We start from the raw sequence: 461,373 nt of genomic DNA, 5'->3' as shown, positions 1-461,373 counted from the left end.
AAGCATGTCCAATGGTGATCGTTCCGCTATCTGCTGCATAATATCAGCGGTGTCATCGGGTAGGTACTTACGAAAGAATCCATGTGTTACAGCGTTGCTATTTCCTTTTGGAGCACCGCCATCGTTCCCGAGAGCATTTTGATTGCCTTCGGGTGCACCCTTTCTGTTTGTGTGCACACCTTTTCCATCGGGTGCACCCTTATTTCTTTGCCAGCTATGTCTTTGCTTCCACGACTTTACTGTGTTGAGCGTAACGTCATATTTGTCTGCGATCTCTTTGTATTTCAGGCCCAGCATGTAATCCTGCTCTGCTAATATGTGCTTGTCCATCATTTACACATCTCACCACCTCCATATTTTGGTTAGTGTTGTTTTGTAATGAGAAAATAAAAAAGCACCGGTTAAGGTGCTTATCTGCTCTGCAGTTTTTGAGTTATCCATTGCAATTGATATTTCATTTCTTCGTTTTGTGCCCTTAACGTAGATAATTCTCTTGCAAGATCATTAGTATGCGTTTCAATCTTATTGCCGATGTTATAATACTCGACAGAATTAATTACTGCCCCACACGATGAACATTGAATAAAATAATACTTATATGTTGCTCTTTGTACGTTTGCTTCTCTAAGCTCGAACAAATGATGCCCGCAGCTTATACATTTTGACATAGCCATTCTATCACCTCCCTCTCGTCATAATTCGACATTAGGAAGGTATTTCCTCCAAGATATCAACAGCACCTACTAGGATCCAAAAATCGACGCTTTGTCACTAACTTTAATTTTTTGCGGTGCTTTCACTTCTTCCAAAGAGGCTATATGACTTGGGTTTAATGCAAATCCTGAGAAGTACACCATCCCATTAATCAGAGACCCATCTTTATGAGTCAAAAACATTTCATTTAATGTTTCAATGTCATAACTGACTTTATATTCTTTACCATTACTCATAAATATTTTTGTTTTCATATTCACATTCACCTCATTAGTTTTGCGACATATCTAGTATGCCGTGTGTCCCAAAGTAGTACAGACAACATAGTCCTGCAACACCCATTACAATACTAAACGCATGTCCACGTACTCTTAATACTTTTAGAGCTATTGCCAACACAAATAAAGGTAAGAACATGTACATTAATAATAATTTGAACATTTTTAAAATTATTTCTGAAAATTGACCACCTATATTTAACCCCAAATCTATCATTTAACCCCTCCTTTATACCTATATCATAAGACAGGATTAATTTCCCTGCAATGTAAAATACCGCCCCCAAAGGGACGGCTATATAGGAAGGAGGAGAAACCTTAGTTTAGACGCTGCACAGTTGCTCCTTATTAGGTTGTTATCTGTGCATGTTGTTTTATGCGTCTCTATATATAGGTGGCATTCGTACGGGGTGATTTTATAAATAATCAAATAAGTCAGCCTGATTAATATGATGTCGTAACTTTGTGTCAGCAGCCTCAACAAACCATTGTATAGTGCTCTTTTCCAGTCCCAATAAATTTGCAGTCTCGCCATAAGAAAATCCGTTACCCCTCACTAACTCATAACATTCCCGTTCCCGTGGCGACAACTGTCCTAGTGCAAACTCTACTTTGTCTATCTCTCTGTCAGACAGTGTATGAGCTTGTACAGCTCCGCCTCCTGATGTTTTAGCAATGTATGCCTGCATCCTAATAGGATCAACTGCTCGCTCTCTCTGATAGGCTGCTAGACGTTCTACACCTCTTTTGTTACCTGGTCTCCGTCCTGTCTCCATCCACTCTAGATCGTATTCTCGATCCGAAATCATTTCACTTAATAGCTTAATATCTTTGTCCAACAGAGCAATTTCTTTCTCAATATTTGTCCGCTCATTTTGCAACGTAGTTATCACTGTGAGCTGCGCCATATACGCCCTACGCTGATCTCTCAGGTCCTTTAATGACTCTCTTGCTTTTATGAGGTCCTTACGTACTTGTTTGTACTGTACCATTAGTTGTTCCATGTCTGTCACCTCATACTGATCTACTTGCCCCATATCTCTTTATAGCAACTTATACATACTTTTATCTTGTTTCCGTTCACTTTGTTCTCCATACCATATCTAGCTGGCTTGTCTTTACATAAATCGCATATTTGTTTAGGCATCTGTATCTTCTCCTATCAGCAACTCCGGATTCTCGTATATATTGCCAACTTTCCTTGTGCCTTCAGCCCAGCAGTAGTCCCGATCAAATTCTATAAACTCAGAAATCCAAAGGTATCCGTCTGGTAAACTATCAGCAACAAACATAAAACCACTGCCGCAATACTGCACTTTGCAAACATGCTTCTGTCCTTCGTACTCTACCTCAGCAATGTCTCCTTCATACAATTCTTCCTGCTCTTCTGTATCATCGTGCACTCCGGTGTATTGCGTTGGTTCTCCTGCCCCAACTTCGTTTTTGAAGGCTTTACCATCAACCATCACAACGTCTTGGTTCATTTTTTTACCGTCCCACGCTCTAAACTTGATTGGTCTACTCATCCTCTCCATCCCTCCAGTAGAATAGTGTATTCTCACATTCTAGGCAGATATGAATGTATCTCCCGTTACCATCTGTTAAAGCTGTCTTTGATTCTTTCTCTTTGCATACTTCGCATGTTGGTCTACTCATCCCCTAATCCCCTTTCCTAAGTGTTAATGTTAATGCGGAATTGTTAATGTGATATCTAATGCGGATACTAGATCATTTGCAGCGTCTTTATTTACTTCTACTTCTGTAATGTCTACTTCTTCTGGCTGCAGCCTCATTCCCGTTTTAGAAAAGATATTGACCAATAATGCGTATTTTACTTCGTCAATGTTTAATTTAATTTTCATCCCCTAAGCCCTCCCTTGATATATAATCACTCAACCCTAAGATCACATACCCTTCTTTTAAGAATGCAAGATCATCAAATAGATAAGTAACATTGAGAACGATAGCACTGCCTGTGTATCCTTCGCTAGCTGTCCATTCCTTCAATACCAAAGTGTCGCCGACAGAAAAACTTCGGTCATTCTTGCGGATTTCAAACGTCTTCGTTCTGTCCCATACTGCTTGGAAGTATTCTGGCAGGATCTTGAGTTCATGCTTTTGATTACTCATTCCCTGTACCTCCTGCTCTCTTGTCCAACTTATTCACTTTATCTACAAGTTCGTTTACCTTGTCAGTAAGTTCATTGCAATAAATTGCTAATGCTGATACATCCTCACGAGAATTATGGAACAAACCACCACCAATGGACGTTCTAAACTTTTTTGTGATTTTCTTAATCATTCCTCTGTACCTCCTGACTCCCTGTTAATTTATTTTTACAAAGTTAGTAATCACAACCGGACTGTTTAATCCCCATTTATCTCCTAAATCTATCTCTAGTTTTTTTATGTCCGCTGATGATAAATTACCGTAACGCTCCATCACCCAAGTTTCGCGCCCTACATACCCTGCGTGTGACCATGATATTAGATATCTGCCTCTGTATCTCATGAGTCAGTACCTCCTGATCATGGCTAATATAGCGGCTTTGGTGATGGCTTCAGGTGCTGTGTCAGCCTCTGCATGAACTGATCCTATAACACTCAGTTTTCCTATTTGACAATCATATGTTTGACAATCATATGTTCCACGCCCACAATGCATATCTACCCAATGTGTTTTGAGCATGATATCAACTAAATCCCATGCTGCTGAAATATCTTCTGAATATCGTGGCAGTGTCCCATACGTTCCATCTTGATTTAAATTGGTGGTTAGTGATTTATAACCCGTTAATTGAGCAGCAATTGCATCAAGTTCTCTTCCAACTGGCATACTCAATATCTGCTCTCTTGTATACTGTGTCATGACTCTTCCTCCCAGTTCCACAGGCCTTGCTGCCCCTTTGCTGCAACAGGTTTCATTTTCTTTACATCCGACATTTCCCACGCATAACGCCCTTCGGAGTAGTATCCAAAATCGCTCTCAGGTTTACGGATGAACTCGACCTTATCAAAGTCGTATTGATTATCAGGGCATCTGACAATATGCACTCCATTATCGATTGTGTCGTAGATCATATAACTACCTGTAAGCTGTGCTACCGCCACAACTGCACCTGTCGGCAGGTTGTCTGCTGTATATCCATGCTTTGCTAGGGTAGACTTGATCGGTTCCATCATGCATACTTCCTGGTCTATCTTCTTGCCTGCATGGATCGCCAGTGGCCCCCTATGCTTAGTAGCCCAGCTGCGTGTTTCGAATTTCTTTTCACCGATAGCAATTAAAGTCGCCCAAGGCTGTATGATCGTTATTGCTTTCATGACTCCGTTACCTCCCTAACCCCAAATTAGATATCCTGCGAGTAAACCTACCAAAAACACAATCAATATTATGAAAGTGATGATCAGATAGACTTTTCCTGCAATCGCTTCTGCAATCCCCATTACCCTTTATCCCCTTGTATGCGTTGTATGGCATCTCTCGCTCGTTTACCAACATCACTTGATACCATTGTCTTAAACTTACCCTCGCCATCAAATTCGCCTGCAAACCAATGACATGCCGTTGCATACCAATCAAGAGTGTTTAGTGCGTCTTGGAGCTGTGTATTTAGATGTTCTATTTCAGATTTTGCTATATCTAGCAAATCAGTTACACCATAAAATACATGTAGAGTTTCTTGATCCGTAAGCCCATGACGATCTCTAATTTCGATAGCAAATGCCTTTAATTCAGGTCCAGCCTTCAACTTGCTTTTTCTAAGTCTATATTCCTCTGCCTGAGCCAGTGTTAGCTTATTCATTAAGTTCACTCTCCTTTAATCTGTTTCATGACTTCTTCAAAAGTAAATTTTTCCGTTATCGCTGGGTGTGTGTATTTCTTCCAAGCCGTCTCGAATGAACAGTTGAAGGCGTGGGTTATCTCTACAAGTGCTGAAGCTACGTATTTTATGTTCATCCTGTTATCCCCCTTATGTGTAATCACGGATATAACTTAAAGCGGTACCTATCGCACCCTTCAATTCTTCTGCATCTTCCTGTGTCATGACATATTCTTGATCATTGATTGTTAGCACAACTAGTGTCTTGACTAACATTTTCTTTGTATCGACGCTGAATGTTTTCATATTGTTATCCCCCTTAGAGGGCCATAAGGCCCTTAGTATTCGCATAAGCATTTACTGCTGCGGTACGTAGTCGATGAATCCGCCCAAATCTGATTGGTACCACTCAGCTCCGCACTGCTCAAATGCGAATACTGAGATGTCTATAAAATCCTCACCTTCACATTCGCTCAACTCCGAATCTGGGAACCCTAAGTGCTTTAATTCCGCTCTGTTCTCCTCGCTATTTAATACTAGGACGTAATACAGACATTCTCCATCGCCGTCAGTTTCAACAACCTCCATGTTGTTCAGGACAAGTAACTTAGTTTTGACATCCATGTTCTATCTCTCCCTTTAGGCCATCTGGCCCTTAATTAATCCCCTGCATAATACCGTGTGTACTCGTTGTACAGTTGTGCCTTTGTCATCTTGTATACTTGCCTGGTCCCGTCATCAAAATGCTCATAATGCACGTATCCGTCTAAGTCCTCTATGTGGACTATTATCATGTCGTCTTCGTTGGCAAAGAGGCGATTTATTACGTGTACTTTTGCCTCCATGTGTTATCATCTCCCTTGGATTAGTTAAAATCTATAAAGCATCCACATCCACCAATTTCGAACATATCAATCTGCATATCTTTCTCGACTTCGTAGTGCAAGTCCCTGATTGTATAAGGTTCACCACTACGCTTCATGAAGCTATATCGCTTGACCATCATATGTTCGGGCGTTGCTCCTGCTGACGGGTGGATATATAACCTTGGCCGTTCTGCTCGATCATAAAAATAATCCCGATATGCATCATCCAGGCTCTGCAGTTCCACCTCTTCTACATCTGGCGGCAACTCCGCTGCTTTAATGTAACGATAGGCAGAAACGCAATTCCAAAGATGGTGTTCTTGCTCCATGATCTTCTGGAAGACCTCCGGCATACGATCTTTCAACAGCCTATAATGTCCTTGCCCAGCCTTCACACAGCGTCCACTGCAATTGTTGTGACTGAATCCGTAGTCGTACATTTTCGGCTGCCGAATGCCATGCTTTAGCAGGATTTTTTCTATCCATATGTTGTTCTCGATGAGCGGCATCTCCACCCGAAACGGGGCCCAGTTTCGAACTATCGCGTCCTGTCGATGCATCTCATCAAATCCGATCCCGAAGTATAGCGTGGAACCAGTGACAAAGTCCTCTGTCTTCAAGTACTGCTTGTTCCTCCACTTCTCGATTGCTGGAGACTCGCCTTTCTTCAAAAAATCACGAGCAACTTTCATTTTCAGCAGCTTTGAGCAGTCCCCGATCATGCTGTTGTATACAAGCTTCTTTTCAAACATGAGTTGCAGCGGATTAAGTCCGGTGCTGTGTGTCAACATTGGCAGTTGTAGTTTGTCGGATGCTTCGTTAATGAACCGATATAAATCCTCATGCTCCCAACAGGTGTCGGTAAAATACAGCAAAATGTTATCATTTGGATACTTCATTTTGACCCAGTCAGCAGTCGCGAAGCTGGCTTTACCTCCGCTGAAGAAGATGATGTGATTTTTCATAGGGTCATCTCTCCCTTGGCTGTAGCCATGTATTGTCTTACCTCTCTCTTACCTCTCCCTTAGGGGTTGATTTATGCCCTCTCACAAGTAACCAGATTCCCGTTTGCTTCTTGCTTGAACGTTTGCATTATTCGTATACCTGCCTGACGGAATAACAGTATTTCTCCCTCATTTCCGTCATATAGAAACTTCACTGCCGACTCACGCGTTTCAACGCCGCATCTCCGCAAATAGTCATTTGCACTAGCACACCATCTAGAATCGAACTTATATGGAACGTGTGAATTGTCATGTCCTTTTTTCGATATCCCAATAGTTCTTGACTTTTCATCCCAATATAAGTAAAGTTCCTTATTCTCTTCATTGAATTCTTTTTGCAGTTCTTTGCTAAGACATAAACGTTCATACTTATCAGCAGTAATAAACATTCCATTCGATCTGTTGTTTGTTTTTGATATAGGAACTAACATATAACCCCTCCATTTTAGAACATATGTTCGGTTTTTGCGACGTAAAGGGCCGCGATCATACAGTTTGTCTGCACGAAATAACATTTGTACTTTTATACAGTTTCTATTGACTGAGCTTTATCTAATATTGGTTGCAAATCCGTTCTAACTCTAATCTTATATTGCCGTTTCGCTTGCAACCTTCTGGCTTTTTCAATGTCTATCCGAATCTGTTTTAATCCATTGAAAAATGCTTGATTCTGCGGCTTCTGTACATATTCATAAAGTATTGATAGTAGTTCGTTTTCTAGTATTGCTTCGCGCCTTGCGATCTTAGACGCTTTCAGTTGTTTGCTCAGTTGCACCAGTTCTACAGCGTTCAATTTTCCGAACTCCAGTAGATGTCCGATGTCATTATATTCGCCTTCACGATACTCAATTTCATATCTTGCGCTAAGGGTTTTTGTTTGCATTATTTCACATGTTGTTAATAGGGAATCTATCACTTTTACTGGGTCTATTTTGTCCAATCTTGTCTACCTCCGATCAAGTCTTGGAATGTCTCAAGCGTCATTGCTACCAACCAGGGCCGACGATCTGTTCTAATAGCTACGATATCCGGCTTTTCACGTTCATCTAGTACCCATTGGTACAACTGGTTAAATCCACCTTTGCGACGTTTTACTTCTGCTTCCATGCCATTTGGCAATTTAACATCATTCCAATATCCATCCATCGCTCCTGATAAGGGTACTCGTTGACCGCCTACTAACTCAGCAAATTCACGTTCACCTCGTGCGCCTTTATCTCTTTGACTCTTCCCCACGCTGTAGCCTCCTATAATCGATTATGAGCCTCTTTAACGCTCGGATGATTAATGACACCATTTTCCTTTTCAAACCCCTAATATGATCATTTCTGTTCGTCTCACAACGTGTTAATTGCATCGGTCTTCCCCGATTGTTCCACCTGCAGTCCTAGCTAATCTTCCGCATTTGATGCACTGCACACCATAATTCCGTCTCTTAGGGCCTTTCTTCTTTGTATCTCGCTCTATAGCAATCTCTTGGATCATATCGTCAAGTTTTGATCTGAAATACTCTATAACTTGCTTGCGTGGTACACCTGAGTTAGTAGCATCGCTCATAGCAGTACATAGCTTTTCGTCAGCAAGGACAAGGTGAGGTTTAATGATCCAAGACCAGCTATCCCAAATATCATCAAGTCTTTGACTCATCGTTTTGACCACGGAATTAGATGGTTAATCGCGTTAAGCGTAGTACGCTCTTCTGCTCCAATGTATTTGGTATAATATCTGCGTTGCTCTATGATGATTTTGTGCTTATGTTCTTCGCAAATAGGTACCAGTGCCCATGTCTCATTTGCTTTGTTTGTACACTCTTTAACTTTGCATATCATCTGTTCTTTCCCCCAATCTCTTCTCAATTTCTTTTGATGCTGCTAATCTATCAAATTCCGTGGCGTAATCATCTAGGACTACAATGCATAGTTCGAATATTGTTGCTGCCGGCCAGTTCATTTCCATTTTCTCACACCTACAGGTGGTCTCCCTTGAGGCGGCGGCAGCTTGTCCACACGCTCTCGCTCTTCTGGAGTCATTTGTCTCGATGTGCAGATACCCGGCTTTCTAGATTCATTGTCATCATCACCCCTACGAGGTATAGGCATCTTTGACCGGCGGTGTGGGAATATATCAAGCATGCTTTAAGCCCCCTTTACGGCAACTGCATGGCCCTGTCATAACTAACGATCCGACCTGTTTTATAGCTACTCCTGATCCCCCACATTGACAACTCATAGGTTAATCCTCCCTTAAAATCGCTTATTGTTAATCCGGTAATCGTCGCCTTCAAGTTTGAATACCTTGGTGTTCATCATCATGCGTGAGAAATTCCGTGGCCCCACTTTTCGTTGTAACGTGTCCGATGTCAGGTTCGTTGTGTACAGGGTATGTCGTCCGCTGCGCCCGTCAATGATCTCAAAGAGCTTTTCGGTTGCCCAACTGTCTCCCTCTTCTTCCTTCCGCACCTTTTCGGCTCCAATGTCGTCTAGGGCTAGGAAATCGACCTTCGAGAGTACGTCTAGCAGCTCTGCTTCCGTGAAGTTCGAATCATCTCTGTATGTGCTCTTAACGATCGTTAGCAGTTTTGGCACTGAGATAAACAAGGATACGAATCCCTTATCACTCAACACCTTGCAAATTGAGTACGCTAGGTGTGACTTTCCTAATCCATACATACCTGAGAGCAACAAGTTAACAGGCTCATCTAGCAAAAAGCTGTCTGCATACTCCCAAGCCATGCTGTGAGCTTTTTCTAAGTTTGGGTTTAATAGCTGATAATTTTCAAAGCACGCATTTGCTAAGTCTGGGTTAACAGTGCTGTAACGTTCTATCATGTGTCTTACCTTCAGCTTCTGTTGCACTTTCTTAGCTTCGCGAGCCTGTTCGTTCTCCCAACATAAGCAGCCTCGCTTGTGTCTTGAGAGGTCACCCTTATTCGGCCCTCCGATTATCGGAGCTTCCACAACGATCACTTCATTGCCGCAGCCTTCGCATGTATATCTTTCAATCTCAGAAACCGAAGTCAATTCCGGCATTATGGTTTTCAACACGCTCCCTAGCGTTTGCAATCTTTCCACCGTCCTTGTTTTTAACTGGGAATACACTTTGCCAACCGTTCAAAATGGATTGTTCCAAGATTGCTATCTTTTCTTCATCGTTCGTCGCTAGTTTGTCTAATTTGCTCAGAAGCAAATCTATCGCTCTATCGGTCATAGGCTTTTTTATCTTCTTGCGGAATTCAACAAAAGATTCCAATGCATAATTTAAATCTGTGTTCGACGTGTATACGGCGAAGGTCTTTATATCTTTTAATTCTTTTATTCTTTCATTCTTTAAGTTCTTTACATTCTTGTTTGTGTTCACTTGTTGTTCAGTTGTTGTGCAGTTGTTGTTCACTTGATGTTCATCTTGTTGTTCACAATCTTGATAGTCAGGCCATGAAACTATTGATATTAAGCGGTTTTTATTGCTAGTTTGTTGTTCAATTTGTTGTTCGTTTTCGAACGATTTTAATATCCGTTGCACCTTACTTTCGTCGATGTTAAATTTTTCCGATATCGTCTTTCGACCGGTTATTAACTGCCCTGGTTGCAACGTTATTTTCTCTCCTGCGAACAACGTTTGATGCTCTTTATGAGTCGCATTTAAGAGCAGATACATCCATACGGCTATATAGTCGCTGTCCTTACATACGACCGGATTTTCAAGCGTCTTACGATGCAGCTTAATCCAGCCATCCATACCACCACCTACTTGCTTAAATACTTATCGTATAATTGCTTTCTGTAATTCTGGGCCCATAATCGCCCTTCACGTGTATAGTCAATCCAGTTGTGGCAGGTCCCAGTATTTACACTAGGACCACACAACATAGCAACATCATTTACAGTAGTCTCATCTAGCTTCCAGCGCCTCACAAGGTGAGCGCATTGTAGCGTTCCATACTCTGGGCTTCCTGCTTTGCCGCAGCGTTCACAGCAGCCCCCAGATCGCTCATATGCTGCCTGATATACTTCGGGGGATATTCTCCCCCGCATCTTAGTTGTTGGCTTAAAACGACGTGTCTTTGTCTTGGGTTGAGGGTTAAATGGTAATGTCATGCTGCATCACTCCTAAAATGGAAGATCACCATCTGATATATCAATTGGCTTGCTGCAGTCAGTAAATGGGTCTGTCGAGCCTGAGTTATCTTGCTGCTGACTGCGATTAGATTCCAAGAATTGAACATTATCAGCTACAACCTCTGTGACATAGCGCTTTCCATTGTCTGACTCCCACGATCTAACCTGAATACGTCCAACAACTGCTACAAGCTTGCCTTTATTGCTGTATTGTGCCGTGTTTTCTGCTGTCTTGCCCCACATAACTACTGGTAGAAAAGTGGTGGATTCGTCGTCTCCATATCTATCGTTGATAGCAATATTCGCATTTGCTACCGCCTTGCCATTCGGCGTGTAATTCAGCTTTATTTCGCTGCTCCATCTTCCAATTCCAATGAATTTGTTCAACACCCTTATCCCCCCAATCAGTAAAGGCTCAGCTCTGAGAAATGTTTGATTCGTTTAATCTTCTTGGTGAGACGACAGTATTCACATCTCTCACAGCGCAAAGGCTCAATCAGTCCTGCTTTGACCGCCTTCACTCGTTCGATATTGTTTTGCACTATCTGCAAGCTTGCTTCTATAATCTCGTAGTCAAAATAGATAATTTCATGGTCTGGAGGGTCCTGTTTAGTGACTACAACCATTTGCGGCAGCAGCCACTCATTGCCTCCTGTAAATAAGCGTTCTATCTCCGCATAAACGGCCATTTGAATTGTGTAGCCATAATGATCTAAGAAGTTCTCATACGCTTGAGCGTCCTTGTTCCACCACTTACCGTCTATTTCTTTGAGCGCCTTCAGGTCCGTGAATATCCCCACTTCAGGTTGATAACTATCAAGCATAGCCTTCCATGGGATACCAAACAGTTCCGCGCTCATAATGACTTCCTTTTGTCCTGCCAACGCCTTCATAACTAATGGATCATTCTGTAGGACTGTAATCATCTTGTTGCAATGTTGATAATTTGCCTTGAGCTGCCCTGCTGTCTTACCTGCACTAGCGTATATTTGAGGGTTATTAACTTTAAACTCTTCCAAAGTACCCTCGTTCCACGCGTGTACATAGTGTCCTTCATCAAACGCGTTTTTTTGGGGCTCTACATACTCCCCGCTGATCTTTGCCATTGCCTGTGCCTCACAGCCCCCGTATGAGGGCAGGAAGCTCTTAAACTGGCTCACAGACATGTAATGAAGGTTAGCTTCAAGACTGTAGTAATTCTCCTTAGTTAATTCCATCTGGATCACCTAATTTATCTTCTAACAGTGTCAAAAATGCTTCTGCATCGTCTTCACTTAACTGAGCTACACCTGATCCATACATGATCTGGCATTGACGCTCTAATAAATTAATTTTTTGCCCACTTTTTATCCATGTCTCTCTAATTTTTGTTTGAATTTCTTTAGATGCCTTTTGTTCGAACTTCTTTTGGAAAGCGTCTGGATCGTCATTATCAGTCGGTATATTGAAGAATTTCAGAATGAAATACTTTTCACCATAAGTTAATGCCTTCCCAACCCCCTTTTCTCCTGCAATATCCACACCTTGTGAGTACCAAGAACATTCAACTGTCTCAGAAGGGTTGTCCGCATTTACCCACGTCATTGAAAGTGTTAACTCAGTGAAATAGGTAGTTGTCTTCTTCGGCTTCTCCTTTTCAACAAACTCTATAGTTTCAGTTAACAGGTTCTTATCCAAAATTTTTGGGACTAATATCAAGCCCATCTCATTGATTTTGTCCCTAACTGACGCCAATACCTGAGCACTACCTGTATATTTGTATTGATTGGATGTAGCTTCTTTTTTGAGATAAGTAACCGACTTCCTTACCTCCAATAATTTTTGATATATGTTCATTTTTTCAGATGTCACCTTTACAACCTCCTAGAAAATGTGTTATTGTTTCCGTAAATAATTTTGTGAACGTAATTTCTTAGCTGCGGCTCCTACCCCGCGGCTAATTTACTTTTGACCCCTAGCGATCCGAAGCAGTTTGCAGTACTCGTCATAAAGCTCCCCACTTGGAAAATGAAACTGAGGCTGCTTGCCTGCAGGTAGAACAATCTTTCCGCCAACCTGATACAAGCAACGTTGAGCTGCCATATCTTCCTCGGCTTTTATTCGTACGGCCATCCTCACGACACATCGCCTCCCTTACTCATTACTAGCATTGCAGTTGCCAGAAACCCACCACAAGCCCCGATAATAAGCCCTAATAAAAACATTTAAAATCACTCCAGTCTATTGGTTTGCGGACTAACACAGGCTCTGCACACTCTGTAGCCTCTTTCATATGCTCTTCGCAATGTGGCTGCCTATCTTCATAGACTTCGTATTCTGCCAGCCGACCACATCCGCAACGAGGTATCATGCTACCACCGCAGGAATACCATATTTGCGCTCAAGCTGCCGAAGTTGTGCGCGGTATTGATTAGCTTCAACTGCATTTTCTGCATCCAACAACCGGTTATAAACTGGCATGTACTCCTTGATTGCACGTTGGACCATTCGTTCGTGCCACTTAGCCGTCTTGTCTACCATTAACGCGATTGCAGACTCTCTTTCGCCGTCTGTAAGCGCTTGCCAAGTTCCTGCCTTGATGATCATTTCAACTCATCCTCCCCAAGTAAACGTATTTGTACTTCTTCCAACTTCTCGACTACCATGCCAAGTGTAATGTAAGCTTGGCTTCCAAAAGGCAACGTACGTTTAATACCATTGATGGTCCGCATAACATACTTCAACTGCCTTGCAGCTTGGCGGTTCATATAAGTACATCGCCGCGTACACGTCGACCAGATGTCATAAGCCTATTCATCCGTCTTGTAATCTTGTACCATTGATGTTGTGCTGGAATCACCATTGGTACGATGAATTCTTCTTCCCACTTGTATGCACTAATACCACATGACAACCAGGTACCACCACACGTAATGCGCTTGACGATTGTTTCCATATACATTCCCCTTTCTTTATTAGCTCCGTTTTGGTACCCAAGCATCTACATAACGTAGTACCTCTGATAATTTAGTCCGTAATACATCCTTATAGCTTGTAACCACCCAACGGTCCTTTATCTCGTTGTGCAGTTGCCGGAATAATTGGCCGCGCTCCGACTTTGTTGGCTCAATGCTGCATACCTTGCTGGCAATCGCTTTTTGTAACCGTCGCTGCTCACCACTGTCTAGCGTTATCTGTGTGTCAACTTTTTGCTCCACCTGATCAAGACGTGTCTCCAACACTGGAACCTTTATCATCATCTCTGCTGTTTGTTGTAGAGCAATTGCCATAGCCTGGTTAGGAGATATTGTTGGTACACTTATCTGAGCCTGCTGGCTCATACGTTTGAACTCAGAGATAAACTTGACTTTCATTTTCATTGCCTTTGCAGTCGTATAACTCATTGCAACCAATACAAATGCTTCTTCTGTTAATTCAAATTTTGGATAAGTTCTCCCTCGTTCATTTCGATAAGTTGACTCCTCAAAATTGCGGAGTGAGAATTCCATCTCTTCAGCTTCGTTAAGTTTGTCGATTTGACTCCTGATGTCTCGAAGAACATCATCATGTTCTTTTTCGAACTCCGAAGCGATCATCAAACTATCCGTTACTGCTCGTCCATTCTGTATAAATACCAGTTGTTGGTTCATATAGATTGTTCTCCTTTCATATTGGATACTACTTGTTAGACTTCTTGCTATCCCTCCATCTTCTTACGTCTTCTTTTTCAGCCCTCCTTGTACCATCTATCTGATAATTAGGTATTCCACCAGCACTAGGATGACGATCGAAAAATTCATACACTTTACGTCTACTAATTTGGAATATATCTGCTATATTCTGTGCGGACATCTCGTCCGGCAACTTGTCCCAGTGAATTATTTTCTCTCTCACCATTACTCAATCTCCTTTCTAAACAGCAATTCTCTTTTTCGTTTTTCGTGGATCATCTACTTCTTCAATGTAAAAATAGTCATCAAACTTTCCGCCAAATACCTCCATTACACCCGCGATAAATTGATTCCCAGGAACATTATGACGATCATCAGTTACAGGAAGCTTGTTTCTCCATACTTGAGTCACATTGACATTTAACATATCTGCAAGCTCTTTATCAGTTGTAATATCTTTATCAATTTGAGCCTTCATTAACTCTTTAACTTTTAGCCTTACTACATACTTTTTCATATAATCCTCCCCTCTAGTTGCATTCTCGCAATTTATTATTTTATATATTTCGTGCTCGCAATTTAATTATATTACAGTGATTTCGTTAGCGCAATACAAACAAAGATAATAATTGCGTGTACGCAATACTTGTGGTATTATGATTTCAACCATTAGATGAAGGGAGATTTTTGAATCTCAATGAACGAAATTAAAATCGGAGACCTAATTAAAGATGCACGGATAACAAATGGGTATAAAACAAAGAAAGAGTTTGCTGACGTTACTGGTGTTTCGCCAGCAACTTTAAGTCGCATAGAGAATAATACTCAGGCTCCTACACCAGAGACATTGATAAAGATTTCAAAACATTTAAATAACATTACATACGGCGATCTGATGAAAGCAGCTAATTACTTTGAAGGTATAGACCCAGAACATGAAAAGTTTCTTGTTGGGCTTTTGAATGAAAATGAAGAACTAGACAATAAAATTTTGGATATGCTTGACACTTGTTTAATGTTTATGTCTGTTGATAGTTCATTACATAAAAAATTAGTTAATTTAGTTAATGTATCTGATGATTATTATGATTTATATGAAGACGCTGATAACGCAGAAATTAAATATTTATACATACAAAATGACTTTGATATTGACACAAAAAAACGAATTTCTGATGATCTCAACAACTTAATATTGAAATTTTCTCCAAAACTAAAGGAATACTTTAATAAAAACAGAGAAATAAAACCAGTACCCTTGATCGGTTCTATCTGTGCAGGCAATGGATTGATACCCAACGAAGATATTGAGGAGTACATTAACTTTCCATTTTTAAACAACCAACAACCGGATTACGCATTGCGAGTAAGAGGCGACTCAATGAAAAACGCAGGGATTGAGCATGGAGATGTGGTATTTCTCCGTAAAGCATCTTGGGTCGAATTTAATGGGCAAATAGTTGCAGTTATTGTAAATGGAGAAGAAGGAAGCCTAAAGAGACTTACATGGTCAGAAGGTTCAGCTCAGTTCACATTAAAACCTGAGAACGATTCTTATCAGTCTGTGGAGGTGAGTCCAAATGAAATGACTATATGTGGCCTTTATGCTGGCCATTACAGACCAGCATTTAGTAAATAATCAACCAGAGGAGTGTCTTTTGTGAAAGGTAGTTTTTATAAAAGAGGAAGTACATGGTCCTATCTAATTGATATAGGTAAGGACCCTAAGACAGGAAAAAGGGTACAAAAAGGGAAAGGGGGGTTTAAAACTAAAAAAGCCGCTCAAGATGCAGCGGCAGATATCATCTCTAATATAAATCGAGGTACATTTGTAAAAGAAATCAAGATGGATTTTGAAGAATTATCAAGACAATGGCTTGAACATTATAGTAAGCATGGTAAACCAAAAAAAGATGGAACCATCCGTATTCGGAGCAATGAAAGAGACTCACTGTTAACGTGTTTAGCAAAATTGATTACTAATGAGATCTCTCATGATGACTATCAGAACGCACTCATAAAGCTCAAAGATGGGGACTATGACGAAAACGGTGACGCAATAAAAAAACCACTAGCCTATAACACGTTATCTGGGGTTCACAGTACCGGAGGAATGATTTTTAAATATGGTTTAAAAATAGGTGCAGTTAAAAGTGACCCCACCGCCAATGCATACGTGCCAAAAAGTGAACTGACAGTTGAGGAGCTTGAAAAAAATGAAGAAATCCCAAATTATTTGGAGAAGGAGGAACTTATTCAGTTTCTTAATACCGCACGAACTCATGGTTTAGACAAGGACTTTGAGACCTTCAGTACTCTTGCATATACTGGAATGAGAGTGGGCGAATTGTGTGCCTTTAAAGAAACTGATATTGATTTCGTAGATCATAAGATTAGAATAACTAAAACATTATATAATCCGAACAATAACTACAAGAAATATAAACTTAACACACCAAAAACGCCGTCATCCATCCGAGATATTGATGTTGAACCTGAAATAATAGATGGCTTTAATAATCTTCTAACAATTCAAAAGCTAGAAAAGGCAAAAAGACCCGATATTTTTCATGACAAAGGATTTGTATTTGCAAAAACCGGACAGTATGCAGGCTATCCAGAAGTAATAAAAATGGTTGAATTAAGAATGAAAAGACTTTTGAAACTAGCAGGTTTAAACCAAGAACTAACTCCTCATTCTTTACGACATACTCACACATCCTTGCTTGCTGAAGCAGGCGTAAGTCTTGAACAGATTATGCATAGACTCGGACATGCAGACGATGTTATAACGAGAAAAATTTATTTACACATAACCAAACCAAAAAGAAAAGAGGCATCTCAAAAGTTCGGCGAACTAATGAGAGCCTCTAAAAAAATCGATCCTGAGTTAACAAATTGTTAACAACGTACTATTTTTATAAGAAGAACCCTTGTTGTAGCAGGGGTTTTTCTTATTATTACATCATGCCGCCCATACCACCCATGCCGCCCATGTCAGGCATAGCTGGTGCATTCTTTTCTGGTTTATCAGCGATAACCGCTTCAGTTGTCAAGAACATAGCTGCTACGGAAGCTGCATTTTGCAATGCGGAACGAGTAACTTTAGCAGGGTCAACGATACCTGCTTCGATCATGTTAACCCACTCGCCAGTAGCTGCGTTGTAACCAATGCCAACTGCTTCTTTTTTCAAGCGCTCAACGATAACAGAGCCTTCTTGACCTGCGTTGTCAGCAATCGTGCGGATCGGCGATTCAAGAGCCTTCAACACGATGTTAATGCCTGTTTGCTCGTCAGTCGTTGCTGCAGCAACAGCAGACACTGCACCATATACGTTAATAAGAGCTGTACCGCCACCTGCAACGATACCTTCTTCAACTGCTGCACGAGTTGCATTCAAAGCATCTTCAATGCGCAGCTTGCGCTCTTTCAATTCTGTCTCAGTAGCCGCACCAACTTTGATTACTGCTACGCCGCCTGCCAATTTAGCAAGACGTTCTTGCAGCTTCTCTTTGTCGAACTCGGAAGTTGTTTCTTCGAGCTGCGTACGGATTTGTTTGATGCGAGCATTGATATCATCTTTAGCGCCAGCGCCATCAACGATAATCGTGTTTTCTTTGGTAACACGGATTTGACGAGCTGTACCCAATTGATCGATCGTAGTCGATTTCAACTCAAGACCGAGTTCTTCTGTGATTACTTGACCACCAGTCAATGCAGCAATATCTTGCAGCATTGCTTTGCGGCGATCGCCGAAGCCTGGAGCTTTAACAGCTACGCAAGTGAAAGTACCACGCAGTTTGTTCACGATCAACGTTGCTTGTGCTTCACCTTCAACATCTTCTGCGATGATCAAGAGCTGTTTGCCTTGTTGAACGACTTTCTCCAGCACAGGAAGAATTTCTTGGATGTTTGATACTTTTTTATCTGTAATCAAGATATAAGCGTTGTCGAGAACAGCTTCCATCTTGTCTGTGTCTGTGATCATGTATGGAGATACATATCCACGGTCAAATTGCATACCTTCAACCACTTCAAGCTCTGTGTTGAAGCCTTTGGACTCTTCAACTGTGATTACGCCGTCTTTGCCGACTTTCTCCATTGCTTCTGCGATCAATGCGCCAACTTCTTCATCAGCAGCAGAGATGGAAGCAACTTGAGCAATCGCTTGGGAATCTTCGATTGGCTTAGCAATCGATTGCAGCTCTGTTACAGCTGCACGAACCGCTTTGTCGATCCCTTTGCGCACAACCATAGGGTTTGCGCCTGCAGTAACGTTTTTCAAGCCTTCGCGGATCATCGCTTGTGCAAGAACTGTTGCTGTAGTTGTACCGTCACCGGCAACATCGTTAGTCTTAGTAGCTACTTCTTTCACGAGCTGTGCGCCCATGTTCTCGAATGCATCTTCGAGTTCGATTTCTTTAGCGATTGTTACACCGTCGTTTGTGATCAATGGGGAACCAAATTTCTTCTCCAATACCACGTTGCGGCCTTTAGGACCGAGTGTTACCTTAACTGCATTTGCAAGAGCGTCCACACCGCGGAGCATGGAGCGACGAGCTTCTTCAGAGAACAAAATTTCTTTTGCCATTATGAAATACCCTCCTCTAATCCATTCACATTATTAATTCATCTATTCAACGTTCAAATCCGCACACAGGCGGCATCTACATTTAGTAGCTATAGCGCAAGCTGTATCAGGCGATTAACCAACGATCGCGTGAATGTCGCTTTCTTTCATAATCAAATATTCTTTGCCTTCAAACTTGATTTCTGTACCAGCGTATTTCGAGAAGATTACGCGGTCACCTTCTTTAATGTCGAGCGGAATACGTTGGCCGTCTTTCCATACGCCATTACCTACAGCGATTACTTTACCTTCTTGTGGCTTTTCCTTTGCTGTGTCAGGCAATACGATACCGAAAGCAGTCGTTTCCTCCTTAGCAATGGTCTCGATTAATACGCGTTCTCCTAAAGGTTTGATCATGAAAAAATAGCCTCCTTTAAACAAGAGTGATTATGGTATGGAACTCACAGCTAAAGCTATGTAGCTCCTAAAAAACGGATTACCCGATTATTAGCACTCGAATGTGGTTAGTGCTAATAACAATTTATATGATACTGATTTTGGTATCGATTTGCAAGTGGTTTTAACGTAAAAACTTCAGATTCGGGCTAATTACTTTACGACAGCATTCTTTCGACAAGCCCTCACCGCACTCCTATCCATTTCAACAAAAAATGCAGTTTCCGCTCATACATATATACATTTATGCATGAGCCGGAACTGCATCTCCAGGCGAATAAGCTATGAAACTGTGATTTGCTTGATGTTAGGATACAGAGGAAGCATCCGCTGTCTGCTCTTCCTCGAACTGCTGCTCCCACTCTTGCTGCCGCGCCAACTGCTTGCGATATATAAAGGCAGACAGGAACACACTGAATTCATATAGTATAAGCAGTGGAACCGAGACCAGAAAGTCTGAGATAAAATCAGGCGGTGACAATGTAATACCTAGAAACACCAGAATAAAATACGCAAACCGACGCATCTTCCGCAGGCGAATCGGATTCAGCAGCCGAATGGCTGTCAAGAACATAATGACAAGCGGAAGTTCAAACAACAGCGCCATTGGCAGCAATATATTAAACATGAAGCTTAAATACTGTGTAATCCCATATGTCTCTTTTAAATTTAAGTACTGATTAATACTTGAAGTAAACTCAAATGCCATCGGAAACACAACAAAATAAGCAAATGATAGCCCGCACAGAAATAAGATAAACACATACGGAATATACTTCACTGTCGCTCTGCGCTCCACAGGCTTTAACCCAGGACTGACGAACGCCCATACTTGATAAAGGGTGCATGGCAGGGTCACCGCAATTGCGATAATAACAGCTATCTTCATATAGATGCCAACCCCGTCCCATAGGGAAAAGCTATGAAAAGCAAATCCATTCGCTGGGGGTCTTGAAATCAAATACTTGTAGATCGGATCAGCCGCAAAGAAACCGCCAACCAAACCTACAACAAGCACAATTAGTACATATATAATTCGCTTACGCAACTCGGTAATATGCTCTATGATCGACATTTGTTCATCCGACTGCGACATGCTTACACCAACCTGTTCCTTGCAAAATATGTTCGCTAGTGCCCCCGCATCTTCGGTCGGCGCGCGACACTATAGATGGCATGAGAAGCAGGCTATTCCGGTAAACGGCGAGACGGTTCAACTGGAGGTACAACCTCAGTAGTTGGCGCAGGCTGTGGTGCTGCGGCTTGGGATACTTGTGGCGTTGGTGCTTGGACAGGCGTAGAAGCGGCAGGAGTAATATCCTTGCGGTTGTTGGACGAATTCGTCTCATCTCCATCGCCCATAATATCACGCGCGCCTGCCTTAAATTCACGCAATGTGCGCCCGAACGCACGGCCAAGCTCCGGCAGCTTGTTCGGCCCGAATAACAAGAGAGCCAAGATCAGAAGTAATATAATTCCCGGTACTCCAATACCACTCATGTTGAATCTGCTCCTTTCGATTCACGCCATACACCTATGGACTGTGATATAGATCATATCATAACACTCCCTCATAAAATACCAGGAAGTGTCACAACTTTATGAATATAATTTGAAAAAAATTGAAAAACCAACCTATCTATTCGTGATCATGATACCTTCCACTTGCTACTTCAAGTGCATGCGGCAACTGATCAATGACTGCCATCAAATTGTCGTGTACGCCTTTTGGACTTCCCGGCAAGTTAATAATTAGTGTCCGGTTCCGAATCCCGCATACACCTCGTGAAAGCATCGCACGTCTTGTCTTTAGCATCGACGCCGCTCTCATCGCTTCTGCTATCCCAGGGACGATACGATCTACAACCTTAAGCGTAGCTTCCGGCGTCACGTCTCGTGGTGCAAGGCCTGTCCCACCTGTCGTCAAGATGAGATCTGCTTGAAAATAATCAGCCATCTCGATTAGCGAAGCTGTAATGTCGTTCAACTCATCGGGAACGATCCGGTATTCAACGATCAGACCACCAATCTCTTCTTCTACTAGCTCACGAATCACTTGGGCACTCGTGTCCTCTCGTTCTCCACGCGAGCCCTTGTCGCTCGCTGTTAGTATCGCCACTTTCCAACTCATGTCTCTTCCTCCCTTCAATCATTGACCATTTATAATATCTCATGAATAGATTCCACTCATCATCTAGCCGATTGTATAGTCTCCATGCTGTCCGCCACTTTTCATCACTAGATACGTAGGACCTATGATCATATCTTTCTGCATCGCCTTGCACATGTCATATATGGTTAGCGCCGCTGCTGAGGCTGCCGTAAGGGCTTCCATTTCCACGCCAGTCTTGCCTGTCGTCTTCACTGTAGCCTCAATAAATAGTGTATCATCATCGTTGTCGCGAAATGAAATATTAATACCTGTCAGCATCAAGGGATGACACATCGGAATCCATTGTGCTGTATTCTTCGCTGCCATAATACCCGCAACTTGAGCAACGGCCAGGACGTCTCCTTTTTGGACTTGTCCCTGCTTAATACGCTGCAGCGTATCTGAATGCATCGCCACTGATGAACATGCAACCGCAGTCCGCTTTGACACTTCTTTGTCAGACACGTCCACCATGCGTGCACGGCCTTCTTCATTAAAATGTGATAGTGGATCAGCCATCATCAAGCTCCTCCTGTTCCCTTCCCTTGTTAATCCCTATGCGCTGTCGTATATATAATCTCGTCCTCGTGTACGAGCACGTCTACGCTCATGTCATGCGATTCCATCGGTACCGCCTCAAGGAGCTGCCAGCTATAAAGTAAGCTGATCCGCACAGGCCTGTTGCACACCTTCTTCATGCCGCCATCACCCAACTCAACAGCGGATCTAGCTTCAAACGACAAGACTTCGAATAGCCGTGACCAGAAGCGGTCATAATACCCTGCACCCATGCCTAGTCTACCGCCTTGACGATCAAATGCAACCCCAGGAACCAAAATCATATCAATCTTACCCCATGATTCTTCTTGCAGTGGCGCATCATTAGAAGGTTCCAAGATACCAAACGCCCCTGGCTTCATCGTAGTGCTGTCATTCCATTGATGCCAAGACATGCTAGTATTTTCTCGATGTGTGAGTGGAATATATACCTGATCCCCTTTGTTTCTTAGGTCTGTTAAAAGCAATCGAGTATCCAACTCGCTTGCAAATGGCATATAGGCCAGTACAGTAAGTTCATGATCAAGCTGCCTGCGTATATGATCTATGACTGGAATTGCCAGGCTGCATGCTTGTGAACTAGCCAATTCCCGATTAATTGTTGATACTTCCTGACGCCGCTGCTTCAGCAGCGTTCTAAGGTGCTGTTTGTCAGCGTAATCCCAATGCTGTTGATTATATTCCATGAACGTCCCCCATTTCCTTGCAATAGGCTCAAGTCGTTCAGTACTTTTCATACATTTTCATCATTTTCAACTTTTAGTGTACCATCGTTACCGCCTTCCTGCTACCATTCCGGTCATAATCACGCTGATAACGTCGCACTTCCTCCTATTTTCATGTAAACTAGGGATAGTTTGTTCAACATGGAGGAGATCTGAATGCTGCTGCAGGTAAACGGCATAAATAAAAATTACGGGATAACCCCCGTCTTAACCAATATAACGTTTCATATGAACGACAAAGAGCGGATCGGTCTTGTAGGCGTGAACGGTGCCGGCAAATCGACCCTACTACAAATTATCGCCGGCGAACTCACAGCTGACGCTGGCACCATCTACCGCGCCAAAGAAACAAAAATGGGGTACTTAGCTCAAAACAGCGGTCTGCAATCTGATCGGTCAATTTGGGATGAAATGATGCTTGTTTTCTCCCATTTGACCGACGCTGAACAGGAATTGCGCGATCTTGAGCAGCAAATAGCAGACCCAGCGTTGGCGGAAGATACGGTTCGTTACGAAGATGCGCTGCACCGATACTCCGTGCGTTCCGACTGGTTCCGCGAACAGGGCGGGTACGCAATGGAAGCAAAGGTGCGCGGTATTTTGCATGGTATGGGATTCGGCGGAACAGATCCCGACACGGCAATTCACACGTTAAGCGGAGGGCAGAAGACACGTCTGGCACTAGCCAAAATGCTGCTGCAACAGCCCGATCTACTGCTCCTTGATGAGCCCACTAACCACTTGGATATTGATACGTTGACGTGGCTTGAGCAGTATTTGCGTTCCTATCCCGGCGCTGTGCTTGTCGTATCCCATGACCGGTACTTTTTGGATGCGATGGTTACCTCTATTGTAGAGATCGAGCGGCATCAAGCTAAACGGTATTCCGGAAATTATACCAAATACATGGAGCTGAAGGCCGCTGAATACGAACAAGTTATGAAGCTGTACGAGAAGCAGCAGGACGAGATTGCAAAGCTTGAAGACTTTGTGCGCCGCAACCTTGTACGGGCTTCAACGACCAAACGAGCCCAAAGCCGACGCAAGACACTAGAGAAGATGGAACGAATTGAGAGACCAATCGGTGAGCTAAAACGAGCGCGTTTCTCCTTCGAGGTCGCAAGATCAAGCGGCAAGGATGTCCTGCGGGTGCGCGACGCCTCATTTTCCTATGAGAATAGCCCTCCATTGTTCCAACAAGCAAACTTAGATCTAAATCGTGGCGAAATGGTGGCGCTTATTGGACCAAACGGGGTTGGGAAGTCAACCTTGCTCAAAGCATTAATAGAGAAACATTCCTTAACATCCGGTACGATTAACTGGGGTACCCATGTCATGATTGGATACTACGATCAAGAACAGACAACACTTAACCCTAATCATACTGTGCTGGAAGAGCTATGGAATGAGTATCCTCATATGGAAGAGGTTCGTATTCGCACTGTACTGGGCAGCTTCCTCTTTAGCGGCGACGATGTACAAAAGAAGGTCAGTACCCTAAGCGGCGGGGAGAAAGCACGTGTTGCATTAGCCAAGCTTATGCTGCAAGATGCCAATATGCTCATACTGGATGAGCCAACCAACCACTTGGATCTGTTCAGTAAAGAAGTATTAGAATCTGCCTTAATGGAATATGAAGGGACATTGCTCTTTATATCCCATGACCGTTATTTCTTGAATAAAATGGCCGAGCGGATTGTAGAACTTGCCCCTGATGGAATGACATCCTACTTGGGCAATTATGATGATTATACGGCGAAGAAGCAGGAACTGGAAGAGGACCTTGAGATGAGCACTGTGCAGTCCGTCTCTGCTGCCGCTGCAACGTCTAAAACGACATCCGTAAATACGGGTTCTAATCAAGCAGCAGATGCTCGGGGAGCCTCGCAATTTGAGCAGGAGAAACAAGCCAAACGTGAAGAACGTGCGCGTCAGCGCCGCCTGGAACAGATTGAAGTTCAGATTGCAGAATGGGAAGCCTTTATTGAAGAGCAAGAGGCGCTGCTTACGGACCCTGAGGTCTATAACGATTATGTTCGAGTTCAAGCCATTCAGCAGCAGATTGATGAGCAGAAAGCAAAGCTGGAAGCTGCGTATGCAGAATGGGAAGCCAATATGGAGTAGGAACGGTACTGACAAGAGCCTTCTGGCAATCAGCTTGGTCTGCAAATGCAGCTAAGTCTAATGCTGGTTGGCTCTTTTCTCCTTCCCCACCTCCATATATATCTTGTTATCCTTACACAACTATATTTATCCACAGATTAAAATCAGAAATTTCCCATTATCGACTTTAAAAATACCTTATTATCATAGGACTTTCGTCCCTTAATCCAAGTTTATCCACTGACTTATGCACACTATCCACATTTTCCACACTAAAAGTTGAAAACAATATCCCCCTTTTCCGAAAAAACCAAAAACCTATTAAATAAGTGTTGTAAGCGTTTTCCACATGATATTACTGAATATGTGGATAACTTTTATCCACAACCATTGGAGATGTCATTTTTTCATGAACAATATAAAAAGGGAAGCCCATTCGCGCCCACACACGAGAACGAAAATAAGCCTCCCTACTAAACTGCTGTATAATCAGCTATTCATTTAACATTGCATTCATTCCACGCAGATTAACAAGCCGATCCGTTTCTTACTTCAAACTTATCAAGCCATGCAATCTCCAAGCATTCTTACGAAGACATTACCGACCATTGCTCCAACGAAAAAGTCGGCTCCGCTGTGAAATCAAATCCGACGAATTGCTCATGTTTCCATTTGAGATATCCAGCAGCACCTATCATTGCCGCATTATCTGTACAATATTCAAATGGTGGAATGACAAGCGGCACTTGCTCCAACGCACATCGTTCGGTGAGCGCCGCACGCAACCCTCTGTTAGCAGCTACACCGCCGCATAAGAGCAGCTGCTTTGCTCCATATTCCTTAATGGCACGCATCGCCTTGGTAATTAACACATCAATGACGGATTCCTGGAACCCGCGTGCGATCGCAGCTGGCATTGGAGGCTCGCCTTTCATCTTCGCTTGATTCACTACATTAAGTACAGCGGACTTCACACCGCTAAAGCTAAAGTCGTAAGAATCAGGCTCCAGCCAAGCACGCGGCAGGCTAACAACTTCCTCTGCTTCAAGCGCAAGCCGATCAATGTGAGGACCGCCTGGGTAAGGAAAGCCCACAGCACGGGCTACTTTGTCGTAAGCCTCGCCCACTGCATCGTCACGAGTCCGTCCTATGACACGAAATTGACCTTCACGCTCCAGCAATACCAGCTCAGTGTGTCCTCCAGACACCACAAGTGCCATGCATGGATATTCGAGCTTTGCTACAAGCTGATTCGCATAAATATGCCCAGCAATATGATGTGTCCCGATTAAAGGAATGTTTAATGCCAATGCAAGTGACTTGGCCGCCATAATACCTACGAGCAGTGCGCCTACGAGTCCTGGCCCTTGCGTCACCGCGATTGCATTTAGATCACGCAGTGTCAATCCAGCTTGTTCCAGCGCCTGTTCAATCATGACGGTAATCGTCTCCACATGCTTGCGAGAAGCGATCTCTGGCACTACGCCACCAAACCGACGATGCACATCAATCTGACTTGACACCACATTTGCCAGTACTTCTTGGCCGTCACGTACGATTGCTACAGCCGTTTCATCACAGCTTGTCTCAATTGCAAGAAGAATACCACTACGGCACAACTTTATTTCAATTTGTTCCTTCGTTGACTGTATTTGCGTCATGTTACCTCTCACCTACTTCGTTCTGGGTGCTGCACAGCTGCTGCAGATCCGTCCACATAATTAAGGCATCTTCTTGATTATCGGAGTAATAGCCTTTACGAACACCGGCGGGTTCAAATTTGAATTTGCGGTACAGATGCTGTGCAGTAAGATTAGTCACTCGTACTTCAAGCGTCATTTTCACCATGCCGAGTGCGATTGCACGAGCAATCAACTCCCGCAGCAGCCACTCGCCCCACCCTCGTCTTCGAAAGTCAGGATGAACCGCAATGTTAGTGACATGTGCTTCATCCAGAATGGTCCACATACCAGCGTATCCTGCTATTCTTCCTTCATGTTCGATAACAATATATCGGGCAAAAAGGTTGGTGGTCAATTCATTATGAAAAGCATCATTCGTCCATGGCACTGTAAAAGAGGCGTGCTCGACCTGTATGACCTGCTCAACATCCGTAATTTCCATCCCACGCACATATGTGACAGCCTGTAATTCAGCTTGGTCCCGTTTCATTTCCTTCATCCCGCCCTGCTCCTTCCACTGCTTTTTTTCCTATAACCTCATTTATATCCAGCCAAATGTTCAGTTCAAACATCTTATGGTTTGAGCTAATTGTTCGCCTGCTGAGCGTTATGTGCATTTAATTTGGCTTCTGCTTCAGTCACTTGCGTATAGTTCGGCTCTAACCGATGTACATCAGACTGCTCACCACGTGTTAGAGCCGCCTGCCCTAATACACCAATCCAGCCTGCATCCATTTCACAAGGAATGACTTGAATACGAGCTCCAAACTTAATCGATAACTCGTCCAGTATGTCTTGCTGCTGAATGGTCTCCCCGACAAAAAGAACGTTCTGATTCGATTCTGCCAGCAATAATTGCTCCACTTCTCTGGCTACATCGACAAACATACGTATGCTGTCCTCCTGCTCCACTTTACAAGCCTGTTCACGACTGCAAGCTTGAGAAGCGTGATCCAGCAGTGTATTAAGCTCAGCATGAAATCCTGTAAAAGAAGCCGTATATACTTGTCCTCTACGTGCATTCATAAGCGGATATACTGTAAAATTACCCTGCTTATCGGAATAATCAGCATCCACGCATCTATCTTTTGCTGAAGCTGCATATAGTGCAGTCCCTGTTAAAGCCAGCGCCCTTAAGCTAGAGACACCGATAACCGGCTTATTCCAGGCCCACGCTATCGTTTTGGCTGCTGTTACTGCAATACGAACCCCTGTGTAAGATCCTGGTCCCATACCAACTGCTATCCCATCAAGCTGCGCTTCACCCCATTGTTCCGTTTGCAGCATATCATGCATAGCTGGTACCAGCTTGATCGAATGATTACGCTCCGCATTATCGTGCGTGCACTGCTTAACTTCCCCGCCTTGCACGAGGGCTACGGCAAGCGTTGCTGTTGACGTGTCGAAAGCAAGTAATCTGCGATGTTGTTCCGTTTCGTACGACATATTACACTCCGCTCCATTTCAACTGATTCAACCAGGTTACATAAGGTTCTCCATAAGCTGTCATACGAATAATACGCTCGTGCTCTCCTTCATACTGCAAGTACAGATGCAAGTACTTTGGTGGCAGAATGGGAGTAATAATGCTGGACCATTCTACTAGCGACACTCCATCTCCGTAAAAATACTCGTCAAGACCAAGCTCATCCGCCTCAGCCATGCTGATCCGGTATACATCCATATGATAAAGCGGCAATTCCTTGCCGTTATACTCTTTAATGATCGTAAATGTGGGGCTGTTGACAACATCTGTGACTCCCATCGCCTTGGCAATAGCCTGTGAAAAGCGTGTTTTGCCTGCGCCTAAGTCTCCGTCCAGCGCAATAACTGTCCCTGGCCCACAATGCTCAGCCACACGTGTCGCCAAACGCTCCGTATCAGCTTCGCTCATAGAACGAAACGAAAAGTTTGCCGTCTGCACACTTGATCCCCTCCTGCATGAATTGTTCCGTGCAGCTTGCCGCATGACGATTCAATATAGCAAGCCTAACTAACACCTCATTATAACATAAATAAAAAGTGATTATAGAACTCAGAACATTTGCAAGCGTCCATATCAAAACAACAAAAAAGCTGCGCAATTGGCTTCATAGAGCCTTGATCGCGCAGCTTCGTGCAGTAAAACGTTATGCCCTATCTATTTCGATTCCCACTTAGGTCGATTCAATCAGACGCTCTACCGATACGGTTTCCGTATTCGTCGGATTGGCACCTACCTGAACGGTCGCCATTCCGTTGGCCGTATCGACATGTTCGATCCACACTGATTGTTCTCCATCTAATTTTACAGGTACTGTATCTTTCATTTCATATATTTGCTTGGCACGTTCTGCGTTCATCGTGAACCTCCTCATATGTCGGTATGTTTAATTTGGCTTAAACTCGTCCGAAACATACATGACTTCCCATCTCTTTCCCGTGTAGATTGATCATCAAATTCACATACTGAACCTACACAAATGCTAATGAAGAACAGGAGAATGATGATGCATACCGTATGGAAAGGGGCCATCAGCTTTGGACTTGTCCACGTTCCTGTAAAAATGCACTCTGCCACCGAAGACAAAGATATCTCACTGCGTATGATTCATTCGGTATGCGGCAGTCCGCTAAACTATGTACGCCAGTGCCCTGTTTGCGACACAGAAGTAGCATGGAACGATATCGTTAAAGGTTATGAATATGAAAAAGGACATTTTGTTCTTTTTAACAAAGACGAGCTCGAAGGTCTTCAAGATGATGCCAATCGAGCAATTGCCATTTTGGATTTTGTAGACTTGGCGGAGATTGATCCCATTTATTATCAAAAAACCTATTATCTCTCCCCAGATCAGGCAGGTGGCAACGCTTATCAACTGCTGCGTGAAGCCCTAAACAGTACCAACAAGATTGGCATTGCAAAAGTAACGCTGCGCGCCAAAAGCAGCTTAGCCGCTATTCGTGTGCTTGATAACTGCCTTGTGATGGAGACGATGCATTATCCAGATGAAATTCGCAGTTCTGGGCAAGTTCCAAACATTCCTGAGAACATTCAAATTAATCCGAAGGAACTAGAGATGGCCCAAGTACTGATTAACCAGTTGTCCAGTGATTTTGAGCCGCAAAAATATACGGACGAATACCGCGAGCGCCTGCTTACACGGATTCAAGAAAAAATTGCCGGCAAAGAGATTACAACAGCACCAGCGGCAAATAACGAGCCGCCAATCGTGGATCTGATGGCGGCGCTGCAGGCCAGCATTCAGGCCATGCAGCCTGTCGTGCCAGACCTCGGCTCAGCAGCAGCAAGCGGCAAGGCTGCACCTCAGGTCGGCGCAGAAGCAAGCCGGACAACTGCGGCGCAAACTGGCACTGCTGGCAATAAGGCTGCGACAAGCGCGACTCCAGCTGCAAGCAGCCGTGCAAAGGGCAGGAGCGCAGCCAAAGGGCCGGCTGGCCAAGCCGCCGCAAGCGCTAAGCCAGCCGCAGGCTCCCGCAAGCGGCGCACCGCGGCGGGGGATGCATCAGCCGCGAGCAGCAGCAACGCTGGCGCTGAATCGGCAGCCGCCCCGCCGCTGGCCGTAGACAGCAAGCCTACCCGCACGAAGCGGACACGCAGCCGCAAAGCGGAAGAGCTGCCTGCTGCCGCAGGCAGCGACAGCGCGGCAGGTGCTCCCGCGCCGCGCAGGCGTACTCGGCGCGGCACGGAGGCGCCGTGAGCAAGGTACGGCAGCCAGACCAACTGCTGCCTCTGGGCATCCATTTGGATCAGCGCTTCATGCCGATGGCCCCGCTGCCTATTCAATCGCTGCCAGCAGGTGAAGATTGGCTGCATCAATTAAAATGGGACGGTATTCGGCTGCTGGCCTTCATCCATGAGGGTCAGATCGAGCTCTATACACGCAAGATGGAAAAGCGGACAGCAGATTATCAGCCTATCGCTGCTGCTTTAGCCACCTACCTTCCCCTTGAAGGGCATTCTGTCTTGTTAGACGGTGAAGCTGTCGTTTTTGATCCGGAACTGCAGCGTCCATCCTTTTCCCTTATTTTAAAAAGACAACGCTCGGCCAACTCCACAAGACAACAATACAGCCTTACGTATGTGGTTTTTGACTTATTGGCCTTAAATGGTAAGGATATGCGTCAACTCCCCTATGAGCAGCGACATCAAACCTTGCTGGAGCTTATGCCAGAACGTACTGCCTCTTTGTTTGTAACCGATGTGTTTTCTAATGGCCCTGCCCTATGGCAGTGGGTAGAGGCAAACGAGTGGGAGGGAATCGTTAGCAAACACCGCAATTCCCCTTATCTGCAAGGCAAGCTGCACCGGGAATGGGTAAAACTGAAGAAACGTTTGAATCTCACCGCACTTGCTGTTGGCTACGTTATTAATAGCGGCAGGATTGCAAGCTTGATCCTGCTGCATACCGACGGTGTCTATATTGGCAGAGCGGCAAGTGGATTAAACGAAACGCATCGCACCCTGCTGCAGGAATGGTCCCAACAATATGGCGTTAACAAGCCCGTTGTCGGACGCATTAATTCCTTTCCAGCTGAATTAAACCGAGAACAGCTGCAATGGTTCACGCAGCCGCTTCTTTGTGATGTGACGGCCCTTGAACTTACCAGCGCAGGTGTACTCAGGCATCCGAAGCTATTAGCTCTGCCAAGCAAGCAGCACCTGCAAAATTAAGTGCCAATACGTAACCCCAACCATTTTCATTCTCGAATCAATGGCATGGCAATAATAAAGGAGGCCCCCAACCTATGGCAGCTAAATATTCACTCCAAATCGAAGGGTTTGAGGTCCCTTTATCCAATCCTGACAAGCTATTGTGGCCTGAACTTGGATTAACAAAAGCCGATTATGTGAAACTTTTGCTGCCTGTTGCTCCTTACTTGATTCGTTATTGCCAGAATCGTTATTTAACAACGATTAGATATCCAGATGGTGTGCACGGGGAGTCCTTTTATCAGAAAAATTGCCCGCAGCCCACGCCTGAATTCGTAAACACAGCATTTCATGGTGAACATGAGTATGTGCTGCTTAACAACTTGCCTACGTTGATTTGGCTTGCCAATCTAGCAAGCCTGGAATTTCACCCCTCCCTGCACACCATAGGAGATGAGCTTCCTGAGCAATGGATTATTGACCTTGATCCTTCTATTCCCGTAGAGCCGCGGATCATGGAAGCTGCAGCACTTGTAGGGCAGCTGCTGCACTCCTTAGGTATTGACAGTGTACCCAAAACCTCTGGTGCAACAGGCGTCCAAGTCGTAATCAAGCTGCAGCGGGGACCGACATTCGCCCAATTGAAGTCATTCGGCTTATTCGTAGCGCAGTACTTATGCCAGCAATCTCCGAACCTTTTTACCATCGAGCGACTGAAAAAGGATCGTGGCACTCGCATTTACATCGATTATGCACAGCATGATATCGGTCGTACGATTGCGGCTGCGTATACGCCCAGAGCCACCCCTTATGCCACCATCTCTATGCCTTTGACTTGGGAAGAAGTCAGCCACAATCCGAGTCCACGCGACTTTACGCTGCTGAATGCGGCAGCGCGCTTATCGCAGATCGGAGACTTGCTGGAGCAAGCCCCCGTACAGCATTTGACAGAGACGCTGCAAGCCTTCCAAACGCAACTTCGAAACTGAGACAAAATCAGTGCATAACAGACCAAATAACCCGAATCGGATAGGACTCCGATGTCGGGTTATAGCAGGTATGACAGCTAATTGCAACAGCAGCAAGCCAGTCAAAATATTTTATAACTATTTGAGCATTACGGCTTACACCATAATTTTGCACATATCATTTGTAAATTGAACAGGGTCTTGAATTGGCAGGCCTTCAATCAACAGTGCTTGGTTGTACAATAGATTCGTATACAGATTCAACTTCTCTTGGTCTGATGCTTGCGCATCCTTCAAGGATTGGAATACTTCATGGTTGACGTTGATTTCCAGCACTTTATCCGCTTGTACATCTTGGCTGTTTGGCATTGCCTTTAATATTTTTTCCATCTCGATGGATAGTTCACCCTCCGTGGACAAACACACCGGATGAGATTTTAATCGTTTGGATGCTTTTACTTGCTTCACTTTTCCGGTCAGAATGCTCTGCATCGCTTCGAACAACGCGTTATTATCGTTGTCATTCGCTTCCTCAGCCTGATCATTTTCATCCGCCTCAATACCCAGGTCTCCGCTGGATACGGAACGGAACTCCTTCTCTTTGTACTGCATAATCGTCTTAATCGCAAATTCATCGATATCATCGGTGAAGTATAGAATCTCATAACCTTTGTCAGCTACCATCTCAGCTTGCGGCAGCTTCTCGATACGCTCGATGGATTCACCAGACGCATAATAAATGTACTTTTGCTCTTCTGGCATTCTGGATACGTACTCGTCTAACGTCACCAGCTTCTTCTCGGTGGATGAATAGAACATCACCAAGTCTTGCAGTGTTTCTTTATTAGTGCCGTAATCGCTGTACACGCCGTATTTTAACTGTCTGCCAAAAGACTTGTAGAACGTTTCATATTTCTCGCGCTCATCCTTCAGCAAGCTTTGCAGTTGGCTCTTGATCTTGTTTTTGATGTTCTTGGCGATCAAATGCAATTGGCGGTCATGCTGCAGCATCTCACGTGAGATATTCAAGGATAGATCTTCGGAATCGACCATTCCTTTAACAAAGCCAAAATAGTCTGGCAGCAGGTCTGCGCATTTGTTCATAATGAGCACGCCGTTGGAATAGAGCTCTAGACCTTTCTCGTATTCCTTCGTGTAATAATCAAATGGCGTATTCTCTGGAATAAACAGGATTGCCTTGTACACCACTGCGCCGTCCGCGCTGATATGAATATGCTTTAACGGTTTATCGAAGCCATAACGCTTTTCGTTGTAGAAGCGCTCATAATCTTCGGTCGTCAGTTCATTTTTATTTTTACGCCAGATCGGTACCATGCTGTTGATCGTCTGTTCTTCTTGGTAGTCTTCCAGCTCATTCTCTTCGCTGCCTTCTTTAGGACGTTGACCCTTTACATCCATCTTAATCGGGTAACGTATAAAGTCGGAATATTTCTTAATAATCGATCTGAGGCGATACTCTTCCAAGTACTCGTCATATTGATCATCTTCTGTGTTCTCTTTAATTTGCAACGTGATCTCGGTTCCTGCTGCGTCCTTCTCACACGGTACAATCGTATATCCGTCAGCACCTTTAGACTCCCACTTAAACGCCTCGTCGCTGCCGAACGCTTTGCTGACTACTGTAACAACGTCCGCAACCATAAAGGCGGAGTAGAATCCAACCCCGAATTGACCGATAATGTTATGTCCGTCTTTTGATTCGTTTTCAGACTTAAAAGCCAACGACCCACTCTTGGCGATTACCCCAAGGTTATTTTCCAACTCCTCCTTGGACATCCCGATGCCAGTGTCTGTAATCGTCAATGTTCTACTGTCTTTATCAACTGCTACTTTAATGTAATAATCTTCTTTGTTAAATACTAACTGATCGTCAGCAAGCGCCTTGTAGTACATCTTGTCGATTGCATCGCTTGCATTGGAGATAAGCTCTCTCAAGAAGATTTCTCGTTGGGTGTAAATGGAGTTGATCATCATTTCCAGCAATCGCTTGGATTCTGCTTTGAACTGCTTCTTGGCCATGAATAGATCCCCTTTCAATGTAAAGAAAATAATAGAATCAACGCTGGCTTACCCTGCTAACAATTAGGGTGTGCAGCGGTCATATATATAGTTCGCCACGATTAGCACTCTTTCCTGTCGAGTGCTAATACTTCTTTTTATATACCACAACCTAATTTTCGATGTCAATACGGTAACGAAAAAAAATAGAAAAATATAGCATATGAAATCTTCTTTAGTCAATCAATCGTCTCGTCCCTGTTAGAACCAATGAAAATGACCCCCTACACTCTCATTTACACAAATTCAACATCACCATTACGTAAGCTTAACAAGTGACTGCTATAATTCGACTAAATACGAGCAAGTTAACGATTGAAGGGGGATTTATCGATCATGAACAACAAATGGCTGATGGCTGCTACAGCAGCACTTACACTCACAGTAGGCACCAACGTAATACCTGTAAATGCACTAAATGGTTCCCCGGCAGAGCAGATTACGTATACCAACAACGGGCAAGCGGTGACACCATCTTCTTCTGCGGTGGATATCGATGGCCGTTTATATTTGCCGCTTCGTGCGCTTAGTGAAGCCTCTGGCAAATATGTAGATTGGGATGAGTTCCGTGGCAGCGTAGCACTGACAGACAAACCTGAGTTAACTGGAAAGTATAAATTAAATGCACCTAATCTAAACGAAGGGGTCAAAATGGGGATCGGTTCCTCTTTAACTCACATACCTGGTGACCCTGATAACGTGTTTTATTCAACAGCAGACCGCGGTCCTAACGGAGAAGTCGAGGTCAACGGCAAGAATCGCCGGACTTTCCCGCTTGCCACTTACACGCCAAGCCTTTATAAGATCCAAATTGAAAAAGGCGAAATTAAAATATTAGAGCAAATACCATTAAAACTAAACGGCACCAATCCTGCAACAGGTAATGATCGTATTACGGGTCTACCGAACATTAAAGGCCGTGACGAAGTGCCTTTTGATGTCAAAGCAGAGAAAGAGCTTGCCTATGACCCCTATGGGCTTGATATCGAAGGACTTGCCTATAATCCAAAAGATGACACGTTCTGGATCTCTGATGAGTACGGTCCTTCTATCGTCCATGTAAAACGCGATGGTACGCTTATCGAAAGGATCGTGCCGAAGGGCTGGGGCGCACAAGTGTCCGCCCCGCTCGTGCCAGCACGTGAAACATTGCCAGCCGTATACAACAAGCTTCGCCAAAACCGTGGTGCAGAGGCGGTTGGCATCACGCCTGACAGCAAATATATGTTCATGGCCATGCAAAGCCCGCTTCGCAGCCCGGACAAGTCCACGGACAATTCGCGCCAGCTGCGGATCATCAAGCTCGATCTAGCAACACTGCAGCCAGTAGCTGAATATGCTTATGTGGCGGAAGACGCGAAGCAATTCAACAACCTGTCCCAATCAGACATCGTAATCTCTGATCTGGTCGTTGTAAACGAGAACACGCTGCTGATCGATGAGCGTGACAAAAACGCGGGCGACAAGGCACAGTTGAAGCGAATTTATGCAATCGACCTGACTAATGCATCTAACATTCTCGGCAAATATGATGATGAGAAAGCAGGTAAAACGCTGGAGCAGATGACGATTGCCGAGTTGCGCGCGAACGGGATTCTCCCGCCTTCTAAGCGCACTATTCTCGACGGGGTTCAGTTTGGCTACCCGTACGAGAAGATTGAAGGCTTGTCGCTTGTGAATGGCAATACACTCGTGATTGTCAACGACAATGACTTTGGCGTGGGCAGCACATCTTCGGATAACGGCACTGAGTTGTGGACGTTTAAGCTGCCTTACTCGATTAAGTAACCCTAGTCCCGTGTGCCCCTTCCCTTACTGAATCGTTTCACAACGATTCCATATGTATTAACAGCCCCCGTCTTGAGCCTTTGGCTGGACGGGGTTTTGTTGTTCATTTGCATACTCGTCCGCTCACCATATTCCCTCGCTAATTTCCTTCCCCATTCGGTCTATCGGATGATGGTTAAGCATCGATAATCAAAAGGTTGATATAATGGACTCCCCACTTTAAAATGAACTCCAACACCGACTGGTGCTTTATACCCTATTAGATTTGCGAATATTGAAATATTCCATAACCTCCCTTATGATAGAATTACGACCAAGAAAGGAAACTGGAATATGAAGAAAATAATAGTACTTTTGCTTCTGCTTGTTGTACTCGTACCCTCTCAAGCGTTTGCAGCCGCATCATCGTCTAAGGTAAATATTGAAAAGACTTATTTTGAGTCTTACAAGGGCAAGGTTAACGAAGTGAAAGCCGCCCAGAAGAACCTGAGTGTCTTGCTGTGTCCAGATGTTAAGCCTCTCACAGAGCAGTATAAAGCCTCAGCAGCTAGATACACTAGCTTAGTTAAGAGTAAAGCGAGCAAGGACACGCTGGCGCAAGCCAAAGCAGAGAAGGTTCGAGACATCAAAGCGCTTAACGCCGCGAAGAAGACATGTTCTGCTAAAGTAAAGCAGCACAAGATAGAAAGTGATAAGGCACTGAAAGAAATCAACGTATTAAAAGCAGCCATCGTCAAAAATATTAAGACTCACTTGGCTGGCAAGGATGGCATGAGCGAGAATGACTTCAATTCCTCTGTGCAGAAAAGTTTGTCGTTTATGTATAGCAAGTTTGATGTTCTGTTGAACTCGTTAAGATCTGTGTAGATATTTATGCATAACTAGTAACAAGAGAGGAGTACGTATAAATACGTCTCCTCTCTTTCTTTTTACACTTTACAACCGTGGATCAATCTCCTTCTCTTTAGCTACTTCAAATAACAAATTGGATACAACCTCCTGATACTCTCTGTTATCTGGTTTAATATCTTCAAACTTAAAGGATAACATTTTCTTTCCAAGGCGGTGCTCATTTATAGATGTTCGAAGTTTCTGCTTTATATTTTTCTGTTTGAATAACTTATGATACTTATGCGGGAACCGATAATCATAACCATATATAATTGATAAATAATCCGGGTTCCTAACCTTCATAAAAGGTGCTGCATCCCCATTATTTACTTCAGGTTTAATTACGACTCCTTCCATATGATTAAGCATTGTAAGCGATGCAAAATAATGCTCTGCTCTCTCATAGCTATCCGATTCGGTCAAGTCTACAGTAAGATATTCATCTTCAGATAAGAACTGATACATATCAGAAGTAGTCCAATCTGGTATTTGTTCTTCACCGGACTCATAGATTATTTTTAGTAGCGCAAATGGTTTAAATTCAAGTGTATCGTCCTCAGCATATAATTCAAGCTGCCTTTTATAGGTGATATATGCCTTTTCGTGTTCGTGTAGTGGTACGTAAGTCTCTAAAATACTGTGCACGTGCTTATAATTTTGATATATGTTGTCTCCATACTTCTCACTTAACTTTGCCTTTGGTATATGAAATTGGTCCTGCTCAAACCCGCTAGCCTGATATTGATCCGCTAAATGGTCAAATTCTTGTTGGAAACTATACTGCTTAAGAAATTCAAACTCACTCTCTAGGGCTGATTCAATAGGCTTAAACTGACGTTTAATCAAGGCATCACCCAAGGCCTTCCAAGGGAGCAACTCGCCATCAATAATGAGCATTTCTATTCTATTATCCTGCATATATCCACCGAATTTCAGCTGCAGTTGATCGTATATTGCTGTCAGCTCAACCTGATTAATCTTATAGCCATTTCGACTAACTGCAAAGCATCGTTGACGCTCATTATGCAAATATATATTACATCTTGAACCCATATATTTGGGTTGTAATACAACTTTATTTACTGAGCGAGCTGCATAATAATTTAGACCTGAAGTTAATGACTCGAGCTGATACGTCGCTTCATCCTTATCTGCAGGAGGCATCGTACCGGAAATAAAATTGACCTTATTCCGCGAACAGTATTGGAGTCGGCGAACCTCATCAACATCGAGATCTTGAATCGTAATTTTTCCTTGTTCCACAAACAAATCTTGTAAGGATTCCGCTATAATGACCTGTTTCGATTTGTACGCTTTAAAGAACGGTTTAAACGAGATTTTAACAGATGTCAGCGCATTTCCATGAACGCTTCCCGTATCCAAATGAATTTTATTTTTAATACGGAATGCAGTTTTGGCCGCGATATGGCCGTACACATGATAAGGATGATTTTTTACCGCTTCTTGCTTCAGGAATTGAAGTTGTTCTTCGAACGGCACATTTCGATCAACTCTAAAATTACGTTGATGTCGGAGAGAGCTTGTGTCCAACTTCCCAATATACTTGTTTTTGCATGGTGCGTGTGTTACATAAAAAGATGGACCATTTACTCCACAGAACTTATAAAAAGGTTGTGATAAGTTTACGAGCTGACAAAACTTATCCATTAGATCTGCATCATGTAGCAGGACCTGAGTCGAGTCAAAGTACGTATGAAGCAACTCCTGCTCCACACCACTAACTTCACCTTTTATATACTTGTGTACAAAATTTTCATGGTTTCCAAGAACAAAAAGAAAATGTTCTTGATTTACGTAAAGGAACTCTATCGTCTCTCTTGTTTGTTGACCTTTATCGATCCAGTCCCCCACTAAGATCACTTTAGTATCCCGCACTTGATCTGTTGCAATCAATCTTCCGGATTCAATCTGATAGCCATAACTCAAAAGCAACCCTTGAAGATCGTTAAGACACTCGTGTACGTCACCAACCATAATATACTTTAGGTTTTGTGGCAAAATAGTATGAAGATAGTCATCACGATTTTCAATAATCACTTTATATGGAGAACTATCGTTTGGACACACTGTTGAATAAAAATCTTTAGCTCGTATCTTGTGTATATTCGAGTATCCTTCCCGCGATAATGAACCCAAAACATCCTTTTTAAAACGATTAATATGATTAGTAATGATCTTCTTCGAACGTTCGGAAGCATAATAGTCTTCGCGCTTGCGATAGTCAAATAATATGACCTCAACATTATACTTATTTTCAGATGCAATCTCCCTTACCTTTGCCCGAAAATCATCGGCTAATCCTGTTGTATCCAATACAATAAATTCCGCATTTATAGGAAATGAAGTGACCATTTTAAGTTTCTCAAACAGCAAGTGAAAAGCTTGAGAGCTAGCTTCCAGCATGACTTGATCATACTTGTCATAGTCACTCCCCAAAACCTCCTGCCGAATAGCGTCTGACGAAATATATTGGATATTGAATTTAGCATTTTTATGTATATCTTCAAACCTGAGCTGCGGAATGAGTACATCCTGTGCAAATGTTGTCTTGCCGCATTCTGTCGGTCCAATCATCATAAAAATAGTGTGTATTTTCGTCCGAAGTTCCATCTCAATCCCCTCTTTTCTTCAGCACAATTCCTTGTGTAGTACTGACCTGATTTACACTATCACCGATAGCTACGAATTCGTAGTGAAGATTCATTTCCTTCAAGAATTCCAAGAACCAGGCTCTAAAACGTTCCTGCCCCATTTCCCACTTATGATCATCATGCCTAAAGCCATCCAACTCATAAAAAGTATTAAAGTCAGCGTTCGGTGTTGTAATAATAAAATGTTCATAGTTAACATGTCTGCATACATGTTGAATCAAATCTTTCGCTTCATTCTCACTCATGTGCTCAATTACTTCAGTCATGATGACATCCACTAGTTCGCCGTTATACGTTCCCAAAAATTGATCAAGAGAAGGATAGGTTGATAGATTATCGATTTCTTTGATTATTGCTTTACGTTGCAAGGCATCCAATATTTCTTCATTCGTGTCAATTGCATAATAACTGTGATCCATTTTCTTGGCAAAAGGGATGGCATAAAACCCCTCACCGCAACCAATGTCCACTAATGATTTATTAAGAGGTAATACTCCACCAATATAATTTCTTCGTTGGAATGCCGTCCCCCCATAATCCAGACGAATGTCATATCGTCTTGTTTTTTCAATTTCAGACTTATATTTATTGAATCGTTGTCTAGAGGATAAAAAGTTCCGCGCAAATAAACTCCGAATGTAAAAAGGCGCGTCTATTATATTTAGACTCTTAATATATTTGTCGAGAATACTATCAGATATATCAATATATTCGTTCCCTAACATAGATAAAAACAAGCAAAGAACACTAGTCACATGAAGCAGTTGATAGAGTCTCCTCCGTGTCGTTACAGTTAAAGCGTAACTTTTATGTGATCGATGCTGAATATGAAAGGTGAAGTCTGGTAAGTGCTTTTGGAAAAAATCAATATATCGAACCATCTCAATATGGATCATATTGATGTAGAGCGAATGATCATAACCTTCCAAGTCAAGTTCATCATCTGATCTCTTTAATGGTGCATTAAAAAATTCATTGATCGCATTAAGCGGAAATAACGGCGTGTTGTAGCGTGACACATTCAAATATTCAAAATGTTCGTTTTCATGCTGTTTGTACGATATCTCGTTATCAGCATCTTTAAAGTAAACATTATACGTAGACTCATCCGAATACCAGCCGTATGCCATTCCTTTGCGAATTGAACGAAGCTGCATTCCAGAGTTCGGATTTTTCTTGATTAGAAAAGTAAACTGGGGATTAGCAGATTTTAATTGTACAATAGCCATCTTTTATTCTCTCCTCTCCGAACCTTTCGGTCGGTCTACAATACGAATCAATATTCTCGTAATCTATTAATCCTTATAAGGATCAATCTCATCCGCCCCTGCCATACACACCCCAATCGGCCTTAATACGTTCAACACCTCGATCGTCTCCGCATGGGCATCCAGCACCTCTTGAAGCTTACGGTATACAAATGGACTTTCATCCGTCCCTGCACCGCGAAGTTCGACCCCAAAGTCACGAACCGCGTCCAGCATCTGCTGCGTACTGATCTGTCCGCCGCTGCGAGAGCGGGTCTTCCAGTTCATCTTGCCGGCTGCCTGCGTTCGACTCATGACACGTCCCGCGCCATGAACAGTGCTGTAATACGCATCGCGGTTTTCTACTGTATCTTTGCCCTTGACGATAACAGAAATATCGCCCATGCTTCCGCCGATAAAGCCTACTTGTCCCGGTGCCGACGGTGTAGCTCCTTTACGCACAACTACAGCTTCTTCTCCGTTATGTGTCTCTTTCCAAGCGTAGTTGTGGTGATTATGAACCTCAAAGTCTGCCGCAGTTCCGAGAATCGACAGCACTTCTTGGATCACATAATCACGTCCTGCGTATGCGTAACGACCCGCCAGCTTCATTGCACGGTAATACATATCTCCCAGTTCACTGTTAAGATCAAGCAGTACTGGCGGTTGATCCATCTTTTCGCCAGGCGCTTTATCCATAAAGGCTCTTCCCGCAGCCAAGTTTAGGAAGCCGCTTGCCGTCTTATGTCCAAAGCCGCGGCTACCGAAGTGATTTCCGATCCACAGCCGCCCCGTCTCCACTTCCTCAAACAAATCCACGAAATGGTTACCGCTGCCTACTGTGCCAAGCTGATTGCGGGCCAACACTTTCAGCTTGTCGTGCTCCTGCTTGCCGATCGCTTCATACACAGACCAATCAGGGTCATCAAACAACTCATGATCCACCTTCTCCTGATTGACACGACCCATCCCAAATGAAATACTGCGCGCGATCTCATCCATGATCTGAGCCAGCCGAGGCTTAATATCTGCAGCATACAGATGGGTACGCACCGCTTTGTTACCGCATCCGATATCATAGCCAACGCCAGACGGTGATATTTGACCCTCGTATACGACTACGCCGCCAATGGGCTGACTGTACCCTTTGTGGTGATCTGCCATCAACAGCGCCTGTACGACATTTCCGGTATCAGCACATAGTTTGGCTTGGACCAAAGCCCCTTCCTCTGGGTTTCCCCACACACGAACACCATCTATATTTTGATAAGCCATAAGCTTTAACCCCTCTGCCAAATAATTTTTCCTCTACATGGATACTCTAAGCCCTTTATCCCAGCTACTTGATCGATACAATGGCCAATTCATTACTCAAGAGTATCCAAACAATAATATCCTGCCTTATGCCCACACCTCATCCAATGCTGACCGAAACAACTTGTTAAGCTGCTGATCCTGATTGTCAGTAGACGCAGACATTTTAGCAGCAACTTGATCATAAAAGCTTATTTTTTCTTCCAAAAACGCGTTGATCGCATGTATTTTAGGCTCATAATCAAGCTCATCTCCCGCCATTTTCCGCACGAGCAGCTGCTGAATTGCAGCCCTAAGCTCGCTATTGCCTGACACGATCCCCTCAACCAGCACTTGAAACTCGATGGGAGGCATCGTGTTGTACTTCTCAATCCATTCGCAAGCCAGTATCGGACGAAGTACATAGAAGTATTTTTTGATCTTCACTTGCTCACCCTGTAAATACTCGCGATAGTTTCCTTTTGCCATATGAAGATAGTGATACATACACGATCTGGGTGAAAAAGTGGACGGTGCAAGGCAGCGTATCTGCTCTGCAATAGAATAGTTCTCCTGATACCGAATTGGCGATTGCAGCCACTCCAGCAGCGGCGGATTAGACTTGCGGAACAGCTTCAGCGCTTTCTTCAGATCCCAGCCATTCACATCCAGCATATTGCTAATCGGCCGCTCAATCACGTCTCGCTGCTCAAATATAGATAAATACCATTCCAACGGTCTGATGTATATAAATCTAACGTCGTAATCGCTGTCTTTGGACGGAAACCCCCAGGCACGGCTGCCCGATTCGCAAGCATACAAGATTCGAACTTGTTCTTCCTTTTCGATTCGTGCCAATTCCTCCAAGATAAGTTGTTGATAAGCTGACATGAGGTCTCACTTCCCTTACTTTAGTTTGAATGTGCTGTCCCCGAATCCAGTTAATCCAAGTTCAACGCTGCTATTTGCTCCGTCATCTTTGAGTATTCCTGTATGGTCTGAGCGATATAAGATAATACAGTATCACTCCAACCATAAATGTAGAACGTCTGCGGATCTTGATCCGGCACCATGACGTGCCGATAAGGCGCTATATCGATAATAAAAGCCTTTACATCACGGTTCACCTGCGAACGATACCGCTTCAGTTGTTCATAGAACGGACTGCCGCTATTCTGCTGCTCATCTGTAATCATAATGATCTGATCGACTTTTCTCCGCTCCTGAATTAGCTTTTTTACCGCCGCTCCTGTATCTGTTCCACCACGCGTATGGATGTGCGCCGCTTGTGTCAAGATACTATCCTTACGTGAAGGTTTAGCGTCATATACATCCGTGTCAAACAACCAGAACAGCGAATTTCCCTGTGTCTTTTTGTACATGGCCAAGGCGAAGATCGCGCCTGTTTCAAGATAATGGCCTTCCATCGAGCCTGAGATATCTAGGAAAATAGCCGTTTGCTCTCCCAACTGCGGGAGATTGTCAAACGTCAGCTCAACCGCTTCACGTAAAGCATCACGAAGCTCTACATGCTCTATCTGACGAAACGCAGTCGCTAACCGGAATGGCAAAATTTTAGCTTTGCGCAGCGCCTGTTGATCGGTCAGTCGACTCACGACATAATCCAAATGGCTCTTCTCATCCAAGACGCCTGCTCGCTGCAGCGCGTTCAGATGACGAAGCAGCGCAAACGTCGGCATTTGGTACAATAATGCTTCCCATACAGCTTTCGAAGGCTTAATCGCCCCCGTTACTGTCTCATAGGGCAACTTGCCTCGTGTAATCCACGCGATCTGTTCGGATTCTGTCGCAGCAAGCTTCAATTGCTCTAGCGCCTGTACCTGCGGCAGCAGATCCAGATTAGCCTCTTGGCCGCGCAAATATCGGAACAACGCTTGCTGCCTCAAATCTTGCGGCTTCGGATGGGCCGTTGCAATGGCGTCCCCTAGGCTGTAACCGCGGCCACGTCCATTATATTTGATCGCCCAATACTCAGTTATACCAGACAAAAATTGATTCACCTGCCGCTTAATCGCGCGTCCACCCTCACCGCGTCCTAATCCACTCACAATGGTTAAGAAGTCGGACAAATCAGAAGGAATCCGCACCACCTGCATAAAGATCTTCGCGAACAAGTCCGGACGATAGAGAGATAATACAGCCAAGCCAAACAGCGGCTGGAGGCGCATAAAGCCCTCATTACGAGCAAATACGATTGCTTTTGCCATAAAAGTTGAATTCGTGTTTGCCATCTCATGATGAAGCTGTTCCGCCTCACTTAACAGTTCATGTTGATCCGCATAAAACGTATTACTCATCGTATTGGTCAGCAGCGTCTGTACGTATTGCTCCTCTATAGAACGCGTATAGGCTGGATATTGAGCTTTATTTAGAGTGTTTGGTCGCAAGGCGCCAAACAGCTTCTTTGTCATATTCAACAGTATCAGCTCCTTAAAAATTAGAAAGGTGAGGAAAAAGCGGGATAGGTATGCTGCAGGAGTCGAACCTGCCGTATTGCCCGGGTAATTCAATGTGTCGATAAGCTCGAAGTAACCCATCCCAGCGCCTCACCAAGGTATTTCATCTGATGTAATGAAGCGAGGAAAAAATGGAAAAGGCAGATGGTGTCCATTCACACAGACACGACGAATACTTAACCCATTTAAGTCGAAGAAGCCCTTTCCAGCGCCTCGCTTCCAATTCATTTATTAAAGATCATCGAGGAAAAAGGTCGGAAAGGCACAAGACTGCTCTACCACTGAGCTATTCCGCCATAGGGGCGGAAGTTGGAGTCGAACCAACGGCATGTCGCTTAGAAGGCGAAGTAACCCTTCCATACGCCTCGATGATCTACTGGGGCTGCACCATGTGGTGTCGGCCTCTGTATGTATCATCCCTTATTTTCAAGCAAGGGAACATGGTGAAAGTATTACGACAGGTGAACAACTTTTCCATATCGCCCAGCTTTATCCCCTGTTACAATAAAAGAAGGATGCAGGAGAACGGAGGATTTCGAGGTGGCCAAGGAAAGCTTTGACAAAGAAATTCAATTTTTGCGGATGCTGACGCTAACGAGTGGTGCCTACAGCAGACAGCAGTTTGCAGAGCGGCTCGGTATTTCCGTACACACGTTTGACAAGACCATTAAGAAGCTTAAAACGATCGTAAACACAACTTATCAGCAGCTTGCACCAGGACAGGAGAAACAATTTGCGGAATCAATTCGCTACAGCTATTACGAGTCAATCGATCCCCTGCTGTTGTTTGTATTTCGTGCCAAATCAGTAAAGGAATCCGAATCCCACAGAATTTCCTTGCTGCTGGCCGCCATGGACGAACAGGCACTCACTACGATGGAGCTTATGGACGTATGCTGCGGCGACCTGAATCCCGACATGCCGCTTCCTGACGAGAAAACCATTCGGTCGGATTTGAAGTATTTGGAGGAAGTTGGCGTCATTAAACGTGAAGCGGGCACACGACCTTTCCGCTACCGTCTACATAACGATTTGATCCAGGAGTTATCGGACGAGGAGCTTTATGACTTGTATGACTACGTGGATGTGATGGCCAATACACAGGTGCCTTCTGTGCAAGGTTATTTGCTGCGTGATGGGCTGAAGAAGCACCTTGCTCGCAATCAAGTGGAAAAGCATGCGATGGAGCCCTTTTTGTACAAATATCATTATTACTCGCGGATATTAGATGAAGCACATCTCTTTACGCTGCTGCGTGCGATTCGGAGTCGACGCAAGGTTCGTTTCTTGTACTTCTCACCCAAAACTGAGAAGAGTTATGCCTCCCAGAATACGAATCCGTTATTCGAACGGGATCATGAGGGGAAAGTGGAACAGACGCTGCCGCTTAAAATCATCTACGATCATCAATACGGACGTTGGTATTTGCTGTCGAACGGCAGAGAGGGCTTGCGGAAATACCGCATGGAAGGCATTACACAGCTGGAGGAAGCGGAAGCAGTATCCGAGGAACTATGGGAGAAAAGGTCTAGCGAGCTGGCAGAGAAGATCCAGTACAGTTGGCTGATTGATACGGGGCGACCGATAACCATACGTGCCCGCTTCTTTAACCCGGGAGATTTGGAACCTAACTTTATTCGAAATCGCGTCCTGCTTCAGGGGCAATGGGGACAAATCATAGAGGAAAATGAAGACTTTTTTGTCTATGAAATTACCGTTAACGGTACCTTTGAAATTAAGCCATGGCTGCGCAGCTTTGGCTCCAGTTGTGAAATATTAGAGCCAATACAGCTCCGTCGAGAGATGATTGCCGAATGGAAGGAGATTCAAGCGTACTATGAACCTGTTCGAGAAAATATTTAACTATCAAGTCCTCTCGCGTCTTGAGGATTCCGGTACATTTATGATCACCTCACACGAAAGAGCTTGGCTCAAGATGATGCTGGATCATCCTGCGGCAGTCGAAGCATTTACTGCGGAGACACTGGATAAATTGTGTTCCCTTTTGGAGCAGGATCAGCGAATGGATACGAGGGATCATTTACTGGAGAAAGCCAAAAGCACAGAGGGGCAAGTCTACCATTCCCTTCTACGCTCTTTACGAAGACATATTACGAATAAAAGTGGCATCTGCCTCACGTACCAACTTAAGCGCGGTCAAGTGCAGTCCGAGCAATCCGGGCTGCCGTACAAGCTGGAATATTCGATGGTCAAAAGAGAATGGTACCTGCTCTGGTATCACCTCCGCCACCGTGCTTTTATGAGTACACGGCTGAAAAACATCATCACTGTCTCAGCTGAGCCAATTCCACCAGAGAAGGCCGAGCGTATTCTTGCCCACGTGGCTCGTACGCTTGACTCCCGCAAGACCGATGTGGTAATTGAGATCGTCCGCGAGTACAACCAAGAATTATCTCGAATTCTGTACGCCTTCTCCTGCTTTGAAAAAGACGTTGCCTATGATGAGGAGCAGGATACATACCGTGTGCGAGTCTGCTTGCCCGGAGATGAGATGGAGTTCCTGCTCTCGAAGATTCGTTTTCTCGGAAAGCGGGTGCGAGTGATCGAGGGGAGCTATTTAAAGAGACGGATGCTGGAAGCTTCTACGAAGGCGTTGGAGCGGTATGGGGTGGAGCATACATAAGTTCCGTTTTCCTTTGGTATATGATGAATAATAAATATATCCCATGGCGTCTCTACTCGTGGTAGATATATCACAGGTTCCAACGAATCCCCGGAAATTAATTTTAGTGGAACCAAAATAAAAACAGACGCCGTTACTTGGCGTCTGTTCGAATAAATATATTTACCACGGATGGATCGTTGATCCTCCACCACTTGTCATTGCAACAATGGCGATAGGCAGTAAAGTAGTTACAACAAAAGCAGATAAAGCAGCTAACTTGCTGGATTTGTTCTTCATGTCGTATCTCCTTATTATTTATTTGTTAAATAGGAAAGCACTTGTGTAAGCTTTGCATCATGTAAAACACCTCTGAAGGCTTCGCTTAGAATTATTCCTATGCACCTGTCAATGTCATGATGCCTATCAACAGATATGAACATTATAATGCTATCAAGCAAACATTCAAAAGCTTTATTATGCTCATTTGTCAACAAAAAGTATTCACTCTTCTTTTCATAATAGAATGCATACTCTGAAACGATGGATGGGTGGGTAGAATACATAAAATCTTTTTCATGCAGCAGTAACCTTTCAATTGCTTGTACATCTTTCTGTTTTAAGTAAAGCTCCATGAGATCGAACATAACAGCGACCTTATGAGGGGCTGTATCTAGTCGGTTTTCTAACTGAATTATAGCTAAATCAATATCCCCTTTCTTACCGTCCAGTTTGGCAGTCAGAAACGAAACCTGTTCCTCAATAGAAGGAATACTAGAGAAGTGTTTTAAGATATTAACATACTTCTCTGCCAAGTCGTATCGATCCAAAAAGAAGTACGAGAAGGCAGTTAATTGAACGGCATATGCTTTTAATGTACCTTCTGAATAATCAAGAGTGATCACTTCTTTACATAACTCTATGCAATCCTCGTATTTACCCAAGTGATAAGCATGAGCGCCTAGCTTATAATAATATGTAATCTGATCGTCTACTGAAAGGAATTTAGCGTGATATTGAATATTTTTTCCTGGTTCATAAGTCTTGCTTAACTTTGTAAAATCATCTCGCTCGATCAGATAAGATTGGAATAGTGCTTTCGCCAGAGTAGGCCGAATGCCGTGATCGTCGGAGAACTCGCTAATCACTTTAAACAAGGCGAGCTTTTGAGGGATTTCTTTGGTTTCGATTGCAAGGTTGTATAATCGTTCAACGGACTCTTCAGAGGTTTCGCGCTGATTAAAGGCGAGGAATGTAGTAGCGATTTTCATAATCAGTGGAACGGGCAACGAATTAGGAAGAGCTTCCCCCAATACCGTAAATAGTGCTTCCGAGCTACATTCTGCTTCGATGTAGAATTCTGTGATCTCATCAATCGGAATATCTAAGGTCGAAGCAATAACTAGAATAGTGCGGAACTCTGGAGAACGTGTCTCCCCTGTTTCAATTCTGGATAACGTAGCTTCTGGAGTACCTGATAGATCGGAGAGCTGCGGGAGTGTCATCTGTTTTTCTTTTCGTTTACATCGTATCAGTTCCCCCAGCCCCAGTGTTAATGTGGACGCGGAGATTTCAACCAACTGGTACACCTCGCTTAATTGATTATTAATTAATTGTATATTAATCGACCACCTACATATTACCATATTTTTTTAGATGCACCAAATACAACATTCCACAAATGACCATTACAATCGTAATTAATTCCTAAAATAGCTCAAGTGAAGCTGAAGAATAACAAGATATCTGCTCTTGGTCAACTACAGTATGGATCTCTAGTTTCCCCAGTTATATCAAGCGTTTGTTTAAGGACTTAAGCTGCATAAGTTGAGTTAACTAGTCATAGATCGTAATAAAAGATTTTTCATTATGTTGATATACATTAGCCAGTAATAAAAAGACGTCAAAAATAACCACGAGGGGGTATTCCCTGTGGCTATTTCTATTTATTGAGACATGACTTCACACCGAAGTTAAAAAGCACTTGGCCGATGCTGATGATGACAACCGAAATGTGACTGACGGGAGTTCCAGCAGCCCTCTCCCATTAAGCAATGAACTCAGCCATGATGGTACTAATATCAAACGGAGTAATGCCTTCATTCACCGAAAACACGGTTTGTGCGTCATCAGCGTGCTGCACAATTCGGCCTCTGGCCTCCGCATGGAGCATAAATAAATCATACAGGTTTGGCTTCGTTAAGGTGGTCATTGCTTTCCCCATCAGTACCATACCCTTTTGATTTCCCTCGACATTGTTGAAATAGTTAGGATGATGCTGCAGCGCTAGATCACACCAAATCATTTTCCGTTCTACCACATCCAAAATGATCGGAATTGCGATTCTTGTATCCGCAGTAACATCTATTCGATCTACTACAGTGGAAGGTTCAAAGATTTCTCCAGAATTGGGATGCTGCCTCATCATCCAGCCTGCAAAACACTCTGGTAAATTACAATAGGCCTGCCCCGTAAATGAGTTCAGCGTGGCTACGATGTAACGGCCCCCATATTTAACAACAGAAGGAATATCAATATCGATAAACTCACAGGCCCCATGTGGAGCTGATGTAATATCGCCACTGTGAGCCGCTTTATACTGGGCTGAACGCAGATTCGTATAGGAAATATGTTCGACGTACTGCCACTGCTCATCATACATAACCGCAGACAGGTCAATATCAACTCTTCCTGTAGGCGTTCCGTCAACCTGCCCTTCCTTCCACCACAAGTAGAAGCGGATTGTGTCTCCTTCAGGCAGCTCAAGCCGACTACCGCGAACGATGGTACGAAGTGCCTTGCTCGCCGACCTTTGAGAAAAAGGCACTACATATTGCCTTAAGCTTGCATCGACATAAACGTCCCCCATAGCAGGAAGCTCAGCGAATCTCCTGATAAGCGTGTTTTTGCACGTTTGTACTATCGCCTCACAAGCTTCCGAATTAATATCAGGAAGTGTGTTCTGGATAGCTACTGCCTTGGCGACATTCCCTTTTGGGAAAAACGTTCGCAGTTCATGCCCTTTATTCCTATTGCTAAAATGAGCCCTAACTTGCAACAGCACAGGTGTTGAGACCTGTTCGGCAATTGCAGCAAATTTTTCAACGACCGAAATGTTGTCCTCACCCATTCTTAACATATGGTCCAGCCGCCTAGCGAACTCTCCCGGACGGCTTTGTAAGATATCCGCAGCCAGACTTGTATCCTTGAGATGCAGCGCATGTTCAACCTTACTGCTGAACGTTTCATAGGGTTTATTATTGCGTAAAATATCAAACGCTTCCTTGCAGCCATGAAACTTATGTTTATATTCGGCAGGGTGCAAAATTTCGCCAAGACGAATCCAGCGATGTTTATACCGCAGCATATCCTCCACACGATTCCCACATTGCTCAAGCAGCTCCAACAATAAACGTCTCTCTGGTCGCTTGAACTTACGAAACTTCGATATACTCGCAAGACTTACATCTCCATCTGAAAGTGCTATCGCTAACCGCAGTACATCTGTTGCCGTTCTTATGTATTTGCTGATAAGCTTCGAATTTGACTTCTCATATTTGAGCAGGGTTCCTATTACAAACCCTACGTTTTCTTTTAAAGGGATCTCGTCCGGCAATATCGAGCTTACATCCTCGTAATTGGCGATCACCCACTCCACATCTGCCTGATCGGTTTCGGAGATTGAGCCTTTTGCCCCAATAAGATTACGAATAGTGTGATCAAAATCGGCTGCGCTTCCTAGATCTATTATTTTCAAATCAACCTGATCCAGAAGTGGAATTCGCTCCAATGCATCATATTCGTTCAGTTGGAGTGTGATGTAGTGAATGATAGCGTTAATATAAAGCTCTGCCTCACTGGCAAGCATCACTTGCTTGGGGAAGTTCGGGTACATGGGCCTAAAGTTTACATTCCCACCAATTAACTGCTTCAAGTCTGACACAAGCTGATGATACAACTCCAGAAACTGTTCCACTGACATCGTTTGAACGACTTCCATAAGCGGCTGGGATAAAGTAAACCCGAGATACTCTATGTTTTTCAGTGCCGTAGCTAAATATGGTTGGGGGAGACGGTGTTGACCAGGTTCTACAATGAGCTTGCTTGCTCTTCTTAAATAAATAGCATTTCTCATTGGGCCTAATCCCTCCTCATTTTCATAAAATAACAATCAGGAAACTTGCATCTCTAGTATCAACTAGGTTTGGTTTAAGAAGGAAGAGATGCAATAGCCTGATTGTGATCTCTTCAGGAAAGGTGCCACCCTAATTTGAATCTCCAATGGTTGTAGAAGCAATAGCCTGAAGTGGTTGGAGGTTATCAACTTACTCAAGGTGTTCTTAACTGAGCATTGTTGTCGGCCTCTTGAGTAGTATCATCCCATATGTTCAGGTAGACGAACATGGCGAAAGTATTACGACAGTGATTATTTGCGAAATTAGATAGGCACTCATTACCACGATTGACGAGTACATAAGGTATATGAATTGACTAATAAGTTAGCCGAAGCAGCCACGCTGTGTTCTTTGTATAGCAGTGATCGCCCATTTAAGCCTTACTTAAGTTCCAGACTATTTTCGTTTATACTCGGCCCTGCCTGCTAATAAGAGCGTAAGCTTAACAAATAATAAAAGGCGAAAATTGGCATACTAAAGCAACAAGTCTCCTGCATGCTCTTATGCTGGAAGACCGAGAAAGAACTACACGATGCGGAGGATTGCATAATGAAAAGAAAATGCCAACCTGCCCTGATGATCCTACTTGCCTTTCTGCTGCTGATCTCAGGTTGTGGAGGAGCAAGCTCCAAACAGCCTGGACCTGAAGCCGGTGCAAATCAACAGGCAGAAGAAAACAAGGAAAAAGAAAAGGAAGATGCCGTATCAAGCCCATCCCTTGCTACATATACACCGCTCGACCAGCTCAGGGAGAGCTATGACGTTGTCATTGTTGGTGCAGGAGGTGCTGGCATGACCGCGGCGCTTGAAGTGAAGGCATCAGGCTTGAGCCCTGTCATTCTGGAGAAAATGCAGGTAGCCGGCGGCAACACAAGCAAAGCATCTTCAGGAATGAATGCATCGGAAACCAAGTTCCAGAAAGAACAGAACATTACGGATACTAATGATCTTTTCTATGATGAAACGCTAAAAGGCGGGCATTTGACCAACAATAAGGATATGCTTCGGTACTTTGTGGACCATTCTGCTGCTGCCATTGATTGGCTGGACAGCAATGGTATTCGCCTGAACAACATTACGATTACAGGGGGCATGAGCAAGAAACGCACCCATCGTCCTGAAGATGGCTCAGCTGTCGGCAAGTATCTTGTATCTGGACTGATCAAAAAGGTACAAGAACAAGGAATTCCACTCTTTGTCAACGCCAATGTGCAGGAGGTCACAAGCAAAGACGGGAAGGCAACTGGTGTAAAGGTTGATTTCAGCCAAGCAAATGAGAACAAAACAATTGCGGCCAAATCTGTTGTGATTACGGCAGGTGGATTCGGCGCAAACATGGAGTTAATCAAGAAGGTGAGACCTGACCTTGAAGGTTATGTAACGACGAATCAGGAGGGCAGCACAGGTGACGGCATTAAGATGGTAGAACACATGGGCGGCACCACGGTTGACATGGATCAAATTCAGGTTCACCCTACCGTTCAGCAGGAAAATTCCTATTTAATTGGTGAAGTAGTACGCGGTGAAGGTGCGATACTGGTATCCAATGAAGGGAAGCGCTTCGTAAATGAGATGGGCGCTCGCGATAGCGTTACAGCAGCAATTAACAAGCTCTCGGAAAAAAGTGCTTATCTGATCTTCGATTCCGGTGTCAAGTCGCGTGCAAAAGCAATCGATTATTATGAGAAAATGGGGTTTGTTAAACAAGCAGATACGATCAAGGGGCTGGCAGAGATTATCCGTGTGCCTGCCGCTCCCCTGCAGAAGACACTTGAGGGCTGGAACACGGCTGTGAAGAGTAAGAAAGATGATGCGTTCAACAGAAAAACAGGGATGGAGCATGAATTATCGGGTACTCCGTACTATGCGATCAAGATTGGACCAGGCATTCACTACACCATGGGTGGTGTAAAGATCAACACCAATACGGAAGTATTAGACAAGGATGGCAAGCCTATTCCGGCTCTATTTGCTGCAGGCGAAGTTACAGGCGGTCTGCATGGTGAGAATCGAATCGGCGGCAATTCCATTGCAGAGATCATTATTTTTGGCCGTCAGGCTGGGATGAAGTCAGCGCAATATGTGAAGAGCGCAAAATAATGCAAAGATCCGTGCAGTGATTTTCTTGTAACGATTAAGAGGCCCTAGAAAATAGCGGGCCTCTTCTTTTGATGCACAAGTTGACTACCACAAGATATCAACTTCGCTTACACCATCCGGTTATTCGTATGTAAGATGTTTGTAGCTATGATCAAGGATGTAGCTCATAAGATGGAATCGTAATTAGAGTTGGTACTAGTTCATTGCGCCCTCTTTCTGCTTATAACAAAATTCCTTATTATTCTGACTAATATATAAACTATAATAGCCAGCACAGATACGCAGTCTATTAAAAAGTAAAAGATAAGAATTTCGAGCGGAATGCCTGCTTTATCATTCATGTGAGAGGAAAACGCCTCCGTCGGTTCCACAGGTATAAAACGCTGCGATTCACGATCCAGCTTCAATTCATGGGTATAACATCCAAACTCCCGAATAACAATCTGTTTTCTACCAAAAAGGCCGCTAAATGCTGGTACTTTCTTAGATGAGGTTTCTACATAAAATGGGTGAACCGTTCCACCAATCCACCCAATTTCTTGGATCCAGTTTGATGATACCTGAGCCACGACGTCTTCGTGACAATAATCCTGGTACAGCTTCTCTACAGCGATTTTGATCGTATTCTTATCCTTATCATCGATATAGTAATTATGCAATAATGGATAATGAATCAAAATAATAAACACGACAAACCAGAACATTTTATTTTTGAAGAGTTTCATATCAAGCCCTCCTTCAAATTCCAAAATATAACATAATTTTGTTTTTGTATATAAGATTTCGCATCCTGTCCACAATACTTGCCTAATTTTTCTATCTCCCCTAAATACGTAACCCCATCCAACCATCAGTTGCCAAGCAGTTAGGATGAGGTGTGACCTTTTTGATTGTTGTGCCGCCAAAGTTGTTGCTACGATAGTTCAACGTAGCAAGTGAAATATATTTAAAAACATGGCAGAGGAGTTATTCATCATGAAAAGAATCGTAACACTGAATACACGAAAGCTAATGGACACAGCAAGACACGGCGGATGCGGTGCATGTCAGACATCTTGCCAGTCTGCTTGCAAGACTTCCTGTGGCGTTGCCAACCAACGTTGTGAAAATGAAATGAACAAATAGTAATTAAAGCTCACCGCCGTCCCTATAAGGACGGCGAATTTGTTTATGCTGGTTAGTCAGTTCGAAGTTGCAATTTGTAGGCAAAAAGGAGTTTGGTTCGCAATATGATTCATCAATATCAACTGAACAGATATAACATCGTGCTCGACACCTATAGTGGCTCAGTGCATGTTGTGGATGATCTGGCGTATGAGATCATTGCACTTTATGAGCATGCAGCTCCCGCACAAATCCTGACCTTAATGAAGGAAAAACATTTTGCTGAGGATAGTATTAGAGAGACATTTTCAGAGGTTGAAGAACTCAAAAGGAATGGGCTGCTCTTTACAGAGGATGTGTATGAAGAACTGTCTATTGATTTACAAAAACGAAAAACATATGTCAAAGCACTCTGTCTTAATGTCGCGCATACCTGTAATCTGTCATGCGAATATTGCTTTGCCAGCCAAGGGAAATACAATGGTGAACGAGCCATCATGAGTGTTGAGGTTGGACAACGAGCAATTGATTACTTGCTGGAACATTCGGGTCATCACCGAAATCTGGACATCGACTTCTTCGGCGGGGAACCGCTTATGGCTTGGAAAGTCGTCAAACAGATCGTAGCGTATGCACGAAGTAAGGAAAAGGAATGGAAGAAGAAATTTCGCTTCACCTTCACAACGAATGGGATGCTGCTGGACGATGAGGTCACCGAGTTTTTGAATCAGGAAATGTACAATGTCGTCTTAAGCCTCGATGGCAGAAAAGAGGTACATGACCAGTTGCGTACAACCGTGACCGGCAAAGGCAGTTATGATCATATCGTACCGAAGTTCCAGGATTTCATCCAAAAGCGCGGCGACCAGGAGTATTATGTACGAGGAACTTATACGCAAAACAATGTGGACTTCACCAATGACATCTTCCATATCGCAGATCTAGGCTTTGACAAAATCTCAATGGAACCTGTCATCTGTGATCCACGGGAACCCTATGCTCTAACCGAGAAGGATCTCCCGGAGATTTATCACCAATACGAAATTCTTGCCAAAGAAATGATTACGCGCAGCGAGCAAGGCAAAGGATTTACGTTCTATCATTACATGCTTGATCTCTCGGAAGGTCCTTGCATCCAGAAGCGAATCTCCGGCTGTGGCTCGGGCACAGAATATCTCGCTGTCACCCCAGCGGGCGAGCTATTCCCCTGCCATCAGTTTGTAGGGGATGAAGCGTACAGCATGGGCAATATCTGGGAGGGCATCACACGACCTGAGCTGCAGGGCCAATTTAAAGAAAGCAACTGCTACGCAAAGCCAGCATGTAAAGATTGCTGGGCTAAACTATACTGCAGCGGCGGCTGTCCTGCCAATGCCCTGCATGCGACGGGTTCCATCAACGGAATTTACGAGTTTAGTTGTGACGTTTTCCGTAAACGAATTGAATGCTCCATGATGGCAAAGGTTGCCGAGTCCATTCGAGAACTTGAAGCTTGTGAGGCGCAGTAATAGGAAAAACAGACCACTATCTCTTGTAATTGAAATAGTGGTCTGTTTGATAATCTATCTATAGATGCATACCATGTAATACTAAGTGGCAGATGATCAACTGCTTGTTGGTAGAAAGTTGAATATGAGAAGTTACAAAAAATAGCTAAGAACGTAATAAAGAGTGCGACAAAGGGCTTTTGACAGCCTGCGTCTCGCTCTTGTTATATTATATATTTTTGTGCGATTGGGAACAGTCCTATTTGCCTGCTGGTATTTTTCAACGTTCAGGATACACAGTATCAATCTCTCGTGCCAAAGCATCGAGCTCAAGGTTCACACTGATTCTCAGCCAACCCTCGGTCAGACTTCGAATCGTACTTTTACTTTATGAATCTTTTTACTCGTACCCCAATTCCCTACTACTATGGTTTGATAATTTCCAAAGGTCTCTTGCTGCGTGACACAATTATCAATCCCAAAAGTTGAATACCGAACACAACAGTGAACATATCAACCCGATTGACAACAAACGCTAAAGCAGGTGAAACAATAATTGCGGCAATAAGGTACCAACGTTTAGCTCCTTGTTTGCCTAGTTCTCCCCGGAAAATGAAATAGAGCATGGCAATGAATAACGTTGCAGATAGAAAAATAGTCACTCCTAAAAGCAAAATGCAAATCTGAATCCACAAAGAGGCTCCTTGCTTCACTAATTGATAGATAAACACAATATATAATGTAATAATCAAAAATAATATAATTGGTCCGAATGGAGCGTACAACCTCTGAATGTAGATCAACCACTCGGTGTTTTCTTCATCTTCTCTTAGTTGGCCCAGTTGCCTTCCAAGTTTGTCCACCTCGCTCACAATCAAAGCCTGCAACGTATGAAGCAGAAGGGGATTAACTTGCTTATAATAATCCCGAATGACCGTTCGTTGTGTACTTGTTAGATAAGGACCACATTCCCCCAACAAAGCATACAACTGCTGCTTACTCACTTCATTATCCTGATTGAGCACATTCGCAATACTTAATTCAAGTTTAGTAAAAAGACCTTGCTTTAATTGCACAATTGCCAGCTCACGCTGTTGTTTGCTATCAATCATACCTTTGAATTGCTTGTACATCCAGACTAGTATCGTGCCTATAATCGAAATAAGCAACGTCTCTGAAGCATTTGCTTTTAAAAATGTAGCAATATCCGCCCACATCGCTATGTTCCGCCTCCAACTTCGTCACCTAACTCCAAGCTCTCGAGTCGCGTCGCTCGATCCACGTGATAATCATTCCACCTCACGCTGATCTTTCCCTGTCGGCGCTTCTCACGCCAGTCACGTAACTGATCTTCGGTTTCCAGTCGCAGCTCCGCAACCTCCACCGCGCGATCAAATATGTATTTTGATGTTAGTAGAACGCTTTTCACGCCATGCCCACCTGGTACAATTCGCTCATCTCGCTCCAGCCATTCCTCTACAGTTAGCTTCACATAAAGCTCACTTGTCGCTCCACGACGCGATGGAATTTCATGAATTTCGTACCGTGGCAGCACTTTCCACGTTTTCACCCGTCCATAAAGCGTGATGCCTGCCTGTTCTCGGCCAAATCGCTTAATTGATTGATAGATCGCAACATACTCAAGCTGCGACAACGTCCCATGTTTTGAAAAATGCTGTAAAGGCACATGATAGAATCCGAAACGTCTAAGATCTCGGAGTTGATTCTCATGGCTTAGTGCCCCTACCAATACCGTTCGTCCGGCTAACTTGTCCGCGTAATACTCTTTCGTTCCCCGCGGTCGTGTCGAACGCTCATATGCTTTCTCTGGACTATCCAGAATAATTTCGTCAAGAAACGCCTCCAGCAGCGATGTCGAATTCGGCAGTAACGGAAAGGCCCCTACGTTCACAAGATCAATACTCTTGTAAAAATGATGCTCCTGATACTTCTCCTCATCCGCATAGGGAAAAAGAACATACGCTCCGAACATACTACGTTCAAGTTCCTTATCATCTGCTCTCAGACCGACTACAATGGCATCCCGATACCGATGCATTGTATTAATATCATCCTCTTGAGGGCCTGGTTCCTTGTATTTTCTGTGATAAGGCGTCCCCTCATAAGCAGGGTTGATCCGATACTTTGCATCAAAAATATATTTGTATTCTACAGCAGAGTCCCGCTTCTTCAATGTCAGAACGTTGTCCGGTTGCTGACCAGTCGTACGACTGCCATCACTAGATGGTAATGCGTTATAGTACAGAATAAACTCCTCACCGTTCTGTGGATGACGATACACTATCTTCGATGCATTTCCTCGCTGCAGCTTCACGAACAATCCGCTTCGATTAAACTTAATTATATCTTGCTTGACCAATTCATATTTGCGGCTTAGAAGCTCGTGAATTTTTAGGAAACACCAGTATTCGTACAACTGCGCAAGATCCTTCATGGATAGACGGAAGAGATCATTTTGGATGGCCAGCCCCTTCATCAGTATCAAATAAAACTTGTAAACATCCCTGTAACCCGGTGCCATCTGTAAAACAAGTGAAGTCGTCATCTGTCGAATATCTCCAACCTGCAAAAAATCCAGCTGCAAGAAACGCTCAACTTCCTTTTGCATCCGAACTATTTTTTTCAACAGCTGGGGATCAGGCGATCGCTCCTTTTTCCCAAGCTGTGTTTTTAAACTTCGCAATTTTGTCTGCACCCGTACAAGCACCCAACGGACAAAACGATTCTCCGGCGTATCATAATCTATAGACCTTCTCGTCTCCAGAACATGTGTTGGGATATAACTCTGGTCATTAATCCTAAGCAATCCATTCCTTCTATCGGCAGCAACTAGCAAATACGGTCGTTTTGTTAGAAATGCGATATTTTCACGCCCCGCCTTTTTTACTCGTGACGATTCAATGATCCGATTATCCATGGTCAGCCTATGATGTGGTGTGCTATGCATCCGTTCTAAGTTCTGTATGAGTTGGTGAAATACATGCTGTAAAATTGCGAATAACTCCGTTAAGCTCTGGTTCCGAGTCTCCTTTAACCCGGTAAGCTGATACGTCTTGCGCAAAAAATCAAAAGACAGATTATAGACTTGGGCATTTACATCATTAAGAATGGTTTGGTAATCCTGCTTATAGTCCATTTTCGATGGGAAAATTTCCAATTGCAGCCGAAACAGAGACTCACCATGAAGACGGAGTTCAAGCTCTGTAAAGCCCACCTCATTCTGAAAATTGAGTATACCAGACAGCAGACGGCCCCCCTTTGGCAAAACAGAGTGACGTAAATTGACATTATCATGGTAAAACGTAATTGGTGTATCCGGCTCCATTTCTACGATCAATTCATAAGTTTGCGTTTCATAAAATAAGGGAGGACACGCATCACCAAACTGCCATGGTACAAGACCCTGCTCCTCAGGTGAGAACAGTTTTATAGATGTAATCTCTAAACTAGGCAAAATCGCCTGTATATGAAGGTGGGCGTCAACCCATGTCGAGTCATCCTTGCGATGAAGTCGTAACATTTCTACCGTCGGGTGATATGGCTTCCCTTGTAAATATAAATTGAAATGATTTGTCTCAATTCTGAGCAGTTCGACTGGGCAATTAAGAGAGCCAATAAGAGGTGAATCCATCCTCATCTAACCTCCGTAACATGAAGATGATTTTTCTAGCGCTTTGTTTATACCTAGCTGACTCAATAACCTTTTCAATATTCTCCCATAGCTCGGATGGGTCTTCTATCAATTCATTAATCGGCAGTTTCCTTCCGACCATAATCTCCAATAGCCGTAGTAGTACAAGTCTTACTGAATCATTACTCCCTTGAATTCTTGGAAGTATTTTCTGCAGGAGTTGAAAATCAAATGCCGCATCCTCAGACAACAACGTCGCTTGTACATTATAGATTAAATAGAAACAGATAGCGTCCCTAATCCGAAATCCGACATGGGAATGAATTGACTCCAGAATCTTATTAACCTCTACTAATTTTGCCGTAGTCTCTTCGATTAGCTCCTTAAATGGTGACTCTCTAACGTATACTTCAGCTAGTTGAAGGTAATCTGAGCGTAAGAAAGCGTTCGGTGCAGGTATTGGTTGAGTATCTGTACTATTAAAAGTATCATTCAGTTCCGGAAGTTGTTCAAGACGGATATAATTAAATTCAATTGTATTCGCTCGATCCAGTACCTTCTTGCTGAATGGATGCGTTGTTTCATCCATATTCACCGTACCGACGAGATACACATTTTCCGGCAAATAAATGTTCCCATACCGCTTTTTATCTTCTTCATTGACAAGCGAGGCTTCACGTATAAGTGGCTCCGTCGTAATCCTTTCTCCCTGCCACTGCTGCGTTTCCAACACACTTAACATATCGCTAAAATAATGCTCCACTCTCGCTAAATTCATCTCATCTAAACAGATAAAATAAGGCTTATGACGATTGTCTGATCGGCACGCTTCTGTCAGTACTTCTATAAGCGGACCAGGTCTGAACTGGTGAGACAGGTCCTTGTACCCCAGGAGATCAGATGGATCGTTCCAATCTGGCCGGATCGGAATAAGAGTAAATTGTTTATTATCACTTGTTGCTCCCAGAGCCTCCGCAAAAAGCTTGGTCAACTTTGTTTTACCCGTTCCAGACACACCAGCTAAAATAACGAATGGTTTAGATTTGAGCGATAAATAAAAGTTCTCGATCAGATGATCAGGGTAGGCGAAGCCTTTACGGCGAATGTAGGCTTTGATTGCCGCCAGCCGTTCGCTCACGGTTAGGTTAATCACAGGCATTTGCTCCTGTTCATCGTTATTCAAGACGACATCAACGTACTGCTTGTAATTATTCACGAGATTATGGAGATCACTTATTAACTGCTCTTCATCGGGTAAATGATCACGATCGTACTTATAATAAGCAACCGTAGATATTTGATAGTCACGCCCCAAGCCGCTAGCAGTAAGGTGAATTTCTTCGTCCTTTTTTAGACCTTCCAATGGAAGCATGTCTCTTATCTCTTGAACCTTTCCGCGTAGGTACTTATAACCTTCAACTTTCCCTTTCTTATTCGGTTCGGTTACACCCTGAGCAAGGGTAAGGTAAACAGACTTCATGTCCTCTGCGAAGAGATAAACGATATACTCACCCTTCTGGGTCGACTTCCCAATTCGACGATCCATAATAGCTATCCATGGTATTGTTGACCAAACTCCCTGACCGACTGAAGCTTGAATCTTCAAATTTTCGTGGATAAAGGGCAGACTCTTGATACTGGAAGGAACTTGTCGCCGAACGAAATCTCCTAAAGGATTTTTTCCGAATGGTTCAATTTTAGCTTTGATGTAATGGGACATGATATGATGCAACGTATCCCTTAGCGAAAATGATACCCCTTGCCGCATTCTGTAATATTGCTCCAACTCTTGCGTAGCGTAATCGTGCAGCTCGATCAGGACATCGTTATCCCATGCTTCATAAAGCTGGCTCTTAAAGCCAATCATTTGATCATGCAGATCTTGTTCAAGGATTTCCTGCAGGGCTGCGATGGGTGTTTGTATCGTCTGCGAAATCTCGCTCAGTGTCACATCTGCCCAACTCTCCATACCACTAATAGGTGGATCAACCAACTTGCCATGAGATTCCCGCTCCTGTAGAAGGTCAAGAAACCTTTTTTTCAAGCTCTGAAAAGAGACCATCCGCTCTCCGCTCACATTCATTTCACTGAGTAACGCTAGGACGAGCACCATTTTGTATGATTTTTGTTTATAGGTGAAGACTCCGGATAGAGTACCTGGTAACGTCATATACATAAACCACCTTAGGAAGATTAAAAATACGATAACATATTACAAATCATTCGCTATAATTGTATCAGGTTCCTGCTATTCACATTCATAATGAAGAAAGCATAAACACTGATCACTTCAAGAAATGACCTTGTAAATATTAAAAATGGACGCAGTTTGGTAGTTAATTTGATTATATCTAAAGCCAACTGATTGATTAAATAAAGTTGGAGTATTATATTAGAAATCATTCTCCCCAGCAAAATGAGTCAGAGTGAGGAGTGGCTCTTGTTGAACATTACCGACCTGTTTTATGTACATAATGAGTTTAAATATGGGGACATGATCTTACTAGATAGATTGCTCACAGCAATCTAATAAAAAAAGAGCACCTAGAAAGGCACCCTTGAAAATGTGAAGCTGCAGGAAATACTCACACCATAAATTAATCGACATCTCCATCCACTTCAAATCCAAAACAATAATGCTGGATAATTAAGAACTTCTACGACATAACCTTACACGCACTCTACATGACTTGAGTGTCGGTCACTGAATTAATGGCTTAAAGAAAAGCAGAGGGAGGGGCAAATCTGTAACGGATTTGCGGTATCCCATCTGCTGTAACTTCGATTCTTTCAACCAACCTATGAAGCATATCGGAAGTAAGGTCCTTTAATTTCATGAACCTTTGCAGTTCTTCCTTCATCCGAGTGACCATAACGTCCAATCCTTTGGTCTGCGCCACGTTAGATAATGTAGACTTCTTCAATTGAAGTTGTTCGATGCTACTGTTAATTTCAGCAGTAACATCCTTGTATTCAGCCTCAGTAATTTTATCCGATGCTAAGAGTCTGATTAATGCCTTTCGCTCATCATTTAGCTTCTGAAGCTGTTTATCTACTGCTTCTAATTGCTTAGTAAGCTGTTTCCTTGATGTTGTCGCCTTTGCCTCAACCCGCTCCAACACGTCCTTCTGATTCAAGGCCTCCGTCCATGTACGGATATCTTCAAGGATGATAGACTTTAGAGCCTCTTCCTTTATGGTGTGCTGTCCGCATACATGTTTGCCATGTTTCAGATGAGTTCCACTAAACACAAGGTATGGGCTGATTTTTCTAGTAATATAGATAAAGAACTCTTTAGTGAGCAAATGTGATGCTCGCTTGTCTATAGAGTAGTCCTTCATTTCGTGGTCGGAGGGGGAGACCTCCATTCTCATTTGCTTGATGAATTGCACTCGATGGTGCGTCTTTTCTTCGCCGCTCTTTCTCCTTGTCGTAAAACATGATTCTACTGCTATTGTTTCTCCAAATTACCGTTTCGGTTTGGTTGTAAGTGACGGTGTCTTTTCTCGGATACTTCATAAGCGATAGTTGAGAGAGATAATCCGTAACTTTACTACCAACATTGAAGTTCCAACAAACGTCTATCCTCTTTACTTTCCATTCGCTACGGTCAATATCGACTCTTAGTTCATTACGGAGTTGATGCGAGAGCATTGTGAAGAAGGCATCAATATCCTTCAATGTTAGAAGGCTGATGTTCTCACCGAATAGGAATTTAGGAATAGATAATTCTACTTCAAGAACGAAAGTAGTAGAGTTGTATTTAACATGTGGTATCTGATTACATGGGAATGTATAGACATCCGTAATGACTCCGGTACTTTTATCAAGAAAAGTAGTTACTTTTGCATCTAGCGTATCAAGAATAATAGACTCAACTACGATATTCTCAGCCTTTATGCGAACTGTATCAAACACAACAAATCTCCCCCTGTAAAGTCAAAATCTTGTTGTTAATTTAAGGTGTTACAGGAACTTGATTGGTGTGCACAGCCAATTGCTCCTTACAGTGAGAATGATCGTGACAAGTACCTGATTAGTTGCGATGCTTATCTAACAACCTTCCCGCCCTCCCTATCGTTTTACCTTTTGCTTCTGTTGCGATTAGTGCATTTACATCGTTATTTTCAATAAAACGTAAGAAAGCGAAGGTAAGGTAATTGCCCTGTTTTATGGTGGTATCTAGATATTTTCAGGTTATTACCGAAGTACTTTTTTGATAAGAAAGGTTATACTTTTCGGTCGTCCTAATGTACGCACAATATGTTTCAGAAAAATTCGTTCAGGCATAATAAAGGTTATCAATGTTGGAGAGATAAATATCGCTTTAATCGGCACCCACCCCCATAACAAAAAAACCTCAGAGAATAGTCTCTGAGGCCTTGTTACTTACCTACAAAACATATTTATATCATCTAAATCTGAGTTAGCATGCCCTCTGACAAACGAACTTTCATCATTTAATGCATCATTGATAAGTGGAATAATCAATTCCTTATTAACTGCTCCATGTATTCTTGCTATATGACCAAAGCAAAGAATAGCTATACCCCTTATATTTTCATTATTATGCTGAGTGTATCGAACCATCAGTTCTTGTACAAACTCTCCATCATCCGCATTTAATGCTAGGGAAAGAAAGCCTCTTACTATTGTGTCAGGGTTATCGGAATTAATTAGGTTTATGATCTCTTGATTCTTCTCTATGTTATTGCTGTAGCGTTCTGTACTTTCATGAACAATATCATCTAATACCTTTTCGAAGGAATCGATGTCCTGCCATATTTGTTGAACAGATTCATTATCTGCGGTCCTAAGTTTTTCAAATGCATTAATTAAACTTTTCTTTGTTTGAATTTCTTTATCCGTTTGCTTTAGGATTATTTGTCTATCTCTATACATGATGTAGTATTTTTTGAAGTTCTCACGAGCCTCAGTAAGTGAATAGTCTTGATTTGGTCCGCCCCAAACATTATCTGCGTGCGGATCATCCTGTCCATCATCTTCCCAATTACATAAACAACAAATCTCCCAACCTCTTCTTTCCTCTAGTGTGGGATAGCCACAACAGGGACAATTAAATCGGGTCATTTGACACTTACCTTTCTTTTTCAGTCATCAACTGCTACTTAAGCTGACCACAGCTAGCACACAACTTTGCGTTTGGCGTTCTCAATGGCTTGCCACAATATTGGCAAGTCGCCAAATAAAGATATTTGATGATGCATAATTGCATTATGATGAACGCCTGAAACACCAGTTATTTTTTCGTATTCCTTTACGACAGGCCTGAATCTCTCATCCATAGATAGCTGTTCTAATGATAGTCCATGCTCTAACTCCTTTGTTGCTTTCATGCAGTCACCATATAACTTATGAATCCGAGCATATTCTCCTTCATCTAACATGGGCATTTCACATTTACAACGCCAACACCACATCATTTTCATAGTTTTTTACTCCATATTCTTAGGATTCTTATCACTAAGAGTTAAAGTTAGGAATATTGAATTACACAACCACTATTCCTATTAAAACCCACTCTAAATAATCACCTTATATTCTTCTGTATTCTTTCAAACCAAACAGAGTCCCATAGAATCATGGCATTATCCAAAAACCATGTTGACCAAAGAACAGGACTCTTTTCCACCACTCTATGGCAATTTTCATGCATTATTAGTCTATTAATTAATTTTCTTACCGTAACAAATAATTGATCAATATCTTCATCAAAGATCTCTGAGAAGTCCCACCATTTACTCATACTTGGGTGCCCGCCGAAAAAATTTCTTATGTCGTATAATCTAGCTAACTGGTGTTTTTCCTCTCCCGACATTTCGAAAGCAGTCAAAGTTAAATCTCTTTGGTTATCAGTACCATTAATATTCATACGTTCTCTCGCATATTGGTGTATCACGTCTACTGTTTTATCTAGAGAAGTTATAGCTTCTTCATAAAATTCACTGTTTAGTAAATTACACGACTTTAGAAAATTGAAATGTATCCTATGAACAAATGGGTCTAATGAGTTTGATTGGTCAATCAAGCAAAATAACTGTCTCTCGTTTGAACTAAGCCTTTTCTTATAGATTGGATTTGCCTCAGATTTTAATGCTAATTCAAGGCTATTCTTACAAGTACTTTTTTCTTCTAGGATCTTGATCATTTTGTGCCCTCTAAAATCACATGTTCGTCCATAAACAAGATTAATTGACGCAATTACATCTATCATCCGACTCCTAGCTACATATTGAGAAGCAAAATGAAAAAACCATGAGATGACATCATATACATGTTCATCTCTACAAATATGTCGTAGTCCCCTATCCCATGAAGGCATTGTGACACCTATATATAAATTCTCCCTCCTACTATCAGGAGCTATTAATAGTTCTTCACCTTCATAACTAAAACCTAATTTTTTTGAATTCACTAAATTTCTAATTATAATCTGCACATTTTTATCACTTTCAAACAAATGACTCATCAATACATTATTTAGTGAGTTTGTAAATTTCCTTGTACTGTGTTCAGGTAGATTCGATTGAGCCCATTGGCAAAACTTACTTTTGAATATTTGAGCACTAGGTGTCAATGGCATTTGTACGTCCATCCTTATTAATTAAAATATAAATACCCTCCCGTATTCAGCAGAAGGGCATTATAGAAATCATTTATATAGTGCAATACGTGATTGGTAAATAAAATCCCGAATCTCTTGAATAGTCTCCCTGGAAATACGAGAGAGTTCTGAGTAGTATTTGTCGTACCTTTTTCTACCTTCTTCATCTACATAAGTGAGATCAATGTTTAACTCAGGATACAAATACAAACGATCGTTCTTCGGAAAGAAATGTATTCCTGTAAAATCAGTAAAAGCATCTAATTTAGTCACTAATTTCACAAATAATGATTGAATTGTAGAATTAAAAAATCTTGCGGACGGTTCTTTTGAAAAATATATAAGTTCATCGATTTTTTTCGTGTTTTCAGAGTTATAAGAACAATAAGTGGAGATATCTTCAATAATGTCTATAAAGGATTCCTCTTCTATCTTATTAATAACTTTATTCAGGAGTTCCTCATCCATCATAAATAACTTACTATTGCCTTGTTGCCCACCATTAACTGAACTCGCTTCAACATCTGTGCCCCTAATCCAACCTCTAAAGTGATATTCATCAGAATCCTTACTATTAAAATCATTTAATGATAATACAACTTCAGTAGAGATTTCACTGATATTACCGATGAATCTTACCAAATTCGACTCAACAAGTGCTTTAAACATTTTATATTTCTCAATTTCAGGTTTATCGACCTCATGCTCATATACTTTAAGACTTATATCTGCACTTTTCTTATTGGCAAGAAACTGATCATTTAAAACTAAAGCAAAGACAGGAATATTGTTTTTCAATGCAAATTCGTACTCTAACTGCGTATAACTTTTCCCACTTTCCGGTTCCACAGTTCCGTACTTACCACCAAATATCAACATTAAAATATCAGACTCTTTTATCCAATCCTCAATTACTTTCCATTGACTTTTACTTGCCGCAGTAAAAAGTTCCATCCCTGCAGGGATGTGTCCGGCACGTAGAATACCTTCAACAGCTTTCTGTCTTTCATCCTTTAAATCTAGGAATGTTGAGGAAACAAACACCTGTAACTTCTTTTTCAACGACAAGTCCTCCTGTATCGACTCTATATTATATAAATTTTGGGGCAGGTATTTTCATATAAGGCAATATATAAATATTACCATTTTATTAAACATCTATCTACGCTAATACTTACAACTTCTATAGTTAAGTTGGTCGAAGAACAAGAACCCCTTCAAGTTAGATTAGAAGGGGTTCTGACACCGTCACATCTTGTTTAATCTTTTCTCACTAATAGTGAACAGCACTCCACATGTGTCGTATGCGGGAACAATCTCCTATGGAAAAGAAATTGTTCCCAACCCCTTAAACAGTCTTCAAGAACTCCACAATCGTCAGCAGACCCTTGTCAAAGTTCTCCAAGTTAAAGTGCTCATTAGGCGCATGCAGATTCTCGTCCGGCAAGCCGAAGCCCATCATCACAACAGGCGCCTCCAGCACACGAGAGAACGTCTCCACGATCGGAATCGAACCGCCATCCTTCGTGAACAAGGCACGAGTGCCATAGACGCTCGCATAAGCGTCAGCCGCCACTTGCAGCATACGATCCGTTGGATCGATGTTGAAGGCGCGGGCTTTCTCGCCGTCTGTAATTTTCAAAGTCGCGCCTGGCTGAATGTGCTTGTTCAGGTGCGCCTTGATCTTGTCGAGCATGTCCTGCGGATCTTGGTCACCAACTAGACGGCACGTAATCTTCGCATGCGCTTCCTTTGGAATAACCGTCTTCGTGCCTTCACCTTGGAAGCCGCCATATACGCCGTTCAGCTCCAGCGTCGGACGTGCGCCAACGCGCTCTACGAAGGAATACCCCTCTTCTCCGTACAGCGTGTCAAGGCCCAGCTTATCCGTGAGCGCCTGCTCGTTCATATTTTGCTTCGCAAACTCCTCACGCATCAGCGGCGACAGCTCTGGCACGCCTTTGTAGAAACCTTCCACGGCTACGCGGCCCTGCTCGTCATGCAGCGTCGCCAGCAGCGCCACGAGTGCATGCAGCGCATTTGGAACACCACCGCCAAACGTACCGGAATGCAGGTCCGTGTTAGCAGTGTTCACTTCTACCTCCAGCGAGCACAGACCACGCAGACCCGTGCTGATCGCTGGCTTGCCTGGCTCAAGCAGCGACGTGTCCGAGATGATGACCGCGTCTGTCGCCAGCTTGTCCTTGTTCGCATCAAGGAATGGCGGCAAGCTTGCGCTTGAGATCTCCTCTTCCCCTTCGATGCACAGCTTGATGTTCACTGGAAGCCCATTCTCTTCCTTTAAGATCGCTTCAATCGCCTTAATGTGCAGGAACAACTGCCCTTTATCGTCTGTCGCGCCGCGTGCGTACAGCTTGCCGTCACGGATGTCGGGCTCAAACGGCGGGGTCGTCCACAAATTCAGCGGATCTACAGGCTGCACATCATAGTGGCCATAGACCAGAATGGTTGGACGGCCTGGCGCATGCAAGTAATCAGCGGTCACAATTGGATGACCATTCGTCTGGTGTACCACCACATTCTCCAAGCCAATACTGTTCAGATGCTTCTCAAGCCAGGAAGCTGCTTTGTTTACGTCCTCTTTATGAGCAGACAATGCCGATATGCTCGGAATCGACAACCATTCTTTTAGTTCAGTCAGATGCTTTTCTCTATTTTGTTGAAAATACGTTTCGTAACTCATATTCAGTAACGCCTCCTTCATATGTATAACGTTATTGTACGCCTTTTGGACCATTTGTGAAATTACGAAATTGGAAATATCCGAAATGCCGAAATAGCGACATCTCGACTTGGTGATATGCTGGTACGGTGACATGCACATTCCATCATTCCTCTTACAATAATGGCGACAGCATCCGCGACACACCTTCTAGCACCCGCTGCCAGCGTGATCGCTTGACGAATTGCTCATAATCGATCTCCTTGCTCTCTGCAAAGTCCATCTCAAAATCCTGCGCCAAGCAGTCGATGACCGCTTCATCGAACATAACTGCATTCAGCTCAAAGTTGCTGAAAAAGCTGCGCATGTCCATGTTGGCCGTGCCAACGCACGCCAGTGAGTGATCCATGACCATCGTCTTGGCATGGGCAAAGCCTTTGTAATACTCAAAGAAGCGTACACCCGATTGCATCAATTCCTCTAAGTACGAGCGCGCTGCCCAGTCGACGATCTTGGAGTCCGACTGGTGCGGAATAATAATTCGTACATCTACACCGCTTACGCCTGCTGTCTTTAAGGCAAGCTGCGTCCCCATGTCCGGGATAAAGTACGGTGTCATAATCCATACACGCTCGCTCGCGCAGCTCAGTGCCCCAAAATACAGCTCCTGAATCGCATCCCAGCTCGTATCCGGCCCGCTTGGCACGATCTTCACCTGTTCATTCCCGGGACAGATATGACGCGGAAAGAACTCCCGCTCCAAGAGCCGCTGCTGCGAAGCAAACGCCCAGTCATGCACAAACACCGCCTGCAGCGTGTATACGGCATCCCCCTCAACCTGTAGATGTGTATCTCGCCAGAAGCCACTCTTTGGACTGCCACTCACATATTCATCACCGATGTTAATGCCGCCAACAAACCCAATCCTGCCGTCCACGACAACTATTTTTCGATGATTCCGATAGTTGAGGCGCCGCTTGAAGAAGGACACCCATACCGGCAGAAACCAGTGGAATTCAATACCTGCATCTTCGAATTGCTTCACATAACGTCGTTTCAGCTCGATGCTGCCGACACCGTCGGCAATGACACGAACCTTTACGCCCTGCTGCGCCTTGTCAATCAGCAGCTTTTGGAACATGGCTCCTATGGAATCGTCCTTAATAATGTAAAACTCCACATGAATATGGTGCTCTGCCCCTTTGATCGCCTCGGCTATCGCTTCATATGTGGCATGTCCGTTCGTCAGCACCTGTGTGCGATTGCAGCTTGTGATCGGACTTTCTGATAAGGTTGAAATGAGACGGAATAGACGATCCTGCCGTTTCATTTCAGCATTTTGAAGCTCCTCTACATCGCGAACAACATGGAGAAAGTCCAACTCTTCGATCACATGATCAACAAACCAGCTTTTACGAATTCGTCTTCTGGCCGTATATTCTTGCGCAAGAAAATAATACATGACAAATCCGATTATCGGGATACAAAATGAAATCCACAGCCAGGCGACTGCCTTAGCGGGATGCTTGTACTCCAACACAAGGATGGTAAACAACTGAAATATATAGAACAGTAGTCCGATGATCCACCATATCATTGCACACAATTCTCCTCATCTTATCATGGCCTATGTTCAGCCTTGCCCACATGTACCTGTATTCATTCATTTATCATAGGGCTATATAGACACAATAAGAGCCAGACAAAACAGAGGCTGGTCACGTTTTGTGGTCATGTTTTGTCTAAGCAGGGAATAAAGTGCATTAAGAGGAACATGCATGACCAATTCGGGAGGTGATGTTATGAAGCGGCGATGGTTCAACGATTCGATGACATTGCTCGTTATAAGAGATGCAGAGCAAGCAGTCAAGCAAGTCAATGTCCCGAAGATGCTGATCGTATCCGTACCGATTGCGGCCTTGATGTCGATCTCTGGTCTTATCCTCACTATGCAGTTCACTTCTGCCAAAGAGATTAATACGCTTAAAGGACAGCTTAGCAGTCAGTCTCTAGCGCTCGATGTCACAGTCAAAGATAAAGATGAAGCCATCCGCAGGCTGCAAAATGAAATCGTCCGTCTGTCCGCTGAAGCAAAGGACGTCAAACATCGCGTACAGCAAATGAGTGATCTGGAGAACAGACTCGAGAACTTCGTGGAATCTCATCTGGGCTCCGAATCCGCTGCCAAGCCCCCTAAGCTGTCCTTGTCACGAACATCGTGGACGGAGACTGAGCAAGTTGGCGGCGAAGCATGGTACGCCGACACGGATGAACTGATTCAGCTTGCCCGTCAATCCAGCTTTGAGCTGAAGCAGGTCCAGCAGATGCTGAACACGGTGGCACAATCTGCTCCCGCAACCCTGAATCAGGCGATTCAGAAGCAAACGACGATAGCCGGCACACCGTCCATCTGGCCGACGACGTCACGCCGCCTCACTTCCAGCTTCGGATACCGTCAAGATCCGATGACTGGACGTGCTGCCTTTCATGCGGGCATAGACATCGGCGGCGAGGTGGGCGATCCGGTATACGCAGCAGCAGATGGACAGGTTATCGCAGCAGAGTTTAATCACGCTCGCGGCAACTACATCATCATTCGACATGTCAACAACCTGGAGACGTGGTATATGCATTTGAGCAGGCTTTCCATCCAACCCGGTGATAACGTGTCAAAGGGCGACCTGATCGGCAAAGTAGGCAACACTGGGCGCAGCACAGGGCCCCATTTACATTTTCAAGTGGTCCAGCAAGGTGCGCCTATTGATCCCTCTCCGTATATGCAGCACAGCCATACCCAAGTGGCAGCAGGCGGCAAGGACACCTATTAAAGCAAGTTGAGCTGTATGTATCCTTCAAAATATGTAATCGAGGTGAGCTTATCATGTTAGGTAAATCCAAATCTGCAAGCACACGCTCCATTCCATCTACAGACACTTTGATCAGCTACGGTACGGAAATGGAAGGAATTATTCACTCCCCTTCTAATCTACGTATTGACGGCGCGTTTAAAGGGGAAATCAGAAGTAATGGCATCGTTGTCATTGGGGAAAAGGGAGAGGCGCATTCCAATATCGAGGCGCAGCAAATCATTATTGCGGGTAAAGTATTCGGGGAGCTAAAGAGCAGCGGCAAGATCACAATCACCCCGTCGGGAATCGTGTCTGGTAATTGCGAATCACAGTGGCTTGTCATTCAGGAGGGCGGTATTCTTAACGGAAGCAGTCAAATGGAGCGGCTGGAGCAGGCTGGGGACAACAAGCAGAAGCCAACAAGCAAAGTTAATGCGGAGGGGAAGCCCAATCCAGATCACAAAGTGAACGAGAAGCAAGCGGGTTAATCCCCCTTGCTTCTTGTTCCATATAGAGGAGGTAGGAATACCGATTAGGGGGTGCTGCTTTGTGCTGTGCTTGCTCAGTGCTTGCTCAGCACGTTCTGCCACAGCGTGGATGGATAGTTGAGCAGTGGCAGAAACTGCTCAATTCAATAGAAAGACCAGATTAATAAGACAAGCGTTCGTGCTGAATCAAGCAATCATAAGGAGTGCCTGTTGCCATGGCCGTCCATAGGATGCCGAGCATCTTGTGCTCACGGACACAGGTGCTGCATGCACCTAATGGAATATGCCCGCGGAAGAATCCCGTGCGGAATTGCATGGTGCTTCGTTCTGCCGATACAGGCTCGCGACAGCCGAGGCAGTACACCGGCTTCTGCGACAGATGGTGTGACGTATCCAAGGTCTCCATGTACAAGGCAACCCTCCTGTTGGGAAAAGTGTAAACTTTTCCATTTGCTACATTTCGTATCAATAATGTACGTTATAACGAGCTCCTTGTCAAGCAGATTGCTCCAATTTGTTACGAAGCAGTTCGTGAATTCGCACTCTCTCTTGATCATCCACCAGCCAGTAATAGATACCGTTGATTCTAGCGCTCCGACCTTGAACCGCTATTTTTTCGACCTCTTTCAAAGTTGACATATAGTGCACCATAACATTTTGCCAATCTTCAAATCGAAAATTCGTTTTGATGTAATTTTTCATCGTGTCGAGTAAAGCTGTCCAGTGTGTCATCCCTTGGAGAGATGCCGCACGCTTTAAGACCGATTGCAGCACTTCTCGCTGACGGTCCATACGACCGAAGTCCCCGTTCGGGTCCTGCTTGCGCATCCGTACATAAGCCAAAGCCTCATATCCAGCCAAATGCAGGTCGCCCTGCGCAAAGTGAACCCCATCCAGTTCAAACGGAAATTGATTCTTTACTTCTACCCCACCTATCGTATCAATCATCGTCTGAAAGCCTTCCATATTTGTCTTTACATAATAATGGATCGGGATCTGGAACATCTCCTCAACAGACGCCACTGACATCGCCACACCGCCAAACGCGTAGGCATGATTAATCTTGTCCTCTTTATTTCGACCGACAATCTTCGTCAGCGTGTCGCGCGGAATGTTCACCATCGTCACCCTACCTGACTTCGGATTTATGACAGCAATCGCCATGCTGTCCGACCTTCCGACGTCCCCCTTCCTTTCATCCACCCCCAAAATAAGGACCGTAAACGGCTGACCTTCATTTAAGCTTGGGTCTGTCAATAAGGGGGACGTGTCCACAGGCTTGTCAGCAGACTTATTACCGCTATGGACTTTGGTCATGTTTAACGGGACAAGCTTTCTCGGCGGCAATGGCTCATACATCGCATTAGCCGTGCTCCTCAGCTTGTACCATAACGTTCCACCTACCGCTGCGGTCACTAGCAGAAGTGCCGTCATCACAATAAAGACGACCTTATGCCAAGGTCGCCAACGGTTCCATATTTTTATCATCGGATCACTCCAGAGCGCATGTCAGCTTGGTACCATCCCCGAGACAGCGCTAATCTAATTGATAACGCATCTTTACTGTAATCCACATCCGCTTAGCTGGTTCCGTTAAGAACGCTCTACTCATAGCTTAACCTGCATAGACTTTTATTCGTATAGCCCATCTTATTCGCATAGGCCATCCTGCCTTAGCTCTTGCACGCAATTCTGCAGCGCTTGCTGCCAGTGCCGCAGCGGCTGGAATCCGTTCAACCGCAGCGCCCTCCCGTCCATTACGGAGTAGGACGGTCTACGGGCAGGCCTTGGAAATTGTGAGGTTGGCACAGGCCGCACTGGCACCTGCATCCCCGTCTCCTTCATAATGGCGCTCGCAAAGTCGTACCAAGAGCAGGGACCCGCGTTTGTTACATGATAAGTACCATACAAATCCGATTGAAGCAGATTCACAATCGTCTCCGCGAGATCAACCGTATATGTTGGGCAACCAAACTGATCGTGAACGACCTGCAGCTCAGACTGCTCGCGAGCCAGCCTCATCATCGATTTCACGAAATTATGCCCGTGTCTACCAAATACCCAAGAGGTACGTACGACAAAAGCGCGCTGATGAAGCTGCTTAATAAACTGCTCTCCCTGCCATTTGGATGCCCCGTATACATTGATTGGACGCGGGCGGGCAAATTCATCGTACGGTTTCAAGGACCGCCCGTCGAAGACATAATCTGTGCTGACATACATCAGCTTGGAGCCGACTGCTTGTGCGGCAGCAGCTATATTCCGTGTTCCATAGGCGTTAATCCGGAAAGCCGTATCTGACTCGCTTTCTGCCTCATCCACCTTCGTGTAGGCTGCTGCATGGATGACCGCTCCTGGCTGTTCATGGCGCATCCATTGCATAACAGCTACCACATCGGTGACATCCAGTTGCTTCCTGCCACATGCCACGTAAGGAATGCCGCGTTGATCCAATGCGGCTTGTATATCCCTGCCAAGCTGCCCATCTGCGCCAGTAATGAGAATCGGTTGTATTTTCCGTATCATCAGTCGCCCTCCCTTTTAGTCACCCGGTAGTTCTGCATCTACGAGTAAGGGCAGCCGCTCATCTTTGTCCGAAAGGATAGGTGAGGACGAAGGCCATGGAATATTCAACGTCGAGTCGTTCCAGCGTATTCCTCGATCAAGTTCGGGTGAATAATAATTGTCTACTTTATACAATACCTCGGCATGCGGGGTTAGCGTACAGAAGCCATGAGCAAAACCTGCCGGTATAAGCAATTGGAGTTTGTTCTCAGCACTCAGCTTTACGCCGGTCCACTGCCCGAATTGAGATGAATGGGGCCGGATATCCACCGCCACATCCCATATTTCGCCCGCCAGTACACGTACCAGCTTAGTCTGCGCTTTAGGGGCCAACTGGTAGTGCAGTCCCCTGAGCGTGCCTTGAACAACAGATAACGAATGGTTATCCTGAACAAATGTAATGTCGATGCCTAAGTCATGCAATCTGCTGCTATGATAGCTTTCCATAAAGAAGCCTCTATCATCTACATGAACGGTCGGTTCCAGAATCCAGACGTCATTCAGCGTCGTATGCGTCACCTTCATCACTTTGCCCCCTGCTCATCCCGATGTAGGTCTTGCTTAAGTATGAGACAACAATAAAAGGGGCATTCATCCTGCCCCTTTTATGCGCTTGCTGAATTAAGGGTAGAAAGGTGTTTGAATAATTACAGGTGTATTTCCCTCACTAATAATCAAGCTGCCGCTTAACATCGGAGAAGCCGATACAATGGAGTTGTTGATCCAATACAGTTGTGTGCTCGCATTATCCAAAGGTCCAATACTTCTCAGGAGCATACCTGTATACATTTTGGATGGAGTGCGGTTATCCTCGATCGAGTTATCCTGAATGATTACATTTCGGAACAAACGATTTTCAAGCAGCGCAATACCTGCGCTGTTGCCATCCTTGCCGCTATACAAGGAACCCGCATTAACGACCGTGTTTTTCTCCACGGTTACGTCTGTTAATACGCCATGCACATCCCAGGTGATACCGTTGCTGTACGAATTACGAATCATATTGCCCCGAATCAGCATATCCGTGATGTTGGCTGTTGTGCTGAACAACGTGAGATCAATACCCGCTGCGTTCGGGGATAAGGTCATATAACCTCCACCCGGATTTTCGAAGTCAATAAAGTTATTCAGAATGGAAAGGCCGGTCCAGGAGTAATTGCCTTTGTTGTAAAATTGAATCCCTGCTGCTGCCGCATTTGTCGGTAAAAACCCACCGCCCCGTGCATTTACCAAAATGTTGTTGTTCTTAATGGTTAACGTACCTACATGGTCAATTGAAGCCCATAGACTCATACCAAAGACGGCTTTCTGAATCCGGTTGCCTGCAATTAAATTGTCCTTATTTTCATACGCAGGATTGTCAGTAGGACCGTAAATGATACCCGTCCGGTATTTGCTGATCGTATTGTTCAGCACGCTCTTGGTCGAACCGTGAATCTCAATGGCAGTGTTCGCTCCAGGACCGCCCGCTTCGATGAAATTACCTGACACAAGGACGTTATTTCCTACTAAATACATACACGAAGTGTCATAGAAGAACGTCGCTCCAGATCCCATGTTCAAAAATTTATTGCCCGTAATCGTCATATTCGCCACTACATTCGCCATAATCGAATGAATCGCTAGACTGTTCTTCACCGTAATATTAGCGATCTTAACGCCGCTTCCGGTATACATCATAATCTCGCGGCGTGCGTTATAAGAATCGGTTGGTTTAGAGGAAATCGGATTGTTTATTGAATTGGAATCAATCGTAAAATCAGTAATCGACAGGTTTTTGACTGGCAGTTTAAATTCGAATACGTTGTTGTATACCCCTATTTTATTTGCGATTTTAAGCGTACCAGTGCCGGCAAGCGATACCTTTTGCGGCATTTGGATAAAGGTCTGGCCCGGTATAGTCATCGTCCCTAATATATATGTGCGTCCCGCGGAAAAATGAACGGCAGCATTGGTCGTTAATTGAGAAGCATAATTAACAGCAGCCTGAATATATGGGCGGTCATCCTGAACCGAATTACCAAGCGCTCCGAACCATTCGGGATATACGGTTTTAATTGCAGCAGTCCCTGCTACGTTCCCTTGACCACCGAATATTTTATACAGCCCCGCAACAATTTTTCCGTTAATATATAAATTTTTCCCTGAAGCGACTTGTATTTTAGCATTCTCGCCAAATGCAAGCGTAAGGTTGGAGTTAAAAATCAAGTTGTCGTTTAACACATAGGTTCCGGTTGGAAAATAGATCGTGCCTGTCAATAGATTGCTTGCCTTGATAAGTGCTTTTGTATCATCCTTGATGCCATTTCCGACGGCGCCAAACGCTTTGATACTAATTCCTTGCGGCTTAGGCGCATCTAATGCAGATGCTTTCATCGGAGGGAAGTCGTTCACTTGCAGCATGAAGACGCTTAACATCACACAGACAATTAGCAGCCACCTTCCCAGATACGGAATCTTCGTCCTCTCTTTTCGCAATGCTCTCACCTTCTTTCAAAGTATGATCCCCCCTATCGATAAATTGAGCAAGTAGGAGCAATCGTAACATATACTATGATTTCCCACGTAAAGTTGCTTAGTCTGACAACTAATATTTCGTATTTTTATACAACGACAACAAGCCGTTACATAAACGCAGCGGCTTGTTCGACTAGTTTACCTATTGAATTCATCACTTCGGGATTGCGGTAAATGGGAAAATACTTTTCTTGCAGCAGTCCTATCCCTAGGCACTGAATCGATAAATTATATAACTCCTCATTTCGAATCCGCTTACCTACGTAGAAATCAGCTGCCTGATGCTCATTAAAGCTTCGTTTGAACCGATATAAATTATCATTCCCTGAGTACCCGCCCCCAAGGTGCAATACTTTGCAGCCAATTGACTTGGCCCACATCGCGGCTTTATGAATAAGCAGATTTACAGGCGCGCATTTCAAATGCTCGTTGTCCGATCCCATCAAATGATAATGCGCATAATCACCATAATGCATAAACAAACATGACGTAATGACCTGATCATTGCGAATAACTTGCAGTAGTTTAATATTTTCCCGCAAATAACCGACGGTATTCTCAAAGAAATCTTTTTTAAAATAATAATAGGAATTGGCTTGTTTCTTGCACATCGTCGAATAGTATAGCCTTAACAAATCATCGAGTTCGGATAAAGGAGTGAGTTTCACCACCAGCCCTTCACGTTCTGCCCGCCGAATGCGATTGCGGTTATCGCGTGAGTATTGGCGCATAATACTTTGTTCGTCCATCGTCAAATCTATGAATATCGTATTGCGCACGTACTCTGGATTGCAATCCTGATAGTACTGAGCGTTGTTCAACAGCGGATGAAAACGTACAAACTCCGTTACTATACGCTCTGTCTTGCAATACTCATCAAACTCCTGCTCAAAGCGACGAAACATCGCTTCACGTTTTGCAGGGTCATCCACATTGCTTATGGGCCCACCGTATCCGTATGGGGTCGTAATATCATACACAGGCTCTCCATTATGTAATTCCGTGAAACCAGGCTGCCGAGATGCATCTCTTAAAAGGAAGGGGTAGCAAATATAGCCATCCCCTTCACGATATACGAACAACTGCGCTTTTCCTTCGCGGTTCTCTTCGTAAATGCGGCAATAATCAGCAGTAAAGTAAATATCTGCTTCTGGTATCGCACGGATCAATTCATTCCATTCCTTATCCTGTTCCAAGTTATATACAACGACTGCTTCCATGAAGCTCCACCCTCCACATAATGCTGCCTGACTCGGCATGCCATCAAGCAATGCTCTTATCCCTGTATTGATACATAGATCTTGCCCGAGCCGGAACGGATGTACGCCGGCTCATGCCCTGGAAATTGGAACGCTCGCGCCACATTCCAGATCTGGTCCGACCGCGTACCCAGCTTAATTTCTTTGCAAGCTTTGACATCCTCAACCTTATAAGTCTGAGGTGTGATACCCATCTCGGCCGCCATAATGTCCTGAGGTGTGGACACCGCCTTACCTGCAGCAATCTGAGGGAGGTACTGCTTCATTAATTCCAAGCCGATCCGGTTGCAACTCTCAAATAAATCGTAAACTGTATGCTGTGGCTCAATAGGAAATCTCTTTACATCAATGATATCTCCCGCATCAACTCGTTCATTCATCCAATGCAAGCTTGTGCCATATTCTTTACGCCCTTCCATAATAGCTGCGGCATCACACATAGACCCCCTCATCTCAGGTAGTGGTGCACCGTGCAAATTGATGACACCAAGCTTGAATCGATTCAGATGTGATCGCCTTAGCACCTTATGGAAGCGCACACTTACGCCAATGTCAGCCTGCACATGCTGCAGATCGTCCATATCAAGTATAGGGATTCCTCTTTCCTCTGCCACTTCCAACATGTTGCGATCCTGTATCGTCTTCCTCCAAGCCGACATCGGTTCGCGGGAACATACGACACCTGCAATCCGGAAGTCAGGACGTGTCAGCAGCCATTCGAGGCACTCAATAGCGATGCCCATACTACCCAATAAGATTAGATTCATCATCCTTCCCCTCCTTCTAGGCTTCTTGCAGGTTCCCTCCGCCTCCTTCTATCCACCGTCAACTACATCAACATCTGCCGTTCTTTATCTAGATCCATCACAGCCTGACTCGGATAAATAGCCACATCCTTACGTGCAAAAACATGAATGACAGTCAGCCATAAGATACGGATATCAACAAGGAAGCTCCAATGTTCGACGTAATGAGCATCCAATTCAAATCGCTCTTCCCACGAGAGCATATTCCTACCTGAAATTTGGGCAAGGCCTGTTATTCCGGGCCTCACTTTAAAGCGAGTTAATTCTTTAGATGTATAATAGGGATTATATCTGACAAGCAGAGGACGAGGCCCGACCAGACTCATATCACCTTTCAGCACATTAATAAGCTGCGGCAGCTCATCCAGACTAAGGCGGCGCAGGCAGATTCCTGCCTTTGTGAGCCGACTCTCATCAGGAAGAAGATCCCCGTTTGAGTCTCTGGCATCCGTCATCGTACGAAATTTGTATAAATGGAATGACTTCATCTCTTTGCCAGGACGTTCTTGGAGAAACCAGATTGGGTTTCCAATTCGAATCCGTACAAATAAGGCCGTTAACAGCATAATTGGACTTAACAACAACAGTAAGATCGATGCTACCGTGATATCAAAGCACCTTTTCATCTCTATTACCCCACATTACCCATATATTTGCACAGAATATGTTTCATTTGTTCAATTGCCGAGTGTACTGTAACATCCTCTGCTTTCACTTGCTCCATTCGTTGGACAAATAACGCCAACTCGTTGGTTATGGCTGTATATCGCCCGTCATGACAAGCTTGCGCATGCTCTCCAAGTTCTACCGATTGGCCAGCTTCCAACCGCTTGGCATCGCAAACGCTAGACGTTGTCTCTGTCCTCATCTACCTCGCCAGTGCATATAACATCGACTGTATGCCCTCGATTACTCGTTCTTGCTGGCTCTCCGTCAAGTTAGAACCTGAAGGTAAACATATGCCATGTCTAAAGAGTCGATCGCTGACACTTGTACCTTCCTCATGCTCATAATAGTCCGTGCCTTTGAACAACGGCTGCAAATGCATCGGCTTCCATACCGGCCGGCATTCGATATTTAGCTGTGCCATATGATCCACCACTTCATGGGCGGTTATTCCATACACGTCTGGTTCCAAGGTCAAGGCTGTCAACCATCTCGTAGACATGCCGAATGCTGCTTCTGGCATCATAACGATACCTTCCATAGGCGATAAATGCGCTTCATACCGAGCAAATATTTGCCTTCTTGCCTCCACTTTCTGCGATAGTACAGCCAGTTGTCCTACTCCAATTGCCGCCAGCACATTGCTAAGTCGATAATTGTATCCCATGACAGAATGCTCATAATGTCTTGCAGCATCTCGTGCTTGGGTCGCCCAATAACGCGCTTTCTCCAATGCCGGCAGATCATTTGATAGTAACGCTCCGCCACCCGAAGTCGTAATAATTTTGTTTCCATTAAAAGAGTAGATACCGAACTTGCCTATCGCGCCGCTCATCGTATGTTTGTATGTTGCGCCGAGCGATTCAGCGGCATCCTCAACAATGGGTACGCCATATCGCTCGCAGACGGCAACGATCGGGTCCATATCCGCATTTTGCCCGTACAAGTGAACGACCACCACAGCTCGTGGCAGTTTTCCTCTCCGTGCGGCATCTTCGAATGCACGTTCCAATGCTTGAGGCGACATGTTCCAAGTATCAGGCTCCGAGTCAATAAATACCGGTTCAGCCCCGACATACAAGATCGGATTTGCACTTGCTACAAACGTCAGAGTCGAGCAAAATACTCGATCTCCTGGACCGATGTCGAGCAGCCGCAAAGCAAGATGAATAGCAGCGGTGCCGGAGCTTAAAGCTACTGCACCCGCACAGCCTGCCTTGCTGGCTAATTCACGTTCAAATTGGTCCACCATAGGCCCAAGCGGTGCAATCCAGTTGCTGTCGAATACAGAGGCCACATACAGCTGTTCCTCCCCGCCCATATGCGGCGGGGATAAATAAATTCGTTCTTGATTCATCACTTGCACCTACCTACTGTTATGAATGATGTTATGATACTTGATTGGCTTGGCAGGAACACCAACAGCCGTACAGAAAGGTGGCAGAGAACGTGTGACGACTGCGCCTGCGCCAACGATTGTGTTCTCGCCTATCGTGTTCATCGGAATCACTACAGCATTGGAGCCGATATCACATCCGCTTTCTAACAATACATGACCTGAGATCCGTGCACCTGGCAGTATCGTTACACAAGTCCTTAACGTAGAGTCATGCCCGATCGAGGCACCATAGTTGATAATGACGTGTTTATCCAGCTTCACGTTTGTCGATACAATCGTATGCGCGCATACGATTGCTCCTTCGCTAATATCCGCATCCTCTGCTATAACGGAGGTTGGATGAATAATCGTGGCATAGCGGGGAGCCAATCCTGTTCGTTCAATGCGATCAAGCGTGCTTCTCCGTACGAAAGAACTGCCGATGGCGCATACGACATAGACATCGCGAATGGCCTCTTTGGTTAACCATTTCAGCGAGCCCAACACCGGAATATCGTTTAGCTTCATCCCGTGTATGTCCTCGTTATCGTCGACATAACCGATCAGCTTCCAGGTATCCTGGATACGATTAATATCCTGGACGCACTGCGCGACTTCCCTGCCTTGGCCGCCGGCACCTATAATGATTAATGGGTTCATATTGATTGTTCCTTCTTATTTCAGTATCGTTTACATCGTCACCTGGACTTTCTCTTGAGCAAAGGATGGAATAAGCTGGCGCCCAATAGAGTCATAATAGAAACCTGACTTATGCATGTCTTCCAAAGGCCAGCAATTGCGACCGTCGATAAGGATGGGAGCTGCCATTGCGCTCCTGATCATCTGCCAATCTGCCTTGACAATCGTCTCCCACTCCGTCAACACGATACACGCGTCGCACTGCTCCACTGCTTCGTATACCGATTCACAATAGGTAACGGAATCACCAAGGTGCTTGCGTGCTTCTTCAGCTGCAATCGGATCATACACCCTGACGTTTGCCCCAAGTCGAGTCATGATCGGAACGACCGTTAAAGAAGGCGCATCACGCATGTCGTCTGTATTGGGCTTAAACGATAGTCCTAACACGGCGATTCGCTTCCCCTCAACATCACCTAAAGCCTTGGTCAGCTTCTCGATGACCAGAAGTCGCTGCCGTTCATTCGTCTCAATTACGGCATCCAACAACGAGAAGTCGTACCCTTGCTCACGGGCCATGTACTGAAGCGCATAAGTATCTTTTGGGAAGCAGGAGCCGCCATACCCGATGCCTGCTTGCAGAAACCGATGTCCAATCCGGCCATCAAGCCCCATGCCGTGTGCAACCTCTTCCACATCCGCCCCCAAGCACTCGCACAGGTTGGCTATCGCGTTAATAAACGATATTTTAGTCGCTAGAAACGTGTTGGAAGCATACTTAATCATTTCCGCGCTCTCCAGCGTTGTCTTCACCATCACAGAGCCAAAGGGTTCATATATTTCAGCCACCGCATCAGCCGCTGACGGCTGTGTTGCGCCAATGACTACACGCTCCATGTTTAAAGAGTCATAGACCGCCGAACCCTCACGAAGAAACTCCGGATTGGATACGACATCAAAGCGCGCATGAGGAGCTTCTTCCCGAATCCACTGCTCCAGCTTCCGCCCCGTACCTACGGGTACCGTACTTTTGGTGACTACAATTTTATATGCATTGATCGCTTTGCCAATCATGCGGGCGGCACTCTGAATATAAGTCATATCCGCTTCGCCGGATTCCGACATAGGTGTTCCAACTGCAATAAAGATAAATTCAGATTGCTGCACGGCTTCTTCAATATTTGTCGTAAAGTGAAGTCTGCCCTGTCGCATATTTTCGCTTACAAGCACATCTAATCCCGGCTCATATATAGTAATATCAGCCTGACGAAGGCGCTCAATCTTGCCATGGTCCACATCGCAGCATGTGACGTCATGCCCGGCATGTGCAAAGCTGGTTCCCGAGACAAGTCCAACATACCCGGTGCCAATAACTGCAATTTTGCGTTCACTCATCTGCTTGTTCCTCCTGCTGCGGCTGAAGGAACCTGAACCTCTTGAACCTCTGTCGGAATAAAGGAAGAAACGGTAATACGCTCAAGCGTATCGCCCAGATAAGCAATCATCGCGTCTCTAAGCTCATCCCGCTGCAGCGAGAAATCGATCGTCGCCTTCAAGAAGCCCAATTTGTCCCCGACGTCATAACGAATTCCTGCAAATTGGTAAGCAAGCACAGCTTGGTGTTCATTGAGACGGCGTATTGCATCCGTTAGTTGAATTTCACCACCAGCTCCTGGAGCCTGTGTTTCCAAAGCTTCAAATATTTCCGGTCTCAGCACATATCTGCCCATAATAGCAAAGTTCGAATCTACCTGCCCTGGCTGCGGCTTCTCGATGAGAGATCGCGTATTAAGCACGTTTCCTTCGCCAGGGTTGTCATAAGGCTCAATAATGCCGTACTTGTTAACGTCCGCATCAGGCACCCACTGTACACCGACAACCGAACTGTGATAACGATCGTATACGTCGATTAATTGTTTCGTACATGGAACTTGCGACTGCACAATATCATCACCAAGCAGCACTGCAAATGGCTCATTGCCGATAAACGAGCGTGCGCATAAGATAGCATGGCCGAGCCCCTTTGGTTCCTGCTGACGAATATAGTGAATGTTCGCCAAATTCGAGATGCCGCGTATTTCCGCTAATGCTTCATACTTCCCAGCAGCAGCCAAGCTTTCTTCCAATTCGAACGATTTATCGAAATGATCCTCAATTGCACGTTTGCCGCGTCCACTTATAATTAAAATATCTTCAATGCCGGAGGCTATCGCTTCCTCCACAATATATTGAATGGCCGGTTTATCCACGATGGGGAGCATTTCCTTAGGCTGAGCCTTGGTGGCTGGCAAGAAGCGTGTGCCTAGACCTGCAGCCGGTATTATCGCTTTGCGTATCGTCATTTTAACGCCTCCGTCTGTAATTCTACGTGTAGTGCTCTCTAACTATCGTCCTGTGAGGACATCACATCTCATTGCCAAGCCCTGTTGTCACTCTGTCACCTGTGCTGTCATCGTTTCCTTCGCATATGCATACGCCGCAGTCAATCCGCTGTTCAGATCAATACTCGGCTCCCAGCCAAGGCGTTCTCTCGCCTGGGTATTGCTTAAATAGCTGTGCTCGATGTCACCTGGACGCTGCTGGCCGAACACGGGAGCAGCTGCCCCTGTTATGTTCTGAAGGTATCCATACAAGTCGGACACACTCGTTGGCTGACAAGTGCTGATGTTCACCGTATGGTTTCCACCTGCTTCAAGCGCAAGCAGATTGGCACGCGCTACATCTTTGACATGAACAAAGTCGCGTGTTTGTGTGCCGTCTCCATAAATAACGGACGACCGATTGCTCAACATATTGTCAACAAAGATGGAGACCACTCCACCTTCGCCCTTCGGAATTTGACGCTCCCCATAGACGTTGGCATACCGCAGTATCGTATAGCTTAAGCTAGGGCACTGCTCGTGCTTTAAGCGGATATAGTGTTCAGGTGTATATTTGGACACACCGTATGCAGACATCGGCAGGATGGGGTGCTGCTCGTCTACGGCCAAATAATGCGGATTGCCGTATACAGCGGCTGAGGATGAATAGACTATTTTGCTGACTCCGTACTTTGCACAGCAATCAAGGACTTGGAGTGAGCCCAAGATGTTGACATCCGCGTCAAATCTCATATCTTGCTGTGAGCGCTGGACATCGATTTGGGCAGCAAGATGAATGACTGCCTCCGGCTGTTCTCGCTCGAATACCGTCATTAACTGCGGCGAGGTGATTGACATTGAATATCTGACCGCTGAATCTGGCGTATGGCGCCAGTCCCCTGAACTGCCGTCATCCACAATAGCAACCTGATGGCGTGCTGCGATCAGTTGATCAACAACATGCGAGCCAATAAATCCAGCTCCCCCTGTAACGACAACTTTCATAGGGTTTCCTCCCGTTGTTTTGGCTTGTTGTAAGCTTCACCGCTTACAGTAGTCGAAGTATTAGAAGCACCAGACCTTAAATACAAGCGCTCGTACACTTGCCCAAAAGCTTGAATCACATCGTAGGGGTGAAAGTCGCGGACAACACGACGTTTGCCGTTGTCTCCAAGCTTCTTCCCTTCTTCCCTATGCAGAGCAATATATTTCATCTGTGCGCATAAGCCAGACGCATCTCCAGCTTCAATCATGAGTCCGGTTTGACCATCAATAACGGTATCCATCAATCCGGTAGACCGCGCGACGATCACAGGCTTGCCTGCGGCAGACGCTTCCAGCACTACATTGCCAAGTCCTTCCCGATATGAAGGCAGTACCAGACAATCCAATGCTGCATAATAGAGGGGCAATTCATGTTGATAGCCAGCCTCGATAATATGTGAATCTGCCTCAATCGTTTGCTTTGTCAGTTCCGTGATCGGGTCTGCTTGTTCTCTCGCACCGACAAGCAGAAGTCGAACATTCGGCAGTTGAGCCTTAGCCAGTTGGAACGCTTCGACGAGTGTGTCCACACCCTTATCCCTTGTCATGCGGCCGACAAAACCAAACAATGTCGCCTCACGCGGTACGCCCAGTCGAAGTCGAAGCTCCTCGGCTTTAGCAGCTAAATCAGGTGTTACCTCATAACGTTCAGCCATGATGCCTTTGCAGCTGCCGTTGTGAGGGACAGTTACCTTTCTTGCAGCACATATACGAAGCGATGCCAATTTACGCCTAAGGCTATCGCTTACCGCTATAACTTCATGCGCATTAGCAGCGGCAATACGCTCGGTCCAAGTTAGCAAGCGTCTCTTCCAACCGGACAATGTCTCAAGCCGCAGCCCGTGACACGTATACACCCTCGTCGGCACACCGCATATACGCGCCGCGAGGCCAACGATAAGCCCAGCCTTTGGCGTACCTGCGTTGACGATGTCCGGCTTGATGTCACGAATGAGCTTAATCGCCTTCCATAAGCTTTTTATATCCTCCAGCGGAGACATCTCCCTATTCATCCGGAGCTCCCTAAATGCAGCGCCTTCCAACGCTTCATCAGCAGGTCGACTGCTGCATACAACGGTCACCTCATACTGGCGGTCACGAAGATATTGAATCTGCTGCTCAAAAAAAGAGACGCTCTCCTGCACGGTAACAGCCAGCAGGATACGTCTCTTTTGTGTATATTCAGCTTCTTGTGCTCGTTTACTTGCCGGCATAGCCCATCACCTCTGCGACCGACACGGATGACTGCTCCGTTCCCCTCTCCCTTGCTTCCCGGTAAGGTATATACCATTCACAGAACTTTCTTAGCCCTTCTTCAATTGAAGTCACAGGTCTATAGTCGATATCCCGTTGAAGCGCGTCAATATCGGCGTAGGTAACTTCTACATCTCCAGGCTGCATTTCTTTCATTCGAATATTAGCTTGGACACCTAGATTCTGTTCAAGCAAACGAATAAACGTCATCAGCTTCACCGGCTGGTTATTGCCAATGTTGTATACGCGATACGGGGGTTCTTCGCCATCACGAACCGGCGCTTTGGGAACTAGTCGCATAATTCCCTCTACAATGTCATCGATATAAGTGAAGTCTCTCATCATCTCACCGTTGTTAAATACATCAATCGGCTGCCCAGACATCATCCGCTCAGCAAATGAAAAATAAGCCATATCCGGTCTTCCACATGGTCCGTATACTGTAAAGAATCGAAGTCCTGTTGTCGGCAGATCGTATAAATGACTATAGGTATAGGCCATCAGCTCATTTGACTTTTTAGTTGCCGCATATAAGCTTACGGGCCGATCCACTCTGTCCTCAACCGAAAATGGCACCTTCTTGTTCGCCCCGTACACCGAGCTTGAGGAAGCGTACAGCAAATGCTTCACCTCATGTGTTCTGCATGCTTCCAACATATTAACAGTCGCTACAACGTTGGACTGGATGTATGCATGAGGGTTAATGAGACTGTAACGAACACCCGCTTGCGCTGCTAAATGAATAACAACATCCGGCTTCGTATTTTCCATTAGCGCCATAATCTCGGATGCATTTTCCAACTGCATGCGATGAAATGAAAATGAAGGGTATTTACTTACAAGTTCGGCAAGTCGCATTTCCTTCAATTGAACATCATAATAATCATTTATACAGTCAATTCCCGTAACCTGATGGCCTTCACGCAAACATCTGTCCGCGGTGTAAGAACCAATGAACCCTGCAGCTCCTGTTATCCAAATCTTCATCCTTCCACCAACTTTGCAACGGATATACGCGATTGTTGACGAACATCTTGAGCAAACGATTCCCAAAATGCAGTACGTCGCGCGTTTAATACCTCATTCGAATATTGTCCGGCTTCCTCATAATTCTTCACGGCAGCCTCCTGCATGAGCTCTGGACTTGCGGCCAACAAACGGATCTTATCGGCGAGCTCTGCCCAGTTTCCTTTAGGCGTAATCCACTGTTCCGGCAGCAATTCGGGTATCCCCCCTGCTGTCGAGCCTATGCTTGGCAGCGCTCTGCTCATCGCTTCAATCAATGCTCGTGGCAGGCCTTCCTGAAAGCTTGGCTGCATGTACATATCGAGCTTATCCAGCCACTTCTGTACTTCTGTCCCGCTCGGAACCGGGTCATGGAACACTATACGATCTGACACGCCTAGCTGATCTGCATAGCGACGCCACCTCGATTGATCTCCTTCGCCCAATACGTGAAAAGATACATTTAAGTCTTTTAATTGCGCAATAGCTTGAATAGCTATATCTACACCCTTGTACTTGGAAGCAAGCGATCCAACCAGACCAATACGCAGTTCAGCTGCTTCCCCCGATGCCGTATACCGTTGCTTTATTCGCTCCAGTCGATCACGAAGCACCTCTCTCGGTGCGGAACCGACTTCTACGTTGGAGCAATGAATCGTACGACCTTTTGTAGGATAATGTCCTTGTAAAAACGACCGTGTCACATATAGTGCATAAGAAGCTTGTTTGACCAGCCGTTTCGTACGCAGTGTCATGATAGGGGCATATACTTTGCCCTGCCAAGTGCCATAGTTCCACAGCGCATCCCAGGCATGACCAACTACCTCTACTGCCCATGGTTTGCCCATCCGATTCGCAACACGAATCGCTTCTGCTCCAATCTCACTTGGCAAGCGTGCGATCAGTGCATCCGCCCCCTCAAGCTGCTGTTGAATAATAGCTCGGGCTTGCTTGCGGTTCGTTAATTGAGCGATTGGATTACTCAAATTGGGTACAGCTTGGAATGTTACGTTGGGACCGCTCGACAACTTGCGGTTGACAGGCTGTTGTCCTGGTCCGAGCTCAATGATACGAGTAACTACCGTTAATTCTGAACAAGCCTGCAAATAGCGCTTCCATACGTTGTAATCAAAGTAGTTATGGTAAACCTCATTTGAGCCATGTGTCTGTTCCACTTGTACATCATAAGCAAATACAAATTTCATCCTGTCGCGCCTCTCCTCTCTTGTTCACAGTGCTGGATTCCATGGCCGTCACTCGCCAACAACTCATCGATTAATGCTTCATATTGGCCTGACGCATGTTCCGCCGTGAACCTCAGATCCGGCTCTAGACTTGTGGCAGCTGCGTCTATGCGCAAAGCCTGCAATTGCTGCCAGATTGCCTGTGTCATGGCCTCCACATCACCGCATGGTACGGTTACAGCACCCTTGACACCAGCGAGTACTTCCGTAGTTCCTGTTGCTGTTAAAGTAGCGACTACTGGCGTACCACAAGCGATCGCTTCAATTAATGCGGTTGGCAGACCTTCCACGTCAGAACTTTGTACATAGAGGTCCGCACGCTTCAAATAAGGCAGCGGGTTAGCCGTGTAACCAGGAAGATCTACATATTGATCCGCTCCAAGCTCAGAACGAATGTGTTCTAGCCGCGTTCTGTCAGCTCCTTCACCGATCAGAATGACACGGATAGGCAGTCCAGATCGTCGCAGGCGGGCCGCCGCTTCGATGACTAAGTCATAGCGCTTCTCAGGAGACAGCCTGCCGAGACTTACAATAATCGGTGCTGCTGATCCAGATTCTACAGCAGAAGCGCTGCTTTTCTCGTCACAAAACCAAGGATGACGACACTCTTCATCTTTGCGATCATTAAATCCTTGATCGATAACCGCGTTGTAAATGACCCTAATACGGTCTTGAGGGATACGAAGCAAACGATGAATCTCATCGCCCATCGCCGCAGAGCAGCCGACAACAGCGTCTGCCCGCTTATAGCACAGGCGGCGCAGCGAATTGGTACCGGGTGGTCGCTTACGGCTGATCGCGCTATGCTCGCACACGATAACCGCGTAAGGCCTCTTGCACCAACGCTTCGCAGCAACAGCCATCACGTTGTTCTCCCACAGGTTCGCAATGACAACGTCTGGTTCAACCTTGTGCAGCGACCGGATCAGGCGCGGCAAGGCAAGTCTTAGCCTAGGTGCCCGCATCTCCGTCACCTGTACATAAGGCGGTACTTGCGCACAATATGGACCTTCGAAACGATTGACGATCAGATGAAGCTCGTACTTCTCTTTGTCCAAGCTGTTGAGGAGCATCGTCACAGCTCTTTCCGCTCCACCGCCAGCCATAGATGTGATCAAGACGGCTATACGAGGCTTGCGCATCTCCTGTTGCTTCAATTTTGTCACCTCAACTGAATGAATTTATGCTCTTTGCCGCTGTCTCTTCAGGTCGAGCTTGCTTCAACCACTTCCATGCTTTTGGCCGCATGAGCGCTGCCAGCAGCAGTATGATCAGAATAAATATAAGTTCATAAACCAGATCCGCCACAATCGCATGAAATGACATTCGTTGGAATGTCATCGTAAGTGGCAGCGCCAAATATTTAATAAAATGGCCTCTCGAAGCCCAGACAAGCAATCCACCGATCATCGTAAATACAGCAATGACTGCCCATACACCGCCATTCATCCAGGCTTGTGCCAACGGGGAGAAACCTTTTCCTCCGCCTTCCGCATAAATATAAGGATAAAAATACCACACATACCAATCCCCAATATTTAACGGCTTAGCATGACCTGTAATTCCCTTGTATACAGCCGAAGGCAGGACATATCCAACCGCAGTCGTGTAACTTGGGTCCGCTTCCGGGTAATCCGTCACCGACAAAATATCAGCCGTAACGATAAAGGAAGAACCCGTCTCCCCATTCGAGAACGCCCAACTCTGCTCCGGCATGCTATCCATCGGAACCCCTTCAATTAAGCTCATCCTAAAATTGGTAAATAAAGGCGACAACAACAGCAGCATAAGTCCAACTAGCATGACTTGCTTCCACTTCGTCATTCTAACGTAGCCACGATCGATCATCACACCGAGACACGGCAAGATCGTAATTAAAATAAACCCTCTGCTGCCGAGACCAAAGAAGAAAAACATGCCGAGCATAAGCGTTATGAAATAAAATAAGTGCCGCTGCTTCTTTGTTCGAATAGATAATGCCAAGGTAAGCAAGGAGCTGGTAATAATCGCCTTCCACGGAAGAGATAACCCCTCAAGCTGACGCTGTGCCTGAAAGTTGCTTAATCGATTCGATACCCCAATGACACTAAAGCCACCAAGCCTCATCTGGTCGTAAATCATCATGGCAATCCCCATTAACAGCACAATCAGCGAGGGCCAATATAAGATATCGAAAATGGAGCTTTTTTCTTGCTGCTGCAACGGTAATTCAGGAACTTTCCGCTCAACTACTGCACCAATACGTCCATTCCATTGAACATTTATCGAACTTAAACAAGTCATCAGCACAATTCCGCCGATCAGACTTATATTCGCCAGTACATACAATTGAAGAATATGAACTAACCGTTCCTCTGACAAATTGTGCAAACTGCCTATGGCATGATCCAGTGGATAAGTAATGGAATACATCGTCGTAAATAACAGAAACATTGCAATCAGACTGCTAAAAAAAGAAGCTGACTTGGTCATACGCATTGACCAATAGCCAGCAATCAAGTTCATTAACACAATAGACCAAATATAAAAGGTAATCGGGTCCTGATCCATTAACTGGAGCGCGCTGTAGATGACAACTGGCACTAACACAACGCCTGTACCTGCCAGCGTTATTCTCCCTAGGCTCATGTTCTTATCCCCGCTCTCTTCCCAGCATAAAGAGCGGAAGAGTTACCGTTTTTTCCTCCGCCTGTACAAGCCGCCACTGCCGAATTCGATGATTCCAGATCAGATAAGCAAACAGCATATTAGTCACACTGACGATAATCATCGCATATCCAGCACTAATTAAAGACATGCCCAACTGAATAAACAAATATTGAGCAGCTAAGGTCACACCTACGCCTGCCGCATTAATAATTAACTGAGCTTTAAATACTCTTGCAGCCGTAAGCGCAAAACCGAACAAGGAAGCTACACATCCGATTACAGCTCCTAGCACCAGCAGAATTAACAAATCGTAATATGCGTCATAACCGCTGCCATACAGCAGACTCAGCATCCATTTGCCTGCGACTGCAATTATAATCATTGCAGCGACCCCCATACCACTGATGACATACATGGACTTGTTAAGCACTGACTTTACCGTGCCTTCATCGTGCTGTGCCCACGCTCGTGACAAACGCGGACTTACGCTTTGACCGAGCGAGGACACCACAGTTGTAATGGCAACCGTGACATACAAGAGCGCTGAATAATAGCCTAATGCCTCATGTCCATAAGCATCTGCAATCAAGTATCTTGGCACATTGGCTTGAAGAGACACCAGCATCATGACAATTCCGAGCGGCCAGCACTGCTTGATTAATCCCCACCATTGAACAGGCGAGCTGCGCCATTTGAAGCCTTTAAGACGTGCGGCTCGCGGCCAATCATACAGCATCAGCAGTAACATCCAGCTACCCGCATATGCCGCCAACGCTGTTGCAAGCTCCCCTGCATAATAATAAGTACCCCCAAACACCACAAGAGAGACGATTCCCCGCATCATAAGCGAGCTCCCGCTCCAGTCCATCTTTTCATGCTGCTGCCACCAGCCGTACAAGACGTCACTGATCGCTTCGAAGAACTTGGCTGATCCCATCAGTATGATCGCGAGAGCCGCCGTGCGATCAGGCAAGTAAACAGCTGCAAAACCTGCTACAACCAGTAGAGCCATGCACGAACTGACAATACGCAAGCTTATGTACGCCCCCGTAGGATGGTGCTTTGAAGCATCCGTCGCAATGACACCTCTGAGCTGTAAATTCGCAAGCATGAATACAGGCGCGCTGATTGCGAGCGCCAAGGAAAACAAGCCGACATCCTTTACAGAACCCATGCGAGCCAACACAACCAGCATCCCAAGTTGGCAGGCCGCGTATACTACATTTCCAAGCAACGTCCATGAGAACAATCGAAATACAGATTTTTGCTTATGCGCAAGCTTTGACAAGCGAGCTTGATCTCGCTGCATTTGTCGTGTGCGCACACGCGATATACCTTCTGTCTGTGATTCCATCTCTGTTCGGCTCCTTCTTTACACCAGCGACAGCTGTTTTTCTCCCACTTCTGTTACCGTCTGCTTATCCTTCGCTTCGTACTGAGCCATCTGATAAGTAGGCACCAACTGCCTAAGTCCCTCACGAATGATTTGATCGCTGCCGCCAAGCGCCTGCTCCAACTTAATAAGCTGCATATCAAGCACAAGCTTCGGAATAATGGATGGTTTGCCGATAAAGATGCGCTCATGCATGGTTGAGGTTAGACCTTCTTCGTCGGTTAGCAATTCTTCAAACAACTTTTCACCAGGCCGAATACCTGAGTATACAATTGGAATATCTATTTCCGGTTCATAACCGGACAACCGAATAAGCTGTCTGGCAAGATCCACGATTTTGACCGGCTTGCCCATGTCCAGGACGAATACTTCACCGCCGTCAGCAAGTGCTCCAGCTTGAATAACAAGCTGAACGGCTTCGGGAATCGTCATAAAGTAACGAATCATATCGGGGTGAGTAACCGTTACCGGGCCTCCAGCCATGATCTGTTTTCTAAAGTGAGGAATTACGCTGCCTCTGCTGCCTAATACGTTGCCGAATCGAACAGCTGCAAAAATTGTGCTGCTGTCTTTGCTAAAGCTCTGAACGATTAATTCAGCAATTCGCTTTGAAGCTCCCATGACACTCGTCGGATTAACTGCTTTATCAGTAGAGATAAGCACAAATCGCTCTGCGGCATAGCGGTCAGCACATGATGCCACGTTGCGCGTCCCTATTATGTTGTTCTTGACTGCCTCAGCCGGATTACATTCCATAAGAGGTACATGTTTGTGCGCCGCCGCGTGAAATACGATTTCTGGACGGTATTCGTTAAATAATTGGTCCATTCGTGACATATCCTGAACATCCGCAATAAGAGTCTCGATTGCCATATGCGGATATTTTTGACGTATCTCGTTCTCGATCAAGTAGATGCTGTTCTCACCATGGCCCAACATCAATAAGAGATTAGGCTGGTGCAGGGCAATTTGCCTGCACAGCTCAGAGCCAATCGAGCCACCAGCGCCCGTAATCAACACCGTCTTTTTAGTTACATAGGAAGCCGCCTCAACTAGATCCATCCGTATCGGATCCCTGCCAAGCAGTTCTTCTACATCAACTTGTACGATATCTTTAATGGATAGCTTGCCTAAAATAACATCATTCAGATGAGGTACAACCCTCACTCTGGCCTGTGTCTTCTTGCACATCTCCACAATAGGCTCCAATTCTTCCGACGATGCCGAAGGAATGGCAATAATAATGTCATCGATGTGATGACGATCCACCATCTCGGCAATGTCATGCCTTGAACCTTCCACTTGAATGCCATATACACCGCAGTGCAGCTTCGTCCTGTCATCATCCACGAAGCAAATTGGCTTCAATCTTGCAGACGACTGCTGCATCATTTCTTTTACAATTAAAGCACCACAGCTGCCAGCGCCGACGATCATCGCATTGCGGGTAACCACTGCATCGTCGACTTGTTGTTTTATGACATGTCCTCTCAGCATGCGCCAGGTAAATCTTACTCCTCCAACGCCAAGCAAAAGCGTCTCAAAGGTCCAGAGCATCGTGCTAAATGAAATTTCACGGTCAACGAACAACCAGGTCCCCGCATAAGCTAGAAATATACCAAGACCGAGCGCTTTGATTAACGAATACATTTCCCCAATGCTCGCATATTCCCATACTCTGTTATACAATTTGAAGCCGTACAAACAGGCGATTGACAACACAATAGCCAGAGCACCAAACGACAAACTTTGAATACGGTATTCGATCATCCATGTCGAACCGTATTTTAAATAGTAGGCGAGAATTGTGCTCATACCCGCCAATAATGCATCTAAACACATGAGAACGGCTATTCGCTTATAGGTTTGCATCTCATCTTTCCTCTCCTTACTATTAAAACGTACAGCTATGCCGCGTTAAGACACCTGTAGCACATGCCTTGCGGCATAACTCTACTTTTAATAAAAAAACGTTCGGGCATCTAACCCGTCCTCACACCGCACCCTTGACGAAAACGTCTAAGGCTCACCATTACCCACAGCGCGGCCGAGTATCTCCGATGATAAAGGTACGGGAGATATCACCTGTCTTCTACCGGTATCCCACCAGATGAAGACTGCGTTATTTACTTTTTATCCTCTACTCGTCCATACTTCAGCTCACTACGATTCAGTAACAAGCAACAACACTATCTCGATCCTCGTCAAATGATGGACACTCAAATTCGTTCACTATCTCGATTGGCTGTAATATTGATTCCAACTGCGATTCCATCGTTCTTCTGCCCCATTTAGAACCGCCCCGAGAATGTTGGCATTTACACGCTCCAATTGTGTACGTGTCTGATTCAGCATCTTGGCTGTCGTCCTACCGGACTGCACCACGATTAGTACTCCTTCGCAGCGCGAAGCGATCAGCTTGGCATCGTTAAACAACAGTACAGGCGGTGCGTCAAACAATACGATGTCGTACGCTGCTTTTGCTTCCTCTATTAATAGATCAAAGGACTCAGAGGCAAGCATTTTGCCTGGATCGTCCAACGCTTTGCCTGCGCTTAACAGCGTAAGGTTACGAACCGAAGTCTCTTCCCCCGCTTCACTTGGATGTGTCCGTTGCATGAGTACTTGTGACAACCCTTTACTGTTGCCCGTATCAAATACATCATGGAGCTTGGGTTTACGCAGATCACCATCAACAAGCAGTACACGTTTGCCTTCAATGGCAAAGGCTATTGCCAAGTTGCATAACGTGGTCGTCTTTCCCTCACCTGGCCGTGCAGACATCATGCCAATTACGCTTGGCGACCACACTTCATCGTCACGCTGCATGTATTGGAGCTGTGTACATAACGAACGATACATCTCTCCTATAGGGGATAAGGGCTGGTACTCCATCGTGCGGGCGAATTTACTGCTGTGTCGTGACATACGTCTCTTTCCCGCCCTTCACTTGATTGGTGTTGACGCGCACGGACTTGCCCACCATCTTCAAATGCTTGCCGCGCATTTTTGGGATATAGGCTAATGTATTTAGCCCTGATGCTTCTGCAATATCTTCCTCGCTGTAAATGCCCTCATCAAAGAAATAAATGACAAAAGCAAGCGCAAATCCAAGCACAAGCGACAACATGGCAGCCACAATGATGTTCATCATCTTGTTAGGCTTAACAGGTGCTGGCAGAACTGTAGCATCTGCCGCTGTCAGAAGAGTTACGTTGTCCACTTTCATGAGCTGAGGGATTTTCTTCACGAACAATCCCGTTACTGTGTTAGCAATTTTGGCTGCAAGCGCGTAGGAAGAATCCTCTACCGTTATCGTTACAACTTGCGTTTCATTCATGGAAGATACTTTAATCATGGATACCAATTTGTCGAGTGTATAAGGAATATCTGGATTGTTTTGAATGACATCGTCCAGTATCCAGTTCGTGCGGATTAATTCCTTATAGGTTTGGATCAATTTAATGTTGGCGTTAAGATCGTTGATGTTAATACTGCCTACACCCTCAACATCTTGTGTCTTATTGACAATAAATTTGGTAGATGCCTCATATACAGGTTTCAGGACAAAATAGCTGTAATAAACGGAAAATCCTATCCCTAACATCAGCACACAACTGATCAACCATTTACGCTTCCATAGGATCCGGATCATATGTTTAAGGTCTAATTCCACGATGCGTCTTTGCCTCCTTTTGATTAGGTATTACCTTTGTCGAGCCGGATCTAGATTGACCAAGTAACAAGCTCGCTCTTTATCAGCTTTTCTGCGTTCTGCTGCATCATCTTCGCGTATGCAGCAGAAATATGTTGTTCCACAGCAGCGTAGCCTTCTCGTAAATTAAAGGAGCGTCGCTGTAAACAATGCGCATCGGAAGCTAGGAAATGTGCACATCGCTGTCGAATTAATTCATATGCGGTGCGCATCGTTTTTCTTCCATAACCGCCTAACAGAGACATCGATGTAATTTGATACATTACTCCTTGTTCCATAAGAGCTATTGCTACATTGGGATTGTCCATTATGATCCGATGACGTTCAGGATGGGCGACAACGATACGCCACTGCCGCTCCTTCACCCACTCCATAAACAGCGGAAAGTAATCCGGAATATGATCATTCGGCCATTCCACTAACAAGTATTGGCTCTCCCCAAGCGGCTGAATGTGGCCCATTTGATACTCCAAGTCATAATCGGAGGTTAGTCTGAACTCTTGTCCCGGCAATACATTTACGTTAATTCCGTGCTTATCAAAGAGCTCATTTAAACGTATGACCTGAGCCTTTATCTGCTCAGCACCATTTCGATAGTTAACGGAATGGTGCGGGGTGGCAATGAGCGTACGGATACCTTGGCGTGCAGCCTCGTGCCCCAACCGCAAGGCATCAGCTGCATGTTTTGGCCCGTCGTCCATTCCCGGGAGCACATGGCAATGAATATCAATCATTTATGCAGCACGTCCTATCCTGTGTAGCAGATCGTATAAAATGAAGTGCGAGATTGCTCGAAATGATGTAAGATATGAAGCATAACCATGTTATGACGTATGAAAACGAGTTCTGCTTGTTGATAATGCAATTGTGGATAGTGAGCGGTACATGTGGTGTATCTTTTTTTGCTGCGGCATCATGTTGATTAATTTTTCATTTAATAAGCGAAGCAGCAATCGTTTCTCATTGTGATTAAGCTGCCATCGAACCGAGTATTCGTACATTCCCTCGGTTAATTGGCTCCATACTGGACAACCATCTATGGACAGACATACATCTTGAAGTTCAAATTCAAATCGTAGCGAGTAATCCGTCTCTTCTTGAAGCGGCAAATTCAAATTGGACAGCATTCGAAGTCCCCCAGGACTAATTGCCGTGATCAACACTTTGCTTGTCTTGACAGCCTCTATTCGATGTTGGTTAATGTGTGAGATAGACATGGAGGCGATAATCGGATTATGAAGAGCGATGCGAAGACTCATGGTGTAAGGAGGATTGTTGGCACCCATATTATGAACCCCTGTAAATGCCTCTATAGGCAGTATATGAATTTACGAATGACTAATGCTTATTTTGCCACTTGTGCAGCATGAATTTTCTAGGAATCAACCACCACGATACTATTTGTTTCGACAATACTTTTTTTCACTCTTTGTGATACAATATGTAACCTCCGACTCCTTTAATTTACGATACAAAAAGTATCGTGTCAATCGTTTTTTGTGTTACTTATGTGAATACTTACTAATAATACGCTTTCATAGATACATTCTGTTACTTTGATGTTTGTTAAGAGCGCACCATCTGATTTAAGGTGTTTGAAGGAGGCTGTTACTCATGAGTACAGGTAATCGCATTGCAGAGCTTAGGGAAGCTAAAGGATGGACTCAGGAAGATCTTGCAGCCAAATTAGGGATTACTCGAGCCGCATTGTCCCATTATGAGAAAAATCGACGTAAACCTGATTTTGAGACATTAACTTTGTTGGCGGATTGCTTTGAGGTGTCCATTGACTTTTTGGTAGGTAGAACCCTCATTCCAGATATGATCCTGTCTGAACCTGTTCGTGCCTTTGCAGATCAACTAGAATTGTCCGATGAGGATATGCTGCAACAATTTCATTTAACAATTGATGGTCATCAATTAACCGAAGAAGAAGCCAAGCGATTTATTGCCTTTGTGCGTGCTGAGCGATTGATGCGTTAGGCATGACTGGAAATGTTATCGATTCAACTTCAGAAAATAACCGCCTGGCTGGCGCTATGGCTGCAGCACAAATAAACCGTGAAGGGCTTGCAGCCCCTCACGGTTTCTCATTGTCCTTCGTAAATTGTTACTGTCCACCCATCTTTAGTCTTTTCGATGTTTCTCCAAAATCGCCTTAATATGATCAGGAGCTTCTTCTATCGAAATGCCCAACTGATCCATGACTTGAATAATATCCAGTGTAATATGGGAACGAAGCTCATCTGGAGATTGAGCCTCCTTATGCTCGCTGAGGATATTGGCCCGTTTCTTATCTTCCATCTTTATTATTACCCCACTTCACGTTATTTGTACACATTTGTGAGATTTGTCATGGATGCGTGAGACTTACCTTATTATATCGTATCTTTATGAGGTAATCTGTCGGACGATGGAGATACTTACTAGGACTTCAAATTCTATTTTTGTCGAAACTAACATCAATTTTATGAATAGTTGTCATAATATTGGTTTTTTTCCGCTCTAACGTTACTTTTTTGTAAATAGGCATGCAGCAGGAAACTGACTGTTGCCACTACAGCAATCGCAGCGGACACGCTCATCACAGCATGGAGTCCCCCGCTGTCATAAGCCGCACCTAAAGCAACTGGTCCTATCATTCTGCCTATGGAACTGATCCCACCTGCAACCCCCATGTAAAACGGAGCATTTCGACCAGCCCTCGCTGCCAGAAAGGCAGGGACAGCGGGTGATACAAGCATTTCCCCCAACGTGGCAATAATCATGGCTATAATAAAGCCGTTATAAGTCGGGAGAAGCAATATAACAACGTAAGCCAGGCCATAAAGCACTGCACTCCATGTTAGCTGTGAAGTGACCGGTTGAGCGATTGTGCGCTTCATCCACGATGTTATCGGTTGCCCCACAAAAATAAGAATACCATTTAACGTCCACAGCCAGCTGTACATCTTCATTTCCATACCTTGATCGGTTATGTGAGGGGCAACACCGCTCCCCCACAAGCTGTTCGCCATCCATATCATCATCGATCCTACAGATAGGAACAAATACAAGCGAACATTTCGTAATTGATCCCAAATCGTCAAGTCTGGAATCGCACCTTTATCAGGCATATGATCCAATTGGGTTCTTGCTCCCTTAACTGACGGAGTAGAGCTTGCCTTCACCGGGGCTGCCTCTTCCTTCATATGCTGCAAGAAGTAATAAAAAAAGACCGCAAATGCTGCCGACGTGCCTGCATTTAGAATGAAAGTCAAATTAAATGAGATGTCAGCCAAAATTCCGCTTAAAGCCGTTCCTAGTGCCACACCAATATTATTGGCCACGTAAACCACATTAAACAGCTCGTCCCGCCGATCTGCCCAGCGGAACCCAATGAAAGATTGAATAGCTGGCTGCGATAGATTGCCTGTGAATCCGATAACAAACATTGTCGCAATGTATCCCCACCAACTGGAGTAAGCGGTTACGACTAAGGACGCTTGAAATACCGACGTCACAGCCAGAGCTCCAATTAATAACTTTCTGACACCAAACTTGTAATATAGGGACCCTCCGGCAAATTGTCCTAGAACGCTGCCTAGCATTTGCATCATAATAACAAAGCCAGCTTCTGCTAACGAGCGATTAAGGACTTGATGCACAAAAATAGTCGTTAGAGGCCACATGAGGGCGGCACCTGTCGAATTAATCATACTGGCCCAAATAAATACGTTCATCTCACGCGTATAGCTGCGAAACATACCCACTGGAGAATACTTCATATCTGTGATCACCGTCTGTCCGTTTGAAATGAAGCATATGTAACACAAAGAACCTCATCCCCAGGTTCGATATATGCTTGTATCGGCTAACTCTCAAAAAATCAACCATTACAAGTATATATCGTAGCCTAGGCTTAAGGTTCGTTCAAGGAATATTTTCGCAGTCTCTTCAGAACAGTTCATATGACAGAGACAACAATATCTACAATGTGGTCAAACTAACGTTCTTAATTGCCACCAACTCGACTTAGCTCTCGCATATTGGCTTCAAATGCAGCCAATATCGCATCATCACCAACTAAGCCTTTTGCTTCAACCTTTGCAATCTGTTCTAGCATCCGCTTGTAATCCTTCGGTATGACACGTACGAACTGAGACAGCTTCGTCTCCCAATCCGCCAATATCCGGCTTCCGATAGCACTCTCCGTATGCTGAACGTGCTTCTCAATCATTTGCTTCAAATAAGCCTGTTCCTGCTTATCTTCGACGCGCTCCAGGAGCACCATCTCCAGATTGCAGCGATTCACAAATGAATTGTCCGTATCCAAAATATAAGCTACACCACCCGACATTCCCGCTGCGAAGTTGCGGCCGGTCTGCCCCAACACAATAACTCGCCCGCCGGTCATGTATTCACAACCATGGTCGCCCACACCTTCAACAACCGTCTGCACACCTGAGTTTCGGACGGCAAAGCGCTCGCCTGCTATACCTCGAATAAAGGCTTCCCCGCTTGTTGCACCATAGAATGCCGTATTCCCGATTATGACGTTGTCCTCTGCGGCGAAAGTTGCCTTCGCAGACGGCTTCACAATAAGCTTCCCGCCGGACAGTCCTTTGCCGACATAGTCGTTGCTGTCCCCCACCACCGTCAACGTCATGCCACGCGGCACAAAGGCACCAAAGCTCTGGCCTGCCGACCCGACAAAGTTAAAGCGAATCGTATCCTCAGGCAAGCCGGCTGCTCCGTACTTGCGCGTGACTTCGCTTCCGAGAATCGTGCCAGTGGCGCGGTTGACGTTCGTAATTGGGAAGCTGCCTTCGACAACGATGCCGCTCTCAAGCGCAGCCTGCGCTGCAGGAACGAGCTTCTGAATATCCAGTGTCTCTTCCAGCAGATGATTCTGCTCACGAACTTTAATCCGAGCGGAACCTTCCGGCAGCTCCGGCTGGTGCAGAAGCGAGGACAAGTCCACATGCTTTGCTTTCCAATGGTCAACCGCTTCTTTTACATTCAAGCAGCCTGTCTGACCAATCATGTCATCCATCGAGCGGAAGCCCAGCTCCGCCATAATCTCGCGCAGTTCCTCTGCTACAAATGTCATAAAGTTCACAACGTGCTGCGGATCACCTTTAAAGTTCTTGCGCAGCTCTGGATTCTGCGTGGCTACGCCTACCGGACATGTATCCAACTGGCATACACGCATCATAATACATCCAACTACAACGAGCGGCGCAGTGGAGAAGCCGTATTCTTCAGCACCTAGCAGCGCTGCAATCGCCAGATCACGACCCGTCATCATCTTGCCATCTGTCTCCAACTTCACGCGGTCACGCAAGTTGTTCAGAATGAGCGTCTGATGGGTCTCGGCAAGGCCAAGCTCCCAAGGCAAGCCCGCATGGCGAATGGAGCCTTGCGGTGATGCACCCGTCCCGCCATCATATCCGCTGACGAGGATAATGTCAGCGCGGCCTTTCGCAACGCCGGCTGCAATCGTGCCAACTCCGACCTCGGACACAAGCTTAACATTAATCGACGCACGGGGATTGGCGTTCTTTAAATCATAGATCAGCTCTGCCAAGTCCTCGATCGAATAAATATCATGATGCGGTGGAGGCGAAATTAAGCCTACACCTGGCGTAGAGCCGCGTACTTCCGCGACCCAAGGATATACTTTTCGTCCTGGGAGCTGCCCGCCTTCTCCGGGCTTCGCCCCCTGCGCCATTTTTATCTGAATCTCTTCTGCATTCACCAAGTAATTCGAGGTTACACCGAATCGACCCGATGCCACCTGCTTGATTGCGCTGCGGCGCCAGTCGCCATTCGCATCCTTCACGAATCGTGCTGGATCTTCGCCGCCCTCACCCGAATTCGACTTACCGCCGATTCGATTCATCGCAATGGCTAAACTCTCATGCGCTTCTTTTGAGATGGAGCCAAATGACATTGCTCCCGTCTTGAAACGTTTGAAGATCGAGGAAACACTTTCCACCTCATCAAGCGGAACAGCCGGGCCGATAGGCTTCATCTCTAACAACGAGCGCAGATTGTTGTTATGATTATACTCGCCTAATACGAGATTAGAGTACTTCTTATAAAGCTTATAGTCACCTTTACGGCAAGCTTCTTGCAGCGTATGGATCGTCTGTGGGTTAAACAAATGCTCCTCGCCGTTCTTACGCCATTGGTAATCTCCACCTGAATCGAGTTCTTTATCACGGCCCTCTTGGTCCGAGAATGCACGATTATGGTAGCTGAGTGCCTCAGCGGTAACTTCCTCTAGGCCAATGCCGCCGATTCGCGATGGCGTCCACGTAAAGTACTCATCTACGAACTCCGGCTTCAGGCCAATTGCTTCGAAAATCTGAGCGCCACGATACGATTGAACGGTTGAGATTCCCATCTTCGATAGAATCTTCACGACCCCTTTAGTTGCTGCCTTAATATAGTTCTTCACAGCCTTCTCATGGGAGATGCCGCGCAGCAAGCCTTGACGGATCATATCATCCAACGTCTCAAATGCCAGATAAGGGTTCACTGCACTTACCCCATAACCGAGCAGCAATGCATAATGATGGACTTCGCGCGGTTCACCTGATTCCAGCATCAGGCTGACCTTCGTACGTGTCCCTTGCCGGATCAAGTGATGATGCAGGCTCGACACAGCAAGTAATGCTGGAATGGCGGCATTTTCAGCATCAATGCCACGGTCAGACAAAATAATAATGTTATGTCCCTTGCCAATAACACGATCCGCTGCTTCGCACATCATCTTAATTGCGGCACGCAATCCTTCTGCTCCAGCAGATGCCGTGAACAAAATAGGAATCGTGATGGATTTAAAGCCAGGTCTGCGAATATGCCGCAGCTTTGCAAACTCCTCATTTGCAAGCACAGGCGTCGCAAGCTTAATGTGACGGCAGCTCTCCGGCTCTGGATGAAGCAAGTTGCGCTCCGGCCCAATCGTTGTGCCAGTCGCTGTCACGATCTCTTCACGAATCGCATCGATAGGCGGATTCGTAACTTGAGCAAATAATTGCTTGAAGTAGTTGTACAAACGTTGAGGACGGTCCGACAGCACAGCGAGCGGCGCATCGTACCCCATGGAACCGATCGGCTCCATGCCGCTCATCGCCATCGGTTCCAGTGTCTTGCGCAAGTCTTCGAACGTGAAGCCAAATGCCTGCTGACGCTGCTGCACATTCTCATGCTTCGGCTCGATTACCTCAGGTGCTTCGGGAAGATCCTCCAGACCAACGAGATGCTCATCGAGCCACTGCTGATATGGGTTCTCCGCTACGATCTGCGCCTTGACTTCCTCATCTGATATAATACGGCCTTCCGCCGTGTCGACAAGTAAAATACGTCCTGGACGCAGACGATCCTTATATAAAATACGTTCTGGTGCGATATCCAGTACGCCCGCTTCCGAACTAAGTACGATCAGATCGTCCTTTGTTACATAATAACGTGATGGACGTAAGCCATTGCGGTCAAGTATAGCGCCTATTTGTATGCCGTCCGTAAAAGCCATAGCCGCCGGTCCGTCCCAAGGCTCCATCATCGTGCTGTGGTACTCGTAAAATGCTCGCTTGGCCGGATCCATACTCTCATGGTTGGACCATGGCTCAGGTACCATCATCATGGCTACATGTGGCAGCGGTCGCCCTGACAAATACAAAAATTCAAACGTGTTATCAAACATTGCCGTATCCGATCCATCCGGGTTAATAACCGGCTTGATCTTCGCCAGTTCCTCTCCAAATATGTCAGACTGGCATAACGTCTCACGTGCGTGCATCCAGTTTACATTGCCGCGCAGCGTATTGATCTCACCGTTATGAATCATAAAGCGGTAGGGATGGGCACGCTCCCAGCTAGGGAACGTATTGGTGCTGAAGCGAGAGTGAACAAGCGCAATAGCCGATTCAAATGCTGGCTGCTGTAGATCAAGATAGAAGTGCCCTACTTGTTCTGTCGTCAACATCCCTTTGTATACGATCTTGCGGCAAGACATAGAGGGAATGTAGAAGGTGTCCGCTCCAGCTTCGCCAGTATAACGAATGGCCTGCTCTGCCCGCTTGCGGATTAAATAAAGCTTGCGCTCAAATACGAGATCTTCCTGAATGTCCGCACTTCGGCCGATAAACACCTGACGCACATAAGGTTTAACAGACTTTGCAGATTGTCCCAATGTCTCATCATTTGTAGGTACCGTACGATATCCGAGAAAAAGTTGTCCTTCCTCTTCCACGATACGACGCATCGCTGCCTCGTGACGTTCACGCAGCTCTGTATCTTGCGACATAAAGAGCATGCCCACACCGTAACAACCAGCTTCTGGCAGGTCCACATCATGAGCCTTCATCTCCTGTACAAAGAAACGGTGCGGAATCTGCAGCATAATGCCTGCTCCATCCCCCGTATTCGGCTCACTGCCTTGACCTCCGCGATGCTCCATACTGACCAACACGGTCAACGCTTGGCGAACGATATCGTGGGAATTCTGTCCTTTGATATGAGCGACGAATCCCATACCGCAAGCGTCTTTCTCATACTGCGGGTCGTATAATCCTTGCTTCGTAGGTATACCGTATTGTTTCATTGGGAAGCAACCTTTCTATATGTTATTTAATTCAGGTATGTCCGATATTTATAATTATTCATTTTAGTTATTATATCATTTTAGCACCGTACCTATTTGGTGGCAATTTATTATTTTTATGGAGCCGATAACTTTTCTTTTTATTACGAGTTTCCAATAACAGCAATATTCGCTAAAATTCATAAGAACCCCCGTCCACAAAGGGCTATTCAAGTTTGTCCTCCCTATTGTGGGCTTGCATTTTTCGCATACTTCTATAAGTTAATACAGCACACCAACAAAGAAAACGCATTCATGAATAAATGTATAATTATACGTATTTATGAATAAAATCATGTGTAGAAAGCTACAAATATTCATCCGATAAGTCTAAATGATTCCTCTCTACTCCTCCTACCCAGAACAATCTGTACATCACAAAAAACGCAGCCTCCATAAGGAGAGCTGCGTTAATAGTTGGGGCCAAAACCCCTCTTATCGTTGAATCTATTATCTTTCTACTACGACTATTAAAAATTCTTGCCTATACGAAATATAGAATTCCTATTTCACACTTACACGTACGGATGTTGACTTTCCATCAAATGTGATTTTGATGGATGCACTGCCTTTAGCAGCTCCAACTACAGTACCACGCTCCACTTTAACCTTGGTGCTGCTAGGCACCCATGTCGCTTGTGGTGTGACATCAACTACTTCACCTGTGTCATAGATCGCGCTAACTTTCCAGGAAGCACTTTGGCCTACTGTCAGTTTGATCGAGGTAGGTGTTGCTTCAAGCTTCACGAGGCGCGGCTTCACATGAACCGGCACTTCCAGCTTATTGCCTTGGAATTCGCCAACTAGCTTCGTGCTGCCAATAACGATACCTTTAACACTGGAGCCACGAACAGTGGCTACCTTTTCATTTTCTGACTTCCATTCGATACGCGAAGTTAGGGTAATCGATTTGCCGTTGCGCTGCTTACCTATTACTTTGACAGATTGGGACTTGTTTGCAGTTAAGTATACAATCTCTGGTGCGATCTCAAACGCTACGATTTCCTCTTCGATCGTGCCTTTTAAGGAAATCTTTACGTTAGAGAACGTTCCGTTAAGTGTCACTTTGCTTGCAACAAGACCTTTCATCTTCCCTTCACGAACGAGCAGGTTAGGGGAACTGGACTCCCATTTAATCTCTTGGGATACATCCTTCTCTTCACCATCTGTATAAACTACCGTTACCGTTGGCGAAGGTACTTCTCGACCCGTCACCAAAGCAAGTTCTTCCGTATTCGCGCGCAGCAGCAGTGCTTTGCGATTTACTACCGTTTTCATCGTTAACGTGTAGCCATGAACATTAGCCGTTACTTGTGTCTCGCCTGTGCTGACACCTACTAATTTGTCATCGTCTACTTTAGCGATGGCTGGGTTCGCAGAAGTCCAATTTACAACCTCGCTAATATCAATCTTATCGCCACTGAATGTAATACCCTGTACTTTAGGGAACGGCTTGGATTCATCTACAAATATTTCTTCCTTGCGCTCCTTGATGCCGTTTGCATCCGGCTTTACCGCTTCCGTCCATTCAATACTTTGAATAGATGGATATACCGTAATCTCAACAGACTTCGTTAAGCCTTTATAGCTTGCTGTAATCGTTGTCGTGCCCGCACTTTTAAATGAAACGAGCCCTTTTTCCACCGTAGCGGTCATTACATTGCTGGAAGTCCATTCTGCGTCAACTGTAACTTCCTCTTGACCACCTTGATTGTTTAATACAAATGTTTTCACTTGAATCGGGTTATCGCCTAACATGGCATGCTGCTTCTTGTCTGGTGTCATTCGCATCGCCAAATGGGAGGTGCGAACTACCGCTGTCACAGATGCTGTGCGACCCAAGTAAGAGGCTGTAATCGAAGCCGTGCCGACATTAACAGGCTTAACGACCCCTTTTTTCACTTCAATAATGTTAGCATCACTCGTCGTCCACTCGGCATTCTCAGTAACAACATCAACACTGCCATCCGGCTTCTTAGCCGTCAAGACCAGCGCCTGCTCTGTTCCACCGTAAGTGAACTCCAACAATTGATTAGGAGCAATCTTAAGCTCATCGTATGGAATACCTACGGTCAACTTGATCTTCTTCTCAATCCCTTTATGCTTAACCGTAATGTCTGCGTTACCTTTAGCTTTTAACTTAATGCTGCCTTTGGATACCTCTGCAACTTCTGTATTCGAAGAAGACCAGGCAGCATCTGCCGTCACATCGTTTTCCACGGAAGATCCTTTGTCGAAAGCATACACTTTCCAATTGGGCTTCATACCAAGCATAACGTTCAGCTCAGATGCCACTTCTTGTCCTGAATCTGCATTACGTACATAAATTTTGTCATACAGAAACTCCGATGTAACTGTCTTCTTAATGACAAACCCTTGGTATTTAGCTGTAACTTCCACGCTGCCCTTGCCTACGCCTTTCACCCAACCTGCATCCACTGTTGCGATGGTAGAGTTCTGTGAAGACCATTCCGCAAGCCCAGTTACGTCTCGTAGTTCAGTTGAACTGTCTTTTTGAATTGTGGCCAGTACTTTTAATTGAATCGATTGTCCTTCCACAACAACGGATACCGGATTAATAGATGATTCGAATTGCAGGCCGATGACTTTCTCTGCCGCTGCATGAATTGTCGTATTAAACGGCAGCATACCTACCATAAGCGCAAGAACCAGTAGCCCTGCAAACCAAGATGTCGACTTATGTCTAACGTTCACCCTATCTTCCCCTTCCTTGTTCCAGTTACTATTTAATGAAGCAACACAGTATATATTTATATAACGGTCATCGCAACCCGATTATTTATGTTCTATCGACAATTTCCATTAAATATGTTCAAAATGGGACTATCTAACTATCCCCCTTCCTTCTCTTACTAAATTGAAAGCTAGCTGTCACGCATACCGATGGCTGCTGTAACCGTATTTTCGTACACTAAGGACATCAAGTTATTCGGATCAAAACGATATAGGAACCAGAAAGGTGGATACCATAATGAGATCACGTAAACATCCCTTCACAGTCGGAATTGGAGCTGCGCTTTTGATGCTGACAAACACAATTAAACGCTCCGCATATACAAGCGCTCCCGCAGACAGTATCGTATTGACAGGTACGCAGCAGCAGAACAAAAACGCTGTTCACTCCATTCAGAAGCACGTTGTATCACAACGAACTTTTAAAGCAACACGAATTGTAAATGGACAGCAAGCTTGCCTGGTCTTGTCCCATTCCACTTTTCGCGAGCTCACTACACATGGCATCTTGCAGCAAGTAACGGAAAGAGGCTTGCAAAATGTGACTGCAAACCTGTCATTGGATTGTACGATCACTTACAGATTTGGACGCAGTCCCAATCAGGAAGAACTTTCCCTCTTGGACGATAATCATGTGAAGCCTCAATATGGCGGTTTTATCGTTGTTGGGCAAGGAAATCCGTATTATAGCTGCCTGATCGTGACGGATACAATATCTACTGAACACAACCTCTCAGGAGAAGCGATTCAAATAGCGGTGATCACATGCAGCAAGGATCCCAAAACATTGGTTTCCGACATTCTGCAAGCTGGCAGCGATATTCAACTGGTTCGCTCACGCCGTGTTTCCGCTGGTTATCCTATAAGAAAAGCGTCCTATCACAGTTAATGTGAGCGGGCGCTTTTATCATTTTACCTTCTATATAATATATATCTCTTTTGACATCTTATTATTACATCTGAGCAGCAGCACAATCTGGCGTAACTGTGCCACAAACAGCTGCAACTAACTCTCACAAGATTTATTTACCTAGAAACATCTGCACGGCTTTATTAGACGGATGCTGTACGGTCAATCTCGTCCCCAGCTCATACACCCCGGCGCATGCCGCCATCGTTAACAGATACGTCGCAAATAGCATTCCATATGAGCTGTACCAATAAGAGCCTATTGCTTTTAAACCTTCCAAAATAAGTACATGTGCCAGAAATATAAAAAACGCATACTTCCCCAGCCTCACAAACACTTTCATCCATGCTGCTTCAGCAGCAACCAAAGCTAATTTCCAGAACCATAGGATAGAACAACAGGCATACACCAGCGCGCTCACCCGGTAGAAATGCAAAGAATTGCCGAGGTCAGAAGAAGCTGCAAAAGAAAAGTGGACATCGATAATGGTAATGCCAAGCGACACCATATAGATGAAGGTAAAAACAGCAATGGAGCTTCTGCGGATAAACTGTGTTACCTTGTCCAAATGCATGCCGACAGCCATCCCTGCTATAAAATACAACATCATCCCCATAAAAGTAGGCACGATCATAATCTCCCATCCCTTTGCGATAGCAGCAGGAAGATAACGGAATGAAGTCATATAGTTAAATTGGTAAGCCACATAATATAGCAACTGCAGCAGTGCAATTATAATGGTGAACTTCACGGGATTCCATTGTAAACCTTTCCACCATAAAGGGGCGAGTATAATCAATTGTAGAAGCAAGGGGATAAAGTAGAGTTGATGAAACATGCCTTTGCCAAGCAACAGTGTAACTACAAGGTCCTTAACGCCCCATGGCCCTTGAATAAACCAGGCCATCACAAGCCCAAGGACAGTCCAAAACAAATAAGGCAGCACAAGAGCAGGTACTCTTTTTGACAACATCGTTTTATACTGCAAAGTCTTTCCTTGGAGACGGAATGTGAGTAAGAGGCCAGAAATAAATAAAAAGACTGGAACTGAAAAACGCGCCCATGCATTCAACCATACGAGCGGAAATGCACCTGCTTGCACCTTTCCTGCCCACTCGGCATGGTCTGAATACTGAGCCGCAATTCCCATCGACAACACATGGATAAGCACAACACCGACGATAGCAATCCCCCGCATCGCTTCGAGGTCCCATCGTTTATTAGCTTGAGACACCTGTAGTCCTCCCTTAATTAATAGCTTCCCGGTATCGCAGCGCTGTTAAATTTCGATTACACACGAATTCGCCACCCAATTGGAAATTCCTTCTTACCCCATCCTCATCTTGAACTTTTCAACCTGTTGCCTAAGTCTTAAGAAGCCAGTCCCAAGCCATCAATGTGAACACTTTACAATAAAATAACCTCCTGACCGCGGATCAACCGACAGTTCAGGAGGTTATATGAGTTAAGTGCTATTAAGCTGACAGAGAAGCACTGCCTGCTTCCGCTCTGCTCTTGCGAGCACGAGAGATAAAGAATCCAAGTGTCAATGCAGCAAATGCCGCCATGTAGATTGCAAGCACTCCTGCTTGGCCCCACATATGATCGAAGTCGCCACTTGAGATGACTGCTTTGAATCCATTAACTGTATATGTCATTGGCAACCATGGACCAATTGCTTGCATTGCAGATGGTGTAAGCTCCATCGGGAACGTACCTCCGCAAGATACCAATTGAAGAATTAGCAAGACGATCGCGATGAAACGTCCTGGGTTGTCAAACACCGTAACGAGTGATTGGATAATCAGCATAAATGTCATACTTGTGAAAATACTAAACGTGATAAACAAGCCGACGCTCTTCACTTCTAAGCCGAGTCCTGAAAGCATAATCCAGTCTGCAAGCAGCGCTTGGATAACACCTACAGAGATAAACAGCATCGTTTTACTGAAGAAGCGGCTCCAGCCGTTAGCAAGCGGATCTGGAGATTCTACCAATGGAAGCACAATTGTCAAAATAAGTGCTCCTACAAACAAGCCCAGTGACAAGAAGTAAGGTGCAAATCCTGTACCGTAGTTCGGAACTTCGTTTACAGCCGACTCTACGACTTTAACAGGCTCCGCGTACATCTTGATACGTGCATCAGATGACTTCACGGAAGATGCCTCATCTGCAGCGTCTGTCAATTTGGTAGCCAGCTCATCAGAGCCATCGTTTAACTTTTTAACGCCATCTTGCAATTTGCCAGTACCTTCATCTAACAGCTTCGCGCCGTTAGCCAATTGACCAATTGCTTTCGTCGCTTCACCTACGCCACTTTGCAGCTTGGATGTACCTGCTGCAAGCTGATCTGCACCTGCTGCAAGCTTCTTGCCGCCTACAGCTGCTTCACCCAGCTTCGTACCAAATTGATTCATGCCGGCCACCAATTGACCTTGGCCTGCCTTCAATTGACCTGCACCAGCGACAAGCTGCTGCTGGCCTTGGTTAAGCTGCTCTGCTCCTTGCAGTACCGCCTGGCTTGCGCCAAGCAACTGCTTCACGCCAGGATCTTGTGCGAGTGCAGGGTTCGCTTTTACGAGCATTTGCAAACCACCAGCAAGCGCCTTGGCACCTTCCGTCAACTTCGCGCTACCTTGAGCGGAAGCATTCAAGCCTTGCTCCAGACCCGCTGCGCCCTGCTGTGCTTTGGCTGCACCTTGTTCCAATTGCTTGTGCGCCGCTGACAATTGACCCAAGCCGCCACTTAATGTAGTTGCGCCTTGTTTCAAGTCTCCTGCGCCTTTATTTAACTGTCCGATCCCTCCGCTAAGAGGTGCTGTACCTTGCTTCAATTGAAGCGCACCGTCAGCGAGCTTCGCCATGTTTGTTTTTAATTCTTTCGTACCATCAGCAAGCTCTTTCGTTCCATCATGAAGCTTAGTCGCTCCATCGCCGGCTTTTTGCAAGCCATCAGCTACTTTTTCGACTTGCTCAAACATCAATGTTGTGTAAGCCTCAGTTATCGTCTTGGATATTTCAGCATTCACTTGTTTCACTGCCGTACCGCCAATCTGAGCGGCCAAGAAGTTGTGACCTTCATTCGTGCGGAACAACAGTTCTGCAGCTTTAGGCTCATCTTCAAGCAGTGTAGTTGCCTGTTTAGAGAAATTACTTGGAATCGTAATCGTCATATAATAACGATCGGCCTTCAGACCTTCTTCTGCTTCCTTTTCATCAACAAACTGGAAGTCAAAGTCTTTACGCTTCTTCAATTCATCGCTAAGCTCTTTACCAGCTTCAAACGTCTTTCCCTCAAATGTAGTGCCCTGATCTGCGTTAACGATAGCAACTGGTAGATCCTGAAGCTTCGCATAAGGGTCCCAGAACGTTCCCAAAAATAATCCACTGTACATCAGCGGTACCATAATGACCGCGATAACCGGGATTAGCAGCTTCGGATTCCGAAACACGCGGCCCCATTCAGCAGCAAATAATCGTGTACCTTTCATTACATCTCACCTCTATATTTATTTTGCATTTTCCACTCCAATGTGATGAAATGCATAGATAACTCACTTGAGAACTTCCTGACTGTAAAGCCCAATTGGTCATTGAGGGTATAATAAAACGCCGCGTCATGTAAGTAGAAATGGCTCTTCTCTCTTTGCATTCCCACTTGTTAGCCGTGACGTTTAGAGCAGCACTGAATCAGGACACCGATATACCTTTTACAAAGTAATTCAAAAAGTGTTCTTTAATTGTCTCTTTATCTAGAGGCTCATACAGCTTGCTCCATTCCGTCGTCAGCGACTTGTACAACTGAACCAAGACAAAGCTCATAATCTTGGTATCACCTGGCGCGATGTCGCCTTTATCCATTGCCAGGAGCAGCTGCCGTTCGACGTAGCGAAGAAGTTCACCCTCAATGCGATTCAACGCTTCTTTAGCCATCGGCGTACCGAAGTCACGCAGTTCTTGCGACAGCTTCAGTGCCAACTCATGGCGGCTGCGGAATTCAAGCGCCCGATCAAGTACGCGGTACAAGTTATCAAAGAAGGAGCTATCTTCCTTAATCTCACCGTCTGCGATATCTTTCATCTCATGGATGACTTGCATTATGATCTCGTCAAACAACTCTTCTTTATTCGTGAAGAACGTGTAGATCGTACCTTTACCAACCTTAGCAATCTTGGCTACTTGATCCATCGTAGTCGCCTTATATCCAAACAGCGCGAATGACTGAGTGGCTGCTTCTACTATTTGCTTCCGTCGATCCACTGACATTTCATAACTCCTTTCTTTTATCTATTTTTTGGTGAACTCTGGAGACCGTCCGACCAACTGACCGTTTCGTTTATTTGGTCACTCGTTATCATGAAAACTACTTTATCACATTGAAAATCGTTTTTCAACACTTTTTTCAAAATTTTCATCACTTTCATTTATACAAACATCCATTCGATTGGTTGATGCTTCATTTTACAATTCAGGTTATAATGGTTAACGGGTGAGAAACATGCGAAAAAAAAGAATCCTTCTCCTATCTGAAGGTTTCGGTACGGGCCATACTCAAGCAGCCACTGCTTTATCAGTCGGAATCAAACAACTAGCCCCTGACGTCCAGGCTCGCGTCATCGAACTCGGCAGGTTTCTGAATCCAACCGTTGGTCCGCTAATTTTTGCAGCGTATCGCAAGACGGTAAGCTCGCAGCCAAAGTTAGTCGGAATGCTGTATCGCAAGAAATATAAGAAGTCATTGAATCGACTTACACAGCTTGCCTTGCATCGAATTTTTTATACGCAAGCTTCCAATGTCGTCAACCAGCTTCGTCCTGATGCTATCGTATGCACACATCCATTTCCGAATATCGTCGTGTCCCGCTTAAAGCGTGCCGGACTTGATATTCCGCTCTACACGTTAATTACGGATTACGATGCACACGGCACTTGGCTGGACCCAGCGGTCGATACTTACCTTGTATCTGCTGAAGAAGTTCGAACTAAGCTGCTGAACCGCGGAGTCGCTCCCGAACGCATACTCGTGTCCGGCATTCCCGTCCATCCTAAGTTCTGGAATAATCTCTCGTCAAAAGATGCCCGCGCCCAGCTGGGTTTGCAGCACCTGCCCACAGTAATGATTATGGGTGGAGGCTGGGGGTTGTCCATGGATGACGAGTACTTAACGTATATGACCAAGTGGCGTGATCACATTCAACTGCTGTTCTGTATGGGCAGCAACCAGAAGATGATTCAGCGTATGAAGCAAGATCCAAATTTTCAACATCCAAACATACATATTTATGGGTATACCCATGAAATCTCTACGATTATGGATGCATCAGACTTGCTTGTGACAAAGCCGGGCGGCATGACCTGCACGGAAGGGATGATGAAGGGCATTCCGATGCTGTTCTATTCCCCGCTTCCAGGGCAAGAAGAAGAGAATTGTGATTATTTTATAGACAGAGGCTACGGCGAACGATTAACGGACAAAATGACAATGAAAAAGTGGCTGGATCAATTAACAGAAGAGCCTGATGTGATTAGTGAACTGAGGCAAACTCGCCAACTATCCAAGGATGAGCTTATACGTTGCCCACGCGAGGTACTCAGCTTACTACAACTCGAAGAAGCATGACAATAACGGCCTTATATACATCATAAAGGAGAGATATTTCCTATGTTATTTAGACCGATTGGTGCTGTCGGTTACGTGTTTATCGTGCTGGCTATGCTGACCAAGATATATAAGTGGACAGACAGCCTGCTTGTCGCAGGTCTCTTGGCATTTGCCGGTCTGATTTGCTTTGGCTTAGCCGAGAATGGCTTCGGTAAACGTCACTGGCTTGTCAAGTATACAGATTACGCTCCGCTAGTCGTGTTTGGCTTTGCCTTTGCCTTGCAGATGTCACAGCAATCCTCATCTGCTGCACTGGTGCCGGCCTTGTGTATTATTCCATTCAGCGCGCTCAGCGCATATGTGTCGAATCTCTTGGCCCGCAAGAAGAAGTATCGTACGCTGCGCCGTATCGAAGAGATGCTGCCTGACCCGCCTGGCCCGGACGATGCCAATCGGCGATATTAGCCATACAACAAAGGATACCCTGCGTACTACTGATGCGGGGTATCCTTTGTTTTGTATCGTCGAGGACTACAACTGTTACAGCACTTGAAAATAAAATAAAACGTCCTCCCGATAACAGGAGAACGCTTTAAGCAAGTACTATCTATTTTTCACCCTTATAACGGTCATATGCGGCTTGATACAATTCCAGATATCGCTTGATGTTCATCTGGTCAATCTGCTTCACATAGGCTTCCCATTTGTCAAAACCAGCGGCGCCAGAAGCAAACTTGTCGCGCATCTCATCGATGTAGGTTTGGATATCGGTTTGAATCGTTGTCAGCTCTTCTTGTTCCTCCGGCGTAAAGTTAAAGCTTGGCCATACATCTTCCATTTTGATCGCATACGGTTCGGCAGCTTCTGCATTTTCCATAGAGGAAGGCAGGCCTTCTGCTCCCTTAAAGAACTTCTGCTTCACAATACCAGGATAATAACCTCCAGGCCACGTTAAATACTGGCTGACCGCTTGATCCAGATTCAGGCCGTCCGGATTTTTCTGAATGACATCCAAATACTCATACTCTCCGCTGGCATTTACTTTGTACGTGATCCCCTCAAAGCCCATAAAGAACATTTTAGCTCCTTCATCCCCATAAAAATGGTCGATCCAACGCATCGCGGCTTCTGGATGCTTCGCCTTGTCCGTCAGCACAAACATCCCCAGATTACCGAGCGGCGAGCCCATGTTCGTCAGCATTCGATCTCCCTTAGGTCCTGTTAGAACAGGCATGCCTACATAGCCCTCCTGATTATAAATCGCTTTCGGATCTACCCCATCCAGAAATCCGTACAATCCTGCACTTGCTTTAGACGTAATGTCGGTATCTTTCATGGTAAACGTTTCTTTATCCAGCAAGCCATCCTTATACAGCTTCGCGACATACTGCATCATGTCTTTGTACGCATCGGTAGTTGGAACAAACCGCAGCTTGCCTGTAGACGGCTCCAAATCAACGTTTTTGTTGGCAATCCCATTCTGGTTCAATCCGAAGGCACCACGCAGGAAGTCCATCATAATCCAGACACCTTCAGAGCCCCACGGAATCTCATCCTGCTTCCCGTTTTTGTTCGGGTCCTTTTCTTTAAATGCTTTCAGGACAGTATACAATTCTTCTAATGTTGTAGGCGCTTTCAAACCAAGGTTGTCCAACCACTCCTGTTTCATCCATGGCGTACCATAGAACAGGGATTTGAATTCTGGATCAAATACTGTAGGCAAGCCGTATATGCTGCCATCCGGCATCGTCATCCCCTTCTTCACAATCGGATACTGCTCCATGATCTGCTTGAAGTTAGGGGCATATTGATCAATCAAGTCATTTAATTTTAAAAAGGTGCCTTGGCTTCCGTACTTGATCAGATCTGTCTTCGGCAGCGCAGAAGCAAAAAATAACTCCGGATAGTCACCGCCAGCCAGCTTAATGTTACGTTTCTCCTTCAAGCTGTCAAACTGAACGGTCTCCCATTCAACATGAATGTTGGACATCTTCTCGTACTCCTGCCACAGCATAAGCTTGCCCCAATCCGCTGAAGCATACAATTTTCCAGCGAACGTTGTCATGTTTATTTTCTCTTTAGCGATCGGCATCCCCTCTTTATTCATCAGCGCAAGCCGCTCGTTGACTTTGTCCGGATCAGCAGCTCCTTCTCCCCCGCTGCCTCCACACGCTGTAACAAGCATTGCAAAGCTGAGCAGCACACTAAGCGTAACCGTATACCTTTTTGTTGGACGCATCATTCATTCCCCCTTGGTTATCTGTAGCTCCTTACACATCACAGGCAGTGCTGACTAAGGCTCGATCACTTCCCAACGTGAATGACGTTACCCCTTTAACGCTCCAATCATGATTCCTTTGACAAAATAGCGCTGCAAGAACGGATACAAGATCAACATCGGCAAATTCGCCACCACTAGCACCGCATATTTTAATCCCTCTACACTCATCTTCATCCGTACGGCAGATTCGGACGTCAGCTTAATAAACTCACCGGAATCGCTCTGGATCAGTATTTCACGCAGGATGAGCTGCAGCGGGAATTTATCCTTGCTCGTCAAGTAAATTAAGGCGTTAAAGTATGAATTCCAATGACCAACCGCATAAAACAGTATCATCACCGCTATAATCGGCATCGATAACGGCAGTACGATTCGAAATAATGTCTGAAAATGATTGCAGCCATCGATCATCGCTGACTCCTGCAGTTCACCTGGTATCGACTGTTGAAAGAATGTACGCATAATAATGATGTTCCAGACAGATACAGCATTCGGAATGACCATGACCCATAACGAATCCAGCATGTTTAAATTTTTGATAAGCAAATAGGTTGGAATTAGTCCACCGCCAAAAAACATCGTAAACACAATCATGCCTGTAATCATGCCTCGCCCCGCAAAATCCTTACGTGATAGTGGATAAGCGGCGCACACGGTCATCACTAGGTTAATGGCCGTACCAATGAGCGTGTACAAGATCGTATTACCATAACCAAGCAGAATGTCTTTATTCTGAAATATTTTGGTGTAGGCCTCCAGATTAAATCCTTTCGGAATCAGCCATACATCCCCACGAAGCACATGTTCAGGATCACTAATCGAAGCGCTTAATACGAACAGGAGTGGATACAGTACAATGACGGTCAAGATCGTCAACAATACATAGTTGATGATGTTAATTATGCGGTCGCCAAGCGAGCGATCTATCATGTTCTGTTCCCCCTACCATAAGCTTGTCTCATTCACACGTCGTGCAATGTAATTCACGAGTATTAAGAGCGCAAAGTTAACAACAGCGTTAAACAATCCGACTGCTGCCGAGAAGCTGTATTGCGCATCCAAAATCCCGGTACGGTATACATAAGTGGAGATGATGTCCGAACTGCTCATGTTTAATGAATTTTGCATCAGGAATACTTTTTCAAAGCCAACCGACATCACACTTCCCAAGTTCAAAATAAGCAGAATAACGATCGTTGGCGCAATCGTAGGTAAATTAATATGCCAAATGCGCTGCAGCTTGCTGGCGCCGTCTATCGTCGCAGCCTCATGGAGCTGTTGATCCACACCCGACAGCGCCGCCAAGTAGATGATCGAGCTCCATCCCATTGTCTGCCAAACATCTGACAAAACATATAGCGTCTTAAACCATGCGGGCGAGGTCATAAAGGTGATTGGCTCACCGCCGAAAGCCACAATCATATGGTTGATGATGCCTGTGCTCGGGTTTAGAAAAATAAACAACATCCCTACAATAACGACCACAGAGAGAAAATGCGGTGCATAGGTAATCGTCTGTACAAGCTTTTTAAAGTCCTCTGCCTTTACCTCATTGAGCATGAGTGCCAGTATAATCGGAATGGGAAAGCTCAAGGCCAGTGTATAAAGACTGATCAGAATGGTGTTGCTTAGGAGTCGTTCGAAATAAAAACTGTTAAAGAATCGTTCAAAATGCTTAAAGCCGACCCATGGGCTATCCCAGATCCCTTTATTAGCTATAAAGTCTTTAAACGCAATTTGGATGCCATACATCGGCAAGTAATGAAACACGATGTAATACACAACGACAGGAAGAATAAGTAGGTAAAGCTGCCAATTCTTTGTGAATGCACGCCGGATCAGCTCCGATCTACTGTGCTTTCTGAGCAGCAGTTCGGGTGTCTCCAATGTAGAAATCGATGACTTCATTGCTTCTCCCTCCTCTGGTGGGGACGTGCGTGTCGAGTAATCATCCGTTTAGCCATTCCCCACTGCTGAGGCGGCCAGATTCGGGAGGGATGAAACAGTGACTACTCCTCCGCCTTTGCGGATCGATTCAGTGGCTGCACAGCCTACCGCCACGCTCATTCGCCCTGCAAGTGGAGTAGCTACAGGCTCCTTGCCGTCCAGAATCATATCCACAAAGTCTTTACAAATGATCGGATCAGCGCCGCCATGTGTTCCCTTTGCTTCCTTCACTTCATATACACGGTCAGCTAATTCACGTTCTGTATTTGAGCGACGTGTGTAAACGTACACTTTGTTTTCCAGTTCGTTATTTTCCAAGCGTCCCTCTGTCCCGATAAACGTATAGTTGCGCTGATAATCCGGCGTAAAATGACATTGCAGGTACGAAGCTTTGATCCCGCCTTCCAGCTCCATGATCACCATATTGTTGTCCTCTACATTCACCTCTTGACGGAAGGCACATTCGATCAAACGGCCCGGACTCACTTCTGTACAAGTGTCACGCTCCTCACACTTCGGACAAGTCAAATCGTTCGGCTTATCACCGCCATAGAAATCAAGGCCGCCAAATGCACTGACCTTTGTTGCATAACGCCCTGTAATCCAATGAATGATATCGATATCGTGAGAGCCCTTTTGCAGCAGCAGTCCTGTACTGTTCTTGGAATTGGCGTGCCAGTCATGGAAGTAGAAGTAGCCTCCCCAACCTACAAAGTGCCTTACCCATACCGCTTTAATTTCACCAATAGCTCCAGAGTCTACAATCTCTTTCATCGTACGGTACATGTTCATGTAACGCATATTAAAGCCCACCATGAGATGCTTGCCAGATTCCTGCCACGCATTCAAAATGTTATCGCAGCCAGCAACCGTAATCGCCAACGGCTTCTCGCAGAAAACATGCTTGCCAGCCTTCAGTGCTGCGATTGCATGCTCTTCATGGCAGAAGTCGGGTGACGTGACCGCGATGGCATCGATATCGTCGCGTGCGATCAATTCCCGATAATTCGTCGTTACGAATGCATCTGGGTTAATATCTTCCTTGAACTCCTGCAGCCGTTCAGGGTAAATATCAGCTGCCCCTACCACGATAGAGCGCCCCTCCGGCTGATGCCAATATTTCGCGATTGTACCTCTGCCTCTTGCACCAATCACACCAATTCTGACTTGTTTGCCTGCTGTCATTTCCTCATTCTCCTCTCGAACTCTCTGTCTCTTTGCCTAATAAACGAATTAAAGCAACAAAGCATAAGTCTAAATATAAAGCGCTTACAAATAATAGCAGCGAAATGGTGACCCGTAGAAATTGTAATCCCTATACACAACACCAGATTAGACAACGCTATTGCAAATGTCCTCAGATCATATTAATGCTCACAATGGAGCGTCCACTGGCGATATACAATAGTTTATTCTAGGGTGCGTAGTTGCTTAATCCTGACTCATTTGCTAATAAAGATGTTGTAGACGCTTGGTGCAAAATGATCTTGATGTGGGAGTGATGTGCAAATTCTAACTTGAGTTTGGGTATAATATTGGAGTTTGGGTTGTGATGTGCGCTCAATCAGTAATTGGTAAAAGTTTCTTCTGCTGCTTGTCGTCATTATATTATGCGAAAGTTTACGCCGTCAACACGTTTTTTGGATTAAAATAAAAACTTTCAAACTTTATAGTTTGGGGCAAATATAGTTACTTTTTGCACAATATTATGCTATCATCTTCGTCGCCATAAGCAGTACGCACTTCCCGTAGCTCCTCCAATCCCACCTCGTAATTCCACTTGCTCAGACAGGAATAACTTGTCTTACAGCGAATTAACAATTATGGGTGTACATCAAGCGGTAACCAGCATAATGAAATGCTCAGGAGGAGATTGATCATGACTAAAGTATTAGTATTGGGCGGAACTCGCTTCTTTGGCAAGAAGCTCGTCCAATTGCTGCTTGAGGATGGGACGGACGTTACGCTAGTAACCCGTGGACAAACCGTGGATACATTTGGCGATCAAGTGAAACGCCTTCAGTTAGATCGTACAGATCAAGCGGCGTTGGCCGCCGCTGTTGGCGAGAGCGAGTGGGATGTCGTGTACGATAACATTTGTTTCTTTCCCCAGGATGCTCTTAGTGCCTGCGAGATATTTGCCGGCAAAGTGAAGCGATACATCTTCACCTCCACCATGGCCGTATATGAATTCGGAGATCAGATGCACCCGGAAGACGATTTTAATCCTTACACGTATCCGATTCCGGTAAAGCTTCCTACTGAACCTTCCTATGCGGAGGGGAAACAGTTAGCCGAGGCGGTTCTGTTCCAACAAGCACCGTTTCCAGTCTGTGCCGTTCGCTTTCCAATTGTGCTTGGTACAGATGACTATACAGAGCGGCTGTTGTTCCACATTGAGCGTGTACAGCAAGGACTCCCAATCGGGATTCCGAATCTGGACGCAGTAATGGGCTTTATCACTTCCGACGAGGCGGCTCGCTTCTTATTCTGGCTGAAGAATCAGCATTTCGAAGGCCCTGTGAACGCTCGCTCCGATGGGGAGTTGTCCATCGGTCAAATTATGAAGCTGATTGAAGCCGAGGTGGGCACAAAAGCGCTCATTGAGAAGCCATCGGCAGCAGACGACACTCTGAAGCAGGCGGACGGCTCTGCGTCCCCGTTCGGAATAACGGCCAGTTGGCGGATGGACACAAGTAAAGCAGTACAGCACGGGTTTGAGTTTGACAAAGTTGCGGAGTGGTATCCGAGGTTGATCAAGGAATTGGCATTGGGATCGGAATCGAATGCAGCTGATTGAATTCTATAAATCTTAAAAAGAAGACGGTCCCTTTAATATAGGGACCGTCTTCTAGGTTTAATCTCAACGCTATATTAACCTGTAACAAGGTAACTAACTTATTCTAATTTCGTATAATTCGAAATCATTACCACCGAATTTGGTTACCCCGAATCTGAAATTTATATAAATGCTGTTAAATGCATCCCAGTTGTTTGGCGAATAATAATATTGGTTTACTTGGCTGGCAGACTGCTCGAAACATTTCACTAGTGATCATAGCAGTTTCAGACAATCATGTACGAAATAAAGAAAACATCTACTGCTACAAAAAGTTCAGCTTCGCATTCTATAAAAAAGGTTATTAGAATGCTCTACTCGCACTCTAATAACCTATATCATCAGCAATCTAAATCAATCCAAACTCTCGTCCTACCCGCTCCAGCACATCAGCCGCAAACTTCAAATCTTCCTCCGTATGCTGTGCCGTTACAATGAGGCGTACACGCCCTTTGTCCATCGCCACTGTCGGGTAGACGATACCTTGTGCACACAGGCCTTCTTCCAGCAGCCGCTTCGAGAACGCAAGCGCTCGCGCCGACTCGCCCACAATAATGGGAATGATCGGCGTCTCACTGTCGCCCGTATTAAATCCTAGCTGCTGCAGCTTCGTACGGAAGCTAGTTGCATTCGACCACAGAAGTTCCGTCAACTCAGGCTCTCCTTGCAGCACTTCAATAGCTGCAATACACGATGCCGCAACTGAAGGCGGCAGCGATGTACTGAACAGAAATGCACGCGCACTGTTCACCATCAAGTCCTTTGCAACTTGGGCAGTTGCTACATAACCGCCTACAGAACCAACGGCCTTGGACAACGTACCAATTTGGAAGTGTACACGTCCCTTTAAGCCAAAGTGGTCGGTAGAGCCTTTGCCATGCTTGCCAAGCACGCCGCTCGCGTGCGCATCATCCACATATACGAGCGCATCGTAGCGCTCGGCCAGCTCTACGATGGCTGGCAGCGGCGCAATGTCGCCGTCCATGCTGAACACACCGTCCGTCACAACGATCTTCTGACGGAACGATCCACATTCTTTCAGCACCGCTTCGAGCTGATTCATGTCCTTATGGGCAAAAATACGCCGATTCGCTTTGGTTAAACGAATGCCGTCAATGATGCTTGCGTGATTCAGCTCGTCGCTAATCACAACATCGTCTGCTCCCAGAATCGTGCCAAGCACACCTTGATTGGTCGTAAACCCAGATTGAAACACAAGCGCAGCTTCCGTCCCTTTAAATGCAGCAAGCTTCTGTTCAAGCTCATCATGTATGGCCAGTGTCCCGGTAATGGTCCGAACCGAACCCGCACCTACACCATATTTCTCCGTCGCTTCAATAGCAGCTTGTTTCAGCTTAGGATGATGAGTCAGTCCCAAATAGTTGTTAGAAGACATCTGCAGCACCCGTTTGCCGCCTGCTAATGTCATCCATGCATCTGATCCGTCTTCCCAGACGGTCAACGGACGATAACGTCCCGCTTCTTTAAGCTCCTGTAGTTGCTGCGCAATGATATCAAAACCTGCCATACTTATGACCTCCCTACTCATTTATCATACTCAACTCACGACCATCTGTTGGTTATACCTAACTATTGTGTTCTACCTTCATCTCAACACTTCAAGATTAATACCCATATTTTCATAAAATATAGATGTGTATACACCTGCGCACCTATAACTCATTCCACACGTGTACAGTATAACCTCTTGTACGATATGACAAATTAACAGCAAAGCCAGCTATAATAGCCTTAGCTCAAGTACATTGCCGTCATTTAATAGAACCTGGCCTCCAACTGCCACTCGTGCACTTTATGACACAAATAGCCTTCTGACTGCTGTACCGTCCAACTGTCATGTGCATGTTTACGTACAATTAAGATGATGTCCGGTCGTGCCAGAACACAATCTTACCGCAATTCCCAGAAGCCATTAGGGCAAACGCCTCTTCGTACTGATCCAATGTAAAGTGATGTGTCACCAGCGGAGACAAATCAATTCGGCCGCGCTCCAGCAGACCTTTTAGTTGATACCACGTATCATACATCCGGCGCCCCGTAATGCCGTGAATGTGAAGCCCCTTAAAAATAATGTCCTGCGCTAAATCAAACGGCACTTCTTTTGTAGGAATGCCTAATAAGGAAACACGAGCTGCTTGTGAAGCCGCTTTCAGAGAATCCCTGATCGCATCAGGATGTCCGGACATCTCCAGCACTACTTCCGCACCTTCACCGTCAGTCGCTTCCATAATGACATCAACCAGTGACTCTTCGCGGCTGTTGATTACAACATCAGCTCCCATTGTTTTGGCCATCGCAAGTCGATAAGGATTAATATCGACCGCAAATATCGTGCCGCTGCCGCAAGCCTTTGCTACTGCAATTGCCATCAGTCCGATTGGACCAACGCCAACCACCGCGACGCTTTTCCCTACAACATCACCGCTAAGTACCGTTTGTACAGCGTTGCCGAGCGGATCTTGAAGACATGCAATCTCTAATGGTAGGTTAGGATCGTTATGGATCACATTGCTCGCACGCACGATTGCATATTCCGCAAAGCATCCTGGAATCGTTATGCCGAAGCTTTTCGTATTTTTGCATACATGGGCATTGCCTGTACGACAAGGCTTACATTGACCACATACGACATGTCCTTCACCAGATACATAGTCGCCTATCTTCACATTAGTTACTTCATCCCCGATTGCTTCCACAATACCTGCAAATTCGTGTCCAAATACGTTAGGAGTTACCACAGTCTTTGAAGCCCACTCGTCCCATTTATATATATGAACGTCCGTCCCGCAGATAGACGAGGTCTTTACACGCACGAGCACATCGTGAGGTCCGCAAGTCGGAATGGGTACTTCTTTTAACACGGCACCGGGCTTGCGCTCATCTTTCACTAATCCGATCATCGTTCCACTTAACATTTGATTGCCCCTCTCCGCTTTTTTTCATAAAATAGAGTACATAACGATTTACCGATCCATCCTAAATACATCAAATTTCATCTTGTATATTATATTACACATTTGTACGTTATATTGCACATGTATTTTTGTAGGATGTTGGATGGCTTTTCGTGTACGCGCGGAAGAGACAGAGAGGGGACAACCATGCAAGAACAAATTCACCAGAAGATCGGTAAGAACTTGCAAGAAATTCGCAAATCTCGTGGGCTAAGCCTCGATGCCGTAGCGGAGCTAAGCGGTGTAAGCAAAGGCATGCTCGGTCAGATTGAGCGCGGGGAATCGAATCCAACCATTTCAGTTCTATGGAAAATTGTAAACGGTCTTCGTATCTCCTTTGCCACCTTAATGGAAGATTCTGCGCCGCAGGTTACGATCGTGAAGATGGAAGACACCACCCCGCTGATTGAAGAAGACGGCGCTTATCGCGCTTATCCCATCTTTCCTTTCGAGCAGGACCGCGGATTTGAAGTATACAGCGTCGTCATTGAGCCGGGCAATTCGCATACGTCTGAAGCACACTATGAAGGCGTTGAGGAATTTATCATGGTGATGGAAGGCGAACTGCGAGTAGAGGTTGGCGGCGAGACATATACGCTGCAGCCAAGCTTGGCCATTCGTTTCTCCGCGGATCAGCCTCATACGTATTATAACGATACGGATAAGACGATTCGTTACACCGCGCTTATTCATTACCCTTCTTCTAATAAGCGGTAAAGTATCTATGTAGATAAAGGAAGGAGCGACCCAGTTAGACTAGGTCGCTCCTTCTGTTATAGTTGAAGCACGCTTGATCAGTGTAAATGGCAGCAGCATTCGAAATGGAAACGGATAGGGATTATCCAAGCCATCCAGCAGTACTTTAGCCGCTGCATACCCCATCTCGTATTTCGGGATATGAACGGAAGACAGGGGCGGCGAGCTGAATCTGGCAAATTCAATATCGTCAATGCCGATAAAGGCGATATCCTTTGGAATGGACAACCCCTCTTCGGTAACGGCACGCATCGCAGCAATTCCCATCATATCACTCGCGCAGAACATGGCTGTAGGCTGGTCCTTTGTTCGTACAAGCCGTTTCATCTCTGCGTAGCTTCGATCCGCATCCCATTCTGCATCGATCGTCCAGGCTGGATTCACCTCGAGTCCCTCTTCCTCCAGTGCAAGCCGATACCCACGGTATCTCTTCTCTCGCTCCAACTGTCCGAGCAAACCAGCTCCGCCAATAAAGCCAATACTACGATGCCCAAGCTCGATTAAATGCCGAACCGCTATACGTGCGGCGTTCATCCGATCATATGAAATAACGGGTATACCCGGGTCTGCAACATCAATACCAACGATGTTAGGCACCCGTTCCTTTAACCACTTGTATTGTGATGCTTCCATTCCCTCCACACAAATAATTCCGCTGAGATTACGAGACTTCAGCAGCGAATCAAACAAAGACTCGCTTTTTAATTCGGCTTGTGTATGAAGGAAAGACAAAGACATGCCCGCTTCCAGCAGCTTGGCTTCTATTCCTTGAATAATAGGCGAAAAGTACGGATGATTATATTTGTTGTCAGGAAGCGAAAGAATGCATCCCACCGCATGAGCGGATGTTATCGGCTGAGACTGCTGCGGGCGCGAGCTCTTCTTATGCTTAGCTGCATGTGGCGCACGGTATTGAAGCGCTTTGGCCGCTTTCCATATTTTCTGCTTCGTCTCCTCGCTGATGCGTCTGCTGTCATCCTGATTTATGACACGTGAAACCGTTGATATTGAGACTCCTACCTGCTCTGCGATATCTTTAAGTGTGGCCATGCTCTCCTCCCCAAGAAGTGCGACGTATAGGCTGCGAACAGTATATGGTAAATTATATCGGCCCTGCCCCGTAAAGGAAAGAGGGCTTTTACGTTTTAGTGTTGGAGATTATAAAAAGAACCGCTCTGCATCATGACCAAGATTACAGAGCGGTTCCCATTATATAACTTTAAGCTATAAATAATATGATGAATAAGTGCCATTTTACTTCACTACGCTGCCACCATACAAGAAACGATGTTCCCACGAGTTACCGACTACACTATCTGTACGTACCCCGCCAGAAGCTTTTGAGTATGTATGCAATACTTTGCCGTTCCCCATGTAAATACCCACGTGCGTAATACGCTCTGTGTTCTTGTTTACATTTTTATAAGCTGACTGCTTCGAGCCGCGGTATGTGCCAAAGAACATTAGGTCACCGCGTTTCAGGGAGCTTATGCTCTTCTTAACTGTTGAATTTGATTTTACATAGGCGCCCTGTTTGCGTGAATCTGCTGGCAGTGTGATCCCGATAGCTTGTTTGAACGCATGCCTCACAAAATCAGAACAATCGAATGTCCGTGTACTGTTCCGATCAGACCCATATTCGTAAGGTGTGCCTAAATATTTTAACCCCGTACTAATGACTTTTTCTACTTTGGAGCTTGCTGACAATGCAGAGGACCCTGATTCCTTATCATCCGGAACTACTGCCTGTCCGCCGACTTTTATGTATTTGCTGCTAGAACTTAAGTATCCAACCTTGCCTTTCTCGTCGCGGACTTGATACCAACTGCTGTTCGGCCGACTCAAGATCGTAACCTTCTCGCCTTGCTTCACCAAACGGATGATCTTACCGGATGTGGATGCCTTCTCTCGCATATTAACGGACGCTAGGATTACTCCAGTCGAAGAGGTAGCAGTCGCAGCTGTTCGTGATGCGGTAGCATTTTGTGCATTGTATTCATTAATGACGGCTTCAAGTTCTTCCATGTCAGGATCACTTTCATCCATTAGAAAATTATCTGTATCCGATAACGCTGGCGATGCAATCATAAAGTCCGGTTCGGAGGGAGCGGCCTCCACCCCTACAGCCGGCAACAGCATTTGCGACGCCATCGTCATCATCATCATACCTAAGAGTAGTTTTTTCATTTTCTTCATGAGTAGCCTCCTTGTTGTCCTTGATCCCACTTTCAGAATCACTTCGTATTCGTATGTCGCGGGCAGGTTCATGTGTGAGTCGATGTTCACATGTTCAAATTGTAAACTTCTAGGTTAGTACTATACAGTTTTCATAAATTGTATCTTGATTCCATACAATATCTTCACTATAACAGTTCATTTTGTCGAATTATATCGGACTATCCGCTTAAAAATGACTAAAATGTAACCTTTAATTAGTTCTTAAGAACTATAAAATAACATTTTTATTATACTAAACAAGAATTTACTGGGTATAATTATCTATATTTTTGAACATATGATCATTTAGATATTGAGTAATATCCAACATAAATTTCTCTAACCTATAAGATTTCCTGCTGCCGCTTGAATAGAACCTTTACTATTACACCTACTTCTATTTCTAACAAAAATAAAAAAACCAGAATCAACAGCGTAATTTCTGCCGCGATTCTGGTTTAATTTAGTTATGCCAAGTATTCATCATATATGCTGAAGCTTCTCCGGCTGCGGTTCATCCATTGGCTCCACATGGACCTGCACACTCGTAATATTGTGTTTCTTCAGCATCCGTCTTTCCACATCGTCACAGATCTCATGGCTCTCAATGAGTGTTAATCCCGGATCAACCTGTACGACAACATCGACAAGCACATGATTGCCATGCAGCCGGGCCTTAACGTCTCGGATTACACGTACACCTTGTGTCTTCTCAATCGTCGTACGCAGGGTTTGGAGCTGATTCTCATCGAATCCATCCGTCAACGCATGTGTTGCATTTCTGAATATTTCCCAAGCTGTCTTTAAAATAAGAAAACTGACCGTAAGTGCGGCCAACGGATCAAGCCATGGCAAACCAAACTGAGAGCCAAAGATTCCGACTGCGGCACCGATACTGACCATCGCGTCAGAGCGGTTATCTTGCGCAGCAGCCATTAAGGCTTGGTTGTTAATTCTCTTTGCTAGTCTGTAATTGTACATATATACAAAGAACATGACCACCGCGCAGCCCAAGGCCACCCATGCCGTAATCAAGCCTGGCGTCTCAGAACGTCCTTCTATCAGTGACATCAAGGTAGAATACAGCACCTGCAATCCTACCGTGGCCATAATAAAAGAAGCGATCAGCGCAGATACCGTCTCTGCTCTAAAATGACCATATGGATGATCGTGATCAGGCGGCTTCTGCGAAATCCGCAGTCCAATAAGCACCGCAACTGACGCAACGATGTCGGTTAAGTTGTTCCAGCCGTCCGCTTGAAGCGCAGCCGAATGAAAGGAGAACCCGAAGCCAAGCTTCGTTAATGATAGCGCGATGTAAGCTACAATACTGAGCCACGCCCCTCTTTCTCCTTGCTTCATTTCTGCGTACACGTCCACCACGTTGTGCCCCTCCCTGCTATTCCATTCCGGCAACAGAAGTTTCCGATACATTCATGTTAACAAATCAAATATGAGTGGGTCTAGAGAAACAGTGTTGAACCCTTTTAAAGGTGTTGCAGCCCTTTTGTTTTGTTGGATCGGCTAATAAAAGTTGAAACAGCGCAACTTGAACGCACACACATCGTTCCATCTCCATATATAGGATGTACAAGTTAAAGGATAAATATGTATGTATAATTTGACCATACACTGAAATATAACGCATTAAATCCCCGTCTTGCTACCCTTTTGCAGCAAGACGGCTATTATGGCACACTTTTAAAGTGGAATAACAATAGGTTCGCCAAAGGAGGGGATAATCACAGGAGGAATAACATGCAAGACGCTGCTGGATTCTCAATAATTGATCGGTATGGAGATACAACCAACATAGCATTGTAGTTTTATTACTGCATGCGCACACTATCACTTCATGACTTCTTCACTTCACCACACGTGCCAAATCCTATTTACCAAATTCAAATTCAAAACTAAATAAGAGCAGCGTTCGTACAAGAGAACATCGGAATAACGCACTTTGATCGCATTGCTGAAGCTGCCCGCGCATATAGGTATAATTTTAAAGTATCATTTTGCAAAAATAAGAGCAGCTTGCTTGCTGCTATTGTCCCATTCCACCTTGGCTTTGACTTCATGAGCCAATGCCCTTGCCGGAACGTAGACTTGTCCATCGACGAGTAGACCGTTCAGCATGACCGGTGTCTTATTGTCACTGCATACAACTTTGACCTTAACCGCCTCTGCGCCTGCATCTTTCAGCTTCGGCTGGCCGCTGTTATTCGTTTGCTCCGATTGACGCTGGATTAATTGTACAAATGTCTGCCAATGCGGAAGCAGGCGGGATGGACAGGCTTTACCGCTCCAATGCTTATGCGGGACAACATTTTGCAGCGGAATGTCGTGTTTTACCATCAAGCTGGCGATAAGCTCCGCTGCACTGCGCCAGGCCAGCATCTCATTCATCCCGTCGTACATGCAAATTTCGATGCCGATAGACAATGCATTGCCCGGTCCAGCGCCATCTCCGGCATGCCAGCCTTGTTCAAGATCTTGCAAATGCTGATAGATCGCCTGATCGTCAACCGTATAGTGCCAGCTCTTGCTTATACCGCCGCTGCCATTAAGCTGAAAACGAGCGTGTGCTTCCGCTGTCGCACCTCTCGCTGTATTGTCGGTATTATGGACCGTAATGTAACGGGGCTGCATGCCTCGGTTTGGTTTATTTGGGGCTCCTGCGGGAAGGAGCATCGATTTAATGTTCATAGGTATCCTCTTTCTTTTTTGAAAATTGATAGGCACCGGTTGCAGACAATCCAATGACAGAGATCAGCACCAGCTTCTCCTGAATGAATGCAGGAACCAGCACAAATACGGCTGCTAACAGCAGAGCCGTCACATGTGTCCATTTACTAGGAAGGCCGAAGCCGCGTGCAACACCGACGTAGGCGGCAACAAGCGCCGCTAGTGTCAGAATGTCGTTAGAGATCACTTCCATTAGTTATGGCCTCCCATCCATGGCAAGTTTGATTAGTCCCATAATGACTGCTCCGACAACGGTCGTAGCAAGCCAAAAGATCGTCTTGTCAATGCGATCAAGACGGTGATGTGCCGAGCGCGTGGATTCGAGCGCTTTATGGGCCGCTTCCTTGGCATCGTCCGCCACTTCGCGAACGTCCGTCATCGAGTCGAGCTTCGTCTCGACGCGTACGACACGCTCGCGAATCTCGGAGAGCATGCGAGTCTGTGTATCCATCCGTGATTCCCCCCCTTTCAAAAGTAAAGCCCTCGACATGGGCCGAGGGCTTTCTGGCGTAATCCTTATCAAATACGGATAATATGCTATTATTCTTCCAAAGATTGATTACTATGTTCTTTCTCCAATTGATCAAAGACTAGCAATGCTACATTTACCTGCTTTCGCTCCTCTAATAATCGGTACAAAGAAGCATCAATTGCATTTAATTGAAATTGTAAATTTTCCTTTTCCTTTGTATAAGTCATAAAACCACCTCATTAGCTCTATAATTGTGCTACTTTTTCTCATGAATTATCAAATTTACAGCATCCTGTAACTCTTCTGGCACACTTTCGATGTCACGACGTCCTGCTAATATTAGTTCTGCATATATATAAACCATATTTTCTATCATTTGATGCTCACTCCTTTGTCGATAGCTGACTTAATTCCTTTTTCAAAGCAAGCATTTCTTCGTACACACCTGCTAAGGCAGACATGGTATTCAGGTTTTTCTGTTCCAACTTAAAGATATGATCTTCAGGTTTCTTTGCAAATTGTGTAAAAATAAGGTCATCAATAATAGCGGCTTTATGAAGTTCAATGCTTTTAATAACATTCTCAGTTGTAATTTTTTGATACCCTTGAACAAAAGGAAGATAAGGTTGAACGAATGTACGATTATCAACATCCAAGATGTAATATCTTGCATCTTTCTGCCCATCAAAAGGATTATCAATTAAGTGGCCTGCATAACGTTCCTCAAATTTATGAACACTATAATTGCTAGAAAGTTCACTTACAAATTTATCTAGTTCAGTTTCACTGCACGTAAGTTCTATACTTTTATAGATCATATTTTCATCCCCTTACATCGTTAATTCATACAAGGTTTGTGTAATATTTCCAGTTCCTTGCTGGATTCCTCCAACAACATATCCTTTTCCATTAAGACTAGCCCCTTTTGCATAATACACATTGGACGGGCAAGTAGGTCCTAGTATCCAAGCATTTGTAGCAGGGTCATAACAAAAAGTTTTACTGCTAGTTGAATTTTGAATTACATACATTTTTGAATTTAACACCCAATGTGGGGATTGGGAGACTTGCTCTGGCAAATCCGCAGCTTGTGTCCAAGCGTTAGTATCAGGGTTATATACATGACATTGATTAGTCAGCTGACCAAGCGATATTTCGCCACCTATAACATAAAACTTATTATTGATAAACCCTCCAGCTGCCCAAGCTCTTTGCATAGGCATACTTGTAAGACTCGTAGCATAGTCCACACTGTCCTGCCATTTGTAAAAACTGTTATAGTAGCTCCCCCCATTCCATCCACCTGCCATATAAATAGTATTTCCATCACCTGCATAAGCGGCACATGGTCCTTGCGCATCAGTAATATGGTTCTTAGAAAACCATTTATTGCTGTTTGTATCATACATAACGTGCGTATAATAATGATCTGTACCCGAGCCAACATGAATGTATTGGCCTCTTGCCGCAACCCAACCATCTGTTTTTTTGTACAAACAATCAGCTAAATATGTCCAAGTATTTGTATTAGGGTCCCATCTCTCATTCGTATAGGTTCCACTGCCACTGTAATCATTGTTGTATCTACCGCCTATATAATATAAATAACCATTTACACCAACTGCTTGACCTTGTTTTCTGGCATATTGAAAATTAGACTTTTGAGTCCAGTAAGCGGCTGACCATATACCTACCCATATGCCACCTATTTTCGTAAAAATACGCTTAGCCTGCTGCCAAGCTCCACCCACTTTTGCATAAACCAATTTGCCAGCTTTCCATGTGCCAGATTCCTTAACATTGATAGGCATTAGATCCCCCTCCTTAATATTGAATCCAAATTTCGCCCTCATTCCCCTCATGATTAGCAGGAGCACGGTTGGAAATATGGGTTGCACGAAGGGGGGAGCCGAACAAAAGTGCAGTATTTTGCCTTGTAAGAATTAAAGGTCTGTGAATCATATTTTCATTATTATCGTAAGACCAAATGGAAAAATCCGAACCGTTGTTGAGACCACTTTCATTTCCCGCTAGACCAATACCCCATCGTAAGCGGGTATTATTTCTTAGCTGATAATGAAGTAATCCTCCATCATTTGATCCAGCATTTGAATAAACAGACCCCTGATTATCAACAAAAAATTTCCAACTATCTCCTGAATTCATTCTTATAGCTGAACTTATATTAAGGTAACCATCTTTAGAAATACTCAGCCTATTTTGGTTCCCTACCAAAAATGTCACATCATGATTAGAAGCCGTGCCAATGAGTAAACCAGGAGCACCTCCAGTAAATCCTTGATCATGCACCTCAAAGCGGCCATCTACTACGTCTGTTCTTACTTTGATCTGAGCATTACCCGTAGAATAGATATCAAGTACTTTAGACCAGCCCTCAAGATTGTTTGGGTTTAATTGATTCCCTAGCATCGCATGCCCTTGATTATCTATGGCAAACATTCTTGTACCAGCACCATAGTTCCCATTGTAGATTCGCAAGGTTGGGCGACCACCTACATCATCCGACACCATGTGAAAATTAGCTAACGCTGGTGAACCAATTCCTAGCTGAATGCCGCTTCTATTCACGTTCATACGTCCATTTAACTGCAAGTCCACAGCTGTAAGAGCATCAGCACTATCACGTCCATTTATTTTCCAAGTCTTATTATTCGCATCATAGAAAGATTGCAATTTACCAATCCCATACTCTGCTCCATAAGAGTTCACTTCAAAATATCCTTGTGTGACACTAATCCCTTTAGCCTTTAGCTCATTATCCACAATAACCTTCCCAGTTAATGTGTCCCCGTTCTTATTAACTGCCTTTTCCTGCAGCTCCTGCAACGCTTCATACGTCGAATTCATCTGCCAGTTGAGCCAAGCCGCAGGGGGCTTATCCTGAACCTTCCAACCTTCGTCCAACTTACTTTGTGGGGGCTTAACCCCCTTGGCTTTCCATTCGGGAAGTTCCTTTTCATATGCCATAAATGATCACCTCTAATTTCATTTCGTGTGCGAATCTAACATACTCAGTGAAGCTGCTAACTTCACATAGGCAGCTCATAATCATTCCCCGGTACATACAAATCGCCAAGTGTGCCGCCGAGGGTCATCGCTTCATCCGCGAGGCCATATTCGCTGGACTCCAGTGTGTCTGGTGAAGAAGCCAATGCTAGCGTGCCAGTCAGCTCAACCTGACCAACACGAACACCTGCTGCGACAAGACGCTCAACAAGCGACACAAACTGACCAGGGCTCAAGCCGACGCTGTTCAGCTTCTCATAAGGCACTTCATTGACGTGAATCGCGGCAGGCTCTGGCTCCAACGGATCATTGTAGCGCTCTGAAAGACGAAACTCCTCAGGTGACGTGTTCAACGCCAAAGCCAATACCTCGATAACAGAGTCCAGATTGCCGCTGGCATTCATACGTGCGAGCTTGGAACGAAGCAGCATACGGTAAACCTCATCTGTCGCTTGTCCACGAGGTTGACCTAAATTGCCGCCGATCATATCAAGTGCGGCGCCTTCTGCATTCTCGATGCTCTTCCACGAAGAGATGCGCGCAATTGTCTCACTTAGCTCGTTCATCTGCATCAGCCAGACATCAACAAGCTTGGAGAAATGGCTTCCCTCTCTAGATACCAATTCTGGCAGCATCCCCATCACTTGTTCCAGCTTAAACATGGCTCACCGCCACCTTAATCCGATCCGGGGCCACTCTCGATACGTGGTAGAGCGGAACATCCACGTTACCAGACACATAGTCACGATCACCCAACTTCACCTTCAAGTCCATAACTTCCTCGACCCCAGGCACATTCTGAACAGCTGTCAAAAGACGGCTAAATACGATACGCGAGCCTTGAGCCAGGCCCGTATAATCCTGCTGATCAGCACCAACGCCGCCAACATATTGGGCTAGGGCAGTAATAATCTCTTCTTGTCCTCTTGAAGAGAATGCAGTATTGGCAGACACAGACACCTCAACATGAACATCCAACATCTTCATGCGGCTGAACTGTACCTTATGGCCGTGGCCACTAATATCCTTCACTTCAAAACTTTCCTTGCCATCTGTACCGATGCCCGCCGCCTTTTTGTCAAAGATCGCTTTGGCTATCTGATCGGACTGACCACCATATACATAAGCACGGATAGACTTAGGTGGGATTCCTTGTTCGTCTATTTGCATCGTATCGTTGACTTGCACCGCGGCAGACTTCACATCTGGTAACTGCAGCAGCGCAGAGACGATCGCATCAATCGTGGCGGCATGGCTGCCATCACGTGCCGCCCGCAACCGATCACGAAATTCCACGTCATTTTCCTGTTCACGACCGTCCTCAGTTTCCCGAAGATTGGTTATACCCGTAATTTCTTTCAATGGGCTAAATGCCTCAACGATTGATCCGGCAGGAACATTTCCCATAATGCCAGGTATAACGGCACTGATTGCAACAGCTCCTTTACCACTCTCATTCAAGGTGCACACCGCAGTGGTTGTAAACCATATTCCCGATTTCGTTCCTATTCGATAACCAGGTTGTACGAGATAGCCAGGCAACCCTTTCAGTTCCACCATGCCATGTGCAGGCTGCTCCAGCTTGCGGCGTAAACCGTAAAACACCGCTAATGCATCCAATTGGACACCAGTTGCATATTGAATATAGGATTCATGGTAAACTTGCTCCACATCTTCCCACAGCACCGACAAATGCCATGCAAACACTTGAAGCATCATACCAAGCGGAGACGACTCCGATGTATTCATATCTTGTCCGAGCCTTTTTCCAAGCTCGTTGACCATCTCTTCGTAAATCTCGTTATAGGTCTTGCGTTTCAATCCCGCTGCTGTCAGCATATCGAAGTGTGACCTCCTCTCCGTCCGTGCCTGTTAGGGTCAGCTGAACTATAAGCTGACGGGTTACTCCATCCCATTCCAACTCCATGTCATCCACCGATTGAATACGCGGCTCTTCTGCTAGACATAACATGATCGCTTCACGAATTCCCTCTTCACTAACTTGCTTTCCAAGCACCTTCTCATGATCAAGTCCCATCTCAGGGGCAAAAAAATACTCGCCTAAGCGAGTTCCCATTCTGATTCGCACGGATTGTGCAAGCTCATCACGTCCATCAATCCAAGCTACTTGCCCATCTGACAGTTGAATATCTCCATCAAGCAGCTGCCAAGTTCTCATCCAGCCGCCACCTTTCCAACAATAATACCCCCACCACTGTATGGTTCAGTAAATACAACCAATACACGGTTCCCATTCTCAAGCATCACATCAGATGAAAGCTCTAGCATGGGCAGTTGATAGCGAATCGCCCCACTTTCACCCTCCAATTCCACATCTGCACTGCCTGCTTCCAAGTTAAGGATTGTCCCTATTTGTGCGCCCGCTGTGCCAGACAGCTTGTGCTCCATCCAGGCATCCAACGCTCCAACCGCTCGATTGGCACCCATATCGCTCCTCCTTCCTCGACTATGAAACGGTTATCTATACTATTTAAAACAAACTAGGATTCCTTCACTAAATCCACATCCGTAACAAATTGCTCTGCCGAGATTGTGTGTCTACCTTGTCTTACTTGGTACACCCCATGATAATCCACGCTTTCCAGCCAGACGAGTGCGCCAGCATGCAGGCGATGGTTCAATAACGAAGTTGCCCGAACCCCCTTTATATCTCCATCTTCAAATGTTTGTGGACTGTCAAGCAAGCCGCTGTTCGCAGCTAAACGAATAGCGGTTCGGTTGGCAGCAGACCCGTTCGGTGCTTGAAAATGCAGCTTGCCCTGCCTTGTGTAAGTCATAATTCCACAAGCCGCAGCGGCTCGGCGAATGGCCGCTACAGGATCCCCTTTTACAACAAAGCCCTTGGCATACGTATAATCAGATGGCAACGATATTTCTCCATGAGGAATCTGCGCTTGATTTAGGAGATCGCGAATAATTTCACTTGCTTTTATACCTTTGCGATAAGACTGCACCACATGATAGACAGATACGGTTAAATCGTCTTTCACTTGAATGGTCGTAATTTGATCCATCTGCTCGCGCTTCGTTCGAATTTCAACGACATTACCTTGAAGTACCGTTCCCAGACTACGACCGTATCCCGCATTAACGATGACTCGCATGCCATTACGAAGACTAGCCCGTGTATGCTTCGATAAATTGTACAATTCAATGGTAGATTCGTTGGCCTCTTTATCATCATCAAAGTCAACCACAACGCGCATTGTCAGGTCTTGGTACGTAAATTTGTACCCCCCAACAAGCACTTCACATTGGCGATTATATAAATATTCCATCGTCTTCTCCCAAATGAATGTGCACGGATCGCCCAAGCGTATCCCACGTCACATGCTCATTCAGATTATCTCCATAAGGCACAATCTCTTCCAACGGAAACAAGGGTGTCTCTATGGCCTCAAATAAAGGCACGCCCCATACCAGCTTTACTCCTAGTGCAAGCGCATTTTCTCCTACTAGTAAGTCCACTGTGAAATAATCATGTTTATGGTTGTATCGAATTTCAAACGTATACGTACGACCACCTAAGTCCATCTCAAACGAGTAAGGAACCAACTCCTTATCAATGACAACAATTGCCATACACATTCCTCCTTCCCTAGAAGTGGCTTTACCATCATATAAGTACCTGTCATTTATAGAACACGGATCACCATTCCAGACTTGAGTATGGTATGGCCGTTAATGTTAGGGTTCAATCCTCTTAATATATCGGGGCTTGTACCATACCTAGAAGCTATTGAATTCCAACTTTCACCATATACTACCTTGTGAGTTCTTACCGCATGCTTCAAATTCGGATTCATAGCTTTTTGTTTAGCGCTCGCCTTTTGCCCGATGGACAAGATCATGCCTACTGGAGGTGGAACGTGAGCATCTAAATGTGAGTTCCAGCTACGAAGCTGATAGGGGCTTGTGCCGTAGTAAGCCGCAATTTGCTCCCATGTCTGTCCTCTACGGACCGTATGTGAAAGCGGTTTGGGACGATACGTCGCATTTTTTTGCCCCACACGACTTTTGGGCTTAACGGCCACCTTCCGTTTGGCTGGTAGCTTCTTGTAGCTTATCGTAACTACATTGATTTGTTTGAGCGTCATGGAAAAGCTCATCCCGTTAGAGATGGAATTGTCATGTGCCGTTCTTAAGCTTGTAATCGCACAATTTAATAGCAAATTACGACCTGAATATTGAAGCAGCGTGCCTGCGTTCATTGCTTTAACTAAACGATGCCGGTATTGATCTGCTTTAGGTCCAATCAATAGCCCTTCGAGATGGAGACTAACCGTATCTTTCTGGATGTGATCTGTTATCGTTCCACCTTTTTCAACGTTATGGGTACTCACCTGCACAGCATACTCCGGCTCTTCTGACGTTACAAATAAATCGATTCCACCTAAACGGCTTAACTTTTGTGCTGATTTTTGTGGTGGTTTTGGCTTTGAAACTGCCTTTGACTTTGGAACTGACTCTTGCTTAATGAGAAGTCACCCCTCCCGGCCCTGTCTGCGGCTTAGGCATCTTGCTTGCAATACTTCGTTCGAAAGAGCGGAATGAAGCATCAAACTGCTCGCGCGCAATCCGCTTAATTTCATCGATCATTCGCATATCAACATACCCGTTCACATTCAGATTCATCACCACGTTGCTATTCGCATTTACATCCATTGTGCCTGTCCGCCCTGGTATCGCTGGCGGTACATTCAACGTCGGCGAAGTTGATACAGGAATTCCTGTGCCAGTCATATCAGAGTAGGGGCGATAGGAAGTACCTGCAGTCGTTGAGACTTGGGGCCCTATGCCTGCTTGGAGTGTTACAGGCGCACGTGATGCGTCCGCCATTGGTAAAGTAGCTCCAGGCCTGCGAATGTTATTCGGTAACGTGGCAGGAAGCGTTGTAGGTAGAGTCGGCTTTTGAAGTTCGTCCTTTCCTTGATCCTCGTCTTTCGGGAGCAAAAACTTCTCAGCCGCCCATAAACCAGCATCAAGCGCCAACCCTCCCAAAAAACCGGCCGGTGTAAGCCGCAGCAGTTTGGTTGCTTTACTAACCGCTTTAGCGCCTTTAAGCAACTTGCCGAACCACCCTACTTTTTTGGCAGCTGAAGCTGTTCTTGTTGCGGCGGATGCCGATTGAGCAGAAGCTCTAATCGCGTTCGCAGTTGTAGGAGCTGCTGCTTGCTGAGCTGCCCCTGCTGTTACATCAGCCGCCCCGCGCATCGACTGTACCGCCTGGACCATATCAATAGAAGATTGAGCAACAGTTGCGACATTGGTTATCGTTGTAGATGGCTGACTGCTTCCATCGTCAGGCTGCTGCCCTTCTTTACTGCTCCCGCTAAATAAGGCATATCCTGCTCCAATCGCTCCGGCTGCACCTGCAATGCCTAAAGCTGCTCTGCCTTTCCGGCTTTTCGGCAGCATGTGGGATAATCTCCACGCTGGTCCGTGCCTGTCTGTTCTTGTGCGCGATGCGGAGCCATTCTCACCCTGCGCTGCACGTCCTAACTCCTGTCTACCCGTACCAGTGCTAGGCTCAGGAGGCGGTGCGGAAGATCCACCCAAAGATGAACGCCTTCTTGAGTTCCGCTGATTCGCCCCTGTATTGCGTCGATTATGTCTGCTTCTGCCCCCGTTATCCGACCTTCTCCTTGACTCCTGCGTAGGCTCTGAATCTTGACGTCCTTGACGACCACGGGCACGGCGCGAACTTCTACGCCTCGAATCACTTTGGTTATCAGGGGAACCTCCTCCATTCCCGCCTGTTCTATCACTAGCAGGAGCACAACAGCTACAAGTGCAACTTCCATTGCTGTCACTATTGTTATTGCCGGATTCCCCACCTTTACCTTGAAACCATTTACGATACTCATCAATAGAAGTTTTAATTTTCAGAGGGCCTTCAAACAGAGCTACAACTGTATCCCCCAAATCCTTAAAAGGCTTCAAAACTTCATTACTGCTAATTATGGTCTTGCCAAAATCAGATTTCTGGAAATTCTCCGCCCATGGCAGCAGCTTCGTTTTATCGTCTGTAGCCTTGGTGGCAGCCGCACCTTGTGCAATCGCTGCACCAGACTTTAAAGCAAACAATTGCCTCATGGCAGCACCCTGGTGAACCATAGCCACCTGAACTCGGTCCAACGCCAATTCCAACTGAGTTGTATTCAGGATTGGCTGTAGGGCATAAGCACCTGCTGCTGACTTCATTTTCATGCTGGAGTACAATAAACTGGACTGACTACGAATCGTACTTGTCAGTACATTCAACGTCAATTCAAGCTCATCTATTTTTCCGTTCATCGTGCGGAGCTCACGATGCGTATTTTTAACAATCCGATCATCCATTGTTTATTTCCCTCCTTTCCCGTATATCCATTCCATCGCCGCCGCAGCCTCACACAGTTCCTCAATGCTCATGCTGCTCGCCTCTGTATATGAAACGCCGCCCCGGTTGTTCAAGACGACCTGCCAGAACAGCTGCCGGAGCGGATTCAGGGTGATGGAATGCCTATACGTCGGATGATTCGGATTCCAAGGGTGTATCTACCATCCCCAGGAATCGTGCACATTCCAGCCATAACGGAGTCAAAAGATCAGATTTATCTTCAAGCCCCTCCCAATGGAGACGCGGAGATACGATGACGTGCTGAAGGAAGAAATCCATCGATGCTTCGAGTTTCCAGCCGCCATCGGCTTTTAGCGCGACATCATACAGTCGCATTAGAGCACGCGCTCCTGGATGCTGTAGCACCAGTTCCTCTCCATCAATCGTGACGATCTTCTGCTTGCTCATTTACATTCACCCTTTCTTCTTATGTTCAAGGTATTACACCGTATGTGTATATTTCAGCAATTGAATTTCAAATTCACGATCTTCCAGCTCAGAGCCATATGCAGCAGCTGGGAGCTTTTTCATGATAGCTTGCTCACTTCCAATACGTTCGCGTGGTTCATTATGGGATACTACCCAAATGTCAAATATTTTCTTCTCGCGAGCAAGTTGATGAAGCAAAGTCAATTGCGGAGAAGTTGACATCAAGGTTAATTTGATGGTACCCAGCGGATTGTTCTTATGTGCAATCGCAACCTCGCCGTGTGCGCCAACATGGGCAACTGACATTTCTTCATCCTTTTCGCATGACACAAATGTGTTCTCACCGAACCCCGTAATATAATTGCCATTGACGATAACCGACACATTCTTTGCATCATAAATACCAATATTCATTAATAAACACCATCCTCTTATTAGCTAATTTCTACCCTCAATGACTTTTGCCCATTTACTGGACTTAGAAACGAATAACCCCTTTGACCAGCACTTGATGAACTGCGCCGGCAATCTCAAACCAGAACGAACCGCCCTTATAATTGCGATTAACGCGATCTCCCGGCTCCACCTGATCTCGCAGCAGGAACGAAGTGCCAAACAATGGCTCGCCGCTTTCATCCTCCGCAATAATCCCCATCCGAAATGCCTCATGCAGTACGTTCACCACTGCACTTTCGATCTGGGCAATACCTGCATTCGTATACGGAATCTTATCCGATTGATTGAGCAAGTTTTGAACCTGTGCTTCCATGCGAGCACGCACATAATCACGAGACATAATGACGTCGATATACTCGCCGGATACGGTCTTTCCTTCGGATGTTCGTGCTTCACCTTGTTTATTCACATACGTAATGGCACCATTATCATGAATTTCCATTAACTGAGTAGATGTCAGCTTTAATGGAGAAATTCCCGTACACGTTTTGAACTTCCACGTAACAGAACCTACATCCGCAGAACCCACGGAACCCACCAATGCCGCATCTGGATAAGCAGCAGCATCCGTATGGTAAAATACGGCCGTACGCGTGTATCCCTTGGCTTTAAGCGCCTGAAGCTTGGTCTTGTCAGCGATACGAGTGACATACAAGCGGTAGTCTTCTTTCTCCAACTCTTCGGCTAGTGCCTCTACTACAGTCGCACTGTTGTCCGCTGAAAGCAGATAGTACCAGCTGTTATCCAGCACTGCCCGCAGGCGTACAGCAGGCTCCTCCGTATCATCATGAGCAGCAATCGCAATGCGTTTGGGCGAGTGGTCTCCCTGACCAAACAACGCTTGTGCCATCTTATATTCGGTTGTTGTCTCTGCAAATTCGGCTTTTATAGAGTCCAGATCGCCAAATTCTTTATAAGCGAACCCGCCAGCTTTTTTGCCGAGAATAAGCGGTGTCGCCAAAGACAACCGTCCTGTCGGCTTCTGTAAATCGATGGTTACTTGCACGTCTTGTACTGTCATTAATCATCCACTCCCTTTTCTTCTTTTGAAGTCAGTTCAATCTTGTCAATCGACGTAAAAGAACGCACGAAACGATCTTTCATCCGCAGCCTTACTTGAAGTCCAAGCCCGGCATTGGGGTCTGTCTTCCATTGTGCGGGGCTGATTCGAACCATTGAGACCGATAACCTCGCCAGATGCTCTAGTCCCTCGGTCCACAACCAGCCCAGCATATCCCGACATCTTTCTACCATTTCCATGCGGTCGTCACCGCAGATGAGCAGCAGCCATTCCATCTCTACAAGCTTCTCAACATCTCCAGTTCCCGTGTCTAGAGCATGCGGGCTGCAATCGATATAGGGCTCTGTCACATCGTAGACGAGCAATGGCAGTGTGTTATTCGTACGCAGCGAATCCATGCTAACTAAAGGCAGCTTAAGGGCTTCTCCCATAGGCACAATCCATTGCTGCACGATGTTGCGGTACGCAATCAATGCACATCACCTCCTTTGTTAACATCGCAGTCTACCAAATCAGCTTCTCTCACCTATCGAAACAAGCTTGATGAGAGATGATTTCCCTGTGCTCACGATGTCCACGTTAATAGTATAAAACAGCGAACACATGTTTGGTTTATTCCTTTTTACTATTTTCTTTTTGATTTCTTTTTAATATTTATAAGAACATTTGTTCTCTTTTTGTGGTATAATAAAGATACCTGCCCACGGTGTTCCATAGTTCGGATGGAAATGAAGGAGGACTTGCCTGATGATGATATCAACTTATTTTATGGAGATGCCAGAAGAGGAGCGGCTGGATGCCAAACAAGCCAAGGCACGGATTGAACAGGTGTTTTCCAAGTACAGAATGTGCAAGGTGATGAAGTTTACCATGCGTGAAGCTCGCATTACGGCAAATTATGAAGCGAGGGAGAACGGAGCTACGAATCGGATTGGCGATCCTACATCTGCAATCGCCATTCACAATATGGACAAGGCGAACGAATGCCTCGCCTTCTGCGGGCTGATCGAATCCATCATAGATGAGTTGGAAGCGGATGAGCAGTTGCTTATCCGAGAACGATATATGAAGGCGGCACGAATGACTGACACGAAAGTATACAGTTTCTGCTTTGACCCACCAATCAGTGCAGTCACCTATGGCCAGATCCGCAAGCGGGCCTTTGTTAAGCTGCTCCATGCCTTTCAATACGCACTGAACACTTCACGACCTACATAAATTTCCGTGTGTACTGTTGGTCATCCCACCTGTATCTGATTAAGCAAACGCACAACAAGGGGACTTCCCAATAGAAGTCCCCTTGCTGCTATTCATGCACCTGTACCAGCTCATTTTTTCGTGACCTGCATGCCATAAAGAAGCCCAGACTGTCCTTAACAGACAATCTGGGCTTCTCCATTTATATTAACTTTATTTCTCTTCTGCTGGGTACAGCTTCTCACGCAGACCTTTAATCTCATCGCTCTCCAAGTACTCGTCAAACGTAGTAACACGATCAATGACACCATTTGGTGTAATCTCGATGATACGATTAGCTACCGTCTGTACGAACTGATGGTCATGCGACGTAAACAGCATCGTGCCGTCAAAGTCGATCAGACCATTGTTAAGCGCTGTAATGGATTCGAGGTCCAAATGGTTCGTTGGCTCATCAAGCAGCAGCACGTTGGCACCCGTCATCATCATCTTAGACAGCATGCAGCGCACTTTCTCGCCCCCGGACAATACGCTGGCTTTCTTCAGTGCTTCTTCACCAGAGAACAACATACGTCCCAAGAAACCACGCAGGAACGTCTCGTCCTGATCCTTCGAATATTGACGCAGCCAATCTACCAGATTGTCTTCCACGCCATCGAAGTATGCAGAGTTGTCTTTAGGGAAATACGCTTGAGAAGTCGTAACCCCCCATGTGAATTCGCCTGCTTCTGGCTCCACTTCGCCCATTAGAACCTGGAACAGCGTCGTTTTCGCCAGACCGTTTGGTCCAACAAGCGCGATCTTATCCCCTTTGTTTACAACAAGATGCAAGTTCTCAAACACTTTCTCACCGTCAACCGACTTCGTTAATCCTTCGATGGTCAGGAGCTGCTTGCCTGCTTCACGTTCGGACTTGAAGTTGATAAACGGATACTTGCGGCTGGATGGACGAATATCGTCCAACGTAATCTTATCGAGCATTTTCTTACGAGCCGTCGCCTGCTTCGATTTCGAAGCATTAGCGCTGAAGCGTTGAATAAACGCTTGAAGGTCTTTAATCTTCTCTTCCTTCTTCTTGTTCGCGTCGCGTACCAGCTTCGTAGCCAATTGACTCGACTCGTACCAGAAGTCGTAGTTACCCGCATACAATTGAATCTTGCCAAAATCAATATCCGCAATATTTGTACACACTTTGTTCAGGAAGTGACGGTCATGAGATACTACAATAACGGTACCTTCATAGTCCATCAAGAAGTTCTCCAGCCAGTTAATGGACTCCAAGTCCAAGTGGTTGGTAGGCTCATCGAGCAGCAAAATATTCGGGCTGCCGAACAACGCTTGCGCAAGCAAGACACGAACCTTCTCGTTGCCATCAAGCTCAGACATCAACTTCTCATGAAGCTCTCTTGGAATGCCGAGGCCGATTAGCATTGCTGCAGCATCCGACTCAGCTTCCCAACCGTTCAGCTCCGCAAATTCGCCTTCCAGCTCACCTGCGCGCATGCCGTCTTCTTCTGTGAAGTCCGTCTTCGCATAGAGGGCGTCCTTCTCTTTCATAATGTTATACAAGCGTTGGTGACCCATAACAACTGTCTCCAACACTTTGTTTTCGTCATATTCGTAATGGTTCTGTTTCAACACCGACATACGGTCGCCAGGTGTAATATGAACTTCCCCGCTATTGGCTTCAATTTCACCAGACAATATTTTCAAAAATGTTGACTTGCCCGCCCCGTTCGCGCCTATCAGACCGTAGCAGTTGCCCGGAGTGAACTTAATGTTAACGTCCTCGAACAGCGCGCGCTTGCCGTAGCGGAGCGTGACGCCTGTTGTACTAATCATGGCATTCCCGTCCTTTGTAACAATTATAGGTTTCCAAGCGATTATTATAACATACCTGTGGAAAATATGCATGCGCGGACAACGGAATGCATTGTAAATTTCGGTTTCCAAGGTCAGGAAGTTTGGATATAATAATGGCATGAAGTGAAAACCTCAAGTGATTCCATTTCATAACTTACTATGAACCTGAAGAAAGCGAGGGATGTTATATGGTGAAAGTATCCATTGTATGTGACGTTCGGGAGGTAGGGTTCATCCGTTAGCCGTTCATTCGGCGTTCCTGCAATAACTGATCCGTCCAGCACCTGTGTGGAAAGGTGTGAACCCCGTCTGCTCCCGAACTTGTTCACTGTCGCTTAGTCGTCCGTGTCACTGCAAGTTCACAATCGAGGAGAAGACGTTAACTCATATAGAGCTATTTGCTCGCTGACGTCTTCCTACCTAATAGGGAGAAAACAGACTTGAACAATAATCCAATTAATAAGACAAATGACGATAGCACATCATCATTACGTGCACATATCATCGATAATAAGCTTGAATCAGCATCTATTATGGAACATAAACATATAGATGCTGCTGAACTGGTTGCAATGGAGGCTGTCTACACCGTAGACGATGGTCTGTCAGAGCCTACTTCTCCAAGCTGGACCAGCTTGAGCTCGCTAGGCTGGGACGAGTCGTGGTCAGAAGTATGGACCACGTGGCTCGCAGAGCTGAACGAAGCGGCTATCCGCCGCTTCGGGGATTCGCTTGTGCCAGCGCGGGTTGCGCTTGCGCACAAGCATTTGTACCGGGTGTACGGCGAAGCTGGCGAATGGCTCGCGGAGCCGTCGGGCCAAGCACGCGCGGCTATGCTTATGCCGAGCGATTGGCCAGCAGTGGGCGACTGGGTGGCCGTCGCCCCCCGCCCTGCTGAAGGGCGGGCCACGATTGCCGGCGTGCTGCCGCGGCGCGGCGTGTTCGCCCGCAAGGTGGCCGGCGGTCGGAAGGACGCGCAAGTGATCGCGTCCAATGTTGACATCGCGCTGCTGGTCACCGCGATGACGGTAGATTTTGAGCCGCGCCGCTTGGAGCGGTACGCGGCTCTAGCCTACGATAGCGGTGCTCTACCGCTTGTCGTGCTGACAAAGGCCGATGCTGTCGCTGATCCGGCTCAAGCAGCGGACTACGTCGCTCAAGCGATGAATGCCGTACCTGGCGCGCAAGTGTACACCGTCTCCTCCTTAACAAATGAAGGAATCGAAGAACTACGAGCAGCACTTCCCTCTGGGAGCACGGTAGTGCTGGTAGGCTCTTCCGGTGTCGGCAAGTCTACGCTTTCGAATGCCTTGTCCGGGACACAGCATATGCTTACCCAAGACATCCGCGAGGGTGATGGCAAAGGACGCCACACCACTACACACCGCGAGCTGCTGCCGCTTTCACATGGTGCCTGGCTGATTGATACGCCTGGCATGCGTGAGGTTGGTCTCGTCACATTGGAAGGCAATGACGGCCACGGTCTGTCTGATGCCTTCGAAGATGTCGAGGGCTTCGCTGCCGAATGCCGCTTCACCGACTGCGAACACCAACGAGAGCCAGGCTGCGCGGTGCAGCAAGCCCTCGCAAGCGGCGAGCTTGAGGCAGCCAGATTAACCGCCTACCGCAAGCTGCAGCGCGAGTTCGCCTTCATGAAGCGATCAGAAGATGCCCGTGCGCTGCGGGAGTACAAAAGCACAAACAAGCAGTCTGCCCGGAATTATAAGGCAGCGATGCGGCAAAAAAAACGTTAATCTATTAAAATATTACCAATGAAACCGTTATAAAAGCTTCATAATGGAGCTTTTATAACGGTTTTCCTCTGTCATTGTTATGTACTATTTAGTATAATGTGAAAAGATTCCCTTTACATAATTCTGGAGTGCTTGGTAATTTGGTTCAATTTCAAAACACTCCTACTAAATCACAAAGGAGCATAAGGAAAACATGAAAAAGAAAAAAAGTGTGTTAGCGATCGTTACTATGCTATCGCTAACGGTAGCAGTTGGCTCGTTGGCCTACGCGGATTCCGTTGTACGTAAAGTCACAGCTTACCAGAATGGTGAGATCAAGCTGCGGGTCAATGGCGACATTATTAACACGGGCAACACGAGTCCTCTAGTTTATAACGGTAATACATACGTCCCTGCTATTTATTTAGCCAAAGCATTAGGCGCTTCAACCAAATGGGACGGAAATGCTAAAGAAGTAGTAATCACTGGGGGGAATAGTCAGCAAACAGAAGACTCGGCGACACTACCAACAAAGGATAACTCTGATATCGATAGCACAGTAAAACCCGATAAAAACATAGACTCGTCTAGTAAAGCAGTAACCTCTTTTCCAGCCTACTCCGCTAGTACAAGCCCAGACAAAATGTTTAAAGAACATAAAGGTCAGGCGGTACATTTATTCAACTTATACGGAAAAGCATTAAGAACCGGTGATCTTTCTGCATTAAAGAAATTTTATTTCGATAATATCAAAGATCATAATATTGAATATAAAATAAACTACGCAGAGTCTGACTTTAAAAATGCCAAAGAACTTATTGAGAAATTACGCTCTGTGCATGGCCAAAAAGTCATGGATGAGTTCGCAACAGATTTAGATGAGAAAGTTAAAAATTGGGATCTGATGGATGGAGCTAAAGGCTCACAGATGGATAATAATCTGTACTTGGAATATAGCATATTTATTCAAAGCAAAGATTTTTATGATGGGGTTCATTTCGAGCTCAAAATGTATAACCATGGCGGGAAGTGGGTACTTACTGGCATAAGCCTAGGCTAGATACTTCTGCGCAATACAAGATTCTCAACTCTGAACACATGACATGGTAGAGTGAATTAAGTATGGTATACGCATGACGCAGTCGTTATATTTCAAACGGCTGTGTCATGCACTGGTCAATGAAATAATCGTTTACTCTCCTACGACTTTAATCACTTTTCAAAAGCTTTATATTTTAGACTTATGTTCCCTTCTGCAGACAAAAAGCTGTCTTCAGGTCACAAGTCTCTCCCAAGGCCATGAGGCGAATTTGCTCAGCATCAATCCCAAGACGATCCCGCTCAGCCAGCAGCCGATCAATCGCTTCCTTTGGCGTATCGTCTGCCAGCTTAAAGGCCCCGTAATGCATCGGCAGCATTAACTTGGCTTTCACATCGATAAAAGCCTGCAACGCTTCTTCAGGAGTAACATGCTGCGCTCCCATAAACCATTCAGGCTCGTATGCACCGATTGGCAGCATGGCTATATCTATGGCAAAGCGCTCACCAATCTCACTAAAACCGCGGAAATAACCACTGTCGCCCGCAAAGTAAATCGTTTCTTTCACTTCATCACACTTGGCATCCACATGTTCAAACACATAACCGCCCCAATGCGATCGGTTCGTGTCCGTCAACGTCCGTCGTGTCCAATGCTGCGCTGGCACAAATGTAATGCGAACATCACCTATAGTTGCTGACTCCCACCATTTTAACTGAATCGTGTTCGGGAATCCTTTTCGTTTCATCTTTGAACGCAGCCCAGACGGTACAATGACAAGCGTGTTGTCATTGGCAAGCTGCCTTAATGACTTTAGATGCAAGTGGTCATAGTGCGAGTGTGAGATCAGAATCACATCAATCGGTGGCATCTGTTCAATCGGTATTCCCGGCTCAGTCAGACGCTTCTGCATCGCCATCGTTGACGCCCAGATGGGATCAGTTGCCATATTTAAACTTCCCATCTGCAACAGGAAGGTCGAATGGCCAATCCAGGTAGCCGTAGTGTCCGTCCGATTTGTCATCAAACGCTGCATATCTGGCTCAACATGCGGCACCGCAAAGGAGTAATCCTTGTGCTGCAAGCGCAATTTCCGTTCCGTCCGCCAACGCTGGAACTGCTTCCACGTCTTTTCTGTCATAATATCGTCCATATTGCGATATTGTTGTCGCTGCATATAAGCCCACCTCATCATATACCAAATAACTGGACCAAATGACATCCTTACTTCTGCTCTCGATGATACATTTTATTGATTAATAACCCTAAACCACACTGCATAAACCCCTACTCGTCTATTCAAACAGGGGTATGTTCTATTTTTTGGTGCTTTTTTTTGTCGTATGTTATTCTTGCTGTTTTCCTAATCTGAATCTGCTTTTCTCAGTTACTTCCCCTACAGCCTCTTATTCCCCATATAACCTATGACAGCTAACTTTATATTTAAGTTCTTCTCTAACCCGTGCAGCTTGCCTCTTCAGTGCCTTTTCTTACGCCATCATAACATCAATGACTTGCCCACACCAACAACAGTCATTTTCACTTATGTTACCAGCATTGTCATGCCCCTCTACTCTGTTTGCCCCCCCTATGCTTGGATGATTCATTGAGCGGTAACGTCGAATCATGTAAAATGGAAATACCTGCTTCACTAAAGGAGGAAATGAGATGCAGCTATTACGCATAGAACCAACCCCAAGTCCGAACTCGATGAAGCTTCACTTGGATACTAACTTGCCTGACGGAGTAAGACGAACATACACTCTGCAGCATAAACATAATGCTCCGGCGCTCATTCAGAAATTACTGGAAATCGATGGCGTAAAGAGTATTTTTCATACCGCTGACTTTATCGCGCTTGATCGCAAACCTCATGCAGATTGGGCCGGTATACTAGCCCACGTGCAGCAAGTATTCGGCTGGTCCAAGGATGCTGCGCAAGTCGAATTGGATGAGAATGCTGCATACAGCTTTGGAGAAGCACAAGTATATGTGCAATATTTCCGTGCCATTCCGATGCAGATTCGAGTACAAGGCGATGGTAAGGAAGAACGAATTGGTCTGTCCGCTCGATTTTTGAATGCCGTGCACGAAGTAGCCAGCGCCACTCTGATCAAAGAACGCAAGCTCAGCGATTATGGTATTCGTTACGGCGAGTTGGCTGACATTGCAAGAGAAGTGGAACAAGAGTTGGAAGCAACTTATTCAGACGATCGTCTGAAGTCACTAGTGGAGCAAGCAGTCGCTAAGAAATCTGAGGAAACTCCATTTGTGGAGGAGCGTACAACATGGGATGAAGCTACGATCCATCGTATGCTGACAGATGCGGATTGGCGAACACGATACGCCGCACTAGATCAACTACAAGCTACCGAGGAACATCTCCCATTGCTAGGTCAACTGCTTCATGACCCGCAAAGTCAGATTAGACGGCTCGTTGTTATATATCTGGGCGCTATTAATACGCCCGCTGTACTGCCGCATCTGTTCAAAGCTCTGACGGACAGTTCTGTCAGCGTTCGTCGAACAGCAGGGGATACCTTGTCCGATATCGGCGATCCTTCCGCGATGGAGCCGATGAAGATAGCGCTCCAAGATAGCAACAAGTTGGTCCGCTGGCGCGCCGCCCGCTTCCTCTACGAGGTCGGTGACGAACAGTCGATAGCGGCCCTTACAGCTGCGCTGGATGATACCGAATTCGAAGTCGCACTTCAGGCACGCATGGCGCTTGAACGTATTCAATCGGGTGAGGAAGCTGCTGGAACGGTATGGCAGCAGATGGCACGCTCGCGACAAGACGAATAATAAAGGCCCTATCTCATATCTTATCACATGAGATAGGGCCTATTTTTTAAAGCTTGTATGAAGTGGCGATTTGCTGCAGCTGCTCAGCGATACTTGCCAAATGATTCGCGGAGGAGGCAACATCCTCCATTGCAGCGTTTTGCTGCTCACTCACCGCTGCGACCGTTTCCATTTCTGCAGCGACACCATTAGTCATCTCAATTGATTCGTTAAACGATGTCATCATCGTCTGATTAGCATCAGTCAAATGCTCGCTAATGTCAGCTAAATGTTTCATATGCGTATTCATGGACTGGACAGCGGCAAACATCTCCGATAAACGTCCCGTAACAGATCTGGTCAGTTCCTGTCCGACTGCGATGGACTCCGCTCCATCCTCCATAGCGCGAGACACAGACACCGTGCGCTGACCAATCTCTTCAATGATACTTGTAATCTGATCAGTCGCTCCACCTGTCTGCTCCGCCAGTTTTCGAACTTCACTGGCTACAACTGCAAAACCTCTGCCATGTTCGCCAGCACGTGCCGCTTCAATGGCCGCATTAAGGGCGAGCAAATGTGTCTGCTGTGCCAGATGCTGAATAAACACCACAATTTGCTGAATTTGAACCGATTGCTCGTTCAGCAAATCAACTTCTTGAAGCGAATGTTCAGATCGCTCTTGGATAGCCTTCATCTGCGTGTTCACTTCTTCTATTGAACGCTGGCCTTCCACTGACCATTCATTAATATGAATGACATCTGTTGTTGCGGTATTGACCAACTGAACGACACGCTCAAGTTCTGCTTCCGCATGCTGGGCCATCTGATGAACATGAGCAAGCTGTTCTCCTGTGGCGTTTGAACGAGAATTAACTTCTTGTAGAGAAGCCGACACTTGCTGAATCGAGGCTACATTCTCTTCCGAATTGGCAGACAACTGCTCTGCAGAAGCAGCAACAGTATCAGACGCCTCTCTTAATTGCATCATCATTTCAGACAATGATTCAGCCATCGTGTTCACGTTCTGCTCCATAAGCCCTACTTCATCCGTACGATTCTTTCCTATATCAAGACGTGTGGACAAGTCCTTCTCTGCAATGCTGCCGCTTAAGCGCTGCACCCTTACTATAGGCTTAATCACGTAGCGGGTAACCGCAAGCGAGCACAACCCGATGCATAAAAGAAGAATGACTACAAACACAGACGCTCTCACATAAATCACATTCGCATATTTCGTAATATCCTGTTCAGGGACCACGGACACGATATTTAATCTTAATGGATTATCCTTGTTAAAAGACACAAATGCGCCTTCTTCTCCCTGTGTCAGGTCAAAAGTACCACCATTTGAGGCAAGCATAGCTGCATACTGTTCACCTTCCAGCTTGTCTCCAGCCTTCATTCCAGGATAAGCAATGACCTGATTGTTTAAGTCCAGCAGTCCAATATAACCGCTCTCCGCCACTTTAAATTGGCTAACCATCTCAGCAAGACTATGAATACGAATATCCAGCGCAATAACATCGTCAGTCGTTCCTACTTTTTTGGAAAACGTAATGACCATGTCCTTTGTCATGTAATCCTGATAAGGTTCTGATATATATAATTTACCGGGCTTCAAAAGGGCCTCTTTATACCATTCCCTTGTAGTTGGATCAAAGTTGGTGTCTGTCGAGCGATCACTGTCATAAAATACCCCGTTCATGATCGTATACGCAGACAAAATATCATGATTGTCCTTAGCCATTCCTTGCAATCGATTTAACAACACCGATTTGTCTTGAATCAGACTCGCACGATCCTTCTCCAGACTGTTTATCATGTATTCAGCATCTTCATAAATGTCGCCCAGTACCTGTTCAATGGTTACTTTCATCTGATTGGCTTCATTACGAATCAGCTCGCGCGTATGACCTGCCGATGTTTCCGCAAGCCCGTACACCAAGCCCATTGTCGGCAGTACAATCAACACAATAAGCATAAGGATAATTTTCAATCTTAGCGATTTGCGTATGTTACGAACCCAACCGTAATTCATGATGCGCCCCCTCGTTGCTCTAAGTCCTGAAAATTACACATTTTCTTACCTTTATCGGTATTTTGGTCTTACTTGTGAATACTTGCACCACTATTAATAGCTAGGTAAATAATGGAATACTTATCACACTCGCAGCGTTTTCTTCATCCATTACATCCGCAAACGTCTTTATGATGGCTCCCTACTGACAGTTCCAACCTAAAGAGGCCCCCGCTGCGCGAGGACCTAAAGGCTTAGCCGTTGCCTTAAGTTTGAAATAGTGAGGCTTCTCCACGTTCTATGCCACACTTCTATTCGACGGCCGCAGGGCAGCTGAACCGATGCCAAGAAATATAATTGTAAATAAGAGCAGTACACCGGCGTGGATCATAACTGACGCCATGCTGCCGCCAGATGCTAACTTTTCAATCGCATCCAACGCCCATCGCTGCGGGACAAAATAAGAAACCTTTTGCATATAAGGCTCCATAATAGATATTGGCCAGTAGCAGCCTCCAAGCATACTTGTTGGCACCACAAACACAAATCCAATCTGAGCATAGGCCTCCGAGCTCGGAAACAGTGCGCCAAGCATACAGCCAATGCTAAGTCCCGCCCATAGAAACAACTCCAAGAACATAAATTGCTCGATACCCGATATACCCATATCAATACCGAGCAGCACCCTTGTTAATAATAAAACAATACCAATCTGGATTGAACCGTACACAACCGCGCCTCCAAAGTATCCGACAGAAATCTCCCATGATCGAACTGGAGCTGCATACGTGCGAATCATCGTATATTTCTGCTTATCCTCCAGCATGACTGTGATCGAATTCAAGCCTGTCATCAACATAAACATCATAAATAGTCCCATGGAAATTCGTAAATTGACAGGTATTTTCTGACTGTTATCCAGCTTCTCTACTACAGGTTTATTGTTCATGTAGGCATGTATGCCCTGCTCGGCATGTGCCTCACTATCCAACTTACCGGATTGCGCCAACGCCGATGCCAATGCAGCCCATTCTCGTGTTCGCTGCTCCAGTGCCAATTGGATCATCACGCTGCTTTCATTTACACCAAGCCGCATCAGTCGTACGTTCGGCATTTGACCAGCCATCAGACGATCACCATAATCTTGAGGGATAAGTAAAGCGTGGCTCAACTTTCGGTCCGTTAATTTGGTTTCCATTAAGCCAGCATCGGACTCAGCCGACAACACAAACGATTCGCCCAACTGCTTAAGCAGTGCTTTGGACCACACGCTTCCATCCTGATCAACATATGCAACCACAGGCTTCGCTTCCTGGTGTACATTAACTTGAAACATAATAAAAGCAACCAGACAGGAGGGTAATATAAATGTAAAGACCCACGAACGTTTATTCATGAGCAGTCGGTATATAAAGTGACGTGCAATATGAAAAGTGTTCATCGGATGACCGCCTTTCGGTGAAGAAGAAATGAGATCACAGCTATAATTCCCGTAATAAACGACAGCTTAAGCACCGATGCAAATACCTGCACGGAACCTTTTCCCATCATCATATCCAGCAAAGACTGCATTCCCCAGTATGGGATCGTATAAATGCCGATTGATTCTTGTATAGACGGGATCACAACGTAACCACCACTGACAGCAACCATCGAAATGATCAAGGTCTGCATAAAAGAGAACATCGTTTCCTGATTCTTGAACCAACCAACTGCCAGTAAGCCTATACAAAGAGAACAAAAGATGATCAAAGCTGCGACAGCCGTTATGATCCCCAAACCCCCATGCCACTCCACTCCAAACACGAAGCGGGATACGAACACGATGACGGCAGCTTGAACAAGCCCAACTATAAAATGGCCCAACATCTTGCCGAGTGCAATCTCATACGGTCTAGTAGGAGCGGCCACCATACGCATTAACGTTCGATTTTCCCGATCCTTATACATGGATGCCCCAAAACTCAGCCCCGTATAAAATAAGAACATGACTAGTATGGACACGGAATAGTACTGCATTGCGCTAACTGATCGGCCAGCTGTCGTTCCCACCACAACACCATTTGTAGCATTTACCGCACTGACAGTCTCTGTCGGCTTGAACTCTATTTTTTCATGAGGCTGCAAGGAAGCTATGGTTTGAACCGCACCCATTTCACTAACAAAATATTCAAACATCGTCTCCATAGTCATATTAGCAACACTATCGTTCCCGCGTATTGTCACCAGCTTAAGAGGAAGACGACTTGATACCTCTGCAGCGGGCACGATTATCCCATAATCAACTCGCTGATCCTTTAATTCATTATCTAGCTCCTTACGATCCGAATAACTTTTGAATGCTGCATACTTCATCACTCGTTCATCTTTCGTCCAAGCCTCAAACGCTTTTTTTAATGCACCTGTATCCTGTTGAACGACACCTACTTTAACCACCTTGATCTCACGTTCCGTTTGCTGAAAGACTTCCATCCCTGACAAGGAAGAGCCGAGAAGAAAAATAAGCAACACCGGCATTATAAAATTGCGAATATTGGATCCTTTATCACGGTAGCGAAGCGCCAGCTCATGACGTGCAATTGTCCATATTGTCACCCGTAACTCCTCCTTAGTCTCTGAGTTGGCGTCCAGTTAGCGTCAAGAACAGCGTCTCCAGATTGGGCTCTTCTCGCTTCATCGAGCGGATCGACAGTTGATGCTTTGTCATAATAAACAAAATATCTTGTAAACTTCCTTCCCCTGGCTTTAACAAGAGCTCCATCGTATTTCCAACCAAACTTACTTGACGAACATGTGGGTGCTTCTGCAGTTCGTCAATAGCTGCCGCCCCATTGTGCTCGAGCGCTTCAACGGTCTCAATCGTGAGTTTATCGTCTGTTCCGAACTGTTGGCGAAGCTCCGCTTCCGTCCCGGTGGCGATAAGCCGCCCGTCATTCATGATGCCGATTCGAGTGGACACAGCAGACACCTCTTCCATGTAATGGCTCGTATATATAATCGTAGAACCATCCTCGTTCAGCTTCTTCACCGAGTCCAAGATGTGATTGCGCGAGTGCGGATCAATCCCTACCGTTGGTTCATCCATAATGATGAGTGGTGGTCTATGTGTAATCGCACAAGCAATATTAAGTCGACGCTTCATGCCGCCCGAGAATGAAGATGCCAAATCATGCTGTCGTTCAAGCAGCCCGACACGTTCCAAGGCTTCATCAACCCGTTCTTGCAGCAGCTTGCCGCGAAGTCCATACAAGCGTGCAAAGTAAAGCACATTATGTCTTGCAGATATCATTTCATAGATAGCCAGATCCTGCGGCACGATGCCAATCTTGCGCTTCGTCTGAAGCGGGGATTGTTTAACCGATTTCCCCTCCAACACGATATCGCCACTATCAATGGGAAGCAGCCCCGTAATCATCTGGATAGTCGTACTTTTGCCCGCTCCATTAGGACCAAGAAGTCCGTATATTTCACCCTTTTCGATCTGAATATTTAAATGATCTACCGCTACGCGGCTGTCAAACCGCTTTACGACTTGCTCAATGCGCAACAAGCTCATGTACATACAACCTCCCTTATTTTGCAGTCAACTCATATCGGATCTTTCTCGTTATCCCGAGTTCAATCAACACTTATCGTCATATCCGGTTCTTGGTTCAAATATATCCCATTCCTGTCTTTACATCAGGTAGAGCAAGTCACTTCATAGGGATGACTTAAGTCATATTTACATCCGTTCGCCATATGACTCTCCTCCAGCATGATATAATAAATCAAATAAACGAGACGATGAAAGAAAGAGAAACAAAGGAGTCGATACACTCTTGGCCGTGTGGATGCAGTTTTTGTTGCGATACAGCTTTACTCTTGTTCCGTTTGTATACGTATTGTATTCGGACATCTTTCCTTACCAGGGGGATGATGTGCAGCATTATATGTTTGGTGGTCTGCTGATCATGGGCTTAACCGAATTCCGTCGAGCATGGGGTGGGCCTTATGTGCAATTGCTCATCTTTCTCGGCGAGATCGTAACAGCCGGCTGGCTGACGTATACTTGTTCCGGCATACTCGCGTTCCTTATGATGGCTTCGGTCATATCTCTGCCTACACACTGGTCCCGTTCCATGGCCTTTGGCGGCTGTTCTACCGCTTGGATTGGAATGAACCTCGCGCTGCAGCCTCATGAGCCAATGTGGTATGTCGTCATGAACATCTGCATGCTGGCTGTCGCCGCTTTTGTCATGCACACCTTTTATCAGCAGCGGCTACACAAAACGATTTTGGACAACAACGATGACCTTCGCAGGCAAACGTATGAGTTAACGCAGGCAAGACAAGAAGTGATGCAGTACGCGCGCATGGTAGAACATATCGCTCAGGCAGAAGAGCGCAATCGGATCGCGCATGATCTGCATGACGAACTTGGACATCAGCTCGTCCGATTAAAGATGATGATGGATGCCTCTGTTGAAGTGTCACGTATGAATCCCGAGCAGTCCGTAAAACTGTTCTCGGAAGTACGAGACCAATTAAGCGGATGCATGGAACTGATGCGCTCCACCGTCAAGCGTATTAAGCCTTCTGATGCAAGCATTCGTGCCTATTCGCTTGAAAAGCTTGCGCTTGATAGTGGCAATTCCCATCTGCGGGTGACCTATCAGATAGCGGGTATCCCATACACCTTATACCCAAGCATGGAGATCACGTTGTTTCGTAACGCGCAAGAAGCAATTACGAATGCTATCCGTCATGGAGACGCGACTGAAGTTCATCTGATGCTTCAATATGAACCGGATCGGCTCATTCTTGAAGTGTCCAATAATGGAAAGATTCCTGAGACTTTGATTGCCGCAGGAATGGGAATTAGAGGAATGAATGATCGGGCCTCCGCTCTGAAGGGGCGGGTGGAGACCGTATTTGAACCCGCATTTTTGGTTCGGACCATTGTGCCGCTGCATGATACAGGTACTCTCGAGGGGACATCCTAATTTAACGTTAAAGGGGACACAAGACGATGAACAAGTCAATCCGACTCGTCATTTGTGATGATGATATATTTATACGTGAGAGCTTAAAATTAATCATTAATTTGCAGCCCGATATAGAGGTAATAGGAACTTGCAGCAATGGCCGTGAAGCCGCGGACCTTGCAGCAGCTACAGCCGTAGATCTGATCCTAATGGATATGCGGATGCCGGAATACGATGGTGTAGAGGGCACACGCCTCGTAAAATGCGGCAGTCCCTCCACACGCGTGCTTATCTTAACTACGTTTGACGATGAGCAATACATTATTGACGCGCTGAGGTATGGAGCAAACGGCTATCTCCTAAAAAACAGCCCTCCCGAACGACTAATTGATTCGATACGCAGCGTGCATGCAGGGAACGTGCTTATGGACCCTGCCATAGCGCTGAAGCTGACTCAGCTTCTTCAGACACCGAAACAGCAGGAAGCGGCCATGCACACTTCCGGTGCAGCTTCGCTCAGACCTAATTGGAGCAGCTTCGACCTGACCCCGTCAGAGCAAGCCGTCATTAAACATATTGCGGACGGAATGACAAATAAAGAAGTTGCCTCTGCCCTATTTTTAAGCGAAGGAACCATTAAAAATTATGTAACTGACATATTGTCCAAACTTTCACTTCGTGACCGAACACAGTTGGCTATCTGGTATTGGAAGCAGCGTGACCACGCCTAGCACAAGTAACTGCTGTAGGACTGACTTCTAAATGCTAAATCCTAAATGCTTTTAGGTGCTTCTAACTACTTGCGGCTTGTTTTTACGTACTTGCCCTTATTTTCGGCTGTGCTGCTCTTGCCCTCGTACTCTCGCTGTATTCGCTCTTCCCTTGGAACTGTGTCTCGTACAGCAACGCGTACAGTCCGTCCAACTTAAGCAGCTCTGCGTGATGTCCACGCTCTACGATACATCCTTCCTCAACGACCAAAATCTGATCCGCTGTCAGAATGGTCGACAAACGGTGGGCGATCACAATGGTTGTTCGCCCCTTCATCAGTTCGGACAGCGCTTGCTGGACATAGGCCTCTGATTCAGAGTCCAGATGCGAAGTTGCTTCGTCCAAGATGAGAATGCGCGGATCATTCAGAATCGCGCGCGCAATCGCCAGTCGCTGGCGCTCACCGCCTGACAGACGGTGCCCGCGTTCGCCAACTATCGTGTCATATCCTTGCGGCAGGCTTGCGATTAAATCATGAATATGCGCCTGCCGGCAAGCATTTTCCAGTTCCCCTTGCGTCGCCCCTTTCTTGGCAAACCTGAGGTTGTCTCTAACCGTCGCATGAAACATAAAGGACTCCTGTGTGACATATGCAATTTGTGCGCGTAGTTCCTTTATCTGTACATCTCGGACATCTAAGCCATCGATACAAACCGCGCCCCCAGTCACGTCGTACAACCTGCTTATCAATTGAATAAGCGTAGACTTCCCTGCGCCACTGGGACCTACCAATGCAATCATTTCACCTGGCTGTACATCAAACGACACATGCTTCAGTACAGCTTCATCGTTCAAGTCATAGCCAAACGATACATTATCAAATGTGATCCTCCCCATCACTTGCGGCAAAGGAAGTGCATCTTCAGGATTCGTTACGGCTGGCTTCATATCCATATATTCAAATATACGTTGAAATACCGCTTTTGCCGTATTAACCTCAATTTGCAAATTAAGCAAAGTACCAAAGGGCTGGTACAAGCGGGACAAATAAGCAGCAAACGCTACTATAGCCCCAATTGACATCTCACCCTGCATCACCGCGTATCCCCCATACAAATAAATAATGGCTGTGCCAAGCGGGCCTAGCGTCGTCACAAACATAAAAAACCAACGGCCGACGAGATTCAGCCTAATTTCAAGGTTCATAACCTGCTTATTTTGCGCTTTAAACTGTTCTGCCTGCGAAGCCTCTCTACCAAATATACGAGTTAGCGTAGCTCCAGAGATACCAAACACTTCTCCAAGCTGGGAGGACATATTTGCCCTTACGCGTTGTGTCTCACCGCGCAGTCTCTTCCGGATCTTGGATACTTTACGAACTGGAATCATAGATAATGGCAAAATAAAAACGGCAATCAACGCAAGCTGCCAATCGAGTGCAAATAATATCACGACTGTGGTCACCACTATAACCGCCTGCGTCAGGGAGGAAACAATGACACTTGTGACCACATTTTGTATGGCAGCAACGTCATCTGTCACCCGCTGTATAACTTCACCAGAACGTGAAGCGGTGAAGAAACTTATCGATTGACGCTGTAGATTGCTAAATAAGCCTTCTCGCAAATTGGCCATAATGCTTTGTGTTACTTGCGTGTTCAAGTGGCTTTGCCATACGCTAATGACCCCGCTTAACACAGGTAGTGCGACCAGAAGTCCCGCCATCATGATCAGCGCACCTGTATCTCTCGCTGGTATCGACACATCAATAATTCGCTGAATTACAAGCGGAGGCAGCAAGCCAATGATGGCCGCTCCAAGCGCCAAACTTATAATAAATACCAGTCGACCGCCATATGGTCGGAACAACCCCCAAATTCTGCTAAATGGTACCTCATCGACTTCCGTCTGATCCCCTGAATGCTTAGGCTCACGATATCGAATCGTGCTCCCGTCCCATGCATGACGCATGTAATCCCCCTCCAGCCATATAAAAATATGTAAAATTTTTATGGTTGCTTAGGCCAAACCCCATCTTATATACTGTTCAGTATATTGTAAAAATGATGCGCTGCATCATCATAGTGCAAATAAATCCTCATCCAATTCTGATGAGGTAGAGGTTGCGATCGTTAGGAGTACCGCCGGCGGAGACAGGAAGTGTCGCTGATGCCGCGGAAAAGGAACGACCGCCGAAATCCATAGGTCCGCTTCCGGGCGTAAGGGTTGGGGCTGTTGCCGAAAGGTGCAGCACTGTCATGCAAGTATTACCCGTATCTGCATGGTGCGCTATCTTTAAGGAAGGGTATGATGGGGACGGCATAGGATTAACCGTTTAAGCATCTAACGCTTTTATCGGTTTTTTTGTGTTGTAACCTGCTCCTTTCCAGCTCATACTACACGTATTAAGGAGTGAACTGGACTCATGAGTCAAGGCAACCAACAACAATTAAAAAGGCATCTCAAGACGAGACACCTTACGATGATCGCGCTTGGCGGTTCCATCGGAACAGGCCTCTTTCTTGCCAGCGGCGGCGCTATTGCGCAAGCAGGACCGGGCGGAGCACTACTCGCTTATGCCGCGGTCGGCATTATGGTTTATTTTCTGATGACAAGCTTGGGAGAGCTTGCAACGTATATGCCGGAATCCGGCTCCTTCAGCACGTATGCAACTCGATTTGTCGATCCAGCGCTTGGCTTTGCGCTCGGCTGGAATTTCTGGTTTAACTGGGCGATTACGATCGCTTCTGAATTAGTAGCAGCAACCCTGATCATTAAATATTGGTTCCCTTCCAGCAACTCCTTTTTTTGGAGCGTACTGTTTCTTGGAATTATCATGTTCTTGAATCTCCTGTCTGTTAAAGGCTATGGAGAATCGGAATACTGGTTTGCCATTATCAAGATTACAACCGTTATTATTTTTCTCGGCGTCGGTATTCTCATGATCTTTGGTATTCTTGGCGGCGAAAAAGTTGGTTTTATCGGGTTCGACAACTTTACGATAGGCGACGCGCCGTTTCATGGCGGATTTTTTGCACTGCTCGGGGTCTTTATGGCGGCAGGTTACTCATTCCAGGGAACTGAACTCGTAGGGGTAGCAGCTGGTGAAAGTGATAACCCACGAGAAAGTGTTCCACGTGCCATTCGCCAAATTTTCTGGCGTATCCTATTGTTTTATATTTTAGCTATCTTTGTAATTGCCATGCTGATCCCCTACACAAGTCCGAACTTGCTTAAGGGTGATCTTACCGATATTAGTGTAAGTCCATTTACGTTAGTGTTTGAAAAAGCGGGCATTATTTTTGCCGCTTCTGTGATGAATGCTGTTATTCTGACTTCGGTACTGTCTGCCGGCAACTCCGGCATGTACGCTTCTGCACGTATTTTATGGGTACTTGCCAAGGAAGGGAAAGCGCCTCGTTTCTTGGGCAAATTGAGCAAGCGTGGCATTCCAGTAAACGCTATTCTCATGACAAGTGCAGTTGGTATGATTGCATTTCTGGCTTCTTTCTTTGGTGATGGCGTCGTCTATTTCTGGCTCTTGAACGCATCCGGAATGTGTGGATTTATTGCATGGCTAGGCATCGCCATCAGCCACTATCGATTCCGTCGCGCCTACGTAAAAAAAGGCAGAAGTCTTGCCGACTTGGCCTATACGGCGCGTTGGTTCCCATTTGGGCCTCTATTCGCCTTTGCCTTGTGTATTGTCGTCATCATCGGCCAATCACTGCCTATTGTGACAAGTGGTGACTATCACTGGCTTGACCTGCTTATGCCTTACATCGGTTTACCGCTGTTCCTGCTGGTATGGCTGGGCTACAAGTTAAAACATAAGACTAAAATCATTCCATTGGAGCAATGCCAATTGGATTAAACATGTAACAATTCTAATTTATACAAATGTTATCAAGCTCGTCTCGACCCTTACTTTAAGGTTGCGGCGGGCTTTTTTTGTGCAACTATCATGCTATTTGCACATAGACCACAACCCACACCAGTTGCACAGTTAGCAGCACTATAAACTAGATGGAAACTGTTGCATAAAAAGAGTATTACATCCACACACTAAGACCGTAAATTGGAAAATGGCGGAAGGATGGTTGATGTAGACGTGGATGCAGTAACGATGGCCCGTGCCTTGTTTGGCACTTCAATGGCCTTTCATATTATATTTGCCACGCTTGGCGTAGGATTGCCCCTTATGATTGTGTGCGCGGAGATCATGTACTGGAGGCGTAAAGACCGAGATTACGCGATTCTTGCCCGCCGTTGGACAAAGGCGCTTGGCATACTGCTTGGTGTTGCGATTCCATCGGGCACAATTGTTGGTGTCATGCTAGCACTGCTTTGGCCCGGATTCATGGAAATTGTAGGGCAGGTCATTGCGCTGCCCTTCCAAATCGAGATGTGGGCCTTTTTCTTTGAAGCATTGTTTATGGCCATTTACATCTACGCAGCGGACAGACTGTCCAACGGCTTGCGGTTGCTGAGTGTCTTCTTTGTCATGGTCGGGGCCAGCGCGTCAGCCGTCCTGATCACGGACGCGCAGGCCTGGATGAATACACCTACAGGATTTAAGATTATTAACGGTCAGATTACAGATGTTGATCCGTGGGCAGCTTTCTTTAATCCTAGCTTTTTCACCTCCGCGCTGCATGTGCTTACAACCAGCTATATGACAGGTGCCTTTTTTATCGTGACCAGTGCAGCTTATTATTTGCTGAAGCGCAATCAGGAAGCGCGAGTTATTGCCTATCATCGTAAAGGCCTGATGCTTGGTATCGTCGTTGGTTTGATCATGTCACTTTTGACGGCCATTAACGGCCATGAGACAGCCCAAGCCTTGCACCGCAACAACCCTGAGAAGCTGGCCGCAGCCGAGGCGCTGTTCGAGACGACAAGGCATGCGCCGCTGCTGATCGGCGGCATTGTGGATGCAGACACGCAGACCGTGAAGTACGGCATCGAAATTCCTGGTTTTCTCAGCTTTTTGGCAGGAAACTCCTTTGATACCGAAGTAAAGGGATTAAACGAAGTCCCGCGTGAAGACTGGCCGCCACTTTTCGTCCATACGTTATTTAACTTAATGGTAGGAATCGGATTTGGCCTGTTAGCACTCGCCCTGTTTACGGTATTTTGGCGTTTCATCTACCGCAAGTCTGAACGGCAATTTCCGCGCTGGGTCGTATACGTCTTTTCACTGACAGGCCCCCTATCGCTGCTTGGCATTGAGATTGGCTGGATTTTCAGCTGCTCAGCTAGACAACCATGGACCATTTACCATGTACAACGCACATCGGAAGCTGCTCTGAAAAGTGACAGCATGGGCACTCTCTTTCTGCTGTTTGTGTCTGTCTATGTGCTGCTGCTTATCCTGACTTCACTTGTCATGCGATTCTATTTCAAGCGTCATCCAGTGTCGTCTGAATTGCGTGAGCACAAGGAGGCCTCCTTATGACAGATGCTACGATTGCCATTACCATTCTGTGGGTGTTTTTGTTTATTTACTCACTGCTTGGATCAGTCGATTTTGGAGCAGGCTTCTGGTCCATGCTGTTCGGTCGCGACACTAACGATAAGGATGCGCGAGCTGCTGTAGTCGCCAACAACTTCCTGTCACCATCCTGGAAAGTAACAAATACATTTCTTGTCTTGTTTGTGGTAGCTCTGGTTGGCTTTTTCCCCGGAGCTACCTATTCACTGGCTTCCTTGCTGCTCGTCCCCGTCTGCCTTGTGCTTATATTGCTGACCATACGAAGCGCCTTTATGGTATATGCATACTCAGTATCCAAATACGGCCGTACGCTCCGAATTATATCGGGTATAACCGGGCTGCTCATCCCCGGCCTGCTTGTCGGTGTACTAGCCGTTACACTTGGCGGCTTTGTAGAGGAACTGCCGGATGGTGCCTTAGCCTTGGACTACGGCGCTCTGTTGAAAAGCCCTACGTTGTATGCACATCTCGCCTTCGGTTATGCAACTGAACTGTTCTTTTCCGCTTTGTTTCTGGCGGATTATGCACAGGAGGCGCACGATGCATCCACATACCGTGTCTATCGTCGTCTAGCTGTCATTTTCGGGCCGCTTAATCTGTTGACGGCCTTGCTGGTCACCTGGTCCATGCCAGCTGAAGCATCTTGGCTCGTCGAGAACCTGAAGCATGAGATGCTATGGTTCCTGCTGTCCATAGCTGCTTTTGCTGTTGGCTATTTCTTCTTGTTCGTGAAGCGAGCAGACGGCTCTATTGGACGCACCCGTATTACGGTAATCTGTGTTGCTATACAGTATGCAATAGCCAGCTTCGCATATGGTAGAGCACATCTGCCATACATTCTATATCCGTATGTCACATTGGAGTCCGGCATCACTAATCCGGCCATGTTCCGCTCACTCCTGATCGGTTATACCGTTAGTACAATACTGCTTATCCCTGTATTTATACTGTTTTGGAAACTGTTCTTGAAAGATAAGCGTTACCTTAAACAAGAATAGTTAGCACAGGGAATAACATAACAATCTGCATCTCTAAGTCGCACAATAAAGAAGTCCCTCTAGTTCGATAGACATGACATTTCGAACTAGAGGGACTTCTGCGTTATGTTCTATTCTAATACCTGCTTATTCCGTACAATCTCACTCGACACGTTCCTGCCGACCTGTCATAATGCACTTATTTTATAGAAAAAGCTTTGTCGGCACGGGGTGCTTTTAATAAATCCCAACTATGATCAATCCTCATTTCTTCATCTGACAGTAAGAAATAAGTGTACCGAATTCCATCCTTCTGATCTGGCACCGGATCATCCCACGTCGTATCGAGATGATACCATAGCCCCTCCACCTGCACGACATTCCAAGCGTGCAGCGTATCTCCAGCCTGACCTTCCAGCACAATGCTTGGTATGTCCGCTTCTTCCAGCAAGGCTTGCATCAACAAAGCATAACCTTGACATACGGTCTTCTTATCTACTAACGCCTCGTAAGCGGTAAACTTTTTCAAGCTTTCATCATAAGCAACATGAAGTACGACATAATCGTGGAGCCTCTTCACTGCCTCATAGTCGGACACTTTCACGGGCAGCAGTTCCTTAACGATTCGTTTTGCCTCTTGGCGGACATATAAAGACTCTGCATACGTTTCACGGTATTCAACGGTCACTGTAACCAATGCCGACTGCTCTGAACCTTTCCAATGAAAAGAATAACGGCTGACATTATAACGAATAAAGGGATCTGAGTGAAGAGCGACATTTATGGCCTCAGACAAATTTGCGGTCAGCTTCCCTGTATCTCCACTATAGTTAAATGCAAACAAGCCTTCACGCTCAGCCAACTGTTCTGTAATCCACTGTCTCATTGAAGTCGATTCACTAAAGCTCATCTTGGCAGATTCCGCTTGCGCTGTAGACCATGATATGGTCTGAAAGACAAACAGAAGCAGCAAAAGCGTAACCAGCAGGCCTCGTATCACTTTGCTCCATAATCGTTTCGGACGAACTCGTCTAAGCTGCATGCCCACATGATCAGGGGCTTGACCAACGTGATGCCGACACACTTTCCCATTCAATACGATCACCTCCGGTACTGGCAAGCCCTTTACGGATGCGGTGATAAGAATGGTATCATAGCCCTTGTGAGAACACTGTCTAGTTATGGGAATGTTGTTACTATTGCCATTCGCTGTTGTTCGCTCCCACTCGACATTGACTGTCAAGACGCAACCTATGCCGCTTCTCATTCTCTTCACAATGGCATATTTGAGCAGGTTGGAACCCCAACTATTTGGCGAATGCAGACGTGAATTGACTGAAAATACTTTTGAAATGGCAGTATTTTGATCATCTGGCTTTGCACAAGCTCAACATTACAACCCCTGCCCATAAAAAAAGCCATCACCTCACGATGAACATGAGGTGATGGCTTCTCTATAAATCATCCTGCCAACAGTGCTGGACAGCATATAAGCTAACTTTATTCACGGGGAGCAAAATGTCCCAGTAAACTACACATCAGTAGACAACCGCGAGTACATCTGAAGGTCATTAAATGAACCTTTAGAACGTTCACACTGTCTAAGTGTGCCTTCATACGTAAAGTGGAGCTTTTGCAGCACTTTAATGGAATTAAGATTGGCCGGTTCTACTCTTGCTTCAATCCGATGCAAATTCAATTCTCTAAATGCATGCTCGACCAGGCAGCTGACCGCTTCGACAGCATAACCTCTGCCCCAGCATGGCTTGGCAATATCATATCCTATCTCGACCTTGCCGTGTTCGAAGTCCAGCTCGTTATAGCCACAGGAGCCAATCACTTCACGAGATTCCAGATCAACCATCGTATACCGAATAGCTTGGTTAGTCTGGGCAAGTTCATCTAAATATGTAATCATCGCGACTACCTGTTCTTCACTCGTAAAAGGACTAATATTCATAAATCGGGTCACATCCGGATCAGACCAGATGGTCAACAAGCTGGACGAGTCTGCTGCCTGCATTTGTCTCAGACATAATCTGTCTGTATACAACTCTGTAATCAACACTTTTACCTCCATTATTATCAAAATGTTTGGTTAAAAATATTGATATCCATCTGCGCATCGTTCAGTCCCTTCGTAACAAAAGATATGCATATTATACTATATATTTACAAGCAAACAACAGCATCCATTCACTCGTATGTCTATACCGCTGCCGGTCTGTCTTTAACATACGTATCATAAAACGGCAGCACCGCGTCCCAGAACCGCTCATCTTGCTCGGAACAGCTGTGTCCTGGTGTATCTACCAGAACATGCGGCTGCTGGTACGGCAAACGTTGAATTGTCCCTGTCAGTTCCGTTGCCGGAATAAACGTATCACCATTGGAATGCACCATCAGCACCGGAACTTGAGCATCGCCCTTATGTGCATTATTGCAAAGTGTAGATGCCAGATCCAAGCCGTCATAATCTGCCCATGGAATACGTGCTCGCCAAAGCCATATTCGTGGAATCATCCATGCGAGCGGGAATAATGGCAGCTTGCGCCTTCTCAACTCGGCAGCCACCATTGTAAAAGGCTTGGACGGCATCGAATCCGTGACGATTGCTGCCACCTCCAGTCCCTCATCAAGTGCCAGAAGTGTGCCGAAACCGCCCAATGAATGCCCCAGAACACCGATTCGTGCTGGATCAATCTCGGGGCGATTCCGCAAATATTGAACCGCAGCCTTTATATCGTCGCGAAACAGCAGGGCGGAAGGCGCTCTGACTGCTTCGCTTTCCCCATGGCTGGTCACATCGTACAGCAGCAGGACATATCCCGCATCTGACAATCGATCTGCGTATCGAAGCACGCGGGCTCTGTTAGACCCCCATCCATGCGAGATCACAATTGCAGGATATCGCTCTTGCTTGTCACTCGACGAATGCTTGATTTCGTCTGGCCAGACCAGCCAGCCAGTTAACTGTGCATTCCCCTCAAACGTTACAGTATCGTAGCGCTGCTCCGGCTTGCGGTGAATCGGAGCTCTGCGAGGAGACTGACTCTTGGCAGCAAGCCACCATATCACGCTCCAGCATGCTAGAAGCAATATTGCTGCCACAGTAATGACGATAATGATTATGCTCATGTCTACGCCTCCTCTATCTCATCCGATTCAGCAGCCTTGCAGTTGTCTCTGTACTTACTCTCTGTCACTATACCTGGGATAAACTGTATTCCCACATACATATCACATCTATTGTAACATGGAATTTAATGTAACATAATATTTCTGATGCAACTTTACACTGTGACTTTATCTTTTATGCAGCCCTTATTTAGGAAAGCAATACTGCTGCATCCCATCGCCATACCGTCTTAAAACGACTGCACCGTCTGTACCCAATGCCTGGCGTGATCCTCCAACTTATCGAACTGACGATTGTGAATATAATCGGCGCGCGCCAGCTTCGAACCGAGGCCAAACGCAGATGCTCCCGCTGCCCAATAAGAGGCTGCGTTCCCAAGATCAATTCCTCCTGTTGCCAGAATCGGAATATGTGCAAGCGGGCCTCTCACCTCACGGATATACTCAGGCCCGAGAGCACCAAGTGGAAATAGCTTCAGCGCCTTAGCACCCGCCTTCCATGCACGAACCATCTCGGTAGGTGTAAACACACCCGGCCATACATCTATCCCGCGTGCTGAAGCATATTCGATCACCGCTTCATCCAAGTTAGGTGAGATTAAAAACTGTGCACCACTTGAGATTGCTTCACGCGCCATCTCTACATCCAGCACAGTTCCGGCTCCTATAAAAGCTCTATCCTCATAAAGCTGCCTCCATCTGTATATGATGGCTGGAGCGCCTTCCGTATTCATCGTCACCTCCAATAGTCGGATGCCGCCTCTTATTAATGCTGAAGCAGCTTCATCCGCCTGATCGCCGGTATAACCACGAAAAATGGCCACGATCCGCTCTGCTAACAATCGTTCCGTTATATAGCCAGATCCATTTGTATCAGTGCTTTGTTCAGGTATAGGACTGGACATGAATGGCCCTCCTTCATCTTTATGTTTGATTAGACGTGAGATTAGACGTGAGTTGCGTCCCCATAAGGCACATCAGACCATTTTTCTACCCGACTTTTCGCAAATGCCGCACTGCCAATCACGCCGCCATCATCTATAAGCTCCCCTTGACGAATCGTCAATCGCTCAAGATAGCCATGATACACCGAAGATTTTAAAGTCTCACGAACAGAAGCAAGCAAACGTTCTCCAGCTAGCGATGCGCCGCCACCAATGACGACTACGTCGGGACTGTACAATGTGATCGAATAGGCCAACCCTCTGCCTAGCACTTTCCCCGTGTGCTCCATTATTTCTTGTGCGAGCAAATCCCCTTCATCATACGCTGCTGACACGTCAGCAGCTGACAGCGTTCCCTGCTCATATGCAGCACGCAGCAAGCTTTCTTTGCCTGCTTCCAGCGCTTCACGAGCTTGTCGCACGATCCCTGTTGCTGAGACAACTGTCTCTAGACAGCCTACCAAGCCACAGCCACATGGCGTCTTTTCCCCATCAATGACCACATGACCAAGCTCGCCTGCCATAAAGTCGCCGCCGTAATAAAGCTCCTCGTTAACCACTGTCGCACAAGCAAGCCCTGTACCGATTGTGACGCCGTGCACTACGTTTGCACCGCGTCCTGCGCCACTCATCGCCTCACCAAATATATACATACGAACGTCATTATCGATAAATACGGGAACGCCAACTTTATCTCCTAATATCCGTGACACCTCAACGTTGTTCCACTTTAGGTTAGAAGCGAATACGCTTACACCACGCACCGGATCTATAAATCCCGGACAACCCGCGCCAACCGCAATAAGATCTTGGCGATCTACCCCCGCCTTCGCGAGCAGCTCCCCAATCATATTAGCCATCTTGGTCAGAACATGCTCACTGCCAAGCGCAGCCTCTGTAGGTGCTTTTATTTTTTCAACCAACTCATAATGCTCGTTCACCAATCCACATACAATATTCGTCCCGCCCAAATCCATGCCTACCATATAACGCATGATTTCTCCTCCTCAGACAACGACTCTAATTGATTTATGACATAACCTATATTATAGCATTATCATACTAGCTGTTGATTGAAAATGTAATTGATTTTGTTTGAATAAAAAGCGGTGTCTTCCTTCCACACTTCCAGAATTGTCACTATTAATCCAAAAAATTGACGCAAAATTGACGAAAAAAAAGCAGCACTAGGATTGGCTGTAAGTTTATAATAATGTGTATACGCAGGTGTGATCTACATCACACCACAAAGGCGGCGATACGCCTGCATTCTGGATTGCGATACAAGAGGTGGAAAGTATGACCTACGTCAATATTAGCGACATTAGCCCACAGTTGTTTGTCACGGTGCTATTTTTCTTGCTCATCGTTTGTCCTTTAATAAGCTTAGGCGTCGTACGTTTATTTCAACAAAGAGTAAAGAGTGGCATCAGCTATATTATTTCTGCCATTATCTCCTATGTTGTATTTATGATCATAGCCGAGATTGTCGCAAAAACGTGGGGCTGATCGTCTATTGCCCTGACAAGCTGCTCCCAACTGCATAGCTTATTCCTGCAGCTCCCTTCTGAGAAGGGGGCTGTTTTTGGCAGATGACAGATACAACTCCCTATCATGATGCAATAAAAAACATCCTGCTCTAGGATAGACACAGGATGCTCATACTCCTATCGCATCGCATATACGAAGTCCTCTGCTGCTTCTGCCGTACAGCTTGATCTATACAGGCAGCAGATGAATATTAGCTTGCTCACATGACTCGATCACATGCTGCGGCCACACCGATACTTGTACCTCCCCGATATGGGCCTTATTCAACAGAAACATACATAAGCGGGATTTGCCGATACCACCACCGATTGTATAGGGGAGCTGGCCTTCAAGCAGTGCACGGTGAAAAGCAAGTTCAGCACGTTCCGGACATCCCGCTGCAAGCAATTGAGCCTTCAAGGTAGCTGCATCCACTCTAATTCCCATCGAAGACACTTCAAATGCGATCTCCAAGAGGGGATTCCACAGTATAATATCGCCGTTAAGCGACCAATCATCGTAATCGGGTGACCTTCCGTCATGCTTAAGGCCTGACTTCAATATGCCTCCAATCTGCATTACGAAGATAGCGCCCTTTTCTTTCGCATAGGCGTCCTCACGTTGTTTAGGAGTAAAATCAGGATACATATCCTCCAGTTCCTGCGTCGTCACAAAATAAATGTCCTTTGGCAGCTCAAGATGCAGCTGTGGAAATTCGTCTGCTATCGCCTTGCCGATCGTCTGCAGCACATTGTAAATACGCCGAACCGTATCCTGAAGAAAGTCGAGATTACGCTCCTTCACGGTAATGACTTTCTCCCAATCCCATTGGTCGACATAGATGGAATGCAAACTATCCACGACCTCGTCTCGTCTAATCGCGTTCATGTCCGTGTATAAACCTTCACCCGGCGCAAAACCTAATCGCTGCAAAGCCATACGTTTCCATTTCGCCAAAGAATGCAGAAGTTCAAGCGGCTGGTCTCCTACATCCGGTGCTGTAAATGCAACAGGTTGTTCCGTTCCATTCAATTGATCATTAATGCCAGTATAAGAAGGGACAAACAGCGGTGAAGGGACTAGCGTTACTTGCAAGGCCTCTGCAAACAAGGAGTCAAACAATCTTTTTACTGTATTGATGGCGGTAATGGTCTCCCTGTCACTCAATGTTGACTCATAGCTTTCCAGTAAAATGAGAGACTTCTCTAACGCTTTCATAGGTCAACTCCTTCTATCACATTTTGGCGAATCCTTGATTATTATCAACTTAATTGCTGCTCTATTAAAAAAAAATACTCAAATTATTGAGTATGATGCAGTTCATTTAGCACGTGCACCCATCAGGCAGCGGGAATCGCACATTAAATCGCGTATGCTGATTGCCCGACTGCACCTCCAAGTTAGCTCCATGTCGATTCACGATACTTAAGCAAATAGGAAGGCCCAGTCCCGCGCCATTTTCCTTGGTAGTTAAGAAAGGAGTGCCTAGCTGTTCTAGAATGTGGCCTTCGATCCCTCTTCCCTGATCCTCAATTATTAAGTTCACACCGTCAGCTGTCTTCATCGTACGAATGAAAACAGTTCCCCCTTCGTCCATCGCCTCGATGCTGTTGCGTACCAAATGATGAATTAATTTTCTAATTTCCGCCACATCCAACTGAAGATCAGGCACTGACTGCAGCTCTAGAAGTACAATCTGGCCATATTCAGCAGCTAATGCCTGCAGCAAAGGATACATCTGATAGAGAATCGAGTTTAGGCTTTGTCGCTTTAGCTCCGGCACTTTCTCCTGCGTAAGCAGCAAATACTCGGTCAAAATCGAATCCATGCGCTCGGCTTCTTCCATCATCATATGAAAATAACGCGCATCCTCCGCATATTGCGGCTTCAAGCTTAAAAAATGAAGAAAAAGTCGGATAGAGTGCAAGGGGTGCCGGACTTCATTCCCCATCGTGGAGGCCATCTGTCCAATAAGCTGAAAGGAGCTTACTCGCTTCAGTTCCTCCTCCATACGATGATTCGTCCGCAAATTCTCGATCATAACGTTCAGACGCATTGCCAGTTGACCGATTTCATTGGAGGCTTGCACTGTTATACGCCGCGTGAGGTCCCCTTGGGATACGGCTTCTACGCCGTCTAATATTTGAGATAATGGATTTGATACCGATCTACTGACCCATGTTCTAACAATTTTGTAGCACAGCACAATTAGACACAACACAGTGGCAATACATCCAAGTAAAATATAAATAAGTTTACGCTCAATCAACCGTTCTGGAACTGCAACAATTAACGACCAATCAGCAGCAGGAATATGAGCAGAGAAAAAGTACATACCGTTTCTATTTACCGGTGTTAGATTATGTTTAAGTTGATTAGCTATGATGTCTTTGTATAACGTAACAAAGTCAGCATCATAGTTCTGATATACATTTAAATTCATCGTCAGTTTGGCATCTCGATGATAAATCACCCCGCCGTCTTTCCGTGTAATCAACGTGTAGCCTTGCTGCTGCTCTGTTAACTGTGCACCGAGTTGATACACTTCATCCAGCATCAGATTCATTCCCGCAACTCCCATCAATTGCTGCTGATTATCATATACAGGACTGCTGACTGAAATCATAGGAGTGTACATATAAGGATCAATATAGGGTGAAGTGATGTAGGTGTTGCCGGTTCGCTTGGCGCCGAAGTAAAAATCATAATCTGGATGATCCTTATTCTCAGGTTGAGAAGTATCTGCATCGTTGGGATTCATGAGGTCTTTGGAGTTATTTTGTACGATAGTGTTGTTTCTAGTTCTAGTATATCTAATATCCCCTTGGCCTTGATCTCGATAGGAGGAGTCGTAGGTGAACCAATAACCCTGAATGTGGTTACTCTCCTCCTCCATTAAATTATGAGTCACATTTGCAATTCGTTGACGATGATCGGGGGTATCATACAAGTACTCTATGCTTCTTGCATAGTGCTCCACAATAGTAATGTTCTTAGTAATAATCTTGTCTACCTTACTTGCCAAGGAACTTACTTGGCTGTTTTTGCTGGATACCGCATAATCTAGATATGTGGTTCTTGCCACCTGGTAGACAAATAAAAATAATAGAATAAACGCCACAACCAGCGAGATTGTAATCTGCAATACGATCTGCCAGTGAATTCGATATCTCATGAATTACGTTCCGTCCCCATCTTCAATTCATCGTTTGGTTAGAAAAGCCCCATTTTCTTGGCCTTATCTACCAGTTTCTTGGAATTATTTGTTCGCCAGCCTAACTTCTTTGCGATTCGTTGAAACTTGTTGCGAACCGACTGAAGCTCCATTACTTTTTTGTCTGCAATCTCTGAAAAGTTTAGTCCTCTATCAAAGTACTGCAGCAAATCTTTATCATCTAAACTGAGCTTGTTAATCAGGATTTCACGGTAAGTCCTTCTCATCTGCTCCCGCAAAATGTTCGAGGCCGATGCGTGAATGCTTGAATGATTCCCATGAGCTTCACGGATGGCTAGTGGAATGTCGAGATAGTTGTCCTTGAGGATATAATTGTAAGCACCATTGATGAATACTTCGGCTACAAGTTCCGGTTCGATGCAGCCTGATAATACGATAATTTTAGCGTTGCGGTCATAGTAATAAAGATCTAAAATTGTATCCATACTATCCAGCTTGTTAGGATCTAACTGCATGTCCATTAAGATCACATCAACATGCTCTTGCGCGTATAGCGCTAGCGCAGCTTCCCTGGATGAGCACACAGATATAAGCTGAATATCTACTTCCTTGTCCAATTGAGCGAGTAGTACACTTCCCCATGCCGGATCATCCTCTAACAGCAGTACTTTAATGTTGTTCATTGCACATTCCTCATCTTTGCAATGTGATAGTTAAAACGGTGAAACTTTCGTTTTGTAGGAAATGAGTAACTATAAACTAACAACATAAAGCAACATGGTGTGTGTATCTTGAAGATAAGTCTCAGAAGTGTATCGCGAGGTGTATGTGACAGTAATACGTTAAAGTAGGGATTAAAAGTATTATCAAGGGAAAGAAGCATATAATCAAGTGTTTTAGGACCTAAACGGCATAATTATTATTTCTTTTTTGCTTATCGGACGCCTCTCCTTCCAATTACACAAACTTCCAATAAAAAAAGAAGGGTATTCACCCTTCATTCACCTTCTCTTCCGTTGTTCCTGAAGAGATGACTTCTGTAGGTTGAATACCCGCTTCTGTATAAAACTTCTGCTTCTTCTCATTAAATTGCTTAGTAAAATCGTTAAATTGCTGCTTCAGTTGTTCTACCTGCTGAAACACTTGGTTGCGAGCTGCAACCGATTCCTGAATAGACTTGATGTTTGTATCCGATGTCTTTAGCGCCTCATACACAGATTTCTCCGCTGCAATCAAATCCGTATACTGCTTATGAAGCGTTTGGAATGTATCATACCGCTTCGTATATGCCGTGATTACTTCGTCCGCCTGCTTCTTCAACTGGTCATCCTTAAGCTTATCTGCCGACTTCGTAAAACCCGAAGCCACCTTGTAACCTTCATCCAACTGCAGCTTTGCGTCATCAAGTGCTTTCTGACGATCATCTAATGCCTTGGACGTATTATCAATAAGCGTCTTCACGTTAACGTTGTTCTCTGCACCATTCGTCAAAATATTACCATATTGATTCTGATCCTTCGCTTCAAGCAGCTTTAATTGCTCAAATGAAGCAGGAACTGTCGTTTCCAATGCCGATGCCTTCTCAAATGAATCGAACAACTGTTGTGTCGGTGCCGTACCGCAGCCTGCAAGTGCAACGATAAGTGATACCATCATAGCCGTCGTACCGACCAACTTCTTCATAGCTGTCAAACTTGTTCCCTCCTATCCCAATCAAAGACGCTCATCTTTATGGAAATTGCATACAAAATGAGCATTCGGGTTGTACACTTCAAATTCATAGCCTTCAGAACGAATATAATCGATGACTTGCTGCAATTGGTTCAGCGTCTGCTTCCGATCATGCATTAATATCACTTCTGTATCTTCCGTCAATGTCGCCTTCACTTGCGCCAGAATTGCAGATGGATTGTTCGCATATTTCCAGTCCAACGTATCCAGCGTCCAGTCCCACATCTTAAATCCAGCATTAGCAATATCAGTACGGAAATCTTCCTTTATCTGTGGCGCACTGCCATAAGGAGCACGAATCAATATCGGCTTAAAGCCGGTTATTTCCTTCACAATGCCCTGTGCTTCTGTAAATTCATCGATAAAGTTCTTGCTGCTGCCGCTCTTGTACAACTTCGCAAAATTATGCGTCATACTATGCAGTCCCGGATAGTGTCCTTCTTCATACATACGCTTAACCTGATCCGGATTCTCTCGCATGTTATCGCCGAGCATAAAGAAAGTAGCCTTAATATTATTCTGCTTCAGCACATCCAGAATCTCATCTGTGTGGCTGTTCGGCCCATCATCAAATGTCAAATAAGCAACCTTACGCTTCAAGCCATTATATAAAGTAGGTGATTGCTTCTCCTTTGCAGCCGTTGCAATGACCGCAACCTCTGTCACAACCGTCGACTTCTGCTCTGAAGCTGCGTTAGCCGTCGTTCCCCACAGACTTTGACCTAGCGAATAAATGCCGACTCCTATCGCTATGATCAAAAACAATAAAATGGTGCGCCCTATTAACTTCTTGTTTCTTCGCTGACGTCGGCGGCCTACCGACACGACGTTACGTCCTCCCATGTTGCAGCTCACTTCCTTTATAAACTTTGTTTCGACTAAAAAATAGCTTTCGACAATATACTATATAGCAATTCTACCAGATGGTAATGACAGATTCATTACAAGAGCACTAGATTCGACAATAAAAGAGATACAATGTTGTTACTAAATGGAGAGCTAAATATGCTTATGACTGTAAATGCAAGGATATCATTTCCACACCAAATAAATTTGCGTCAAATATGAGCAGGGTTTGGTTGTTACTCAGGAATGAAGTCCTAGTTCTGACTTCTTGCTGTCGAAACAAAATGGTACATACAAAGTTATACAAGATTTGCGAATCATTTGTTGCGATAATAAAAGTAAACGTTTTGTGAAAATGAGGAAAATTCGCTGCCTAATGAAGATGTCGTCCGATGCATGCTGTGGTCGATCTCCCGATTTTAAAAGCTGTTTTAGTTGTATGTAATGCAAGCAAAAGTGTGAATGGAAATGATCTGAATTACACGTTCATGCCCCAAAACATACAAAAGCACCTCCACATCCAATTAAATCCCAGGAAATGAAAGTGCTACGTATTCACAACAATCACATGTTCATAGAAGTCTGTTCCGCTTTGTACTTTGAATCATGCAAGCTTCGGACAAGCCCCTCTTAAAACCGAATGCCCGGCCAAATACTTCTAGCCAACTGTATTAATAGGACTACCAGCCAAGTAGGCCTGAATATTGTCAGCCGCAATCTGCAGTAATCTGCGCCGTGCATCCTGTGCCGCCCATGCCATATGCGGAGTGATGACTGCTTTCTCCTGGTGCAGCAAAAGCTGACCTTCAGCAGGTGGTTCTTCTGTCAATACATCCAACAACGCAGCAGCTAACAACCCTTGCTGAAGCGCATGCGCCAGATCGGCTTCGTTTACAAGTGCACCACGAGCCGTATTAATCAATACCGCGGAAGATTTCATCTGCGCAATGAAATGCCGGTCTACCATTTTCCTTGTGTCCGCAGTTAATGGGCAGTGTAGCGACACGAAATCTGATCGATAGAGCAGTTCCTCCTGGGATACAGCCTCAACATGCGGGAACAGCATCACATCTGGCGAGCGTCTGGTCGCAACCAACACATGCATGCCAAAAGCATACGCTAATCTGGACACTTGCTGCCCTATGCGACCGAAGCCGATGATGCCAAATGTCTTCCCCGCCAGTTCCACCTGCGGGGAGAGCCAGAAACTGAAGTCTGGCTGCCGCGACCAGCGGCCACGCTTAACGGCATCGTCATGCCGTTCAATGCGATGGCACCAGGAGAGCAGGAGTGCCATCACGTACTGTGCAACCGCATCTGTACCATAGGATGGCACGTTGGTCACTACAATCCCTTGCTGCCCAGCAGCATGCACATCCACAACATCATAGCCAGTCGCCAAGACACCGATATATTGCAGCTTCGGCAATTGAGCAAATTCCGTACGACCAAGTCTTGTCTTATTGGTAAGAATGATATCCGCTTCACTAGCTCGTTCTACAATTTGATCCAGAGCTGTCCTCTCGTATACATCCATTCGAACCTCATTAAGAGGCAATCCGCCTGCCGCCGCGGCTGAGCGAATCTTCTCCCAGCTCAGATCACCGGGATTAAGTGTATAACCATCTAGAATAACAATATTCATGATGTCCCTCCCTCCGTTAAGAACAAGCGCCTGATCCTTATTCCGATTGTTGCTTTTCTAGAGCCGCCTTTAATAAGTCGCCCAAGTTAGAGCCAATCGACTCCTGTTTGCTGAATTGCTGTACAAGCTTACGCTCCTCGTGCTTACGCAGTTTTCCGCCGCTCGCATCCAATTTCTCCACGAAATTACACGGCAAGCATTGAAAGAATTTGCCGGCCTTCCCTTGCTTAATTTCCATCTTCTTATGACAGGTTGGACACCGTCGATTAGATAACTGCTTCTCCGCTGAGCGCTTATATTCACACTCTTTGTTAGAGCAAATGAGCACTTTCCCTCGTTTGGTCTTGCGCTCCATGAGCCGTGAATTACAGTCCGGACAATGGCTGTGCGTTAAATTATGAGGTTTATATTCTGCCTCACTCTGCTTCACGCCACTAACTAATTGTTCGGTCATCTGACGAATTTGAGCCATAAAGTCTCCCGATCGACGATCACCACGGGCGATACGTTCAAGCTCCTGTTCCCACTTTGCCGTCAATTCCGGTGTTCGCAGCTCCGAGGATACCAGCTCAATCAACTGCTTGCCTTTGCCTGTCGGCTTCATCTGATTACCAACACGTTCAATCGTATCACTAGATATAAGCTTCTCGATAATGTCCGCACGTGTAGCGGGAGTTCCCAAACTATGCTTCTCCATCTGTGTTAATAGCGTCGCCTCCGTGTAACGGGCAGGTGGCTTAGTGCGATCACGCTGCACATACACACGTTTCACGGGAACCTTGTCGTTCTGCTGCAGCTGAGGCAGACGTTCTTGATCACGTTGTTCCACTTTATGAGCCTGATCCTCATCTTCTTCTTGCCAGTCGTTGTCATATGCCTGGCGCCAGCCGCTCTCCAGCGTCGTACGTCCCTTGGCTGTAAAAGTCTCATTCCCAATAGCTAATGACAACGACACTTGTTCATACACCACAGGTGACATAAACAAAGATAGGAATCGACGGGCAATCAAATCATACAGCTTGCGCTCTTCATTAGTCAGCTGTGAATAGCGGAGCGGCTCATCCGTAGGAATAATCGCATGGTGGTCGGTTACTTTGCTGTCATCCACAATACGTTTAGTAACCACAAGCTGCGTCCGCTTTAACTGCTTGGCTAACGCAGCATATGGACCGACAGCCATCCCCTCAAGCCGATCCTTTAACGTTCCAACCATATCGGAAGAGAGATATCGACTGTCTGTGCGCGGATAGGTGACCACTTTATGCTGTTCATACAGACGCTGCAGCACATTAGAGGTTTGCTTCGCCGAGAAGCCATATTTGCGATTCGCATCACGCTGCAGCTCAGTCAAGTCATAGGCAAGCGGATGCGGCTCCTGCTTCTTCGTCTTCTTAATCTCCCTTACAATCGCTTGCTTACCTGATAATTGCGCAAGCTTCTGCTGCGCTTCTGCCAAGTCAAACATCCGGGCATCTCCGCTGCTTCCACGCCACATTGCTTCAAATCCACCACAATCCGCAACAAGCAGATCGTATTCCTGCGAGCTGAAGTTCGCGATCTCACGCTCGCGTGTCATCAGCATGCCAAGCGTTGGGGTCTGAACACGGCCAGCTGACAATGGTGTCTCGAACTTACAGGTAAGAGCCCGGGTTACATTTAGTCCGATCAGCCAGTCAGCTTCCGCTCTACAGCGGGCAGACTCATACAGCCGATCAAAATCCGTACCCGGCTTTAATTTACGGAATCCCTCGCGAATGGCTTTGTCTGTCTGGGACGAGATCCACAGTCTCTTAAACGGCTTGTTCCACTTCGCCATCTGCATGATCCAGCGCGCAAGCAGTTCTCCTTCACGGGCTGCATCAGTAGCCACGATTAACTCCTTCACGTCTCCACGCTTGCATAACTGTTGAACAGCCTTATATTGATGTGCCGATTCCCGTAATACGGTCAGCTTCATTCGCTCAGGAAGCATCGGAAGATCTTCGAGCTTCCATTGCTGGTATTTACGATCATAATCCTCCGGTTCAGCCAGACCAACCAGATGACCAAGAGCCCAAGTCACAATGTACTCGGGACCTTCGATATAACTTTTATGCTTGGTGCTGCAACCGAGTACCCTTGCAATTTCGCGTGCTACCGAGGGCTTCTCTGCTAATACTAAAGATTTCATACGTTCTCCTTCCACTACCCACACATGATGTATTTGCTGCCTATATTACAATTCCGATCCATTAATTCGTGTGAATGCATTATTCTTATCGCAGCTGTTATCATGAACGTCCACGGCCCCACATCCTATCCCTATCTAATCTGGATGGCATTGTCATCATACAGCAAGGGCCAGAAACAGGCATTCGTCCAATACGCCCGTATCCCTCATTATACCATGTAGAGCGAACCGCCCACCTGATGACTACTTGGGTAGAATAAATACAGATAAGCCTGGAAATGCTGATTCAACACTAATTTAGAGTGCACGTACCGCTCCGCCATCTACCAAGAACGCTTGACCCGTCATATAACTATTTGTTGGTGAAGCCAGAAAAGCAATCAATCTTCCCATTTCCTCTGGTTGACCATAACGTCCCATTGGGATTAACGCTTTCTCCCGATCCTCAATAAATGATTGATCAACACCTTCATGATTTGCCGCCAGCCGATCCAGTTGAATTACACGATCCGTCGCGTATCTGCCCGGCCCCACTGTGTTGATCAGAATTTGATCCCGCGCCAAGTCAGGCGCAAGCGTCTTGGCTAATCCAAGCACACCTACACGGAAGGTAGATGACAGCATCAAGGATTCAATTGGCTGCTTATGTGTGCTCGAAGTCATGTTTACGATCCGTCCAAATTGCTGCTTGCGCATGTATGGCAGAACGGCTCGAATCGAACGCACATAACTTAGCAGCGTTAACTCGAATCCTTGCTGCCAAGCCTCATCGCTGAGTTGATCAAACGTGCCAGGTGACGGCCCGCCGCAGTTATTGATCAAAATATCAATTCGTCCACGCTGCTCCATCGTACTAGCAACGATACGCTCAATATGCTCGGCTTTTGTGATGTCACCCTGAATCAAAATAGGCTTGCTACCCGTTTGCGCCAGCATTCGGGCCTCTGCTTCATGCAATACCGCTTCATTTCTGCCCACTAGCGTAACCAATGCACCTTCTCTGGCTAGCTCCTCAGCAGCCGCATATCCTAATCCCTTGGAGGAAGCCAGAACGATAGCAACCTTGCCTTGCAATTGCAATTCCATGACAGGCACCTCTTTCAAATCGAATGAGAAAATTGCTGTAACCATATCTGCTTCTAGTTTAGGATAGTATAACAAATAGAGCCACCATCTTCAGTCTGCCTTCATCTCTATCCCTTTCCAGACCAGCACATCTCCTTTCACCGCCACCTTATGTACAAAAGAACGAATGAGTTGCTCGTTGGCGTGACAAGCTAAGCTAATGCACCATTCTAGCTCTAGCAAGTCAGGTCACTTATAGTTGGAGGGCAACGGTTTGAAAATGATGAGCGGCAGCGGTCAGAAGAAACGCCCCATGTGGCGAGACACACTCGCCTTTTTCTATAAATTTATACGGCATCCTCATGAGATTGGCAGTCTCATTCCTAGCTCGGAAGCACTCGCAACTGCGATGACATCCTGCCTAACTAGCAGTAACATGACTAAGGTGGCCGAACTTGGCGCAGGGACGGGTGTAATCACTCGCCATATTATGAGACAACCCCAACTGGAAGCGGCTCTCATTTTCGAAAAAGATACAGATATGAGGACTTCCTTATGTCAGCAATACAGCAAAGCCGTATGCGAGGAAGATGCAACTCAGCTTACCCGTATTATGCAAAGAGAAGGCTTGCAGCATCTAGATGCTGTCATCAGCGGTCTTCCATTTGCCATGTTCACAACTGAGCTCCGCGAGCGAATTTTGGACGAGGTGGATGCGGCCCTTGTCGTTGACGGCTTATTTATTACGTTCCAGTACTCCCTCCAAATGAAAGCTATGCTTACAGAACGATTTGACATGGACAGTATCCGGCTTGTCCTGTGGAACTTCCCGCCCGCATTTGTATACTGTTGTCGCAAACGAAGTTAATGGTCTATCCTTATACGTCGCTGCTTGTAGCGCAGTCATCATTCGTTTTATGATGAGTACTAGACGAACGGCTATCGGGCTCGTGCGCAGGTCACACTTGTGTGGAGCGCGGCAGCCGCAGCAAAGGAGCTTCAGCGAATGCGATTAAACAGCTTCCACTTAAAAATAATCGGACTGCTGCTTATGATCGTAGATCATATTCATCAATTCATACCGGGAATGCCCGTATGGATGAATTGGATTGGGCGTATCGTGGCACCGATTTTCTTCTATCTTGTTGTCGAGGGATTCTATAAGACAAGCAGCCGTAAACGTTACATCAGCAGAATGTTAACGGCTGCAGTCGGGATGGCGATTGGAAGTCAGCTTCTCATGAGCCTGTTTCCGAATCCGGAGTATCCAATCTTCAACAATATTTTTTTATCACTTGCCTTTGCTCTCCTTCAGCTCACCGCACTAGAATGGACAAAAACAAGTGGTCGAACGGAACTCGGAGGTATCTTTGTGCTATTGTCTTCAATCGGAGGATTGATGACGGAAGCCTCTTTACTTGGTGTTGCAAGCGTATTTATTTTCTATGCTTTCCGTGACCAGAAGCATTCGCTTATCGCTGCATACACTCTAACTATCCTCACGATCAACATCGGACTCGACCTGACTGTATTGCCTTGGGTTGAGGTATTCACATGGGATAATCTCCTGTATGTTAACTACCAGTGGATGATGTGCGGGGCAGCCATACTCTTTGCTTTATACAATGGAGAACGTGGGTATCAGGCTCGTTGGAGTAAATATATGTTCTACGTCATCTATCCCGTGCACATCTGGCTCCTTTATGGGATTAGTTACGCCCTATTGAGCTGAAATATTATCTTATCCGAGGTGGATTCGAATAGAACCCCTCGCACGGATAATTAAATTGTGCACAATTGAATTATGAACGATTTATATGTATAATAAACGCAATCAGGGATTCATTCCTATTTTTATAACAAAAGGAGAGGGTTATCTTGTCTACTATTTATGATATTCAAGTCAATAAGCCAAATGGCGAAGTGCAATCCATGAATGATTACAACGGAAAAGTGTTGTTAATCGTCAACACGGCCAGCAAGTGTGGATTTACCCCACAATTTACCGAATTACAAGCACTCTACGAGCAGTATCAAGATCAAGGTCTTGTTGTCTTAGGCTTCCCTTGCGATCAATTTAACAATCAAGAATTCGATAATATGGAAGAAACGATGGAGTTCTGTCAACTGAATTTTGGGGTTAACTTCCCGATGTATGGCAAGGTGGATGTAAAAGGGGAACAAGCTTCTCCTTTGTTTACGCATATGACACAAGCAAAGAAAGGTCTGCTCGGTTCCGATATCAAGTGGAACTTTACAAAGTTCTTGATCAACCGCAGTGGTGAAGTTGTAGATCGTTATGCGCCACAGACTAATCCCTCGAAGCTGGCAAAGGATATCGAGAAGCTGCTGTAAGGAGTACTCATCATGCGCGAGTTTACACAGAAGAAGCTTACGGCAGCTACGGATGAACAATTAGCACTTGATAACCAGCTGTGCTTTATGATTTATTCCGCTTCACGGGAAATGACCAAGTTATATCGTCCCCTGCTGGAGAAGCTCGATCTAACTTATCCGCAATATTTGACCCTGCTTGTCTTGTGGGAGCAAAATGGAATAACCGTCAAAGAGTTGGGACAGCGTCTCTATCTCGACTCTGGCACGCTGACACCACTCCTCAAGCGTATGGAAACGCAGAGCTTGTTGAACCGACAGCGTGATCCGGCAGATGAACGCAAAGTGATCATTACGTTAACGATGCGCGGCCAATCGCTCAAGGAGGAAGCCCGCTGTATACCAAGCGAGCTGTACAGCCATGCAGGTCAGTCAGCAGATGTACTCGAGCGGCTGTTCGCTGACATGAAGGAACTGCTCGCTCACCTGCATCAGGCCAACCTGCGCCAAGACTAGCACGGTCTGCCCGAGATACATCGTTGGCTAGCTCTACAGTCATAACTAGAACGTCCGACGACCCATGCAATCGTCGGACGTTCTTCTATTGTAGTGCCAATAGTCCATAAGCCCGCAGGGTGCGGAGCGCTTGAAGCGTCAGAACGCCCTGCCATTCCCGCTTCGCTTGCGGCCATTCCGATTCGTATTGCCCCCATGACCATGCTGGGTGCCAAGCTCCATCCGGCTGCTGCTGCCGAATCAGAAACTCCAGATTCGTTGGAAGTATAGCTGCGAATTGTTCATAGTACGGAGAATCTGGGCTGTCGGCAACTTGCAGCGGTGTGAGGCAGTATCCGTTCCAGGCCTCAGGATCTACAACGACACATTGCTGGACCATCGTTTCGATCTGTGGACGAATGTGTTCCAGTTCCTCCTGCGGCAATCGAGCAGCCATACGCAATGTACACAACAGCTCATGGAATTCGTTCAATGGTGAACGATCCAACAAATATTGTACGGCATGCTCGGTAATCTTCTCCCTGAACTCCATCGCAACGTGAGGGTATTCATAAAGGTAACCGACAATCTCAAGGTTCGGATTGCCCCACCCGTCGTAGATATCGCGATAATCCCACCACGGTGCGCGCGGATGCTCGTCTACCTCGTCTGGTACGATGTTCCAGCCTTGCTTGCCTGTCTGGTAAGCATCCAGCAAATAGGTAATCGCATCAGCTGCTAGTGGATGCTCTACGGGCAAGTTCACATATGACATCGTTTGCAGCGCTACAGTGGTTGCAATAACCGATGAATTGTTCATTCGAATATCCGGTTCGAGTGCTTTGCCGAACCCGCGATCTTTATTTTGAAATAAAGCCAACTGCTCGATAACCGCCTCAACCGAACCCGCTTCAAACTCCCACTCATACAGCACTCTTTCTAACGGTCGTGCTTCCTGCTTTAGAAATAAAACTGCACTTTTCGCCTGCTCTGATGACCACGTTGTCATAAGTTTTGCCTCCTTTTCTCTTATTACCAATTTAATACTATTCCCTAAACCTATACAACCTATAACTTTCTAAATGGGATGAACATAAAAAGAGAGGCAGCTCCTCGTCATCATGGATAACGTAGAGCTGCCTCTCTTGCTTGCTGGTGTTATTTCACGAACTGAACATCGTAACCTTTTGCCTTTAATTGATCAATAATCATATCCTTAATAACAAAATGGCCTGCGCCGACAACTACAAAATGAGTGGAAGAGCCTTCCTTGTCCAGCAGTTCCATCAGCTTTTTCGCCATATTTTTATCGCGTTCCCCGAATAATCGCTGAGCCTGTTCGCTTTGTACCATATCTTCCGAGCTAGTGAAAGACTTCGTAAATTGCTCAAGTTCAGCTTTCGCCCATTGCTTCTGCCATCCCTTAAACGCTTCTAACACTTCGTTCGATTTCTCAGTCGGGGTTAGAATCTGATCCAACGCATCATTTAACTCTTTCTCTTGCACAGCAGCCGGCACGTTGTTAAAGAGATCGCCCTGCAGCTTCAATCCTTCAAGCTCATGAATCGGCTTGCCCGTCAATAATGCTGACGAAGTAAAGTACATATCGATTCCTAGTGCTGCCGCCTGCACCATCTCGTCAGAAGATCCTGTCATCATGGACATAGAGAGATTATTGGAGATCGCCCATGGCTTGAAAGAATCAAATGCATCTTTTGACACGTTTAATTTGTCGAGCGCCTTCTGCAGCTTCTCGTAAGTTTCCTTCGAGATATGCTCACTCAGCTTTGTGCCGTCCGTATAAAACATCAATTGGCTGAATTCAGCCATTGCATCTGGATTGCCTTGCAGATCCACCTCTACCCACAGGGAGTCCGACTGTTTAAATGCATCTCTAACACTCTTTTGCATCGGATACATAACAGGGTCACCCAAGTGAATCGAGCCTAGCAAATACATTGTATTATTTCCTTTTGTTGCTTTCCACAGCAGTCCTTTTGACCCGCCTCCGACAGCATCATAAGCATATTCAACAAGTCGGCTGGCCATAACAGCCGCCTGCTCGACCGTGCTTGGCTTATTCAGATCAAGCCCTTTACCTGTACCGTTAATAATGCCTTTCGTCTGCAAATAAGCGATCGGCTCATATTTATCAATTTCCAATGTTTCAGGCCATTCGTACTGTGCCAACACACTGTACACGGAAGTCATGACCGTTTCTCTAGTAATCATGCCAGTAACATGAGGTGCAGCAAAAGTATTTTTTTTCTTTAGTGCCAGTGCATCCAGCTTGGTAGATGTCGCTGTTATAAGAGATTGAAACTTGTCTTGTGTGATTGGTTTCTGGAAAGTGCCGTCATAGTACCACGTTAGTGGGAATATGCCATACTTTTCCCCTTCATTTAAAACTTTGATCGACCACGGGCTAATTTGTGGTACAGAAGCAGACGCCTCATTTGCTTGTACGGGTACGACGACACCCAACATAGCGACCAAGGCAATTAAGCCACTAGCCACACTACGCTTCAACATATTCCATTTGCTAGTCTTCACCAATATTCCCCTCTCGATAGAATATATGTAATTTAAAACACCTTCCCGATTATAGCCTAAATCTATTTAATAATACAAGATTCGTAAGGAAGGATTCCCCTAATTATGAATATCAATTTCCATTCTATGTGATAACTTAGTGAATTTATCTTAACTACTTACTTTTATATAGTTTATATGATACACTGGAACTAATCTATTAATTGTAACCGAAAATATACATACTAAGGAGCCAACCCCATGCATACATTTGAAACTATTGTTAAAGATCGTCGTTCCGCGAATAAATTTAAGACTGATGTTGAAATTAACAGGCAGGATTTTGAAGACATCTTTTCATTAACCAAGTATGCACCTTCTGCCTTTAATCTGCAGCACACACGTTACATTGCTGTTACAGACCGCGAGAAGCTGGATCAAATATATGAAGCTGCCAACAAACAATATAAAGTCAAAACGGCTTCGGCCGCTATACTTGTGCTCGGGGACACGCAAGCGCACAAGCAGGCTGCCAGCATTTATGAAGGCATGCTGCACCTTGGGATATGGACGAAACAAGAGTACGATATGAACGTAGAGAGCACGACGCAATTCTATGAGCAAAGAGGCGAAGCATTCCAACGCGAAGACGCTATTCGTAATGCAAGTCTGTCAGCCATGCAGCTAATGCTCATTGCCAAGGACAAAGGCTGGGATACTTGCCCGATGATTGGCTTTGATCCTGAGCTCATGCGTTCCATTCTGAGTGTGCCGGATACCCATGTGCCCGTCATGTTGATTACAATTGGTAAAGAAGATACCTCCAGCCGCAGACCACGTGGATACCGCAAACCCGTTGGGGAGTATGTCAGCTATAATGCTTTCTGAGCCCACCAGGATCACAGTTATAAGTAAGCTGATCGATCTGTAATTCATAAAGGCTGCCCGCAGTTCATTCTTCATGAATAAATTGCGGGCAGCCTTTTATGCAGCAGTATGCTATTGGGCTAGGAAGGTCGATTAGTTCATGCCTTAAGAAGTGAATCTAGGCTGCTCTTCTGGGAAACCAAAGCTTACATTCTGCGTGCCACATCGGAAAAGTAGAACTTGTCCAGACGATGTCGTGATTCCGTATATTCAAACTGTGTGCCATCATATAAATACGTAAAATTTTTGACGACTACAACATAGTCTGTGCCATTCAAATCCAGATATCTGCGATCGTCGTCCCCACACGGCTGAACCTCTATGACACGATGCGCATAGCTGATCTGCAACCGAAGCTGCTGTTCAATGTATGCATAAATGGAGTCTTCCGCAATCTCTTTGGTCAGCCCGCTTATCATATCGGTCACAAAATAATTGATGTCTAGTATGACATTCTCATTTTCCGTCCGTCTGACTCGCTTGATCAAATGCAGATCTGTCTTTGACTTCACGCCAAGCCGCTTGGCTGTCTCCCGATCTGCCTTAAGATGTAATATCTCTTTTACATGAGTCGTAAAGCCGCGCTTTAACCGTTCATTCGCTTCCTTGAAGCTGACAATTCCGCCAAAGCTAAGCTCGATATTTTTCTTGCGGGTGACATACACACCTTTGCCGTGTATCTTCTGGACGTAGCCGCGCTCCTGAAGCAAATCCACGGCTTTGCGCACCGTACCGCGACTCGCCGCGTAGCTCTCCATCAATTCTGTCTCCGATGGAATCTTGACACCATCTTTCCACTTTCCATTCTCGATATGTTGAATAATTTCATCCATAATATGTTCGTACTTGCTCACGACGTCATCCCTCGTTCCTGCCAACGTTCTGGTTGGAACTATCGTATCATACTCCTGCCGTCCGAATCATCTGCCCCGTTATTTTTTAAGATAATACACAACGGATTCATAAGGTCTTAAATTTATTTGTCCTAAGCATGAAGCCTCTTCTCCTGGTGCTGTATCCGCATGTTCGTAATTGCTCAGCAGCATTTCGCAGCCCCAACCAACATACAAGTCCTTCACCTTTTCATCCAGTGTAAAAGAAACCGACTTGCCGTAGTAATTGTTAAGCACGATCAGCGCTTCGTGCTCCATCACTCTTGCATATGCCCATACTTGCTTGTCGTTCTGGTCCAAACGTTCGTATCTCCCCATCGTAATGACAGGCATCTCGTGACGCAGCTGAATGAGCTTCTGATAGTAATAAAAGACAGAATCAGGCCGTAAGAGCGCGTTCTTTGCGTTTACATCTTTATAATTCGACGCTGCTTGAATCCACGGCTCGTGATCAGAGAAACCAGCATACTCCGAATCGTCCCATTGCATGGGGGTACGAGAGTTGTCACGCGACTTCTGCTGAATGGCGGCCATCAGTTCATGAAGCGGCATCCCTTCTTTACGTTTCAGATCGAATATATTCAACGTCTCCACGTCACGATAATCTTCAATACATTCAAACTTCGGATTGGTCATCCCAATCTCTTCACCTTGATAAATATAAGGTGTGCCCTGAAGCATGTGCAGTGAAGTAGCCAGCATCTTGGCTGACAGCTCTCGGTATTCACCATCGTCCCCAAAGCGGGATACGATGCGCGGCTGGTCATGATTGCACCAGAACAGCGCGTTCCAACCTCCGCCTGCATACATGCCTTCCTGCCACTCGGACATAATCTGCTTTAATTGCTCAAAGTCAAACTCTGCCTGCGACCACTTCTCTCCATTTGGGTAATCCACCTTTAAATGATGGAAGCTGAACGTCATAGAGAGTTCACCGCGCACAGGGCTTGAGTATTTGATGCAGCTATCTATCGACGTGGAGGACATCTCTCCGACCGTTAATAGGTCCTTGCCGGCAAACACCTCACGGTTCATTTCCTGTAAATATTCGTGCACGCGTGGTCCATCTGTATAATATTTGCGCCCATCTCCAACCGTTCCATCTGAGCCGATGTCATCTGGAAATGCCTGATCTTTGGAGATAAGATTAATAACGTCCAGCCGGAAGCCCGTCACACCCTTCTTCACCCAAAAGCGCATCATCTCATACACATCACGGCGAAGCTCTTTATTTTCCCAGTTTAAGTCGGCTTGTGAGGTATCAAACAAATGCAAATAATGCTGACCCGAGACTTCGTCATGTGCCCATGCCGAGCCGCCGAACTTGGACTGCCATTGGTTGGGCTCATCCTGCCAGATGTAGTACTCGCGATAAGGCCCCGCCTGATCTTTAATCGCCTCACGGAACCAATGGTGATCCGTAGAAGTGTGATTCACTACAATATCAAGCATAATTCGAATACCACGCTGCTCCGCCTCTGCCACCAAACGTTCAAAATCGGCCATCGTGCCATAGCTCTCATCAATCGCGAAGTAGTCGCTGACATCATATCCGTTGTCCCGCTGCGGCGACTTGTATATCGGCGTAAGCCAGATATAATCCACGCCAAGCTGCTTTAAGTAGTCAAGCTTCATTGTCACCCCGTTTAAATCGCCCGTCGCTTGTCCGTTGCTGCTCTTAAAACTCTTAGGGTAGATTTGATACACAACCGACTTGCGCCATTCATCCATCGCCCACGCTTCCTTATGATCAGAACCTGTTACACGGTCCGTTGACAATTGTTGTTTCTCGCTCTGCGTGCAGTCCATATCCGGTCACTCCTATCTCTATACTTATCCATTTATCGAAGACGATGAGGTTTCCCTCACGTTCCGACCTTATCTATATTTGGTGATGTTCAAGTCATAACGGTTCAAGTCTATATTCCTATAACGCAATTAAGCGTTGATCAACTGACATGCACCCACTTGTACCACTATCCCTCTAACAAAAGGGGCTATCCCTCATGTCCTGCGACACTTTCGGGACAGCCTATAATGAAACAGAACGTGTATTATGCCTTATTGTTTAAACGTTTGGAACGTGACAGTACAAAGGTCATTACGACTGGGATAACAACGGCAATCACCATGCCGACAAAGAAGCTGGCCATGGAATTTGGCATAATTGAGATAAATGCCGGCAGTCCGCCAACCCCAATTGCAGGCGCCAGTACGTCATTGAGCGTAATAAATATGGCGGCTGTCGCCGATCCGATAATCGCCGCATAAAACGGATATTTATTCGACAAGTTGACCCCAAACATCGCTGGCTCCGTGATGCCGAAGTAGGCGGACAAAGCAGACGTCGACGCCATGCTCTTGTCATTCTGCTTCTTCGAGATCCAGAACATTGCCAGTGCTGCGCTGCCTTGTGCAATATTAGAAAGGGCAATCATCGGCCAAATAAATGTGCCGCCATTCTGTGTGATCAACTGAAGGTCAATCGCGATAAACATGTGATGCATTCCCGTTATTACTAACGGCGCATAAAGAGCACCGAACAACAATGCGCCTAATACCGGAGCAAAATCAAATACGTATACGATTCCGTCCGCGAGCAAGTTACCGATATGTCTTGTTACAGGACCGATAATGCCGAGGGCGAGTACACCTGTAACAACAATTGAGGTAATCGGTACGACAAGCAGTTGAATCGCACTTGGTACACGTTTCTTTAACCATTGTTCTACTTTGCTTAATACATAAGCCGCCACTAAGATCGGCAAGATTTGTCCTTGGTAACCTACTTTTTCAATAGAAAACCATCCTAAAATATCAAAATAGGGCAATTTAGCTCCATCTAGACCTGCTGCTGCTTGACCATAGTTCCATGCATTAAGCAAATCGGGATGAACTAGCAGCAGTCCAAGTACGATACCAAGAATCTCGCTGCCGCCAAACCGTTTGGTTGCCGACCATCCGACCAAAGCCGGCAAAAATACAAATGACGTGTTCGCCATCATATTAATGAGGTCCCATACCCCTTGTAAATTCGGATACACTTCAAGCAGGTTCTTACCTGCAAAGAAGAGATCCTTGGCACCAATCAAGTTGTTTAGCCCCATCAGGAGACCTGCGGTAATAATGGCCGGTAAAATAGGCATAAACACATCAGAGAATATCTTGACTAGCTTCTGGAGCGGGTTCAGCTTCTTTGATCCCATTTCTTTCACGTCTGCTACTGTCGCTGACTTCATCTGTGTAAGTGCGATTAATTCCGCATACACACGTTCCACTTCGACAGGTCCAATCACGACTTGGAATACGCCGGCATTCATAAACGCACCCTTCACCAGTGAAACCGATTGCAACTGTTCCAATTGAACCTGCGACTCGTCTTTAAGTGCAATACGCAGCCGTGTCACGCAATGCGCGGCTTGTTCAATGTTGTCTTTGCCACCAAGATACTCTATGACTTGCTCAGCCGTCTCACGGTAATTTTTCCCCATTGATGTCATCTCCTCTTCCATTCCCCGCTTGTAGCAACAGCTAGCTGTTACCGCTTACAAGGAAATATTAACTCGTATATACGTGTTTGTCAACACTTATATATACGAGTTGTCTAAGTTTGAATTTCACTTAGAACAAACAATGCTGCGTCACATCGATCAACTATCAATCCCTACCCTCATTTATGCATAGGTTATGTCTTTTATACACAAAAACACCCTGCTTGTAATCATAAATGAGCTTCTCATTTACAATTCAGCAAGGTGTTATCGCTGTATTTCCTTATGATGGATTACATTGTTCGCAGCTCAATTCTGCTACCCGTCGGATCGATTATAGTCGGATGCAAAGCGGAAGTGTCTACCGGGATACCAAGCTGCTGCAGCCGGGATACCGTCTGGTTCAGTACTGCTAAGTCTGGAAACAATAACGAGTACAGATACAACCCTGTGCTATTTGCAGGTGGTCGTTCCGTTCCGGCCCAAGTATTCAAACCAATATGGTGATGATATCCCCCGGCAGCAATAAACAGCGCGTGATCAGCCATGCTCATCTCGATCTTAAATCCCAGCTGTCCAACGAAGAAACGGTCTGCTTCCTTCAGGTTGCCAACGTGCAGGTGAATATGACCTATGATTGTCTGCTCCGGCAGGCCGAGCCATGATTCGTTTCCTTCAGCAGCACGAAGCAGGTCCTCTACTTGAAGTGCCTCAGTCGTGCCCACCTGTTCCACTCTGCCCTCCCAGTCTGAACGAGGACGATCCGCATAGATTTCAATGCCATTTCCTTCTGGATCACTTAAATACAAAGCTTCGCTGAAGCCATGATCCGAAGCTCCCTGCATAGGCGTCTTCTGCTCCGCCAAGTGTAATAGTGCCCGGGCCAGATCAGCACGTTCCGGCAGCAGTATGGCAAAATGGTACAGCCCTGTCGTCCGCTGTGGTTTTAATATAAGGCCCTCGCGTTGCTCCAGAACAAGTAACGGCTTACGACCATCAGCTGTAAAGGTTACCTTTTGTGCATGTTGTTCGGCAATTTTAAAACCAATGACATCTCGGTAAAAGCGCGTCATGTTCTCCAAATCAGCAACGAGCAAGTGCACATGACCTATCATTACTTTGGGATGAATAGATACTGTCATTATTATTGTGCCTCCTTTTTGATAGCTATATAGTCATTATGCTTCCGTCAATTAGGCTAAGGCTTTATCACTTCTAAATCAGGGCGCATGAAGAATAATTTATTATCAAATTATATTAGTTACTTTTTGTTAGTTAGTATACATTAGTTATTTTACTGTGTCAAATCAATTGTCCTTTTCTGTACATTTTTTGGCATTTCTGACGAATAAGATTATAATGAGGTTATATTTATAGAAATTAAAATAATGAGGGACTGTATCTATTCATGGCGAGATTAAGTAACAAAAACAAACGCCCTCGTTTCCAAATGACGCGAGAATTGTTTCGTGTATGGAAACATGCGGGTCGTTCTTTTATTTTGTTTGAGCTTGCATACAAGCTTCTGACGATTGGGCTGTTTGTCCCTTTTTTATCGATCCTTTTTAATAAAATATTGGATCTTGGCGGCTTCCAGGCTGCGGCTAATCATGATCTGCTTCGATTTGTGTTCAGCCGCTACGGGTTGTTAAGTCTGATTGTGTTGGCTCCGCTTGCTTTTATAATCATCTATACCGAGTTTGCGGTACTGACCTATATCGCTTATTACGGTATACAGGGGCAGCGCGCGCGTATTCGTGCCGTCTTGCTTCAAGTAATATCTCGACTGCCTAGGTTACTTGGAATTGGAAGTATCGGAGCTGCGGGATATTTATTATTGTTGTTTCCACTGCTTGATATCGGATTCGGAGCTTCGCTGCTGCCAAGCATTAGAGTGCCCAACTTTGTTACCGGCGAATTGATGAAAAGTTTATGGGGTCTTGCTGTTCTTGGTGTATTTCTGACTGTCGTGGTGCTATTCAATCTGCTGTGCATGTATGCCCTGCCTATTTTAGTATTAGAACGCAACGGACGTTTCTGGACTACCTTCAAGAAGAGCAGCCGTATGTTCTGGCGCAGCAAATGGACACTGCTTCTAACGACTCTGGAATGGCTGGTCTTTGGCATTATTGGAATCATTATTGTATTCTTGCTGCTGATCGGTATTATTGTTTTGCTTAGCTTGATTTCCGAAGATTGGGCTAACGAGTTGGCTTTTGGTTTTGTCATCAGCGTCGGCGTATATGCCTTGTCATTGGTGTGGACCCCGCTGTTTATGACCAATCTGACCTGCTTATATGTCAAATTTGCCAATCCCTACGATATAGACGTCCATATCGACGGACTCGATGCCGCGCAGTGGGAACGGCGAAACGTGCAGAATCGCACCTTCATACATCGCCATCGACGGAAATTTGCAACGTTTAGCATGCTGCTGCTGCTCACAGTAGGATGGGGAATTACGGCTACACTGACCGACTGGGGGGAGACCAAGGATGACTTTGTCATTATGGCCCACCGAGGTGACGTACGCTCCGGTGTCGAGAATACATCCGGTGCCTTCGAGGGAGCTATTCGTGCAGATGCGGACTATATTGAGCTCGACATTTTACAAACCAAAGATGAAAAGCTTGCCGTTATTCATGATACCAATTTGAAGCGGCTGTCCGGTCGCAATGTCAATGTATATGACCTTACGCTAGCGGAACTCCAGAAGGCCACGTTAAAGCAGGATGGTTATGTGGATCGGATATCCTCACTTGATGAGGTCATCGAACAAACGAAGGGACGCATCAAGCTTAATATTGAGCTCAAGACCCACGGTCAGGAAACGTCCACCTATGCAGCGACTGTTGTAGATACGTTGCGCAGGCATAAAATTGAGTCTGAAGTTATTCTCCAGAGCCTTGATTACGACCTCGTCCTGCAGCTTAAAGCTTTAAATCCACAGCTTAAGGTTGGATATCTTATTTTTGCAACCTTTGCAGACTTGAATCGGTTTCAGTGTGATTTCTTCGTTGTTGAGGAATCGTTTGTTAACGCAAGACGAATTGCATCCGCAAAGCTGGCTCATAAACCAATATACGTATGGACAGTCAACGATGTGGAATCTGTTGAACACTTTTATACCCTTGGCGTTGATGGCATTATTACAGATATTGCAGCTGAGGCCCGTGATCAAATTAATCTGCTCAAGCAGCCTGGGGACCGTCTTACTACGCAGACCATTGATATCGGTCAATAACACTATGTCTCAGCTAGACCTAAGCGCGTATGGAGGGCAGGTATCCTGCAACCACGAACAGAGGAGCGAGATATAATAAATGATAACTATTCCTGAGCAATGGAAGCAGACAATTCTCTCAGTACATGATCAACAAGGAGCGCAATGGTTGTCAGGGCTAAGGGGATTAATTGCTACTTGTGAAGCCAAGTGGCATATTCAGGCTGGTTCCCCCTATACACTCTCCTATAATTATGTTGCGCCCGCTCTACATACAGATGGGACTGCCCTTGTGCTCAAGCTCTGTATTCCTGGGCAAGAACTACGAAGTGAGCTTGCCGCGCTCGATTATTATGACGGTCAGGGCGCAACTAGACTTGTAGCGTCAGATGTAGAACAGGGCGTGCTTTTGTTAGAGCGTGCAGCGCCTGGACAAGAGTTGAGAACGGTTCGGGATGACGAAGTCGCAACCCGAACCGCCGCCGCCGTCATTCGACGGCTGCACGAGAACAAACGCTGGGATAGGGGGGCGGTGTCCCCCTTCCTCAGCGTAGCGGATTGGGCGCAGGGGCTCGCTAAGCTGCGCCAGACGTATAACGGCGGCACTGGTCCGCTGCCGGAGCATGTCGTGCAGCAAGCCGAACGCTGCTATGCGGAGCTGCTCTCTTCCACTCGTGAGTGGAAGCTGCTGCACGGGGACCTGCATCACGGGAATATATTAGCTTCCCGTCGTGAACCTTGGCTCGCAATTGACCCGAAAGGAATCATCGGTGAGGCAGAATATGAAGTCATTCCATACTTGTTAAATGAGGTGCCTGCCAGTTTTGAAGAAGCAATTGCCGTTACAGAGCGGAGGGTGTTCATATTCTGTGAGGAGCTTAATCTGAATCGCGAACGCTTGTTGGATTGGGCTTATGCCCATAGTGTATTATCTGCATGTTGGTTTGTAGAAGACGGGATGGACGGGGTAGACAATGCGCTATTCAAAACATCTATTTTTGAGCAGCTTCGGCTGCAACGATAAGCAAGAGTCGTCAACTCTGCTTGTCGTTTCCCATTCCCTCCGATAATCACATCTTCTAACCATAAAGCCCCTTCCATAAGGACCGCAGCTGCAGTCGTTATGGAAGGGGCTCTACATATTTAGAAAATGAAACATTTGCGCATTCCATTTCCGACAACGACTATTGTCTTGTCCACTACCTAATTAGAACGCCGCCAAAAGGAATAACTTCTCTTAGCACACGCCGGACAAAACCATCACCTTCAATATCCCGCTCCAGTTGACCGTCGTTTCGTCCCGTTTGCAGCAGTACATAACCTTGTCCGGTCATTTCCCAGTGGTAGTTCATATGTTGGCTCGCAATTGAATTGCCGTACACACAGGGCTTCAACGTTGCATTTTCTGGATAGGCCACCAAGCTGCCAATATCTACAAAAGTAGGTTGTTCCGCATCCAGCTTCATAGGATGAAGAGGACCATTGGATACAATGCCTAACAGGCCGTCTTCAGCCGAAAATTTCATTTTAACAAGTTCTCTTGTTATCACCGCGTTTTTAAAAGTTTGGACTTTACGCTCGACACGCATACCTTCCGTGTAGAACAAAATATGTTTCCATTCAAACAACAGATCCGAGCCCGCTGTAATCGGAATCGTCTGCATACAGAAACCAGCAGGAAGACCCAACATAAACTGAGCGGGACCACTCAGTCTGGATTGGATCAACTTACGCTTGCGGTACATTCCTGCAATGTCCATAAACCGATCTTCACGCTGCGAAGATTGTCCCTGAAACGATATAATTTGCCTTGGATGCAGCACATTCAGCATCTCTCCATCTTCCAATCGAATCGTCACTGCTTGGGAAAGGACCGACTCGGCTTCACTCTGAATATGCAATTCCATTCCTCCATATCCCTAACGCCGCCGCTGCCATACCATGACACGCAGCACACGTGTTAATACAAAATACAACAAGAGAAGCCCAATGCCTGTAATCACTACAGCTGCTATGCGGCGAACCTGCTGCCTCTGCTCCAGATCCTTCGTCTCAAGCTGCAGTATACGCTGCATCAACTGTTCATTTTGTCCGCGCAGCTTCTCATTATCAGAGGCTAGCTGCTCCGTTGCTTCTCTATAGTGTTGTTCGCTCTTTATAATCGATTGTTCCATCTGGTCATACTTAGATCTAAGTTGCTCTACCTCTGAAGGAATCTCAGTTACACCGGTCACCCAATCCCAAAAGCCAGCTTCCGCTTGAGGGACTGGTCCGAATGCAAAGGCTAGGCCCGTAAACATCAGCATTAATAATAAAATAGCCTTCGTACGCTTATAGATATTTATAAGCTTGTCCCCCTCTCATCACGGATATATAGGATTAGACAAAACATAAAGCAATGATTCATGTGGAAAATGACTGCTGATATGGAATATATACGATATTTGTCGAAACTAGTTTCTTTTCCTGCTGTGTATATTTTATATATAAACCGAATATAACATCCATGCAACTACTTCCTTCAATTGTTATTTTAATTCTGTATGTTGGGCCAAAGGAAACACATAATAAATGAAACCTGTCAGGCTTATTATTAAATGTCTAATGTCTAAGCACATCAAAAGAGGTCGGAGAAAGTCTCCAACCTCTTCATAAACGTGTGATTAAATTAAAGGAGATACTTCTACGGCTGGTAACAATGTTACTTTTTGCTCCGCAGCAGTAAATATACAAAATAAGGGACACCCACAATAGAAATAACAATTCCTACAGGCAGCTCCGCTGGAGCAAACACGATCTTCCCGATAAAGTCGGAACCAACTACAAGCAGCATGCCAATGACTCCAGCCACAGGTATTACCCGAGCATGCTCAACGCCAACTAGACGTTTGGCAATATGAGGGGCAATTAAGCCTACAAAACCAATACTGCCCGATACAGCCACGCAAGCACTAACAAGCCCTACACTGCACAAGAGCAGCAAGAATCGATCCCGTTCAAGACGAACCCCGAGGCTCTTAGATGGCGCGTCACCTAACATGAACATATCAAGTTCTCTCGACTTCACCATAATGACAGGAATCAGCAAAATCAACCACGGAAGAACTGTTAATATGTACATCCAGTTTGCATTCCATATACTGCCCGTCAGCCACACTGTCGCCATTTCGAAATCATTTGGATTCATCTTTAACGACACAAACAAGGTTAAGGCACCAAATGCTGATCCTACCGCAATACCTACAAGCAGCAAGCGCTGTGGGTCCAGTTGGCCATGCCGCCATGACAGTGCATAGATGATAAGTGCAGAAAGCACACCTCCTACCCATCCGAACAGTGGCATCGCCATCACGGAAGCAAAGCCTGCTTCTTTCAGCGTACCCCCGAAAAAGAGCATAAACATGACAATGGCAGCCCCTGCGCCTGCATTGATGCCAAGCAAACCCGGATCTGCCAGGCCATTACGTGAAATCCCTTGGATAACCGTCCCTGCTATGGCAAGCCCGATGCCCACCAACGCAGCAATAACGATACGAGGCAGTCGAAATTCGAAGATGACCAGATCATGTTCCGGAACAGGATTATGACGCAGCAGCGTGTTTACCACATCTGTAACGGTCATGTCGAATTCACCATTCGTCAGACTGACGTATATCATCATCAGCGTAAGGGCAAACCCTGTTCCCATCACAAACCAGAATCTGCGGCGTGTTAATAAGTTAGGCATAATCACGCCCTCCCTTTTTCCGAATCAGATAAAGGAAGAATGGAACACCAATAATTGCCGTCACCACACCGACTGGCATCTCAAACGGATAGTTTAAGAACCTGCTCAACACATCGGACAGTCCCAAGAACACAGCACCAATGACCCCTGCGCAAGGAATGATCCACTTATAATCAACACCAATTAAGAACCGGGTAATATGCGGGATAATAAGTCCGACAAACCCTATCTTACCGGCAAGCGCCACCGCTATCCCCGTCAGAATGATCACACTAAGCATCGTAACCGCCTTAATAAGTGCTGTCTTCTGCCCCAGACTGGTCGCCACCTCACTCCCGAGGGACAACACGGTAATGGAGTTAGCTATAATAACTGCGAGCACAATACCCACAATTGCAAATGGGATTGCAAATTTGATCATATCAGGGTTCATCTCGTTCAAACGTGCGTTATACCAAAAGCTAATATTTTGTGATATTTGAAAATAAGTTGCAATTGCTGCAGATACGCTACTGAGAAACGTCCCGATAATGGTGCCAAGAATGGCCATTCGAACAGGGGACGTACCTCCCGGTATGATGGACGCCAGCCCAAATATAATGCCTACACTAAGCGCGGAGCCAATCAACGAGCCGATAATCATCTCCATCGAGGAAGCTCCAGGCAGCATAATCATCATCAAGGTGATGACAAATGCCGAGCCGTCGCTAATCCCGAGAATCGAAGGTGATGCCAAGTAGTTGCGAGTCATCCCCTGCATCAAAGCCCCAGATATGGCAAGGAACGCCCCAATAAGGAGCGCTCCAATCACACGTGGCAAGCGAGAGTGCATGACGATTTGGTGGTTGACATTATCAGGGTCAAATCTGACAATGGCTTCCCACACCGTGCTGGCGTCGATATTTTTGGCACCATACAGTACGGACAATAAAATGGTCAGTACGATAGCAAACGGAGCCGCTATTAATATGATGGCCGTTATCGATTTTGAACTACGCATGATGTTATCTACTCGCTTTGCTATTAATTAGTTGTGCAGTTTTTCTGCTGCCGCTTCAATAAACTTAATCTTGCTTAACGCAGTTCCACCTTGAGCAAGCGGATCTACCACGTTTACGTATACTTTGTTGTTCTTCACAGCGTTCATGCTCTTCCAGATTGGATTGCTCTCTAGATCTTTCAGAGCGTTTGGATTGTCTTTGCTCTCAGATTCAGCAAATTGAACAAATAATACATCCGGATTTATTTCACTCAATTTCTCCAAGGAAACCTTTTCTTGAGCTTTAGCAGCCAATACTTCTGCTGGTGGCGTCAATCCAAGATCAGAGTACAATATCGGGTTAAAGAATACGCCTTGTGGATAGATCATGATGCTGCCCGCACGAATACGGAGGCTTACTACTTTCTTGTCTTTTAAGCTATCGCCGATTTTAGCCTTCGACTCTTCGATACTCTTTTTGTACTTCTCCAGTTCTTCGCTTGCTTTCGTTTGCTTGCCTGTCAACTCAGCCAGCAAGTTCAGGTTCGCTTCCCAGTCCGTTGCAATATGGGAGACCGGAATATAAGTAGCGATTTTGTTTAACTTCTCGCCTACTTCTGGCTTAGCTTTTGTGGAACCAAGAATAACGTCCGGTTTCATCTTCAAAATGGCTTCAAAGTTAGGCTGCATCTTTTCCCCTGAAGATTCTGTCTTAGCTGTAACAGATTGGAACAATTCTGGGAACTTTCCTCCCACCGTAATACCGCCAACAGGTTCAACGCCTAGTACAACAGCATCTTCCATCGATTCCATGCTGCCTGCGATTACGACACGCTCCACTTTAGAAGGAACTGTATATTCTTTATCTAAATACTTAATTGTAACGGTTTCTTTGGCTGCATCTGCTTTAGGCTGTTCTGTAGTCGTTTGCTCGGCAGCCCCCTTTGTATCTGTTCCCGTAGTTGCTGCAGTATCTGTTTTGGAACCACATGCCGAGATCACGAGCACAAGAGCCAATAACAGCGCCCAGCCCATAGCTTTCTTTGTCTTCATTGCTTGAATATCCCCTCTCTATTTGTTGCATCCAATTGATAACTATTATCATTATCAATGAGAATTATATACGAGCTGACTCATCTGAAACATGGACGAATCACGGAATTGTCATGGACATTTTTCATTAAACAGCTCTAAAGTATGTTGTATGATGCTTTCATGCGACCACGGAGAGCTCTCTCGCCATGGCTCAGAAGTGATCCGATAAGTACGATTCGACTTCACCGCCCTGATCTTGCTCCACTCTGGCGAGCTTTGAATATCCTTCCAACGTGCTAACGACTCATTCTCCTGGCATACGAGTACTAAAATGTAATCTGGATCGAGTTCTTGAAGTTGAGCGATACTTGTCGGTTCATTTAGCTCCGGCGATTGCAACGGACACCTTGACTGAATACCAAGATCACCATAGAACACCTCTGTCATCGCCTCATTGCTGTAAATATGAAATTCATGTTTAAAAATACGCACGATGAGACAAGTAGCATCCGCAATACGCTGCTTCAGAATAGCTGCGGCGTTGCTGGCTTGGTGATCATACTGATGCAGCCAACGCCTGGCTTCTTCCTCCAACTGCAGGTGCCCAGCGATTGTCATGAGTTGATCCCGCCAATTCAACTGATGCGGAACTAGTAGCAACGGCGCAATTTCCCGCAGCTTCTCACTATGTTCTGCCTCCAAGTTGTCATAACAAAGAATCGCTTCCGGTTTCGCCTGTCGCAGTGTCTCAACGTTGTCATCCCAGTATTCGTTGTACCGATAAGCACTAAGATGTACAGGGATATCATTACGATACGTATCATAGTAATAAGCTCCCCATTTCGGGTGAAGGGGTGCCGCGTAGGGAATAAAATGAAGTGGAGCGAGATACCCAAGCAGGTTAATACCTCCGAATACCGCTATCTTGCGCTGCCTGTTCTTCATATAAACTGTTGGAGCTACACCAACCTGCTGCTTAAACTTGCGACTGAAATAAAACTCGTCCTGATAACCCACCTGAGCTGCCAGGTCTTTGAGTTTCATTTCGGCTCTTGTAAGCAGCTGCTTGGCCCGTTTCATTCGTACGGAAGTCAAATAATCCAGCGCGCTCATGCCATACATTTTCTTAAACAGCTCCGCATAGTATTTGGCGCTAATATCCGCCATACGGGCGAGCTGATCCATCGATAGACTCTGATCATAATGGTTGTCCATGTACAGCTTAGTTGCTTCCAGTGCCGTCAGACTATCCTTAGGGGAATTTCGCAGATGTTTCATCATGTGATATAACATCTCCTGAAACATCGCGTGCGCACGGAACCGCTCAAGTCCATCGCCCTTTTGGAACCATCTCAACAGTTCGGTGCCGTACATCGTCCACGAGACTGATGCGTTCAGCATTAGCTCCCCTTCATTCGGGAATAAGTCGTGCGGAGGGGCAACACATTTAGGCTCTCTAGGCATCCCGCCGTCTTCCAGCACTTCATAGGCGATCGCCACAAGCTCAATCGTATCTGAAGCTGCTACATAAGCGCCGAAGGTCTGTCCAGGCGGACAGGCAAATACGGAGCCACTCTTTGCTGTATGCTCCTGCTCACCAATCGTTACTTTTCCAGCCCCCGATAGCACGATGATTAAAATATGAGTAAAGGTAAACTGCTGCGTCCACCGGACCTCACAATTGCGATGAATTATATTTACATCTCTAAGTCGAATAATCCATGCATCCACATCCTCTGCTGGGAACGATAGGTTCTCTGTTATTGCCGCTTTACTATCCATGAAGGTCCACCACACTTATGATTAATTGACGTTTGCCTGTTTACAGTCCAATGAGATGACGTTATCATTTAGCCCCATCATCACATTCGTAATTGATAATTGTTATCATTTATATGAGTATACCAAAAATTTCGCTGGAAATCGCCTCATCGCTTTTGATTAAGTGTGGGAAGATGTCAATGGTTATCGATATTGCGCGGATGACGAGTCCACAATGCAGTTGTTGTTATAATTCACACCCAACTACAGGCAGTTGAGCACAGCGCATCCTGCCAACAGTAGGCAGTTCAGTAAGTCAGCACAGCTTATTAATACCTATTTGAAGCTGCTTAACATGCATTAAGATATCATTTGTGCGCATAGTAAAGCAGGCGGTAGCCTGATTGGCGACGCCTGCCTACATTGCAGCGTTCTAGGAAGAACCTGCGGGCTCCTATTAACATTTTGCCAAGGTGAACGGACACCTATGGCCCCGTAATAGACAATTACAGCATTGCATTGCAATCGTTCGGTGAGGACTTCAACAGCCCTCTAATTGAACCTCGGCAAAACAGTGTTCCCGTTCCCACCAGAATTCACCTCGAATTACTATACTACTGATGCGTCAAGTCATACAAATAATGTATATAGTCAGTAGCAGTACCTGCCTGCCCTAACTGCCGCAGCATCGCTGTAACGTTTCCACGATGATATGTGCCATGATTAACGACATGCTGAATCAAGTCCGAGTAGCTGGTGTCCAAAGTCCCATAATGAGGATGCGAGATTTGCTTGGCTTCATCAAGATCGCCCTGCTGCTCCATAAAGTCAACGTAACGCCCAGCTAATGTGTGAAATTGTGCTTCTAATTGCTCTATGTTCCAAGTTTCCGATTCTGTTCGAATACGGCCAACCTCGGTTATCATCTCGTCAATATTGATAGTGTCATTGCTGACCGTTAACAGCCATACGTTGTCTACACTGTAGATATGCAAGAGCGTCTCCCGAATGCTCGGAAACACACTTTGCACCTGCTGAGTCCATGTAGTCGTATCTGGTAGAGCTTTCAAATGCTTTATTAGCTTTTCATTGGCCCATACATGATAACTATACAGCTTTCTGGCGTTATTCCCCATCAATACCACACTCCCATAATTGGATCTAGCCCTTTTATCATACCTTCGCTTTACTGACAATTACGGTCAGTCATGCGCAGACTTTCGTAATAATGAAGCATACGTGTCGTCACTTGAATTAGTTGGTCAATAACAAATTCAGGTTCAGTAACACGAATTGTGCCTCCATATGATAACAACAAGTAAGGCAAAGTCTCCAGCGTGCGCTCATCAAGGCAGAAACGAGCAGCAGTATCCGAGCGAGCGACCAACGCATGTCCCAATAACCAATGCGCACACAGGTCGTCAAGCGCCTGCTCCCTGCCTTCAATAACCAAAGTTACGAGCTGTTCTTTATTGTCTAAATTCGGAAGGAGCGACTGCATAAAGAATTGTTTCGCAGAGAAATCTTTTGGTTTCTCATACTGAATCTCCGTGCGATGGATCATCTTGATCCGATCCACTCGAAAGCTGCGGATCTCCTCCCGCAGGTGGCAGTGGCCCACTGCATACCACTTGCTCTTCCAATACACGAGGCCATACAGATTAAAGAGACGTGTCTCAATCACAGTCCCATAACCTTTCATATATTCAATGGATACAGCAACAAGATCCACGCCCGCAAGCTCTAACTCCTGAAGAGTCCCTCTAATGGATTCATCAACAGGGGGATGGATGACGTCCAAACCACCCGAATATCGGTTCATCGCGCTGATCTGCTCTTCGTTGCTGTACAGCCTCAGTTTCGAGATTGCCCCTTGTAATACGTCTTCATGCGGATACCCTGCTTCAATCGCAAACTTTGCTGCATGGATGAGCGTTTTTTGCTCTTCATTGTCAAACATAAGCGGAACGTCCTGAAAGTGAGCTAACAGACTGTATCCACCATGATGACCCGAATCCGATACAATCGGTACTCCGCTGGCGCACAAAGCGTCAATATATCGATACACTGTGCGAATATGGATCTCGAGCTGCTCCGCGAGCTGCTTCGCCGTCATCCGCCGCCTTGTCTTTAACAGCCATAGGATAGATAGCATGTTATCTACTTTTGACATATATGCCGCATCCCTTCACTCGATGATTAACTGGTCAAGTTGGCTGTGATACCTTATTTCATCTGAAAAGCAATCAGATACTTTACTTCATCTTAGAGGCAATCATCATCACCCATCGCAGATACCTCTTTGACACTATTTGTGTCATTTAGTGTATGCTTTTTATTATGCGATCTTGAGAGATTGCCGACATGAGGATACTCTGAAAGTTCTAACACTTGCACAAATCAGCCTCATTCTTATGGATATACCTCTCCTCCATCTCCCTCTCCTACCATTAATCAGGGTAAACGGTATACGGCCAATGGCTTGCCATGCTTGAACTTTTCACTTATTTCGTCCAACGCCTGCAGGGTGCCACTATCTAAGTTCAGCTCCACGCTGCGGCGATTCGCTTCCAACTGCTCAGCTTTGGTTGCTCCTACAATAACCGTAGACACGGCCTGCTGATGCATCAGCCACGCCAATGACAGCTCACTCGGTGAGCACCCCAAGTCCGACGCAATAGAACGAACACGTTCCACCAACGGAAGAGTCGAATCGTTAATGAACCGTTTGATATGATCATCCTTCTCCGCACGAGATCCAGCGGGAACTACTTCAGATGATGTATATTTTCCCGTTAGAATTCCACCTGCAAGCGGGAAATAAGGAATAATACCGACTCCTTGATCCAGACAACACGCCACCAACTCCTGCTCCGGTGTCCGATCGGCTAAGGAATAACTTGTCTGTGTCGACACAAAACGATTCAAACCGCATTTTCCACTAATACCAATCGCTTTCATCAGTTCCCATGCCGCATAGTTAGAAGCGCCGATGTACCTTACCTTTCCCGAGCGAACCATATCATCGAGAGTCCGCAGCGTCTCTTCAAGCGGTGTCTCTGGGTCAAAAGTATGGATCTGATACAGATCAACGTAATCCGTTTTCAACCTGCTCAAGCTCTGTTCCAACTCCAACATCAGATGATATCTGGAGGAACCGCGATCATTAGGACCTTGTCCCTTGACCAATCCTGCTTTTGTCGCCAGTACTACCTGTTGCCGTCTGCCAGCAAGGGCATTGCCAATGATCTGCTCCGATTCCGTATGTGCGTAGATGTTCGCCGTATCGATAAATGTAATGCCGCTGTCAATGGCGTGATGCAAAATACGGGCGGATTCCGTTTCATCCGCTCGTTTGCCAAAAGAATTCGTGCCAAGCCCTAATATCGATACCTTCATCCCGCTGCTGCCAAGCCTTTTATAATTCATGGTTAGTTCCTCCTGCTGAAATAGGATCTATGACTTGATGTTAAATTGAGGAAGTTACAGTCTGTATTTTATCAGAATACTGTATAAGAAGTGTAATTCTTGAAACGTCGAAGTTGATTTCTGAAATTCAAGGGGTATAATAGTATAAAATTACATCCGAATGTTCAATGATCGGGAGAGTAGTTCATGGTGGTAGTCCAAGCGAGCCGGGTTGGTGGGAGCCGGTACATTGCCAAGAATGAAACGGACCCGTGAGAAGATGCGCTGAAAGAAAGCTTAGCAAGTACGCGCGTCCGGCCAAGACCGTTATCCTGTCAGAGGGGTCAAGCTGCGGCTTGGCAACAAGAGTGGTACCGCGAATGCAATAGCCTTCGTCTCTTTTATTAGAGACGGGGGCTTTTATTATGTTATTAAGGAGGAAATCGCATGTTAAGTCAAACGCTGTTAACCCATTTAGAGCATGCTGCAGCTGCAATTTTAGAAGAATCCGGTAGTCCCATTGCGACATTCAATCCAATCACAATCGAGCAGCCATCACGTATGGAGCACGGTGATTACAGCACCAATATCGCCCTCCAATTAGCCCGCTCGCTGCGCAAATCTCCACTTCATATTGCTGAACAGATCAAAACAAGACTGGAAGAGGACGGGATGTTCGCAGGGCTAGTAAATAAAATAGAGGTTCTGCCTCCTGGTTTTATTAATTTATTTATCAATTGGACAGTGTGGGCTCAGCAGGATATGCCCGTTTTCCATGCTCATAAAACCAAAATCGTAATCGAACATACATCGATTAATCCTAACAAATCTTCGCACATCGGGCATCTTCGTAATGCCTGTATCGGAGACACGCTTGTCCGGATGCTTCAAAGAACAGGCTGCACGGTAGAAGTCCATAACTACATTGATGATCTCGGCAACCAACTTGCTGATACGGTAGTTGGCATGCTGCATACACCGATTAAGCATCAGCATGATCGTTTTGGCGATTTCTGTTGGGACTTGTATGCTCATGTGAACAAACAATACGAGCAGGACATGGAACTTCAGCAGCAGCGCTCTCATGTACTGCATGCCCTTGAAGAGGGTAACAACAATCTTGCATGGACTGGCATGCTTGTAGCTGAACGGATCGTACGTGAGCATATCGAGGAAATGGGCAGCTTTGGCATCCACTATGACTTGCTTGTCTGGGAGAGCAATATCGTCAGAGAGGGCTTCTGGGACTCAGCCTTTGAATTGCTCCAGCAGACAGACTCATTTTATCAGATCGATAAAGGCAAGCTTGCCGAATGCTGGGTGCTGCGACAGTCTGAACATGAACCACAGGGAGACGGCGCGTCAGCTTATGATGATACGACAGCCGATTCCGAGCATCATCAGGACAAAGTACTCGTTCGTTCGAACGGCATCCTAACGTATACGGCCAAGGATATCGCTTATCATCTATGGAAGTTCGGACTTCTGAACCAAGATTTCACTTATTCACCGTTTACAAATTCCTTATGGACGACTCGTGCCGGAGGAACTACACGTTCATACGGACATGCAGATGTAGTCATTAATGTAATCGATTATCGACAACAATACCCTCAAGCAATGGTCAAGCAAGCGCTGCAAACGCTCGGCTTCACGGCCCAGGCTGAGAAGCTGCATCACGTGAGCTACGGTGTGGTGTCGCTAAGCCCAAATGCCGCAAGCGAGCTGGGCATTGATACTTCTGATGGCAGATCCTCTTATGCCATGTCTGGTCGTCAGGGCATTGGAATTAAGAGTGCCCAACTGCTCGATTTAATGGAGAAGGTGATCACAGACAAGCGCTCAGATCAGACTGGTATGAGCAGCCGTGATATTGCGGCCGCAGCCATTCGATATTACCTGCTGCGCTTTAATCTCCAGACTGAAGTTGTACTGGATCTTCAGCAAGCAACAGAAATTACAGGCAACACGGGCGTATACGTCATGTATGCACATGCACGTGCGACGACTTTACTGCAGCGTGCAGCACAGGAGCATCGTATCGAGCCAACTGCACCGAAAGATATCTCCCATCTCGAAAAAGCAGAATACGCGCTGCTGCGTCATATTGCCAAATGGCCAGATACATTACAGTCCGCTTGCAAAGAGCTAGCACCGAACACGATCTGCACATATGCGTTTGAGCTTGCAACGCTGTTTAACAACTTCTATGCGGTGTGCCCTATTCTGAAAGCAAGCCGCGAGAGTCAAGTCTTCCGTGTATGGCTAACAGCCAAATTCAAGGAAACACTTTGTGACGCGCTCCAAGTGTTAGGCTTGCCGACACCGGAACGCATGTAAGCCGGCCAGGTATGGCGGGCTATTTCGACAACGGATCGAATAGCCCGCTACCATGTAATCAGCACATTGGCCCTTCACAACACTCGCATTACACCTGTTCCAATACCGCTTGGATATGCAAGCAAGCCTTTTCAACCGTCATGATCTGCTTTTCGCCGCTAGAGCGCTCTTTCAGCTCGACTAAGCCGTTTGCTGCATCCTTGCCTATCACTATACGCAGCGGTATGCCCATTAAGTCGGCGTCTTTCAGTTTTACGCCAAGCCGCTCATCCCGGTCATCAAGCAGCACCTCAACGTGATGCCGGCGCAACCATTCATACAAATGCTCTGCTACTTTGGTCTGCTCTGCATCTTTAACGGACACTGGAACAAGGTGGACCTGATAAGGAGCAATCGCTAGCGGCCAAATAATCCCGTGCTCATCATGATGCTGTTCAATGGCAGCTGACAACAAGCGGGAGATCCCAATGCCGTAACAGCCCATGACCATGTTCTGTTCTTTTCCTGCTGTATCCAGAAAAGTCGCTGCTAACGTCTCGCTGTACTTTGTACCCAATTTAAAAATATGTCCTACCTCGATCCCTTTGCTAAACTGAAGTTCACTCTCACATCGAGGACAACAGTCGCCTTCGACTGCATTCCGGTAATCCCCTATTCTCTCTAAAGTGAAATCACGTCCAGGCACTACGTGATCATAATGATAATCCACTTCATTGGCTCCCATGAGCGCGTCCTTGACCCCCGCCACAGCTTCATCCACAAGTATTGGAATAGACAACCCTCTAGGTCCTGCAAATCCTACAGGTGCTCCCGTAACACGGGACGTTGTCTCTGCATCGGCAAGTTGGAGCTCTGCTACACCAAGAGTATTCTTCACTTTAATCTCATTGACTTCGTGATCGCCTCGAACAACAACCGCAACCGCCTGTCCATCTGCCACATAAATCAGCGTCTTTATCATTTGTTGCGAAGCTTTACCCAACGCCTGTTTAAGCTGTCCGATCGTACGAATATTAGGGGTGTGCAGCTTAGTCATTACTGGATATGGTGTGATTGACTCCCCATCTGCTGTCATCTCACATTTGTTCTCATTCCTTGAACTGTGTGCAGCAATCGATTGCGCCTTCTCTAAATTAGCGGCATATGCACACGAAGAACAGGAAACAATCGTATCCTCCCCGATGGCTGCCAACGCCATAAATTCATGTGTCCCTCCCTCTCCGCCAATAGAGCCCGGATCTGCTTCTACTGCACGGAACTGCAACCCCATACGGGTGAATATCTGATGATAAGCCTCGTACATATTCCAGTAAGAGCGATCAAGCCCTTCCCAGTCCGTATCAAAGGAATAAGCATCTTTCATCAAAAATTCACGTCCTCGCAGCAGCCCGAAGCGAGGGCGCCGTTCATCCCGGAACTTGGTCTGAATTTGGTACATCGTCAAAGGAAGCCTGCGATAGGAATTCACCTCGCCCCCAACTAACGTCGTGATCACTTCTTCATGCGTAGGACCTAACGCAAACTCTCGTTCATGCCGATCATGGAAACGTATCAGCTCAGGACCGTAAAGAGCATATCTTCCAGATCGCTGCCATAATTCAGCTGGCTGGATAGCAGGCAGTAGCACCTCTTGAGCCCCCGCTATGTCCATTTCTTCTCGCACAATGTGCTCCAATTTACGAAGCATACGCCGTCCTAACGGCAAATAAGAGTACACCCCTGCCGCCGTCTGCCGGATATACCCGGCTCGCAGCAATAACTGATGGCTTACCGCCTCCGCATCGGCTGGTGCTTCACGCAGAGTTGGCGATAGCAATTGGCTTTGTCTCATTCGAAATCTCTCCTTTATGTCAAATGTGAAGCGTATCGCTGTATTCAGATGAAAACAAAAAAACACATTCGTCAGGGACGAATGTGCTCGTGGTACCACCCTATTTTCACCGGCGTACCCAAATACTCCGGCTCTCGACGTTATAACGGAAACGTTCCGGCGATGAGTACTCGTTTGCTTACTGGATAAAAAGCGCATCACGCCTATGGCATAATGCCCTATCCCTTTCCTCGTCGCAGCTACAAAGTAGGAAGTCGCACATCATCTGCAGGAACCTCCCAACCTATGGGTTCCCTCTCTGGGCCAGCCAAACATGCGCTTATGTCCTTGATCATCGCTGTTAATTATAAAATTAAAAGCCAGTGTATCATTAATGACCTGTACTTATCAAGCAAGAAATAAAGTTAACATGTTATTAGCCTGAGCGCTTAAACAACAGCAAGTTAGACACAAGATAAACAAAAAATGAATGGACCAGACAATCGCCCGGGGAGACGATTGCTGATCCATTCAAAGAGTGGGGTTGGGTAAACATATATGTCATAAGAAGCGGGGGCTTCTTCTATGACTGCTCTCCTGTCGCAGCTGCGACAGATTCTTCGGACTCTGCCGGAAGATGGTGATGCACGATATCATAGATCGTGACTTTGAATTCAATAATGCTGTCATCCGCTTTCTCACGGCGGGCATGACCTTCCTTGAACTGTTGGCTATTGACCCAACCTTCAAAGGATTCCCGATCCTGCCAGACGGTACGCACGACATATTCGTCGTACTCTTCGGATTGAGTGCTCGTCATAAGCTCCAGACTAACAAAGCCTGGCATGTGATGAACACGCTTGGGCTTCGCAAAGCGCTGCTTCAGATGATTCCCTTCACCCTTACGGGTACGGAGTCGGTTAGTAACGGCGATCATGTTGGGTTCCTCCTTCACAAGATGAGATTATACAGACGAGACGGCTATTGGAAATATATAAGGACGTGTTTGTTCTTGATGAATACGAACTCGTATACGAAATACTTGCTCAAACATCTCGGCCGTCATCACTTCATTCGGCGTGCCGCTCTGAACGATGCGGCCGTCCTGCATCACAATCATGCGATCACTATATTGGGCCGCTTGATTCATGTCGTGCAGCACCATGATAATCGTCATGTTGAGCTGCTCATTTAAGCGATTCATCAGCTCGAGTACCTCCAACTGATGCGCAATATCCAAATAAGTCGTCGGCTCGTCAAGGAGCAGCACTTTCGGTTTCTGGGCAAGCGCCATTGCAATCCAAGCGCGCTGCCGCTCTCCGCCTGACAAGGAGTCCAACTGGCGATCTGCCAACTGTGCAAGCCGTGTCTCATGTATCGCCCATTCAACGATGGTCTGATCAGCCTCCGAGGAGCCTGCCAGCAGACTCCTGTAAGGATGTCTGCCATACTGTACAAGATCACGTACCGTCATTTCCGATAAATCGGGCTGGATTTGGGTAAGCATGGACAACATTCTTGCAGCGTCCCGCCCCTTCATCTTTGCAATATCTCTCCCATTCAACATGACGCTTCCCTGATGGGGAGTCATAAGCCGAGCCATAATCTTAAGCAAGGTGGACTTGCCGGAACCGTTTGGTCCGATAATGCTTATCCTTTCACCTTGTTCTGCCTGCAGCGAGACCTCGTGAAGTCCAAATTTCTCAGACAGCCTATAACCAAGCTGATTGACATTAAGTACGCCCAAGGATGCCGCCTCCCCGTCTCAATAAATATAAGAAGAACGGTGCGCCGACAACAGCCAGCAAAATACCAACCGGCAGTTCGAGCGGATCAAACCAGCTTCGCGCCGCCGTATCTGCAAACACGACCAATGCCGCTCCGCCTAGAGCCGACACCGGCAGCAAGTAACTGTAGTTGTTGCCTACGATGAGCCGCACCATATGCGGTACAACTAGGCCAACAAATCCGATAAGACCAGACACGCTTACCGCAATACCTGCTAACAACGTGCTGATAAAAATCAGGAAGAGGCGGCTCCGCTCCGTCTTCTGACCAAGCAGCTTAGCTGCATCATCACCAAGTATCAGTATATTGGCATGACGCACCGCGAATATTGACAGCACGATTGCGACTGCAAAGTATGGAAGAATCATCTGAAGATGATACCAACTTACACCGCCCAATCCACCAGACAGCCATGGCAATACAGCCTGAACTCTGTCGCTGTACAATTGCATTACACCGGAAGTCACCGCACCTGCCAACGCATTGACAGCTACACCGGCCAGAATGATGCGCAGCGGTGAAGCACCACGCTTCCACGCCAAGCTGTATGTCACCATAACGGCGATAAATGCACCTATGAAAGCCGCCGCTGGCACCAAATATATCATTTCAGGTAATATCAACATAATAATGACAGCCATTAATCCTGCTCCAGCCGACACACCGATAATTCCCGGATCAGCTAGCGGATTACGCATTACACCTTGCATAAACGCACCCGATACAGACAGTGCCATTCCAACCACAACTGCAAGCAGTGTACGCGGCAAACGGAAATTCCATATGATCTGTTCCTCTGTAGACGGTTCTCTATTCACCAGCACGGCCCATATGGTACGTACCGGAATGGAAACCGCGCCGGTCGACATGCCGTACAAGAACGCCGCAATCAGAAGCAGCAGCGCGACTATAATTGCTACTAATCGCTTCCACCTGCGTGGATCTTGACCAAGGGCACTTGTTCCGGAAGCTTTACTCGCTTCCAGTTCGGCATTCATCGTAAATCACTCCGCTTCTTTTAAATGAGTCGCCAGCACTTGCAAGGAGTCAAAAATCTTGGTACCTGGGTTCGTGCCAAACAAGTGAGAAGGAAGGATGACAATATGATCTTTCTTCACCGCAGTCAGGCTGCTCCATGAAGCATTTTTGCTAATCTCTGCATCAAATGCTTTCTTCACCGCTTCAGGATCGCCATGTGTGATCAAGAAAACGACATCCGGATTGGAAGCGATGACACGCTCTGCGCTCAACTGTGCATATCCCGACATCTTCTCCATTTTAGGAAAATCAGAAGCTACATTTTTGCCACCCGCTCTTGTAAGCAGATCACCAGGCAAAGAATCCGGCATAGCAGCAAGCAGTGTACCTGGAGCACCATAGACGATCAAAGCTTTCTTGGGATTGTCTTTGTTAATCTTGCCTGCAAGCTGCAGCTTCACATCCATCGCTTGTGCGGTCGCTTTGGCTCTCTCGGACTTGCCTAACAATTGGCCAATCTTCAGCACGCTTTCCTTAATCTCATTAACCGATTCGGAATTAGTTAGGAACACTTTAGCCCCTGTCGCTTCGAGCGCCTTCACGTCCTTCACGTTTAGGCTCTTGCTGCCGATAATAAGCTCGGGTTTCAAGGCTGTAATTAGCTCATAGTTAGGCGTGTGTGCCGATCCGATTACAGCTGCATCAAGTACAGCTTTTGGAAGCTTAGTATTAGAAGTTTTCGGACGTCCGACCAGATTGCCGCCAAGTGCAGCTACGATCTGTGCATCTCCTGCCGCGAGCGTGACAACGCTTTTTACAGGCTTATCAAATGTTATTGATCGCCCTGCAAAGTCTGTTACTGTAATCTTCGATACCGTTGTTGTTGGCGCTGCAACTGCAGCCGTGCTTAAAGAAGAAAATACAAGAATCGCAGCAAGTGCGAGCTTAGAAGCTGAGCGATTAAATACACGTAACATAAATGACCCCTCCTAGAAATATGAAATAAGGAATAGCGGTAAAAAAAAAATGAAGCTGCTTGTTCGATTCGCTCTCGTGCAGAGGCTAAAATTACAAAGTTTGTTTATCGATTCGTATTCGAATCATAACCTGCTGCTTATGTAAAATGCCTATTAACGATAATGACAATCATTCTCATTTACAAGCTTGATCATAAATGATAATGAATATCATTGTCAATAAAAATAGTTAAAAACTTTTTATTTTTATGGGTGCCTCATCGACACTTTCACCGAATCACTAGTCCCCTCTGTCCATGTACGAACACGATGTATAGTAATGCGGCGGATACCATTATGAGAAGTGTAGGCACTTCCCCCTTGAATAATAGGTTAAAAATGAGCTATACTACTACTCAACTAAATGATAATTAAACGGCCTATGAAGAGCATCCAACTCGGAGGCGTTTTCGTCAAGGAATCTCATTCCCTAAGTTTACCGGCACCGCCCGTTACCGCGGAACCAAAGTGGATTGAATGCATTTGCATTCGGTCAAGTTGGGTGGCACCGCGAGCAAGCGCTCCTCGTCCCATACGGATGAGGGCGCTTTTTGTATTTTTTTAGACAAAGGAGTGCGGTGCAGAATGTTAAGCATGGATTGGATCAAGGAATATCAAGACGAGGTACAAGCGGTGGCCCTTCATAAAGGAATCGATGTATCGATATCGGAAGTGCTAGCGGTGTATGAGCAGCGGAAACAGCTGCAGATTGAGGTAGATAATCTGCGTCAAGTGAGAAATCAATCGTCGCGGCAAGTCGGAGCCTATATGCAAGCAGGAAAACAAGAAAAAGCTGAGGATGTAAAACGGCAGGTTGTCCGTATTAATGATCAGTTAGCTGGACTAGAAGTCGCCTTGCAAGAGGCCGAACAGCAATTGTCGGCACTGATGCTGCTTGTACCAAACATCGTATCACCAGATACACCGATTGGGCGCTCAGACGCCGACAATGTGCCTGTGCGTCATGTCGGCATTCGCCCTGAGTTCGACTTCGCGGTACGGGATCACGTGGAACTCGGTAATCTCCACGACATAGTAGATATTCCAAGAGGTGTCAACACATCGGGAAGCCGCAACTATTATTTAAAAGGTACAGGGGTGATGCTTCATCGCGCCGTGCAGCAGCTTGCGCTCGATTATTTGGTGCAGCGCGGCTTTACCTTGATGGACGTGCCGCTGATGGTCCGCGGGGAAGCTCTAGTTAGTACGGGATTCTTCCCATTGGGCAAGGATCAAGTATATCGGATTGCCGATGAAGACAAGTGGCTGGTAGGCACATCGGAAGTACCACTCGTCTCTTGCTATGCTGACGAGGTCATTGAGGTGAACAAGCCGCTTAAGCTTGCGGCAGCTTCCACCTGTTTCCGCAGCGAAGTGGGCTCTGCAGGCAAAGACGTCAGCGGGCTGTACCGCGTGCATCAATTCGCCAAAGTGGAACAGGTTGTGCTCTGCGAAGCCGATCCCGAGCTTTCCGAGCAGCTGCTGCAGGACATCACGCGGCATGCTGAGGAGATTCTTCAGCTGCTGGAGCTGCCATATCGTGTGATGGCCGTCTGTACAGGCGATATGGCGCAGAAGACGTATAAACAGTACGACATCGAAACCTGGATGCCAAGTCGGCAATCGTATGGTGAGACACATTCAGCGTCGAATCTGCATGACTTTCAAGCACGGCGAGCCAGCATCCGCTACCGGGATGCCAAAGGGAAGCTGACATTTTGCCACACCCTGAACAATACAGCGGTAGCGACACCGCGCATTCTGATCCCGCTGCTTGAAAATCATCAGCAGGAAGACGGCTCAATCCGGATTCCGGATGCCTTGCAGCCCTATATGTACGGCTTAAAAACGTTAGTTCCTACTCTCTAAATACAAACTAACAAGCCTTTCACCTTGTTCACTAGTAGGTGCTCCGTTGTAGTGGCCGCAGATCGTTCAAACGAACGTATCTCTGGCCCTGCACGTGCGGCAGCTCCGGGATGGAGGGAAGGGCTTGTTAACCACTCATATCAAATTACTTGACACTTGCCGGTTCCTTAAAAACAAGCAGCTGCTCGCTATACGGCTCGCGCCAACCCGCAGCTATTTTTCAGACGTCCATGATCTTAAAATGTTACTTCTATTCTTAGTTTTTTGGGAGATCTTGTTTAAGCACCTTTTATGCTCTGTTTCATCGGGATGGGGTTACATATAGTAGATTATAGGGAGTTGGGAAACGGGAATAAACAGAAAGAAACTACAAAAAAAGGCCTCGATAATTATCGAGACCTTATTCAACATCCTAACAGAACGGAAATTATAAGTCTATATTTTTCTGATTCGGCGTGGCACAATGTCATTACGTTGCGCAACGGAAATGACAACAAAACATAGGAGACAGTCAACATGTCAATTCCGGAAAAATGTAAACACTATATCCAAAACACGTCAATTGGTGATCAGATTACACAATGGCAGCTCTTGCGTCACTGGTCTTTATCTGAAGTATATCGGATCAAGCTGGCGTCAGGCGGTACGCGGATTATCAAATGGGGAGGCAGTGAGATGGCACGTGAGGCTGATGTCTACATTCAACTGCTGGCACCGCTGCATATCCGAGTTCCTCATCTATATGATCATTGGAGCAATACCTGCGGCGGCCTCATCCTTATAGAAGATGCTGGCACGTATGACCTGGAGAAACAGCCTGATTCCGAGCTGTTCCTAGAAGCTGCAAGAGAGTTAGCCAGACTTCGTGCATCCTCCATCAAGCATCTGGAAATAGGCGCCGTCCCGCTGCACGTTCGCCGGAAGTACGATATATCAGCGCAAGCTTTTATCGATCAATTATTCGAATTGCAAACATATGATGATTTCCAAGGGAATCCCGCCCTTGAGTGGGTAGCCATTACATTTCCCGCTAAAGTGAAAGAGCTATATGCTTGCATGCCTTATGCACTTGTTCACCATGATTATTTTCCAAAAAATCTGATTGTTCAACATAACAGAATTCTCGTAATCGATTGGTCTAATGCCTATCTCAGCCCTCATCTTGGCGATCTGCATGGGCTCATTCAAGAAGCACAATCACGATCAGGTGTGAGCAGAGAGCACATGCTTCATGCCTATACACATGAACTACAGCAAGGTGGCTCAAACGATGCTTGCTCTCACATTAGCTTCGATGAACAGGTTGACCTCGGTGGCTTATGTTGGTATATTCGAACACTGCATTGGCTGATCCATAGGGGGAAGGACATCATCCCTGGTTCTATCGAATGGATTCCTCCACTTCTCGACGATCTGTCACTGTTAGTCCAACGGATGCAGTTAAAGTGATGGTTATACGTAACGTGTAAATCACGACGAGAAATACGACTTCGTAATTGAGTAGATCAGCATAAACCATCTCAATCTACTCAATTACGTTCCTCTCAACTACCACTATTGCAGTAACAGAAGCCAAATTTAATGTGCACGATTACGAATGCTGTATCCTTAGGATTTTCCTATTGCCGTCTGAGTGATAGGACCAGTCAATACATAGGTTGTATTCAAATTGTTTCAATGCTTAACATCGTATTGTATTTTGATAACGAGTGACTAAGTATGCTTATAACAGATTAGCAGATGTCATACTTCAATAATTAATTCTACTCTATTCACCAACTATACTGACTCATTCAGAACCAGTTCAATCACGGTGTCGCGCTTATCTGGAAGCTGGGTCGACGGCAAATTTATAAACAAGCAGTCTTGAAATACTGCCTGATTCGTTCCATTCCACGGAGTGGTAATGTTTACTTCAGAGCCGTCAGCCAGTATGCGGGCCTTACGGACTCTGCCTGCAAGCCCAGGCAGTGCGATCGGGCCTATGCCGCGGTCTAAAATGTGCGCGTAAAGCTTGTTGCCACACTGTGTATACCGCCCCCACTCCGGCTTCTCGATTGAAGATGCTGCGCAGCCATAGATGCTGTCACTATTATGCGCCATCCATTTTCCTACTTCCGACAGAACAACTAGCGACTCCTGCGGAATCTCGCCGTTCGCATTCGGACCTACATTAAGCAGCAGATTGCCGTTCTTGCTGACGCATTCCACCAGACCGCGAATAACTTGGCATGGCTGCTTATAATTATGGTCATGCGCATGGTATCCCCAGTGATCATTTAATGTGATGCAAGCTTCCCATGGTACTACTTCCCCTGCTTCATTCCGAATGCCTTTAGCTGGCAAGATCTGTTCTGGCGAGAAAAAGTCACCCGCATACATTTCTGGGTTCGCTGATAATAGATTGCCGCCTAATCTGTTATCGATAACGATATCAGGCTGAATGGAACGCATCATGGTCACTAATTCTGTAGCGCGCCATTTCTCGCCTGTCATCTGCTCATAGGAAAAATCAAACCACATAATATCGACTGTACCGTAATTGGTCAACAACTCTCTCACCTGGCCATGCATATAAGTCGTATAGCGGTCAAAATCTTTCTGCGCTTCAGTCGCCTTATACACCTCATTGCCGCGCAGCGGATGGTGCAGATCATCATAAGCAGGATAATCAGGGTGATGCCAATCGATGAGTGAATAATAAAAGCCTACCTTTAAGCCCTCGGCGCGGAATGCATCCACATATTCACGGATCAGGTCACGGCCCGCTGGCGTATTGGTTGCTTTATAGTCCGTTAGCTGAGAATCGAACAAACAGAAGCCGTCATGGTGCTTCGTTGTCATGACGGCATACTTCATGCCCGCTTGCTTCGCCGCCCGTGCCCACGCTCGTGGATTGTATCGTACCGGATTAAACTCTTTAAAATACGGCTCATAGTCCTCATTTGTTGTACGTTCATTGTTCCGTACCCATTCGCCGCGCGCCGGAATCGCGTACAATCCCCAATGAATAAATAGGCCAAAGCGGTCATGTGTGAACCATTGCGTACGCTTCAGATGTTCTGTTGTCATTATTAGGCACCTCTTTAAGTGGATGTTGTTTTCTCTATTGTAGGGGGAAACGTTTATAATACAGATAGAGAGAACTAACTCCTTTTTGCACAATACTAACTTGTAACGGGCGGTGGGTCTTATCATGAACAGCGGGCAACAGCAAAATTCATTTTCTCCATCTGCATCTAAGCAGGTCGATAAACGGCTTCCAACAACATCATGCCAAGATAGGAAGCGTGTCGATTCCTCCAACAAATTTGCGCTGCTGAACAGTTATATGACCAACGTAAACGTGTCCGTACTGGAAGCCCTGTACACAACTTGTACGAACGACTGGCAAGAGTTGAACTTTATGCCTGCCTTTAATCGACTTTATCTGATCTGCGAAGGAGAAGGCAGAATCGAGATCGGGGATAAAAGTTACTGGCCTGTTCCCGGGCAGCTCGTTATCATGCCAGCACATGTCAACCAGTCTTACACGACGATTAATGAGCATCCTTATAGCAAGTATTGGTGCCATTTCCAGGCACTCGTCGGTGATCGTCACCTGTTTCAGCTTATGCAGGTTCCCTACTGCATAACGTTAGCACCTGAACGTGGGCAGCAGGCATTGCACACATTTCAGATGCTAACGCATGTACATCGTACTGCTGGCTGGACAGCTGCATTCCGTACACAAGGACTCCTGATGGAGCTGCTCAGCCTATATTTAGAGGAGGCAGGCTTTGAACAAGTTTCCCTGCCCGTTTCCGCTGCCGTAGAAAAGATTAACGAAGTGCTCCATTACATCGAGAATCATCTTAACGAGAAGATTAGCGTACAGCAGTTGGCTTCGCTGCTGCATCTGCATCCGAATTACTTTATTACTTTTTTCCGAGAGCAAATGGGAGAATCCCCAATCCAATACATAAATCGGGTGAAGGTGTCACGAGCCCAGCAGTTATTGCTGACATCGGATCTGAATGTGTCAGAGGTCGCAGATTTGATTGGTATGGATGTGTATTATTTCTCCCGATTGTTTAAACAAAACACCGGCTTCACACCAACGGCTTACAAACAGCAGCATGTAATATTCAGCTCAGATACGGTGCGATAACTACATGCATCGGTATAGTCTTATGCTAGAAGAGTGGACTTTTATATACTTGTAGACACATTCAGGGGAATCGGATATACTTGGCTACAATTAGCATATTATAGTTTCAAATTTTGCTATCTCTTATTTATAGAGTTATCCTCTGCTTGAAACACTATATATAAGTCCCTTCCCTACAGTAATCTCCCAAAATATATCCTGTTGAACTCTAACTATCCCAACTATCCGATCATATACGTCCTGAATTGGAGATCAACTTCATTCAATATTCCCTAAACTTATTATGAATTTCTTTATAACCCTAAGGTTATTTGTTCAACGCCCAAGACTAGACTGACATGTCCTCTCGATTCCTGTACACGCCTTTTCACGTTTGATATGTTGAATATTTATTCTCCTACTACTTGTACAATCATCCCACTTTACATTGTTACGTCACAGCATTAAAGAATCGTAGCCTTACACTCACTTCATGTCGAACTAGCATTTTTTTTGCAAGATCATGTTGACCATTTGTCAATTTGGAATAGGTAAATAGAACCAATTTAATGTAATCCACACCATTTTGATAGTAATATATGGATTACTAAAAAACTCGGTGGTAGAATAAGATTGAATTTTAAACATCTTGTAAATTAAAGGAAGGAGGGTCATAATAGCTTTCGTTTTACATAAGTGTGCGATAACAATTAAATAACTAGAAAAGAGGAATGCAGATTTGAAAAACAAACCGATCTGGAAAAAGACGCTTCTTTCTCTCTCTGCTACACTGTTGGCAGCATCGCTGTTCCTGCAGCAATTTGCATTAGCAGCCCCATCAAGTACTTCCGGCAGCTTATCCATTCCACTTGACTTGGCGAACCGCCTGGATACCCTGGCTCTCTCCGGTCAACCATCCGTGTATGTCTCACCCAAATTGAACACTGGTTCAGACAAGCCTGTTCGTGTCATCGTTCAATTAAGCGGACAACCCGTGTCGGTCGGCAAGTATGCCGCTGCTGAGGGGGTAAAGAATCTTGCTGCTGAATCGACGGAAGCCGCTATTAATCATCAGCAGCAGTCGTTGGTCGCCACAGCCAAGACTAACGGCATCGACCTCAAAGTCAACTACACTTACAACACCGTGCTAAACGGAATGGAAATTACCATTCCCGCATCTCAGATTCCAGCACTGGCCAAGCTGCCAGGCATCAAATCCATCCATGAGAACCGTACATACTACTCGATTCCTGTACAAGAACCTCTCAACTTTGATATTAACAATCCTAAGTTTGAAATCCTCCCACTAAAACATATTGGCGCTGATGTAGCCTGGTCACAAGGTTTGACAGGCAAGAAGTTAAAGGTCGGCGTTATTGACACCGGTGTCGATTATTTACATCCTGATCTAGCCGCTGCCTACAAAGGCGGCTACGATTCGATTGACAATGACAACGATCCGTACGAGGGAATCCCAATAAGCCCACAAGATGATCCAAAACATATTGGTTATAGTGGCAGTTACCACGGTACACATGTAGCTGGTACGATTGTCGGCCGTGCTGCCAACAAAACATCGGATATCGTACAACGTGGTGTTGCATATGATGCAGATTTGTATGCTTACCGCGTCCTAGGTCGCAATGCCGAAACAGGCCGGGATTCGGGATCTTCTGCTCAGGTCATAGACGGCATTGAGCGTGCAGTTAAAGATGGTGTTGATGTAATCAATTTATCTTTAGGTGCTGATGTGGACAAAGACCCTCTCTCACCAGATTCGATTGCTATCAATAATGCAGTATTAGGCGGAGTAGTTGCCATTATTTCCAACGGTAACGCCGGAGATAAAGGACCTTATTATTACTCCGTAGGCTCTCCTGCAACTTCTCAACTCGCTATATCTGTAGGCGCGACTACAGTGGATTCTGTGTTCTATAACACAACTGTAACTGAATCGGTATACGGGCAAACGCTACCGCTTAACATCATGTCATGGACGACTGGCCAAGAAAATTTCAATCAAATCCTTGGAACACAACCAATTGAAGCGGTATATGCAGGTTTAGGACATACTTCGGACTATGCTAATATTAATGCTAATGGCAAAGTTGTATTTGTATCTCGTGGAAATTATTCATTTGTAGAGAAAATTGAAACAGCTAAGAAATTCGGGGCAAAAGCCATTATCATCTTTAATGGAATTAATACAGGGTCTAGCCCAAATTTATCCCCATCCATTCCTGGTCGAGACGATTTTTCTAACGTATACGTAGGAGATGCATTTAACTACATTCCTACTTTTGACATGCAAGGCGCTGCAGGACGGGCACTTGCTGTAAATATACTTTCGAATCCAGGCAAACCATTTACGTTCACCTTTGGCGCATTCAACAAATCTATCATCCCTGGAGATCAAGTTACAAGTTTTAGCTCCCGTGGACCAAATGCAGATGGACAACTAGGCATCAAGCCTGATGTAGCTGCCCCAGGAAATAACATCTTATCAACCATACCTGCTTACGCAAAAGCCATCCCTAACGCGTCATATAATCAAGCTTATGGTCGTCTTAGCGGAACAAGTATGGCCGCTCCACACGTAGCAGGCGCAACTTTACTTCTGAAACAGTTGCATCCTGAATGGACTCCATTTGATATTCGTGCTGCTTTAGCTAACACAGCAGACGGGATCAGTGATGAGAAAGGTACTCGTTATGATGTCTACTCCCAAGGTGCTGGACGCATCAGTGTATCACAGGCGGTATATACACCTGCCGTACTCCAAACTGTCGAAAACATTACCATTCTGGACAAAAATCTGAATCCTGTATCTGTCACTAACTATGGCGACAACGCAAGCTTTGGTGTTATGCAAGCGGGGGAAGCTGCCAAGACCATTGCACTACAGTTAAAGAATACCTCCTTATCTGCAGTTCAATATCAAGCTTCCGTTCAGCTTCATCCTCAAGTAACATCTGATCCTAATGCTTCAATCCCTACTCCAGATGTGAATCAAATCGATGTGAAGCTGGTTGGACTTGGCAATGGTGATACGGTAACCGCTAATGCAAATTCCGTGCAGCCGTTCTCCATTCAATTAGCGCCTAAAGCTACTGCCGTAGCTGGTGTCTATGAGGGCGAGATCGTACTGAAACACGCTACGCTTCCAACGTTGCATTTACCATTTGTAGTACATGTCAACAAAGGAACACCTAACGGATTTGGTTTATACGACTTAAGCTTAAGCAACAAAATTATTCAACCATACGGTGTTGATAGCACTTCCACCACAAAAGTAAATGTAACATTAGGTGCCAAGACCAAACTTATCATCTTAAATGCATACGGAATTAACGATGAGTTGATTGGGGAGTTAGGAGCCTACGGAACACTAGATAGTAAAGGTCAACTAAACATCATTCAGCCGCAACTGTTCACCTTCACTGGTATTGATGGTTCATACACCGACGGCCAAAAAGATGCCAATGGGAACCTTATCGTTAAATATTTAAAAGAAGGTACTTATAAACTTGAGGTCCTTGCTCCAAAATTAGATGCCAATAATGCCTATGTTTACAATGAAACCGGGCAGCAACAATTCCATAGTGCTTATACTGCTTTCGCAGTCAGATCTTATACAAACCAGCAGGTTCAAGGTACTGTTGATAAAGCCCTCCAGCAATTTAAAGCTACAATTATTAACACCACAACTACGAATCGTCCAGTACTTGGGTTCCCGCAAACACCAAGAATTAAATATGCTGTGACGAAAAGCTCTCATACTTCTTACATCAATAGCCAAGGCGTACTCAAAGCATTACCTAGCAGCGGGTCTGTGACTGTTGACTTGACGGTCGCTATCTTCTCAGATGAATTAGCCTCCTACAAAAAAGAAGCCATTGTCCGTGTCATCCTTACTTCACAAGGTACGGGCAGCAGTGGCGGCTATTATGGCGGCGGAGGTACGACGACTACTGATAATAACATCAACAGCAGCACACCATCTGTAGCGGCTGTCATTAATCAAGGACAAGTCAGCCAAGTCGTCAAATCTACCACTAAAACAGAAGGTACGGTTGTAACCGGAACGATTTCAGATTTCGACTTAAAAGCAGCACTGGAAAAAGCTCCGAAATCACCTACAGCTGTCATTATAAGCGTCACTGCTGACACTTATAAGCAGCAAACACGAGTGGTTCTGACACCTGCACAGATCAAGCAGCTTGTAGAAACACAAATTGGCAGTACCGTTGTAGTCAGCAATGGAACCCAATCGATTGCCCTGCCAGTAGAAGTATTAAAAGGACTCGATAAAGACGCAAGTGTAAGCATTGAAATAAGTTCCGCAGCAGATAAACAGGCGAAGCTTAAAGAAATGTTCCCTGAGGCTCAGTTTGTTGGTATGCCAACTGCTTTTGCCGTCAATGTCTTAAAAGGGACCACGTCCACACCAATCGTCATATCTGCTAAGCACTTTATCAAGCGTGCCTTTATTGTTCCAGGAAGCTTGGATACGACTGGCGCATTGTTCCTGAAAAATGATACAGGTGCACCGATTCCGGCGTTAGTTACGAAGAATAGCGATAATACAACAATTGTAACTATTAATCACCCTGGCCTCGGCACTTATGTTGCCGCCTCCCGTACAGTGAATTTTAACGACATCACGCAATCTTGGGCGAAATCTCGGATCGAGTCACTTGCTGCCAAATTCATTGTAAACGGCTCAACAGCAACAACTTTCTCACCAAAGAAAGATGTGACTCGTGCTGAATTTGCTGCTATGTTGGTTCGTGCACTGGGGATTGAGTCCCAAGCAGATGCACCATTCAAAGATGTCAAAGCTACAGCTTGGTACGCTGAAGACGTAGCAGCAGCTTATGAAATTGGGCTTATCAACGGTGTGAACAAATCCACCTTTAACCCGAACGCCAGCATTAGCCGTCAAGATCTGGCGGTTATCTTGGCCAGAGCTGCTGCTCTGCTGCAAGTGCCAAAGAGCAATCCATCCAAGCAAGCCTATGGAGATGCCAAGGTAATCTCCGGTTATGCGACGAACAGCATTAAAGATGTAACGGATAGCGGCTTGATGAAAGGTGAAGACAAAGGCGGCGTATCTTACTTCCGTCCTGAAGCACCAACGACACGCGAAGCTGCGGTGTCCGTCCTGTTCGCCCTGTTGCAGCAAGGTAAGTTTATTAACTAAGCGTAGTACGTAAAAAAAGCCCCTTATGACGTCATCGGCTCGTGAGAGCCTAGAGTGATATCGTAAGGGGCTTTTGTATTTCAAATATATAAACTCATCACTTGTTCTTATTTATTCGCATTAAAACTTACCTTTCCCCTTTTACAATGTTCCAAACCTCACTACAATATAATGGCCTAGCTATGACGCCATCCGGTAGGCTGAACATAGAAAAGAACTGTTCTCTCTTTTCATAGTATTTTTGTTTACTTTTCATTACCTGTATCTCGTTACTAAAATCTAAAGATTCATGTAATTTCATATCTAATACATTCATTCCCAGTAAGATTCCAATATTTCTACACAATTTAATTGCTTTTTCAAATGTCCCTTCCGGATTATAGACAGCAAATCTTACTGAAATCTCATCAACCTTTTCCGACTTCACACCTGAATTAATTTGTATTTCTATAATGCAAGTTTCATCTGCATAAGAATAATAGCATTCTGGATCATCATCAGACCAACTCTCTTTAGATGTGTATGAATTGACATTCAACATGGATTTGAGTGCATTTGTAACATTTGTAAATAATACTGAATGACTACCATATGTTTCCCATCCATCATCGGTAAGTTTAACCATATTTTCTTTTGGGTATATAAAAAAATTATAGGATTCCACCCCCATCTATCTTCCTCCTGCTCCGTATACTTGATGAAATAATTCATCAGGCGTTACTTTCCATATATTTGTCAATTCTGATTCCGTAACATACTCAATAGGGACATTTTTAAATCCCGCTTGTCTTGCAGCAGAAGCTCTATGATGTCCATCAACGATAATTGTTTTTCCGTTTACTACGTAAGCTTTGATCGGGGGTCCATCCCAACCTGAGTTTTGCATAGACTTTATAAGTCTTTTTATCTGACTCCTGATGCCATTTGTTATACGCTTCTATTAACTGACTTCTTGCCCAATCTGCACTTCCCTTACTATTCGCATAACTACTCGTTTGTGTAAGCAATTCAAACAAGTATTAAATCGGTTATTATCCTGATCATTAAACACCGGCTGGAATTGAAGGCCTAATAGCGAATTAAATCTCCAGTAAATTTCATTTTTGTCGAGTTTGCTTTCATAGACACATCTATAATACTCTTCACTTCTTAAGGTATATATCTTTTTCCACTAGGATCGATATACTGCAGTGGATTGTTAGTGACATACGTATACAAATTCAAACTAAGCGGATTAGACAATATTCCCCTTTATACGTATCCTAGTTAATAAACCGTTCATGTTTACAAAAAAGACGATGACTTAACAACAAATTCATCGTCTCAAAACAAATTAATATAAATCTTCATTTCTGTAGAAAAGAATATAACAACCTTTCTTAAATAACCTTTTCATAGCTCATTTTTAAATGACAGCACAAAACTATAGAACTGATTATTGTCTTTCTTTTTTTCCTGAATTAGTGCTTTCAATACAAACTTATTACACTCCATAACATACTGCTTCCAGCTTTTATTTATTGTTATCATACTAGCATCTATCGAGTTGATGGGAGTTATGGGAACTATTTTTCTCTCTTCTGTAATATAAAAAAAATCAACACCTACTACAGCAACTTCATATTTGTTACACTCATCTATAAAAATCCCTGCAGTGGAGATGGGGAGATATAACTCATTTGCTGAGATAACACCAAATTCCTTATATTTATTTATTACTTCTAATTCATTATTCATAATTACCCCCCTCATCAGTGACTATCCCATGGTGCTATCCAATTTGGATCATTTCTATTGCTTATTTGTGTTATATGCCCACTAAGATCATTTCTAACCACGTAGCTTCCATCCATTAGAATATACGCAGTCGCAGGATCATCAAGTGGTCCTGAAGCTCCAGGTAATCATCGAGTATCCTTAGTTTTAATTTTTTTTGGAAGCATTGATCAAAACATAGTTAATTAAATCATCGCTCCACCCTCTCTTCTGCATTTGTTTACCAATCTTCTTAGGGTCATACGTAAATTGATGTGTCCCCTTCCCTTTCCCTGCAAATCCAGGTGGCCCAATTAGGCTTAGCATTGCTGTATATGACTCCATTGGGTTGGAAGAAAAGACCGATTTCATTGTTGTAACACCGGATATTTCTTGGACAACAGAGACAAACTGGTTTGATAACTTGTTAATCCTAGCTCTATTAGCTTTTGAAGATGCAATTGCTTCTGCATTAATTGCCTGACTTAAAATAAAAAAACAAAGAATAGACATATTTTGAGTCTTCTGTGTATACAGAACTCTTATTTATTTTATTCCCCTTGGTATCTTGTGCGCATTGCCCAGCATGTGAATAGTACTTTCCGCTAACGATAGCCTCACACCATTTACCTGTAGGGTCATGATTTATAAGTGGATTATTATGCACATACGGATACAGATTCAAACTTAAAGGATTCCCTTTTTCCCCTTCACGTTTTCTAGTTAATAAACCCTCCCCACACTTGGGTCGTACCATCTGGCTCGCAAGTACTGCAACTGGGTAGCTTCGTCCCAATACTCACCGGAATAACGGAATAGATTGGCAACCTGCTCACTTTTGGACAGCACACTGCCCCAGTTGTCATACTTATATTGATTGGCTACAGTGCCTAGTCTATTACGTAGTTCCACCACATTGCCATGGCCATTGTGTAAATAATAATACGGATTGTCTTGGGCATCTTCCATCATGATCAAACCGTTGCCAAAAAGGTAACTGGAGCGTAGTGTTGCAACCTCACCCACTGCAAAATACGCTGGCCAGTCTCATTGTAGCTGTACTTGGCCTGTATTGTACCGTTTAATGACACATCACGAATTCTACCTACATTATTATAGGAATAGCCTACCTGATCAAAGTTATCATGCTTCCTATAAAGAACGAAAAAAAGGCGCAAACACAAGCGTGTTTGCGCCTTTTGAATGAGAAAGAAATTATTTCAGTGTTGGTAAACCAAGCTTGCTAGTTTAATAAAACCACAATTACCCGATCTTACAAGTCCCTATATTTCATCAACCATTGACGACTACAACTTCCCGCCACGCTCCAGCCAATTCGTTGGAAAGAACGAGCCGACTCGAGTCCCTGCCTGCTGCTCAAGTGCACGCTTATAAACATATTCCCCTAACGCAATATCCAGTATGCCGAGGCCAAATGCGCTATACACTACAGGCTTGCCCTGCTCCCTTGAACGAACATTGCCCAGCAAGATATCGCCGATCGTGCAACGAATAAACGCCCGGTCCCCTGAGTGCTGCTCGGCCAAATGGACAGACGTCTGCGCTCTGCAGCAATGATCCACATCGTCGACGATATTGTCGACGGACAAGATTGCCTCCGCGCTTATATCCCGCAGCGACGTGTGCAAAATGACGCTGTCCGGCGAGCACATAGACAGATCATGGATGTGCGGTTGTACTGCCGTGGTCGCCAGCGAGATCACCTCTGCCTCTGCCAAGATCGATGTCATATCCGGCTTCAGTACGATTTCAATATTGCCCGCATATTCCTGGCATTTTCGTTTAAACTGCTCAGCTCTTGCGGAATCGACATCGTAGACGTACACGGTGTGCACCTCTGGCCTGACGCTCAGCAAGAAGCGGAAAGTCTCATAGTTAATCAGCCCACAGCCGATCATCCCCACGGTGTGGAGGGGCATGTTTTCCCACAAGCGATCTGCTGCAAGAGCCGCACCTGCCGCCGTACGCTGCGCGCTAATCACGGAGCTCTCCATAATCGCCTTTGGCCGACCATTCTCCATTGCATTTAATATAAGTGTCGCGGACGCTCGCTCAAGACCTTGTTGAATGTTATTCGGAAAGGAGGCGATCCATTTCAGTCCAGCGACGTTGAAGTCTCCCCCAAGATAAGCCGTTAGCGCAATTATACGGTCCCGCTCCTGCTTCGGAAAGCGGAGAAAAGTAGAGTGAGGCAGTTCACTATCACCGAGACTGTGCGTTTGATAGGCAGCTTGGACAAGCTTAATCGTTTCCTGTTCATGACCTTGCAAAATATCAACAATCTCGTCACCTGTTAAAAGCACCATTTGCCCTTGCTCGATCGCTACACTACTCATCGATTTGTACCCCTTTTAAATGTGATTGGACCCACTCTTCCGAATAAACCGTATCCATATAACGCTCACCGCTATCCGCTAATATCGCCACACAGGTAGAATTGTCGCTAATTTCCGCTTCAAGACGCTTAATCGCCATAATAATGGCTCCAGAGGACCCGCCTGCCAAAATAGATTCCCGCTGCAGCAGCAAGCGGCACCCCTCCACACATTCCATGTCTGTCACATGCACCTGCTGATATTCCATGCCTGGCTGGAATAGCTCTGGTACTCTGGCAGCACCATGGCCAGGAATTAATCGTTTGGCCCTTCCTTTGTCACCGAAAATCACGCTGCCTTGCGCATCCACCGCCACAATCTTCGTATTCAGTCCGTGCTGCTGAATATACTCAAAGCACCCTCTGAACGTCCCGCACGTACTCACGGATAGGAACAAATAATCGATTTGGCCATGCAGCACGGTCATAATCTCATTCATGAGATGACGGTGTGCTAACGGGTTGTCAAGATTGGCATATTGGTTGCACCAAAAGCTGTTAGGCGTGTTTTCCTTTAGCCAGCTAACACGATTAATTCTCGCTTGCAAATACTCACCCGTTACAGGATCAGGCTCGTTAACCATATCAATGATCGCGCCGTATGCTCGAAGCACTTTGATCGTCTGCTGATTTGTCTTCGGGTCAAGCACGCAAATAAATCGCAGTCCCAAGTAGTTAGCCAACTGGGCCAGCCCTACCGCAAGATTGCCAGAGCTTGATTCAATAATGGTGGTATCTTCATTGATGTCGCCGCGTTTCCACGCTTCCTTGATCATGCTAAGAGCGGTGCGATCTTTAATACTTGAGCCTGGATTGTACATTTCGAGCTTGCCGTACAGATTAAATCGGTTTTGTGACACAATACGCTCTAACTTTAAAAGGGGGGTATTGCCAATTAATGATAGAACTCCATTGTCCGGAAATGCACGCGCTTCTATTGTATTTACCATCCTTATCATCACTCTCCACCTGATATGGCCTCTCTGGATTACACTTGTGCTACCATTTCTTTGCGACTGTCAGACACTTCTACCCAATAACGATCTTTGTGAAATGGGTACGTAGGCAGCGGCACCCTATAAGGCCTTGCTCTCTCGTATAGCTGGTCCCATTCCACTGTTGAGCCAGTCGCCCACTGCTGAACCACTTGTTCAGCAGTTAGCTTCGCAGCAGCTCCTGCTGCCTCGGCTTTCTTTCCATCGATGTGGTCTGTCCACTGCTCAGTCTCAACATCTAGTGCTTGAACGGTACCTCTGTAATACTCGCGTTCATCCATTTTTCCCTGGGCAAACCCTAATAACTTGCGATGAAGTTCATCCAGCCCAGCTGCCGTTAGACCAAGCCGTTCCTCGAATTCTTCCCTGCCGGATTGGAGTGTGTAGGCTATATCCATCAGCCTGTATGGACGTTCCTTCACTGTGTTGTCAATCCGATTGGCTCGTTGTGATGCTTGGTCTGACAGGCTGTCCTGCAGAAGCGGCTGAATAAATGCAGCCAACTCCGCAGCATATTGGCGCAGCGATCGCTCGCTTTTGGCCGACAGTGGAATAGCATATTCTCGCTTTGTGCTATCATCACTCTCAGCTGGTTCCTCCGCGTATAGATGCTGCTTGTTGAAATGTTCCTCTACAATCGCATGGGCGATCACCCCGCCGCCACCGAAAGAACTAATCCCTGCTCTTCTTGGTTTGCGCTGGCCAAGCGTGTCCAAGGTGTCATGCCATGGTGTATTCTCTTGAATGACGTAGAGCGGGCTATCTTCCAGCTCCAAATAAGGATTCAGCTCTTGAATATTAACATTGGCCGGGATGATACCATGCTGCATGGACAATACAATTTTGAGCAAACCTGCCAGCCCACCTGCCGCTTCCATATGCCCAAGGTTGGATTTGACGGAGCCAATGCCACAAGCAAAAGAAGCTTTCGCTTCAGATGATCCACTTTCCAACGACTCCTTCATCGTTTTGCTCAGTGCATTAACTTCTACAGCGTCAACCAGGCTGATCCCAGGCCCATGCATTTCAACATAGCCGAGCGAACACAAATCGACGGAGTGACGCTTATAGGTTTCCTTGATCAGATCAGATTGAGAAGTAGATTTTGGTGCAGTGAATGCGCTGGATCGACCGATGTGTCGTGTCGTGCACCCTCTAATCACAGCATGGATATGATCATGGTCGGCGATTGCTGCCTTTAATGGCTTTAAGACTACAGTAATGACACCTTCTGATCGGACATATCCATCTGCATCCTTGTCAAATGTTTTGCAGCGGCCGTCACTGCTCAACTTGCCCAGCTCATCAAACACTGTGAATAATCGCGGACTTAGTATTAAATTGCTTGCTCCGATGATCGCTGTATCACACACGCCGCTGCGCAAGGCTTCCACCCCCCGGCTTAGCGCCGTAAGCGAACTGGAACAGGCGGTATCTACCGCTTCGCTCGGACCCGTAAGATCAAAGTAATGAGAGATCATGTTCGGGATCAAGGTTCGCTCCATGCCTGCTGCGGCATGCAGATCCAGATTGTGCCCGCTTTCGCGGAGCACGTCCATATAATCCGTATAAGCCACAGCCATAAATACGCCAACTTGGCGAGTAGACAGCTCGGACATCTTGTATCCGGCATCTTCTACTGCTTTCCAAGAGGCCTCCAGCATAAGGCGCTGCTGCGGGTCCATCTGCCGTGCTTTTTCTTCAGGCACACCAAAGAAACCGGCGTCAAATTTATCCACATCGGCGATAAAACCACCCCATCTGGCCTTTGTATGTTCGCCGGATACTTGGCGCCAATCCCATCTATCGGCAGGAATCTCCGTAATAACATCTACGCCGCCAACTAAATTGTTCCACATCTCTGACACGTTACGTGCACCTGGTGTGCGAGCATCCATCCCGATAATGGCGACAGCCGACTCCATCCACTCTACGTCCAATTCGTCCAAATCTAATGCTGCTTGCTTACCAGCATCATGGAAAGGAACGGCTTCATCCCTGTGCAATGTTGCCGATGAATCATTTGAAGTGCGATCGGTGCCCTCTGTACAATCGGTGTCGAGACTTCCCTGCTGCCATCGCTGCAATAACTCGACATAACTGGAGGTTAATTGCTCCTGATAGTTGCTCAGCAAATAATGAATGATACCCGTTGTCGTAGCAAAATCAAAAAACTGCGGTGGAGCAATCCGAATCCCGTACAATTCATCCAGCTTAGCACTCAGTGTAATAAATTTGATCGAGTTAAAGCCGCTCTCAATCAGATTGGCTCGCCTATCCAAATCCGTTACCGCTAGGTTCATCATCTCGGCAATCACAGATCCAACATCCTGTTCGAGCCAGCCTTGTAATAACACTCGAAGTTCTTTTTCGGATGGCATGACGGGAGTTGAGATCGCCTCCTTAGCTGCTGCCTGATGACTGAGCATCTTTTCAGACTGGCTGCTTGCCCCGTTTCCAGTATTCGGCCATTCCCTATGGCTAACAGCATCGTTAGAAACAGTACCGCTTTCACCTTTCGTTGCAGCTGAAGCATGCCCTTTAGACAGTTCTAACGCTACATCGACTCCATATTGATGCCCAATGTCATTCAATGTGTTGGCGGTTAGCCAGTTGCGATCAATCTTGCCGTTAGCAGACAACGGAAACTGCTGCAGCCGCAGCCAGACAGCTGGCACCATATATTCTGGCAATGCTTGGCCCAGTATTCTTTTGAAGGCCTGATGCCCATCCGCAGAGGATGAAAATGCAGTCTCGGCATCCGCAATCCAAAATGCAACCAGCGTCTTGTCCTCCAACGCCTCGCCTTTTGCCACTACAACCGCCTCTTTGATCCCTGCTAGCTTCTGCATAGCGGCTTCAATTTCACCAAGTTCAATCCGGAAGCCTCGCACCTTCACTTGATAATCAATTCGCCCGTGGTACTCAATATCTCCGTTGGCCAAATATTTGGCACGATCTCCCGTACGATACAGCCTCCCTCCAGGCTTGGCGGCCAAATGATCGATCAGGAAAGCTTGCTTTGTTCGTTCGGGATCATTTAGATAACCACGCCCCACCCCTTCTCCGGCAACATACAATTCACCAGTTACACCGATTGGTACCGGCTCCAGATAACGATCCAGTATATACAGTCTCGTATTTTGAATCGAGCGACCAATAGGCATGATGGTACGATGCTCCTCTGGCGGAGCATACAGTACATAGTGAGCCACATCGTCCGAACATTCTGTTGGGCCATAGGCATTCATCATCGGAACGTGAGCATATCGTGCGAACCATCTTACGCACAAATTAGGCGGTAATGCCTCGCCAGTTACAATCATCCACCTTAGACTATGAAGCTTGGCTGTCAGGTCAGGTCTTGCCTGAATGACATCAAGCACAGCATGAAGCAAAGAAGGAACCATCTCCAAAATGGTCGTGCGCGCAGCAGCGATGACATCGAGAAATGGAACGGGGTCCATCACAAGCTCATCCTCAACGATTCGAGTCGTCCCTCCCACTACGATAGCGGAGAGAAACTGCCATACCGAGATATCAAAGCATTGAGAAGCATTTTGCACAACTACATCGCCTGGCCCAAGGGACAAATCATTTATTTTGGCAAACAAATGATTTAACATGCCCCGCTGCTCCACCATAGCCCCCTTCGGTTTACCCGTTGAGCCTGATGTGTAAATAACATAAGCCAGATGATCCGCAGACACGCGTATATGTGGATTACGACATTCTGATTGTTTTCCGTACAACTGTTTTATAGGTAACATAGCAAGCTTCATTTGATTCGCCTCTTGGATAAGAGGTTTTGATTTGTCTGAGGAAGTAAGCAGGACTTGGGCATCACTGTCACGGATAATACCAAGATGTCGACTTGAAGGATGCCGTGGATCAAGCGGAATGTAGGCAGCGCCAGATTTAAAAATCCCGAGCATCGCAATCAGAAAATCACAGCCACGATCCTCCAAAATGCAGACCCGGTCATCGGGAACCACGCCTCTTGTAATTAATGCAGTCGCCACTTCGTTCGAATATCGATTTAATTGCGCATAAGTAAGCGACGTATTGCTGTCAACAACAGCTACAGCATGAGGTGTTCGTTCAGCTTGCTGCTCAAACAGCTCATGTAAGCGGAATTCACGAGGATAAGACGCTGCCGTATCATTCCATTGCACAAGCTGACGCGTCCGTTCAGCGGCACTTACGATTGGGAGCTTACTAATTGGTAGGTGCGGGTTGTCCGCGATGCTGTGAAGCAGTGTTAAAAAGCTGTCTGCCATGCGGGATACGGTATCACGCTCAAACAGGTCGGCATCGTAACGCAATGCTCCTGCAAAGCGCTCACCGAGCTTCGTCATGACAAGCATCAGATCATTCTGTCCTTCTTCGCTTGGCAGATCAAATGGAGTCCACAATGATGTGCTGGTGCTGTTCGCCTGCTGCGCTTTGCGGATATCATCAATAAAAACAAACATGACTTGCAGCAGCTGCTGCCGACTCGGATCAGGCTTCAGCCCGAGCTTGTCCAACAGCAAGGCAAATGGATACTCCTGATGCTCCAGCGCTGCCAGCACAGCCCGCTTCACCTGGCTGGTAAACGAGGCGAACGTCGGCTCTCCCGCACAGTCCGCTCGAATGACGACGGCGTTGATGAAGTACCCGACTACACCAGCCCATTCCGGCTTTGTCCTGCCTGTTGCTGGCGTGCCGACAAGCAGTTCTTCCTGACCGCTATAGCGGTGCAGCAGCACTAGATAAGCGGCGAGCAGCGTAACGTACAGGGTGCTGCCTGTCTCCTGCGCTGCGGCTGATAATCTGCCTAGCAGCGCGGAGTCAAGTTCAAAGGCGACAGAATCGCCATTCCCCCGTTGAACTGGCTGACGAGGATAGTCCACAGGCAAATGTGTCGACGGAAGCTCACCGGAGAGGCGATCACACCAATAAGCAGCAAGCGACTCGCCTTTAGGCCCTGCCAGCATCTGATGCTGTTGTAATACGAAGTCCTCATACTGGCAGTCAAGTGGAGGCAGAATGACTTCTCTGCCTGTCAGTTTTGCACGATAACAAGCTTCCAATTGCTCAACAATCAGATGGTACGACCACGCGTCCATAATGATATGATGTGCTGTCAGTACCAGACAGCAGTGATCATCCATTCGGAACAACTCCGCACGAAACAAAGCGCCTCGTTCCAGACGAAACGGCTCCTTGCTGCGTCGAGTCATCTCTGCTCGGGCTTGTTCAACGCTGAATGCCCGACAATCGTAGGTTTGCCACCATACACGATGTTGGTTATGGATGACCTGCAGCACATCAGGGCCGTCGCTCCGAAAAGTGGAGCGTAAAGCAGGATGCCTCTCCGTCAACTGTTGACAAGCCTGCTCCAGTGCATGTTCGTCCACTTGTGAAGTCAATCTTAAGCCAAGTACTGTGTTGTAAGCTGTACTTTCCGGGTAAAATTGATGCATCATCCACATCGCTTGCTGGGCTGGCGACACAGGTGCCAGTTGAAAACTATTAGCACTACCCGTTAGCTTGGTGAACTCTGGCCGATAAGCAAGCAGCTCTGCCCGCATCGACTCTGTCATGACGCTGCCTTCATCGCTGTAGCGCAGCCTGCCTTCGTCTACTTTAAAGGCAATCCCTTTCAGCATCAGTTCATGAAGCAAGGCAAAAAACCGCATATGGCTCCTCCTTTTTCTTATAACTCCATCCATACTGCTTCATCTTGCTTCTTTTCTTTTTGGCCCGGAACACCGTATTCTCTCTGCTTCATTTGATCCATTCGAGGAACGTTATGTTCTATATCAAGCCATTGCCTCCGTTCCGCGCCACTGGAATGCTCTGATGCAACAGCTTCAGTCTGTTTAATGGCGAGTTCATGATTAACGCCTTCCAGCAGCTGAATCAGCTCACGCGTATTCAAGCCATCCATAAGTTGGACCATCGTGACCTCAAGGCCAAAATCCTTCATTATCATATTTTGGATATGGATCGCCACCAGCGAATCGAGGCCCAGTTGGATAAATGGCAGTCCCTCATCTAACGAATTTACAGACTGATTCGACTGAATGCCTATGCTGTGCCTAGCCAGCAGCTCGTAGACATAAGTCCTTGCATCTGTATAAGCATGGTGAGTTGGCGCTTGGATTTGCTGAGTTGGAGCCACATCTGCTGATGCATAACGCACCCAATAGCGCTCCTTTCTCAACGGATAGCCTGGCAGTCTCAATCGCACAGGGCTGGAAGAGCTGTTAGTATACTGCTCACGCCAAGGAACAATGCCACCATTCACCCAGGTATTGGCTACATCAATTAGATGTTTGAAATCGTTCGGCGGCAAACCATCTCGTAGACTTTGTGGTCCCTGCCAATGAAGAGACGTTTTAGAGTATGCAGCAAAGGTAGGCGCAGCTGTGGGATATGATCCTATTGAATTTGTGCCAGTGTTCAGTGCGTCCGAGGTGTAAACATTTGGAGTGTCTGCAGTTGCAAGGCTTGTATCGGATACATGCCTTTTGGTAATCACATGAGGTGAGGTCTGATTGTTCAAATAACTTTCCAAGCCTAACAACAGATCGGACACGTGAGCAGCGATGATCACGACACGTTCCTTCATCGGTTCCCGTCCAGTCTGAAGCGTATAAGCCAGCGATTTTACCAATTCGGGGTTATCATAGCCTTTGCTGCTAATCCATTTTCGAAGCATATTGGCGTATCGTATAAGTCCATCTGCATCTGGAGCAGACAGAGGAAATACATATTGTCCAACAGATCCATCATTCCTTGCATTTGTGGAACGTCTAGCATCTGCCGCATTCATGGCAGCAACATGTGAAGAGGATAAAACGTTACCTGCGACCACTTGCGTGGCAACCTGCGACAGCACTTGCGTTGAGCAGGCAATCTCCTGAGCTGAGGATACATATTCTTCAATAACAAGATGGGCGTTCGTGCCACTGAATCCAAAAGAGCTCACCGCAGCACGTCTTGGTGCAGACGCAGCAGTATTCCATGGCCGCAGCTGCGTATTTACATAAAACGGACTCTCGCTCAACGTAATGTGGTCATTTAAAGCTTCAAAATGAATTGTCGGTGGCAGCAGCTTATGCTGCATCGAGAGAAGGACTTTAATAACACCTGCTGCTCCGGCAGCCGTCAGCAGATGACCGATATTACTTTTAACCGAGCCAAGGGCGCAGTATCCTTTCTTTTGCGTGTAGGTCTGAAAGGCAGCTGTCAACGCTTCGACTTCGATCGGATCACCTAATCTTGTGCCTGTACCGTGAGTCTCGACCATCGTAATCGATTCAGGATCAATGCCAAATCGCTCGTATACATCACGCTCCAGCTCACTTTGAGATTGACCGCTAGGGGCTGTAATCCCGTTTGTTCGGCCATCCTGATTCACCCCCCACCCGCGAATGACGCCATAGATAAGATCCTCGTCCCGTACAGCATCCGCCAGACGTTTGAGCAGGATGACGCCAACGCCTTCACCTGGCACAAACCCATTTGCCCGATTGTCAAACGTAAAGCAGCGTCCGTCCGGCGACAGCATGCCTGCCTTGCTTGTCATAATATGCATCGCGGGATTTGTCAGCACGCATACGCCGCCTGCCAGCGCCAGATCGCTATCCCCCAATTTTAAGCTGTTGCAGGCTTCCGCAATCGCAACCAATGAGGCAGAACAGGACGTGTCTATTGCCAAACAAGGACCTTTTAAGTTAAGGAAATAAGAAATTCTGGCGGGCAGGATCGCGATAGAGCGTCCTACAAGTCCGTATGCGCTCATCCCTTCATTGCCCATGAGATGATCGTAATCGTTCACGGAGCAGCCTGCGAATACGCCGCAGCGGCTGCCAGCCAAGCTGGAGGGGGCTATGCCAGCGTCCTCCAGACTCCGCCAACAATGCTCCAGGAACAATCGCTGCTGCGGGTCCATCAATTCGGCTTCGGCAGGAGATAATTGGAAGAAATGTGGATCGAATTGGTCCGCCTCCTCCAGTACGCCCATCCACTTGGAGTAGCTTTTGCCAGGTGTCTTTGGGTCTGCGTCGTAGAACGACATATCCCACCTGTCCGCGGGCACTTCACTTATGCAGTCGCGTCCTTCCGCCAGATTGCTCCAAAATTGCTCCATCGTGTTCGCCTGTGGAAACTGCCCTGACATCCCAATGATGGCTATGGCATCGGAGTCTCGCTTAAGGCGGGCTGCTTCATCATTGCTCTCATCATAAGAATCACGTGTAGGTCCAGAAGGCCGTGGGGAAGGTTCGCGTTCTAGCTTCGGTTCTGTTGTAGACACTTGCTTGTGCAACCATTTCGATTCCGGTATAGAGTCTTGTATCTCTTGACTCAAATCTTGCCTCGCATCTTGTGCTGATACAGGCCCTTCCGCTAAACGTTGTTCCTGCCTCGAGGCCTCGCTAAGTCTGTGCTTAGCCTCCGCCAGACTAATATTTCCCTCCTGCAGAGACCGTAAGATCGCTTGTGCGTTCATTTATCTCCCTCTTTATCTGTCAATTTAATACTTTAGTTGCCAAATAACTGTGTGATCCGTTCTTTAACTTCTGCTTGATGAATCGTCTGTTCGTGCATTTCGATCTCCTGTTGGATGACCTCTGAGAGCTGCTCCCGAATCGCCCTTGTCAAATGGTGCTTCAAGGTCAGCAGCGATGCTCGTGGCTTCAATGCCATATTTCGTGCCAGCTCCAACGCCTCCGCCAATACATCCCCTCTTGGAACAACGGGAAACGGAACGCCGCGACGCTCCAGCTCGCCCCCTCTATAAGCGCTGCCCGTCAGCAGCATTTCGCTGCCAAGCGAATACCCCAGCTTGTACGGCATAATAAAGGTAGCGCCCATACCTGGCGTAAAACCGTATTTCATGTAATTGGCTGTGTATACACTTTCTCTACTTAACACCACAAAGTCGGCAAAGAGTCCCATCGACAATCCCCCGCCGATCGCATGTCCCTGCATAGCTGCAATGACTGGAACCGGACATTCCAAGGACAGTTGAAATACGGATGCATCTGTAAATACGGCCTGGCCTGCATGGATGGACAATAATCCTTCCTTCGTGCCCCCAGATGAGAAATAGCTGTCATATCCCGTCCAGATCACTGCACGACAGCGCGCGTCCGCCCCGATAAGCCGAAATGCCGCTTGCAGCGAAGCGGTCATGTCAGGGGTAAGCATGTTTTTATACTCGCGGTCTTCCATCTGCAGCAGCATGATTCCAGGTTCTATCTCTTTCATTTGAACGATTGATTGTTTCATAACTGGCGTTCGCTCCTAGGATTCCCATGGAAATAGTCCTGTCGCGGCATAACGGCTGATCCTTTCACGAGTTGAGGGGTCCGCAAACATCGTTTGATTGGCCCTAATCGCCTCTGGCTTGGCAGCTGATATGTCATCACGAAGCTTGGACATGTATAACTTGTAATTCACAATACCTTCCCTTGATATTCGAGTCAGCCGCGGGATGTGCTTGCGCAGCAGCAGTTCACTGTCGGGTCCAACTGCATCAGCAAGCCCCCACTCATACGCTTGGCTTCCACTGATTGCTTGCGTGGATAACGTTAAGTAGTGGGATCGCTGGTAGCCTATGCGGCGAATGAGAAAAGGCAGCACACATGCCGGAAACAAGCCAAATAGCATTTCCGATAAACTGAACTGCGCCGAATCTTCTGCAATAACCATGTCACAAGCTGCTGCAAAGCCCACACCACCCGCATTCACCTTTCCTTTTACATGTGCAATTGTGACATACGGTCCGTTGGCCAGCTGCTCCCACAACGCATAAAGGGGGAGAGCTACATCGAGAGCCTCTGACCCTGCCGCATCATGCTCGCTTACATGCTGAAAGTCGGCACCGGAACAGAACACATCCGGCAAACCTTCCAGCACAATGACCTGGGAGTGATCACCGCAATTAACCAGCGCATCCGAACATTCGAAGATCATACGGTCATTAATCGAATTGTCTGCATCTGGCCTGTACAACTGGATATATGCCACTGGACCTTGATGACGAATGCGGATGGTCTCGTAAAGGCTGCTCATGTGACATTGGACCATTTGTACACACGGTGATAATCGCGTATCTCATCAAGCACGAGTCGCGGTGCCGTATGCCTGATCACGGCCTGTGGAATAAACAGCGGGTCGAGCTTGGCGTTGCGTGTGCCGAACTTGACAATGTCGCTTGCTTGCAGCACGGCTTCGTACTCATCCATCGCGAGTGAATAACGCATCGATAATTGGCGGCCAATCGCCAGTTGGCGTTGTCGCTCCTGCCCTTCAGGTGTCACGACACCACTGAAAAATTCAGCGCAGCACCCTGATCCGTAAGAAAAACAGCCGATTCGTTTCGGCACGTCAAAGTTGCCTAAATCAATTGTGCTGGTCAGCGCAAGAAACAGCGTGGCCCCCATAATGTTGCCGACTCGCTGACAGTAGTGCAGGCCTGGAAGCACACGCTCTTCAAAGTCCTGCTCAATCTCGGCGGACTTTGCTTTGACCATCTTGCGCATCATCGTGCGATGGGCACCTTTGACCATGCCACCAAAAGGCGTATGATATGCCATGTAATCAAACGTGTCCCGGTAATGAACTCCGCTTACCCGACGTTCATACTCCAGATAAGTTTGCTCACAACAATCCAGATAGGAGAGCAGCGATAAATCCGCATTTCCGGCTTCACTATCCGGTACTGGTCGGCAAGTATCCATGACCTCATAGCCATAATACCCATTGGCGCCAGGATCGACCTGAAAGACAACCGGCTGCTCCGAGACGAGCAGTGCTACGGCGCCAGCGCCCCCACTGGGCTCCACAAAGGACCAGTCCGGCGACAATTCATCTCCTTCTTCAACTTTCAAGTAACGAGAGATGTCCGTAGCAACGACCAATACTTTAGCACCCGGCGATACTTGCGACAGCACAAAATTAACAGCCATCTGAAAGCCAGCGGTCCCCGCATAGCAGGCTTGTTTCATTTCAAATAGCCTGCAGTTTCGCGACAGCCCCAAGTAATGGTGAACATAAGTACTGATGGATTTGCCAAAATCGATACCCGATTCCGTACATGTAATCAACATCTCGATCCGGTTCTTTTCAGCTTCGGACATTGCGTCAATTATTGGCTTTGCCGCATTAACCGCAAACGTTACCGGGTCCTCGTACGGGAGGGCAACTGACTTTTCTACCATTAACAAATTTTCAAATCGGCCTGTATCTAACTTGCGATATTTGGCCAGTTCCATCACATTCAGGCTTACCGTACCTCCAAAAGCATTCATTGCTTCTATTCCCGCTGAGATCATCTGCCCTCTCCCTGCTTTCCGTTCATAATCGCTGCAAAATAACGGCTGTGTTCATGCCGCCAAATCCCATGCTTAAACTTAATGCGTTCCGGACTTCATGGTCCATCGACTGATCCGCGACCCAGCGCAGCGCTGGATCAATCGGATCATACAAGTTGCGGGTGGGATGCAGCTTGGAACTCTTGATCTGCAGCAGTGTTGCCACTAGCTCCACGTTTCCCGCTGCACTGAGTCCATGACCTGTAATTGACTTGGTCGCATTCAGATAAGCCTGTTCAAGACCACAATCTCTAATGACCTGTAGTTCAGTCTCATCCCCAATTGCCGAACCTGTTCCATGCGTATTGATATAATCAATCTCGCTCGAATCCACACCTGCGGAGATCAATGCCTTCTGTACGGCACGTGTCTCCCCCTCCGCAGAAGGGTTCGGGTTCCGATTGCCGTCCGCTGCCATGCCCCAGCCGGCGATGCGAGCATAAGCTTTCTGCCCGCGCTCCGCAGCATGCTCCGCACGCTCAAGAACTATCGCACCGCAGGCTTCTCCGTAAATAAAGCCGTCCCGCGAACGGTCAAAAGGCCGGCAAGCCGCGCCAGGATCACCCGCATAACGATCGGAACCCATCGCGCCAAGCGAACGTAATGCCTGGCACTCCAGGTAGGACAAATCCATCAGTGCCCCCAAAGCAATGACAACGTCCGCTTGACCGGAACGAATCACCTCTGCTCCAGCGATTACCGCCGCTTGGCCGCTTGCTGAGGCCCCGCCTACCGTATAGGCAAATCCTTTGATATTGAATTGCTCCGTACATATGCCGCATAAATCACTATCCATAAAAGTAAGTGCGTAGGTTGGCCTCGTGTAGAGCGGCCGATTCGCATAAGTATCATAGGTGAGCAGCTGCTCACGCTGCTGTACATTTGAACCGCCAATAATGAGACCGATTCGTGTCGGATTCACATTGTCCAACCGCGCCTCTTCCCACGCTTCCAGCAGTGTGACCAGTGCGGCTTGACTGGTCAGCGATGCACCTCGCCACAACCGCTTGGCGATGCGGTCCGCAGGCAGCATCGGGGCCAACTCCGCCCCGATAAAGCTGCTCTCCTTCTGCCGTCCCGGCCGCTCCATTATGCCAAAAGCATGATCACCACGAAAAAGGGCCTCAGCAAAAGCTGATTGCCCTTTTCCTACTGCAGAAGTTATTCCCGCACCGGTGACCCACACGTTAGACGAGCTGCAATTTGTCATAAATCAGATCCACCAATTCACCAATGTTGGATGCGCCAAACAATTCAACACGAGGAATATGCAGTGACAATGATTCCATCGTCATCATTACAATTTCGGCCCGATCGACAGAATTTGCGCCCAGATCCGTCAATCGATCTGTATACTGGAACTTGTGCCCTTCTAATTCTGGCAACAACTCCCGACTATGATTGATGACAATATTAAAAATAAGATCCTTGTTCATCTAAACGCCTCCTAATGTCATAAGCAGCTTTTCTGCTTGCTGGATGTCAAGCTTTCCCGCCTGTACTTGCTGCAGCACGTGATCTACAGACGGCTGTGAACCATCATAATCAGATAATTGTGAATTGTGATATGTGGCGAACTCGCGCAGTGTCGGATAGTCGTACAGCTTGGTCGCTGTAACCGTTGTGCCGTATTGACGGTTTACTGCGCGCAGCCATTCAACGCCAACGATCGAATCCAGCCCCAGATCAATAAATTTCACTTCGGTATCAACCTTATCAATAGTTAAATACAAAGCTTCAGCTAGAGTTTCGGTAAGTTCTTGCAGCATTTGCCTGCTTCCTGTTGAGATATCGGGTATGGAGATGCCTGCAACTGATGATGAAATGCTTCGCGTCTCTGATATCGTCTTATGTTCGGCAGTTGTCTGATTCGATAAAGTTCCTGCCTGGGCTTGATGCAATTGATTAGCTAAATAGGAAGCTAGATCACGTACATTCGGATAGTCGTACACTTTAGTGGCCGCAATAGTGGTGCCATAGCAGCGATTAATGGTACGCATCCACTCTACCCCGATAATCGAATCCAGTCCCATCTCGATAAACGGCTTATCTGTATCGATATCAGCAGCACTCAAATATAACGCCTCCGCTAAGCTTGACGTCAATTCTTGACGCAGCCGCTGTGCGAGCATTGAAGCAGCTTCCGGCGAACTCTTGACAGTGGTCTGATGGAGGTAGCCTTCGTACGTTTGATCCTGGCTCTCCACTGAAGTGAGCGATTCTCCAACAGGTGGTTCTCCTACGTTCGGTAATCTACTTAACCTTTCATTACCTAGCTGTAGTTCACCGTACTGGGGCGAAACAGCTTGCGCGGCAGTCGTTACACCATGGAGATTCTTTTCAGCTGTATAGTTCGACAGCGGTCGCAGCTTTACAGTTGATCTCTCGGCAGCTGATGAATGCTGGACCTCTGGAGGCCTATTGCTGGTAGGCTTAAGTTTGATGCCTGTCGGCTTCGCTGCTGTATGCACTTGAACAGCAGGCGATGGAGCACCAGGCTCAGTCGAAGCAAACGAACGTTGCAAAGCATCTCTCGATGCCGTCTGCTCATACTGACGATTTGACGATTCTGTTCGGAGTGTGTCTTGTTGAATCTGAGTCGTATGACCAACTGCGTCCATTGCTGCTAGAGACTGACCAAGTTGGCTGATCTGAATTGAGGCCTCGGCAGTTGGAAGCCGCTGACCATTACGTTGTGATGCATCCACTGAGTGCTCGTGATGACTATGCTGGCCTACGCTCTCGGACCGCGCAGACACGGACTTCCGTTGCCCAACCCAATAGTGTTCGCGTGCAAACACGTAAGTCGGCAAGCTTAGTCGCTGCGGAAGGACTCTTTGATACATCGGTTTCCAATCCATATCCAGCCCCCGCGCCCAGATTTCTGCCAGTTTATGATGCTTATCTTTGGCAAACCAGGCCTCAACCGCCAACTTCAAATCTTCGTCTGCGAACAACGAAACCAGATCTTTGCTTCGTTTGGTATGACCTCGGTACAAGCCCGAGATCGATTCTTCCCCTGAAACGTAAAGCATAAGTTTATCGCGCAATTGCTGCACAGACGCGACTACAATGCCAATTCGTTCTTCAAATGCCTGCCGGCCTGTCTGCAGTGTATAGGCTGCATTTGCAAGCTCGGAATCTTCCAGCTTGCCTGCATCCAGATAGGTCAGCCATTGAGCAGCCTGATCACGCAAGCGTTCTTCATTCCGCGCTGACAACACAACAACAACCGGTTTCACTTCTGTTGAAGATGTCCGCTCTGTTTTCTGCTTGATTGGCGGAATATACTCTTCAATGACCGCATGTGCATTGACGCCACCAAATCCGAATGAGCTTACTCCCGCGCGGCGCGGCACCACATTGCCATACTCATCACGGAGCGCTGTCCATTCCTGCTTATGCTGTACGATATAAAACGGGCTGTCCTTGAGCTGGATATACGGGTTCACCTCATCACAATGCAAGCTCTGGACAAGCGTCTGATGTTTGATTTGCAGTAGAACTTTGATCACACCAGCAACTCCTGCCGCCAGTTCCAAATGCCCAATATTGGTCTTGATTGAGCCCAGCCCACAATGCGATTGAGTTGTTGCTGGCAGACCACTTTTTTCATATAAGGCCTGGAACGCCGCTTTTAAGCCATTAATCTCGATCGGGTCACCCAGCTCAGTCCCTGTTCCGTGAGCCTCAATGTATGTCACCGTTCGAGGATCAATCCCTGCTTTGCCATACGCCGCTTGCAATAGAGCCGCTTGTGCCTTCGGGTTAGGAGCTGTTAATGATTGCGCACGCCCGCCATGATTAACGGCAGTCGCACGAATGACGCCATGGATCGTATCACCATCCCGTTCCGCCTCATCCAACCCTTTCAGTACCAGCATGCCTACACCTTCACCGCGAACGTACCCGTTGGCAGCAGCTGAGAAGGTCTTGCAACGACCATCCTCACTCAACATTCCCGCTTTGTTAAAGCTGATATGTGGTTCTGGCGACAAGATGGTGTTTACTCCACCGACAATGGCCATACGGCAACTACCATTCTGAATAGCCGCCACGGCACGGTCTAAGGCTACCAATGAACTGGAGCACGCCGTTTCGATCGGTTCACTTGGCCCGTGAAGGTCCATGAAATAACTGATTCGGTTAGGACCTACGGAAGAAACACTGCCGGTAGAAGTGTAGCCTTCAATCGGCAAGCCCGCACGATAGACATGCTCGCTGTATCCACTGCTCGCAGTACCGACAAATAGACCAGTGTCGGAACCTGCCAAGCTGGCAGCTGCATAACCAGCATCCTCCAGCGCCTTCCACGCATACGTCATCAACAGCCGCTGCTGCGGGTCCATCAGCTCCGCTTCTCGCGGTGAGATGCCAAAAAATTGCGGATCAAACTCAGCGATCCCATTCAGGAAGCCGCCCCATTTCACATTGGACTTGTTGGGCTCCATCGCAGGGTCACCGAAATAGGACTGCCAATCCCAACGATCAGCTGGAATTTCGGTAATGCAGTCCTTGCCTTGCAGCAGATTTGCCCACAATTCCTCCAGGTCATCAGCCATTGGAAACTTGCCGCTCATCCCAATAATAGCAACTTGTCCTGGCAGGGCTTGTTGATTAGATGCTGATCTCCCGCCTAGAGGGTCTGCGAGTGCTTGTTTGGCACTTATAAGTGGTCTTGTTTGATATTGTGATACGCCAGACAGGTCAGATGCAGAGGCTCTAGCTGTATGCTCTGTCCCATGTGTATGAGTAGAGCGGTGTAGAGAAGTTGATACGTTTGAGGCGTTCTGTGCAAAGCGTGCACGACGAGGTAACGGAGCTATATCCAGCTCGTCTACAGCTTTCAGGCTCCCAGCTTTGTTTAGCAGCTCTTCGCTCAGTGCTTCAGATGGCAGCAGCAATTGAGCAATCGTCTCGTAGTGTTCTTTAACCATGTAGTCGGCAAAGCTTTGGATCGTCGCGTACTCAAAAAAGATTGCCGGAGTTAGATCCACTTTAAATTGTTCATTTAATCGATTCGTCAGCTCCGTAAATGTAACTGAATCAAACCCATAATCGCTTAATTTTAGCTGTGGCTCAATATCTTGCGGCTTCACCTTAAGCAGTTGAGAGACCAGTCTGGCAAGCGTCTCTTCTATCGCTGTTGTAACAAGCGAAGCATGTCTGCCTGAGCCTCCTGTTTCTCCGCTTGTAGTGGCAGCAACAGCCGTAGCGGCTGCGGCCTCGTTCCAGCCTGACGTCTGCTTGGCGCCACGATCAGTACCCCTCTCATTGCCTGTCATACGCGTTCTCATCTGCGCCAAGTCGCCTTCCAACACGATTAGATGCGGCGCTTGCAGAGATAGCCCATCATATAATGCCTTTATTCCAGAGGCTGTTCGCATCGGAATAATGCCGAGGTGATGACGCAGTCGTTTCTCGTTCTCTACGTCTACCGTCATCCCCCCCTCTTGCCAGAGCGGCCAATCCAATGTTAAGGTGCTGCCTGAGCAAAGCCCAGTCTGCACCGCCTCTGTCCGCAATTTTGCATACGCGCTTGCAAAAGCATTAGCTGCCGCATAATCAGCTTGCCCTGCGTTGCCCAACGCTCCCGCAAGCGAACCGAAAATAATAAACAGATCGAGTGGGAAATGTCGGCTTGCCTGATCAAGGTGAACGATTCCCCTTGTCTTAGCAGCAAAGACCTCTGTCAATTCTGACGGGGTCTTCTTCAGGATGTAGCTATCACGTGTTACACCAGCGCTGTGGATAATACCATTCAACTTCCCGTAACGGGCATGAATAACATTCATAAGCGTATCAACCTGACTGCGATCCGCCACGTCTGTCTGCATATATTCAATCACAGCAAGCGGCGCTTCATTCCTTAATGCACTCAGCTTGTCTTGCACTCGTTCATCAAGTGGAGAACGACCAGTCAGCACCACTATCGGCCGCTCTGCACGATTAAGGATGTCTTTAGCTACAATCTGCCCAAGTCCTCCTGTGCCTCCCGTAACCAAGTAAACCCCTTCGTTTTGCCATGGCACTTTGCCAACTTGATCTTGAGTATTGTGCTCCTTCCATTCCTGCACGTAGCGCTTGTTATGACGATAACGAATATGAAGGTCGCCATGTTGGCTTTGGATGGCATTGACGCTTAACAGATGTGCCAGTTCAGCAAGCGTATTTGCGGATGAGGCTAGATTAGATGCCACCGACTCGGGCTTGTGGTCAAATTCGACTAACTGCCACAACAAACGCGGATGCTCCAAATGGGCCGTTCTCAGCATAGCGCTCAGACCTGCAAGGAGCTTGCCATCATCAGTGGTTGGGATGACTACTTGCAGCAGCACTTTATCTGTGCCGCCAGCTGTTAACACACGCTGAATATGTTCAAGCAAATGGATGGCATAATACTGAAAGTTCAGCCCTAAGTGCCGCTCGTCCGTCCGCAACGACAGGCAGGCAGCCCCTGTCATCTGGTCTGTGAGCAGTCGATCGTCTATATCTTCCAGCCCGCAAAGGAGAATATCATGGCGGGTCCACGGTGCTGCATGAGGCGTATGCACAGGCAGATCACTCGCCCGCCATGTTGGTTCATAGACCAGAACACCGACGCCCGACGCTTCCGCCTTAATTGTTCTGGCTGATAAGCCCAGAAGACGCCATAACACGTTGCCCGCTTCATCACATACGTCAATATCAAAGGTATGTGTCGTGTCTGAGGAAGGTCCGTTTGCGCTGAATCGTGCGATCGCCCACATTGTAGAAGTCGCTGTATCAAACATGTTCAATTCATGCAAAGCGTAAGGTACGGTTAAGGTGACTTGCGGTAGCTCATCCAAACTATCAGTTAACCCCTGTATCAGGACAAGCGTTGCCTGTAAGCTTGCATCCAGCAAGCCTGGATGCAGCATAAAAGGTGCGTCCGCTGCAGACCCAGATTCACGTTCGGGCAAACGCAGCTTGACTATAGCTGCATCTGTTCCTAGAAATATCTGTTCCATACAACGATGTTCTGCTCCATATTCGAGACCAGCTTGCTGAAAAGCTGAGTAATACTGTTCCGTGCTCCAGCGGCTTGGTCTGGTTGTTTCAAGTAAACGCTCCAACTGAATACGCGGTTGTTCGATCTCGGTACCAATCGTCACGCTGCCCTGCGTGAATGACGTCTCCGACTCTTTACCGTATATTTCAAACGCGATTCCGCCATTGTCCTCAGCAAACAAGCCAATATGGATTTCACCCTCATTCCCATTGATGACTATGGGTCTTGTCCATACGACATGCTTAAATGTTAGTCGTCGCTCTTGTTCCATTAGAGGCGCAGCGGCCTCAAATACAGCTGCCCGTACCATTTCCAAGCATGCAGCTGCTGGTAACACGCTGCGCCCGTTTATAACATGATCGGCCAAAAAACCTTCTTCGCCCGTAAAACGGGAACTAAACCGCTGCTCCGTTAAATCAGATGTATTCCGATGTAAAAGTGGATGCAAAACGGTTCCGGCTGCAGTTGGCACTTGCGTTGAATGAGACAGCACTGCATCTGCCTGCTCCACTTTAGGCACCCAGTACTTGTCGCCGGCAAATGGATAGGTTGGCAAATGAATTCTCCTTGGCGAAGAAACATAAAGTGTACGCCAATTCAGCCGAGCCCCTTTCACCCATTGCTCTGCTGCACTGCATAACTCGTTCTGGCTCATCCGACTGCGCAGCTCGACTGGAACAGCGGATTGCATCATCGCACCCTCGCTTCGATAGCTGCTGGAGGGGATTATCCCTGCTACCAGCTCTGTCAGTTTGCGGATTAGTTCATCTATAGAGCTCACAACACAAGCAAGACGCACTGCCATGGCTTCCCTACCAACTTGCAGGGTATAAGCCAACTCGGACAAGTGAATTTGCTGCTGATATTCGCCGTTCTCCACTACGTGGATTGAACCAGCCTTTGCAGGGCCAGTGGATGCAACCGAAGCCTCGTAGATATCGGCAAACTTCTCCCAATCATGTTCGAGCAACAGGTCTACCAACTCGTTAACGGAGCTTGCTTTGTACGTACATCCCTCCCAATCTGACAGTTCCCACAACTCCGCAAGCCGCTCGGATAAACGATGACGCAGCAAATGGTCCACGTTCTGGTCTAAGAAATAATGCGCAGCATCCAGCTCGCTTGCAGCAACATGAAGCAGTTCACCTAACTGCTGCAAGATGTCCGTTTTTACCTGTTCACGCAAGTCGGCCGTTGGCACCTGGTCGACTCCAGCAGCTTGTTTTGTTAAAAAGTAAAGCAGCTGCTGGGCGCTTGCTAGAAGTCTGTCTTCACTACGCGCAGACAGCGGGATGACTACTGCGCCTTGTTCCCCCCTCGCAGCATCCGACCTATTGGGTTGAATTCTGCTAGAATTCGGTACATACTCTTCAACAACCAAATGGGCATTACTTCCGAAAGCACCAAAGGAGCTTAGCCCAGCCCGTCTTGAATATATTTTTAGTTCACCATCGATCGCCAATTCAGGTCTTTGCCATGGTCCTCCATCACGTTCCAGATAAAAGGGGGTATCTGTAAACGGTATAAACGGATTCGCATCCTCGGCATGAAGGGACGGGAACAACTCGCCACGCTTCAGTTGCAGCAGCAGTTTCGTTAATCCAGCAATACCTGCTGCCGCCTCCAAATGCCCAATGTTGGACTTGGAAGAGCCGATTGCACAAAATTGCTTATCCTTCGTCCACGCAGAATAGGCACGGTTTAATCCTTGAATTTCAATCGGATCGCCAAGCGAAGTACCCGTTCCATGTGCTTCCACATAACTGATCGTACGTGGATTAACGGCAGACTTTCCAAGCGCCTCCTTGATAACTTCAGACTGTGCAATAGGGTCGGGAACCGTAGCACCGGATGTCTTGCCGACATGATTAATAGCAGAACCCTTTATAATACCGTAGATCGGATATCCCTCGCGCTCTGCCCGTGCAACAGTCGTTAACAGGACAGCACCTATCCCTTCACCAGGCACATAGCCATCGCCGCCTTCACCGAAACTGCGGCAGCGCCCGTCCGAGGACAGAAATTGCGCCTGCTTCAAGAACATATACTTGTGCGGATGCGTGACTAGATTGACACCCCCTGCAAGCGCAAAGTGGCATTCCCCACTACGAATACTTTCACGCGCTAGGTGAATTGCAGTTAGCGATGACGAACACATCGTGTCCACCGCCATAGATGGCCCGTGCAGGTTAAGGCTGTAGGATACCAAATTAGCAATTGCCGCAGGGCTGTTTCCAAATGACATTGGAACCCCTTGGTGGGCCAAATCTGCGCCAAACAGCTCATAATGACTCCAAAACACGCCTGCAAATACGCCTACCGTATGTTCCCCGCCAGATACGTAATGATGCTCGGCTCGGTCCTGATAATAACCGGCATCCTCACACGCCTCCCAAGCCGCTTGTAAAAATAAACGAGCCTGTGGATCCGTTGTCTCCGCCTGACGTGGTGACATATTAAAGAACAGTGGGTCAAATTTGTCGATGTCATCCACAAATCCGCCGAATTTATAAAAATGATCGACCTCATATCCAAAAGAATGCCCTTCCCATCTATCCTGTGGAAAGCCCGTTACGCAATCACGCTTGGCGAGAAGGTTGCGTTCGAATTGCTCCACATTTCCTGCAAGCGGATACCGTCCGGACAGTCCAATAACAGCAATATCGTCCGGTCCGTAACTGACCTCGATCTCGCTTGTGTCCTCGGAGAAGGAAGATAGAGGTTGGCTCGCATGGTTACCCATAAAGGTATCCTGTATAACCCCCGCCGCTCCATACAGCACAACAGCCTGTACTGTATCTGCCGCAAGCACCGCATCCAACGCCTGTAAGCCTGCCTCGTTAGGTAGCGGTCGCAGCCCGGAAGATGCAAACAGCATCCGTTCCATCTGCGCGTCGATTCGCATGCCCCCATTTGCCCATAACGGCCAATTGAAAGACACAGTTGCCCCATGTCGTGCCCCTGCTCGAACTTGCGCGTCCCGCTGCGCTGCGAACACATCCATAATTGCGTTAGCACTGGCATAGTCCGCCTGGCCGATATTGCCGATAACAGCGGAAATGGAGGAGAACAGCACAAAGAAATCCAATCGTTCTTCGCGACTTGCCTGATCGAGCGCATACAAGCCATGTACTTTAGGGTGAAATACTGCGCTTAGCTCGTCTGTATTTTTACGTACAATGTACTCATCCCTAATGACGCCTGCACTATGAATAATCCCGTTAACCGTACCAAACTGATCTTTTATGCGGCTGAAAGCGGCGGTTACCTCTGCATCATTACCCATATCCGCCTGCAGCACGATCACTTCTGAGCCTTGTTCTCGCAGACGCCTGACACGTTCTTCCTGTTCAGGTCCTAATGTTGAACGGCCGATTAATGCCAGTTTTACGGGGAAATGTGCCGTAATATGTTCCGCAACCAGTAGCCCTAGTCCGCCTAATCCCCCAGTGATCACATAAGTGCCGTTTGGCTTGTACGCAAGTTCGGATTGCTCAGGACTTTCTAAAGTGTACGGTTGTTTCCGGTTATAGTGCGGTATAGGCACCCATTGTCTGATATGACGTTCTCTAGTTGTACCTTTATAAAGTACCGTCTCTTCCCCGCGACTAATTGAGTTGGATTCCTGCTGCAACAACTTTATAACCTGGGGCATGGTCATCTTCAGCAGACCGTCTACCAGGATCACTTTACCGCCGATACGGGGCTGTTCTAGACTGGCTGTCTTTAACATTGCCTCCAATGCCGCTGCATAGGGCCCTAATTCATCATCCATATCCGCCACGACCAGGTAGCGTACTTGCTCAGTTGTACGCTGCTGGAGCTCATGTTGAATATGCTCAAGTGCCTGCTTAAACATGAGCTCGAGACGTGCGGGCACGGTCGTGAGCTCTGAATCCAGCGCCTCCACATCAGCAGCAGCCTCGGCAGATAGCACCGACTGCAGGCTTGTCCGCAGCTGAGAGGCAGCACCGAACAACCATAGCTTCTGCCGCACCCCCGGCTTGACCGACGCTGTACTTCCTAGGTCACCTAAGTGACTATTCGTCTCATTCCAGCCAACTGACTGACTGTTAGGGACACGCTCCCATTGGCGCTTGTACAATAAAAGCTCATGATCCACAGCCTCAGCATGTCCGGATGCGCTATCTTCCCCAGCGCGCTGCTGCTTCATCATATGTGCGTCTGTCAGTGAGGCGGCTGTTGATGAAGTTGATTCTTGCACACGGTCACCTTGCTTATTTGCCAGTGTGGATGCAGCGGCCTTCGGATCTTCATCAACTGAACTGTCAGGATTGGCAGCCTTATCTAAATAACGGCCTTCAGTGCGACCCTCATGTCCATCATTCGATTGCCGAAAAGCTTCGGCATACTGATCCGCCAAATACTCGGATAAGCGTTCAATCGTTGCGTATTCAAACAAAAGCGTCGGGTACAACTGCGCTTCTAGTCGCCGTTCCAGCAATTTGACAAGGCCAAGCAGCTCTGTGGAATCCAGTCCCAAATCGTAAAACCCAGTCTGTGTATTCAGAGCTGTCGGCGCGGTATTAAGGACAACTCCAATCTGCTCCCGCAAATAAGCTTCAGCGAGCAGTACAGGTTCTTGCTCCTCTACATTCCGCGCAGCGTCTGGGTCTGTTTGTACAGATGACAGCTCTTTGTCTACAGAAACAGAAAGTGTTTCTCTGCCTGAAGATGGGGCTCGTTCCTGCTCCAATTCCACCAAACGTTGTATCGATTGCAATTCTCGAATACGCTTTAACGTCAATCGTTCAAATTCAACCAGCAGTTCCCCTGCCGCATCGCGAATTTCTAAATTAGTAGAAAATACATCCAGTGCCCCTGACACATTGGCCTCATCTGCAGCTGACCGGTGTGTATACGTATAAATCGTACTTGGCAGCGTCTTATAAATACAGAAACGACCAATCATAAAAGGAATGTATGCTTTCCCCTCATCAAAATAATGACTGCGTTCTCCACTCAGACGGAACGAGTAGCCTGCAAAGGTTGAACCGTCAAGAAAAGCCGGATGAGCATAAAACTTAGAGCGATATTGTTCCGAAAGCTCCCCTAGCTGCAGCTCCATAATCTCTTCTTGTCCACGACGATAAACCGTTCCTAATGTCTTCATAAATGTGTAGTGGTTAATGTCCGCTTCTCGTGCTACGCCATAGACGTCATCCATGTCCCATTTTTGATCAGCCTGGTTCATCATGGACTTGATATCCTTGATCTTATTTGTCTGGCTCTGCTCCTGCCTCGTGAACAAGGTACATTCCATGTTAGCCTGCCATTCAGGCTCTACGACTTGGTCGCCACGTACCTTTCTGCTAGTCACCCGTACTTGAACATGCGTTGGTTCTGGTGTAAAAGTAACGTTGACTTCCTGATCAAACTGCGGTGATGTCACGATAGGCTGAATAAACAAAATATTGCGCAGCTCAATAGCCTGTGTGCCCAAATAGGGCAAGGATAAGCGATATACCATATCCAGTAGCGTTACTCCAGGCAGCGTACGAATCTGATGGACCAGATGGTCCCGAACGATATAGTTGGCATGCGTAACTCGCTGCAAGTAACTTTCTTGCTTTTGCATTTGACTAATCATTAGCAATGCTCCTTACCTCGTAATCTGGACAGGCTCAAAAAACCCTGCAAATGCGTCCTCTTCCACCGTCTCCTGCCCTCGATGCAATTCCTGTTCAACAAGCAGCGGTTGTGGCCAGAATCTTCGTCGGTTAAATGTCACTCTGTCGCCCTTTGGAACCAGAGTGGCGCGCAGTGACTCAGGAATCCCTTCATTGCTGACAATAATGTGTGCATTGTTCCCGCCTAATCCGAAGGAGCTGATGCCAGCTCTCAGCACGTGCTTCTCTGTTTGCCAAGACCGCGCCTCCCTCACCAGATAGAATGGAGAATCATCAAAATTAAACCTTGGGTTTGGATGACTGCAATTTAGCGTTGGGGGCAATTGCCCCGCCGTCATCGAGAGCAGCACTTTAATAATGCTGGCCGCGCCCGCCGCACTTAAAAGATGGCCCAAGTTCGTCTTGACACTGCCGACACCGCAATATTGCTTATTTGAAGTGTATTTGCCAAATACTTGCGTAAGTGCCTTCAATTCAATCGGATCTCCAATCAGAGTGCCTGTTCCATGCGCCTCTACATAAGTAATAGTGTCTGGATGGATGCCGCCATCCTCAATAGCCGCTTCTATCAGTTCACGCTGCGCTTCCGGGTTCGGCGTGGTCACACCCATCGTATTGCCGTCATTGTTAATCGCCGTACCGTCAATGACACCATATATTTTGTCACCATCTGCAATAGCAGCTTGTAATGGCTTCAACACAAGTACACCGCAGCCTTCGCCCAACCCAACGCCGTTTGCCGCAGAATCGAACGTGCGGCAGCGTCCTTCTGGCGACAATATTTTGGCTGCGCTCAAATCCAAATACATCGACTCGTCGAGCAGTATTTCCACGCCACCTGCAAGCGCCATCTCTGCTTCACCGCTCTGGATGCTGCGCACTGCCAAGTGAATAGCAGTCAACGAACTTGCACAAGCAGCATCAACGACCATATTAGGCCCCTTGAAGTTATAGATGTGAGATAAGTGGGCCGCTATAAAGTTTTGTCCTGTCGCGACGAGTACATCCTTCGAGGTAGCGCAATATTTACTACCGAAGTTGCTGGTTCGGGTACCCGTAAATACGCCCACTCGTTTGCCCCACAGGTCCCGTTTGCCAAAACCGGCATCTGCAAGCGCTTCGGCGCTGACCTCAAGCCATTGTCGCTGCAAAGGATCGATTTGCTCCGCCAATGCCTCCGAGATATGAAAATAGCTTGGATCAAAATATTCGATCTGCTCCAGAAATGCGCCCCATTTGCTAAGACTCTTGCCTGCTTGGTGCCCACTCGGATCGTAATAGTCCCGCCAATTCCAACGTGATAACGGAACTTCCCCAATGCTGTCTTTGCCAATGCGCAGGTTTTCCCAGTATGCTGCTAAATTAGACGCCTCCGGGAAGTGACACGCCATGCCGATAACGGCAATTTTATCCCGATTGGCGGCGGCCCTCTGTGATGCGGATGGTAAGCTGAGCTGTCGTATGGAGTTAACGGTTTTTTTGGTGCTAGTTCCCATTTCGGATCGAATATTCATATCTGTCTTTAAGTCTTTATGTGCGGTTATGTTAGGTTTTATGTCTTTGTGCAGGTTAGAAGGGGCTTGAATATTTGTGGTTGTGTTTGCTATTAGGGCCTCGCGATGATGTTCGATCAAATATTGCGTCATGCTCCCTATCGTTCCTTGTTCGATAAACGCAGCCGGGTCTACAGCTACCCCATGCAAGCTTCGATCCATCTGCCGCACAATTTGCGCCAGCATAATCGAGTCTATGCCAAATTCCTGAAAGGGCACATGACTTGCAAGCTTCGTTGGCTCTGTCTTTAACTCCTTGGCGAGCAAGGCTGTAAGCCATGCTTCTGTCTGCTTCAGCAGATCAGTATCTGATTCTTGTGTCAGGGAAGATTCCGTATGAGGCAACGCCATCTTAATGGCCTTTTCGTCTGATCGAGCAGAAGCATCGACCATGTAACGATCCAGCAGTCTTGCAGGATTCCACTTGTCCGGCTGCATGACTACTGGCATAACGACAGGGCCAATACCGCTTGATACAATCGTGTCCAGCCAATGCAGCCCTTCCTGATTCGTCAGGCTGTACAGGCCTGTATCGTCATAGGCTTTATTTCTCACCTCACCTAGTCCTGTCTCTTTCCAGCTTGGCCATTGTATGCTGACGATTGGGCACGTGGCATGATAAGCCTCTGCGGCATAATCCAAATAAGCATTCGCCATGGCATAATCACTTCTCCCTGCACCTAGCGTAGGGATGATGGCCGATACCGAGGAGAACAATACAAAGAAGCGTAAAGGCTCTGCCCTCAAGCTCGCTAATAACACTTCGAATCCGGTCGTCTTTGGTTCAGCCACCTGCAAGAATACGTCCAGAGGCTTGCGAATAAAGGCTGGATTATCCAAATCCCAGCTTCCCGCGCAATGAATAACACCAGCAATCGAGCCCCACTCGGCGCGAATCGCCTGTACATGCTGCTCCACAAGCTCTCGCTCTGACAGCGGCAAGGCCAGCACTTTAACTTGTGCTCCAAGTTCTTCAAGCTCACAAATAGCGTCAATCTTTGCTTTTGTAGTTGCTGGCAATTCCGTATCCCACAGTTCACGTGGTGGTAGCTCTTCCCTTCCGGTCAACACAAGCCGCTTGACGCCGTGTTGTTCAACATAATGCCGTGCGCAAAGGTAGCCTAGACCGCGTGTCCCTCCCGTAATCCACAACACTTCCTCTTCTGCAAAAGCAAGAGTCCGACTAATTTCATCGACGCCATTACGGGCTGGATCAAGCTGAGCATTAGCACCTAAGCCAGCTGCTCGAACGCTTTCAATTGCTTGCAGCTCTGCTTTGTACCGTACATTCTGTCGATAGCATACCTCTGCCGCTTCCCCACCTGCTTCCAACTCGGCGGCGATGATGTCTGCAATATGCTCTGCTGTCGCCAGCACATCTACATCAACGTGGCGTGAGATTAAATGTCGATATTCGCTTTGCAGCATCCGGCACAATGCTGCACGAGCGGCACCTGCACGATGGATCGACTCGTTTTGCAGCGCCTCAAGCCCCTGCGTAACGCCTAGTAGAATGAGTCCCTTCTCACGGCTTTGTTCTACGGCTTGCTGCAGCAGCGTAATCCCGTCCCATGTATGATCGGTTTCCGCCCACGGCCCGCAGCCTGTAACGTCTATCCAGGCACGAAATGTATCGGATGCCTGATCCTGTTGACCTGCTTGCACTGGTGATGCACTCTCGCGGAGCAGCACTACTTGATGCTTCGGCAGCTTCCGGCTAAGTATTAAGGCAATATGTTCTGTAGCTGGGCTGGTTAGTACCGCAATTGCCCCATCATACTCCCTCTCTTTAACTAAAGGCTGTGGCACCCACCTTTTCTGGAGGCAGTTCCATTCTCGTGTCTCTGCTGTCTCCAACTCTTCCTCCAGTGTCTGCTCTACCTTTAATAGATTAACCTGAAGCCCTTTTACAGCAAGCTGGCATGTCCCTTCTGAGTCATACAACAGCATGTCGATCTCAAGCAAATCATCCTGCTCATCCTTGACTTGCCTTTGAACCATGACCCACATATCAGAGGTGCACGCCCCGTAAATATCTAGTTCATGTAATGCCATGGGTAGCCCGCCCCCACGCCAAGTGAATTGTCCGGATAGCGCAATATCACTTTCTACCGCGCTCTCAATCGCTGCCTCCAGCAATTCGGGATGGAGCATAATCGAGTCTGTTGTTGTGTTGATTGACGGTAATTGTATGCGAGCAAGATGCTTTCCGTCTTGATGATAAGCCGCCTTAATATAAGGCATGTTAGCAGGGATACTTAACACCTTCCAGCTTAGACCCAACTCCGTCACGACTAATGATGCTTCTTTCTCCGCCGCTGTATGAGACAGCCACTGCACCTGACCCTGACAGTAAATAGAATCCTGGCCATTCGCCGGAGCATCCCGATATATTTCGTATCCAATATCCCCGTCTGCGAGTGGCACTAGTGCAGTATGCACCTCATGCTGCTCTGTATCAGCGCTGATCGATTCAGGCCATATCACATCATGCAGCCGAATATAAAATGATTCGGCTTTGCGCGCTGCCGTCGTGTCTGACAGCGACAGTGCAGCACGGGCCATTTCCAGGCACGACAGTGCAGAGAAGCTTGAGCCGGAGCTGGGACATTCTGATATGGCTGTCAGTAAACCGCCTTCCTGACCTGACCATATCGAGCTGTATCGATGCTCCTGCAGGTTGGAAGTGTTGCGATGCAAGTAGGGATGGAGAAAATCGTGTTTTGGAAGCTCAAGAAGCGTAGTGGAATGCTGCGCTTCGTTCGCCTGCACAGGTCGTGGCAGCCAGTATCTCTCTTTTGCGAATGGGTATGTCGGCAATGCCAGCCGTTTGTATGCAGTATGTTCAAACAGAGCAGCTGTGTCCCAATGTTCACCTTCTACATATCGCTCCGCAAGTTTAATCAGCTTATCTCTGTAGGCTGCACTGCTGTTCCCTTTGCTTGAGATCCCTTTGCGAACATGTATCGCGGTGCTGTCTTTCACCGTTGTATGTACATCTTCTTGTCCCACATAACAACCTTCCGCATCTTCTCCAGCGATGATTCGTGCTAACTTTTGCCTAAGCTCTTCGTTACTTGAAACAACAAGGGCTGATCTTACCCCGAAATGCTCTCTGCCGACGAGCAATGTCGCGCTTATATCCAGCAAACTTTCCTGCTCTTCATCCTGTTTCAGCCAAGCCGCTAATGCTATTTGCTTCGCCTTTAGCGCCTCAGCCGTCTTCGCCGACAAGCAAATCAAGTAATATGGATAACTGTTCTTTCGCCCTTTCTTACGCTGCTGTTCGGGGGCTTCTTCTAGTAAAATATGTGCATTGGTGCCACCAAACCCGAACGAGCTGACGCCTGCTCGCCGCGGTAACGCATTTCCTTCATTATCTCTGAGCGCTTTCCATGGCTTGTGTGTATCCAGCATATAAAAAGGGGTATGACGAAGCTTAATTCGATGATTCAGACGCTGAAAATGATGGAGCTTGGGCAACTGCTTATGTTTAAAGGCGAGCAGTGTCTTCATAACCCCAGCCATACCAGCTGCCGCTTCCAGATGCCCGATGTTGGACTTCACTGCACCTAGTCCGCAATAGCCTTTCTTAAGTACAGCTCCTTCCTCTGTCGCAAGCTGCTGAAACGCCGTACACAGCCCCTGAAACTCAAGGGGGTCCCCTTTAGGTGTGCCTGTTCCATGAGCTTCGATGTAACTAACACTCAATGGGGATACGCCTGCTCGGCGATAAGCCTCACAAATGACCTCTGCTTGTGCTTCTGGATTTGGATACGTTAACGTATGCGTCTTGCCGTTATGATTTATGGCACTGCCTTTAACAATTCCATAAATTCGATCTCCGTCAGCGAGAGCCTGAGCTAATGGCTTGAGCACCACCATGCCTGCGCCTTCGCTGCGAACGTAGCCATCTGCGCTGTCGTCAAACGTCTTGCAGGAGCCTGTCGGAGACAGCATGCCTGTCTTGGCGAACGAGATATGGCGAGTCGGTGTCAGCAGCAGGTTGACGCCGCCGGCAAGCGCTACTTTACACTCGCCCGCTTGCAGCGACTGCACAGCTGCATGAATAGCATTCAATGAGCTGGAACAAGCAGTATCGATCGGAAGGCTTGGTCCTTTAAAATTAAAAAAGTAGGAGATTCGATTGGCGATAACTGCAGAAGCAGTTCCTGTGGAATGATACGTCTGAATGACTAACGAAGGATGTTCTTGAAGTTCTTTATAGTCGTAATTAAATACGCCGATGTACACGCCTACATTGGAGCCTGATAAGCGCGAGGGGGTAATTCCCGCATCCTCAAAGCTGTTCCAGGCCAGCTCCAACATGATGCGCTGTTGAGGATCCATCGTCTCCGCTTCCCGGGCCGACAGACCAAAGAATTGAGGATCGAAGGCATCCACATCGTCTATAAATCCCCCCCATTTGCTGTAACTTGTATTTCCTTCTCCATGCGTATCTCCCCAATAGGATGTCCAATCCCAACGATCATGCGGTATCTCATTTACACTGGAACGGTCTTCTGCGAGCAGTTCCCAGAATGCATCGTAATGTGCGGCTCCCGGGAATCGACAAGCCATGCCAACGATGGCAATCTCCTTTCCCTCCACAACTTGCTCTGGCGCATCAACTTCGCCACTTGTATGGTCCATACTGTACATCCGCCTCCTGAACAGAATTAAGACACGCCAAACAGACTGAACAATAAAAACGTTCAGTCTGTGCTTATCCCTTGCTTGCGCATTTCGATGTGAATGTGACCTGCTCATCCGGTCTTATCTAAGACTCACGTCACCCACGGCTTCGTTATGTCGACCTTACTTGAGCGAACTCATGCAGATACTTCAACAGCACATCCATTTCTGCATCTGTACCGATGGTAATTCGCAGCTTGTCCGACAGTCGCGGAGCGTCAAAATGGCGAACGTAAACTTGTCTGCCCTTCAAATACTCGTAAATATCAATCGCGCTGTCATGCACTGGCTTACATAATACAAAGTTGGCCTCTGAAGGCAGCACTTCAAAACCAAGGTCTGTCAGCGCCGCTGTTACCCGTGCGCGAGTAGCCACTATCCGCTTGACAGTGCTTTGCAAGTAAGTTTGATCTTTAAAGGCTGCTTCCGCCAGTAATTGGCTTAAATGACTCACGTTATAGGAATCTCTGCATTTGTCCAATGCATGCACAAGTGCAGGATCGGCCAAACTGTAGCCTACACGGATTCCACATAATGAGTAGGATTTGGAAAAAGTACGCAGCACAACCAGATTAGGATATTTTCCAACAAGCTCGCATGCAGAGGCTGCTGCGGGTGCGAAGTCCATATAGGCCTCATCAATGACTACAAGCCCATCATAACGCTGCAGCAATTCCTCAATCTCGGCCAAGGGCAGCATCAATCCGGTCTGCGCGTTAGGATTGGCAATAAATATGCCCTTCGCTCCTGTCTGTACTAGTGCCTGTATATCGATTGTGAAGTCATCTCTTGTTGGCACGTATTCCGTGTGAACACGGTGGATATCAGCAATCGTTTTGTATAACGTATACGTAGGGTAAGGCGTAGCAATGGAGTCTTGTTCCTCAAAACAAACTTGGAAAATGTAAGAAATAATCTCATCAGAACCGTTGCCACAAAATAGATGATCAGAGGACAACTGGTAATGTGCCGCGATCAACTGCCGCAAGCTTTGGCTAGTCGCGTCAGGATAATAACGGAGCTGAGCATAATCAAATCCACCCAGCACTTCTTGTACTTGAGGCGAGGGAGGATAAGGATTCTCGTTGGCGTTGATCTTGATAACGCGGCCGTCCATCTGAGGTTGAATTCCCGGCACATAGGGTGCAAGCTGCTCTATCGACTGTTTAATATACATAGACTACCTCCAAGCCTGCAAATTGAGATGCTCCCAAAATCATAGCAATTAATGGTAAACATTTCAATTCAAATCCTACGATTTATGTCGCATATTGCAACACTTGTCGACGCAGCAGTTCAGCGGTCTCGTCGCATAGTTTGCGGCCAATCTCATCAACATGACGTTGCTGCCAATGCTCTAGATTAGTACCTTTCACCCATTGATTAAAGGCACCTAGTGCTGGTCCGCAATGAATCTGATAGTTTACACGCTGTGCTGGATCTCCGTTAATCGCTGCCAGATTCGACATCGCAAAATACCATTTAAAAATAAGCGCCATCTTATGCTTCGAATCCCGTTCCGCTTTTTCGGTTTCTGCCTTCGATTTGTAAGCTCGAACTGCAGCGTACACTTCATCAAACGTCTTCTGAAAAAACTTCTCCTCAATCATCTGCCGTGTGCGCTCATCGATCTGTTCAATCGAATCGAAATTACGATAAAGCTCATATAATTTATTTGCCCGAGCAGAAAAAAATCCGCCCTTCTTTAATACTTGAACCTTTGCACCAAGCTCAAACATATCACCTGCCGGAGCATAATCCATATCTTGAATATCCGCCTGCTGCAGCAGTTCTTTAACCGATTCGCTAGTATTTGCCTCGACCGTGCATTGATTGATCGATCCTGTTACCAAGTAATCTGCTCCCATCATGTAAGCGGCGAGTGCTGCCTCAGGAGTTCCTATCCCCCCAGCTGCCCCTATTCGAATTCGCTTGTTGTAACCAAAGCGCTTCATATAGTCATCCCGCAGACGGATCATAGCCGGCAGCAGTGTATAAGGAGAACGATGATCTGTATGTCCACCAGAATCAGCCTCTACCGAAATGTCATCCGCCATTGGAACTTCCCTTAACAGCGCAGCTGACTCAGGTGTGATGCTTCCTGCAAGCAGCAGCTTGGATATGATGCGTTCTGGAGCGGGGCTTAAAAATGAAGTCGCCACCTCCGGTCGTGATACTTTTGCGATGATACAATTTCTAATCTGCACACTCCCATCTGAATGACGACTTAATCCGCAAGCACGGTAGCGAACCAGAGCAGCATTTACACTCATATAAGCAGAAGCCTCGACAAGTTTCACACCATATTGGACATACAGATCAACCAGCTGCTCTTCCTTCTCTGGGTGCTCTGGATCATGCAGAAGATTAATCCCATAAGACTCCCCGCTCGACAATTGCTGTTGAATGGTGCGAATCGCTGCTTCGACTCGATCAAGGCTGAGTCCCCCAGCTCCGAACACACCCAGCATACCTGCTTGGCCTGCTCGCACGACCATTTGTTCAGAGGCGATCCCTTTGTACATGGCTCCAACCATATAAGCATATTGAAGCCCATAATCCCGCTTGAATTGAGGATCACCAAGCGTCATCCCGATCGTATCTTGTACCCATCGTGATTCGTCCGGCTGATCAAGCTGCCGAACTTCCTCAGCAGGAATATCGTTCGGAACAAGAAGCGGGGTCGCTTCCTTCCGAATGGATGCGATCAGCTTCGTTAATACATTGCCAGGTCCAATCTCCCGATATTCCTCTACCCCCAGTCCCATCAAATACCGAATCGTATCGGTCCACCTTACCGAATGTGTAATCTGACTTGCTAAATGCTGTTTCAGTTGATGCTGTTCATATGGTCTTGCCGTCACGTTTGATACAACAGGAATAGTCAGAGTGCCAAAGGAGAATTCACTTAGAAAAACGCCAAAACTATCGTAAGCTGCTGTCATCATACGAGAGTGGAATGCACCACTCACCTTTAGCGGAATAACGAGGCGGGCACCAGCTGCCTCGCACGCCTGCTGTGCTTGCAGCATATCCGCCTGCGGACCTGAGATCACAATTTGCGTTAAATTGTTGTAATTGGCGATATCGATCTGATCAAGACCGTGATCCTCAAGTGCTTGTCGAAGTTTGTCCTCGTCTAGTCCGATTACTGCAGCCATTCCCCCACCGCTAGCCTGGCTCATTAAAACACCGCGGCGCTGCACAAGACGAAGCCCGGTTTCAAAGTCAAAGGCTCCCGCGGCGTATAGCGCATTGTACTCCCCTAAGCTGTGACCGGCGACAATATTCGGGAGACCAAACTCGTTTAACGCCTTCAAATAATGCAGCGCATTAACAACATATAGCGCAGGTTGCGTATACTGAGTCTGACCAAGCAAGTTATTTGGGTCCTCCACACACAGTTCCTTGATTGAATACCCCAAAATGCGGTCGGCCAGAGCCGTCATTTCCGAATATTCGTCAAATAATCCCTCTCCCATACCGCGCTGCTGAGAACCCTGCCCGGGAAATACATATGCCCTCATTGATTTCGCCTCCTTATGATTCGACTTATGATTCGAAGTATAGTCCGGCTTGGATATTTTCTTATTGTCCGACTTATGAGGCGACGCGTACTCCCCTTTATCCGCCGACTTATGATTTGATGTGATTCTTGTTCGAGTATGCTTTTGCATTTGCTTCAGACTGTCCCAATTAGCAGCATCTTGTCGAAAACGAGACATAATTGTCTTCATTTCCGACTCGGATTGTGTCGCAAGGCACCGCTTGGCCATATTCGCCATTCCCCCGGAAGGACCTAGATCGATAAACACAGCTGGTCCTTCATGCTCAAGTGTCTCAAAGCTTTTCTGGAGCGAAATAGGCTGGCGGATAACTTGCCACAAGTAATCCGTTTGCAGCTCCTGCAGCGGTCTGCCGTCTACTCCTGATACGAGGGTAAGGTTCCCAGGCATGAATTTCTTTTGTGACAAATAGTGTTTATAGGGTGCTGCTGCATGGTCGATAAATCTGGAATGAAAAGCATGGGACACGGGGAGAAGTTCACGTACAATATACTGTTGATGCAAGTAAGTCTGAACAGCCTGAATTGCTGCTTGGTTCCCTGTAATGACGAAGTGGGTGTCCGACAGCTGAGCAGCAAGCTCACTATGTTCATGCAGAAGGCCGTTATCCGTATAGATAGATACATTATCCAAAATTGCAAGCATGCCGCCTGCTGCACAATAGGTGTCAAGGGTCTTTGCCTGCTCGATAACCATCTCTAGGCCATCTTGCCACCCCATCATCCCTGCCGCAGTCGCAGCAGCAAATTCACCCATACTTTCGCCCAGCACATAATCTGGATATATACCGTACGAGAACATGAGCTGAGTCATCGCAGTCTCAATCATATAAATAGCAGGATGCGTAAACAAAGTACGATCAAACGGCTCTGACTGCTTCTGCTTCGGATCATACAGCTTGTCGAGCACCGATTCACCAATCATCGCAGCGGCAGCTTGATCAAGTCGAAGCATCCAGTCGCGGAACACTGGCTCCTGCTCGAATAATGCTCGTCCCATCCCATAATATTGAGACCCTTGCCCAGCGTACATAAACACAATCGATTTGCTCATAAGTTATCTCCTAAACTAATTCCTGGCTTTCGAAAATGAGCGGCGGATGTCTCAGATGTCTATACGTAATTGCTGTGCAAATGCGGGAATTAGAAGTGGTGAGTCAACAAAAGGAGCTGCCAGCGTGGCATGACGAGGATACGTTATGGCATACGCATACGGACCTGCGATGAAGGAAAGGAAGCGGTACTGCGGAAAAAAAGCGTAGCGACCGTAAACAGAAGAAGCGCTAGCTTTCACATCAACTGTTTCATAAAAATGAGGCGGAACAGTTAATCCCGTCTTTAGCACTTTGGAAAGTGATTCTTTGGCAGTCCACAGCAGTGTTAAAGAAGCTGCTTGAGCAAATGGGAGCTGCTTGACGGTGTTACACTCACTTGCTGTAAGCTGGCTCTTCAACACATCCGTTTTCTCCTGTTGGACAAGCTCCATATCAATACCTAGCGGATTCGCTTCATGAAACGCGATTGCTGCTGCACCACCGTCACAATGCGTGATGCTGACCTGAATGTTAGAATGACCATCCACTGTGACGATCGGCTGCTCGAACTGACCGTGCCGGATCGCTATTCGCTGCAACGGAATATCAATGCCGATCCATGCTGCTACAGCGTGCTTGGCCGCGTAACGCCCAGCCAAATAACTTTGTCGGCGCTTTACGAATCGCAGCTTGTCGAGATATGCCGCTTCGCTGGGATGGAGCCACTCCGCAGCTCTTTCTCTCTTGCCAGCCAGGCCGCATACTGTCATGATCGCTCGCTCATACCGGTTTGCTGTGTGCAGCCTTAAATGACAAGTGATGCGCTCCGGACTGGAACGAATGTGATTCAATCGCGTCCGTTTAACCCTATCCACGCTAACCATAGCAGGCAGTACCTCCCTGAGTCTACAATGAACGCAAACATAACAAACACGCCTGCGGACACACCCTCCCCCGTTCGTCTGCAGACATGCACACTACCTGTTTACGCTTATATGAACTAGTGTCACCTTAACGCGCCGCAACGTCGATTAAGGGAGACCTAGTCTATCAACTGCCAAAACAAATACATACGCTTATACTTTTTGATACATATAAACCTACTCTTACACACTTTTGCACACCTAATCTTTCACCCATACCAAAATACACGATTATCGTAGCGGATAACAAAAATAATGTCAATTTATTTTATTTATTCTATAATTCGACTTTTTTTTCATTTTATAGAAGGTATACTACTTCCAAGTCAAGCCAATCCAAAAAAGGAATGATTCTATTGCACTGGTACGCCCTTTTTGTTGAAACAGGCCAAGAAGAAACGGTCCAGCGATCGCTTAAACAGCAATTTGATCCAACCATACTGATGTCATTAGTACCTAAACGTAAAGTTCCCGAAAAGAAGATGGGACACACTCAGCATGTACTAAGAAAGATGTTTCCTGGGTACGTCCTTATCCAGACAAGCATGAATGCTGATCGCTACCATTCCTTAAGACGCATACCTCATGTTCTACGTATGTTGACAAATGGTCGAAAGAACGAGCACAACCCCGAATCCTTTCAACTCTCCTCCATCCACGATGTTGAAATCGCACACTTACTAAAACTGCTCGATGCCACGGAAATTCTTGAGTACTCTACCTTACAAATACTTTCAAATTCGAATATTCATGTCGTCGCCGGTCCTTTGCAAGGGATGGAAAATCTCATCAAGAAAGTAGATCGACACAAAAATCGGGCAACGCTTCAGCTTCCTTTTCTTGGCGAACCCAGATCTATCGAAGTGGGCATCCATATTATGTATCCGCCTCAAACTAGCGAATAACATCCCATAACACGCTGCCTCATTCATCTCATTCTACGTAGATTAAAATACCGCTGTTGTTCATCTTAGAAGATTGTACGAATCGGATTAACTTTTGCTTGTCCGTTTTGTCTGAAGGCAGCTTCGGCAATTGCTTCGTTAATACGAGTCGCCTCGGTACCATATAGGACGGAAGCTGTTTCTCCATGCCTACCAATACCTCTTCGCCTGCAGCTTCCGTCAGTGGGGCGTCCACTTCAACAGCTACTGTCAGTAGCTTGCCTTGGATGTGATCCTCTACAACAAATATCGTTGCATCCAATACAATCGACTGAGCAAACAAGGCCTGTCTAATCTCATTTAAATTAATTCGGCGTCCCCATATTTTGATCTCATCGTCAGCTCTGCCTATATAATGAACATCCCCTCCATGATCAAAATAACAAATATCACCTGTTCGATAATACTGCAGGCCAGACATAGACACGATTCTCTTGCGAGTCTCCTCCGCATTATCCCAATACTCGTCTAGAATCTGGATGCCGCTTACAAGCAATTCTCCTGCCTCTCCGTGCGGGAGGGGCTGCAAATGCTCGTCCACGATTCGGATATGAATACCAGCTAATGGCTTTCCGATCGGATAAGGCTCTACTCGATCTGGCTCCAGCTCCGTAATGGGATACGCCAAGCACGCACAAGTTGCTTCAGTCGGACCATACCCATTTACAATTTTAAGACCGGGAATTCGGCTTAACCACTGCTGCGTGGCTTTGACATTTAACACATCTGCCCCTGTCCATATCGTCTTAACGCTGCTCAAATTGTAATCGTCCATCGTACCACTGTCCGCAATCATCGTTAGTATCGGAGCCACCGCCGTAAACTGCGTGATTCCTTCTTCTTCCACGATGCCCATCACCGTTGTTGGCAGAATCAAGCCATCATATAAATAAACAGTTGCCCCCCGATACAAAGGATAGAAAGTGTCCACAACTACAGCATCAAAGAAAAATGGCGCCAGGTTCAAACATTTGGAGCTCTCGTTTAAGCTCATATGCGCGTTAGCCGCTTCAAAGAAAGCGACTAGACTATCATGTCGAATGACTACACCTTTAGGGGAGCCTGTTGATCCAGAGGTGAACATACAGTAAGCAGGCGCATCCAGACTTACAGCCGGCAATGCAATCGCTGGGCTCATATGCATCTGAGCACTCCATTGTTCTATATGCGAATAAGCCAGCAGCTCTTCTGACGGGATATGCTTTAATCCAGGCGCCAGATTGGCTACACGCTCGCCATCCTCTTCAGGCGCGACTACAGCGCACGGCTGCGCACTGTCGAGGATATACTTGATGCGTGCGTCGGGATTCCCCGCATCAAGCGGTACAAAGACGGCGCCCGCCTTAAAGCAGCCATAAATAGCAATTATCAGACGCACATCTTTGTAGGTCATTACACATACTCGCTCGCCCTGCTTCATGCCCATGCTGACCAAGCGCCTTGCAAACTGCTCACTCCAATAGTTAAGCTGCATGTATGTTAAGCTTGTTTCATCATGTACAACAGCAGCTCGATCCGGCAGCCTAGCGGCCAATTCAGATAAACGCTGCCCCACACAGCATGGCTTCAACTGACTAATCGTCATATAACGGCCTCCTCTCCCCTATCCTTTGCTCCATCACCCTCTTATCCAGATATGAAGGCTTGTTGACGCGCGGCATACAGCGCTTCCTGATCCAGCTCTTTCATCCGTTTGCATTCCTCTACTAGCTCCTCACTGTCGACTTCGTCAATTAGTCCATATCGCCTATACATATTCGATAGGCTTTCTGCTTGCTCGCCAGCTTCATAGTAAGCCTCACCCGCTGCTTGAAATCCCATAATCTTCAGGAATCTAGCGTACAAATAACGGGAGCCTGCCAGAAAGGTATACGCCATGTCCAAATGATACAGCCGTTCCTGATGATCTGTGAACCAATCAAAGCTATCAAATCCAGAAATCACTTGATCATGCAGCGCGCAGCTGTCGGTGTGCTGCCTCAGATGACTACTATATGCGTCCAATATTTGTTCCTTTTGAATGCGGCTGTCCTGTCCAATGTCAAAGTATGCTACGGCGCGATTCGTTGACAGGCTGCTCTCATACATTTGCTTCAAATCCGACGCAGCGTATGGGAAGTCCCCATAATCATCTATGACGATATCCACCAAGTTATAGACCGTATCCTGTAGTATGTCATCGTACTGATAAGATGTAATAACGTAAGAGTGAGGGGTATGAGCGGTTTGGTAATGTTCTTTGTGCGGAACATAAAAAGAATCCAGCAGCAGCAAGATCGAACTCGAGTTATCTGTTACCTTCGGAACAAGTGCAGCAAGTTGTTCGAACGTTTCAAATTGTTTCCGTACTAGGCTGACGCCAATGAGGTGCAGCTGTGCTTCGTCGCGCAAGCATGACGTGTCATATATCCAACGGTTTTTCTTCTGCTGCATGATTTGGGCAAGCACTTGATCCGAGCTTTCTAATGCATTGTAAAATAAATAATCGACAGGCAGCCCTCTACCATTCAAATAGCCGCTCAGTTCATATTTCCAGCAATTAAAATATTTGCCTGCATGCTCAACTGCTTTCAGCAAGCTGCTGCTCAATTGGATCACCTCGTTCTATCTTATTCTGGCACTCTAATAGCACCTTGCTGCTTGTTCAACACTAGCTTCATAATCTCACCAATAGAAGTAAAGTTGCGTTCTAGCAGGTCCCTACCTTTAAACTTCACACCAAATCGCTTCTCCACAGCAACCGCCAGCCGAATCATAGCGACAGAATCCATGCCATACTGTTTAAGCGGGATATTCTCATCCGGCATGTGCAGATTTGTATCTATCACTAATATTTCTAGAACAACCTGTCTGACCTCATCCGCAAGGTTCATAAGTAATCCCCCCACACCTGCTTAATGGTAATACCCTAGCATCCGTTAATACGGCAATTGAGAAAAGTCTAACAGTTTGGGTTCCCCGAATGTATGACCAATATAGCGGGCATACATGTCCGGTATAGCAAACTTCTCCTTGCCAATACCCTCTGGCAAATACTGCCTTACATACCGCTTTGCTTCTGTCTTAAATTGCTCATCATCCTCAATACGTTCAATGTCCTCTACTTCGTTTACTAGCCGCTTAATATCCTTCACACATTGTTCCAGACTTAACCGCAATCCCTGCTCAGAAACTTCGAAACAGGTGCCATTTCGAATTAACCATTCAAACAAAAATAGTCCTGTCCCCGCATCAAAGTTGGTCTTTGCATCCGGCTGATTCGGATAACGAAGCATCCGCTCAAATAATATATACTCTGCAATCTCTCGTCCAAAGGGCACATCCAACTCACAAGCAGCTACTACGGACTGACAATCCACCTTAATTTCTTCCAAAATACCAACAAAAAAGTTCAACTTCACCTGTAAATTGGTATCAAACGGGCGTGGTCCATTATGATGGTAATAATCGTGCAGATATCCCCATACGGATCGAGCACGATACACCGATTCAGTGGAAAGAGCATCAGACACCCATCCCGTACCAAACAACTGCATTACTCGCGGGAACGTTTCCGTCAAGTAAATAAGCTGGAATTTGTTAAAGAAAAACATGGCAAATGATTGACTCTCTACCTTTTCCTTAGTTTTAATATTTTCCGGAAAAAACACGATGCAGTTGCCCATCATAATACCTGTCGAACCTGTAATCAGTCGACAAGACTGACATCCATTTTTCGGATGCGGGAGCATCGCCGCAACGCCTTCCAATTCAACTGGTTCTTCGCGCAGGACCAGAAAGCATTCGAGAAAATGTCCTTTCGGTGCAGGCCCATTTGTCGCTACTAACGGCGCAATAATAAAAGAAAAGGTTTGCGCAGCAGGTGGTACAAAACATTTTAATGAATGATCAAAATATGGAATGGATTCAAGCCCATTTTGCCGCCACTCTGCAATGTCGGCTTCAAACGCCTCTGCCATCTCTGGCATTAGCAAGATCTCATATATATGTCGAACAGACGGCAGAAGCTTGTCCAACCATTCATCTGCTATTTCATAATTCGCTTTGACACGGCCATCGGGCTGTTGTAGTTTACGGAACTCATTCACAATAGGCACAATATGCTGCCTCACATATTGTGCGGGCTCTACTGCTGTTAATAACATGTTTAACACCTCCATCAATGTATGTGGCTGCTAACTGCCCGCGCCGTCATAACGTTTGACGCCGTAATTAAATAACAGACAAGCTAACGTAACCAACATCGGGCCGATCACATACGTCACCCACAGCAGCGGCTCACTGTTTACGCCTCGCGTCAAGATGACGACTGGGTAATAAGAAACAAAAATATATGGAACAACAAAGCTGACGATAAACTGCAACCCTTGGTGATAAATTGAAACAGGGTAGCGTGAAATAACTTGTAGATCAACCACAACCATCATCGAAAATACGAGCGGCTTTTTGACAAAAAAGTTCAGTGAGCTAAGTGCGATCAAGATGGCGGATTGTACAAGCACGGAGTTGATTAACAGATAGATGCCATTGAGGATAAACGAAGGTGTCAACCATATGGACAGGTGCTGCAGGGAGTAGTACAGCAGACCCATGCCAACCAGGGTCTGACCGAGAAACGTATGCTGGAAGTGACGGAACATCAGGTGGAGCAGTGGATGCAGCGGCTTTAATAGAAAATGGTCAAACTGCCCTGTAATGATCAACTGTTCCAATTGCATGACCGGAGCCCAAAATAGCATGCCAGCCAATCCCCAGGATAACAATCCAAAGCCAAACATCAGCATGACCTCGTTCAGCTGCCAATCATCAAGCGTACTAAAATGGTTCATTAAAAAATAAACGACGGAGACAAAGCTGAGCGAATTCACGATGTTGGCTACGATATCTAACGTAAGCGGGATTTTGTATTCCAGCTTGGCTTTTGCATATTTCATAATAAATTTACGGTACAATGCTGCATGATCGCGAATCACGGCTTACCCTCCTTGAATGACAATCCGAGATTTGCAAAAATGCCACATCAGCATAATAACGCCTACAAGACCGATACTCCAAGACAGCCCGATAAGAGTAAGCGACAGAAAGCTCGCGTGATCTACATTGCCCAGCAGCACGTTAATGGGATAGAAGTATAAATAAGGATATGGGAGTAAATTGGCTATCCAAAGAAAGGTATCCGAGAAAAACCAAAGTGGAATAAACACGCCGGAAAATACGTTGCCGATGTCTTGAATGAGAAATCGAAGCTGCCAAGTTTCGATAATCCAAAAGGCCATAAGTCCGATGATGTAATCCATACAAAAAGCGATTAACACCGCATTCATACAGCAGAATCCGAAGTAAAGCCAGTTGGATAGATTATAGGGAATCTGTATGAAAGGAGATAAAAACAATAGGCTGATGAATAGTAAAGGGAGGCCTTTGCTAATAAAATCAACCACGATCCGCGCCAACTGCTTCGCGAAGAAAAACAAAAACAAATTATACGGCCTGATCAGCATAAGCTCAATCTTCCCCTCCCTGATCTCCTGAGACAGTTGATCGGAAGCAGAAGCCGTCGTTAGAAAACGGATCATCATGCCGATAAAAATATAGGTCATCATCTGCGAAATCGTAGTGCCCTTCGGTTCGTTTAAGGCAAATACAGCAGACCAGAGTGAGTACTGAAGGAATACAAATACAAAGTACGCCAGCATCGGCATATACAAATTAGATCTATACACAAAAGAAGTGGAAATCGTTTTATGAAAAATGCGAATATACGACTTCATGGACGACATCCTTTTTTCCCGTCTGATACACATGCTTGATGATGCTTTCCAAATCTGCTCCACGGATCTGAATATCCGTAACCTCATAACTGTTAACGATACGCTTGATCACTTCCTGCACGTCTTCACTTCGTTCTACCGCAAAGCATAGCTGGTTGCCTTCCCGACGCTGTACAGTCGTACGCAGCAATGGCGGCAGTCGATCGATTGCTTCTTTAAACGTGACGATAATTTGCTTCTCCTTGCTATACAGCTGCTCCAGCTCTTTCGCCGAACCGTCAAACGCCATCTCGCCGCTGTTAATAATTAGAATCCGATTGCACAGCCGCTCGATGTCAATCACGTCGTGCGTCGTCAAGATAACTGTCGTCTTGCGTTGTTTGTTCCACTGCAGGATAAAGTCCCTGATCTTTTCCTTCACCATAATATCAAGACCAATAGTTGGTTCATCCAGAAACAAAATTTGCGGGTGATGCAGCATAGCGGCAGCAAGCTCCATCCGCATACGCTGGCCTAAACTTAGCTGACGCACAGGTGTATGCGCAAATTCGTGCAGGTCTAACAATTCGTTAAACTCGTCGAGACTTCGCTTATAGCTTGTTGAAGACACTTTATAGATGTCTTTGTAGAGCTCCAACGAGTCAATTGCAGGCAAATCCCACCACAATTGACTTCGTTGGCCAAAAACAACCCCAATTGCCATTGAGTACTTACGACGCTCGATGTAGGGGGTGCAGCCATTGACCCGAATATGACCGGAGCTTGGATGAAGGATGCCGCACAGCATCTTGATCATCGTAGATTTGCCGGCGCCGTTGGGACCCAAATATCCAATAATCTCTCCCTCGTCTACAGAGAAAGAAATATTACGAACGGCCTGGCGAGTAACAATATGTGGACGAACAAGGCTGCGCAGCTTGCCCATGACACCTCGCTGCTTCACTTCCACCTGGAACTCCTTCGACACGGAATCCACTGTCATAAATGCCATGGCTTCATCCCCTTCCATCAATCGTGATCTTACTTAAACGTTCTCTCTCATTGTGCTATCTGGTCGTAATACCAGCCTGTTGATATACACGAGCAATGACTTTAGCCAAAATAGCCACGCCTCGCTCCAATTCTTCTTCGCTTGCCGTCAAGCTGATTCGGATGCACTCCTTGATATGGCTCCACGGTTCGTTAAGCCCGCTGAAGAACGTAGAGCCTGGAACCACGATCATGCCTTCTTGCTTCAGCTCAACATAGAGCTCCGCATCGCTGATCGGCAAATCTTTAAACCACATCCATGCGAAGATGGATCCTTCGCCTACATGCAGATGCCAAGGTACTTCGTCTGGCATCAGGCGGTCTAACGCCGATTCCCAGATCAGGAATCGCTTATGGTAGAACGTCTTAATGACGTTCGTAGACACTTCTGCCAATTCACCTGTCATAATGGCTCTGGCTGCGAGCGCCTGACCAAATCGTGATGAATGAATATTCATGTTCGATTGGAACGCTTCCAGCAGTTGAATGTACTTCTCGCTTGCAATCGCTACCCCGATACGTTCACCTGGGAGCCCTACTTTTGACAAGCTGACACAGTGGATCACGTTCTCTCCCCATACCGGTGTCATATCGGTAAATACCATGTCCGGAAATGGCGGCGCATAAGCCGAGTCGATAATGACCGGCACATCCTGCTCCGCGCACATCGCTACAATCCGATCAACTTCCTGCTCCGTCATTAAATTCCCGCTTGGATTGCAAGGACGGGAGAACAAGACGGCACCTACAGTCTTGTCAATCTTCAACTTATCGATATCCGGCCGATATTTAAAGCGATGCTTCTCTTGGATATCAAGCGTTGGCTTATACGTCTTCAGCACGTCCTTGGACAACACTACGCCGCCATAGCCCGTGTAGTCAGGACATAGTGGCAGCACTAGCGAACGCTGGTTGCCCTCTTCATCAGGGCCGCTGAAAGCATTGGCCGCCATAAAGTACAACGACTGACTGCCTGGCGTGACGAGTACATTATGCTTCGTCAAGTTCCATCCGTACTCCACATTAAACCAGTGAACAATGGCATCAATGAACGGTTCATACCCTTGGCTGGAGCCGTAACGTCCGATAATTTCTCCGAATTCCTGACCCTCAAGCAACTCATGTGCATATTTGCGCCACAACGCCTCTACCTCAGGCAATACTAACGGATTGCCCGCACTTACGTTGACATAGTCTCTTGGCGTATCCGTTTCATTTGTCTCCTTGATATCTTTCATGATCGAACGAACGCCTGTCAGTTCTGACATTTTTAATCCTGTTTTGCTAAGCTGTACGTTGGACATCGTGAACCTCCCCATTTACCCATAATCTGTGGTCGTGTGGGCATGTATCGTAAATCCCATGGGTATTTCGCCGTAATCGTGCATGATGTGCAAACCTTGTCGTTCTGCTGCTGAAATAGTCGTAATGCACGCATCTGCAAACCCTGCTGCGCAATCAATCGCAGCTTGGGCATTGCTCGGGACAAGGCGAATATCGGTAGTGTGCTGTGCGGCAAGTCCTGAAGGGGCAGGATGAGTTGCAATAGAAGGGTCTCGGTGCAGGCTGCTTGTATTGGAGGCAAGAACCATCTTGTAAGTGGGCATTATAAAGCAGTCCATTAACACTAGCTTATCCAGGTTGGAAAATACGATTTTGTGCAAATCGGGGTACACCACGCACCCTAATAGGGCTGTGCCCGGCTGTTCCCTTACATCAACAACCGCCTCTTCCAAAGTTGGATATAATAATATGGCGCCTGACTTTCCCATCCGATCAAACCAGGTTCTTGCGGCAAGCTCACAATTGGTATTCTCAGGTCCTAACGTGCAGATGGTATGAATACTCTTCAGAACAGACGAATGGGTAACGTTGTGCAGCGCATACGTCATGGACGGGTCAACCTCACTTTCTAAGTCAAGAGTAGAGGTATAACCCATTGATTTACAAAAAATATGCATACCCGTATAATAGATTTACGATCTTTTTTTGTTAAATCAATAGGTCGTAACCAGACGTTTGCTAAGATTCCTCGCCAAAGTGTGTCTTAGCAAACGTTTATTTATTAACACTATAAAATAATTATGCAATGAATAAATATTGAATAAATAGTATTTTTTAGTCACAGACTCAAATATTACTAGAAATTTATCACACTTTATCCCAATAGTAAAGATTGACAATACAAATCTTTTCGTGATATATTTTTCCTCAACTTATAACCGATATGAACGTTGATGGGAAAAGTAAGTAAGGCTGTTGATTGCAAAGCGACCGGAGATAGTGAGAGCCCGGGAATCCTCCTTATTGAAAGCCCTCCCTGAGTTGCACTCTGAACTTGAGTAGGAGATTGCCGGCTGCCCGCCGTTATCGGGATCGAGGTGGGCTGAATCTGTCAGCCAACTAGGGTGGTACCGCGTGAGCATGCTCTCGTCCCTTTCAGGGATGAGGGCTTTTTTTGTTGTCTTTGGGTCCTTAGCTCCGTAAATGAACATCGTTAATTCTATTATTGAGAAGGTTGGTGGGTCACTTGTCATTAAAATGGAATGCCTTGATATCGCCTGTTATTTTGGATTTGCCGCCCTCTGGCATCCGGCGTTTTTTCGATCTGGCTACAGAGGTAACAGGCATCATCTCGCTTGGTGTGGGCGAGCCAGACTTTGTTACGCCGCGATTGATCCGAGAATCGGCTTGTTATTCTCTGGAGAAAGGGTATACGATGTATACGGCAAATGCAGGTCTGCTGGAGCTCCGTGAAGAGATTTCCAGCCATCTGCAGGATAACTATAACGTTCAATACGAACCACGAGACGAGGTATTGGTCACGGTTGGTACCAGTGAAGCGTTGGATCTGGCGCTGCGCGCCATCATATGTCCTGGTGATGAGGTGCTTATCCCGGAGCCGTGCTACGTATCATACTCTTCTTGCACCATTATGGCGGGAGGCGTGCCCGTTCCGATTCGCACTACGGCGGAACAGCATTTTCAACTAACAGCAGAGCAGGTAGAAGCGGCGATTACTCCGCGTACCAAAGCAATCATCATCAATTATCCGAACAATCCGACTGGGGCCATTATGGGAAAAGTCGAGCTTGAGCGAATTGCTGCCGTCGTGCAGCAGCACGGTCTGATCGTGCTTTCTGACGAAGTATACGATAAGTTAACTTATGAAGGAACACATACTTGCTTTGCAGCACTTCCCGGTATGAAGGATTACACCATTCTGCTCAATGGTTTCTCCAAAGGATACGCCATGACCGGTTGGAGACTCGGCTATGTGTGCGGCAACCGCGAGGTGATCGCAGCCATGACCAAGATCCATCAATATACGATGCTGTGTGCGCCGATTACAGCCCAGAAAGCTGCCATTGATGCGCTGAGACGAGGTCAGGATGATATTACAACGATGGTCGATTCATACAATCAACGTAGAAGATTGGTAGTCAAAGGCTTGTCTGACATTGGCTTGCCATGCTTTGAACCAAAAGGCGCGTTCTACGCCTTCCCTTCTATTACACATACAGGCCTTTCCTCCGAGCAGTTTGCAGAGCGAGTATTAAGGGAAGCTAAAGTTGCCGTTGTGCCAGGCAATGCGCTAGGTGCAAGCGGCGAGGGGCATATCCGTATCTCCTATGCCTCTTCAACAGAAAATCTCGTAGAAGCACTGGATCGAATCGGGAAGTTTATGAAGTCGGTTCTCTAGAGGAAAATCGTTCTGCTATTCTGCCATATCAACAATCAGACAGCCCTATTCAACAATATTCATATTGTATATACCATAAGAAGTTATTGCTCATTTTACCGAATAGAGCTTGGAATTTCAACTACTTCATAATATCCTAACAAGCCTGTCGCCATCTGCGGCAGGCTGTTCGTTTTGGGCGCAAATTCGCCCCTCTTATGCCAAAGCAATCCCTTTGTTCTTACGATACGCGGTTGGCGCCATGTTCATTCTAGACTGAAATACCCTAATAAAAGTTGGATAAGACTTGAACCCTGCTTCGTATGCAATGTCCGTAATTTTCATATCCGTACCAATAAGCAAGTTGCAGGCATGGGCAATCCGAATACGTTCTAAGAATGAATAATAGTTCTCCCCAACAACCTGCTTAAAAGATGCGCTTATATAGGACACGCTGTAATTGAACTGTCGGGCAAGCGTCTCCAGTGTAATATCCTCTTTAAAGTTCTGATACAAGTACGAAATAATCTCCCACATTCCCTTCAACGGCGCACCTTCGTGTACGCCCCCCTCTGACTGCACAGCAGCCTGCCGATAGCGGTCAAACAGCACAAACACCTGTACCAGCTTGGACAGAAACATCACACGACTCCAAGGCTTCTCCTCCTGCACTTCTTCATGCATTTGCTGCAGCAAAGGCAGCATTTCAGCCGCAGTCTGCTCGTCCAGCTTGTAGGTAGTATTGGCATCTGACTCAGCCTGTTTTAACAATTGGTGCAGATCGAAGACGGTATCACCGCCAAAATACGCCTTGAGCCCGATCGCACCAACATACAGAAACAGCTCTTCCCCAGGCTCGATGTCTATCTCGTGTACTTGATGGGGAAACAGTAAAGTAAACGTGCCAGGTACCAGCTCTTTCTTCATGCCATTAATAATCTCTGTACCTCTGCCCTTAAAAGCATACGTATACTCGATAAAGTGGTGAACATGCGCAGGTACTGGTACGCCAAGCTGATGTATTTTTAAAGTGAACGGGAATTCCCCATGAATCTCTTCGTCACCATGTAAATTGTATGGAAACATGATAAATCCTCTTTCTGTCATGCCTTTAAATGTGCCATCTGATGTTATTTATTTCGGGCTTGGCATTTCCTTTTCATTTTATCATCAAAAGTGATAGATATTCTAAAAAATTGATAGGTACACCTACCTGTTGTTATCTACAATGAAGGTGCAACTTATGACAGCCTGCAATTATAAGCAAACACTAAACAAAGCAAAGTACAATAGTGTGCGAATTTGGGTGTGATTACATGGGTCGCGCTTCATGGCAATGAAAAGAAATGTCATGAATGGTTATGGATGTTATCCGCATAAAAGACTTTATTTTACTGAAGGAGCGATATAGATGAGCTTGATCAAATATGTAAATCCGCTGCAAGGCACAGACTCCATTTATCCTTATTCAAATGGAAACACACTGCCGCTAATCTCGATGCCATTTGCCATGAACGCATGGGCGCCGCAAACAACCGAAGCCGGTGGCGGTTGGTGGTTCAGTCCGCATCATAACCGTTTGGAAGGCATACGCGTCACACATCAGCCTAGCCCTTGGATTGGTGATTACGGCCATATGACCTTTATGCCGCAAACAGGGCCTTTAAAAGTGTGGGCGCCTGAGCGTTCTTCTTCGTTCCGCAAACAGGACATGATCGTCCGTCCTGATTACTTTAAAGTTCGCCTGCTTCGTTATCAGACGACGATGGAACTTGCGCCAACTGAGCGCTGCTCCAGCATTCGCCTGTCTTACGACCGTCGCGATGAAGCCCGCTTTATTTTGTCGCCGTTCCCAGGCGAATCAGCAATGCTGATCGATCCGGCTAACAGCACATTGACAGGCTATACGACTGCCAAAGCTGGCGGAACGCCTGACAACTATCGCATGTATTTTGTTGTGAAGTTTAACTGTCCAATCGATGCTGCTAATAGCGGTTTATCCGATAACGACAATAAGCCGGTCGCTTCTTTGATGGGCATGGGTGAACGCATGGGCGCACATGTTGGTCTCGTCCTGCCTGAGAATGGCATTGTCGAGGTTAATATCAGTACATCCTTCATCAGCCAAGAACAGGCCTTTACGAATCTGGATCGTGAAATTGGCGCACGCAGCTTTGATGAAGTGCACCAATTGGCAACAGCCGCTTGGGAAAAACAGCTCGGTGTCATTGAAGTCGAAGACCAAAGTGAAGACAAACTAAAAACTTTCTATACTTGCTTGTATCGCACATCGCTATTTCCGCATGCGATTCACGAATACGATGCTGAAGGCAAGCAGATTCACTACAGTCCGTACAATGGCAAGATCGAAGCAGGCCCGTTGTTTGCAGACATCGGCTTCTGGGATACTTACCGTACGTCATTCCCGTTATATAACCTGCTCTATCCTTCCTTTGTTAATGAAATGATGCAGGGTTGGGTAAATGCATATAATGAGGCTGGTTGGATGCCAAAATGGGCCTCCCCAGGCGAACGCAGCATGATGCCGGGCACACTGATTGACGTCTCTTTTGCAGATGCAATCGTGAAAGGCAATACGGATTTTGACGTAGAGGCAGCATTTGAAGGCTTGCTTAAGCACGCTACAACGGTATCTGAGGACAACCGATATGGTCGCAAAGGCATGGGTGAATACTTGAAATTCAACTATATGCCAGCCGATATTCATACACATGAAAGTGTATGCAATACGCTGGACTACGTATATGGTGATTTCTGTGTAGCGCAAATTGCAAAACATCTTGGCCGTGAAGCAGATTACGAGCAGCTGATGGAACGGGCAAAAAATTATAAAAACCTGTACGATCCATCTGTTGGCTTTATGCGCGGCAAGCTGCAAGATGGCAGTTGGTTGGAACCGTTTGATCCAACGTTATGGGGCGGACCTTACACAGAAGGCGGCGCTTATCAGAGCAGTTGGGCAGTTCAGCATGACTTCCTCGGACTCGCTGAGCTAATGGGTGGTCGTGCAGGCGGTAAAGAACGTCTGGATGCGCTGTTTGCCGCAGACCCAGCGTTCAAAGTCGGTTCCTACGGCTTCGAGATTCACGAGATGTCCGAGATGGCGATGATTGATTTTGGCCAATTTGCAATCAGCAATCAGCCAAGTTTCCATTTCCCGTACATCTACACGGCGCTGGGCTACCCAGCCTTGACGCAGCAATGGGTGCGCAAGACGATGGACGAGTTGTTCAGCTCCCGTCCTGACGGCTTGCCTGGTGACGAGGACAACGGCAGCTTGTGCGGCTGGTACGTATTCGGTGCCATGGGCTTGTACCCGCTCAGCCCTGGTGTCCCTGAATACGTGATCGGTACACCGTACTTCGATAAGATGACCGTTCATCTGGAAAGCGGCAAGCAGATCGTCATTCAAGCGGACAATAATTCCGCGGACAACAAGTACGTTGCTGGCGTCAAGCTGAACGGTACGGACGTTGAGAAGCTGTACTTCACGCACGAGCAGCTGACGGCTGGCGGCACGATCCAGTTCAGCATGAGCGACAAAGCGCAAGCGGAAGTGGCTGAGATCGAGAAGCTGCCTTACTCGATGTCGAAGTAAATTTCAGTATAAAGCATAAACGAGGAGATAGCGCTCCCTATCCTAATGGTAGGGCGCTATCTCTTTTTTTATATGTTGATAGCAGTTTTGTCTTTTCCACTATTCAGTTCGTTTACGCCATCGCTATTATGGATTACAGCTCATTAACCATAAACAGTTTGATCATGCGACTTCATGTTTATTTGCCCCAATCTTGAGGGAGACTTAGTAGAACAACATCTTCTTGCAGCGATGAATAATAACTTTTCCCCATCTTAATTTTATTTTTCAACATCCATGCTTCAAGTGTAATTGAATCAAATTTCCATGTTTGAGCCTTGCTCCATACTCCTAAAAAATTTACCAGAGCCATTAACTTGAAACCAAATGGTTTCATATCATATAATAAGCACACTAATAAGAAAGTTTGTATTTGATCGCGGTTAGCACGAATTTCAGAGCACCCATCCGTCATTTTTTAAATGATGGAACATGGAACATTCAACTTTAGCCACACTTCATCACCTTATTTTTCCACTACATTTAAAATGGAGGTTCATCATGACACAGCAGCAATCACTTCCCGATATTATTAAGACCATTACATTAAACGCCCCCATCCAAAAAGTGTGGGAGACCGTAGCCACTGGTGCAAATATCGCAGCCTGGTTTATGCCTAATGACTTCGAACCTGTGCTTGGGCATCCATTCTCGATTCACTCCCCTTACGGTGTGTCACCATGCAAGGTGACGGTAATTGACCCGCCGCACAAGCTGGAATTTACGTGGGGACCGGATTGGATCATTACATTTGAATTAAAGGAAGGCGCAGATGGCACGACAGAATTCACGCTTACCCACGGAGGATGGAAAGAAAATACCAGCACTGAAGTGGGTATGTCGCACGCTGAAGTTCGCAACCGGATGAACAACGGTTGGGAATCAGCTGTGCTGCCAAGATTGCGCGAATTGGTGGAGGCTTAATGACTTCCACACCAAAACATGATGTCTTTCAAGCGATCGCCGATCCAACTCGGCGTAAGCTGCTGCATCTGTTAGCGGATCAGGAGATGCCTGTCACTGCGATCAGCAGTCACTTTCCAATGAGTCGCACAGCCGTGTCGAAGCATTTGCGTGTGCTGGCAGAAGCAGGCCTTGTCAAAGACAAGAAGATCGGTCGCGAGACGCGCTACCATCTGCAGCCGGAGCCGCTGCGCGAGCTCAAGGATTGGCTTGCTTATTACGAGCGCTTCTGGGATAACAAGCTGAACCTGCTAAAGCTGCTTGTAGAAGCAGACGATCTGGATAACATTAAGCCTACAGGGCCGAAGTCGCTGTAGCCTATTGAAGGTATTAGAAAAAGGACAGTCTCTACTCGCGAGACTGTCCTTTTTCTTGTGCCGAAGCCTTGTTGTTCATGACCCATTCCGTGCCTAATGCGGCACCTGTGCATCAAAGTCATCCCGACTTGACTTGTCACCATGGTAGAATATGATATCCCCATCTGACAGACTAAAGCGGTTACCATAAGGATCTGTGTAGCTGTTACGGTATCCTTCCAGCTGCCATTGGTTCATCAATGGTCCGTAGATGTACTGTAAATGCGGTGCATTTACGTTGCCGTCCCGGATCGATTCCAAGTTAAAGTTAACAACGATATAACCGTTACGCAGGAAAATGGGCGACTTCTCGTCCAGCTTGTTCTTCCGTCCATACTCTGCTAGGTTCGTCCCTCTCGACACCGCATACACGTCTGCTGGAAGACTGTAGTCCCCGTACCATTTCTGCACCGAGGCATACGCCCGCTGGTAGTCAACTCCTGTTGGAATCTGTTTCGGACCAATCAACGTCCTCACCTGATAAGGAAGGATCATCCAATTGTACTTTCCAACGAGCGTCTTCTCCTTGGCTTTTCGGATATACTCCTGTACGAATTGCGTTCGGCTCATATGTCCGATCTGACCAAACGTGTAGTAGTGATCATAAATATACAAAGCCGTATCCGTCATTTCCTGCTCCGACACATTACGCATCCTGTCATTCAAGATGACATATCGTCGTTCCGTATCATCTGGCGATCCGATTCGCACAAACCGCTTGGTGTTCGAGTGGTAATACAAGTCTACCGCTTGGCGTTTCGTGCCTGTCTTGTCCACAAAGTAGAAATTGGGCGTAATTCTAACGCCATCCTTGCTGTCGAACATATTCCCCTTTGACTTTAGCTCGAACTTAAAATGGTAACCTGTCTTAACAGCCACGTTCTTGTAGCCGCTATTGGGATGACTGCCTGGGGCTATGCTGAGCACATACGGATTGTTGTTGCCTCGCGGTTCACCATCGATATCCCCTTTGCCTACCCAATAGGAGGTTCCTTTTGGTGTTGTTCCATTGTTCTGGCGGAACACAGAGGACCAGTTATAATCGGCGATGTCCGTAATCTTGAAGTCGTACAGCCGTCCGATCACTTCAATCGGAATCGTATCCGAAGCCCTGTGATGCTGCAAATCCGTATTGGCATTGCGCTGATCTGTCACATCTGACGGAGCATTCTCCGCCGTGCTCCGGAATTCGACCGTATAATCGCCTTCGTCTACCCACACCGGAAGAAAAAAGTCGGCCCGTTCCTGCGTAACTGGAATGGTAATCCAGGTCTGCTTCGGATAGAAAGTTCCTCGATCCGCCGTATACACGTCAAATGGGAGCCGTACTTCTTTCATCCGGAAGTACTTGGCATAGTCCCGATTCCCGTACCCAGGGATATTGCGATGCTGCCCGCTTGTTGGCATAAACACGGAAAACGGTCGATCCAGAATAAACGCGGCTCGATTGGGATTCGGCTTAGTCTTCTGATTGTGCGGCTTGTCATCCGTGGCTTTCGCATAAATAACGACAGGCGTGTGGACAGTGACCGTGTTCATGCCGTTAATGTCAAAGCTCTTGTCTGCCCCACCTTTAATGTTGCCTGGGATGAGCTCGTAATAGATCTTGCCTGTTGTAGGTTGATTCAGTTTATTAACAAGTGTGTTACTAATGACCAATCTATCTTTATATAGGACGTTCTCATCAATCATAACAGGCTGAGGTATTCCTATTGGTGTGGGTGCTGTCTTATCCACCAAATTATTATTCATGATCGTAGTTCCATTAAACACCACCTTATCATTATTTACTTTGTTCTCCTTGACTTCTGCCTCTGCTTTTGATTTAAATAACGAGTCTTCTGTTGGTGTTAGGGGTTCAGTTGCCCCACCGGGTACAGTTTGCTTACCTAGATTGACCTTACCGCAAGGCTGCGGATGGACGTGGCTATCGACAGCCTCTTTGTTGTCCGATTCCAAATTCGGAGGTGTGTACCCTTGCGGATTTAGAGTTATTAAAGTACCGTATCCGCCCAGCGCATAATTAGACACGGTAGCACGATTCAATTTATAAACCTCAAGATTATCGATCTGCCAGTAGTTGTACTCGCGTTTTATAACGATATTCTTCGTAACAGGGACATCAAGTTCCATAGGCTGAGCTGGTATTCCAGGCACTCCAGGCACTGTAGATGGAACTGCTGGAATTGTCCATGTTTTATGATAAACTTTCGTTACAGTTACAGTGTATGTAACCTGCCCTGTCATATTGGCCCACTTGCTTTGATATAAATAATTCATCCCCAATACATTTGCAAAGAGGCTTTCAGATGTAGGTATTCCCTGGTTTACATTAAATACTTCTGCTCCACGGTTATCAGCCCTTAACATCCCGGTCACTGATGGTACCATTACCCCCTCAGAAGTTATACTCCTTTTACTCGGCGCACCTATAATGTATGTGCATTCTCCGTCTTCTTTAGGATCACAATCTTCCACTGTAACAGTGCTGGTTTTCAATTCGTCTATGTTTTGAGTAGGATCTTTAAAATGTGCGGTTATGGTGCTGCTTCCTTCAACTCCTTGTGAAGTAACTCTCCCTGACTGATCGATTGAGACAATTGACTTATTAGAGCTACTCCAACTTAAATTCGTATGGGAAGTTAGATCATACGTTCTCCCATCCGCCTTAGTTAGATGGGCTTTTAGTTGAAACGTAGCGGCACCATCTGATACACAAAATTTATGAGAATCCACAGTTAGGCCAGGTTCTTGTGTAACTTTGATAATGGCATCATCAGATATCTGATATGTACCATTATCCCAAATAGCCCTTATTCTTACCGTTCCGGACTTTTGGCCCGTCACTTCACCTTTTGCATCAACCGTTGCAATTGATTCATCTTCTGAGGACCATTTCGTTTCTGAACGTGTTCGGATATCATACCAAATCCCCCATTCATCAGACCCCCATGCTTTAGTTCTCACACTGCCATTTAATTGTTTCTGTTCCCCTACACCAATAGTGGAATCAGGGTTAACATCAATTTCTTTTTCTTCATAAATCTCACCCTTCCAGACAATGTTAACTGGTGTTTCATACATGACACTCATCTTAGGACATCCGTTAGGCCGTTTCATAAACTCATCATATTGGCTTTTCTCTCTGTCCCCCCCAGTTTTAGTCGTAATCTTAGCTGTTTTTTTCCCGATAACTATAGGATCTCCAACGGGATAGTATGTATCTGTATAAATCCACACGACTGTATCTAACTCTACGTTATCTACCGCACTACTAGATATAACATTCCCATTATAGGACCATGATGTAGCTGGCCATCGCGATAAATCTACCTCATCTGGAATTTCACTCAAAACGGGATAGGGTGCTTCACACGTCCCTCCCATATTAACAATGGCACTAGATCCCGTATAATCAGCCTTAAATTTACCATTGTCTAATTGATACCAATAGACCCCAGGAACTGATCTCCTTTTATCAGACTTAATTATTTTTGGTTTTGGACTTACTTGTTTTTTGGGAGGGTTAGGCAATGCAAAAATTTGATTTATCGGCATCACATATATAATAGTGTTTGCTAAAAGGGCTAAAATAACAATCATGCTTATATATTGCCTATTCTTCATGTTTTCCCCCAATTATTTATAAATTCCAACAAAATCTCCATTGTCCGATTTCAAGCTATAAGATGCTGTCCCATTTTTATCAATAACAGACATCGTCCATACTTTCTTCGTTGTTCCTTTTGAAAAGAATTCGGACACATTGCTTAAAGGGATTGTAGGAATATGATTAATAGTAGATATATCATCTTTTATCCTTGAAGCAGAAACCAATGAACTTTCGATGCTATTATTCATACTGTTTACCGTTATTTTGTTAGAATTGGAGGTTATAGAAATTTCATTAAATATTAAATAGTAATCTTTCATATTTTCCGAGATAGATTTCACAAACAATTTGGCATAGACTCCTGATCCCTTATTAGCTGTATCCACCACGATCATTCGGTGTAACTTCATGATGGCGATATTATTTCTCAACGAGATCTGCTTATCTGTTATAACAGAAAAATTATTCTTGATTCCATTATTCTTAAGATATCTATAAGGAGTAAGCGACTCAATATTGGTTCCCGTTGTTCCCACTTCTCTTAATTCGTTTAACGCCTTATAATTACGAGCATTAGTTCCTTCCACATCGGCATATCGTAATAGAATAGAAGTAACTTCGGCTCTAGTCGTTGTTTTGTCCAGCCTAAAAGTTCCATCCTCGAAGCCTTCACTTATCCCCGTACCTTTAACTAAAGCAATATAAGGAATTTGTGATTCAGCGATTTTACCAGTAAAAATTTCAGGAGTAGGCAATAACGTTTTTTTTGTATTATCTAGCGCTTCCTCAAAACTTGGTTCTGATTTTACCAGTCCATTCGAGAGCCATTTCATCATTTCGTACCTTGTTAATGAACGATCTGCTCCAAAATTGTTGGGATAATCAGAAGCCTGAATAAAACCTAATTCAGCTAACTTCATTACACTTTCTTGGCTCCAATGTCCTTTAATATCTGGAAACATAACATGACTATTTTTATTTTCTAGCTTTGTAACACGACTTAAAATAGTTGCATATTCGGCTCTTGTTATTGTTGCATTAGGACGAAACGTGCCATCGGGATACCCACCAATATATCCATGTTGAATAGCTTTCTTAATATCTGATTCCGCCCAATGCCCTGTTATATCCGAGAATGATACCGATTGTGCATTCGCATGTGAGGGCTCCTGTGAATGAATAAGTACGCTCCCCATAAACAGAAACGCAACTAGAAAAGTAGATAAAAGTTTTTTCAAATGAAATGCCTCCTTCTAAATTCATTGTATCCAAATGTTAAAAATAACATCGAGTCAACTGAGAAGGATGATTTCAATCCCCCTTTCAGTTAACTGTGTTTCCCACCAGGGAACCATTACGAAAATTTGCTTGTAAATTTCCAAGTGTACTTCCTTTAGGCCCTATTATTAAAAGTGTCTTTCACCCTTTCCTAAATGTGGTACCTGTGCATCGAAGTCATCCCGACTTGACATGTCACCATGGTAGAATACGACATCCCCATCTGTCAGACTAAAGCGGTTGCCATAAGGATCTGTGTAGCTGTTGTGGTATCCTTCTAGCTGCCATTGGTTCATCAAGGGTCCATGGATGTACTTGTAAATGAGGTGCATTTGTCCCTGCTGTGCATCTGGGACTGGCAATGACATCGATCCTACTGCCATTCGAATAAGCTCGGCCTTTGTCACATTCCCATTCGGCTTAAACGTCTGATTGGGATATCCATTTACATAGCCAGCTTGGATCGCCTTTGCAATCGCTGCTTCGCCCCAATGTCCCTTCGTATCCACTAGCTGTGTTGCTTGTGGCTCCGCATAAGCCGCTTCCTGTCGGGGATATTCACCTATCATACTTGCCAGCAAAATCAATGCTGTTAAGGTTGCAATTAACTTCCTCCTAACGTCGATATTACTCGCCAATCTTACTTGACCTCTTTTAATTGAGCGATTATATTCGGTTGATCTTTTTTATTGTTTCGCAGCGTAATTTGCAAATCTTGTGGATCATTCTTGAGATACGCATATTCGAAGCTTACCAGTGTTTCACCCGGTTTAATTTCCCGCCCCAACAACTCAAAATGGGAGTGATATTTATCGCCCAATCCTTCTTCCAACTGATCAAAGCGTATATGTGTAATCTCACCCTTCTCGTAAGTGTTGTTACCTATTGCAAGCCAAGGTTGCTGAGAACTTAGCGGCATATCAAATTCATTGTTGGGGCTGGCCGTCACCGTTGTCTTTAAGGCAAGCAGGTAAGGATTCGCGCTTTGATCAGGTGTATGTTTAGCGTCAAAAAAATCAGGCTTTAAGATGTAAACTCGATTGAGTTGTACTTTGATGTCACCTTGATCCCCAGTATCCGGACCTACGATTTCGTATTCCTTCACAGTATAATCTTTTAATTTCTGTTCAAAATCCTGGTCTGTTGCGACAGCGTCGGATGGCTCAACTTCCTTAGTTGCTTGTTCAGCAGATTTCCCCGCGGTTGACTGCTCGCCTGCTGTATTCGATGATACAGGGTCAGACGACTCCTTTCCTGAGCATCCCGCTAACACCATTACAGAAATAGCGATGATCACCAGCCATATTTTCTTCATCTAAACATTCTCCTTATCTATAAATTAGTCGTAATTACCTTCTTTTGAACCATCTTTTCATCAAAGATTCCGACTCTTGTGTCATTAATGGAACAAACTCCATCAGCCGTGTCTCTACATCCTCACTTGCATGGAACGGGTCTGGACTATAGGGAATGGGTTTTACTCTTAACTTAGGCACTCGCTTTTGAATATCTTGCAAGACTTGTTTAGAAGCAAAGGGAACGCCCAATATCCATCTGCCATAGTCAGCATTTTGCTGCTCTTGATAGAATTGCATAATATGAGGCTGTCTCCACTCACTGCCTGCCCCAACCACGATAGGGATATGGGCACGAAGAAATTCTCCGTAGTAATCTGAGCGCTGATAATAGCCTATATCATAGATAATATAATCCGGCTTTGCAGCCAATAGCTCTGCCATACTTGGAATATCGCAAGACTTGATATATTCGACGCCGCGCATTTTAAAGCGCTTTGTACTCATTGGTCCATAGTCCACACCTTCATATACACATTCAATCTTCTCATAATCAGACGCTGTGCTTGCCTCCACCAGACAGACCGAATATTTTTTCTCTGCCAGCATATGAGCAATCATGATCGAGGTGTGGGTACTGCCAACTCCGCTAGCAATTCCTGCAACTGCGATCACGATGCTGCCCAGTCCATTTGTTCGAGACGTCCCCCCTATTGGTGTTGAATCTGAACGTTCTAACGATATGTCCAAATTTCTGAGGTCACTCTTTAATTCGGCTGCAGACTGATAACGATCCGTGGGATTCATTTGCAGCAGCTTATGCACGATACGATTAAGCTCATCAGGTGAATCGGGGTTGAATTCAGATACGCTCTTCTGCTGGATATAATAATACTGGCCCCCGCTTAACAAGTAATACATCACCGCACCCAGCGCATACAAATCGGTTCTATGATCGGTTTGCCGATTCTCGAACTGCTCCGGCGCAGCAAAGCCGATTGTGCCTAATTGAACGGTGTCTGTCTGCTGCCCTTCCTTAAAGCTTCTGGCAATTCCAAAATCAATAATTCGAACATTGTCATTTTCATCAATCATAATATTAGAAGGTTTCATATCCCGATAAATAATCGGTTCCGGCAGCTCATGATGGAGGTAATGGTACAAATCGCATACTTGCAACGTGTACTTGAGGATAAGAGATAGTGCCATCCTTCCTCCAGCCCGTTCATATCGTCTGGAGAGTGTCTCGCCGCGTATATAATCCATAACCAAATAGCTGAATCCATCAGCATCAGGCGGATAATAGTCTACAATTTGCGGCAAATAAGGATGACTTAATTGGGTGAGTAAATCTGCTTCTGCAATCAGATGTTCCATATTGGCATGTTTTAAACGAGTCTCTTTGACAGCCCATTTCTTACCTTTCAGCTTCATATCTTCTGCTAGGTAGACGGTGCCCATGCCCCCACGTCCAATAATGGAAATAATTTGATATCTATTACCTAACATATCGGCAATTTGGAGTTTATTTGTTAGTTCGTTCACCTTAGTCACTCCTAATCAAGTAAAGATTATGTATTGCCTATCCATACTCGTTCATAGGCCTTCTTGCGCACATTAATCTCTATTGTAAAAAAAGGAATCAGCAGCTTTTGTTTGTATTGAGCTTCAATGCCTAGATAGGCTTTGCTTTTGTCAAGAAAATTAGGAACATCTAAGTGTATGATTTCGAGCCTGCCGGGATCTAAAATAGACTTGTCCGCATATTGAGTCATAAAAGACTTTAAGGGGCCACGAGCGTATTGAATAACTTTTTGATTCGCCCATTGTTCTCCTTGGTTGTATGCATTGTTAGCCATCCCTCGCAATTGAAACGCTAGATCCAACATCTCTTTTGGAATTAATGCTGCGGGTCCCCCCAGCACCTGCCCATTGCTCTCCATACTCGTCAACGTATCATTCGCCTTTGACACAACATCCGCAATTACTGTAATTTTGCTAGTCTGTAACGTCTTTTCCACCGCATACATGTAAACTGCCAGTTGTTTTGAGGACTGGGATACTGTAGAGCGCAAAGACATGTCTACAATCGATAACTGAATTAGTGCGATTAATGCTAGCACAAAGGCAAGAAACCACGGCAGTATGAGCGCAGCTTCTAAAGTTAGGCTTCCTTCCTCATCTCGTGTGAGCTTCATCTCTTTTCAGCCCCCTGTTCGTATTATGAGTTTAATAAGAAGAGGCCGCCGATTTTGTAATATGGAATCTATTCTTCTGAACTTCCCCACTAGCGATTCCGGTCAAATTCAGCACACGAATTATCCCCGGCAGGAACCACAACTTGACAGATGTTTGTGAGTTCCCCTCTGTATAGGTAGCCAGCTTAGATAAATCCTTATCCGTATTTAATTGAATAAGTGCCTGCATGCGGGCCATCATCTTTGTTTCATTGCCATGTATCAACATAAAAAGACGCAGATAGTCCTTATAAGTTAGCATGATCTTATCAAAGCCTGGCCTATTCATGATCTCTACGCCGTCAGGATGATTTTCAGGGCTCAGCAGTTCCACAATATCTGTGGCTGCATGCAAGGCTGCGTACGAGATGGCCCCTAAAACAAAAGTCCAGGGTGTTGCTTTTAAAGGAGCGTTTGTTGGATCTAATATAAACTCTGTCATTCTTAACAGAAAACGAGCAGAAAAAAGTTCTGCGGAAGCGGCGCTTAAGTTTCCTTCACATGAATTAAAACCATACAAGATGTATTCCGCTTCTTGATTTTTCAGCTTGTGTTTACTAAGATTAGGCTCAACAATCCCCTTCTTTACATAAGCAAAATGGTTGAACTTTGATAAACCGTACTCATCTACATATAACTTATCTCTGAAGTCTAATAATTTATCACCGATACTTCCCATCAATAGATCACTGAAGCCTGCGCTGTGCTCCTGCATTTCTTCAGGGTCCTGGGGGATTTCCTGAGGATATTGTACAAGACTGTCTGTTGTTGGTAGATAGGCACTATAATAGGATTGCACCTTATCGTACTTTGCTCCTGAATTTACACAAGCCACCGTTACACGCTTAGCAATTCTTAAGCTGGCTTCAGCCAGATTTTGCTTTGCTTTCTTCTCTAGCTTTTTTCTTTCCGCTTGGTTGCCTTGGTGCTCTGACGTCATCTCATTTAACTTCTGTAAAAGTGACCCCATCTCGCTTAGTTGTGTGGAATCCAGTTGACCTAACGAACTTAAGTTAAAGCTGGAATGAAAACGATCATATGCAGACGACACTTTTAGGACATGTTGCTTTAGTTGATTGAAAAAGGCATCTCCATACACTTTGACACTGGCAAAGTCAGTCGTATCACGTTGATTCATTTGCCGAAGCTTTGATACTAGTTGCTCTTTTTGCACCTTGATCTCATGATCCAGCTTCATAGCCGGCTGCACATTCTTATCAAAGGACTCTTTATCCTTTTGAATTTTCCCTCGCAATTTATCCATACTTTTTTTTGTTTCGATCAGCAGTCTCAGCAGTTCTTCCCACTTTTCTCTCTCCGCTCTTTTGGCACTTGCCTCATTTTGCAAGGCTACGATTTGACGGGCCAGACTTGCAGATGTAGCCGGATTGTTGGAGGTTTGCATCGCAACAAAGCTGATTTGGCTTTCAATATCCCCAATCTGTTGATTTAAGTTCCGTATTTTATCGTTTAACGACGTTTCAGTCTCATTGCCAATTCTGTTCAGGTTCGCTCGATAAGTAGGCAAGTTACTGTCCAAGCCTTCTTTAATGGATTTGGCTGCCGTTAGCAGCTTATCAATATGATCCTGTCTCTTCTCTATTTTCTTTTCAAGCTTCTTCGCCTCTCTTGCAAATGCTACCGAACCGTGCATCATGGCATCGGCTTTGCTGCTCGTAAAAGCATCAATAATCCCCATCGTCAGCTCAAGCGGGGCACGATATTTCATTTCCTCTAGTATTTGCTGCTTTAATACTGGGTGCTCTTTTAGCGTATGACTAGCTGCGGCACTTATCGATTCCAACATCGTATCGGTATAGGTGTAACTGTTATTGTCCAGCCCTTGTGGTAAATTATTTTTGATAACCGTCTGCATGATCGTATCCATACTGGTTTGACCCGCATCCATCCCGTACAGTCCGTAATCTTGCACCTTTACGTCAAACGAGGACATAACAGAGTCAAGGGCTGTCTTCAGAGCCAATTCCGACTCCCTTTCCGCAAGCTTTATCCTTGCAAAATCGATGAGCACAGCGTTAAAGAAAAAAATAGGAGCTATTAGCACGATCAAGAACACGGAAACCGCTCCCCGGTCCCCTTTAACAAAACGCTTCATATAACCCCTCATTCCCGTACAGTCCCTAGCTTATTTCCCTGTGAACATATTAAACACAGTGATAAGATCTGTATAACTAAATACTTTGCCTGGCTTATGCACTTTGTTCCGCTCTACAAAAAAATAGGTCAACCGCTCAGTAAAATATGTAGCAAAGTCAACCGTTCTCATAAACTCTGCCGGCTCAGCAATTCTAGCAATGGCTTGCTGTTTCACAATTCCATTCCCAAGAAAACTGGCTACAAAAGAGGGGAGCTTTAATTGGGTTTGAAGACAAACCGTAATTTTGCGGTCAACTATTTTATTTTGGTAATTGATATTCCCCTGAAAATAGCTTAAATTTGCGGATGCATACTTGTTTATCTTCTGTTGCACCAGCCCACTCCCCCCTTTACCTGTCGGAAGCGAGACATTGGTGCCCTCATTCGGGATCTGGCATAACCCACTATCACTGTCGCTGTTTACGCTTCCCGTGATTCGATGCATCAAAAATACGAATGAATCCGTTGCGTTATCATCAAACAATCGCCAATATAATTGATTTTCTTTGCCGCCATGCTGCGCATCGATCGCGTACTTGCCCGTAATGGGCTCTCGCTTAGAATTGTCCCAGTTATGTGCAATTCTTTCAGCCGCCGTTGTTGCTGCATAATATAAGCTGACTTTTTGATACACGTACAGACTAAAAAAGATAAACATAATGGTTATAAGAAAAATGATAGGAAACAGCATTGAAGCCTCGATCGTAAAATTTCCTTGCTCGTTTCTGTACAGTGATGCTCGGGGTGAATGACACTTTGCTGACATTAGCATCCCCCTCTCTTCATTCGGATCCGGAGCAGCATTTTTTCAAAAGCAGACCCCGTCTTTCTACTGGGACCGATCATAAGCAAAGTTAAGTTATCCGCAGCTCCCGCCTGATAAGCTTTATGGATGAGTTTCTCGCTTATTGCTTGATACTTATTGCTTGTTCTGCACGCTAACTCCGTATGCCCCTGTAATTCCTCTTCCGCAAAGGCATGGTGAAATCCATCCGTGCTTAATAGAAACAAGTCGTTCGCACCATACTTTCCTGTTCGTAGAAATGGCTGTATCGTACCTTCCATTCCAATACATTGAAGTAGGACATTACGCTTGGGGTGCGTCCTTGCTTCCTCTCGGCTTAAGAGCCCATCTCTTAGCTGAGCAGCAACCCAAGCATGATCCTCAGTCAACTGTGCAAGTAGGACCGTATCCAGCGACATTTGATATACTCTGCTATCTCCAATATGTACAATTGCATAATCTCCATCGCACAGGAAGACAATGCTCATCGTCGTGCCCATGTGATGGCCTCTTTTTTGTTGTTCAAGCTGCAGCATACGCTGCGCCTCAAAGCAGAAATTATAAAGGCCTGTCCCGATGCGCCCGAAAGGATTACGTTCCCTCCACATGGGATCCAGTTCATGATCCAGCCAGCGCTTAAAGTCTTGAACAACTAGTTCACTTGCTATTGCACCTTCTTGAAGCCCCCCCATCCCGTCAGCCACGATTGCAGCGCCATAAGGCTGACCTGATGGGGCAATACCCAGCCGCAGCCAAGCCCTATCCTCATTTTGTTGCTTCTTCCCAATGTGTGTGGCGAGTCCATACACGTACGGGACACGGTGCGCCCGTTTCACGTCAGCCCCTTATATGGAAGGTAAATTCCGTCTTCACTGTACGGAACGTGTCTCCCTCTTTCAACACGTACATTTTAAATGGCACCATTGTCTCCCCATTTAACGTTGTTCCGTTTTTGGAACCTAAGTCTTTAGCCATGTATTCAGATCCCATTCTTAGCAGTTCTACATGTGTCCGTGACACGCCTACCGTATCATCTACATAATTAACTTGGTCCGCATCACGGCCGATCATATACCGATCCACATTCAAGCCCAACTCGGAACGATGTCCGTCCTTTGTAATCTCGAGATAAACAGTGGGCTGTCCCATTGTAGCCCCTATTCCTATGCCGTTTAAGAGCACCGTTTCCTCCACCGGTGTTAACAGCACCGTCTGATCAGTCAACTGCGGCTTTGCGGAGAACTCCTGAGGCAGCTCTTTCCCTTTTTTACTTTTCTTTTGCTTGACAGGCTTGATGGATGCCGCATTACGTGCTTCCACATCTAAGGGAGCATTTGCTGTCTTGCCCCCCCCAATAGGCTTATTCATTTTGGCGAAGTTCGGGCGATACACCTTCGCATAGGTATACACAAGATTAACGCAAAGTACAGTGACACCTAATGCCACAAGCATTGCAGGCTCTGTGTTCACATCAAGATACCACTTCCATATGGCCGCTGCGCCAAGTACCGCAATTGCGTAGAGATAGATTTTCTCGCGCTGTGTGAGTGGCGGCAGCTCAGTTGGCGCAGCGACCGCTGCAGCAGCTCCGTCAGCTGCCGTCGCACTTGCCGCAGGCGTCTCCTTCGCAGCCCGCGGCTTCGCTTTAACTGACGGCACCGATTCGTGCCGTAACGGCGGTATCGGCTGAGGCACCGCTGCAGCTGCAGGCGCCTCCATGCGAGCTGCTGCCGACTGCTGGGCAGACGTCTGCCCATGCTTAGCTGCATGCAGCAGCTGCTTCATTTCGCTCCAGCGGAACTGATTCTTGCTGAGCAGCTCCATCATCGGCTGGAAGCCATAGCCTTGGAACGGCTTTACATGCCCGATGAGGCGCAGACACAACTGCTTGAACGCTTCTCCCGTACCAGGCTTGTCAGGAATCGACTGGAAAGGCAAATATGTCAAGTACACATCCTCCATACTGGAGCCAATGTATATCAGTTGTTCGTCTAGTATGAAGTGCTCCTCCATCAGCATATATTTGCCGCTGTCATCCAAAGCACTGGCAATACCGTATAATAATCCGTAATAATCGGACTCGGATAAACCTCTAATGTTGATCGTATCCAACAATTGGGTGCGAGAACCGATGTCGTATCGAATCTTCATCTGCATATCCATCTGTTCGAATGTAACCGGCAGCAGCTTCGGAATCGTGTTGGACTGCAGCATCCGAACCTGAATTGCGGCCATATGCTGGACAGTTAGCTCCTGCTGCTGACCGAATTCAATATAATTTCCGTTGTCATTTTTGTAATTGTAATGTAATTGATAAATAACGTTCTCCATACGGTTCTCCCTCTCACATTAAGAAATAGTACCAAGTGGTTGTAATCCCCGGTAACACGGCATACATAAACGGAAACTGTAAGTTTTTCTGTTTGGCGATGCTAGTCACGGCTTCTTTATCCCGAAACGCGGCAACACGAAACAAATAGCCGAATAAGCCCCGGATACGTATGAAGAACTGTTGCTTCCAGAGCAGAATAACAAGACCGATTAGACCACCATATACGATGGAATACATAATACTGTATAAGGAGAATTCCATGCCCGTGATCGCGCCGATGGCAACAAACAGTTTAACGTCACCTGCACCAATCGCTTTAAACACATAGAGCAGCACGAGCACAACGAATGCGACACCCGCACCAAGCAATGAGAAGAGGAGGCCGTTCCAGCCATTTCCTATCAAATGGAAGGCCACTCCTACAACGAATCCAGTAAGCGTTAGCCAGTTTGGAATTCTCTGTTTCGTTGCGTCTGTATAAAATGCGATGAGTGCGAATACCACCAAAAGATAGTATTGAAACGGCATAAAGAGACCCCCTGTAACATTTTTATTACTTTCTACTTATCTATCGTTTTAATCTTGGTATCAGAAGACCTGAGTAAATCTTCAACCCATTTCACGATTTTTTCTTTAAACAGTAAAACGATGATAACAATAATCGCAATAATCAAAATAATTTCCAACGTCCCAATCCCATCTTCATCTTTCCACAGCTTTTTAAAGAAGTTTGCCATGTTCAATTCCTCCCCTAAATATGGTTTACAATCTCGTGTTTCCACTACTTCATCATCATCATGGCTGGCGCTCCGACGATAATCATGACAACCAAGAAAATTATCATCATCGGAAACACCATCTTGGACGAGGCCTCTTCGCCCAGCGTCTTCGTCACCGCCTTGCGCTTAGCCCATAAGTCCTGCGACAAACCTTGCAGCGATGCGACGAACTCCTCACCTCCTCTGCGGTAATTCATCAAGACGGTAGTAACAAATATGGATATCTCCTGCATGGCGCATCGCTTGCTGAAATCCTCCATCGCCTGCGGGAACGAGTAGTTGTTGCTCACTTCCGAAGATACTTGCTGAAGCTCCGCATACAAAGGATGATCATGCATATGCTTCTTCTGTTCAACGCAGCGAATGATTGCCTTTTGAACCGTCTCACCAGCATTTACGAGTAATGTGATGCGACTAAGAAATTCTGGCAGCTCCAACGTAATCGCCTGCTTGCGCTTTTGTATTTTTTTGTCCAAGTCCTTCACCATCGAAAATGGAACCAATACAGTAAGGAGCAAACCGATGAATAAATAGGTCGTATCTCCTTCTGCAACCGCAGGAAGCACAAAACTGATTACGAGCAGCAAAAGGACAAAGGACACCATCTGGGCTAAAAACATTCTCGTATGGCTAATACCTTTACGACTGCCGTATAACTGCACAATCTTCTGATGAATGTGCAAATAAAATCTCGAAGAACGTTCCACGATACGAAGTCGATCGATCAGGGCCAATGAGGAAGGAGCAAACGCGTTTAACTGAAAGCCTTGTCCATTCTCCTTCACGAATTCGTCATACTGCTTTCCAGCCATCAGCTTCAGTCCCAAAATTAGCAGAACGAAGATACCTGCACCTGCAAGCATCATTCCTATCACACCTTTATGTTCATAATGCGCTGTATAAGGAACAACGCTCCGATTAAAATAACAAGCGCCACCGTCATAATGACATAACCTACTCCCGTATACAGTGGTGCCATATAGTCAGCCGACATATATCCAAGCAGAGCCACCAACCCGAAAGGAATGATGCCAAGCGCCCTTGCTTCGAATTTTTTCTGTGCAATCATGACCGAGATATCCTGCTTGATCTCCAACTTTTCCCCGATAATATTTGCCGTTCTGCGAATGACTTCGACTATATCGCCACCGGAACGCTTACAGGTAACGAACACATCGGCAAAATTGGCTATATCCTCAATATCTGCTCGTGCGCTGAAGTCCTGAAGCGCCGCTTCAATCGGCTCCCCCGTTGCAACCCGGTTATTGATAATCTCGAACTCTCTCAAAATATAAGTGCTAGGATCGGGATACAGCAGTCTTAGATCCTTTAACACCTCCCGGAAAGCGTTCTCTACCGATTTGCCTGCCGCAAGTGACGAAGATAAGGAATATAGAGCTTGTTTAAACTGCAAGCTTAATTCGTCCTTCCGTTTCTGCATCAATTGCTTCCTTCGCAGCTTGGGATACAATAAGCCCAACAAGGCGAGCAGCACAGCCATAATGACATTTTTATAGAAAATGATGCCGATCGCACCTAACATGACGCCAGCAAGTATTATGGCAGACAATCGTTCTACTAGCGACAATCGGTAAATGGAATAATCGATTACCCCGCCTGCCTTGGCCAGTATACTGTCTTTGTCGGATTTGCTGCCTGACTTAGATGCAGCACGTCCCTCACGATCCGGTTTGTCTTTCCCCTTGTGAGTCACTTGACCTGCTGCATTTACATCTTGATCAACTCTTCGCTTCCGCTTGTCGACCATTACAAATACCACCCAGAGAACAAGCCCAATTGCAACAGCTATTCCGATAACTTGCATGGACTTAAGACCTCCCTTCCATGACTAGATCGATATCTTTGAAGCCAGCCATCTGCAGCTTCATGGCTTCTCGCAATCGATTGCCGGTAGATACGAGCCCGCCGATAATTTTGCCTTCTGGCGTTTCCCCTGTCTCTACGAATTGATAGAGCGGATTCAACTCAATCTCACCGTTAACAACGCCGATAATTTCGGATATTTCTACGACCTTGCGTGACTTGTCCCGCAGCCGCGAGAGATGGACCATGATGTCAATCGCTGAACTGATCTGCTTCCGTACAACTTCAACTGGTAGATGTGCTCCGCTCAGCACCATAGTTTCAAGTCGACTCAACATATCAACCGTTGAGTTCGCATGCCCTGTTGACAGCGATCCATCATGACCAGTATTCATCGCCTGCAGCATATCAAGAGCTTCGGCGCCCCGTACCTCTCCGACGACAATTCGATTAGGCCGCATCCGCAGCGAGCTTTTGATCAGTTCGCGGATCGAAATCTCGCCTTTGCCTTCCGTATTGGCGTTTCGAGTTTCCAGACTAACGAGATTGGGGACGCTGCGAATCTGCAGTTCAGCCGAATCTTCAATGGTAATAATCCGTTCATCGTCAGGTATATAGTTGGACAACGCGTTCAGGAAGGTAGTCTTCCCCGATCCTGTACCTCCGCCAATGAAAATATTGTATCGGGCCTGCACAAGCATCTTCAGGAATTGAGCCGCCTCTCCAGTTAAGGAGCCGATCTTGACCAGATCTTCAACATCAAGTGGCTTCTCTGGAAATTTTCGGATTGTCATCGTTGGCCCTTTTAGTGCAATAGGAGGTAACACCACGTTAACCCGTGATCCATCTTCCAGACGCGCATCCACAATTGGCGAGGATTCATTTACGACACGGTTCACTTTGCCAACGATAATCTGGATAATATCTTCCAGCTTCTCCTTACTTTCAAATGCTGCATCATAACGCAGCACCCGGCCGTCACGCTCAATAAATATTTCATCGTGACCATTAATCATTATTTCTGTAATCGATTTGTTGTTAATGAGAGGCTGCAGTACATCCAGCCCACGGAAAGAATCATAAATACGCTGAATAAAAGTCTGTTTCTGCGATGCGGTCAAATAGTGCTGTTCCGAATAGCGGAACACGGTATCCTCAACGAACTCAAGCAGCTTCTCGTCAGACACCTCACTTGTCACGTCCAGATCGCGTCGAATCTGCTCCTTCAGCTGAGCTACAAGCTGCTCGTCGTTCATATTGATGCCCCCTGCGCCCCGAACGAACGAGCAAGCTGCGCAATTTGATCGTTAAATGGCTTACTCGACAGCAGTTGCTCGCCATCCGTAACCGCTTTCCATTGGGGTACATACGGTAGTCGGAACAGAGACGGATAGGACTGCAGAAGGTCCGCATTCATGTCACTACCCAGGTGCTTATTTAAGAGGAAACGACTCTTATCCATCAGCTGACTAACAACTGCATGCTGTTGAAGCATGATACGCGTCTTCGTCAAACAAGACAGATCGTCTAGCAGCAGCCACAGCACCGTATCGCAGCGCCTTAACAGCTCGACTGTTCGGGCATCTGTTCCGGTATCCAAATCCACAACGATAAACTCGTACAATCCCAGATTCGCAATCGTTTCTACTAGTAGTGTCGCACCCTCAGCTGACAATTCCTCAATCTCACGTATATGACGGTGAGAATTGAAGTAATCAAAGCCCAAGTTGGATTCACTCGCTTTTAACGTTTCAAAACGAGCAGCAAATTTCTGTTGATCCGTATTCATAAAATAGAGAAGCTGCGAAAAGTTCTGGTTGTCCATCGTCTGCATGTACGCTTCGCTTGAATTGAGCAGCTCCAGGTTCAAATAAAATACGCTGTGCGCTTGCGAAGCCAGTCCAGCAGCCAGATTCACGGCCGTGACTGTCTTGCCGCTGTTGCCAATTGCCGAATAAACAGCTATCACAGATGTCGTGGTGCTGGCGCTTTGCTCCGCTGCATAGCGGCCATTGTTATCCACATAAGCTTCAAACACTTTGGATAACAGCTGATTTAACGGCTGATATTTGTAAAATACCGGGACAGATGTCACCTGATCTTCCAACAGCACATTAGTCTCTGTAAGATGCAGCAGCAGATGTCCAGATGATAGGTCTAACGATGCCATCTCAATAGCGACCGGATTAATGAGAAAAATGACACTGCCTTGCATGGTGCTGGTAAATTGCTTCAACGTCCCTTCATTGGAGAAGGTACGGATGACAAAGCGGCCCGCAAATTCCGAAGTGTGTATGTAATGCGACAGCATTTCCAAATACTGCTTATCCTGATCCGCAACGACCAGCTCTAATTTGGCCAAGGATGTCTCCTCCTTTCGGCTATTACATTTGCATAAACCCGCCAATAATTAAGATAAGTGATATAACACCTAAAATGATGGATATCCGCTGCTGTTGCTTCAATGCCTTACACCCCAATCCCAGATACGATCTGACGCAACTTATGGAACATTCAAACAGCGCTTCGGATAATATCCGTGTGCCGCTGCTTCCTTCTCGTTTACAAAGGTCTCCTCAATCGTCGCCGTAAATGCGCAATCGCTCCGATAATAATACTTAATGCCGTTCTCTTGAACGCCATAAATGACAGGCTTGCGGACCAGTCTGCCCCCGCCCAGTGCATAATTGTTATACGCTTGATCGCCAACCGGAATGCCCTGCAAAAATGCAATCATGCCGATGTCGTTAATCGTGTTGTTCCATTCCTCTTGGGAGATGGACGGAAGTGAGAACATATAAGTAATGCCATACCGAGTCACATATTGATTGTGCTTATTGATAACACGTGCGAGGTCTTGCTGAATAGTATCCACAATAACCCGCTGCCGTACCTGCTCGAAAGTGTCTGCTTGTTGCAATAAGTCAACGCTTACACTAGTACTTAGATCAGCTCGATAACCCTCGTACCAAGTACGTAAAGTAGGATCGTAGACGCGTACATAGTCGTCCAGCGTAAACGCATAGCTGCGGCCTACTGAGTCACTATAAGCGTAAGGTTTCTTCGGGCTGAACACATGTTTGGCTTCAAGCACCCCTCTTGCATTACGATATTCCTCAACCGCATACGTATAATACCCGTCATAATCAACAATCACGATCGCCGGAATATAAGCCTTTAGTACGCCTTGTCCAATCGGATCTTCCTTCAGACGAAAGTTCAACACCAACGTCTTAAAAAAGGTGTCCACAGCCATTTCCTTGTTAGCCCGAAAATATTTGAGCGATTGATACTGCACTTCGAAGTCTTGCTTCTCATTCAAGCTGAGCATCTTGGCAGCATCCTGTGCTGCCGTGCGGAGAGCAGCGTCATACTGCAGTTCTAGACGATTCACGGTCTTCTGATCGTCAATCCGAAAGCCCATAATGAGGAACATAGGAACAACGATTAAGACAAAAATAAGGGCAAGATTAGTAATCTTCATTTAATACCATGCCCCCGTAATTTGCCGTAATCACAGCCGCGTTACCAGTGTTGGAGCCGTTGAGCCAATCCCGAATCAAAGTGCCTTGCGTCCGGTTGCGGTTTGCGACCTTAACGGTAAAAAAGTCTCCGGCTGTTAGTTTGTACCGCCGCCTACTATCTCTCTGGTCCCACGTATTATCTGGGAACAAAATCGCCTTTACCTCTGCCGAGTAGAACCCGTCGTAATGTACCTCGAACTCATTCTGGAACGTGCCCGGATCTGTCGGATTCGTATACACCGGATCGTATTTCTTGTGCAGATGCTCAAGTTCCACGTCATACAGGTTGCCAGTTGACGCTAACGTACGCTCAAATTCGTTATACATCGTCGGAGTGATATAGCCTTTGCTGCGCACCGCATCTACGAACTGAACGGCAGCCCCGTGCGCCACTAATGCAGACAAGTCATCCTGACGCTCTGACGCTTCAGATGCTGGGTATACGTACAGCAACAACACTGCGATCAGAATGGCAAATAATTTAGAGATTGCGTTCATTTGTCATTTCTCCTTACAGCCGTACAAAGCGAATGCGCTGCAAGCCGCCGTCCGTACCTCGGACATACTCCGACCGATAGGTGCTCCGCACTTGAATCATTGACAAATCGGTCGTATGAAGGTCAAGATCGGGGTGAAACGTAACGCCCCCTAGCTCAATCTCAACGCCGATGGACCGGATTAAGGCTACTGTTTGCAGCACCTGCGTCCCCGAATACGTCTCATTCGAATTGTCTTCGTTTCCAACCATCGTATTTTTATCAAACTGCTTAGCCTGATTATGAGTAGCTTGTACTGCCTGTTCCATGTCTCTTACTAGCATGATGCAAGCTGTTAGCGCCCCGAGAAACAAGATGAAGGCAGCACTAAATATAAGCATTTTGTAAAATGAATTGTCCATAACTACTAAGGTGCTTGTTGAAATTGAATTCCACGAACGACATTGTTTCCATCCCGAATGACCGTCCCCTTAAATTTTCCAGAGGGATTAATATATGAATTTAATGTTTCGTCTAAAGCTGTATCCAACTTATCGTTACGATCTAGGGGATTATTGATTTCGCCTTTATCCGTAAACTGATTCCCATAAAATGTTGAGGTGTTACCAGCTGATCCGGCCGTTTTTGCGGTCGTAACTTGCACGCCAAACTGATCCTTCTTCATGTATTTTCGAATTGTATTTAACACCTGACTGCCAGAAAGCGTTGTATTGTCATAAATGCTGAATTCTGTCTGTGATAGCTCCGTCTGCAGATCCGAGAACTTACTTTGTGCCTCTTTGGAGGCATCTTGTGCCGATGTAAACAAATTTACCACTAGTGTAATCAAGGCAATCGTCAAAAATAGTCCCGCTGCCACCAACAGCGCTCTTTGTGCATTACTCATGCTTCATCCTTCTCCTTTACACCTTTTGAATTTGGTTAACAAAGTCGTCCATCTGCATGACGCTCATATAAAGGAGCGGCAGCACCAGATACAGGAAAACCAATACATACATCGGCGCAAAGCCGATCATATTCCCCCAGCTGACCTTCTGGCTGATCACCCGCTCATGATGTTCTTTCTTCTTCTCTTTGTAATACTCTTGCTCCAGCTCCAGGTCGTCGAACGCCTCCTTGATCGGAATCTTCTCGACTGCGTTCAGCAGCCGCTCCACGATACGGACAAAAGGTACAAATGGCGAATCCTCTTTCAGCTGTTCGAGAGATGCGGTAGCACCGCTATCATAATGCAGAAGACAGGATTGCAAGGATGGCCTAAAAATGATCGCAAATCGCTCCATCCATTCCAATATCTGTTCCACAGACATCCGCTCAAATTCGGACAGTATTAAAATGATGGCATGGAACTGATCGACCTCATTCTGCATGTCCATCGCCCGTAGGCGCCGCTGGAACTGCAGCACCCATATCGGAACCGAATAACCGACCACGCCTACAGCTATGGCGAGCAGTAGTTCCCACCACTTGAAGTACTCCTGCTCTAAGGTTTCGAATTTATCACCGATTCGGCTTGCAGCAATATTTAACGCCACCGTATCCATTGGTGAATATGCTAATTCTCCTATTTTGTGGACAATCATATCTCTGCTGTGTTCCTTTTCCTGCTTCACAGCCTCAATCACCTTGCGATCGAAATCGGTTATCTGCTGCGCCTTCTCCATATCCTCTCCGTTCATCGCACCAAACAAGAGGCTCGACGAATAAGGAGTATGTAAGAGTTGATACGAGCTGTAAATGTGAAGGTAGAAAGACAAAATAACGGTAGCGGCAAACAACAAAGTACCAAAAACGATTCTGCGCAGCGTCAGCCACTCCAGCGTTAAGCGTGAATTTGCCTGTTTCAATAGCAGAACTAGACTGAAATGCTCTCGTGTGTGTGCGCCTGGTACCAACTTTTTAATCAGAGCACGAATGGGCCTCCAACCATACAGCTTCTTTTCCCATATAACTCCGGGTGCCTTGGCGATATAATGGCCTTCATCGTTTTCCAACATTTTGCGGATGAGCACGTAGGCTACGACAATGACCGCATATACCATAATCTTCATCACTATACCCAACTTGCTGTCATAGAACTGCTGGATAGCAGGAAAGTAAGTTCTTGCCCAGTTCTCCAGTGGGACTGTAAAGAAAATAGGCGCGATAGCAACCCCCGTTAATCCCTTAAGCAAATAATTGAGTTTTTCTCTGCGCAGCAGGTCGAAGTTCATCTCCTGAACCAGCTTGCTGACAGCATTCAGGTACATCGAGCCTTTAGCGATCATGCGATCGCCGTGTTCCATGACAAGATGTGAGATTCCGGCGAAAGCTTTCAAATATTGGTTCGGAGCCACATCATAATAACGCCCCAGCTTAGTGGCTGGATTCTTGGCTGTTAGCATATCGTGAATGCGTTCTGCATGCATCTGTGCTTCATAGGATGCAGCTTGAGCTGCATCGTAGATGGCTTCATCCACCATTCGGTGCTGCTGATACTCATGACGAACATCGCCCAGATAATGAACAAAGTGCCTGAGCAGACGATCTTCCAGCCGATTGATAAACAGGTCAATAAGCAAGCCGTTCATAATTAATGCACCCAGGATGACCCACAACATAAACACGATATCCTGCGTTACAACGGCTAACACAACGACGATACTCCAAGTAATGCCTAACGTAAGAAAGACAATTTTCATCGTTTGCTTACGCATCGTATATTCATCGTAAGCGTGAATCGTTTCTAAACGCCGTCTAATTTTCAGCGTATATCCATGCAGGCCAGGAAACCTTAGACACAAAACATAAGCGCGAAGATAGAAGTTCCGCAGCGCCAACTTTCGTTTGTGCGAGGGGAAGAAATCTTCCATCATCCCTTTGGTCTCATACCGATGCTTCTGCTTCCGGCCCAGTAGTGTATAGACACATAAGAAGAGCAGAGACAATGATATGCTTACGAGCACGACCAGCCATCCGTTAATCGACATGGCCATCCCTCCAATGATCAGCGACAAATCGTTTAAATGCCTCACCGTCAGCTTTATTCATGTGGAATAGCATTTCACGTTTGTTGTGATCCGTTATCGGGAATACAGCTTCATAATGGCCATCCCTATATTCGATCACATTGCGGTAAGTAAATGGCTTTCGATCCGTACTTCGTCGGAAAAACTCTGCAGAAGCGTCCATAAATCGGTCCAACTTGCCTTCCAGGCTTGTCTCTTGCTGCCATTGAGCCGGATAAGGATCATGTTCCTCTATTGGGATACACTCCGTAATTCGCTCGATATATCGATGTCCGTCCTGCCTTTTGACCAGATGAATATCAAAATTAATGACGCTCGCAACTTGCTGTTCAGCAATACGCTCATTCTGGAAAACCCCTGTCTTCAACAAAGAGTTGCGAAGTGACCATATGAGATCTTTGAACGTCTTTGCATGGTGGGAGAAGATCGTAAATAAGCTGGCGACCTGTCCCATCTGAATCATCCATGCAGCTACAGGATCGGTAGCCACTTCCCCCAGGATATTTACTGAGCCGTCCGTCTTCTTCTGTACGTCAAGGCCCTGCTGACCTGATATATGATCCGTTTCCCGGAATGACAAAATGTTCCTCATCGGGAACAACTTTCTCAAATGGAGCTCAAAGGACATCTCCTGTATACGCAGTGTTAAAGGTCCCGGAATATATTGCACCATTGCCATAAGTAATGTTGTTTTTCCTGAACCCTGCGACCCTGTTACTGCAGTGATACGAGCCCCCTTCATCAAAAACTTAATCATGTCTTGGACAAGCTCGCCATTCTCATCCGAGATCAGTGTTTGCAAACTCAAGTTAGGCAGCTCGAACTTTCTCACAAAGAATGCCCACGATTCAGCAAATGGCGGTCTGACCACAACTACCCGCGAGCCGTCCTTCATCTCATTGACTTTATACCCATTGCTTTCTGTTAATTGTCCTGGATTGTTATATTTATAAATGTTCTGACATACACGCTTCAGTTCCAGATCACTGCCAAAGCTGAGAAAGGACAGATGAATCGACTTTCCACGATAAAAAATCCACACGCTCTCATACCCACATGGAGCACCTCTTCGCATGTCTTCCATCATTAATGCATCATCTTCCATATCCTTTATGGAGGACGGAACGCCCGACACCCCACCTGATACACCATCTATCGCCATATCCCGAATTTCATCAATAACGCCAAATCCTTTGTAATACTGGTACACACGCTGAACAATAATTCGTATCTTGTCATCCAGTGTTAATGGTTCGGCTTCCAATTGATAGATACGTGCAATTTCCTCGGCTGTAATCAGATAGGATTCAGTCTGTCCTTTCTCAATGAATTGCCGCGGACGATCAAGTTCGTGGCTTGCAATGAGTCGACTCAAGCCATTTGTACCGAATCGCTGCTTATATTGGTGCAGTAAAATATCGAATTGATCTTGAACGGATAGCCGCGTTGGATCATCAAAAGAAATGGCAACATTAGCAGTTGCTTCTGTGAAGCCATATGCTTTATAAAGCAGATCAATGATATATTCCTTGACGTAAGTCTTGTCATTCACATCACCGGTAGTACATCCCTTTAATGCACGTTTTAACTCTGCACGCTTATTACGCCGTCGCTCAAATTCAACTTCAGATAACCCCATGTCGTACAGGTTGGCCCCCGTCACTTCATTTAAAGTCTTCTTCACAAATGATGTAATCGCATCAATTGTATAAGCGTCGGCGTCAGGTAGTTCAACGCTTCTAACCGGAACCGTTCGTTTGGACAGTTTAAGATACAAATAAGCGATGCCCATTAACAGAATTAGCGTAATTAAAATAAAATTAAGCATCCCATAGCCAAACATCTACGAGACCCCTCTTTCAATGGCTTTTACGCTGACATTAATTCCGATCTCCGTTAAGATAGCCTTCGATAGCTTTCGCACCTCGTTCATAAAGTAAGTCGTATCTGTATCTTTGGCAGAGTGCTGCATCCGCATAAAAAAGCTTCTAACATCCCGATCATTACAGGCATCTCGGAAAGGAGTACAATATGGCACCGTATACATAGGAACCCGTACATTGTATTTCCTCGCAATGTTGGATAATTTGTATTTGGAATGCGGATCATACTGCCCTAGTAGAATCATATAGGGCTTATCGTTCAGTGCTTGTGGCCAATCCTTTTTCGCAAAGAAACGATCCAGCACCTGAACATTCTGATTCAGACACACAACAATCAGCTCCGATTGTGCTAATAGTTGATTCGTAACCGGATTGCCGCAGCCACTGTGGACATCCAAAAGCACCGTGTTGTAGTACCGTTTAGCATAGTCAAAAATAGGCTGTAATGTATCGTTCATCGCATGATACGTCGCTTCATCCGCTTTCTCCGTACCGCTTAACAGATCCAACCGTTCTTGTATTATCGGCTGCGTATAGTCCCTCACCCCCTCAGAGGTGAGCCTGTTGCTGCGGATCATCCGATCGAGCGCATCAAGACCTTTATCATCGAACGTCGGTTTACTTACCGAGCCTCCTCCTGACAATTTGGAGAAAGCCGTTTCTAGTGTCGAGCGCGTATGCTGTGTCTGAGCAACTAAAGTGCGAGTTGAATATTCCAGTCCGATCATACAAGCTGCAGCAATAACGTTAGATGTCGTGCCGACCTGCCCATGCACACTACCCCAGAATGCGACTTGTCCCATACTTCCTCACCTTCCCCGCCTTCTTCCATATTCGGTGAACCTCTTTATCCGGAAGCTCTAATATCATTTTCAAAACTCCTATCAAAGCTTTGCGGTATGTACGTGTTAAGCCTTTTAGCTGGATGACGCTTCGGTACTGGTTATCAATCTTTATCGCATAATCTCGTTCGTCTGGTATCAAATAGTGTGTAGGCTCATCCCATTGGATCGGGTATCCGTCATACAGACTATCGATATACTCCTCGTTAATAGAGCAAACAACCCCGTTCATTATTTTTGAAACAAGAACCAACTCATCCTTCACGTACTTGGAAAAATATTGATCCAAAATACCTAGATTGCGAATATTATGAATATTCTCCATCGTGTTATACAAAATGAGTCTATCGGCCTCCCAACCATCTACGTGCAAAGAATTATTGCTGTCTATGATCATATATTCATAGTTAAAATCGGCTTCTTTCTGCATAAAATAATTCTGGACGTCTGCTGCACTGCCGCAGCCGTGGATCACATCAAAATCATCGTACTCGTGAACCTGCAAGTCCCCTTCGACACGAGGAAAGGCAAATTCATAATCTTGAAGTAGTGTTGCATCTACAAGAAGCACTTTGTGACCATTAGACGCAATGAGCTTGCATATATAGAGCAGAAAGTCCGTTTTGTCGGAAGCCCCTATAAATTGAACGATCTTCATGGTTTCTCTCCCTCCCGTTCTGGAACAGCAGGGTTGGTTCCGTCAGGAGATGAATGAAAAATGTCTATTTGGCTTAAAGCTTGTTTGGGTATCGAGTCTGAGGTGTCTGAAGGTGTGACTGAAGGGTGGTCTGTCTCTTGTTGTTCTTGCTTCAATGGTGAGGTATTTTCCAACGTTGCGTCTGATGGCTGCTGAACAGCAGCTTGTCCCTTTTTGCTCTGGAAATTGTGACGTTTTGTCACATCCATGGCCGCAAGATCCTTGTCCAATCGAACTCGAAGTCTCTTTTCCAACTCCATTGATGCTACTTTTACAATGTTGGGGTCAGATTCGATCAGATCAAGTACTCTTGGATTAGCTGGGTAAGTAGGTATTGCATGATTCTGCATGTAAGGGTCAACGTATGTAAGGGAGTAAATTTCGGCATTCTCTATGTATGCATCTACAATAGCGCTCGACATCGTCAATATTTCTTGTTCGTTCATTTCATGCCATACTGTACCGTTCATTAAATCTTTAACCTTCTTTTTGGAAAGAACAATAAAGTCGTGTCCTGTCGGAAACTTGATACGCACATCGACAAAATCTTCTTTTTTGAGCTTTATAGGAAGGTTGATTAAAGAGAATTCTTGTAATCTGAGATCGTTAGGCGTTATCCCTTCTTCAAACAGCATTCCTTTGGAAAGAGGAGTGTTCATTTGCAATGAAATTTTTGTATACTTGCCAACTGCTTCTGTAATATCTACCGGATGCTGAGGCGCAGCTTTCTTTGAAATACTGACTTTCGTTAAGCTCTTCTCCGTAAGTAAGGTACCAGCAGGAATATCCTTACTTAATACGTAAATGTTCGTAGTCTGGGACTGCTGCTCCTTCATCTGCTTCTCGTAGAGCGTGATTCGCTTCTCGTACTCTTCACTCTTTGCTTCCTCGGAATCCTTCATCCATTGATAGCCGAAATAAATGGCGAAGCAGGCAAATAACAGTACGATCATCGCCCCAATACCACCAGCAAGCAACAAATTCCGGGTTCTTTGGCGGATGATTGACATAACATCCCTCCTAAAAAAATGATAATTGTTTACTCAAACTGGAAATGATATCATTGAACTACATTTTAATAGTTCATAAGAACTATTAAATATAATTATAGATCAAATTCAGGTAACACGATTCACCTCAATTACTACATTTTAGGAATATAGAATTACATACCTATAATATTCCAATTCAGATATGATGTAAATGCTTATATCTAAAAAAAGATATTTTCATCGAAACAAAACTTTTTTTGTCATATAAAGGTATCACTTACATAAGTGATCATTCATAATTTTTTCAGAGGTGTCTGATGTACTACGACTTAAGATTCATTACTATAACGGTTGGATAGTTGGGAAGAATGACGATAAGGAGGAATGAGCTTTGAAAATTGGCGAGAAACTTCGCAACATCCGTCATGCGCAGGGGCTCACATCTACAGAACTTTCTAAAAGATCTGGTGTTACACAATCCACGATTAGCGACATCGAGAACGACAACCGCTCACCTCAGATCGATACCTTAATTAAATTGTGTAAAGCCTTAAGTATAAACATTAGTGTACTGCTAACCGTAGAAGAAATGATAGAAAACACTCCCTCTTTGCGAGAAAATGAAACCGAATTCATACGCTTGTTCCACGAAATAAATGAATCCCAAAAAGAAGCTCTTGTATCGCTGCTGCATTCATTTGTACATCATAAAGCGAAATAAAAATGCATACGAAAAAGTGGCCCCTCTCAAAAGGAATGACCACTCTAAAAACTCATCTCTTTTATTCATATAATTGCTCCATAACCCGAATGTGGAGCTCAGCAGGATCATGTGCTTCTCGCTAGAGAAGGCTGTTTCCACAATGGGAAACAGCCTTCTCTTCCAGCTTATACATTAGTTCTTGAATGTTTCTGTCAGCACAGGAACAACTTGTGACTTGCGAGATACAACACCCTTCAGCAGCGCTTTATTGTCGCTCAAGGTAACGTTGTATGCTTTCTCAACTGCGTTAGCGGAAGCGCCAAGCGCAAGTGCTACAGAATCGTTGTTCAAAATGTCAGTTACCACAAATACGAACAAATCCAAGCCCTTGGTCGCAATAATGTCAGACAAAGCCGCTTCAATGTCTGATTGGCGGGAATAGACATCGTTAATGTCTACGACATTTACTTGTGCAATCTCGACCTTCGCGCTGCCCATTGTGAACTCTTTCGAGTCCAGCGAGATCAGCTCTGCAATCGATTTGCTGCTAACGTCTGCACCAGCTTTGAGCATGTCCAATCCGTACTGCTCAGCATCCACACCAGCAATCTCTGCCAGCTCGCGAGCCGCAGCAACGTCTTCAGGCGTACATGTCGGGGATTTGAACAACAGCGAGTCCGAAATGATAGCGGACAGCATTAAGCCAGCCACGTTCTTCTTAATCTCCACACCGTGTTCTTTATAGAGCTTCTTCAAGATAGTTGCTGTGCAGCCAACAGGCTCTGCGCGATAGTATAAAGGCGCGCTTGTCTCAAAGTTCGCGATACGGTGATGGTCAATCACCTCTAGCACTTGAACTTGATCAATGTCGCTGACGCTTTGCTGACGCTCGTTATGGTCAACAAGAATAACCCCTTTGACCTCATTAGCCACCGTCTCTACAAGACGTGGTGCTTCTGCTTGGAACGTGTCCAGCGCGAATTGAGTTTCGCCGTTCACGGTACCGAGACGTACCGGTTCTGCGTCGTAACCAAGTTGCTGCTTTAAGTCCGCATAAGCAATAGCGGAGCAAATCGTGTCTGTGTCTGGATTTTTATGTCCGAAAATGAGTACTTTTTCCATTCTCTTATCCCCTTAAACATTATTTTGGCGAGAAAAGTATACCTTACAAAAGCAATTACAATCAAGATTATAACGCAAACCAGAACTAATTCCTATGCCTTTAGTAGGAATAAGGTGCTTCTATTTCATTATTTTTCCTCATCCAACTTCGACAGCACCTGTTGTAAGATGACAAATGTCTGCTCTCTCGTTAACAGCTCAAGTGGCGCAAACTTGTTGCCCCCGACACCTTGCAGCAACCCCCGATCGACAGCTCCATATACACTTGCAGCTGCCCACGGTGCTATTCGTTTGTCATCGGCAAACATCGCTTGTCTGCTAGGCCTTTCCTCCGAATGTACGGCCCCCGCCTGTTCAAGCTTGGAATACAATTGAAGCAGCAGTACCGCAGCTTCCTGCCTAGATATATTGCTCCATGGGGAGAACGTTTTAGCTGAGGTTCCTTTAATGATTCCAAAATGATAAGCTTTGGCTATCCATGGGTCTGTCGTATCTTCGAACGGTGATGGTCCGGTAGGCAGCGGCCGCCCCAAGCTGGACTCAGCGACATGAACTGCCATCAAGGCAAAACCGTATCGATCCATAGGCTTGCGATAATCTCTGTCATAATTGGTGTCTACGATACCGCTGTTCTTCGCGAGATTGTAATCATTCAGCGCCCAGGCGCTTACCTTGTCCTTGGGATCGGCTGGATTAACTTGAAAACGAATGCTTGTATCCGGCTGCAAATAGGACTTCACCGTCACTGTAGCAGAACCCACTTGCTGTGCTTTTATACGACCGGATGAATCCACAGCCACGATGTTAGGATTGCTGCTCTCAAACATCATTCCCGTCGCAGCAGCATCTGCTGGAGATAACGTATATTTGATCTGAAAACCTTCTCCTTGAGTAAGGCGGACATAATCTCCTGTGTACACCTTTGCGTTTGGTATCATATCAAAAAAAGCAGTCTCGTACTCTATGTCCACAGGGGCTCCTTTACGGTCAAATAACCCCTTAATATGTACGTTGTAGGTGTCAGTGTCAGATAACTCGGGTAGTCCTTCTGGTCTGAAAATAAGGCAGAACGGTATGCCAAAACCACCCGTGTTGATGTTAAAGTAGCTGCCCTTCTTGTCCTTATGTCCCTTGTCTAAAGTCCATGACTTTCCGTCGGCAGTACGCGTAATCGTAACCTCTACTTGATCCAGCTTGGTATTATCATATTTCTCAGGATTCAAAGATACCGACCAAGCGTCATGCGAGTTAAACATTTCAATCGGGAAATAATGCGCAGAAGGCCATGCTATATAATCATAATTGACTTCTGACGCCGCACGACTGCGATCAAAGGCATACATAGAAGAATAAGGGTAATCAAACCCACTCTTTGATCTATTGACCATACCAAACATCGTTTTAGACATCGCAGGGTTTATAATCCAGCGCCGATGGCCCACCCGATCGATGTTTGACGTATCACTATCAGACATGTAGCCCAATACACTAGCATAAAAATTCGGACTTCCGGCATACAGATTACTTGTGGTTGTCCCCTTATAACCTAGTCGAAAGAGTTCCTCCTCCATACCTTCGGGTCTTGAAGGATAGTGTGTAAGCTCATTATTTAGCGCATTAACCAAAGCTGCCGCCTGTGCCTGATCCTGAAGGCCCCATTCGGGCTGCACATCATACGGCAATCCGGACAAGTATCGGACAAAGTTGACGGCGTTTATACCATCTTTAATATATTCCCGCTTCACTATGCCCGGTTCATAAGGCTGTGTCATCTTAGGCTCTTTCTCGTAAATATGAAGTCCAGCCATGTACTCATTCCCTGCCGCCATCGGCTTGTAGGCAAGCCAACGCTGCCTGATTTCTTCCTTGCTGCGCGCAGCCACACTGACCTGCACATCACCTTCACTTACGGCTGATGCAATCTCTCCATGCCATATGCCGACCATTATAGCTGCTGTCAGCAAGGTGCTTAAACATACGCAACCTATTCGAAGTAAACGTCTATCCCGCATTTGATCCCTTCTACCACGCATCAAGCTTTCAACTCCTGCAGCTAGTATAAGATATGAATCTGCTTTCACTCTATCATAAGCTGAGAGCATTTCCTATCCGACTAGTGGATAAAATCAGGAGCGAGTAATACGATGTTCTCTATTCCACCCTAAGGACAAGCTTTTCGCCATAAAAGAGGCCAAGCCGGCATCTTCCCCCAGCTGGCCTCTGTACACGAAACTATTTAGGGGGTTTAGGGAATTAAGGATTTAAGTCACGCGCTTACTTCTTCCAGGGAATTCATGCAGCAAGCATACTCTCAATTTGGAGTAGATGCCTGCCAAGCCGCATCCTATCCGGCAGTCTACTTTTTCTTCCAAAGTGCCGGGACTGCAGGGGGCTCCCATCCTACAAGCGAGGTATGGGCAATATTGCAGACATACGTTACACCGCTGTAGGTCACTTCATTGCCGACCGCATATGCCTTATTAGGTGCCCATGCCCCACCGACTGGCACTGGATCAGTCGTGACCGTAATAGCCGGGCTGCCCGCCGACTGGTTGCCTGCCCCATCTCTGGCTGCGACCGCAATCGTATAGTTCGTCGACGGCGCCAGACCTGTTAACGTATATGATGTACCCGTGCCCGATGTCACAGCAGCCGCAGCCCCATTTACCGTGACTACATATCCAGTCACGCCAACGTTGTCCGCAGAAGCGCTCCACGAAAGCGTAATCGTGGTATCCGTATGCGCTGCAGCCGTGACATTAGCTGGCGGGGTTGGCGCTTGTGTATCATTCTGCGCAAGCGTCTTAACCGTCAGCTTCTTACTGAGCGGTGACGCATTTCCTACTGCGTCCCGCGCCTTCACTTGAAAGCTGTACGATGTATTGGGCGCCAGGCCAATTAACGTGTAGGTCGTGTCAGTAACCGTTGCAGCAAGCGCGCTGCCATTGTATAGTTCATAGGCTGCGATGCCCACATTGTCCGTCGCTCCGCTCCAAGCGAGTGTGACGCTGGTATCCGTGACGCTTGAGGATGTTAGCGTCTTGGGAGCCGTGGGCGGTGATGTATCCGACGAAGCCGGAAGTGTCTGCACTGCCACAGAGCTGCTAGAAGGCGATACGTTGCCTGCTGCGTCTTTCGCCCTCACACTAAACGTGTAAGTTGTATCTGGTAACAAGCCGCTCACCGTGTATGTTGTGCCATTTGCTGTCCCGATTAACACCGTACCGTTGTATACATCGTAGCCACTCACACCAACGTTGTCCTGGGAAGCACTCCAGGATAATTTGGTCGACACACTTGTGATCGAACTAGCCGACAAGTTGGATGGCGTAGTAGGGGGCAATAGATCGCTGCCGGAAGGTACGATGCCAAGATCACTGGCTACACGGCCAAGCAGCGACTCACCTACACATTGGTATTTGGGACTTGTGCGACAATCCAAACTTAAATCCCACAGCATTGCCCCGCCAAGCCCTTGGCTCTTCATGTAAGCAGTCTTGTAACTAGTTGAATCCAGGTCATCGTAGCTGATATAAGTGCCCGTACTGGCTTGAAACAGATACGGAACCTTCGCAGCATCATTCCAATAACGAGCATATCCATTCTTGTTCATGTAGTTCGCCTTTAAATCCCCATAATCAAACATCCCCGTTGCTCCCGTCTCAAATGTATCCCAAGTTCCCCTTGGAATATAGTTACCGTTAAAGTCGGGCGTACAGCTCTGGTAAAGACCGTCCTGCCCAGGTCCTGGAGCGCAATTTTTCCAGCCACGTCCATATAAGGCTAGCCCGAGTACAATCTTGCCGCTAGGCACACCAGCTTGCTTATACGCATGAATAGCGTAATCTACGTTAAAACCGCTGTTGTTGTCCGGATCACGAGGATCGCTGTAAAGAGGGGCATTGTTGTTTGTCCGCTTTTCCCAATCCCCATGGAAGTCGTAGGTCATGATATTCATCCAATCTACAAGATTGGCTACTTGAGTAATTTCGGTTGTATTCAAATAAGAAGAATTAGCACGGGTTGCAATGGTCAGGAGATACGCACGTCCGTCGGCAGTTCCTGCCGCATTAAGCTTGTTGCGTGTTTCTTGGAGGAGTGAAGTGAAATTCTGCTTGTCGGCAGGCCTGCTGTTATTGCCGCTTAAGCCCCCTTCAACCGGGTATTCCCAGTCAATATCAATGCCGTCAAATCCATAAGTTCGAATAATAGTTACTGCTGAATTAGCAAAATTCTGGCGTGCCGAGGGGTCAGCCGCTGTATCGGAGAAGCGATTGGACCACGACCATCCGCCAACGGACAACAAGATTTTCAAATGTGGATGAGCTGCTTTCAACTGCTTCAGCTTATAAAAGTTGCCGCACTGCCCTTTCTCGCACAGCTCCCATTCAAGGGGGACACCATCGCTATTATTGACGTCTGCCCAAGGGTCACCGAGTACAATCGCTCCATTCGGAACCGTTCCTTTCTGTGTAGGCACTCCGCTGTTTTTACAAGGCCACGTCTGCTTGTTCGGATTATCCGGTGCATTTGACGGGTTACCGTGGATGCCATTCCAACAGATGTCGGCAAATGCATAATTCAGATGCGTCAGCTTACTGGCATCGATGTGCTCAACCTGATAATTTTGATCATAGGTGGCCCAGTCTGTATAATACCCGACAGACTTATAGCTGGTATCTGCCGCTGCTCCTGCAGCTGATTCTCCTGCCCAAGGCCAAAATAAAGACAACAAGAGGCACAGCGTTAATATAAATGACCACCCCCTTTTCCAACTTATATTGAAGTTGATCCAACCATTTCTGTTCACTATTTCATCCTCCCTTATCCTTAATTGTTAAACCCCTTTCATTTATATTAGTGCTTTTTGATTTTAGAAAAACTTTAGCAAAATTATTTTAGAACCAAAGCAATCAAGCTTTTCGTACCAGCTGTACGCTATCATTTCCATATTTCCCCACAACAACTTCTCCATTCTTGCGCGCGTAAATGATACATAAGGCATTACGTTTTACATAACTAGAAACTATGAATATAACGAAATTGAGTCTTAATTGACATAGCTTTGTAACGATACATATATAAGCAGTTCGATATAGTTATAGAGGTTTACCACAACATGGAGAGGACATCATGAAATGAATTGGGTATGCAACAAGCCTCACACGAGTAAAGATGTATCAGTGTCATTAATTAACCTTGTCAAAACACATATAGGGGGCATTCACTATGCCTGAGCCTCGACAAGGCAGCAGCCGCTATATGCCTGCCCTGGACGGTCTTCGAGCGCTCGCAGTCATTGCCGTTATCGCCTATCACCTGAATCTGGATTGGGCTCAAGGCGGATTTTTAGGTGTTGGTGTATTTTTTGTTTTATCCGGCTACTTGGTTACGGACCTGCTCCTGGCTGGTAAACAGCAACGCGGCAGCCTTGATCTGCATACATTCTGGATACGCAGATTTCGCAGACTTCTTCCTGCGCTCGTTGTCATGTTGGTCCTTTGCGTTGCTTGGCTAACTGTTTTTGAGCCTTCGCGGCTAGCACCGCTGCGTGGGGATATCTGGTCAACTTTCGTATACGGCAACAACTGGTGGCTTATTTTCCATCATGTATCGTACTTCGAGAGCTTTGGACCGCCTTCGCCTTTCCTTCACTTATGGTCACTGGCCGTAGAGGGACAATTTTATTTGGTATGGCCAATCCTGTTGGTTGTGGGGTTAAAGTTCGCCCCAAAGCGTGGACAGATGGTAACGTGGATTACAATAGCAGCGTCCGCCTCAGCCATCGCGATGGCTTGGCTGTATGAGCCGGGAGCCGATCCAAGCCGTGTTTATTACGGCACAGACACGCGAGTATTCGCGCTGCTGATTGGTGCTGCCCTTGCCATCATCTGGCCCAGTCGCCGACTTAAGGGAAATATATCATTTAAGGCGAGATGGATGCTGGATATCGCAGGTGCCGTAGGGTTAGCAACGATACTTTATATGATGTGGAGTATAAGTGAATATGACGATTTCCTATATCGTGGCGGGTTTGTGTTGTTATCGGCAGCCAGCGCACTTTTAATTGCAGCACTTGCCCATCCAGCAAGCCGCTTGAGCAAGCTGTTAGGCTGGAAGCCGCTAAAGTGGATCGGTCTACGATCTTACGGTATTTACCTATGGCATTATCCAGTCATCATGCTGACTAGTCCTGTCGTAAATACGAATGGCTTCGATGCCGTCCGCGCCATTGTGCAGGTGTCTGCAAGCGTGCTGCTCGCCGCCTTGTCATGGCGATATATAGAACGACCAATTCAGAATGGCATCATTACCACGTTGTGGCAGCAATTCCGGGTGAGCAAATGGTCTTGGCGCCTGCTCTCATGGAAGCAGTGGATGGCTTCTGTCTGCTGTGTCCTGCTGCTTGCGCTCTTCTTTGTCGGGATGAGTGATCTGTCTCAGGTCAAGGCTGCCATTGCTGAGCAGGACAAAAAGGAATCGGCCGATCACGCTGCAACAGTGCAGCCTAAACGTCAGGTGCCAGATGCAGCGTCTGGCAAGCACGCACAGGAAGCTCAGGTAGAGCGTAAAGGCAAGTCAGCTAATACATCCGCGCAGCTCGACAAAACCTCAACTCTAGGTCATAAATCTGACCCTGCAGGCTCGAATAAAACCAATTCGCCTACTGCAGAGGGTACCTATAGAAATAAACCTGTTAGCGAGCATCTAATTCGATCCGTCCCAAATGGGACTATCGATGAAAAACAACGCTGGTCGGTGAGTGCAATTGGGGATTCGGTGATGCTGGATGTAGCTGCCGATCTGACTAAGCTGCTCCCTGGAACCCTTGTAAATGCTAAGATTGGCAGACAGATGTCTGCTGCTGATGATGTGCTCAGCTCGCTAAAGCACGAAGGGAAGCTCGGTGATTGTGTCATTATCGCCCTGGGCACTAATGGTGTATTTAGTAAGAAACAGCTTGATACGCTGATCGCCTCTCTTGAAGGCGTTGATCAGATCATACTCGTAAATATACGTGTGCCGCGTAAGTGGGAAAGTCAAGTTAACGATAACTTGGCCAATTCTGCGGCTACTCATCCGAACATTACTTTAGTCGATTGGTACAGCGCGAGCGCCAATAAAGACGCCTATTTTGAACCTGACGCGACACATTTACGTCCCAAAGGAGCTAAAGCATACGCCTCGTTGCTGGCTCAAGCAGTTAAGTCGGTGTCAAAGCCTGAGGCAGATTACTATTCGTTACAAGAGAATGTCGTATCTGCAGAGGATAATAAGGCACCGAAGGCGAAGCTCTCCACTCAAATGGAGTCAGCTTCTACCGAAGCAGCGCTAGAAAAAACAACAGGCAGTGAAGAATAGCAAATTACTTGTTGAACAATCCATCATAGGGGCTGTCCATACCATATATGGCAGGCCCTATTTCTAATTATAGAACACCAAGCAGCAGCAGATGCCTCAGGCCAGTATTGTCCAGTAATTGCAGCATTTGCTTTGGCCTAGTCTTCGGCTGCTCTCTATTTAGATGCTCTTCCCAAGATTTGTGATTGTGCCGTGACGTTCGCAGCACAAGTAACTTGTGCGGTATAATGGATGTATGTTAATTGGATCAGTGTATAAGCTCTACCACATTCACAAGAAGAGGAGTATGACGCATGACGATGAATAGACTGTCTGACCAAGAAAAAGAAGGCGTTTACAAAGCCATATACAACCGCAGAGATATCCGTACTTTCTTAAAGCAGCCCGTGTCTGATGATCTGTTGGTGAAACTGCTGGAAGCCGCCCATCACGGACCTTCCGTAGGCTTTATGCAACCTTGGAACTTTATTGTGATTAAGGATGACGAAACAAAAGCAAAGCTGGCCGAAGTTGTGGACCGTGAGCGCCGTGCCTTGGCAATCCACTATGAGGGTACCGATCGCGACACCAAATTTATGGAGATCAAAATCCAGGGTATATTGGAGGCTCCGGTAACCGTATGCATCACCTGCGATCCTTCGCGCGGAGGCGATCACGTGCTTGGTCGCAACTCGATTCCTGAAACTGATATTATGTCCGTCAGTTGCGCCATCCAAAACATGTGGCTGGCCGCTTATGCTGAGGGCTTGGCTATGGGATGGGTCAGCTTCTACAAGAAGCCCGACATTCGCCGCATTTTAAACATCCCGCTTCATATTGATCCAACAGCGCTCATTTCGATCGGTTATACGGAAGATTATCCAGAACGTCCGCTGCTTGAGGCATATAATTGGGAGAAAAGAAGAGAGTTAAATAAATTAATTTACGATACCAAATGGGGACAGCCAACCAGCTTGGAATAAACGCATGTCATTCCATATTGATCAAATGAGTGACCCGTTTAAGACCAAGTGACCCTAATTACGAACCTACAGGGACTGTCTCACCGCGATCCATTCACGTCTCAGCACAGTCCCTGTACAAGGTTCATTACAACTCCACTATTCGAGCTCAGCTAGCTAGGGCTGCGCTCGATGTAATATCTGTCCAGCCACCTGCTCCAATACCGCCTGCTTGCCAAGCGCCGTAAAGGCCTCATTATAATTTTGCCGTGTCGTCAGTCGATATACATATCCACTTTTGACCGCCTTAAGTCCCGTCCAAAGCTTGCTGTCTTCTAATACGTTATGCTCATTATCGGACATTAGGACAATATGATCCGGATTAAGCGTGGACAGCCCTTCAAGGCTTGTCACCTTGCCGCCCCAGCCGTCGGGATCAGGTGTGCCTGGCGCTTTAGGCAGCAATAGATCTTCAAATAACAACTCTGCCACTCCTGTGCTGGAATAAATCCGTATTTCTTTTGCCGTCGGTTCAATCACCGCAAACGTCGCTTCCTTTGTCACATTTTTAATCTGGCTGCGAAGCTGCTCCACTCGGTTATCGTATTGTTTGAGCCAGTCACTCATCGCTTGCTCTTTATCCAATGCCTTTGACACAAAAGCAAATCGCTCACGAAAAGCATTAAATCCATAAGGCACCCGTACAGTCGGAGCAATCTTTTGCAATTCCTCGTACAGTTCGCTCTGTGTTGGCCCTGCCAAGATTAGATCTGGATCTGCTGCGGCAATCGCTTCGATATTCACAGGCGTCTGAAACCAGCCGCCGATCTGAACATCTGTACCAAGCTTTTCCTGCAAAATAGGTGTCACCTGCTTAGGATCGCCCATATCTGTGTTGCCCGTTAAGATAGGCTTGTGTCCCAAAATCAGCAGTTCTTCTGTTGAGCCAGAAATGTCAGCGATTCGCTGTGGATGAAGTGGAATTTTAACTTCTCCTTTAGCATCCTGGATCACACGTGTCGAAGTGCTTACCTGTCCACTCGTCTCTCCAGATGCAGCCACGCCGCTCGTTGGATTGTCATTCTGCCCCTTTGATGACTCCGACTCCGCACTGCAGCCAAACAGTGAGATCGTCAGTATAATTGTCGTCATCCATACAACCCCTGCTCTACCAAACTTCATCCAATACCCCTCCTGTGATAACCATTCTCATTTACATAAGTGTCATCTTACGCCTCTTCACCCGATATATCTAATGGGGAGCGGATAACAATACCGTATAGCGGATTAATTGGCGGATTATATACACAGCAATAACGCCAGCACATAAATGTGTGGCGTTAAACTGTTGTTATTATAGTCGTCCGTCTATCTGCGCTGACGCAGCACCTCGGAAGGATTAAGCCCGAACTTCCCGCGGAATATGGCTGTGAAATGACTCAAATTGGCGTACCCTACAAATCCCGCCGCTTGTGTTACATTAACATCGCCTTTCCTTAGTAAGTTCATGGCTTGTTCCAATCGCTTATCACGCAAGTAACGATATGCGGACGTTCCAAAGCACTCTTTGAAGCCAAGTTTAAGCTTAAAATCATTCAGTCCAACAATTCGTGCCAGTTCCAGCAGCGAAGGTGGACTTTCCATATGATAGAGCAGCACTTGAGCGGCTTCCTTCACCTTATCCATGTCCCGCTTGCTCAACTTTGCAGCAGCAGTATGCTCCTCACTGTCGAATAGAAAGGTATGCATGTAGTTAGCCAGCAGCTCCAAAGCTTTGCCTTCCAAATACATTCTGCGTACAGCTTTCTCATATGGACATTCAAGCATCTGACGGACGATATGGGCGGCGGCTGTATTCATCGGCAGTTCAAACTTGCGGAAAGATTGTGATCCGATTATCCGATCAAAGTCCATAGTCCGTCCAGCCGTTCCCTCACCCATGAGCCGGTTGAACTCCACAAGAGGGATACCGATAGCTAATGAACGCATAGGTACTCGATTATCGTATTCAAACACTGCATCAAACTGCTTCATAAAGTGTAAATAACAAGTTCCTTCACATATGTCGTGCCGTTCCCCCGACACATTGACCTGGCCTGCTCCCTGTAAACAGATACTCAGCTCCACCATCGCCGCTTCAGATGTTACATATACATCCTGCAATCGGGATAGACGGTAATCCGAATGTACAATTTCCAACTTCGTATTTGTCGACAGACGTCGAATAACTCCCGCTCCTACAGGATTACAAAGTGTCATGGAACTGTCAGCAAGGTGGAGTTGAGGCTGCAGTTGGAGACCTCGCCAATATTGCGTGTAAATATCATGATATCCTGTACTTGCCATTAACGTGTACCTCTGCTGCCATATTGGATTTCCTTATTTCACATTTCATAATTGAGAACAATTCTCAACATTATAGCTATTATAAAATAAGGAGCTCCAGCAATCAATGTGCTTCCTAGCTGCAATTATGCCTCTCGTATATCTACCCAATCCGCAGATGCCGGATGGCGCAGTGCCTCCAGCACTACTTGAGCATCATATCCGTCCTGGAAGTCAAATAATGGGGACATATTGCCTTTGATTGCCTGCAGCACATAATGGAATACCGCATGATCTGTCTCTTCATTTATTACACCTAATTGAAGCGGCTGCCCGATCTCTCCTTCCAGCAGCTGCGCCCAGTTCTCGATAGCAAGTGTACCGCTTGTCCCGTGGACAATCATTGATACCCGTTCTTCACCTGCAAATCCTGCCATACCGTTGATGGATACAGGTGTCCCGTCAGCCAATCGAAGCTTGGCTTCCACACCGATCTCACAGCAATCTGCTTGTTCTGACAGTTCCAATTCGCTCTGGACATGAGTGACTTTTCCGAATAATTTTTGAATGACATGAATCCAATGCACGCCCACTTCCAACACAAATCCACCTTGCTTTCGGGATGAGATCCACGAATTGTGCTGCCAACTCCGCGGCCAGCTTGGGAATCGCCAGACAAGCTCAATTTTGCGAATGACGCCAATTTGATCGTTATCCAACTTCTGCTTGAGTGTACGCATTGTCGGTTCATGGGGAAGCGAGAAATGGATGGCATGCACAACGTTCGCTTCCTTCGCCTTATCCAGCATACGCTTTGCCTCTTCCAAACTATTAGCAAGAGGCTTTTCACAGAAGACGTGAATCCGCTTCTCCAGTGCAGCCATCACCACGTCGTGATGATAGGCTGGTGGTACTGCCACGTAAAGCAAGTCTAGATCCGATTCCGCTAGCAAAGTTTCGTAATCAGCAAAGTATTCCAACTCAGGATACTGCTCTTGGCACTCTCGCCGAGACTGCTCATTGGACTCACAGATCGCGATTAACGCAATATGCTGGTTGTACTCCACATTTTGAACCAAGCGAATCATATAATGTCCCATATGACCCAATCCCACGATGGCCATTTTAATTTTAGGTACTGTCATCCATTTTCCCTGCCTCTCTTAAATAGACTTCCTGAATCCCAGATAAGGAATACAACTTCTTTGAATACAGCCTGTTGTCTTTACTGCTGTGTTTTCCTCAAACAAACGGCTTTCACCCCCTAAATCATACTGTAATTGCATTTGTTAGCGTAGTTAAATATTAACATCCGGCAAGAATCAGAGCTTGAACGGGAATAATATTTGTTATTATTTCTTTCAATTCTAAAATATACCTAAAGTTTCTGCTACAAATAGGTGACAATATCCCTGTATTTGCTGAAATTCATCTTTATCTATTGTAAGCTTGCTAAATTATGATAAAATCTTTATCTAATTGTTTACGGTTATACGCTTGAAAGAAAAAATTTATACCATTAAATTATTATTGGGTAAAGAGGGTATTCATAAAGTGAGTCAGTCTGATATGAAAATTGTTAAAATTACAGGGTCCTTGCATAAGGACAAGCTAGACTTCGACATTTCGGAGTGGAAGCTCTTAATCGAAACCAATCGTTACTATGAAATAAAGTCAGAGGAAGGTCCAGTCGTCAAACGTATCTTTAAAGAAAAAATGAATCAAATTATCGAGGAATCCAAACACTATGTAAATGGCTCACTAACCTGCTCGGTATTTTGTACGACAGATCATGTGCAAGACATTATGAAAGAAATCAAGCATAAGCTCTTGCAGACGATTCAAACTTATATGCACGATCTGCAACTTAACATCAAGGCGTTGGATGGTTCTGCATTCGGCATCAAGCCTCAAGCTACTGTTAAGCTTGTGGAACAAGAGGACTAGTAAGTCTCTATTGCATAAATTAGATCACTTATATAATCTATCTGCTTTAAAAATAACAGATGATAAACAAGACAACTTGCGCAATTAAGGTGGCGCTTTTTTTTGTGTGCATGCGAATAACGTACTGCACATCTGATGATACGTGAAGAAGTCGGTATTAGTCCCGAGTTCTTGATTTATTATCCAGTCTATGGTAACGTGTAGCTATATATTTATTAGAGGGAGGTGTGACAGGATGCAATTAAATGTAATGGCTGAGCTATTGAGTGCGCTTCGTTCGCAATTGCTAGGAATTTTCCATGATTCCATTATGAACGGGATACGTGTGTCCATTTTCAGCAATTCGAACCGAATATCACATTTTAGCGAAATGACCATCCTGTCACTGCCTTAACGGACAAATTTTACAATCCGAAGGCCGCGAGGACATGTCCTTGCGGTCTTTTTGTATTATCCTCAAGCAGGCAGCGACAGCTTGGGTCATCAGAGAGGAAGATATAAATGATGATTCAATGCCAACAAATCCAAAAGGGGTTTGGCGCCCAGTCTATTCTGCTGGATGTCACCTGCGAAATAAACGAGTTCGAACGTGTGGGGCTTATCGGCCGCAACGGCTCGGGCAAAACAACACTGCTTCATCTCTTGAATGGCAGCGAAAAGCCTGACGCTGGACAGCTCTCTATTCGTAAAGGTACGAGAATCGGCTATCTGGAGCAAGTTCCTCAATGTGGTGAACACGACACCGTTAGTGACGTGCTGAATCAAGCTTTCCATGAGCCGATGCAGTGGATGGCGAGCATGCGTGAACTGGAGCAGCAGATGGCTGATCCCAGTCAAGGCAGTGGCATGTTAGAGCAGAAGCTGCAGCAATATGGAGAGCTGCAAGAGCGTTTTGAAAGAGCCGGAGGCTATGAAATTGAAGCTCGGATTGGTAAAGTAACAGGTGGTTTGCGTATCCCTGAATCCCAATTCATGCGTCCGTTCCGCTCTTTATCAGGCGGGGAGAAAACCAAGATCGGACTGGCCGCGATGCTGCTTGCATCACCAGAGCTGCTGCTGCTGGACGAACCGACCAATCACCTGGATATGATGGCAATTGACTGGTTGGAGCAGTTTCTCCAATCTTACGCGGGAACTGTTATCATCATCTCGCATGATCGGTATTTTCTTGATCGGGTAGTCACCAAGATCATTGAGCTTGAGGATGGCGAAGCCTTCACTTATCATACTAATTACTCTGGATTCCAGCAGGAAAAGGAAGCTCGTCTTCTTCAACAATTCGCGGATTATCAAGAACAGAAAAAGAAGATCAAACAAATGCAGGAGGCAATTAAGCAGTTGATCGAATGGGGCAACCGTGCCGATGCATCGAAATTTCACCGCCGAGCCGCCTCCATGCAAAAAGCACTTGATCGGATGACCAAGTTAAAACGTCCGATATTAGAGCGGAAGTCTATCGAGCTGAATTTGCAGCAGCGCGATAGATCTGGCGTGCAAGTATTAACGCTGGACGGTGTTGGCAAAGGTTATGAAGACCGTGTGTTATTCAGAAATGCCAGTGAGCTGCTGTGTTATGGCGAACAGGTGGCACTAATTGGAAATAACGGGTCAGGCAAAAGCACGCTGCTCAAATGCATTTTGGGAATGGAGAGTCCCGATGAAGGTGAAATTCGCCTTGGCTCTCGTGTTGATATTGGTTACTTGGCGCAGGAGAGTGCACCCGAAGAGGAGAACGCTACCGTGCTGTCTTACTATCGCACCGAAGTTGGTATAGAAGAAGGCGAAGCGCGAGGCCGCCTTGCCAGCTTCCTCTTCTGCGGCTCAGATGTCTTTAAGAAGGTACGCAATCTGTCTGGCGGTGAATGGAGTCGGCTCCGTTTTGCGCTGCTTATGCATCGGCAGCCGAACCTCCTTGTACTGGATGAGCCGACCAACCACTTGGACATCGATTCGCGAGAAGCATTGGAAGAAGCACTCGAAGATTTCCCAGGAACACTGCTCGCCGTATCACATGACCGCTACTTTATGAATCGGTTAGCGAAGAAAATATGGTCGCTGGAGCAAGGCAAGTTGGTGACTGTGCACGGCAACTACGAGGATTACAAGGCAAAGCATGAACTGAATGTGCACCAGCATTACCCTGGCAGCAGCAATAGTGAGCCGTCAGGTTACAACCGAGTGGAAAACGCACGTACACCGCATTCGCAGCAGCGCACCTATGGGATTAACAATAGCAGTGCTAAAGCTGCCAATGATTCTGCTCGTGCGCGAGAAATGAACAAAAATGACGATATGCCTTCCTATACGGAAACGAAGTCAGTAGGCAGCAATCGCTCCCGTAAGGTGGACGCAACTCAATTAGAGGCGAACATCCACTCCCTGGAGCAGTCGTTGCGTGAGCTGGACGAAGCGATGCTGAACCCCACCCTCGCTTCGGATGCGGGTAAGCTTGCGGCTCTTCACAACGAGCGCGAAATGATGCAAGCTCATCTAGAACCGTTGTATGAGCAGTGGATGCATGCATTAGAGGAACAATAAATGCAAAGGTCGAGCAGCTATATGGCTGCTCGACCTTTGTCCGTTCACAGCATGTTTCCTGAGACTAACTCTCTGACTGTTCCTGATCGTTTACACCTAGCAGCGAACGCGCCATATCCAGCGTCGCCTCATCTCCAGTCAACAAAGCAAATGCCGCCACATCTACTGCATATGCGGCCCACAGCTCGATGATGTGATCACGCATGCGCGGCCAGACGCGACCACCTGCCGCTTCATACTGTGCGATCACTTCTGCAAGCACATCCTCGCCAAACGTAGCCAGACACAACTTGAAGTCAGCTGCAGGATCACCTACTTGCCCCTCCGTCCAATCAATAAACCCGCTTACACGCTCCTCAGCATCTACCAGTATGTGTCCTGCATGCATATCCCCATGGATAAGCGCTGAATGCTGCGGCCAATAAGAGTCATCACCTGTCCAAGCCTGCCAGCGCTGCCATAGCTCATCCGAGACGCCAATCTTCTGTTTGATCTCCTGCATACGCTTGATCAGCGAAGTTCGCACCTCTTCAGGGCTTAGTACCCGGATACCTCGCGCAGCAGCTTCCTGATGATCGATACTGTGCACAGCTGCCAGCGACTGAGCTAGCGATTCGATAAATGCTGGTTTTAACGCCTCCGGATTGATGTGCCACACATATTGACGCGCTTCCGGATCTATGGTGCCTGCGGGGGTCCCCTCTAGCATTGGGTAAGCTATAAGTTCAGCTGTATGAATACGCCATTGCGGCACAGCAATTGGCAAATGGCGACTCACTAATGCCAGTACGTCCCCTTCATAGCCAGCACGTTCCAACACATCTTCACGGCGCGGCACTCTTAGTACCCACGCCTTGCCGGATTCATCATTTGCAAAGCCGACGAGAAAATCCATTCCAGATTCATTTATGTTGATCGTATGAGCATCCAACTTTAAGCCATGCTTCTCTGCAAGCTGCAGCAAATTCGTTATTTTATCGGGATTCATCGACGTCATAAGTTCACTCTCCTCTAAATTCATACCTGTTTATGGTCCAAAAACAACACAAAAAGCACAAACACTTCTGTCTGTGCGCAGGTATACCGGAATAAAGTCATTCATTTCATGACTGAAACCATGAAGTTAGAGCAAATAGAACACAGCTGCGCCACATACACAGCCACGCCGCAAGTTCCATGCTCGACTCTCCTAGCTTTTCTCAACGTTGAAGACCTATCCATTTATGATAAGAATTCATGTCAATAGACATACCTATCCCGATATCCTGCACACGGCAGAATTATAAGCACTATGCAATTAATTGCGAATAGCGTTCAATCGGAATCTGTAAAATGCCATTACATGAACCCTCCGTTCCTAAAAATTACAAATAGCTTACCACGAATGGCTGGATTGCACAATTTATATTTCTGCATTCAGGACGGCGGTATCCACAATCACAGCTTCTCCTGCACATAGCAATTTTTGCATTCACCTCTTGTTGAAGAATGGAACCCTTACTCTATAATTTCCGACCATTACTTCGGCCTAGGGCAAACAACTGGGCATAAATTATCGTTTCGAAACGTAAGTGGTAAGCAGCAGCCTCAGATTCACATACACAAATAAGGTGCCGTACCCTCAGGTACAGCACCACTCTGTATATTTTCGATGACTAGTAGAGCTGGCATTGACTCATATTTATTTGATATCCTGTGTTTCACCGTTTGTACTGATAATCTTGTCTATTCTGGCTTCTAGTTTCTGCTTATTAGCAATCACCTTTGGTGTTAACTGATGCTGCGTGCACAAAAGGATGTACTCATCGTATCGTGCTTGTGTTGGACGGTTATCAAGGAAGCGCCTCACTTCTTCCGTCAAATCCATCATAAATTGTGGATCGCTGAGTTTCCCTTTTATTTCCGCGTAATATGCCGTTTGCTTGGTCGGTTTGCTGTATTCGTAGAACAACTTCACCTTTGTAGTGATTCGTTCCACTTCTGCTTCTGTGTAAGGCTTATAAATTGTGCCTTGTACTTCCTTAACGTACTTGTTTATGGACACCCCCAGGCTAGGTCTGGCCTGATGAGATAATGTTTGAATGGTTGACATCAATGATCGAACCTCTTTCCATGTAAAAGTAAAATAACAGTACTTATCTATAGTATACCCTCTATTAGTAAAACGGATAGACCATTCGCAAATCAAAAAAGAAGAAGGCTTTACCAGCCCCCTTCTCATTCACCTGCTGCCTATCAATAATTGATATCTTACTTCACTCGCAGCAAATAACCATTTGGGTTAAACGTTAGATGAAATTTATGCTTGTTCATATCGATAATAAATTCACCGTGATCAGGCAGGAATCGTCCTACCGCTTCCATCGGTCCAGGCAACAGCTCAGGATTAACAGGGTGACCTACAATTGTATCTTCCACAATGATATAACTTCCTACCGTAACCAGTTGATGATACAGCATCAATTCCTTATAGACATGCTGCTCCGTGTGATCGGAATCTAAAATGACCAATACGACATCCTCTGGATTAATGAATGGTTTAACACGATTTAATGTATCAACCGAAGCCGAATCTCCGGTTAGATAAGTAATGCGGTCATGCTTGGGCCGTTCGACTTCTACAATATCTACGGTAACGATTCGCCCTTTGTTCATGAGATCACACATATGGGCCAAGTACAGTGCGCTCCCACCCTGATTGGTTCCGCACTCCACAATAACGTCTGGTTTTACGCTAAAGAGAATCTCCTGATACAGAAACAAATCCAATGGACATTTATACACGGGATGCCCCATCCAATAAGTATCCATCCATGCGTGGCTATTGTAGTAATGTAAATAGAACGGTGTTATAAAATCAAACATGCCTGCGCCCCCCTTCGCTGTCGTGGTTTCCCAAGACGAACCTAATCCACCCCAAGATTCTACATTAAATGCTTCAATAGAATAGCTTGTTCGGACTGATCCACTATGGCAGGGTCAAAATCCGCTCTTCTAGACGCCTAGACAAGACCTGCTTCCAAGGCTTTATGTATTGCTTCTTCCCGATTACATACGCCAAGCTTGAGGTACAGGGCCGAAGCGTAGTTTCTTACCGTTCCATCGGACAGATATAAAGCGGACGCAATACTCTTATACCGCATACCTTTGGACAATAGCTTTAATATCTCCACTTCTCGCGGGGTCAGATCGTAACCTGGCACTTTCGTGGCAGGCGCAGTAATTGGGTCTAATGGAGTCTCCGTCCCTTGACTAGAGTGAATCTGATTCACCAGTTTGTTTGCAAAGTCTTGATCCATGACCATCCCGCCCCGATATACAAGACGAATCGTATCTGCCAACTCACGTGGTTCAACTGATTTGAGTAAATAACCATCTGCCCCGCTCCGCATGATTTCCACTGCCAGATTAGTGTCTGGGAATGCAGTCAAAATTAAAATGCGCGTCCCTGGCCACTGTTGTTTAATCATACGGGTAGCAGCCAATCCATCCTTATTCGGCATATCCATGTCCATCAGTACGACATGAGGCTCCAACTCACGGCATCGCTCAATCGCCCGTTCCCCATCTTCTGCAAGGCCTGCTACTTGCAGATCTGGATGTTCCCGCAATAAAGCTTGCAGGCTCTCACGATGACAAGCATGATCGTCAACGATTAACAGACGAATGGCCTCATTGGATAGCTCTATCTGCCGAGGCAATGTACAAGTGACTACCGTTCCGTCCGTCAATCCAGAATAAACAGATACTTGTCCCTGCAAATTGTCTGCACGTTCCCTCATCGCTTTTAAGCCAAACCCTTCTTCCAGCCGATCCGTTCCCTGTCCGTTATCCTGTACTTCCATTCTAGTCTGGCGTTCCTCGAACTGCACCGTAATCTGGATTTTGGTCGCCTTTCCGTGCCGAACCGCATTGGTTAACGACTCCTGCAAGCAACGATAAAAGGTCATCTTGACTTGTTTGATCAGCGTATATTCTTCTCCTAACGCTCGAATATGAATAGATGCCGACGTATGCTCCTGAAAGTCTGAAATGAGTTGTCGCAGTGACTGAATGAGAGTCATTGAATCCTGAGGTGCTTCCATTTGACGGACATGCCCAATTACCTCTTCCATGCTCCTGCGAGCTAATACCAGCATCCCATCAATCCTGCTCCCCTCTTGCCCCGTCGTGCATTCAGTACGCAAAGCCTCCAAACCCATGATGATTGACGCATATGCATGTCCCATCGTATCGTGCAGATCCTTGGCTAGCCGATTCCGCTCTTCCAAAAGTGTGATCCGCTCAATTTGAGATGTATATTGTTCGAGCACACCATGCTGTTCACGAATGATCGCATGCTGTTTATGATTGACAATTAATAAATGGAACATAAAGCCCAGCATATAAGCCATCCCTACATGGATCATCGGAAGCCATATTACAGGCTGGTCAGATACCAACACGAAGCCACAAGGGATCACAAGCACCATCACAGGAGCTGTCCAGCGGTAAGACATCTTGTTACTATTCACAGCTATCATAAAAGCAGAAATAACAATGGAGAGATACGCTTGCGGAAACAAGGATGTCAAATATAGACTAAGCCCCCCTGAGAGAGCTATCTCTGTCACTAAATACGCTTTATCATTTAGCTGTAAGCATAGCCACGGAACAGAGAACGAGACAATCGCCCAGCCAATTACTACAAACAAAGGTAAGGTAAACTGTTCTTGATATCGCACGACCTCACTTACGATAGAGACCGTGCCTGCCAGTCGTACTAGACAGAATATCCAGTCGTACCACATCCATCGTTTCACCATATCAAACAATTTCGATCAACTCCTATGCCGCTACGTGCTACTTCTGTTAGAAACGCCTTTTCCCTCGAAAATTATAGCATTATTGTGCAAACGGTGCTTTAACACCAACTTTTATTTGAACAGGAGCCGTGAATAAGAACCCACTATCATTATAATTCGATTGCTGAGCCAATAACTTGCGATCATCCCTATCATGCCTAGACCACAAACTACAAGCGAACTTTCCAACGATTGCACAGACATATTGAGAAAATTCATCTCCACAATAGGATACAGAAATGGGGTCAGCAGCATCAGCAAAGGTATGACATATAATACGACCGCACATAACAGAGAGCCGATCCCGATGATCAGCTTTAGCATAAGCCACAAAACTGTATTCCAATTATTACTATTAAGTAGTTCTTGCTTCGCCTGCATCCACAAGCTGCCTGTCGGTTGTCGCCGCTCGTCCAACACTGGGATCGAAATGTCGGTATAGATCTTCGTCTGCAGCCGTTCGAATTCCCTAAAGGTAGAAGTCGTACGCAACACGTGAGTCAACAGCGGAATGCCCGCAATAGTAAATGACAAACCAAACCCCGTAACTAATCCGATCGCATAAAAGCAAAAATAAAAAACACCTGTTCCAAACGTAAGCAGTAAAAAATGAAAATTTCTCATATGACGGATAATGATGTTGTTCATGACAGGAACGCCTCGCTTTTTCTTTAAGTTGATAGGTTTGTCGCATTGCCAGCACATCCATATCAATACAGCTGACGGGTATAGCCGTATCCTAGCGTCCCTACTGTCATTTAGGCTAGTGTCAAAGTGTCATATGACATGTTCAAGTCTCCCACAATTAAGCTCAGAACCCGCTATCTACAAGCATTATTTGCTCCATTCAGCAGGTTGTGACATCTCCTCACTAGCTACTATGACATCCGCATTGCGATACTTAATCAGCAGCCTCAAAAAAAATTCGAAAAAGAGTTTCCCTAATGAAGAAGATGAAACGAAGTATAAGTGCAGCTGTTGTTCGGGTACTAGCTCCGCTCGCATCCGTGATTCGAGTAATCGATGCGTGGATGCTTGGGCCGTCGATACCTTTCGTGTGCCCGCATTACAAGGCATTGTTGATCCTAATACGGCATTAAAATCGGGTGGCTCTGTCCATTACCGTGCCAAACAGCCTTTGTTCAGGCAGGAAGCCAGTGCGCAGCTGGATAAAGCCTTCAGGTAACACACTGCTGTTGCCGCTTTACTTAAAATAGCATCCCGTAAACGTTAATTTGTCTCCTCCTGTGCTGGGTGTACTGGTTTTGTATGATAGAACAGAACCGCGAAAAATCCCCCCCTCAAGAGATACGAGCCATAATAAACAACAACAAAGCCGTCACATCCACTTATCAATGTGGATCTGACGGCTTTATAGCTGTTTGCATGATGCAATAGCAGCCTCTACTATACTTGGGTGCTTATATATCCAGATCACTTGCACAGAGATCGCAGATGTGCAGCGATCACCGACCTGATCATTTCCGGGTTCAGACGGCTGGGCATCACTACAGCATGCACCGCCAAACCGTCGATAACGGCATACAAGCGCTCCGTTTCAATCTCAAAGTCTAACCCTTCACGCAACAAGTCTGACTTGCCCAAGGCCTCCATTACACTTGAGATTACCCGTCTCAGCTCATCGTATACCTCGCTGCACAGCCCATGAAGAGTCGGATCTACCAGCGCTTTGGCTGTAAAGCCAAACCATACCTCCATTTCCGCGCTTCGTTCTTCATCCATAGGCAGAATTTCGCAGAGCAGCTGCTGAATATCCTCCATCAATTCCCCTGTATATTGGATGCTGCTGATCCTGGTCTTAACCCGCTGGGAGACAAGACGCATCGAGAAAGCCAACAGCTCAGACTGGGTGGAGAAATAATGACGCATCGAGCCTGCGGATATGCCCGCTTCCAACGCAATGTTACGCACCGATGCGCGTTCCAGTCCATCTCGCAGGATGACTCTCCAAGTAGCTTCCGCTAATTTTTCTTTTTGTTTGTTATGATCTACAATTTTAGGCATGCTCTCAGTATAACAGATGTTGTCTTTTTAATACACTCGTGCTAAATTAAAAAATACAGTTGTGTTAAAAAGGAGTGGAACTATGATTGGTTGGCTCATACTGGCTTGTGAAATCGGATTTTGGGTATTTATTTTGTTAGGTTTGTTCGTCAGATATAAATTAAAGCAGCCCACATTAGGTGCTGTTTTACTGCTGTGCACGCCAATCATTGATGTATTATTAATCGTATTTACGGTCATTGATCTTCGTAACGGTGCTGAGGCCAATGTGTTCCACAGCTTGGCTGCGGTGTACGTCGGAGCTACAATTGCCTTCGGCAAGAGTATGGTACAATGGGCGGACAATCGCTTCATCCACTTATTCGGTGATGGATTCCAGCGCCCGGCTCAGCCGTCCAGACAAACCCACCCCTCACGTGCCAAGAAAGAACGGCTTGGCTGGTATCGACACGTGCTAGCATGGGCAATTGGTATCGCCTTATTGGGCAGCATCATATGGATCGTTGACCGCCCAACTGCAACGGATACGATGCTCGGAACAGCGCGCTCCTGGACGGTCATCCTGTTGATTGACTTTATTTGGAGCTTCAGTTATACGCTATGGCCAAAAGAAAAGCTGCATCAATAACCCCTTGCTTATTTGACTTCATGTTGTGACAGCATTTTATTGAGTTTATCCTTAACACACTATCGATTTTTATATATTTATGAGACATAAGCACCTGCGAGACAGATCGGTCTTTACAGATCAACCTGTCTCACAGGTGCTTTTGTGCTGGTTATTGTGAAATCATTGTTATGGCTAATACAACATACGATGAGTCGCAATTTTATCTTTATCTTGTCATCCTTTAAAATAAATGATTAAAAAAGTGAACCATTTGAATCTAGCGAGCCAATACATCGTGTATACAAATTCAGGGGGCCCTCAAATGAATGATCAGCAACTCCATATATGGCTGGATCGCTTACTAGATGGTGATCTATCCGCTTTTGACTTTATTTATAGTCAGACCAAGCATAAGGTTTATGGTACTGTGGCAGCTCTAGTATCAAATAAGGAAGACGTTAACGATATCGTCAGCGAGATATACTGCCAACTGTGGAAGGCTCTGCCGAGCTATGATCGCTCGCGGCCCTTTCTGTTCTGGCTTAACGGCATCGTTATTAAGCAAGTACACAATTGGCGTAGACAAATCTGGAGACAATTCCGCCTGTTTGAAAGGAACGATTGCCATCGATCAAGGGAAAGCAAAGCAAGCGACGGAAGTTGCAAAGTAATTGGCGCTATCGCTTCAATCGTGCAGTAAAGTACACCTAGACGGCACATTCAGGCGAGCATTGTGACTCTCGTGAATGCACTCCTTGCATGTATGCTTGCGTGCGATGATGTGCTTTGGATGTACAAAAATAAGGCTGAAGAGCGAGGTAATTGTGTACCTGTAAGTACGAACAGAAACAGGAGGGTATCTCCGACGGACGGGATACCCTCCTGTTTCATTGTTAACTTAAGCTAATCTTTCAAGCTTACTAGGACTGTTTGCTCTCCACTTTTTTCGTTCCGTTTTATTTATGTCGTAACCAATGGTTTTAACTTCGCTTCGATCTGTTCTCGTTTCTCCTCCAGAAACGGTGGCAGTGCCAGCTTCTCTCCTAGATGCAGCATATCCTCGTCAACATCAAATCCCGGACCATCCGTCGACAGCTCAAACAAAATACCATTTGGCTCGCGGAAATATAACGCTCCGAAGTAATAACGATCTACGAAGCCGGAGCTTGGCAAGCGCATTTCTTGAATACGGTCTACCCATTTGCGCAGTTCCGCCTCATTATCCACCCGAAAAGCTACGTGGTGAACGCCGCCTCGTCCAAGGCGCTCTTCAGCGAGGTCTGTTCGCGGCTCGATATGAACCTCTGCTCCTGTGCCACCCTGCCCAGTCTCATACACCTGAATGTCTGGCTGGCCTTCTACTAGTGCAGGATAAGTTCCCTTGAGCCGGAACCTCATAATCTCGGTAAGCACATAGGCGGTCGCTTCCGGCTCCCGCACCGTAAGATGCACCGGGCCTAATCCAACAATACCGTACTCTTGCGGGATGGAACTGCCTGCCCAAGGTATTCCGCCAGCTACCCCCGTATTCTTCTCGTCAGAAACGAGAATGAGACGCATGCCTTCTCGATCTCGAAGCGCGAGTGTCGCTCGACCGAACCGCTGCTTAATCTCTTCATGCTCAACTTCATACTGCTCCAGACGCTGCTTCCAGTATGCCAAAGCTTGGTCACTGGCAACACGAAGTGAAGTTCCCGAGATGCTATCTACCCCGTCCCGGTTTCTCCCAGCGTTCGGAATCTCAAAAAACGTGAGTTCCGTACCCGGATTTGCCTGATCATCACCGTAGAATAGATGATAGACGGACGTATCGTCCTGATTGACAGTCTTTTTGACCAGGCGCATGCCCATGACTTGCGTGTAAAATTCAAAGTTTGCTGCTGCATTTGCCGTTAATGCCGATACGTGATGAAGTCCTTTTAATTCCATAATGGATCATCCTCCTGATTATATGTTGACCTAAACTTATGATTTGAATAATGAATAAAGGAATACTTAGCTGTTTTTGATTATTATCTTGATTTAAAGATATATGTTTTCGAGATAAATGTCAACTCATTTCAAACTGCCCATTCTTAAGTGATCTAGTAGATGAGACTGCTTACAACCCTTATGAGTTACTTGGGCGAGAACTGGATGTACTGCAATGCAGAACAGAAGATCTGCGTAAAGCACTGCTTAATAAGGTGGTTGCGCAGAAGATGCACTAGTCGGCGGGTACAGTACAGAACTATCTCTTCAATTTACTTGATATTGTAGGCGTAGGACTGTGAAGAAGCTGTGGAAAAAGCTCGCGTGAAACGAATTGTGTAACCTAATAAAAACTCATGATTGTATTGCGTCATATGATGAGGTCTTCTCAATCCAACACACGTCAGAATCAAGAGTTATTGGTTTTAGGTTGAAACCTATTTCCTCAATAGTTGTGAAGCACATAGATACAGTCTGTTTTTGTGTTTATAGTGCTGATACCCAGTGTTTGGCGAGACAAATAAGAATCTAGGACATCAAATTCTAATGAATACAACCATGGTTCACCCCGTCCTTCTCTACCTTGAAATATGTTGCCGACCCGTTTGCGGGACTGTTCTAGGTGTCCCTCATCTGCCGTAAATTATTTTTTCATATTGATTCCTAATAATCGAAGGTATAGGATTTGGGTTTGACAGTTTCTTATCGCCATATGCATTATGCGTCCAAATACTAAGATTGTAAACAAAGTATATGTGGAAATCATTCACTTTAATGTTGTAGACAATTTTATAACTGGCATGTTACCAGTATGTTTGGTCTTCACCCAATATACATCTCCCCAACTACCTCTATAATTTCAGAGTAATATAAAATATATGTTATAAGCCACTCAAACAATCGGATCACGTATCCTTTGAGTTGCGAGATCTTCATTTCCCCCAGCAGCTTCACTGCTGTTCATTTGGATTATTTAAAAATTCGGAGTTGACGAGGTTTAAGATACCTTCTGCGAAGCCTTTCGATTCGTTCGGCACTGGGTGTGGGGATAAAAGAAAGACCTTAAGGATTCAGCCCCCAAGGTCAGTTCAATTTAACTAGTCTATTAATCTTACCTCAAACTTCATTTTAATATCATGTAAGGAATTAGTAAAAAATACTTCCTTGTTTGTAAATCCTAAATAATATTCATAGTCCTCTTCGTCAACACAAGAATAATATTCTTGATGGAATAGAACATTTGAATAATCTTTAAACTCTTCACCTCGCTTGACGACAATACATCTAAATAGGTTATCAATTTCAATTGCTTTAATTATATCCTCTATTTGCGTTGCCCAAAACCATATTATATTCGGTGGTGTCCTATTTGGTTCATCCCAATGTGCTATCGATTCGCTCCATGGCAAAATCCATTCGGAGTTTACAAATACACATCTATCTAAGATAAACTTCTGTATACTTTCATCAAATAGGTGCATATTTCTTTCATAAAAGGAAAAAAGAAGCATCGAATCTTCTTCTATCAATAAACTTACTAATTCAGCAACAGTCTCAGTTGCCATGCTATGCTTAATCACACCATAAGATGGCTTAAAACTGATTTCCATATTACTCACCTACTCATTCAAAGTAATAATGTTGTGATGTGGTTTTACCTGTCTTAGGGTCAATATATTGAAAATGAGTTGGGACATATTTATCTGGGTCATTGAAATCCTTTTGGAAGTAATGAATCTCCCCAATCTTATTACCATTTCTATCAGATATGTCCGTCTTTAAAATATCAGTTCTATATTGTTTCCCTTCTTTAAATCCCTTTTCTTTTAACCAGCCTTTTTGCGACCCGACACTGTCCCATTTCTTATATTTACTGACATCAACAATCTTACAATCTGTATTATGAACCCAAACCCCTAAATTTGTAACATAATAAGTATGGTAGCCAGAAACCGTAAAGTTGTAAACCGTTACTGGTTCATCCAACTTTACGAACTCAACCTTATCAATTGTCAGATTACTTCCGTCAGACTTTTGGAGTTTGTCCCCTACTTGAAGTTCATCTGCGAAGACCCACCCTTTACTCTCAACCCAGAACGGATGATTATCTGTCGTCTCGATGATTTGCTCTCTAACATGTAATTTAATAATATCATCGCGTTGGTTGCGGAATAAACCTGTTACTTCCTTATACTCTGTTTTCCCATCAGGATTATTCTCATCCTTGGCAAGAACCATATCTCCGACTGTAATGTCTTCGATATTTTTCTCACCCTCATCTGTAAGAACCTTTGTTCCAGCAGTGAAACAGTTACAACCATTATTATTAAAACCCTTATTTCCCTTTATCGAATTTGGTTTACTTCCCTTTATTCCACCACTTGGAATACCAGGAGTCCAAACACCTGCAGCTAGCGGCATAGCCGTAACAAATTCACGATAGTCATCACGTGACATAGTATCCCAAAAAACAGCATTTACTCTGTTACTTTTTGAACGTAGGCTTAACGAACCCCCACCTTCACTGTATTCACCCATAATAATACCATTATTGATATAAGGCATATTTTTCATTATCATTACATCATCCATGTAGTAATCGCTATTGGAGGCATTACTACATAAACCAGCATGAGCATATTTACCGTTAGGGGAAACACAATAATTTCCTGAAGGATCTATATAGTTTAAAGGACTATTCAGAACATAAGTATACAGATTCTGGCTAAGTGGGCTTTCTAACGTTCCTTCATACGTATCCTCATTAATAAACCGCCCCATGCTTGGGTCGTACCATCTGGCTCTCAAATACTGGAGTCCCGTTGTCTTATCCCAGTACTCACCTGAGTACTTCAAGATATTCGGTACACTCTCTTTCTCTTCGAGCGGCTGACCCCAAATGTCATAGCGATATTCATTCAGTTTCTGCCCTTGCTCGTCTACCAACGCGACCACATCACCATGCCCGTTTAGTTGGTAATATTGCATTTTACCGTTGGCAGCATCCTGACGTCCGACTAACTTGCCGTTCAAATCATGGATATATACGTACTTCATCTGGGCCTTGCCGTCCGCACCAACTGATGCTTCCGCCAACAATAAGCTCTTCGCATCATAGTAATAACGGGTCTTGGTCTGATTCTCCGTCCGTTCGTACAGCAGGCCCTCTCCAGTGTAAGAATACGTGACTGGATTGTGAGTCCCTGTCGCCTTTACAAGCCGATTCTTCACATCATATTCGTACTGCGCTTCTTGAGTTGGCAGCTCACGGGAGCTTTCCAGCGTTAATCGATTGTAACGTGCATCGTAGGAATAACGTTCGTCGAATTCACTGGACGTCTTGATCTGGTTCAACGGTGTGTATGTAAAGCTTGATCCCCTATTATTCTCGTTCCGACTTGTAATGTTGCTATTGGCATCATAACCGTACTGGAACGTATTCATCGCAGCGTTATTTCTCGTATACGCTAATTGGGACAGCTTCACATCGGTATACTGCAACTGTGATACAAAAGCCGTGCCATAGCTTTGCTGCGCTAACTGCCCGTTGCTGAGATAATCGTAGCCAAACGTGTTGGCAGCGGAACCGCCGCTCGTTACGCCTAACGTTTTCAACCGGTTCATGTTGTCGTAGCCTGCATCTACTTTTACGTTGGTCTGTGAAGCCTGAAGCTCATAACCTGTCTGTTTGTTCAAATCATAGCTATTCGTCAACCGTACGCCATCCGGGTATTGAATCTCCGTCAGGAATCCAGATATCGGCTGATATTTATAGCTTGTTGTGCCGCGATGGTCCGTCATGCTCAGGCGTCTGCCTTCGGTATCATACGCGTATTGCACATTGTCATTCCCTGTTACCGTCTGCACCAGTTGATTCATATTGTTAAAACGGTTATCCGTCGCCACTCCGCTGCGATCAATGGAACGCACCGGGTTGCTGTTGGCATCGTAATAGAACTTCTGTACTTGGCCCGTGCCATTAATACTCTTAATGACTTGTCCCAATTCATCGAACTCTTTCTTGGTACTTTGCTGGTTGCCATAGGTTGTTGTCATCAAGTTCCCGAGCATATCGTACTGGTAGCTAGTCTGCTGGTTGTCTGCGTCCACAACAGCTAGCAGTTGACCTAACGTATCATACTTGTATGTCGTTCGGTTCCCATTTCCATCCGTAGAGGCTACAACAGCTCCCGCCAAGTTGTACTCTTTCTTCTGAATCGGCACATAGTTCTGCTTATTCTGCAAGGATTCGACCATCAGTTCACGACCGAGTATATCAGTTGTGGAGCGTGTTCTATTCTGTTCCGCATCGATAGTTGTTACGGTTGAACCGACATCGTCATACTCCACCTTGGATGCCGTCTGATCCGCATATGTTGTCTGCTTGATGCGACCAAAGGCATCATAACTGTACCATGTCCGATTTCCATAAGCATCGTCCTGCCACAGCAGACGACTTGTGAGCTCATCATAACCATACTTTACTTCGCCCAAGCCTTGAGTCTCTTTCAGTTTGCGACCCAGTGGATCAAACCAAACCTGTTGGACTTCACCTAACGTATTTTTAGCTATGATGTGGTTGGTGCTGTCGTTGTACACATAGCTGGCCTGCGCTTGATTCGGCATTGTGACAGATGTTGTTCGACCTAGGCGATCGTAGGTGTACGACGTGGTCTGATTAAGCCCATCCGTGTACGCAAGCAATCGCCCAGTCAACGGATCGTACTGCGCTTTCTCCACTACTACGCTTTTCTGCCCATCGGCATTGGTCACTTCCACATCCTGCTGCGTGAGGAACGCATGGTGATACTCCGGCCCATACTGGTATCGGAATACCGTCGCCTTATCGTTATTATTGGCGATCACCTTCATCACATTGCCAAAGCCGTCATACTCAAAGTTCGTGTGACGCAGCAGCGGGCCACCTTCCACATTGGCATACGTCTTTGAATCGATCACTGAACCTTGCCCGTTCCGTACATAACGGGTCACGGACTGCTGGCTCGCATCGAACTTGGTCGTTACTGTTTGCGGCAAGGCAAAGGTTGGGTCGTAAGTCGTGACGGTGCTAGCCCCCATGCTGTTGGTCTCGTTCGTGATGTTGCCATCGCGGTCATATTGGCGATTGACTGACAGGGTTGGACTTTCAGCGCCTCCGCTCCGCTTCTTGGTCACGATCTGGATCGGGTATGGGTTGCCACTGTTTTCGTCATAAGCTTGCTGCGTAATCTGTTGCGTAGCTCCTCCGTCCTGAATCGTTTCTAAATTGTAAAATTTATTATCACCACTATCATTTACTTTCTTATATTTAAACGTTGTGGTCAGTTCACCATTAGATACTATCGCTTGATATTGGTGACTTCCCGCATATGCATAAGGATCCGATTCATATCGAAACGTATTTTTATTGCTGTCTACAACACGACCATCTGCATATTCTGTCAAATCTTTACGCTCAACGATTCGATATTGAATTTGCGTTGTCCCACTACTAGGACTACGTACTAGTGAATCATATGTAAACAGTGTTTTTGCTCCTGTCGGGTGATGTATTCCATTAATAAGCGCGAAATCGTTGCGCACATCAGGATTTTGATTTCCCATAACCGTAAATTTCGATTCTGCAAACTGATACGTGTAATGGGTTGACTTACCTGATACATCTGTAACCGACTGTAAATATCTCAGGTCTGCGCCAGGAATGCTTCCGAGTTGATAAATAACCTTATCTGTACCATTAGAAGCTATAATTTGATTCCATGAGTAGGCTAAAGTGAGGTTGTTCCCAATCGGGTCACTCACTTGCTTCAGAACATATTCCGTTCCATATTGTTCATACACATATTTAAGGAAGTTACCGTATCCATCTTCTTGACGAATCAAATACCCTTTATTTGAAAAATAGTACGTCATTCCGCTCTTGTACTTTAACACGAATTCCGTGGTCACACCGTCAAATGTCTTCGTATTATCTCTAAAAAACGTAACGTCCTTAAATGGATAATTCTCTAAGTAATTATTAGCTCCAACCTTGTATACACCAGCACCACTAGGTAGCGATACATACTGAATCTGGTCTCCTAACATCACATATGGAACATCCCAAGACCATCCTTTTCCCAATTGCACTCGTTGATCCATTACGTTAGGCTTGGTTGCAGATTCATAAGCATAAATGGTTAACAGATCATAGCTATTAAGAAAAAATGAGGAAGTAGGATATAACTCTAGAATATGAATATATTCACCAACACGTACACTGTTAGTACCTGCTACTGCATTTTGATCAGGATAGGCTCTCTGTAATGTTTCATTGACCTGTTTAAATCCCATATCTGTCGTACGTAACCTGCCAGGTGCAACAAGCCATTGTCCAGCATAGTTAAATTGACCAGGAATATTTTGGGAGTATTGTGTGTAGAACTCCCCCCCATCCAGAAACTGAGGATTACTTCCAGGAATTAATACCTTAACCTTCACCTTAAAAACAACATTAAAATCAGCAACAAACATAGGCGATTGTTTAATACTTTTCTCGTAAAATTCCGCTGCGTTACTATTATAAGAACGCGTCAGGTTAAAGGAAAGGCCATTGCGCCCTGGCAAACCTATATCCGCTGCTCTCATGTTCAACGATCCATCTTGTGTTGATATATGTTCAACACCAGTGCTCACACTATATGGGGCTTGATCCAACTTCACATGTTGATTTATTAAACCTAATTTGTCATACTCACTGCTAGCACTTCTTTTAGACCGTCTATACACGGAATCCGTTACAGATTGATTACCATAAACTGCTTCTAGCACACTATCAATGCTATTCAGTTGTTCTTGAGGTAAATCCTTTAAATGGTAAGTAACATCCGTGACTGTCGGCGGCTCATACGGCTTCCCTTTACCCGGAAATAACATATTTAGCGTTTCGAATAATTTCGAAACGTCTGCATTTTTGTCCAGTGCAGCAGATATATCCTTTAAGGTGTAACCAGCATTCAGCATTTCAATAATGCTCGACGGTGACACCTTGTATTTCGCTGCTACGCTATCAATTGTCAGCAGCGCTCCCTGCTGCTGTCCTTCCAATGCCTTGACCGACTGCTGCATGCTTAGAATGCCAGGTGACAATATCTCCAAGCAAAGTGCCACGATTAGGATCCATGATATCTTTCTCATTTTAAATTTTTCCCCTTTTTTATTAGGCTACTTAAGAAATTAGACAAGTGACACTACATATGCTCCATACTTACTTCAATTACGTTAAATCAAGTAGATTGATAAATCGTCTTTACTCGTCAATAACCATAGTCCTTAACAAGTTTCCATTGGTATCATACTGAAAATGTTTTTGTTTACCTTTGGACTCACTCCATTGAGTTAAGCGTCCATTTTCGTCATATATAAACTCGTCTACGATCCTGGCACGATTAACTTTTACATTTTTTAGTTGAACAGCACCGTTCCCATACCAAAACGCTCTAAACTCTAATGCATGTCCTTGTTTCATGTTCCTAAATTGGAGAGTAAAGTTATGAAAAGTATCGTTATTTATAAACTTCTGACTACTTATATTTTCAAATCCAAGAATTTCACCTGTTGTAGAATCATATACTTCAATCTTTACGATATTATCATTATTGATTGAAGAGCTCGCCAATCTCATCGACCAGGTTGCAATCCAAGTTCCCTCATCCAGTTTTTTCTCATACGGACCGTAACTAATATAGCCTGGCTTATCTTGATCAGAATTGACTACCCACATTTCATCATTGACCTTACCTGATTGATGACTGATTATTGGATCAAACATATTCCATACTTTCCCTGCTAGACTGGGGTCAATGTCCTTTAATTGAATATCACTCATTTTAATGTAAGCATTCCCGTACCAATACACGCGAAATTCTAGTCTATGGCTAGTATCTGTGTGTAGAAAGTTTAGATTATAATTTTTATACTGCATAGGACGTTCAAACTGCTGTCTAGTGATTTCACGGAACGATAATATTTCGCCAGTATCAAAATCAAACACCTCAAGTCTAGCTACCTTAGCGTTATCTGCTGAATTGTTGTCTATCATAAGAGGCCAACTAACTTCCCATGTACCTGCAGATAAATCCTTAACGTAAGGACCATAACTTAAATATCCTTCTTTATCTTTTTCTGTGTTAGCAGCCCAACCTCCACCTTCAATTCTCCCAATTCTATGTCCGACTGAGGAATCATCCATCCGCCAGCTTTTCTCATAATCAACTGCCTTCGTCTTCATTGTAAATATGCCCTTTTCAGTTAGGTGAACTCCACCATACCAATACACTCTGAACTCCAACCGATGATTGGGGTTAATATTAAAAAACTTTAAAGCAAAGCTTTGAGTCGTATTAGGTTGAAAAAATTGCTGCCTAGTTATTTCACGCGAAGATATAATCTGCTTCTCATCGAAATCGTATATTTCTAACCGCGCCACTTTTGCGTTATCAACTGTTGTGTTGTCTATCATTAAAGACCAGTTTGTTTCCCAATTTCCTATAGCTAAATCTCTCACATATGGGCCATAACTCAAGTAACCTGCTTTATCTTGTGGTGGATTTGCTGACCAGTTAGCTCCATCCACTTTCCCTGTATTATGACCTATTCCATCATCAGTCATTTTCCATTGTTTCAAAGCATGAATTTTCGTTATCTGATTAGTTGTTATACTATTTATTTGTAATGGAACATCACCATACCAATACACTCTAAATTCTAACCGTTGGTCCAACTTACTCTTTGTAAATTTCAGGTGAAAATCTTGATACATGCTGCTACTTTTAAATTGATAGGTTCCTATATCTTGAAATGCTAAGATTTCTAATGTATCAGGATCATAAACCTCCAGCCTTGCCACTTCTTTGTTATCTTGCAATTTAGCATCAGTTTTTAATGACCACGATGTGACCCATTCCCCTAAATTTTGATCACTTACGTAAGGTCCATAACTCAAATAACCCCGTTTATCTTGGTCTGGATTGGCCAACCAGCCATCTCCTACTGCTCTGCCAATTTGATGACCAATACTTGGATCCATCATATTCCACTTTAGTTGGCCGCTTTTTAAACCTATATCTATAATCTTTGAATTTTGTTCTACATCCCCCTTAGCTTCAACAGTGTGCTGAAAAATAAACATCATAATAAATAGAAAACAAATGGATAAAACATTCTTTCTTTCCAAATTTAAAAATAAGGGCATCTATTTCCCTCCCACATATTCATTCAAATGTGCTTTGCCTTCAATGCTATTTGAAACACATATACAATTATATGATCATATTTAATAGTATTCATAATCATAAACCTTGTCCTTGATAAATTTGTCATTTCCCATAAAAAAGGCTGACTCTATTAAGAATAGAATCAGCTCTCTATTAAACAATAAAATCTTATTGTTTGCCCACAAGATTACCATTGTCATCATATATGTATTTGACCGTTTTACCATTCGGATACGTGACTATTGTTAATTGACCCTTGTTGTTATATGAATATTTTGCAAATTTAGTATTCCCTGTCGCATTCATAAAATTGAACTTAACGTTATCGAGGTCTAGAAAAGACCCTTCTTGTCCACCAACACCAAATCGCAATTCTACGCTCACCGCTTGAGGATGAATCACAACGTACTCGCGAGCTTCTCTCCATTGCCAGCTTTGATGCTGATAAACATGATGAACTTCGTCAATGCCTTGACCCTGCTTATTTTTTTGAATCACACTCATTTCTACTCTTCCATGTGACATCGCGTAACGCATATAGGCACTCAACTCATACGTAGCCCCACTGATAACCGGGATGGATTCAGACACACCATACTGGTAAGAAGCAGCATCTTTCACTCCACTATACAGTCGATAATGGTATTTTCCTGCAATAGGTTCGTATGGGGCTAACGTCGCAAGCGGTTGGTCACTAGTTCCATTACGCCAATTCAACTCCCAAAAGTCTGGCAAATTATTGTGATTATCGTCTTCTTCAAATTCTCCATACACATTTAGAGGCTTAAATTCAACCTGATCTACATCCAAGTAAGCCCCCTCTTCCCAACCTACTCCAAATCGAAGGCGCACGGATGTTGTCTCTGGATGAAGTACAAATCTATTATTTGTACTTTCCCACTTCCATGCTCCTTTGTTATAAACATATTGAATTTCACCAATATTGTTGCCCTGACTATCCATCTGGATTATACAAATTTGCGCCAGGCCAACCGGCAGCGTATATCTTAACTGTGCTTTTAACTCATATGCGTTTCCTCCGATAACAGCAATCCGATCGGACAAGACATACTGTGCTGCGGTTGTATCGCCAGTGCCATTGTAGAGACGCAGATGGAATTTACCGCTGACAGGTTCATAAGGGGCCATTAAGGCAGCAGGGTTTAAGCTCGTGCCATTTCTCCAATGTAATTCCCAAAAATCAGGAAGACGATTCACATTTGCATCTTTCTCAAAGTCTCCATTGATACGTTCTACATAAGGTTTTGACACTTCTTCTGCTTGTACTTGTCCAGCAACATTTCCTATTAAGATCATAACTATTACTAGAAAAGCTGTTACTTTACACATCCTGTGACCCATAAACACCTTATCCTCCCCATAATCTCTTTCCTACACTATACTCCAAATCCATTTTTAGGAGGATAATTATTAATGTAATAAAATCAATAAAGTGTGACTATTTAAGAAAATAAAAAGCTGGCAAGGGACTACTTACTTATCCCCTTGTCAGCTTCAAAAAACCCATCTTTACGTACCTAAACCCAACTACTCACATCGTCTGCCCACTATCTATCGTTATCACCTGACCTGTCAGTGCTTCCTGCTCTAGCGTTGCGCAGACCAGCTTGGCGACATCCTCCGGAGTCGAGATACGCCGCAGCAGCAGTTGTGGAATGAGCCGCTGCATCTGTGCTTCCCTTCCTTCCCACCAGCGGGTGGCTACAGCCCCAGGCGCAATACTGCACACTCTAATGTCCGGAGCTAGCGCCCGAGCCAATGACTTGGTCAGCCCATGCACTGCTGCTTTGGATACCGCATAAGGCAGCGATGAGCCCGCGCCAGTCAGCCCCGCTATACTACCAATGTTTACAATAGCCCCCTGTCCACTGGCCTTCATTAAGGGAGCAACGGCTCGCGCACAGTGGAACATCCCCTTCACATTTACATCATAAAGCTCATCCCAGATGTCATCAGTAGCCGCCTCCAGGTCATCCATCGGGATGTGACGTGTAATACTCGCATTGTTCACAAGCAGATCTACCGTGCCGCAGCACTCAACAACCTTCCGGACCATCGCTCGTACTTCTTCATCCTTGGACACATCTGCTTGAAATGCATATGCTTGTCCGCCATTGCTCTCGATTAAACGAACCGTATCCAACGCAGCTGCTTCCGAGCGTGAATAATTGACAATGACAATTGCCCCCCGCTCAGCCAGCGCCAGACTTGTTGCTCGTCCTATTCCGGTACCTCCACCCGTTACCAGGGCAACTTTATCTCTTAACTCCATTTTTATCGCTCCAATCTCCCGGTCACATATTTATCTATTTTTATGATCCAATCTAGCTTTGTCTCCAAATTCAAATCAGTCTGATTATCCTGCACGGATAGCATACAATAGCGTACAAACACCGATAACATACCTTTCCGATTCAGTTGTGTTGCGAGGTTTCCACTTCTCCTCAGTCGTTATTTTTCAGGTGCTAACTGCGCAATTCCATTGCCGAACGACCAATTCTCTACCGTATTCTCCAGCAAAATAATCATCACATCCGCTGGCCTTATTCCTGCTCGCTCCTGTAACAGCTCCGCCATTCGTGCATACAAAGCCTTTTTCTTCGCCAGAGAACGTCCCTCTTTTAACGTAATCTGTATATACAGCAATTCATTCGTTCGGCAGATATTCATGTACTGAGGGTCATAGTTGAATTCATGTGCTTCATGCTGCGTGATCACTTGAAAATAATCGTCCATAGGTACATCAATCGTTTCGGTTAATGCAAGGTGAACGGCCTGACTGATTATAAGTAACTCTTCCGCTTCTTTACCTTTGATGAGATCAATACGGACAAACGGCATTTGATTCCCCTCCTACTATACGATGCAGCATTACTCCAGCACGAGTTGTGCTGTTTCTTTACACTGCTCTATTTGTTGTGCTCCTGTACGCTCCCCTGATCGTTGTGCTTCTGTTGATGATGTTATTGTATAACCGCACATCAATTTTGTATAATTGAATTAAACGAACTACAAATTCAATTTATTTGAACTAAGGAGGTCAAAGATGGATCTCAAATCATTAAACACATTTCATAAAATTGTCTCCTTAGGTGGCTTTAATCGTGCAGCCGAGGAACTGAACTACGCCCAGTCCACTGTGACGATGCAAATGCAAAAGCTCGAGGCCGAGTTGGGTGTCCAGTTGATCGAACGCGGTAGGGTCTTTCAATTAACGGAGGCGGGCCGCTTATTTCATGAGCAAAGCGCACATATTGTACGGGATGTGGAGCATCTGCAAGCCAACATGTCAGACATGCTGTTAGGTGAGGCTGGCAGCATTCGGTTAGGAGCGGTGGAGCCGATTGCAAGTTATCAACTGCCTGATATCCTATACTCTTTTCTGGAGACCTATCCGAGGATTAAGTTATCCGTGGATATTGCCAACTCACCTGTCTTAGCCAAACGTATCATAAAAGGGGAGCTGGATATGGCCATCTGTTCGGCTCCAGCTATCGGCAGTGATTTATACTTCGAGCCGATATTTACAGAGAATCTGGTATACCTCATACCCGAGGATCATCCTTTGGCTGCGCAAACGTCCATCTCTTTTGGTGATATACGGAACCATCGCATCCTGCTAACCTCCAAAACATGCACCTACCGCCAGCGAATCGAGCTTGCGCTACGTGAGATGTGCGGCCATCAGGTAGACACACTGGATATTAGCAGCATGTCCGCCCTTAAATCTTACGTGGAGAGTGGACTTGGCATTGCTTTGGTGCCTGAAAGCATGGCAACTTCAGATGGCTCACGATCCGTCGCACGGAAGATGAAGGATTATCCGATCACAGTTCCCTTTGGTATCCTATGCAAGACAGCAGACTATCCGCTGAAGCTTGCATGTGCCAAGCTTCGTTATCATTTGAAGCAAGCGTTTGATAATCGTCATTCCAGCTCGTCTTAACCCCAACCCACGATCATCAAATTAATTGTCTATATCCAACCATCTGTAATAATTGATCATCTCGATGTGAAGCATGGTTGCCTAGAATAGCAGTATAGAATGACAGTATGCATACTCCATACCAAAAAGGGCCGCCTCTATGGCGACCCTTTTTATTTGAAACATTATATAAATACTACGTTATTTTATGACGTTTATTATTTATTAATCATCCATATCATCATAATCATATGTATTTGACGTAGGTACCTTCTTACGATTTTTATTCGTTTTCTTGGCTTCGTTTTTGCGCCTTTGCTCCTCTTTCTCACGCGCCGCAGCTTGCTGTGCCCGTCGCACTGCTGCTTCCGCTTTCTGTTTTTCTTTCTACTCTGATCTAATCTGGTGAGCTTTTTCTCTTCTTCATTCCATCTATTCTTCAAATTGAACCATAACATAAAAGCTTTAACGCGATAGTGGCATCTTGGATTGAATACCTCTTGGCTCCAGTACAAATGACGCATTACGTCCGCTGTCCTTCGATTGCTCCGTCTGACTTACCACATACCCTTCGCCTTCCATCTTGCAGTGATAATCCAACACCGAACATACTTGCAGCACATCGCGGAGCGACTTTCCTTTCATCGTTGGGAGCCTGATATCTGCTGCTTGCTCCGTTAATAAATAGATGGTATCTCCCTTATAACTTTCACCCGACTGCGGATACTGGGATACAACGCTTGATCCTTCCCCCAGCACTTGCGTGTTCGCACCTAGCTTGTTCAGCTCTTTGATCGCTGGATCTACGCCCTTACTTGTAAGATTTGGCACAATCCAATTCGTACTGCGACTAGGCTTCACTGGTATCTGTATATGTATAGATGCTGTCTGCTGTTTTTTATCTACTGGAAATGGTAGCGTTGTTTGAAGCTTGTGAGATTGTTGAGACAACTCCGGTGCTATCCGCAAATACTGCAATGACTTCAACATCATCTCCCTAAACATGAGCGAAGTAATCCTACTGCCTTCTCCCTCAGTATGTTGGGGATTATCAATGATTGTATAGAGCAGCAGCTTGGGCTCATCGACAGGCGCATATCCAATAAAGGAAAACATGTCCTTATCTCCTTCATATCTACCTTCGCTTGCTTTAATCGTCGTCCCCGTCTTTCCAGCGATCCGGTACCCTTCGATGTATGCATGCTTGCCTGTCCCCAGCTTCTGATCAGACACCACCTGCTCCAAGTAATGACCTACCTGTGCGGCGGTCTTCTGGGAGATCACGTCTCGTACAACCACTGGCGGGACATGGTTCACCCCTTTGTTGGATGGATCAATCATCTGATGCAGCAGATTTGTCTTCATCAGCCTGCCACCATTGGCAACCGCGGAGATGCCCGCTGCCTGCTGGATGGGGGTAATCCACACTTTGCCGTGGCCGTAAGAAGCGGCTGCATAATCAGCTGGGTATTGGTATACAATTGGCTTAACCAGCTCGCCTGGGAGCTGGATCCCGGTCCCTTGACCATATCCAAATTGATGAATATAGGTAGATAACTTATCACTACCTAGTTTCTCAAACCCTAGTTTGACAAATGCGACGTTGCTGGACCGCTTTAGCCCCTCCAAATAGGTAATCGTTCCCCAACCCTCTGGATTAATGTCCTTAATCGTTTCCCCACCTGCCGATATTTTTCCGGATAGGAACCGATCCTCTGGCTGAAATATACCTTCCTGCACAGCCGCAGCAAGTGTAATAATTTTAAACGTAGAGCCCGGCTCATAATTGGACTTAATGGCATGATTATAAAAAGCGCCCATGTCTGATGTTTCCCAATAACGATTCGGATCGTAATCAGGCATATTCGCCATCCCCAGCAGATCCCCTGTATGGGGGTCCATCGCAATGGTCGTCATACTCTGTGGTCTATACTTTTGGTAAACCGCTCGCATCGAGTCCATAATTATCGTTTGAATACGAGCATCGATCGTCAAATAAATATCCTTGCCATCTAATTTCGGGCGATACACTTCAGTGGACGCGGGCAGCTTCACGCCTGTTCTGTCCTTATCATACTGCAGCCAACCGTCTGTTCCATGCAGTTCACTGTCATAGAACTCCTCAACTCCGCTAACCGCTCTACCTTCCATATTGATGTAACCAAGGACATGGGAAGCCAAGCGCCCCTTAGGATAGAAGCGCTTCACTTCATCTATTAAATAGATACCAACCTCCTTCTTTCCCGTCTTCTTTCCCAGTTCGGAGGTTAGCGCCTTAACGCGATCACCCAGAGCTTGGTCAATCTTATAGCCTTCAATTCTGACTTCTCGCTGTTCATAATAGATGCCTTTTTTATTTTGGGCTGACACGAGCTTATACAATTCGGATTCAGACTTGTGTAACAGTTCAGACAAGCCAGACACAATCTCGCGCTCGATATCAATTCCCTGTTCCCGTATCGTTGCATCCGCCTTGAGCTGTTGAATAAGCTTCGGATTAACAGCTACCGTGTAAGCCGGGATATCGACAGCCAGGATGACGCCATTACGATCCAAAATGGTTCCTCTCTTAGCCTTTAATGCTGCCTCTGTTGACCACGTCTGTCTCGCTTTATCCATCCAGAACTCATCGTTAATAACTTGGTACCATAATATTCTTGAAATTAGAATAATAAATCCCAAAATAAATAATCCCATTAACAATAGGGATCTCGCTTTAATTCTACGTTCCATAACCCACTCCAACCTAATTATTTTGGTAAATTTGTAAATATATATTTAACTATTCGAGTGTACTGCGCCAATTACCTGCCGATAAGGGTTATCCTTTCTTTTATAGACACAATTTACGTCTAAAATATTTCATTATTTTGCCATAATAAAAAGGCAGTTCATAATGAACTGCCCAACCTCTGTATATTTTCTACTATTAAATGCTTGGGTATGCCCTTTGCTGCTAACGCCCAATCAGCTCGTTCACTTTGTCCCAATTTAACTTCTTAATCACAGTAGTTAACAAAGTAGCTGCTTGATCAAAGTCCGCTTTTGACATAATCGAATTGTGGCTGTGAATATATCGGGTTGCAAAGCCTACTACAAGTGACGGACAGCCAATTCCATTCGTATGGAACTTGTCCGCATCCGTTCCCCCGCCAGCAAGCGCATCTACCTGCACGTTGATGCCAATCTCTTCTGCCGTGTCCATCACAAGATCGCGCAATCCTGTGTGAGGAATCATCGTCGCGTCAAACAACAGCACAAGCGGCCCATCTCCAACATTACACGTCATATGCTGTGATTCGCTGCCCGGCGTGTCATACGCAATGCCTACATCTAACGCAAACGCAATATCCGGCTCAACCAGCTTGGCTACTGGTCCTGCTCCTCGGCAGCCAACTTCCTCTTGTACCGTCGCTCCGGCGTAAACGATATTCGGATGCTCTTCATCCTGCAAGCGCTTCAGCACTTCTACTGCGAGGGCACAACCTGCTCGATTGTCCAGCGCTTTGCCGACCCACAGCTCGCCATCGCGCATCGTCGTGAATTCACTAACCGGAACGATCCAATCGCCCGGACGAACCCCCATCGCTTTGGCATCAGCTTCATCTTTTGCCCCGATATCGATGTACATATCCTTCAGCTTCATCACTTTCTCGCGCTCAGCTGGCTCCAGTACATGCGGTGCTTTCGAACCGATAATACCAAGGAGATCGCCTTTGCGCGTCTTCACAGTCACTCGCTGGGACAATACATTATGCGGCCACCAGCCGCCCAATTGGATAAAACGTAAGAAGCCTTTAGGTGTAATTTGCGTGACCATAAAACCTATTTCATCTAAATGTCCGGCCAAAAGTACTTTAGGACCTTGCTCCTGTCCCGTCTTTTTGCCAACTAAGCTGCCTAGACGATCCTTAAGCAGCTCTTCGCTAAGTGGTGACAAATATTCCTGCATCTTGTTATGTACTGCGCCTTCGTGTCCAGGAACCCCGTCAACCTCTGTTAGGGTTTTCATTCGAAGTGTCATTTCATCCATCGTAATTGCTCCTTTTGCAAGATATATTACCTCTTTCGGCACAGGTTAACCAAATACCTGCTTGAAGAGAGAACGATAACATTCATAATAAAACATCCTATTAGCCTCTAAACGTCTTCAACTTCCATTCTTGCTTAGCCCTCATGTATAAGAACAGGCCATTGTATGATCTTATACTATAGAGAGTACTCCAACCCAATCAACGTCAGCTTATATGGCTGGTTAGTCTGTGGGCAGAAACCCGCTAATCTTACTCATCATGTAATCTCTATACTCTCGCAGCACATCTACATCGTACTTTGCATCGGCACTCGTACCTTCATTATAGTGCTCAAGACACTGCTGAACTAATAAATGATACGGATGTGGCAGCGCACTAACACCCCATTCGCCTCCCTCTCGTTTTGAAGCGATGGTTCCCTCTGACAGATACATCACGATACGGCACAAATTAAGTGTAAAGTATACCGGATTATCCAAAATCCCTTGACTTACTTCTTCCATATCATATAGGATCGCTTCTACATAAAAGGAACGATCAATTGGCTCATAGAGCTCTGATAGCGGCTTGCCATATAATGCAATTCCCCGATAATAGGCTACGGTAATATGCGCCGCTAAGTCCTTATCTTCATATCCTCCGCACAAATAGCTCTCATCCGTTATGTATCGCTCGCGGTGAGAGTCCGAATAATGTAATTCAAAAGGAGTCGGATACACAAATGACTTGAGATAATCTTCCAAAATTACACTAAATTCGATCCCGCGTGTACTGCCTATTTCCTCATGCAGCATTAAAGCGATGTTGACGATTCGTCTTTTGGACGCTTCGGATAGACTCTGTTTTACAACAACCAGAAAATCAATATCGCTGCTGTCTGGATGGTAACACCCCATCGCTAATGAACCATGTAAATAGATGCCTACTAGGTTAGTCGTAAGTTCTTCCTGAAATAAAGCTGCTATTCGATCCAAGTTATATTGAATGTCCATATGCCACCTCCTATGGAAAATTATAATAAGCAGTCTATATGGATACAAGATAAGAAACTGCATGACAAACAAAAAGGGACTTTCGATAACGAAAATCCCTTCTCCTCTTATAATTAGATTCAGCTTGGTATGACCATAATAATCAAGCAGGGCTTTGAGTTAGTTCTACTGCTCGTTTGCTGAATAACTTAGACTAACCATCTGGCCTATCTTCTGCATCTGCATTAAACGGAAGGTGCTAGGCACAGTTCCTTGTGGGAATAAGGGAATGCCGTCTCCAAGAACTTTAGGTATGATCGTAATGCAGAGCTCGTCTAGTAGTTTTGCTTCAAGAAAAGCAGTAACAAGCTGCCCTCCCCCTACCAGCCAAACATCCCCTTCTGATCCGGCTTTTAACCTTGGTATTAAAGTTTCTAGCGTTTCATCTGTAAATGTCACGTGCGGAGCAGGGGGCTGTGTAGTTCTGGACAGGACATAACAAGGTTTGTCGGCATAGGGAAATTCATCGGCTAGCTTTAGCACTTCATCGTACGTGAGTCGCCCCATTACAATAGTTCCAACTGTGCTGTAAAACTCACCATAGCCGCCGTCTCCTCCGTCCATCTCGATGTCATTGAGCCAATCGACAGACCCATCTGGTCTTGCAATGTATCCATCCAAGCTCATGGCAATGTAAAGCACTACTTTATTCTTTTTCATATTTTAATCGCTCCCTTCTATACATTATGATACATTTAAACTACGACAAATAATGACGTAATTAGGTGATGTAAATGAATAACCGAAGATTAATGATCATGCGGTTATTAGATTCCAGGAAAAAATGTACGGCCCGTGAACTAGCTGAACGTTTCCAAGTCTCAATACGTACCATTCAGCGTGATCTGGATTATTTACAACAGATCGGAGTTCCTCTCTATACCGAGGTAGGGGTAAATGGGGGGTACCGTGTTCTGCCGAACAGAATATTGCCGCCTCTTCAACTTAATCAGCAGGAAGCGCTTGGTCTGTATATGATGCTTGAATACTTGGAACAGGTACCCGATTTCCCATATGGATCGATCCGTGCACAGTTAGCAGAGCATTATTTTGTAAGCTTACCTCGTGACGTACAAGATATGATTATTCGTATGAGGCAGCACATTACGTTCCTTCAGCATCACTCTGTACAACAAGAAACCGAACCCTTAACAACCCAAATATTAGGTGCTGCAGTAGAAAAGACAGCTATTGAGTTTATGTATGCAGCGCGCAGCGGGATGAAGTTGGTTCGTGTGTATCCCCTTGGCATTTATTATGAGAATGGATATTGGTATATGCCTGCTAAAAAGCAGGAACGAATATTGCTTTATCGGGTAGATCGAATGAAGCAGTTGAACGTTTTGGATCAATCTAATAATGAACTGCCAACACTTAAAGAGTGGTTGATCTCAAATGATGAAAGGGAGAGTGTCGAAGTGGTACTGCGGTTTACTGATTTTGGAGAAAGGCTTGCTGTTTCAGATCCTCTATTTACTCACGTTCAGCACAAGGAATGGCGTGGACAAGTTTCTCCAGATGAGTTCCCATTTGTGGCACGGAGACTGCTCTCCTATGGCCCCGAAGTGAAGGTCATCACCCCTCCACAGTTACAAACATTGATAGTGGAGATGTTGGAGCTTAATTTAGGCCAGTATAAATATTAAGGAAAAAACCATCTCATTATTTCAGATCCACATTAAACCATCCTATCTACTTTTTTTGGATTTTAAACAAAAAACGCCGATTGCACATCAGCGTTTTTTGTTCCATTAATTATATTATGCTGCACAGTTCGAAGCTCAAACTGATCAACCTCGACCATAGCTTACATATTACTAATAGATCCTGTTCTATCGTTTATGACTTTCACTTTGTTGTTTACGTTTATGATAATTTCCTGCCCAGGCTGGCCGTCCAGATTCGCGAACTCTTTAACCGTCCAAGCAAAGGAATCTATTCTGTAATCGCGAGTTGCACCACTTCGATCATCTACAATTCGAATTCTGTCTACAAGGTTCAGAATTACTTCTGCCCCAGGCTGACCGTTTGTATCCACAGCATCGATAATCGCCCAAGTTCCATTGTTCGTCTCAAATTGTTTTGTGGCTCCTGTAAGATCACTAATAATGATCAGCTTAGAGCCTGCATTCAACACAAATTCGTCCCCTGGCTGACCATTCGTATCTGCTATCTTCGCTAATGCCCATGTCACATTAGGCATCTTATAGTCCCGAACTGAGCTGGTTCTATCTGTAATGACACGTACAGCGTCGCCAATATTCAACACTACCTCTGCACCCGGCTGATTATTGGTTTCCGCTGTATTAACAACAGCCCAACTCCGATTCCCGGCAACTGGGTACTTCGTTGTACGATTGTCACGATCATGAATGATGACCGCATCCCCTCCGGCTTTTACGATAATTTCTTTACCTGGCAAGCCATCCGTATCCTCTACCTTAGCAACCGCCCACACCGTATTACCAAATGTGTAGGTACGAGTCCCTCCCCTATGATCACCAATCTCAAGTTGTCCCCCGTTCCGATAGACCATCTGCATCGTTCCGTCACCACGTAAATCGTACGTGCCTAAGTACGTACCTGAGGCGGCATTGGCTTGAGAGGAAGTCCATGGAGTCATCCCTAACAGCATAACAGCGCTTACAAGAATAGAAAGAGTCTTCTTCATGTGCATCACCTTTCCTTCGCTTGTATTGGTTGGCCACACGGTGTAATACATTGGCGCTCTTCTATATCCATTATATGACATTAATTAACCATTGGTCTATATGTCATTTTAATATAATAGCGTGTTTCCCTTGCATTTCCTTTGTATTTCACCGTTTCGTAAAAATCAAAAAAGCTATTTATGCCATAGAAAAACAACCGTCCCCTCTCTATAAAGGGAAACGGTCGCGTGATTAACACCATGATTCTTCCCGGATACAGTGATTCAACATCCTTTACTCACTTACGAAGAAGGAGGGGGGATATTATATTTTGTCTCTTATGATATGTCCTTGATCAAACTCTATCTCTACAAATCCCGCCATAGAATGCGGCAGATAGTCAATCTTATGATCGCTGCCTATCACTATAATGTTTCGCATCTCATTCTCGCCCCCACCTGGCAGTAAGAATGCTTTCGTGAAGGCATACGTTTCACACAAAGTTGTATGCATCGCCTCCATATATTTATCCTTCTTCGCTTTTCCCATCAGATTCATAATGAGCGCACCACTGGACTGGAGCTTCTCTTTGGTTAAATTAAAAAATTGCAAGGTGGTTAGATGATGCGGTGTTCCCTCTTTGGTGAAAGCATCCAAAACAATGTAATCATACGAATGGGGTGCTTGCTTGCCCAGAATGGAGCGACCATCCCCAATGACAACATTGGTCTGATTGTAATTAAAATAATCCCGACTGATTTGCAAGACCTTCTCATCCAATTCCACAACCGTAACTTGTTTGTCAGCCCAATAGCTAGGAATGGTCCCGATTCCATGTCCGATCATAAACAAGCTTTCAAATGACGGATGGTTATACTCCATCAAATGGATAATTGCTCGTGGGTATTCCAGCACGATTCGTTTGGGATCTTTAAGGTCTATTGCGCCTTGAACGGCATGATCCGAAAATTGCATGAATCTGAATTTACCCATTTCACCATATAATTGATTCGCTTCACACACGGTAATCTCTTGATACAAACTGAGTTGTTTTGTTAATTGATGCAAATTAAACAATCTCCTTAATCTGATAATAACAGGCATTATGTTACACGCCAGTCATCCTACTTATCTATAGTTAGAACCGGCAATCGTCTTCTACTGTTCCAATTCAATTGGTGAATAGGAGCTGCGATAGATGTGCTTCGGCCAACCTCAGTCACCTGTCCAGCTCGTTACCAACCTACCCTGCTTCTCATCCCAGCGCCAACGACTATCTGACCCGAGCAAATGTACGCCTCCATACCATTCATCTATTCCATTTATGCGTACACGATCCTTTTTCCCCGCCAGCACTTCCTTACCCAGTTCGGTTAACTTCACTTGACAATGTTGAAAGGATGGCGGATTGTTCCTATAATCTGGAAGACCAGCTCCCCCTTCGATATACAGCAGCGGTTGTGCTCTTTGCGACAAGCCTGCCAAGTGCCGCCAATATTGCAGATCCCCCAATCCAAGCCCATGAAGTGTGTTCCCTATTCGCTGGAACAGATCCATGGGAGAGCTTACACCGCTGCGGACCAACTCCAGCGTCGTCTGCTCGACGATGCCAAGGCCGTTAAAGGTGGATGGCAGCCGTGATAAATGAAGTCGAAATGCATCACGCACAAAGGGCAGCGCTGCCGTCTGCTCCCCTTTAAGCAGTGCGTATAACTGATCTGGTTCAGATGAACAATACGCCTCCCATACCTTCGTGCCTGTCTCCAACTCTGCTTGGCCAATAGCTTGCCAAGTACCAGATAAGGTTTTCATTTGATCAGCAGACAGCTGTCCCAACCCCCTAAAGAGCTGAATACCGGGATATGCCCCAATACATAATAAGCTGAGCTTGGTATTTCCGAGCGGTCTTTTGGCAAACCAATGCAGCAAGTAGCAAAGCATCGTCTGGTCAAATAAATCATGCTCAAACCAGAGCACGATCTCATCATACTTGTGATAGTTGGCCAATTGGTTCTCCTGTGCCTCACTTCCGCGGATGAATTCCAATCTGGGAATTCCCAGCGCTTGTTCTAAATAGCCCGCGCGCACTGAGCGATTCGGATATGTCGTGGGATCCACAAATACAGGACCTTCCGGATACACCTCCCTCCAGACTAGAATATCTCCCTGTACGACGCCTTGGCGCAGCGTTTCTGCAACGTGATCTCCATTCACAATATGAAGCATTCGGGTTCCTCCTTCGTAAAGATGATGAAATACGGACACAAAATCAGCTATGGGCAGCGTTCCTTTTAGTTTGCTGCGCGCATCAAACAATCTCTTCTTGAGCGTAGCTGCAGGTGTATTCAAATAAACGGATATTTCCTGTAACGAATAACCATGAAAATAAAATAACTGAACGGCAATACGCATGTTAGATGATAACTGCGCTACACCTGCATACAATTGCTGCAGCATTGCTCTTTGTTCTGCGATATCTGCTACGTCCGGCACCTGCTCCGCCACTTGAATGTTGTCATCAATCGGTACTTGGAGCCGCTTTTTTCGGCATTGACGATGGCATTGACGGATCACGATTGTCTTAAACCATCCGGGAAAAGCAGCCGGTTCTCGTAATTTATCTAAATGAAGGTATGCTTCCGTAAACGCTTCTTGTACCGCATCCTCCGCCAAGTACGAATCACGCAGCTTATCATAAGCAATGGCATAAGCCATGGCGGAATAATGCGACATGACATGCTCAAATGCTGCCCTGTTTCCTTGTCGCGCCTCATCAATCCACTGCAACACGTCCTTTGTCGCCTCCTTTCGTTCGTCCTCTATAATAGTGCCACCTTTGGCACAAAAGGTTACACGAGTATTTCAAGTTATTTCATTTCAAATGGTTGAACCTCTCATCATAATCGAACGCTAGATATAACAGGAGATACCTAGTCTTAACTGTTCCAATCAACTAGCCTCCCTAAAATAATAAACAGAAATAGAAGGAATTTGGGAAATGAAATTGAATACCTCATAGTATTACGTATCATACATTTGGAGGTCCTATCTTTGTTACTTTACTTTTGATATGTATCAACTGCCTAATGACCCCATATTTATTAGGAGCTGATATGTGATGAGATATGAGAATTCACTCGATGGTATTTCTACTGATATGTTAAAGGGCTTTTTCGTGGATTGGCCTAATCCTCCCAGTCCGCAAACCCATCTTAGATTGTTAAAGAACAGCAGCCACGCCATTATTGCCATTGATGATCATACAGATCAAGTTGTTGGATTTATTACGGCGATAAGCGATGGAGTTTTATCTGCTTACATTCCATTCCTTGAAGTTATACCCGAGTACAAAAATAAAGGCATAGGTACGGAATTAGTCACTCGAATGCTAAAAGAACTGGATGACATATATATGATTGATCTATGTTGTGACGATGACGTAGTCCCTTATTATGACAAGGTAGGAATGACAAGGACAAATGGTATGATTGTAAGGAATTACAACAGGCAAGCTGGAAATTAGAAACATATAAGCCAAAAACGCTTGGAAATCTTCCAAGCGTTTTTAATACAACTAATGAACATAAATTCAACTGAGATATCAACTTGGATATGATGTGATCTGAACTATTAAACATTAGACTGCGCCGTCTTTGACAAGACGATCAGCAGTTATTTTTTTGGCGTCAAAGCATACAATCTTAATCACAATACAGGCGAGCGCCAGTCCAATAAAGATGAATCCACTCCAGATCGCCCCCCTCACCCCTGCCATAGCAATAAACCATCCACCTGCAGTTGAACCGATCGACACGCCCAAATTAATAAAAGCAATATACAATCCTGTGGCAAACTCCGGTGCTTCCTGTGCCTCTGAGGTCAACCAGATCTGTGTTACAATCAGAGAGCTTGTATGGGCAGCACCCCAGAATAGCATGATCAAAATAACGAGAATCAAAGCAGAACTAGCTGCATAAAGGAATAGGAATGCCCCCGCCAGTGCAATCGGATGGAGAACTACCGTCCGCACCCGATTTAAGCCGATCCATTTACCTGCTAACAAATTACCCGCAACACCCCCGACACCAAATACAACCAGCATAACACTCAGTTCTTCCCCACTCATCCCAAATACCTGCTCTAAGTATTCAGCAGCATAACTGTACACCGAAAACATCGCAGCAAATATAAAGGTAGCTGCACCTATGTTTAACCAAAGCGGTACTTTGCGGAGAATGCTAAGCTGCTTGCCATAAGATACTTTCTCGCTCATAGGCGATTGTGGAAGCATAAGCGCAATTCCGATGCCAGCAGCAAGGTTCACTACGGCGCAAAATATAAAGGAGGCTTCAAACGAAACCTGCACGGCCATATATGTCGTGATTGGCACACCTAGCACCATGCCCATACTCGTACCAACAAAAGCTTTGGCCGAGGCTCGTGCAGCCTGCCCCTTCGGATACAGCGATACCGCTGCTACAAATGCCAGTGAGAAATACACGGGATGGAACATGGCAGGAACGATCCGAAGCACCATTAATGTCCCAAAATGAGTGGCAAAAGCTGAGCATAGACTGCTTGCTGCAAATATTAGCAAAGAAAGGATCATTATCTTTTTGCGATTAAACGAAGAAAGAAGAAGCACCATAGCTGGCCCAAAGAGAGCTATGACGAATGCAAACAGGCCAACAAGCATACCCGCTTCTGAAGTACTGACATGGTATCTTTCCGTAACAAATGGAATAACGCCCACAATGCCAAATTCAATTGTATACAGACCAAACAAACCAAGGGCAATAAAAAACAATGGATTTGCAAATCTATTGTTCGAATCCAATTCTCGTATCTTTCGTGCTGCCACTATAGGCCACTCCTTCCACATACGGTCTGCACACAGCGCCTAAACCGATTAATATCGCATGCAGGTTCTTGTCTGTTCCATACGTTATCCACTTATACCGTCATACACGGCTTGGCATAAATCAATCGTGAATTGTCCTGACATGCCTTCTAAAGCCGTATTAGTAAATGCCACTACGCTTAGCTTGCGCTGAGGATCGACGAACCACGAATGTCCATAAGTGCCACCCATGCGCCAGGTGCCTGGTGATTCCGGTGTATTTGCTGCGACGGGGTCCTTCAGCACCGTGATGCCGAGTCCGAAGCCGCGACCTGGCCAATAGGCCATTGGCAAGTCACCGATCTGGTTCTTCGTCAGTTCCCGCACAAGCGCTTCCGGCAGCAGCGGCGCTCCGCCCTGACGCAGCGTTTCCAGCAGGCGCATAAAATCACCTGCGCTGCCTACCATGCCAGCACCGCCAGATGGGAAGGCGGTGTGATCAAGCGCACGGCGAGGATCAAGCCGGAAGCCGGCCGTACCCTCGAGGAAAGCAATACGATCCGCGTCGCCTAGCCGTCTAGGCTCCGGAACGTCATTGGCATATGCGACAGCCAGCCGGGCCGGGTCGCTTGCCACAAAGCCTGTATCGCGTAAACCAAGAGGATCGGTTACTAATGTGCGCACGGCTTCGCCAAGCGAAAGCCCTGTCACTTTCTCTATCACAGCACCGAGTACATCTGTTGCAATGGAATACTTCCATTCTGTTCCTGGTGTGTAGAGGAGTGGAGTCGAGGCAATACGATACAAATTTTCCTCCAGTGTCCACTCAACAAGATCCATCCCATCTGAGACCTCTGCATGATGATATGAACCGTTCTCTTCTTGAAAGAAACGATAGGTCAATCCCGCAGTGTGCGTCATCAACTGACGAATCGTAATAGCCGGAATAGTACCGTCCTGCAGCTTCGGCTGAAACAGAGGCAGCCAGTGATCCACATGATCGTCGAGTTTCAGTTGGCCTTGTGCCACCAGAACAAGAGCCGCCGTTGATACGATCGGCTTAGAAACCGAGGCAAGCCGGAACAATGCATTTTCCTCCATTGGGCGCTTGCGCTCGCGATCTGCCAGCCCCGCAGCTCTGCTATATACAAGCGCACCATCTATTGCCACTTGAATGACGGTACCGATCAAACGTTTGTCCGTAATGGTACGATCGGTTACTTCATCGATTAACCTTGCTAAATTGTGCATAGTTTTTGGTGTTTTATTCAACATCCTTCATCCTCTCTCCATCATTAAAGCGTTGACCGCTTTACGATCATGAGTTAATTATATAAATGTTGTTCGCTTGCTTACATAAGCCGACTAAGTTAAATTAACCTTGTAACATTAAAAATCAAGTTAGTTTTATGTATATTGCTTAAATATAAAGGAGCCGATCACGATGGACCACGTTGATAAACAAATCCTCTCTCATCTGCAAAGCCAAGCTAGAATGTCCATGACCGAACTTGGCAAAAATGTGGGATTATCTCAGCCGGCAGTTACGGAACGAGTGAGAAGAATGGAAGAGCGAGGCATCATTACCGAGTACCGTACAATCGTGTCTCCGGAAAAAATCGGGAAACATGCTGCTGCTTACATGCTGGTTCGAACGCGAGAATGCCATCCCTTCCTTGACTTTTGCCGCTCAAACCCTGATGTGGTCGAATGTTACCGCATAAGTGGTGAGCATAATTACTTGTTAAAGGTCATAAGCAGCTCTACGCAATCCCTGGAGGAATTCGGCAATCAATGTGACAAGTATGGAACATATACGATTCTTATCGTGATGTCTGCTCCGATTGATCACAAGTTTTTAATTCCTACGATTCCAGACAACAGTTTCAATTTGCTGGACTAGTATCCTCGTTATGCAGTAGGCAGCACAAAAAGGAATCCGGCATTGGAGCCGGATTCCTGCGACAGCTAGTTGGATATTCAATTATTTCTATCTTACTTTTTAGACTATTAATAAGATAAACGTTTAACGCACATAAATTTGATGGACGCTGTCTTCCTTTCAACAGTTATTACAAATCTAGTCCAAATCGCTTTAACTCAATAAAAATCCCTTCTAAGCGCTTGCCTTTCTCCGTTAATGTGTACTCCACACGCGGCGGAACTTCTGGAAACACTTCTCTTATAACTACCCCATGCTCCTCTAATTCTTTTAGACGCAATGAGAGTGTCTTCGGGCTGATTCCATCCATGGATCTGAGTAGATCGCTAAATCGCATCGTTCCCTCTATAAGCAAATCACGGATAATTAAAAATGTCCATTTTGTTCCAATCACATCAAGTGTTTTAGCAATCGGGCATTGCTGACCGGGCGTCCCTTTAGTCAAAGTAACTTGTCCTTCGTCACTCATCAGAGTTCCTCATTTCTTTTGCAACTTCATTTATCCAAGTGTAACACAATAGTATCTTAATGGAAACTATATGATATAAATATCACTACTTCCCAAAGTATATTAACTACCCATATACTATACTCACCCACTACACAAGGAGCTGATCCAGTTGAGAAATATACTTATTATTAACGGTCATCAGAAATATCGCTCATCAGAAGGCAAGTTAAACCGTACCTTGTTTGAACACATGGCAAGTTTCTTAAGCAAACACAATCAGGTGCAAACGACTGTGATTCAGGAAGGTTACCATATCGACGAGGAACAGCAGAAGTTTCTATGGGCTGATGTCGTCATTTATCAAACCCCAATCTATTGGTTCAGTGTCCCAGGCCTATTAAAAACATACATGGATGAGGTATATGCTTACGGTTCATTCTTCAAAGGTGCGGATCAATACGGCAGAGGCGGCATGTTAACGGATAAAAAATATATGCTGTCCACAACCTGGAATGCTCCTGAGGCAGCATTTAACGATTCTGCTCAATTCTTTAATGGAAGCAGTCTGGATGAAGCGTTAAGCCATCTGCATCGTATTCATAGCTTTCTTGGCATGTCACCTGTCGAGAGCTTCACTTGTTTTGACGTCATCAAAAACCCTCAAATTGATACGTTTATTACTAATCTTAAACAGCATTTGCAAGCGACACTCGGATAACTAATGAACCGATAACTATATAACATTTAGGAGGAATTAACATGTTACAAGGTCAAAAAGTAGTCATCATCGGCGGCAGCTCCGGTATCGGATATGAAACAGCTAAGCAAGTTATCGCTCAAGGTGGAGAAGTGATTATCGCCAGCCGTTCCGATCAAAAATTAAAAGCGGCTCAAGCTCAATTAGGCCCTCAAGCAACAGCCTTAACTGTTGATACAACACATGAGGAACAAGTACAAGCTTTCTTTAATCAAGTAGGCCATTTCGACCACCTTGTGGTAACCGCGGCAGAAACATCAGGCGGTCCGTTCCTTCATACGGATACCTCTCAGTCCAGACAACTGTTTGAAAATAAATTCTGGGGTCAATATTACGCAGCTAAATATGCTGCACCTCACATTCGCCCTGACGGTTCGATTACCTTGTTCTCTGGTGTAGTCGCCTACAAATCAATGGTGGGCTCCTCAGCACTTGGTGCTGTTAATGCTGCCGTGTCAAATCTGGGCCAGACCCTGGCTTTAGAATTGGCTCCACTTCGGGTCAATGTTGTATCTCCGGGTATCATTGATACGCCTGCACGCAGCAAAATGTCGGAAGAAGCTCGCAGTCAATTTTATGCGACGCTTGGCAGTAAGCTGCCCGTGAACCGTGTCGGCCGTGCGGAAGACGTTGCACAAAGTGTACTTTATCTGCTGCAAAATAGCTTTGTAACCGGCACGGTACTTCATGTCGAAGGCGGCCATATCTTGATCTAAGCCAGCCGGACTGGGAAAAACACACTTCTAAAAATGCTAACAGCCGTTAATCCCAGAGGGATTAGCGGCTGTTGGTTAAGATCCCGAATAGCAAATTGCTGTGCGTAATAAAGAATCTCTTCCGGGTTATGCACGACATCGATCATTACTCCTTATCTTTCTTTCACAGGGTCGCTTTTATAATTATTGAAGTACCACTCTTCTACCCTATTGTTATGATCACACTTTCTTAGAAAGTCCATAATGAAAGAAACATCTAAGCGTTAGATATAGGGGGTATAGAACACCATCAAATTTCACCCTAATTGGTGTGAAGCAACCTCAATATTTTTTTATGTTTGGAATCGTACTCGAATTGTTCCTCGTCATCTTCCGCCTCTTGACATTTCTTTTCGATCGCATCGATAAGTGAGCACATATCCAAACTAGCTGCTTCTGGCACTGAAGCAAATTCCAATGCAGTCACCCATAATGGTAATGTAGTCCTGTCTCTATATATTCTTTGACACTCCCATCACAATTCCTTTAATGAAGAAAACACTGCATGCGCGGAGATGCTAGAATCAGAACAACATTTGCGTTGTTCACACCACTTGAAGTACACAAAAAAAAGCAAGCCCCATATAACAGGAGCTCACTTTTTCACAAATAAAATTAGTTATAAAAATTGTTTATTTCATCAATAGTTGCTTTGAAACGATCATTAGTTTGTACGGCATTTCCATTTCGATCAACCGTACCTTTGGCACCTAAATAGAAGCTGAAATATTTATCATCGTCTTCTAAACGCTTAAATTTATCGGTCGTATCCTGATATCTTTTCTTGTAGCTGGAAGACTCAAAATACTTGCGGTCAATCTCCATTTGAATCCCAACCGTCGTATAACCTAGATGTTTCTTGGCAACTAATTCACCATTGTATCCATAGATCTTATCCGCCTTTACACTGTCATAGATCGGATCTAAATTTTCAGGTGCACTTTCGAAATAATGATGTGGTTGGATGTACACGCGGTCAAAAATTTCCGTCTCATCAACCATATAAGCAATCGTCTCTACAACCCTTGTGTTGTTGTCTCCATAACCGAAATAAGGCGCCCACACCAATGATCTTGCGCCTTTCATCTCAGCACTGTCATTGATGTATTTTGCAATCTTCTCCAGTAGTTTTACTTGCGGCTGGTTTTTAATTTGGGAGTAACGGTAGTCTTTACTGCCGAAGTAATAGATTGCTTCATTGGGATAATAGAAACCCGCTACCGTGCCCCAATTTGATCCCAGTTTGTTTTTCATTTCATTCATATAGTCCACATATTTGTCGAATAACCGATCTACCTCAGTGTCACGTATGATCTTGTCATGTACAGGAAGCGGAAGAACAGCTCGGTAGGAACTATTAGCGTCTGTAATCGTATCAACGGTTTGATCCACGTACTTAATCAATTTACGATCCTCATAGTTGTCTATCGTATTTTGAAAGCCACTGCTAATAATAAATCGTTTGACCGTATCAAATCGAGTGAGATCATTGGTATCATACGGCGCATAATACGTATTATTATCAAAATAACCACTATACAAAAATGCAGCATTTTTAGCGGAAAGAGAACTACTAGCCCGGCTCTCCATTTCCTCACGTTCTTCTTTGGCTGCATGGGCTTCTATGCCACCAAACAAGCCTGAAAACAAACTAAGTGTCAACATCACTGTCAGCATCATGGAAAACCATGTCTTACCTGATCGATTTGAAATTCTTGTATTCATAGCTTCGACTCCTTTGTAAAATAATGATTTGCGATTCACCGATGTCTGTATGGATGAAAGGCATACATTAAGCTTACTAGGATTAGCCCAAGCGTAATACTAGACACGAATGACATCATTCGGTGGTATGATGACAGAATCTTACTCTATTTATGCTTTTCCCCCTATTGCTTGATACGACTAGGCGTGACTCCCCAATATTTGCGAAAAATTTTTGTGAAGTAACTGACGTCTCGATACCCAATCATCGAGGCCGCATCATATACTTTAGCTCCGTCCATCAATGCAGATTTGGCCCGCTCCATCTTTCGCTCCAATACGTATGCTGAAAAAGAAACCCCTGTTTCTTGCTTAAATAACCGACTTAAGTAAGAAGAATTGACATAGAATCGGTCAGCAACAGTATGCAGCGTATAATCTTGCTCTAAATCAGAATCCAGCAAGTCCATTATGTCCTGTACCGTTTTGTGAACAGCCTTTTTGCCGTGGCACAACGAATAGGATACAATCTGGTTTACCGAATGCTGCAGTACCTGGTACATTTGTTCAGGAGTAGTCAACAGCTTCAAGTCATGAAGATACTTAAAGTCTGAACCCACCACTTCCTGTACGGACCAGCCGTGCTTGCGTATAAATAAGGTCAGTATCCCTGTAATATACATGAGCTGCTCCATGATCACCTCATAAGATGCCTTTGACGCATGTAAATTCGCCCACATATCGGCTATCGCTTGCATTGCTAACTCCCCGTCTGCCGCATTCAAGGCCATCTCAAGGCGCTTATCCGCTTGTTGGGGTGCGCTTGCTTCAGCACCTGCATGAATATCTGGTTCTACGTAAGGGATCGCAATGCCTCCTCCATAAAGAATTCGATGCTGCAATGCCTTGGAAGCTTGAACGTATAAGGGGTACAATTCATGAAGGCGCCCGACTTGAGCACTAATCCCCGCGCTGACAGAAACCTGCAGACACTGGGTGATGTGGCTAAGCAGCTTCTCGATCGTGGTATGAACATGCAATAGCTCTTGGCGCACGTCCTCGTTTCCCTCGATTTTGGCTATTGCGACAATACAATCCTGCTTATCTTTGCACAAGTAATATGTGGCAGCCGGCAGCATTTCTTTAATGAGATACATAAACTGGTCTGAAGACATCCGTTCACCCGGCTCATGTCGCTCCATCAGGTCTATATCCAGAATGATTAACGCATAAGAGGCATTTACATCGATATCCAGCTTTAACGATTCCTTAAACGCTGCTATCTCTTCTTGAATGTAATGGCCGTATGTCAGGTTCTCATAGAAATGCTGGTTTAATACCGGCAAAAATTGCGTCCATCTCTGCTCCAGCCATACACGGTTGCTCCGCTCTATGAATTCGTTGTGCACACGATGTGCCGCATCCATCACAGCCTGTAGAATGGACATTTCGCCTGCCGGCTTCAGCAAATATTTAAATACCCCCAACTCAATTGCGGTCTGGGCATAATTAAAGTTGTCATGGCCGCTTAATATAATGAGCTTGATATGAGGATATTGACAACCGACCAGACGCGCCAGGGCAAGTCCATCCATTCCAGGCATCTGGATGTCCATCAGCATTATATCTGGCTGCTTTCGCTTGATTTGCAGCAGAGCCTCCTCTCCGTTACGTGCCGTCCCTATCATGTCGATACTGTGCTTGTCCCACGACATGCGGGCTAAATTATCCAATAATCGAATTTCGTCCTCCACAATAAGCAGCTTCATATAACGCGCTCCTGATCAAATGAATATTCGTGGCCAGCTGATATGGACGTCTTGCCTGCAGGATTAAGGGGAAGCATCATCGTCACCTTGGTGCCCATCCCCCACTCGCTAGTACATATAAGCCGTGCCTCTTTGCCATAATACATTTTCATGCGTGAGCATACATTACGAAGTCCGTATAAACCCGTATCGGATGCTTTCAAATAAGATAATGGGCTGACCTCATCCGCAATCTCTTGTAAAGCTTGATGGATATGTTGAAGTCTATCTGCTTGTATGCCACTCCCGTTGTCATGCACGGACAGGATCAGGAGTCCCCCCTGAACATAGCCGGACACGATCAACATCCCTCCGCTTCTCTTTTTCTCGAGTCCATGTATAACGGCATTTTCAACTAAGGGCTGCAGGAGCAGCTTTAATACAGGAATCGACTTGCATGCTTCTTGAACCTTGTACTTCACTTGGAAACTGTCCAAGAATCTCACCTGCTGTATCCGAATATAATAATCGAGATGCTCGATCGTTTCAGCAACTGTAAACGTATCTTTGCCTTTATGCAGACTTAGTCTGAAAAATTGAGACAAATTCAGCACCATCTCGCTGATTTCCTCTGCCTCGTAATTTTGCGCCGTCCAGTATATGGAATCCAATGTGTTATACAAGAAATGTGGATTAATCTGCGATTGCAGAAATGAAAGCTCCGTTTGTACGATCCGCAGCTGCTGCTCGTAATGATCTTGAATGAGATGCTTTTGATGTGAGGCCATTCGATTATATGCATGCATGAGGTATCCAAACTCATCTTTTCTCCTGGTCCTCAATCGAATATCGTAATGGCCCCCAATAAGACTTTTCATGGCATCCGTTAGCTGCCATAAAGGAGCAGCGATGCGATTGTAGATCCCCCACGAAATAAACAAAGCCAGCAGCAGACTGCTTATAATAATTAAGTACGTATACTGACGCATCGTCTTTGTTTCCTCGTAAATCTCCTCGTAGGGCAGCATCACTTCTAAAGTCCATGCATACTGTGGGGAATCAACACTCACTTTCAGCCTCTCCAGCTCTGTGATCGCGGTATCCTTCTGAATCTTTTCTGGAGCTGCAGCTATTGTATGGCCCTCTCTATTTCTTAATACAACGCTAGTATGCTCAGACGTTAGCAAAGGCTTAAGAATCGCGGCAAGCTTATTTTTGTGCAGGGTCATTATGATTAGGCTTGGTGCCTCCCCGCTCTGAGACAGATCTAATAATCGTGAAAAGGAAAGGGTATCTGCTGCAATTAATTGGTCAGCTGACCATCTGTTTTCTTTCTTATGTTCAGGCATCAAAACGGTTGTTCGTTGACTAGATTGCGCCACTAGTCCTGCTATCCACGCCTGCTCCGCTGCTTCATCTACGCGCCGTCCACCGAACTTTGTCGAAATAATCGTATTTGTCTCTGCATGGTATATCGTAATTTGGGAGACCACTTGACTTACAGCCGTAATATTGCCAAGCTCTCTAAGAAGTTCGCTATATTTTACAATTGTTAGCGGTGACAATTCCGTCTCTTGAATCGCCATCATGTCTAGTACTTTCGCATTTGTAGCAATCAGATTCGATAACACATCCACATGCTGTACGGTCAGCTCCAAATTGTTCATTACCGACTCGAGCTTGTGCATATTCTGCTCGTTTGCTTGCTTAACAATAATTTGATTGGCCCGATTATTGACGTATAGGCTTACCATGACTAGAGGGAGGAGCACGAGAAGGAAATAAGCGGTGAGGCGTACATGTGAGTTCTGAAGAAACTTATTATATGCATAGGCGAACATCTTCATTGCTGAACCCTCTGCGGCACGGTTTTATACCAAGCATTTACCTCTTTTGTAATTTGGCTGCCGCCGTACATCCCCCATCGCCCTACATAAGCATCAAAAGATTCGATTGGCTCCACTCCAACAATGATGTTAATAAAATCATACTGCATTTCATTTAATGCATTCCATTTTTTCTGCATGGTAGGCGTCGAGGGGCCCCAGAACAGATCACGAACAGCATGCTTTTCCACCCTTTGAATATTATCGTAAAGCTGATAATGCTTACCGTAAGAGTCCAGACGCATTTTTTGCAGCTTTGGATCGTGGACATTTACTAACGAAGAATAGATGCCCCTATATAGATGCTTGTCATGCTCTTTAAAATTGGTTATGATCTCACCGTTCTTTCGAGTCCATACTTGATGCTCGAACCCTAATATTAGGGTCTCTCTTCCCTTGCCTGCGATAAAATTCAGCAGCCGCATGACATCAGCCGCATGGTCACTTCCACGTGTAATGACTTGGTAGCCATGAACGAGCCTTGATCCTTCCACACCCTGTTTACCATTCTTACCGACCGGATAATCTAGTGAAACCCAGCGGGCTTTCGGGTCCTTTTTAATATTATTGGCGATCGCTCCGCGTGTATCATACCAGGCACCAGCGAACAACCCGATTTTACCGTGTTCAATGTTCGCCAACATCGTCTGTCTTGTGTGGAGCGGGAAGTAAGGATCGATCCATTTCTCTTGGTACAGCTCCTTAAAAAAAGACAGTGCTTCTTTCATCTCAGGTAGTGTGTTGGCAAATACAAGTTCGCCATTTCTTTCCGTCCACTGGTTCAGTTGGATGCCAAATGCACCAAACAATGGAGAAGTGTACTGCAAGCCAGCCAACATGGATAACCCGTAAGTATCATGCTTGCCATTGCCATCCGGATCATTAGTCGTAAACGCCTTAATGACCCGCTTATAATCATTAAGCGTTACGGGACGTGGCAGCTTCAACTTGTCCAGCCAATCCTGCCTTACATACATAAGTTCATTTCCATTAACGAGATAACTGCTGGGGATTGCATAAATGTGCCCGTCAAATGTAACCTGGTCCCAAGCCTCTTGCGGGATAACACGCTTTAAATCAGGTCCGTATTTTTCAATCCAATCCTCAAGCGGCATTAACTTATTTTGCTGAACGTAAGTAGATAGCCGAACTTTAGAATAAATACTAAGCATATCCGGAAGATTCGTATCCGATGAAATTAAGGTGTGAAGCGTATCCTCATAACTTGTTACAGGTGGCATATAAACATCGATTTTTAACCCCGTTTGCTCTTCGATATAGGTCAAATAGGGATTATGATTTTCATCCAAACCGTCTGGATAAGTAAAGCTTAGACTATTAATAACAATAGAAACGGGATGCTGATCATGCGAAGTTTTGTTAGAGGGAACTCCCGTAAAGATCGGGGTAAACTTAGGGAAAAATGCAACAAATAAACCGATAAACACAACCAGATAAATACTGATAAATAGGTAGTTTGTCTCTCTACGAATCCGTACCACCGTAAAGATCACCCTTCCATTTTTGTACAGAATTAATTACAACCGCCTCCTTATGGTTCTTATATGTGCCATCTTGGGTTGAACTTTATGAGTCAATTCCTCTATAATCTGATTCCTAAAAAATTAGGATAGGCAGACTTTTGTCCTATCAGACATACTATCAAAGTATAATACATTTTAGTAAGCGCATACAATATTGTTTGACCTTTGTTCAAATCTGCTTTACGTTTGCCCATACAAACTAAAAAAGAGATACTCTGCGTCTTGGCAGGCAGTCTCTTCTTGGCCGTATCCCATAATATTCAACATGTTCATAAAGATTAAGCTTGACCAACCTCTCATTTATCATGAGCTGACGTTTGAAACAACATTTCCCATTCCTGCAGCTGCTCAATAATCCCTCTTAGCTTCTCTCCCCTTTCTGTTAACTCATATTCTACCCGAGGTGGAATCCGGGTTAGGCATAGTGATTTATGATACCGGCCATCTCCTTGAGCGCTACTAGTGAAATGATGATACTATAATACTATGATTTAGTGATCAATTGATTTATATATGCTCATAACTTTGAAGGGGGATTCCCAATGAAATCCGATTTCGATTTTGTCTTGCTTAAGCAAGAGATTAAAGATGCAGCGGTGCAGGCCTTCAGTGAGATTTATAACAATAACCCGCACAATCCCATCATCAGCTTTGCGCTATACAGCGATGAAGGTGCCATGACAGTGTGTCCGTCCATGAATACGATCCAGCATTTGAATCATGCAGTTAAAGAAGAACCCGACCAGGCACTCTATTACAAGTACGAGCCTGCGGAATGGGCATTTGAAGCACAGGGAGCAGACCAAGCATTTGAAAGCATCTGCACAAAACTAAGGAACTATATTTTAAATGCAGAAGAATCTGATGATGATAATGACGCCAGCTTCGTTTCGTTCAGAGATACTTTATATGATACATGTATCGAAGTGCTAGAAGAATTGGTCCGTGCCAACTTCTTTTCTAATATTTCCAAGAACGACATTATCGTCCTATTCTCAGTTACAGACTATGAGTTTGATCGAAACTCTTCTTTAAAAATGATCAGCCGGCTAAACTCAGCCCCTGTCATAAAAGAGTACACCGCATGGTTGGAGGAATGGTGCGACTAGCACCTTTCCCCTCCTGTGCTGTGATCCACCCGAACGGAGCCATTTTTTAATATGATACTCTCCATTACATCTCTCTAGTCGGATTTCGTTTGCTTAACTTTGATGCTCCATGAACGATTAGATAAGAACAGCTGATGTTCGTCCTGTTTTATGAGCCATTAGAGATCATTTTAGCTGCACGATAACTAAGCGTATTCCCGCCTACTTTAAATACAACAATCCCCCCCACAATAACCAGAACTCCAATTAACTTATTAAAAGTAAAAGGAACCTTCTCTAAACCTAGCCAACCAAACGAGTCCCATAACAAAGCAGTTCCTAATTGTGAGGTCATCATAATGGAAACAGCATAAGTAGGCCCAAGCCGCTTTATCCCTTGTACCAGACAAGTCACAACGCCAACTCCGATAATGCCGCTGAACCAGTACCATAATTGCATATGGTCCAGTATAAATAGCTGTTGCCCTTCAAAGATAAGTCCCATCGTCATCGAGGCCAGGAAACCCATCCCTAACACCAGCGTTGTCGTTGTCCAAGTGCCCGCTTTTTCATTTACTTTGCTATTAAAAATATTTTGCAAGCCCACTAACGTGCCTGCCATACATGCTAATAACAAGCCTATTATCATAAAAAACCCTCTCATCTGCTATGGTGTGATCTCATCAGTTTATCTGATCTACGCCTTACGGACCTACTTCTTAAAAGCAAGCTTATTCATAAATATTATGATTAGCGAGTGCGCTTAATCCTCCTCGATCTTTGACTACGATCGTTCCTTTATGGCGTTCGATCAGACCTTCCTCGCAAAATTTGTGAATTATCCGATTCAGATGCCTGTAACTCGTCCCAATCAAATTAGCCGCATCCTTCAAACTGATAGGACTGATTTGCCCTGTTAATAATGGATCTGATTCATCAAAGGAAACAGACAATAAATAGCTGGCAATCCGAACTTCCACGGGATACATCAAATTAAAGCTTAAAGAATTGGATTTGATACAAAATTTCCGTGTAATGATCTCGAGTAACAGACGAAGCAGCGGTGCGTTGTCTTTTCCATATTTGCTAAGCCACCGCTGGTGAACCACAATAATATGGACTGGAGATACCGCCTCAACCGTATTTACAATGTCAGTTCCTCGTACATATTCAATATCCCCAATCACCTCTAATGGCTTCTTAAAGGAGAGGATAAGTGCTTTTCCTTCCGCTGAAGTCGTGTACACTTTTACTTTCCCTTTTACAAGCATGTATAGGTGTTGAGCTGGATCTCCTTGTGAACAGATCAATTCCCCTTGATGATAGCTGTACAGGGATAAGTTAGGTTCAACCTCTTCATTAAATATGGAATCAATCTGATAAGCCTGCAAGTAATGATGCAGCAGCTCACGATCCTTTATTTCTTTCACACACGACCTCCCCTTTCTCTCATCCGAGCTATTTACCGCTTATCGATTTATAATTTTAGTATGACAACACCAGCGATCATCATCCCGATCCCGATAAACTGTGGCAGTCGCATCTTTTGTTTTACGACACCAAACCATCCAGTACTATCCACAATAAAAGTTAAGCTTAATTGAGCAATCAAGAGCGCTGATATCATTAGGGTAACACCAATCTGATGGATAGCCGTGACATTGCTGAAAATAATAATCGCTGCGAAGGCCCCGCCTGACATATATAACGGCTTCACTTGCTTGAATTGGTGCCAACTTCCATCTCGGACAAACAGCAAGATAAGTAATGCTACCACAAAGCCCGTAAATTGAGTAATTGTTGCCGCTTGCCAAGTACCGATATCTTGGCTAATCCGCGAATTAGCTACTCCCTGCAGTGTAATAAAAGCACCTGCCAACAATCCAAATACAATTCCTTTCATGTTCCTTGCTCCTCCAATTGGATTTATTTCTTATTAAAAGATAAATCCAAGTATTTGGGAAAGGACATATGTCCTGAATTTCGTTTAAGCATACGCATTCATGATAAATTTGTATTGTTCATAAAATTCTACTTATTCTCGCATTACCCAATAGTACGATTATTTCCGTAAAAAAACTCTAGCATCGCTTTAACAGCAATGCTAGAGTTCAGAAGATTAAACTATAGTAGTTGAGCACAGTAAAGCCTGATCTTTGAAAATAATTGAACTATTAGAGCCGATGATTCCCTATTAAGTCGCACCTACCGGAAATGTTCCACATGTTCTTGAAGAAATGCATCCAGCGTACGCGGATCTCTGCCTATTATTTTCTTCACCGCACTTGTGGGCTTTTCCGGCAGCGCCACAGACATCGCTTGAATTTCGACCACATGGTTGGCAAGCCAAGGCGGCAACTGACCCAGTTCGATTAGATCCGTGCGGTGTTTTTCAGGCGAAAGGTTCATGTAACGAATAGGGCGGTCAAGCAGAGCCGTCAATCGGTCCGCAACTTCGGGGTAGCTGAACACCTCCGAACCAGTGAGCGTGTGAATTTGTCCTGCCCACTCTTTTTTTGTTAATACTTGGGCAGCAACGTCGGCAATATCTCGACAATCAATAAAGTTGCAGGCTGCATTCCCCATTGATCCAAAGAACATATTGGCAGCCTTTACTGTAGATGCCTGCCTTAATAAGTTTTGCATAAATGCATAGGGCCGCAGTATCGTATGCGTAATACCTGATTCGTACAAGACCCATTCAATTTCTTGATGCCACCTTGCTACCTCCACCGGTGCGCTGAGATCATACGCCGGGCTTGATATTTTCACAATATGATTGATTCCCATCTCTTTGGCGATACGTATAACTGAAGTCTCCAATTCAATCTGCTTCGGGCTGTTGGACATGGCAAGGAATAACTGACTGCCCCCTGCAAAAGCGCTTCGCATCGATTGTGGATCAGAGGCATCCATAGCAGCTACCTCAATCAAAGACTGATCCAGCTCCTCAGCCAACTTTCCGAGACGGGCTACAAGCTTCTCAGGTTCTCTGCTTAGAGCTCGTACAGGAACTCCGAACTGTGTTAAACGACGTAACAATGCGTTTCCTATTGTCCCTGTTGCACCAACGATAATAATCATTTTTGTTTCTCTCCTTTAGATGATTTTGTGCAGACTGTGGAATGCCATCGCCAAGTTACACTCACACACGCTATCGTAGTAGATAACGGGAAATCAATGCCAACTCGGCTAAACCAGACTATGTAGCTGTTCGGCCACCACAAGTCATGCAGCATGGTTGTTACTTCAGCTGCAACTAACCCAAATCCGGCGCCAAACAATGCAAAAGCTCCAACTGCCACAACATGCGGCGCCTTTACAAGCCACCGTTTATGGATCCCTCGGTTTTGCAGCCAGAAGCCAACCATCAAAGCTACGAATGCGGACATCCCCCCAATAGAAGACAATGCTCCTATCTGGAGCCCTTTGTCACCGGTGATCAACCCGCCGATGCCTGCCATAATCGCAGGGGCAGCATAAGCCATAATCACTTCGCGCCATAACACAAACTGCTGAGAGGAGCCTGCTTCCACTCTCCTGTTATTTTCTGAAAAGCTTGGGTAAGACATTCGTGATCTTCTCCTTCCTTGTCCATGATGATTCAGCTTCAATATAATTAGGAACCTAACTATATAGGGGTAAAAAGGAGCTAGATTCACTAGCCCATTTTACACTTACTGATGTGCGGTAATGGAATTATCGCCCTTAATCGGTCAGCGACGAGATCCCATGTGTAACCCTGCCTAACAGATCTAGAAACACACTGCGCTCCTCTACGCTTAGCAAGCCAACCATCGCTTCCATCCTGGCAAAGTGCTCTTGTGCCATGTCTTGCAGCTTCTTCGCTCCCTGCTCTGTCAAAACAACCGAACGTTGACGACCATCAACAGAACTGGCTCGACGGGATACAAGTCCGTCCCGCTCCAAAATATCGATAAGCCCCGTTACAGTAGCCCTTGTAACGCCAAGATGCTCCGCTAATTGCGAAGGCAGCTCCTCCCCTGCGTTATCCTCAAGGTCCGCCAGCAAACGATATCTGCCCGTCGATAAACCAAATTTGGAGAAATGGACTTCTGCCGCATGTCCAAGCTTTGTTCCCGCTGCCATTAGTCTGGCTGCCACAAGTATAGCCTGTGCATCTACGTCCAAATCGTAACGTTCGATCTGACGCTTTAATTGGACAAGCGAAGGAATTGCTTCATACTCATTTGGAATATTATGTTCACTAGTCATATATATAATATGGTACCTAACTACTTCGTTGTCAACCCTTATTTTTCTTTTACATACGAAAAAGATTAGATTATTCATAATAGATAACCTAAAAAGGGTGCTTCAATGTTAAATTGAAGCACCCTTTTCCAGGAATCAGATTAGCATACAAGCAGCTAGAGTGTCTCAGTCGCCTGTCTTACTAAGCTTAGCAATTGATCCATATCTACTTCATGCCCTTGCCTGATTTTGATCGTTTTTCGCTCTGGAGGCCCCTCAAACAATCCCTCTGGGAGAATGAGCCCCGTTGCGTTAAAAATGGTAAAGCTCACTGCATCCTTCGACGTCGAGATTACAGCCACGTATTTCCCATTTTTCAGAAAATGAGGCTTTTTATATTGGATACGTTCCAATGCATCTGGTAATGCTTGATGAACAACATCACGTAGCCGAACTGCTAACTCCTTTTGCCAAGGTTCTTTAATTGCTGCTATAAAATCGACTACTTCCGGATTCTGGGTCATTGTTCATGCTCCTTTTTAGTTTATGTAATTTTCCCCCTATTTCACCTACTAATAAAAAATATCTTTAGTATTGTTGAGGCTCGATTAGACTTTTAGAACAGAGTGATATTGATCTGAAAATAATGACCACACATTTCCTATGTCTATTAGTTATCACTTTATACTTGCGTATCTGCAACCATAGAACCACAGTACTCGCAAATAGCGGTTGTGTTTGGTAGTGTCAAGCTGTTTTGAGCACCGCAGCTAGAACAGACAATCATTTTCATAGGTTGTGTAGCACTTGCTTCTGTCACGTCTGCCGCTGAACTTACTCGCTGTGCTTTACCATCATCTGAGTCTACACGTTCACCCCTTTCCGATTGAATTGAACTCCCGGTTGCTTCCGTAAACGATTCATTTTGCTGAATGGCGCGACGCGCTTCCGACTTCCTGTCCAGCTTCGCACCTGCCCCGACCAGCAGCGCACCCGGCATAAAAAATAAAATAAAAAACAGAATAAGCAGATCAATCCTGGCATTCTGCTCTGACCAAGTTGAAAATACGGCCAGCAGCACCCCTCCATAAAACAACAGGAGTACTCCTCCGAATACACGCATCAGATTACTAATTCTGAAGATTTTCATTAGCCTTTTCAATTTCGATTCTCCCCCGACTCTATTTTAGTGTCATCAGTTGATCGTTGCGGAGCTGAATCGAGTTCGATAACTCCTGAATCATACCGCGCAGTTCATCTGCGGAATAAAGAGTATGCTGATCACGCACAGCTGAGCGCACTCCCTCTTCCAAACGAACGGCTTTTTCCATCAGGTGTGCCTCCTCCAGTACCATAGTTGAATGAGAGATTGGATCACTATATTGGGCTTGCTCATCCAACTTATTAACCAATGCCAATAGTTGATCCCGTTCCGGATGCTCCCAGCGCTCAAGCTCCAATCGTGCCCCATGCACAACCATTTGTAGTTTCTTCATTGAATGCTGACGCTTTCGCTCATCTTTCTCCTGACGGCCAACAAAAGTTTGGATCATGCCTAGCAACAAGGCCAATATGAACGCTACAGCAAAGGTAACCAAATGAATCCAAAAATAAACTTTAGAGGGTACGTCTAGGATCAGCCAAAACAATATAATATGAACTAAGACAGCCACGTTATAGAAAAATAATATCATACCGATAGACAAATAATTCGGGAATGCAGCCTTGAAATCAGGTCCACTGCTTAGCAGCTTGAAGGTGAACGTACAGCTAACCAATTCTGCCGTTACTAGTGAAACTAGTGACAACCACCATGATAAGTCACGAAAATCGACCTTACTGAAGGCCACAAACAACGTAATTGTGACTGATATAAGGGTCAAAAAAATAACCGATGTTATCCATTTGACGCTCGTATTACGTTTCAATACCTCGCATCCTTTCTACGTGAGCTTATGGCCGCACTCAACACAAAATTTTTGCCCCTGCTCCACATCATGACTGCATTGGCTGCACGTCAGTGCTGTCTCTCTTCCACAATGTGGACAGAACTTGACATTGGCAGCAATCACCTCTCCGCAATGTCTGCATGGGGCGGGCATTGCTTGCCCACATTTCGTACAATGCGAGCAATTGGGCTCGTTATCAGCACCACATTTTGAACATGGATTATAAGGATCACCGCAGTTGGGGCAGAACTTTGTATGTCGCGGCATCCAATCGTCGCAAGATTGGCATTTCACCACGTCAGGTAACTCTGATCCGTCTTTTGCTACTAGCGAAGATCCGCATCCCGTACAGAAAGCGGCATCCTGCTCGTTTTTCCGTTGACACTTGGGACACAATTTTTCGTCAGCCATGACCTTAAGCTCACTAGACAGCCGAGACATCGCGCCTCCAATCGTACCACCTACCCCGTATCCCATGCTAAGCCCAATCCCCGCTCCCATCAGATCAGACTGTATACTGCCTTCGTTCTTTGCCGCATGGCTGAGTGTATCAAACGTCCGCTCCTGTTGATAGGTGAACCCGATAATATTCATCTCAGCCCTTTTTGCTAACGCTTCCTGTAATCGCTTCGTAGCTGGATCATCTTCTGGTGTATTGATGGAGTCAACATAGAAGTTAAGCAAGCCAATCCCATACTCTTCAAATATTGGCGCCACTTGCTCTTGGATATGTTTTGAAATATCTGATATGTAAGCGTTAATTTCCAAAATGCTAATCTTTCGATGTACCAAATAGGAAGAAATATGTTCGTGAATGTTCATCATCAAGACACCACGGAAATATTCTGTCAGCATCTCTTGATTAAAAACGGACAGTGTCCCAACAAGCTTGTTCAGAAATTTACGAGCGTCCATAATCTGAATGCCAAACTGACCAAAAGAGCGCACTTTTACAAACAACTGATACTTTGGATCTTGCAGTTGAAGAGGTGAGCGTGTGCCCCACTTAATATTTAGCGAATGAAGCTTATTAACATACCATACCTCTGCCGTAAACGGTGAATCACCACCAAAGGGCAAATTGACAACGTGATTGAGAATAGGAATGTTAGCTGTATTAAGTGTATGTCTGCCTGCTGTAAACCGATCATGCGCCTGCCCACCCTTATATAGGATTGCTTCCTGCGCTTCATTTACTATCAACTGCGTCCATGTTCCTAGCTCATGGTTTGGATATTTCCATGCGAACACTTCAGGTGATCCGTCATATTTAATTACATCAATAATTGCCATACATGTTATACCTCCGCTGTTCAGGTTGATAAGAAGACAAGTGCCTATCCATGATAACTTCTACAACTATAATCACATGGAACACAAGCATATAGTATCAGCTCTAACACTGTATTCTGAATAATTATATAAGCCCTACTTTAATAGTATAGATGACAGCCCTAACAAGAACCATCCTAATATTAGTAAAATATATACTCTCTATAATAGACTATTTAATGTTATTAATTAGAATCAAAAAACCTGTCTATTAGACAGGCTCTGTTTTAATATGGCATGAGTGCAGCACATTTCTTAGCTAGACGCTATCAATAATAATTAGGTTCTTATTGCAAATCCTTCTTCATATAGTAGTGTGTGTGCGTCCCCGCATTCTCAATGGACCCATACACCTCAAAGCCATGTCTCTTATAAAAATCCAACGCTTGAAAGCTTAACGTATCCAGTTTAATAAAATCACACTTTTTGTCTCTTGCAATCTGTTCGACCTCGGCTATCAACTTGCTACCGTATCCTTGTTTCCGAAGTTCTTCATCCACATATAAATAATGCACCTCTAACCAATTCCAGCAGATCTCGCCTACAACACCGCCACATACTTGGCCTTCCTCATTTTTGATAAACAGATTTACTTCTTCATATCTGCTTTTTAAATGATCTGGGAAATGCTTTGCATTAAATTGAATAAGTCCATTCCTTACGTATTGCTTGTCCGTGCTATTTGATTCACGTGTAATGTGAAGTTTCATCGTTCCACTCCTGTTCTCTGCTGTATTCATTTGACGTGAAAGGGATTATATCTCAACATAAATTTAACACATTTAACCATATAAATATATCACTTGAAACTGAAATACGCATACTGCTTGGGCAAAACAAAAGTAGTCACACTACCTGTAAAAAAAGGATCGGCATTAACATAAGGTTAGCCCTTTTGTCCTATCACACCTAAACTAGAATTCATTCGATGATAAGCGCTCATTTAGACAATAAAAAAATCCATTTTAAGTGAGGTCGACTAAAATGGATTCTTAATGTATCTAATTCATGCTATTGCTATTTCTTTAATATAGTGAACTATTTTTTCTCCATAATCGCAAAATAATTTTGCTCCTCATCCGCAAAGTTAAATACTCTACCAGAAGGCATGCTTACCATTTCACCGACTGTAATATTTTTATCCACGAATTCTTTGTATAATTGTTCAAGATTATCTGCAAAGAACAGCAGCGAAGGCGTACCCAAATTTAATTCTGGCTGCATCTTGGCAATGAACTCCTTATTATGAAGGACGATGCTTGTTGCTGCCTCCTTAGAGGGTGCAATTTCTATCCATCTTAAACCTTGCCCGTTATCTTCCTCCGAAATTACGCTGAATCCTACTTTTTCTGTCCAAAATTTCACTGCCTCATCCTGGTTGTTTACATAAACCATAATTTGACCCACTTTATTAATCATCCGCTTCGCTTCCTTTCTGCTAGTCCTGATTATATTATTTTTTACATTTGAACTCTTGATTATACTTAAAATACAACATCAACTATCTATGTACGATAGGTCGGTCTAAAAGAGTGATAAATAAAACATCCTTATAGCGTCTACTTTATCACCATAGTGTCATTCTACCCATTTCAAGTCCCATTCACAACTTCATATAATGTAAAGAATTAACGGAATTGTTCTTCATGCATCCGGCTTAAATAAGTCGTTAGGGAACGACATACTAGTCAAGTCTAATATGTCGTTCCCTCCCATTACTTCTTTGTTACGCGTGTGCCTTTATTTCAATTTTAATGCCATCAGAAAAGCCACAAATAGAATACAACAGCCTGCCAGAAACGGGGCAAACATGTTCACATCAAATAAACAACCCGCTAGAGTCGGACCCAATATATTTCCTATACTGATATAGGCATTATTCATACCCGCCACATAGCCTTGTTCACTCCCTGCCATTTTAGAGAGTTGTGTATGAAGAGCTGGTCGAAGCATAGCCGTAGCAAAGAAAATACATGAGGTTACAAGAAAGATGCTCCAAAAATCTGCTGCCAATAGCAAAACTATATAAGCAATTGAAGTTAAAAGAAGAGATCCTTTTATCACTTGTTGTTCGCCAAACTTCTTAATGACTTTCGCTACAATCAATGCCTGTATGCCAACTCCAATAATCGCGCCCGTGGTTAGAATAATAGCAATATGCTGCGGTGTAAACTGAAAACGATTCGTTACATATAAACCAAGCACGGATTCAAAATTAGCGATGCCAAACGTCATCACCAGAACGAGCACAAAGAGCATCGCATACTTGGATGTTAAAGATTTCGCATACTGTTTAAAAATAGATTCTTTGGGCCGCTCCCTTTCTCGTGCTGATTTCATCTGTTCTTGCGATAAGCTTTCAGGTAAACAAATGATGGAGAAAATAACCGCAGCAACCGCAGCACCAGTTGCTACATAGAGCGGTACTCTCGTTCCATACCCTGCAAGAAAACCTCCAAGTCCAGGTCCAATTACAAATCCGAAGGACATCGCTGCGGACAGCATGCTATTTCCTTTAGCCCGATCTTCGGTAGTTGTAATATCAGCTACATAAGCCATCATTGGCGGAACCATTAAGGCTGCAGCCACTCCTTCTAGCAGTCTTGAGGCATACAACATCCATAACATATCCCCAATAGCAAATATAAACTTGGCTACAGCAAAGACAATGACACCTGAAATGATAAACGGCTTCCTTCCATATCGATCCGATAATTGTCCAGTTCTCGGAGACAGCAAGAACTGAGTAATCCCATAGGCTGCAACCAATAATCCCATCGATTGTCCATTTGCTCCAAATTCAATAATTAGTTCTGGCAGAATAGGGGTTATTAACCCTACCCCCACCATAACAATGAATATATTAATCATAAGAATTAAGAGTACTCTTTTATTGTTTGTTAATGTAATCATACGAATCCTCCTTACTTGCAGTACAGCAATTTATAATGTTCTTCAACCGCACCTTCGTAGCTTATAAATGCAAAAAAACCTCCTTATCCACGAATTACGGGATAGGAGGCAAACATGCGGAAATACAAACAATAAGATACACTGCTCGCGTTAAAGAGCAAATATCTTATCGTTAATATGTAAAAGCCCACACTAATCCTATCCAGAAAATCCGTAAGATCACGATTTTTCTTTTGTGGAATCGGATTAGTAGATCATTGGCTTTTGGTCACCCTTTCGATACTTATTGTCAGTCAGCATAGCATATTACAGTTTTGAAGGTCAATAAAGGATTTTCTATTTGGGAGCATGCCACTCCCATAAGGTGTCATCGATTTATAGACGTAACTCACGTACATATACGGAACAACTTACTTGAATACAACTATGTTGGAACAGTCGCTTAAAATAGTTAAGGGTTAAGCGCTCTAGCCATTGCGTCCACATAGTTTTGACTAGCGCGTTGGCTTACTTCCGCTTCTGGGACAAACACTTCAAAACAGTGGAAGCAGCCAGGATACAGCTGAAATTCAACGTCAACACCCGCTTGTGCAAGACGCGTCACATATTCGATCGTCTCATCTCGGAACAGATCAAGCTGCCCCACGCACGTATAGGTCGGCGGCAAGCCAGCCAAGCTGTCCGCTTTTGATGGCACCGCGTACGGAGACAACTCATGATCTTCGACACCCGCGCCCAAGTACATCTGCCAAGCTTCCACATTGTTTGTCCGGTTCCAAGTTGCGTTGTCAGCCGTGATTTCATAACTTGATGCCGTCGTATTGCGGTTGTCGATCATCGGATACAGCGGCATTTGGAAAATAAGAGCGGGCCCGCCTTTATCCCGCGCCATTAGGGCAAGCGCTGCGGTCAAGCCGCCACCCCCGCTTGCACCGGCAATCGCAACCCGATCTACATCGATGCCAAGTGATTCTGCTTCGTCCGTCATCCACACCAAGCCGGCATAACAATCCTCGATGGCTGCCGGGTAAGGATGCTCGGGAGCTCGTCGATAATCGACCGATACAACAACACAATGAGCTGCCTGCACGAAACGTTCACACAATACGTCGTCCATATCTGGATGACCCAGCACATAGCCACCCCCATGTGTCCACAGCATAGCGGGAAGCTTTGCGTCCGTTCTGTTTGCTGGCTCGTAAATTTTGACCAGCATCTCGCCTGCTCCGCCCCTAATCATTCGGCTTGTCGTGCTTACATGCTCCGATGCCTCAATAGGTGGACCGGACAGCATACTCCTGCTCCCCTCCAAGTTCGCTTCCAACTGGAAACCAGGGAATTGTGCTAACGCCGACTTTAATTCCGGTAATACCCGACTTTCAAAATTCATATGAATTCCTCCGACAATAGAATATGTTTTCGAATCACTTGCCATTTTATTATTTAGCCCTTAGATATAAACTCCATTTTCCGTCTCCGCTTCCCACTTGGCTATTTCCGCTCTAACCCGAGGCGCAACCTCAGTGCCTAACAACTCAATAGCTCTCATCACTTGGTGATGCGGCATCGTACTTAGCGGCACATACAGCATAAAGCGAGTAATGCCTACATGTTTGCGGAGGTGAATAATCTTCTGCGCGACAGTGTCCGGATCGCCTACATACAATGCGCCTTCAAAGCTGCGCGCGGCATCGAAGCTAGCACGATCATAGTACGCCCAGCCCCGCTCCTTGCCTAGCTTATTCATACCTGCTTGGGTAGATGGGAAAAATGTATCGGCCGCCAGCTCCGTATCTTCTGCGACAAATCCGATCGAATGCGAACCCACCTGAAGCCGTGATTCGTCATGGCCAGCGTGTGCGGCCGCCTTCTTATAAAGCTGCACAAGCGGTGCAAAGTGCAGCGGGCTTCCGCCTATGATGGCCAACATCAGTGGAAGTCCCAGCAATCCTGCACGGATAGCCGATTCCTGATTTCCCCCGCTGCCAACCCATATCGGCAAAGGATTCTGAACAGGCCGTGGATATACACCCAGATTGTTAATCGCTGGCCGATGCCCACCCTTCCAAGTTACCTTCTCAGATGCGCGTATTTTAAGGAGCAGCTCCAAATGCTCGTCAAACAGCGCATCATAGTCATTCAGGTCGTAACCGAATAACGGAAAAGATTCAACAAAGGAACCTCGTCCTGCCATAATTTCTGCGCGCCCATTTGAAAGGCCATCCAGTGCTGCAAAATCCTGAAATACACGCACTGGATCAGCCGATGAAAGTACAGTAACAGCACTGGTCAGCCGAATCCGTTTGGTCTGGGATGCAGCAGCAGCCAGTACAACTGCTGGTGAGGATGCTGCATAATCCTCGCGGTGATGTTCCCCTATTCCAAAGACATCAAGTCCCACTTGATCAGCAAGAACAATTTCCTCTACCACCTCACGCAATCGTTGTGCATGACTTATCACTTCACCCGTCTGAATATCCGGCTTTGTTTCTACAAACGAAGTAATGCCAATTTCCACCTGTCATCTCTCCTCTTTAAAGTTTCTTTTTAAATGGACATGGACTAGAATAAAGCCATTCACTTCGATATCGTATATCTTTAGTTCAAGTTATTAACCAGGTCTTAGTAGCAACCTGTCCATCCGACTCTTATTTCTGAATCTGAATAGCGTAGGACACCAGCTTTATGTTGTTGCTGCAGCTGTAGAACGACTAGTCATAGCCCAAAATAGTAGAGCTGCTGCACTAACAGAAAACCCAAGCAAGCTTACTCCCCCCCAGCCATAGTGAGCATACATATGGGTTGAAGCAATTGAACCGCCCGCACTACCTATAGAATAGAACACCATATACCCAGCAGTAAGCCGACTGCGCGCATCCGCACGCAAAGGAAGGATCATCGTTTGATTCGTCACATGTACCGCCTGCACAGCCAAGTCAAGCAGAACAATACCGATCACTAAAGCGAATAGGGACTGCTCTGTGTAACTGATGAACAGCCAGGACACTAACAACAGGCTCAAAGCAATACCCGTTGTTTTCTGCCCGTAACCTCGATCAGCCAGCTTTCCTGCCCGTGCTGCTGCCAAAGCTCCAGCTACTCCAGCAAGGCCAAATGCCCCAATTGCACTGTGCGTCAGAGATAAGGGTGGTGCATGAAGTGGCAGCACGAGTGAAGTCCATAAGATGCTGAAGTCAGCAAAGATCAGTAGGGCTAGCACCGAACGGATACGTAATATCCGTTCTTGTACAAACAACCTAAACACCGATCCAAGCAGCTGCATGTAGGACAGTGATTTCACTTGTCGTTCAACTTGAGGCAGCACTTTAGAAAACATACAGATCATCAAGAACATTAACGCAGCTGAAACCAGATAGACGGAACGCCAACCCGCAAGATCGGTCAAGACGCCTGCAATGGATCGCGCAAGCAATATGCCGATTACAATTCCGCTTGTAACGATGCCAACGACACGTCCTCGTTCGGCCGGAGCAGCCATATTTGCTGCAAACGCCACAATCGTCTGGGTAACTACAGCAAGCAGTCCCACCATTGCCATGCCAGTGAACAGCACTATACTGGTAGAGGCCGTTCCAACGATAACAAGAGCTAGCATGGAAAGTAACATCTGACCCATAATCAAGCGGCGTTGGTTCAGTAAATCTCCAAGTGGTACTAGCAGCAGCAATCCCAATCCATAAAAGATCTGAGTAATGGTGATCACCATACCAATAAAGGAATAATCGATACCGAACTCACGCGACAGTTGATCAAGAAGTGGCTGTGCAAAATAGATATTAGCGACTGACATGCCACAAGCAACAGCAAACAAAAGAATTACATAGAAAGACATTGAAACAGGGTGATTCGCATCAGACATGTTCAGCGGCGCCTGTGAAGAATCAGCCTGTATATCGGCGTTGACTGCTGCCCTTTCTATGACCTCCTCGATTTTATGCACACTGTATCCTCCATTCCTTTAAAATAACATACCGATCAGTACGTTATGGTTCCCAGTAAATATAACGCGTCGATCAGATTAGTGTCAACACATTTATTTAGTTACACTAATTATAATTTCGTTCACAATGATCTATATTGCGTATAAATCAATCTGTCTTTGACAAAGGTAACTGCTGAATATACAATAATAATATACTGTTCAGTACATAAATGGCGTAAGTCATTTTTGTACCACATTTATTTACCATGAAGAAGAATAAACGGTAACGAGAGGTATTCATGATGGCAAGAACCCGAGAATTTGACGAAGAAAAAGTATTGGATGCGGCCATGCAGTTATTTTGGGAGAAGGGATATGAGGCAACCTCAATAAGCGATTTAACGACTAGAATGGGTATACAACGTCCTAGCATATACTCTGCCTTTGGTGATAAGAAAGAATTGTTCGAAACTGCGCTGCGCAAATATACGATGTCCCGTGCTTCAGATGTGCGTGCTAGACTTCAAAGCCATTCATCTGTAAAAGAAGCATTTCTCACTTTTTTTGAGCATGTAGTTGCGGAGGAATATGCGGTGGATCGCAGTCGGGGCTGCTTTTGCATCAATACGATGGTGGAACTTGCACCTCATGATGAGAAATTTGAAATACTGACCCGGGAGCACCAAATGTACCTGGCCGTCATATTTCAAGAAACCATTGAACGAGGCATACAATCGGGAGAGCTTGAGGCAGATATAGATGCCAGATCCTTATCACAGGCGCTAATCTTATCGTTAATCGGACTAACTGTCATGTTGAAGTCTCGTCCGCAGCAAGCATTTATTGATAACGCGATAAAAGCGACACTTGCATTGCTAAAGTAAGTTAGTTGGACTAAAGCTCCTATTGTCGGAAGCTCCTGCGGCAGAGGTTTACTGCGGTAATCCTCTAGCACAGGAGCTTTCAGTATCTGCATCTCCATTGTTGTCGCGAAGACCATCTCATTCTAGAGAGCTATCTGTTATAAAGTGATCTGGTTATCGTAACGGGATAGAATGAGGATTGGCATGAAATAGCACATGTTTGCATAGCGGACTGGCGGACTCAACCCTTGGATGATTGAACGTTTTCAGATAGCGCATTCCTATTTTCTTCATCACGTTTTTGGAGGGCTGATTCACGTCGGCTGTAAAGCTATACACATCACTAAAACCTAATTCGTTAAATCCATATTTCAAACAAGCTGCTGCCCCCTCTGTTGCAAGCCCTTGCCCCCAAGCCTCTTTTTTCAGGCGCCATCCGATTTCTATGCAAGGTGTAAAATCAGCATCAAATGTGGCCCTATGAAATCCAATAAACCCGATAAATGCCTTGTCCTGCTTGGTCTCCACAGCATATAACCCAAATCCACATGCTTCAAATTCAGATATAATGGTGTGATAGAATTCATTCGTTTCAGTCGTGGTTAACGTTTTAGGGAAATACGTCATCACTTTTTCATCCGCATTTAGTCGACAAAAGGGCTCTACATCCCTTCCTTCCCAGTCGCGTAATATTAATCTTGAAGTTTCGATGTAAATCATTTTACCCCTCCCAATCCGTAACAATTTCTCATATATGACATTCTCGTGCGCACATAGTATTTATTTTACTTCAGGAAGTCACCTTGCCAATACGTCCCATTCCAGCTTCCCCCGCTGCCGTTTAAAGTAAGATTGATCTTTTTATTAAAGTCACCAATAAAGTGCGAATCTTTGTAAACAGCGCCATTGCTGACGAATTCTACTGTCACGGTCATTCCCCCTATATATCGGCCGTCTAGTCTATGAATCGTTAATTCTTTTAACCCTGCTGACATGTTCTTCATAGAAAGAAAATTCCCCACCCAAGCCGTACCGTTCCAGTAGCCGTTTCTTGCATTCAAATCAAGATTAATCTTTTGATCAAAATAATCCAATACTTCATAGTCTGTATGCAGAGCGTTATTGATCGTAAAATCAGTCGTTATTTTTAAATTGCTAATTAACCTGTCATCCGTATTCGTAATAGTGATTGTAGGGGCTGGATCGTCAATGGAGATATTGTTAACATCATGAGTACCCACCACTTTTAACATCACAGCACCATGCGACGGAACGTTAGCTGTATAACCGTTTGAAAATGTCCCTAAGTTTGATTTAGCCCACAAATCACGAACCGTTGCGCCACCAGCCAGTAATCCAATATCGCTCCAACTCACTGTAATATTGGTTGCAGCACCAGTACCGTTAAACAGTACAACTGCTCTTTCGTTATCATTCAGTAAGCGTTTGTTCCAGATGGTAACACCGTCGGCAATTTCTTTAACCACTCTTCCCTGGTAACCTCGGATGTCCTGATTTACAGCAATAACTTCAGGGTTCATTAGGATATCTTTCGTGGCCTGCGTCATCGAACTAATATCGTTACCAGCTATGAGCGGAGCGGCCATAATGGACCAAAGACTAAAATGAGAACGCTGCTCCGTATCCGTCATTCCCCCATTCCCAACTTCAAGCATATCAGGGTCGTTCCATGCACCAGGACCAGCGTATGAATATAAAAATTGATTTTGGCTGATATTGGACGTAATACTGTCCCAATGATCATAAATATCTCCTGATGTACGCCACAAGTTTCCTGTTTGCGCTCCCCAAACCCATGGTGCCTGTTCTCCCCAGTTGCAAATGCTGTAAGCGATCGTTCTTCCGGAGTTCAACAGCGAGTTTCGGAATTCGCCATACCATGTTGCCGCATCCGGTTTCGTCCCGCTTGAGTGGCTTGCTGGATCGACATAACACCAGTCAACCTTGACATAATCGATTCCCCATTCAGCATACGTGCTTGCATCTTGGTCATAGTAGCCACGGCTGCCAGGACGCCCTTCACATGTCTGATAACCGATATCTGTGTAAATACCGAGTTTTAATCCCTTGGCATGCATATAATCTGCAAGCGCCTTCATCCCACTTGGAAAACGTACGGTATCCGCTACAATTTTGCCTGATGCATCCCGTGAGGTTTGCCAGCAGTCGTCAATATTTACATATTGGTATCCAGCATCCTTCATCCCGCTAGTGACCATAGCATCTGCCATCTGTTTAATTAAGGTTTCACTTACGCCGCAGCGAAATTTGTTCCAGCTATTCCATCCCATTGGTGGTGTCTGAGCCACTCCATTCTGAAGCGCATGTGCGGTAAATACAGCCGTATGATCCAGAGATCCAATGATCAAGATGAAGAAAAACAACATACCAGTAGTTATGCACGACTTTAAATAAGACCGATCCTTTTTCATAAATCGACATCTCCTTTATTCATGTATAAATAAAAGACTGCTGCTTAAATAACCTTCTATACTACAGAATCAGTTATTGATCATTAGGAAGTATGCTGTCATTCAAATACGGGGCCTGAATTAGGGTATCTGCTATTGTCTACAGCGCTTGAAGGGGAAGTGCAAGAGAAGGAGTACTGAAATGAATTTAATCTATCTAGTTGGTTGATGTCTTTATGTAGGCATCATAACACCCCCGATATAAAATAATGGAGCTACCGCAAGGCAGCCCCCGAAAGGAATCATGTTGTTATTCTGGATGTCGAATCTAAGGCTCCGAGAAGAGCTGCTCAATTACAACCGCATCACTGTTATTGTGCGGTCCAAGACTTTACTTCCCCAGTCTACAACTATATAAATAATGTTCAAGACCTAAATCTCAAAAAATCCAATAGAGAGCTCTGCAGGTTATCCACGGCTGGTATGAAGAGTGCTTTATTTTTAATGATCATGGTCTAATCGAGAACAGTAAGCATTCCCGTCATCTGCGGGAAACCATTTTTAAACCCAAACTTTTCGTAGAATTCAGTCTTACCCTCTGCTGCAAACAAACCGATAAACGCAATCCCGTCGTCATGACGACGCTTCTCAATGTATGTCAATAAATGCCGCATAATAGCTTTCCCTACACCCTGACCTTGGAAGGAAGGGAGTACAGCAACATCTTGTATATAAAAATACATTACTCCATCACCAACGATTCGACCCATCCCAATCGGCGCACCATCTATTGTCACGGTAACCCCATAAAGAGAGGTCGCTAATGATCGCTCTGACATCTCTGTATTAAGACTTCCCCATCCTACTGATTCCCATAACTGCTTATGTTCCAAAACGGTAGGCATTCTCTCACTGATGGTATAATTTACTTTTTCCATATTAACTACCTTTCTTTCATTGATTTGCGGACTAACGCATTCGACTGCCTTATACCGTGATCTCCCATTCAACATGTTCCATGATCTCCACCCAACTTTCAGTTCAGTTCTATCTTATTTCTCCCCCTACCTCAAACACTCCTGTCCTTTCGACAGGTTAAATAATCGCCTCATTCCACTTTGCTGTGGTTTCCCTATAACTAGTCTGTTGATATGGATGAACCTTAAAATGATTAGTTCCCTTGACTTAAGTCAATGAACCGTCATAAACCGCCTATTACAATGGAATCAACACAACAACTAGGGGGTAATATTATGGTTTCCTCGAGAAAAGAACTAACGGATCAGCGAAAAATGGCTCTGACTGCTGCCATATCACTTCTCATCATGACCCTTGCTGCCTTTTTTTCATATGGGTTTGTCCATGGAAGCCTCGTGGTACAAGGGGATGCCACCGTCACATATCATAACCTCTTATCATTGAATGTGCTCTTCAAAGCTGAAATCTTGGGGTGGATCATTATCCTGTTCTGTGACATAGTGGTCGCCTGGGCTTTTTATATGTTCCTGAGGCCAATTGATAACCATCTTTCATTGCTCGGTGCATGGTTCCGTCTTATCTATACGGCAGTATTAGGAATTGCCATCCTGAATTTAATATTGGTGCTGCTTCTCACAAACAGTACAGTCCATTCATCATTATTTAAAAACGATCAACTTCAAGCACATGTGATGCTGTATTTGACAGCATTTGAAACGATCTGGTCTATTGGTTTAATCATTTTTGGCGGGCATCTACTGCTTGTTGGCTATTTAGCTTTCAAATCGAACAGCATTCCGAAAGGAATTAGCATCTTATTGTTGATTGCTTCAATTGGCTATATTGCCACTCATCTATGTAACACGTTTTTTCCACATTTCGATGTGATCATGACGATACTAAAATTTACATTTACTGTCCCGATGATTGTAGGAGAATTAGGATTTGGCATATGGTTGCTATTAAGAGGAGGGAAACTCATTGTAAAGGTGTGATCTCTGCCTAATGCATATCTTTATAGACCCGCTTCTTGATTCTACTTAATGACTCCGGTGTAATACCGAGATAACTGGCCAATTGATGTTGAGGGACCCGCTCGATTAAATGAGATCTTTTCAGCAATAGCGCTTTGAACCGTTCTTCAGGTGTGGAGGCGATAAATGCTGCGAATTCATCTTGTACTTGACCAAAGTTTTCCTCTATCATCCTGCGTGTCATAGATTCTAATTGAGTATATTTATTATACATGTCTTTTTCCACCTCTAGGTCTCCGACGACCAATGCAGAGTCCTCAAGACACGTCATGGAGTACTCGGATGACTTATCTTGTTTGTGATGATTGAACATCGAAATGGCCTGCTCTTCCGTGTAGAAATTCGATGTGACCTCTTTTCCCGTTTCATCGATCGAATACTGCCTTATGCATCCCTTTAATACAAAATAACATTTTGTAGGAACATCTCCTTGTCTGAGAAGGACTGTTCCTTTTTTATATTCTTCGATCATTATATTTTGAACGATAGCCTGTTGTTGTTCTTCGTTAAGAGAAGTAAATTTAGTCAAATACTTAAACAATATGCTTTTCATTCTGCTTCCTCTCTTTTCCTAGAATATAGTCATGTTAGTTCACCTCATCTTATCACAATCAGTGCTAACAACTTGAAATTTCGAATGAGAGCGCAACATTTTAAACGTCTCCTTGTGATAAAACTATACTTGAATTCAAATCAAGGAGATGAGGATATGAATAAGTTGGAAGGTAAGGTTGCTGTCGTAACCGGTGCAAGCCGGGGAATTGGTCGTGGCATTGCGTTACGTCTGGCACAGGAGGGTGCTCTCGTTGCCGTACATTATGGAAGCAGACAAGATGCTGCACAAGAAGTAGTTCATACAATTGAGCAAAGTGGTGGATCTGCATTTACGATCGGTGCTGATTTAAGTACCCTTAACGGTATTGAAGACTTATATACGACACTGGATGAAACACTTCAAGAGCGCACAAATGATAATCGTTTTGATATTTTGGTGAATAATGCGGGAATCGGTCAAATCGTAACATTGGAAGAGTCAACAGAAGAGTCTTTTGACGAAGTTATGAACATGAATGTCAAAGCACCACTTTTTGTGACCCAGCAAGCATTGCCGCGACTGAAAGACGGAGGCCGCATCATTAATATCTCATCGTTTGTGACACGTGTAGCTTCACCTAGTGTGTTTGCCTACAGCATATCGAAGGGTGCTGTCGATACATTTACGAAAGTCTTAGCTAAGCAGCTCGGAAGCCGTAATATTACAGTAAACGCCATTCAACCCGGTATTATTAATACAGAGATGAATGCAGGGACGTTAAAGGATCCGAATGGACAAAAATTTGCTGCTGGACTTTCAACCTTTAAAAGATGGGGCGAACCTGAAGATGTTGCAGATATTGCATCTTTTCTTGCCTCATCAGATAGCCGCTGGGTAACCGGACAATGGATTGATGCAAGCGGCGGATCTCATCTGTAAACTGACGAGTTCTTAGACCTCGCGAAAGCGCTAGCCCGCTGCCCCTTTTACTCTCCTGCTCGTCCTTCAGCAGCGAGCGTAGGAAAATGGAATATTGGAAGGATCAAAAAATAACCTCTTACGTTATACTTCGTGTAAGAGGTTACTCTATATTATCTTATATCCTTATGGAAATATTCAGTAAGAGAAGATAGTTAAATGGAGATGTAATGTACAGGTTAAATTAACACGCTCCAACGCTATTATTTAACATATAAAGCAATAGATGAAATAATAGCTTCTGCTGCTGGCTCCCATTTGCCATCCATATAACTTCCTAGTCTTTGTCCGAGCGCTTGCAAGGTGTCGAGCGTAACGGGAATATCATTTTGCTTCGCTAGAGTAGCAAGGAATGGAGCGGATAAGCTTGTCCATCCACCACGGTCAATTTTGATATCCACATCTTTCACTTCGCCATTCTCTATGACAATACGATAGAATAATTGGTCGTCTGGACGATAGCTCAAGTGATGAGATATTTGTCCAAATACATTTGTTAGGTTATCCTTTTTTGTAATCGAAGCTGGCTTCACGTTAAATTCATGACCTAATACGTTTAACTTTTTCACTTCAGGACCTGTTAATGCTGCATGAATAGCCTTATCCATATTGCTTTGTAATGGGATGGATTTCTCTGTTACTGTTAATGGATGAACGGTCTCGTTGCTTGCGGCAAAAACGGCTGAAGGCAAAAGACTCGTTGTGACAAAGGCTGTTGCTACTAGGGCTGCTGAGGTGACCTTCATAAGTTTTTTCATATGATTATTCATCCTTTCCAGTAAATCGATTGTTAACCTTATGTACATTTTATCATTTAATAATATAAGCAGACAACGCTCATTTTCTTCCATAATGTAACAAAAATACAATTATGGAAACGCTTCCATTTTCAATGTAACTAATAGACCATTTTATTTGGAATCTATCATCTCACGCAACAGTCATGAATGTAATTTAAAATTTTAAAGCGAGAATATTTACTAAGTCCAATGACAGCTATTCAAGTACGGGGTACCCTTTAATTAGGCATGAGAATTTCCTTTATACCACTTTCTAAGCTGATTAATATTAGCCTGATGATAGCGGCTATGGTCAGCTATATGCCATAGTCCCCAACGAATGGTTGCTTGCTTTTCATTTTCGTGTCCGAAAGTTACAACCTTATCCAGATCGTCATCTGACAATTGTGCACATGTATCTTTTAACATGTTTATTACATCTTTATAGTTAGACATGAGTGTATTCAAAGACTTCCCTTTAACCATTGGAAGCCTATTATTGTCACCTATCATAGGGCCATACTGTTCTATTAAAGATTGAGGAAGTGTTATTCCTTTTATCCTATAAACCCAATTAAGGTCTACATACAAGATATGGCTAATTAACTGAGCGGTACTATTATAGTTATTATCAGGACCCTTATAGTCTACTTCATCTTGCGACATGCTATCCGTAATAAAGTGTAATCGTTGGCTGTTTTCTTTCACAGCGGAATATAATATTCCCACAATAGGTGACATATAAGTTTCGCCTTTTAAATCGTACAACATCTTAACTTTTCCTCTCTACAATTAATTATAAGTTAACTTTATTGTTGCAAATTTAAATAAAAAGACACCCTCGTCACTCTGTGCCAAATGGAGTACCCCCAAACACTTTACGCAGCGGAGAACAAGAATTATATCATACGTTTACGTTAGCACAACAAGTCAATTGGAACAATATCTTTCAATAATAGAAACTGTTTTATTTATCCATTTTAGTACTTCGTCATATTATATATAGGTACAAAATTAATTTCGGATATTAGAACAATTTTTAATGAACTCTTGACACTTGTTGTACGTTGTAACTATAATGGTTACATCCCAAGGGTGTTAGTAATACAAATAAGCAGCAAATTTTCCAAAGCGGTTCATCTTCTTTCATTGCTTGCTCCAGACTAGTATGCACAGTGCAAATCGAAATGGCTTATACTGGTGGCATCGGTACTAATTCGTTTATCGTTCGGCGGTTGCTTTCTGAACTTACTGAACATATCAACATGAAAGAGTGAACCTTTTCTTTGGAATAGTTGTAATCACATTGGTTACAACATGAATCTCGAAATATTAGAAAGGAGTGATATGGATTACGACGTGCATGACATGCTGCTCACCTAGTGGGGCATAAGGTAGGGCCAGGCGATTACGATAAGACAAAAATCTTAGCGGTAAGCAAAGGAAATAGGTTTTCCAGTCCATTTTTCCAGCTTGATTCTGACAAACATATTCGATGCCTATAGATTGGTAAAGTATGTAGTCAGTCTAGGTAAATTGCACCCGAATGCACAGAAACTGTTCCGGGCATACTTTACCTACTCTTGGAATTTAGGACCACAAAACACTGATGGAATTAGTGGTACAAGTCGGGCTGTATCGCGAGAAAGCACTCAAAGTGCTTGCTGGCGATGCTTATTCTGCCAAAGTTCACGCGGCGAGGAAGAGCCTGCGTAGCGTCAGTGAAGTCCCGTTCTGCGTCATCGCCCAAAAATACGCCGTACCGAGGGCCTATTCAACCGACATGTTTCAACACATTGCAGACGGCTTGGCATTAATAGCTATGGTTGAATCTATTTAACGATGTCGGGAGCGAATCTAAGCGAGCATTGTGTGCGAGCAGCGTTATATTACTGTTTCAAGTTATCAATATAAGAAAAGAGGGAGATTAGACGATGTTTAAGATGTTTAATAAGAAATCATCAATGGGAGTTATATTATTACTTTGTTTCACATTATTGTTGAGCGCATGCACCGGCGAGGCAAGTACGAAGAATACCACGAGTGAAGGAACTCAAGCGCCAACGACAGATCTCAAGATCACGCCGTTCAATCCTGGGGAAAACGGCCTCTTCTCCGTCAGTTCGAGCCTGATCGAAGGGCCAAATGAGATACTGCTCGTTGATGCTCAGTTCGAAAAGAAAAACGCCGAACAACTAGTCAAGATGATCCGCGACACCGGAAAGAAGCTGACTACCGTTTACATTAGCCACAAGGATCCCGATTTCTACTTCGGTCTGTCGGCGATCCGTGAGGCATTTCCTGACGTTAAGATCGTTGCCACCCCGGCCACTGTAGAAAGGATCAAGGCAACTATCCAGATCAAGAGCGATTTCTGGAGTCCGATCCTAAAAGACGACGCTCCGGCAGCACTAATCGTTCCTGAAGTTCTTAACGGTGATAAACTGACGGTAGATGGCGAAACCGTACAAGTGATCGGTCTAGACGGTTCAGATCCGTCACACACTGTCCTTTGGGTTCCGTCCAAAAAGACCATCCTAGGTGGTGTGCCAATCTACGAAAACCTGCACGTCTGGATGGCAGACAACCAGACGCCAGAGAGTCGTGATCACTGGCGGGAGATTCTAGATCGCATCTCGGACTTGAAACCGGAACGTGTTATCCCAGGTCATTATCTGGACAAAAGCTCTGAAACTATATCCAGCGTCGCATTTACACGTGACTACATTGCAGAATTTGAAGCTGCGGCAAAGCAAGCCAAAAATTCCACTGAACTGATTGCAGCGATGCAGAAGGCTCATCCAAACTTCAAGAATAAAAGTGATCTGGAAATGGGCGCACAGGTTATCAAAGGTGAGCGTTCTTGGCCATGATCTAACGCCGACACCAGCGTTAGCTACGAAGAGGGTTAGGGCGTAATGGTGACACTTTCACCTGCTCTTACCTTCCCATCCACTGCAATCAACGCTCGGTCGTCATAGTAAAATAATGGGTCGTCACGCCGCCTTTGGAGCATACTACCATCAGGTTATGTCCATTGTAGCGGCAGCTGACGGCCTTTATATAGTTAATCACTTCATCTGCAAGTTGCAATGCAATTTACCTTCTCTGAACAAGAAGCGGTGGTAGAGCGGCATCCTGCTCAGTATCTTCAGCTGCGTGGTTTCCCCCGAACTCTATTGCTTAATATTGCTTAACTCTGAATTCATTCTTCGAACATTCCTGCATTTGCTGTACCGCTGACCCAACAATCTGGACATAGGTTGCTAAACCCATGAGCATACTTATTGCGAATCATGAGGTTCCGCCTCTGAAGTTGATCTCGGTAACTGGACGTCTCACCCACAACTTTTTTCCTCACCAATAGGAATATAAAGAAGTTTCATAACTGGATTGGAAAGCAGACAGAAGGATAAGCTGAAGGAACTGGCTGACCCAAGGGATCTAAAAAGCGGAGATCATTTTTGTATCCTTTTAAACTAATAAAAGTTATGTTACTTTATATTATATAGTATAATAAAAATATAGGAGGCGAACACGATGACAGATAAACCGATAATGGAAATTGGAATCAGTACTTTTTTGGAGGCATCTACAAATCCGGCGACGGGCGAGCGTATAAGCCATACCGAAAGAATTCGGCGAGCGGTTGAGGAGATTGTTCTAGCCGATCAGGTTGGACTTGACGTCTACGGCATCGGCGAACATCATCGGTATGAGTATGCCGCTTCGGCCCCGGCAGTTATTCTGGCGGCAGCGGCAGCCCAGACGAAGCATATTCGGCTGACCAGCGCCGTGACCGTCCTATCCTCGGACGATCCGGTACGCGTCTATCAGCAGTTTGCAACGCTTGATGCCATCTCAAACGGACGTGCCGAGATCATGGCGGGCCGCGGTTCTTTCATTGAATCCTTCCCACTGTTCGGTTATAGCTTGAATGATTACGAGCAATTGTATGATGAGAAGCTGGAACTTCTGCTCGCTATCCGTGAGTCGGAAAAAGTGACGTGGCGGGGAAGCCGCCATCGCGCGGCCCTAGACAATCTGGGTGTATACCCGCGAGCTGTTCAGAATCCGCTTCCTGTCTGGATTGCCACCGGTGGTAACGTGGAATCTTCCGTTAGAGCCGGCATGCTTGGCCTGCCTGTAGTTTATGCGATCATTGGAGGCATGCCAGAGCGTTTTGCGCCGCTTGTCGAGCGCTACAGGCGATCTGCGGCAACGGCTGGACACGATGTAAATAAGCTGCAAATCGCGACCCATTCGCACGGCATTGTAGCGGATTCCTCAGAAAGAGCAGCGGAGCTGCTGTTCCCGGGGACACAAGCCTCGATGAACAAGATCGGACGCGAGCGCGGTTGGGGTTCTCAGTATACACGCGCAACCTTCGATGAGGACTGCAAATTGAAGGGTTGCTTGTATGTCGGCGACCCAGAGTATGTCGCTGAAAAAATCGTGCTGCTCCGTCGTAACTTGGGCGTGACGCGCTTCTTCCTGCACTGCGACATCGGATCAATCCCGCACCGTGATATTCTGCGTTCGATCGAACTGCTTGGCACGAAAGTTGCGCCGCTCGTGCGCAAGGAACTTGCACTTACTGAGGGCAAGGCATAAGATAACTATACTAAAAGAATAGATCGTATTTAAAGCATGTAAAGTAATAGTACATGCTTTTTTAATTACTTAAAATAATTAATAACTAGATATATTATTTATAGTATTTAAAGTATATAACGCACACATTATATGTATTTAAGTAAATTAATTGGGATTAATGTAGATGATCACTTTAGAAAGAGAAAAGAGATACATTTTACTAAATCAACAAGGGACGTGATAGTACCGGTAGCTAAGTGTAGCGGGTAGTACTACCACTTTACGAAAGGATGATTTCTTTTTGTTTTCCTTGACATAAAAAGGGGCAAAATCCCTCAGCCAATTTCACATGGCTTTTGGGACAGCCCCTCTAATCCTTTAACTGATAGAAAACCTGTTCAATTTTGCCTCAGTACCAAGTATGACAGTGTTAAGCTCATTCCCTCGGCTATCTTGTCCCCTTCTGAAAAAGAGACTGCGTAAAAAATTCTTGCTATTCACGCGAGCAATCACCTGACTGCGACTTCTCGGCAAATTACAGCATTCCGCTAAGCCTCTAATCCAATCAGCGATTTCTTGATGTGGAAGTAACTCTTTGTCAATCATCGTATCCACGATGTTTACCAACCGCTCATCATCCTCATCGCTAAAAATGTGTCTACCATTATGAAGCATGCCAGAAATAACAACAAGAACCTCACGCAGCATTGCGAAGCCGCTCTCCTTGCACTGCACCAGTTCGACAAAAACATCCGCACCGTGGGACACGCTGTGAGCCCAGCCTCCTACTGAAAGGTAACCTCGCAGATCCTTCTCCTCTTTATAATAACGGAGCATCGCATGCATTAATTGCTCAATTTCTGCTTGATTGAGAAATGGATTCTGTCTGTGGCGCTGCACAATCAAAGCGATAGGTAAGGCAGAGAACGTCCTTGTAAAAACTGACTGATCATCCTCGCTGCCAATACTATAGAACAAATGGTTCTCATCAGTCAGAACAGTTAAGAGACTTCGTAACTCCTCTTCACTGAATCTATTCTCTTCCTTAATCCACATATAGAACATCGGATAAATCAGGTTATCCCGTAATTCTGGCTGAGGATCGCCAATATATTGAAGTAACAAAGGTAAGAAATCTTGATGCTGCTCACCTTCGCGTAACTGATACTCATCCTTCTCAATTCTTTGCAAATCCAGTATCAATTTGGCCCTTGTATCGCTCATTTCCCTATCTCCTTCAACATTAACATAATCTCCTCTATAACAACCTCTGGCTCATCATGATGAATATAATGTCCACTTCGACTAGCAATCCGGTACCTGCTTGACGTTGATAGCCATTGGAATTCTGCTTGGAGTCTTTGCTCGATTTCCAATATTTCTTGCAAGCAGATTTTCGGGTAGAACCTTTTCAAAGGCAAGTTCTTTATATTCCGGTGCAGCATCAACCAAAACCATACCGCTGATGTTCAGTGGATAAAGGTTGGCATATAATCTAGCGACCAAACCACCAAAAGAATGTCCCACCATTCTTTTTATTTTGTATAGTCACTTTTAATCACCCAGTTCAATTATAAGCTTCACGCTATTAATATTTCCATAATATTCTGAGTATTATATAGTTTCGCGAACTTTCTCATTTTTTATTTTGTGACTTTAGCTGAAACCACGCCAAAAGAAATTTGTAGAATACCAATTGATAATTTGCTTACTTCTAAGTTTTTTTGTTTTAAACATTTTGCACTGAATCGCCGAAATCACTTGATGTCTTGTACATAAAAATAAACCATCGAAATGATGGTTTTGTTTAACTAAGCCCCCTTGCTTTTATCTCGTTCCATACAATACGTTTTTGGGATTTACAACGATGAGTATAACAGCCACCACAGCATACAAAATTGCGCTGTACATGATTAAATCTAGTAAGTTTCCGTTTATTAAGCCAATAAAGAAATTAAACAACTGGTGGATCATAATTGGAACGCCTAAATTATGATTTAAGTTATAAAATGCAGTCATGACGATCTTCGTAGCAAAAAGTGCAATCATAAAGAAAATAATATATTTGATTAGATCCATACCCATATATCCTGTAGTGAACCATAGAGGTAGATGCCACAGCCCCCACCAAAATCCTATGATGATCGAAGCTTTTAATGGCGAATGCCTCTTTTGGAGCTCCATTTGAGCGAAACCTCTCCACCCTAGTTCTTCTCCCATTGCCCCAGAAACAAGTTGTAGAAAAAAGTGATAGCTCAATACTCCCCATGACGAAATTGCAAACATAGAACCTACTTCACTATTTTTAGCTACGAGAAACAAGGTTATCACAAATATAAAAGTTTGAATGCTAACCGCAGCAACAAGCACAGAGAGTTTAAGTTTATTCTTGAATTTATTTTTTGCAAATTGGATAAAGCTTTCCCCGGGATAGATCCTTTTAAATAGAATTGCAAAAGCAAAGGTTGAGGACCAAGCCGCTATAATAAACGCGACATCAAAGAGCCATGCAGGAAATCCTAACATCTTTATAGCTCCTGCAAGACAAAACAACGGCCAAAAAATGATATTGGTTAGGACAACAAAACTTGTTATTGGTTTTTTTAGTTTCTTTTCTTTATTCATGCACAATCCCCGCTTCAACTATGTTTTTCGCGAATAAGTTAACGTTCCTATTCACGAATAACTTTAGCTTAAACCTAGGAGTTACTCACAGGTCAATACGGGTCTGTATCATTTGATTGGTGCATACATTTCAAAAAACACACGTTCAAGCCCATCTTCATAAGTGGTAAGTAATAGATTAATATAAACCTGCCCCAAAAGCTCATACCCATTTTCAATTGCTACTTTTCTTAAGCTGGCTTCCACGTTATGGTCAATATTTGCACCACCCGTCGACCATCTTCCATCTTCAATCACGGTATACATACATTTGGGATGAGCTAGAATTGCACCTTCTATTTTTTTATCGAAGTCATCTACTTTTCTGACAATGAGAAACTTATCTTCCAGAATGCCTTCGTCATTAAAACTTATGACTCTTGTTAAAGAGGTTAGTGTAACTGCTTTTTTCAGGCTGTCTGTGTTCTCTTTTAGAGTTGCATATTCATCGTACGCAGTGAAATGATCGATTTCTCCTTTTATTTCTAAAGGCTTCATTACTTTTACTGTGTATTTGCCTAAGAATCGTTTTATTTTCTCGCAATCCGTTTTAACACTCTGTAGTTTTTTTAAAAGTTGCTTTTTATATTCCATTTCCTCTAATACTGCTTGTTCTTTCTCTTCTAGTAATGATTGTATTTCCTCTATACTCTTCCCTTTTTTTAACTCCTGGATTTTTTTAATTTCAATATCCATTTCTCTATAGAAATTGATTGCTGTTATATCATAGATATCAAAATGATTATATTCTCGATACCCATTCTCCGTATTTTGCTCAGGCTTGACTAATTCCTTTTCTTCATAAAATTTCAATGTATCTCTAGATACACCTAAAAACTTAGCTACTTGTCCAATGCTGTACATCGTGCTCTCCTCTATCATTCCACATATTCTTTATAGTTTTATTATCCAAAGGGCTGTCGGATTATTTTGCACAGTGACCTGCTCTCTGCGGCTTGAACCCTGCCGGATAGTACCCATTTGTTAAGTTGCACCATATTGTAATCAAAAGAACCGACTATAAAAAGTCGGTTCTTTATCTTAACGTCGTCAATTACTATCGTTGGTTTACAACTTATCTTTTCTGGCACCTCGCCTAGTAAAGCTTCATGATCCGAACTTGTTTAAAGATCTATTGAAGCACATACACAAGCAGCTTGTCGTTTAAAAGGTCTTTTGTGTTTCGCATGAAGATATTATGAAGAACTAATTCTTAAACCGCTCCACTGCATCCATAAAACGCCCATCCATCAGTCGAACGATGTGGTTCACGATCGCCTCACAAGGCGTTTTCATCCCATCCTCAATCCAATCCAGTAGTGTCCCTGCAAAGGCATAGCTGTAAAATTGAACGATGAACGTCTTGTCCTCTTCCGAAATCGCACGGGAAACCGAAACTTCATTAATGACATTGCTTAGAAGTTCAAATAAAACCTGATTTAAAAACATCTCCAAATGCTCTTTTCCAAGAGAACGACATGTGTTCATACAAAGCGACTTGTTGCTTTCCACATATTCTAAAATAATTAATAGCCCCTGCTGCCAGGTTGCATAGGATTTGTTATTCTGGATAGCGCCTAGTGCCTCCGTTTTATAGATCCATCCAAGCAGGTCATAAATATCCTGAAAATGATAGTAAAAGGTTTGGCGATTTAACTTGCAGGCTTCCACCAAATCTTTAACCGTTATTTTATCTAAAGTCTTGGTGCCCAGCATATCCTTCAATGCATCAGCCAATGCATGCTTGGTGTACGGATGCATAAGAAACCTCTCCTTATGATGCGATGTTTCTTATTATTTTACCATAATCTATAGATTTTTTAGACATAGGGCACCTAACGTTGAAATATTAGACACAGGGCTTTTAGTGTCTATTTTTATTCCTTTCATACTCCTTTAAAGTGAAGGTGTAAGAACACTCAAGGAGGTTGTTAGGATGTATTACAGCAATGGAAACTACGAAGCATTTGCCCGTCCAAAGAAACCACTAGGTGTTGATCAAAAATCCGCCTATCTGATCGGCTCTGGTCTTGCATCACTGTCCGCAGCTGCATTCCTCATACGTGATGGTCAGATGAAGGGGGAAAACATTCATATTTTAGAGGAACTCGATATTGTCGGAGGTGGATTAGACGGCATCTACGATGACGGCCGGGGTTTCATTATCCGCGGTGGCCGGGAAATGGAAAACCACTTCGAGTGCCTATGGGATCTCTTCCGCTCCATTCCCTCTCTTGAAACGGAGGGTGCATCGGTATTAGATGAATTTTACTGGCTCAACAAGGAAGATCCGAACTACTCTCTACAGCGTGCGATCCTTAATCGTGGTGAGGATGCACATACTGACGGCAAATTCACACTTAGCCAAACGGCTTCGCTGGAAATTATCAAGTTGTTCTTTACTCCAGAAGAAGCGCTTGAAGATATGAAAATTACAGATGTCTTCTCAGAAGATTTCTTTAACTCGAATTTCTGGCTTTACTGGCAAACGATGTTTGCGTTTGAGCCTTGGCACAGCGCTATAGAAATGCGCAGATATATCGCTAGATTCATTCATCATATCGGAGGACTGCCAGATTTCTCAGCTTTGAAATTTACAAAATACAATCAGTACGAGTCTCTTGCACTGCCGCTAATGAATTATTTGAAAGACCATGGTGTTACCTTCCAATATGCAACGACCGTAACGAATGTTGAGTTTGATATGTCAGAGAACAAGAAAGTTGCTAAAAAGTTGGTCTATGTTCAAAACGGACACGAAAAACACATTGACCTGACTGAAAATGATCTGGTATTCATCACCAATGGCAGCAACACCGAGAGTTCTACTTTAGGCGACAACAATACGCCTGCCATTATGAACACTTCCCTCGGTGGAAGCTGGGAGCTTTGGAAGAAGATCGCGGAGCAAGATCCTGCCTTTGGCCGCCCAGACAAATTCTGTGGCAACATTGCCGAAAGCAACTGGGAGTCTGCTACCATTACAACGTTAGATAACCGGATTCCGCCTTATATCGAAAAAATATGCAAGCGCGATCCATTCAACGGAAAGGTCGTTACCGGCGGTATCGTGACGGTAAAAGATTCAAAATGGCTGATGAGCTTTACGCTGAACCGTCAGCCTCACTTCAAATCCCAGCCAAAAGACCAACTCGTCGTATGGGTATACAGCTTGTATTGTGACGTGCCAGGTGACTATATCAAGAAACCGATGAAGGACTGCACGGGTATCGAGATCACAGAAGAATGGCTCTACCACATGGGCGTACCTGAAGCAGAGATTCACGATATGGCAGTAAACTCCGCAAACTGTGTCCCTTGCATGATGCCTTATGTTACATCTTACTTCATGCCAAGAGCTGCGGGAGATCGTCCGAATGTAGTTCCTGATGGCTGTGTCAACGCTGCCTTTATCGGTAACTTTGCTGAAACACCACGAGACACGGTATTCACTACAGAGTATTCGGTACGTACCGCCATGGAAGCTGTGTACACGCTGCTTGACATTGACCGCGGCGTGCCAGAAGTATTTGGATCCGCTTATGATGTCCGTGTGTTGTTGGATTCCACAGCGAAAATGATGGATGGCAAGAAACTAACCGATATGGAGCTGCCTCCAGCAATCCAATTAGCAGCAATGACGGGTGTGCAAAAAATTTCTCACACCAGAATCTTGCAGCTGCTTAAAGAGTATAAGTTAATCTAAACGAAATCGAATATAAGAAAAAAATGAGACTGTTGCACAATGGTGAGAGAATCAAATCACCGTGCTCCAGCCTCATTTTTTGATTAGAACAAGATCCATCTCGAGTTATATGACAAACTATAGACATCAGGCGCTGGGCCTGAGGAACCACGACGTTCTTCCTTGTTAAAACAGGGCAATGTAAGCGCTGGTGTATTGTTGCGAACAAGCACCTAGTGTGACGGATATGTTTCGAATCAGTGGTGAGTATAATTACATGATCAGAATCCAGAGCGCGTCCAGAGAGAATGTTGGCCAATTTCAAAATGCTATCATTAGTTCGGGCCATCTAATTCCATGTCGTTCATCTCAGCCCGTTGTTACGGAAAGAGAATCACAATCTTCGACAAAAAATGAAAGAATATCGAACATATTTTCATTCGCTACAGCTGCTTTAATATTGCTTCCTTCAATAAACAGAACCTTGCTTGTATGCGCATCTTTAATCGCCCACTTTTTTTTCATTTTATTGTTAGCATCCTTTCATGTGAACACTCCCATAGTATTATGAATTAACTATATCAGGCTGGCTAATCTTTTAGAATCTTTCTTCGTTTTTAAAAATTGGTGGTAATGGCTATAAAGAACGGGTAGACATTGCATCAAGTGCTATATCAAAAAATTTGACAAAATGTCTCTCTCCTCTCCTGCTTGAGCTTAACTAGGCAGGAGAATTTAAGCAACAAGTTGAAATACCGAAGAAACAGTCTCATTGCAGTTCTTCGCTCAACTATTTTTAAAACCTCTTGCACCTTACGCAACGTCACGTTTTAAACTAAAGACACCGGTAAACAGCTAGCGCCAAAGAAAGGAGTGGATCATGCAGCAGCATTGGAAAGTGGGTGATCTCGCCAAATTGACCGGACTTACAATCCGCACATTGCGGTTTTACGATCAGATTGGTTTATTTTCACCGTCAGGGCATTCCAAAACCGGTCATCGGTTATATAACGAAGCCGATATCAGACGACTGCAACCAATCTTGTCTCTTAAAGATTTGGGTTTATCGCTTGAAGAAATTCAGACGGTGCTGAAAGGCCATACGTATACCCCGTCGGATATCGTGGCTATTCAAATTGAACGGATCCGAAAAAATATAAAAAACGAACAGAAGCTTTTGGCCGAGCTTGAACGCGTAGCCGAACGAATGAACCACCAGGAGCCACCTTCAATTGGTGCATTTATTTCACTTCTGGAAACGATGAAGTTGAACCATGAAAAGGATATTATAGAACATCGGTTGAACTGGGAACGACGTTTCGATCAGCTTGGCGATTTTCTAAACGATAATTCGACATAATTTCTCTAAGAGGAGGATTTACTTATGAAACAACGATTTACGACTCACTCTACATTTCAAATTGAGCGCATTTACCATGCTGCTCCGGAACGGGTATTTGCGGCATGGTCGGACCGGAAAGCCAAGGCGCGCTGGTTCCAGCCTGCAGAGGAATTTGACTTCCGCGTCGGTGGACGGGAATTTGGTCGAGGTGGCCCACCAGGTGGACCCATCTTTACATTTGAGGCCAATTACCAGGAAATCGTGCCCAACGAACGTCTGGTATACACATACAGTTTAGACCAAGGAGAAATCCGGATATCAGTTTCCATCGCTACCATTGAGATTATGCCGGTCAGCGATGGTGCCAAAATGATATTTACAGAGCAGGGAACGTTTTTCGACGGCCATGATACGCCAGAACAACGTGAACATGGGACAAAGGAAATGCTGGAACTTCTCGGAAAATCCCTTGGAGAAAGTAATCCAGATATCTTTGAACTCGTGTCTCGTCGGAAGTTCTATGCCCCTAGAAGTGTGGTATACCAGGCTTGGACGGAGCCAGAACTCCTCGCCGAGTGGTGGGGACCTGACGGTTTTACGAATACGTTCCACTCTTTCGATTTAAGACCGGGGGGCGTCTGGGAGCTTACGATGCATGGCCCTAATGGGGACGACTTTCCGAACCGAAACGTTTTTCATGAAATCGGGCCGGAGTGTATTGTGCTGAGGCACGAATCCAGCCCTCACTTTATTCTGACTGCCGCATTCGAGGAAGTTGATGGTGGGACGGAGATCACTTTCCGGCAAGCTTTCGAAACAAAGGAAGAATACAACAAGCTTAAACCCATATGCGAAGAAGCGAATGAACAAGTTTTAGACAGGCTCGGATCGCTCGTGAAGAGGCTTTCTGTATAGGTACGATAACCCCCATACATCCGATACTCTTGCCCGCACAACTGTACTAAGTTAATAAATAACTACATTTAAACATAAAGGGCACCATATATTAGTCATGAATAATATGTGGTGCCCTTTATTTAAAAGCTTACTGCTCTCTTTCCCGATAAAATCCTTTGCAAAATATTGAGTTTTTAGGCTTTATGAAGATTAAAAACGAATTAATGATATCGGAAGATGAGATGATCAAATTTAACCAACAAATAAATATTAACAGTGCCTTGATTTTACCTGACGAAAAGAATGAAAGGATCGCTGGAACTACTGACAATACTATATACGGTAGGCTCATGAATAACCAAAACCTCATTTTCGATAGAACTGCATTCGTATTAAGCCAAAAATGAAATCCAGTGTATGTTAAGCTAATATCACCTTTCTTATTGATAACAATAATGTGAAGCATCTCATGTGTTATAAAAACTGCAATCACAACAATGAGAATAACGGGAAATTTTATTGTCGTCGCAACGTTATTTGTGAACTCTACAAGCCCGAGCCAGTTGGGCGCTAGAAATAAAAAAATCCACATGACATAGACAAACTTCATAAAGTGCTTCCGAAACCAGTCATTTCGTATGAATGGCGTCCATTCATATAAGTCAAGGTTTACTTCAGGTAGTCTTTGAAACCACTTTACCAATTATCCCACCACCGTATCGCAACTTATCAGAGATCATTCTCACTCCACATATATTACCATCTTCCATTCATAATTAGAGCACATTCAAGGTAGCATGTAGTTCAAATAGACAGGGACAAGCCCTGCCTATCTACTTAATAGTTTGGCAACCATTGCTTATAGGTATCTGCACGTAATTGCAGCTCATTATACAGCACGCCGGCATGGTAGCCGTCGCAAACGGCATGATGAAACTGTCCCGACAACGGCAACAGTATTTTTTCGTCACACCGAAAATATTTCCCCATGGTAAAGATGGGTAGTAAATAAGTCCCCTCATTATAGACGTTCAGGTTAAAACCCGTGAAGCTGACCCACGGAATACTGGAAATGGGGAAGGTGTTCGGTGGCTCGCTTGTTTTAGAGACAAATCGTTTAATACTTCCGTACTTTTCTATATCATCTAAATAACGATTGTAGAAATCATCAAACTCTTCACTGTACAACGTCCAGATACTTGAAAAAGTCTTATCATCATCATGAAAAATGGTAAAGCTAGGGGATAAACTATCCCAATGACCTAACCTACCCTCAGAATCAATACATGTGCGAAATTCAACATTGCGGTTTACCACGGTAGTTATCATGTGGATTAGTGTTGGATACAGCTTAATTCCCTTATTATTAAGTTCTTCCAGCAACAGGGTGATATCAATATTTGCAGTCATGCTATAGGTGCATCTGACATTGTTTAAATAATGTTCAAAATAGGGCTTTCGACTCCAGTTATCCATGTCAATCGGATTGAAAATCATCTATTATACCTCCTAAAACTAAAATAAAAGCATTTTTCATTTTAGAAGGTTATATCGACTGCTTTAACCATATCCTCATCACAATCCTAATCATATATTTTTTCTTTAACGATGAGTCTACCATAATTATAGCCAAAACATCAAAAATGTTGCTTACAACTGATTTCCTTGTGCAACAAAAAACAGGCGTCCTTTGCACAACTTATATGTGCGAAAGACACCTGTTTGATTTTCTGACACCTGCAGCAGCTCTTCTTAACGATAGGAGGTTCCACTACTATGTTACACTGCGATTATCCCACATTGTAATGCGGTTTTAGCACAACATCTTGTTTCACTTCTTGGTTCTTGTTCGACTGATTACGCTGACCAGGTACTGAGATAAAGATCGCGATCAAGAAAGAGAGCATACACAAGACCGCGATGACGGTAAAGGTAATATGGAAGCCACCGAACAAAGCACTAAGGAACGAACCAGCCAAGGCACCTAAACCGAAACCTTGATAAATGATTCCATAGTTCTTACTTTGGTTCTTCAAGCCAAAGTAGTCAGCCACAATCGCTGGGAAGACTGTGATATTACCGCCAAAACAGAATGCGATCACCGCCACACATATGAAGAAGGTCCCCAAGTTCAAAGGTACGAAGTTTAAAGTCATAACAGACAATGCCGTTGCGAAAAGCGCTCCAGCAACCACTTTCATACGTCCTACTTTATCGGACAATGCGCCGAGAATGATCCGGCCGGCTGTATTAAAAATCGCTACCATAGCTACCGCATTCGCTGCTGTGCTGATATCAAGTCCGGCAAGCTGCACACCAATGTCTTTGACGATGCCAATCAGATACAAACCACTCATACAAGCTGTGAATAGAATAATGAAGAGCATATATGCTTCTTTTGTACGCAGCATTTCTTTGGCTGTGTAATTCCGCCCACTGTGCGATTGAGAATTTGCGTTTGCAGGCGTTTCTGTGATTACGGCTTCTTTGATTAAGAACGAACCGGCAATCACCATCACCATCACGATCAATCCCCAGACTAGGAATGCGTAGGAGACCCCCATGGTATTGATGAAATTCGCATTGATATATTTAAAGACCAAGCTGCCTGTCCCAAAAGCACCCACCGAGATCCCCGATATTAATCCTTTTCGTTCAGGGAACCATTTAATTAAATTCGATAGCGATGTGATATACGCTGTCCCATCCGCAAAACCAACAACCACACCAGCAAGCAAGTACAACATCCACAACGATGAAACCTGTGAGCTAGCGATGAGTCCAGCCCCGAGAACAGCACCTGCAATCATCGTCAAATGCCGAATACCGATACGATCCTGAATTTTACCAGCAAACAGTGTCGCAAAAGCCAGTGCAAAACTGGTGATGGAAAACGTAATCGATACGGAGCTAAGCCCCCATCCAAATTTGTCCGCTAATGGCTGATTAAATAAACTCCACGTATATATGGTTCCTAAACCCATTTGTACAATGATTGTTCCAAGGACGATCATCCATCGGTTGACCTGCGACCCAGTTGCTTGATGCGTTCTCATGATAGATCCCTCTTTCCATTCAGCTATGATCAAGTTGTGCGTTATCAGCAGGGAAGTGAAAGCTTCTTACGCCTTGCTTTCACACCTTTATCTTACAAGATAAAACGCTTTCTTGAGCCAAGAGCGACATGGAATGACGGGATTACGGAATGAACTGCATTTATATATGCATTAACTGCCTAAACTCTTTGACTTTACTTCGACTGACAGGCACTTTGGCATCCATATCACGTAAACGCAGCAGGTAGGTATTGTTGAACCATGGAACGATTTCATGAATTTGCAACAAATTGACGGTATAGGAACGATGACAACGATAGAATCGATCTTGAGGCAGCATCGCATGAAAGTCCGAAATACTCATCGGCATCGTATAGGTACCGCTCTTCGTGAATACATTCGTCACCTTCTCTTGTGCTTCCGCATAGTAGATGTCATCGCTATCCGTTACGATATATTTATCATTTTTCAGCAGATTAATGCGTTTCTCCTCAGTTCTTTGCCTGCTATCCACAGGATTTGAACTGCCTCCTTGCTGCAGCTCCCGTTCGAAGGCGGCCTCCAGCTTACGCAACATCGCGGCAATTCGGTTTTCGTCATAGGGCTTCAAAATATAATCAAAGGCTTCCAGTTCAAACGCTTGAGCAGCATGCTCCTTATAAGCAGTTGTAAAAATAACATACGGCTTTTGCGCGAACTTACTGATATTCGTCGCTAGCAGCATTCCGTCCAGGGATGGGATGTTAATATCGAGAAAAATCGCATCGACTTCCTTCTCCTGCAGAAATTTAAGCACATCAAGGCCATCCTCGAATCGTTCCACGATTTCGATGCGGCTATGTTTGGTAATCAGATATTCCAGCTCTTCACTGGCTAATACTTCATCTTCCACAATTATCGCTCTCATCGTGTCTCCTTTTGTATGTCGAAAAAGATATTCGTTCCTTGATCCAGCCGCTCTATTGTAACACCATGCCCGAAAATGAGCTTCACACGCTTATGAACATTAAAAAGACCAATATGGTTCGGTGGAACACGCTCTTCCATCACCTGTTTAATCATATCTTCTCGGATACCCACGCCAGTATCCTGCACACCAATCCGAATGTAATCTTCTGTATCTTTGACATAGATGGTGACCGTACCAGGCCCTTTCACCTTCAATATACCGTGGACAATCGCATTCTCCACTAATGGTTGAATGATGAGACTGGGAATCTTCACCGCGATTTCATCCACATCATAAACAACCTGCAACCGATTTCCAAAGCGTGCTTTTTCAATTTCGACGTAGTTCCGAACCTGCTCCAGCTCCTTATGGATATCGATCAATTCATCCGTTAGCTCCAAATTATATCGCAAATAACCGGATAAATTGACAATCAACTCCCTCGCTTGATCCGGTCTAGTCCGGATCGAGGAACCAATCGCGTTCAACGCATTGAACAAAAAGTGAGGCTGAATGGTTGTCTGCAGCGCTTTGAGCTCCGCTTTATTGGCCATCTCCTTTATCTCTTCCACACGGGAAACTTCCATTAATGTCGAAATGATCTGGGATAAACCGACGGCCATAGTCTGCAGCGGATAGGTAATTTTATGTGCTTTCTGATAATAAATCTTCAAGGTCCCCGTAACTTCTTCTCGCTCTTTCAACGGAATAATGAGTAAGGATTGAATGCCGGGCAGCGCATCGTCCAACGCATGGTTGCTGATCATGAACTCCCCGCTCCGTATCGTCTCTTTGGTCATATCACTTATAATCTCATGCCGGAATTGATAGCGATCTTCCCCAAAACCGACATAAGCGAGCACATTCGAGGCATCCGTAATCGCCACTGCATCGGCTTGAATATCTTCTTTAATAATAGAACAGATCTTGTGCAATGAGTCGGTATTGATGGAGCGGAAATAGGGTAATGTCTTATTCGCAATGTCCAAAGCCAACTTCGCTTGCTGCGCAGCGATTCCTTCCCGTTCACTTTCTACATTCTGAATTAACAAAATGATCAATCCTACATTCAATTGCCCTAGAATCATCGGCGTTGCAATTTTGGATACGATCTCTAGACCTAATGTTGTAGGCTGCGCCATGACTACGATCAACAGCATCGTTAATGCCTCGCAAGCCATCCCGGCAAGAATCCCGATAAACCAACGTTTCGCTTTAGGTGTTCGAAGATAAATATAGCCAGATACCAGCCCCGCAATAATACTCGTGATGAGACATGGAATCGAGGTCACTCCGCCGATATCGATCAAATAACGATGGATTCCGGACACCACACCCACGACAAGACCGACCCAAGGCCCGAAAAGAATTCCTCCTGCCATAATCACGATGATCCGTACGTTGACGAGCGATCCTTCCACATCGATGCCTGAGTAGGTGCCGAATAGTGCAAAGGTACAGAACACAATCGTAACGACGGTGAACTCCTTCGTTGCCAGCGATTCTTTTTGCAGAATCTGCTTAAAGCTCGGAATACGAGTTAAGAAAAACAAAATAATTAGCAATAATGCTGCCCGTTCAAAGAGCTGAAGCAGCATCGTGAAATCTCCGTCTATGGAAACTACCTCCCGTTATCACAAGCTGTTATTTGTTTATTTTATCAAAGTTTGCTCTGTTTTCACGTTCCAAATCCATACAGGATATTTAACATACACTTCGTTGGCCGTTATTTTGACATAAAAGATTATTTTAGTTTTTAAGACGAGAAAAGTTCATTCGCCTCGAATCTAGCAATGCTGCAGTTTTTGAAGGAAGATGGCATTAAAAGTATTGGAGATTACTTTTAAGTGCTAATTAGTGAGGGCGTAATCCATAGCGGGAGGCGCAGCGAGGTTAAACGGAACATATTTTAATTAGAGCAAGAACTCTCTACTTATCCTGAAAATATTATTCACACGGATGGATCTGTACCTATGGTGCAGGAGTACAGCCTTGAAGCTCAAGTCGAAGAAGATAAGGCAAAATCTCGACAGGAATCCATGAAGTTTCCAGTGACGATGATGTACATCGGAGCTTCCGATGTGATGCCGTAAACGTTTGTCAATTTCAATGTCAATTCACTGACTGGAATGCCCCTGGTTGTCTACGACATCACGAGCGAGCAGCCAGCGACGATTGAATGGGAGTAATAAAAGATACTCCGAAAACCCACTACATTCAAGGGTTTTCGGAGTTCTTTTTTAGAGTCGACTCTGTGCAAGGCTGGTCTTTATTTCATAGATTTTTTGGAGCGTATGGACTTGCTTTGTCTTCTCGTCATCGTCCTCCGTGTGAAGATACCACTCCACAAGCCTGTAGCCGAATACGAGAAGGATCAGCTCGTAGATGCAATTATCGGCGATAGGGGATACATCCGCATATTCCGAAAAGCCTTTGTAATATGCGGGGACACATCGCTGGTAGTATTCGACCATGTGATCAATATCCGCTTCATCCGCAATCAGGCTTGCGAGATCCTCACCTAGGTAGCCCCATCCGGATGTATCCCAGTCGATGAGAGCGATTTTCCCGTCGGCATAGATCAGGTTGGTCACCCAGAAGTCCCGGTGGCATAGCACGAGGGGCAATTTTTCGATGCGGGCGAGTATCTCGTCTGCTTGCTCATCGATGTCGATGAGCATTTGCCGCACGTGCTGCGGAAATTCGCAGTCCTCCGAGCGTATATAATCGTAGACAACCGGCCATGACCGGTAATGCAGGTACGTATTCTTCATGAAATCCGCATGGCTCAGGTTGGTCAAGCTCTGCAGCACAGCTGGCTGCTCCGCATACAGCTTGCCTTGGTAGCGTCCTAACTCCAGCGCGGCCTGTTCATACATGTCACCAGTCAAGTCTAAACCGCTTATGCCATCGATATATTCCAGCCACAGCTGGAATTTATTTTCTTCGGCATTGATCTCGGCGTGGTAGCAGGTCGGCCAGCGGAAGGAATCTGAGAACGTTGCTCCCAAGTCAGACGCATAGAGATCATATTCCCGGCGCCATGAATCCGGGTCGCCGTAACGCTCCCATTTCTTCTGATTTTTCAACACAATATGGTACGGCAATTTTTCGCCATCTGCGGTTTCGGCGATTCCCGTTACCAAGTATACATTTCCCACGGTTCCGCCCTGTAACGGCGTGGTTTGGTAGTCGGCCGAGACGATATCCTTCTTGAACCGTTGGCTTACGGCATAGATTAGCGTTTCGAATTTTATATCCATTTCTTTGATCCTCCATTTTTCTTCGTTTGCTTGCTCCACATGGCGATTGTTTTGTTTCGAGCCCTCAATGCTGTTTTTTGGACGCAAAAATGCCACGGACAAGCAGCCTCTAAAGAAGCTGCTGTCGCGTGGCATCAGGACGCAAAAAAAGATACGACCTTCATCGTATCCTGCAAACAGCTATATTCACGAAAGGTTACTTTGAACGGCATACCAAATAATACGGGCGTTTTCCCACTTTTTTCATGTATGCCTGCTATTCAGTTTTAAGACCAAACCACCATATAAGTAGCTGCCATTAAAAACATCTCCCTTCGTGCCAGGAACTTGCTTATCGCTAAGCTGTTTATAAAATAACCTGATTTGGTAAAAAAATCAATGCCTTACAGCACAGACAAGAAACTTATTGCATAATTGTTGCTTCGAACAATAAAATGGAAGAAAAATGGTTAGCATATCGAATCTACCCTGGGCCGCTTGGAATCGAATAGTCGCAATGGCGAGAAGCTCTCTCATCACAAACTAGCTATATTGAGTTGAATACGAGGAGGACTTAAATTGGATGAAAGCTTATCTCAATCAACCAGTTCCCTGACTACGTTGACCGCAGCACAGGTGCTTGCGCTTAATCATGTTAAATCGAGTGCGATGCTAATGCGATGTCACGTGCGAGAGTCAGCGGAGAGAATTCTAGTGCGTACTGGCGTGATCTCCGTGACTATTGACGATCTCATGTCGGGCATCGGTATGCACGCTCGTGTCGCATTAAACTTCCATCCGGACCGAATTCTGCCGAGCGGTCTAACCGTTGTTGAGGGCCTACTGCGAGATGGAACCTACCATAGTCAATTTGTAACCGGCGTTTCCAACGGAAGTCGTACGGCGTTCCCAGGCGGGGATCGCGATCGCTGGGAGGAAAAGCTTTTCGGTGGAGTTTACCAATCGGACGGCGTACGAGATTACGAGAGACCGAAATACGGTGCTCTCAACCTAATGAATTATGTGGATGGTGCATCCCCACGCTTTGGCTCATGCTATCTTCGACTGCGCCCTCATATTTTGAGCCGCTGCACATTTACATTCGGCGATAGTCATACCGATTCGAAGCATGTAGGGACGATCGATATATTTGATACTGTGCTAGCCGAGCTGCTAGGAAACACAGACATCACCCGCGAAGCGCTTGGCTCTCCAAATACTGATGTACCGAAGCTTGTAAAACATCTTCTCAAGCTGCACGAAGTCACACTCGACGATGCTTGTGCTGTTCTTGGACGATCACTAGATGACTACATTGAGACTCAAGTCCATGGAGACATCAAAATGTCCAGGGATGTCGAGGCTCTAGTTGCGGACTCGTCGTATAAAGAGACGCCGATTGGTGATCAACTTGAAACCTTGTGCTCTAAATACAATGTAAACCTAGCTTGGCATCCTGGTTTCAGACTTTCGGCGCAGACTGTTCCGGACGATTTCCGGGGTCCAGCGATGCCTCCTCTTGCAGAACGTGTCAGTCGCGGGTTCGCTATAAGACCAGGTGAGTTAGATGCAGTCACCTTGGGTAGAGCAGCAGCAACTCTCCACTTTAATCCTGAAAGTTGGCAAGACTGGGGCACCCCTAACGAGACATCACAGCACCTCAAACAGCTTTGGCACATCCTTGTAAGATACGGACAGCCCATATAAGGAGGTGAGACGCGTGGACGGAACAGACAAAATCTTTTTGATCGGCGAACTGGCCGCGGCAGCCGGTGTAACCGTAAGAACCCTTCAGCACTACGACAATATCGGGCTTTTACCGACATCCGGCCGTACTGATGGTGGTCGACGTTATTATACCAAGGAAGACATGCTCTGTTTAGAGCAAATCATGTTTTATAAATCATTAGGATTTTCCTTACAAGAAATACGCGACAAAGTAGTTAAACGTCCGAAGTTATCTCAGATCGATCAACTCCTGCATGAACAAGAGGTTTTACTCTATAGAAAAATAGAAGATGCTCATGCAAGCATTGCTTCAATCGAGGCATTTCGAACTGCCATCGCAGCTGGAAACGACCCGTCGTGGCAGTTGATAACCGGTTTTATCAGAACCTTAAATAACAGTAATCTGTTGGATTGGGGGCAATACACTTTCAGTGACAGCCTGAAGGAAATGTTCGGTGAATATTTTCCCAAAAAAGAAGCCTTCGATTTTTATCATACTTGGAGAGCAATAGCATTGAAAGCCGTAGCGCTTGCCAAGTCCGGGATGACGCCGGAAGATCCCGTTGCACAAGGATTAGCCGAGGCTTGGTGGAAAATAGTACTGAAAGTAACCGAAGGGGATGATGAACGGATCCATGCTTTTGCGCAGATTCAAGAAGATCGAGCTTCATGGCCTGAGGGAGACCGCGATCTCATGGATGCGTCTCAATCTTTTATTGATCTATCGGTGAATCACTATTTAAAATCCCGACCCAAGGAAAGCATAGAATACAGCTCTTTAAAACTTAAATACGATAAAGGCCAAATACAATCAGAGGAGGTTCCCTAATAAAATGATTATGAGCAAAAACTCATCTTCTAAAACAAGTCCCACATATTCGAATAAAACTTGGGCTGGATATGCCCTAGTCCCGCGAATGCTTTTTTACAAACACCAGCATTCTGTTGTTTATTTCTTCAGGATACTCCCCAGTTATCGCATGTGAGGCATTAGGCCAACTTTCGATATCAATATCTTTTACATACTTTTTACCATTTTGAACTGCCTTTTTCGAATTATGCATGATGCTGTTTTCTGCCATTAATGCAAGAATAGGAAGATCAATCTTTTTCAAATCTTCAACACTAATTCGATCAGGAGCTGGAAGCTTAAGCTTGTAGTTTCTCATTGCTGATTCTATTAGCTTTGCAATCGGTTCACTTTCATCAGCCTTAGCGCCTCCAGAAATATAGCTTAACATCTTTTCTCTGATAGCTTGGGGAATAACTGACACAGATGCCGGAATTGATAATGCAATCATCTTTAGTGAAATTGGAGCGAATACAAAAACTGGATCTAGAAGGCTAATAGATGCTATTCTTTCGGGGTAATATCTCGCTAAATTAATAGCAATCCACCCCCCTATTGAAACTCCAACAATATGAGCGCTAACTAAGTTTAACTCTTCAAGCACCTGATTTAACCATTCAGCTTGTACCTGCCGGTTGTCAATTGCAGCTGTCTGTATGCTCATTCCGGGCTCCCCGAGTAAATCAATTGCATAGATAGGCCTTTCCTTCATTAGCCCCTCCAAATTCGGCTCCCACATCGGTGTAGAAGCTGAGCGTCCAGGAAGCAATACGATAGGCTCTTTGTCCCGGTTATTCTCTTCAGTAAAGTAATAAACACGAACTGTACCATATTGAATTTGGATATCCTTTGTTTCATTAGGCTTTGGAATAAGTGCCATTGCTTCGTTATAAGCATTCTTAAACTCTGCTTCTCCTGCTTTAGAAGTAAAATGACCTAGTTCATTTTTTATCATAATAACTCGTTCCCCCTTAGTATTAACACCATTAAGAATATATAACTACCTGCTGTACAGGTTTCTTCCAACTCATTAATCGCATCTTTATTTATGATTTAATCATATTACGAAACGTAATGAGCAATCGTTATTTTCAATGGAGTTTGGAAACGATCCATGCATACAAATCATTTTTTTAAGAGCAATGTAGATGAGAAATGCTGCATATACGGCTAATTCTTTACGGGCACCCAATCTAATTGAAATTGTCGTGTCTGTTAGTTCAAAGCCAATCCCATTCCGAGTAATGGTGATTATTAGGCCCTCTAGGGTCTTTCAACCTCACACACTGTTCCATTGGATGCAACTGTATCAAAGACATTCTGACCGGCATGAATATAAAGGACCGGATTGTACAACAAATATCCCTAAACGGTTACACCCTCGTTGTAAAATTCTTTATAGTTTTCGGTGGAAATAAAGTTTTAGACTGGAGTCTTTGATTTAACGTGGTTTTTGAAATGATGAATCGGCAGCTTATGAAAAATAAGATTTATACTGATCCATTAAAAGAAGCAGCGGCAGACCAAGACTGGAAAAATGAAGTCTCTGACTGCCGCTGTAGTCATTCCACTAACGTTTCCTGTTAGTTGAGCAAATAACTTTTCCGTTGGGTTTGAACCTATCCTATCGATTCCATCCTTTGGAGACATGCATCTCAATTCTAATGAACTCAGGCTGATTCCTTAATCCGCCTGATTCCTTGCACGATACGCTCTTTGAGACTCTCCCGCAGCGAGTATATGACCGGTGCCGTAGGGATGTCGAATTTCAGATGGGAGTGGGGAATTTCCGTGAGTATGGTGCCGATCGGGTTACCTTGCTTGTCATGGATTACGTTCCAAAATATTCTCGATCTGTTGTCTTCTGTACCCCACTTTTCAAGGGAGTTTCGGAAAATCAAGCGCTTGGCGATAACGAAATCATTCTCCTCGAGCTTCTCCAGAGCGCTGAAACCGGCATCCTCCAACTGATCGAATATGACCGGCATAAGATGATCCAAATAATGACCATAGGCCGCATCTTCGATTTCAGCAAAAGCAGCCGTCAGTTGTTCATGCATGGATTCGTACATGGACCTCCACTCGGACTCGATGTAACGGTTGGCCACCTCGCTTATTTCCTCGATCGACATGTCTTGCCGGAAAATCGGGAATCCTTTTTTCACAAACAAACGCCTCCTCCTCTTCATTTCAATTTCATTGTACAACTTGTAAGCCAATTCGAAGGTTAAGCAAAAAAAGAGAAGGATTATCAACTATTTAATAGAAAACCTTATATGCTTGTTTAAGCTTGAGCTATTGTAATGAGGAGAGATGACGAGTTGACAATGCGCCCCAAAAAGATGGCGGCTAAATTCATGATTAGCGCCAGTACTATAAGGAATTACGAGGCTAAAGGCCTAATACCTCCTGCTGAGCGATCATCAAATGGCTATCGTGTTTATACGGACCAGCACGCAGCCTATCTGTCGTGTATCCAAGCCATGGCTCCGGCATTCGGAATGGAAGTGACGGCCCAGGTGCTTCGTTGTCTCCATCAGGGCAAACCGCAAGATGCAATGTGGCTCATCAGGGAAAAAGAAGTCTCTTTGTACGAGGAAAAGGAGAGATTGGAGAGGTTAATTCAGGATGTTCAGATATACGCTTACGAAAATAAATCTCCGTATACCGAGGAGACGTTCACCATTAACGAAGCATCCGAACTGACGCAGGTTCCGAAATCGGCGATCCGCTACTGGGAGCAAGCAGGATATGTAATAGCGGATCGGGACCCTAATAATCGCTATCGTCGATACAATGGATCTCATTTGCTAAAAATCAGGTTGATTCAAATGCTACAATGCTCCGTTTATTCAGAAGATACCGTGAATTTTAAGCAATCCATCGCCACGACCAAACATACGGATCTGCAGGGGGTTATGAATGTGGCTGAGAATGTCAGGTCTTATCTAGATAAGATCATCGAATCCCAAATGTGCGGGTTATCCTTTTTATACCAATTAATTCAACTTACAAAGGCCTCGACCTCCGATGGAGCTAGGATCATTCAACCGCGCCTGAATGGAACCGCCGAATAGATCATGGAAGGATTCTTCTAAACAAAAAATAGAGGAGATTAGCTCATATATTGAACTAACCATCCTCTATTTACGTTACTACAATTAACTCAGTCTAATACTTTAGTGTGCTGTCAAAAAGACATTCAATAGTTATTTAAAAGGCTGTCGATTTCTCGACAGCCTGGACAGAAGAATTACTTCTGCTGTTCATTGTATTTCAAATGTAAAATAGGATAAGGGCGGCCTGCTCCATCCGTCAAATCTTCACCTGTTATTCCAAAACCGCTTTTTAAGTAAAACCTTGTCGCATTCTCATTTTGTTTATTCACATCAACGGATGTGATCCCAAAACTATTGATGCATCTTTGCATAATTTGTTTCCCATACCCTTTGCCAATTCTATTCGGATCGAGAAACAGTGCTTCCAAGTGATTTTCATTAATGGCGGTAAAACCAATGACAGAGTCTTCGATATACCAGAGACGTACATCAAGATGAGGAAAATACATGGGTAATTCTTTTTTGATTTCCTCTTTATCCTTGAAACTCAAAAAATGATGAGTAGCCATTACCGATCTTTCCCAAACATTTATAATCATATCATAGTCATTAACGGTTGCTTTTCTGTTTTGTATCATTTCGTTCTGCTCCTTTTTCTTTTTAATTTATCACGCTCCTTTCATCACATTTTTGTAGATGGTGATCGTATATCTCCAATTGATATATGACTTCATGCTTACCACTCTTTTCGGATTTATATTAATCGATTTGCGATCAAACAGATTCCACTTTAATTATTTATACTATCATATTTAGTTGGATTCAATAAATGTTGCTCTCTTTTACGGTAGAACCAGCTCATCCCCATTTTACTTATTTCTCAAAGTATTCATTTTGACACAGACTTACATGTATGATGTCATGTCATTCACCGTCTCTAAATAGACTTTGTCTGCTGCTTCCTTCCTGTTGAAAACCAATTAGAATTAGATACCGAAATGAACAATCAGTTGGTTATTATCTGAAGCTTTGACAGCTAAGTTAATTAATGCTTCTAATTCACAAAAATACCCCATGATTTAAAGAAGCATCATCGGGTATTTCTAGCTGCTCAAGATTTTTTAGTTGATAATAAGCAGAAAAACACTCTTGTAATTTTGTAATGCAACAATGTGGTTCCACATTTTTTTTACGGGGACACAATTGTTCGATGAAAATAAAGTTCTAGACTGGAGTTGTTGATCTAATGTGGTTTTTCAATTATTAATTTGGCAGTCTTCGCAAAATAAGTTTTAGACTTCTCCAATAAAGTAAGCAGCGGCGGACTAAGACGTGAAAATAAAGTCTTAGACTGCCGCTGCTGTTTCAGCCTGATAGTGAACTAATATTCCCCAGTTAGCATAACGATTAGTTTTAATCGAACTCTTAGTTAACATTTGATTTCGACGGAAAGTGATTGTCCCTAATGTTAAGTCAACAGAAACTCTACTATTTCAGCCTTCAGCGTTTCGTGAAATTGCACGCGATCAAAGCCGGGCGGGTCTTGCGAGGGGGGAAAGCTTGGTGAAATCATCTCAGCTGGGAACGGAGTCAGGAAGGAATAATGTCCGGCATTCTCCACCGTCCGATAGTGAATCATTTGCGGTTCAGCAACACTATTCATGATGATCTGCGCGTGAAAAGGAAGTGCGTAAGGGTCTCGCTCGGCATCCAACATAAGAATGGGGAGTCGAACGTTGTTTAATGCTCCCTCATTGCGGAACCAAACGGACGCCGGGGCTAGCAAAACCAGGGACCGGATGCGTGAATCATGAGGGACATCGATCTGCTGCGGCTTCCCATCCGGGCTCTCAGCAGGGAAGGAGGTCGGGATACCGCCAGCTGCTGCAAGCGCAGTGTAGCCCCCCATGGAATGCCCGATGACCGAATAGCCTCCCGACTGTAGAAGCCCCTTAAATCTCTCATCTTCAAAAAACCAGTCGGCTGCCATGCGAAGGTGCCGGGGGCGATAGGTGAGATTTTGGACAGTACCTTCCATACTATTATCATTGCGGTTATTAAATGGATGTTCGAGAAGGCCAACGATAAAGCCGCTGCGCGCCAAATGCCGAGTGAGCGACCGGTACACAAGCGGTGAACCGCCTGTACCGTGCGAAATGAGGACTAGTCTAAATTTTCCTTCCAGCGGCGCTGCGTCTCTGGCCACCTCCAACGAGTACGGCCCTAACCTATCAGCCTGTTCCGGTGCATCTGTCGGATACATCACGATCATGGGAACGGTCACCTTCAATGCGTTGTCGGTAATTTGTACCTCACAGCAACCTGCATATCCTTCAACAATGTCTTCTTTTTTGTTCATCTTGATTCCTTCCTCTCCTTGAGCTACATGCTCCTAATATGGCGAGCCAACGGGAATATATATGTCTAATAACGAATCCTCGTTCATCGGTCCTAGATATCGATGGTCGTAACGCACAAACTCCGGGAAATTCGTACGAACGCTGCCTGACTGGGGTAACCAGGTTTCATAAATGTACTGGAGCGTATCGCTGAGTCTCGATAATATCCCCTTATGAGTAAAAACAGCATAAGTTACAACTGGGAGCAGCTTAGCGACCATTCCCAAAGGAACTACACTCTCCTCGCTAGCCACCTCGACACAAGCGATATACGTGACTTCCCATTGCCTACCTGTAAGTTCAATGACCGCATAAAATATGTCTTCCGTATCCGGCTTTCGCTCAATTTCAAACAAACGCTGCCTAAAGCTCCGCCATAGCTTTCCGACTTCGTCCGAATTGACACCCGGTATCGACATGCCGACCAGATGCAGCTTATTCAGGCAGACAATAGCTGGCACGAGGGAGATGCTCTTATTCAAATGCTGTAGCCCCACTTCATCCAAAGGAAGCTTCTCCATCGCCCGAAACAGCGTGTCCTTCATGTCCCTTTGCTTTCGAAATTGTCCAGGCGAGATGGAGAACATTTTCCCAAAGGCTCGGGCGAAGGATTCCTGAGACTCGAACCGGTACAGGATGGCAATATCTATGATCCTTTGGTTGGTATAAAATAAATCGTATGCTGCTTGTGTCAATCTCCGCTTGCGTATGTACTCCGAGACGGAGTTTCTCGTAACCGATAGGAATATCCGGTGAAAATGGTACGGCGAATAGCCCGCAGCCTCCATGACCTTGGTACTTAATCTCTCATCGGTCAGATGATCCTCAATATAGGTAATGGCCTTGATTACCACATCCTTATAATTCACTTTAATGCCTCCATATCGATATACTCACTTTACGACAGAGGGAACGCTCTGTTTTGATATTTTTTGCGGATTTTACTTTACTCAACAGCTAACAATACTTTCCAAACGCAGATAGTTTCCTGATCAGCTACACCCTTCGGTTCGCCAAAAGAGCGACCTCTGGAAATTGCTCAGTCTCGATGGTTATAAACAAATCTTCCCCGTTAGCCACACATGCGGGAAATCAAGGATTCTCGGAAAACGTCCATGTCTTATTCAATCCTTTCCCTCCTGGCTACGCAGCGTCCCGATCAGCTCTACAAAGTGTCGCCCGCGCTCTTCAAAGTTGCGGTATTGGTCAAACGCAGTGCAGGCAGGGCTCAGCAGCACCGTGTCGCCCGGTTCGACCAGCTTGTGCGCCTGTGCCACGGCATATCCTCAGCCTTAACATCTAAAAGCAAACGAAATTTCAGTTCTGACTTAATGGTTATCTGGATTTTTATTTACAATTTGCAAAAAAATGAGAATAATAATTCCCAGAACACTCCATAATAATTCATGTATTTTGTTTTCTGAAAGGAGTGGAAGAATGGGAAAGTGTGATGGGAGAACTTGTGGCATTAGTTGTGAGGGTGCATGTACTTGTATGATTGTAGGTGATGAACATACAGATTGTGAATGTTGGTGTCATCCATGGAGTAGTCCCCCTGTACCAAGAGGAATGAATAAATCCGATCCTGAAAAAATGATAAAATTCTTTGTATGTGATGAGATGCCTTTATCTTCTCTTGGTTATTTTTTTGATAACCTATTTCCTGAACAGATTTTAATACCAGCATCGAAAGTTAACACACAGGTCACTACCCAGTTGGAAAATATAAAAATAGGTGACCTAATAGAAGAATTAGGCCTGGTTGTGGTAAAAAAACCATTAGTAGGAAGAGATTTAGGAAAAGATTTAGCAAGAGATTTCGCAAATGAGATGAATGAGAAACTATAAAGAAAGTAAAAGACCGCCTGGTTAGGCGGTTTTACACTGTTAGAAACTTTTGCTTTAGTGGTAGACATTCTTTTATATTGGCATATAAAAGGATTGACTTTCATTCAAACGCTATTATATCAGGCTTTCAGTTTTTTTAAAGGCCCAAGTAGTTTTTCATAGAATTATTTCGGGGAGTTGACTATTGAATAGCTCCGTAGATAACTCAATTAATGACGTGCCGATAGATAAGTAAAATAATGTGAAAAATCCGAAATACTCTTAATTAGTTCGGATTCTTCTTGTTCTTTAACGTTTTTTTACTAACCTTCTTGAACTAAACTGCCCTGTTAGTTTAAGTACATTTCATCACAATATTTATAGTTACATTAACATAATTATTCAGCAAAGAATCATCTAACCTCTAAGAAATTTACAAAGGAGGGATGATTTTAGTCAAACTTTATTACAAATAATCGTTCTTTATTATAAATAATCAATCTTTATTACAAGCTACAAACGTATTGCCGTTCGGACTCTAACAGGTAAATGTGGCTGTAATATGCTATTTCCTTGCGAGCGACACGCAGCACTCCACATGTTTCGATTGCTCACTTAAGCTTCAATCTGGAGATTAAACATCGTCGCTTCCATCTTAAACTCCACCCTCTGCTTTACCACTATTTATGATACGGTTCATCGCGAATGATCTTAGACTATCCTGCCCGTTAACTTAATGAAATATCGTTAGTCTAATGTAGTGTAGTGCTTATAAAAATTCAATTAGCCCATCACCGAAATTTGGAAGCTCCTTAATTTCAAATTTGCAGGGCAATGGGCTATTTATGTTCTAGTTAAGGCAGTGTAAGATACTGTCGTTTATAAGACATCATCGTCAGCTAACTCATCTGCCTGACGTTCGTAAACTTCTAAATTAGATGGGATCTTTAATTTCACTTTATCGCCATCAAGGATCACTCCCATTTTGCTCGCGTGTTTGAACGGATCATACGGTTCGTTGTTTTTAAGGCATGAGTATAAAAATTTGGCTATCTTACCGCATACATGACCTATTGCTTTTCTCTTCGCCATTCCTCGATCAACTAACCGTTTATAGTAAACACGAAAACTATTTTCACTTATTTTTGGGGATACTAAAAACAAAGTCATTAAGAATAGAACTCTGCGAGTATCTCTAACACCATCGTATGTCTCCTACTCTTAAAAACAGATGTGCCCTAGATTTTAATCTCAGCGGCTACACCAAGGTACTTTTTAAGCTCTAAATATGTTGAGACGCGTTCAATATCACCAATAGCGCCGATAAATGTACATGCCATAGATTCACTCATGATAGGGAAAGACATAAGTATTTTTGTATAAGGATGCGGTTTGTATCCTTTTTCTTTATCACCATAAAGCAGGAAGGAAATCTGTTTATCCATGCTTTTTATCGCTTCATCTATACGCAAAGCTTCTTCAATTAGCCACGTTTGCCGTTCAGCTTGGTGTGGAATGTTCAAGGCTAATGTGTTGGGTCACAATTCTGCCAAGGTCGTAGAGGCTTTCGTAGCAGTAGTTTTTGCACCAATAGTTATTAGAGTTTGCCTAAGTTCATCCTGAGTTACCTTGGCCATTTCTTGCGCTGTAGGATACTTCAGAGCCAATTTGAGGACACTTAACGCACCTGTTTTTTAAAAGCTCGATTAAGTTCAGGATTGGTTACAGAAAATAATTGCTGGACTTGATTCTTCCGTCTCGTTAATTGAGTAGTAAGTAACCAGCGATTTCTAGTTAATGTGCGGTACAAAACCTGCTCTGCACTTGCAGGGCGAACTAATCGCACCGAACGCATATCAGGATGAAGGGTTTTGTGCCATCCCATATAAGCCATGATTCTAGCATCAATTTCATCGGATTTTTCATTAAGTCCTAGCTGGCGTTCACGAAAATCCTTTACAGCTTTATTTTCAACCTGATATATGGAATAGCCTCGATCTAATAGAACTCTAACAACTAAATATGAATAATGCCCTCCAGTTGGTTCCAGTAAAATAAAGAAATCCTGTGATTTATACCCGAATTGCGCTTGAATATCTTCCAAAACATGAATAAACTTTGTAATCCCTTGACTATCCGAGTTAAACTTTCATTGTTTTACTGCGTTTCCATTCCTTTTCACTGCGGAACTTTTCAAATGGAATGCAAGCAGCAACATGGAAATTCGAACCAATATCTATTCCACATGTCCGAGAAAAATAAAGTCTTAGACTGCCGCTTATTATTGAGCTATAGTGTCCCGTTAGTTTAATTAATCCTTGCTAATACAAAGTCCTCGTCTTCTTCATCCTTTTTTGGCTGGTATTTCATTCGTTCAAGATCAACTTTCAGCAAGTGGTGAAAATGTAATATCGTCGCTATAATTTTTAATTTAGTAATTTGTAAATTATATACCCTATAACCAATAATAAAATTATAATTCCAGTTCCTTTCCATCCCAAACCACCAAATAAACCAGTTAAATTTCCATATTCAGAACGATTTACTCCATCACTAAACGCACCAAAAGGATTATTTTTTAATTCTTCTTGTTTTAAACGTTCTATTTGTTCTTCAGGTGTTTCTTTTCGAGAACCCATTTGACCACCTCCTGAATAAACTTGCCCTTTCCTTCATCAAGAGCAACTCAAAAAAATTATCCATGAGTTGCTGATAAAACTAACCTGCCGTTAGCTGAATGCCCATTCCCAGTCTAATACTATATTGGCAAATATCAAGACCTATACTTAAGGAAATCAAATAAAATAAAGGGTTCTACATATTATGCATGACTAATATGTGTAACCCTTTATTTTTAACCATCGTGTCCCGTTAGTTCAAAACCACAAGCTCTATAAAAATGACATATATACACCCTTACCTTGTATTAATTTAAATCCAAGTTGTTTGTACAAAGTACGAGCAGGGGCATTATCATCATCTGTTTCGAGCTGTAATCGCGTTGCTCTATTAGAAATAGCTAAACCAATGGCATGCTCCATTAGTTTCCTGCCAACACGCTTCTTTCTATGCTTCGATGATGAATATAAAGCTTCTATACGCAATACTGGGTAGCCTTTGCTGATTGAGAAGCTCCAGGAAAGGATGATGAACCCAATATATTCATGATCCTGCTTAGCTAAATAACAATTAGATGAACCGTCATTAATAAACCTATTTAAGATTTGTTCACATTGTTCTAGCTGATCTGGTGATGGATCTGACTCGTTCACTCCATTGGAAGAAGAATTTAAGTAGCCTGCTATCAAATTTTTAACATTAGGAATATGAGATTCATCAAAGTGTATGATTTCTATATTCATTAATATCCCTCCCGTTCAAAAATAAATCAATTCATGAGATCCAATAATAACCGTCTTTATATACTTCATTATCAAAAAGTATAAATCCGACCATCTTATCATCAGAAAAAATGCGGTATGGTATAGATGTTGGTTCGTTAGTTTCATGTATAAGTGAATCGTCATTACTTGCAACCAAGGCTTTCTGCTGGCTACTGACGCTTAATTTGGTACACTCGCTTTCTAACTCTTTCGTAATCTTATCGCAGACTGTGTGCCCATCGAAACACTTGGTCCCCCCGCCCGCTTAGTGTGCGGTCGCCGGTTCTAAATAAAGGCAGCTTTGACTCGGCTTAGATTCACTATTTATCCGATATATGCAGCAATACAACGAGAAGAAGGGGCTGCGTGTTGCGGCTGAATTCAAGAAGATAAATTACTCAAATGTAACAGTAAAGCTTGAAAAGTGGAACTCAGCTACATTTTCGTGGCAATACAGTTCTACAGACTCATTTAACTATATAGTGAATCCACCAAAACATGTAATTGAGGATCAAGCAACCTATGGAATGTTAAATTCTGGCCGTTACCGTGTTACATTAGGAGGAACAATCACCACTGTTGAAGATGGAACATTTGCAGCAAGTACTCAGTTTCCAGCTACATTTGAAGTGGAGTAAAACCTAATAATATAATGAGCCGCAGGATGCATTTCAGTATGTCTCGGAAAGGCAATTGTTACGACAACGCATCAATGGAGAGCTTCTTCTCGCATCTTAAAACGGGAAGGGCTCTTTTCTAATCATATCCGACCATAAAGGGGTCCCGTCTGCACCTGCACCCCGTAAGTAGACTCTCATGCTCACTCCCTTGACTAGAAAAAAATACGTTCACGACATCACTTCCACAATATCATTTTACGCCCTTGTTCCTGGTTCTCTGCCTTTCCATGCCACTGGGGACCCACGGTTGCGAAGCCTCAAGGCGTAGCAAAAAAGTCCAATGGAAAACAGCGTGGTCTATCGCTGGTCGCTTGGGCTTTTGTGATATTAAATGAAACGACCATCTTTTTTTGGCTACTGTCAAAAGCAAATAAAGTATTAGACCAAGGTAGTTAATTTGACGCGGTTAAGGGCTTAGAAAATCGACAGATATTGAAAAATAGGTTTTAGACTAAGCCCTGCAAAGAGTCATAAGAGCGACCATTATTAGAAAAATAAGAATTAGACTGGTAAGGCAACTTGCAGCTGGCGCCACCAGCGTGCCGAACCGGCGCTTCCGGAATACTGTCAATCAGTCCACAACTTTATTTTCCCAGTCTAATTCTTTATTTTTGAGTCTAACACTTTATTTTCTCTGAACACCAACATAGAAGGGATAAAAAGATCTTGAGTTGTCCGGGTCTTCAATATTGCTCGTATCCGTAAGCATAAAATTATTCAATTTATGATCACCTATTCGAATCATTTGCACCATAGTAACCAAGTTTTCTTTAGAGCTCCGCAATGGGCCCAATGTAGCATGTCAGGTTTTAGATTTGGTGCATTACCCATAATAAACTGAGAGGTCGAGAATCCGCCTCAATAACTTTAAAGGGCTTCTGTTAAGTTCTTTCGACAAGAGGAAACATTTTCCTACTTCCTCTGTTAAGTTCTTTGTTTTTCAATGCAAAAAACCTGTCATTTCGACAGGCTGAATAATCATCGGATATGCAGCGCCAAAAACATGGAGCGCCTCATTTCTGTTAAAGAAGTCCAGGAGGGTGTCCTGCCGGCTCCAAACCTATTCTGGGCGGTTGTTCCCTTAGAGGTCACTGCACAATTATATATACGTCTTTTAGGGGGCTAATTCCTTCTAAATACCGACCAGTTACCACAAATACTTTATAGAAGTCTTTCTAAGCTCCACATTAAACTCAGAGGTTAACTGGTACTATGGTATTTTAGCATGTTGCTCAAAAGTGGTAAAAGCCTATTTGTTGAACTAACGTTTCCCGTTAGCTTAGTCTTTTTTCCTCCATAATCCTCCGGAACAAGGTGTGAATCCACTCTCTGAATAGAATGACGTGTGTTTTGAATCGTATGTCAACGTCACAATTTCTAACCCGTACTGCTCCGCTTCTTGAAGTAATTTCTTCACTAAGGCTTGCCCTATTCCTCTCTTCTGAAATTTAGGATGCACAATTATGTCCTCCATATAGCCATGTTGCAATCCCATTCCTGCAACATTGCCAAATGCTATAAGCTCAATGTTTTTTTCATCTCGAAGACCAGCCCAAAAGTTGCAACGTTCAAATATAGCAGGGTAATCAGAATGTCTGCCGTCCCATCCCACTAACTCTCTTAAAGTTGGTACTTCATGCGGTTCTATAGGCAGATTTATTACTATCTCTCGACTCAGCGATCTATCCCCTTCCGCAATACTTCTTTATCTAGAATTCTTCATCATATTGAAACTATCCTGCCCTTTAGTTCAATAAAAAGAACGCTCCCGCGCCTTCGCTTGGGCTACGTTCTCCTCATTATATTCCATTTCCAATCACCCATTAAAGAACGTACGCGGGTAGCATGTAGTGCTTAAACAGGGGCTTATCTTAACCTAAGCACTAAGAAAATACTTTATTTTTCAGTCTAGTACTTTATTTTCTTTCGTCAAGAAGCAGGCATGATGTGCTGCCTAGCATCGCGAAATACTTGTGCTTCGCAGCTCTCGCGAGTACTCATCCCCGCAGAGGTTCCATGTCAAATAGCTCTATTAAATTAGTAAACGTATATCACCACCAGTATAGCGAAGAGCCTTTTTTTATTTACTAATCATCCAGTTTTTAAATTTTATTTGACCAAGTGCATTAAAAATTTTACGAGTTAGGTCTTGCTGTTACATAGTATACAAGAAGAATATCTCATGGGTTATTTTCAAATAGTGAGTGGAGAATATTTTACGCTTACCCTAATATAAAATTACTAATTCGAGTATATACGAAGATAGCATTTATTCGAATTAGTATCGGCTCAATTTCATCTTAAATGCAATAATCTCGTCTTGGTCATTTGCTTTTAATTTATCGAATAACAATAGCAAATCTGCTTCCTTTTCATTGACTTCATTCACACCAATAACCTTATTATTTGAGCTTTCAGTCCCAAGCACAAGCCATGCTAAATCGACATGGAATATAGAGGCTATTGAAATTATGATCTCAGCCGAAGGCTTGTACTTGTCTTGCTCCACTTCACTCAGCGTAGCTTGTGAAATCCCCACTCTATTAGAGAAATCAATCTGATTCATTTCATTGAGCTTTCTGATCTTCTTAATACGTCGGCCTAGAGTTTCCATTCGAAGTACCCCCTATAAATAATAAAGTCCCGATGAGCATTTGCATCACCGGGACTGACATAGATGGTTCACGACTTTTTTATCACTTGACAACAATTTGTCCTCGAACAATAAATGTGGCACATGAAATACCATGATAATCAAGATCTTTATGAAATGACAATAAAAGAAGTGACAATAAATACGGAACATAGCTTTTTTCTGTTGTAACAATAAATATGACACATAGGATTCAACTTTTCTAACCCATTAACATAAAAACACTAATATTCCTCTGCTACTTTAATTTCCATCTCGTTCCATAAAGTATTAGCTTTTATTATTCATCTTCATTTTTTTCTTGCGAATTTTACGCATTTCACGTTTATATATTTGATCCGGATCATACGGACCAGTTTCCTTTTGATGCTTCATGTAAGCTTTCATTGAATAAATTTGAGAGATGAAGAGTAATATCACCATGACTCTCATCATATCTTGAAACCAAGGAATTAAATATTTCACGCCGTTATATAAAAATATGAAATCTAATACAAGTAGAATCAGTACCTTTTTCGTTACTTTTATCCCTAACTCTTTATCACGCTTTGAAATGTTTGATAATGTGCGTAAAAATCCTAATGCAAACAATGGCAATATGATTAAAATCATTACCCCTGTTTCTGATAACCATACGTAACTCTTAGCCAAAATTAGAGTCAATTGATAAAGAACATGAAAACCACTTAGAAGTTCATCTGGTGTAGTTTGTCGAATATCCGATAACCACAGTAGAAAAGATCGATATGATGGGACTATAATAATAGGTATCAATAAATAACGCAACCAGTGTAATTTCCACTTGTTGTCCCAAACTGCTATCATAAATAGCTTGTCCGAAAATAATGTTAATCGATGGCGAACATTCAAAAAAAACAACCTAGTAGAATGCGGTCTTTCATCTTTTGATCCATTATTTTTCCCCACCCAAAAAACCCCTTTTTTACAGATAATACGCAAATCAGGCTTTTTTGTTTCAAGTTGATACATTTAAACCATTTCTTGGAGTTTATCTTGTTTTACAATTAATACTTATTAATTCAATTATATTAATACATATGAAAAAGACCGTCATTAACTTTCGGTCTTTCAATTTTATTTTAATGAAGCAAGTTACCCCACTTTTTTATTGAAGATTGAGCAAAGAAGAATTCAGAAATATTATTTAAAATACGCTGATTAGAACAGACAACTCCAGGACTAAAATTCTGAATGGATTGTGAAATGGTTAGCGAAATCAAAAAAATTAAACTCCTGAATAGTCTCAGGAGTTCTTTTATTTTAAACACATAACTTCTACTTCAATTTGTTCAGCAACTCGCTGCGAGTGACTTTTTCTTAATCCAGCCTCCCGGATAATTTTCCAATCTTCTAAACTTTCACGTTTGGCGCGCAATTGATTAGCTACCCATTTGACACGACGAACTTGGATATCATCAATCGATTCTGCGTAAGTTTCTATAACTGTCATGGTTAGAGGTAATTTCTCGATATGTTTTTGCAAAAGAGCAAGGCGCCCGACCTTCTTACCTATAGAGCTAACACAAATTCGAATTGGTTTCATTTTGCCGCTCAGTTCTTCGTCAATAATCAATTTTACCTTTTTTGATAATTCTTCATCACGCTTCCCCCAATCTACTCGCTTGTCTGCATACTTTTGTCCTCTTCGTAATGTCGGAGAATTCTCCTCAAGCCATTGTTGATCGTATTTATACAACCATGTAAAATCCTTTGGCTGAATTTTTCGTAGATCTGTTTTTGTCATTTCCGGATTACTCTCCATAAGGTTTAACCAGTTTGAACGTCTCTTTATCCGTTCATTTTCTGATGAGATGAACATATGAACTTTTTTCACTGCACCTTCCTCTAACCGCTTCAACTGGTTTTTGACCGTAGTTGGATCGCATTTCATCCGCAAAGAAATTTGCCGCTGATTTAGTTTCTCTTCTTTCTTTAGCCGCAAGAGTTCTCTATCCCACACATGCCCAAACTCTTTAATACGACCTATTTTAAACTTATCATCATGTGTAGCATCTGTTCCCTTTCTCGAGTAAATAAAACCGCAGTTACATGCAAAAGTTCCAACTGGTACTGGACTTTTGTAATCCCTTGTAACCTTGCACTCGGTAATAGCAGTTTCCCCATAATGGTTAGCAACAGGATTTAGGCATAGCCAAGGTCCATTCCCAAAAGGATGATAAGTTTCTACTTGCCCAAAAAACTGGTTTGGCGTCATCCCTAAAAAACGCATCAATAAGATATGACGAACAGGGTGCATCGACGCTCTTGGTTTCCGAACAAGCTTCATAATCCAGCTATCCGCATGATAATAATCGACTTCACAATTCAACTTTTCTAATAAGTCGTCACCGTAAAAATGTCGAAAAGCATCGATAAACTCACGAACACGAACAGAACCAGAGTTAGTAGCTAACTTCCTTGCTTTTAAAGCATTCAAATATCGATGCTTGATATCGGAAAGTCCTTCGCTTGTCCATGAATATTCAAGCAGTTTCTGCACAGATTTGGCTATAGCAATAAAATGATCACCGTCTTTTTCATCGACTAATTCACAAGAATTGCTATCAGAGATTTGTGATTTTATGTCAATAAAATGGCGTTTGTTTTGTCTGGCTACAACTGTCGCGCTGCTATTGGTCAACGGAATTTCATGTTTGGCGCACATAAGTACACCTGAAACTTGATGGGATCTGTGCCAGTACATCTCACCGAACCTCACCTCATCTTCTTTTACGCAGAATGCGCAATACCGAAGAACTCGATTACTCGGCATTGCGCTAGGCATAACACCAATAGTTGTATAAATTCCACCTCCTTTATCTCCAGCCATCATTGTAATTAACTTCTCCACCCGCCAGCCCATTGCGCTATCATATAAAGTTTCACAGCAATATCAGTAATGCCCTGTGATTCTTCATAAAGCGTATCGCTGATTTCTTGTGTAAGAGGAGTCTACACGTTTGTCCATTGGTATCGCCAGAGCTCTTCAATGAATAGTTCCCATACATCACCTTTCGTGTAATTCGACCAAGTCATATCACCTTGATTCGTTGCACGTCTAGCATTGGAAAAATGCTTTGTAATGGGTCTCATTGCACCGAATGTTCCGATTAATACTATTTGTACCCCAATTGAATTAATTAGCTCGGTGAAAAAATCGAGCATCTATTTATCGCAACCGCTCGAAGCGGACTTTAGTCGCTGTATTTCATCTATGACGAGTACATCCAAACCTAGGTTAGCTGCAAGAAACGCCATATCTGGAATTAAGTCATCCGCAGATTTGCGTTGGCGAACAAATTTTCTGTAAAAACTTGTTCCTAAAATGGCATCGACTGTTTGGAAAAAGTTTAGAGCTAAAGCTCTAACAGATCCATTTCTAGGACACTCGAGTTTAAGCCATACCATCTGTTTTCTAATGAAGCGATGACCGTTATAGACGGTATGATCGATTACTTGTGGATAAAGAGACAGAATGCTTTCAACGGCTGTTGTTTTACCTATTCCGCTTGTACCAATAATGGCAAAGCCAGCAGCAGAAGAGCGAACAACAGGTAGCCGTTCTTGTTCCCTTCGATTGAATCCTTCGAATGCTTCACGCATTTGTTTTACATTTTCAGCCTCGATAGGATTTCTTGCAAAATAACCATTTCGAATCATTCGCGAAAAGCGTTGTTCCAATTCAATGAATTTGGGAAGCGGCTGGACAAAGTTAGCAATCCTTTGCACTGCCATACTGCGGTGCTCAGGACTCCAACTTCGTTCTGACTCGTGATATTTGGGGAATCTCTCCAACTCCTCAATAGCATCTTCTTTGGTCTTGATTGGGGGCAACGCTTCGATAAATGCATTATGCCGATGCCCAGGTTCATGACTCTCACGGTAGGATGCTTGTACTAGTCTTCCCACAAAAGGTGGTTTCGCATCTTTCAAACTCGCTGCGCTACTATCTCTCATTTCCTTCCCTCCTCTTTTTTATCAACGAAAGAACGCTTTGCTCTTTGGATTGACGTAATCTTGGCGACGGCTGTCCGAAAGGAACCAGCTCTCCTGTATTAGACGCAGGCTTTTCATCGCGAAAATCAAATCTCTCCGTTTCGCGATTTCGCATTTTTTTCTGCTTCACGTTCGGCTTTGGAAACTTTACCTCGGTTGCTTGGGCTAACATATGGCTGTTGCTTTTGTCGTTCTGATTGCTTTCTTTTCGCCTTTTCGACTGTATCTTCAATCTGGGCATCCCGTTGAACTCTTGTAGACTCTTCCTCATGCCGGGCACGATCAAGTGTTTTTAAAGCCAAGAACTCCTCAACATCTTCAAGTCTTCGTCCTTTAAACGTTTCCTTTTCCCTAGGAAGAAGCTCGCATGGAACCGGTTCGCCTTTCTCATCGATAAAATAAATAACATCTGTCATTCTTCTATCGTACGCAATGTTGATTTTGAAACTTTTACTCTTTGCTTTTTCAAACCAGCTTTCATTTAACGCCCTTTTTCAACCGTACGGCATTTTTTTGAAGATTATTCATTTTCGAGTAACGGTCGCATTAGCTCTTGGCAGCAAATTAAGACGAACAAGGCGCGGATCCATTTCTGGGAGAGCTCCTCCTGAACCTGAAATCCCCCAATTCCACAACTCATCTGGTATAGGTTTTACTTGATCTGCGATCAATTCTTTACTAAGCGATACGAGTCGATCCAGTGTGATTGGTTATACTGGAGAAATGTGTATATCAGAATCTGCGTAAAATCCTCCAGAGTCAATGTGGCATCTTTCTCTGGTGCCCTTTCTCCTCGTTTACGCATTCTTCCTTGTGTACTACCAGGTTGCCAATGTATGACCGATGTATTGAGTTGACCAAACATTCGTTCCACGATAGGCTTCCAATCGGCGCGATATGGTGCTGTATTTGAGACATGAATACCAAGGGAATCGGAAAGCATGTCAGAGTTTAAACAATAAACTCTGGACCTCGGTCGCTAATAATTTGCTCAGGTTTAAATGAGCAGTCCCATTCATAATTCAGCGATTGCGACTCCGTGCAATGCACAAAAGCTTGCTTATTTTCCATTGCATTTACAAGAGCCATCGCATACCCCTCCCAGTTAGGACCTTCGAGTCCCACATAAAACCCAGCGACCTTGCGACTAAAGGTATCACTGACCACATAAAGCACCACCTTCCCGATATTTTCACCGGTATAACTACTAACAAGAAACAAATCAACAACTGTTGAATCGATTTGATATAGTTTACCTGGACCATCTGCCATGCCTGCTGTACTGCCAAGTACAGCACGATATTCAAGATTAAACGCACGTTGACCGTTTCTCCCTCGTAGCGTCTTCTTGAAGTCTTCTCTTTTCTGAACCCAATATCGAAATTGGCGAATGCTGTGCCTCTCCCCTATTGGCGGCAAGATCGGTACCTTTTTTCCGTTTTTTTCTTTAAAGCCAATATTGTAGAAATGACGTAACATTTCATCGAAAGCTTTTATTAGAGACAGCTTTTTTTCGATATAAAATTTTTGATAGGCTATACCGAAAATCACTTCATCCTCTGGCGTAACATTCCTACCAATCTTGCCATCTTGAATCTCAAGCAACGATCTTCTTCCCCGTTTACCTGATCTACCCTCATGTATACTTTGACTCTTATCGCCTTCCACAATGGCTCTGGTATCTTTACTACCTCCTTTCTTTTCATTCTCACGAAACAAAGCGTCCCGTATCATACCATGCTTCCAGTACCGCCGAAGATACTTTAGCACATCGTTATATAGAACTTATTTTTTTTCTACCACATCTTTAATGAGCGCCGCTCGTAACGTTGGATCAAAAACATCCGGCTCATCTTTCACCATGTGCTCGATTAAAGACCAATAAAAGTCCCGCTTCGAATACTCATGCTTTTTCTTTTCCGGATCAGGCTTATTTAGCCTTAAGAAAGGGTCTTCCGTTCGTTTTATTGCACGCTTATCAGACAGCGCTTCTTCTAATTCTTCAGCATCGACAATGACCGGATTTGCCTTATCTTCCGATAAAGAAAAGAGGAGTACCTTTTTACGATCAGGGCTGACCCATAGAATTCGTTCGAACCGCTTTGTCTGCTCGTTCACATCAATCCACTCGATAACGGAGTTCGAAGTGAGCATAGTTTTTTAATTCAATCCCCCTTACCTGTTGCAAATTTTCATTCCTTTTTACCTGTAGTACTTTGGAGAAATCTTTTTTGACCATCATATCGATGGTCCATATTCTATTGGCGATTAAATGACGGATAATCCATAGGCACGTCCCGTGCCTTAGTTTAAATACATCGTCGACTTGCTTTGCTACCTTTGGAAAGGCTTGATGGCTATTTCCCAGTGCCTCAAACAAAATCAATTCGATTTCCCAAAGTAACGTTTCGTCAAGTCCTTTAATGTCCTTGAGGTGAAGGACTTTGTGTACCCAGGCAATATTGCTCACAAGAGCGGGCGGAATCTGCTTTTGAGTTGCAATGCTGAACTCAATCCCCTTTTCGCACCAGAACATCCTTTGAATCTCCAGTTTTTCAATCTCGCGTTTTTTCTTAAGCTGACCCTCTGGAATAACTGCAACGGCAACCAACTTTACTGTGTCATCGATACGGACATCGATTAAAAAATCGGTCCACATTATTTTTGGCTGTCGCTTTTTCATATCCATGGGATGTTTAATCCCCAGCTGCTCGCAAATCCTTATTGTATCTTTTGGCGGTAGCAGGAACTTTTCACGAATGTCAACAACAGACATTGCCCATTCGAGCGTATAAAAAAATGAAGCTCTAACAGTGACAGAAAATGATGCGTACGATTCGTTTTCCATCCTTTTATACGATGCGATAAGCCTGTCGAATGAACTCCTCGTATGGTTACGCCGGGCTTGTACTTTTCACCATAGCCCCGTGATTTACCCATCTTTTTGTATCTTTCGTATTGCTCAAACACCGTTTTTTGAGGTTTCATGCGATTTCACTCCAATCGTAAATTAATCCAGGCTGATTTCGACTCGCGGAATCGCCAGCGCAGGTATATTGATTATGAACCGTATTTCAAACTGTAATACAGAAATTTATAGACGTTCGCAAAAAAAAACCTCTTTCATTAGTTTATCCCTTTATTAAACTGGCTTCACAATTGACTACGAGTGCAAAAAAATAAAAACACAAAAAAGCGCCTGTACCTAGGCGCTTTTCGAATAAAAAAATGGAAAGATTCTTTCCTTTTACAAGCCCTGTATGTATAACTTTATTGCTTGGCACGCTTTTTCTTCCGGCTGCATATCCGATTTAATACGCGGCTTGGCTGACTCCCTTAGCATTAATTGGGTTAACTCGTTAATAATAACGGCAAGCCTTTGATGCATAATTTCATCTCTTTTCATATAACCGTATAATCTTTGAAAACTTCGCACATTGCTTAAGCCTTGTTTGTTGATACCGCCTAAAATCTCATCACGATCAATCCCAAAGTGGTTTTCTAAATTCAGGATATCCTCCGCATGCAAAGGTATTGGTGCTTGCGAGTCGTATGCGTTTTTGATTGATTTTACTGATTTATACTTATAAAAATGCGCAATTTTCTTTAGATATTGTTCTCTATTTGCATTCGTTGTCCGCTGTTCTATCGCTTTGTACAATCTAAGCGAAATGGATGATCTAAGCTCTTAAAAAACCAATTTTGTAAGTAGTTTACAAAATAGATAAATGATTATATCTTATATTCAAATCATAGTTAAGCAAAAGCACCGTAAACAGTGAGGATATCATCCTCTTGTTTACGGTGCTTTTGCGATTTTCTGTAGGAAGGATACAAAGTCATTACGACAAATGAAATTAACACTGACTGACTTCAATCTTCAGCTATGTTGAATTATACTTTTCGTTTAATCGTTGAAGTCCTTTTCCTCTATGTTGAGATGCAACATAGAGCCTTTCAATCCCTACAATTATTAGAAACAAATAGTCAATATCCATTTTTGTGTCCTTCAGCATGTCCCTAAGCAACTTACGATCAACTGATGAGGGTTTGGGATCAGACTCAGGATGGGTATGCCATTCCCCTAAGTATCTAATTTCACCATTAGAATCTTCCCACGCTTGATTTACAAGCTGTTGTGCTTTTTTAACATTACGATCAAAGAAAAACCGCCCAGATTTATCAACTCTCGACGGAACACTAACTTGTTCTATAACTACTTTCTCATTTCCATATAATCGTCCCAATAAAATGCCGCCTGCTTCATGCTGCTGGAGAGCAATTTGCCGATATGATTGAAAAAGCCTAACTACTTCTGGTTTTATTACAAGTAGCTTATCTCCGAATTCATACTCCATCATGCATTAACATCCTCATGGCTAATAAAATTACCAAGTGGGTACTTTCTTGTAGAATAATTTTCAGCTACAGCCCATCTCCCAGAAATTTTTCGTCCACTGTTCCGTTGTAATTGCAAATCTCCCAGCCAAGTGAACAATATATTTTCCTTTATTAGTCCTGAATTAATATCCTGTATAAAAAAAGTCAACTCCGATAAAAAACGCTTTACTTCGAGAATACCATATGGTACATAGGTACTTTGGCATCCTGCTTCACGTTTCGAGAATTTTCCTGGTTCTGCAAGAACACTTTGCTTGAATATGTGCTGTTCATCAAATAAATCATGAAAACAACCAACATTTTGAGCATCTACATATACAGCATGCGCCCCAGCTAAATATGGTTCAACCCATACGTACAATAATGGCTTATCTATAACACCTTCTTTCTGTAATTGATCCAATCGTAGTTCAGTAGGTAAGTGACCAATTGCCACTACGGAAAAATCACAGCGGTTCAAGAGAGATTCGTAATCACATAACACTTTTAGTACATCGTTTCTATATACTGTAATTTCACAATGGGGCAGATGGGAATCTAATTGCTGATTTATGGCATCAACTTTATATTTTCCTACATCAGATGCACCACATAGGTGGCGTGCAATATTCTCGAAAGTCAATTTGTCATTGTCGACCAATAACAACTTATGATTGCCAAAATCAATCAGCGACCTCGCAATATGACTTCCTATAGATCCACATCCTATAATTCCTATCCTTTGGCTTTCCGGTTTGAGTCCTACTCCCCCACGGTTGAACAGCCGTTCCTTGTCCACACGATTCAAAACTTGCTTTTTAATACTAAGATCTCGATAATCCCTTTGCAGTTCAAGAACTGCATTGCTCCTACCTGGGCGAAAACCTTTAATAGATTTTTGAAAATTCCCTTTACCTTTATATGCAGATGATTTATATTGTTGCGCTTTTGAATGCTCCCATGATCCTAACAAATATCCATCTCCATAAGGAATTGAGAATACAATTGTAGAGGGTCGTCCATTAATATTTAGAAAATCAATAAATGGCTTTACTGCTTCCGGACTTTCGGTTCTTAATCGTTTTAGAATTTCATTGTTGGTCTTTGGATACGGAGGCATACCAATAGACTTCAAAGGTAAATATAGCGCCTTTTTAATGCCATCATTTATTTTTGCTCCACCTTGTAAGAGCCACTTTTCTCCTTCCAATCTTGAATCAGCTACAAGAGTGGTCGTATCCCAATTGGGATGTTGATATGTTATGATATGAATTTCTTTTGCTTCTTCCGTTATTTTGATAAGTGACAACATTTCGTTACTAGAATCTTGCATCCAGTAGGATTCAAATTCATCGAGATAATCTTCAGAATTTTGTTTCTTTTGACCTTCTACTATTAATGAAAAAGCTTTATCAATAACGGCATCGATAACTCCATGTGGATCATCAATATTTGGATGGGCGACCTCATTATCAAACGTACACAGCACTTTACTTTTGGATAAATGAGGAATAGGATACAATTTAGAAAAGTAAGGCTCAGGAACAATTACAGTCGGAAAATCATCCGGAAAGTTATAAGGTAGTGCCAGTATGATGTCTATTTGATCTTGAATCGATATTTGAAATGACCTTGGAAAGAGCGCCTTTTCTAATTCCGGATACGTCATTTCAACCGCTTGATATTGATCGATGAGATGGAGTGCCGCCCTATGCAGCACTCCTTCATAATAGCTTTCAAGTCTAAGCTGATCTTCCATGGTTACCAAGTACCGCTGGTGCGGAGGCTTTTACAACAGAATTTGTTTCACAATTCGTAGCTTCCGGTTCTTCATATTCAGGGAAGCGGTCCCCGAATACTTCAATCCACTTTTTCGAAGCCTTTATTTTGTCCTGCTCTTCCAGTGCATCTTCACCTTTTTTAATAAGCGTTGCTAGCTTATTCAAGAAATTATTTTGCCTTGATTCTGACCAATCTGCCATGAGTTCTTCATTTGGAAAAACTGGTCTCTGCAGAGAAAAAGTTTCAGATAATTCCTTATGAATGGCTTTTGCTGTTGCCGCAAGTGCCGCATCATCATCGTCCGGATGATCGGATACAAAGTGGTTTGCCGCTAAGATTGTCAAGAACATTCCACTTGGGAGTTTAGTTTCCCCTTCTTTATAATCTTTCCACGCCTTTAAATAACGAACTAACCGCTTTAACTGGTCTCCTTTTGCCTTAACTTCATCATTGAACCATTTTGTTAATTCCTTAGGATCGCTATCGATCCATCCTTTTGATTTATGTGCAAGTTTGGGATGTTCATCTTTCTTCTTCACATAAATAGGAAGATCTACATGGTACTGTGATTTATAAATAACGCGTACACATGTATTTTTATCGACTGGGTCTGTCGCAGTATGTCCTTCCACGGCTTTTACAATCCAGCTATGTACTGTAGCTGGTGTTACCCATTTTTCTTCATCTTTATCTTTCAAGTGCTCTAAATAAACGCCGTCATCAACATCATATTCGCCATCCAGAGGTACAACCGTTGTGTTCATCATATACGAACCTTGACCGTAGAATTTAGGCTCTGTAACCCCTAATTCATCTTTAAAATGTTTTCTAATCTTTGCACGAATCGCATCACGGGATGTTCGAAGACTTTTCTTTTTTTCTGAATCGAGATAAATCTTCCCGTGAAAAGTAGTAAATAAATCATTGCAGTTTGACATTATGCAGTCTCCTCTTTAATTGTATTTTGAAATATTACTTTGACTTCGCTTTTTGTCACCCATTCTTTGCTTGCTTCTAAACCCTTTTCAATCAAGACTGAAATCGATTTTGGAGAAGCAAGGTCAAGCTGAATATGTTTTTTCTCATTCGGTAAAAGTTCCATACTGGGTATCCTGACATAGTCGCCACCGACATATGAACGTAGATACTCAATGTGATGATGCACTGCGCCACTTTGGGAATCAATCATTAAAGAGATTAAATCATCTTTCCAGCCCACAAATGATTTCCGTTTAAACACATTGTTTGGATTGGGAAACTTAATACGTTCATGTAATGTTGATACAGACAACAAGCTAAAATTGTCGTATCTCGTATCATTTTTATAATATTTAAGGTATTCTTGAATGCCGAGCAATGACGGATTATTGGCAACTAGACCACCATCTACAAACTGTTCTTCCCCCTTAAGTGTCTTCAACTGTACAATGGGGAAGTATGTCGGCGCAGCTGAAGTAGCAAGTGCTACTTCAGTAAGAAAGCGTTTTTTATCCCGTGTTAATTGCGGGTTATGATCGGATTTGAATACGTAAGGCTCTCCAGTTGTTATATTAACAGTAGGAATCAAAACATTCGTTTTACAATCTTCGATCCTCTTATCACCAAAAACATTGTTAAGTGCGTCACGAAGATCTTTATCCGAATATTTAGATCGTAGTCCTATTTGTTTCAACCAATGAAAATTACGTACCCACTTTTTTTTGAATGGAAATATTTGGGGACCAGATTCTTGGTAAAAACGAACGACTACACTTGCTGGAACGCCTGCCGCTAACGCTAATGCAATAATTCCTCCGGTGGATGTCCCACAGATTAGATCAAAGTTTTTATAAATAGGTCCGTACTCTTCTTCCATTTTCTGAAGAATTACTGCAGAGTACAGCCCCTTTATTCCACCACCGTCGATTGAAAGTATTTTATAGCATGATTTCATTTAATATGGTGACCTCCCGAATTTCCGCAATTATTTTTTCACTATATAAACTTGGAGCTCCTGCCAAGCTCCAAACGAATTATCATTGCTCCACTAATTACTAGTCGTGTTACAAATCCTAGTGTTACATTAAACACGCGAATATTTATATGTAGGACAGTACTAAGATCAACGTCAGCTTTATACTCTAACCGTCAGTTCCGTACTGGATCCGTCGGCTATCTTTTGATTTAAAATTTTTATTCCCCACTCATTACTCTCCACAAATAAGAGAATACATTTAAATTATGATCTTTAATTTCGACTTCTTGTTGGGTGTTACTTCATAATTTCTGTAGTAAACCCGGTGCAGTTACTGAAATATCAAAGGTGTCTCCAACTTTTACATACTTGAAATTATCTAGCCCAATAACTTTCCGCTTTATTGTATAAATATTTTTATCTAAAACGAATCTATCTTCATTCCACTCCAATATAGCTTTATTATTTGTTAGTTCAACTACAGTTGCTTTATAATTACTTATCACACTTGAACCGAATACAGCATTAAAAGCAGCACTTGCCATCGGGATGATAACGAATAGAGCAACACATAATATAGCAACTGGAAGAACTATGAATTTTACAATTCCTTTTTTCATCGTATAGTCCATCTTCTCACCCCCTTTCAATAATTCTGCTTCACCAGTTTCCTCTGTTTCACTAATACAGATGAAGCAGAGTTAAAAAAATTATATTATTTTTTTATAGATATATTGTTTTCCGCCGGTTGGAGCTATATGCTCTTCTCTACTGACCATTCCCAAATTCACAAGTGTTTTTAGACGATTATTACAACTAGTAACTGCAATATTTAAAGCATCTGCGATAGCGGGAGTATCAGCTTGTCCCAAAGTTATTACTTTATCTAATGTTTGCACTAGAGTCTCACTGTATTTACCGATCATTTTCCATGCGCCATCTTGAAGTAAAACCAATCCACAGAGTTCTGCTTTGTCGAGAGCTGCATCTATGTTTTCCTCAACAAATTTACTTAAACCAGATATAATTAGATGTTTTCCTTTTAATTCTCCTGATAAACGAAGAATTAATATTGAAACAATCTCACTAGCGCAAGAAAAATCAATACGAGTTACACCTGAGAAATTTAAAAGTAAGATATTGTCTCGTTGATTTAAGAAAGATTCAATGATTTCATCCCTGATTGATTTGCCCTGTTCTCTGCCCCATAGTTGTTCACCAAATCGTCCAGACATACTAATTTCAAATCTATCCATAATAATTCTCCTTCATCTACTTCTGTGAAGCTGTAATTAGATTATATGCAATAGTGTACAAGCTTGTCAACTCCGAAGATAGAATCCTATATTAGTTCCAACTATCAGCGGAACCCCCATTTCTAATTTTTTTTGTTTCTCCTGCGATATATTCAAACCAAACACTCCAGAATGCGAATGGATATAAAGAATAGCGCTTCTCTTCTGCGCTGCCTTGTACAATCGAGACAGCCCATTACCACGCGTTACATCATCTTGAAATCTTGAAATTCCTTTTAATATTACTTCACGGATGGCACGACAATCTTCCATAGCTGCCATATCTTGAACGCCGGCATCAACCAGGCTCTGTCTTATTCCAATACCAGCATCACCAATTGCCCACGATAAGAATGGCTCACCTTTTTTATTCTTATAAGATTGTATACATAATACTCCTGGTTGAGGAGTGTTACTGTGTTGAACAACATTTTGAACCATTTCAGAAATAAAAATTGAGATACTATTTTTATCTTCTTCAGAAAATCCGTGATTTTCCATCCAATCTTCTACTTCCGCATTAATCGGTTGAATGTCTTTTTCAGAATTAAAAAATCTTAGGACGCCCATATTTTGGTTTCGAATAAAATAATCTTTAATATTTTTTCGTCTTTCAATAGTAATAAACTGATCCTGAGGATTAATTTGAGAAAAGCCTGCTCTTTCCATATACGATCCTGCATTACCCTCTGGTAAAATTATAGAGGATTTCACGCCGTATGTATTATTCATATGGCGACACAATCCTAATAGAGTAACCATACCGAATGGATCAACAAATGTAATCTCGCTTAAATCCAGTTGCATCAATTTTGTTGATATTATTCCTTCATGGTTCCGTTTAACATTTTCACATACTTTTTGAAATGAATGAAATGTATATTTATCAGTCAATTTAACTATATTCATGGGACCTCCATCATGAATTGATTGTATATATCAGTATAGCAGTCCCTTTATAGGTATAAAAGACCCATTTTTAGTAACTATATCCTTCATAATATTTCGTCGATTCAGATTGTAAAATAGCGGATATCGCTTTATTCGCTTGTCAATGGACTTTAATAGTCAACTGCTCATCAGCACCTTAGTACCAAAGTAAAAAGCCTACCGATTATCGGTAGGCTTTACTAAATTTGTGATATCACACTAATACAGTCTAAAATTCATATACTACATGTATTCTTACAGAACACAGAGGACAAAAACACTGTTGAACCGGTTCCTAACTTTTTTGTTCAGTTCCCGACTTTTTGCATTTCAACAGACTGAGATTCATATGCTACTGTGCATTTATTAAAAAGTCGTGTTACGCCACCTTCTCCACCAAATTCCCGCTATCCCTTTCCCCACAAGGTTTTTTCTCAGCCTTTCCTCCTCCCCTACCCCAAATCCCTAAAGCAAATAAAGTCGCCCTACAAATCGGAGGAAAATCGGGGGCAAATCGGAGAAAAACGGTGAGAAAAAAGTAAATAAAGTCGAGTTGAAATGCAGGGGGAAACAGGGATTAGAGGAAAAGAAATCGGAGTGAAAATTGGAGAAAGATATTGAGGAAAAGCTTGAAAGAACAAGGGATTCGAGGAGTTTAAGTTCTCCCCTTCTCCCTAAACCCGCTTCCCTGATTTACAAAAGAAGCCGAGGAAAACAGGAGTGGATACCTGAGTTTCGCTCGGCTTTTTGATACGACTTTATAAACTTTGATACTACTTTATAAGCAGTAGGGCGACTTTAAAAGATGTACACAGCTACTTTTATTGTCCATGTTCCATATTTATTGTTACAGGACACAATTCTATTACAAGCCCCTTAACCTACTCAACCGTCACACTTTTCGCCAAGTTACGCGGCTTATCTACGTCGTTGCCACGAGCTAGCGATGCATAATACGAGAGCAGTTGCAACGGAATAACCGACAATGCCGGGCTTAAATGTGAAAGTGTTGTCGGCAGCACAAACGTGCCATCTACCGCTTTCGACACAAGCTCAGCGTGAGCTTTGTCAGTTACGGCGTATACAACACCGCCCCTTGCTTTCACTTCCTTGATGTTGCTAATCATCTTCTCCACCAACGAAGATTGAGTGACCAACGCGATCACCGGAATCCCCTCTTCAATCAACGCAAGTGTACCATGCTTTAACTCACCAGCAGCGTAAGCCTCAGAGTGTATATAGGAGATCTCCTTCAGCTTCAACGAGCCTTCCATGGCTACCGCATAATCAACGCCGCGACCGATAAAGAACATATTATCGTGTGTGGCCATTTCTTCCGCGACCCGCTTCAGCTCATCAGCTTGAGCAAGGATACTTTCCACCTGTTCAGGCAGTGCTTCAATCGCAGCAAGCTGATGGCGCAGCTCAGCAGTTTCCATGCGCCCTGTCGCCTCTGCCCAATACAGGCTCAACAGCATAAACGCAATCAATTGTGACGTATATGCTTTCGTAGACGCAACCGCAATCTCCGGTCCTGCCCACGTCACAATGGTGTCATCTGCTTCACGCGCGACTGAGCTGCCAACTACGTTCGTGATCGCAAGCACCGCAGCACCGCAGCGCTTCGCTTCACGGAGTGCAGCAAGCGTATCTGCTGTCTCGCCAGACTGGCTGACCACGATAACTAGCGTCTCTGGCGTAATGATCGGATTCCGATATCGGTACTCGGATGCAACATCCGTCTCTACTGGAATCCGGATCGCTTGCTCGATCAATGTGCGTCCGACCAAGCCTGCGTGATAAGCCGTTCCGCAAGCGACAATATGCACGTTACGAATTTCCCGCAGGCGTTCATTTGTCAGCACCTTCAGCTCCGTCAATTTGACACCGTTCAAACCTTCCTGCAAACGACCACGCATTGTGTCGCGATATGCCTTCGGCTGTTCGTGAATTTCCTTCAGCATGAAGTGGTCATATCCGCTCTTTTCCGCAGTCATCGAATCCCAATCGACAACAATCATTTCCCGAGAAATACTGTTGCCTTCAATCGTCATCAATTCGACAGCTTCCCTAGTCAATACAGCCATCTCATTGTCGTTTAATATATACACGCGGCGTGTATATTGTAAAATGGCCGGTATATCCGAACCAATAAAATTCTCGCCCTCTCCGATCCCAATAACAAGCGGGCTGGCACAACGAACTGCCACAAGTCGATCCGGCTCATACTCGGTAAGCACACCCAGTGCAAATGCCCCACGAATGTGAGTAATTGCGCGCTGTACCGCCTTAACGATATCACCATCGTATTCACGGGCAATCAGGTGAGAAATGACCTCCGTATCCGTCTCTGATATGAAGGGCACGCCTTGTGCCATCAATTCCTCTTTCAGTTCCATATAGTTCTCAATAATGCCATTATGAACAACTGAAAATTTCATTGTCGCATCTGTATGGGGATGTGAGTTCTCATCCGATGGTTTGCCATGTGTCGCCCAACGCGTATGACCAATACCAACTCCACCTGCAAGTGGCTCATCCTCTAAGCGCGTCGCCAGATTCGCCAATCTTCCTTGCGCCTTACGAATCTGTAGTCCTTCATTGGTAAACACGGCAATACCCGCCGAATCATAACCACGGTACTCCAACTTGCTTAATCCATCCAACAGTACTTCCTGCGAATTACGAGTTCCAATATATCCGACAATACCACACATAGTAAATAGCCTCCGATTATGTGTCTGCGCTCAGCAGCGCAATCGAATCGTTAGCCTGTCTGTTGGTCCTTATCCATCCAGATTAATGGCGCTCCATCAGACTGGAATCCTTATGCTGTTATCTTTATTACTCATGACCAAATAAAGCACTTGTCATGCTCAAAGGTCAACCTTCATCTGTTCCAGTCTGACAAAAACGAACATGGACACCGGAACCTGTCATATAGGCATATTTAAATATAGCGTCATCGACTGACACATTCGCCCTTTACACATCGTCCACCTGTTCCACCACTAAGGCATAGACAGCACCACCAAACAGAACGGCCCTTCCCCACAGGAAGTCCGCTTCGATTCATATTAGGCGCTTTTATGCAATGCAGACCATTTAGTTTAGTAAATTATTAATCCTATATAAATGATTCCTTCGCGTATATGTGAACATACTTAATCACCAAGATCGAGCGCGTTGTCCAACAAGTTGCCTCATTGATTTCCGCTATCTCGTTACGGTGCCGGTGGCACACCGGGAGGTCCCCGCCGAACAGGTTCGAACACCTCCACCTCGTCCACTTGTCGCTGGTTGCCGTCCGTAGCGTACAAGTGCTGGCGCTTATATGGCAAAGCTTATCCTGCGATAAGCCTTCTAATATGCAGTACAACCCTGCCTTTCTATAAATGAATAGGTATTACTTACTCCGACCATCGTCCGGCTTCTTGACTTGGAACAAGGCTGACACGGCAGTTCATCTCATGCTCCCGATAGGCGGAATATGCTCTATTATATGCAACCCGCTCCCGAATGGCAATACACAAGCTAAAAAAGCTGTATCCCTCTTAGCACTACAACCAAGAGAAATACAGCTTTTCAAATAATAATGATAAATTATTGCAATTCGTTAATGACTACATCTGCAATCCGCTTCACGTAAGCTTCCACAACATCCGCCTCAGGTCCTTCTGCCATAACGCGGATGAGTGATTCCGTACCAGATGGGCGCACCAATACACGGCCGTTATCTCCTAGCTCCGCTTCTACAGCGGCAATAGCCTCTTCGATAGCGGCGTTGCCCGCATACTTGCTCTTGTCACCTACGCGGACATTAACAAGCACCTGAGGATACTTACGCATCATAGACTTCGCTTGCGACAACGATCTGCCACTGCTCACTAATGTATCGACCAATTGAATGCCGGATAACATACCGTCTCCAGTCGTTCCGTGATCAAGGAAGATGATATGGCCGGATTGTTCACCACCAAGCGTGTAACCACCGCGTCGCATCTCCTCCATGACATACCGGTCGCCAACTGCCGTCTTGGCAGACCTTAATTCATACTTTTCCGTCGCTTTGTAGAAGCCAATATTACTCATGACCGTAGAGACAATTGTGCTTGCAGGAAGGCGACCTTCACGGTTCATCGCATCACCGCAGATCAACAATAGGTGGTCTCCGTCCACTTCCTCACCCAATTCATCAATCGCAATCAGGCGATCAGCATCACCGTCAAACGCTAAGCCAAGATTCGCCTTATGGCGAACCACTTCCTCACGCAAGCGCTCAGGATGCGTCGAACCACAGTGATCGTTGATATTTAACCCATTCGGCTCTGCGGCTATTGTAATGATCTCTGCTCCTAAATCACGGAACAACTGCGGTGCAAGCTCGTATGCTGCACCATGTGCACAATCCAGCACAATTCGGAGTCCTTCGAATGAATTTTTGACTGTTGTCTTCAAATACTTCGAATACTCCCACTTCAAGTCTGTATTCACGGTAACTGTGCCTAATCCTTCACCAACAGGGCGAGGCAGCTCATCTGCCGCCGCATCAATCAGCGCTTCAATCTCCAGTTCCGTCTCATCAAGCAGCTTGAAACCATCTCGTCCAAAGAACTTAATGCCATTGTCCTCAACAGGGTTGTGGGAGGCCGAGATCATAACCCCTGCATCCACACCCAGTGTGCGCGTTAAGTATGCAACAGCTGGCGTTGACAGTACCCCCAACTGAATAACATCTGCACCTATTGAGAGCAGACCTGCTGTTAAGGAAGCCTCCAACATACGTCCGGAGATGCGTGTATCCATCCCAATTAACACCTTAGGTTTCGTTACTTCCTTTGTTAGCACATATCCTCCGCAGCGGCCGATCTTATAGGCTAACTCTGCGGTTAATTCTTTATTTGCAACGCCACGAACGCCGTCTGTACCAAAATATTTCCCCATATGGATAATCCCCTTCTAATTCATACTATTCTGACCCAAGATGCTTAACATATTTAACGCAAATCAAACCTGCATGGTGCCTGATCTTTTTATCTGTCTGTATATCTGTCTTTTTAGATATCTTTTTCTGTCTTATATATTAAATTCCATCACGTATATCTGGATGTCAGCCTTCTGGATGATCTTGTCCACCAGAATGCTCATTCTCATGGTTGTCTGTTTCCCTGACACTTCCCCCTGGCGTTGGGCGATCTCCCTCCGGCTGTTGGCCATCGGTTGTCGGATTAGGCGGCGTTACCGGATCAGTCGTGGTCGGTACATCCTTATCCTTAATCTCAATTGTCGCCGTATATCTCTCTCCATCCGCCAGACGGACAAATCGCGGCAGATTAACCTGCAACGTGACCGCATGCTTACCTGGAGGCAAATCATTGATGTTGGCAATCAGTTGAATGTCCTCCACTGTCAATGCGTCCACTACGCTTGGTGAGCCAACTACTGTTACGTTGAACTTACGGGAAGCCGGTTCCGTAATATTAGTAATCAGCTTATCGTTGACGCCAGTAAGTGCGATCGGTACGTCTCCGATGACCCGCTTCTTATCTTGAGCAATGGTCACCTTAACAAGTATCGTACTTGGCTCCATTTTCTCAATGTTTGGCGGCGACGTCAACTTGACATTTACGTTATAGGTACCCGGTGCCGCGAAGGTTGAGACATCCAATTGCGGAACATCATAGAACTCAATGGAGTCGAGCGCAGCTTGAGGTCCATACAAAGTAACCTGATTCACGTTAGGTTCCAGCGCAGCAACCGACAATCCAGCAGGCAAGTTTCCTCTGACGTTCAACTGGAGTGGAACAGTCTTAAACGGCTTCGTAATCGGGATCTCAACCTCTACGACTGATGGCGTGATAATCGCATTCTTGACCTCACGTCCCGCTGCATCAAAAGCTGTCAACTTTACTTGTTTATGGAGAACTGACTCGTTAGCCTTGTGAATATCAACTATGGCACTGACTGACTTGATCTCCTGCATGCGAGAAGTAGGCAGCGTCACATGAACGCGGTTGGATGGCCTTACAATCGGTGTTCCTGCCTTGTAACCGTCCGCTGGTTTGCCCTCCGTCTTAATCAATACTTCATACTGCTTCGTCTGTACCTCTTCCAACACCACCGTAACGGAAGAAGGCTGCATAGAACGCATGTCTACTCCAAGCGGCACTTCATATTTCAAAGGGATACTATGCTTGCCAGGACCGTATCCTGTCAGATCAAGCACTACTTTATAATCTTCAGGCAGTGCGGAAGCGATGGTTGTACGCTTTCCGCTTACTTGAATGCGGACATCGCTAGGACTCATGCTGCGCATCGCCAACTGTTGATCATCTAATCCAATCGTATTTATTTTAACAGAATCAATCCAGCGGGTTTCAAATAAAGATTGCTGTGTCACCGTGTTCGGATCTTCCTTATGTACAACAGCAAACAACAATACTCCGAGCACAAGTGCGATAATCTTGGCTGCTGTATTGTTCATCAGCCACTTATCCATTTTGCTCACCCTTCCGCTTCCAGAACATACGTAGTTCTTTCTTTACTTTCGGCTTCAGTTCTCCGAACAGCTTCGAAATGAGCGATTCTTCCTTGATATCGCGAACTACCTGTCCGTTTAACGCCAGTGATACTTGTCCCGTCTCTTCCGAGACAATGATGGAGATGGCGTCTCCGACCTCACTTATGCCGATCCCGGCTCGGTGCCTTGTACCCAGTTCTTTGCTAATAAAAGGATTCTCCGATAACGGCAAATAGCAGGCGGCTGCAGCAATCGTATCACCACGAACTATAACAGCCCCATCATGAAGTGGTGTATTTGGAATAAAGATATTAATGAGCAGCTCCGAGCTCATTTGAGAGTGCATCGCAATACCGGACTCAATATATTCATTTAGACCTGTATTACGTTCAAACACAATTAATGCCCCTATTTTTCGACGTGACATATAATTGACTGCCTTAATTAACTCTCCAATAACACGCCCAGTCTCATCCAGCTCAGAATTGGAGCGGCCGCCAAATAACTTGCCTCGCCCGAGCTGCTCCAGCGCTCTGCGCAGCTCCGGCTGAAATATAATAACAATTGCCAATACCCCAAAGGTAAACATCTGGTTCATCAGCCACTTCAGTGTATACAAATCAAACCAGGTACTGATTGCCCAGGTTAATACAAGCACAAATATACCCTTGAGCAATTGTACCGCCCGTGTTCCACGGATTAGAACAAGTAATTTATAAATTACGTAACTAACGATTACAATGTCAATGACGTCCTTGATAGCGTCTTTCCAACTCATGTCTGCGAAATAATTCATGAAGGTACCCCCGGAGTTCCCTATAAGATCAGCCTTCTCTATATGTATAACTATAACCTTTTCGTCAGCTGGACGCAAAATTCCTGCTCTGTACACAAAAAACTCTCCCGCCAAAAACACGAGAGAGCAGTCATAAACTTTTAACCTCAACCCGCTCCACCTTACGGTGCAGTTGCATTACCTGGGAACAGACTTGAGATTTGATACCAGATCCAGCTCATAGCTTCATCTATTTGCTGTACCGATCCGGTGATGTGCGCCGTAGACGCCTGATATACTTTACCGTCAACAACAGTCACATTCCCTTCCACTTCACCATAAACCTCAGCGAGGCCATTATGAATGGTTAGGTCTCCTTTAACCACTTTGCCGTTCGGAACGATGACCTTGTTATCTTGAATGACAACTCCGTCGAGTTGTTGGCCTTTCACGAGCAATTGCTTATCAGCATTCCACATGCTTAGCGCACTCGTCATCATCACAAGTACGAAAACAGCGGCAACGGTTATGGCCGGATGGCGTCTCACCCACTTAAACATCGCGCTTTGCTTCTTAGGCTTCGGGATCACGCTCATAATACGTTCGGTCAATTCATCCGTTGTCGGCTGCAAACGATGATTGAATCCGTACAGCAGCTGTTCCGTTTCTTCCAACTGACGGAACCGCTCACGGCAAGCCGGGCATGCAAGCATGTGCTCTTTCAAGTCTAATGCGCATGATCGCTCCAGATCGTCATCCAGTAAGTTGTGCATCAATGAGACGGCTTGTTTGCAATCCATTTGAGCCAAATCCTTTCATCAGGTGTTCAAACGAAAGTTCAAGCTCACCTTGTCCGGATGTCCGCACAAAGACACAGCAAAGAACTTTTGTTGTTATACGATACGTCACGCACATCAAATCGTTTCAAAGTTTTAACCTGTTATTTATTTCATATTTTGCGTTCGAGCTTCTTACGCAAAAATTCGCGCCCACGATGTACTCGTGTTTTGATAGTCGTGACCGGCATATTCAACACATCACTTATCTCTTGAAGGGACATATCCTGCAAATACCTCAGGACCATAACCGACTTGTATTTGGCAGGCAGGCTGTCAATCGCTTCATGGATCATTCGCTGCGTCTCACTGACAAGCAAATATGTCTCTGGCGTCCTGTCATCGCTAGGAATCATGGAATAGCCATCAACACCCTCTTGGTCGTTCATTTCTGCATCTAGAGAGTAGCTTGGCTTTCGTTTTCGCAAACGATCGATACACAGATTCGTCCCAATCCGATAGATCCATGTCGAAAATTTCTGATTCTCATCATATCGATCCAAATTGCGATATACCCGCAAAAACGTATCCTGTACAACATCCTCCGCTTCATGCCTGTTGCTTAGCATACGATAAGCGAGGTGAAAGATCTTGTCTTTATACAGTTCGACTATCTCGGCAAACGCGCTTGTATCCCCCTTGCGGGCTAACATAGCAAGTCGTTTCTCTAACGTATCCACCAACAGTCTCCCTCCGTCCTCACTGCTCATGATCGACCGTAATTCGTTTTGCTTTCTGCTCTGCAATGACGATACCGGCCAAAATAAGCAGGATTCCAAGCCATTGGAGCAACGTAACCTGTTCGTGAAGCAGCACATATGCCACAACCGTGACAACAGGCAGCTCCATCGCACATATCATGGAAGCCAGGCTGCTTCCAATGCGCGGGATGCCTATATTAAAGGTAACTGTCGGAATAATATGGGATAACGATCCCAACAGTAATCCCCATAACAATAAGTGTCCCACGTCAGGTGGCAATTCCATACCACCCGCAATAAACGGCACATAAATACCGTAAATAACAGGCAAAGTTCCCGTCATCATCATCGCTGAACGCATGACCGGATCATGATGGGTCTGAATTTTGCCAGTTAAATATAAGAATAAACTATAAGTTATGGCTGAAGCTAGTCCAAGTACGACTCCGGCAAATGTAAACCTCTCCAGGTTGTCAGACGTGATCCCTACAGCTAATACGGTGCCTAGCAGTACGATAAATATGGATAACCACTGATAACGATTAGGCCAAGTTCTGTGTGTCACACATTCCATAACCAACGTTATCCATGTAAATTGAAACAATAAAATAATCGCAAGCGATGCATCAAGCTGCTGAAGTGCACTGTTATAAAATATGGTGGTCAATGAAAGTCCAAATATCCCAACAAACAATAGCTTCCATCCACCATGGGCAAATGGATTACGCCATGTATGCGGGCGTAGAAGCACCATAATCCATAGCACAGCCGCCCCTACAGAAATTTGACTTATCGTAACTTGAGCCGTCGAATACCCTTCTGCAAAAGCAAGCTTTACGATTGATGATACAAATCCGTAGCTAGATGCCCCTATAAGCACAAAGATGACGGAGAGCCAATACATGGCACTCTTTTTCATGGATGCACAACTCCTTTTATCAGTGACACAGGAAAGTCGAGCCCTGCATAGCAAGACTCGACTGCATCATAGCTGCACTTTATGTTCACGGTTGACCGATTCAAGATCTACAGGTGTAATACACTAAGCACACTCCCAATAGATACAATCAGCCTGTGTTTCGGAGACCCGAAGCAATCCCGTTAATGGTCAACAACACCTCGCGCAGAAGCTCTGGATCATCCTGCTCCTGTTCGCGAAGCTGACGTAATTCTGTTAGTAGTTGAACCTGCATATAACTTAGCGGGTCAACGTAAGGATTACGCAGCTTAATCGATTCTTGAATAACAGGCACATTATCAAGAATCTCTTGCTGACCTGTAATTTCCAGCAGCAGCTTTGAAGTGAGGTCGTACTCTTCTTGAATACACTTGAATATGCGCTCACGGATTGTGTCGTCTTTAACCATCGCGGCATACTCCTTAGCAATGATTAGATCCGCCTTGGCCAATGCCATTTGCAAATTATCAATCATGCTGCCAAAGAATGAGTAGTGCTCATACATATGACGGAGCGTGTCCATATTCTCCGCCTTGTTCTGGTAGAACGATTGCAGCGCTGTTCCAGCTGCATACCATGCAGGAAGCAAGTAACGACTTTGCGTCCATGAGAATACCCACGGGATCGCACGCAAATCTTCGAAGCGGTCGCTATTCTTGCGTTTGGAAGGCCTTGAACCGATATTTAGCTCGCCAATCTCCGGCAGCGGAGTTGACTCTTTAAAATAGGTCAGGAAGTCAGGATCACGGAAGATAAGATCCTGGTACTTCTGCTGTGCATCCTTTGAGATGTCAGCCATCCATTCTTCCCACTTCGGCTCACACGCTTCTCCCTGAGAGGAGCGTGCCATCACAGCCGCTTGCAGCAGAGCTGATGTGGCCTGCTCTAAACTGCGGTAAGCTATACCTTGCATGGAGTAACGGGAAGATAGTACTTCCCCTTGTTCGGTGATCTTGATGCCTCCACCAATCGTATGCGGCGGCTGTGCCAGTATGCTGCGATTAAGCGGCATACCTCCGCGACCGAGAGCCCCTCCGCGGCCGTGGAAGAACTTCAGCTTGATATCATAATCTTGTGCCACTTTCGTTAAATCATTAAGCGCTACGCGCAGCTCCCAGTTGGCAGTCAACATTCCGCCGTCCTTGTTACTGTCAGAATAACCAAGCATGATCTCTTGCAGGTTGTTCATCGCGTGGATCGCTTGACGGTAAACCGGCAACTCGAATAAGCTCTTCATAATGCCAGGCGCCTCATGCAGATCCTCAATCGTTTCAAATAGAGGTACTGCCTGTAATGTACAGTGTACGGTTCCGTCTGAATTCTTGCGGAATAAGCCTACTTCTTTCGAGAGCAGCATCACCTCGAGCACATCACTCGCACCCTGCGCCATACTGATCAAGTAACTCGTAATACAGTTAACCCCGAATTCCTGCTGTGCCTCAAACACTATACGATACACATCAAGACATTCTTTTGTTGCTTCACTGTAACGAATGTAAGGCGATGTTAACGGTCGTGGGTCGTTTAAAAGCTGATTTAACAACACGATCTTTTCTTGTTCTGGCAACGAGCTGTAATCATCTACAATATTCATGTTGGCCAGAATTTCAGTCATAGCATTCTCATGTTCCTTGCTATGTTGACGAATATCCAATGTAGCCATATGGAAGCCGAACAATTCAGCTTGTCGGATTAATTTCTTAATGTGCGTATCTGCCGCGTAATCCGCGAAATGATGGCGCAAGCTGCGATTAATGATGGATAGATCATCGATAAACTCAGTAACCGAGTTATATCGTTGGCTTGTACCCTTTGTTTCATCGACCAGCACATTACGCAGCTTCTCTAACATATAGGACAGCTTGACACGATAAGGTTCCTTGTCGTTTAACCAAGCAGGAACATATTTTAAAGTGACTCGCTGCTTGTCAGATGCAATTGATTGAACTAACTCATCGCTTACTTGCACAATCGTTGTACTGAAGCTTAATGAACGCATTATTTCTTTCATACGTTCTTCATACTTTCGAATGGCTAAGCTGCGATGCATCTCAAGTGTCTCCCAGGTAACGGAAGCAACAACAGATGGGTTCCCGTCACGGTCTCCACCAATCCACGAGCCAAAGCGAAGGTAAGTTGGAACGTGCCAACTACGACTGGCATAATATTTATCAAGGCAGCGTTCAAGCTCATGATATACATCCGGAAGTACATCAAATAACGTCTCGTTGAAAAAATACAAACCGTTACGCACTTCATCGATGACAGTAGGCTTGCGATCGCGCAGCTCGTCAGTCTGCCACAAAGTGATAACCTCGTTAAGTAACTGATCACGCAATTGCTGACGTTCCCGGTACGTAAGCGTTGGGTTGTCCAATTGCATAACATCGTTTGCAATCCGCTTATTAATATCCAATATGGCACGACGCATCGCTTCCGTTGGATGGGCCGTCATAACCAGTTCTAAAGAAATGCTGGACAGAATCTCCTCCAGATCTTCTACCGCCAATTTACGTTCCTTAAACTCAAGGATAATACTTTCAATTGAACCTGGTTGAACCGTCTCTCCCGCAGATCGTTCATAATCGCGCTTACGACGAATACGATGATTCTGTTCTGCGATATTCACAAGCTGAAAATAAATAGCGAAAGCTCGAATTACTTGGTGACGAATTTCAGGATTTAACGTGTTGATGAGCTGCTTAAATTCATCGTACAACTCCGGCAAAAATACGGCACGCAGTGATTTACTTAATTCACGAATCTTCTCCACGATATTCAGCAACTCATTGCCGCCCTGATGGACGAGCACTTCGCCAAGGATATTCCCAAGGAATCGAACGTCTCGCCGCAACAGGTTGTTGGAATTCGCTTTGTTTGCGGTTAACGTTAAGTCAGTCATTCGTCTCCCCCTCTTATCCAACCCAGTTTGCACTGTTTTTTAGACTTTCTTACCATCATACTACAATCTGTGGCGAAAATCTTTACTTTTATTTGAAAAATCAAACCTGGTTTCATGACACTTTAGGAACGCGCTAAATTCCTATTTCCCCTGCTGTTCGTCTTTGTACAGCGCCTTTTCCTCGTTGTTTCCTTGTAACTATCATCGTATGTTATTTATGAACAAACGATGCATTTATTGAATTGGTAATCATTATATTTCACGTTTGGTAAGCGCATTCATTTTGCATTAAACGTACAAAATAGGAGGAATGTATTCCAAGGAAATACAATCTGAGCATACCCATTTAAGATTAATATGATTTGCAGTTGATTGGGGCTTTTGACAGCACATTGGATCTTCATCGATCAATTATGAATTTTCTTACTCCATCATTGTACAGTTAAAGTTAACAAGCAGATCATTCAAATCTGCACTGATATCCTCATACTAAAAGATAAAATAAGGGTAGTATCAAGGGGAGCGAATCTTGTCTGGATACTAATCATAATAAAAAAAGCCACCTCGTAAGGTGGCATCACTGTAAAATATGGAGCGGGTGATGGGAATCGAACCCACGCTATTAGCTTGGAAGGCTAAAGTTCTACCATTGAACTACACCCGCATATAGATGGTCGGGACGACACGATTTGAACATGCGACCCCTTGGTCCCAAACCAAGTGCTCTACCAAGCTGAGCTACGTCCC

406 protein-coding genes, 2 tRNA genes, 6 pseudogenes, 1 riboswitch and 2 other annotated features (1 of these 417 only partly in view) are annotated in these 461,373 nt (G+C 45.1%); of the genes and pseudogenes, 79 read left to right on the top strand and 335 right to left on the bottom strand.

Features of this window, described 5'->3' with window-relative positions:
• The 35 genes from terS to QP775_RS14500 all read right to left on the bottom strand — a co-directional run.
• Window positions 1-333, bottom strand: partial view of a phage terminase small subunit gene (gene terS, locus QP775_RS14670; RefSeq protein WP_285107063.1) — the start only. 396 nt of this gene lie to the left of the window's left edge; only the first 333 of its 729 coding nucleotides appear in the window; its start codon is at window positions 331-333; its stop codon lies beyond the left edge, outside the window.
• Window positions 334-410: 77 nt separating this feature from the next.
• Window positions 411-674, bottom strand: a complete 264-nt coding sequence (locus tag QP775_RS14665; RefSeq protein WP_285107062.1) for a hypothetical protein — start codon at window positions 672-674, stop codon at window positions 411-413.
• A gap of 69 nt (window positions 675-743) precedes the next feature.
• Window positions 744-968, bottom strand: coding sequence for a hypothetical protein (locus QP775_RS14660; RefSeq protein ID WP_285107059.1), 225 nt, complete (start codon window positions 966-968; stop codon window positions 744-746).
• 16 nt (window positions 969-984) lie between these two features.
• Window positions 985-1,209, bottom strand: coding sequence for a hypothetical protein (locus QP775_RS14655; RefSeq protein WP_285107058.1), 225 nt, complete (start codon window positions 1,207-1,209; stop codon window positions 985-987).
• Between the two features lie 199 nt (window positions 1,210-1,408).
• Window positions 1,409-2,029, bottom strand: a complete 621-nt coding sequence (locus QP775_RS14650) for a sigma factor-like helix-turn-helix DNA-binding protein (protein WP_285107055.1) — start codon at window positions 2,027-2,029, stop codon at window positions 1,409-1,411.
• A 102-nt stretch (window positions 2,030-2,131) separates the two neighbouring features.
• Window positions 2,132-2,518, bottom strand: a complete 387-nt coding sequence (locus QP775_RS14645) for a YopX family protein (protein WP_285107053.1) — start codon at window positions 2,516-2,518, stop codon at window positions 2,132-2,134.
• Window positions 2,519-2,677: 159 nt separating this feature from the next.
• Window positions 2,678-2,854, bottom strand: a complete 177-nt coding sequence (locus tag QP775_RS14640; RefSeq protein WP_285107051.1) for a hypothetical protein — start codon at window positions 2,852-2,854, stop codon at window positions 2,678-2,680.
• Complete coding sequence (locus QP775_RS14635; protein ID WP_285107049.1) at window positions 2,844-3,122, bottom strand: ASCH/PUA domain-containing protein; 279 nt, start codon at window positions 3,120-3,122, stop codon at window positions 2,844-2,846. Before QP775_RS14635 ends, QP775_RS14640 begins: the two co-directional genes overlap by 11 nt.
• On the bottom strand, window positions 3,115-3,294 hold the full coding sequence (locus tag QP775_RS14630; protein ID WP_285107047.1) for a hypothetical protein: 180 nt from the start codon (window positions 3,292-3,294) through the stop codon (window positions 3,115-3,117). Before QP775_RS14630 ends, QP775_RS14635 begins: the two co-directional genes overlap by 8 nt.
• A 24-nt stretch (window positions 3,295-3,318) precedes the next feature.
• Window positions 3,319-3,504 carry a hypothetical protein gene (locus QP775_RS14625; RefSeq protein ID WP_239327522.1) on the bottom strand — a complete coding sequence of 62 codons (186 nt, stop codon included), beginning with the start codon at window positions 3,502-3,504 and terminating at the stop codon, window positions 3,319-3,321.
• Between the two features lie 3 nt (window positions 3,505-3,507).
• Window positions 3,508-3,861 (bottom strand): BC1872 family protein, encoded by a 354-nt coding sequence (locus tag QP775_RS14620; RefSeq protein ID WP_285107045.1) that lies wholly within the window; start codon window positions 3,859-3,861, stop codon window positions 3,508-3,510.
• Window positions 3,858-4,316, bottom strand: a complete 459-nt coding sequence (locus QP775_RS14615) for an ASCH domain-containing protein (protein ID WP_239327520.1) — start codon at window positions 4,314-4,316, stop codon at window positions 3,858-3,860. The genes QP775_RS14620 and QP775_RS14615 overlap by 4 nt, the downstream gene beginning before the upstream one ends.
• A gap of 122 nt (window positions 4,317-4,438) precedes the next feature.
• Entirely contained in the window at window positions 4,439-4,798 is a 360-nt protein-coding gene (locus QP775_RS14610) for a hypothetical protein (RefSeq protein ID WP_285107042.1), read from the bottom strand.
• A 5-nt stretch (window positions 4,799-4,803) separates the two neighbouring features.
• Complete coding sequence (locus QP775_RS14605) at window positions 4,804-4,953, bottom strand: hypothetical protein (protein WP_285107041.1); 150 nt, start codon at window positions 4,951-4,953, stop codon at window positions 4,804-4,806.
• 13 nt (window positions 4,954-4,966) lie between these two features.
• Window positions 4,967-5,122 (bottom strand): hypothetical protein, encoded by a 156-nt coding sequence (locus QP775_RS14600; RefSeq protein WP_285107039.1) that lies wholly within the window; start codon window positions 5,120-5,122, stop codon window positions 4,967-4,969.
• A gap of 51 nt (window positions 5,123-5,173) precedes the next feature.
• Window positions 5,174-5,440: a hypothetical protein gene (locus tag QP775_RS14595; protein ID WP_285107037.1), complete on the bottom strand. Its 267-nt coding sequence runs from the start codon at window positions 5,438-5,440 to the stop codon at window positions 5,174-5,176.
• A gap of 241 nt (window positions 5,441-5,681) precedes the next feature.
• Window positions 5,682-6,647: a phosphoadenosine phosphosulfate reductase domain-containing protein gene (locus QP775_RS14590; RefSeq protein WP_285107035.1), complete on the bottom strand. Its 966-nt coding sequence runs from the start codon at window positions 6,645-6,647 to the stop codon at window positions 5,682-5,684.
• A 71-nt stretch (window positions 6,648-6,718) separates the two neighbouring features.
• A complete protein-coding gene (locus QP775_RS14585; RefSeq protein WP_285107033.1) occupies window positions 6,719-7,117 on the bottom strand; it encodes a hypothetical protein in 399 nt (132 codons plus the stop codon).
• Window positions 7,118-7,209: 92 nt separating this feature from the next.
• Complete coding sequence (locus tag QP775_RS14580) at window positions 7,210-7,626, bottom strand: hypothetical protein (protein ID WP_285107031.1); 417 nt, start codon at window positions 7,624-7,626, stop codon at window positions 7,210-7,212.
• Window positions 7,614-7,922 (bottom strand): hypothetical protein, encoded by a 309-nt coding sequence (locus tag QP775_RS14575; protein WP_285107029.1) that lies wholly within the window; start codon window positions 7,920-7,922, stop codon window positions 7,614-7,616. Before QP775_RS14575 ends, QP775_RS14580 begins: the two co-directional genes overlap by 13 nt.
• A gap of 111 nt (window positions 7,923-8,033) precedes the next feature.
• The gene (locus QP775_RS14570; protein ID WP_285107027.1) at window positions 8,034-8,333 is read right to left on the bottom strand and encodes a hypothetical protein; all 300 of its coding nucleotides are present in this window, start codon (window positions 8,331-8,333) and stop codon (window positions 8,034-8,036) included.
• 299 nt (window positions 8,334-8,632) lie between these two features.
• Window positions 8,633-8,818: a hypothetical protein gene (locus tag QP775_RS14565; protein ID WP_285107025.1), complete on the bottom strand. Its 186-nt coding sequence runs from the start codon at window positions 8,816-8,818 to the stop codon at window positions 8,633-8,635.
• Window positions 8,819-8,929: 111 nt separating this feature from the next.
• A complete protein-coding gene (locus QP775_RS14560) occupies window positions 8,930-9,727 on the bottom strand; it encodes an ATP-binding protein (protein ID WP_285107024.1) in 798 nt (265 codons plus the stop codon).
• Window positions 9,690-10,421, bottom strand: a complete 732-nt coding sequence (locus QP775_RS14555; RefSeq protein ID WP_285107022.1) for a hypothetical protein — start codon at window positions 10,419-10,421, stop codon at window positions 9,690-9,692. The genes QP775_RS14560 and QP775_RS14555 overlap by 38 nt, the downstream gene beginning before the upstream one ends.
• A gap of 8 nt (window positions 10,422-10,429) precedes the next feature.
• The gene (locus tag QP775_RS14550) at window positions 10,430-10,780 is read right to left on the bottom strand and encodes a hypothetical protein (protein WP_285107020.1); all 351 of its coding nucleotides are present in this window, start codon (window positions 10,778-10,780) and stop codon (window positions 10,430-10,432) included.
• Window positions 10,781-10,792: 12 nt separating this feature from the next.
• Entirely contained in the window at window positions 10,793-11,191 is a 399-nt protein-coding gene (locus QP775_RS14545; RefSeq protein WP_285107018.1) for a single-stranded DNA-binding protein, read from the bottom strand.
• 14 nt (window positions 11,192-11,205) lie between these two features.
• Window positions 11,206-12,018 carry a PD-(D/E)XK nuclease-like domain-containing protein gene (locus tag QP775_RS14540; protein WP_285107016.1) on the bottom strand — a complete coding sequence of 271 codons (813 nt, stop codon included), beginning with the start codon at window positions 12,016-12,018 and terminating at the stop codon, window positions 11,206-11,208.
• Window positions 12,005-12,652 carry an ERF family protein gene (locus tag QP775_RS14535; protein WP_285107014.1) on the bottom strand — a complete coding sequence of 216 codons (648 nt, stop codon included), beginning with the start codon at window positions 12,650-12,652 and terminating at the stop codon, window positions 12,005-12,007. The genes QP775_RS14540 and QP775_RS14535 overlap by 14 nt, the downstream gene beginning before the upstream one ends.
• A 90-nt stretch (window positions 12,653-12,742) precedes the next feature.
• On the bottom strand, window positions 12,743-12,919 hold the full coding sequence (locus tag QP775_RS14530; RefSeq protein WP_285107303.1) for a hypothetical protein: 177 nt from the start codon (window positions 12,917-12,919) through the stop codon (window positions 12,743-12,745).
• A gap of 228 nt (window positions 12,920-13,147) precedes the next feature.
• Entirely contained in the window at window positions 13,148-13,387 is a 240-nt protein-coding gene (locus tag QP775_RS14525) for a hypothetical protein (RefSeq protein ID WP_285107013.1), read from the bottom strand.
• Window positions 13,384-13,512: a hypothetical protein gene (locus QP775_RS14520; protein WP_285107011.1), complete on the bottom strand. Its 129-nt coding sequence runs from the start codon at window positions 13,510-13,512 to the stop codon at window positions 13,384-13,386. Before QP775_RS14520 ends, QP775_RS14525 begins: the two co-directional genes overlap by 4 nt.
• 32 nt (window positions 13,513-13,544) lie before the next feature.
• Window positions 13,545-13,736: a hypothetical protein gene (locus QP775_RS14515; protein ID WP_285107009.1), complete on the bottom strand. Its 192-nt coding sequence runs from the start codon at window positions 13,734-13,736 to the stop codon at window positions 13,545-13,547.
• 19 nt (window positions 13,737-13,755) lie between these two features.
• Complete coding sequence (locus tag QP775_RS14510; protein WP_285107007.1) at window positions 13,756-14,430, bottom strand: Rha family transcriptional regulator; 675 nt, start codon at window positions 14,428-14,430, stop codon at window positions 13,756-13,758.
• A 28-nt stretch (window positions 14,431-14,458) separates the two neighbouring features.
• Window positions 14,459-14,677, bottom strand: a complete 219-nt coding sequence (locus QP775_RS14505; protein ID WP_285107005.1) for a MerR family transcriptional regulator — start codon at window positions 14,675-14,677, stop codon at window positions 14,459-14,461.
• A gap of 15 nt (window positions 14,678-14,692) precedes the next feature.
• A complete protein-coding gene (locus QP775_RS14500; RefSeq protein ID WP_285107003.1) occupies window positions 14,693-14,968 on the bottom strand; it encodes a hypothetical protein in 276 nt (91 codons plus the stop codon).
• Between the two features lie 180 nt (window positions 14,969-15,148).
• On the opposite strand from QP775_RS14500, the gene QP775_RS14495 reads away from it, so the two are divergent.
• Window positions 15,149-16,090, top strand: coding sequence for a helix-turn-helix domain-containing protein (locus tag QP775_RS14495; protein WP_285107001.1), 942 nt, complete (start codon window positions 15,149-15,151; stop codon window positions 16,088-16,090).
• 21 nt (window positions 16,091-16,111) lie between these two features.
• Complete coding sequence (locus QP775_RS14490; RefSeq protein ID WP_285106999.1) at window positions 16,112-17,356, top strand: tyrosine-type recombinase/integrase; 1,245 nt, start codon at window positions 16,112-16,114, stop codon at window positions 17,354-17,356.
• A 55-nt stretch (window positions 17,357-17,411) separates the two neighbouring features.
• Here the strand turns inward: QP775_RS14490 and groL are convergent, their stop codons facing one another.
• From groL to QP775_RS14455, 7 genes are all read right to left on the bottom strand, one after another.
• On the bottom strand, window positions 17,412-19,043 hold the full coding sequence (groL, locus tag QP775_RS14485; RefSeq protein ID WP_239330025.1) for a chaperonin GroEL: 1,632 nt from the start codon (window positions 19,041-19,043) through the stop codon (window positions 17,412-17,414).
• A gap of 114 nt (window positions 19,044-19,157) precedes the next feature.
• Entirely contained in the window at window positions 19,158-19,439 is a 282-nt protein-coding gene (gene groES / locus QP775_RS14480; protein ID WP_028545827.1) for a co-chaperone GroES, read from the bottom strand.
• Window positions 19,440-19,785: 346 nt separating this feature from the next.
• Window positions 19,786-20,574 carry a twin-arginine translocase subunit TatC gene (gene tatC, locus QP775_RS14475; protein WP_239330027.1) on the bottom strand — a complete coding sequence of 263 codons (789 nt, stop codon included), beginning with the start codon at window positions 20,572-20,574 and terminating at the stop codon, window positions 19,786-19,788.
• A gap of 92 nt (window positions 20,575-20,666) precedes the next feature.
• Entirely contained in the window at window positions 20,667-20,978 is a 312-nt protein-coding gene (locus tag QP775_RS14470; protein WP_239330030.1) for a twin-arginine translocase TatA/TatE family subunit, read from the bottom strand.
• A 139-nt stretch (window positions 20,979-21,117) separates the two neighbouring features.
• Window positions 21,118-21,609, bottom strand: a complete 492-nt coding sequence (locus tag QP775_RS14465; RefSeq protein ID WP_239330032.1) for a MogA/MoaB family molybdenum cofactor biosynthesis protein — start codon at window positions 21,607-21,609, stop codon at window positions 21,118-21,120.
• Window positions 21,610-21,672: 63 nt separating this feature from the next.
• Window positions 21,673-22,149: a cyclic pyranopterin monophosphate synthase MoaC gene (gene moaC, locus QP775_RS14460; RefSeq protein WP_285106993.1), complete on the bottom strand. Its 477-nt coding sequence runs from the start codon at window positions 22,147-22,149 to the stop codon at window positions 21,673-21,675.
• A gap of 29 nt (window positions 22,150-22,178) precedes the next feature.
• Window positions 22,179-22,874, bottom strand: a complete 696-nt coding sequence (locus tag QP775_RS14455) for a 5-formyltetrahydrofolate cyclo-ligase (protein WP_239330036.1) — start codon at window positions 22,872-22,874, stop codon at window positions 22,179-22,181.
• 195 nt (window positions 22,875-23,069) lie between these two features.
• Here QP775_RS14455 and QP775_RS14450 point away from each other — a divergent pair, with 195 nt between their 5' ends.
• Window positions 23,070-25,037 carry an ABC-F family ATP-binding cassette domain-containing protein gene (locus QP775_RS14450; RefSeq protein ID WP_239330038.1) on the top strand — a complete coding sequence of 656 codons (1,968 nt, stop codon included), beginning with the start codon at window positions 23,070-23,072 and terminating at the stop codon, window positions 25,035-25,037.
• Window positions 25,038-25,603: 566 nt separating this feature from the next.
• Here the strand turns inward: QP775_RS14450 and tsaD are convergent.
• The 5 genes from tsaD to QP775_RS14425 form a co-directional block, all read right to left on the bottom strand.
• Complete coding sequence (gene tsaD / locus QP775_RS14445) at window positions 25,604-26,677, bottom strand: tRNA (adenosine(37)-N6)-threonylcarbamoyltransferase complex transferase subunit TsaD (protein WP_285106990.1); 1,074 nt, start codon at window positions 26,675-26,677, stop codon at window positions 25,604-25,606.
• A gap of 1 nt (window position 26,678) precedes the next feature.
• Complete coding sequence (rimI, locus tag QP775_RS14440; protein ID WP_239330687.1) at window positions 26,679-27,197, bottom strand: ribosomal protein S18-alanine N-acetyltransferase; 519 nt, start codon at window positions 27,195-27,197, stop codon at window positions 26,679-26,681.
• 86 nt (window positions 27,198-27,283) lie between these two features.
• Window positions 27,284-28,144 (bottom strand): tRNA (adenosine(37)-N6)-threonylcarbamoyltransferase complex dimerization subunit type 1 TsaB, encoded by an 861-nt coding sequence (gene tsaB / locus QP775_RS14435; protein ID WP_285106987.1) that lies wholly within the window; start codon window positions 28,142-28,144, stop codon window positions 27,284-27,286.
• Window position 28,145: 1 nt separating this feature from the next.
• Window positions 28,146-28,667: a tRNA (adenosine(37)-N6)-threonylcarbamoyltransferase complex ATPase subunit type 1 TsaE gene (gene tsaE / locus QP775_RS14430; protein WP_285106985.1), complete on the bottom strand. Its 522-nt coding sequence runs from the start codon at window positions 28,665-28,667 to the stop codon at window positions 28,146-28,148.
• 187 nt (window positions 28,668-28,854) lie between these two features.
• A complete protein-coding gene (locus tag QP775_RS14425; RefSeq protein ID WP_239330046.1) occupies window positions 28,855-29,040 on the bottom strand; it encodes an H-type small acid-soluble spore protein in 186 nt (61 codons plus the stop codon).
• A 147-nt stretch (window positions 29,041-29,187) separates the two neighbouring features.
• Between QP775_RS14425 and ku the strand changes: the two are divergent.
• The 3 genes and pseudogenes from ku to ligD form a co-directional block, all read left to right on the top strand.
• A pseudogene (gene ku, locus QP775_RS14420) lies at window positions 29,188-30,105 on the top strand (non-homologous end joining protein Ku); the annotation flags it as partial.
• Window positions 30,106-30,395: 290 nt separating this feature from the next.
• Complete coding sequence (locus QP775_RS14415; RefSeq protein WP_285106983.1) at window positions 30,396-31,373, top strand: ATP-dependent DNA ligase; 978 nt, start codon at window positions 30,396-30,398, stop codon at window positions 31,371-31,373.
• 74 nt (window positions 31,374-31,447) lie between these two features.
• Window positions 31,448-32,341 carry a non-homologous end-joining DNA ligase gene (gene ligD / locus QP775_RS14410; protein WP_285106981.1) on the top strand — a complete coding sequence of 298 codons (894 nt, stop codon included), beginning with the start codon at window positions 31,448-31,450 and terminating at the stop codon, window positions 32,339-32,341.
• 135 nt (window positions 32,342-32,476) lie between these two features.
• Here ligD and htpG read toward each other — a convergent pair whose 3' ends face one another.
• Complete coding sequence (htpG, locus tag QP775_RS14405; RefSeq protein ID WP_285106979.1) at window positions 32,477-34,360, bottom strand: molecular chaperone HtpG; 1,884 nt, start codon at window positions 34,358-34,360, stop codon at window positions 32,477-32,479.
• A 375-nt stretch (window positions 34,361-34,735) separates the two neighbouring features.
• Between htpG and QP775_RS14400 the strand changes: the two genes are divergently transcribed.
• Window positions 34,736-36,187: an esterase-like activity of phytase family protein gene (locus QP775_RS14400; protein WP_285106977.1), complete on the top strand. Its 1,452-nt coding sequence runs from the start codon at window positions 34,736-34,738 to the stop codon at window positions 36,185-36,187.
• Window positions 36,188-36,520: 333 nt separating this feature from the next.
• Window positions 36,521-37,054, top strand: coding sequence for a hypothetical protein (locus tag QP775_RS14395; RefSeq protein ID WP_285106975.1), 534 nt, complete (start codon window positions 36,521-36,523; stop codon window positions 37,052-37,054).
• A gap of 69 nt (window positions 37,055-37,123) precedes the next feature.
• On the opposite strand, the gene QP775_RS14390 is transcribed toward QP775_RS14395, so the two are convergent.
• The 6 genes from QP775_RS14390 to QP775_RS14365 all read right to left on the bottom strand — a co-directional run bounded on the left by QP775_RS14390 (window position 37,124) and on the right by QP775_RS14365 (window position 45,134).
• Window positions 37,124-39,709 (bottom strand): metallophosphoesterase, encoded by a 2,586-nt coding sequence (locus QP775_RS14390; protein WP_285106973.1) that lies wholly within the window; start codon window positions 39,707-39,709, stop codon window positions 37,124-37,126.
• A gap of 1 nt (window position 39,710) precedes the next feature.
• Window positions 39,711-40,979, bottom strand: a complete 1,269-nt coding sequence (locus QP775_RS14385; RefSeq protein ID WP_285106971.1) for a class I SAM-dependent methyltransferase — start codon at window positions 40,977-40,979, stop codon at window positions 39,711-39,713.
• Window positions 40,980-41,045: 66 nt separating this feature from the next.
• The gene (locus QP775_RS14380) at window positions 41,046-42,272 is read right to left on the bottom strand and encodes an RtcB family protein (RefSeq protein WP_285106969.1); all 1,227 of its coding nucleotides are present in this window, start codon (window positions 42,270-42,272) and stop codon (window positions 41,046-41,048) included.
• A 126-nt stretch (window positions 42,273-42,398) separates the two neighbouring features.
• Complete coding sequence (locus QP775_RS14375; protein WP_239330065.1) at window positions 42,399-43,181, bottom strand: nucleotidyltransferase domain-containing protein; 783 nt, start codon at window positions 43,179-43,181, stop codon at window positions 42,399-42,401.
• A 50-nt stretch (window positions 43,182-43,231) separates the two neighbouring features.
• Window positions 43,232-44,728, bottom strand: coding sequence for a TROVE domain-containing protein (locus tag QP775_RS14370; RefSeq protein WP_285106966.1), 1,497 nt, complete (start codon window positions 44,726-44,728; stop codon window positions 43,232-43,234).
• 337 nt (window positions 44,729-45,065) lie between these two features.
• A tRNA-Ser gene (locus QP775_RS14365) sits at window positions 45,066-45,134 on the bottom strand.
• 173 nt (window positions 45,135-45,307) lie between these two features.
• On the opposite strand from QP775_RS14365, the gene QP775_RS14360 reads away from it, so the two are divergent.
• Both QP775_RS14360 and QP775_RS14355 read left to right on the top strand, forming a co-directional pair.
• Window positions 45,308-46,630 (top strand): helix-turn-helix transcriptional regulator, encoded by a 1,323-nt coding sequence (locus QP775_RS14360; protein ID WP_285106964.1) that lies wholly within the window; start codon window positions 45,308-45,310, stop codon window positions 46,628-46,630.
• The gene (locus tag QP775_RS14355) at window positions 46,605-47,411 is read left to right on the top strand and encodes a WYL domain-containing protein (protein WP_285106962.1); all 807 of its coding nucleotides are present in this window, start codon (window positions 46,605-46,607) and stop codon (window positions 47,409-47,411) included. Before QP775_RS14360 ends, QP775_RS14355 begins: the two co-directional genes overlap by 26 nt.
• A 293-nt stretch (window positions 47,412-47,704) precedes the next feature.
• Here the strand turns inward: QP775_RS14355 and QP775_RS14350 are convergent, their stop codons facing one another.
• Together QP775_RS14350 and QP775_RS14345 are read right to left on the bottom strand one after the other, a co-directional pair.
• A complete protein-coding gene (locus QP775_RS14350) occupies window positions 47,705-48,970 on the bottom strand; it encodes a helix-turn-helix domain-containing protein (RefSeq protein ID WP_285106960.1) in 1,266 nt (421 codons plus the stop codon).
• 467 nt (window positions 48,971-49,437) lie between these two features.
• Entirely contained in the window at window positions 49,438-51,525 is a 2,088-nt protein-coding gene (locus QP775_RS14345; protein ID WP_285106958.1) for a TerD family protein, read from the bottom strand.
• A 589-nt stretch (window positions 51,526-52,114) separates the two neighbouring features.
• Between QP775_RS14345 and QP775_RS14340 the strand changes: the two genes are divergently transcribed.
• Complete coding sequence (locus QP775_RS14340; protein WP_285106956.1) at window positions 52,115-53,665, top strand: flavocytochrome c; 1,551 nt, start codon at window positions 52,115-52,117, stop codon at window positions 53,663-53,665.
• A gap of 200 nt (window positions 53,666-53,865) precedes the next feature.
• Here QP775_RS14340 and QP775_RS14335 read toward each other — a convergent pair whose 3' ends face one another.
• The gene (locus QP775_RS14335) at window positions 53,866-54,570 is read right to left on the bottom strand and encodes a hypothetical protein (protein WP_285106954.1); all 705 of its coding nucleotides are present in this window, start codon (window positions 54,568-54,570) and stop codon (window positions 53,866-53,868) included.
• A gap of 70 nt (window positions 54,571-54,640) precedes the next feature.
• On the opposite strand from QP775_RS14335, the gene scfA reads away from it, so the two are divergent.
• Both scfA and scfB read left to right on the top strand, forming a co-directional pair.
• Window positions 54,641-54,790, top strand: a complete 150-nt coding sequence (scfA, locus tag QP775_RS14330; RefSeq protein ID WP_239330081.1) for a six-cysteine ranthipeptide SCIFF — start codon at window positions 54,641-54,643, stop codon at window positions 54,788-54,790.
• A 104-nt stretch (window positions 54,791-54,894) separates the two neighbouring features.
• Window positions 54,895-56,277 carry a thioether cross-link-forming SCIFF peptide maturase gene (scfB, locus tag QP775_RS14325; protein ID WP_285106951.1) on the top strand — a complete coding sequence of 461 codons (1,383 nt, stop codon included), beginning with the start codon at window positions 54,895-54,897 and terminating at the stop codon, window positions 56,275-56,277.
• A 404-nt stretch (window positions 56,278-56,681) separates the two neighbouring features.
• On the opposite strand, the gene QP775_RS14320 is transcribed toward scfB, so the two are convergent.
• The 11 genes from QP775_RS14320 to cls all read right to left on the bottom strand — a co-directional run bounded on the left by QP775_RS14320 (window position 56,682) and on the right by cls (window position 70,813).
• Window positions 56,682-57,473, bottom strand: coding sequence for a hypothetical protein (locus tag QP775_RS14320; RefSeq protein WP_285106950.1), 792 nt, complete (start codon window positions 57,471-57,473; stop codon window positions 56,682-56,684).
• 2 nt (window positions 57,474-57,475) lie between these two features.
• Window positions 57,476-59,908, bottom strand: coding sequence for a restriction endonuclease-like protein (locus tag QP775_RS14315; protein ID WP_285106948.1), 2,433 nt, complete (start codon window positions 59,906-59,908; stop codon window positions 57,476-57,478).
• Window positions 59,880-62,078, bottom strand: coding sequence for an MrcB family domain-containing protein (locus QP775_RS14310; RefSeq protein WP_285106945.1), 2,199 nt, complete (start codon window positions 62,076-62,078; stop codon window positions 59,880-59,882). The genes QP775_RS14315 and QP775_RS14310 overlap by 29 nt, the downstream gene beginning before the upstream one ends.
• Window positions 62,079-62,625: 547 nt before the next feature.
• Window positions 62,626-63,159 (bottom strand): hypothetical protein, encoded by a 534-nt coding sequence (locus QP775_RS14305; RefSeq protein ID WP_285106943.1) that lies wholly within the window; start codon window positions 63,157-63,159, stop codon window positions 62,626-62,628.
• A gap of 43 nt (window positions 63,160-63,202) precedes the next feature.
• Window positions 63,203-63,826, bottom strand: coding sequence for a phage/plasmid replication domain-containing protein (locus QP775_RS14300; RefSeq protein ID WP_285106941.1), 624 nt, complete (start codon window positions 63,824-63,826; stop codon window positions 63,203-63,205).
• Between the two features lie 471 nt (window positions 63,827-64,297).
• Window positions 64,298-64,999: a CPCC family cysteine-rich protein gene (locus QP775_RS14295; RefSeq protein WP_285106939.1), complete on the bottom strand. Its 702-nt coding sequence runs from the start codon at window positions 64,997-64,999 to the stop codon at window positions 64,298-64,300.
• A 53-nt stretch (window positions 65,000-65,052) separates the two neighbouring features.
• Window positions 65,053-65,358, bottom strand: coding sequence for a hypothetical protein (locus tag QP775_RS14290; protein WP_285106937.1), 306 nt, complete (start codon window positions 65,356-65,358; stop codon window positions 65,053-65,055).
• Between the two features lie 101 nt (window positions 65,359-65,459).
• Entirely contained in the window at window positions 65,460-66,512 is a 1,053-nt protein-coding gene (locus QP775_RS14285) for a hypothetical protein (RefSeq protein WP_285106935.1), read from the bottom strand.
• A 69-nt stretch (window positions 66,513-66,581) separates the two neighbouring features.
• Complete coding sequence (locus QP775_RS14280; RefSeq protein WP_285106933.1) at window positions 66,582-67,595, bottom strand: DUF4062 domain-containing protein; 1,014 nt, start codon at window positions 67,593-67,595, stop codon at window positions 66,582-66,584.
• Between the two features lie 286 nt (window positions 67,596-67,881).
• Window positions 67,882-69,237, bottom strand: a complete 1,356-nt coding sequence (locus QP775_RS14275) for a dipeptidase (protein ID WP_285106931.1) — start codon at window positions 69,235-69,237, stop codon at window positions 67,882-67,884.
• A 154-nt stretch (window positions 69,238-69,391) separates the two neighbouring features.
• A complete protein-coding gene (gene cls, locus QP775_RS14270; RefSeq protein WP_285106929.1) occupies window positions 69,392-70,813 on the bottom strand; it encodes a cardiolipin synthase in 1,422 nt (473 codons plus the stop codon).
• A gap of 205 nt (window positions 70,814-71,018) precedes the next feature.
• Between cls and QP775_RS14265 the strand changes: the two genes are divergently transcribed.
• On the top strand, window positions 71,019-72,044 hold the full coding sequence (locus tag QP775_RS14265) for a M23 family metallopeptidase (RefSeq protein WP_285106927.1): 1,026 nt from the start codon (window positions 71,019-71,021) through the stop codon (window positions 72,042-72,044).
• A gap of 53 nt (window positions 72,045-72,097) precedes the next feature.
• Window positions 72,098-72,553, top strand: coding sequence for a bactofilin family protein (locus tag QP775_RS14260; RefSeq protein ID WP_285106925.1), 456 nt, complete (start codon window positions 72,098-72,100; stop codon window positions 72,551-72,553).
• A 160-nt stretch (window positions 72,554-72,713) separates the two neighbouring features.
• On the opposite strand, the gene QP775_RS14255 is transcribed toward QP775_RS14260, so the two are convergent.
• From QP775_RS14255 to QP775_RS14135, 25 genes are all read right to left on the bottom strand, one after another.
• Entirely contained in the window at window positions 72,714-72,965 is a 252-nt protein-coding gene (locus QP775_RS14255) for a hypothetical protein (RefSeq protein WP_239330103.1), read from the bottom strand.
• 83 nt (window positions 72,966-73,048) lie between these two features.
• Complete coding sequence (locus QP775_RS14250) at window positions 73,049-74,041, bottom strand: LCP family glycopolymer transferase (RefSeq protein ID WP_285106923.1); 993 nt, start codon at window positions 74,039-74,041, stop codon at window positions 73,049-73,051.
• Between the two features lie 162 nt (window positions 74,042-74,203).
• On the bottom strand, window positions 74,204-75,079 hold the full coding sequence (rfbD, locus tag QP775_RS14245; protein WP_239330107.1) for a dTDP-4-dehydrorhamnose reductase: 876 nt from the start codon (window positions 75,077-75,079) through the stop codon (window positions 74,204-74,206).
• A 15-nt stretch (window positions 75,080-75,094) separates the two neighbouring features.
• Window positions 75,095-75,643, bottom strand: coding sequence for a dTDP-4-dehydrorhamnose 3,5-epimerase (rfbC, locus tag QP775_RS14240; protein WP_285106921.1), 549 nt, complete (start codon window positions 75,641-75,643; stop codon window positions 75,095-75,097).
• A gap of 96 nt (window positions 75,644-75,739) precedes the next feature.
• On the bottom strand, window positions 75,740-77,521 hold the full coding sequence (locus tag QP775_RS14235) for a glycosyl hydrolase family 28-related protein (RefSeq protein WP_285106919.1): 1,782 nt from the start codon (window positions 77,519-77,521) through the stop codon (window positions 75,740-75,742).
• A gap of 221 nt (window positions 77,522-77,742) precedes the next feature.
• Complete coding sequence (locus QP775_RS14230) at window positions 77,743-78,855, bottom strand: lipid II:glycine glycyltransferase FemX (RefSeq protein ID WP_239330113.1); 1,113 nt, start codon at window positions 78,853-78,855, stop codon at window positions 77,743-77,745.
• Between the two features lie 56 nt (window positions 78,856-78,911).
• On the bottom strand, window positions 78,912-79,661 hold the full coding sequence (locus tag QP775_RS14225; RefSeq protein WP_239330115.1) for a methionyl-tRNA formyltransferase: 750 nt from the start codon (window positions 79,659-79,661) through the stop codon (window positions 78,912-78,914).
• 62 nt (window positions 79,662-79,723) lie between these two features.
• Window positions 79,724-80,332 (bottom strand): sugar transferase, encoded by a 609-nt coding sequence (locus QP775_RS14220; RefSeq protein ID WP_285107293.1) that lies wholly within the window; start codon window positions 80,330-80,332, stop codon window positions 79,724-79,726.
• Window positions 80,332-80,568 carry a hypothetical protein gene (locus QP775_RS14215; RefSeq protein ID WP_239330119.1) on the bottom strand — a complete coding sequence of 79 codons (237 nt, stop codon included), beginning with the start codon at window positions 80,566-80,568 and terminating at the stop codon, window positions 80,332-80,334. Before QP775_RS14215 ends, QP775_RS14220 begins: the two co-directional genes overlap by 1 nt.
• Complete coding sequence (locus QP775_RS14210) at window positions 80,569-81,723, bottom strand: DegT/DnrJ/EryC1/StrS family aminotransferase (protein ID WP_239330121.1); 1,155 nt, start codon at window positions 81,721-81,723, stop codon at window positions 80,569-80,571. It lies immediately after the preceding gene.
• A 9-nt stretch (window positions 81,724-81,732) separates the two neighbouring features.
• On the bottom strand, window positions 81,733-82,404 hold the full coding sequence (locus QP775_RS14205) for an acetyltransferase (RefSeq protein WP_285106914.1): 672 nt from the start codon (window positions 82,402-82,404) through the stop codon (window positions 81,733-81,735).
• Window positions 82,405-82,434: 30 nt separating this feature from the next.
• The gene (locus tag QP775_RS14200; RefSeq protein WP_285106912.1) at window positions 82,435-83,778 is read right to left on the bottom strand and encodes a UDP-glucose dehydrogenase family protein; all 1,344 of its coding nucleotides are present in this window, start codon (window positions 83,776-83,778) and stop codon (window positions 82,435-82,437) included.
• Window positions 83,775-84,725, bottom strand: a complete 951-nt coding sequence (galU, locus tag QP775_RS14195; protein WP_239330127.1) for a UTP--glucose-1-phosphate uridylyltransferase GalU — start codon at window positions 84,723-84,725, stop codon at window positions 83,775-83,777. The genes QP775_RS14200 and galU overlap by 4 nt, the downstream gene beginning before the upstream one ends.
• A gap of 87 nt (window positions 84,726-84,812) precedes the next feature.
• Window positions 84,813-85,748, bottom strand: a complete 936-nt coding sequence (locus QP775_RS14190) for an NAD-dependent epimerase/dehydratase family protein (RefSeq protein ID WP_239330129.1) — start codon at window positions 85,746-85,748, stop codon at window positions 84,813-84,815.
• Complete coding sequence (locus QP775_RS14185; RefSeq protein WP_285106909.1) at window positions 85,745-87,001, bottom strand: glycosyltransferase family 4 protein; 1,257 nt, start codon at window positions 86,999-87,001, stop codon at window positions 85,745-85,747. Before QP775_RS14185 ends, QP775_RS14190 begins: the two co-directional genes overlap by 4 nt.
• Window positions 86,988-88,028, bottom strand: a complete 1,041-nt coding sequence (locus QP775_RS14180) for an NAD-dependent epimerase/dehydratase family protein (protein ID WP_239330133.1) — start codon at window positions 88,026-88,028, stop codon at window positions 86,988-86,990. Before QP775_RS14180 ends, QP775_RS14185 begins: the two co-directional genes overlap by 14 nt.
• Window positions 88,025-89,251: a glycosyltransferase gene (locus QP775_RS14175; RefSeq protein WP_285106907.1), complete on the bottom strand. Its 1,227-nt coding sequence runs from the start codon at window positions 89,249-89,251 to the stop codon at window positions 88,025-88,027. Before QP775_RS14175 ends, QP775_RS14180 begins: the two co-directional genes overlap by 4 nt.
• Window positions 89,248-90,456 carry a glycosyltransferase gene (locus QP775_RS14170; protein WP_285106904.1) on the bottom strand — a complete coding sequence of 403 codons (1,209 nt, stop codon included), beginning with the start codon at window positions 90,454-90,456 and terminating at the stop codon, window positions 89,248-89,250. Before QP775_RS14170 ends, QP775_RS14175 begins: the two co-directional genes overlap by 4 nt.
• Window position 90,457: 1 nt before the next feature.
• Entirely contained in the window at window positions 90,458-91,918 is a 1,461-nt protein-coding gene (wzy, locus tag QP775_RS14165) for an O-antigen polysaccharide polymerase Wzy (protein ID WP_285106902.1), read from the bottom strand.
• Window positions 91,919-91,922: 4 nt separating this feature from the next.
• Window positions 91,923-93,293, bottom strand: coding sequence for a lipopolysaccharide biosynthesis protein (locus tag QP775_RS14160; RefSeq protein ID WP_285106900.1), 1,371 nt, complete (start codon window positions 93,291-93,293; stop codon window positions 91,923-91,925).
• An 18-nt stretch (window positions 93,294-93,311) separates the two neighbouring features.
• Window positions 93,312-95,204 carry a polysaccharide biosynthesis protein gene (locus QP775_RS14155; protein WP_285106898.1) on the bottom strand — a complete coding sequence of 631 codons (1,893 nt, stop codon included), beginning with the start codon at window positions 95,202-95,204 and terminating at the stop codon, window positions 93,312-93,314.
• Between the two features lie 360 nt (window positions 95,205-95,564).
• Complete coding sequence (locus QP775_RS14150) at window positions 95,565-96,260, bottom strand: CpsD/CapB family tyrosine-protein kinase (protein ID WP_239330148.1); 696 nt, start codon at window positions 96,258-96,260, stop codon at window positions 95,565-95,567.
• Window positions 96,241-97,008: a YveK family protein gene (locus QP775_RS14145; RefSeq protein ID WP_239330151.1), complete on the bottom strand. Its 768-nt coding sequence runs from the start codon at window positions 97,006-97,008 to the stop codon at window positions 96,241-96,243. The genes QP775_RS14150 and QP775_RS14145 overlap by 20 nt, the downstream gene beginning before the upstream one ends.
• Before the next feature lie 50 nt (window positions 97,009-97,058).
• Window positions 97,059-97,781 (bottom strand): tyrosine-protein phosphatase, encoded by a 723-nt coding sequence (locus QP775_RS14140; RefSeq protein WP_285106895.1) that lies wholly within the window; start codon window positions 97,779-97,781, stop codon window positions 97,059-97,061.
• Window positions 97,782-97,871: 90 nt separating this feature from the next.
• Window positions 97,872-98,333 carry a hypothetical protein gene (locus tag QP775_RS14135; RefSeq protein WP_239330157.1) on the bottom strand — a complete coding sequence of 154 codons (462 nt, stop codon included), beginning with the start codon at window positions 98,331-98,333 and terminating at the stop codon, window positions 97,872-97,874.
• A 328-nt stretch (window positions 98,334-98,661) separates the two neighbouring features.
• On the opposite strand from QP775_RS14135, the gene QP775_RS14130 reads away from it, so the two are divergent.
• Window positions 98,662-99,030 (top strand): helix-turn-helix domain-containing protein, encoded by a 369-nt coding sequence (locus QP775_RS14130; protein WP_239330160.1) that lies wholly within the window; start codon window positions 98,662-98,664, stop codon window positions 99,028-99,030.
• 144 nt (window positions 99,031-99,174) lie between these two features.
• On the opposite strand, the gene QP775_RS14125 is transcribed toward QP775_RS14130, so the two are convergent.
• From QP775_RS14125 to QP775_RS14110, 4 genes are all read right to left on the bottom strand, one after another.
• Window positions 99,175-99,351, bottom strand: coding sequence for a hypothetical protein (locus tag QP775_RS14125; protein WP_239330162.1), 177 nt, complete (start codon window positions 99,349-99,351; stop codon window positions 99,175-99,177).
• Between the two features lie 164 nt (window positions 99,352-99,515).
• Complete coding sequence (locus QP775_RS14120; RefSeq protein ID WP_285106891.1) at window positions 99,516-100,826, bottom strand: MFS transporter; 1,311 nt, start codon at window positions 100,824-100,826, stop codon at window positions 99,516-99,518.
• 215 nt (window positions 100,827-101,041) lie between these two features.
• Window positions 101,042-105,640, bottom strand: a complete 4,599-nt coding sequence (gene gltB / locus QP775_RS14115; RefSeq protein WP_285106889.1) for a glutamate synthase large subunit — start codon at window positions 105,638-105,640, stop codon at window positions 101,042-101,044.
• A gap of 543 nt (window positions 105,641-106,183) precedes the next feature.
• Window positions 106,184-108,394: a bacterial surface protein gene (locus QP775_RS14110; RefSeq protein ID WP_285106887.1), complete on the bottom strand. Its 2,211-nt coding sequence runs from the start codon at window positions 108,392-108,394 to the stop codon at window positions 106,184-106,186.
• Between the two features lie 277 nt (window positions 108,395-108,671).
• On the opposite strand from QP775_RS14110, the gene QP775_RS14105 reads away from it, so the two are divergent.
• Window positions 108,672-109,322 (top strand): lipoprotein BA_5634 family protein, encoded by a 651-nt coding sequence (locus tag QP775_RS14105; protein WP_285106885.1) that lies wholly within the window; start codon window positions 108,672-108,674, stop codon window positions 109,320-109,322.
• A gap of 133 nt (window positions 109,323-109,455) precedes the next feature.
• On the opposite strand, the gene QP775_RS14100 is transcribed toward QP775_RS14105, so the two are convergent.
• From QP775_RS14100 to QP775_RS14090, 3 genes are all read right to left on the bottom strand, one after another.
• The gene (locus tag QP775_RS14100; protein WP_285106883.1) at window positions 109,456-110,577 is read right to left on the bottom strand and encodes an acyltransferase; all 1,122 of its coding nucleotides are present in this window, start codon (window positions 110,575-110,577) and stop codon (window positions 109,456-109,458) included.
• Window positions 110,578-110,818: 241 nt separating this feature from the next.
• Window positions 110,819-112,834, bottom strand: coding sequence for a YhgE/Pip domain-containing protein (locus QP775_RS14095; RefSeq protein WP_285106881.1), 2,016 nt, complete (start codon window positions 112,832-112,834; stop codon window positions 110,819-110,821).
• 199 nt (window positions 112,835-113,033) lie between these two features.
• A complete protein-coding gene (locus QP775_RS14090; protein ID WP_239330212.1) occupies window positions 113,034-113,609 on the bottom strand; it encodes a TetR/AcrR family transcriptional regulator in 576 nt (191 codons plus the stop codon).
• A gap of 232 nt (window positions 113,610-113,841) precedes the next feature.
• On the opposite strand from QP775_RS14090, the gene QP775_RS14085 reads away from it, so the two are divergent.
• Both QP775_RS14085 and QP775_RS14080 read left to right on the top strand, forming a co-directional pair.
• Complete coding sequence (locus QP775_RS14085) at window positions 113,842-114,963, top strand: MGDG synthase family glycosyltransferase (protein WP_285106878.1); 1,122 nt, start codon at window positions 113,842-113,844, stop codon at window positions 114,961-114,963.
• A 42-nt stretch (window positions 114,964-115,005) separates the two neighbouring features.
• Window positions 115,006-115,410, top strand: coding sequence for a permease (locus tag QP775_RS14080; RefSeq protein WP_239330218.1), 405 nt, complete (start codon window positions 115,006-115,008; stop codon window positions 115,408-115,410).
• Window positions 115,411-115,552: 142 nt separating this feature from the next.
• On the opposite strand, the gene QP775_RS14075 is transcribed toward QP775_RS14080, so the two are convergent.
• The 4 genes from QP775_RS14075 to QP775_RS14060 form a co-directional block, all read right to left on the bottom strand.
• Window positions 115,553-117,184, bottom strand: a complete 1,632-nt coding sequence (locus tag QP775_RS14075) for an extracellular solute-binding protein (protein ID WP_285106876.1) — start codon at window positions 117,182-117,184, stop codon at window positions 115,553-115,555.
• Window positions 117,185-117,271: 87 nt separating this feature from the next.
• Complete coding sequence (locus tag QP775_RS14070) at window positions 117,272-118,156, bottom strand: carbohydrate ABC transporter permease (protein ID WP_285106874.1); 885 nt, start codon at window positions 118,154-118,156, stop codon at window positions 117,272-117,274.
• Between the two features lie 12 nt (window positions 118,157-118,168).
• Complete coding sequence (locus QP775_RS14065; RefSeq protein WP_285106872.1) at window positions 118,169-119,134, bottom strand: ABC transporter permease; 966 nt, start codon at window positions 119,132-119,134, stop codon at window positions 118,169-118,171.
• Between the two features lie 48 nt (window positions 119,135-119,182).
• Complete coding sequence (locus tag QP775_RS14060) at window positions 119,183-120,358, bottom strand: Gfo/Idh/MocA family protein (protein WP_285106871.1); 1,176 nt, start codon at window positions 120,356-120,358, stop codon at window positions 119,183-119,185.
• 694 nt (window positions 120,359-121,052) lie between these two features.
• On the opposite strand from QP775_RS14060, the gene QP775_RS14055 reads away from it, so the two are divergent.
• Window positions 121,053-121,973 carry an NAD-dependent epimerase/dehydratase family protein gene (locus QP775_RS14055; protein ID WP_285106869.1) on the top strand — a complete coding sequence of 307 codons (921 nt, stop codon included), beginning with the start codon at window positions 121,053-121,055 and terminating at the stop codon, window positions 121,971-121,973.
• Between the two features lie 388 nt (window positions 121,974-122,361).
• Here the strand turns inward: QP775_RS14055 and QP775_RS14050 are convergent, their stop codons facing one another.
• On the bottom strand, window positions 122,362-123,540 hold the full coding sequence (locus QP775_RS14050; RefSeq protein ID WP_239330236.1) for a glycine C-acetyltransferase: 1,179 nt from the start codon (window positions 123,538-123,540) through the stop codon (window positions 122,362-122,364).
• 349 nt (window positions 123,541-123,889) lie between these two features.
• On the bottom strand, window positions 123,890-124,948 hold the full coding sequence (gene tdh, locus QP775_RS14045) for an L-threonine 3-dehydrogenase (RefSeq protein ID WP_239330239.1): 1,059 nt from the start codon (window positions 124,946-124,948) through the stop codon (window positions 123,890-123,892).
• 186 nt (window positions 124,949-125,134) lie between these two features.
• On the opposite strand from tdh, the gene QP775_RS14040 reads away from it, so the two are divergent.
• Window positions 125,135-125,704 carry a helix-turn-helix domain-containing protein gene (locus QP775_RS14040; protein ID WP_285106865.1) on the top strand — a complete coding sequence of 190 codons (570 nt, stop codon included), beginning with the start codon at window positions 125,135-125,137 and terminating at the stop codon, window positions 125,702-125,704.
• Window positions 125,705-125,743: 39 nt separating this feature from the next.
• Here the strand turns inward: QP775_RS14040 and QP775_RS14035 are convergent, their stop codons facing one another.
• The 23 genes from QP775_RS14035 to QP775_RS13925 form a co-directional block, all read right to left on the bottom strand.
• Complete coding sequence (locus QP775_RS14035; RefSeq protein ID WP_239330243.1) at window positions 125,744-126,793, bottom strand: LacI family DNA-binding transcriptional regulator; 1,050 nt, start codon at window positions 126,791-126,793, stop codon at window positions 125,744-125,746.
• Between the two features lie 204 nt (window positions 126,794-126,997).
• On the bottom strand, window positions 126,998-127,939 hold the full coding sequence (locus QP775_RS14030) for a C40 family peptidase (RefSeq protein WP_285106862.1): 942 nt from the start codon (window positions 127,937-127,939) through the stop codon (window positions 126,998-127,000).
• A gap of 504 nt (window positions 127,940-128,443) precedes the next feature.
• Complete coding sequence (locus tag QP775_RS14025) at window positions 128,444-129,343, bottom strand: cation diffusion facilitator family transporter (RefSeq protein WP_343224464.1); 900 nt, start codon at window positions 129,341-129,343, stop codon at window positions 128,444-128,446.
• A gap of 627 nt (window positions 129,344-129,970) precedes the next feature.
• Window positions 129,971-130,666: an N-acetylmuramoyl-L-alanine amidase gene (locus tag QP775_RS14020; RefSeq protein ID WP_350338972.1), complete on the bottom strand. Its 696-nt coding sequence runs from the start codon at window positions 130,664-130,666 to the stop codon at window positions 129,971-129,973.
• On the bottom strand, window positions 130,656-130,898 hold the full coding sequence (locus QP775_RS14015) for a hypothetical protein (protein ID WP_285106860.1): 243 nt from the start codon (window positions 130,896-130,898) through the stop codon (window positions 130,656-130,658). Before QP775_RS14015 ends, QP775_RS14020 begins: the two co-directional genes overlap by 11 nt.
• A 3-nt stretch (window positions 130,899-130,901) precedes the next feature.
• Complete coding sequence (locus QP775_RS14010; RefSeq protein ID WP_239330249.1) at window positions 130,902-131,156, bottom strand: hemolysin XhlA family protein; 255 nt, start codon at window positions 131,154-131,156, stop codon at window positions 130,902-130,904.
• Between the two features lie 89 nt (window positions 131,157-131,245).
• A complete protein-coding gene (locus tag QP775_RS14005; RefSeq protein ID WP_239330251.1) occupies window positions 131,246-131,404 on the bottom strand; it encodes a hypothetical protein in 159 nt (52 codons plus the stop codon).
• 29 nt (window positions 131,405-131,433) lie between these two features.
• Window positions 131,434-131,553 carry a CD1375 family protein gene (locus QP775_RS14000; RefSeq protein ID WP_275444687.1) on the bottom strand — a complete coding sequence of 40 codons (120 nt, stop codon included), beginning with the start codon at window positions 131,551-131,553 and terminating at the stop codon, window positions 131,434-131,436.
• Window positions 131,554-131,560: 7 nt separating this feature from the next.
• Complete coding sequence (locus tag QP775_RS13995) at window positions 131,561-131,995, bottom strand: hypothetical protein (protein ID WP_285106856.1); 435 nt, start codon at window positions 131,993-131,995, stop codon at window positions 131,561-131,563.
• 12 nt (window positions 131,996-132,007) lie between these two features.
• The gene (locus QP775_RS13990) at window positions 132,008-132,988 is read right to left on the bottom strand and encodes a Kelch repeat-containing protein (RefSeq protein ID WP_285106854.1); all 981 of its coding nucleotides are present in this window, start codon (window positions 132,986-132,988) and stop codon (window positions 132,008-132,010) included.
• Window positions 132,989-133,001: 13 nt separating this feature from the next.
• Window positions 133,002-134,165, bottom strand: coding sequence for a hypothetical protein (locus QP775_RS13985; protein WP_239330258.1), 1,164 nt, complete (start codon window positions 134,163-134,165; stop codon window positions 133,002-133,004).
• A 62-nt stretch (window positions 134,166-134,227) separates the two neighbouring features.
• The gene (locus tag QP775_RS13980) at window positions 134,228-134,866 is read right to left on the bottom strand and encodes a hypothetical protein (protein WP_285106852.1); all 639 of its coding nucleotides are present in this window, start codon (window positions 134,864-134,866) and stop codon (window positions 134,228-134,230) included.
• Window positions 134,859-136,043, bottom strand: a complete 1,185-nt coding sequence (locus QP775_RS13975) for a baseplate J/gp47 family protein (protein WP_285106850.1) — start codon at window positions 136,041-136,043, stop codon at window positions 134,859-134,861. The genes QP775_RS13980 and QP775_RS13975 overlap by 8 nt, the downstream gene beginning before the upstream one ends.
• Window positions 136,006-136,383 carry a DUF2634 domain-containing protein gene (locus QP775_RS13970; protein ID WP_239330263.1) on the bottom strand — a complete coding sequence of 126 codons (378 nt, stop codon included), beginning with the start codon at window positions 136,381-136,383 and terminating at the stop codon, window positions 136,006-136,008. Before QP775_RS13970 ends, QP775_RS13975 begins: the two co-directional genes overlap by 38 nt.
• The gene (locus QP775_RS13965; RefSeq protein ID WP_285106847.1) at window positions 136,380-136,652 is read right to left on the bottom strand and encodes a hypothetical protein; all 273 of its coding nucleotides are present in this window, start codon (window positions 136,650-136,652) and stop codon (window positions 136,380-136,382) included. The genes QP775_RS13970 and QP775_RS13965 overlap by 4 nt, the downstream gene beginning before the upstream one ends.
• A gap of 53 nt (window positions 136,653-136,705) precedes the next feature.
• Window positions 136,706-137,503, bottom strand: coding sequence for a phage protein (locus QP775_RS13960; protein ID WP_285106845.1), 798 nt, complete (start codon window positions 137,501-137,503; stop codon window positions 136,706-136,708).
• Window positions 137,487-137,807: a phage baseplate plug family protein gene (locus QP775_RS13955; protein ID WP_239330269.1), complete on the bottom strand. Its 321-nt coding sequence runs from the start codon at window positions 137,805-137,807 to the stop codon at window positions 137,487-137,489. The genes QP775_RS13960 and QP775_RS13955 overlap by 17 nt, the downstream gene beginning before the upstream one ends.
• A 53-nt stretch (window positions 137,808-137,860) precedes the next feature.
• Complete coding sequence (locus tag QP775_RS13950; RefSeq protein ID WP_343224467.1) at window positions 137,861-138,613, bottom strand: LysM peptidoglycan-binding domain-containing protein; 753 nt, start codon at window positions 138,611-138,613, stop codon at window positions 137,861-137,863.
• An 85-nt stretch (window positions 138,614-138,698) separates the two neighbouring features.
• Window positions 138,699-140,567, bottom strand: coding sequence for a hypothetical protein (locus QP775_RS13945; RefSeq protein WP_285106842.1), 1,869 nt, complete (start codon window positions 140,565-140,567; stop codon window positions 138,699-138,701).
• Between the two features lie 163 nt (window positions 140,568-140,730).
• Complete coding sequence (locus tag QP775_RS13940) at window positions 140,731-141,015, bottom strand: hypothetical protein (protein WP_028545746.1); 285 nt, start codon at window positions 141,013-141,015, stop codon at window positions 140,731-140,733.
• Window positions 141,016-141,048: 33 nt separating this feature from the next.
• Window positions 141,049-141,450, bottom strand: coding sequence for a phage structural protein (locus QP775_RS13935; RefSeq protein WP_239330276.1), 402 nt, complete (start codon window positions 141,448-141,450; stop codon window positions 141,049-141,051).
• A gap of 64 nt (window positions 141,451-141,514) precedes the next feature.
• On the bottom strand, window positions 141,515-142,513 hold the full coding sequence (locus QP775_RS13930; protein WP_285106839.1) for a DUF3383 family protein: 999 nt from the start codon (window positions 142,511-142,513) through the stop codon (window positions 141,515-141,517).
• Complete coding sequence (locus tag QP775_RS13925) at window positions 142,513-142,986, bottom strand: phage neck terminator protein (protein ID WP_239330282.1); 474 nt, start codon at window positions 142,984-142,986, stop codon at window positions 142,513-142,515. Before QP775_RS13925 ends, QP775_RS13930 begins: the two co-directional genes overlap by 1 nt.
• Window positions 142,987-143,260: 274 nt before the next feature.
• On the opposite strand from QP775_RS13925, the gene QP775_RS13920 reads away from it, so the two are divergent.
• Window positions 143,261-143,731, top strand: a complete 471-nt coding sequence (locus QP775_RS13920; protein WP_285106835.1) for an ArpU family phage packaging/lysis transcriptional regulator — start codon at window positions 143,261-143,263, stop codon at window positions 143,729-143,731.
• 192 nt (window positions 143,732-143,923) lie between these two features.
• Here QP775_RS13920 and QP775_RS13915 read toward each other — a convergent pair whose 3' ends face one another.
• Window positions 143,924-145,552: an ABC-F family ATP-binding cassette domain-containing protein gene (locus QP775_RS13915; protein ID WP_239330288.1), complete on the bottom strand. Its 1,629-nt coding sequence runs from the start codon at window positions 145,550-145,552 to the stop codon at window positions 143,924-143,926.
• 461 nt (window positions 145,553-146,013) lie between these two features.
• Here QP775_RS13915 and rsgA point away from each other — a divergent pair, with 461 nt between their 5' ends.
• Together rsgA and QP775_RS13905 are read left to right on the top strand one after the other, a co-directional pair.
• Window positions 146,014-147,327 (top strand): ribosome small subunit-dependent GTPase A, encoded by a 1,314-nt coding sequence (rsgA, locus tag QP775_RS13910; protein WP_285106832.1) that lies wholly within the window; start codon window positions 146,014-146,016, stop codon window positions 147,325-147,327.
• A gap of 193 nt (window positions 147,328-147,520) precedes the next feature.
• Window positions 147,521-148,366: a stalk domain-containing protein gene (locus QP775_RS13905; protein WP_285106830.1), complete on the top strand. Its 846-nt coding sequence runs from the start codon at window positions 147,521-147,523 to the stop codon at window positions 148,364-148,366.
• 181 nt (window positions 148,367-148,547) lie between these two features.
• On the opposite strand, the gene QP775_RS13900 is transcribed toward QP775_RS13905, so the two are convergent.
• Complete coding sequence (locus tag QP775_RS13900; protein ID WP_285106827.1) at window positions 148,548-149,522, bottom strand: MBL fold metallo-hydrolase; 975 nt, start codon at window positions 149,520-149,522, stop codon at window positions 148,548-148,550.
• A 491-nt stretch (window positions 149,523-150,013) separates the two neighbouring features.
• Here QP775_RS13900 and QP775_RS13895 point away from each other — a divergent pair, with 491 nt between their 5' ends.
• Complete coding sequence (locus QP775_RS13895; protein WP_285106825.1) at window positions 150,014-151,150, top strand: virulence factor; 1,137 nt, start codon at window positions 150,014-150,016, stop codon at window positions 151,148-151,150.
• A 46-nt stretch (window positions 151,151-151,196) separates the two neighbouring features.
• On the opposite strand, the gene QP775_RS13890 is transcribed toward QP775_RS13895, so the two are convergent.
• From QP775_RS13890 to QP775_RS13875, 4 genes are all read right to left on the bottom strand, one after another.
• The gene (locus QP775_RS13890; RefSeq protein WP_285106823.1) at window positions 151,197-153,170 is read right to left on the bottom strand and encodes a methyl-accepting chemotaxis protein; all 1,974 of its coding nucleotides are present in this window, start codon (window positions 153,168-153,170) and stop codon (window positions 151,197-151,199) included.
• A gap of 277 nt (window positions 153,171-153,447) precedes the next feature.
• Window positions 153,448-154,590 (bottom strand): ABC transporter permease, encoded by a 1,143-nt coding sequence (locus tag QP775_RS13885; RefSeq protein ID WP_285106821.1) that lies wholly within the window; start codon window positions 154,588-154,590, stop codon window positions 153,448-153,450.
• Window positions 154,587-155,744: an ABC transporter permease gene (locus tag QP775_RS13880; RefSeq protein ID WP_285106819.1), complete on the bottom strand. Its 1,158-nt coding sequence runs from the start codon at window positions 155,742-155,744 to the stop codon at window positions 154,587-154,589. The genes QP775_RS13885 and QP775_RS13880 overlap by 4 nt, the downstream gene beginning before the upstream one ends.
• A 13-nt stretch (window positions 155,745-155,757) precedes the next feature.
• Window positions 155,758-156,705 carry an ABC transporter ATP-binding protein gene (locus tag QP775_RS13875; RefSeq protein ID WP_285106817.1) on the bottom strand — a complete coding sequence of 316 codons (948 nt, stop codon included), beginning with the start codon at window positions 156,703-156,705 and terminating at the stop codon, window positions 155,758-155,760.
• Between the two features lie 271 nt (window positions 156,706-156,976).
• Between QP775_RS13875 and QP775_RS13870 the strand changes: the two genes are divergently transcribed.
• Window positions 156,977-158,134 carry a sensor histidine kinase gene (locus tag QP775_RS13870; RefSeq protein WP_285107287.1) on the top strand — a complete coding sequence of 386 codons (1,158 nt, stop codon included), beginning with the start codon at window positions 156,977-156,979 and terminating at the stop codon, window positions 158,132-158,134.
• Window positions 158,135-158,160: 26 nt separating this feature from the next.
• Window positions 158,161-158,847, top strand: a complete 687-nt coding sequence (locus QP775_RS13865; protein ID WP_285106815.1) for a response regulator — start codon at window positions 158,161-158,163, stop codon at window positions 158,845-158,847.
• Between the two features lie 82 nt (window positions 158,848-158,929).
• On the opposite strand, the gene QP775_RS13860 is transcribed toward QP775_RS13865, so the two are convergent.
• A complete protein-coding gene (locus QP775_RS13860; RefSeq protein WP_285106813.1) occupies window positions 158,930-160,798 on the bottom strand; it encodes an ABC transporter ATP-binding protein in 1,869 nt (622 codons plus the stop codon).
• A 138-nt stretch (window positions 160,799-160,936) separates the two neighbouring features.
• A riboswitch (Lysine riboswitch) is annotated at window positions 160,937-161,127 on the top strand.
• A 125-nt stretch (window positions 161,128-161,252) separates the two neighbouring features.
• On the opposite strand from QP775_RS13860, the gene QP775_RS13855 reads away from it, so the two are divergent.
• From QP775_RS13855 to QP775_RS13845, 3 genes are all read left to right on the top strand, one after another.
• A complete protein-coding gene (locus QP775_RS13855; RefSeq protein WP_285106811.1) occupies window positions 161,253-162,701 on the top strand; it encodes an amino acid permease in 1,449 nt (482 codons plus the stop codon).
• A gap of 237 nt (window positions 162,702-162,938) precedes the next feature.
• Complete coding sequence (locus QP775_RS13850; protein WP_239330695.1) at window positions 162,939-164,285, top strand: cytochrome ubiquinol oxidase subunit I; 1,347 nt, start codon at window positions 162,939-162,941, stop codon at window positions 164,283-164,285.
• Complete coding sequence (locus QP775_RS13845; RefSeq protein WP_239330315.1) at window positions 164,282-165,319, top strand: cytochrome d ubiquinol oxidase subunit II; 1,038 nt, start codon at window positions 164,282-164,284, stop codon at window positions 165,317-165,319. The genes QP775_RS13850 and QP775_RS13845 overlap by 4 nt, the downstream gene beginning before the upstream one ends.
• A gap of 178 nt (window positions 165,320-165,497) precedes the next feature.
• Here QP775_RS13845 and QP775_RS13840 read toward each other — a convergent pair whose 3' ends face one another.
• The 5 genes from QP775_RS13840 to QP775_RS13820 form a co-directional block, all read right to left on the bottom strand.
• Complete coding sequence (locus QP775_RS13840) at window positions 165,498-166,565, bottom strand: transglutaminase domain-containing protein (RefSeq protein ID WP_285107285.1); 1,068 nt, start codon at window positions 166,563-166,565, stop codon at window positions 165,498-165,500.
• Window positions 166,566-166,829: 264 nt separating this feature from the next.
• Window positions 166,830-167,363 (bottom strand): GNAT family N-acetyltransferase, encoded by a 534-nt coding sequence (locus QP775_RS13835; RefSeq protein ID WP_239330319.1) that lies wholly within the window; start codon window positions 167,361-167,363, stop codon window positions 166,830-166,832.
• A gap of 143 nt (window positions 167,364-167,506) precedes the next feature.
• Complete coding sequence (locus tag QP775_RS13830) at window positions 167,507-168,436, bottom strand: alpha/beta hydrolase (RefSeq protein WP_285106808.1); 930 nt, start codon at window positions 168,434-168,436, stop codon at window positions 167,507-167,509.
• Between the two features lie 230 nt (window positions 168,437-168,666).
• A complete protein-coding gene (locus QP775_RS13825; protein ID WP_285106806.1) occupies window positions 168,667-169,341 on the bottom strand; it encodes a bifunctional 4-hydroxy-2-oxoglutarate aldolase/2-dehydro-3-deoxy-phosphogluconate aldolase in 675 nt (224 codons plus the stop codon).
• A gap of 41 nt (window positions 169,342-169,382) precedes the next feature.
• Window positions 169,383-170,375: an ROK family protein gene (locus tag QP775_RS13820; protein ID WP_285106804.1), complete on the bottom strand. Its 993-nt coding sequence runs from the start codon at window positions 170,373-170,375 to the stop codon at window positions 169,383-169,385.
• Window positions 170,376-170,679: 304 nt separating this feature from the next.
• On the opposite strand from QP775_RS13820, the gene QP775_RS13815 reads away from it, so the two are divergent.
• Complete coding sequence (locus QP775_RS13815; RefSeq protein WP_239330327.1) at window positions 170,680-170,889, top strand: hypothetical protein; 210 nt, start codon at window positions 170,680-170,682, stop codon at window positions 170,887-170,889.
• Between the two features lie 210 nt (window positions 170,890-171,099).
• On the opposite strand, the gene asnA is transcribed toward QP775_RS13815, so the two are convergent.
• From asnA to QP775_RS13775, 8 genes are all read right to left on the bottom strand, one after another.
• Complete coding sequence (gene asnA / locus QP775_RS13810) at window positions 171,100-172,128, bottom strand: aspartate--ammonia ligase (RefSeq protein WP_239330329.1); 1,029 nt, start codon at window positions 172,126-172,128, stop codon at window positions 171,100-171,102.
• Between the two features lie 106 nt (window positions 172,129-172,234).
• A complete protein-coding gene (locus tag QP775_RS13805) occupies window positions 172,235-174,085 on the bottom strand; it encodes a sensor histidine kinase (protein ID WP_285106801.1) in 1,851 nt (616 codons plus the stop codon).
• A 38-nt stretch (window positions 174,086-174,123) separates the two neighbouring features.
• The gene (locus QP775_RS13800) at window positions 174,124-174,768 is read right to left on the bottom strand and encodes a response regulator (protein WP_239330334.1); all 645 of its coding nucleotides are present in this window, start codon (window positions 174,766-174,768) and stop codon (window positions 174,124-174,126) included.
• A gap of 307 nt (window positions 174,769-175,075) precedes the next feature.
• Window positions 175,076-175,768 (bottom strand): YkyA family protein, encoded by a 693-nt coding sequence (locus QP775_RS13795; RefSeq protein WP_285107283.1) that lies wholly within the window; start codon window positions 175,766-175,768, stop codon window positions 175,076-175,078.
• A 30-nt stretch (window positions 175,769-175,798) separates the two neighbouring features.
• Window positions 175,799-176,659: a polysaccharide deacetylase family protein gene (locus QP775_RS13790; protein ID WP_239330335.1), complete on the bottom strand. Its 861-nt coding sequence runs from the start codon at window positions 176,657-176,659 to the stop codon at window positions 175,799-175,801.
• Between the two features lie 661 nt (window positions 176,660-177,320).
• A complete protein-coding gene (locus QP775_RS13785) occupies window positions 177,321-178,307 on the bottom strand; it encodes a D-2-hydroxyacid dehydrogenase (RefSeq protein WP_285106798.1) in 987 nt (328 codons plus the stop codon).
• 37 nt (window positions 178,308-178,344) lie between these two features.
• Window positions 178,345-180,477, bottom strand: a complete 2,133-nt coding sequence (locus tag QP775_RS13780) for a DNA topoisomerase III (RefSeq protein ID WP_285106796.1) — start codon at window positions 180,475-180,477, stop codon at window positions 178,345-178,347.
• A gap of 297 nt (window positions 180,478-180,774) precedes the next feature.
• A complete protein-coding gene (locus tag QP775_RS13775) occupies window positions 180,775-181,563 on the bottom strand; it encodes an SDR family oxidoreductase (RefSeq protein ID WP_285107281.1) in 789 nt (262 codons plus the stop codon).
• A 259-nt stretch (window positions 181,564-181,822) separates the two neighbouring features.
• On the opposite strand from QP775_RS13775, the gene QP775_RS13770 reads away from it, so the two are divergent.
• From QP775_RS13770 to QP775_RS13755, 4 genes are all read left to right on the top strand, one after another.
• Complete coding sequence (locus QP775_RS13770) at window positions 181,823-182,410, top strand: class I SAM-dependent methyltransferase (RefSeq protein WP_285107278.1); 588 nt, start codon at window positions 181,823-181,825, stop codon at window positions 182,408-182,410.
• 138 nt (window positions 182,411-182,548) lie between these two features.
• The gene (locus QP775_RS13765) at window positions 182,549-183,274 is read left to right on the top strand and encodes a TraX family protein (RefSeq protein ID WP_239330339.1); all 726 of its coding nucleotides are present in this window, start codon (window positions 182,549-182,551) and stop codon (window positions 183,272-183,274) included.
• A 146-nt stretch (window positions 183,275-183,420) separates the two neighbouring features.
• Window positions 183,421-183,897: a glutathione peroxidase gene (locus QP775_RS13760; protein ID WP_285106792.1), complete on the top strand. Its 477-nt coding sequence runs from the start codon at window positions 183,421-183,423 to the stop codon at window positions 183,895-183,897.
• Between the two features lie 12 nt (window positions 183,898-183,909).
• Window positions 183,910-184,392, top strand: coding sequence for a MarR family winged helix-turn-helix transcriptional regulator (locus QP775_RS13755; protein WP_285106790.1), 483 nt, complete (start codon window positions 183,910-183,912; stop codon window positions 184,390-184,392).
• Window positions 184,393-184,477: 85 nt separating this feature from the next.
• On the opposite strand, the gene QP775_RS13750 is transcribed toward QP775_RS13755, so the two are convergent.
• Together QP775_RS13750 and QP775_RS13745 are read right to left on the bottom strand one after the other, a co-directional pair.
• Window positions 184,478-185,380 (bottom strand): hypothetical protein, encoded by a 903-nt coding sequence (locus QP775_RS13750; protein ID WP_239330341.1) that lies wholly within the window; start codon window positions 185,378-185,380, stop codon window positions 184,478-184,480.
• A 149-nt stretch (window positions 185,381-185,529) separates the two neighbouring features.
• The gene (locus QP775_RS13745; RefSeq protein WP_285106787.1) at window positions 185,530-186,924 is read right to left on the bottom strand and encodes a TraB/GumN family protein; all 1,395 of its coding nucleotides are present in this window, start codon (window positions 186,922-186,924) and stop codon (window positions 185,530-185,532) included.
• 240 nt (window positions 186,925-187,164) lie between these two features.
• On the opposite strand from QP775_RS13745, the gene QP775_RS13740 reads away from it, so the two are divergent.
• On the top strand, window positions 187,165-187,791 hold the full coding sequence (locus tag QP775_RS13740; protein WP_239330344.1) for a nitroreductase family protein: 627 nt from the start codon (window positions 187,165-187,167) through the stop codon (window positions 187,789-187,791).
• Between the two features lie 185 nt (window positions 187,792-187,976).
• On the opposite strand, the gene treR is transcribed toward QP775_RS13740, so the two are convergent.
• From treR to QP775_RS13720, 4 genes are all read right to left on the bottom strand, one after another.
• Window positions 187,977-188,708 (bottom strand): trehalose operon repressor, encoded by a 732-nt coding sequence (treR, locus tag QP775_RS13735; RefSeq protein WP_285106785.1) that lies wholly within the window; start codon window positions 188,706-188,708, stop codon window positions 187,977-187,979.
• 54 nt (window positions 188,709-188,762) lie between these two features.
• Window positions 188,763-190,454, bottom strand: coding sequence for an alpha,alpha-phosphotrehalase (gene treC, locus QP775_RS13730; protein ID WP_285107276.1), 1,692 nt, complete (start codon window positions 190,452-190,454; stop codon window positions 188,763-188,765).
• Between the two features lie 323 nt (window positions 190,455-190,777).
• The gene (gene treP, locus QP775_RS13725; RefSeq protein ID WP_285106782.1) at window positions 190,778-192,214 is read right to left on the bottom strand and encodes a PTS system trehalose-specific EIIBC component; all 1,437 of its coding nucleotides are present in this window, start codon (window positions 192,212-192,214) and stop codon (window positions 190,778-190,780) included.
• 293 nt (window positions 192,215-192,507) lie between these two features.
• The gene (locus QP775_RS13720; protein WP_285106780.1) at window positions 192,508-193,356 is read right to left on the bottom strand and encodes a VOC family protein; all 849 of its coding nucleotides are present in this window, start codon (window positions 193,354-193,356) and stop codon (window positions 192,508-192,510) included.
• Window positions 193,357-193,622: 266 nt separating this feature from the next.
• Between QP775_RS13720 and QP775_RS13715 the strand changes: the two genes are divergently transcribed.
• Together QP775_RS13715 and QP775_RS13710 are read left to right on the top strand one after the other, a co-directional pair.
• Window positions 193,623-195,458 carry a glycerophosphodiester phosphodiesterase gene (locus QP775_RS13715; protein ID WP_239330349.1) on the top strand — a complete coding sequence of 612 codons (1,836 nt, stop codon included), beginning with the start codon at window positions 193,623-193,625 and terminating at the stop codon, window positions 195,456-195,458.
• A 79-nt stretch (window positions 195,459-195,537) separates the two neighbouring features.
• A complete protein-coding gene (locus QP775_RS13710; RefSeq protein ID WP_285106778.1) occupies window positions 195,538-196,461 on the top strand; it encodes an aminoglycoside phosphotransferase family protein in 924 nt (307 codons plus the stop codon).
• A 175-nt stretch (window positions 196,462-196,636) separates the two neighbouring features.
• Here QP775_RS13710 and QP775_RS13705 read toward each other — a convergent pair whose 3' ends face one another.
• From QP775_RS13705 to QP775_RS13665, 9 genes are all read right to left on the bottom strand, one after another.
• Window positions 196,637-197,344 carry an AIM24 family protein gene (locus QP775_RS13705; RefSeq protein ID WP_285106776.1) on the bottom strand — a complete coding sequence of 236 codons (708 nt, stop codon included), beginning with the start codon at window positions 197,342-197,344 and terminating at the stop codon, window positions 196,637-196,639.
• A 12-nt stretch (window positions 197,345-197,356) separates the two neighbouring features.
• The gene (locus tag QP775_RS13700) at window positions 197,357-197,743 is read right to left on the bottom strand and encodes a coiled-coil domain-containing protein (RefSeq protein WP_239330355.1); all 387 of its coding nucleotides are present in this window, start codon (window positions 197,741-197,743) and stop codon (window positions 197,357-197,359) included.
• A 395-nt stretch (window positions 197,744-198,138) separates the two neighbouring features.
• A complete protein-coding gene (locus tag QP775_RS13695) occupies window positions 198,139-199,164 on the bottom strand; it encodes a FecCD family ABC transporter permease (RefSeq protein ID WP_483312018.1) in 1,026 nt (341 codons plus the stop codon).
• Complete coding sequence (locus QP775_RS13690; RefSeq protein ID WP_285106774.1) at window positions 199,157-200,164, bottom strand: FecCD family ABC transporter permease; 1,008 nt, start codon at window positions 200,162-200,164, stop codon at window positions 199,157-199,159. Before QP775_RS13690 ends, QP775_RS13695 begins: the two co-directional genes overlap by 8 nt.
• 27 nt (window positions 200,165-200,191) lie before the next feature.
• On the bottom strand, window positions 200,192-201,196 hold the full coding sequence (locus QP775_RS13685; protein WP_239330359.1) for an ABC transporter substrate-binding protein: 1,005 nt from the start codon (window positions 201,194-201,196) through the stop codon (window positions 200,192-200,194).
• Between the two features lie 111 nt (window positions 201,197-201,307).
• Window positions 201,308-202,960, bottom strand: coding sequence for an ABC transporter substrate-binding protein (locus QP775_RS13680; protein ID WP_239330362.1), 1,653 nt, complete (start codon window positions 202,958-202,960; stop codon window positions 201,308-201,310).
• A gap of 593 nt (window positions 202,961-203,553) precedes the next feature.
• A complete protein-coding gene (locus tag QP775_RS13675) occupies window positions 203,554-204,075 on the bottom strand; it encodes a DinB family protein (RefSeq protein ID WP_285106770.1) in 522 nt (173 codons plus the stop codon).
• 50 nt (window positions 204,076-204,125) lie between these two features.
• Window positions 204,126-205,112 (bottom strand): helix-turn-helix transcriptional regulator, encoded by a 987-nt coding sequence (locus QP775_RS13670; protein WP_239330367.1) that lies wholly within the window; start codon window positions 205,110-205,112, stop codon window positions 204,126-204,128.
• A gap of 281 nt (window positions 205,113-205,393) precedes the next feature.
• Window positions 205,394-206,368 (bottom strand): aldo/keto reductase, encoded by a 975-nt coding sequence (locus QP775_RS13665; protein WP_285106767.1) that lies wholly within the window; start codon window positions 206,366-206,368, stop codon window positions 205,394-205,396.
• A 158-nt stretch (window positions 206,369-206,526) separates the two neighbouring features.
• Window positions 206,527-206,750 (top strand) — a binding site (T-box leader).
• Window positions 206,751-206,794: 44 nt separating this feature from the next.
• On the opposite strand from QP775_RS13665, the gene QP775_RS13660 reads away from it, so the two are divergent.
• A complete protein-coding gene (locus QP775_RS13660) occupies window positions 206,795-208,687 on the top strand; it encodes an arginine--tRNA ligase (RefSeq protein ID WP_285106765.1) in 1,893 nt (630 codons plus the stop codon).
• An 88-nt stretch (window positions 208,688-208,775) separates the two neighbouring features.
• On the opposite strand, the gene QP775_RS13655 is transcribed toward QP775_RS13660, so the two are convergent.
• The 5 genes from QP775_RS13655 to QP775_RS13635 form a co-directional block, all read right to left on the bottom strand.
• A complete protein-coding gene (locus tag QP775_RS13655) occupies window positions 208,776-210,518 on the bottom strand; it encodes a proline--tRNA ligase (RefSeq protein WP_285106763.1) in 1,743 nt (580 codons plus the stop codon).
• Window positions 210,519-211,080: 562 nt separating this feature from the next.
• Entirely contained in the window at window positions 211,081-211,434 is a 354-nt protein-coding gene (locus QP775_RS13650) for an antibiotic biosynthesis monooxygenase (protein WP_239330375.1), read from the bottom strand.
• Window positions 211,435-211,461: 27 nt separating this feature from the next.
• On the bottom strand, window positions 211,462-212,244 hold the full coding sequence (locus QP775_RS13645) for an ABC transporter ATP-binding protein (RefSeq protein WP_239330377.1): 783 nt from the start codon (window positions 212,242-212,244) through the stop codon (window positions 211,462-211,464).
• On the bottom strand, window positions 212,231-213,283 hold the full coding sequence (locus QP775_RS13640; protein WP_239330379.1) for a FecCD family ABC transporter permease: 1,053 nt from the start codon (window positions 213,281-213,283) through the stop codon (window positions 212,231-212,233). Before QP775_RS13640 ends, QP775_RS13645 begins: the two co-directional genes overlap by 14 nt.
• 6 nt (window positions 213,284-213,289) lie before the next feature.
• Window positions 213,290-214,240: an ABC transporter substrate-binding protein gene (locus QP775_RS13635; protein ID WP_239330382.1), complete on the bottom strand. Its 951-nt coding sequence runs from the start codon at window positions 214,238-214,240 to the stop codon at window positions 213,290-213,292.
• 624 nt (window positions 214,241-214,864) lie between these two features.
• Between QP775_RS13635 and serS the strand changes: the two genes are divergently transcribed.
• Together serS and QP775_RS13625 are read left to right on the top strand one after the other, a co-directional pair.
• The gene (gene serS, locus QP775_RS13630) at window positions 214,865-216,148 is read left to right on the top strand and encodes a serine--tRNA ligase (RefSeq protein ID WP_285106759.1); all 1,284 of its coding nucleotides are present in this window, start codon (window positions 214,865-214,867) and stop codon (window positions 216,146-216,148) included.
• Between the two features lie 516 nt (window positions 216,149-216,664).
• On the top strand, window positions 216,665-217,597 hold the full coding sequence (locus QP775_RS13625; protein WP_285106757.1) for a phosphotransferase: 933 nt from the start codon (window positions 216,665-216,667) through the stop codon (window positions 217,595-217,597).
• A gap of 330 nt (window positions 217,598-217,927) precedes the next feature.
• Here QP775_RS13625 and QP775_RS13620 read toward each other — a convergent pair whose 3' ends face one another.
• On the bottom strand, window positions 217,928-219,220 hold the full coding sequence (locus QP775_RS13620) for an alpha-L-fucosidase (protein WP_285106755.1): 1,293 nt from the start codon (window positions 219,218-219,220) through the stop codon (window positions 217,928-217,930).
• A 124-nt stretch (window positions 219,221-219,344) separates the two neighbouring features.
• Between QP775_RS13620 and QP775_RS13615 the strand changes: the two genes are divergently transcribed.
• Both QP775_RS13615 and QP775_RS13610 read left to right on the top strand, forming a co-directional pair.
• The gene (locus tag QP775_RS13615) at window positions 219,345-220,298 is read left to right on the top strand and encodes an AraC family transcriptional regulator (RefSeq protein WP_285106753.1); all 954 of its coding nucleotides are present in this window, start codon (window positions 219,345-219,347) and stop codon (window positions 220,296-220,298) included.
• A gap of 718 nt (window positions 220,299-221,016) precedes the next feature.
• Window positions 221,017-225,480 (top strand): S8 family serine peptidase, encoded by a 4,464-nt coding sequence (locus QP775_RS13610; protein WP_285106751.1) that lies wholly within the window; start codon window positions 221,017-221,019, stop codon window positions 225,478-225,480.
• Window positions 225,481-225,607: 127 nt separating this feature from the next.
• On the opposite strand, the gene QP775_RS13605 is transcribed toward QP775_RS13610, so the two are convergent.
• From QP775_RS13605 to QP775_RS13505, 22 genes and pseudogenes are all read right to left on the bottom strand, one after another.
• On the bottom strand, window positions 225,608-226,150 hold the full coding sequence (locus tag QP775_RS13605; protein ID WP_285106748.1) for a hypothetical protein: 543 nt from the start codon (window positions 226,148-226,150) through the stop codon (window positions 225,608-225,610).
• Window positions 226,151-226,366, bottom strand: a complete 216-nt coding sequence (locus QP775_RS13600; RefSeq protein ID WP_483312017.1) for a ParB N-terminal domain-containing protein — start codon at window positions 226,364-226,366, stop codon at window positions 226,151-226,153. It abuts the gene before it with no gap.
• Between the two features lie 506 nt (window positions 226,367-226,872).
• Window positions 226,873-227,217, bottom strand: a complete 345-nt coding sequence (locus tag QP775_RS13595; RefSeq protein WP_285106747.1) for a hypothetical protein — start codon at window positions 227,215-227,217, stop codon at window positions 226,873-226,875.
• A 14-nt stretch (window positions 227,218-227,231) separates the two neighbouring features.
• Window positions 227,232-227,348, bottom strand: a pseudogene (locus tag QP775_RS25765) (colicin E5-related ribonuclease); the annotation flags it as partial.
• 55 nt (window positions 227,349-227,403) lie between these two features.
• Complete coding sequence (locus QP775_RS13590; protein WP_285106745.1) at window positions 227,404-227,748, bottom strand: hypothetical protein; 345 nt, start codon at window positions 227,746-227,748, stop codon at window positions 227,404-227,406.
• Between the two features lie 210 nt (window positions 227,749-227,958).
• Window positions 227,959-228,207 (bottom strand): RHS repeat-associated core domain-containing protein, encoded by a 249-nt coding sequence (locus QP775_RS13585; protein WP_285106743.1) that lies wholly within the window; start codon window positions 228,205-228,207, stop codon window positions 227,959-227,961.
• Window positions 228,208-228,542: 335 nt separating this feature from the next.
• Window positions 228,543-229,592, bottom strand: a complete 1,050-nt coding sequence (gene sbnB, locus QP775_RS13580) for a 2,3-diaminopropionate biosynthesis protein SbnB (protein ID WP_285106741.1) — start codon at window positions 229,590-229,592, stop codon at window positions 228,543-228,545.
• Window positions 229,585-230,589: a 2,3-diaminopropionate biosynthesis protein SbnA gene (gene sbnA / locus QP775_RS13575; protein ID WP_285106739.1), complete on the bottom strand. Its 1,005-nt coding sequence runs from the start codon at window positions 230,587-230,589 to the stop codon at window positions 229,585-229,587. Before sbnA ends, sbnB begins: the two co-directional genes overlap by 8 nt.
• 29 nt (window positions 230,590-230,618) lie before the next feature.
• Complete coding sequence (locus QP775_RS13570; protein WP_285106737.1) at window positions 230,619-236,309, bottom strand: non-ribosomal peptide synthetase; 5,691 nt, start codon at window positions 236,307-236,309, stop codon at window positions 230,619-230,621.
• Window positions 236,310-236,326: 17 nt separating this feature from the next.
• Window positions 236,327-239,128, bottom strand: coding sequence for a type I polyketide synthase (locus QP775_RS13565; RefSeq protein WP_285106735.1), 2,802 nt, complete (start codon window positions 239,126-239,128; stop codon window positions 236,327-236,329).
• 32 nt (window positions 239,129-239,160) lie between these two features.
• The gene (locus QP775_RS13560; protein ID WP_285106733.1) at window positions 239,161-239,910 is read right to left on the bottom strand and encodes a polyketide synthase; all 750 of its coding nucleotides are present in this window, start codon (window positions 239,908-239,910) and stop codon (window positions 239,161-239,163) included.
• 15 nt (window positions 239,911-239,925) lie between these two features.
• The gene (locus QP775_RS13555; protein ID WP_285106731.1) at window positions 239,926-240,696 is read right to left on the bottom strand and encodes an enoyl-CoA hydratase/isomerase; all 771 of its coding nucleotides are present in this window, start codon (window positions 240,694-240,696) and stop codon (window positions 239,926-239,928) included.
• Window positions 240,693-241,958: a hydroxymethylglutaryl-CoA synthase family protein gene (locus QP775_RS13550; RefSeq protein ID WP_285106729.1), complete on the bottom strand. Its 1,266-nt coding sequence runs from the start codon at window positions 241,956-241,958 to the stop codon at window positions 240,693-240,695. Before QP775_RS13550 ends, QP775_RS13555 begins: the two co-directional genes overlap by 4 nt.
• A 22-nt stretch (window positions 241,959-241,980) precedes the next feature.
• Window positions 241,981-243,207, bottom strand: coding sequence for a beta-ketoacyl synthase N-terminal-like domain-containing protein (locus QP775_RS13545; RefSeq protein ID WP_239330430.1), 1,227 nt, complete (start codon window positions 243,205-243,207; stop codon window positions 241,981-241,983).
• Window positions 243,185-243,433, bottom strand: a complete 249-nt coding sequence (locus tag QP775_RS13540) for an acyl carrier protein (protein WP_239330433.1) — start codon at window positions 243,431-243,433, stop codon at window positions 243,185-243,187. Before QP775_RS13540 ends, QP775_RS13545 begins: the two co-directional genes overlap by 23 nt.
• Window positions 243,434-244,093 (bottom strand): annotated as a pseudogene (locus tag QP775_RS13535) (acyl carrier protein); the annotation flags it as partial.
• Between the two features lie 660 nt (window positions 244,094-244,753).
• Window positions 244,754-247,282: pseudogene (locus tag QP775_RS13530) on the bottom strand (type I polyketide synthase); the annotation flags it as partial.
• Window positions 247,283-247,459: 177 nt separating this feature from the next.
• Window positions 247,460-254,629 (bottom strand): annotated as a pseudogene (locus tag QP775_RS13525) (SDR family NAD(P)-dependent oxidoreductase); the annotation flags it as partial.
• 24 nt (window positions 254,630-254,653) lie between these two features.
• The gene (locus QP775_RS13520) at window positions 254,654-260,887 is read right to left on the bottom strand and encodes a type I polyketide synthase (RefSeq protein WP_285106725.1); all 6,234 of its coding nucleotides are present in this window, start codon (window positions 260,885-260,887) and stop codon (window positions 254,654-254,656) included.
• A 154-nt stretch (window positions 260,888-261,041) separates the two neighbouring features.
• Window positions 261,042-262,106, bottom strand: a complete 1,065-nt coding sequence (gene hisC / locus QP775_RS13515; RefSeq protein ID WP_285106723.1) for a histidinol-phosphate transaminase — start codon at window positions 262,104-262,106, stop codon at window positions 261,042-261,044.
• A gap of 82 nt (window positions 262,107-262,188) precedes the next feature.
• On the bottom strand, window positions 262,189-265,548 hold the full coding sequence (fabD, locus tag QP775_RS13510) for an ACP S-malonyltransferase (protein ID WP_285106721.1): 3,360 nt from the start codon (window positions 265,546-265,548) through the stop codon (window positions 262,189-262,191).
• Window positions 265,549-265,599: 51 nt separating this feature from the next.
• Window positions 265,600-266,412, bottom strand: coding sequence for a 4'-phosphopantetheinyl transferase family protein (locus tag QP775_RS13505; RefSeq protein WP_239330438.1), 813 nt, complete (start codon window positions 266,410-266,412; stop codon window positions 265,600-265,602).
• Window positions 266,413-266,798: 386 nt separating this feature from the next.
• Here QP775_RS13505 and loaP point away from each other — a divergent pair, with 386 nt between their 5' ends.
• Window positions 266,799-267,356 carry an antiterminator LoaP gene (gene loaP / locus QP775_RS13500; RefSeq protein ID WP_285106719.1) on the top strand — a complete coding sequence of 186 codons (558 nt, stop codon included), beginning with the start codon at window positions 266,799-266,801 and terminating at the stop codon, window positions 267,354-267,356.
• Window positions 267,357-267,384: 28 nt separating this feature from the next.
• On the opposite strand, the gene QP775_RS13495 is transcribed toward loaP, so the two are convergent.
• From QP775_RS13495 to QP775_RS13455, 9 genes are read right to left on the bottom strand one after another with little or no spacing between them, the layout of a single operon-like run.
• Window positions 267,385-268,980: an amino acid adenylation domain-containing protein gene (locus QP775_RS13495; protein WP_285106717.1), complete on the bottom strand. Its 1,596-nt coding sequence runs from the start codon at window positions 268,978-268,980 to the stop codon at window positions 267,385-267,387.
• A 41-nt stretch (window positions 268,981-269,021) separates the two neighbouring features.
• Window positions 269,022-269,984, bottom strand: coding sequence for a hypothetical protein (locus QP775_RS13490; protein WP_285106715.1), 963 nt, complete (start codon window positions 269,982-269,984; stop codon window positions 269,022-269,024).
• Window positions 269,985-270,004: 20 nt separating this feature from the next.
• Complete coding sequence (locus tag QP775_RS13485; RefSeq protein ID WP_285106713.1) at window positions 270,005-270,268, bottom strand: acyl carrier protein; 264 nt, start codon at window positions 270,266-270,268, stop codon at window positions 270,005-270,007.
• A 45-nt stretch (window positions 270,269-270,313) separates the two neighbouring features.
• A complete protein-coding gene (locus tag QP775_RS13480) occupies window positions 270,314-271,540 on the bottom strand; it encodes a DUF6421 family protein (RefSeq protein ID WP_285106711.1) in 1,227 nt (408 codons plus the stop codon).
• 30 nt (window positions 271,541-271,570) lie between these two features.
• Window positions 271,571-272,368 carry an ABC transporter permease gene (locus QP775_RS13475; protein WP_285106709.1) on the bottom strand — a complete coding sequence of 266 codons (798 nt, stop codon included), beginning with the start codon at window positions 272,366-272,368 and terminating at the stop codon, window positions 271,571-271,573.
• A gap of 3 nt (window positions 272,369-272,371) precedes the next feature.
• The gene (locus QP775_RS13470; protein ID WP_239330449.1) at window positions 272,372-273,166 is read right to left on the bottom strand and encodes an ABC transporter permease; all 795 of its coding nucleotides are present in this window, start codon (window positions 273,164-273,166) and stop codon (window positions 272,372-272,374) included.
• Entirely contained in the window at window positions 273,138-274,157 is a 1,020-nt protein-coding gene (locus QP775_RS13465; protein WP_239330451.1) for an ABC transporter ATP-binding protein, read from the bottom strand. The genes QP775_RS13470 and QP775_RS13465 overlap by 29 nt, the downstream gene beginning before the upstream one ends.
• A 55-nt stretch (window positions 274,158-274,212) precedes the next feature.
• Window positions 274,213-275,499, bottom strand: a complete 1,287-nt coding sequence (locus tag QP775_RS13460; RefSeq protein ID WP_285106705.1) for a valine--pyruvate transaminase — start codon at window positions 275,497-275,499, stop codon at window positions 274,213-274,215.
• A gap of 15 nt (window positions 275,500-275,514) precedes the next feature.
• On the bottom strand, window positions 275,515-276,135 hold the full coding sequence (locus tag QP775_RS13455) for a type 2 periplasmic-binding domain-containing protein (RefSeq protein ID WP_239330455.1): 621 nt from the start codon (window positions 276,133-276,135) through the stop codon (window positions 275,515-275,517).
• Window positions 276,136-276,420: 285 nt separating this feature from the next.
• Window positions 276,421-276,636: a binding site (T-box leader), on the top strand.
• A gap of 89 nt (window positions 276,637-276,725) precedes the next feature.
• Here QP775_RS13455 and QP775_RS13450 point away from each other — a divergent pair.
• Entirely contained in the window at window positions 276,726-277,898 is a 1,173-nt protein-coding gene (locus QP775_RS13450; protein ID WP_285106702.1) for an aminotransferase class I/II-fold pyridoxal phosphate-dependent enzyme, read from the top strand.
• 195 nt (window positions 277,899-278,093) lie between these two features.
• On the opposite strand, the gene QP775_RS13445 is transcribed toward QP775_RS13450, so the two are convergent.
• The gene (locus QP775_RS13445) at window positions 278,094-278,963 is read right to left on the bottom strand and encodes an AraC family transcriptional regulator (protein WP_239330459.1); all 870 of its coding nucleotides are present in this window, start codon (window positions 278,961-278,963) and stop codon (window positions 278,094-278,096) included.
• Window positions 278,964-279,288: 325 nt separating this feature from the next.
• On the opposite strand from QP775_RS13445, the gene QP775_RS13440 reads away from it, so the two are divergent.
• Window positions 279,289-281,496: a GH92 family glycosyl hydrolase gene (locus tag QP775_RS13440; RefSeq protein WP_239330461.1), complete on the top strand. Its 2,208-nt coding sequence runs from the start codon at window positions 279,289-279,291 to the stop codon at window positions 281,494-281,496.
• A gap of 178 nt (window positions 281,497-281,674) precedes the next feature.
• Here QP775_RS13440 and QP775_RS13435 read toward each other — a convergent pair whose 3' ends face one another.
• Window positions 281,675-281,950: a hypothetical protein gene (locus tag QP775_RS13435; RefSeq protein ID WP_285106698.1), complete on the bottom strand. Its 276-nt coding sequence runs from the start codon at window positions 281,948-281,950 to the stop codon at window positions 281,675-281,677.
• A gap of 86 nt (window positions 281,951-282,036) precedes the next feature.
• Between QP775_RS13435 and QP775_RS13430 the strand changes: the two genes are divergently transcribed.
• Together QP775_RS13430 and QP775_RS13425 are read left to right on the top strand one after the other, a co-directional pair.
• Window positions 282,037-282,459, top strand: a complete 423-nt coding sequence (locus QP775_RS13430) for an SRPBCC family protein (RefSeq protein WP_239330465.1) — start codon at window positions 282,037-282,039, stop codon at window positions 282,457-282,459.
• Window positions 282,459-282,815: an ArsR/SmtB family transcription factor gene (locus QP775_RS13425; protein ID WP_285106696.1), complete on the top strand. Its 357-nt coding sequence runs from the start codon at window positions 282,459-282,461 to the stop codon at window positions 282,813-282,815. The genes QP775_RS13430 and QP775_RS13425 overlap by 1 nt, the downstream gene beginning before the upstream one ends.
• A gap of 93 nt (window positions 282,816-282,908) precedes the next feature.
• On the opposite strand, the gene QP775_RS13420 is transcribed toward QP775_RS13425, so the two are convergent.
• The 25 genes from QP775_RS13420 to QP775_RS13300 form a co-directional block, all read right to left on the bottom strand.
• Window positions 282,909-286,241 carry a DUF5704 domain-containing protein gene (locus QP775_RS13420; protein WP_285106694.1) on the bottom strand — a complete coding sequence of 1,111 codons (3,333 nt, stop codon included), beginning with the start codon at window positions 286,239-286,241 and terminating at the stop codon, window positions 282,909-282,911.
• A 252-nt stretch (window positions 286,242-286,493) separates the two neighbouring features.
• Window positions 286,494-287,705, bottom strand: a complete 1,212-nt coding sequence (locus QP775_RS13415; RefSeq protein WP_239330473.1) for an S-layer homology domain-containing protein — start codon at window positions 287,703-287,705, stop codon at window positions 286,494-286,496.
• 168 nt (window positions 287,706-287,873) lie between these two features.
• Window positions 287,874-288,383: an S-layer homology domain-containing protein gene (locus QP775_RS13410; RefSeq protein ID WP_239330475.1), complete on the bottom strand. Its 510-nt coding sequence runs from the start codon at window positions 288,381-288,383 to the stop codon at window positions 287,874-287,876.
• A gap of 2 nt (window positions 288,384-288,385) precedes the next feature.
• On the bottom strand, window positions 288,386-289,060 hold the full coding sequence (locus QP775_RS13405) for a hypothetical protein (RefSeq protein WP_239330477.1): 675 nt from the start codon (window positions 289,058-289,060) through the stop codon (window positions 288,386-288,388).
• A 34-nt stretch (window positions 289,061-289,094) separates the two neighbouring features.
• Window positions 289,095-290,585 (bottom strand): protein kinase domain-containing protein, encoded by a 1,491-nt coding sequence (locus QP775_RS13400; protein ID WP_239330479.1) that lies wholly within the window; start codon window positions 290,583-290,585, stop codon window positions 289,095-289,097.
• 26 nt (window positions 290,586-290,611) lie between these two features.
• Window positions 290,612-291,238: a TadE/TadG family type IV pilus assembly protein gene (locus tag QP775_RS13395; protein ID WP_239330481.1), complete on the bottom strand. Its 627-nt coding sequence runs from the start codon at window positions 291,236-291,238 to the stop codon at window positions 290,612-290,614.
• Window positions 291,239-291,269: 31 nt separating this feature from the next.
• A complete protein-coding gene (locus QP775_RS13390) occupies window positions 291,270-293,393 on the bottom strand; it encodes a hypothetical protein (protein WP_285106688.1) in 2,124 nt (707 codons plus the stop codon).
• A gap of 30 nt (window positions 293,394-293,423) precedes the next feature.
• Window positions 293,424-294,200 carry a TadE/TadG family type IV pilus assembly protein gene (locus QP775_RS13385; RefSeq protein WP_239330485.1) on the bottom strand — a complete coding sequence of 259 codons (777 nt, stop codon included), beginning with the start codon at window positions 294,198-294,200 and terminating at the stop codon, window positions 293,424-293,426.
• Window positions 294,200-295,054, bottom strand: a complete 855-nt coding sequence (locus tag QP775_RS13380) for a PP2C family protein-serine/threonine phosphatase (protein WP_285106685.1) — start codon at window positions 295,052-295,054, stop codon at window positions 294,200-294,202. The genes QP775_RS13385 and QP775_RS13380 overlap by 1 nt, the downstream gene beginning before the upstream one ends.
• 1 nt (window position 295,055) lies before the next feature.
• Complete coding sequence (locus tag QP775_RS13375; RefSeq protein WP_285106683.1) at window positions 295,056-296,549, bottom strand: DUF6382 and FHA domain-containing protein; 1,494 nt, start codon at window positions 296,547-296,549, stop codon at window positions 295,056-295,058.
• A gap of 13 nt (window positions 296,550-296,562) precedes the next feature.
• Entirely contained in the window at window positions 296,563-297,078 is a 516-nt protein-coding gene (locus QP775_RS13370) for an A24 family peptidase (RefSeq protein ID WP_285106681.1), read from the bottom strand.
• Between the two features lie 32 nt (window positions 297,079-297,110).
• Window positions 297,111-297,287: a Flp1 family type IVb pilin gene (locus QP775_RS13365; protein WP_239330495.1), complete on the bottom strand. Its 177-nt coding sequence runs from the start codon at window positions 297,285-297,287 to the stop codon at window positions 297,111-297,113.
• A gap of 44 nt (window positions 297,288-297,331) precedes the next feature.
• Window positions 297,332-298,195, bottom strand: a complete 864-nt coding sequence (locus QP775_RS13360) for a type II secretion system F family protein (protein ID WP_285106679.1) — start codon at window positions 298,193-298,195, stop codon at window positions 297,332-297,334.
• A 5-nt stretch (window positions 298,196-298,200) separates the two neighbouring features.
• Window positions 298,201-299,154: a type II secretion system F family protein gene (locus QP775_RS13355; RefSeq protein WP_285106677.1), complete on the bottom strand. Its 954-nt coding sequence runs from the start codon at window positions 299,152-299,154 to the stop codon at window positions 298,201-298,203.
• Window positions 299,155-299,158: 4 nt separating this feature from the next.
• The gene (locus QP775_RS13350) at window positions 299,159-300,409 is read right to left on the bottom strand and encodes a TadA family conjugal transfer-associated ATPase (protein WP_239330501.1); all 1,251 of its coding nucleotides are present in this window, start codon (window positions 300,407-300,409) and stop codon (window positions 299,159-299,161) included.
• Complete coding sequence (locus tag QP775_RS13345; protein WP_285106675.1) at window positions 300,406-301,515, bottom strand: P-loop NTPase family protein; 1,110 nt, start codon at window positions 301,513-301,515, stop codon at window positions 300,406-300,408. Before QP775_RS13345 ends, QP775_RS13350 begins: the two co-directional genes overlap by 4 nt.
• Window positions 301,516-301,656: 141 nt before the next feature.
• A complete protein-coding gene (locus QP775_RS13340) occupies window positions 301,657-302,637 on the bottom strand; it encodes a hypothetical protein (protein ID WP_285106673.1) in 981 nt (326 codons plus the stop codon).
• Window positions 302,624-303,175, bottom strand: coding sequence for a hypothetical protein (locus QP775_RS13335; protein WP_239330507.1), 552 nt, complete (start codon window positions 303,173-303,175; stop codon window positions 302,624-302,626). Before QP775_RS13335 ends, QP775_RS13340 begins: the two co-directional genes overlap by 14 nt.
• Before the next feature lie 13 nt (window positions 303,176-303,188).
• Window positions 303,189-303,575 (bottom strand): hypothetical protein, encoded by a 387-nt coding sequence (locus QP775_RS13330; protein ID WP_285106670.1) that lies wholly within the window; start codon window positions 303,573-303,575, stop codon window positions 303,189-303,191.
• 5 nt (window positions 303,576-303,580) lie between these two features.
• The gene (locus tag QP775_RS13325) at window positions 303,581-304,060 is read right to left on the bottom strand and encodes an ABC transporter permease (RefSeq protein ID WP_285106668.1); all 480 of its coding nucleotides are present in this window, start codon (window positions 304,058-304,060) and stop codon (window positions 303,581-303,583) included.
• Window positions 304,061-304,076: 16 nt separating this feature from the next.
• Window positions 304,077-306,143, bottom strand: coding sequence for a hypothetical protein (locus tag QP775_RS13320; protein ID WP_285106666.1), 2,067 nt, complete (start codon window positions 306,141-306,143; stop codon window positions 304,077-304,079).
• The gene (locus QP775_RS13315) at window positions 306,133-308,025 is read right to left on the bottom strand and encodes an ATPase, T2SS/T4P/T4SS family (RefSeq protein WP_239330519.1); all 1,893 of its coding nucleotides are present in this window, start codon (window positions 308,023-308,025) and stop codon (window positions 306,133-306,135) included. The genes QP775_RS13320 and QP775_RS13315 overlap by 11 nt, the downstream gene beginning before the upstream one ends.
• Window positions 308,026-308,868, bottom strand: coding sequence for a chromosome partitioning protein ParA (locus tag QP775_RS13310; RefSeq protein WP_239330521.1), 843 nt, complete (start codon window positions 308,866-308,868; stop codon window positions 308,026-308,028). It abuts the gene before it with no gap.
• Window positions 308,843-309,565 carry a hypothetical protein gene (locus QP775_RS13305; RefSeq protein ID WP_285106661.1) on the bottom strand — a complete coding sequence of 241 codons (723 nt, stop codon included), beginning with the start codon at window positions 309,563-309,565 and terminating at the stop codon, window positions 308,843-308,845. The genes QP775_RS13310 and QP775_RS13305 overlap by 26 nt, the downstream gene beginning before the upstream one ends.
• Entirely contained in the window at window positions 309,562-310,614 is a 1,053-nt protein-coding gene (locus tag QP775_RS13300; protein ID WP_285106659.1) for an SAF domain-containing protein, read from the bottom strand. The genes QP775_RS13305 and QP775_RS13300 overlap by 4 nt, the downstream gene beginning before the upstream one ends.
• Before the next feature lie 373 nt (window positions 310,615-310,987).
• Between QP775_RS13300 and QP775_RS13295 the strand changes: the two genes are divergently transcribed.
• Window positions 310,988-311,317 carry a helix-turn-helix domain-containing protein gene (locus tag QP775_RS13295; protein WP_285106657.1) on the top strand — a complete coding sequence of 110 codons (330 nt, stop codon included), beginning with the start codon at window positions 310,988-310,990 and terminating at the stop codon, window positions 311,315-311,317.
• 174 nt (window positions 311,318-311,491) lie between these two features.
• Here the strand turns inward: QP775_RS13295 and QP775_RS13290 are convergent, their stop codons facing one another.
• From QP775_RS13290 to QP775_RS13280, 3 genes are all read right to left on the bottom strand, one after another.
• Window positions 311,492-312,421, bottom strand: a complete 930-nt coding sequence (locus QP775_RS13290; protein ID WP_239330529.1) for a manganese-dependent inorganic pyrophosphatase — start codon at window positions 312,419-312,421, stop codon at window positions 311,492-311,494.
• Window positions 312,422-312,549: 128 nt separating this feature from the next.
• Window positions 312,550-314,454 (bottom strand): S-layer homology domain-containing protein, encoded by a 1,905-nt coding sequence (locus tag QP775_RS13285; protein WP_285106653.1) that lies wholly within the window; start codon window positions 314,452-314,454, stop codon window positions 312,550-312,552.
• Window positions 314,455-314,777: 323 nt separating this feature from the next.
• A complete protein-coding gene (locus QP775_RS13280) occupies window positions 314,778-317,231 on the bottom strand; it encodes a glycosyl hydrolase family 18 protein (protein ID WP_285106651.1) in 2,454 nt (817 codons plus the stop codon).
• A gap of 419 nt (window positions 317,232-317,650) precedes the next feature.
• On the opposite strand from QP775_RS13280, the gene QP775_RS13275 reads away from it, so the two are divergent.
• A complete protein-coding gene (locus QP775_RS13275) occupies window positions 317,651-319,783 on the top strand; it encodes an acyltransferase family protein (protein WP_285106649.1) in 2,133 nt (710 codons plus the stop codon).
• A 299-nt stretch (window positions 319,784-320,082) separates the two neighbouring features.
• Window positions 320,083-320,745, top strand: coding sequence for a 5,6-dimethylbenzimidazole synthase (gene bluB / locus QP775_RS13270; RefSeq protein WP_239330719.1), 663 nt, complete (start codon window positions 320,083-320,085; stop codon window positions 320,743-320,745).
• Between the two features lie 156 nt (window positions 320,746-320,901).
• Here bluB and QP775_RS13265 read toward each other — a convergent pair whose 3' ends face one another.
• The 3 genes from QP775_RS13265 to QP775_RS13255 form a co-directional block, all read right to left on the bottom strand.
• Entirely contained in the window at window positions 320,902-321,906 is a 1,005-nt protein-coding gene (locus QP775_RS13265; protein ID WP_285106647.1) for an ABC transporter substrate-binding protein, read from the bottom strand.
• Between the two features lie 186 nt (window positions 321,907-322,092).
• Entirely contained in the window at window positions 322,093-323,070 is a 978-nt protein-coding gene (locus tag QP775_RS13260; protein WP_285106645.1) for a helix-turn-helix transcriptional regulator, read from the bottom strand.
• Between the two features lie 125 nt (window positions 323,071-323,195).
• On the bottom strand, window positions 323,196-324,194 hold the full coding sequence (locus tag QP775_RS13255) for a Gfo/Idh/MocA family protein (RefSeq protein WP_285106643.1): 999 nt from the start codon (window positions 324,192-324,194) through the stop codon (window positions 323,196-323,198).
• A 424-nt stretch (window positions 324,195-324,618) separates the two neighbouring features.
• Here QP775_RS13255 and QP775_RS13250 point away from each other — a divergent pair, with 424 nt between their 5' ends.
• The 3 genes from QP775_RS13250 to abc-f all read left to right on the top strand — a co-directional run bounded on the left by QP775_RS13250 (window position 324,619) and on the right by abc-f (window position 327,534).
• Entirely contained in the window at window positions 324,619-324,996 is a 378-nt protein-coding gene (locus QP775_RS13250) for a hypothetical protein (protein WP_285106642.1), read from the top strand.
• 235 nt (window positions 324,997-325,231) lie between these two features.
• On the top strand, window positions 325,232-325,390 hold the full coding sequence (locus tag QP775_RS13245; protein WP_285106640.1) for an RAxF-45 family protein: 159 nt from the start codon (window positions 325,232-325,234) through the stop codon (window positions 325,388-325,390).
• 107 nt (window positions 325,391-325,497) lie between these two features.
• Window positions 325,498-327,534: a ribosomal protection-like ABC-F family protein gene (gene abc-f / locus QP775_RS13240; protein ID WP_285106637.1), complete on the top strand. Its 2,037-nt coding sequence runs from the start codon at window positions 325,498-325,500 to the stop codon at window positions 327,532-327,534.
• A 64-nt stretch (window positions 327,535-327,598) separates the two neighbouring features.
• On the opposite strand, the gene QP775_RS13235 is transcribed toward abc-f, so the two are convergent.
• The 5 genes from QP775_RS13235 to QP775_RS13215 form a co-directional block, all read right to left on the bottom strand.
• Window positions 327,599-328,531, bottom strand: a complete 933-nt coding sequence (locus tag QP775_RS13235; protein WP_285106636.1) for a macrolide 2'-phosphotransferase — start codon at window positions 328,529-328,531, stop codon at window positions 327,599-327,601.
• Between the two features lie 684 nt (window positions 328,532-329,215).
• Entirely contained in the window at window positions 329,216-329,626 is a 411-nt protein-coding gene (locus QP775_RS13230) for a hypothetical protein (RefSeq protein WP_285106634.1), read from the bottom strand.
• A gap of 158 nt (window positions 329,627-329,784) precedes the next feature.
• Entirely contained in the window at window positions 329,785-330,399 is a 615-nt protein-coding gene (locus QP775_RS13225) for a CmcI family methyltransferase (protein WP_285106631.1), read from the bottom strand.
• A gap of 137 nt (window positions 330,400-330,536) precedes the next feature.
• The gene (locus QP775_RS13220) at window positions 330,537-332,339 is read right to left on the bottom strand and encodes a hybrid sensor histidine kinase/response regulator transcription factor (protein ID WP_285107266.1); all 1,803 of its coding nucleotides are present in this window, start codon (window positions 332,337-332,339) and stop codon (window positions 330,537-330,539) included.
• Window positions 332,340-332,450: 111 nt separating this feature from the next.
• The gene (locus QP775_RS13215) at window positions 332,451-333,026 is read right to left on the bottom strand and encodes a sensor domain-containing protein (protein WP_285106629.1); all 576 of its coding nucleotides are present in this window, start codon (window positions 333,024-333,026) and stop codon (window positions 332,451-332,453) included.
• 232 nt (window positions 333,027-333,258) lie between these two features.
• Between QP775_RS13215 and QP775_RS13210 the strand changes: the two genes are divergently transcribed.
• The gene (locus tag QP775_RS13210) at window positions 333,259-333,564 is read left to right on the top strand and encodes a hypothetical protein (protein WP_285106627.1); all 306 of its coding nucleotides are present in this window, start codon (window positions 333,259-333,261) and stop codon (window positions 333,562-333,564) included.
• A 248-nt stretch (window positions 333,565-333,812) separates the two neighbouring features.
• Here QP775_RS13210 and QP775_RS13205 read toward each other — a convergent pair whose 3' ends face one another.
• Window positions 333,813-334,403 carry a TetR/AcrR family transcriptional regulator gene (locus QP775_RS13205; protein ID WP_285106625.1) on the bottom strand — a complete coding sequence of 197 codons (591 nt, stop codon included), beginning with the start codon at window positions 334,401-334,403 and terminating at the stop codon, window positions 333,813-333,815.
• A gap of 82 nt (window positions 334,404-334,485) precedes the next feature.
• Between QP775_RS13205 and QP775_RS13200 the strand changes: the two genes are divergently transcribed.
• Window positions 334,486-335,031: a hypothetical protein gene (locus QP775_RS13200; RefSeq protein ID WP_285106623.1), complete on the top strand. Its 546-nt coding sequence runs from the start codon at window positions 334,486-334,488 to the stop codon at window positions 335,029-335,031.
• Between the two features lie 304 nt (window positions 335,032-335,335).
• Window positions 335,336-335,713, top strand: coding sequence for a sigma factor (locus tag QP775_RS13195; protein WP_285106621.1), 378 nt, complete (start codon window positions 335,336-335,338; stop codon window positions 335,711-335,713).
• A gap of 260 nt (window positions 335,714-335,973) precedes the next feature.
• Here the strand turns inward: QP775_RS13195 and QP775_RS13190 are convergent, their stop codons facing one another.
• The 7 genes from QP775_RS13190 to QP775_RS13160 all read right to left on the bottom strand — a co-directional run bounded on the left by QP775_RS13190 (window position 335,974) and on the right by QP775_RS13160 (window position 349,100).
• Window positions 335,974-336,942, bottom strand: coding sequence for a ring-cleaving dioxygenase (locus QP775_RS13190; protein WP_285106619.1), 969 nt, complete (start codon window positions 336,940-336,942; stop codon window positions 335,974-335,976).
• 1,139 nt (window positions 336,943-338,081) lie between these two features.
• Window positions 338,082-338,594, bottom strand: coding sequence for a hypothetical protein (locus tag QP775_RS13185; protein ID WP_285106617.1), 513 nt, complete (start codon window positions 338,592-338,594; stop codon window positions 338,082-338,084).
• A 13-nt stretch (window positions 338,595-338,607) separates the two neighbouring features.
• On the bottom strand, window positions 338,608-344,160 hold the full coding sequence (locus tag QP775_RS13180; protein ID WP_285106615.1) for a polymorphic toxin-type HINT domain-containing protein: 5,553 nt from the start codon (window positions 344,158-344,160) through the stop codon (window positions 338,608-338,610).
• A 112-nt stretch (window positions 344,161-344,272) separates the two neighbouring features.
• Window positions 344,273-346,216 carry an RHS repeat domain-containing protein gene (locus QP775_RS13175; protein WP_285106613.1) on the bottom strand — a complete coding sequence of 648 codons (1,944 nt, stop codon included), beginning with the start codon at window positions 346,214-346,216 and terminating at the stop codon, window positions 344,273-344,275.
• A 190-nt stretch (window positions 346,217-346,406) separates the two neighbouring features.
• The gene (locus QP775_RS13170; RefSeq protein ID WP_285106611.1) at window positions 346,407-347,555 is read right to left on the bottom strand and encodes an RHS repeat protein; all 1,149 of its coding nucleotides are present in this window, start codon (window positions 347,553-347,555) and stop codon (window positions 346,407-346,409) included.
• A 235-nt stretch (window positions 347,556-347,790) separates the two neighbouring features.
• A complete protein-coding gene (locus QP775_RS13165; protein WP_285106609.1) occupies window positions 347,791-348,531 on the bottom strand; it encodes an SDR family NAD(P)-dependent oxidoreductase in 741 nt (246 codons plus the stop codon).
• A gap of 179 nt (window positions 348,532-348,710) precedes the next feature.
• A complete protein-coding gene (locus QP775_RS13160) occupies window positions 348,711-349,100 on the bottom strand; it encodes a tautomerase family protein (protein ID WP_285106607.1) in 390 nt (129 codons plus the stop codon).
• Between the two features lie 205 nt (window positions 349,101-349,305).
• Between QP775_RS13160 and QP775_RS13155 the strand changes: the two genes are divergently transcribed.
• Window positions 349,306-350,205: a LysR family transcriptional regulator gene (locus tag QP775_RS13155; RefSeq protein WP_285106606.1), complete on the top strand. Its 900-nt coding sequence runs from the start codon at window positions 349,306-349,308 to the stop codon at window positions 350,203-350,205.
• A 204-nt stretch (window positions 350,206-350,409) separates the two neighbouring features.
• Here the strand turns inward: QP775_RS13155 and QP775_RS13150 are convergent, their stop codons facing one another.
• From QP775_RS13150 to QP775_RS13130, 5 genes are all read right to left on the bottom strand, one after another.
• A complete protein-coding gene (locus QP775_RS13150) occupies window positions 350,410-350,544 on the bottom strand; it encodes a hypothetical protein (RefSeq protein ID WP_285106604.1) in 135 nt (44 codons plus the stop codon).
• A gap of 105 nt (window positions 350,545-350,649) precedes the next feature.
• Complete coding sequence (locus tag QP775_RS13145) at window positions 350,650-352,917, bottom strand: penicillin-binding transpeptidase domain-containing protein (protein WP_285106602.1); 2,268 nt, start codon at window positions 352,915-352,917, stop codon at window positions 350,650-350,652.
• 223 nt (window positions 352,918-353,140) lie between these two features.
• Complete coding sequence (locus QP775_RS13140; protein ID WP_239330600.1) at window positions 353,141-354,217, bottom strand: M42 family metallopeptidase; 1,077 nt, start codon at window positions 354,215-354,217, stop codon at window positions 353,141-353,143.
• A gap of 222 nt (window positions 354,218-354,439) precedes the next feature.
• Window positions 354,440-355,210 (bottom strand): aminoglycoside adenylyltransferase domain-containing protein, encoded by a 771-nt coding sequence (locus QP775_RS13135; RefSeq protein ID WP_285106599.1) that lies wholly within the window; start codon window positions 355,208-355,210, stop codon window positions 354,440-354,442.
• A 165-nt stretch (window positions 355,211-355,375) separates the two neighbouring features.
• Window positions 355,376-355,909 carry a dihydrofolate reductase family protein gene (locus tag QP775_RS13130; RefSeq protein ID WP_285106597.1) on the bottom strand — a complete coding sequence of 178 codons (534 nt, stop codon included), beginning with the start codon at window positions 355,907-355,909 and terminating at the stop codon, window positions 355,376-355,378.
• Between the two features lie 74 nt (window positions 355,910-355,983).
• Between QP775_RS13130 and QP775_RS13125 the strand changes: the two genes are divergently transcribed.
• Window positions 355,984-356,895 carry a helix-turn-helix transcriptional regulator gene (locus QP775_RS13125; RefSeq protein ID WP_285106595.1) on the top strand — a complete coding sequence of 304 codons (912 nt, stop codon included), beginning with the start codon at window positions 355,984-355,986 and terminating at the stop codon, window positions 356,893-356,895.
• A 161-nt stretch (window positions 356,896-357,056) separates the two neighbouring features.
• On the opposite strand, the gene QP775_RS13120 is transcribed toward QP775_RS13125, so the two are convergent.
• From QP775_RS13120 to QP775_RS13110, 3 genes are all read right to left on the bottom strand, one after another.
• Window positions 357,057-357,971 (bottom strand): PA5033 family protein, encoded by a 915-nt coding sequence (locus tag QP775_RS13120; protein WP_285106593.1) that lies wholly within the window; start codon window positions 357,969-357,971, stop codon window positions 357,057-357,059.
• 253 nt (window positions 357,972-358,224) lie between these two features.
• Complete coding sequence (locus QP775_RS13115; RefSeq protein ID WP_239330612.1) at window positions 358,225-358,968, bottom strand: spermidine synthase; 744 nt, start codon at window positions 358,966-358,968, stop codon at window positions 358,225-358,227.
• Between the two features lie 147 nt (window positions 358,969-359,115).
• Window positions 359,116-360,690 carry a sigma-70 family RNA polymerase sigma factor gene (locus QP775_RS13110; RefSeq protein ID WP_239330615.1) on the bottom strand — a complete coding sequence of 525 codons (1,575 nt, stop codon included), beginning with the start codon at window positions 360,688-360,690 and terminating at the stop codon, window positions 359,116-359,118.
• A gap of 328 nt (window positions 360,691-361,018) precedes the next feature.
• On the opposite strand from QP775_RS13110, the gene QP775_RS13105 reads away from it, so the two are divergent.
• Window positions 361,019-361,423 carry a GNAT family N-acetyltransferase gene (locus QP775_RS13105; RefSeq protein ID WP_239330618.1) on the top strand — a complete coding sequence of 135 codons (405 nt, stop codon included), beginning with the start codon at window positions 361,019-361,021 and terminating at the stop codon, window positions 361,421-361,423.
• Between the two features lie 114 nt (window positions 361,424-361,537).
• Here the strand turns inward: QP775_RS13105 and QP775_RS13100 are convergent, their stop codons facing one another.
• Window positions 361,538-362,761, bottom strand: coding sequence for an MFS transporter (locus tag QP775_RS13100; protein ID WP_239330621.1), 1,224 nt, complete (start codon window positions 362,759-362,761; stop codon window positions 361,538-361,540).
• A gap of 84 nt (window positions 362,762-362,845) precedes the next feature.
• Window positions 362,846-363,991 carry a serine hydrolase domain-containing protein gene (locus QP775_RS13095; protein WP_285106588.1) on the bottom strand — a complete coding sequence of 382 codons (1,146 nt, stop codon included), beginning with the start codon at window positions 363,989-363,991 and terminating at the stop codon, window positions 362,846-362,848.
• Between the two features lie 193 nt (window positions 363,992-364,184).
• Between QP775_RS13095 and QP775_RS13090 the strand changes: the two genes are divergently transcribed.
• Window positions 364,185-364,643 carry an Lrp/AsnC family transcriptional regulator gene (locus tag QP775_RS13090; RefSeq protein ID WP_239330627.1) on the top strand — a complete coding sequence of 153 codons (459 nt, stop codon included), beginning with the start codon at window positions 364,185-364,187 and terminating at the stop codon, window positions 364,641-364,643.
• A gap of 169 nt (window positions 364,644-364,812) precedes the next feature.
• Here QP775_RS13090 and QP775_RS13085 read toward each other — a convergent pair whose 3' ends face one another.
• Window positions 364,813-365,151, bottom strand: coding sequence for a winged helix-turn-helix transcriptional regulator (locus QP775_RS13085; RefSeq protein ID WP_239330630.1), 339 nt, complete (start codon window positions 365,149-365,151; stop codon window positions 364,813-364,815).
• A gap of 151 nt (window positions 365,152-365,302) precedes the next feature.
• Here QP775_RS13085 and QP775_RS13080 point away from each other — a divergent pair, with 151 nt between their 5' ends.
• Together QP775_RS13080 and QP775_RS13075 are read left to right on the top strand one after the other, a co-directional pair.
• Window positions 365,303-365,851, top strand: coding sequence for an NAD(P)H-dependent oxidoreductase (locus QP775_RS13080; RefSeq protein ID WP_239330633.1), 549 nt, complete (start codon window positions 365,303-365,305; stop codon window positions 365,849-365,851).
• Window positions 365,852-365,892: 41 nt separating this feature from the next.
• On the top strand, window positions 365,893-366,606 hold the full coding sequence (locus QP775_RS13075) for an SDR family oxidoreductase (RefSeq protein ID WP_239330636.1): 714 nt from the start codon (window positions 365,893-365,895) through the stop codon (window positions 366,604-366,606).
• Here the strand turns inward: QP775_RS13075 and QP775_RS13070 are convergent.
• The 7 genes from QP775_RS13070 to QP775_RS25760 all read right to left on the bottom strand — a co-directional run bounded on the left by QP775_RS13070 (window position 366,603) and on the right by QP775_RS25760 (window position 373,937).
• Complete coding sequence (locus tag QP775_RS13070) at window positions 366,603-366,752, bottom strand: hypothetical protein (RefSeq protein WP_239330638.1); 150 nt, start codon at window positions 366,750-366,752, stop codon at window positions 366,603-366,605. The two genes, QP775_RS13075 and QP775_RS13070, sit on opposite strands and share 4 nt — an antisense overlap.
• A gap of 155 nt (window positions 366,753-366,907) precedes the next feature.
• On the bottom strand, window positions 366,908-367,072 hold the full coding sequence (locus QP775_RS13065; protein WP_239330640.1) for a hypothetical protein: 165 nt from the start codon (window positions 367,070-367,072) through the stop codon (window positions 366,908-366,910).
• Between the two features lie 188 nt (window positions 367,073-367,260).
• On the bottom strand, window positions 367,261-368,370 hold the full coding sequence (locus QP775_RS13060; RefSeq protein ID WP_285106586.1) for a hypothetical protein: 1,110 nt from the start codon (window positions 368,368-368,370) through the stop codon (window positions 367,261-367,263).
• Between the two features lie 164 nt (window positions 368,371-368,534).
• Window positions 368,535-370,118, bottom strand: a complete 1,584-nt coding sequence (locus QP775_RS13055; RefSeq protein ID WP_285106585.1) for a response regulator transcription factor — start codon at window positions 370,116-370,118, stop codon at window positions 368,535-368,537.
• Window positions 370,115-371,764 carry a sensor histidine kinase gene (locus QP775_RS13050; protein ID WP_285106584.1) on the bottom strand — a complete coding sequence of 550 codons (1,650 nt, stop codon included), beginning with the start codon at window positions 371,762-371,764 and terminating at the stop codon, window positions 370,115-370,117. Before QP775_RS13050 ends, QP775_RS13055 begins: the two co-directional genes overlap by 4 nt.
• 176 nt (window positions 371,765-371,940) lie before the next feature.
• Window positions 371,941-373,485: an extracellular solute-binding protein gene (locus QP775_RS13045; protein ID WP_285106583.1), complete on the bottom strand. Its 1,545-nt coding sequence runs from the start codon at window positions 373,483-373,485 to the stop codon at window positions 371,941-371,943.
• A 338-nt stretch (window positions 373,486-373,823) separates the two neighbouring features.
• The gene (locus QP775_RS25760) at window positions 373,824-373,937 is read right to left on the bottom strand and encodes a winged helix-turn-helix transcriptional regulator (protein WP_350338975.1); all 114 of its coding nucleotides are present in this window, start codon (window positions 373,935-373,937) and stop codon (window positions 373,824-373,826) included.
• A gap of 132 nt (window positions 373,938-374,069) precedes the next feature.
• On the opposite strand from QP775_RS25760, the gene QP775_RS13040 reads away from it, so the two are divergent.
• The gene (locus tag QP775_RS13040) at window positions 374,070-374,636 is read left to right on the top strand and encodes a DUF4303 domain-containing protein (protein ID WP_239330650.1); all 567 of its coding nucleotides are present in this window, start codon (window positions 374,070-374,072) and stop codon (window positions 374,634-374,636) included.
• Between the two features lie 148 nt (window positions 374,637-374,784).
• Here QP775_RS13040 and QP775_RS13035 read toward each other — a convergent pair whose 3' ends face one another.
• From QP775_RS13035 to QP775_RS12960, 16 genes are all read right to left on the bottom strand, one after another.
• A complete protein-coding gene (locus tag QP775_RS13035) occupies window positions 374,785-375,264 on the bottom strand; it encodes a DMT family transporter (RefSeq protein ID WP_285106582.1) in 480 nt (159 codons plus the stop codon).
• 82 nt (window positions 375,265-375,346) lie between these two features.
• Window positions 375,347-376,045 carry a Crp/Fnr family transcriptional regulator gene (locus QP775_RS13030; RefSeq protein ID WP_239330655.1) on the bottom strand — a complete coding sequence of 233 codons (699 nt, stop codon included), beginning with the start codon at window positions 376,043-376,045 and terminating at the stop codon, window positions 375,347-375,349.
• Between the two features lie 47 nt (window positions 376,046-376,092).
• Window positions 376,093-376,518 carry a DMT family transporter gene (locus tag QP775_RS13025; RefSeq protein ID WP_239330658.1) on the bottom strand — a complete coding sequence of 142 codons (426 nt, stop codon included), beginning with the start codon at window positions 376,516-376,518 and terminating at the stop codon, window positions 376,093-376,095.
• A gap of 302 nt (window positions 376,519-376,820) precedes the next feature.
• Window positions 376,821-377,699, bottom strand: a complete 879-nt coding sequence (locus QP775_RS13020) for an NmrA family NAD(P)-binding protein (protein WP_239330661.1) — start codon at window positions 377,697-377,699, stop codon at window positions 376,821-376,823.
• On the bottom strand, window positions 377,696-378,187 hold the full coding sequence (locus tag QP775_RS13015) for a hypothetical protein (RefSeq protein WP_285106581.1): 492 nt from the start codon (window positions 378,185-378,187) through the stop codon (window positions 377,696-377,698). The genes QP775_RS13020 and QP775_RS13015 overlap by 4 nt, the downstream gene beginning before the upstream one ends.
• 136 nt (window positions 378,188-378,323) lie before the next feature.
• Window positions 378,324-378,851, bottom strand: a complete 528-nt coding sequence (locus QP775_RS13010) for a MarR family winged helix-turn-helix transcriptional regulator (RefSeq protein WP_285106580.1) — start codon at window positions 378,849-378,851, stop codon at window positions 378,324-378,326.
• Between the two features lie 155 nt (window positions 378,852-379,006).
• Window positions 379,007-379,354, bottom strand: a complete 348-nt coding sequence (locus QP775_RS13005) for a DUF1801 domain-containing protein (protein ID WP_285106579.1) — start codon at window positions 379,352-379,354, stop codon at window positions 379,007-379,009.
• A 158-nt stretch (window positions 379,355-379,512) separates the two neighbouring features.
• Window positions 379,513-379,953, bottom strand: a complete 441-nt coding sequence (locus QP775_RS13000) for a hypothetical protein (protein ID WP_285106578.1) — start codon at window positions 379,951-379,953, stop codon at window positions 379,513-379,515.
• Window positions 379,954-380,011: 58 nt separating this feature from the next.
• The gene (locus QP775_RS12995; protein ID WP_285106577.1) at window positions 380,012-380,758 is read right to left on the bottom strand and encodes a hypothetical protein; all 747 of its coding nucleotides are present in this window, start codon (window positions 380,756-380,758) and stop codon (window positions 380,012-380,014) included.
• Between the two features lie 15 nt (window positions 380,759-380,773).
• On the bottom strand, window positions 380,774-382,072 hold the full coding sequence (locus QP775_RS12990) for an SPFH domain-containing protein (protein ID WP_285106576.1): 1,299 nt from the start codon (window positions 382,070-382,072) through the stop codon (window positions 380,774-380,776).
• Window positions 382,073-382,398: 326 nt separating this feature from the next.
• Window positions 382,399-382,821, bottom strand: a complete 423-nt coding sequence (locus QP775_RS12985) for a GNAT family N-acetyltransferase (RefSeq protein WP_285106575.1) — start codon at window positions 382,819-382,821, stop codon at window positions 382,399-382,401.
• Window positions 382,822-383,149: 328 nt separating this feature from the next.
• Window positions 383,150-383,530: a VOC family protein gene (locus QP775_RS12980; protein ID WP_239333934.1), complete on the bottom strand. Its 381-nt coding sequence runs from the start codon at window positions 383,528-383,530 to the stop codon at window positions 383,150-383,152.
• Window positions 383,531-383,851: 321 nt separating this feature from the next.
• On the bottom strand, window positions 383,852-385,024 hold the full coding sequence (locus QP775_RS12975) for an MFS transporter (protein WP_285106574.1): 1,173 nt from the start codon (window positions 385,022-385,024) through the stop codon (window positions 383,852-383,854).
• A 451-nt stretch (window positions 385,025-385,475) separates the two neighbouring features.
• Complete coding sequence (locus QP775_RS12970; protein WP_285106573.1) at window positions 385,476-386,414, bottom strand: alpha/beta hydrolase; 939 nt, start codon at window positions 386,412-386,414, stop codon at window positions 385,476-385,478.
• 60 nt (window positions 386,415-386,474) lie between these two features.
• Window positions 386,475-387,542, bottom strand: coding sequence for an LLM class flavin-dependent oxidoreductase (locus tag QP775_RS12965; RefSeq protein WP_285106572.1), 1,068 nt, complete (start codon window positions 387,540-387,542; stop codon window positions 386,475-386,477).
• Window positions 387,543-387,707: 165 nt separating this feature from the next.
• Window positions 387,708-388,985, bottom strand: coding sequence for an MFS transporter (locus tag QP775_RS12960; protein WP_483312016.1), 1,278 nt, complete (start codon window positions 388,983-388,985; stop codon window positions 387,708-387,710).
• Window positions 388,986-389,269: 284 nt separating this feature from the next.
• On the opposite strand from QP775_RS12960, the gene QP775_RS12955 reads away from it, so the two are divergent.
• On the top strand, window positions 389,270-389,851 hold the full coding sequence (locus QP775_RS12955; RefSeq protein WP_285107262.1) for a TetR/AcrR family transcriptional regulator: 582 nt from the start codon (window positions 389,270-389,272) through the stop codon (window positions 389,849-389,851).
• A gap of 153 nt (window positions 389,852-390,004) precedes the next feature.
• On the opposite strand, the gene QP775_RS12950 is transcribed toward QP775_RS12955, so the two are convergent.
• The 3 genes from QP775_RS12950 to QP775_RS12940 all read right to left on the bottom strand — a co-directional run bounded on the left by QP775_RS12950 (window position 390,005) and on the right by QP775_RS12940 (window position 393,200).
• Window positions 390,005-390,550 (bottom strand): GNAT family N-acetyltransferase, encoded by a 546-nt coding sequence (locus tag QP775_RS12950; RefSeq protein WP_285106571.1) that lies wholly within the window; start codon window positions 390,548-390,550, stop codon window positions 390,005-390,007.
• Between the two features lie 65 nt (window positions 390,551-390,615).
• The gene (locus QP775_RS12945) at window positions 390,616-392,283 is read right to left on the bottom strand and encodes a glycoside hydrolase family 27 protein (RefSeq protein WP_285106570.1); all 1,668 of its coding nucleotides are present in this window, start codon (window positions 392,281-392,283) and stop codon (window positions 390,616-390,618) included.
• Between the two features lie 494 nt (window positions 392,284-392,777).
• Complete coding sequence (locus tag QP775_RS12940) at window positions 392,778-393,200, bottom strand: GNAT family N-acetyltransferase (protein ID WP_285106569.1); 423 nt, start codon at window positions 393,198-393,200, stop codon at window positions 392,778-392,780.
• Window positions 393,201-393,515: 315 nt separating this feature from the next.
• On the opposite strand from QP775_RS12940, the gene QP775_RS12935 reads away from it, so the two are divergent.
• On the top strand, window positions 393,516-394,235 hold the full coding sequence (locus QP775_RS12935; RefSeq protein WP_285106568.1) for a DUF4386 domain-containing protein: 720 nt from the start codon (window positions 393,516-393,518) through the stop codon (window positions 394,233-394,235).
• 7 nt (window positions 394,236-394,242) lie between these two features.
• Here the strand turns inward: QP775_RS12935 and QP775_RS12930 are convergent, their stop codons facing one another.
• Window positions 394,243-394,827, bottom strand: a complete 585-nt coding sequence (locus QP775_RS12930; RefSeq protein WP_285106566.1) for a Crp/Fnr family transcriptional regulator — start codon at window positions 394,825-394,827, stop codon at window positions 394,243-394,245.
• Between the two features lie 156 nt (window positions 394,828-394,983).
• Here QP775_RS12930 and QP775_RS12925 point away from each other — a divergent pair, with 156 nt between their 5' ends.
• Window positions 394,984-395,748, top strand: coding sequence for an SDR family oxidoreductase (locus QP775_RS12925; RefSeq protein WP_285106564.1), 765 nt, complete (start codon window positions 394,984-394,986; stop codon window positions 395,746-395,748).
• Window positions 395,749-395,990: 242 nt separating this feature from the next.
• Here QP775_RS12925 and QP775_RS12920 read toward each other — a convergent pair whose 3' ends face one another.
• Together QP775_RS12920 and QP775_RS12915 are read right to left on the bottom strand one after the other, a co-directional pair.
• Window positions 395,991-396,545: a methyltransferase gene (locus QP775_RS12920; RefSeq protein WP_239333954.1), complete on the bottom strand. Its 555-nt coding sequence runs from the start codon at window positions 396,543-396,545 to the stop codon at window positions 395,991-395,993.
• 264 nt (window positions 396,546-396,809) lie between these two features.
• Window positions 396,810-397,337: a DinB family protein gene (locus QP775_RS12915; RefSeq protein ID WP_239333956.1), complete on the bottom strand. Its 528-nt coding sequence runs from the start codon at window positions 397,335-397,337 to the stop codon at window positions 396,810-396,812.
• Window positions 397,338-398,175: 838 nt separating this feature from the next.
• Between QP775_RS12915 and QP775_RS12910 the strand changes: the two genes are divergently transcribed.
• From QP775_RS12910 to QP775_RS12900, 3 genes are all read left to right on the top strand, one after another.
• A complete protein-coding gene (locus QP775_RS12910; protein WP_239333958.1) occupies window positions 398,176-398,406 on the top strand; it encodes a hypothetical protein in 231 nt (76 codons plus the stop codon).
• A gap of 94 nt (window positions 398,407-398,500) precedes the next feature.
• Window positions 398,501-399,439, top strand: a complete 939-nt coding sequence (locus QP775_RS12905) for an MBL fold metallo-hydrolase (RefSeq protein ID WP_285106559.1) — start codon at window positions 398,501-398,503, stop codon at window positions 399,437-399,439.
• Window positions 399,440-400,106: 667 nt separating this feature from the next.
• Entirely contained in the window at window positions 400,107-401,180 is a 1,074-nt protein-coding gene (locus QP775_RS12900) for an LLM class flavin-dependent oxidoreductase (RefSeq protein ID WP_285106557.1), read from the top strand.
• A 360-nt stretch (window positions 401,181-401,540) separates the two neighbouring features.
• Here QP775_RS12900 and QP775_RS12895 read toward each other — a convergent pair whose 3' ends face one another.
• The 5 genes and pseudogenes from QP775_RS12895 to QP775_RS12875 form a co-directional block, all read right to left on the bottom strand.
• Window positions 401,541-402,386 carry a DUF2785 domain-containing protein gene (locus QP775_RS12895; RefSeq protein WP_285106555.1) on the bottom strand — a complete coding sequence of 282 codons (846 nt, stop codon included), beginning with the start codon at window positions 402,384-402,386 and terminating at the stop codon, window positions 401,541-401,543.
• Window positions 402,383-402,692: pseudogene (locus QP775_RS12890) on the bottom strand (alpha/beta fold hydrolase); the annotation flags it as partial. The gene QP775_RS12895 and the pseudogene QP775_RS12890, both read right to left, overlap by 4 nt.
• A 297-nt stretch (window positions 402,693-402,989) precedes the next feature.
• The gene (locus QP775_RS12885) at window positions 402,990-403,787 is read right to left on the bottom strand and encodes a type II CAAX endopeptidase family protein (protein WP_285106553.1); all 798 of its coding nucleotides are present in this window, start codon (window positions 403,785-403,787) and stop codon (window positions 402,990-402,992) included.
• A gap of 108 nt (window positions 403,788-403,895) precedes the next feature.
• Window positions 403,896-404,690, bottom strand: coding sequence for a MerR family transcriptional regulator (locus QP775_RS12880; protein WP_285106551.1), 795 nt, complete (start codon window positions 404,688-404,690; stop codon window positions 403,896-403,898).
• A 342-nt stretch (window positions 404,691-405,032) separates the two neighbouring features.
• Window positions 405,033-405,587 carry a TetR/AcrR family transcriptional regulator gene (locus tag QP775_RS12875; RefSeq protein ID WP_239333970.1) on the bottom strand — a complete coding sequence of 185 codons (555 nt, stop codon included), beginning with the start codon at window positions 405,585-405,587 and terminating at the stop codon, window positions 405,033-405,035.
• A 175-nt stretch (window positions 405,588-405,762) separates the two neighbouring features.
• On the opposite strand from QP775_RS12875, the gene QP775_RS12870 reads away from it, so the two are divergent.
• Window positions 405,763-407,532 carry an oleate hydratase gene (locus QP775_RS12870; protein ID WP_285106549.1) on the top strand — a complete coding sequence of 590 codons (1,770 nt, stop codon included), beginning with the start codon at window positions 405,763-405,765 and terminating at the stop codon, window positions 407,530-407,532.
• Between the two features lie 348 nt (window positions 407,533-407,880).
• On the opposite strand, the gene QP775_RS12865 is transcribed toward QP775_RS12870, so the two are convergent.
• Entirely contained in the window at window positions 407,881-408,036 is a 156-nt protein-coding gene (locus QP775_RS12865) for a hypothetical protein (protein ID WP_285106547.1), read from the bottom strand.
• A 355-nt stretch (window positions 408,037-408,391) separates the two neighbouring features.
• Between QP775_RS12865 and QP775_RS12860 the strand changes: the two genes are divergently transcribed.
• Both QP775_RS12860 and QP775_RS25755 read left to right on the top strand, forming a co-directional pair.
• Window positions 408,392-408,871 (top strand): MerR family transcriptional regulator, encoded by a 480-nt coding sequence (locus tag QP775_RS12860; RefSeq protein ID WP_285106545.1) that lies wholly within the window; start codon window positions 408,392-408,394, stop codon window positions 408,869-408,871.
• Between the two features lie 24 nt (window positions 408,872-408,895).
• Window positions 408,896-409,768, top strand: coding sequence for an SRPBCC family protein (locus QP775_RS25755; RefSeq protein ID WP_350338970.1), 873 nt, complete (start codon window positions 408,896-408,898; stop codon window positions 409,766-409,768).
• A 130-nt stretch (window positions 409,769-409,898) separates the two neighbouring features.
• Here QP775_RS25755 and QP775_RS12845 read toward each other — a convergent pair whose 3' ends face one another.
• From QP775_RS12845 to QP775_RS12820, 6 genes are all read right to left on the bottom strand, one after another.
• Entirely contained in the window at window positions 409,899-410,360 is a 462-nt protein-coding gene (locus QP775_RS12845; protein ID WP_285107258.1) for a metalloprotease family protein, read from the bottom strand.
• Window positions 410,361-410,587: 227 nt separating this feature from the next.
• Complete coding sequence (catA, locus tag QP775_RS12840) at window positions 410,588-411,247, bottom strand: type A chloramphenicol O-acetyltransferase (protein WP_285106543.1); 660 nt, start codon at window positions 411,245-411,247, stop codon at window positions 410,588-410,590.
• A 293-nt stretch (window positions 411,248-411,540) separates the two neighbouring features.
• On the bottom strand, window positions 411,541-412,806 hold the full coding sequence (locus QP775_RS12835; RefSeq protein WP_285106541.1) for an L-lactate MFS transporter: 1,266 nt from the start codon (window positions 412,804-412,806) through the stop codon (window positions 411,541-411,543).
• 160 nt (window positions 412,807-412,966) lie between these two features.
• Window positions 412,967-413,713 (bottom strand): LytR/AlgR family response regulator transcription factor, encoded by a 747-nt coding sequence (locus QP775_RS12830; protein WP_285106539.1) that lies wholly within the window; start codon window positions 413,711-413,713, stop codon window positions 412,967-412,969.
• Entirely contained in the window at window positions 413,710-415,353 is a 1,644-nt protein-coding gene (locus tag QP775_RS12825) for a sensor histidine kinase (RefSeq protein ID WP_285106537.1), read from the bottom strand. The genes QP775_RS12830 and QP775_RS12825 overlap by 4 nt, the downstream gene beginning before the upstream one ends.
• Window positions 415,354-415,995: 642 nt before the next feature.
• Complete coding sequence (locus QP775_RS12820) at window positions 415,996-417,018, bottom strand: aminoglycoside phosphotransferase family protein (RefSeq protein ID WP_285107256.1); 1,023 nt, start codon at window positions 417,016-417,018, stop codon at window positions 415,996-415,998.
• Window positions 417,019-417,576: 558 nt separating this feature from the next.
• Between QP775_RS12820 and QP775_RS12815 the strand changes: the two genes are divergently transcribed.
• Window positions 417,577-418,704: a DUF3626 domain-containing protein gene (locus tag QP775_RS12815; protein WP_285106535.1), complete on the top strand. Its 1,128-nt coding sequence runs from the start codon at window positions 417,577-417,579 to the stop codon at window positions 418,702-418,704.
• 13 nt (window positions 418,705-418,717) lie between these two features.
• Window positions 418,718-419,554 carry a MerR family transcriptional regulator gene (locus QP775_RS12810; protein WP_285106533.1) on the top strand — a complete coding sequence of 279 codons (837 nt, stop codon included), beginning with the start codon at window positions 418,718-418,720 and terminating at the stop codon, window positions 419,552-419,554.
• Window positions 419,555-419,630: 76 nt separating this feature from the next.
• On the opposite strand, the gene QP775_RS12805 is transcribed toward QP775_RS12810, so the two are convergent.
• Both QP775_RS12805 and QP775_RS12800 read right to left on the bottom strand, forming a co-directional pair.
• Window positions 419,631-420,530, bottom strand: a complete 900-nt coding sequence (locus tag QP775_RS12805) for an alpha/beta fold hydrolase (protein ID WP_285106531.1) — start codon at window positions 420,528-420,530, stop codon at window positions 419,631-419,633.
• 715 nt (window positions 420,531-421,245) lie between these two features.
• A complete protein-coding gene (locus QP775_RS12800; protein WP_285106529.1) occupies window positions 421,246-421,764 on the bottom strand; it encodes a DUF6022 family protein in 519 nt (172 codons plus the stop codon).
• A gap of 138 nt (window positions 421,765-421,902) precedes the next feature.
• On the opposite strand from QP775_RS12800, the gene QP775_RS12795 reads away from it, so the two are divergent.
• Window positions 421,903-422,652 (top strand): MerR family DNA-binding transcriptional regulator, encoded by a 750-nt coding sequence (locus tag QP775_RS12795; RefSeq protein WP_285107254.1) that lies wholly within the window; start codon window positions 421,903-421,905, stop codon window positions 422,650-422,652.
• A gap of 176 nt (window positions 422,653-422,828) precedes the next feature.
• Here QP775_RS12795 and QP775_RS12790 read toward each other — a convergent pair whose 3' ends face one another.
• The 3 genes from QP775_RS12790 to QP775_RS12780 form a co-directional block, all read right to left on the bottom strand.
• Window positions 422,829-423,272 carry a GNAT family N-acetyltransferase gene (locus QP775_RS12790; RefSeq protein WP_285106527.1) on the bottom strand — a complete coding sequence of 148 codons (444 nt, stop codon included), beginning with the start codon at window positions 423,270-423,272 and terminating at the stop codon, window positions 422,829-422,831.
• A gap of 830 nt (window positions 423,273-424,102) precedes the next feature.
• Entirely contained in the window at window positions 424,103-424,993 is an 891-nt protein-coding gene (locus QP775_RS12785) for an alpha/beta hydrolase family protein (RefSeq protein ID WP_285106525.1), read from the bottom strand.
• 33 nt (window positions 424,994-425,026) lie between these two features.
• Window positions 425,027-425,902: a helix-turn-helix domain-containing protein gene (locus QP775_RS12780; RefSeq protein WP_285106523.1), complete on the bottom strand. Its 876-nt coding sequence runs from the start codon at window positions 425,900-425,902 to the stop codon at window positions 425,027-425,029.
• A 246-nt stretch (window positions 425,903-426,148) separates the two neighbouring features.
• Here QP775_RS12780 and QP775_RS12775 point away from each other — a divergent pair, with 246 nt between their 5' ends.
• Together QP775_RS12775 and QP775_RS12770 are read left to right on the top strand one after the other, a co-directional pair.
• Window positions 426,149-426,433 (top strand): hypothetical protein, encoded by a 285-nt coding sequence (locus QP775_RS12775; protein WP_285106521.1) that lies wholly within the window; start codon window positions 426,149-426,151, stop codon window positions 426,431-426,433.
• Between the two features lie 37 nt (window positions 426,434-426,470).
• The gene (locus QP775_RS12770; RefSeq protein WP_285106519.1) at window positions 426,471-426,881 is read left to right on the top strand and encodes a hypothetical protein; all 411 of its coding nucleotides are present in this window, start codon (window positions 426,471-426,473) and stop codon (window positions 426,879-426,881) included.
• An 858-nt stretch (window positions 426,882-427,739) separates the two neighbouring features.
• Here QP775_RS12770 and QP775_RS12765 read toward each other — a convergent pair.
• The 5 genes from QP775_RS12765 to QP775_RS12745 form a co-directional block, all read right to left on the bottom strand.
• On the bottom strand, window positions 427,740-428,030 hold the full coding sequence (locus QP775_RS12765; protein ID WP_285106517.1) for a hypothetical protein: 291 nt from the start codon (window positions 428,028-428,030) through the stop codon (window positions 427,740-427,742).
• Window positions 428,031-428,098: 68 nt separating this feature from the next.
• Window positions 428,099-428,305: a transposase gene (locus QP775_RS12760; RefSeq protein ID WP_285106515.1), complete on the bottom strand. Its 207-nt coding sequence runs from the start codon at window positions 428,303-428,305 to the stop codon at window positions 428,099-428,101.
• A gap of 233 nt (window positions 428,306-428,538) precedes the next feature.
• The gene (locus QP775_RS12755; protein ID WP_285106513.1) at window positions 428,539-428,964 is read right to left on the bottom strand and encodes an IS110 family transposase; all 426 of its coding nucleotides are present in this window, start codon (window positions 428,962-428,964) and stop codon (window positions 428,539-428,541) included.
• 322 nt (window positions 428,965-429,286) lie between these two features.
• The gene (locus QP775_RS12750; protein WP_285106511.1) at window positions 429,287-429,499 is read right to left on the bottom strand and encodes a DUF6366 family protein; all 213 of its coding nucleotides are present in this window, start codon (window positions 429,497-429,499) and stop codon (window positions 429,287-429,289) included.
• A 252-nt stretch (window positions 429,500-429,751) separates the two neighbouring features.
• Window positions 429,752-430,222, bottom strand: coding sequence for a GNAT family N-acetyltransferase (locus QP775_RS12745; RefSeq protein WP_285106509.1), 471 nt, complete (start codon window positions 430,220-430,222; stop codon window positions 429,752-429,754).
• A gap of 356 nt (window positions 430,223-430,578) precedes the next feature.
• On the opposite strand from QP775_RS12745, the gene QP775_RS12740 reads away from it, so the two are divergent.
• Window positions 430,579-430,881, top strand: a complete 303-nt coding sequence (locus QP775_RS12740) for a hypothetical protein (protein ID WP_285106508.1) — start codon at window positions 430,579-430,581, stop codon at window positions 430,879-430,881.
• A 1,321-nt stretch (window positions 430,882-432,202) separates the two neighbouring features.
• On the opposite strand, the gene QP775_RS12735 is transcribed toward QP775_RS12740, so the two are convergent.
• The 26 genes from QP775_RS12735 to QP775_RS12610 form a co-directional block, all read right to left on the bottom strand.
• A complete protein-coding gene (locus QP775_RS12735; protein ID WP_483312015.1) occupies window positions 432,203-432,535 on the bottom strand; it encodes a GNAT family N-acetyltransferase in 333 nt (110 codons plus the stop codon).
• Between the two features lie 666 nt (window positions 432,536-433,201).
• Window positions 433,202-433,537, bottom strand: a complete 336-nt coding sequence (locus QP775_RS12730; RefSeq protein ID WP_285106506.1) for a helix-turn-helix domain-containing protein — start codon at window positions 433,535-433,537, stop codon at window positions 433,202-433,204.
• Between the two features lie 309 nt (window positions 433,538-433,846).
• Window positions 433,847-434,566: a hypothetical protein gene (locus tag QP775_RS12725; protein ID WP_285106504.1), complete on the bottom strand. Its 720-nt coding sequence runs from the start codon at window positions 434,564-434,566 to the stop codon at window positions 433,847-433,849.
• A gap of 286 nt (window positions 434,567-434,852) precedes the next feature.
• Window positions 434,853-436,460 (bottom strand): TnsD family Tn7-like transposition protein, encoded by a 1,608-nt coding sequence (locus tag QP775_RS12720; RefSeq protein WP_285106502.1) that lies wholly within the window; start codon window positions 436,458-436,460, stop codon window positions 434,853-434,855.
• Between the two features lie 302 nt (window positions 436,461-436,762).
• Window positions 436,763-437,554 carry an ATP-binding protein gene (locus QP775_RS12715; RefSeq protein WP_285106500.1) on the bottom strand — a complete coding sequence of 264 codons (792 nt, stop codon included), beginning with the start codon at window positions 437,552-437,554 and terminating at the stop codon, window positions 436,763-436,765.
• 125 nt (window positions 437,555-437,679) lie between these two features.
• Entirely contained in the window at window positions 437,680-438,009 is a 330-nt protein-coding gene (locus QP775_RS12710; RefSeq protein ID WP_285106498.1) for a hypothetical protein, read from the bottom strand.
• A 535-nt stretch (window positions 438,010-438,544) separates the two neighbouring features.
• Window positions 438,545-439,312 carry a hypothetical protein gene (locus QP775_RS12705; RefSeq protein WP_285106496.1) on the bottom strand — a complete coding sequence of 256 codons (768 nt, stop codon included), beginning with the start codon at window positions 439,310-439,312 and terminating at the stop codon, window positions 438,545-438,547.
• 66 nt (window positions 439,313-439,378) lie between these two features.
• Complete coding sequence (locus tag QP775_RS12700) at window positions 439,379-439,747, bottom strand: hypothetical protein (RefSeq protein ID WP_285106495.1); 369 nt, start codon at window positions 439,745-439,747, stop codon at window positions 439,379-439,381.
• Window positions 439,713-440,441, bottom strand: a complete 729-nt coding sequence (locus QP775_RS12695; protein WP_285106494.1) for a TnsA endonuclease N-terminal domain-containing protein — start codon at window positions 440,439-440,441, stop codon at window positions 439,713-439,715. Before QP775_RS12695 ends, QP775_RS12700 begins: the two co-directional genes overlap by 35 nt.
• A gap of 399 nt (window positions 440,442-440,840) precedes the next feature.
• Complete coding sequence (locus tag QP775_RS12690) at window positions 440,841-441,254, bottom strand: hypothetical protein (protein ID WP_285106492.1); 414 nt, start codon at window positions 441,252-441,254, stop codon at window positions 440,841-440,843.
• A gap of 223 nt (window positions 441,255-441,477) precedes the next feature.
• Entirely contained in the window at window positions 441,478-441,954 is a 477-nt protein-coding gene (locus QP775_RS12685; protein ID WP_285106490.1) for a Mov34/MPN/PAD-1 family protein, read from the bottom strand.
• Complete coding sequence (locus QP775_RS12680) at window positions 441,951-443,732, bottom strand: ThiF family adenylyltransferase (RefSeq protein WP_285106488.1); 1,782 nt, start codon at window positions 443,730-443,732, stop codon at window positions 441,951-441,953. The genes QP775_RS12685 and QP775_RS12680 overlap by 4 nt, the downstream gene beginning before the upstream one ends.
• The gene (locus QP775_RS12675; protein ID WP_285106486.1) at window positions 443,716-444,693 is read right to left on the bottom strand and encodes a CBASS cGAMP synthase; all 978 of its coding nucleotides are present in this window, start codon (window positions 444,691-444,693) and stop codon (window positions 443,716-443,718) included. The genes QP775_RS12680 and QP775_RS12675 overlap by 17 nt, the downstream gene beginning before the upstream one ends.
• Complete coding sequence (locus tag QP775_RS12670) at window positions 444,693-445,688, bottom strand: CBASS cGAMP-activated phospholipase (RefSeq protein WP_285106484.1); 996 nt, start codon at window positions 445,686-445,688, stop codon at window positions 444,693-444,695. Before QP775_RS12670 ends, QP775_RS12675 begins: the two co-directional genes overlap by 1 nt.
• Window positions 445,689-446,011: 323 nt before the next feature.
• The gene (locus tag QP775_RS12665) at window positions 446,012-446,341 is read right to left on the bottom strand and encodes a hypothetical protein (protein WP_285106481.1); all 330 of its coding nucleotides are present in this window, start codon (window positions 446,339-446,341) and stop codon (window positions 446,012-446,014) included.
• 78 nt (window positions 446,342-446,419) lie between these two features.
• Window positions 446,420-446,965 carry a hypothetical protein gene (locus QP775_RS12660; protein WP_285106480.1) on the bottom strand — a complete coding sequence of 182 codons (546 nt, stop codon included), beginning with the start codon at window positions 446,963-446,965 and terminating at the stop codon, window positions 446,420-446,422.
• 66 nt (window positions 446,966-447,031) lie between these two features.
• Entirely contained in the window at window positions 447,032-447,913 is an 882-nt protein-coding gene (locus QP775_RS12655) for a hypothetical protein (protein WP_285106478.1), read from the bottom strand.
• A 902-nt stretch (window positions 447,914-448,815) separates the two neighbouring features.
• Window positions 448,816-450,651 (bottom strand): glutamine--fructose-6-phosphate transaminase (isomerizing), encoded by a 1,836-nt coding sequence (glmS, locus tag QP775_RS12650; RefSeq protein ID WP_285106476.1) that lies wholly within the window; start codon window positions 450,649-450,651, stop codon window positions 448,816-448,818.
• A gap of 886 nt (window positions 450,652-451,537) precedes the next feature.
• Entirely contained in the window at window positions 451,538-452,878 is a 1,341-nt protein-coding gene (glmM, locus tag QP775_RS12645) for a phosphoglucosamine mutase (protein ID WP_285106474.1), read from the bottom strand.
• Between the two features lie 166 nt (window positions 452,879-453,044).
• Window positions 453,045-454,433, bottom strand: coding sequence for a CdaR family protein (locus QP775_RS12640; RefSeq protein ID WP_239333930.1), 1,389 nt, complete (start codon window positions 454,431-454,433; stop codon window positions 453,045-453,047).
• On the bottom strand, window positions 454,426-455,250 hold the full coding sequence (cdaA, locus tag QP775_RS12635; protein WP_239333908.1) for a diadenylate cyclase CdaA: 825 nt from the start codon (window positions 455,248-455,250) through the stop codon (window positions 454,426-454,428). Before cdaA ends, QP775_RS12640 begins: the two co-directional genes overlap by 8 nt.
• Before the next feature lie 161 nt (window positions 455,251-455,411).
• The gene (locus QP775_RS12630) at window positions 455,412-456,029 is read right to left on the bottom strand and encodes a polymer-forming cytoskeletal protein (RefSeq protein WP_028543349.1); all 618 of its coding nucleotides are present in this window, start codon (window positions 456,027-456,029) and stop codon (window positions 455,412-455,414) included.
• A gap of 149 nt (window positions 456,030-456,178) precedes the next feature.
• Window positions 456,179-456,775: an RNA polymerase sigma factor SigW gene (sigW, locus tag QP775_RS12625; protein WP_275444859.1), complete on the bottom strand. Its 597-nt coding sequence runs from the start codon at window positions 456,773-456,775 to the stop codon at window positions 456,179-456,181.
• Complete coding sequence (locus tag QP775_RS12620; RefSeq protein ID WP_285106470.1) at window positions 456,765-457,685, bottom strand: EamA family transporter; 921 nt, start codon at window positions 457,683-457,685, stop codon at window positions 456,765-456,767. Before QP775_RS12620 ends, sigW begins: the two co-directional genes overlap by 11 nt.
• Window positions 457,686-457,833: 148 nt before the next feature.
• A complete protein-coding gene (ppc, locus tag QP775_RS12615; RefSeq protein ID WP_239333904.1) occupies window positions 457,834-460,626 on the bottom strand; it encodes a phosphoenolpyruvate carboxylase in 2,793 nt (930 codons plus the stop codon).
• 590 nt (window positions 460,627-461,216) lie between these two features.
• Window positions 461,217-461,290, bottom strand: a tRNA-Gly gene (locus QP775_RS12610).
• Window positions 461,291-461,373 lie beyond the last annotated feature (83 nt).

Source organism: Paenibacillus sp. UMB4589-SE434, assembly GCF_030226685.1.
In the GTDB taxonomy this organism is placed as follows: domain Bacteria; phylum Bacillota; class Bacilli; order Paenibacillales; family Paenibacillaceae; genus Paenibacillus_B.
Note: the sequence above shows the minus strand (reverse complement) of the source record. Positions and strands in the feature narration are given on the sequence as shown.

Excerpts from the sequence above, each read along its gene's own strand:
- QP775_RS13195 (WP_285106621.1), top strand. The coding sequence starts at position 335,336 with ATGAATGATCAGCAACTCCATATATGGCTGGATCGCTTACTAGATGGT.
- QP775_RS13085 (WP_239330630.1), bottom strand. The coding sequence starts at position 365,151 with ATGAGTGACGAAGGACAAGTTACTTTGACTAAAGGGACGCCCGGTCAG.
- QP775_RS12925 (WP_285106564.1), top strand. The coding sequence starts at position 394,984 with ATGAATAAGTTGGAAGGTAAGGTTGCTGTCGTAACCGGTGCAAGCCGG.
- QP775_RS13160 (WP_285106607.1), bottom strand. The coding sequence starts at position 349,100 with ATGCCGTTTGTCCGTATTGATCTCATCAAAGGTAAAGAAGCGGAAGAG.
- QP775_RS14215 (WP_239330119.1), bottom strand. The coding sequence starts at position 80,568 with ATGAGGACAGAGACAACGTCTAGCGTTTGCGATGCCAAGCGGTTGGAA.
- QP775_RS14010 (WP_239330249.1), bottom strand. The coding sequence starts at position 131,156 with ATGGATACACAGACTCGCATGCTCTCCGAGATTCGCGAGCGTGTCGTA.
- scfB (WP_285106951.1), top strand. The coding sequence starts at position 54,895 with ATGATTCATCAATATCAACTGAACAGATATAACATCGTGCTCGACACC.
- sigW (WP_275444859.1), bottom strand. The coding sequence starts at position 456,775 with ATGAGCAGTGAGGACGGAGGGAGACTGTTGGTGGATACGTTAGAGAAA.
- QP775_RS14265 (WP_285106927.1), top strand. The coding sequence starts at position 71,019 with ATGAAGCGGCGATGGTTCAACGATTCGATGACATTGCTCGTTATAAGA.
- QP775_RS13875 (WP_285106817.1), bottom strand. The coding sequence starts at position 156,705 with ATGAGCTTGTTGCGCATTGAGCAAGTCGTAAAGCGGTTTGACAGCCGC.
- QP775_RS12630 (WP_028543349.1), bottom strand. The coding sequence starts at position 456,029 with ATGGATTGCAAACAAGCCGTCTCATTGATGCACAACTTACTGGATGAC.
- catA (WP_285106543.1), bottom strand. The coding sequence starts at position 411,247 with ATGATTTTCAATCCGATTGACATGGATAACTGGAGTCGAAAGCCCTAT.
- loaP (WP_285106719.1), top strand. The coding sequence starts at position 266,799 with ATGATTCTATTGCACTGGTACGCCCTTTTTGTTGAAACAGGCCAAGAA.
- QP775_RS12770 (WP_285106519.1), top strand. The coding sequence starts at position 426,471 with ATGGGAAAGTGTGATGGGAGAACTTGTGGCATTAGTTGTGAGGGTGCA.
- QP775_RS14355 (WP_285106962.1), top strand. The coding sequence starts at position 46,605 with ATGAACCTGTTCGAGAAAATATTTAACTATCAAGTCCTCTCGCGTCTT.
- QP775_RS12675 (WP_285106486.1), bottom strand. The coding sequence starts at position 444,693 with ATGTCAAACTGCAATGATTTATTTACTACTTTTCACGGGAAGATTTAT.
- QP775_RS13155 (WP_285106606.1), top strand. The coding sequence starts at position 349,306 with ATGGATCTCAAATCATTAAACACATTTCATAAAATTGTCTCCTTAGGT.
- QP775_RS14515 (WP_285107009.1), bottom strand. The coding sequence starts at position 13,736 with ATGGAAACAATCGTCAAGCGCATTACGTGTGGTGGTACCTGGTTGTCA.
- QP775_RS14605 (WP_285107041.1), bottom strand. The coding sequence starts at position 4,953 with ATGAACATAAAATACGTAGCTTCAGCACTTGTAGAGATAACCCACGCC.
- tsaD (WP_285106990.1), bottom strand. The coding sequence starts at position 26,677 with ATGACGCAAATACAGTCAACGAAGGAACAAATTGAAATAAAGTTGTGC.
- QP775_RS13040 (WP_239330650.1), top strand. The coding sequence starts at position 374,070 with ATGAAATCCGATTTCGATTTTGTCTTGCTTAAGCAAGAGATTAAAGAT.
- QP775_RS13330 (WP_285106670.1), bottom strand. The coding sequence starts at position 303,575 with ATGGACAATTCATTTTACAAAATGCTTATATTTAGTGCTGCCTTCATC.
- QP775_RS14385 (WP_285106971.1), bottom strand. The coding sequence starts at position 40,979 with ATGGCTATTGTACAATTAAAATCTGCTAATCCCCAGTTTACTTTTCTA.
- QP775_RS13820 (WP_285106804.1), bottom strand. The coding sequence starts at position 170,375 with ATGCGTTATATGGTAGGCATGGATTTGGGCGGGACGAATATTGTATGT.
- QP775_RS13360 (WP_285106679.1), bottom strand. The coding sequence starts at position 298,195 with ATGATGCTTGCAGGTGCAGGTATCTTCGTTCTGCTAATTTTGGGACTG.
- QP775_RS13005 (WP_285106579.1), bottom strand. The coding sequence starts at position 379,354 with ATGACCCAGAATCCGGAAGTAGTCGATTTTATAGCAGCAATTAAAGAA.
- QP775_RS14000 (WP_275444687.1), bottom strand. The coding sequence starts at position 131,553 with ATGATAGAAAATATGGTTTATATATATGCAGAACTAATATTAGCAGGA.
- QP775_RS13130 (WP_285106597.1), bottom strand. The coding sequence starts at position 355,909 with ATGAAAAAGAATAAAGTAGTGCTTTACATTGCCATGAGCTTGGATGGA.
- QP775_RS14095 (WP_285106881.1), bottom strand. The coding sequence starts at position 112,834 with ATGAAAGGTACACGATTATTTGCTGCTGAATGGGGCCGCGTGTTTCGG.
- QP775_RS13170 (WP_285106611.1), bottom strand. The coding sequence starts at position 347,555 with ATGATCTTAATAGGAAATGTTGCTGGACAAGTACAAGCAGAAGAAGTG.
- QP775_RS14205 (WP_285106914.1), bottom strand. The coding sequence starts at position 82,404 with ATGAACCCATTAATCATTATAGGTGCCGGCGGCCAAGGCAGGGAAGTC.
- QP775_RS13980 (WP_285106852.1), bottom strand. The coding sequence starts at position 134,866 with ATGTTTAAGCTGGAACAAGTGATGGGGATGCTGCCAGAATTGGTATCT.
- QP775_RS12640 (WP_239333930.1), bottom strand. The coding sequence starts at position 454,433 with ATGGATAAGTGGCTGATGAACAATACAGCAGCCAAGATTATCGCACTT.
- QP775_RS14390 (WP_285106973.1), bottom strand. The coding sequence starts at position 39,709 with ATGGAACTTCGGACGAAAATACACACTATTTTTATGATGATTGGACCG.
- QP775_RS13935 (WP_239330276.1), bottom strand. The coding sequence starts at position 141,450 with ATGAATATTGGTATTTATGATGCAAAGAATGTGTCGGTTATCGTCAAT.
- QP775_RS13755 (WP_285106790.1), top strand. The coding sequence starts at position 183,910 with ATGCGCGAGTTTACACAGAAGAAGCTTACGGCAGCTACGGATGAACAA.
- QP775_RS13650 (WP_239330375.1), bottom strand. The coding sequence starts at position 211,434 with ATGATCGCCGTTACTAACCGACTCCGTACCCGTAAGGGTGAAGGGAAT.
- QP775_RS13700 (WP_239330355.1), bottom strand. The coding sequence starts at position 197,743 with ATGCTGATGTTTACGGGCCTAGCCTTTGCATTCGGACCAGTCCCTCAA.
- QP775_RS13505 (WP_239330438.1), bottom strand. The coding sequence starts at position 266,412 with ATGGTTAGCGTGGATAGGGTTAAACGGACGCGATTGAATCACATTCGT.
- QP775_RS14610 (WP_285107042.1), bottom strand. The coding sequence starts at position 4,798 with ATGAATAAGCTAACACTGGCTCAGGCAGAGGAATATAGACTTAGAAAA.
- QP775_RS14200 (WP_285106912.1), bottom strand. The coding sequence starts at position 83,778 with ATGAGTGAACGCAAAATTGCAGTTATTGGCACCGGGTATGTTGGACTT.
- QP775_RS14065 (WP_285106872.1), bottom strand. The coding sequence starts at position 119,134 with ATGAAGTCATCGATTTCTACATTGGAGACACCCGAACTGCTGCTCAGA.
- QP775_RS13945 (WP_285106842.1), bottom strand. The coding sequence starts at position 140,567 with ATGGATGATCGGATTGTTAAAAATACGCATCGTGAGCTCCGCACGATG.
- QP775_RS13690 (WP_285106774.1), bottom strand. The coding sequence starts at position 200,164 with ATGCGTAGTTCAAAATCGATAACGGCCATCATATTAATAGCGGCTCCG.
- groES (WP_028545827.1), bottom strand. The coding sequence starts at position 19,439 with ATGATCAAACCTTTAGGAGAACGCGTATTAATCGAGACCATTGCTAAG.
- QP775_RS12865 (WP_285106547.1), bottom strand. The coding sequence starts at position 408,036 with ATGAAAAAAAAGTGGGCGATTAAAGATGCGCATACAAGCAAGGTTCTG.
- QP775_RS13105 (WP_239330618.1), top strand. The coding sequence starts at position 361,019 with ATGAGATATGAGAATTCACTCGATGGTATTTCTACTGATATGTTAAAG.
- sbnA (WP_285106739.1), bottom strand. The coding sequence starts at position 230,589 with ATGATAAGGATGGTAAATACAATAGAAGCGCGTGCATTTCCGGACAAT.
- QP775_RS13765 (WP_239330339.1), top strand. The coding sequence starts at position 182,549 with ATGCGATTAAACAGCTTCCACTTAAAAATAATCGGACTGCTGCTTATG.
- QP775_RS14345 (WP_285106958.1), bottom strand. The coding sequence starts at position 51,525 with ATGAGAAATGCTATTTATTTAAGAAGAGCAAGCAAGCTCATTGTAGAA.
- QP775_RS13230 (WP_285106634.1), bottom strand. The coding sequence starts at position 329,626 with ATGTCAACCATTCAAACATTATCTCATCAGGCCAGACCTAGCCTGGGG.
- QP775_RS14630 (WP_285107047.1), bottom strand. The coding sequence starts at position 3,294 with ATGATTAAGAAAATCACAAAAAAGTTTAGAACGTCCATTGGTGGTGGT.
- QP775_RS13790 (WP_239330335.1), bottom strand. The coding sequence starts at position 176,659 with ATGGGAGGACGTAACGTCGTGTCGGTAGGCCGCCGACGTCAGCGAAGA.
- QP775_RS14585 (WP_285107033.1), bottom strand. The coding sequence starts at position 7,117 with ATGTTAGTTCCTATATCAAAAACAAACAACAGATCGAATGGAATGTTT.
- QP775_RS13285 (WP_285106653.1), bottom strand. The coding sequence starts at position 314,454 with ATGCGTGGTAGAAGGGATCAAATGCGGGATAGACGTTTACTTCGAATA.
- QP775_RS13715 (WP_239330349.1), top strand. The coding sequence starts at position 193,623 with ATGGCGAGATTAAGTAACAAAAACAAACGCCCTCGTTTCCAAATGACG.
- QP775_RS12760 (WP_285106515.1), bottom strand. The coding sequence starts at position 428,305 with ATGGATAAACAGATTTCCTTCCTGCTTTATGGTGATAAAGAAAAAGGA.
- QP775_RS14085 (WP_285106878.1), top strand. The coding sequence starts at position 113,842 with ATGCGAAAAAAAAGAATCCTTCTCCTATCTGAAGGTTTCGGTACGGGC.
- QP775_RS13210 (WP_285106627.1), top strand. The coding sequence starts at position 333,259 with ATGACATCCGCATTGCGATACTTAATCAGCAGCCTCAAAAAAAATTCG.
- QP775_RS14190 (WP_239330129.1), bottom strand. The coding sequence starts at position 85,748 with ATGAAAGTTGTCGTTACAGGGGGAGCTGGATTTATTGGCTCGCATGTT.
- QP775_RS13985 (WP_239330258.1), bottom strand. The coding sequence starts at position 134,165 with ATGGCATATGAAAAGGAACTTCCCGAATGGAAAGCCAAGGGGGTTAAG.
- QP775_RS12660 (WP_285106480.1), bottom strand. The coding sequence starts at position 446,965 with ATGGATAGATTTGAAATTAGTATGTCTGGACGATTTGGTGAACAACTA.
- QP775_RS13120 (WP_285106593.1), bottom strand. The coding sequence starts at position 357,971 with ATGTATTACACCGTGTGGCCAACCAATACAAGCGAAGGAAAGGTGATG.
- QP775_RS13375 (WP_285106683.1), bottom strand. The coding sequence starts at position 296,549 with ATGGAGAACGTTATTTATCAATTACATTACAATTACAAAAATGACAAC.
- QP775_RS12720 (WP_285106502.1), bottom strand. The coding sequence starts at position 436,460 with ATGGGCTGGCGGGTGGAGAAGTTAATTACAATGATGGCTGGAGATAAA.
- QP775_RS14055 (WP_285106869.1), top strand. The coding sequence starts at position 121,053 with ATGACTAAAGTATTAGTATTGGGCGGAACTCGCTTCTTTGGCAAGAAG.
- QP775_RS12745 (WP_285106509.1), bottom strand. The coding sequence starts at position 430,222 with ATGAATATAGAAATCATACACTTTGATGAATCTCATATTCCTAATGTT.
- QP775_RS13255 (WP_285106643.1), bottom strand. The coding sequence starts at position 324,194 with ATGACAGTACCTAAAATTAAAATGGCCATCGTGGGATTGGGTCATATG.
- QP775_RS13605 (WP_285106748.1), bottom strand. The coding sequence starts at position 226,150 with ATGGGGGTGGAATCCTATAATTTTTTTATATACCCAAAAGAAAATATG.
- QP775_RS13930 (WP_285106839.1), bottom strand. The coding sequence starts at position 142,513 with ATGACAGTACAAGACGTGCAAGTAACCATCGATTTACAGAAGCCGACA.
- QP775_RS13545 (WP_239330430.1), bottom strand. The coding sequence starts at position 243,207 with ATGACAAATTGCAGCTCGTCTAACGTGTGGGTCACCGGTGCGGGAATA.
- glmS (WP_285106476.1), bottom strand. The coding sequence starts at position 450,651 with ATGTGTGGTATTGTCGGATATATTGGAACTCGTAATTCGCAGGAAGTA.
- QP775_RS13470 (WP_239330449.1), bottom strand. The coding sequence starts at position 273,166 with ATGAAGTCGTATATTCGCATTTTTCATAAAACGATTTCCACTTCTTTT.
- QP775_RS14665 (WP_285107062.1), bottom strand. The coding sequence starts at position 674 with ATGGCTATGTCAAAATGTATAAGCTGCGGGCATCATTTGTTCGAGCTT.
- QP775_RS13390 (WP_285106688.1), bottom strand. The coding sequence starts at position 293,393 with ATGAAGCGTTTTGTTAAAGGGGACCGGGGAGCGGTTTCCGTGTTCTTG.
- QP775_RS12730 (WP_285106506.1), bottom strand. The coding sequence starts at position 433,537 with ATGGAAACTCTAGGCCGACGTATTAAGAAGATCAGAAAGCTCAATGAA.
- QP775_RS12885 (WP_285106553.1), bottom strand. The coding sequence starts at position 403,787 with ATGAATAAAGAAAAGAAACTAAAAAAACCAATAACAAGTTTTGTTGTC.
- QP775_RS13145 (WP_285106602.1), bottom strand. The coding sequence starts at position 352,917 with ATGGAACGTAGAATTAAAGCGAGATCCCTATTGTTAATGGGATTATTT.
- QP775_RS14020 (WP_350338972.1), bottom strand. The coding sequence starts at position 130,666 with ATGAACATTAAATCGATGCTCCTTCCCGCAGGAGCCCCAAATAAACCA.
- QP775_RS13235 (WP_285106636.1), bottom strand. The coding sequence starts at position 328,531 with ATGACGTCGATGAATCCCGATAAAATAACGAATTTGCTGCAGCTTGCA.
- rfbC (WP_285106921.1), bottom strand. The coding sequence starts at position 75,643 with ATGAAGGTGACGCATACGACGCTGAATGACGTCTGGATTCTGGAACCG.
- ligD (WP_285106981.1), top strand. The coding sequence starts at position 31,448 with ATGGCAGCTAAATATTCACTCCAAATCGAAGGGTTTGAGGTCCCTTTA.
- QP775_RS13310 (WP_239330521.1), bottom strand. The coding sequence starts at position 308,868 with ATGGGACAAGTCGCATTCTGGGGTAGTGTGCATGGGCAGGTCGGCACG.
- QP775_RS13990 (WP_285106854.1), bottom strand. The coding sequence starts at position 132,988 with ATGCCTATCAATGTTAAGGAATCTGGCACATGGAAAGCTGGCAAATTG.
- QP775_RS14655 (WP_285107058.1), bottom strand. The coding sequence starts at position 1,209 with ATGATAGATTTGGGGTTAAATATAGGTGGTCAATTTTCAGAAATAATT.
- QP775_RS13140 (WP_239330600.1), bottom strand. The coding sequence starts at position 354,217 with ATGGATGAAATGACACTTCGAATGAAAACCCTAACAGAGGTTGACGGG.
- treC (WP_285107276.1), bottom strand. The coding sequence starts at position 190,454 with ATGGATGAATGGCGCAAGTCGGTTGTGTATCAAATCTACCCTAAGAGT.
- gltB (WP_285106889.1), bottom strand. The coding sequence starts at position 105,640 with ATGAAACAATACGGTATACCTACGAAGCAAGGATTATACGACCCGCAG.
- tatC (WP_239330027.1), bottom strand. The coding sequence starts at position 20,574 with ATGTCGCAGTCGGATGAACAAATGTCGATCATAGAGCATATTACCGAG.
- QP775_RS13740 (WP_239330344.1), top strand. The coding sequence starts at position 187,165 with ATGCATACATTTGAAACTATTGTTAAAGATCGTCGTTCCGCGAATAAA.
- QP775_RS14125 (WP_239330162.1), bottom strand. The coding sequence starts at position 99,351 with ATGGAAGATAAGAAACGGGCCAATATCCTCAGCGAGCATAAGGAGGCT.
- QP775_RS13640 (WP_239330379.1), bottom strand. The coding sequence starts at position 213,283 with ATGAATGCCGAACTGGAAGCGAGTAAAGCTTCCGGAACAAGTGCCCTT.
- QP775_RS13465 (WP_239330451.1), bottom strand. The coding sequence starts at position 274,157 with ATGGCATTTATGACAGTGGATTCCGTGTCGAAGGAGTTCCAGGTGGAA.
- QP775_RS14315 (WP_285106948.1), bottom strand. The coding sequence starts at position 59,908 with ATGGATTCACCTCTTATTGGCTCTCTTAATTGCCCAGTCGAACTGCTC.
- QP775_RS13185 (WP_285106617.1), bottom strand. The coding sequence starts at position 338,594 with ATGGAAATCAGTTTTAAGCCATCTTATGGTGTGATTAAGCATAGCATG.
- QP775_RS12920 (WP_239333954.1), bottom strand. The coding sequence starts at position 396,545 with ATGAAAAAACTTATGAAGGTCACCTCAGCAGCCCTAGTAGCAACAGCC.
- QP775_RS13710 (WP_285106778.1), top strand. The coding sequence starts at position 195,538 with ATGATAACTATTCCTGAGCAATGGAAGCAGACAATTCTCTCAGTACAT.
- QP775_RS14070 (WP_285106874.1), bottom strand. The coding sequence starts at position 118,156 with ATGATAGATCGCTCGCTTGGCGACCGCATAATTAACATCATCAACTAT.
- QP775_RS12900 (WP_285106557.1), top strand. The coding sequence starts at position 400,107 with ATGACAGATAAACCGATAATGGAAATTGGAATCAGTACTTTTTTGGAG.
- QP775_RS13060 (WP_285106586.1), bottom strand. The coding sequence starts at position 368,370 with ATGAATACAAGAATTTCAAATCGATCAGGTAAGACATGGTTTTCCATG.
- QP775_RS13855 (WP_285106811.1), top strand. The coding sequence starts at position 161,253 with ATGAGTCAAGGCAACCAACAACAATTAAAAAGGCATCTCAAGACGAGA.
- QP775_RS14155 (WP_285106898.1), bottom strand. The coding sequence starts at position 95,204 with ATGCAAACCTATAAGCGAATAGCCGTTCTCATGTGTTTAGATGCATTA.
- QP775_RS14635 (WP_285107049.1), bottom strand. The coding sequence starts at position 3,122 with ATGAGTAATCAAAAGCATGAACTCAAGATCCTGCCAGAATACTTCCAA.
- QP775_RS14450 (WP_239330038.1), top strand. The coding sequence starts at position 23,070 with ATGCTGCTGCAGGTAAACGGCATAAATAAAAATTACGGGATAACCCCC.
- QP775_RS13620 (WP_285106755.1), bottom strand. The coding sequence starts at position 219,220 with ATGACAACAGAACATCTGAAGCGTACGCAATGGTTCACACATGACCGC.
- QP775_RS14615 (WP_239327520.1), bottom strand. The coding sequence starts at position 4,316 with ATGAAAGCAATAACGATCATACAGCCTTGGGCGACTTTAATTGCTATC.
- QP775_RS13260 (WP_285106645.1), bottom strand. The coding sequence starts at position 323,070 with ATGGCAAGTACAGGATATCATGATATTTACACGCAATATTGGCGAGGT.
- tdh (WP_239330239.1), bottom strand. The coding sequence starts at position 124,948 with ATGTTAAGTGGAACGATGATCGGATTAGTGAAAGATGAGCGCAAGCCC.
- QP775_RS13905 (WP_285106830.1), top strand. The coding sequence starts at position 147,521 with ATGAAAAAGAAAAAAAGTGTGTTAGCGATCGTTACTATGCTATCGCTA.
- QP775_RS13965 (WP_285106847.1), bottom strand. The coding sequence starts at position 136,652 with ATGGGTGCCAATCGAGCGGTTGGAGCGTTGGATGCCTGGATGGAGCAC.
- QP775_RS13520 (WP_285106725.1), bottom strand. The coding sequence starts at position 260,887 with ATGGACCATACAAGTGGCGAAGTTGATGCGCCAGAGCAAGTTGTGGAG.
- QP775_RS14250 (WP_285106923.1), bottom strand. The coding sequence starts at position 74,041 with ATGATAAAAATATGGAACCGTTGGCGACCTTGGCATAAGGTCGTCTTT.
- QP775_RS12870 (WP_285106549.1), top strand. The coding sequence starts at position 405,763 with ATGTATTACAGCAATGGAAACTACGAAGCATTTGCCCGTCCAAAGAAA.
- QP775_RS13355 (WP_285106677.1), bottom strand. The coding sequence starts at position 299,154 with ATGCAAGTTATCGGAATAGCTGTTGCAATTGGGCTTGTTCTCTGGGTG.
- QP775_RS13705 (WP_285106776.1), bottom strand. The coding sequence starts at position 197,344 with ATGGAATTGCATATTCAGAGTGAAGCCGAGTCGGTCCTTTCCCAAGCA.
- QP775_RS14225 (WP_239330115.1), bottom strand. The coding sequence starts at position 79,661 with ATGAATCTAATCTTATTGGGTAGTATGGGCATCGCTATTGAGTGCCTC.
- treP (WP_285106782.1), bottom strand. The coding sequence starts at position 192,214 with ATGGGGAAAAATTACCGTGAGACGGCTGAGCAAGTCATAGAGTATCTT.
- QP775_RS25755 (WP_350338970.1), top strand. The coding sequence starts at position 408,896 with ATGAAACAACGATTTACGACTCACTCTACATTTCAAATTGAGCGCATT.
- QP775_RS13325 (WP_285106668.1), bottom strand. The coding sequence starts at position 304,060 with ATGAGTAATGCACAAAGAGCGCTGTTGGTGGCAGCGGGACTATTTTTG.
- QP775_RS14260 (WP_285106925.1), top strand. The coding sequence starts at position 72,098 with ATGTTAGGTAAATCCAAATCTGCAAGCACACGCTCCATTCCATCTACA.
- QP775_RS14275 (WP_285106931.1), bottom strand. The coding sequence starts at position 69,237 with ATGAGTTACGAAACGTATTTTCAACAAAATAGAGAAAAGCATCTGACT.
- QP775_RS14295 (WP_285106939.1), bottom strand. The coding sequence starts at position 64,999 with ATGACCCGATTTAATTGTCCCTGTTGTGGCTATCCCACACTAGAGGAA.
- QP775_RS13670 (WP_239330367.1), bottom strand. The coding sequence starts at position 205,112 with ATGTCAAAAGTAGATAACATGCTATCTATCCTATGGCTGTTAAAGACA.
- QP775_RS13970 (WP_239330263.1), bottom strand. The coding sequence starts at position 136,383 with ATGAGAACTTGGCAGCTGCTTGATGGAGATATTCAACTGTCAGATGGG.
- QP775_RS14660 (WP_285107059.1), bottom strand. The coding sequence starts at position 968 with ATGAAAACAAAAATATTTATGAGTAATGGTAAAGAATATAAAGTCAGT.
- rimI (WP_239330687.1), bottom strand. The coding sequence starts at position 27,197 with ATGAAGGAAATGAAACGGGACCAAGCTGAATTACAGGCTGTCACATAT.
- QP775_RS13245 (WP_285106640.1), top strand. The coding sequence starts at position 325,232 with ATGCAATTAAATGTAATGGCTGAGCTATTGAGTGCGCTTCGTTCGCAA.
- QP775_RS14160 (WP_285106900.1), bottom strand. The coding sequence starts at position 93,293 with ATGGAATCACAGACAGAAGGTATATCGCGTGTGCGCACACGACAAATG.
- QP775_RS12800 (WP_285106529.1), bottom strand. The coding sequence starts at position 421,764 with ATGAAGAGGAGGAGGCGTTTGTTTGTGAAAAAAGGATTCCCGATTTTC.
- QP775_RS12980 (WP_239333934.1), bottom strand. The coding sequence starts at position 383,530 with ATGATTAATAAAGTGGGTCAAATTATGGTTTATGTAAACAACCAGGAT.
- QP775_RS13035 (WP_285106582.1), bottom strand. The coding sequence starts at position 375,264 with ATGATAATAGGCTTGTTATTAGCATGTATGGCAGGCACGTTAGTGGGC.
- QP775_RS14400 (WP_285106977.1), top strand. The coding sequence starts at position 34,736 with ATGAACAACAAATGGCTGATGGCTGCTACAGCAGCACTTACACTCACA.
- QP775_RS12765 (WP_285106517.1), bottom strand. The coding sequence starts at position 428,030 with ATGACTTTGTTTTTAGTATCCCCAAAAATAAGTGAAAATAGTTTTCGT.
- QP775_RS14075 (WP_285106876.1), bottom strand. The coding sequence starts at position 117,184 with ATGCGTCCAACAAAAAGGTATACGGTTACGCTTAGTGTGCTGCTCAGC.
- QP775_RS14640 (WP_285107051.1), bottom strand. The coding sequence starts at position 2,854 with ATGAAAATTAAATTAAACATTGACGAAGTAAAATACGCATTATTGGTC.
- QP775_RS14140 (WP_285106895.1), bottom strand. The coding sequence starts at position 97,781 with ATGATTGATATTCATTGCCATGTGCTCCCGGGAATGGACGACGGGCCA.
- QP775_RS13895 (WP_285106825.1), top strand. The coding sequence starts at position 150,014 with ATGCAGCTATTACGCATAGAACCAACCCCAAGTCCGAACTCGATGAAG.
- QP775_RS12895 (WP_285106555.1), bottom strand. The coding sequence starts at position 402,386 with ATGAGCGATACAAGGGCCAAATTGATACTGGATTTGCAAAGAATTGAG.
- QP775_RS14005 (WP_239330251.1), bottom strand. The coding sequence starts at position 131,404 with ATGACTTATACAAAGGAAAAGGAAAATTTACAATTTCAATTAAATGCA.
- ppc (WP_239333904.1), bottom strand. The coding sequence starts at position 460,626 with ATGACTGACTTAACGTTAACCGCAAACAAAGCGAATTCCAACAACCTG.
- QP775_RS12805 (WP_285106531.1), bottom strand. The coding sequence starts at position 420,530 with ATGATAAAAAATGAACTAGGTCATTTTACTTCTAAAGCAGGAGAAGCA.
- QP775_RS13300 (WP_285106659.1), bottom strand. The coding sequence starts at position 310,614 with ATGTCAATCATCCGCCAAAGAACCCGGAATTTGTTGCTTGCTGGTGGT.
- QP775_RS13420 (WP_285106694.1), bottom strand. The coding sequence starts at position 286,241 with ATGGGAGGGACGTGTGAAGCACCCTATCCCGTTTTGAGTGAAATTCCA.
- QP775_RS13890 (WP_285106823.1), bottom strand. The coding sequence starts at position 153,170 with ATGAATTACGGTTGGGTTCGTAACATACGCAAATCGCTAAGATTGAAA.
- QP775_RS12970 (WP_285106573.1), bottom strand. The coding sequence starts at position 386,414 with ATGAATTTTGAAAGTCGGGTATTACCGGAATTAAAGTCGGCGTTAGCA.
- QP775_RS13440 (WP_239330461.1), top strand. The coding sequence starts at position 279,289 with ATGAGCTTGATCAAATATGTAAATCCGCTGCAAGGCACAGACTCCATT.
- QP775_RS12830 (WP_285106539.1), bottom strand. The coding sequence starts at position 413,713 with ATGAGAGCGATAATTGTGGAAGATGAAGTATTAGCCAGTGAAGAGCTG.
- QP775_RS12665 (WP_285106481.1), bottom strand. The coding sequence starts at position 446,341 with ATGGACTATACGATGAAAAAAGGAATTGTAAAATTCATAGTTCTTCCA.
- QP775_RS12880 (WP_285106551.1), bottom strand. The coding sequence starts at position 404,690 with ATGTACAGCATTGGACAAGTAGCTAAGTTTTTAGGTGTATCTAGAGAT.
- QP775_RS13940 (WP_028545746.1), bottom strand. The coding sequence starts at position 141,015 with ATGAGCAAGCAGAAGATCGTCACGATTGATGGAGAGGAACTGGTGCTA.
- QP775_RS13775 (WP_285107281.1), bottom strand. The coding sequence starts at position 181,563 with ATGGAATTGCAATTGCAAGGCAAGGTTGCTATCGTTCTGGCTTCCTCC.
- QP775_RS14320 (WP_285106950.1), bottom strand. The coding sequence starts at position 57,473 with ATGTGGGCGGATATTGCTACATTTTTAAAAGCAAATGCTTCAGAGACG.
- htpG (WP_285106979.1), bottom strand. The coding sequence starts at position 34,360 with ATGGCCAAGAAGCAGTTCAAAGCAGAATCCAAGCGATTGCTGGAAATG.
- QP775_RS13540 (WP_239330433.1), bottom strand. The coding sequence starts at position 243,433 with ATGAACAAGGATCTTATTTTTAATATTGTCATCAATCATAGTCGGGAG.
- QP775_RS13920 (WP_285106835.1), top strand. The coding sequence starts at position 143,261 with ATGATGATATCAACTTATTTTATGGAGATGCCAGAAGAGGAGCGGCTG.
- QP775_RS13220 (WP_285107266.1), bottom strand. The coding sequence starts at position 332,339 with ATGGTGAAACGATGGATGTGGTACGACTGGATATTCTGTCTAGTACGA.
- tsaB (WP_285106987.1), bottom strand. The coding sequence starts at position 28,144 with ATGTCGTACGAAACGGAACAACATCGCAGATTACTTGCTTTCGACACG.
- QP775_RS12785 (WP_285106525.1), bottom strand. The coding sequence starts at position 424,993 with ATGAACAAAAAAGAAGACATTGTTGAAGGATATGCAGGTTGCTGTGAG.
- QP775_RS14550 (WP_285107020.1), bottom strand. The coding sequence starts at position 10,780 with ATGACATTACCATTTAACCCTCAACCCAAGACAAAGACACGTCGTTTT.
- QP775_RS13000 (WP_285106578.1), bottom strand. The coding sequence starts at position 379,953 with ATGCGTGTATTCGGAGGAGTACTCCTGTTGTTTTATGGAGGGGTGCTG.
- QP775_RS13995 (WP_285106856.1), bottom strand. The coding sequence starts at position 131,995 with ATGATCTATAAAAGTATAGAACTTACGTGCAGTGAAACTGAACTAGAT.
- QP775_RS14310 (WP_285106945.1), bottom strand. The coding sequence starts at position 62,078 with ATGACGTTACCAGGTACTCTATCCGGAGTCTTCACCTATAAACAAAAA.
- QP775_RS13275 (WP_285106649.1), top strand. The coding sequence starts at position 317,651 with ATGCCTGAGCCTCGACAAGGCAGCAGCCGCTATATGCCTGCCCTGGAC.
- QP775_RS13175 (WP_285106613.1), bottom strand. The coding sequence starts at position 346,216 with ATGCCCTTATTTTTAAATTTGGAAAGAAAGAATGTTTTATCCATTTGT.
- QP775_RS14380 (WP_285106969.1), bottom strand. The coding sequence starts at position 42,272 with ATGGCTTATCAAAATATAGATGGTGTTCGTGTGTGGGGAAACCCAGAG.
- QP775_RS13680 (WP_239330362.1), bottom strand. The coding sequence starts at position 202,960 with ATGGATAGTAAAGCGGCAATAACAGAGAACCTATCGTTCCCAGCAGAG.
- QP775_RS13770 (WP_285107278.1), top strand. The coding sequence starts at position 181,823 with ATGATGAGCGGCAGCGGTCAGAAGAAACGCCCCATGTGGCGAGACACA.
- QP775_RS14650 (WP_285107055.1), bottom strand. The coding sequence starts at position 2,029 with ATGGGGCAAGTAGATCAGTATGAGGTGACAGACATGGAACAACTAATG.
- QP775_RS12860 (WP_285106545.1), top strand. The coding sequence starts at position 408,392 with ATGCAGCAGCATTGGAAAGTGGGTGATCTCGCCAAATTGACCGGACTT.
- fabD (WP_285106721.1), bottom strand. The coding sequence starts at position 265,548 with ATGAGCAAATCGATTGTGTTTATGTACGCTGGGCAAGGGTCTCAATAT.
- QP775_RS13320 (WP_285106666.1), bottom strand. The coding sequence starts at position 306,143 with ATGTCGATTAACGGATGGCTGGTCGTGCTCGTAAGCATATCATTGTCT.
- QP775_RS14050 (WP_239330236.1), bottom strand. The coding sequence starts at position 123,540 with ATGGCAGGTTTTGATATCATTGCGCAGCAACTACAGGAGCTTAAAGAA.
- QP775_RS13290 (WP_239330529.1), bottom strand. The coding sequence starts at position 312,421 with ATGGAAAAAGTACTCATTTTCGGACATAAAAATCCAGACACAGACACG.
- QP775_RS12700 (WP_285106495.1), bottom strand. The coding sequence starts at position 439,747 with ATGCTCACTTCGAACTCCGTTATCGAGTGGATTGATGTGAACGAGCAG.
- QP775_RS13785 (WP_285106798.1), bottom strand. The coding sequence starts at position 178,307 with ATGAATATTGTTATTCTAGATGGTTATACACTTAATCCCGGTGATCTG.
- moaC (WP_285106993.1), bottom strand. The coding sequence starts at position 22,149 with ATGGCTGATCCACTATCACATTTTAATGAAGAAGGCCGTGCACGCATG.
- QP775_RS14595 (WP_285107037.1), bottom strand. The coding sequence starts at position 5,440 with ATGGATGTCAAAACTAAGTTACTTGTCCTGAACAACATGGAGGTTGTT.
- QP775_RS14185 (WP_285106909.1), bottom strand. The coding sequence starts at position 87,001 with ATGCCGGCAAGTAAACGAGCACAAGAAGCTGAATATACACAAAAGAGA.
- QP775_RS14210 (WP_239330121.1), bottom strand. The coding sequence starts at position 81,723 with ATGAATCAAGAACGAATTTATTTATCCCCGCCGCATATGGGCGGGGAG.
- QP775_RS12655 (WP_285106478.1), bottom strand. The coding sequence starts at position 447,913 with ATGAATATAGTTAAATTGACTGATAAATATACATTTCATTCATTTCAA.
- QP775_RS13025 (WP_239330658.1), bottom strand. The coding sequence starts at position 376,518 with ATGAAAGGAATTGTATTTGGATTGTTGGCAGGTGCTTTTATTACACTG.
- QP775_RS13840 (WP_285107285.1), bottom strand. The coding sequence starts at position 166,565 with ATGAGAAGCGGCATAGGTTGCGTCTTGACAGTCAATGTCGAGTGGGAG.
- QP775_RS12835 (WP_285106541.1), bottom strand. The coding sequence starts at position 412,806 with ATGAGAACGCATCAAGCAACTGGGTCGCAGGTCAACCGATGGATGATC.
- QP775_RS13055 (WP_285106585.1), bottom strand. The coding sequence starts at position 370,118 with ATGAAGCTGCTTATTGTGGAGGACGAAATTCGATTATTGGATAATTTA.
- QP775_RS14040 (WP_285106865.1), top strand. The coding sequence starts at position 125,135 with ATGCAAGAACAAATTCACCAGAAGATCGGTAAGAACTTGCAAGAAATT.
- QP775_RS12680 (WP_285106488.1), bottom strand. The coding sequence starts at position 443,732 with ATGGAAGATCAGCTTAGACTTGAAAGCTATTATGAAGGAGTGCTGCAT.
- QP775_RS13090 (WP_239330627.1), top strand. The coding sequence starts at position 364,185 with ATGGACCACGTTGATAAACAAATCCTCTCTCATCTGCAAAGCCAAGCT.
- QP775_RS12990 (WP_285106576.1), bottom strand. The coding sequence starts at position 382,072 with ATGGCAATTATTGATGTAATTAAATATGACGGATCACCTGAAGTGTTC.
- QP775_RS13570 (WP_285106737.1), bottom strand. The coding sequence starts at position 236,309 with ATGCGGTTTTTTGCCTTGCTTCATGAACTGATGCTGAAAGGGATTGCC.
- glmM (WP_285106474.1), bottom strand. The coding sequence starts at position 452,878 with ATGGGGAAATATTTTGGTACAGACGGCGTTCGTGGCGTTGCAAATAAA.
- tsaE (WP_285106985.1), bottom strand. The coding sequence starts at position 28,667 with ATGCGGCAAGCTGCACGGAACAATTCATGCAGGAGGGGATCAAGTGTG.
- QP775_RS13635 (WP_239330382.1), bottom strand. The coding sequence starts at position 214,240 with ATGTTACGTGTATTTAATCGCTCAGCTTCTAAGCTCGCACTTGCTGCG.
- QP775_RS13885 (WP_285106821.1), bottom strand. The coding sequence starts at position 154,590 with ATGAACACTTTTCATATTGCACGTCACTTTATATACCGACTGCTCATG.
- QP775_RS13845 (WP_239330315.1), top strand. The coding sequence starts at position 164,282 with ATGACAGATGCTACGATTGCCATTACCATTCTGTGGGTGTTTTTGTTT.
- QP775_RS13720 (WP_285106780.1), bottom strand. The coding sequence starts at position 193,356 with ATGACAGTATCTATTCATCCCAAAGTAATGATAGGTCATGTGCACTTG.
- QP775_RS14625 (WP_239327522.1), bottom strand. The coding sequence starts at position 3,504 with ATGAGATACAGAGGCAGATATCTAATATCATGGTCACACGCAGGGTAT.
- QP775_RS14105 (WP_285106885.1), top strand. The coding sequence starts at position 108,672 with ATGAGATCACGTAAACATCCCTTCACAGTCGGAATTGGAGCTGCGCTT.
- QP775_RS13430 (WP_239330465.1), top strand. The coding sequence starts at position 282,037 with ATGACACAGCAGCAATCACTTCCCGATATTATTAAGACCATTACATTA.
- QP775_RS14090 (WP_239330212.1), bottom strand. The coding sequence starts at position 113,609 with ATGTCAGTGGATCGACGGAAGCAAATAGTAGAAGCAGCCACTCAGTCA.
- QP775_RS14375 (WP_239330065.1), bottom strand. The coding sequence starts at position 43,181 with ATGTCAGCTTATCAACAACTTATCTTGGAGGAATTGGCACGAATCGAA.
- QP775_RS12795 (WP_285107254.1), top strand. The coding sequence starts at position 421,903 with ATGCGCCCCAAAAAGATGGCGGCTAAATTCATGATTAGCGCCAGTACT.
- QP775_RS14135 (WP_239330157.1), bottom strand. The coding sequence starts at position 98,333 with ATGGGTGCCAACAATCCTCCTTACACCATGAGTCTTCGCATCGCTCTT.
- hisC (WP_285106723.1), bottom strand. The coding sequence starts at position 262,106 with ATGTATATTAAACAGTCGATAGAGCAGCTTGCACCCTATGTGCCGGGA.
- QP775_RS13800 (WP_239330334.1), bottom strand. The coding sequence starts at position 174,768 with ATGAACAACATTAAAGTACTGCTGTTAGAGGATGATCCGGCATGGGGA.
- QP775_RS14035 (WP_239330243.1), bottom strand. The coding sequence starts at position 126,793 with ATGGCCACACTTAAAGATATCGCAGAGCAGGTAGGAGTCTCAATATCA.
- bluB (WP_239330719.1), top strand. The coding sequence starts at position 320,083 with ATGAATAGACTGTCTGACCAAGAAAAAGAAGGCGTTTACAAAGCCATA.
- QP775_RS13750 (WP_239330341.1), bottom strand. The coding sequence starts at position 185,380 with ATGACAACGTGGTCATCAGAGCAGGCGAAAAGTGCAGTTTTATTTCTA.
- QP775_RS13350 (WP_239330501.1), bottom strand. The coding sequence starts at position 300,409 with ATGAACGACGAGCAGCTTGTAGCTCAGCTGAAGGAGCAGATTCGACGC.
- QP775_RS13020 (WP_239330661.1), bottom strand. The coding sequence starts at position 377,699 with ATGATTATTATCGTTGGTGCAACAGGGACAATAGGAAACGCATTGTTA.
- QP775_RS14130 (WP_239330160.1), top strand. The coding sequence starts at position 98,662 with ATGAGTACAGGTAATCGCATTGCAGAGCTTAGGGAAGCTAAAGGATGG.
- QP775_RS13660 (WP_285106765.1), top strand. The coding sequence starts at position 206,795 with ATGTTAAGTCAAACGCTGTTAACCCATTTAGAGCATGCTGCAGCTGCA.
- cdaA (WP_239333908.1), bottom strand. The coding sequence starts at position 455,250 with ATGAATTATTTCGCAGACATGAGTTGGAAAGACGCTATCAAGGACGTC.
- QP775_RS13445 (WP_239330459.1), bottom strand. The coding sequence starts at position 278,963 with ATGTTTCCATACAATTTACATGGTGACGAAGAGATTCATGGGGAATTC.
- QP775_RS14620 (WP_285107045.1), bottom strand. The coding sequence starts at position 3,861 with ATGACACAGTATACAAGAGAGCAGATATTGAGTATGCCAGTTGGAAGA.
- QP775_RS12875 (WP_239333970.1), bottom strand. The coding sequence starts at position 405,587 with ATGCATCCGTACACCAAGCATGCATTGGCTGATGCATTGAAGGATATG.
- QP775_RS13015 (WP_285106581.1), bottom strand. The coding sequence starts at position 378,187 with ATGTCTTACCCAAGCTTTTCAGAAAATAACAGGAGAGTGGAAGCAGGC.
- QP775_RS14060 (WP_285106871.1), bottom strand. The coding sequence starts at position 120,358 with ATGACAGCAGGCAAACAAGTCAGAATTGGTGTGATTGGTGCAAGAGGC.
- QP775_RS14570 (WP_285107027.1), bottom strand. The coding sequence starts at position 8,333 with ATGAGTCAAAGACTTGATGATATTTGGGATAGCTGGTCTTGGATCATT.
- QP775_RS13860 (WP_285106813.1), bottom strand. The coding sequence starts at position 160,798 with ATGCGTCATGCATGGGACGGGAGCACGATTCGATATCGTGAGCCTAAG.
- QP775_RS14520 (WP_285107011.1), bottom strand. The coding sequence starts at position 13,512 with ATGCGGACCATCAATGGTATTAAACGTACGTTGCCTTTTGGAAGCCAA.
- QP775_RS12790 (WP_285106527.1), bottom strand. The coding sequence starts at position 423,272 with ATGATACAAAACAGAAAAGCAACCGTTAATGACTATGATATGATTATA.
- QP775_RS13405 (WP_239330477.1), bottom strand. The coding sequence starts at position 289,060 with ATGAAGAAAATATGGCTGGTGATCATCGCTATTTCTGTAATGGTGTTA.
- QP775_RS13555 (WP_285106731.1), bottom strand. The coding sequence starts at position 240,696 with ATGAGCAGCCTTTACGAGACCATCCGCATTCGTCATCAAGGTCCAGTG.
- QP775_RS14425 (WP_239330046.1), bottom strand. The coding sequence starts at position 29,040 with ATGAACGCAGAACGTGCCAAGCAAATATATGAAATGAAAGATACAGTA.
- QP775_RS14470 (WP_239330030.1), bottom strand. The coding sequence starts at position 20,978 with ATGAGTGGTATTGGAGTACCGGGAATTATATTACTTCTGATCTTGGCT.
- QP775_RS14510 (WP_285107007.1), bottom strand. The coding sequence starts at position 14,430 with ATGAACCAACAACTGGTATTTATACAGAATGGACGAGCAGTAACGGAT.
- QP775_RS12685 (WP_285106490.1), bottom strand. The coding sequence starts at position 441,954 with ATGATGGAGTATGAATTCGGAGATAAGCTACTTGTAATAAAACCAGAA.
- QP775_RS13480 (WP_285106711.1), bottom strand. The coding sequence starts at position 271,540 with ATGTTATTAACAGCAGTAGAGCCCGCACAATATGTGAGGCAGCATATT.
- QP775_RS13560 (WP_285106733.1), bottom strand. The coding sequence starts at position 239,910 with ATGAAACAATCAATCGTTCAAATGAAAGAGATAGAACCTGGAATCATG.
- QP775_RS12955 (WP_285107262.1), top strand. The coding sequence starts at position 389,270 with ATGGCAAGAACCCGAGAATTTGACGAAGAAAAAGTATTGGATGCGGCC.
- QP775_RS13200 (WP_285106623.1), top strand. The coding sequence starts at position 334,486 with ATGATTGGTTGGCTCATACTGGCTTGTGAAATCGGATTTTGGGTATTT.
- QP775_RS13070 (WP_239330638.1), bottom strand. The coding sequence starts at position 366,752 with ATGATCGATGTCGTGCATAACCCGGAAGAGATTCTTTATTACGCACAG.
- QP775_RS12975 (WP_285106574.1), bottom strand. The coding sequence starts at position 385,024 with ATGATTACATTAACAAACAATAAAAGAGTACTCTTAATTCTTATGATT.
- QP775_RS13815 (WP_239330327.1), top strand. The coding sequence starts at position 170,680 with ATGACCTACGTCAATATTAGCGACATTAGCCCACAGTTGTTTGTCACG.
- scfA (WP_239330081.1), top strand. The coding sequence starts at position 54,641 with ATGAAAAGAATCGTAACACTGAATACACGAAAGCTAATGGACACAGCA.
- galU (WP_239330127.1), bottom strand. The coding sequence starts at position 84,725 with ATGACGATACGCAAAGCGATAATACCGGCTGCAGGTCTAGGCACACGC.
- QP775_RS13960 (WP_285106845.1), bottom strand. The coding sequence starts at position 137,503 with ATGGAATATTTATATAATCGCCAATGTGAAGTGCTTGTTGGGGGGTAC.
- QP775_RS12845 (WP_285107258.1), bottom strand. The coding sequence starts at position 410,360 with ATGAAGTTTGTCTATGTCATGTGGATTTTTTTATTTCTAGCGCCCAAC.
- QP775_RS13975 (WP_285106850.1), bottom strand. The coding sequence starts at position 136,043 with ATGCTGACAGCAGCGGGATTGAAACGCAAGACCTATAACGAGATTTAC.
- QP775_RS14180 (WP_239330133.1), bottom strand. The coding sequence starts at position 88,028 with ATGAAGATTTGGATAACAGGAGCTGCAGGGTTCATTGGTTCTTACACC.
- abc-f (WP_285106637.1), top strand. The coding sequence starts at position 325,498 with ATGATGATTCAATGCCAACAAATCCAAAAGGGGTTTGGCGCCCAGTCT.
- QP775_RS13655 (WP_285106763.1), bottom strand. The coding sequence starts at position 210,518 with ATGAGACAAAGCCAATTGCTATCGCCAACTCTGCGTGAAGCACCAGCC.
- QP775_RS14495 (WP_285107001.1), top strand. The coding sequence starts at position 15,149 with ATGAACGAAATTAAAATCGGAGACCTAATTAAAGATGCACGGATAACA.
- QP775_RS13365 (WP_239330495.1), bottom strand. The coding sequence starts at position 297,287 with ATGGCAAACTTCTTTAAAAAGCTGTGGAAAGATGAAGATGGGATTGGG.
- QP775_RS13265 (WP_285106647.1), bottom strand. The coding sequence starts at position 321,906 with ATGAAGTTTGGTAGAGCAGGGGTTGTATGGATGACGACAATTATACTG.
- QP775_RS13865 (WP_285106815.1), top strand. The coding sequence starts at position 158,161 with ATGAACAAGTCAATCCGACTCGTCATTTGTGATGATGATATATTTATA.
- QP775_RS14500 (WP_285107003.1), bottom strand. The coding sequence starts at position 14,968 with ATGAAAAAGTATGTAGTAAGGCTAAAAGTTAAAGAGTTAATGAAGGCT.
- QP775_RS13695 (WP_483312018.1), bottom strand. The coding sequence starts at position 199,164 with ATGCCTAACTTATTAACACGCCGCAGATTCTGGTTTGTGATGGGAACA.
- QP775_RS13550 (WP_285106729.1), bottom strand. The coding sequence starts at position 241,958 with ATGATCTCAGCGGGAATAGAAGCAATGAATGCTTTTGGAGGTACGGTA.
- QP775_RS14235 (WP_285106919.1), bottom strand. The coding sequence starts at position 77,521 with ATGCTGCAAGTGAACGACTTCCCTCCGATGAAAGCATCTGCATTAGAT.
- QP775_RS13830 (WP_285106808.1), bottom strand. The coding sequence starts at position 168,436 with ATGAGCATAATCATTATCGTCATTACTGTGGCAGCAATATTGCTTCTA.
- QP775_RS13010 (WP_285106580.1), bottom strand. The coding sequence starts at position 378,851 with ATGACTAGTGAACATAATATTCCAAATGAGTATGAAGCAATTCCTTCG.
- QP775_RS13215 (WP_285106629.1), bottom strand. The coding sequence starts at position 333,026 with ATGAACAACATCATTATCCGTCATATGAGAAATTTTCATTTTTTACTG.
- QP775_RS14285 (WP_285106935.1), bottom strand. The coding sequence starts at position 66,512 with ATGCCATTGACACCTAGTGCTCAAATATTCAAAAGTAAGTTTTGCCAA.
- asnA (WP_239330329.1), bottom strand. The coding sequence starts at position 172,128 with ATGAAAGCGTTAGAGAAGTCTCTCATTTTACTGGAAAGCTATGAGTCA.
- QP775_RS12930 (WP_285106566.1), bottom strand. The coding sequence starts at position 394,827 with ATGAAAAGCATATTGTTTAAGTATTTGACTAAATTTACTTCTCTTAAC.
- QP775_RS14645 (WP_285107053.1), bottom strand. The coding sequence starts at position 2,518 with ATGAGTAGACCAATCAAGTTTAGAGCGTGGGACGGTAAAAAAATGAAC.
- QP775_RS13435 (WP_285106698.1), bottom strand. The coding sequence starts at position 281,950 with ATGACGGATGGGTGCTCTGAAATTCGTGCTAACCGCGATCAAATACAA.
- QP775_RS13615 (WP_285106753.1), top strand. The coding sequence starts at position 219,345 with ATGAACAGCGGGCAACAGCAAAATTCATTTTCTCCATCTGCATCTAAG.
- QP775_RS13600 (WP_483312017.1), bottom strand. The coding sequence starts at position 226,366 with ATGCAAAACTCAGGTTGGGATGGACCCCCGATCAAAGCTTACGTAGTA.
- QP775_RS14290 (WP_285106937.1), bottom strand. The coding sequence starts at position 65,358 with ATGAAAATGATGTGGTGTTGGCGTTGTAAATGTGAAATGCCCATGTTA.
- QP775_RS12950 (WP_285106571.1), bottom strand. The coding sequence starts at position 390,550 with ATGATTTACATCGAAACTTCAAGATTAATATTACGCGACTGGGAAGGA.
- QP775_RS13335 (WP_239330507.1), bottom strand. The coding sequence starts at position 303,175 with ATGAACGCAATCTCTAAATTATTTGCCATTCTGATCGCAGTGTTGTTG.
- QP775_RS13125 (WP_285106595.1), top strand. The coding sequence starts at position 355,984 with ATGAATAACCGAAGATTAATGATCATGCGGTTATTAGATTCCAGGAAA.
- QP775_RS13590 (WP_285106745.1), bottom strand. The coding sequence starts at position 227,748 with ATGTCTATTCTTTGTTTTTTTATTTTAAGTCAGGCAATTAATGCAGAA.
- QP775_RS12725 (WP_285106504.1), bottom strand. The coding sequence starts at position 434,566 with ATGTATCAACTTGAAACAAAAAAGCCTGATTTGCGTATTATCTGTAAA.
- QP775_RS14465 (WP_239330032.1), bottom strand. The coding sequence starts at position 21,609 with ATGAGTTGGAAAGTGGCGATACTAACAGCGAGCGACAAGGGCTCGCGT.
- QP775_RS12945 (WP_285106570.1), bottom strand. The coding sequence starts at position 392,283 with ATGAAAAAGGATCGGTCTTATTTAAAGTCGTGCATAACTACTGGTATG.
- QP775_RS13250 (WP_285106642.1), top strand. The coding sequence starts at position 324,619 with ATGAAAATTGTTAAAATTACAGGGTCCTTGCATAAGGACAAGCTAGAC.
- QP775_RS12695 (WP_285106494.1), bottom strand. The coding sequence starts at position 440,441 with ATGGAAAACGAATCGTACGCATCATTTTCTGTCACTGTTAGAGCTTCA.
- QP775_RS13495 (WP_285106717.1), bottom strand. The coding sequence starts at position 268,980 with ATGACGATTAGTCAGTTGAAGCCATGCTGTGTGGGGCAGCGTTTATCT.
- QP775_RS14565 (WP_285107025.1), bottom strand. The coding sequence starts at position 8,818 with ATGCTTGATATATTCCCACACCGCCGGTCAAAGATGCCTATACCTCGT.
- QP775_RS12985 (WP_285106575.1), bottom strand. The coding sequence starts at position 382,821 with ATGAAACTTCACATTACACGTGAATCAAATAGCACGGACAAGCAATAC.
- QP775_RS13190 (WP_285106619.1), bottom strand. The coding sequence starts at position 336,942 with ATGGAATTAAAAGGACTTCATCACGTATCGGCATTAACGGCAAATGCA.
- QP775_RS12775 (WP_285106521.1), top strand. The coding sequence starts at position 426,149 with ATGTCTTATTCAATCCTTTCCCTCCTGGCTACGCAGCGTCCCGATCAG.
- wzy (WP_285106902.1), bottom strand. The coding sequence starts at position 91,918 with ATGAGCCTAGGGAGAATAACGCTGGCAGGTACAGGCGTTGTGTTAGTG.
- QP775_RS12740 (WP_285106508.1), top strand. The coding sequence starts at position 430,579 with ATGCAGCAATACAACGAGAAGAAGGGGCTGCGTGTTGCGGCTGAATTC.
- serS (WP_285106759.1), top strand. The coding sequence starts at position 214,865 with ATGTTAAGCATGGATTGGATCAAGGAATATCAAGACGAGGTACAAGCG.
- QP775_RS14540 (WP_285107016.1), bottom strand. The coding sequence starts at position 12,018 with ATGGAATTAACTAAGGAGAATTACTACAGTCTTGAAGCTAACCTTCAT.
- QP775_RS13805 (WP_285106801.1), bottom strand. The coding sequence starts at position 174,085 with ATGAGATATCGAATTCACTGGCAGATCGTATTGCAGATTACAATCTCG.
- QP775_RS12910 (WP_239333958.1), top strand. The coding sequence starts at position 398,176 with ATGGAATTAGTGGTACAAGTCGGGCTGTATCGCGAGAAAGCACTCAAA.
- QP775_RS14030 (WP_285106862.1), bottom strand. The coding sequence starts at position 127,939 with ATGAAGAAAATGAAAAAACTACTCTTAGGTATGATGATGATGACGATG.
- QP775_RS13955 (WP_239330269.1), bottom strand. The coding sequence starts at position 137,807 with ATGGCAATTGTTGTCATTGATAAGGAGTTGGTTCCTTACTCGTTTGAG.
- QP775_RS12820 (WP_285107256.1), bottom strand. The coding sequence starts at position 417,018 with ATGGATATAAAATTCGAAACGCTAATCTATGCCGTAAGCCAACGGTTC.
- QP775_RS12710 (WP_285106498.1), bottom strand. The coding sequence starts at position 438,009 with ATGACAGATGTTATTTATTTTATCGATGAGAAAGGCGAACCGGTTCCA.
- QP775_RS13425 (WP_285106696.1), top strand. The coding sequence starts at position 282,459 with ATGACTTCCACACCAAAACATGATGTCTTTCAAGCGATCGCCGATCCA.
- QP775_RS13565 (WP_285106735.1), bottom strand. The coding sequence starts at position 239,128 with ATGAACGCACAAGCGATCTTACGGTCTCTGCAGGAGGGAAATATTAGT.
- QP775_RS12670 (WP_285106484.1), bottom strand. The coding sequence starts at position 445,688 with ATGAAATCATGCTATAAAATACTTTCAATCGACGGTGGTGGAATAAAG.
- QP775_RS13225 (WP_285106631.1), bottom strand. The coding sequence starts at position 330,399 with ATGTTTGATTTTATAACACCGTTCTATTTACATTACTACAATAGCCAC.
- QP775_RS13395 (WP_239330481.1), bottom strand. The coding sequence starts at position 291,238 with ATGAAGCTCACACGAGATGAGGAAGGAAGCCTAACTTTAGAAGCTGCG.
- QP775_RS14080 (WP_239330218.1), top strand. The coding sequence starts at position 115,006 with ATGTTATTTAGACCGATTGGTGCTGTCGGTTACGTGTTTATCGTGCTG.
- QP775_RS13370 (WP_285106681.1), bottom strand. The coding sequence starts at position 297,078 with ATGCCGTTTCAATACTATCTTTTGGTGGTATTCGCACTCATCGCATTT.
- cls (WP_285106929.1), bottom strand. The coding sequence starts at position 70,813 with ATGATATGGTGGATCATCGGACTACTGTTCTATATATTTCAGTTGTTT.
- QP775_RS12935 (WP_285106568.1), top strand. The coding sequence starts at position 393,516 with ATGGTTTCCTCGAGAAAAGAACTAACGGATCAGCGAAAAATGGCTCTG.
- QP775_RS13165 (WP_285106609.1), bottom strand. The coding sequence starts at position 348,531 with ATGGAGTTAAGAGATAAAGTTGCCCTGGTAACGGGTGGAGGTACCGGA.
- QP775_RS13315 (WP_239330519.1), bottom strand. The coding sequence starts at position 308,025 with ATGTTTGGCTATGGGATGCTTAATTTTATTTTAATTACGCTAATTCTG.
- QP775_RS14590 (WP_285107035.1), bottom strand. The coding sequence starts at position 6,647 with ATGAAAAATCACATCATCTTCTTCAGCGGAGGTAAAGCCAGCTTCGCG.
- QP775_RS13460 (WP_285106705.1), bottom strand. The coding sequence starts at position 275,499 with ATGTCCAACGTACAGCTTAGCAAAACAGGATTAAAAATGTCAGAACTG.
- QP775_RS14230 (WP_239330113.1), bottom strand. The coding sequence starts at position 78,855 with ATGGAAGCAGTCGTTGTATATAACTTGGAACAGGATAAGGAATGGAAT.
- QP775_RS12620 (WP_285106470.1), bottom strand. The coding sequence starts at position 457,685 with ATGAAAAAGAGTGCCATGTATTGGCTCTCCGTCATCTTTGTGCTTATA.
- QP775_RS14150 (WP_239330148.1), bottom strand. The coding sequence starts at position 96,260 with ATGTCACGACACAGCAGTAAATTCGCCCGCACGATGGAGTACCAGCCC.
- QP775_RS13900 (WP_285106827.1), bottom strand. The coding sequence starts at position 149,522 with ATGCAGCGACAACAATATCGCAATATGGACGATATTATGACAGAAAAG.
- QP775_RS14505 (WP_285107005.1), bottom strand. The coding sequence starts at position 14,677 with ATGGTGAGAGAGAAAATAATTCACTGGGACAAGTTGCCGGACGAGATG.
- QP775_RS14395 (WP_285106975.1), top strand. The coding sequence starts at position 36,521 with ATGAAGAAAATAATAGTACTTTTGCTTCTGCTTGTTGTACTCGTACCC.
- QP775_RS13485 (WP_285106713.1), bottom strand. The coding sequence starts at position 270,268 with ATGAACCTTGCGGATGAGGTCAGACAGGTTGTTCTAGAAATATTAGTG.
- QP775_RS13795 (WP_285107283.1), bottom strand. The coding sequence starts at position 175,768 with ATGAAGAAGTTGGTCGGTACGACGGCTATGATGGTATCACTTATCGTT.
- QP775_RS14340 (WP_285106956.1), top strand. The coding sequence starts at position 52,115 with ATGAAAAGAAAATGCCAACCTGCCCTGATGATCCTACTTGCCTTTCTG.
- QP775_RS13665 (WP_285106767.1), bottom strand. The coding sequence starts at position 206,368 with ATGAATTATAAAAGGCTTGGCAGCAGCGGGATGAAGGTATCGATATTA.
- QP775_RS13340 (WP_285106673.1), bottom strand. The coding sequence starts at position 302,637 with ATGAAGATTACTAATCTTGCCCTTATTTTTGTCTTAATCGTTGTTCCT.
- QP775_RS12905 (WP_285106559.1), top strand. The coding sequence starts at position 398,501 with ATGTTTAAGATGTTTAATAAGAAATCATCAATGGGAGTTATATTATTA.
- QP775_RS14015 (WP_285106860.1), bottom strand. The coding sequence starts at position 130,898 with ATGGAAGTGATCTCTAACGACATTCTGACACTAGCGGCGCTTGTTGCC.
- QP775_RS14525 (WP_285107013.1), bottom strand. The coding sequence starts at position 13,387 with ATGATCATCAAGGCAGGAACTTGGCAAGCGCTTACAGACGGCGAAAGA.
- QP775_RS12940 (WP_285106569.1), bottom strand. The coding sequence starts at position 393,200 with ATGGAAAAAGTAAATTATACCATCAGTGAGAGAATGCCTACCGTTTTG.
- sbnB (WP_285106741.1), bottom strand. The coding sequence starts at position 229,592 with ATGAGTAGTGTAGCGATCGAGCAAGGGCAAATGGTGCTTTTAACAGGT.
- QP775_RS12915 (WP_239333956.1), bottom strand. The coding sequence starts at position 397,337 with ATGTTGTACGATTTAAAAGGCGAAACTTATATGTCACCTATTGTGGGA.
- QP775_RS13095 (WP_285106588.1), bottom strand. The coding sequence starts at position 363,991 with ATGCACAATTTAGCAAGGTTAATCGATGAAGTAACCGATCGTACCATT.
- QP775_RS13050 (WP_285106584.1), bottom strand. The coding sequence starts at position 371,764 with ATGAACAATTTGGAGCTGACCGTACAGCATGTGGATGTGTTATCGAAT.
- rfbD (WP_239330107.1), bottom strand. The coding sequence starts at position 75,079 with ATGATACGGAAAATACAACCGATTCTCATTACTGGCGCAGATGGGCAG.
- QP775_RS13825 (WP_285106806.1), bottom strand. The coding sequence starts at position 169,341 with ATGTCCAGTCCTATACCTGAACAAAGCACTGATACAAATGGATCTGGC.
- QP775_RS13305 (WP_285106661.1), bottom strand. The coding sequence starts at position 309,565 with ATGAAGATCGTTCAATTTATAGGGGCTTCCGACAAAACGGACTTTCTG.
- QP775_RS13385 (WP_239330485.1), bottom strand. The coding sequence starts at position 294,200 with ATGTCAGCAAAGTGTCATTCACCCCGAGCATCACTGTACAGAAACGAG.
- QP775_RS14555 (WP_285107022.1), bottom strand. The coding sequence starts at position 10,421 with ATGGATGGCTGGATTAAGCTGCATCGTAAGACGCTTGAAAATCCGGTC.
- QP775_RS13675 (WP_285106770.1), bottom strand. The coding sequence starts at position 204,075 with ATGGGGAATAACGCCAGAAAGCTGTATAGTTATCATGTATGGGCCAAT.
- QP775_RS12715 (WP_285106500.1), bottom strand. The coding sequence starts at position 437,554 with ATGAGAGATAGTAGCGCAGCGAGTTTGAAAGATGCGAAACCACCTTTT.
- QP775_RS13685 (WP_239330359.1), bottom strand. The coding sequence starts at position 201,196 with ATGAAGACAAAGAAAGCTATGGGCTGGGCGCTGTTATTGGCTCTTGTG.
- QP775_RS13915 (WP_239330288.1), bottom strand. The coding sequence starts at position 145,552 with ATGATTAGTACAACAGGCGTCACGCTCCGCTACGGCAAGCGCGCGCTG.
- QP775_RS14175 (WP_285106907.1), bottom strand. The coding sequence starts at position 89,251 with ATGAAATTTGTATTTGCTTATGATGTACAAGTGGAACAGACACATGGC.
- QP775_RS12750 (WP_285106511.1), bottom strand. The coding sequence starts at position 429,499 with ATGGGTTCTCGAAAAGAAACACCTGAAGAACAAATAGAACGTTTAAAA.
- QP775_RS13075 (WP_239330636.1), top strand. The coding sequence starts at position 365,893 with ATGTTACAAGGTCAAAAAGTAGTCATCATCGGCGGCAGCTCCGGTATC.
- QP775_RS14455 (WP_239330036.1), bottom strand. The coding sequence starts at position 22,874 with ATGGAATATAATCAACAGCATTGGGATTACGCTGACAAACAGCACCTT.
- QP775_RS13455 (WP_239330455.1), bottom strand. The coding sequence starts at position 276,135 with ATGGGTTATACCTCTACTCTTGACTTAGAAAGTGAGGTTGACCCGTCC.
- QP775_RS13625 (WP_285106757.1), top strand. The coding sequence starts at position 216,665 with ATGTCAATTCCGGAAAAATGTAAACACTATATCCAAAACACGTCAATT.
- QP775_RS13135 (WP_285106599.1), bottom strand. The coding sequence starts at position 355,210 with ATGGACATTCAATATAACTTGGATCGAATAGCAGCTTTATTTCAGGAA.
- QP775_RS14600 (WP_285107039.1), bottom strand. The coding sequence starts at position 5,122 with ATGAAAACATTCAGCGTCGATACAAAGAAAATGTTAGTCAAGACACTA.
- QP775_RS13780 (WP_285106796.1), bottom strand. The coding sequence starts at position 180,477 with ATGAAATCTTTAGTATTAGCAGAGAAGCCCTCGGTAGCACGCGAAATT.
- groL (WP_239330025.1), bottom strand. The coding sequence starts at position 19,043 with ATGGCAAAAGAAATTTTGTTCTCTGAAGAAGCTCGTCGCTCCATGCTC.
- QP775_RS12825 (WP_285106537.1), bottom strand. The coding sequence starts at position 415,353 with ATGCTGCTTCAGCTCTTTGAACGGGCAGCATTATTGCTAATTATTTTG.
- QP775_RS13180 (WP_285106615.1), bottom strand. The coding sequence starts at position 344,160 with ATGAGAAAGATATCATGGATCCTAATCGTGGCACTTTGCTTGGAGATA.
- QP775_RS13585 (WP_285106743.1), bottom strand. The coding sequence starts at position 228,207 with ATGATGGAAGATGCCCAAGACAATCCGTATTATTATTTACACAATGGC.
- QP775_RS13595 (WP_285106747.1), bottom strand. The coding sequence starts at position 227,217 with ATGAATAATGAATTAGAAGTAATAAATAAATATAAGGAATTTGGTGTT.
- QP775_RS13205 (WP_285106625.1), bottom strand. The coding sequence starts at position 334,403 with ATGCCTAAAATTGTAGATCATAACAAACAAAAAGAAAAATTAGCGGAA.